This is a genomic window from Nonomuraea sp. bgisy101, assembly GCF_057708945.1.
Genome location: NZ_JBYITD010000002.1, coordinates 227,656 through 566,194 on the forward strand (window position 1 = coordinate 227,656; position 338,539 = coordinate 566,194).

General features: G+C 70.7%; 307 protein-coding genes, 1 tRNA gene, 1 other RNA gene and 4 pseudogenes (1 of these 313 cut by a window edge). 178 read left to right on the plus strand and 135 right to left on the minus strand.

The genetic code is table 11. The features are described from left to right. Positions 1 to 1,838 carry the 5' portion of a Xaa-Pro dipeptidyl-peptidase gene (locus AC3EO4_RS04630; protein WP_431893943.1) on the minus strand. 22 nt of this gene lie to the left of the window's left edge, so only the first 1,838 of its 1,860 coding nucleotides appear in the window; the start codon lies at positions 1,836 to 1,838; its stop codon lies beyond the left edge, outside the window. Positions 1,839 to 2,153: 315 nt separating this feature from the next. On the opposite strand from AC3EO4_RS04630, the gene AC3EO4_RS04635 reads away from it, so the two are divergent. From AC3EO4_RS04635 to AC3EO4_RS04660, 6 genes are all read left to right on the plus strand, one after another. Beyond that, complete coding sequence (locus tag AC3EO4_RS04635) at positions 2,154 to 3,227, plus strand: BMP family lipoprotein (protein ID WP_379570922.1); 1,074 nt, start codon at positions 2,154 to 2,156, stop codon at positions 3,225 to 3,227. 77 nt (positions 3,228 to 3,304) lie between these two features. After that, the gene (locus AC3EO4_RS04640) at positions 3,305 to 4,897 is read left to right on the plus strand and encodes an ABC transporter ATP-binding protein (protein WP_431893944.1); all 1,593 of its coding nucleotides are present in this window, start codon (positions 3,305 to 3,307) and stop codon (positions 4,895 to 4,897) included. Between the two features lie 20 nt (positions 4,898 to 4,917). Continuing rightward, complete coding sequence (locus AC3EO4_RS04645; RefSeq protein WP_431893946.1) at positions 4,918 to 6,036, plus strand: ABC transporter permease; 1,119 nt, start codon at positions 4,918 to 4,920, stop codon at positions 6,034 to 6,036. Then, positions 6,033 to 7,331, plus strand: coding sequence for an ABC transporter permease (locus tag AC3EO4_RS04650; protein WP_379570928.1), 1,299 nt, complete (start codon positions 6,033 to 6,035; stop codon positions 7,329 to 7,331). Before AC3EO4_RS04645 ends, AC3EO4_RS04650 begins: the two co-directional genes overlap by 4 nt. Continuing rightward, on the plus strand, positions 7,328 to 7,723 hold the full coding sequence (locus AC3EO4_RS04655; protein WP_431893948.1) for a cytidine deaminase: 396 nt from the start codon (positions 7,328 to 7,330) through the stop codon (positions 7,721 to 7,723). The genes AC3EO4_RS04650 and AC3EO4_RS04655 overlap by 4 nt, the downstream gene beginning before the upstream one ends. A gap of 2 nt (positions 7,724 to 7,725) precedes the next feature. Continuing rightward, a complete protein-coding gene (locus AC3EO4_RS04660) occupies positions 7,726 to 9,003 on the plus strand; it encodes a thymidine phosphorylase (protein ID WP_431893949.1) in 1,278 nt (425 codons plus the stop codon). Between the two features lie 149 nt (positions 9,004 to 9,152). Here the strand turns inward: AC3EO4_RS04660 and AC3EO4_RS04665 are convergent, their stop codons facing one another. The 3 genes from AC3EO4_RS04665 to AC3EO4_RS04675 all read right to left on the minus strand — a co-directional run bounded on the left by AC3EO4_RS04665 (position 9,153) and on the right by AC3EO4_RS04675 (position 11,353). After that, positions 9,153 to 9,983: an MOSC domain-containing protein gene (locus tag AC3EO4_RS04665; protein ID WP_431893951.1), complete on the minus strand. Its 831-nt coding sequence runs from the start codon at positions 9,981 to 9,983 to the stop codon at positions 9,153 to 9,155. A gap of 90 nt (positions 9,984 to 10,073) precedes the next feature. Next, a complete protein-coding gene (locus AC3EO4_RS04670) occupies positions 10,074 to 10,892 on the minus strand; it encodes an NAD(P)H-binding protein (protein WP_431893953.1) in 819 nt (272 codons plus the stop codon). Positions 10,893 to 10,978: 86 nt separating this feature from the next. Continuing rightward, a complete protein-coding gene (locus AC3EO4_RS04675; RefSeq protein WP_379570938.1) occupies positions 10,979 to 11,353 on the minus strand; it encodes a MarR family transcriptional regulator in 375 nt (124 codons plus the stop codon). A gap of 144 nt (positions 11,354 to 11,497) precedes the next feature. Here AC3EO4_RS04675 and AC3EO4_RS04680 point away from each other — a divergent pair, with 144 nt between their 5' ends. Beyond that, the gene (locus AC3EO4_RS04680) at positions 11,498 to 12,859 is read left to right on the plus strand and encodes an MFS transporter (protein WP_431893954.1); all 1,362 of its coding nucleotides are present in this window, start codon (positions 11,498 to 11,500) and stop codon (positions 12,857 to 12,859) included. A gap of 46 nt (positions 12,860 to 12,905) precedes the next feature. On the opposite strand, the gene AC3EO4_RS04685 is transcribed toward AC3EO4_RS04680, so the two are convergent. Beyond that, on the minus strand, positions 12,906 to 13,451 hold the full coding sequence (locus tag AC3EO4_RS04685; protein WP_379570942.1) for a TetR/AcrR family transcriptional regulator: 546 nt from the start codon (positions 13,449 to 13,451) through the stop codon (positions 12,906 to 12,908). Positions 13,452 to 13,500: 49 nt separating this feature from the next. On the opposite strand from AC3EO4_RS04685, the gene AC3EO4_RS04690 reads away from it, so the two are divergent. The 4 genes from AC3EO4_RS04690 to AC3EO4_RS04705 are packed head-to-tail and all read left to right on the plus strand — an operon-like array spanning position 13,501 to position 16,100. Beyond that, positions 13,501 to 14,097, plus strand: a complete 597-nt coding sequence (locus AC3EO4_RS04690; protein ID WP_379570944.1) for a flavodoxin family protein — start codon at positions 13,501 to 13,503, stop codon at positions 14,095 to 14,097. A 2-nt stretch (positions 14,098 to 14,099) separates the two neighbouring features. Continuing rightward, the gene (locus tag AC3EO4_RS04695; RefSeq protein ID WP_379570946.1) at positions 14,100 to 15,125 is read left to right on the plus strand and encodes an NAD(P)H-dependent flavin oxidoreductase; all 1,026 of its coding nucleotides are present in this window, start codon (positions 14,100 to 14,102) and stop codon (positions 15,123 to 15,125) included. A gap of 19 nt (positions 15,126 to 15,144) precedes the next feature. Continuing rightward, positions 15,145 to 15,741, plus strand: coding sequence for an AMIN-like domain-containing (lipo)protein (locus AC3EO4_RS04700; RefSeq protein WP_379570948.1), 597 nt, complete (start codon positions 15,145 to 15,147; stop codon positions 15,739 to 15,741). Positions 15,742 to 15,746: 5 nt separating this feature from the next. After that, entirely contained in the window at positions 15,747 to 16,100 is a 354-nt protein-coding gene (locus AC3EO4_RS04705; RefSeq protein WP_379570950.1) for a cupin domain-containing protein, read from the plus strand. Here AC3EO4_RS04705 and AC3EO4_RS04710 read toward each other — a convergent pair. From AC3EO4_RS04710 to AC3EO4_RS04720, 3 genes are all read right to left on the minus strand, one after another. Continuing rightward, positions 16,016 to 18,145: an MMPL family transporter gene (locus tag AC3EO4_RS04710; RefSeq protein ID WP_431893957.1), complete on the minus strand. Its 2,130-nt coding sequence runs from the start codon at positions 18,143 to 18,145 to the stop codon at positions 16,016 to 16,018. The two genes, AC3EO4_RS04705 and AC3EO4_RS04710, sit on opposite strands and share 85 nt — an antisense overlap. A gap of 147 nt (positions 18,146 to 18,292) precedes the next feature. After that, positions 18,293 to 18,505 (minus strand): hypothetical protein, encoded by a 213-nt coding sequence (locus tag AC3EO4_RS04715; RefSeq protein WP_379570954.1) that lies wholly within the window; start codon positions 18,503 to 18,505, stop codon positions 18,293 to 18,295. Then, positions 18,502 to 18,789, minus strand: coding sequence for an ArsR/SmtB family transcription factor (locus AC3EO4_RS04720; RefSeq protein WP_379570956.1), 288 nt, complete (start codon positions 18,787 to 18,789; stop codon positions 18,502 to 18,504). Before AC3EO4_RS04720 ends, AC3EO4_RS04715 begins: the two co-directional genes overlap by 4 nt. Before the next feature lie 109 nt (positions 18,790 to 18,898). On the opposite strand from AC3EO4_RS04720, the gene AC3EO4_RS04725 reads away from it, so the two are divergent. From AC3EO4_RS04725 to AC3EO4_RS04735, 3 genes are all read left to right on the plus strand, one after another. After that, entirely contained in the window at positions 18,899 to 19,969 is a 1,071-nt protein-coding gene (locus AC3EO4_RS04725) for an adenosine deaminase (protein WP_379570958.1), read from the plus strand. Continuing rightward, complete coding sequence (locus AC3EO4_RS04730; RefSeq protein WP_431893959.1) at positions 19,966 to 20,571, plus strand: PH domain-containing protein; 606 nt, start codon at positions 19,966 to 19,968, stop codon at positions 20,569 to 20,571. The genes AC3EO4_RS04725 and AC3EO4_RS04730 overlap by 4 nt, the downstream gene beginning before the upstream one ends. Positions 20,572 to 20,634: 63 nt before the next feature. After that, positions 20,635 to 21,453 (plus strand): MerR family transcriptional regulator, encoded by an 819-nt coding sequence (locus AC3EO4_RS04735; RefSeq protein ID WP_379570961.1) that lies wholly within the window; start codon positions 20,635 to 20,637, stop codon positions 21,451 to 21,453. A 4-nt stretch (positions 21,454 to 21,457) separates the two neighbouring features. On the opposite strand, the gene AC3EO4_RS04740 is transcribed toward AC3EO4_RS04735, so the two are convergent. Genes AC3EO4_RS04740 through AC3EO4_RS04755 form a run of 4 tightly spaced genes read right to left on the minus strand, consistent with a single transcriptional unit; the run spans position 21,458 to position 26,130 of the window. Further along, on the minus strand, positions 21,458 to 23,071 hold the full coding sequence (locus AC3EO4_RS04740; RefSeq protein ID WP_431893960.1) for a phospho-sugar mutase: 1,614 nt from the start codon (positions 23,069 to 23,071) through the stop codon (positions 21,458 to 21,460). Continuing rightward, a complete protein-coding gene (locus tag AC3EO4_RS04745) occupies positions 23,068 to 23,862 on the minus strand; it encodes a purine-nucleoside phosphorylase (RefSeq protein WP_379570965.1) in 795 nt (264 codons plus the stop codon). Before AC3EO4_RS04745 ends, AC3EO4_RS04740 begins: the two co-directional genes overlap by 4 nt. A gap of 1 nt (position 23,863) precedes the next feature. Then, positions 23,864 to 25,168 carry a M20/M25/M40 family metallo-hydrolase gene (locus AC3EO4_RS04750; RefSeq protein WP_379570967.1) on the minus strand — a complete coding sequence of 435 codons (1,305 nt, stop codon included), beginning with the start codon at positions 25,166 to 25,168 and terminating at the stop codon, positions 23,864 to 23,866. Further along, positions 25,165 to 26,130: an Lrp/AsnC family transcriptional regulator gene (locus tag AC3EO4_RS04755; protein ID WP_379570969.1), complete on the minus strand. Its 966-nt coding sequence runs from the start codon at positions 26,128 to 26,130 to the stop codon at positions 25,165 to 25,167. Before AC3EO4_RS04755 ends, AC3EO4_RS04750 begins: the two co-directional genes overlap by 4 nt. A 109-nt stretch (positions 26,131 to 26,239) precedes the next feature. On the opposite strand from AC3EO4_RS04755, the gene AC3EO4_RS04760 reads away from it, so the two are divergent. Beyond that, positions 26,240 to 27,541, plus strand: coding sequence for an MFS transporter (locus AC3EO4_RS04760; protein ID WP_431893963.1), 1,302 nt, complete (start codon positions 26,240 to 26,242; stop codon positions 27,539 to 27,541). Here AC3EO4_RS04760 and AC3EO4_RS04765 read toward each other — a convergent pair. Continuing rightward, positions 27,538 to 27,990 carry a gamma-glutamylcyclotransferase family protein gene (locus AC3EO4_RS04765; RefSeq protein ID WP_379570973.1) on the minus strand — a complete coding sequence of 151 codons (453 nt, stop codon included), beginning with the start codon at positions 27,988 to 27,990 and terminating at the stop codon, positions 27,538 to 27,540. The two genes, AC3EO4_RS04760 and AC3EO4_RS04765, sit on opposite strands and share 4 nt — an antisense overlap. A 58-nt stretch (positions 27,991 to 28,048) precedes the next feature. On the opposite strand from AC3EO4_RS04765, the gene AC3EO4_RS04770 reads away from it, so the two are divergent. Continuing rightward, positions 28,049 to 29,443: an NAD(P)H-quinone dehydrogenase gene (locus AC3EO4_RS04770; RefSeq protein ID WP_379570975.1), complete on the plus strand. Its 1,395-nt coding sequence runs from the start codon at positions 28,049 to 28,051 to the stop codon at positions 29,441 to 29,443. Between the two features lie 18 nt (positions 29,444 to 29,461). Here AC3EO4_RS04770 and AC3EO4_RS04775 read toward each other — a convergent pair whose 3' ends face one another. From AC3EO4_RS04775 to AC3EO4_RS04790, 4 genes are all read right to left on the minus strand, one after another. Continuing rightward, positions 29,462 to 30,424, minus strand: a complete 963-nt coding sequence (locus AC3EO4_RS04775) for a pentapeptide repeat-containing protein (RefSeq protein ID WP_431893964.1) — start codon at positions 30,422 to 30,424, stop codon at positions 29,462 to 29,464. Positions 30,425 to 30,631: 207 nt separating this feature from the next. After that, positions 30,632 to 32,011, minus strand: a complete 1,380-nt coding sequence (locus AC3EO4_RS04780) for a hypothetical protein (RefSeq protein ID WP_379570979.1) — start codon at positions 32,009 to 32,011, stop codon at positions 30,632 to 30,634. A gap of 74 nt (positions 32,012 to 32,085) precedes the next feature. Then, the gene (locus AC3EO4_RS04785) at positions 32,086 to 33,831 is read right to left on the minus strand and encodes an acetyl/propionyl/methylcrotonyl-CoA carboxylase subunit alpha (protein ID WP_431893965.1); all 1,746 of its coding nucleotides are present in this window, start codon (positions 33,829 to 33,831) and stop codon (positions 32,086 to 32,088) included. Positions 33,832 to 33,878: 47 nt separating this feature from the next. Continuing rightward, positions 33,879 to 34,598: an SDR family oxidoreductase gene (locus AC3EO4_RS04790; RefSeq protein ID WP_379570983.1), complete on the minus strand. Its 720-nt coding sequence runs from the start codon at positions 34,596 to 34,598 to the stop codon at positions 33,879 to 33,881. Positions 34,599 to 34,719: 121 nt separating this feature from the next. Between AC3EO4_RS04790 and AC3EO4_RS04795 the strand changes: the two genes are divergently transcribed. From AC3EO4_RS04795 to AC3EO4_RS04815, 5 genes are all read left to right on the plus strand, one after another. After that, entirely contained in the window at positions 34,720 to 34,992 is a 273-nt protein-coding gene (locus tag AC3EO4_RS04795) for a WXG100 family type VII secretion target (protein ID WP_358136615.1), read from the plus strand. Positions 34,993 to 35,114: 122 nt separating this feature from the next. Continuing rightward, a complete protein-coding gene (mycP, locus tag AC3EO4_RS04800; protein ID WP_379570985.1) occupies positions 35,115 to 36,254 on the plus strand; it encodes a type VII secretion-associated serine protease mycosin in 1,140 nt (379 codons plus the stop codon). 108 nt (positions 36,255 to 36,362) lie between these two features. Then, a complete protein-coding gene (locus AC3EO4_RS04805; protein ID WP_431893968.1) occupies positions 36,363 to 38,480 on the plus strand; it encodes a protein kinase domain-containing protein in 2,118 nt (705 codons plus the stop codon). Between the two features lie 108 nt (positions 38,481 to 38,588). Further along, entirely contained in the window at positions 38,589 to 38,969 is a 381-nt protein-coding gene (locus AC3EO4_RS04810) for a hypothetical protein (protein ID WP_379570989.1), read from the plus strand. Continuing rightward, complete coding sequence (locus tag AC3EO4_RS04815) at positions 38,966 to 39,925, plus strand: hypothetical protein (protein ID WP_379570991.1); 960 nt, start codon at positions 38,966 to 38,968, stop codon at positions 39,923 to 39,925. Before AC3EO4_RS04810 ends, AC3EO4_RS04815 begins: the two co-directional genes overlap by 4 nt. Here the strand turns inward: AC3EO4_RS04815 and AC3EO4_RS04820 are convergent. The 3 genes from AC3EO4_RS04820 to eccCa form a co-directional block, all read right to left on the minus strand. Further along, complete coding sequence (locus AC3EO4_RS04820) at positions 39,922 to 41,061, minus strand: transglycosylase SLT domain-containing protein (protein ID WP_379570993.1); 1,140 nt, start codon at positions 41,059 to 41,061, stop codon at positions 39,922 to 39,924. The genes AC3EO4_RS04815 and AC3EO4_RS04820 overlap by 4 nt on opposite strands. Next, complete coding sequence (locus AC3EO4_RS04825) at positions 41,058 to 41,363, minus strand: hypothetical protein (protein ID WP_379570995.1); 306 nt, start codon at positions 41,361 to 41,363, stop codon at positions 41,058 to 41,060. The genes AC3EO4_RS04820 and AC3EO4_RS04825 overlap by 4 nt, the downstream gene beginning before the upstream one ends. 175 nt (positions 41,364 to 41,538) lie before the next feature. Then, positions 41,539 to 45,510, minus strand: a complete 3,972-nt coding sequence (gene eccCa / locus AC3EO4_RS04830; protein ID WP_379570997.1) for a type VII secretion protein EccCa — start codon at positions 45,508 to 45,510, stop codon at positions 41,539 to 41,541. A 132-nt stretch (positions 45,511 to 45,642) separates the two neighbouring features. Here eccCa and eccD point away from each other — a divergent pair, with 132 nt between their 5' ends. After that, complete coding sequence (gene eccD, locus AC3EO4_RS04835) at positions 45,643 to 47,004, plus strand: type VII secretion integral membrane protein EccD (RefSeq protein ID WP_431893971.1); 1,362 nt, start codon at positions 45,643 to 45,645, stop codon at positions 47,002 to 47,004. Between the two features lie 136 nt (positions 47,005 to 47,140). Here eccD and AC3EO4_RS04840 read toward each other — a convergent pair whose 3' ends face one another. The 4 genes from AC3EO4_RS04840 to AC3EO4_RS04855 are packed head-to-tail and all read right to left on the minus strand — an operon-like array spanning position 47,141 to position 49,106. Beyond that, positions 47,141 to 47,455 (minus strand): YbaB/EbfC family nucleoid-associated protein, encoded by a 315-nt coding sequence (locus AC3EO4_RS04840; protein ID WP_379571517.1) that lies wholly within the window; start codon positions 47,453 to 47,455, stop codon positions 47,141 to 47,143. A 12-nt stretch (positions 47,456 to 47,467) separates the two neighbouring features. Continuing rightward, complete coding sequence (locus tag AC3EO4_RS04845; RefSeq protein ID WP_431893973.1) at positions 47,468 to 47,854, minus strand: YbaB/EbfC family nucleoid-associated protein; 387 nt, start codon at positions 47,852 to 47,854, stop codon at positions 47,468 to 47,470. Continuing rightward, positions 47,851 to 48,708 (minus strand): hypothetical protein, encoded by an 858-nt coding sequence (locus AC3EO4_RS04850; RefSeq protein ID WP_431893974.1) that lies wholly within the window; start codon positions 48,706 to 48,708, stop codon positions 47,851 to 47,853. Before AC3EO4_RS04850 ends, AC3EO4_RS04845 begins: the two co-directional genes overlap by 4 nt. A gap of 8 nt (positions 48,709 to 48,716) precedes the next feature. Continuing rightward, entirely contained in the window at positions 48,717 to 49,106 is a 390-nt protein-coding gene (locus AC3EO4_RS04855; RefSeq protein ID WP_431893976.1) for a hypothetical protein, read from the minus strand. Between the two features lie 771 nt (positions 49,107 to 49,877). Here AC3EO4_RS04855 and AC3EO4_RS04860 point away from each other — a divergent pair. Continuing rightward, positions 49,878 to 50,321, plus strand: coding sequence for a YbaB/EbfC family nucleoid-associated protein (locus tag AC3EO4_RS04860; protein ID WP_379571007.1), 444 nt, complete (start codon positions 49,878 to 49,880; stop codon positions 50,319 to 50,321). Here AC3EO4_RS04860 and AC3EO4_RS04865 read toward each other — a convergent pair. Together AC3EO4_RS04865 and AC3EO4_RS04870 are read right to left on the minus strand one after the other, a co-directional pair. Beyond that, the gene (locus AC3EO4_RS04865; protein ID WP_379571009.1) at positions 50,318 to 51,019 is read right to left on the minus strand and encodes a hypothetical protein; all 702 of its coding nucleotides are present in this window, start codon (positions 51,017 to 51,019) and stop codon (positions 50,318 to 50,320) included. The two genes, AC3EO4_RS04860 and AC3EO4_RS04865, sit on opposite strands and share 4 nt — an antisense overlap. A 4-nt stretch (positions 51,020 to 51,023) precedes the next feature. Continuing rightward, a complete protein-coding gene (locus AC3EO4_RS04870; protein WP_431893979.1) occupies positions 51,024 to 52,259 on the minus strand; it encodes a hypothetical protein in 1,236 nt (411 codons plus the stop codon). A 328-nt stretch (positions 52,260 to 52,587) separates the two neighbouring features. On the opposite strand from AC3EO4_RS04870, the gene AC3EO4_RS04875 reads away from it, so the two are divergent. From AC3EO4_RS04875 to AC3EO4_RS04900, 6 genes are all read left to right on the plus strand, one after another. Next, positions 52,588 to 52,899, plus strand: a complete 312-nt coding sequence (locus AC3EO4_RS04875) for a WXG100 family type VII secretion target (RefSeq protein WP_379571013.1) — start codon at positions 52,588 to 52,590, stop codon at positions 52,897 to 52,899. A gap of 11 nt (positions 52,900 to 52,910) precedes the next feature. Next, the gene (locus AC3EO4_RS04880) at positions 52,911 to 53,270 is read left to right on the plus strand and encodes a WXG100 family type VII secretion target (protein WP_379571015.1); all 360 of its coding nucleotides are present in this window, start codon (positions 52,911 to 52,913) and stop codon (positions 53,268 to 53,270) included. Positions 53,271 to 53,344: 74 nt separating this feature from the next. Then, positions 53,345 to 53,767, plus strand: coding sequence for a hypothetical protein (locus AC3EO4_RS04885; protein ID WP_379571017.1), 423 nt, complete (start codon positions 53,345 to 53,347; stop codon positions 53,765 to 53,767). Positions 53,768 to 53,791: 24 nt separating this feature from the next. Continuing rightward, entirely contained in the window at positions 53,792 to 55,237 is a 1,446-nt protein-coding gene (locus tag AC3EO4_RS04890; protein ID WP_431893980.1) for a hypothetical protein, read from the plus strand. Beyond that, positions 55,234 to 56,340 (plus strand): pentapeptide repeat-containing protein, encoded by a 1,107-nt coding sequence (locus tag AC3EO4_RS04895; protein WP_431893982.1) that lies wholly within the window; start codon positions 55,234 to 55,236, stop codon positions 56,338 to 56,340. Before AC3EO4_RS04890 ends, AC3EO4_RS04895 begins: the two co-directional genes overlap by 4 nt. 2 nt (positions 56,341 to 56,342) lie before the next feature. Next, a complete protein-coding gene (locus AC3EO4_RS04900) occupies positions 56,343 to 57,095 on the plus strand; it encodes a hypothetical protein (protein ID WP_379571023.1) in 753 nt (250 codons plus the stop codon). Between the two features lie 4 nt (positions 57,096 to 57,099). Here the strand turns inward: AC3EO4_RS04900 and AC3EO4_RS04905 are convergent, their stop codons facing one another. Together AC3EO4_RS04905 and AC3EO4_RS04910 are read right to left on the minus strand one after the other, a co-directional pair. Next, positions 57,100 to 58,419: a hypothetical protein gene (locus tag AC3EO4_RS04905; protein ID WP_431893984.1), complete on the minus strand. Its 1,320-nt coding sequence runs from the start codon at positions 58,417 to 58,419 to the stop codon at positions 57,100 to 57,102. Then, positions 58,416 to 58,718 (minus strand): hypothetical protein, encoded by a 303-nt coding sequence (locus AC3EO4_RS04910; RefSeq protein ID WP_431893985.1) that lies wholly within the window; start codon positions 58,716 to 58,718, stop codon positions 58,416 to 58,418. The genes AC3EO4_RS04905 and AC3EO4_RS04910 overlap by 4 nt, the downstream gene beginning before the upstream one ends. 89 nt (positions 58,719 to 58,807) lie before the next feature. Here AC3EO4_RS04910 and AC3EO4_RS04915 point away from each other — a divergent pair, with 89 nt between their 5' ends. Both AC3EO4_RS04915 and AC3EO4_RS04920 read left to right on the plus strand, forming a co-directional pair. Then, positions 58,808 to 59,476, plus strand: coding sequence for a response regulator transcription factor (locus AC3EO4_RS04915; protein ID WP_431893987.1), 669 nt, complete (start codon positions 58,808 to 58,810; stop codon positions 59,474 to 59,476). Position 59,477: 1 nt separating this feature from the next. Next, positions 59,478 to 60,872 carry a sensor histidine kinase gene (locus AC3EO4_RS04920; protein WP_379571031.1) on the plus strand — a complete coding sequence of 465 codons (1,395 nt, stop codon included), beginning with the start codon at positions 59,478 to 59,480 and terminating at the stop codon, positions 60,870 to 60,872. On the opposite strand, the gene AC3EO4_RS04925 is transcribed toward AC3EO4_RS04920, so the two are convergent. Together AC3EO4_RS04925 and eccB are read right to left on the minus strand one after the other, a co-directional pair. Next, positions 60,796 to 61,749 (minus strand): TAXI family TRAP transporter solute-binding subunit, encoded by a 954-nt coding sequence (locus AC3EO4_RS04925; RefSeq protein WP_379571033.1) that lies wholly within the window; start codon positions 61,747 to 61,749, stop codon positions 60,796 to 60,798. The genes AC3EO4_RS04920 and AC3EO4_RS04925 overlap by 77 nt on opposite strands. Next, positions 61,733 to 63,154, minus strand: coding sequence for a type VII secretion protein EccB (gene eccB, locus AC3EO4_RS04930; protein ID WP_379571035.1), 1,422 nt, complete (start codon positions 63,152 to 63,154; stop codon positions 61,733 to 61,735). The genes AC3EO4_RS04925 and eccB overlap by 17 nt, the downstream gene beginning before the upstream one ends. Positions 63,155 to 63,264: 110 nt before the next feature. Between eccB and AC3EO4_RS04935 the strand changes: the two genes are divergently transcribed. Both AC3EO4_RS04935 and AC3EO4_RS04940 read left to right on the plus strand, forming a co-directional pair. Further along, positions 63,265 to 63,624 carry a hypothetical protein gene (locus AC3EO4_RS04935; RefSeq protein ID WP_379571037.1) on the plus strand — a complete coding sequence of 120 codons (360 nt, stop codon included), beginning with the start codon at positions 63,265 to 63,267 and terminating at the stop codon, positions 63,622 to 63,624. Next, positions 63,624 to 64,931, plus strand: coding sequence for a hypothetical protein (locus tag AC3EO4_RS04940; protein WP_431893989.1), 1,308 nt, complete (start codon positions 63,624 to 63,626; stop codon positions 64,929 to 64,931). Before AC3EO4_RS04935 ends, AC3EO4_RS04940 begins: the two co-directional genes overlap by 1 nt. Here the strand turns inward: AC3EO4_RS04940 and AC3EO4_RS04945 are convergent. Beyond that, a complete protein-coding gene (locus AC3EO4_RS04945) occupies positions 64,928 to 69,409 on the minus strand; it encodes an FtsK/SpoIIIE domain-containing protein (RefSeq protein ID WP_431893990.1) in 4,482 nt (1,493 codons plus the stop codon). The genes AC3EO4_RS04940 and AC3EO4_RS04945 overlap by 4 nt on opposite strands. A gap of 186 nt (positions 69,410 to 69,595) precedes the next feature. After that, positions 69,596 to 69,814: a hypothetical protein gene (locus tag AC3EO4_RS04950; RefSeq protein ID WP_379571043.1), complete on the minus strand. Its 219-nt coding sequence runs from the start codon at positions 69,812 to 69,814 to the stop codon at positions 69,596 to 69,598. A gap of 238 nt (positions 69,815 to 70,052) precedes the next feature. Here AC3EO4_RS04950 and AC3EO4_RS04955 point away from each other — a divergent pair, with 238 nt between their 5' ends. The 12 genes from AC3EO4_RS04955 (at position 70,053) to AC3EO4_RS05010 (ending at position 81,446) form a co-directional block, all read left to right on the plus strand. Continuing rightward, the gene (locus AC3EO4_RS04955) at positions 70,053 to 70,730 is read left to right on the plus strand and encodes a hypothetical protein (RefSeq protein WP_431893991.1); all 678 of its coding nucleotides are present in this window, start codon (positions 70,053 to 70,055) and stop codon (positions 70,728 to 70,730) included. Between the two features lies 1 nt (position 70,731). After that, the gene (locus AC3EO4_RS04960) at positions 70,732 to 71,466 is read left to right on the plus strand and encodes a CpaE/TadZ family protein (protein ID WP_431893993.1); all 735 of its coding nucleotides are present in this window, start codon (positions 70,732 to 70,734) and stop codon (positions 71,464 to 71,466) included. Then, positions 71,463 to 72,761, plus strand: a complete 1,299-nt coding sequence (locus tag AC3EO4_RS04965) for a TadA family conjugal transfer-associated ATPase (protein WP_431893995.1) — start codon at positions 71,463 to 71,465, stop codon at positions 72,759 to 72,761. The genes AC3EO4_RS04960 and AC3EO4_RS04965 overlap by 4 nt, the downstream gene beginning before the upstream one ends. Then, a complete protein-coding gene (locus AC3EO4_RS04970; RefSeq protein ID WP_431893996.1) occupies positions 72,761 to 73,624 on the plus strand; it encodes a type II secretion system F family protein in 864 nt (287 codons plus the stop codon). The genes AC3EO4_RS04965 and AC3EO4_RS04970 overlap by 1 nt, the downstream gene beginning before the upstream one ends. Before the next feature lie 143 nt (positions 73,625 to 73,767). Beyond that, positions 73,768 to 74,688 (plus strand): type II secretion system F family protein, encoded by a 921-nt coding sequence (locus tag AC3EO4_RS04975; protein WP_379571052.1) that lies wholly within the window; start codon positions 73,768 to 73,770, stop codon positions 74,686 to 74,688. Then, positions 74,688 to 74,921, plus strand: a complete 234-nt coding sequence (locus tag AC3EO4_RS04980) for a hypothetical protein (protein WP_379571054.1) — start codon at positions 74,688 to 74,690, stop codon at positions 74,919 to 74,921. Before AC3EO4_RS04975 ends, AC3EO4_RS04980 begins: the two co-directional genes overlap by 1 nt. 389 nt (positions 74,922 to 75,310) lie before the next feature. Next, positions 75,311 to 75,730, plus strand: a complete 420-nt coding sequence (locus AC3EO4_RS04985; RefSeq protein ID WP_379571056.1) for a TadE/TadG family type IV pilus assembly protein — start codon at positions 75,311 to 75,313, stop codon at positions 75,728 to 75,730. Continuing rightward, on the plus strand, positions 75,727 to 76,116 hold the full coding sequence (locus AC3EO4_RS04990) for a TadE/TadG family type IV pilus assembly protein (protein WP_379571058.1): 390 nt from the start codon (positions 75,727 to 75,729) through the stop codon (positions 76,114 to 76,116). Before AC3EO4_RS04985 ends, AC3EO4_RS04990 begins: the two co-directional genes overlap by 4 nt. Further along, entirely contained in the window at positions 76,113 to 76,523 is a 411-nt protein-coding gene (locus AC3EO4_RS04995; protein ID WP_379571060.1) for an Rv3654c family TadE-like protein, read from the plus strand. The genes AC3EO4_RS04990 and AC3EO4_RS04995 overlap by 4 nt, the downstream gene beginning before the upstream one ends. Before the next feature lie 375 nt (positions 76,524 to 76,898). Continuing rightward, entirely contained in the window at positions 76,899 to 79,874 is a 2,976-nt protein-coding gene (locus AC3EO4_RS05000) for a BTAD domain-containing putative transcriptional regulator (RefSeq protein WP_431893998.1), read from the plus strand. Positions 79,875 to 79,926: 52 nt separating this feature from the next. Continuing rightward, positions 79,927 to 80,529 carry a hypothetical protein gene (locus AC3EO4_RS05005; RefSeq protein ID WP_431894000.1) on the plus strand — a complete coding sequence of 201 codons (603 nt, stop codon included), beginning with the start codon at positions 79,927 to 79,929 and terminating at the stop codon, positions 80,527 to 80,529. Next, positions 80,526 to 81,446 (plus strand): hypothetical protein, encoded by a 921-nt coding sequence (locus AC3EO4_RS05010; RefSeq protein WP_431894001.1) that lies wholly within the window; start codon positions 80,526 to 80,528, stop codon positions 81,444 to 81,446. Before AC3EO4_RS05005 ends, AC3EO4_RS05010 begins: the two co-directional genes overlap by 4 nt. Here the strand turns inward: AC3EO4_RS05010 and AC3EO4_RS05015 are convergent. Then, complete coding sequence (locus AC3EO4_RS05015) at positions 81,433 to 82,254, minus strand: MarR family winged helix-turn-helix transcriptional regulator (RefSeq protein WP_431894002.1); 822 nt, start codon at positions 82,252 to 82,254, stop codon at positions 81,433 to 81,435. The two genes, AC3EO4_RS05010 and AC3EO4_RS05015, sit on opposite strands and share 14 nt — an antisense overlap. A 70-nt stretch (positions 82,255 to 82,324) precedes the next feature. Here AC3EO4_RS05015 and AC3EO4_RS05020 point away from each other — a divergent pair, with 70 nt between their 5' ends. Then, on the plus strand, positions 82,325 to 82,966 hold the full coding sequence (locus AC3EO4_RS05020; protein WP_431894004.1) for a hemerythrin domain-containing protein: 642 nt from the start codon (positions 82,325 to 82,327) through the stop codon (positions 82,964 to 82,966). Between the two features lie 96 nt (positions 82,967 to 83,062). Beyond that, positions 83,063 to 83,872 carry an ion transporter gene (locus tag AC3EO4_RS05025; RefSeq protein ID WP_379571072.1) on the plus strand — a complete coding sequence of 270 codons (810 nt, stop codon included), beginning with the start codon at positions 83,063 to 83,065 and terminating at the stop codon, positions 83,870 to 83,872. Here the strand turns inward: AC3EO4_RS05025 and AC3EO4_RS05030 are convergent. After that, complete coding sequence (locus AC3EO4_RS05030) at positions 83,845 to 84,456, minus strand: AAA family ATPase (RefSeq protein WP_431894007.1); 612 nt, start codon at positions 84,454 to 84,456, stop codon at positions 83,845 to 83,847. The two genes, AC3EO4_RS05025 and AC3EO4_RS05030, sit on opposite strands and share 28 nt — an antisense overlap. Positions 84,457 to 84,551: 95 nt before the next feature. Between AC3EO4_RS05030 and AC3EO4_RS05035 the strand changes: the two genes are divergently transcribed. Then, a complete protein-coding gene (locus tag AC3EO4_RS05035; RefSeq protein ID WP_431894009.1) occupies positions 84,552 to 85,481 on the plus strand; it encodes a sporulation protein in 930 nt (309 codons plus the stop codon). 50 nt (positions 85,482 to 85,531) lie between these two features. Here the strand turns inward: AC3EO4_RS05035 and AC3EO4_RS05040 are convergent, their stop codons facing one another. The 3 genes from AC3EO4_RS05040 to AC3EO4_RS05050 are packed head-to-tail and all read right to left on the minus strand — an operon-like array spanning position 85,532 to position 88,614. Next, positions 85,532 to 86,032 carry a methylated-DNA--[protein]-cysteine S-methyltransferase gene (locus tag AC3EO4_RS05040; RefSeq protein ID WP_431894011.1) on the minus strand — a complete coding sequence of 167 codons (501 nt, stop codon included), beginning with the start codon at positions 86,030 to 86,032 and terminating at the stop codon, positions 85,532 to 85,534. After that, on the minus strand, positions 86,029 to 87,396 hold the full coding sequence (locus AC3EO4_RS05045; protein WP_431894013.1) for a DNA-3-methyladenine glycosylase 2 family protein: 1,368 nt from the start codon (positions 87,394 to 87,396) through the stop codon (positions 86,029 to 86,031). Before AC3EO4_RS05045 ends, AC3EO4_RS05040 begins: the two co-directional genes overlap by 4 nt. Positions 87,397 to 87,405: 9 nt before the next feature. Beyond that, positions 87,406 to 88,614, minus strand: coding sequence for an MFS transporter (locus AC3EO4_RS05050; RefSeq protein WP_379571082.1), 1,209 nt, complete (start codon positions 88,612 to 88,614; stop codon positions 87,406 to 87,408). Positions 88,615 to 88,757: 143 nt separating this feature from the next. On the opposite strand from AC3EO4_RS05050, the gene AC3EO4_RS05055 reads away from it, so the two are divergent. Beyond that, positions 88,758 to 89,627, plus strand: coding sequence for an ArsR/SmtB family transcription factor (locus tag AC3EO4_RS05055; RefSeq protein WP_379571084.1), 870 nt, complete (start codon positions 88,758 to 88,760; stop codon positions 89,625 to 89,627). A gap of 125 nt (positions 89,628 to 89,752) precedes the next feature. On the opposite strand, the gene AC3EO4_RS05060 is transcribed toward AC3EO4_RS05055, so the two are convergent. Together AC3EO4_RS05060 and AC3EO4_RS05065 are read right to left on the minus strand one after the other, a co-directional pair. Continuing rightward, a complete protein-coding gene (locus AC3EO4_RS05060) occupies positions 89,753 to 91,276 on the minus strand; it encodes an MFS transporter (protein WP_431894015.1) in 1,524 nt (507 codons plus the stop codon). Positions 91,277 to 91,278: 2 nt separating this feature from the next. Then, the gene (locus tag AC3EO4_RS05065; RefSeq protein ID WP_379571088.1) at positions 91,279 to 91,698 is read right to left on the minus strand and encodes an NAD(P)H-dependent oxidoreductase; all 420 of its coding nucleotides are present in this window, start codon (positions 91,696 to 91,698) and stop codon (positions 91,279 to 91,281) included. A 65-nt stretch (positions 91,699 to 91,763) separates the two neighbouring features. On the opposite strand from AC3EO4_RS05065, the gene AC3EO4_RS05070 reads away from it, so the two are divergent. Beyond that, on the plus strand, positions 91,764 to 94,973 hold the full coding sequence (locus AC3EO4_RS05070) for an AfsR/SARP family transcriptional regulator (RefSeq protein ID WP_431894017.1): 3,210 nt from the start codon (positions 91,764 to 91,766) through the stop codon (positions 94,971 to 94,973). On the opposite strand, the gene AC3EO4_RS05075 is transcribed toward AC3EO4_RS05070, so the two are convergent. From AC3EO4_RS05075 to AC3EO4_RS05085, 3 genes are all read right to left on the minus strand, one after another. Continuing rightward, positions 94,931 to 95,875 (minus strand): NYN domain-containing protein, encoded by a 945-nt coding sequence (locus AC3EO4_RS05075; RefSeq protein WP_354906116.1) that lies wholly within the window; start codon positions 95,873 to 95,875, stop codon positions 94,931 to 94,933. The genes AC3EO4_RS05070 and AC3EO4_RS05075 overlap by 43 nt on opposite strands. 105 nt (positions 95,876 to 95,980) lie before the next feature. Continuing rightward, positions 95,981 to 96,181, minus strand: coding sequence for an acyl-CoA carboxylase subunit epsilon (locus tag AC3EO4_RS05080; protein WP_379571092.1), 201 nt, complete (start codon positions 96,179 to 96,181; stop codon positions 95,981 to 95,983). Continuing rightward, positions 96,178 to 97,776, minus strand: coding sequence for an acyl-CoA carboxylase subunit beta (locus AC3EO4_RS05085; RefSeq protein ID WP_379571094.1), 1,599 nt, complete (start codon positions 97,774 to 97,776; stop codon positions 96,178 to 96,180). The genes AC3EO4_RS05080 and AC3EO4_RS05085 overlap by 4 nt, the downstream gene beginning before the upstream one ends. 169 nt (positions 97,777 to 97,945) lie before the next feature. Here AC3EO4_RS05085 and AC3EO4_RS05090 point away from each other — a divergent pair, with 169 nt between their 5' ends. The 4 genes from AC3EO4_RS05090 (at position 97,946) to AC3EO4_RS05105 (ending at position 103,362) form a co-directional block, all read left to right on the plus strand. Next, a complete protein-coding gene (locus AC3EO4_RS05090) occupies positions 97,946 to 98,710 on the plus strand; it encodes an ABC transporter ATP-binding protein (protein ID WP_379571096.1) in 765 nt (254 codons plus the stop codon). Then, a complete protein-coding gene (locus tag AC3EO4_RS05095) occupies positions 98,686 to 100,245 on the plus strand; it encodes a hypothetical protein (RefSeq protein WP_379571098.1) in 1,560 nt (519 codons plus the stop codon). Before AC3EO4_RS05090 ends, AC3EO4_RS05095 begins: the two co-directional genes overlap by 25 nt. A 64-nt stretch (positions 100,246 to 100,309) precedes the next feature. Beyond that, positions 100,310 to 102,934, plus strand: coding sequence for a phosphoenolpyruvate carboxylase (locus AC3EO4_RS05100; protein WP_379571100.1), 2,625 nt, complete (start codon positions 100,310 to 100,312; stop codon positions 102,932 to 102,934). Then, positions 102,931 to 103,362 carry a GNAT family N-acetyltransferase gene (locus AC3EO4_RS05105; protein ID WP_379571102.1) on the plus strand — a complete coding sequence of 144 codons (432 nt, stop codon included), beginning with the start codon at positions 102,931 to 102,933 and terminating at the stop codon, positions 103,360 to 103,362. Before AC3EO4_RS05100 ends, AC3EO4_RS05105 begins: the two co-directional genes overlap by 4 nt. Positions 103,363 to 103,521: 159 nt before the next feature. On the opposite strand, the gene AC3EO4_RS05110 is transcribed toward AC3EO4_RS05105, so the two are convergent. From AC3EO4_RS05110 to fdhD, 5 genes are all read right to left on the minus strand, one after another. Then, entirely contained in the window at positions 103,522 to 104,664 is a 1,143-nt protein-coding gene (locus AC3EO4_RS05110) for a DUF418 domain-containing protein (RefSeq protein WP_431894020.1), read from the minus strand. A 322-nt stretch (positions 104,665 to 104,986) separates the two neighbouring features. After that, positions 104,987 to 106,099, minus strand: a complete 1,113-nt coding sequence (locus AC3EO4_RS05115) for an epoxide hydrolase family protein (RefSeq protein WP_431894022.1) — start codon at positions 106,097 to 106,099, stop codon at positions 104,987 to 104,989. Positions 106,100 to 106,146: 47 nt separating this feature from the next. After that, positions 106,147 to 107,559: an MFS transporter gene (locus AC3EO4_RS05120; protein WP_431894024.1), complete on the minus strand. Its 1,413-nt coding sequence runs from the start codon at positions 107,557 to 107,559 to the stop codon at positions 106,147 to 106,149. Positions 107,560 to 107,722: 163 nt separating this feature from the next. Next, on the minus strand, positions 107,723 to 108,136 hold the full coding sequence (locus tag AC3EO4_RS05125; protein ID WP_431894025.1) for a peptidase inhibitor family I36 protein: 414 nt from the start codon (positions 108,134 to 108,136) through the stop codon (positions 107,723 to 107,725). Positions 108,137 to 108,220: 84 nt separating this feature from the next. Next, entirely contained in the window at positions 108,221 to 109,048 is an 828-nt protein-coding gene (gene fdhD / locus AC3EO4_RS05130) for a formate dehydrogenase accessory sulfurtransferase FdhD (RefSeq protein ID WP_431894026.1), read from the minus strand. A gap of 385 nt (positions 109,049 to 109,433) precedes the next feature. On the opposite strand from fdhD, the gene AC3EO4_RS05135 reads away from it, so the two are divergent. The 9 genes from AC3EO4_RS05135 to AC3EO4_RS05175 all read left to right on the plus strand — a co-directional run bounded on the left by AC3EO4_RS05135 (position 109,434) and on the right by AC3EO4_RS05175 (position 116,765). Beyond that, the gene (locus AC3EO4_RS05135; RefSeq protein ID WP_379571114.1) at positions 109,434 to 110,279 is read left to right on the plus strand and encodes a biotin--[acetyl-CoA-carboxylase] ligase; all 846 of its coding nucleotides are present in this window, start codon (positions 109,434 to 109,436) and stop codon (positions 110,277 to 110,279) included. Between the two features lie 33 nt (positions 110,280 to 110,312). Continuing rightward, entirely contained in the window at positions 110,313 to 110,825 is a 513-nt protein-coding gene (locus AC3EO4_RS05140; protein ID WP_379571116.1) for a PH domain-containing protein, read from the plus strand. A gap of 11 nt (positions 110,826 to 110,836) precedes the next feature. Continuing rightward, positions 110,837 to 111,793 carry an adenylate/guanylate cyclase domain-containing protein gene (locus AC3EO4_RS05145; RefSeq protein ID WP_379571118.1) on the plus strand — a complete coding sequence of 319 codons (957 nt, stop codon included), beginning with the start codon at positions 110,837 to 110,839 and terminating at the stop codon, positions 111,791 to 111,793. A 16-nt stretch (positions 111,794 to 111,809) separates the two neighbouring features. Further along, positions 111,810 to 112,895, plus strand: a complete 1,086-nt coding sequence (locus tag AC3EO4_RS05150; RefSeq protein ID WP_431894029.1) for an S-(hydroxymethyl)mycothiol dehydrogenase — start codon at positions 111,810 to 111,812, stop codon at positions 112,893 to 112,895. Then, entirely contained in the window at positions 112,892 to 113,488 is a 597-nt protein-coding gene (locus AC3EO4_RS05155; protein WP_431894031.1) for an MBL fold metallo-hydrolase, read from the plus strand. The genes AC3EO4_RS05150 and AC3EO4_RS05155 overlap by 4 nt, the downstream gene beginning before the upstream one ends. Before the next feature lie 304 nt (positions 113,489 to 113,792). Continuing rightward, positions 113,793 to 113,972 carry a (2Fe-2S)-binding protein gene (locus AC3EO4_RS05160; protein ID WP_379571124.1) on the plus strand — a complete coding sequence of 60 codons (180 nt, stop codon included), beginning with the start codon at positions 113,793 to 113,795 and terminating at the stop codon, positions 113,970 to 113,972. 18 nt (positions 113,973 to 113,990) lie between these two features. Beyond that, complete coding sequence (gene bfr, locus AC3EO4_RS05165) at positions 113,991 to 114,470, plus strand: bacterioferritin (RefSeq protein ID WP_379571126.1); 480 nt, start codon at positions 113,991 to 113,993, stop codon at positions 114,468 to 114,470. A gap of 345 nt (positions 114,471 to 114,815) precedes the next feature. Continuing rightward, a complete protein-coding gene (locus AC3EO4_RS05170; RefSeq protein ID WP_043620820.1) occupies positions 114,816 to 115,484 on the plus strand; it encodes a response regulator transcription factor in 669 nt (222 codons plus the stop codon). Between the two features lie 3 nt (positions 115,485 to 115,487). Next, positions 115,488 to 116,765 carry an ATP-binding protein gene (locus AC3EO4_RS05175; protein ID WP_379571128.1) on the plus strand — a complete coding sequence of 426 codons (1,278 nt, stop codon included), beginning with the start codon at positions 115,488 to 115,490 and terminating at the stop codon, positions 116,763 to 116,765. 4 nt (positions 116,766 to 116,769) lie between these two features. Here AC3EO4_RS05175 and AC3EO4_RS05180 read toward each other — a convergent pair whose 3' ends face one another. Further along, on the minus strand, positions 116,770 to 117,207 hold the full coding sequence (locus AC3EO4_RS05180) for a MarR family winged helix-turn-helix transcriptional regulator (protein ID WP_379571130.1): 438 nt from the start codon (positions 117,205 to 117,207) through the stop codon (positions 116,770 to 116,772). 82 nt (positions 117,208 to 117,289) lie between these two features. Here AC3EO4_RS05180 and AC3EO4_RS05185 point away from each other — a divergent pair, with 82 nt between their 5' ends. Further along, on the plus strand, positions 117,290 to 117,934 hold the full coding sequence (locus tag AC3EO4_RS05185; RefSeq protein ID WP_431894034.1) for a maleylpyruvate isomerase family mycothiol-dependent enzyme: 645 nt from the start codon (positions 117,290 to 117,292) through the stop codon (positions 117,932 to 117,934). A 17-nt stretch (positions 117,935 to 117,951) separates the two neighbouring features. On the opposite strand, the gene AC3EO4_RS05190 is transcribed toward AC3EO4_RS05185, so the two are convergent. Next, entirely contained in the window at positions 117,952 to 118,443 is a 492-nt protein-coding gene (locus AC3EO4_RS05190; RefSeq protein ID WP_379571134.1) for a GtrA family protein, read from the minus strand. Positions 118,444 to 118,893: 450 nt separating this feature from the next. Here AC3EO4_RS05190 and AC3EO4_RS05195 point away from each other — a divergent pair, with 450 nt between their 5' ends. Both AC3EO4_RS05195 and purE read left to right on the plus strand, forming a co-directional pair. Further along, positions 118,894 to 120,045 (plus strand): 5-(carboxyamino)imidazole ribonucleotide synthase, encoded by a 1,152-nt coding sequence (locus tag AC3EO4_RS05195; protein ID WP_379571136.1) that lies wholly within the window; start codon positions 118,894 to 118,896, stop codon positions 120,043 to 120,045. Beyond that, a complete protein-coding gene (gene purE / locus AC3EO4_RS05200) occupies positions 120,042 to 120,539 on the plus strand; it encodes a 5-(carboxyamino)imidazole ribonucleotide mutase (protein ID WP_431894036.1) in 498 nt (165 codons plus the stop codon). Before AC3EO4_RS05195 ends, purE begins: the two co-directional genes overlap by 4 nt. Positions 120,540 to 120,741: 202 nt before the next feature. Here purE and AC3EO4_RS05205 read toward each other — a convergent pair whose 3' ends face one another. After that, entirely contained in the window at positions 120,742 to 122,055 is a 1,314-nt protein-coding gene (locus tag AC3EO4_RS05205) for a UDP-glucose dehydrogenase family protein (protein ID WP_379571140.1), read from the minus strand. A 123-nt stretch (positions 122,056 to 122,178) separates the two neighbouring features. Here AC3EO4_RS05205 and AC3EO4_RS05210 point away from each other — a divergent pair, with 123 nt between their 5' ends. Beyond that, entirely contained in the window at positions 122,179 to 123,333 is a 1,155-nt protein-coding gene (locus AC3EO4_RS05210) for an acyl-CoA dehydrogenase family protein (RefSeq protein WP_379571142.1), read from the plus strand. Between the two features lie 283 nt (positions 123,334 to 123,616). On the opposite strand, the gene AC3EO4_RS05215 is transcribed toward AC3EO4_RS05210, so the two are convergent. Then, complete coding sequence (locus AC3EO4_RS05215; RefSeq protein WP_431894037.1) at positions 123,617 to 124,807, minus strand: serine hydrolase domain-containing protein; 1,191 nt, start codon at positions 124,805 to 124,807, stop codon at positions 123,617 to 123,619. A 368-nt stretch (positions 124,808 to 125,175) separates the two neighbouring features. Between AC3EO4_RS05215 and AC3EO4_RS05220 the strand changes: the two genes are divergently transcribed. Beyond that, positions 125,176 to 125,664: a PH domain-containing protein gene (locus AC3EO4_RS05220; RefSeq protein WP_379571146.1), complete on the plus strand. Its 489-nt coding sequence runs from the start codon at positions 125,176 to 125,178 to the stop codon at positions 125,662 to 125,664. A gap of 74 nt (positions 125,665 to 125,738) precedes the next feature. Beyond that, positions 125,739 to 127,301, plus strand: coding sequence for a PH domain-containing protein (locus AC3EO4_RS05225; RefSeq protein ID WP_431894039.1), 1,563 nt, complete (start codon positions 125,739 to 125,741; stop codon positions 127,299 to 127,301). A gap of 46 nt (positions 127,302 to 127,347) precedes the next feature. Here the strand turns inward: AC3EO4_RS05225 and AC3EO4_RS05230 are convergent, their stop codons facing one another. The 9 genes from AC3EO4_RS05230 to AC3EO4_RS05270 form a co-directional block, all read right to left on the minus strand. Then, positions 127,348 to 127,644 (minus strand): hypothetical protein, encoded by a 297-nt coding sequence (locus AC3EO4_RS05230; protein WP_379571150.1) that lies wholly within the window; start codon positions 127,642 to 127,644, stop codon positions 127,348 to 127,350. A gap of 104 nt (positions 127,645 to 127,748) precedes the next feature. Beyond that, entirely contained in the window at positions 127,749 to 128,297 is a 549-nt protein-coding gene (locus AC3EO4_RS05235; protein ID WP_379571152.1) for a 3'-5' exonuclease, read from the minus strand. Positions 128,298 to 128,335: 38 nt separating this feature from the next. Next, positions 128,336 to 129,559 (minus strand): FAD-binding oxidoreductase, encoded by a 1,224-nt coding sequence (locus tag AC3EO4_RS05240; RefSeq protein WP_379571154.1) that lies wholly within the window; start codon positions 129,557 to 129,559, stop codon positions 128,336 to 128,338. 47 nt (positions 129,560 to 129,606) lie between these two features. Further along, on the minus strand, positions 129,607 to 130,086 hold the full coding sequence (locus AC3EO4_RS05245) for an RrF2 family transcriptional regulator (protein ID WP_379571156.1): 480 nt from the start codon (positions 130,084 to 130,086) through the stop codon (positions 129,607 to 129,609). Positions 130,087 to 130,102: 16 nt separating this feature from the next. Further along, the gene (locus AC3EO4_RS05250; protein WP_379571158.1) at positions 130,103 to 130,717 is read right to left on the minus strand and encodes a GNAT family N-acetyltransferase; all 615 of its coding nucleotides are present in this window, start codon (positions 130,715 to 130,717) and stop codon (positions 130,103 to 130,105) included. A gap of 198 nt (positions 130,718 to 130,915) precedes the next feature. Beyond that, entirely contained in the window at positions 130,916 to 131,650 is a 735-nt protein-coding gene (locus AC3EO4_RS05255) for a DUF4097 family beta strand repeat-containing protein (protein WP_379571160.1), read from the minus strand. 72 nt (positions 131,651 to 131,722) lie between these two features. Then, complete coding sequence (locus AC3EO4_RS05260) at positions 131,723 to 132,565, minus strand: LLM class flavin-dependent oxidoreductase (protein ID WP_379571162.1); 843 nt, start codon at positions 132,563 to 132,565, stop codon at positions 131,723 to 131,725. A 103-nt stretch (positions 132,566 to 132,668) separates the two neighbouring features. Next, on the minus strand, positions 132,669 to 133,007 hold the full coding sequence (locus tag AC3EO4_RS05265) for an STAS domain-containing protein (protein ID WP_379571164.1): 339 nt from the start codon (positions 133,005 to 133,007) through the stop codon (positions 132,669 to 132,671). A gap of 50 nt (positions 133,008 to 133,057) precedes the next feature. Next, positions 133,058 to 134,503 carry an LCP family protein gene (locus AC3EO4_RS05270; protein ID WP_379571166.1) on the minus strand — a complete coding sequence of 482 codons (1,446 nt, stop codon included), beginning with the start codon at positions 134,501 to 134,503 and terminating at the stop codon, positions 133,058 to 133,060. An 81-nt stretch (positions 134,504 to 134,584) separates the two neighbouring features. On the opposite strand from AC3EO4_RS05270, the gene AC3EO4_RS05275 reads away from it, so the two are divergent. Next, positions 134,585 to 135,607, plus strand: a complete 1,023-nt coding sequence (locus AC3EO4_RS05275; RefSeq protein WP_379571168.1) for a glycosyltransferase family 2 protein — start codon at positions 134,585 to 134,587, stop codon at positions 135,605 to 135,607. A 66-nt stretch (positions 135,608 to 135,673) separates the two neighbouring features. Here the strand turns inward: AC3EO4_RS05275 and AC3EO4_RS05280 are convergent, their stop codons facing one another. Continuing rightward, positions 135,674 to 136,909: a 2-C-methyl-D-erythritol 4-phosphate cytidylyltransferase gene (locus AC3EO4_RS05280; RefSeq protein WP_431894042.1), complete on the minus strand. Its 1,236-nt coding sequence runs from the start codon at positions 136,907 to 136,909 to the stop codon at positions 135,674 to 135,676. 107 nt (positions 136,910 to 137,016) lie between these two features. Here AC3EO4_RS05280 and AC3EO4_RS05285 point away from each other — a divergent pair, with 107 nt between their 5' ends. The 6 genes from AC3EO4_RS05285 to AC3EO4_RS05310 all read left to right on the plus strand — a co-directional run bounded on the left by AC3EO4_RS05285 (position 137,017) and on the right by AC3EO4_RS05310 (position 142,802). Then, positions 137,017 to 138,474, plus strand: a complete 1,458-nt coding sequence (locus tag AC3EO4_RS05285; protein WP_379571172.1) for a CDP-alcohol phosphatidyltransferase family protein — start codon at positions 137,017 to 137,019, stop codon at positions 138,472 to 138,474. Positions 138,475 to 138,487: 13 nt separating this feature from the next. After that, entirely contained in the window at positions 138,488 to 139,111 is a 624-nt protein-coding gene (locus AC3EO4_RS05290; protein WP_379571174.1) for a DUF5941 domain-containing protein, read from the plus strand. A 79-nt stretch (positions 139,112 to 139,190) separates the two neighbouring features. Continuing rightward, entirely contained in the window at positions 139,191 to 139,922 is a 732-nt protein-coding gene (locus tag AC3EO4_RS05295; protein ID WP_379571176.1) for a phosphocholine cytidylyltransferase family protein, read from the plus strand. 28 nt (positions 139,923 to 139,950) lie between these two features. Beyond that, on the plus strand, positions 139,951 to 140,991 hold the full coding sequence (locus tag AC3EO4_RS05300) for an iron-containing alcohol dehydrogenase family protein (RefSeq protein WP_379571521.1): 1,041 nt from the start codon (positions 139,951 to 139,953) through the stop codon (positions 140,989 to 140,991). Continuing rightward, on the plus strand, positions 140,969 to 141,736 hold the full coding sequence (locus tag AC3EO4_RS05305) for a CDP-alcohol phosphatidyltransferase family protein (RefSeq protein ID WP_431894044.1): 768 nt from the start codon (positions 140,969 to 140,971) through the stop codon (positions 141,734 to 141,736). The genes AC3EO4_RS05300 and AC3EO4_RS05305 overlap by 23 nt, the downstream gene beginning before the upstream one ends. A 181-nt stretch (positions 141,737 to 141,917) precedes the next feature. After that, positions 141,918 to 142,802 carry a glycosyltransferase family 2 protein gene (locus AC3EO4_RS05310; RefSeq protein ID WP_379571180.1) on the plus strand — a complete coding sequence of 295 codons (885 nt, stop codon included), beginning with the start codon at positions 141,918 to 141,920 and terminating at the stop codon, positions 142,800 to 142,802. A gap of 11 nt (positions 142,803 to 142,813) precedes the next feature. Here the strand turns inward: AC3EO4_RS05310 and AC3EO4_RS05315 are convergent, their stop codons facing one another. The 5 genes from AC3EO4_RS05315 to AC3EO4_RS05335 all read right to left on the minus strand — a co-directional run bounded on the left by AC3EO4_RS05315 (position 142,814) and on the right by AC3EO4_RS05335 (position 149,449). Beyond that, complete coding sequence (locus AC3EO4_RS05315) at positions 142,814 to 143,530, minus strand: acetoacetate decarboxylase family protein (protein WP_379571182.1); 717 nt, start codon at positions 143,528 to 143,530, stop codon at positions 142,814 to 142,816. A 71-nt stretch (positions 143,531 to 143,601) separates the two neighbouring features. Further along, positions 143,602 to 144,564: a glycosyltransferase gene (locus AC3EO4_RS05320; protein WP_431894047.1), complete on the minus strand. Its 963-nt coding sequence runs from the start codon at positions 144,562 to 144,564 to the stop codon at positions 143,602 to 143,604. Positions 144,565 to 144,621: 57 nt separating this feature from the next. Beyond that, positions 144,622 to 145,902, minus strand: coding sequence for an acyltransferase family protein (locus AC3EO4_RS05325; RefSeq protein WP_379571186.1), 1,281 nt, complete (start codon positions 145,900 to 145,902; stop codon positions 144,622 to 144,624). Positions 145,903 to 146,159: 257 nt separating this feature from the next. Then, positions 146,160 to 147,776, minus strand: coding sequence for an LCP family protein (locus tag AC3EO4_RS05330; protein WP_379571188.1), 1,617 nt, complete (start codon positions 147,774 to 147,776; stop codon positions 146,160 to 146,162). 245 nt (positions 147,777 to 148,021) lie between these two features. Then, the gene (locus AC3EO4_RS05335) at positions 148,022 to 149,449 is read right to left on the minus strand and encodes a hypothetical protein (protein WP_379571190.1); all 1,428 of its coding nucleotides are present in this window, start codon (positions 149,447 to 149,449) and stop codon (positions 148,022 to 148,024) included. Positions 149,450 to 149,665: 216 nt separating this feature from the next. On the opposite strand from AC3EO4_RS05335, the gene AC3EO4_RS05340 reads away from it, so the two are divergent. The 8 genes from AC3EO4_RS05340 to AC3EO4_RS05375 all read left to right on the plus strand — a co-directional run bounded on the left by AC3EO4_RS05340 (position 149,666) and on the right by AC3EO4_RS05375 (position 158,947). Continuing rightward, positions 149,666 to 151,651, plus strand: a complete 1,986-nt coding sequence (locus tag AC3EO4_RS05340; RefSeq protein ID WP_431894049.1) for a hypothetical protein — start codon at positions 149,666 to 149,668, stop codon at positions 151,649 to 151,651. Between the two features lie 133 nt (positions 151,652 to 151,784). Further along, positions 151,785 to 152,678, plus strand: a complete 894-nt coding sequence (locus AC3EO4_RS05345) for a glycosyltransferase family 2 protein (RefSeq protein WP_379571194.1) — start codon at positions 151,785 to 151,787, stop codon at positions 152,676 to 152,678. Then, a complete protein-coding gene (locus AC3EO4_RS05350) occupies positions 152,675 to 153,760 on the plus strand; it encodes a glycosyltransferase family 4 protein (RefSeq protein ID WP_379571196.1) in 1,086 nt (361 codons plus the stop codon). Before AC3EO4_RS05345 ends, AC3EO4_RS05350 begins: the two co-directional genes overlap by 4 nt. 15 nt (positions 153,761 to 153,775) lie before the next feature. Next, positions 153,776 to 154,585 (plus strand): class I SAM-dependent methyltransferase, encoded by an 810-nt coding sequence (locus tag AC3EO4_RS05355; RefSeq protein WP_488186330.1) that lies wholly within the window; start codon positions 153,776 to 153,778, stop codon positions 154,583 to 154,585. After that, positions 154,582 to 155,463: a lysylphosphatidylglycerol synthase transmembrane domain-containing protein gene (locus tag AC3EO4_RS05360; protein ID WP_431894054.1), complete on the plus strand. Its 882-nt coding sequence runs from the start codon at positions 154,582 to 154,584 to the stop codon at positions 155,461 to 155,463. Before AC3EO4_RS05355 ends, AC3EO4_RS05360 begins: the two co-directional genes overlap by 4 nt. A 59-nt stretch (positions 155,464 to 155,522) precedes the next feature. Beyond that, positions 155,523 to 156,635 carry a glycosyltransferase family 4 protein gene (locus tag AC3EO4_RS05365; protein ID WP_379571202.1) on the plus strand — a complete coding sequence of 371 codons (1,113 nt, stop codon included), beginning with the start codon at positions 155,523 to 155,525 and terminating at the stop codon, positions 156,633 to 156,635. Between the two features lie 32 nt (positions 156,636 to 156,667). Beyond that, positions 156,668 to 157,747: a mannose-1-phosphate guanylyltransferase gene (gene manB, locus AC3EO4_RS05370; protein WP_431894056.1), complete on the plus strand. Its 1,080-nt coding sequence runs from the start codon at positions 156,668 to 156,670 to the stop codon at positions 157,745 to 157,747. A 9-nt stretch (positions 157,748 to 157,756) separates the two neighbouring features. Beyond that, positions 157,757 to 158,947, plus strand: coding sequence for a DNA-3-methyladenine glycosylase family protein (locus AC3EO4_RS05375; RefSeq protein WP_431894058.1), 1,191 nt, complete (start codon positions 157,757 to 157,759; stop codon positions 158,945 to 158,947). Here AC3EO4_RS05375 and AC3EO4_RS05380 read toward each other — a convergent pair. Continuing rightward, complete coding sequence (locus tag AC3EO4_RS05380) at positions 158,913 to 159,050, minus strand: hypothetical protein (protein ID WP_379571208.1); 138 nt, start codon at positions 159,048 to 159,050, stop codon at positions 158,913 to 158,915. The two genes, AC3EO4_RS05375 and AC3EO4_RS05380, sit on opposite strands and share 35 nt — an antisense overlap. 107 nt (positions 159,051 to 159,157) lie before the next feature. Between AC3EO4_RS05380 and AC3EO4_RS05385 the strand changes: the two genes are divergently transcribed. Continuing rightward, positions 159,158 to 161,836: a bifunctional FO biosynthesis protein CofGH gene (locus AC3EO4_RS05385; RefSeq protein WP_431894060.1), complete on the plus strand. Its 2,679-nt coding sequence runs from the start codon at positions 159,158 to 159,160 to the stop codon at positions 161,834 to 161,836. 57 nt (positions 161,837 to 161,893) lie between these two features. Here AC3EO4_RS05385 and AC3EO4_RS05390 read toward each other — a convergent pair whose 3' ends face one another. Both AC3EO4_RS05390 and cofD read right to left on the minus strand, forming a co-directional pair. Continuing rightward, positions 161,894 to 163,168 carry a coenzyme F420-0:L-glutamate ligase gene (locus AC3EO4_RS05390; RefSeq protein WP_431894062.1) on the minus strand — a complete coding sequence of 425 codons (1,275 nt, stop codon included), beginning with the start codon at positions 163,166 to 163,168 and terminating at the stop codon, positions 161,894 to 161,896. Then, a complete protein-coding gene (gene cofD / locus AC3EO4_RS05395; protein WP_379571214.1) occupies positions 163,165 to 164,103 on the minus strand; it encodes a 2-phospho-L-lactate transferase in 939 nt (312 codons plus the stop codon). Before cofD ends, AC3EO4_RS05390 begins: the two co-directional genes overlap by 4 nt. Positions 164,104 to 164,298: 195 nt before the next feature. On the opposite strand from cofD, the gene AC3EO4_RS05400 reads away from it, so the two are divergent. The 4 genes from AC3EO4_RS05400 (at position 164,299) to AC3EO4_RS05415 (ending at position 171,078) form a co-directional block, all read left to right on the plus strand. Next, the gene (locus AC3EO4_RS05400; protein WP_488186331.1) at positions 164,299 to 166,281 is read left to right on the plus strand and encodes a hypothetical protein; all 1,983 of its coding nucleotides are present in this window, start codon (positions 164,299 to 164,301) and stop codon (positions 166,279 to 166,281) included. Between the two features lie 312 nt (positions 166,282 to 166,593). After that, the gene (locus AC3EO4_RS05405; protein ID WP_358137184.1) at positions 166,594 to 166,857 is read left to right on the plus strand and encodes a WhiB family transcriptional regulator; all 264 of its coding nucleotides are present in this window, start codon (positions 166,594 to 166,596) and stop codon (positions 166,855 to 166,857) included. Positions 166,858 to 166,963: 106 nt separating this feature from the next. Then, positions 166,964 to 169,759, plus strand: coding sequence for a glycosyltransferase (locus tag AC3EO4_RS05410; protein WP_431894066.1), 2,796 nt, complete (start codon positions 166,964 to 166,966; stop codon positions 169,757 to 169,759). Continuing rightward, positions 169,759 to 171,078 carry a DUF5719 family protein gene (locus AC3EO4_RS05415; protein ID WP_431894068.1) on the plus strand — a complete coding sequence of 440 codons (1,320 nt, stop codon included), beginning with the start codon at positions 169,759 to 169,761 and terminating at the stop codon, positions 171,076 to 171,078. Before AC3EO4_RS05410 ends, AC3EO4_RS05415 begins: the two co-directional genes overlap by 1 nt. 68 nt (positions 171,079 to 171,146) lie before the next feature. On the opposite strand, the gene AC3EO4_RS05420 is transcribed toward AC3EO4_RS05415, so the two are convergent. Next, positions 171,147 to 171,587 carry a metallopeptidase family protein gene (locus AC3EO4_RS05420; RefSeq protein WP_379571223.1) on the minus strand — a complete coding sequence of 147 codons (441 nt, stop codon included), beginning with the start codon at positions 171,585 to 171,587 and terminating at the stop codon, positions 171,147 to 171,149. Between the two features lie 153 nt (positions 171,588 to 171,740). Here AC3EO4_RS05420 and AC3EO4_RS05425 point away from each other — a divergent pair, with 153 nt between their 5' ends. From AC3EO4_RS05425 to AC3EO4_RS05445, 5 genes are read left to right on the plus strand one after another with little or no spacing between them, the layout of a single operon-like run. Continuing rightward, a complete protein-coding gene (locus AC3EO4_RS05425) occupies positions 171,741 to 172,109 on the plus strand; it encodes a DUF3499 domain-containing protein (RefSeq protein WP_192779898.1) in 369 nt (122 codons plus the stop codon). Positions 172,110 to 172,149: 40 nt separating this feature from the next. After that, positions 172,150 to 173,496, plus strand: coding sequence for a phosphomannomutase/phosphoglucomutase (locus AC3EO4_RS05430; RefSeq protein WP_431894070.1), 1,347 nt, complete (start codon positions 172,150 to 172,152; stop codon positions 173,494 to 173,496). 3 nt (positions 173,497 to 173,499) lie between these two features. Beyond that, the gene (locus AC3EO4_RS05435; protein ID WP_379571227.1) at positions 173,500 to 173,679 is read left to right on the plus strand and encodes a Trm112 family protein; all 180 of its coding nucleotides are present in this window, start codon (positions 173,500 to 173,502) and stop codon (positions 173,677 to 173,679) included. Next, complete coding sequence (locus AC3EO4_RS05440; RefSeq protein WP_431894072.1) at positions 173,676 to 174,764, plus strand: SIS domain-containing protein; 1,089 nt, start codon at positions 173,676 to 173,678, stop codon at positions 174,762 to 174,764. The genes AC3EO4_RS05435 and AC3EO4_RS05440 overlap by 4 nt, the downstream gene beginning before the upstream one ends. A gap of 43 nt (positions 174,765 to 174,807) precedes the next feature. Beyond that, positions 174,808 to 175,728 carry a cation diffusion facilitator family transporter gene (locus tag AC3EO4_RS05445; protein ID WP_379571231.1) on the plus strand — a complete coding sequence of 307 codons (921 nt, stop codon included), beginning with the start codon at positions 174,808 to 174,810 and terminating at the stop codon, positions 175,726 to 175,728. 39 nt (positions 175,729 to 175,767) lie between these two features. Here AC3EO4_RS05445 and AC3EO4_RS05450 read toward each other — a convergent pair whose 3' ends face one another. Further along, positions 175,768 to 176,271: a GerMN domain-containing protein gene (locus AC3EO4_RS05450; protein ID WP_379571233.1), complete on the minus strand. Its 504-nt coding sequence runs from the start codon at positions 176,269 to 176,271 to the stop codon at positions 175,768 to 175,770. Continuing rightward, positions 176,268 to 176,627, minus strand: coding sequence for a MerR family transcriptional regulator (locus AC3EO4_RS05455; RefSeq protein ID WP_379571235.1), 360 nt, complete (start codon positions 176,625 to 176,627; stop codon positions 176,268 to 176,270). The genes AC3EO4_RS05450 and AC3EO4_RS05455 overlap by 4 nt, the downstream gene beginning before the upstream one ends. Before the next feature lie 101 nt (positions 176,628 to 176,728). Here AC3EO4_RS05455 and ahcY point away from each other — a divergent pair, with 101 nt between their 5' ends. The 3 genes from ahcY (at position 176,729) to AC3EO4_RS05470 (ending at position 181,095) form a co-directional block, all read left to right on the plus strand. Further along, entirely contained in the window at positions 176,729 to 178,156 is a 1,428-nt protein-coding gene (gene ahcY / locus AC3EO4_RS05460; RefSeq protein ID WP_431894074.1) for an adenosylhomocysteinase, read from the plus strand. Positions 178,157 to 178,380: 224 nt separating this feature from the next. After that, positions 178,381 to 179,643, plus strand: coding sequence for an adenosylhomocysteinase (locus AC3EO4_RS05465; RefSeq protein WP_431894201.1), 1,263 nt, complete (start codon positions 178,381 to 178,383; stop codon positions 179,641 to 179,643). An 87-nt stretch (positions 179,644 to 179,730) separates the two neighbouring features. After that, a complete protein-coding gene (locus AC3EO4_RS05470) occupies positions 179,731 to 181,095 on the plus strand; it encodes an LVIVD repeat-containing protein (RefSeq protein ID WP_431894076.1) in 1,365 nt (454 codons plus the stop codon). A 201-nt stretch (positions 181,096 to 181,296) separates the two neighbouring features. Here AC3EO4_RS05470 and AC3EO4_RS05475 read toward each other — a convergent pair whose 3' ends face one another. Beyond that, positions 181,297 to 181,932: a DUF305 domain-containing protein gene (locus tag AC3EO4_RS05475; protein WP_379571241.1), complete on the minus strand. Its 636-nt coding sequence runs from the start codon at positions 181,930 to 181,932 to the stop codon at positions 181,297 to 181,299. A 158-nt stretch (positions 181,933 to 182,090) separates the two neighbouring features. Between AC3EO4_RS05475 and AC3EO4_RS05480 the strand changes: the two genes are divergently transcribed. The 7 genes from AC3EO4_RS05480 to AC3EO4_RS05510 all read left to right on the plus strand — a co-directional run bounded on the left by AC3EO4_RS05480 (position 182,091) and on the right by AC3EO4_RS05510 (position 189,124). Further along, a complete protein-coding gene (locus AC3EO4_RS05480; protein WP_379571243.1) occupies positions 182,091 to 183,518 on the plus strand; it encodes an LVIVD repeat-containing protein in 1,428 nt (475 codons plus the stop codon). A gap of 191 nt (positions 183,519 to 183,709) precedes the next feature. Beyond that, positions 183,710 to 184,141 (plus strand): hypothetical protein, encoded by a 432-nt coding sequence (locus tag AC3EO4_RS05485; RefSeq protein ID WP_431894077.1) that lies wholly within the window; start codon positions 183,710 to 183,712, stop codon positions 184,139 to 184,141. Position 184,142: 1 nt separating this feature from the next. Beyond that, positions 184,143 to 184,532, plus strand: a complete 390-nt coding sequence (locus tag AC3EO4_RS05490; RefSeq protein WP_431894079.1) for a nuclear transport factor 2 family protein — start codon at positions 184,143 to 184,145, stop codon at positions 184,530 to 184,532. Continuing rightward, complete coding sequence (locus tag AC3EO4_RS05495; protein ID WP_431894081.1) at positions 184,516 to 185,085, plus strand: CGNR zinc finger domain-containing protein; 570 nt, start codon at positions 184,516 to 184,518, stop codon at positions 185,083 to 185,085. The genes AC3EO4_RS05490 and AC3EO4_RS05495 overlap by 17 nt, the downstream gene beginning before the upstream one ends. A 194-nt stretch (positions 185,086 to 185,279) precedes the next feature. Further along, positions 185,280 to 186,782 carry an aldehyde dehydrogenase family protein gene (locus tag AC3EO4_RS05500; protein WP_431894083.1) on the plus strand — a complete coding sequence of 501 codons (1,503 nt, stop codon included), beginning with the start codon at positions 185,280 to 185,282 and terminating at the stop codon, positions 186,780 to 186,782. 425 nt (positions 186,783 to 187,207) lie between these two features. Continuing rightward, positions 187,208 to 187,672 (plus strand): hypothetical protein, encoded by a 465-nt coding sequence (locus tag AC3EO4_RS05505; RefSeq protein ID WP_431894085.1) that lies wholly within the window; start codon positions 187,208 to 187,210, stop codon positions 187,670 to 187,672. Between the two features lie 123 nt (positions 187,673 to 187,795). Continuing rightward, positions 187,796 to 189,124 (plus strand): LVIVD repeat-containing protein, encoded by a 1,329-nt coding sequence (locus tag AC3EO4_RS05510; protein WP_379571525.1) that lies wholly within the window; start codon positions 187,796 to 187,798, stop codon positions 189,122 to 189,124. Positions 189,125 to 189,357: 233 nt separating this feature from the next. Here the strand turns inward: AC3EO4_RS05510 and AC3EO4_RS05515 are convergent, their stop codons facing one another. Next, entirely contained in the window at positions 189,358 to 190,440 is a 1,083-nt protein-coding gene (locus AC3EO4_RS05515) for an RDD family protein (protein ID WP_431894086.1), read from the minus strand. Between the two features lie 28 nt (positions 190,441 to 190,468). Here AC3EO4_RS05515 and AC3EO4_RS05520 point away from each other — a divergent pair, with 28 nt between their 5' ends. Continuing rightward, positions 190,469 to 191,461: a stage II sporulation protein M gene (locus AC3EO4_RS05520; protein ID WP_379571256.1), complete on the plus strand. Its 993-nt coding sequence runs from the start codon at positions 190,469 to 190,471 to the stop codon at positions 191,459 to 191,461. On the opposite strand, the gene AC3EO4_RS05525 is transcribed toward AC3EO4_RS05520, so the two are convergent. From AC3EO4_RS05525 to AC3EO4_RS05545, 5 genes are read right to left on the minus strand one after another with little or no spacing between them, the layout of a single operon-like run. Further along, on the minus strand, positions 191,458 to 192,756 hold the full coding sequence (locus AC3EO4_RS05525) for a DUF58 domain-containing protein (protein ID WP_431894088.1): 1,299 nt from the start codon (positions 192,754 to 192,756) through the stop codon (positions 191,458 to 191,460). The two genes, AC3EO4_RS05520 and AC3EO4_RS05525, sit on opposite strands and share 4 nt — an antisense overlap. Further along, entirely contained in the window at positions 192,756 to 193,736 is a 981-nt protein-coding gene (locus AC3EO4_RS05530; RefSeq protein ID WP_379571259.1) for an AAA family ATPase, read from the minus strand. Before AC3EO4_RS05530 ends, AC3EO4_RS05525 begins: the two co-directional genes overlap by 1 nt. Then, positions 193,726 to 194,850 carry a DUF4350 domain-containing protein gene (locus AC3EO4_RS05535; RefSeq protein WP_431894089.1) on the minus strand — a complete coding sequence of 375 codons (1,125 nt, stop codon included), beginning with the start codon at positions 194,848 to 194,850 and terminating at the stop codon, positions 193,726 to 193,728. Before AC3EO4_RS05535 ends, AC3EO4_RS05530 begins: the two co-directional genes overlap by 11 nt. After that, on the minus strand, positions 194,847 to 195,452 hold the full coding sequence (locus AC3EO4_RS05540; RefSeq protein ID WP_379571263.1) for a DUF4129 domain-containing protein: 606 nt from the start codon (positions 195,450 to 195,452) through the stop codon (positions 194,847 to 194,849). The genes AC3EO4_RS05535 and AC3EO4_RS05540 overlap by 4 nt, the downstream gene beginning before the upstream one ends. Next, positions 195,449 to 196,615, minus strand: a complete 1,167-nt coding sequence (locus AC3EO4_RS05545; protein ID WP_379571265.1) for a glycerophosphoryl diester phosphodiesterase membrane domain-containing protein — start codon at positions 196,613 to 196,615, stop codon at positions 195,449 to 195,451. Before AC3EO4_RS05545 ends, AC3EO4_RS05540 begins: the two co-directional genes overlap by 4 nt. 215 nt (positions 196,616 to 196,830) lie before the next feature. On the opposite strand from AC3EO4_RS05545, the gene mtrA reads away from it, so the two are divergent. The 6 genes from mtrA (at position 196,831) to AC3EO4_RS05575 (ending at position 203,835) form a co-directional block, all read left to right on the plus strand. Continuing rightward, positions 196,831 to 197,508: an MtrAB system response regulator MtrA gene (mtrA, locus tag AC3EO4_RS05550; RefSeq protein WP_043620615.1), complete on the plus strand. Its 678-nt coding sequence runs from the start codon at positions 196,831 to 196,833 to the stop codon at positions 197,506 to 197,508. A gap of 101 nt (positions 197,509 to 197,609) precedes the next feature. Continuing rightward, complete coding sequence (gene mtrB, locus AC3EO4_RS05555; RefSeq protein ID WP_379571267.1) at positions 197,610 to 199,250, plus strand: MtrAB system histidine kinase MtrB; 1,641 nt, start codon at positions 197,610 to 197,612, stop codon at positions 199,248 to 199,250. Positions 199,251 to 199,269: 19 nt separating this feature from the next. Beyond that, the gene (locus tag AC3EO4_RS05560) at positions 199,270 to 200,997 is read left to right on the plus strand and encodes an LpqB family beta-propeller domain-containing protein (RefSeq protein WP_379571527.1); all 1,728 of its coding nucleotides are present in this window, start codon (positions 199,270 to 199,272) and stop codon (positions 200,995 to 200,997) included. Positions 200,998 to 201,064: 67 nt separating this feature from the next. Next, positions 201,065 to 201,742, plus strand: a complete 678-nt coding sequence (locus AC3EO4_RS05565) for a ComF family protein (RefSeq protein WP_431894092.1) — start codon at positions 201,065 to 201,067, stop codon at positions 201,740 to 201,742. A gap of 578 nt (positions 201,743 to 202,320) precedes the next feature. Next, on the plus strand, positions 202,321 to 202,980 hold the full coding sequence (hpf, locus tag AC3EO4_RS05570) for a ribosome hibernation-promoting factor, HPF/YfiA family (protein ID WP_379571271.1): 660 nt from the start codon (positions 202,321 to 202,323) through the stop codon (positions 202,978 to 202,980). Positions 202,981 to 203,166: 186 nt separating this feature from the next. Continuing rightward, a complete protein-coding gene (locus tag AC3EO4_RS05575) occupies positions 203,167 to 203,835 on the plus strand; it encodes a response regulator (protein WP_379571273.1) in 669 nt (222 codons plus the stop codon). A 119-nt stretch (positions 203,836 to 203,954) separates the two neighbouring features. Here AC3EO4_RS05575 and AC3EO4_RS05580 read toward each other — a convergent pair whose 3' ends face one another. Both AC3EO4_RS05580 and AC3EO4_RS05585 read right to left on the minus strand, forming a co-directional pair. Then, a complete protein-coding gene (locus AC3EO4_RS05580) occupies positions 203,955 to 205,160 on the minus strand; it encodes a winged helix-turn-helix domain-containing protein (protein WP_379571275.1) in 1,206 nt (401 codons plus the stop codon). 132 nt (positions 205,161 to 205,292) lie between these two features. Next, on the minus strand, positions 205,293 to 205,535 hold the full coding sequence (locus tag AC3EO4_RS05585; RefSeq protein ID WP_379571277.1) for an HGxxPAAW family protein: 243 nt from the start codon (positions 205,533 to 205,535) through the stop codon (positions 205,293 to 205,295). A 230-nt stretch (positions 205,536 to 205,765) separates the two neighbouring features. Here AC3EO4_RS05585 and secA point away from each other — a divergent pair, with 230 nt between their 5' ends. Further along, on the plus strand, positions 205,766 to 208,555 hold the full coding sequence (gene secA, locus AC3EO4_RS05590) for a preprotein translocase subunit SecA (protein ID WP_379571279.1): 2,790 nt from the start codon (positions 205,766 to 205,768) through the stop codon (positions 208,553 to 208,555). Positions 208,556 to 208,652: 97 nt separating this feature from the next. On the opposite strand, the gene AC3EO4_RS05595 is transcribed toward secA, so the two are convergent. From AC3EO4_RS05595 to AC3EO4_RS05610, 4 genes are all read right to left on the minus strand, one after another. Then, a complete protein-coding gene (locus AC3EO4_RS05595) occupies positions 208,653 to 209,123 on the minus strand; it encodes an Rv3235 family protein (RefSeq protein ID WP_431894094.1) in 471 nt (156 codons plus the stop codon). Positions 209,124 to 209,366: 243 nt separating this feature from the next. After that, the gene (locus AC3EO4_RS05600; protein WP_431894096.1) at positions 209,367 to 210,662 is read right to left on the minus strand and encodes a PTS transporter subunit EIIC; all 1,296 of its coding nucleotides are present in this window, start codon (positions 210,660 to 210,662) and stop codon (positions 209,367 to 209,369) included. Between the two features lie 117 nt (positions 210,663 to 210,779). Next, positions 210,780 to 212,117, minus strand: coding sequence for a PTS transporter subunit EIIC (locus AC3EO4_RS05605; RefSeq protein ID WP_379571285.1), 1,338 nt, complete (start codon positions 212,115 to 212,117; stop codon positions 210,780 to 210,782). A 106-nt stretch (positions 212,118 to 212,223) separates the two neighbouring features. Next, complete coding sequence (locus AC3EO4_RS05610) at positions 212,224 to 212,964, minus strand: GntR family transcriptional regulator (RefSeq protein ID WP_379571287.1); 741 nt, start codon at positions 212,962 to 212,964, stop codon at positions 212,224 to 212,226. Between the two features lie 103 nt (positions 212,965 to 213,067). Here AC3EO4_RS05610 and AC3EO4_RS05615 point away from each other — a divergent pair, with 103 nt between their 5' ends. The 7 genes from AC3EO4_RS05615 to nagZ all read left to right on the plus strand — a co-directional run bounded on the left by AC3EO4_RS05615 (position 213,068) and on the right by nagZ (position 218,855). Continuing rightward, the gene (locus AC3EO4_RS05615; RefSeq protein ID WP_379571529.1) at positions 213,068 to 214,102 is read left to right on the plus strand and encodes an SIS domain-containing protein; all 1,035 of its coding nucleotides are present in this window, start codon (positions 213,068 to 213,070) and stop codon (positions 214,100 to 214,102) included. Positions 214,103 to 214,155: 53 nt separating this feature from the next. Further along, positions 214,156 to 214,392, plus strand: coding sequence for a PTS sugar transporter subunit IIB (locus AC3EO4_RS05620; RefSeq protein ID WP_192779931.1), 237 nt, complete (start codon positions 214,156 to 214,158; stop codon positions 214,390 to 214,392). A 52-nt stretch (positions 214,393 to 214,444) separates the two neighbouring features. After that, entirely contained in the window at positions 214,445 to 214,891 is a 447-nt protein-coding gene (locus tag AC3EO4_RS05625) for a PTS sugar transporter subunit IIA (protein WP_379571289.1), read from the plus strand. Beyond that, on the plus strand, positions 214,882 to 215,502 hold the full coding sequence (locus AC3EO4_RS05630; protein WP_431894099.1) for an HAD family hydrolase: 621 nt from the start codon (positions 214,882 to 214,884) through the stop codon (positions 215,500 to 215,502). Before AC3EO4_RS05625 ends, AC3EO4_RS05630 begins: the two co-directional genes overlap by 10 nt. A 40-nt stretch (positions 215,503 to 215,542) precedes the next feature. Next, positions 215,543 to 215,800, plus strand: a complete 258-nt coding sequence (locus AC3EO4_RS05635; RefSeq protein WP_379571293.1) for an HPr family phosphocarrier protein — start codon at positions 215,543 to 215,545, stop codon at positions 215,798 to 215,800. Then, a complete protein-coding gene (ptsP, locus tag AC3EO4_RS05640) occupies positions 215,797 to 217,467 on the plus strand; it encodes a phosphoenolpyruvate--protein phosphotransferase (protein WP_431894100.1) in 1,671 nt (556 codons plus the stop codon). The genes AC3EO4_RS05635 and ptsP overlap by 4 nt, the downstream gene beginning before the upstream one ends. Before the next feature lie 74 nt (positions 217,468 to 217,541). Continuing rightward, entirely contained in the window at positions 217,542 to 218,855 is a 1,314-nt protein-coding gene (gene nagZ / locus AC3EO4_RS05645; protein WP_379571296.1) for a beta-N-acetylhexosaminidase, read from the plus strand. Here the strand turns inward: nagZ and AC3EO4_RS05650 are convergent. The 3 genes from AC3EO4_RS05650 to AC3EO4_RS05660 all read right to left on the minus strand — a co-directional run bounded on the left by AC3EO4_RS05650 (position 218,852) and on the right by AC3EO4_RS05660 (position 221,053). After that, positions 218,852 to 219,715 (minus strand): hypothetical protein, encoded by an 864-nt coding sequence (locus AC3EO4_RS05650; RefSeq protein WP_431894102.1) that lies wholly within the window; start codon positions 219,713 to 219,715, stop codon positions 218,852 to 218,854. The genes nagZ and AC3EO4_RS05650 overlap by 4 nt on opposite strands. Further along, positions 219,712 to 220,218 carry an RNA polymerase sigma factor gene (locus AC3EO4_RS05655; RefSeq protein WP_379571300.1) on the minus strand — a complete coding sequence of 169 codons (507 nt, stop codon included), beginning with the start codon at positions 220,216 to 220,218 and terminating at the stop codon, positions 219,712 to 219,714. The genes AC3EO4_RS05650 and AC3EO4_RS05655 overlap by 4 nt, the downstream gene beginning before the upstream one ends. Positions 220,219 to 220,282: 64 nt before the next feature. Next, complete coding sequence (locus tag AC3EO4_RS05660; RefSeq protein ID WP_431894104.1) at positions 220,283 to 221,053, minus strand: F0F1 ATP synthase subunit A; 771 nt, start codon at positions 221,051 to 221,053, stop codon at positions 220,283 to 220,285. A gap of 84 nt (positions 221,054 to 221,137) precedes the next feature. On the opposite strand from AC3EO4_RS05660, the gene AC3EO4_RS05665 reads away from it, so the two are divergent. The 4 genes from AC3EO4_RS05665 to AC3EO4_RS05680 are packed head-to-tail and all read left to right on the plus strand — an operon-like array spanning position 221,138 to position 223,708. Further along, a complete protein-coding gene (locus AC3EO4_RS05665) occupies positions 221,138 to 221,758 on the plus strand; it encodes an HAD family hydrolase (RefSeq protein ID WP_431894106.1) in 621 nt (206 codons plus the stop codon). Between the two features lie 31 nt (positions 221,759 to 221,789). Beyond that, positions 221,790 to 222,296, plus strand: coding sequence for a DUF6912 family protein (locus AC3EO4_RS05670; protein WP_431894108.1), 507 nt, complete (start codon positions 221,790 to 221,792; stop codon positions 222,294 to 222,296). Between the two features lie 17 nt (positions 222,297 to 222,313). Further along, positions 222,314 to 222,940 (plus strand): HAD family hydrolase, encoded by a 627-nt coding sequence (locus AC3EO4_RS05675; protein ID WP_379571308.1) that lies wholly within the window; start codon positions 222,314 to 222,316, stop codon positions 222,938 to 222,940. A gap of 27 nt (positions 222,941 to 222,967) precedes the next feature. Then, positions 222,968 to 223,708 (plus strand): HAD family hydrolase, encoded by a 741-nt coding sequence (locus AC3EO4_RS05680; protein ID WP_379571310.1) that lies wholly within the window; start codon positions 222,968 to 222,970, stop codon positions 223,706 to 223,708. Between the two features lie 139 nt (positions 223,709 to 223,847). Here the strand turns inward: AC3EO4_RS05680 and AC3EO4_RS05685 are convergent, their stop codons facing one another. Then, entirely contained in the window at positions 223,848 to 225,005 is a 1,158-nt protein-coding gene (locus AC3EO4_RS05685) for an alpha/beta hydrolase family protein (RefSeq protein ID WP_431894111.1), read from the minus strand. A 191-nt stretch (positions 225,006 to 225,196) separates the two neighbouring features. Here AC3EO4_RS05685 and AC3EO4_RS05690 point away from each other — a divergent pair, with 191 nt between their 5' ends. After that, entirely contained in the window at positions 225,197 to 226,816 is a 1,620-nt protein-coding gene (locus AC3EO4_RS05690) for an FAD-binding oxidoreductase (RefSeq protein ID WP_431894113.1), read from the plus strand. 52 nt (positions 226,817 to 226,868) lie between these two features. Here AC3EO4_RS05690 and AC3EO4_RS05695 read toward each other — a convergent pair whose 3' ends face one another. Continuing rightward, complete coding sequence (locus tag AC3EO4_RS05695) at positions 226,869 to 228,458, minus strand: penicillin-binding transpeptidase domain-containing protein (RefSeq protein WP_431894115.1); 1,590 nt, start codon at positions 228,456 to 228,458, stop codon at positions 226,869 to 226,871. An 86-nt stretch (positions 228,459 to 228,544) separates the two neighbouring features. Here AC3EO4_RS05695 and AC3EO4_RS05700 point away from each other — a divergent pair, with 86 nt between their 5' ends. From AC3EO4_RS05700 to AC3EO4_RS05710, 3 genes are read left to right on the plus strand one after another with little or no spacing between them, the layout of a single operon-like run. After that, positions 228,545 to 229,480, plus strand: coding sequence for a LysR family transcriptional regulator (locus AC3EO4_RS05700; RefSeq protein ID WP_379571318.1), 936 nt, complete (start codon positions 228,545 to 228,547; stop codon positions 229,478 to 229,480). After that, positions 229,477 to 230,319, plus strand: a complete 843-nt coding sequence (locus tag AC3EO4_RS05705) for a serine hydrolase (protein WP_379571320.1) — start codon at positions 229,477 to 229,479, stop codon at positions 230,317 to 230,319. Before AC3EO4_RS05700 ends, AC3EO4_RS05705 begins: the two co-directional genes overlap by 4 nt. A gap of 57 nt (positions 230,320 to 230,376) precedes the next feature. Next, a complete protein-coding gene (locus tag AC3EO4_RS05710) occupies positions 230,377 to 232,314 on the plus strand; it encodes an acetoacetate--CoA ligase (protein ID WP_379571322.1) in 1,938 nt (645 codons plus the stop codon). A 77-nt stretch (positions 232,315 to 232,391) separates the two neighbouring features. Here AC3EO4_RS05710 and AC3EO4_RS05715 read toward each other — a convergent pair whose 3' ends face one another. The 6 genes from AC3EO4_RS05715 to AC3EO4_RS05740 all read right to left on the minus strand — a co-directional run bounded on the left by AC3EO4_RS05715 (position 232,392) and on the right by AC3EO4_RS05740 (position 238,983). Next, complete coding sequence (locus AC3EO4_RS05715) at positions 232,392 to 233,030, minus strand: GNAT family N-acetyltransferase (RefSeq protein WP_431894118.1); 639 nt, start codon at positions 233,028 to 233,030, stop codon at positions 232,392 to 232,394. Between the two features lie 168 nt (positions 233,031 to 233,198). Further along, positions 233,199 to 234,626, minus strand: a complete 1,428-nt coding sequence (locus tag AC3EO4_RS05720) for an FAD-binding oxidoreductase (RefSeq protein ID WP_431894119.1) — start codon at positions 234,624 to 234,626, stop codon at positions 233,199 to 233,201. Positions 234,627 to 234,699: 73 nt separating this feature from the next. Next, complete coding sequence (locus AC3EO4_RS05725; protein WP_431894121.1) at positions 234,700 to 236,160, minus strand: NADH-ubiquinone oxidoreductase-F iron-sulfur binding region domain-containing protein; 1,461 nt, start codon at positions 236,158 to 236,160, stop codon at positions 234,700 to 234,702. Then, entirely contained in the window at positions 236,157 to 236,843 is a 687-nt protein-coding gene (locus AC3EO4_RS05730; protein ID WP_379571332.1) for a hypothetical protein, read from the minus strand. The genes AC3EO4_RS05725 and AC3EO4_RS05730 overlap by 4 nt, the downstream gene beginning before the upstream one ends. A gap of 62 nt (positions 236,844 to 236,905) precedes the next feature. Further along, a complete protein-coding gene (locus tag AC3EO4_RS05735; protein WP_431894122.1) occupies positions 236,906 to 238,366 on the minus strand; it encodes a DUF1996 domain-containing protein in 1,461 nt (486 codons plus the stop codon). After that, the gene (locus AC3EO4_RS05740; RefSeq protein WP_379571336.1) at positions 238,363 to 238,983 is read right to left on the minus strand and encodes a DUF4142 domain-containing protein; all 621 of its coding nucleotides are present in this window, start codon (positions 238,981 to 238,983) and stop codon (positions 238,363 to 238,365) included. Before AC3EO4_RS05740 ends, AC3EO4_RS05735 begins: the two co-directional genes overlap by 4 nt. A gap of 160 nt (positions 238,984 to 239,143) precedes the next feature. On the opposite strand from AC3EO4_RS05740, the gene AC3EO4_RS05745 reads away from it, so the two are divergent. The 5 genes from AC3EO4_RS05745 (at position 239,144) to AC3EO4_RS05765 (ending at position 246,259) form a co-directional block, all read left to right on the plus strand. Further along, positions 239,144 to 239,644: a sigma-70 family RNA polymerase sigma factor gene (locus AC3EO4_RS05745; RefSeq protein WP_488186332.1), complete on the plus strand. Its 501-nt coding sequence runs from the start codon at positions 239,144 to 239,146 to the stop codon at positions 239,642 to 239,644. Next, the gene (locus AC3EO4_RS05750; RefSeq protein ID WP_379571340.1) at positions 239,644 to 239,844 is read left to right on the plus strand and encodes a zf-HC2 domain-containing protein; all 201 of its coding nucleotides are present in this window, start codon (positions 239,644 to 239,646) and stop codon (positions 239,842 to 239,844) included. The genes AC3EO4_RS05745 and AC3EO4_RS05750 overlap by 1 nt, the downstream gene beginning before the upstream one ends. A gap of 90 nt (positions 239,845 to 239,934) precedes the next feature. Next, positions 239,935 to 240,714 (plus strand): tryptophan 2,3-dioxygenase, encoded by a 780-nt coding sequence (locus tag AC3EO4_RS05755; RefSeq protein ID WP_379571342.1) that lies wholly within the window; start codon positions 239,935 to 239,937, stop codon positions 240,712 to 240,714. 44 nt (positions 240,715 to 240,758) lie between these two features. Continuing rightward, positions 240,759 to 245,636, plus strand: a complete 4,878-nt coding sequence (locus tag AC3EO4_RS05760; RefSeq protein ID WP_431894125.1) for an NAD-glutamate dehydrogenase — start codon at positions 240,759 to 240,761, stop codon at positions 245,634 to 245,636. Positions 245,637 to 245,758: 122 nt separating this feature from the next. Continuing rightward, positions 245,759 to 246,259: a GNAT family N-acetyltransferase gene (locus AC3EO4_RS05765; protein WP_431894126.1), complete on the plus strand. Its 501-nt coding sequence runs from the start codon at positions 245,759 to 245,761 to the stop codon at positions 246,257 to 246,259. A gap of 12 nt (positions 246,260 to 246,271) precedes the next feature. Here the strand turns inward: AC3EO4_RS05765 and AC3EO4_RS05770 are convergent, their stop codons facing one another. Together AC3EO4_RS05770 and AC3EO4_RS05775 are read right to left on the minus strand one after the other, a co-directional pair. Further along, complete coding sequence (locus AC3EO4_RS05770) at positions 246,272 to 246,457, minus strand: hypothetical protein (protein ID WP_431894127.1); 186 nt, start codon at positions 246,455 to 246,457, stop codon at positions 246,272 to 246,274. A 73-nt stretch (positions 246,458 to 246,530) separates the two neighbouring features. After that, a complete protein-coding gene (locus AC3EO4_RS05775; RefSeq protein WP_431894128.1) occupies positions 246,531 to 247,520 on the minus strand; it encodes a DUF8094 domain-containing protein in 990 nt (329 codons plus the stop codon). Positions 247,521 to 247,566: 46 nt separating this feature from the next. Here AC3EO4_RS05775 and prfB point away from each other — a divergent pair, with 46 nt between their 5' ends. Beyond that, the gene (gene prfB / locus AC3EO4_RS05780; RefSeq protein ID WP_379571350.1) at positions 247,567 to 248,679 is read left to right on the plus strand and encodes a peptide chain release factor 2; all 1,113 of its coding nucleotides are present in this window, start codon (positions 247,567 to 247,569) and stop codon (positions 248,677 to 248,679) included. Positions 248,680 to 248,841: 162 nt separating this feature from the next. Here the strand turns inward: prfB and AC3EO4_RS05785 are convergent, their stop codons facing one another. Continuing rightward, a complete protein-coding gene (locus AC3EO4_RS05785) occupies positions 248,842 to 249,018 on the minus strand; it encodes a hypothetical protein (protein WP_379571352.1) in 177 nt (58 codons plus the stop codon). A gap of 214 nt (positions 249,019 to 249,232) precedes the next feature. Here AC3EO4_RS05785 and ftsE point away from each other — a divergent pair, with 214 nt between their 5' ends. The 6 genes from ftsE (at position 249,233) to AC3EO4_RS05815 (ending at position 254,522) form a co-directional block, all read left to right on the plus strand. After that, a complete protein-coding gene (ftsE, locus tag AC3EO4_RS05790) occupies positions 249,233 to 249,922 on the plus strand; it encodes a cell division ATP-binding protein FtsE (protein WP_183649839.1) in 690 nt (229 codons plus the stop codon). A gap of 19 nt (positions 249,923 to 249,941) precedes the next feature. Then, on the plus strand, positions 249,942 to 250,853 hold the full coding sequence (gene ftsX / locus AC3EO4_RS05795; protein ID WP_379571354.1) for a permease-like cell division protein FtsX: 912 nt from the start codon (positions 249,942 to 249,944) through the stop codon (positions 250,851 to 250,853). Between the two features lie 22 nt (positions 250,854 to 250,875). Then, positions 250,876 to 251,343, plus strand: coding sequence for an SsrA-binding protein SmpB (gene smpB / locus AC3EO4_RS05800; RefSeq protein ID WP_379571356.1), 468 nt, complete (start codon positions 250,876 to 250,878; stop codon positions 251,341 to 251,343). Then, positions 251,340 to 253,214, plus strand: coding sequence for a penicillin-binding transpeptidase domain-containing protein (locus tag AC3EO4_RS05805; RefSeq protein WP_431894131.1), 1,875 nt, complete (start codon positions 251,340 to 251,342; stop codon positions 253,212 to 253,214). The genes smpB and AC3EO4_RS05805 overlap by 4 nt, the downstream gene beginning before the upstream one ends. Positions 253,215 to 253,499: 285 nt before the next feature. Then, positions 253,500 to 253,885: a transfer-messenger RNA gene (gene ssrA, locus AC3EO4_RS05810) on the plus strand. Between the two features lie 130 nt (positions 253,886 to 254,015). Beyond that, positions 254,016 to 254,522: a DoxX family protein gene (locus AC3EO4_RS05815; RefSeq protein ID WP_431894133.1), complete on the plus strand. Its 507-nt coding sequence runs from the start codon at positions 254,016 to 254,018 to the stop codon at positions 254,520 to 254,522. Here AC3EO4_RS05815 and AC3EO4_RS05820 read toward each other — a convergent pair. Then, the gene (locus AC3EO4_RS05820) at positions 254,441 to 255,511 is read right to left on the minus strand and encodes a hypothetical protein (RefSeq protein WP_431894135.1); all 1,071 of its coding nucleotides are present in this window, start codon (positions 255,509 to 255,511) and stop codon (positions 254,441 to 254,443) included. The two genes, AC3EO4_RS05815 and AC3EO4_RS05820, sit on opposite strands and share 82 nt — an antisense overlap. Positions 255,512 to 255,622: 111 nt before the next feature. On the opposite strand from AC3EO4_RS05820, the gene AC3EO4_RS05825 reads away from it, so the two are divergent. The 8 genes from AC3EO4_RS05825 to AC3EO4_RS05860 all read left to right on the plus strand — a co-directional run bounded on the left by AC3EO4_RS05825 (position 255,623) and on the right by AC3EO4_RS05860 (position 267,300). Beyond that, positions 255,623 to 256,735 (plus strand): sensor histidine kinase, encoded by a 1,113-nt coding sequence (locus AC3EO4_RS05825; protein WP_431894137.1) that lies wholly within the window; start codon positions 255,623 to 255,625, stop codon positions 256,733 to 256,735. A gap of 5 nt (positions 256,736 to 256,740) precedes the next feature. Then, entirely contained in the window at positions 256,741 to 257,376 is a 636-nt protein-coding gene (locus AC3EO4_RS05830; RefSeq protein ID WP_379571366.1) for a response regulator, read from the plus strand. Between the two features lie 19 nt (positions 257,377 to 257,395). Next, positions 257,396 to 258,610 (plus strand): FAD-binding protein, encoded by a 1,215-nt coding sequence (locus AC3EO4_RS05835; protein WP_431894139.1) that lies wholly within the window; start codon positions 257,396 to 257,398, stop codon positions 258,608 to 258,610. Further along, a complete protein-coding gene (locus tag AC3EO4_RS05840; RefSeq protein ID WP_431894141.1) occupies positions 258,610 to 261,705 on the plus strand; it encodes an AfsR/SARP family transcriptional regulator in 3,096 nt (1,031 codons plus the stop codon). The genes AC3EO4_RS05835 and AC3EO4_RS05840 overlap by 1 nt, the downstream gene beginning before the upstream one ends. Continuing rightward, positions 261,702 to 263,276 carry a serine/threonine-protein kinase gene (locus AC3EO4_RS05845; RefSeq protein WP_431894142.1) on the plus strand — a complete coding sequence of 525 codons (1,575 nt, stop codon included), beginning with the start codon at positions 261,702 to 261,704 and terminating at the stop codon, positions 263,274 to 263,276. The genes AC3EO4_RS05840 and AC3EO4_RS05845 overlap by 4 nt, the downstream gene beginning before the upstream one ends. After that, on the plus strand, positions 263,273 to 266,068 hold the full coding sequence (locus AC3EO4_RS05850) for an AfsR/SARP family transcriptional regulator (RefSeq protein ID WP_431894144.1): 2,796 nt from the start codon (positions 263,273 to 263,275) through the stop codon (positions 266,066 to 266,068). Before AC3EO4_RS05845 ends, AC3EO4_RS05850 begins: the two co-directional genes overlap by 4 nt. A 79-nt stretch (positions 266,069 to 266,147) precedes the next feature. Next, the gene (locus AC3EO4_RS05855) at positions 266,148 to 266,771 is read left to right on the plus strand and encodes a hypothetical protein (protein WP_379571376.1); all 624 of its coding nucleotides are present in this window, start codon (positions 266,148 to 266,150) and stop codon (positions 266,769 to 266,771) included. Next, the gene (locus tag AC3EO4_RS05860; protein WP_379571378.1) at positions 266,755 to 267,300 is read left to right on the plus strand and encodes an OmpA family protein; all 546 of its coding nucleotides are present in this window, start codon (positions 266,755 to 266,757) and stop codon (positions 267,298 to 267,300) included. The genes AC3EO4_RS05855 and AC3EO4_RS05860 overlap by 17 nt, the downstream gene beginning before the upstream one ends. Here the strand turns inward: AC3EO4_RS05860 and AC3EO4_RS05865 are convergent. Together AC3EO4_RS05865 and AC3EO4_RS05870 are read right to left on the minus strand one after the other, a co-directional pair. Next, positions 267,290 to 268,348, minus strand: a complete 1,059-nt coding sequence (locus tag AC3EO4_RS05865) for a S1C family serine protease (protein ID WP_379571380.1) — start codon at positions 268,346 to 268,348, stop codon at positions 267,290 to 267,292. The two genes, AC3EO4_RS05860 and AC3EO4_RS05865, sit on opposite strands and share 11 nt — an antisense overlap. 19 nt (positions 268,349 to 268,367) lie before the next feature. Continuing rightward, positions 268,368 to 269,783: an AMP-binding protein gene (locus AC3EO4_RS05870; RefSeq protein WP_431894145.1), complete on the minus strand. Its 1,416-nt coding sequence runs from the start codon at positions 269,781 to 269,783 to the stop codon at positions 268,368 to 268,370. Between the two features lie 62 nt (positions 269,784 to 269,845). Between AC3EO4_RS05870 and AC3EO4_RS05875 the strand changes: the two genes are divergently transcribed. From AC3EO4_RS05875 to AC3EO4_RS05885, 3 genes are all read left to right on the plus strand, one after another. Next, complete coding sequence (locus AC3EO4_RS05875; protein WP_431894146.1) at positions 269,846 to 270,742, plus strand: hypothetical protein; 897 nt, start codon at positions 269,846 to 269,848, stop codon at positions 270,740 to 270,742. Between the two features lie 44 nt (positions 270,743 to 270,786). Next, positions 270,787 to 272,949, plus strand: a complete 2,163-nt coding sequence (locus AC3EO4_RS05880; protein WP_379571386.1) for an acyl-CoA dehydrogenase family protein — start codon at positions 270,787 to 270,789, stop codon at positions 272,947 to 272,949. A 213-nt stretch (positions 272,950 to 273,162) separates the two neighbouring features. Beyond that, positions 273,163 to 274,293 (plus strand): NAD(P)H-dependent flavin oxidoreductase, encoded by a 1,131-nt coding sequence (locus tag AC3EO4_RS05885; RefSeq protein WP_379571388.1) that lies wholly within the window; start codon positions 273,163 to 273,165, stop codon positions 274,291 to 274,293. A 137-nt stretch (positions 274,294 to 274,430) separates the two neighbouring features. Here AC3EO4_RS05885 and AC3EO4_RS05890 read toward each other — a convergent pair whose 3' ends face one another. Beyond that, the gene (locus tag AC3EO4_RS05890) at positions 274,431 to 275,240 is read right to left on the minus strand and encodes a crotonase/enoyl-CoA hydratase family protein (protein ID WP_379571390.1); all 810 of its coding nucleotides are present in this window, start codon (positions 275,238 to 275,240) and stop codon (positions 274,431 to 274,433) included. Between the two features lie 290 nt (positions 275,241 to 275,530). Here AC3EO4_RS05890 and AC3EO4_RS05895 point away from each other — a divergent pair, with 290 nt between their 5' ends. From AC3EO4_RS05895 to AC3EO4_RS05915, 5 genes are all read left to right on the plus strand, one after another. Continuing rightward, positions 275,531 to 277,060, plus strand: coding sequence for an acyl-CoA synthetase (locus AC3EO4_RS05895; RefSeq protein WP_379571392.1), 1,530 nt, complete (start codon positions 275,531 to 275,533; stop codon positions 277,058 to 277,060). Further along, entirely contained in the window at positions 277,050 to 277,958 is a 909-nt protein-coding gene (locus tag AC3EO4_RS05900) for a Zn-ribbon domain-containing OB-fold protein (protein ID WP_379571394.1), read from the plus strand. Before AC3EO4_RS05895 ends, AC3EO4_RS05900 begins: the two co-directional genes overlap by 11 nt. Then, positions 277,958 to 278,977 carry a lipid-transfer protein gene (locus AC3EO4_RS05905; RefSeq protein WP_379571396.1) on the plus strand — a complete coding sequence of 340 codons (1,020 nt, stop codon included), beginning with the start codon at positions 277,958 to 277,960 and terminating at the stop codon, positions 278,975 to 278,977. The genes AC3EO4_RS05900 and AC3EO4_RS05905 overlap by 1 nt, the downstream gene beginning before the upstream one ends. Positions 278,978 to 279,019: 42 nt before the next feature. After that, a complete protein-coding gene (locus tag AC3EO4_RS05910; RefSeq protein ID WP_379571397.1) occupies positions 279,020 to 280,168 on the plus strand; it encodes a thiolase domain-containing protein in 1,149 nt (382 codons plus the stop codon). A gap of 92 nt (positions 280,169 to 280,260) precedes the next feature. Then, positions 280,261 to 281,838, plus strand: coding sequence for an acyl-CoA synthetase (locus tag AC3EO4_RS05915; protein ID WP_431894150.1), 1,578 nt, complete (start codon positions 280,261 to 280,263; stop codon positions 281,836 to 281,838). A gap of 104 nt (positions 281,839 to 281,942) precedes the next feature. Here AC3EO4_RS05915 and AC3EO4_RS05920 read toward each other — a convergent pair whose 3' ends face one another. Both AC3EO4_RS05920 and AC3EO4_RS05925 read right to left on the minus strand, forming a co-directional pair. Then, entirely contained in the window at positions 281,943 to 282,581 is a 639-nt protein-coding gene (locus AC3EO4_RS05920; protein ID WP_379571401.1) for a LysE family translocator, read from the minus strand. 146 nt (positions 282,582 to 282,727) lie between these two features. Then, positions 282,728 to 283,588, minus strand: a complete 861-nt coding sequence (locus AC3EO4_RS05925) for a LysR family transcriptional regulator (protein WP_431894151.1) — start codon at positions 283,586 to 283,588, stop codon at positions 282,728 to 282,730. A 64-nt stretch (positions 283,589 to 283,652) separates the two neighbouring features. Here AC3EO4_RS05925 and AC3EO4_RS05930 point away from each other — a divergent pair, with 64 nt between their 5' ends. Continuing rightward, the gene (locus AC3EO4_RS05930) at positions 283,653 to 284,174 is read left to right on the plus strand and encodes a cysteine dioxygenase family protein (RefSeq protein WP_431894153.1); all 522 of its coding nucleotides are present in this window, start codon (positions 283,653 to 283,655) and stop codon (positions 284,172 to 284,174) included. Between the two features lie 153 nt (positions 284,175 to 284,327). Here AC3EO4_RS05930 and AC3EO4_RS05935 read toward each other — a convergent pair whose 3' ends face one another. The 3 genes from AC3EO4_RS05935 to AC3EO4_RS05945 form a co-directional block, all read right to left on the minus strand. Further along, positions 284,328 to 285,131 carry a hypothetical protein gene (locus AC3EO4_RS05935; RefSeq protein WP_379571407.1) on the minus strand — a complete coding sequence of 268 codons (804 nt, stop codon included), beginning with the start codon at positions 285,129 to 285,131 and terminating at the stop codon, positions 284,328 to 284,330. 77 nt (positions 285,132 to 285,208) lie between these two features. Next, the gene (locus AC3EO4_RS05940; protein WP_431894154.1) at positions 285,209 to 286,939 is read right to left on the minus strand and encodes an extracellular solute-binding protein; all 1,731 of its coding nucleotides are present in this window, start codon (positions 286,937 to 286,939) and stop codon (positions 285,209 to 285,211) included. A 7-nt stretch (positions 286,940 to 286,946) separates the two neighbouring features. Next, entirely contained in the window at positions 286,947 to 287,810 is an 864-nt protein-coding gene (locus AC3EO4_RS05945) for a LysR family transcriptional regulator (protein WP_431894156.1), read from the minus strand. A 103-nt stretch (positions 287,811 to 287,913) separates the two neighbouring features. Here AC3EO4_RS05945 and AC3EO4_RS05950 point away from each other — a divergent pair, with 103 nt between their 5' ends. Then, the gene (locus tag AC3EO4_RS05950) at positions 287,914 to 288,858 is read left to right on the plus strand and encodes a quinone oxidoreductase family protein (RefSeq protein WP_379571413.1); all 945 of its coding nucleotides are present in this window, start codon (positions 287,914 to 287,916) and stop codon (positions 288,856 to 288,858) included. A gap of 39 nt (positions 288,859 to 288,897) precedes the next feature. Here the strand turns inward: AC3EO4_RS05950 and AC3EO4_RS05955 are convergent, their stop codons facing one another. Genes AC3EO4_RS05955 through AC3EO4_RS05965 form a run of 3 tightly spaced genes read right to left on the minus strand, consistent with a single transcriptional unit; the run spans position 288,898 to position 292,351 of the window. Continuing rightward, a complete protein-coding gene (locus AC3EO4_RS05955) occupies positions 288,898 to 289,464 on the minus strand; it encodes a TetR/AcrR family transcriptional regulator (RefSeq protein WP_431894157.1) in 567 nt (188 codons plus the stop codon). Further along, the gene (locus AC3EO4_RS05960; protein WP_431894158.1) at positions 289,461 to 291,791 is read right to left on the minus strand and encodes a YhgE/Pip family protein; all 2,331 of its coding nucleotides are present in this window, start codon (positions 291,789 to 291,791) and stop codon (positions 289,461 to 289,463) included. Before AC3EO4_RS05960 ends, AC3EO4_RS05955 begins: the two co-directional genes overlap by 4 nt. After that, entirely contained in the window at positions 291,791 to 292,351 is a 561-nt protein-coding gene (locus AC3EO4_RS05965) for an ATP-binding cassette domain-containing protein (RefSeq protein ID WP_379571419.1), read from the minus strand. Before AC3EO4_RS05965 ends, AC3EO4_RS05960 begins: the two co-directional genes overlap by 1 nt. Before the next feature lie 112 nt (positions 292,352 to 292,463). Between AC3EO4_RS05965 and AC3EO4_RS05970 the strand changes: the two genes are divergently transcribed. Continuing rightward, the gene (locus AC3EO4_RS05970) at positions 292,464 to 292,931 is read left to right on the plus strand and encodes a PPOX class F420-dependent oxidoreductase (protein WP_379571421.1); all 468 of its coding nucleotides are present in this window, start codon (positions 292,464 to 292,466) and stop codon (positions 292,929 to 292,931) included. On the opposite strand, the gene AC3EO4_RS05975 is transcribed toward AC3EO4_RS05970, so the two are convergent. The 3 genes from AC3EO4_RS05975 to AC3EO4_RS05985 form a co-directional block, all read right to left on the minus strand. Continuing rightward, entirely contained in the window at positions 292,915 to 293,358 is a 444-nt protein-coding gene (locus AC3EO4_RS05975) for a GNAT family N-acetyltransferase (RefSeq protein ID WP_431894159.1), read from the minus strand. The two genes, AC3EO4_RS05970 and AC3EO4_RS05975, sit on opposite strands and share 17 nt — an antisense overlap. Positions 293,359 to 293,526: 168 nt before the next feature. Further along, a complete protein-coding gene (locus tag AC3EO4_RS05980) occupies positions 293,527 to 294,297 on the minus strand; it encodes an arylamine N-acetyltransferase family protein (protein ID WP_431894160.1) in 771 nt (256 codons plus the stop codon). 268 nt (positions 294,298 to 294,565) lie between these two features. Then, positions 294,566 to 295,921, minus strand: a complete 1,356-nt coding sequence (locus tag AC3EO4_RS05985; RefSeq protein ID WP_379571427.1) for a dipeptidase — start codon at positions 295,919 to 295,921, stop codon at positions 294,566 to 294,568. Between the two features lie 219 nt (positions 295,922 to 296,140). On the opposite strand from AC3EO4_RS05985, the gene AC3EO4_RS05990 reads away from it, so the two are divergent. Together AC3EO4_RS05990 and ald are read left to right on the plus strand one after the other, a co-directional pair. Then, positions 296,141 to 297,523, plus strand: a complete 1,383-nt coding sequence (locus tag AC3EO4_RS05990) for an aspartate aminotransferase family protein (RefSeq protein WP_379571429.1) — start codon at positions 296,141 to 296,143, stop codon at positions 297,521 to 297,523. 30 nt (positions 297,524 to 297,553) lie between these two features. Beyond that, positions 297,554 to 298,669 (plus strand): alanine dehydrogenase, encoded by a 1,116-nt coding sequence (ald, locus tag AC3EO4_RS05995; RefSeq protein WP_379571431.1) that lies wholly within the window; start codon positions 297,554 to 297,556, stop codon positions 298,667 to 298,669. 71 nt (positions 298,670 to 298,740) lie between these two features. Here ald and AC3EO4_RS06000 read toward each other — a convergent pair whose 3' ends face one another. The 4 genes from AC3EO4_RS06000 to AC3EO4_RS06015 form a co-directional block, all read right to left on the minus strand. Beyond that, positions 298,741 to 300,162, minus strand: a complete 1,422-nt coding sequence (locus tag AC3EO4_RS06000) for an SEL1-like repeat protein (RefSeq protein WP_379571433.1) — start codon at positions 300,160 to 300,162, stop codon at positions 298,741 to 298,743. A gap of 65 nt (positions 300,163 to 300,227) precedes the next feature. Then, positions 300,228 to 300,449, minus strand: a complete 222-nt coding sequence (locus AC3EO4_RS06005) for an SHOCT domain-containing protein (RefSeq protein ID WP_379571435.1) — start codon at positions 300,447 to 300,449, stop codon at positions 300,228 to 300,230. A 145-nt stretch (positions 300,450 to 300,594) separates the two neighbouring features. Beyond that, the gene (locus AC3EO4_RS06010; protein WP_379571437.1) at positions 300,595 to 301,242 is read right to left on the minus strand and encodes a response regulator transcription factor; all 648 of its coding nucleotides are present in this window, start codon (positions 301,240 to 301,242) and stop codon (positions 300,595 to 300,597) included. Beyond that, the gene (locus AC3EO4_RS06015) at positions 301,239 to 302,339 is read right to left on the minus strand and encodes a sensor histidine kinase (RefSeq protein WP_379571439.1); all 1,101 of its coding nucleotides are present in this window, start codon (positions 302,337 to 302,339) and stop codon (positions 301,239 to 301,241) included. Before AC3EO4_RS06015 ends, AC3EO4_RS06010 begins: the two co-directional genes overlap by 4 nt. A gap of 95 nt (positions 302,340 to 302,434) precedes the next feature. On the opposite strand from AC3EO4_RS06015, the gene ggt reads away from it, so the two are divergent. Both ggt and AC3EO4_RS06025 read left to right on the plus strand, forming a co-directional pair. Continuing rightward, positions 302,435 to 304,183 carry a gamma-glutamyltransferase gene (ggt, locus tag AC3EO4_RS06020; protein WP_431894163.1) on the plus strand — a complete coding sequence of 583 codons (1,749 nt, stop codon included), beginning with the start codon at positions 302,435 to 302,437 and terminating at the stop codon, positions 304,181 to 304,183. A gap of 74 nt (positions 304,184 to 304,257) precedes the next feature. After that, a complete protein-coding gene (locus AC3EO4_RS06025) occupies positions 304,258 to 304,614 on the plus strand; it encodes a peptidase inhibitor family I36 protein (RefSeq protein ID WP_431894164.1) in 357 nt (118 codons plus the stop codon). A gap of 38 nt (positions 304,615 to 304,652) precedes the next feature. On the opposite strand, the gene AC3EO4_RS06030 is transcribed toward AC3EO4_RS06025, so the two are convergent. The 4 genes from AC3EO4_RS06030 to AC3EO4_RS06045 form a co-directional block, all read right to left on the minus strand. Next, entirely contained in the window at positions 304,653 to 306,134 is a 1,482-nt protein-coding gene (locus AC3EO4_RS06030; RefSeq protein ID WP_431894166.1) for a flavin-containing monooxygenase, read from the minus strand. Next, positions 306,091 to 306,960 carry a metal-dependent hydrolase gene (locus AC3EO4_RS06035; RefSeq protein ID WP_431894168.1) on the minus strand — a complete coding sequence of 290 codons (870 nt, stop codon included), beginning with the start codon at positions 306,958 to 306,960 and terminating at the stop codon, positions 306,091 to 306,093. Before AC3EO4_RS06035 ends, AC3EO4_RS06030 begins: the two co-directional genes overlap by 44 nt. Continuing rightward, positions 306,957 to 307,772 (minus strand): M24 family metallopeptidase, encoded by an 816-nt coding sequence (locus tag AC3EO4_RS06040; protein ID WP_431894170.1) that lies wholly within the window; start codon positions 307,770 to 307,772, stop codon positions 306,957 to 306,959. Before AC3EO4_RS06040 ends, AC3EO4_RS06035 begins: the two co-directional genes overlap by 4 nt. A 143-nt stretch (positions 307,773 to 307,915) precedes the next feature. Further along, positions 307,916 to 308,089: a hypothetical protein gene (locus tag AC3EO4_RS06045; protein ID WP_431894172.1), complete on the minus strand. Its 174-nt coding sequence runs from the start codon at positions 308,087 to 308,089 to the stop codon at positions 307,916 to 307,918. A gap of 106 nt (positions 308,090 to 308,195) precedes the next feature. Between AC3EO4_RS06045 and AC3EO4_RS06050 the strand changes: the two genes are divergently transcribed. Both AC3EO4_RS06050 and AC3EO4_RS06055 read left to right on the plus strand, forming a co-directional pair. Then, positions 308,196 to 308,963: an SURF1 family protein gene (locus AC3EO4_RS06050; RefSeq protein ID WP_431894173.1), complete on the plus strand. Its 768-nt coding sequence runs from the start codon at positions 308,196 to 308,198 to the stop codon at positions 308,961 to 308,963. A gap of 5 nt (positions 308,964 to 308,968) precedes the next feature. Beyond that, a complete protein-coding gene (locus AC3EO4_RS06055; protein WP_379571455.1) occupies positions 308,969 to 309,271 on the plus strand; it encodes a DUF3817 domain-containing protein in 303 nt (100 codons plus the stop codon). Positions 309,272 to 309,346: 75 nt separating this feature from the next. Here the strand turns inward: AC3EO4_RS06055 and AC3EO4_RS06060 are convergent, their stop codons facing one another. Then, complete coding sequence (locus tag AC3EO4_RS06060; RefSeq protein ID WP_379571457.1) at positions 309,347 to 309,538, minus strand: hypothetical protein; 192 nt, start codon at positions 309,536 to 309,538, stop codon at positions 309,347 to 309,349. 230 nt (positions 309,539 to 309,768) lie between these two features. Next, positions 309,769 to 310,944, minus strand: coding sequence for a hypothetical protein (locus tag AC3EO4_RS06065; RefSeq protein WP_431894204.1), 1,176 nt, complete (start codon positions 310,942 to 310,944; stop codon positions 309,769 to 309,771). 1,639 nt (positions 310,945 to 312,583) lie between these two features. Between AC3EO4_RS06065 and AC3EO4_RS06070 the strand changes: the two genes are divergently transcribed. Next, on the plus strand, positions 312,584 to 312,952 hold the full coding sequence (locus AC3EO4_RS06070; RefSeq protein ID WP_379571533.1) for a hypothetical protein: 369 nt from the start codon (positions 312,584 to 312,586) through the stop codon (positions 312,950 to 312,952). Between the two features lie 188 nt (positions 312,953 to 313,140). Here the strand turns inward: AC3EO4_RS06070 and AC3EO4_RS06075 are convergent. Further along, positions 313,141 to 313,560, minus strand: a pseudogene (locus AC3EO4_RS06075) (protein kinase family protein); the annotation flags it as partial. A gap of 67 nt (positions 313,561 to 313,627) precedes the next feature. Further along, positions 313,628 to 314,554, minus strand: a complete 927-nt coding sequence (locus tag AC3EO4_RS06080) for a GlxA family transcriptional regulator (RefSeq protein WP_431894175.1) — start codon at positions 314,552 to 314,554, stop codon at positions 313,628 to 313,630. Positions 314,555 to 314,624: 70 nt separating this feature from the next. Between AC3EO4_RS06080 and AC3EO4_RS06085 the strand changes: the two genes are divergently transcribed. Further along, a complete protein-coding gene (locus AC3EO4_RS06085) occupies positions 314,625 to 315,527 on the plus strand; it encodes an NAD-dependent epimerase/dehydratase family protein (protein ID WP_431894176.1) in 903 nt (300 codons plus the stop codon). Here AC3EO4_RS06085 and AC3EO4_RS06090 read toward each other — a convergent pair. Beyond that, a complete protein-coding gene (locus AC3EO4_RS06090; protein ID WP_379571463.1) occupies positions 315,446 to 316,324 on the minus strand; it encodes an arylamine N-acetyltransferase family protein in 879 nt (292 codons plus the stop codon). The two genes, AC3EO4_RS06085 and AC3EO4_RS06090, sit on opposite strands and share 82 nt — an antisense overlap. A 74-nt stretch (positions 316,325 to 316,398) precedes the next feature. Between AC3EO4_RS06090 and AC3EO4_RS06095 the strand changes: the two genes are divergently transcribed. Continuing rightward, complete coding sequence (locus tag AC3EO4_RS06095; RefSeq protein ID WP_431894177.1) at positions 316,399 to 317,082, plus strand: response regulator; 684 nt, start codon at positions 316,399 to 316,401, stop codon at positions 317,080 to 317,082. Next, entirely contained in the window at positions 317,079 to 320,264 is a 3,186-nt protein-coding gene (locus tag AC3EO4_RS06100) for a DUF4153 domain-containing protein (protein ID WP_431894178.1), read from the plus strand. Before AC3EO4_RS06095 ends, AC3EO4_RS06100 begins: the two co-directional genes overlap by 4 nt. 16 nt (positions 320,265 to 320,280) lie before the next feature. Here the strand turns inward: AC3EO4_RS06100 and AC3EO4_RS06105 are convergent, their stop codons facing one another. After that, positions 320,281 to 321,513: a family 8 glycosyl hydrolase gene (locus AC3EO4_RS06105; RefSeq protein ID WP_431894179.1), complete on the minus strand. Its 1,233-nt coding sequence runs from the start codon at positions 321,511 to 321,513 to the stop codon at positions 320,281 to 320,283. 101 nt (positions 321,514 to 321,614) lie between these two features. On the opposite strand from AC3EO4_RS06105, the gene AC3EO4_RS06110 reads away from it, so the two are divergent. From AC3EO4_RS06110 to AC3EO4_RS06125, 4 genes are all read left to right on the plus strand, one after another. Continuing rightward, entirely contained in the window at positions 321,615 to 323,153 is a 1,539-nt protein-coding gene (locus AC3EO4_RS06110) for an N-acyl-D-amino-acid deacylase family protein (protein ID WP_431894180.1), read from the plus strand. Between the two features lie 183 nt (positions 323,154 to 323,336). After that, positions 323,337 to 324,422: an alanine racemase gene (locus AC3EO4_RS06115; protein ID WP_431894181.1), complete on the plus strand. Its 1,086-nt coding sequence runs from the start codon at positions 323,337 to 323,339 to the stop codon at positions 324,420 to 324,422. 8 nt (positions 324,423 to 324,430) lie between these two features. Beyond that, positions 324,431 to 324,811 (plus strand): RidA family protein, encoded by a 381-nt coding sequence (locus AC3EO4_RS06120; RefSeq protein WP_379571475.1) that lies wholly within the window; start codon positions 324,431 to 324,433, stop codon positions 324,809 to 324,811. 9 nt (positions 324,812 to 324,820) lie between these two features. Further along, positions 324,821 to 326,008, plus strand: a complete 1,188-nt coding sequence (locus AC3EO4_RS06125) for a hypothetical protein (protein ID WP_431894183.1) — start codon at positions 324,821 to 324,823, stop codon at positions 326,006 to 326,008. On the opposite strand, the gene AC3EO4_RS06130 is transcribed toward AC3EO4_RS06125, so the two are convergent. The 3 genes from AC3EO4_RS06130 to AC3EO4_RS06140 all read right to left on the minus strand — a co-directional run bounded on the left by AC3EO4_RS06130 (position 326,001) and on the right by AC3EO4_RS06140 (position 328,486). After that, positions 326,001 to 327,104 (minus strand): alpha/beta hydrolase, encoded by a 1,104-nt coding sequence (locus AC3EO4_RS06130; protein ID WP_431894185.1) that lies wholly within the window; start codon positions 327,102 to 327,104, stop codon positions 326,001 to 326,003. The genes AC3EO4_RS06125 and AC3EO4_RS06130 overlap by 8 nt on opposite strands. A gap of 36 nt (positions 327,105 to 327,140) precedes the next feature. Next, positions 327,141 to 327,692: a TetR/AcrR family transcriptional regulator gene (locus tag AC3EO4_RS06135; protein ID WP_431894187.1), complete on the minus strand. Its 552-nt coding sequence runs from the start codon at positions 327,690 to 327,692 to the stop codon at positions 327,141 to 327,143. A 188-nt stretch (positions 327,693 to 327,880) separates the two neighbouring features. Beyond that, positions 327,881 to 328,486 carry a LysE family translocator gene (locus tag AC3EO4_RS06140; RefSeq protein WP_379571483.1) on the minus strand — a complete coding sequence of 202 codons (606 nt, stop codon included), beginning with the start codon at positions 328,484 to 328,486 and terminating at the stop codon, positions 327,881 to 327,883. A gap of 100 nt (positions 328,487 to 328,586) precedes the next feature. Between AC3EO4_RS06140 and AC3EO4_RS06145 the strand changes: the two genes are divergently transcribed. Beyond that, positions 328,587 to 331,322: an ATP-binding protein gene (locus AC3EO4_RS06145; protein ID WP_431894189.1), complete on the plus strand. Its 2,736-nt coding sequence runs from the start codon at positions 328,587 to 328,589 to the stop codon at positions 331,320 to 331,322. Here the strand turns inward: AC3EO4_RS06145 and AC3EO4_RS06150 are convergent. Next, positions 331,319 to 331,705: a response regulator transcription factor gene (locus AC3EO4_RS06150; RefSeq protein WP_431894191.1), complete on the minus strand. Its 387-nt coding sequence runs from the start codon at positions 331,703 to 331,705 to the stop codon at positions 331,319 to 331,321. The genes AC3EO4_RS06145 and AC3EO4_RS06150 overlap by 4 nt on opposite strands. 117 nt (positions 331,706 to 331,822) lie before the next feature. Between AC3EO4_RS06150 and AC3EO4_RS06155 the strand changes: the two genes are divergently transcribed. The 3 genes and pseudogenes from AC3EO4_RS06155 to AC3EO4_RS06165 form a co-directional block, all read left to right on the plus strand. Further along, positions 331,823 to 331,894 (plus strand) — tRNA-Arg (locus tag AC3EO4_RS06155). A 743-nt stretch (positions 331,895 to 332,637) separates the two neighbouring features. Next, positions 332,638 to 333,273 (plus strand): hypothetical protein, encoded by a 636-nt coding sequence (locus AC3EO4_RS06160; RefSeq protein WP_379571489.1) that lies wholly within the window; start codon positions 332,638 to 332,640, stop codon positions 333,271 to 333,273. A 29-nt stretch (positions 333,274 to 333,302) separates the two neighbouring features. Next, positions 333,303 to 333,594 (plus strand): annotated as a pseudogene (locus AC3EO4_RS06165) (IS3 family transposase); the annotation flags it as partial. 342 nt (positions 333,595 to 333,936) lie between these two features. On the opposite strand, the gene AC3EO4_RS06170 reads toward AC3EO4_RS06165, so the two are convergent. Beyond that, the gene (locus AC3EO4_RS06170; RefSeq protein WP_379571491.1) at positions 333,937 to 335,169 is read right to left on the minus strand and encodes an MFS transporter; all 1,233 of its coding nucleotides are present in this window, start codon (positions 335,167 to 335,169) and stop codon (positions 333,937 to 333,939) included. Positions 335,170 to 335,274: 105 nt separating this feature from the next. Continuing rightward, positions 335,275 to 336,102 (minus strand): TSUP family transporter, encoded by an 828-nt coding sequence (locus AC3EO4_RS06175; RefSeq protein ID WP_379571493.1) that lies wholly within the window; start codon positions 336,100 to 336,102, stop codon positions 335,275 to 335,277. 234 nt (positions 336,103 to 336,336) lie between these two features. Here AC3EO4_RS06175 and AC3EO4_RS06180 point away from each other — a divergent pair, with 234 nt between their 5' ends. Together AC3EO4_RS06180 and AC3EO4_RS06185 are read left to right on the plus strand one after the other, a co-directional pair. Continuing rightward, entirely contained in the window at positions 336,337 to 336,672 is a 336-nt protein-coding gene (locus AC3EO4_RS06180) for an ArsR/SmtB family transcription factor (protein WP_379571495.1), read from the plus strand. Positions 336,673 to 336,735: 63 nt separating this feature from the next. Next, positions 336,736 to 337,320, plus strand: a pseudogene (locus AC3EO4_RS06185) (methyltransferase domain-containing protein); the annotation flags it as partial. Between the two features lie 324 nt (positions 337,321 to 337,644). Here the strand turns inward: AC3EO4_RS06185 and AC3EO4_RS06190 are convergent. Next, positions 337,645 to 338,025 (minus strand): annotated as a pseudogene (locus AC3EO4_RS06190) (IS110 family transposase); the annotation flags it as partial. Between the last annotated feature and the right edge of the window lie 514 nt (positions 338,026 to 338,539).

The following is a 338,539-nucleotide window of genomic DNA, read 5'->3' on the forward strand; positions in this document are numbered from 1 at the left end:
ACCGGCAGCTCCAGCGACGAGGCCCCGGGTGAGAGCTCCACCTTCGTTCCCGCCGGGTACCGCAGCGTGAAGTCGTAGTCCGTCGACGTCAGCACGAGCCCGATCTTGTGCCCCTTCTTGAACAGGTAGTCCTGCGGCTGGAAGTCCCAGCGGAAGGTGTAGGCCTTGCCTGCGCGGATCGGGTCCGTCCTGTCGGCGCGGTGCCGGTTCCGGACGTCCAGCCATCCCCGCGAGACGATCTTGTAGGGTGCCTCGACCGTTCCGTGCCGGTAGATGGACGTGCATCCGGTCTCGCCAGGCACCGCCTCTCCGTAGCAGTACTGCTGCCCGGTGTTCACCAGCCGCCCGTTGGCTCTGGTGTCGGTGCCGTAGTCGACCAGCAGCGCGGTCAGGTACGGCGAGGCCCCGTCCCTGAACGACGCCCGCACCGAGACCTTGGGCGTGCCGGAGATCCTGACGTCGGTCGACAGGGGGCCGGTCAGGTAGGCGAGCCTGTTGGGGTCCGCGGCGGGCGCCGACTCGACGAGTTGCTCCGCGGTGCGGGTGTTCTGGTCGACGTAGGACTCACGGCCTGACAGTGGCCGGGGGAGCAGGCCCAGCCTGGCGGAGGAGCCCAGCCAGAGCCGTACGGGAAGCGCGCCGGGCAGCGGCCAGGCGGCGTGCTGGTTCCACTGCCCAGGCCCGATCTCCACATCGGCCTGCGGCTCACGCATGATGCCCGTGTCGATCCCGTAGAGCCAGTGGTCGAACCACAGGTGGAGCTGTCGCAGCCACTCGACGGTCCTGACATTGAAGGGGTCGGCGTGCGCGCCCTGGTGCAGCCAGATCTTACGGGGGACGTGCCGTTCGGCCAGCGCCTGCCACCACTGCGCGGCCTGCTTGGTCTTGACGTTCCAGTCGTTGAGCCCGTGGACGAGGAAGACGCTGGCCTTGACCTTGTCGACGTTGACGAGGAAGTCGCGCGCGGCCCAGAAGTCGCTGTAGTCGCCGGTGATGCGGTCCTGGGCGGCGGTGAACTCGTCCATCACGGGCGCGCAGATCTCCTTGCCGGCCCTGGTCAGTACGGCTTTCGCCATGACGTCGGCGTCCTCGCCCTGGTAGCCGCCCGGCGCGAGGACGCCGCCGTTGGCGCGGTAGTAGTCGTACCAGGAGGAGATGGCGGCGATGGGCACGATCGTCTTGAGCCCCTCGACGCCGGTGGCGGCCACCTGGTTGGGCAGCGTGCCGTTGTAGGAGACGCCGATCATGCCGACGTTGCCCGTGGACCACGAGGCGGTGACGGGGTTGCCCGCGGCGTCGAAGCCCTTGGCCCTGCCGTTCAGCCAGTCGATGACGGCCTTGGGGCCCGCGGTCTCCTGGGCGTCGCCCGTGGTGGGGCAGCCGGTGGAGCGGCCGCTGCCGAGGCTCTCGACTCTGGCCACGGCGTAGCCGCGGGGGACGAAGTAGTTGTCGTAGTAGCCGGGGAAGGTCTCGACCGCGGCCTTGGTCTCGGCGGCACGGATGCCGGGGAGCGGGTTGCCGTTCTCGTCGACGTCGACCTTGTGGTTGGGGACACTGCCGTCGATGCCCGCGTAGTAGGGGCTCGACTCCATGATGATCGGGACCTTGAGTCCGGTGGCGGTTTCCTTCGGCCGCAGGAAGTCGGCCGCTACTCTGTCGTTCTGGCCGTCGCGGTCGCTGTCGACGCCCGCGACTTCGACGAAGACGGTCTGCTTGATGGCGTCGGCCCTGGAGTAGATGGGCTGGGTCGGTCCTGTCTCGGATAAGGCGGGGTTCGCGCCCGCCGCCGCGATCAGCACGGCGGCCAGCGGGACCGCGATCGTCCTCCGGATGCGCATGGGGGGTGCTCCAGGTGGTATGTGAAATTTCTAGCCATCCAACGAAATCTCCGGCTTGACGGCAAGATCTTGACTTACGGCAAAGTTGGGTAATGACCGCTTGGTGGGTCCGATGCCCGCTCATAAGCTGCAGGTCAGGCGCCCCGAACCTGCTCTCAGGTCACAGACGCGCTTGATGTCGATAACGGAGCGGTTGCGGACCTGTGTGCTGGTTTGGAGTGTCATGGCCGAACAACTATCTTCCGTGCAGGGTTGCCGTGCGTTTCTTCGCGCGTGCGATGAAAGTTGGACGGCGGGGAAATGGAAGGAGTCGCCTTGCTCAGCAAGCGATTCGGCAGGATTGCGGTCGGCACCGTCGCTGGTGCCATGCTCATGGCGGCCGCGGCATGTGGTGGGGGCGGCAGCACCGGCGCGACCAGCTCCGCCGCTCCGAGCGCGGGTGCGGCCAGCGAGCCGGCGAAGGCCAGCGGCCTGAAGGTCGGCCTCGCCTTCGACGTCGGCGGTCGCGGTGACAAGTCCTTCAACGACGCCGCGTACGCGGGCCTCGAGCAGGCCCAGAAGGAGCTCGGCGCGGAGATCAAGGAGCTCAGCCCGGCCGCTGACGGCTCCAACCGCGGTGAGCTGCTGCGCCAGCTGGCCGAGGCGGGCTACAACCCGATCATCGGCGTCGGCTTCGCCTACGGCGAGGACATCAAGAAGGCGGCTCAGGAGTACACGGACATCGAGTTCGCGGTCGTCGACTCCGCCTCCAACGCCCCCAACGTGACGGGTCTGCTGTTCGCCGAGGAGCAGGGCTCCTACCTGGCGGGCGTGGCCGCGGCGCTGAAGAGCAAGGCGAACCACGTCGGCTTCGTGGGCGGCGTGGAGAACGACCTGATCAAGAAGTTCGAGGCGGGCTTCGCCGCCGGTGTCAAGGCCACCAAGCCCGACACCAAGCTCGACGTGAAGTACCTCACCCCTGACGGTGACTTCAGCGGCTTCAAGGCCCCAGACAAGGGCAAGATCGCCGCCGAGAAGATGTACCAGGACGGCGCGGACATCGTCTACCACGCCGCCGGCGACTCGGGCACCGGCGTCTTCCAGGCCGCCGCGGCGGCCAAGAAGCTGGCCATCGGCGTCGACTCCGACCAGCGCCAGACCGTCAAGGACACCGCGCTGCAGCCGGTCATCATGACCTCGATGATCAAGCGCGTCGACGTCGGCGTGTTCCAGTTCATCAAGGCGTTCCAGGGCGGCGCCAAGGGCGGCAAGAACGACACCTACGACCTCAAGGTCGATGGCGTGGGTCTGTCCACCACCGGTGGCGAGATCGACGACATCAAGGAGCAGATCGACGCCGCGAAGAAGAAGATCGTGGACGGCGAAATCACCGTTCCGAGCAAGCCGTAATCTGGATAGGAACCCACGAGGCCAAGGCCCGGGCATGCCCCGGGCCTTCGCTCTATCCCGGCTCTCCAGGAGACCGTATGAGCTCGGACACCCTCGCCCCGGCGAAACCCGCCGTCGAGCTGGAGGGCATCACCAAGCGTTTTCCCGGCGTCGTCGCCAACCATGACATCCGCATCACCATCGAGGCGGGCACCGTCCACGCCATCTGTGGTGAGAACGGCGCTGGCAAGTCGACCCTGATGAAGATCCTTTACGGCATGCAGAAGCCGGACGAGGGCCAGATCAGGGTGAACGGCCAGGACGTCAGCTTCCGTACCCCGAGCGACGCGATCTCGGCCGGCATCGGCATGGTCCACCAGCACTTCATGCTGGCCGACAACCTGACGGTCCTGGAGAACATCGTCCTCGGCGCGGAGCCGAAGAAGGGCGGCCGCCTGGACGTGGCCGGCGCCCGCCATCGCATCAGGCAGCTGGCCGAGGCCCACGGCCTGCGCGTCGACCCCGACCGCCTCGTCGAGGACCTCGGCGTCGGCGACCGCCAGCGCGTGGAGATCCTCAAGGTCCTCTACCGCGGCGCGCGCATCCTCATCCTCGACGAGCCCACCGCGGTCCTCGTGCCGCAGGAGGTCGAGGAACTCTTCGACAATCTGCGTGAACTGAAGGCCGACGGTCTCACCGTCATCTTCATCTCGCACAAGCTCGACGAGGTGCTCAGCATCGCCGACGAGATCACCGTGATCCGTCGCGGCACCACCGTCGCGAGCCTGCCGCGCAGCCAGGTCACCAGTGCCCGCCAGCTCGCCGAGCTGATGGTCGGCAGCGAGCTGCCGACCCCCGAGACCCGCGAGTCCACGGTCACCGACACCGTCGAGCTCGCGATCTCCAACCTGACGATGGAGGCCGACGGCTTCCGCCCGCTGCCCAAGGGGATGTCCGTCCAGGAGTTCACGCGCGGCAGCAGGCTGCTGCTCAACGACGTGTCCTTCGAGATCCGCAGGGGCGAGATCGTCGGCATCGCGGGCGTCGAGGGCAACGGCCAGTCCGAGCTCATCGAGGCGATCATGGGCATGCGCGAGGCGCACGGCCAGATCACGCTGGGCGTCGAGGACATCAGCGAGTGGACCACGCTCAAGCGTCGCGAGGCGGGCATCGGCTACATCCCCGAGGACCGCCACCGCCAGGGTCTGCTGCTGGAGGCCACGCTCTGGGAGAACAGGGTCCTCGGTCACCAGACCAGGAAGCCCGCCCGCAAGGGCATCTGGATCGACAGGAAGGCCGCCAAGGCCGACACCGAGCGCATCGTCAAGGAGTACGACGTGCGCACACCCAGCGTCGACACCCTGGCGCTGGCCCTGTCGGGCGGCAACCAGCAGAAGCTGATCGTCGGCAGGGAGATGAGCGGCGAGCCCTCGTTCCTCATCGCCGCGCACCCGACCAGAGGCGTGGACGTCGGCGCCCAGGCCTCCATCTGGGACCACCTGCGCAACGCCAGGGCCGCGGGGCTGGCCGTGCTGCTCATCTCGGCCGACCTCGACGAGCTGATCGGCCTGTCCGACACCCTGTACGTGATCTACCGGGGCAGGCTGGTGGCCAAGCTCGACCCGGCACACGTGACGCCCGAGCAGCTCGGCGGCTACATGACAGGCGCCATCACCGAGGAAGGGTCATGATGCCCGCAGGGCTCAATCGCGTGCTTCTGACGGTGGGCGGCGCCGTCGTCGCCATCGTCCTGGCCATGATGATCTCCAGCGTGGCCATCCTCGCCGCAGGAGCGGACCCGCTGTCCGCGTTCGGCGCGTTCTTCGACTTCGGCGAGACGCCCAACAGCATGGTCAACGGCATCGCGACCGTGATCAACAGGGCTGTCCCGCTGTTCATCGCCGGTCTCGCGGTGGCCGTGGGCTTCCGGATGAACCTCTTCAACATCGGCGTCGAGGGGCAGTACCGCATCGCGGCCATCTGCGCCGCCTACGTGGGCGCGACCTTCTCGGCGCCCGCGCCGATCCAGATCGCCGTCATCATCGTCGTCGCCGCGGCAGTCGGCGGCCTCTACGCGCTGATCCCCGCCCTGATGAAGGTCGGCAGAGGCGTCAACGAGGTCATCTCGACCATCATGCTCAACTACATCGCGATCAACCTGGCCGCCTTCCTGCTGCGCGGGCCCTTCCAGGGGCCCCGGCCGGAGGGCCAGCTGACCGTGCAGACCGCCGACATCCCGCAGTCGGGCTGGTTCCCGAATTTCAACTTCCTGTTCACGATGTTCGGGCTGCCCGCCCCGCGCGGCGCGGGTCTTTGGGGCTTCCTCGGCGTGGCGGTCGTGCTCGGCATCCTGCTGTGGGTGGTGCTCGAGCGCACCCGCTTCGGCTTCGACGTCAAGGCCAGCGGCCTCAACTCCATCGCCGCGCTCGCCTCCGGCGTCAAGCCCAAGAAGATGATCATCTCGGCGATGGTGCTCTCGGGCGCCATCGCGGGGCTCATCGGGCTGCCGGAGATCCTCGGGCGCACCCACAACTACGGCACCAGCTTCACGGCCGGCCTCGGCTTCCTCGGCATCGCCGTCGCGCTGCTCGGCCGTAACAAGCCGGTCGGCATCGCGATCGCGGCCCTGCTGTTCGGCTTCCTCGACAGGGCGCAGGGGCCGCTGCAGTTCGCGGACGTGCCGCCCTCGGTCATCATGATCATGCAGGGCACGATCGTGCTGCTGGTGGTCATCGCCAACGAGGTCACCAGCCGGATGGCGCTCCGCCAGGAGGAACGGCGGGCCGCACGAGAGCTCGCCACGACTAACCGCGTAGAGGTGGCCGCATGAGCGCCGTCGAGGCACGCAAGGTCAGGAAGTACCACCTCACGCTGATCGGCGTCGCGGTGCTCATCCTGCTGCTCTCCCTGGTGAGGGTGATCACCGGCAAGGTCGACATCACCTCGTCCGGCACCTTCCAGGCGGCGCTGGTGCTGGCCGTACCCATCGGACTGGCCGGTCTGGGCGGACTGTGGGCGGAGCGGGCCGGCGTGGTCAACATCGGCCTCGAAGGCATGATGGTGCTCGGCACCTGGTTCGCCGGATGGGCGGGCTACCAGTGGGGCTGGCCCGCCGCCCTCGTCGCCGGGCTCGTGGCGGGCGCGGTCGGCGGCCTGATTCACGCGATCGCCACCGTCGGCTTCGGCGTCGACCACATCATCAGCGGCGTCGCGATCAACCTGCTCGGTCCCGGCATCACCAGGTTCCTGTCCGAGGTCCTGTACTCCGAGGGCACCGCCGCCGCCGAGGCGGGAGCCGGCATCACCACCTCACCCGCGCTGTCCTCCAGCCCGCCCGAGGTGAGCCTGCCGCTGTTCTCCTCGGGGCCCGACCTGCTCGGCACGCTGGAGAACACGCACTGGTTCCTCATCTCCGACATCGCCGGCATCCTGCGCGGGCTCACCCACGACGTGGGCCTCCTGGTCATCGTGGCCGTCGCGCTGATCCCGCTGACCTACTTCGTGCTCTGGCACACGGCGTTCGGCCTCCGGCTGCGCTCGGCGGGTGAGAACCCGTGGGCGGCCGAGTCGCTCGGCGTGAACGTCTACCTCACCAAGTACATCGCCACCGTCACCTCGGGCGCGCTGGCCGGGCTCGGCGGCGTGTTCCTGGTCTTCTTCACCACCAAGTACGTCGAGGGCCAGACAGGAGGCCGCGGCTTCATCGGCCTCGCCGCCATGATCTTCGGCAACTGGCGACCCGGCGGGCTCGCGGCGGGCGCGTCGCTGTTCGGCTACGCCGACGGCCTGCAGCTGCGCAGCTCGGCCGCCGTGACCGGCTTCTTCCTGTTCGGCGCGATCCTGCTGCTCATCTACGTGGGCAACAGGATCAGGCAGCTGCTGTCGTCGCGGCGTGAGACGCCCGCCGCGGCTGTCGCGGGCGCCAAGGAGTACACCGTCATGGCGTTCGCCGCGGGCGGCGTGGTCGTGCTGATGTGGCTGTGGATGACCGTGGACCGCCTGCCGAACGAGTTCGTCTACATCACCCCGCACGTCCTGACGCTGCTTGTGCTCCTGGTCGCCTCCCAGCACCTGCGGATGCCCAAGGCCGACGGCGTGCGCTACCGCCGCGGGGAGCAGCATTGAGCATCGACTGGGACGCGCTGAGGGACGAGGCCACGCAGGCGATGCAGAACGCCTACGCGCCCTACTCCAAGTTCCCCGTGGGCGCCGCGGCCCTGGTGGACGACGGTCGCGTCGTCACCGGTTGCAACGTGGAGAACGCCTCCTACGGCCTCGGCCTGTGCGCCGAGTGCGGCCTCGTCTCGGCGCTGCACGCGAGCGGCGGCGGCCGGCTGGTCGCCTTCACCTGCGTGGACGGCCACGGCGAGCTGCTCATGCCGTGCGGGCGCTGCCGCCAGCTCCTCTTCGAGTTCGGCGGCGAGGAGTTGCTGGTCGAGACGCCGGACGGCGCCAAGCGGATGGCCGACATCCTGCCGTACGCCTTCGGGCCCGACGACCTGTCCAGGGGGGCGTGATCATGGACGTCATCGACGTCATCGTCACCAAGCGCGGCCGCGGCGCGCTCACGACCGCGCAGATCGACTGGGTGATCGACGCCTACACCCGCGGTGACGTCGCCGACGAGCAGATGTCCGCCCTGGCCATGGCGATCCTGCTCAACGGCATGGACCGGCGCGAGATCGCCGACTGGACCCAGGCGATGATCCGCACCGGCGAACGCATGGACTGGTCGATGCTCGACCGGCCGACCGCGGACAAGCACTCCACCGGAGGCGTCGGCGACAAGATCACCCTGCCGCTCGCGCCGCTCGTGGCGGCGTGCGGCGCCTACGTCCCGCAGCTGTCGGGCCGCGGCCTCGGCCACACCGGCGGCACCCTGGACAAGCTGGAGTCCATTCCGGGCTGGCGGGCGTCGCTGTCCAACGAGGAGATGCTCTCCGTGCTGCGCGAGGCGGGAGCGGTCGTCTGCGCGCCGGGCTCCGGCCTCGCCCCCGCCGACAAGAAGCTGTACGCCCTGCGCGACGTGACGGGGACCGTCGAGTCGATCCCGCTGATCGCCTCGTCGATCATGTCGAAGAAGATCGCCGAGGGGACCGGGTCGCTGGTCCTCGACGTCAAGGTCGGCTCGGGCGCGTTCATGAAGGACGTCGACTCGGCCCGCGAGCTCGCCGCCACCATGGTGTCCCTCGGCGCCGACGCCGGCGTCCGCACGGTCGCGCTGCTCACCGCGATGGACCGGCCGCTGGGGCTGGCCGTGGGCAACGCGCTGGAGGTGGCCGAGTCGGTCGAGGTCCTCGCGGGAGGCGGCCCCTCGGACGTGGTGGAGCTGACCGTACGGCTGGCCACGGAGATGCTGGAGGCGGCCGGCGTGTCGGGCAAGGACCCTGCGCAGGCGTTGAAGGACGGCTCGGCGATGGACGCGTGGCGCCGCATGATCACCGCGCAGGGCGGGGACCCCGACGGGGTGCTGCCCAGGGCGGCGGAGACGATGACCGTGTCGTGTCCCGCCTCCGGCGTGCTGACGCGCCTGGACGCCTACGGGGTCGGGCTGGCCGCCTGGCGTCTGGGGGCGGGCAGGGCGCGCAAGGAGGACCCCGTGTCGTTCGGGGCGGGCATCACCCTGCACGCCAAGCCGGGGGACCTGGTGAGGCAGGGGCAGCCGCTGCTGACCCTGCACACCGACGAGACGGCGCGGTTCTCCCGGGCGCTGGAGGCGCTGGAGGGCGCCTACGAGGTGGGACCCGCCTCGAACCAGGACCTGCTCCCGCTGGTGATCGACCGCATCACCGCCTGACCCGCCCGCGGCGGGACGCCCCCGCAGGGTCGCGGTCCCTCCGCGCGCGTGGTCGCCCCCCGCGGATGGTCACGCCTGACGCGTGGTCGCCCCCCGCGCATGGTCAGGCCTGACGAGTGGTCCCGCCTCCGGCGCGCGGGTCCGCAGGGTCAGAGCAGCCGCATCTGGTCGCCGACGTGGACCCGGCCGGGCCGTACGACCTCGGCGTACGCGCCCACGCACGGCCTGGGTCCCATTCCCGGCAGCGGCTCGACCCTGTTGTGCGCGGCGGGCACCTTGAGGGCCGAGGTGTCCCGCGGCAGCGTCCCGTGTTCGAGCGTGGGGATCGCGCACCGCGGCGTCGGCAGGGTCACCCGCAGCACGACCTCGTCGCCGAGGGCCACCTCGCGGCCGAGCCAGCCGTTCTCCACGTACCCTTCGCCTGCCGTACGGATGACGAGGTTGGGCCGGTAGCGGATGGCGTCGGCGGGTGCGCCCGAAGGGCCCGCGGCGCCGACGGCGTCGAGCGTGGAGGTGGCGAGCAGGTGGACGGGCGCGTAGTCGAAGAACGTGCCGGGCGCTCCGCCGCCCAGCCTGCCCTGCTCGATGCCCACCTCGGCGGTGACGCCCGACGCCAGCACCTCCTCGGGGACGGCCCGGTCGAGGGTGGCGCCCTCGGGCGGGGTGCCGGTGAGCGTCACCCGCCGCCCGACGGCGAGCGACAGCACCTCGTCGATGTCGGGGTCGTCGCTGTGCACGGTCTTGCCGTTGGGCAGCGTGATGCGCGCGCGGCCGCCGTCCGTGGCGGCCGAGAGGGTGAGGAGGGAACGCCACAGGCGGGGGTTCTTGGGGCTGGCGACCTTGCCAGTCTCGCTGTCGAGCAGGGCCAGGCGCCGGTCCCCTTCGAGGCCGCGCGTGCTCAGGTCCGCATGGGCGACGTCCTCGCCCAGCAGGCCTTTGACGGGGTGTCGCCGCATCCGTTCGACTGTGCCGAGTTCCATGATCACGCATCCTCTCGTTCGTCATGACCATAATGGAGCTACGGACATGACTGAAGGGCGAGCCCCAGGGACTCGCCCTCCTCGTCGGCGTCAGCGGAAGCTGTCGGCGTTCTCCGCGGCCCACTGCGCGAACGTGCGCGGGGCGCGGCCCGTGACGTCGAACACCACGGAGTTGACGATGTTGGCCTCCACGGGCACGTTGCCGAAGACGTCGAGCAGGAAGTCGATCATCTCCTGCGGCGTGCCCTCCGCGGCCATCCGCTCCTTGGCCTGCTCGGGCGTGAGCTCGACGAACGGGATCTCCCTGCCGAGCGCCTCCCCGATGAGGCGGACCTTGTCGCGCGTGGTCAGCCGCTCGGGTCCGGTGAGGCCGTAGATCTTGCCGCCGTGCCCGTCCTCCACCAGCGCGGTGGCCGCGACGGCCGCGATGTCGGCCTCGTGCACCAGGGCCGTGGTCGCGTCGCCGAACGGCTCGTGCACCGCGCCCTCGGTGCGTACGGCGTCGGCCCACTTCAGCGAGTTGGACATGAACTCCGTGGGGCGGATGTACGTCCACGGCAGGTCGCCTGCCCTGAGCGCGGGCTCGAGCGTGCTCTCGTCCCAGCCGCCGAGGACGGTCACCCTGCGCACACCCGCCTTGCGGGCCAGGTCGACGATCTCCTGACCGTTCGGCAGCGGCGCGTAGTCGTCCCCGCCGAAGTTGATCAGGTGGACCGCCGTCACGCCGTCGAACGCCGCCTGCAGGGTGTCGGTGACGCTCAGATCGCCCGCCACGACCTCCACGCCCTCGGGGAAGGAGGCCCTGCCCGGGTCGCGGGTCAGGGCGCGCACGGAGTGGCCCGCCTCGGCGAGCTGGCTGACGATGTGGCGGCCGACGGTGCCGGTGGCTCCGGTCACGAGGATGGTCATCGTGTGCTCCCTCAATGCTGGACTGCGGTGTCAGGAGCAACATTAGGAACCATTGCGGAAGGATTGATTCCGCAATGGTTCGCGAATCAGGCCGGGGCGAAGACGTCGGTCAGGACCGCCCGGTGGGTAGGCAGCGCGGCCGCGTGCCGGGCGCGCCCCTCGTCGGTGATGCAGACGTACACCCCTCGCCGGTCCATGTCGCAGGTGCCGCGGCTGACGAGCCCGGCCTTCTCCAGGCGGGCGACGACCCGTGAGAGGGCGCTCTGGCTCAGGTGCACCTCGTCGGCGAGCTCCTGCACGCGGAACTTCCTGCAGTCGTTGGAGACGATGCGATCGAGCACCTCGAACTCGCTGGCGCCCAGATCGTGCTTCTCGCCGAGCGCGCGCTCCAGCGCGCACAGGGTTTTCGCGTGTTTGGCCAGCACATCGTGCCAGGCCCTGACCACGGCCTCCTCGTCCATGACGCGGAGAATACCATCAGGTAAACATCCATGCAACCGCATTAAATTCGGTTGCATTAAATGCAGATGCATGTAGTCTCTGTCTCCATGTCCTCCACTTCTGCTCGTACTGCTGGATGGGGCGCGCTCGCCGTGCTCTGCGCTGTGATCTTCCTTGACGCACTTGACGTGTCGATGGTCGGCGTCGCGCTGCCGGCCATCCAAGCCGATCTCGGGCTCTCTCCTTCTTCTCTGCAGTGGGTGGTCAGCGGCTACGTGCTGGGATACGGCGGTCTTCTTCTGCTCGGGGGCAGGACCGCCGACCTGCTCGGGCGGCGCAGGGTGTTCCTGGCCGCTCTGGGCGTCTTCGCGGTGGCCTCCTTGCTCGGTGGCATCGTCGACGACGGAACGCTGTTGATCGCCGCCCGCTTCATCAAGGGCATGAGCGCGGCGTTCACCGCCCCGGCCGCGTTGTCGATCATCACGACCACCTTTCCCGAGGGGCCGGAGCGCAACAGGGCGCTGAGCGTCTTCACCGCCTCCGGGGCCAGCGGCTTCTCGCTCGGCCTCGTGCTGTCCGGTCTGCTCACCGAGCTCGACTGGCGTGCGACCTTCCTCATGCCGGTGCCGGTCGCGGTCATCGCGCTGGTCGCCGCGGTCAAGGTGCTGCCCAAGGGGAACGAGGACCGGGCCGAGGGCGGCTACGACCTGATCGGCGCGTTCCTGATCACCGCGTCGATGCTGCTGCTGGTGTTCACGGTCGTCCAGGCGCCCGAGGCGGGCTGGCTGTCGGTGCGCACGCTGGGCTCGCTCGTCGTGTCGTTCGCCCTGCTGGGCCTGTTCGTCTTCGCCGAGCTGAGGGTCAAGCACCCGCTGGTACGGCTCGGCCTGCTCCGCTCGGCCCCGATCGTCAGGGCCAACCTGGGCCTGGTCATCCTGTTCGGCTCCTACGTGGGCTTCCAGTTCGTGGCCATGCAGTACTTCCAGAACCTGCTGCACTGGTCGGCCATGCAGACCGCACTCGCGTTCCTGCCCGCCGGCGTGCTCGTCGCGGTGACCTCCACCAAGATGGGCGACTTCGCCGACAGGTTCGGCACGGCCAAGCTCATCGTCATCGGTTCCGCCGCGCTGGCCGGCGGATACGCCATCTTCCTCGGGATCGACGAGAGCCCGAGCCTGGGCGGCCTGGTGATCCCCGGCATGGTGCTGCTGGGCATCGCGTTCGCGCTGTCCTTCCCCTCGCTCAACATCCAGGCCACCAACGGCGTGGACGACGACGAGCAGGGCCTCGCCTCCGGCCTGCTGAACACCTCGGGCCAGGTCGGCGGCGCGATCGTGCTGGCCGTGGTCACCGCGGTGCTGACCTCGGGCTCGCAGTCCGGCATCACCATCGACTCGCTCAAGACCTCGATCACCGTGCCGCTGATCCTGGCGGTGGTCGGCCTGCTGATCTCGGCCACGGGGCTGAGCTTCCGCAAGGCTCCCGCGGTCGAGGCCGAAGAGGCCAAGGTCTACGAGACCGTCTGATCTTCACGACCGGAACGGCCCCCCTCGCGCAAGGGGGGCCGTTCCGTCATGTCATGAGGAGTCGTGCCTGCCGCCACAGGTCGTCCAGGACCGCGGGGTCGTTGGAGATCTTGGCGAACAGCACCATGCCCTCCAGCTGGGCCACCAGCGCCCTGGCCGTGGAACGCTCGGCGCCGGGCCTGAGGGCGCCGTGGACCAGGTCGACCTGCTCGTCGAAGATCTGTTCCAGCCTGGTCCTGACCACCTCGTCCTGGTTGCTCAGCTCCAGCGCCAGGTTCGCCAGCAGGCAGCCGTTGACGGCGCCGCCGCTGTCCTTGGAGAGCCGCTGGGCCTCGGCCTGGTCGCGGAAGAGCCGTTCGAGCCCCTCTCCGTCGAGAGTGCTCACCCAGTCGGCCCGCTGCCTGCGCCAGTGCCCGTCGATGACCTCGAGCGTGAGCGCCTGCTTCGACTCGAAGAAGTGGTAGAAGCTGCCCTTCCTGACGTCGGCCTTCGCGCAGATCTCCGCGACGCCGATGCTGCCGTAGCCCCGGCTGTGGATCAGCTCGCAGGCCGCGTCGAGAAGGCGCTCGCGGGCGTTGCTCTGTCGTCCCATGGGGACAGCATACTTGAAAAATAGTTGACCGGTCGTCTACTCTGCTCGCATGATCAAGGTTGCTATCGCGTATCACAGCGGCTCGGGCCACACGGCCCGTCAGGCCCGCGCCGTGGCGGCGGGCGTCGAGTCCGTGCCGGGCGCCACGGCCGACCTCAGGGAGGTGGCCACCATGGACGACGGCCTGTGGCGCGCGCTCGCCGAGGCCGACGCCATCGTCTTCGGCTCGCCCACCTACATGGGAAGCCAGTCGGCCGCCTTCCAGGCCTTCGCCGAGGCGAGCTCCAAGGTGTGGGCCGAGATGGGCTGGCGGGACAAGGTCGGCGCGGCCTTCACCAACTCCGCCGGCGTCAACGGCGACAAGCTCCACACCCTGACCTCGATGGCCCTGCTGGCCGCCCAGCACGGCATGCACTGGGTGACGCTGGGCCTGCCGCCGGGCTGGCTCTACAGCTCGGGCGGCTCGCACGACGACCTCAACCGCCTCGGCGCGTTCATCGGCGCCATGGCGCAGTCGCCGTCCGACCTGGGGCCGGAAGCCGCCCCTTCGGAGTCCGACCTGCGCACGGCCGAGCACCTCGGCCGCAGGGTGGCGACCACGGCCGTCCAGCTCGCCCACGGCCGGCGCGCCCTGGCGGTGGCCTGAGCATGGGACGGCTGGAAGACCTGCTCGGCCTCGAGCACCCCATCGTCCAGGGTCCCTTCGGCGGAGGGCTGTCGTCGGTGGCGCTGGCCGCCGCCGTCTCCGACGCGGGCGGCCTCGGCTCCTACGGCGCGCACATCCTGCCTCCGGACCGGATCACCGCCCTGGTCGCCGAACTGAAGACGGCGACACGCCGGTCCTTCGCCGTCAACCTCTGGGTCCCGCACCCCGAGGAGGAGGGCGCGGCCGCGACCGAGGCCGACGTGGAGCGGCTGCGGCCCTTCTACGACGCGCTCGGCCTGAACCCTCCCTCCCTGTCGCCGCCTCTCGACTTCGCCGACCAGGCCGCCGCCCTGCTCGCCGCCGATCCTCCCGCGATCAGCTTCGTGATGGGCGTCCCGCCCGCCGACGTGCTCGCGGAGGCCAGACGGAGGGGCATCGTGACGATCGGCACCGCCACGACCGTCGACGAGGCGATCGCGCTGGACGAGGCGGGGCTCGACGCGATCGTCGCCTCCGGCAGCGACGCGGGCGGGCACAGGGGCGCGTTCCTGCGGCCGGTGCGCGAGTCGCTGGTGGGCACCTTCTCCCTCGTCCCGCAGGTCGCCGACAGGGTGTCCGCGCCGGTCATCGCCGCGGGCGGCATCGCCGACAGGCGCGGCGTCGTGGCGGCGCTGGCGCTCGGGGCCGACGCCGTCCAGGTCGGCACCGGCTTCCTGGTCACGGAGGAGTCGGCGGTGGGGGAGGCGCACCTGCGGGCGCTGCTCGGAGAGGAGGCCAGGGTGACGGTCCTGACCAGGCTCTTCTCCGGCCGTACCGCGCGGGCCATCCCCAACAGGTTCCTCAGGGAGATGGCCGGGTTCGAGGACGCCGTGCCGCCCTACCCCGTGCAGAACCAGCTCATGCTGCCGATCCGCAGGACGGGCGACCCCGGCCACGTCAACCTGTGGTCGGGGCAGGCCGCGCCGCTCGTCAGGCGGCGGAAGGCGGCGGAATACCTGGCCGGTCTGGCCGGGCATACGGGGGACTGACCCAGGGAACCTAGGGGGTATGCGGTATTCGCGCGTTGGCGTCCTCGTGGCCGGGCTGGCCGTACTGGCCGGGTGCGGCACCGGCGCGCCCACGACCACCTCGGTCGCGCCCGGCACGGCGCCCTCCGCGTCCACCGCCCCCGTCGGCGGGACGCCGTCACCGGCCGCGCCCGCGAGCGCCGCCGTGCCGACGAGCACCAAGGACGTCGAGGTGGAGGGCGACCCCGGTGAGGCCGTCCTGGTCAAGACGGTCAGGTTCGCCGACCACGGCTCCTTCGACAGGGTCGTCATCGACCTCGACGGCGACGTCTCCAGCTACAGCGTCAGATGGGTCGACGAGCTGCTCCAGGACGGCTCGGGCGAGCCGATCGAGGTGAAGGGCGGCGCCTACCTGCAGGCCACGCTCAAGCCGGCCAACGCGCACACCGACGACGGCTCGCCCACGTGGACCGGCGGGCCGATCTTCCAGGCGGCGCTCGGCAACGTGCAGAACGTCGTCAAGACGGGCGACTTCGAGGGCGTGGTCGGCGTCGGCCTGGTGCTCGACCACCGTGCCCCGTTCTCGGTGACGGAGCTGACCGGGCCCGACCGCCTGGTCATAGACGTGGCACACTGACAGACGTGGTGAGAAAGATCGAAGGGGCGACCCGTATCCCCGTTCCGGGCGGCAAGGTCATCGACGAGCACATCGGCCGCGTCAACAGCGGCGATGAGGCCGTCTCCATCGCGCACATGACGGCGCCGCCGGGATGGGAGGAGCCCGCGCAGACACCGGAGTTCACCGAGTACACGGTCGTGCTGCGAGGGACCGTCGTGATCGAGCACGCCGAGGGCGTCACCGAGGTGTCGGCGGGCCAGTCGTTCGTGTCCGAGCCCGGCGAGAAGATCCGCTACAGCGTGGGTCCCGACGGGGCCGAGTACGTCGCGGTCTGCCTGCCCGCGTTCTCGCCCGACACGGCCAACCGCGACGAGTAGGACCCCGGCCACCAGCTCCTCCTGCCCAGCAGCACCAGCGCCGCGGGCAGGATCAGCACCCGCACCACGACCGCGTCCAGCAGGACGGCGACGGCCAGGCCGAGACCGATCTGCCTCATCTCGGCCAGGTGAAGGAAGACGAAGCTGGCGAACACCGTCACCATCACCACCGCCGCGCTCGTCACGACGCTCGCCGAGCGGGCGACCCCGTCGATCACCGCGGTCCTGTGCCCCAGGCCCCGCTCGACCGCCTCCTTGATCCTGCTGACGACGAACACCTGGTAGTCCATCGACAGCCCGAACAGGATGACCAGCAGGAACAGCGGCACCCGCGAGCCGACCGTGTGGAAGACCAGCGTGAGCACGCCCATGGCGGCGGTCGCCGACAGGACGTTGAGCACGACCCCGACCGCCCCGATGACCACCGAGCGGAACACCGCCACCGTCATCGCGAACGTCACCAGCAGCAGCGCACCGCCGACCAGCGGCAGCTTGGCGTTCTGGTGGGCGAGGTAGTCGGCGTCGCGGGCGACGTCCCCCGACACGTACGCCTCGACGCCCTCGACGGCGCCGAGAGTCGCGGGCAGGTGGACGGTCCTCAGGCGGTCGAGCGAGCGTCCCGCCTCCGCCGAGCTGAGCCGGTACGGCGAGGCCACGTCGAGCACCGCGACCGTTTCGTCCGCCGACAGGCGGAGCGCGGGGTCGCCGGTGTACAGGGGGTCGTGCCGCGTCCGCCGTACGAGCTCGCGCAGGGCGGCCGTCATCTCCGCGCGCCGGCCGGATGTCGCCCTGGCCACGACCTGGTGGCGGATGCGCAGCTCGGGGAAGGCCGCCGTCAGCCTGTCGTAGGACTGCAGGGCCGGGATCTCGCGCGAGTGGCTGTCCTTGTTGAGCACCCGCTGCTCCATCCCGAGCAGCGGCAGGGACAGCACGACCATGACCAGTACGGAGGCGGCCAGCGTGATCCATGGGCGCCTGGCGGCGGGCGTGAGCAGGGCGTCCCACAACCGGCCCGCACGCGCCTGCTTCGGCCGCGCGCTGGTTCGCCGTCCGATGAGCACCAGCAAGGCGGGCAGCGCGGTCAGAGAGCTGATCACGGAGGCGAGGACGACCACGATCGTGCCGGTGGCCAGCGAGGAGAAGACCACGTCGGTGGCGAGGTAGAGGGTCGCGGTGGAGACGATCACCGCCAGGCCGGAGACGACGATCATCCTTCCCGAGGTGGCGGCGGCCAGCTCGACCAGCGCCTCGGGGCTGAGCCTGCCGCCGGCCCTCGCCCGCTCCTCGCGCTCGCGTTTGAGGTAGAAGAGCGTGTAGTCGACGCCGACGGCCATGCCGATCAGCAGGATGACGTTGGTGCCCACGCCCGCGTCCGGCGAGAGGTGCGAGGCCAGCATCGACAGGCCGACGGCGGCGGCGATCGACGAGAGCGCCAGCAGGAGCGGCACGCCCGCCATGATCACCGAGCCGAACACCACCAGCAGCGTGACCAGGGTCACGGGGAAGGTGATCGCCTCCGACAGCGCCAGGTCCTGGCCGCGCTGCCGGTCCACGCCCTTGCCGATGGAGGCCGTGCCGGTCTGCTCCACGCGTAGCGCGGGATGGGCCCGCTGGACCGCGTCCGTCTGGGCGGTGAGGGCGGCGACCTTGGCCTTGCCGTCCAGCTCGGCGCCCTTCATGGTGACCGACACCAGGAGTGCGGAGCCGTCGGCCGACCTCACGGGGGAGGCGACGCCGTGGACCTCGGGCAGCGCCTTCATCCTGGCGGTGAGCTCGCGGGCCGCCGTGTCCGACTCCTCGGCGGGGCCAGAGATCATCACCCGCTCGACGGGTCTGTTCCGCAGCTCGCCTGCCTCGGCGATCGCCTCCGCGCGACCCGCCTCGCCGACGCGGTAGTCGGCGCTCGTGGCGTTCCTCGTGCCGACGGCCGAACCCACGGCCAGGCAGAGTGCCACGAACAGTAGCCAGCAGCCGATCGCCCGCCACGGATGCGTGGCGCTCCACATCGCCGCCCTCACGGTCGGCGGTTTGCGTTCGAGCAGCATGAGCTGCTCTCCTTTCCTTGGAGGTTCGTGCGCGTTGAAGACACGCCGTTGCGGCGTGGGTCGCGCGACTTCCTGAACCGGGGCGGCGAGTTGCCGCTCGCCGCCCCGGGTTGGTGATGCCCGTCAGTCGACGGTGTGTGCTGCGCGTCAGTCGACGCTGCGCAGAAGCTGTTCCACCGCGGCGACCCGGGAGGTCAGCTCCGTCAGCCTGGCGTTGGTCTGGTCGGCCAGTTCGCGGTAGCGCTCTTCGGCGGCGGTCTCGGCGCGCTGCCGTACGAGCCTGAAGTAGAACTCCATGCAGCCCAGGGCGACCACGCCGAGGGTCACCATGACCATGCCGGGGATGATGATGTCCTTCAAGCGGTCGGTCCTCCCTGCTCATCGGATTGCAGCACGTCGAGGATCGTCCCCGCCGTCAGGTGGATGTCGAAGGGGAGCAGCGCGTAGAGCTTCATCGCCTTTCCGTCGGGCGACAGCTCCAGGTCGCCCGCGACCAGGCCGGCCTTCTCCATGCGTTCGAGGTGCATGTAGAGCAGCGGGCGCGAGATGCCGAGGCGCCTGGCCAGCTCACTGACGTGCACTCGGCCCCCGGCCAACTCGGCCACGATCCTCAGTCGCAGCGGGTGGCCGACGGCCGCCAGCACCGCGAGCAGCTCTTCGCTGGTCAGCGGCTCCTCCTTTCACCTGTAATAAAAGCCTTACATGTGGAAGGGTGTTCGTCAAATGCGGGATCGGTGGCGATAGGATGACGAAATGAGCCAGCGACCCAGTCATGACGACATCCGCAGGGCGCCCAAGGTGCTGCTCCACGACCATCTCGACGGTGGTCTGCGGGCGGAGACGATCGTCGATCTGGCCCGCGAGTCGGGCTACGACCGGCTGCCCACCACCGACCCTGACAACCTCAGGCAGTGGTTCGAGGAAGCCTCCGACTCCGGATCGCTGGTGCGCTACCTGGAGACCTTCGACCACACGGTCGGCGTCATGCAGACCCGCGAGGCCCTGGTCAGGGTGGCCGCCGAGTGCGCCGAGGACCTGGCGGCCGACGGCGTCGTCTACGCCGAGATCCGCTACGCGCCCGAGCAGCACACTACGACGGGGCTCAGCCTCGACCAGGTCGTCGAGGCCGTGCTCGAAGGCTTCGGCCGGGTCCCCGGCATCAAGGTCGGCACGCTGCTGACCGCGATGCGGCACCAGGCGCGCTCCATGGAGATCGCCGAGCTCGCCGTCCGCTATCGCGACGTCGGCGTGGTCGGCTTCGACATCGCGGGCGCCGAGGCCGGGTATCCGCCCACCAGGCACCTCGACGCGTTCGAGTACCTGCAGCGGGAGAACGCGCACTTCACCATCCACGCCGGCGAGGCCTTCGGCCTGCCGTCGATCTGGCAGGCCATCCAGTGGTGCGGCGCCGACCGGCTCGGCCACGGCGTGCGGATCATCGACGACATCTCGGTCGCCGAGGACGGCACGGCCAAGCTCGGCCGCCTGGCCGCCTACGTGCGTGACAAGCGCATCCCGCTGGAGATGTGCCCGACCTCCAACCTGCAGACGGGGGCCGCCGCCTCGATCGCCGAGCACCCCATCGGGCTGCTGCGCCGCCTCCACTTCAGGGTGACCGTCAACACCGACAACAGGCTGATGAGCTCGACCTCCGTCTCGCAGGAGTTCGCCAAACTGGTCGAGGCCTTCGACTACGACTGGGACGACCTGCAGTGGTTCACGGTCAACGCCATGAAGTCGGCGTTCATCCCGTTCGACGAGCGGCTCTCGCTCATCAACGGCGTCATCAAACCCGGATTCGCGCAGCTCAAGTGGCAGGCATGAAGCAGACCTACCGCTCGGCGACCGCCTTCGTCCTCGGCTGGATCTGGGTGGCGTTCGTGGCGTTCAACGCCTTCGACCTGACGATCCGCTACAGCGGCAAGTCGTCGCTGGTGGCGGGGGCCGTCCTCGGCGTGCTGACCGCGCTCGTCTACGTCACGGCACTGCGGCCCGCCACCGTCGTCGCGGAGGACGGGCTGCGGGTGCGCAACCCGCTGCGCACGACGTTCCTGCCGTGGTCGGCCATCGACGACGTCCAGGTCTCCCACACCATCAACGTCACGTACGGCGACAAGGTGCTGCGGGCGTGGACACCGCAGGCCTCGGCGAGGGAGCGGGCCAAAGCCAGCCGTCGCGGTGCCCCGCGCGAGCAGCGCGGGCGCTACAGGACCGAACCCGTCCTGTCCAAGGGGGAGCGGGCCGCCCAGGAGGCCATGGCGGGCAAGACGCACGCCGACTGGGTGGCCGAGCAGATCACCGAACGCGTCGAGACCGCCAAGCGCCGCGACGAGCCCGCGGGCCAGGTCAGGGCCGTCTGGGCGCCCGACGCGCTCGCGGCCGGCGTGGTCGCCGTCGCCCTGGTCGTGCTCGCCGTCCTGCTCTGACCTCCCGCGCGGAGGGCGTCGGTTGACCCTGACACCGTGTCAGGTCCTAGACCTGGAGGAGTCATGTTCAGCATCGGAGACTTCGCCAGGCTCGGCCTCGTGTCGGTGCGCATGTTGCGCCACTACGACGCCATCGGCCTGCTACGCCCCGCCCACGTCGACCCTGCCACCGGCTACCGCTCCTACCAGGCGGGGCAGCTGGCACGGCTCAACCGCGTCGTCGCGCTCAAGGATCTCGGCTTCACCCTGGAACAGGTGGGCTCGATCCTCGACGAGAAGGTCAGCGCCGAAGAGCTGCACGGCATGGTACGGCTGCGCCGCGCCCAACTGGCGGCGCAGATCAGCGCCGACGTGGCCAGGCTGCGCGGAGTGGAGGCGAGGCTCCGGACGATCGAGAGGGAAGGCTTCATGAGCGCCGACGACGTCGTGATCAAGAAGGTCGCGCCGGTCAGGGTGGCCCAGCTCAGCGCCAGGGCTGTCAGCTACGAGACAGAGGACATCGGCCCCGTCATCCAGCCGCTCTACCGCCAGATGTGCGAGCGGCTGGAGGCGGCGGGCGTGCCCATGCAGGGTCCGGGCATCGCCTACTACCTGCCGGAGGACGACGGCTCCGTGATGGTGCACGCGACGTTCCCCGTCAATCTCGACTCGGGCGAGGGCCACGACTTCGAGGTCGTGGACCTGCCCGGCATCGAGACGGCGGCCACCATCATCCACCGGGGGCCGATGGAGAACGTCGGTCCCACGTTCCAGACGCTCGCCCACTGGATCGAGGAGAACGGCTACCAGGCGCTCGGCCTGGCCCGCGAGGTCTCCCTGCACTGCCCGCCCGACCTGGACGAGTGGGTGCACGAGCTCCAGATGGAGATCGCCAAGGTCTGACCGGTCACAACCCCAGGACCGAGCGCAGGTCCGCCTTGAGCGCGTCGAGGTCCTCGCCCGCGGTGGCGCGGGCCTCGGCGACCTCGCCGGTCACGGGGATCACGACCTCCAGGTAGCACTTGAGCTTCGGCTCGGTTCCCGAGGGACGCACGACGACACGCGCGCCGCCGGCCAGGCGGTAGCGCAGGCCGTCGGTCGGCGGCAGCCCGCCCGCGCCTTCCGACAGGTCGTCCCAGGACTCCACGGCCATGCCGCCCAACGACTCTGGCGGCCTCGCCCGCAGCCTCGCCATGGCGTCGGCGATGAGCGACAGGTCCGCGACGCGGAAGGACAGCTGCGAGGTGGCGTGCAGGCCGTACCGCCTGGCCTGCTCGTCGAGCAGGTCGAGGAGCGTGCGCCCTGCGGCCTTCGCCTCGGCGGCGATGCCGGCGACGGTGAGCGCGGCGCCGATCCCGTCCTTGTCGTGGACGGGCAGCCCGTGCTCGCCGCCGACGCTGTAGCCGAGCGCCTCCTCGTAGCCGTAGACCAGGCCCTCGCCCGCCCGCATGATCCACTTGAATCCGGTGAGCGTCTCCGTGTAGCGCACACCACGCGCCTGAGCGATCTTGCCGAGCAGCGTCGAGGACACGATCGTGGTGGCCACCAGCCGGTCGCCGCGCGTGTGAGTGATCACGTGCTCGCCGAGCAGCGCGCCCACCTCGTCGCCCGTCAGCATCCTGTACGCGCCGCCGCCCAGCGGCACGCCTACCGCGCACCGGTCGGCGTCGGGGTCGTTGGCCAGCACCAGGTCCGCTCCGACCTTCGTGGCGAGCGCCAGCGCGAGATCCATCGCGCCCGGCTCCTCCGGGTTGGGGAAGGCCACCGTGGGGAAGTCGGGATCGGGCCGGCGCTGTTCCTCGACCGTCGCGGGCTCCTCGAAGCCCGCTCCGCGGAAGGCGCTGACGAGCGTGCCGTGGCCGACGCCGTGCAACGGGGTGTAGGCGACGCGCAGGTCACGGGCCTGCCCCAGGGGCAGCTCGGTGACGGCGGCCAGGTAGGCCTCGACGATGGCGCCGTCGAGCACGTCGCCCTCGCCCAGCGGCAGGGCGTCGACGGGCCCCACCGCGTCGATCGCGGCCGAGATCCAGCCGTCCACCGGCGGCACGATCTGCGAGCCGTCGCCCCAGTAGACCTTGTAGCCGTTGTCGCGGGGCGGGTTGTGGCTCGCCGTGACCGTGACGCCCGCGTCCGCGCCGAGATGCCGTACGGCGAAGGCCAGGACGGGCGTGGGCAGCGGCTCGGGCAGCAGCGAGGCCCGCAGGCCCGCGCCCGCCAGCACGGCCGCGGTGTCCCTGGCGAACACGTCGGACTTGTGACGGGCGTCGTAGCCAATGACCACGTGCTTGCCGGGGCCGAGAACGGCGGCCAGGCCGGCGGCGGCGCGCATCACGGTGACGCGGTTCATCCGGTTCGGGCCCGCGCCGAGCTCGCCGCGCAGGCCGGCCGTACCGAACTCCAGCTTGGCTCCGAAGCGGTCGGCGAGCGCCTCGGGGTCGTCGAGGAGGCCCTCCAGCTCCGCTCTGGTGTCAGGATCGGGATCCTGGGCCAGCCATGCCAGCGCCGCTTCCCGCGCGCTCACAGCTTGTCGACCACTTTGGCCAGCAGCGCGCCCATCCGCGTCGCGGTGGCCCGGCCGACCTCGAGGACCTCCTCGTGGTTGAGCGGGTCGCCGACCAGGCCCGCGCCCGGATTGGTGACCAGCGAGATGCCGAGCACCTCCGCACCGCCCTCACGGGCGGCGATCGCCTCCAGGACCGTGGACATGCCCACCATGTCGCCGCCGAGCGTGCGCAGCATCCTGATCTCGGCGGGCGTCTCGTAGGTCGGCCCGCGGAAGGCGACGTAGACGCCCTCGGCCAGCGAGGAGTCGACCTCGCGTGCCAGGGCGCGCAGCCGCTTGGAGTAGACCTCGGTCAGGTCGATGAAGGTGGCGCCGGTCAGCGGGTTGGCGCCGGTCAGGTTGATGTGGTCGCTGATCAGGACGGGCTCGCCGACGGCCTGCGTCTCGGGGCGCAGACCGCCGGCCGCGTTGGTCAGCACCACCGTGCGCACGCCCGCCGCGATCGCCGTCCGCACGCCGTGGACGACCGGCTCGACGCCGAGGCCCTCGTACAGGTGGGTGCGGCCGAGGAAGATCAGCGCGTGGCGCCCCGAAGGGGTGCGCACCACGCGGATCCTCCCCGCGTGACCGGCGACCGCGGGCGGGTTGAAGCCCGGCAGATCGGTCACAGGTAGTTCGACGAGCGTCTCGCCGATCGCGTCCGCGGCGGGCACCCAGCCCGATCCCATCACGAGCGCCACGTCGAAGACGTCGAGCCCGGTGGCCTTCCTCAGGGCGGCAGCGGCCTCCTGGGCGTGAACATAGGTCATCTCAGTAGTTTAGGAGGAGCCGGTCAAGCACCCGCACTCCGAACTGCAGCGACTCAACCGGGACACGCTCATCCACACCGTGGAACATCCCCGCGAAGTCCATGTCCTTGGGCAAACGCAGCGGAACGAATCCGAACCCTCGCACACCGAGGTCAGCGAAGAACGTCTTGTTGTCGGTGCCGCCCGACATGCAGTACGGCACCGCGCGCGCCGTCGGGTCCTCCGCCTTCAGAGCCGCGATCATCGACTCGACCAGAGCCCCGTCGAACGTCGTCTCCAGCGCGATGTCGTGCTGCACGAACTCGCGCCGCACGTTCGGCCCCAGCAGCTCGTCGACGGTCTTGAAGAAGTCCTCCTCGTAGCCGGGCAGGAACCGGCCGTCCACGACCGCGCTCGCCTGGCCGGGGATGACGTTGGCCTTGTACCCGGCCTCGAGCATCGTCGGGTTGGTCGTGTGGTGCAGCGTCGCGCCGACGAAACGGACCAGCGGGCCCAGCTTCTCCAGCACGGGTCCCGGGTTCTCGGGGTCGAACGGCAGGCCGAACGCCTCGGACACCTCCGTCAGGAAGCGCCGCACGGTCGGGGTGAGCGTGATCGGCCACTGGTGGCCGCCGAGCCGCGCCACCGCCTTGGCCACCTCGGTCACCGCGTTGCTGTCGTTGAGCATCGAGCCGTGGCCTGCCGTACCGTCGGCGATCAGCCTCATCCAGGACAGGCCCTTCTGCGCCGTCTCGATGAGGTAGAGGCGCAGCGACGGGTCCACCTCCAGCGAGTAGCCGCCCACCTCGCTGATCGACTCGGTGACGCCGTCGAACAGGTCGCGGTGGTTGGCGGTGAGGTACTTGGCGCCGTAGACGCCGCCCGCCTCCTCGTCGGCCACCCACGCGAAGACGATGTCGCGCCTCGGCCGCCTGCCCTCGCGGACCATCTGGCGCAGGACGGCGAGCATCATCGCGTCCATGTCCTTCATGTCGACCGCGCCCCGGCCCCAGATGTAGCCGTCGCGGATCTCTCCGGCGAACGGGTCGACGCTCCAGTCGGCGGCGTTGGCGGGCACCACGTCCAGGTGGCCGTGGACCAGTAGGGCAGGGAGCGAGGGGTCGGTGCCCTCGATCCTGGTCACCACGTTGCCCCTGCCGGGAGCGCTCTCGCTGTAGTGCGCCTCGATGCCGACCTCGGCCAGGCGCGCCATGACGACCTCGGCGGCGGCGCGCTCGCCCGGGCCGCTCTCGTCGCCGTAGTTGCTGCTGTCCACGCGGATCAGCTCGGCGGTCAGCTCGGCGACTTCCAGTTCGGCGGGGGTCATGAGTACTCCAGGCTCTTTCGGAGGAATCCACGCTTGTAGGCACGGGTGATGAGGGTGACGTTGACGTCGGTGACGTCGTCGAGCGGGCCGACGACCTCTGTCAGGAACCGGTAGAGGTCGGCCTCGTGAGCGACCGCCACCTGGACGAGCATGGTGTAGGTGCCCGAGGTGGCCGCGCAGTAGCGCACCCCGGGATCCTTGGTGAGTCTCTCACCGACCTGGTCGAGGCCGTGCGGGCGGACGCGCAGCCACAGCTGCGCCTCGACGTCCAGGCCGAGCAGCGAGGGCTCCACCTCCGCGCGCAGCATGAGCAGCCGTCGCTCCAGCAGCGAGGCCACCCTGCGCCTGGCGGTCGGCACCGAGATGCCCAGCTGGTCGGCGATCGCGGTGAACCCGATCCTTCCGTCGGCGACCAGGAGCTCGGCCACCTCGCTCTCCAGCGGGGACAGGCCGTCGTGGTCGGGCAGCTCCACGGGCGTCGCCGCGGGGCGCAGGAGCCCGACCTCCTCGTCGGTGAGGTACGGCGCGTGCCACTCGGCCACCGTGCGGAAGGTGTGCAGAACGACCTGGGTCTGGGTGCCCGCGACGCCGTCGATGCCGTGCACCTCGACGTTGAGGATCTCGTGGAGCGCGGCTCTGGTGGGGGCGACCAGCTCGGCGCCGATGTCGGCGGCGCCCGTCACGGAGTAGACCGAGCGGGTGTCGGCCCTGACGGCCAGCGCGTCGGCCACCGCGGCGGCGGTGCCCGGCCGTACCTGGACGTGCAGGTGGACGGGACGGCCGTGGCCCGAGCGCAGGTCGTCGTAGATGGCGGTGACCTGGACGGCGCCGTCGGAGATCAGCCGCTGGAGCCTCCGGGCGACCGTGCGCTCGTGCTCGCCGACGGCCCTGCCGATCTCGCCCCATGACGCGCGAGGGCTCACCTGCAGAGCGGCGACCAGGCGCCGGTCGAGAACGTCCACCGCGGGCTGTCTCCATGTCGGGTTTGTAAATATGCAGCGAGATATTTGACTGTTTCGGTCGTCCGGATGCACAGTAAGCCATCCCCGCATGCGAAGCAAAGGAGCCCCGGTGGCAACCCCCTCCCTTGAGCATTCGCCACTCGGCATCCCCCGAAGCCGCGGCCGCCAGCTCCTGGCGGCCAACGTCGGCAACGTGGTCGAGTGGTACGACTGGTACGCCTACAGCTTCCTGGCCGTCTACTTCTCCGAGCAGGTCTTCCCCAAGAACGACAACCCCCTCGTCCCGGTGCTGAGCGCGTTCGCGATCTTCGCCGTGGGCTTCTTCATGCGACCGCTCGGCGGCCTGCTGGTCGGCTCCTTCGCCGACCGGTTCGGCCGCAAGGCCGCCATGACGTTCACGATCGTGCTCATGGGCGGCGGCTCGCTCCTGCTGGCCGTCACCCCGACCTACGCGGCCGCGGGCGTGCTCGCGCCGATCGTCCTGACCCTCGCCAGGCTCATCCAGGGCCTGTCGGTCGGCGGTGAGTTCGCCGCCGCGACCACCTTCCTGGTGGAGTCCGCCCCTCCAGGACGCAGGGGCCTGTTCTCGAGCTTCCAGTACGTCAGCACGACCATCGGCCAGCTCCTCGCTTCGGGCCTGGCCGCCCTGCTGGCGACCGTGCTGGTCAAGGAGGACATGGACAGCTATGGCTGGCGCATCCCGTTCGTCATCGGCGCGGTGATCAGCCTGGTCGGCCTGTGGATCCGCAAGGGCGCCGACGAGACCTCCGCTGTGGCGCAGGAGATCCAGGAGGGCAGGTCCGAACGGCCCAAGCTCTTCGAGTTCCTGACCCGCTACCCGACCAAGGCCGCCCTGATCGTCGGCATCACCGTGGCGGGAACCGTCGCCTACTACACGTGGACGACCTTCCTGCCCACCTACGCGCAGCAGAACGTCGGCTTCGACAAGGCCATGTCGCTGCAGGTCGGCACGATCTCGCTGCTCTTCTTCATGGTGCTGCAGCCGCTGCTCGGCATGCTGTCGGACAAGGTCGGCCGCAGGCCGCTGCTCATCGCCTTCGGCCTGGCCTTCACGCTGCTGCCGGTGCCTCTGCTCGGCGCGCTGTCGAACTCCTTCGCCAGCCTGCTGACCATCCAGCTCGTCGGCATGGTGTTCCTCGGCTGCTTCACCTCGATCTCGGCAGCGGTGAACTCCGAGCTGTTCCCGACCCGCGTGCGGGCCTCGGGCGCGGGCTTCCCCTACTCGCTGACCGTCGCCATCTTCGGCGGCACGGCGCCGCTGATCGGCACCTGGCTGAAGGACAACGGAAACTCGGGGCTCTTCCCCTGGTACATGTCGGCGCTGGCGCTGGTCTCCACCCTGGTCTACGTCTTCGCGCTGAAGGAGACCAAGGACCAGCCGCTGTCCTAGCCGCCCAGGGACGTGCAGGGCCTGCCGCGCAGCGCCTTCACGTAGTCGTCGGGGGCGCCTGCCCGCTCCGCCGCGTCGGCCAGGATGCCGAGGTAGCGCGCGGAGGGCAGGCCGCCCTCGTAGCTGTCGAGCACGTAGAACCAGGCGACGACCTCGCCGTCGAGCGTCTGCACGCGCAGCCGCACCTTGTGGTAGAGGCCGCGGGTGGCGCCCTCCCATTGGTCGAGGGAGTTCTCGTCCCACTCGGGGACGTCGTAGAGCACGACGAAGACCTGCTCGTCAGGGTCCTCGACGATCGTGGAGAGCGCGCCCTCCCAGCCCATGTCCTCCCCGCCGAACGTCAGGCGCCAGCCCTGCAACCAGCCGACGGCGCGCATCGGCGAGTGAGGGGCGCGCATGGCCATCTGCTTCGAGTCCATGTTGGAGCCATAGGCGGCGTAGACAGGCACAGCCACCAAGGGTAGCCCCGTTCGTCGGCGCGTCGCGATATGCGGGACAATGGGACACGTGACAAGGATCGTGATCATCGGTGGCGGCCCAGGCGGCTACGAAGCGGCCCTGGTGGCCGCGCAACTCGGCGCGCAGGTCACGATGGTCGAGGAGGACGGCCCCGGCGGCGCCTGCGTGCTGACCGACTGCGTGCCGTCCAAGACCATGATCGCGACCTCGGTCCGCAAGCAGGCGTTGCACGACGCGCCGTCCCTCGGCATCCACTACACCGGCGGGGCCGACGGCGACGTGGGGGTGGCCGAGGTCGACCTGCCGCTGGTCAACAAACGGGTCAAGGAGCTGGCGCAGGCGCAGTCCGCCGACATCGGCGCGCGGGTCGCGGCCGAGGGCGTCGAGATCATCAAGGCGCGCGGGCGGCTCGTCGATCCGCAGGTCGTGCGGGCGGGTGACCGTACGATCAGGGCCGACGTGGTGATCGTGGCGACCGGTGCCACCCCGCGCATCCTGCAGGGCGCCGAGCCCGACGGGGAGCGCATCCTCACCTGGCGGCAGCTCTACGACCTCGACGAACTGCCCGAGCACCTCATCGTCGTCGGCTCCGGTGTCACGGGGGCCGAGTTCGCCGGCGCCTACCGCTCGCTCGGCTCCGAGGTCACGCTGGTCTCCTCGCGCGACCGCATGATGCCCAACGAGGACGCCGACGCCGCCGAGGTGCTCGAAGAGGTCTACCGGCGGCGCGGCATGAACGTCATGGGCCGTTCCCGCGCCTCCTCCGTCAAGCGCACGGCCGACGGGGTCGTGGTCACGCTGGAGGACGGCCGTACCGCCGAGGGCTCCCACGCGCTGATGACGGTCGGCATGGTCCCCAACACCTCGGGCCTCGGCCTCGAGGAGGCGGGGGTGACGCTCGACAAGGGCGGATTCGTCCAGGTCGACAAGGTGTCGCGCACCTCCGCTCCCGGTGTCTACGCCGCAGGCGACTGCACAGGCGTGCTCATGCTGGCCTCCGTGGCGGCCATGCAGGGTCGCATCGCGGTCTGGCACGCGCTCGGCGAGGCCGTGCAACCGCTGCGGCTGGCGACCGTCGCCTCCAACATCTTCACCGACCCCGAGATCGCCTCCGTCGGCGTGTCGCAGAAGCAGATCGAGGCGGGCGAGATCGAGGCCAACGTGGTCAAGCTGCCGCTCTCGACCAACGCCAGGGCGAAGATGCAGGGCTTCAACGACGGCTTCGTCAAGCTCTTCTGCCGCCCGCACACCGGCATCGTGCTGGGCGGCGTCGTGGTGGCGCCCAGGGCCTCCGAACTGATCCTCGCGGTGTCGGTCGCCGTGCAGCAGCGGCTCACCGTCGACCAGCTCGCCCACACCTTCGCGGTCTACCCCTCGCTGTCCGGGTCGATCACCGAGGCGGCGCGCAGGCTGATGCAGCCGACCGCCGCCATCGGGATCTGACGACGCGCTCCGCGGCCGTCAGGCGCGGTGGACGCGTGGCCTGCGAGCCGCGCTCGCCCACAGGGTGAGGGTGACGACCAGGCCGAGCGAGCCGACGACCACCAGCACGAGCCCGACGGAGACGCCGCGGCCCGTCGCGGGCGGCTGCGAGCCGATCTCCAGGCTGACCACGCGGTCCTCGCCGGCGCTCGGCGAAGGGGCGGCCGTGGAGAGGCCCTTCACGCCGTCGGGCACGGTCTTCGGCGTGCCGATCGCGCCCGTCAGGTCGAGGTCGTCGGCGAAGGTGAAGTCCGCGTCCTGGACCTTGGCCCCGTGCAGGTCGGCCCCGTCGAGCTCCGCTGAGCTCAGCCGCGCCTCACGCAGGTCGGCGTCGCGGAAGACGGCGTTGGGCGCCTGGATCGTGCCCATGTCGGCCTCGTGCAGCTTGGCCCTCGTGAAGTCCGCCCTGCGGGCGTTGGCCTGACCCATCCTGGCGTCGTCGAGATCCGCGCCGACGAGCTTGGCCAGCGTGAGGTTCGACTGGATGAGGACGGCCCTGGTGAGCCGCGCGCCGCTGAGATTCGCCCTCGGGAACTGCACTTGGCCGGCGTCCGCGTCCACGAGGATCGCGCCGCGCAGGTCGGCGTAGTCGGCGTGCATCTGCCCCAGGTCGGCCTCGCTCAGGTTCGCCTCCCTGAAGTCGGCGTACTTCGCGGTGACCTGGGTGAAGTTGGCCTGCCGTAAGGACGCCTTGCGCAGGATCGCCCCTGTCATGTCCTTCTGGGTGAGGTCGACGCTGTTGAGCTTCGCGCCCGTGAGGTCGGCGCAGCGCAGCGAGGAGGGGAGCGGGCGGCCCTTGGTGAAGTCCACCCCGCGCAGGTTCACCCGGTCGGCGGGACGGCATGGGCCCGCCTGCGCGAGCACAGGGGTCGTGGGCAGCCCCACGGCCACGGGCGGCGCCACGAGAGCGGCGAGGAGCGCGAGGGGGATCAGACGGCGCAACAGGGCCTCCTAGACACTGGCCCCGAGGTCTGCCAGGCGAATCAATTTGCCCCTACTTTACAAACTCGTCCCGCTATGGCGCGCGCCGCCGGCTCTTCTCTTCACGTGGACGCGCGGTCGTCGGCCCGCATCCTGCGGTGGACACGCCAGGGCCCCCGGTGAACACTCACCGGGGGCCCTGGCGGTCAGATCAGGAGGCGGAGCCTGCTACCAGTCGCCGCCGCCGAAGTCGCCACCACCGAAGTCGCCGCCGCCGAAGTCACTCCAGCCGCCGCCGCCTCCGCCGAAGTCGCCGCCGCCACCGAAGTCACCTCCGCCGCCGGCGTCGGAGTAGCCCTCGGCGTAACCGGCGCCGTAGCCGCCCATGCCCCAGCCGCCGCCGAGCATGCTGCCCATCATGGTGCCGACGAACATCATGGTCATGATGTCGCCGAAGCCGCCGTAGTAGCCGTAGGCGTAGGGCTGGTAGGCCGGACCCGCGTCGTAGTACGGACGGTACTGGCCGTTGACCATGACCTGGCGGGTCTGCGGGTCGTAGCCGCTCTCCACCGCCATGGCGTCGGCCGCGCAGGCCGGAACCTCGCGCGGCGCGCCGCCGGGCGGGGCCCAGCGCACGTCACGCACCGAAGGGCCGTGCTGCGGGTTGAAGAAGCAGGGCGCCCGCCGCTCGGGGATCGGCTGGTTGTTGACCCTGGCCTTCACCACGGCCAGCGCGTAGCGGCCGTCCTCGAGCGTCGTGGTGACGTCGCGGACCTGCTCGGCCTGTGAGACCGAGGCCAGCTGCGTCTTGGCCTTCTCGTAGGAGTCGAGGGCGGTCTGCCACTCGGTGATGTTCTGGCCGCCGGATCCGGCGAGCTTGACGTCGGTGTCGAGCGCGGTGATCTCCTCACCGAACTTGGTGACGTCCTCCTCGACGGTCGTCTTGACCGCGGCGAGCTCGGCCGCCTGCCGCGCGGCGAGCTTCTTCTTCTTGTTCTTGGAGTAGAGGAAGTAGCCGCCGCCGCCGACGAGCGCCAGCACGCCGATGCCGACCAGCGCGCCCGTGCCGGAGCCGCCCGAGCCCGCGGCGCTGCCGGAGTCGAGAGCGGACCGCTTGTTCTGGGCGGCGAGGTTGACACGCTCGACGAAGTCGCTCATGCCGGTGACGACGTCGTCGTTGTTGCTGGTGGACAGGTTGGCGAGCTGGCCGGCCAGCCCCTTCTTACCGAAGTTGGCGGCCGCGAGCAGTGAGTTGCCGTCGAGTACCGCGACGGCGTACTTGCCCGTCTTGCCCGCGCTCTTCAGCCCGTTGCCGAGAGCGGGGAGGTAGGTCGCGGGGTCGGTGACGGTGCCGTCGGGGAACGCCGCCACGTAGACGGGCGTCTTGGCGTCCTGCAGCGCGGAGCGGATCTCCGACTGCTGGTCCGACGTCAACGAGGAGCCAGGGCCGACGAAGAGCCGGTCCTTCTGGTCCTTCCAGTAGGAAACCACCGTGGCGGCGTCAGGTGGCGCCGCGGCGTGCGCGGCGGGCGAAAGCGCGAACACAGCGAACAGACCGGCGATCAGAGCCGCGATCGCGGCCGTCGTCCGGCGCAGCGGATGGGTCATGGGCAGCAAGCCTCCTTCGTCCTTGAGGACGAATGAGCAGTCGGCAAAGTTCCCTCTCCTGCGAAACCTACCCGCTAAGCGTCCTTGATCTCGCAGATGGTCGCTCCCGAGGTGACGGTCTGTCCCACGGTGGCGGCCAAACCGGTGATGGTACCGGCCTTGTGCGCGGTGAGCGGCTGCTCCATCTTCATCGCCTCGAGGACGACGACCGTGTCACCTTCGGTCACCGTGTCGCCGTCAGCCGCCACGATCTTGACGATCGTCCCCTGCATGGGGCTGACCAGGGCGTCGCCGCTCGTGGCGGCCTTCTTGGCGCCGCCCGACGCCCTGCGCGAGGGCTTGGCCGCGGCGGGCGCGCGGCCCGCGGAGGCGAACCCCGCGGGCAGGACGACCTCCAGCCGCTTGCCGCCGACCTCCACGGTCACCGTCTCCCTGGCGGCGGGCTCGGCGGAGTCCACGGCGCCGGAGTACGGCGGGATGCCGCCCGACCACTCGGTCTCGATCCAGCGGGTGTGGACGGCGAAGGGCTCGGCGGTGAAGGCGGGATCGCTCACCACCGCGCGGTGGAACGGCAGCACGGTCGGCATGCCGTCGATCTCGAACTCGGCCAGGGCCCTGCGCGAGCGCTCGATGGCCTCGGTACGGGTGCGTCCGGTGACGACGAGCTTGGCGACGAGCGAGTCGAAGGTCTGCGGGACGGTCATCCCGGCCTCGTAGCCCGCGTCCAGCCGCACGCCTGGGCCCGAAGGGGAGCGCATGGAGGTCAGGGTGCCGGGAGCGGGCAGGAAGTTCCTGCCCGGGTCCTCGGCGTTGATCCGGAACTCGATCGAGTGGCCGCGCAGCGTCGGGTCGTCGTAGCCGATGGCCTCGCCGTCGGCGATGCGGAACATCTCGCGCACCAGGTCGACGCCCGCGACCTCCTCGGTCACCGGGTGCTCGACCTGGAGACGGGTGTTGACCTCGAGGAAGGAGATCGTGCCGTCCTGGCCCACGAGGAACTCGCAGGTGCCGGCGCCGACGTAGCCCGCCTCACGGAGGATCGCCTTGGAGCTGGTGTAGAGCAGGTCGACCTGCTCCTGGGAGAGGAAGGGCGCGGGCGCCTCCTCCACGAGCTTCTGGTGGCGGCGCTGGAGCGAGCAGTCGCGGGTGCTGACCACGACGACGTTGCCGTGGGTGTCGGCCAGGCACTGGGTCTCGACGTGGCGGGGACGGTCGAGGTAGCGCTCGACGAAGCACTCGCCGCGGCCGAACGCCGTGACGGCCTCGCGGACCGCCGAGTCGTACAGGTCGGGGATCTCCTCGACGGACCTGGCGACCTTGAGCCCGCGGCCGCCGCCGCCGTACGCGGCCTTGATCGCGATGGGCAGCCCGTGCTCGCGCGCGAACGCGACGACCTCCTCGACCCCCGAGACGGGATCCTTGGTCCCCGCGACCAGGGGCGCACCCACCTTCTGCGCGATGTGCCTGGCCTGCACCTTGTCGCCGAGCGCCGCGATGGCGGCGGGCGGCGGGCCGATCCAGGTCAGGCCCGCGTCGATGACGGCCTGGGCGAAGTCGGCGTTCTCGGCGAGGAAGCCGTAGCCGGGGTGGACGGCGTCGGCGCCCGTCCCGGCGGCGACGCGCAGCAGCTTGGCGATGTCGAGGTAGGTCTCGGCGGGCGACTGGCCGCCCAGCGCGTGGGCCTCGTCGGCGACCTTGACGTGGAGCGCGTCGAGGTCCTGCTCGGCGTAGACGGCGACGCTGGCCAGACCGGCGTCCTTGCACGCCCTGGCGATCCGGACGGCGATCTCGCCACGGTTGGCGATCAGAACTTTCCGCACCGACGTCATTCCTTTCTCCACCGGCTTGCAAAGGAGTCTAGGGGCGGTCACCTTCCCAGGTACGCTCCGCCGTTCACGTGGAGGACCTGCCCGGTGAAATGGCCGGCGCCCGCCGAGGCGAGGAACAGGACGGTTTCCGCGATGTCGTCGGGCGTGCCGGCGCGGCCGTTGCGGGTGCTGTCCACCCGGTGCTTGACGCCTTCGGGGGTCAGTCGGCCGCGGAAGAACTCGGTGTCGAGGATCAGGCCCGGCGCCACCACGTTCGCGGTGCCCCTGGAGCCGAGTTCGGCGGCCAGGTCGGCGGTCCACGACTCGAGGGCGGCCTTGGCCGCGCCGTACGAGCCTGAGCCGGTGCCGCGGGCCGCGATCGAGCCGATCGAGATGATCCTGCCGCCCTTGACCAGGCGGGGGAGCAGCGCGGTGGTGACGAGGACCGCCGACAGGAGGTTGGCGTTGAGATTCGCCCACCAGGCCTCCGCCAGGTCCATCAGGTCGTCCTCGCGCTTCTGCCTGTCGAGGTTGGTGTTGCCGCCGGCGTTGTTGACCAGGACGTCGACGGTCCTGGGCAGGTGGGCGAGCGCCTCCTGCACGGCGACGGGGCTGGCGGCGTTGAAGGCGACGAAGGAGGCGCCCAGCTTCTCCGCAGCCTCTCTCAGGACGTGCTCGCGGCGGCCGGTGATCGTGACCTTGTCACCCTGCGCGGCGAACGCCGCCGCGACGGCGTAGCCGATGCCGGTCCCACCGCCGGTGACCACGACCTCGCGCATGCTTGCCCCCTTTGATCCGAACAATCCTCTGGAGGACCATAGCCGCTCGGCATAACCGGGGGCGACGGCGGGGTTGGCTGCCTATGGTGAGGGCGCCCGTCGGTCGACCCTGGAGGAGCGCATGACGCACAACTTGCTCGGTGGCAACCCTGCGGAGATGCAGCAGATGGCCACCCAGTTCACCCAGCAGGCCGAGGCGGTCCGCAGCACCATGGCGGCGCTCGACCGCGAGGCGGCCAAGGTCGGCACCGCGTGGACGGGGCCTGGAGCCGAGCGGTTCGGCGGGGCGTGGCAGAACTACCGGGCCGCCTTCCAGCGGATGTCGGAGGAACTGCAGGAGGCGGCTCGGGTGATCAACACCTACCGCGGCAACATCGAGTCGGCCACCCGCTGACCCGGCCCACGTCCACGGCCCGGGCCCGGATGGGCGCCGGGCCAGGGTGACGCCGGTGGGGCGGCCGTTGCGGGCGGGAACGGCTATAGCTCGGCAAAAGGGTCAAGCTAGGCTCTTGCTTCATGGTCGGAAGGGTCCTGCTCGCCGTCAGCCTGGCGATGACGCTCACGCTCGTGCCGGTCGCCGCCGAGGCCGCCCCCCTCAAGTGCGATTCCCCGCCCGAAGCAGGTCTGAGCGAGATCTCCCTGCCCTGGGCGCAGGCCCGCCTCGACGCGAAAAGGGTGTGGCCGCTCACCCGAGGAGAAGGCGTCACCGTCGCGGTGATCGACAGCGGCGTCGACTCGAAGCACCCGCTGATCCCGCTCCGCAAGGAGATCGACTTCACCTCCACGGGCAACGGCGACTGCATGGGACACGGCACCGCGGTGGCGGGCATCATCGCGGGCAGATACCGGACCGACTTCCCCTTCTACGGCGTCGCCCCCGCCGTCAGGCTCGTGTCGCTGAAGCAGACGAACAAGAAGCAGGGTGACGTCGCCCTCCTTGTGAAGGCCATCAACGCGGCGGCCGACATGAACGTCGATGTGATCAACATCTCCACCCAGACCACGGACCAGCCCGATCTGAGGGCGGCCGTCAGCTACGCCCTGTCCAAGGACATCGTGATCGTCGCGGCCGCGGGCAACTCCGACCCCAGGGACAAGGAGAAGATGGAGTACCCCGCCGCCTACGAGGGTGTCCTCTCGGTGGGTTCGGTGGGACCGGGAGGCCAGCGGTCGGAGTTCTCCAACACCAAGTCCAACGTCGCCGTCATGGCGCCTGGCCAGGGCATCATCAGCACGTGGCCAGGCGGGCTGTTCATGGACGAGATGGAAGGGACGAGCTTCGCCGCGCCGTACGTGGCGGGGGTGGCCGCGCTGGTGCGCTCCCGCTTCCCCAGGCTCAACCAGGAACAGGTACGGCGACGCATCGAGGTGACCGCCGACGGCGCGCTCGGCAACGGCACCGGAGCGGGCGTCGTCAACCCGTTGCTCGCGGTGACCTCCGTGCTGCCGACCGAGCAGGTGGAACTGGCCCCTCCGCTGCCGCCGCCGCTGGCGGAGAGCGCCATCGCCAAGACGCCGCCCGTCGACTGGCGGACGATCACCGTCGCGGTGATCGTGGCGGTGTCGGCGCTGGCCCTGGCGGGCGTGGTTCTGACCACGCGACTGGTCGCGCCGTTGGGAAAGCGCAGGGGATGGCGGCCAGGGCGCCCTCATTGATTACGACTTGACGGTTAACTGTCAGATTACATCCCGAAACTCTCGTTACGCGTGGGGCAGATTTGGTTCAATGTGCTCCGATCATGATTTGTCATGGAAAGGTGGGTCATGGACGCCTTGTCGCCAGGAGACCCTGAGCGCTTCGGGGACCACGCCATCGTCGGACGCCTTGGCGTGGGCCCGCGCGGCGTGGTCTACCTGGGGCGCGACTCCGATGATGGAGAACTGCGCGCCATCAAACCGCTGACGGATGAGTCCGCGGATGACAGCGAGACCCTGGACCGGCTGCGCAGCGTCAAGCGCGTCTCCAGCTCCTATGTGGCCCGCGTGTTCGACGTGGGCGTCGAGGACGGCACGCCGTACGTCGTGCGCGAGCACGTCGAGGGCCGCAGCCTCGCCGAGACCGTCGAGGCCGACGGTCCGCTCACCGACGACGCGCTGGAACGCGTCGCCGTCGGTGTGCTCACCGCGCTCACCTCCGCGCATCTGGCGGGGGTGACCCACAGGGGCCTCACCCCGCACAACGTGATCCTCGGCGCGGACGGCCCGAGGGTGACCGACGCGGCGATCGGCGAGCCGGCAGGCGAGCTCGGCTACCGCTCGCCCGAACAGCTGAAGGAACTGCGGTACGGCCCGCCCTCCGACGTCTTCTCCTGGGCGGCGACCGTGGTGTACGCCGCCACCGGGCGCGCTCCCTTCGAGCACGAGACGCAGGCCGTACTCGATGAGAAGCCCGACGTCGGCCCGTTGCCCCAGCCGTTGCGCAGGGTCGTGGTGGCGGCGCTGTCGAAGGAGGTCGCGAAGCGGCCGACCACCTACACCGCGCTGCTGCAGCTCCTCGGCGACAAGAACGCCGACAAGCTGGTCGCCGGCGCGCCCGCGGTGATCGTGCCCGACCCCTCGCCGCCGCTGGAGGGCACGCTCAGGCTGCCGATGTACCGGACGCCCGAGCCTGATCCCGTCGAGACGGCGCCCGTGCCGGCCGTGCCCCAGGCCTGGGGTCCGCCGCCGGTCGAGGCGCCGGAGGAGCCGCCGCACGGCCCGCACCCGGTCGTCTCGGTTCCGGCGCAGGCGCCGCCGCCCGCCCGCAGGCCGTTCCCCGTGGGTCTGGTCGCGGCGATGGCCGCGGTCGTGACGATCTCCGCGGTCGGGCTGTGGGGCGCCAACCAGTACGCGGGCACCACGACGCTGAACACGGTCGCGGCCGAGGGCAGGCAGTCCGCCGACGGCGTGCCCAGCCCCAAGGGTGAGGCCTCGGCCACCGACACGGGCAACGGGATCGCGCAGCCGCAGCCCCAGCCGCTGGGTACGCAGCAGGGCCAGGCCAAGGTGGCGGTGCCGTGGGCCAAGACGCCGGGGCCCGAGTCGACCGACGTCATGCCGTTCGAGCTGCCGACCGACGACCCGAACAGCCCGCTGCCCGAGCCCGAGCTGACCTCGGTCACCTCGCCTACGCCTGTGCCCGTGCCGACCCAGAACATCGCGGTGCCGCCCACGACGGTCGCGCCCGTGCCCTCGCAGCAGCCCACCGTCACGGTGACGGCCGAGCCCACGCACAAGCCGGATCCGAAGCCCAGCAAGACGAAGGAGGGCGAGCCCGAGGCCCCGCCGCAGGAGAAGCACACGCAGCGGCCGACGCCGACGCGGACCGAGGAGGAGCGGCCGACGCAGGAGCCGGAGGCCACTCCCACGCCGACCCGCACGCAGGAGCAGCCGAGCATCGCGCCCTCGACGAGCAGGCCGCCGGAGCCCAAGCCGACCGAGACCAAGACGGTCGACCCCACGCCGACCAAGCCGGCGGACCCCAAGCCTTCGCCGACCCCGACGCAGAGCAAGCCGACCCCTCCGGCCGAGCCGAAGCCGTCGCCGACCCCGACGAAGACCACCGAGCCGCCCGCCGAGAAGACCAACCCCTACACGCCGGGCCAGGCCTGTGGCGGCGGGTTCTACGTCCAGCGGCAGGCGTCCTTCTCCGGAGGCACGACCTACCAGCTGTACAACACCAGCACCGGTTACAACTGCGTGGTCACGATGAAGACCGCCAACATCGGCCAGCTGACCCATGTGGGCGCGACCCTCGAGGTCCAGGGCAAGGCGCCCGTGACCGACAGCGGCGACTACAAGTACTACGCGGTCATCAAGGCGTATGGAAAGGGCAGCTGCGTCAGGTTCTCCGGCAGCACGAGCCAGGGCAACACGAGCTCTGGGTTCGACAACTGCGGATGAACAGCCCGATACGCGGAAGTAACCACATATAGATATATGTGAAATGAAATGGGCGGATCATGGCCGAAAGGCATGATCCGCCCGATTCATTTTCCGCGGGAGACGTTTGTGAGCGAGCAGCCATCCCTGGACCTCGACTTATCCCACCTCCACACTGTCGCCGCCGCGGCCTTCCGTGACATCGGCGACGACCTCCGTACGGCCCTGGCGCAGGCCGTCAGAGAGCTGGAGGAGCTCGGCCACTTCCCGACCGAGGAGGAGTCGGACAGGAAGTTCGTCGAGTGGTACGCGCCCAAACGGGTGGAGATGATCGATCTGCTCGGGCAGTTCGCGCAGGTCTACGATGACCTCGGCCAGAAGCTGTCCATCATGCGGGACAACGTGGCGGTGGCCGACTGGGCCAGTGCGGACGATCTGACGATCAAGGACATTCCCGTCTACAAGCGGCCGGATGCCGACGACCTCGCGCCGAAGGGTCTGTTGCCATGATCGCCGCCGCCTTCCCCGTCAACCGCCTGATGATGACGTTCATGGCCGGTTCCGCCGGCACCCTGGTGGGGCTCCGGGTGTGGGCGGGAGTGGTCGCCCCCGAAGCCTCGCCGGAGAAGCTGCGCAGCGCGGCGCAAACCTTCACCAGGCTCGCCGACGTGATCGACGGCGGCGACGAGCCGAAGAACGGGCTCGCCTACCGGGCCGACCAGACCTACTCCTCGGTGGTCAAGAACAACGCGGGCGCGGGGATCGACTCGTTCTCCGCCGTCTACAACGACAACATCAGGCCGCTGCCCGCCGCGTTCGTGGCCGACCTGCGGGTCGTCGCCGTCGTGTGCACGGCCTACGCCAAGCTCGTGGACGACGTGCGCCGCCGTTTCGCCGAGGTCGAGAACGAGCTGCTGCAGCTGGTGTGGATGGTCATGTTCCAGCCGATGACCACATGGCTGTACGCCGTGGCCACCGTCAGGATCGTCAAGCTGATCAGGACCGCCCGGCTGCTCAAGGCCCTCTTCGGGACCAACGCCGCCAAGATCTTCAGCGCGGGGTTCCCCAAGTACGCGCTGACCACGCTGGTCTACGCGACGGTGGACGGCATCGCGTACGCGAGCGGCTCGCTCGGCATCAAGGCCATGGTGAACGCCGCCCACGGCCAGCCGATCGGCTCGGCGAAGGAGAACGGCGCCGAGTTCCTACGGATCTGGACCGGCAACACCGGCTACGTCCTGGGTTACGACGCCGCCAAGTTCCCGCTTCGGAACCTGCCGACCAGCCGGGCGACCGAGCTGTTCGCCAGGCTCGCGGGCTCGGGCTTCGGCTACACGCCCGCCTACAACCTGTCCGACGGTGTGGACGGCCCGGTCGCCACCACGCCGGAGGAGTGGATGGGCAAGCTCGAGGGACACGGCCTGCGCGCGCTGATCTTCCCGCCGGGGTGGCTGCCCGGCCGCTAGTACGGCCGGTAGCCGCCGCCGCGTTCCAGGGAGGCGATGCCGGGGTGGTGGCCGAGGTCACCGTAACGTTTGTAGGTGTAGAGCACGCCGGCGATGATGTTGTCGACGGGCTCGAGGATCTGCTTGTGCCCCGGCAGGCTGTGGGTGTTGAAGGTGGGCGGGATCGTCTGCATGAGACCCTGCGACGGCACGCCGTTCCTGGCGTTGATGTCCCAGTTGTTGATCGCGCTCGGGTTGCCGCCCGACTCGTGATGGATGATCGTCCAGATCCGCTCGATGTCCTTGGGATCGTCGGGGTCGAGGTCGCTCACGTCGATGCCGCGGGAGCGCATGATCCCGGCCATCTCGGGCGACCTGATGATCCTCAGCGCTTCCTTGATCCACTCGACCACCTGCGCGCGGGGCGCGGGCACGTCACCCGCTGAGGAGACGCCGCCTCCGCCGTATCCGCCCCCTCCACCGCCTGCTCCCGCGCCTCCCGCGCCGCTCGGATTCGTCCCCGCCAGGTCGGTGGTCCTGCTGAGATCGGTCGGCAGCCACTGCATCTTGGTGCGGTCGTCATCGGGGACGAAGTCGCGCAGGAGGGGGTCGTTGATGCTCTTGAACGTGACCGTCCGCAACTTCAGCGCGTCGGCGATGGCCGTCTTGGCGTCACTGAGGGCGGTGTTCGCCTTGCCTGCCCAGCTTTCGGCGTCCGAGACGGCCTTGTCGCCCATCTCCTTCAGGCCCTTGTCGACTCCGTCAGGGTCGTCGGGGTTCAGCTTGTTCCAGTCGATCCGGTACTGGTTCGCCCGCGTGATGAGGTCCTCTCGGATCCACCTGACCTTGCCCTCGGCGGTTTCCAGGTCCTTGGCAAGCGTGTCCGCCGCGTTCGCGCATCCCGCCAGCGCGTCGTGGAGGCCGTCGCCCGCCTTGCCGTAGCCCTGCATGTAGCTCTGGAAGTCGTTGGCCGAGTCGCCGTGCCAGGTCCTGCCGACCTCGATGACGGCCTTGCCCAGCTTGCCCGTCTCGTCCAGTACCTCGCCGGCGATCGCCCTCCACTGCTTGGCCATCGTCCGGATGGCCGCGGGATCGCAGGTCACCTTGGCGACCAGCGCGTCGAGCCTGTCGACGCCCGGCGTCGCGTTCTCGGTCATGGCCTGTCCGCCGCGCGGATGTTCGTCTCCACCTTGTCGAGCGCGCGCTCGACGCCTCCGAGCTTGTTCCTGGCCTCCTCGAGATCGTCCTTGACGACCTCGGTCCAGATCTTGTCGATGTCGGCCGCCAGGCTGTGGGAGTTGTCGAGCTTGCCGAACGCGGTGGAGTCGGTCAGCTTGCCCGGCAGGGCCGGCAGCTTGTCGGCGGCCATCATGTCGCCGGGCACGAGCGCCTTGCTCGCGTTCTTCGCCGCCCTCCCGCACTCGTTCAGTGCTTGGAAATGGACATCGAGACCAGCCACCGGTCGCGCCTCCCGGAGATGCTCAAAAAGGACAAGATCGAGCATAGCGGCCAGCTGGTGACGTCGACATGAGCTCGGAGAAGCCGCCGCCCGAGCCCGTCCCCGTCGAGCGCCTGGTCGAGGAGCCGGCCAGGCGCTCGGCGGGGACAGCGGCGCACGCCCCGCCCGATCGCGATCACGGCAGGTAGGCGGTCTGCGACAGCCGCGCTCCCGACCTCCTGTCGACGAAGTAGCCGCGGCCGACCGGCAGGGGCTGCGGGCGGATGTTGCCGAAGACGTAACCTTCGTCCTTGTTGCCCGACATGACCAGCGCGGGACTGGCCATGTCCTTGAGCTTGGTGATGATCGGATCGAACATCGCCCTGCCGATGCCGCCCATCTGCCGCGACATGATCAGGTGCAGGCCGATGTCGCGAGCCTGCGGGAGCAGGTCGGCCAAGGGCTGCAGCGGGTTGTTCGAGGTGGCGACCAGGTCGTAGTCGTCGACCACGATGTAGAGGTCCGACCCCTGCCACCAGCTGCGCGAACGCAGCTGCTCGGGCGTCAGGTCGGCGGGAGGCAGGCGCTTCAGCAGCGCCTGCCTGGCGTCGTTGATCAGGTCGGCGGCGGCGGTGCTCGACGCCGCGTAGCCGATCCTGTGCTCGGTGGCCGCCGAGTCGAGCAGCGACCTTCGGTAGTCGATCACGATCATCATCGCCTCGCGCGGCGTCTGCCTGGCCACCACGCTCTCGGCGATGAGCCGCAGCAGGTTCGACTTGCCGCTCTCCGTGTCGCCGACGACGATGAAGTGCGGGTCGGCCTCCAGGTCGAGAAGCACGGGCGAGAGCGTGGCCTCGTCGATGCCGATCGGGATGACCTTCCGCCCGGTCTCGTCGGGGCCGGGAAGCAGCTCGGCGGGCAGCACGGAGGGCAGCAGCCGTACTCCGGGCGCCGGAGGGCCCTGCCAGGCGTCCCTGACGGTCTGCACCAGCGCGCGCAGGCCCACGGAGACGTCCTCGGCGTTCTGCACGCCGTCGATCCTGGGCAGCGCGGATAGGAAGTGCATGCCCTCCTTGGTGAGCCCGCGTCCTGGGGTCCCCTCGGGCACGGCCAGCGCCGACTTGCGGTTGATCTCCGACTCGTAGGCGTCACCCAGCTTGAGCTCGATCCTGGTGCCGAACAGGTCGCGGATGCCTGGCCTGAACTCCGACCACTTGTTGGTGGCCGCCACGATGTGGATGCCGTAGCCGAGGCCGCGCCCGGCCAGGTCGGTGATCGTCGGCTCCAGCGAGTCGAACTCCTGCCGGATGGTCAGCCAGCCGTCCACGACGAGGAACACGTCGCCCCAGCCGTCGCCCTCGATCTCGCCGTCGGCCATCATCCTGCGGTAGGAGGCGATCGAGTCGACGCCGAGCTCGCCGAACATGCGCTCGCGCTGCTGGAGCAGGGAGGCGATCTCGGCGACCGTACGGCGGACCCTGTCGGTGTCAAGGCGGCTGGCCACGCCGCCGACGTGCGGGAGCCCGTCGAGGCCCGCGAGCGCGCCGCCACCGAAGTCGAGGCAGTAGAACTGCACCTCGCGCGGCGTATGGGTGAGCGCCATGCTGGTGATCATCGCGCGGAGCACCGTGCTCTTGCCGCTCTGCGTGCCGCCGGCCACGCCGACGTGTCCCGACGCGCCCGACAGGTCCAGCCAGAACGGGTCGCGCCGCTGCTCGAAGGGTTTGTCGATGATGCCGATGACGGCGTGGAGCCTGCCGCGTCCCGCCCAGCCGGTCGTCGTCAGGCCGAGCTCGGGAGTGACCGACAGCGGCGGCAGGAGCTGCGCCAGCGTCGGCGGCTGGCCGAGCGGCGGCAGCCAGATGCGGTGGGCGGCGGGGCCGCGGTCGCGCAGCCGGTCCACCATGATGTCGAGCAGGCTGGTCTGCGACGTCTTGTCCTCGGTCGGCTCCAGCTCCTTCGCCGGCTTCTCCACCACGGGGATGGGCGCGAAGGCGGGGCCGTACTCCACGACCTCGCGGACGGGGCCGCCGGCCGAGGAGGCGGCGGCCTGGTAGGGGTCGGCCTGGTAGGGGCCGGAGACGTAGGCGGCCTTGAAGCGCGTCATGCCGGTGGTGTCGAACTTGAGATAGCCGTTGCCGGGAGCGGAAGGCAGCTCGTAGGCGTCGGCGACGCCCAGCACGACCCGGCTCTCCATGGCGGAGAAGGTGCGCAGGCCGATCCGGTAGGACAGGTGGGTGTCCAGGCCGCGCAGCCGTCCCTCCTCCAGCCGCTGAGAGGCCAGCAGCAGGTGGACGCCGAGCGAACGGCCCAGCCTTCCGATCATCACGAACAGGTCGATGAACTCGGGCTTGGCCGACAGCAGCTCGCTGAACTCGTCGAGGACGACGAAGAGCGTCGGCATCGGCGCCAGCTCCGCGCCCTGCTCCCGCGCCCGCTCGTAGTCGCGCAGCGAGGCGTAGTTGCCCGCCGAGCGCAGCAGCTCCTGCCGCCGGACCATCTCGCCGTGCAGCGCGTCGTGCATGCGGTCGACGAGCGGGAGCTCGTCCTCGAGGTTGGTGATGACCGCGGAGACGTGGGAGAGCGACTCGAGACCGAGGAAGGTCGCGCCACCCTTGAAGTCGACCAGGACGAAGTTGAGGATCTCCGAGGAGTGCGTGACGGCCAGGCCGAGCACCAGCGTGCGCAGCAGCTCGCTCTTGCCGGAACCCGTGGCGCCGATGACCAGGCCGTGCGGGCCCATGCCGCCCTGCGCCGACTCCTTGATGTCGAGCTCGACCATGCGGCCGTCGGCGCCGAGGCCGATCGGCACGCGCAGCCTGTTGCGGCCCGCGCGGGGCCGCCACGTCTGCGCGGTGTCCAGACTGGAAGGGTCGCCGACGCCGAGCAGGTCGGTGAGCGTGGTGTTGATCGAGAGCACGTCCTGCGCCTCGCCGCCCGAGGCGCCCGACGACAGCCTGAGGGGCGCCAGCTGCCTGGCCAGGCCCTCGCTCATCAGATAGTCGAGCGAGTCGGGCTCGCCGAGGCGGGTGTTCGTCGCCTTGCCTGCGTGGTCCAGCTTGATCATGTGGAAGGCGTCGCGCTGGATGTCCAGCCGCAGCATCGCCTTCTCCTCCACCATCCCCGCGGTGTCCGAGAGGTCGATCACGGTCACGCCCTGGATGGCGTCCATGCCGAGCTGGGAGTCGTGCGGGACGTACCCGCCGTCCACGATCACCACGTGGTACGGCAGCGCGTCCGCGGGCGCGCCCGGCTTGAACCTGGCCCGCTCCTTCAGCTCGCCGCCGACCAGCCGGTCGAGCTCGCTGAGGTTCTCGGCCATCAGGCGCACCTGGCCCGCCAGGTCGGTCTGCTCGGGGTGCAGCGCGTGGGGGAGCCACTTGACCCAGTCCCACTGCGGCATGGACTCCTTGCCCGCGCAGATCAGGATCCGGAGGTCGTCGGGCGAGTGGAAGACGACCATCTGGGAGATCATCGCCCTGACCAGGTCGCGGACCGCCTGGCGGTCGCCCGACAGCTTGATGCGGGCGAACGAGCCGAGAGCCACCGAGACGGGCAGTTCGGAGACCGTCGCGTGCGCCCTGACGAACCTGCGCAGCGCGCCGGCGGTCAGCGCGTCGAGGTCCTCGACGGGCTTGGAGTCCGGCGGGATGAGCTGGATGGCGAGCTTCTGCACGCCGGTGCCGAGCCGTACGGTGCCGAAGTCGGGGTCCCTGGGCCTGCGTTCCCACAGGCGCGGGCCCATCGCGATCCACCAGAGCGAGTCAGGGGCGGGGCCGCTCCACTCCAGGGCCTCGCGCTGCTGCTTGGCCGCCCTGCGGGCCTTCCTGCGCACCTGCGACAGGTAGCGGAAGTAGTCGCGGCGCAGCCCGTTGAGCCGGTGCTTGCGCTCGCCGGACTGCCTGCCCATCTGGCCGATGGTCATGCCCATCATGGAGAAGGCGAACAGGCCGCTGGCGACGTACATGAGCGGGTTGGAATTGCCTCCCGACGTGAACATCAGTCCCATCGCCGCGCCGCCGGCGACCATCGGCAGATAGGTCAGGATCATCATGAAGCCCTGACCCTGGACTTCGGGGATTTCCGGCGGCGATTCGAGCAGAACCTCGCCACGCGGTGGCTTGGGGCTGGCGCGGCGTTCGGGCCGTCGCACAATCACGATGCTCACACAGCAATTTCTTACCATCAATGCGGGTCGTTCCGCTTGCCCGATATGTTTCATTCTGTGAAGTCGCTTGCTCATGGACCATCCCCTCAAGGCCCGATGCAGCAGGGCGCTCTCGCGCAGATCCCCGCTCCCATGCCGGCCTTGTGCCACGTCACAATCGTGGGACCGCGCAAGAGAGCCGATCTGGCGCTGCCCGCGGACATTCCGCTGCCGCACGTCCTGCCCGGTCTGCTCCGCGCGATGGACGAGGTGGGCGGAGAGTCCGCGTCGGCCTCGGGCTGGATGCTGCAACGCCTCGGCGGCGCCCCGCTCGACATCGGTCACAGCCTCGGCGCGCTCGGCGTGCTCGACGGCGAGGTGCTCTACCTGCGGCCGCGCGAGGCGGTGCTGCCGCCCGCGCTGTACGACGACGTGGCCGACCTGGTGGCGGGCGGCATCAAGGAGGGCTCGGGCAAGTGGACGCCCGACCACACCCGCACCGCGGGCACCGCCGCCGCGTGCGGACTGCTCACCATGGGCGCGTTCGCGCTGTTCCTGGCAGGGCCGCCGTGGACGATCAGGGCGATCGTGGCGGGCGTGCTGGCGCTGCTGCTGCTGGTGACGGGCGCGGTCATGTCGAGGGCCATCGGCGACTCCTCGGTGGGCGCGCCGATCGGGTGGGCCGCGCTGCCGTACGGGTTCCTGGCGGGCCTGCTCGCGCCAGGAGGCGCGGGCTTCGCCGCGCCCAACCTGCTCGCCGCCTTCGCCTGTACGGCGCTCGTGGCGGCCTTCGGCGGCACGCTGACCTCCGACGGCCTGCCGGGATTCCTCGGTACGGCCATCGCCTCGGTGACCGGGGCGGCGGGAGCGGCGGTCGTCATGATCTGGGGCACCTCGCCGGCGGGCGTGGCGGCGGTCGCGGTCACCGTGCTGCTGGCCTTCACCCCGCTGTTCCCGACCCTGGCCTTCAGGCTGGCCAAGCTGCCGCTGCCCTCCATGCCGACGAGCGCGGAAGAGCTGCGCACCGACAACCAGCGGCTCGACGCCGCGCAGGTCAAGGAGCGCACCGTCAAGGCCCAGTCCTACGTGACGAGCCTGATCGCCGGCGTGAGCCTGGTGGCGGCGGGCGCGCTCTTCCTCCTGGTCATGGAGGGCGGCTGGGCCGCCAGGATCATGGTCGTGGTCCTCGCGCTGACCCTGGTCATGCGCGCCAGGGTCTTCCACGGGCTCGGCCAGCGGATCTGGCTGCTCGTGGTCGGCCTGGGCGGGCTGGCGGCCCTGGGGCTGTCTCTGAGCGCCGGAATGGGCGACATCGCGGCCGTCGCCGTCGGCGTGGGCCTGCTGTGGGTGGCGCTGATCGCGGCCGGCCTCGGGATGTGGCTGCCCACGGGCAAGCCCTCGCCGTTCTGGGGCCGCGCGGGTGACATCGTGGACCTCATGCTGATCGCGGCGCTGTTCCCGCTCGCGCTCGGCGTCCTCGACGTCTACTCCTGGGTGCGCGGCCTCTCAGGCTGACCTGGTCACCAGTCGTCGTTCCTGCTCAGCCGGTCGATCGTGTGGCCGCGGTCGACCGGCAGCCACTTCCGGATGCCGGTATCGGGAAGTCGCGGCGCCGGTGGCGCCGGTCCCGGTGATCGTCCACGGCAGGGCGTCAGGAACGGCGCTCGATGGATCGCTGGGCCGCCCGCAGATCCTCCATCAGCTCGTCCTTGGACGCGGCAGCGGCATCCTCAGCGGCGACGACGGCGGTCAGGATCGCGTCGGCGAGTTCCACAGCGTCCAGCCTTCTTCTGCTCACCGGGCTGATGTCCAGGCTGAGCAGGCTGCCGAGCGCGTCGGTGGTCGCCACGATGCGGCCCTCGTCCGCGCTGGCGGTGAACTCGCCGGCACTCCACCGGTCCACCATGTCGTCGGCGCGGTCCGCCAGCGTCACCAGGTCGTCGAGCCTCGCCTGGGCCGCTTCCATCTCCTCCACTGCTCATCCCTCCCGCAGCACGTTCTGGATGTAGGGGGCCAGGGGGTCACTGTCGTCCGCGGAGGTCTGGGCGCCGGCCACGTCTCGCATGAGCTCGGCCACGCGCTCACCGATGGCGAGCCTGGCCGCGCCGATCGCCTCCTGGACGGCCTCGGCGAGTTCGACGTGGTCGAGGCCGCGCAGCTTCTGGGTGTCGATGGACAGGGTGAGCAGGCGGCCTGTGCCCGTTACCGCGGCGCGCACCGTCTGTGTGGGGTCGGTGCCTTCGAGCCTCTGCTCGGCAAGGTCGCCCATGGCCGCGGTCAGAGAACCGACCCAGCCGTTCAGCTCTCGCATCAGGCCGTCGAGGTCGCCGACCCTGCCCTGGGCGAAGGCCTCGGCGTCTTTCACGCGTTCTCCTTGCCCGCGGGGATCCAGTTGTCGGCGACGTGGGCGGCGTCTCCGATGCTGGGGGAGATGTTGAGGTCGCGAGGTCCCATCGCGGGGTTGCCTGACCGGTAGAAGGCGCCCCTGAGGTCGTTGAGCTTCAGCTCCAGCTTGTTGAGGTCGCCCTCGTAGGAGTAGTAGACGTCCGCGAACTGCTTGATGAGGTTGCCGGCCGCGCTCATGAAGACACCGACCTGAGTCATCAGGGCGACCCTGCCGACAGGGTGCAGGCTCATGCCGGCGAGGGTGCGAAGGATGGGGGCCGATGTGGCGTACAGCCCGAAGACCGACAGGTCGTATTCGAGCACCTCCTTGTACTGCGCGTGCATGGTGCCGCTCATCTCACCGGAGATCTTGCCGAGCTGGCTGTAGAGGCCGTTGACGTTGAACCGGATGTACTGCTGGAGCATCTCGACCGCGTGCCCCTTCCAGTTCGGTGAGATGTCGTCGAAGTAGGAGCGCCACAGGTCGGACCTGTTGCCCTCCAGGAGGCCGGCCATCTCCTTCCACTGTTCGCGGCGGCCGTAGAACAGGAACGGGTTGCCCAGGTTGAGCGTGGCCGCCACGTCCAGCGCGATCGCCGCTATCCCGAGCCCTGACATGGCCATCGAGGCCCTGGTGGTCTGCCGCAGCGGGTTCATGCTGCTGATCAGCCGGCGGTAGAAGCCGGGGTCGGTGCGCGGGGTGGGGGCGGGCTGGACCGTGACGGTCCGCGCCACGCTGCCGCTGCTGTTGGTGATGTGAAGCTGCTGCGGGGAGGTCGGCGCCGTCTGGCCGGGGAGAATGAACTTCGACGGCTCGATCGGTGGAGTCGACATCGCTTCCGTCACTTCTTCCCGAGGGTTCCGGCCTGGTCGGCGGCCGTGTAGACGTCGGCCGCCTGGAACAGCTTGCCGCTGTCGGTGCGGAGCACTCCGCCGAGGATGCCGGCGCTGTCGCGCCAGGTGTTGGAGATGTTGTTGAACCGGCCGACGAACGGCAGGCCGACGATGGGGATGCCGGCGAGCGGGACCAGGTTCCAGCCCTCGAAGACGGGGGTGTGCTCCTTGAGCGTGTGGACGCCGGTGGCCGAGCTGTCCATGGTGCCGGCGAACTTCCGTACGAAGCCGGCGTGTGTGTCGTACCCGTTGGCGGGGTTGACAGGGCTGCTGGGGCCCTTGGGGGCGGTGGGGCGCGAGGGGCTGGTGACGTTCTGGTTGGCCTGGGGGGAGCGCAAAGCGGGGGGGAGGCAGACCGGAGGCGGACAGTGCGGCTTGTGCGGACAAGGGCTGACCGCTGTGGGGGAGGCAGACGCGGACGGCGAAGTAGTGGGCGGTGCAGTAGTGGGTGGGGCAGACGTGGGCGGTGCAGAAGTCGGCGGGGCAGACGTGGGCGGCGCAGTAGTGGGCGGGGCGGTAGTGGGTGGGGCAGACGTGGGCGGCGCGGAAGTCGGTGGAGCAGACGTGGGCGGCGCGGTAGTGGGTGGGGCAGACGTGGGCGGCGCAGAAGTCGGTGGTGCGGTAGTGGGTGAGGCAGACGTAGGTGGTGCGGAAGTAGGTGGCGCAGAAGTGGCAGAAGGAAAAACGTCAGACATGCGGCCTTTTTACCATTGTGACTTTTGTATGACACCCCGGAATGATCTTTGGACGCTGAACGTCAAGAAGGAATTAACGAAGGCTTAACCTCGGCCTCTGACGAGCACGAACCTCTGCTCGCGGGGCACCGTTCAGCGGGCGACGGCGGCCTCGCTGTTTCTCTTCTATTGCTGCGGAGCTCTCGCCCTGCTTGAGTGCGCCGGGTGGCCGGCCATGAGTCAGCGGTGGCCGTGCGGGCGCGCGGACAATTGTCGTGAGTTATGGATTCGTTGATGGCAGGAGGCGTCGCCGGCACGGCCGCGCCCCCTTCCGTCGGGAGGGCGGCGGATGGGCCTGCCGGCCGCCCGTGATTGCGGAGTAAACCGACAACCGCTACGTTGCTGGACGTTTGCCCCTCCAGGATGGAGTAGCCGGTGCAGGACTTCGGGGACTTCGCGAACCTCGACATTGACAAGCTCCTCAAGAACGCGGAGGAGCAGTTCTCCCGCGTCGAGGAGCTCCAGAAGGTCATGAGCGAGCTCGTCGGCAAGGCGCAGGACGAGGACGGACTGGTCAGCGCGGAGTACACCAACGCTGGTCTGACCATGCTCGAGCTCCACCCGAAAGCGATGCGGCTGAGCTCGGGGGAGCTGGCGGAGAAGGTCAAGATTGTCGTGCAGGAGGCGACCGCCGACCTGCAGCGGCAGGTGAACGAGACCATGGGGGAGATGTTCGGGGAGGACGAGAACCCCATGAAGCTCATCAGCAACCCCGACGCCGCGCTGGAGCAGGTCAAGAACGCCGAGGCGGCCTACAACAGGACCTTCGAGGACGTGATGGGCGAACTCGACAAGATCCGCCGCCGCCTCGACCTCTAGGCCTGCGCCGTCTTCGGCTGTTGCAGCTTCTTCTCCCAGCCGCTCTCCGGCTGGGAGAAGTCGGGCTTGCCGCCCTCGAGGTTGGTGACCTTGCTGTCCAGGTTGGCCTTCTGCATGAGAAGCCATCCCTCGCCCATTGAGAGGATCGCCCCGGCGGCGCCCACCATCACCATCTTCTTGGTGAGCGCGCTGTTGACCACACGCAGCACGGCGTTGGAGGTGGCCAGCATCCCGATCCGGCTGGCCAGTGTGCCGAGCCCGGGCGCCGCCGCCGCCACAGAGGCCGCGTAGGCGGCGATCAGCATCGTGGTTCCGGCCGTGGCCGACAGGATGGCTCCGCCTGTGGACACCCTGGCGGTCGCTCGGCACACGTCCCGTGCGCACTCCTTGATCCGGATGTCCGTGTCGACGTCGGCCATGAGGTCCTTGGCGTTGGCGCGGAACTCTTTCTGATCGTCGGCGGTCCATTCCTTGGGCATTTCGGCGGTCTTCTGGGCCGTCTCCAACCCGGTGCGCGCCGTCCGCAGGTGCTGGATCGACTCCTCCCACGTGTTGGCGAGCGCGTGTTGCCCCTCGACGCTCGAGGCCTGCGCGCCCATGGCCAGAGGGATGGCGAAGGCGGCGTTGCTCGGCGCGAGGTAGGCGGCCAGCGTGCTGGCCCCGATTCCCTCCAGATACATGGCGAGCCATACGTCCATGAGGTCAGCCTCCCTTGTACTTGCTGTTGTCGTCGGCGTCCTTCCAGTTGAGCGACGACTTCTGCAGCGCCGTATCCCACCGGCCGACCAGCGAGACGCCCCCGTTCAGATATTCGACGGCCGCCATGCGGGCCCGATCGTGCCCATGCGCCAACGGGATGCCCGCCACCCCGAAGACCATGAGGCTGGCCCTGGTGCCCCCGGCCTTCTCCGACGCCTGCCGCAGGGCGGGAGCGACCTCGTTGATCACAATGGAGGCCACGTTCTTGATGGTCTCCTTGTTGATGTGCTTGTCCGCGTTGTCGTTCTTGCCGTTGCCCTTGCCGTCGTCCTTGCCGTCGTTCTTGCCGTCGTTCTTGCCGTCGGTCTTGTTCGGGTCGCCGTTGCCGCCTCCGCTCGGCCCTCCACCGCCACCGCTGGGACCGCCGCCACCGCCGCTGGGGCCTCCGCCGCCACCGCCCGGGATGCTGGGGGTGTCCGGGGTCGGGATGTCGCCCGCCCCATCACCTTCACCGGGCTTCTCCTCACCGGGCTTGTCGTCACCGGGCTTGTCGTCACCGGGCTTGTCCTCGCCGGGCTTGTCGCCGCCGGGGTTCGACGGGTCCCCGCTCCCGTCCTGACCTGGCACCTCGCCCGGATTCTGGTCCGAGCCGTCGCCGCCTGAGCCGCCCTGGTCCGAGCCGTTCTGGCCGCCGTCGCCCGAGCCGCCATCACCGGAGCCGTCGCCCCCGTCGCCATTCTGGTCGCCGTTGCCTTCGCCGCCGGTGTTCGGGTCGTCGATGTCCTTCAGCCCGCCCTCGAGGTCGGCCATGTCGGCGTCGCCACTGCCCTCGACGTACTCCGCGACCTGCCCCTCCTCGCCGTCCGCGGCCGCGTCGGAGGACGGGTCTGCGCCCACGTCACTGCCGGACGAGTCCCAGTCGGGGTCGCCTTCCGCCGCCTCGGGCTCGACGAAGCCGGGCTCGGTGTCGACGGGCTCATCGGACTCGGCGGGAGCGACGGAGACCAACTCCGTGTCGCCGGCGCCTGTCGCCTGAGAATCGGCCGGTACGGCGGGCCCCGTGACGGACGCGTCGCTCGTGTCGCCGGCGGGCGCCACCCGGGGGTCGGCGGACGAGGTGGTGAACGGCACGACACCGTCGCCTCCACCACGCGGCGCGTCGTCGATGTCACGTAAGCGATCAGGCTCGGCAGCCTGCCCCCAGTTGAGCAGGCTGTCCATGCTGCGTTGTTCGCTCACCCGGCCTCCGTCCCCCGGCACTCAGTGATCCGCAACAGTAGCCCAAGTCGGGGCACTCCAGGCAGGTGGGAGAGGCGGTCGTTGTTTCCGTTGACTCGAAATCGACAGCCGGGGTCAACGGTGTGCAATTCAACTACCTGCGTGTTTGCCTGCGGGCCACTCTGATGTTATCGATCTGTGATCTGCATACTTGTTAGTTATGTTGCGACAGGGTACCTATGTGCCCTTTGATGTTTGATGCGGTGATCGCTCCCCGTCTGAGGACGGCTGAGGCCGTAACGGGGGTGGCGCCGCGCTTGGACGGAGCCGCACGGCACAGGAGGTACTGGTGGCGGAGTTCTATCAGGCGAGCGCATCTCAGATCGAGCGCGCCAAGATGCTTGTGGTGAAGGCCGAAGAGGAGATCGAGGGCCTGCGTCAGGCTGTCATCCTGACGGGTGAGAACCTCGCGACCGGCTGGGCGGGTGCCGCGGCCAAGTCCTTCGGCCAGGCCATGATCGGCTGGGACGACAACATGAGGGTCGTCCGTGACGACCTCAGGAACGTGGCCGAGAAGCTCGGCGCCAACGCGCAGACCTACGCGGCAGTCGACGACGAGAACAAGGGCGCGTCCTTCGTCCAGAACCTCATCAACCGCTAGGAGATATCGCCATGGCCATTCCGCACAACGATGTTGGCGCCAGCGACCGCGTCAAGGTCAACTTCGGGACGATGGACGTCGTCAGCGGCGACCTCGTCGCGATGGTGAACAGGTTCGAGCAGATCACCACCGACCTCATGCGTGACCTCGCGCTGGTGCTGGGCACCGGGGACGGGGACGACCAGGCAGGCGACCAGAACGCCTGGGGCGGTGGCGCGAAGACCTTCTTCGAGCAGAAGAAGGTCAAGTGGAACCAGCAGGCCGAGCAGATGCGCACGGAGCTGGGGGCCGCCCAGAAGCACGTCAACACGGCCAACGAGAACTACCAGATCGCCGAGCGGCACAACCAGTCCATGTGGACGCAGTTCTGAGGCAGATCCGGCTCACCGGTCACCGCTTCGTGTGGTGGCCGGATTTGTCGTCGTCGTGAGGATGGAAGGGCATCATGGCAGGACCTGACGGCGGATGGCCCGGACTCAACGGTGACGAGAACACCGTCGAGTTCAGTGTCGACAGGATGCGTGCGATCGCCAAGGAGATGCGCGGCATTCTGTCCGTCATGAACGGCAGGGGCATGGGCGGCCCGGCGATCCCCGGTGAGAGGTTCATGACCGGAGCGCTCGAGAGCGTCCAGGGCCACGCCAGGATCAGTCGCGACGAGATCGGCAGTTGGTCGACGGCGGCCAAGTTCGCCCACGCGGTCGGTTCGACCGAAATGGACCCCGGCGGCGTGGTCAGCCTCGAGGGCAATTCCCGTGGCTTTGAGATGGTCTACGCGAAGTTCGTCTCGACGTTCGAGTCGGTCGTGCAGGCACTCGAGGACCACGCGGTGGAGTACGAGAAGAGCAATCGCTTCAACGGCGGCTGACGTCCGCGCATTGGAAGGTTCAGGGTGGCCAGCGAGTCGAACACCTATCAGATCAAGTCCGGCGACGCTCCCGACGCTGGTGCGGTGACGGCGTCCGCCGAGACGATCAAGACGTGGCTGAACGACACCAACGCCCCTGCCGTCGTGAAGGCCGCCGACGCCTACTCCAGCGCCGCCTCGATGATCGGGCTGGCGCGGGAGTCGCTGCTCTCGGCGGCCAAGGGGCTGAGCGAGATGTGGGGCGGGCCCACCGCCGCGCTCTTCCAGGCGAGTCTGCACAAGCTCGACACCACGGGCGACCAGCTGGCCACCAAGATGAAGGCGATGTCGACGGCGCTGAACGCCTACGGCGCCACGCACCTGCCCGAGGCCATCAGGAAGGCGGAGGCCATCGAGACGGCCCCGCCGCCCACCGGCAAGTCGGAGCCGGCCCCGACCCCCACGCTCACCACTCCTCCGAGCCCGACGTCCAAGCCGACCTCGACCTCGACGCCCAAGCCCTCTCCAGGGCCCGCGCCGTACCCGCCCGGCACTGACCCGGTGGCGGAGGCCAAGGCCCGGCGGGACCAGCAGGCGCGGCAGATCCTGGACGAGCTCAACAAGGAGATCGTCTCCCTCTACAGCCAGGTTCCCGACGAGGTCTCCTACGACCTGGACATCCCCGCCCCGCCCGGCGCGGAGACCGGCTACACGCCGACCACCTACTCCGACCCGGACCGGTACCCGTCCTCCTACCGGGGCGCTCCTCCCGGCACGCCCACCTTCGACTCGGGTGACGGCTCGACCGGCGGTGGTATCAACAGGCCGGGCGGAGACGGGACAGGGCAGACCCCCGGCAAGACCGGCCCGGGCTCGGGTGACACGGGCACCGGCGGCGATGACTCCAACCCGCAGAACCCTGGCAGGCCCGGCACGCCGCCGGGCACGGACCCTCCCGGAGGCGACCCGACCGTTCCCGGCGGGAACGGCGACACGGGCTCCGGCACGGGCACCGGCAGCGGCACGGGTAGCGACGGCACCGCGCCGGCGGTGATCGGCCAGGAAGACGGGTCCCGTCAGACGGAGACGGCCTCCTACAGGCCGACCCCGCCCACCAACCCCATGACGACGACGCCCACGACGACGCCGACGACGCCGTACGGGCAGATCCAGACCACCACGCCGCCCACCGTCTACCCCACGCCGGGGCGGCCCAACACCTTCGTCGGTCCGACGAGCGGCCAGCCCGGTACTCCCTCGGTGATCGGCGGCGGCTCCATGAACGGACCGAACGCCATGACCGCGGCGGCTTCGCGGGGCGCGTTCGGCGCGGGCACGCCGGTCCTGCCGCTGGGCGGGATGGGCGCGATCGGTGGCGCGGAAGCGAGCGAGGACAACTCGCGCTCGACCGACCTACGGGAGGATCGCGACCCGTGGACCTCGCCGCACGAGGTGACCACGGAGCTCATCGGCGGAACGAGTGAGTCGTGACGGGCTACCCCAACGCGGGAAACGGTTCCTGGCCGGGAATCCAGCCAGGAGTCCAGAACGCGAACGTGAACCTCACGCCGTCCTCCGGCATCTCCTTCGTCAAGGACAAGCTCAAGACGACGTCGGGCAGCCTCGACGAGGACGCTGAGAAGACCGGCACGCTCGCCACGCGCACGGGCGGCATCAGCATCTACTACCCGCTGGCCATCAGGCAGGTGGCGAGCGCGCACGACCAGGCCCGCGACCGGGACGTCGAGGGCGCCAGAGTGGCCGGGGAGGTGCTCAAGTCCTGGCGGTCCGCGCTGGCGCTGGCCGACGCCAACTATCGCAAGTCCGATGACGACAGCCAGTTCCCGCAGCAGCCCGGCGGCATCCAGCCCGCCGGGCTCGGCGACCTCGGCGGCCTGGGCGACATGGGCGGTCTGGGCAATCTGGGCGGCCCTTCCTCGCTCAACCCCGGCGACGGGGGCCTCAAGACTCCCGGGATCGACCAGCCGGACCTTCAGGGGCCGAAGGTGCCGGGGTTCGACGACCCGAACCTCAGGAACCCCAACCTGCCCAACCCCGATCTCAAGAACCCGGACCTGAGGAATCCCGATCTCAGGAATCCCGATCTCAGGAATCCGAACCTCAACTATCCGGACCTCAGGAACCCCAACCTCGAGAACGCCGGCCTCAACACGCCGGATCTCAAGACTCCGGATCTGAACACGCCCGACCCCAGGTCGACCGGGCTGGCCGACTACCAGCAGCCGAACCTGCAGACGCCGAACCTGCAGACGCCGAACCTGCGCACGCCGGAGACGCCCGTCACCTACACGGGCGACCCCGGCTCGTCGTACGGCAGGGCGGGGGCGGGCACCGGCATGGGCACCGGGACAGGCTCGGGGCTCGGCGGCGCGGGAGCCGCCGGCCTGGGCGCGCGCGGCATCAACGGCGCCGGCGGCGCCCCGATGATGCCCATGATGCCGCCGATGGGCGCCGGCGGCGGTCAGACGGATGACAAGGAGAGGGACAAGGACACCTACGAACTCCGCGAGGAGGAGGGTGTCTGGATGGATCAGGACGGGATCGCCCCGCCGACGCTGACGCACGAGGTGTGATCATGGGACCTACACTGCAGCGGTACCTGATCGCGATCAGCGTCCAGATCGGGGCGGCGATCTGGATCAGGCGTGCGTGGGCGGCGGCGGTTCCGCTGGCGTACGGGGCCATCGCGGCCGACACCGAGCCGATGGACAAGGGCAAGCAGTCCTGGCAGTCGACCGACAAGGGCGGCGAGACGACCGAGATCGCCGCCCTGCGTGAGTCCCTGGCCGACCTCAAGAAGAAGCTGCAGGCAGACGCCCTGTGGGAGGGCGGCACCTGGGATGTCGTCGAGCAGACCATGGAGCAGTTCGGGGTGGAGTGGGAGAAGAAAGGCGACCACCGCAACACCATGGGCGATGCCGCCGCCTCACCCAGGGGGATGGTCGAAGCCGGGTCCTACCTGGCTGTCGCCTCCGCTGTCGCGATGCTCGCTCTCGCGGTGTTCATGCGCGCCACGTGGGCGGCGGGCCCTGTGGGCGTGGCGGCGGGTGAGACGGCCGCGAGCACCGTCGGGCCCCAGATCGGCCGCGCCTCCACCGGAGCGCTCAAGAAGCTGACGATCGTCGGCTTCGCCCTCATGGGGATCTACTCGGGCGCCCAGATGCTGAGCCAGCAGCAGGCCGCGAAGTTCCAGGACATGAAGGCGATGCCGATGCTCGACGGCCTCGGGCTCCAGTACGACAAGGCCTCGGGCCGCCTCACGCCGAAGATGCCGACGAACAAGAACATGCCGGGTGGGCTGGACCTTCCCGACTCGTTCCCCGCGTAGTGGCCTAGCCCCGGATGGTGAGGACCTGCCCGACCCTGAGAACCTTGGGGTCGGGGCCGATCAGGTCGCGGTTGGCGTCGTAGATCTCCCTCCACCGGGAGCCGTCGCCCCACACCTTGTCGGCGACCTCCCACAGGGAGCCCTCGTTCACCGACCAGCTGTCGACGGAGGGTCGCTCCCACGACGGCAGCTGCTCGGGCACCTCGGAGGTGTTCAGCGGACGCCACACCCTGAAGGCGGCCGTCGGCGCGAAGCCCAGTGCCTGCTTCTGCGCGTCCGGTCCGAGCTTGGCCAGCCACTGCAGCTTCGAGGTGGCCCAGTTGCGGGCCGCGACGAAGCCGCCGAAGGCCATGCCGGACTCGCCGACCGCCACGCCGCTCTTGGTGAGGGTGGCCGCCCACGAGGCGGCGGAGCCGCCCTGGAACAGGCCCTTGCTGAAGGGGCCCGCGATCGGCAGGAAGACGCCCGCCAGCGTGGCGGCCGTGGTGATCCGGGCCGCCTGCGCGAACGTCAGCGGGGAGAGGTTGAAGATGCTCTCGCCCTTCATCCCCTGCGCTGCCATCTGGGTGCCGATGACGCCGCCGTAGACCCAGGCGGAGGTTTTGGCGTAGGACTTGAAGCCGGCCGAAGCCAGCTTGGTCATGGTCGTGATGTCGAAGGGCCGCAGGGCGGCCGTCTTGAGCGCGTTCCCGATCTTCGGAACGATCGTCAGGCGGCCGGCGAGCGGGAGCCTGGCCAGGAGGGTGCCCGCCGTCCTGAACAACGCCGCCAGCCGCTGGAGCAGCGTGACCGCGGCCATGACCAGCCTGGTGGTCTTGAGGTAGGCGAGGTAGGCGGCCCAGATGGAGGCGGCGAGGCGTAACGCGAAGAACAGCGCACCCCAGAGCACGGCCGTTCTGACCAGCTCGATGATGGCCTGCTTGGTCATGTTCGTGGCGTTGAGGACCGACTCGAGGACCTCGGCGACGCCCGTACAGCTCTGCCGGAGCGCGGCGCGGGCCTTCGGGTCGACCACCCTGCTCCACGCCGTTCTGAACTGGTCGGCGGCTCCGCCCTGCCAGTCCTGGACGATCTTGGCCACCGCGGGGTCGATCGCCTGGTGCAGCCGCTCCAGATCGGTGTCGAGCCGGCGGTGCGCGGCCGCGGCGCCCATCAGGCGACGCTCGATGGTGTCGTCGAACATCAGGGGCAGCGCGTGCCACATGGAGGAGAGGGTGCTGAACAGCGGGCCTGGATTGAGCACCGTGCCCGGGTTGAAGTCCCATCCCCACGAGGCGGGGTTCCAGTTCCATGTGACGGGGTTGATGCTGGGCTCGCGCGTCACCTGGGCCCAGCCTTCGCGTAGGCCGTCTCGGACTCGGCGAGCGCGGCTGCGATGAACCCCAGCGCCTGCTGCAGGTCGTTGAGGTAGGTGGCGACGCTCTCGTAGCGCCCCGGATCGCCGCAGTAGGCGTCCGCGACGTTCTCGGCGCCGGGGGCGAGCCCGAAGTCCCGGCGGTTCAGCGCCGCGGGGGTGAAGACGTGCTGCATGGCGGCCACGTCGTCCACCTGGTCGGCGCACGCCCGCATGGCCCTGCGGAGCGAGTCCGGCAGGTAGGCGAACCCTTGCGAATCCTGCCCCACAAGCACCCCTTATCCCGTTTAGGGGGAGGATAGAAACTCAAGTTAACCGTGGTGAAATATTCGGTGTCAGATTTGAGGAGTTGTTGAGCATGCGGATCCTGCTCGTCGAGGACGACGACAGGTTCGCCGACGCGCTGGCGACCGCTCTGCTGCGGCACGGACACCACGTCGAGCGCGCTCGTTCGGCGGCCGAGGCACTGGCCCTGCCCGAGGTTGCGAGGGCCGAGCTCGTGCTGCTCGACCTCGGCCTGCCCGACCTGGACGGCGTCGACCTCCTGCGCCGCCTGCGCGCCGACTCCCAGATCGGGATCATCGTGGTGACCGCGAGGGGCGAGGAGTCGCAGCGCGTGCGCGGCCTGCGCGCGGGCGCCGACGACTACATCGTCAAACCGTTCGGCGTCGCCGAGCTGGAGGCGCGCATGGAGGCGGTCATGCGCAGGGTGCGCAGCCATCGCCCCTCCGCGCGTGGCACCAGCACGTACGGCCCGCTGGACGTCGACGAGGTCGGCCGCTCGGTGCGGATGAACGGCACCGACGTCCGCCTCACCCGCAAGGAGTTCGACCTGCTGCACGCCCTGGTGCGGGCCGACGGCGCGGTGATCGGCAGGGACGGGCTGCTGGCCGAGGTCTGGCAGACCACCTGGCAGGGCGGGGCGCGCACGCTCGAGGTGCACATCGCCAGCCTGCGCGCCAAGCTCGGCGACCCCGCCCTGATCGAGACGGTGCGCGGCATGGGCTATCGCATGCGAACGCTCTGACATGCGCCGCCGCCTGCTGATCAGCTACATGTCGCTGCTCGCGCTGTCCTTACTCACGGTCACCGTGCCGCTGGCGGTCAACCTGGCCGTGCGCGAGACGCAGGAGTCGTTCATCGAGCAGCAGGGCGACACCCAGCGCTTCGCCTCGCAGGCGGACCCGGCGCTCGGACCTGCCAAGAACCTGCGGCTGCGGGCCGAGCTGGTCCGCTACCACGAGCTGTTCGGCATCGGCGCCGCCGTACTCGACGGGGAAGGGAAGATCGTCGCGGTGGCCCCGCCCGCGCTGTCGCTCGACCAGGCGAGCAAGCCGATCGAACGGGCCCTGTCGGCCGACCCGCGGCAGCCGGAGACGATCTGGCCGTGGCAGGCCGCGGACCTGGTGGTCGCCGTGCCGGTGATCCAGGAGGGCGAGGTGGTGGGCGCCGCGCTGACGATCGCGCCCACGGGCCCGCTGCGCGCGAGGATCGCGCGCAACTGGGCGGTGCTGTTCGCCGGCTACCTGCTCGCCATGGTGCTGACCTGGCTCGCGGCCAGGTGGCTGGCCCGATGGACGCTTCGCCCCGTGCTCGAACTCGACGCTGTCACCCACGACATCACCCAGGGGAGGCTGGACGCCAGGGTCGCGACGAGGGAGGGGCCGCCCGAGCTCAGACGGCTCGCCCGCTCGTTCAACCGCATGGCCGACACCGTGACCGACCTGCTCGACCGCCAGCAGGCCTTCGTCTCGGACGCCAGCCACCAGCTGCGCACCCCGCTGGGCGTGCTGCGGTTGCGCGTGGAGAACCTGGCAGGCCACCTGGACGAGGGCGGGCGGCGCGAGCACGCGCTCACCGTGGAGGAGACCGACAGGCTCGCCCGCATCCTGGAGGGCCTGCTGGCGCTGGCCACCGCGGAGCGGCGTGACGACCAGGGGATCGTCGCGGTCGACGCTGAGGAGGTCGTGGACGGGCGGGTGGCGGTGTGGCAGGGGCAGGGGGTGGTGCTGCGCCGTACGGGCGGGCTGGGGGCCGCCGTGCTCGCGCTGCCCGAGGCGCTCGACCAGATCCTGGACGCGTTGATCGACAACGCGGTGAAGTTCGGCGCCGGCACGGTCACCGTCCACCTGGAGCGGGTCGACGATCACGCCGTGATCCACGTGATGGACGACGGGCCGGGACTGCCGGAGGAGGAGCTCGCGCGGGCCACGGAACGGTTCTGGCGCTCGGCCAGGCACCAGAACGTGGACGGCACGGGCCTCGGCCTGTCCATCGTGTCCGTGCTTGTCGCCGCCTCCGGCGGCTCGATCGACCTGCTGGCCCGCGAGCCCACGGGCCTCGACGTCAGGATCTGCTTTCCCTGTAGTAGCGGATCGCCCCCTTGTGCAGCGGCACAGGATCGGTGGCGAAGGCGGACCTGACGTTCAGCCTGCGCGCCTCGGGGTGCGCGCGCTCCAGCGCGTCCCTGTCGCTGAACAGCAGGCCGGTCAGCTCGTAGGAGAGGTCCTCGGCCATGTCCTGCCGTACGACGAGGTAGTCGGGCACGCCGATCGAGCCGCACGCGGGCAGGCCGTAGGCGGAGGCGGGGATGGTGCGCGGGCTGTAGAACTCGCCGTGCCTGCGGCGCATCGGCTCGGCGTGGTCGCGCAGGTCCACCAGGCGGACCAGCCGTCGCCCCGCCAGCTCGCTGATCGTCTGCGTGGGCAGGCCGCCGGAGAAGAAGAAGGCGTCGATCGAGCCCGACGCCAGCGCCGCCGCCGACCTGGCCAGGTCGAGCCGTTCGACGGTGTCGGGTTCGAGCCTCGCCAGGGCCAGCAGCCGCCTGGCGATGATCTCGGTGCCCGAGCCGGCCGCTCCGCAGGAGACCCGCTGGCCTCGCAGGTCGCCGAGCGCGACGATGCCGGAGCCCGCGCGGACCACCAGGTGCACGTAGTTGTCGTACAGCCTGGCCAGCGCCCGCACCTCCTGGGGCGCGGCGAAGGGCGCCTCGCCCGCGACGGCCAGCGCGGCCGAGTCGGCCAGCGTGAAGGCCACGTCGGCCCTGCCGCCCGCCACGAGCCTCAGGTTGTCCAGCGACGCTCCCGTGGTGATCACCTCGGGGCGCAGGTCCGGATACTCCGCCGAGATCGCCGCGGCCAGGCCCTCGCCGTAGTCGAAGTACACGCCGCCGCGCTGGCCCGTGGCGATCACCAGTCGCGTCGTCCCGCGCGGCCGCCCGCAACCTGTCGCGGCCACGAGCAGGCCGGTGAGCACCGCCCTGCGGCCGCACAGCGCCCCGCCGCTACTGTCCGGGCGCAAGATGGTCCCGCGCCTTGGCGGCATCGAGCGTGGGGCCCGGCTGGATGGCGTGGAGCAGATGGGTGGGCACCGGTGTCACATCGGCGGGCTGGTAGCCCAGCTTGCCGATCTGGTCGGCCGACTGCAGCGGAAACCTCAGGCCCTGGTCGCTGATGAGCTCGTAGGTGTTGATCGCGCCCAGCTGGCCCTCTCCGGGCAGCAGCCCGGCGAGGGCGGCCCCGCCCGCCGGCAGGATCACCTGGTCGAAGTACTGCTCGCTGCCCGTCACCGTAGGGGGCCGGATGGTGATCGTGCTGCCGATCGTCAGCTTCGCCTTGACCGAGCCCTTGGCGGTGTCGGAGTAGACCGCGCACAGCGGCGACGTCCCCTGCACCGTGATGACCTTGGGCAGAGAGGTGGGCAGGCCGCCCCCCATCAGGTGCCTCTGCGTCTTCGTCAGGTTGCTGTTGGCGGTGGCCGCGTCGATCTCGGTCGGCACGGCGTCGCGGCTGCCGTACACCGCCTTGATCCTGGGGTCCTGGAGTGCCAGGTTCGCCTGTGTCGGGGTGATGGGCGCCAGGCCGTCGGAGACCAGGACGTACCACCTGGTCTGGCCGCCCGCGACGCCGGTGGTGGTGTAGATCTGGCCGATTCTCGCGTTCTCGCCGTCGGGCCCCTTCATCCGCGTGCCCATGCCGGAGGGATGCCGCGCGCGGAAGTCCGGGCCGTCAGGGATGGCGTTCAGCCAGGAGGCGGGCACCTGCCTGGGGGCGCTCGCCCCGAGCGCCGCGACGCCCTCCGGCTGCACCCGCATCTTCGTGTCATTGAAGATCACGTAGGCGTTGCGCCGGGTGTCGACGACCACCATCGCGTCGCCGCCCACCGGCCTGCCGCCCACGTTGACGCCACCCACCAGCGACACGAACTGCTTGCGTTCGGCGGACGGAGCCGGGTTGTCCATGACACACGCCGACCAGGGGCCCTTGACCAGTTTCTCCGAGGGAGGCAGGGAGTCGGGCAGACCACGGATGCCGACCATCGGACCGCGGTCGAAGCGGGCCAGCGAGGCGGCGGTCACGTTGCGGACCTTGACGTCGGTGCTGTCGAGCAGCAGCCGCCCCGAGACGTAGTTGGCGACGGGCACCAACTTGCCCTGCTCCTGGCTGTAGACGAACGTGGCGCCGGTGTTCTCCTCCACCAGCAGCTGTCCTGGCTCGGTGAGGTTGGTCGCGTTGCCCGGCTTGATCAGACCCCAGATCCCGAACCCCGCGACGATCAGCACCGCGATGAGCAGTCCGCAGAACATCGCGACGTTCTGCCTGCGCATGGGTGACTCGGGGACGTCCGGCTCCGCCTGGAGCAGGGCCATGCCCATGCGCTGCATCATCAGCCGATGGGCTTGGTAGAGATCCTTGCGGGTCTGCATGGAGGCCAGCATAGGAGCCTTATGTCCAACTTCCACACGGCTTGGTCAGGTTCCACTACAGTCGAGATCACGATGACGGAGGTGAGCGAATGGCAGAGCCAAGAGACCCGGTGCCAATCGAGCACAGGTGGCCCGGCCTTGACCCGAAACCGGGGGAGATCGAGTACAGCGCTGACAAGCTCAAAGGCATCGCGAAGGCGCTGAACGACGGCCTCGAACGCCTGACGGGAATGGAGATCGGCTCCATGCAGGATCTCACCTCCCGCGGCATGGTGACCCATCCCGCGCCGAACCAGGGTTGGGAGGCCGGTGATGCCGTGTTCGACACCATCTCCGAGGCGCATCGCTTCATCATGCACGTCTACGGCGAGATCAACTTGAAGTACGGCACAGCCCTGTCGCTCGTCAACGCGGGCGCGGGTGTCTACAACGGGACCGAGCAGATCAACACGGGCACGAAGAGCGTCTGATGGACATCAAGTCGAAGCAGTACCCGGTCAAGGTCGCAGCCGATTTCAACTTGAAGGACACGCCGTCGGTCGCGCAGGCCTCGGCGGTGATGAGCGGGCTGAGCGCGCCGGACGCCCGCCGCAGCGTCGACAAGGCGGCCACCGCCTACAAGAACGCGAGCAAGCTCCTGTCGGACACCCTGACGGTGATCTCGGACGCGGCCTTCGCGATGGCGAAGGTCTGGGGCGACAAGCCGTCCGTGGAGGCGCAGCAGGCCCTGCGGGCGCTGTACATCACCGTGAGGGATCTCTCCATCAAGACCTCTGCCGTGGGGACGGCCATGGAGCAGATCAGCCAGTCGGTCATGGGCAACATGCCGGACAACGGCAAGGGCTTCGCCGGCTGGGATGACGGTCAGTCGTGGGACGACGGCCTCTGGGACATCACCTTCGACGGAGGGGACTTCATCGAGTCCGACAGGGATCGGGCCAAACGCAATCTGCAGGTGATCAACGACCAGCTTCAGAAGGTTCACAATCTCCTGCCCGAGGAGGTGCGCGAGGACCTTCCTGACATCGGGCCGTCCAACACGCCTCCCCCTCGGATCACCATGCCCACGATCCCCCCGGGAGGAACGAAGACGCCCCCCTTCGTCCCCACTTCCTACGACCCGAACACCGGCGGCTACGGGACGGGGAACGGCGACCTGTCCGGGAAGTGGCCGGACGGCACTTTCCCCGGCGACACCGGCCAGGGCGGCACGGGCTCGGGCGGAACCGGGCGAGGAGACAACGGCACCGGCGGCAACGGGACCAGGTTCCCTGACATCCCCGGCACCGGCGGCGACGGCTCACAGAACCCCCACAACCCTCCGGGCGGCAGCGGAGTGAACAACCCGAGGTTTCCCGGCGACCCCACTTCCGGTATGAACAATCCTGACGCGCGTACCACCAAGTTGGCCGACTTCCACCAGCCGAATGTCGACAACCTGCCGAACAACCAGTCCATCGACGCCAGAACCGGGCTGCCGACCGGCACGAACACCGGCACGAACACCGGTACTAACACCGGCACGAACTCCGGCCACGGCACGGGCACCGGCGTCGTCACGGGCGCAGGGTCCGGCGGCTACGGGACGGCCACCCAGGCCGGCGCGCGGAGCGCCAACGGGTCCGGCATGGGCATGCCGATGGTGCCGATGGGCGGCGCCCCTCCCGGCGGCCAGGAGGAACGGAAGAACGATCACTCGACCTGGCTGCTCGAGGAAGAGGACGTCTGGGGCGGCGCAGACGGCACCGTCACCGACCACACGCTGGGCCAGGCCTAGTCGGGCAGGGCCGCCTGGACGGGGGTCACGGCGCCGAGCGTCACCAGCAGCCCCCGCCCCGGCGGCCCGCCGACCGCGCCACGCGGCAGCCGTACGGTGAACAGGTCGCCGTCCGCGGGACTCTGCACCGACAGCAGCAGCCCCGTGCGCGACTTGCGCGCCTCGGCGACGAAGCCGCGGTAGGCGGTCGCCAGGTCGCCGGTCGCGCCCGCGATGATCAGGCCGTGTTCGCCGTCCCTGCCGGTTCTGAGCGTCTCCTCCATGAGCAGGCCGAGCGGCGAGTCGGGGTTGATCAGCTCGGCGTCGTCCACGACCAGGACGTAGCGCTCGCGGCCGTCGAGCAGCTCGCGCAGGCCCGCGGCGTTGCCGTCGAGGATCGCGAGCGCGCCCCGCAGATCTCGAAGCGGGCTGCGGCGGGGGACGACGGCGACGACCGGCGTGCCGTAGGCGATCAGGGACCGCGCGGCGGTCAGCAGCGCCGAGGAACGGCCCGACCTCGGCGGCCCCGCGATGACGGCACCCGGCCCGTGGGCGAGCAGGTCGACGCCCACGGGAGCCAGCGCGTCGCCGCCCACGCCGAGCAGCGCCCACAGCGGGCCCTTCGGCGCGGGCCCGAGCTCCAGGGCCTGGCCCGCGGTCATGCGCATCGGGAGCGCGTCGACGCGCAGCGGCCGCTCACCCGCGGCTTCGCGGGTGCGGGCCAGCGCCTGCAGCGCGGCCACCTGGGCGGGGCCGGACGGGTCGGGGTCGAGCAGCGCGATCTGGCTCTCCACGACGCCCTGCTCCCTGATCGACAGCGCGCGGCCCTGCGGCATCGAGGCGGGCAGTTCCTTCACCGGCAGCCCGGCCAGGCCGTAGTCGGCGGGATCGGCGAGGCGGAGGACGAGCCGCTCGTCGAAGACCGTGGACACCTGGCCGAGCAGGGCCGAGCGGTCGCCCGTCACCACGGCGCGCAACCCCACGGCGGGGCCCTCCCTCAGCAGCTGGAGCAGCGCCTCGGTGAGCCGACCGTAGTCGTAGCCCTCGAACGCGGCGACGTAGCCCTCCCACCTGTCGAGCATCAGCACCAGCCACGGCAGCCGGTGACCCGCCGCACGGTACTCGGCCAGCGAGGCGTGTCCCGCCTCGGCCAGGAGCTGCTGCCTGCGCCCGACCTCCTCGCGCAGCCTCGTGAGCAGCCGCTCGACCCTGTCGAGCTGGTCGCGCGTGACGACCGCGCCGCAGTGCGGCAGCGCGACCAGCGGCAGCAGCGCGCCCGAGCCGCAGTCGATCGCGTGCAGGTGCACGTCGGCGGGCGAGCGCGCGGCGGCGATGGCGCCCGCGATCGTGCGCAGCGCCGTGGACCTGCCGCTGCGCGCCGCGCCCGCGATCAGCAGGTGACCGCCCCGTTCGAGGTCGAGCGTCAGCGGCCGCCTCTCCTGCGCCCACGGCAGGTCGGTCACCCCGAACGTCAGGCCCTCGGGCGGGTCGAGGACGACCTGCGCGGGCAGCGGCGGCAGCCACGGGCTCGGCTGCTCGGGCACATCAGCCCGTTGCGCCGCCGCTGCGATCGTGTCGGCCAGGATCGCCAGGTCGGTGATCGCCGGCCCTTCGGCGGCCTCGGGCGGGGGCGGCAGCGGCCTGCCGAGAGCGGCCCAGCCCAGCTCCACGGTCCGCAGCCGCGCCCGCGCGCCGGAGCCGCGCCCGCCCACCCTCGCCGCCTGTACGGCAACCGCCGCCCCCGCGCCCGACCTGACGTAACACCGGCCGGGCGTCGCCTTGGAGATGTGCGCGGCGTCGGGGACGTCGATCACGTCGGCCGACTCCGCCGCCTCCGTCACCCTGAGCGCGATCCGCAGCGAGGTGTTCGCCTGGATGTCGGCCGTCACCACGCCGGCGGGCCGCTGGGTGGCCAGGATCAGGTGGATGCCGAGCGAACGCCCTCTGCGCGCGATGTCGACGAGCCCCGCCACGAAGTCGGGCAGCTCGGCGACCAGCGCGGCGAACTCGTCGATGACCAGCACCAGGCGCGGGAGCGTGCCCTCGTACTCGTCGAGGTCCTTGGCACCCGCCTCCAGCAGCAGCCGTTCCCTGCGCCTGATCTCGGCGGCGAGCGAGGTGAGAGCGCGCTGGGTGAGGTGCCCGTCGAGGTCGCTGACCATGCCGACGGTGTGCGGGAGCCTGGCGCAGTCCTTGAAAGCCGCCCCGCCCTTGTAGTCGATCAGCACGAACGTGAGCTGGTCCGGCCTGTTCCTGGCGGCCAGCGCGCAGATGAGGGTCTGGAGCAGCTCAGACTTGCCCGCGCCCGTGGTGCCGGCGATCAGCGCGTGCGGGCCGTCCTTGGCGAGGTCGACGGTGAACGGGCCGTCGGGGCCGACCCCCAGCACCGCCTCGGTGCTCGGAGCGTTCCACTGGACGGGCGGGTGCAGCAGGTCGAGCAGGCGTACGGCCTCGGGCAGGCTGCCCGAGGCGTCTTCGCGGGAGACGTCGAGAAGCGGCGACAGCGCCCTGGCCAGGCGTTCGCACCACGACGGCGGCACCCGGTCGGCGATCGCGGCGCCGAGCGCGTCGAGGCCGCCGCCGCGCAGCCGTACCAGGCCGTCGAGGCCGCAGGCGGCCACGGTCTCGCACTCCTCGGGCAGGAGCCGCTGCTCCTCGTCGACGGCGAGGGTGTAGACGCCCGCGCGCGGGCCCTGACGCAGCACCTGCGGCATGCCGGGCAGGCCGCGCAGCACCTGCGCGCCGTCGAGCACCACCAGCACGTCGAAGGGCCGCTCGTCGTAGGAGGGCCGCCCGTCGGCCGTCTCGGGGCCGCCCAGGTCGTCCCAGCCGGTCGGAACCTTCCCGAACTCGGGGATCGAGGTGTTGAGCCGCTCGTCGATCAGCGCGGTCAGCTCCGCCACCCGCCTGCCCGCCGACTCGGGGTCGGCGCCGACCAGCGCCACGCAGTCCTCGCCCCTGTGGGGCACGCAGTGCGGCAACCAGCGCACCCAGCCCCACCGCTCTCGAGCGTCGGCGCTCGCCGAGATCACCACGATCGCCAGGTCGCGCGGGCTGTGCAGCGCGGCGGCCTGGGCGACCAGCCACGACACCAGGCCCGCGGCCTCCTCGCGCGGGCCCGTGACACCCGCCACGCCCAGCCTGCGCATCGGCAGCGCCACCGGCACCTTCTCGCAGACCGGAGCCTCGTACGGCACGTCGAACTCCAGCTCGGCAGGCAGGTCGGCGAGCCCGACGCGGAGCCTGAGCGCGTCCGGATCGTGGATCCTGCGCTCCCACAGCCGCCTGCGCGGTCCCGTCGCGGTCAGCAGCACCTCGGCGGGGTCGGGGGCCGCCGCCCTCCTGGCCCGCTGGTCGCTCCTGCGGGCCCGCTCGACCTCCTCGTGGAAGAGGGCCAGGTCCTCCCTGTACTTCCTGGTCGAGCGCTTGTGCTGCCTGCGCCCGTGACGCCGGTCGCTCCACCACTGGCCGACCATGATGAGCGGCGTCATGAGCGCGATGAGCAGGTAGTACCACTGGCCGGTGACGAGCATCATCGTCACGCCGAGCACGGCGGGAAGGAAGGCGGCCAGCAGCTGCAGCCGTGTCGTCTCCGCGCGCCTGGGCTCCTGCGGGACCTCGAACCTGCGCGCGGTGCCGGGCCGCTTCAGCCGGGGCGGGCGGTTGTAGGCCAGGCCGCCGTCCGGCCGGGGCGCCAGATGGGCGTCGGCCGGCTCGATCGCGGTCAGCGTGAAGAGGGAGGACCCGGCGGTGAGGAGGGCGTGCTCCGGCCAGTCGGCGGGAGCGGTGACGGGCTCGCCGTCCAGGAGGATCTCGGGCGGCTCGCCCGTCGCAGGCGTGTCCCGCAGCGCCAGCTCGTCGAGTTCCTCGGCGTACCTGCCCTTCGCCTTCTTCCTCGGCGGCTCATGAGTCCTGGCCGGTGGCGGTTCGACGGTGATCGCGGCGGGGGTGACCCTGACGATCGCGGCCTCGGGCGCCAGAGCGGCGTCCCGTACGGCCATCGCGCACGTGGGGTCGGCGCCGATCACATGGACGCCCAGGCCCAGGCGGTGGACGGAGCCCGCGTCGGGACCGCCCACGACCCTGACCTCGGCGACCCCGCCGGGCTCGGCGACGACGGTGAGCCCGGCTAGCCCGGGGCTCAGGGTGATCGTGTCGCCGTTGCGCAGGACGGCTCGCGCGGGTGCTCGCGGGTCGACGGGCTTGCCGTCGCGCCACACCGTCGGTCCCTCGAACCCGAGCCCCGTGCCCGTCGCCCACGCGTCCTCGCCCGCCGGGGGCGCGGCCGCGCGCGCCTCGCCGCGCTGCCGGGGGAGGCGGGGCGGGCCGCCGAGGCCGTACGGCGCGCGGCTCCTGGACAGCCGGACCACCTTCGCCAGCGGCTCCCCCGGCGGCTCCGTGAGGGCCTCGGCCACCCCGGCGACCGTGGTGGCCTCGTCGCCCTCGATCACGACGTCACGGTCGCCGCGCTCGTCGAGCACGGTGAGCATGATCCGCATGTGCCGTCTCCTCGGGGTCGGACCGGCCGCCACGCTAACCGTTGACCGGCGTGCGCGCCGCCCGGATGACGACACCGGCATGGATCGCCGCGCCCGGGCGGGCCGCCGGTGATCGTTCCTGGAGGGCGCCTGACCGCATGGCGTCGGCGCGAGAGATTCCTGGGGCGTGAAAGGGGGGCTGTCGTGTCAGGAAGGGGGTTGCTGGTAGGCGCGCGTGCGGTCCCTCAGCTCCTCGGCCTTCTCCTCCAGCAGCCCGGCGTAAGCGTTCACCTCGGCGGTCACCTCCACCAGGTTGGACGCCGCCCGGTGCAGGCCGCCGACCACCCGCGAGGTGGCAGGAGCGCCCGCGACACGCGAGACCCAGCGACGACGGAGCCGGGCCAAGAGCCCGCGGAGCCTGCCCATGCCACCAAGCATCGCATGGTTTGAACAGGTTCAGGTGACGAATCTGTGAATTCTGAGGCGAATGTGGTTGCTATCACTAAATAGGTGGGCATTTCAAGCAGCTTTAATTAACGGGTCTAGTTGACAGCCTCCTACCTGCGAAACGAGCATTGTTCATCGCATTCGGGCCCCGCGCCAGGCCGGTAGATGCACATAATGGCCTGAATTCCCGAAAATTCATCATGGGAGCCCCCCACCTATGAGGACCAGCGAAAAGCCCGCCGTCAACGCGGCGGGGCCCGCAGGCGTGCTCTCCAGCAGCGCGTCCCGCAAGCTCCCCGTGCCGCCACGCGAGCGGAAACCCGCGCTCGCCGCGCTTGCCGTTCTCCTCATTCTCGGTGGCGCGCTGGCCACCACATTGCTGGTCATGCGGAGCGGCGACCGCATTTCCGCGATCAGGGTCGTGCAACAGATCGGGGCGGGTCAGAAGATCTCTCCCAATGCGCTGGAAGAGGTGCAGATAGCCGATACCGGCATCGGATATGTGGCGTGGTCGCGGCGATTCGCGGTGATCGAGACGTACGCGAGCGTGACCCTCCTGCCCGGCACCCTCCTCACCGACGAGATGACCGTCACCGCCAGCAAGGAGCTCGGCCCGGGCAAGGCCAAGGTCGGGCTCGCGCTCAAACCTGGCCAGGCGCCCGCCGGCCTGAAGGAAGGCGACCGCGTGCAGGTCATCCACGTGCCTGGACGGTCGGCGACCGCGCAGAGCAGAGTGCTGGCGCCCAACGCCCTGGTCCACGTCGTGGGCGAGCCCACCCGGTCCGGCTCGGCGGGCCTGATCACGGTGATCGTCGACGCGACGGTGTCGCCGCAGATCGCCGCCTACGCCTCCAGCGGCGAGATCGCGGTGGCCGAGCTGCCGGGAGCGCGCTGACGTGGCGCTGATCGTGCTGGCCGCCGACAAGGGCGCGCCGGGCGTCACCACCGCGGCGACCGCGCTCGGCGCCGTCTGGCCGCGTGCCGTCCTGCTGGCCGAATGCGACCCCGCCGGAGGCGACCTCGCCTACCGGCTGCCCGCCCTGGACGGCGGCATGCTCAACCCCGGCAGGGGACTGCTCACGCTGGGCGCGACCGCCAGGCGCGGGCTCGAACCGGCCCAGATCCACGAGCACACCCAGAAGATCATCGGCGGGCTCGACGTCCTGGCCGGGCTGACCCACGGCGAGCAGGCGGCCGGCCTCACCTGGATATGGGGACCGCTCGGCCGCGCGCTGTCCGGCCTGCCGCACGCGGACGTGCTGGCCGACTGCGGCAGACTCGGCGCACACCCGCAGGTGAGCGAGCTGATCGCGGAGGCCGAACTGCTCGCGCTGTTCACGAGGGCCAGCCTCGACCACGTCGCCCACCTGCGTGAACGCCTCGCCCTCCTCCCCAAGGGCCCGCAGGTCGCGGTGGTCGTGATCGCCGACCCGCGCACCTACCGCGCCTCCGTCGACGAGGTGCGCAGGATCGTGGGCGGCCAGGCGGCGTTCGTGGCGGGACTCGCGCACGACCCCAAGGGAGCCGAACTGCTGCGCGGCCAGTGGGGAGGACGGCTCGACCGCTCCCTGCTCATCCGTACGGCCCGCGAGCTCGCAGGGCGCCTGTCCTCCCAGGTGAGGGTGTCATGACACTCGACCACTCGCTGGTGAAGCGCTTCCGGCAGGAGGTCGGCGACCGCCTGGCCCACCAGCGCCGCCTCGACCAGGCCAACGGCATGCCCGCGATGACCGGCGAGGACGAGCGGCAGTTCGCCAGGGCGCTGATCTCCCAGGTGCTGGAGGAGTTCGCGCGCGGCGAGATCGGCTCAGGCCGTACGCCGCCGACGCTCGAAGAGGAGGAGGCACTCGCCGCAGGGATCCACGCCGCGCTGTTCGGCGTCGGCCGCCTCCAGCCCCTGCTCGACGACGCCGACGTCGAGAACATCGACATCAACGGCTGCGACCGCGTCTTCGTCGGCTACGCCGACGGCCAGGAGCTCACCCACGAGCCCGTCGCCGAGTCCGACGAGGAGCTGATCGAGCTCATCCAGATCCTGGCCGCCTACTCGGGCCTGTCCAGCAGGCCGTTCGACACCGCCAATCCGCAACTCGACCTGCGCCTGCCCGACGGCTCCCGGCTGTCCGCCGTCATGGACGTGACGGTCAGACCCGCCGTGTCGATCCGCCGCGCCAGGCTCGGCAAGGTCTTCCTGTCCGATCTGGTGGGCAACGGCACGCTGACCCCGAACCTGGCCCGCTTCCTCGGCGCCGCCGTCTCCGCCCGCAAGAACATCATGATCGCCGGGTCCACCAACGCAGGCAAGACGACGCTGCTGCGGGCGCTGGCCAACGAGATCCCCGCCGCCGAGCGGCTGATCACCGTCGAGCGGGCGCTCGAACTCGGGCTCGACCAGTTCCCCGAGCTGCACCCGAACGTCGTCGCCTTCGAGCAGCGCCTGCCCAACTCCGAGGGGCAGGGCGAGATCACCATGGCCGAACTGGTGCGCAGATCGCTGCGCATGAACCCGTCCCGCGTGATCGTCGGCGAGGTCCTCGGTGACGAGATCGTCACCATGCTCAACGCCATGACCCAGGGCAACGACGGCTCCCTGTCCACCATCCACGCCAACTCCAGCATGGAGGTCTTCAACCGCATCTCCACCTACGCGCTGCAGGCCGCCGAGCGACTGCCCGTCGACGCCACCCACATGCTCATCGCCGGTGCCATCGACTTCGTCGTCTTCATCGAGAAGCGCAACGACTACGCCTCGGGCGGCACGCTGCGCCGCTTCGTCTCCAGCGTCAGGGAGGTGAACGGCGTCGACGGACGCGTCCTGTCCAGCGAGGTCTTCGCGCCCGGGCCCGACGGCGCCGCCGTGCCGCACGCGCCCGTCTCCTGCCTCGACGAGCTCACCCCGCACGGCTACGTCCCCGGAGGCTGGTGATGATCGGCGTCGACCCCCTCGCCATGCTCGCGGGCGCCGCCGCAGGAGGCGGCCTCCTCCTGCTCTTCCTCTCCCTTCACGGCATGCGCCCCCGCCCCGCCTCGGCGCCTCGCCGCCTGCTCAGGACGCTCTCCACGCGCACGGCGGTGGCGGCCGTCCTCGCCACGCTCATCCTCGCCGTGACCCAGTGGCCGGTGATGGCGGCCGGCGCCGCGCTCCTCGTCTTCGCCTGGCGCGGGCTGTCCGGCGGGGCGGCCTCCGAACGGGCGGCCATGGCCCGTCTCGAAGGCCTCGCCGCGTGGACCGAGTCGTTGCGCGACACGATCGCGGGCGCGGCGGGCCTGGAACAGGCCATCCCCTCGTCGATCCGCGCCGCCGCGCCGACGCTGCGCCCGCACCTGCGGGCCATGGTCGACCGGCTCCACACCAGGATGGCGCTGCCCGACGCCCTGCGGCTGTTCGCCGACGAGCTCGACGACCCCTCCGCCGACCTGGTCGTCGCCGCCCTCATCCTCAACGCCAGGCTGCGCGGGCCCGGACTGCGGGACGTGCTCGGGGCGCTGGCGGTCTCGGCCAGGGAGGAACTGGACATGCGCCGCCGCGTCGAAGCGGAACGCCGATCCACCCGCAGATCCGTGCAGATCGTCGTGCTCACCGCGCTCGGCTTCGCGGCGGCGCTCGTGGTGTTCAACCCCTCCTACGTGGCCGAGTACCGGTCGTGGCTGGGGCAGGCCGTCCTCGTGGTGGTGGCGGGGCTGTTCGGCGCGGGATTCGCGTGGATGCGACGGCTGGCCCGCTTCGACAAGCCGACCCGCCTGCTCGCCCTCGACCTCCCCCAACCCCCCGGAGCACCCCATGCATGAGCCGCTCCGCCTGCCGCTCGCCCCCGCGTGGCATGGGCACACGGTCCGCCCGCCCCTCATGGCGGCCGAACAGGCAAGCGCCCACCGGCCGGTCATCCGTTCCGCCGGCCGGCCGGGCTCGCCGTACGGGAAGGGAGGGCCCGATGGTTGAGGGTGTGCTGGCAGGAGGGGTCCTGGGGCTGGGGATCTTCCTCCTGATGCGGGCGCTCTTCCCTGCCCGTCCCGGGCTCGTCGCCCGCCTCATGGCGCTCGACGCCGCCAGGCAGGACGCCGACGCTCCGCGCCTCCAGCTGGTCCTCCCCGACGAGGAGGTCAGCGCGTTCAGACGCGGCCTCGGCGTACGGCTCGCCAGGCTCTACGCCGCGAGAGGCTGGGAGGTCCGCTCCATCAAGGCCGATCTCGCGCTCGTGGGACGCTCGTTCGAGGGGTTCCTGGCCACCAAGGCGCTCCTCGCCGCCTCGGGACTGCTCGCCTTCCCCGTGCTGGCCGGATGGCTGGTGCTGATGGAGTGGGGCGTGTCGCTCACCATCCCGTTCTGGGCGGCGCTGGCCGTGTCGCTGGTGTTCTTCCTCCTGCCCGACCTGCAGATCAGGCGGGACGCGGCGGCGAAAAGGCGCGACTTCCGCCACGTCGTCGGCGCGTTCCTCGACCTGGTCGCCATGAACCTGGCGGGCGGGCGCGGCGTGCCCGAGGCGCTCATGATGGCCGTCTCGGTGAGCGGAGACTCCCCGAACTGGGCGATGTCCCGCATCAGGGAGGCGCTCAGCGGGGCGAGGATCGTCGGCATCACCCCATGGCAGGCGCTCGGCCAGCTCGGCGAGGAGATCAACGTCGACGAGCTGCGCGATCTGTCGGCGGCGCTCGGCCTCGTCGCCGACGACGGCGCGAAGGTGCGCGCCTCGCTGACCGCCCGCGCCGCCACCCTGCGCCGCCGCGAACTCGCCGAGATCGAGGGGCGGGCGGGGGAGCGGTCCCAGTCCATGCTCGTCGCCCAGCTCCTGCTGTGCGCCGGGTTCGTGATCTTTCTCAGTTTTCCCGCCGCTATGAAGATGTTGGGGTCCTGATGAACCACCCATGGATCGTGTACCTGACGGCGTACCTCGGGGTCCGCCTCCACCGCGCCCGCACCGCCCCCTCGCGGGGGGCGTCCGCCGTCGAATGGGTGATCATCACCGCGATCATCGCCGGGGTGGCGCTCGGGCTCGCGACGCTCATCAAGACGCTGGTCGAGCAGAAGCAGGCCGACCTCCAGAACAGCTTCGGCGGGGGCGGCGGCTCCGGCGGCGGCAACGAGTGAACCTCGCCAGCGACCTGTCCCTGCACGACGCCGGTCGTTCGCCTGCCGGCGTCCTGCCGGGCCTCGGCACGCAGCCACCACGGACCTCCCCCGGAGCCACCGGTCGTCGGACGGCCGGCGGTTCCCGGGGAGGTCCAGGGCCTGCCGGTGGTCGCACCGGGGGCAGTTCCCGGGGATGTCCGGGGTCTGCCGGTGGTCGCACCGCCGGCGGTTCCTGGGGATGTCCGGGGTCTGCCGGTGGTCGCACCGCCGGCGGTTCCTGGGGATGTCCGGGGTCTGCCGGTGGTCGCACCGCCGGCGGTTCCTGGGGATGTCCGGGGTCTGCCGGTGGTGAGACGGCCGGAGCCTCAGCGGTCGGCCGGCCGCCGGACGGGGAGACACCGCCCGGTGTGGCGAGGGGGCAGCGGGGGGCGACGGTCGTGGAGCTGGCGCTCATCATGCCGGTCGTCCTCGCCGTGATCCTCCTCATCGTGCAGGTCGCGCTGTGGTTCCACGGGCGGCAGGTGGCCGACGCCGCCGCCAGGGAAGGGGCGAGGGTCGCCAGGTCGGCCCCGTTCGACTCGACGAGCTGGCAGGACGAGGCCGTCTCCAGGGCCGAGGACGTCGCCCGCGCCATCGGCCCCCGCATCCTCGACGGCGCCGCCGCGTCGGCCGTACCCAAAGGAGCCGACGAGCGCTGGGTGACGGTGACGGGCAGTGCCGTGCAGGTGATCCCGCTGCTCCCCGACCTGACGTTCACGATCACGGCGACCTCGGGAGGACCGGTGGAGTGCTTCCGCCCCGACAACGGAGGCGACGACTGCGGATGAACGCCGACAGAGGCTCGATGGCCGTCGAGACGGTGATGCTGGCCCCGGTCTTCCTGCTGTTCCTGCTGTTCCTGGCGGGCGCGGGACGGCTGGTCGAGGCGCAGGGCGAGGTGAACGGCGCGGCCATGGACGCGGCGCGGGCCGCCTCGGTCCAGCGCACGCTCGCGGACGCGGAGGGCGCGGCGGAGGACAGCGCGAGGTCGGCGCTGGAGGGGCAGTGCGCCGCGCCGCGGGTCTCGCTGTCGGGCACCAGGTGGGAGGAGGGCGGCCAGGTCCAGGCGGCGGTCACCTGCGAACTCGACCTGGAGTTCCTGGGCTTCGGCGCCTCCAAGCTGATGACGGGCACCTCGGTCGTCCCGCTGGAGCAGTTCAGGAGGGTCGATTGAGCGAGCGCGGGTCGATGTCGGTGTTCACCGTGCTGTTCTCCGTGGTGGTGTTCCTGCTGGCCGGGCTGCTCGTGGACGGCGGCGCGGCGATCAACGCCAGGCTGCGGGCGGCCGACGTGGCCGAGCAGGCGGCCAGGGCGGGCGCGGACCGGATCGACGTGGAACATCTGCGCCAGACGGGCCAGGCCCGCCTGCTCGGCCAGGACGAGGTGTGCGCGCGGGCCACGGAGGTCGTCAACGCCTACTCCTCCGACGACGTACGGCCCGGCGACTGCCGGGTGGGGGACGCCCAGACGCAGGTGACGGTATGGGTCCGGGTGAGCTGGACGGCGTACTTCCTGGGCGCGCTCGGATTCCCAGGCGCGGAGATGGAGGGGCAGGCCACCGCCGCGCCTGACGCCCGTTGAGCCAGACCGAATCGCGTCACTCGCCGGCTCGGCCCGCGGCGGGCGGCGACGCTGGATGTGAAGGAGGGAGAGGCCATGCCGACGCGAGAACCCGCGCGCGCGGACGGTCCCGCACGCCCTGAAGGCGGTGCCGCACGCCAGGCGGGCGGCCCTGCGCCCCCCGTCGATGGCCCCGTGAGACCTGTGGGTGGTCCTGCGACGCCTGCCGGTGGTCCTGTGAGACCTGTGGGTGGTCCTGCGACGCCTGCCGGTGGTCCTGTGAGACCTGTGGGTGGTCCCGCGGCGCCCGTGGGTCGTCCGGTGAAGGCCACGGGCGGTTCGCAACGGCCCGCAGGGGGGAAGAGGCCCGCCGGTCAGCGGCCCAGGCCCGCGCCCGTGCGGATCCCGTCGAAGCGGACGCCCGGTGACATCCTCGCTGGGCTGGGCGCGCTCATGGTGCTGGTCGCGCTCGTGGGCGGCGTGCCGTACGCGCTGCTGGCGCTGGCGGGCCCGCCGATCTCTCCAGAACTGCTCGACCTCGACCTCGTGACCAGCCAGGTGGGCGCCAGCACGGTCGTGGCGCTGATGGTGCTCCTGGTGTGGCTGGCGTGGTTCCAGCTGTTCGTGTGCGTGGTCGTCGAGGTCTACGGCGGCATCCGCAGGGTGGGGATGCCCGCCCGCGTGCCGCTGTCGGGGGCGACGCAGGCCCTGGCCAACAGGCTGGTGTCGGCGGTGTTGCTGCTGTTCACCGCGGGTGCGGTGGCCGTGCCGATCGCGGGGTTGAGCGCGCCGCCCGCGCGTCCCGCCATGACGACCGTGGCGTACGCGGCGCCGGTGTTCGAGGAGGAGGCGACCGTCTACAAGGCGAGGAAGGTCTACACCGTTCAGCCGCCGCACGGCAGGCACCACGAGAGCCTGTGGGAGATCGCGGAGAAGTGTCTGGGAGACGGGCGGAGATATCCGGAGATCTTCCGGCTGAACCAGCACAAGGAGCAGCCTGACGGGGCCCGCCTGCGGATGGCCGACCTGATCAGGCCAGGGTGGGTGCTGGACATGCCGGACGACGCGGTCAACGTGCACATCGTGCCTGCCGGGCAGTCGAGAGAGACGATCCTGCGCGAGCATCCTGGCCCGCCGGCGGTGTCGGACCAGGAGCCTGGCAGGCCCGCTCGGCCCGCCCCGGCGAAGGAGCAGGCAGACCCGGCTCGCCAGGACCCGAAGGCCGAGGAGTCGCACCGCTCCGACTCCGCGAAACGCGCGGAGGAAGCGGCCAAGCACGCGGAAGAAGCCAAGCGCGCGGCGGAGGCGAAGCGCGCGCAAGAGGCGAAGCGCGCGGAGGCGACAAAGCGTGCAGAGGAGGCCAAGCGTACGGAGGCCGACCGTGCGGAGGCGGCGGCCAAGCGTGCGGAGGCGGCCAAGCGTGCGGAGGCGGCCGAGCGCGCTGAAGAAGCCAGGCGCGCGGAAGAAGCCACACGCGCGGAGGGGACAAGGCGTCCGGAGGAAGGGGCGAGGTCCGGGGAGGCAGGCGCCGAGGCAGGGCGCGCGGTGGCGGACGCGCCCGCAAGCCAGGACGGCGCCGCCGAGCAGAATCCCGGGCTCGATCTCGTCGACTACCTCGCGGGCGCGTCGCTGGCCGCCGCTGGCCTGCTCGTGGTCCTCGGGGGCAGGCGGCGCCGCCAGCTCTGGCGCCGTGCCTTCGGCCACCGCATCGCCCGCCCTCGCGACGACGCCGCCAAGGCAGAGGTGGCGCTTCGCCTGGGGGCCGACGCGCCAGGCGCCCGCATGCTCGACATCGGTCTGCGCGTGCTCGGCGCCGAGCTGGCCGCCCAGAAGCGCGTCCCTCCCACGGTCTACGCCGCTCACCTGTCGGCCAGGACCCTCGACCTGTGGATCCATCCGCCCAGCGCGGACGCGCCCGAGCCGTGGGAGGCGCAGGACGGCGGGCAGGTCTGGCGGCTGGCCGCCCACGAGGGCAGGCTCCTGGAGGAGCAGGCGGGCGGCGCGCCGTACCCGGGTCTGGTCTCGCTGGGCACCGACGGCGGCGGTCGCGTCCTCGTCGACCTGGAGGCCGCCCACGGCCTGATCAACATCCGCGGCCCGCACACCACCGCCGCGCTCGCCGCCCTGGCCGTCGAGCTGGCCACCAACAGGTGGTCGGACGAGATGCGCGTCACGCTGGTCGGGTTCGGCGAGGAGTTGACCACGATCGCGCCAGGCCGGGTCAGGTCCGTGGGCAGCCTGTCGGAGGTGCTGCCCGAGCTGGAGACGGCGGCCGCGCCCCGCCAGGAGGTGCTGACCGGGCGGGTCAACGGCCAGTCCAGGCTGGCCCACTATCTGCTCAGCGCCGTCGCGCCCACCCTGGAGGAGGCCCGGCGCCTGGCGTTGCTCGCCAGGAAGGGCACGGCGGGGTTCGTGCTCACGGGGGAGGTGCCGCACGCCACCTGGACCGTGGAGATCACCGAGGACGGCCGCGCCCGCGTCCCCGAGCTGGGCTTCGAGGTGGCGGCGCAGCTGCTGCCCCGCCGCCACTACCAGGCGCTGCTGGACCTGTTCGACACGGCCGAGCGCCACGAGGGCGAGGCCATGCCGGAGCCCGAACCGCTGGAGGAGCTCCACCCGCCCGCCGTCGAGATCAGGCTGCTCGGCCCCATCGAGGTCAGCGGCCCCGAGCCGATGGAGGAGGGGCGGATGGAGCTGGCCACCGAGCTGCTGGTCTACCTGGCCACGCATCCGGGAGGCGTCCATCCCGTCGTGCTCGGCGGCGTGCTGTGGCCGCGCGGCGTGCAGGCGCTGGTGCGTGATGCCACCATCGCGCGGGTCGCGCACTGGCTCGGCGAGGAGCACCTGCACACCGACGAGGCGGGACGGCTCAGGCTCGGCCCCGGCGTGCGGACCGACTGGGCGCTCTTCCGCGAGCTGGTCAGGCGCTCACACGACGACCAGACCGCGCGGGCGGTCCTGCTGGAGAGGGCGCTCGGGCTGGTCAGGGGTCCGCTGCTGGCCGGCAGGCCGGGCGCCAGGTACGCGTGGCTGGCCGCCGACGAGCTGGAGTACGACGTGGCGGCGGCCGTCGCTGACGCCGCCCACCGATTGTGCGAGGTCAGGCTGGCCCACGGCGACGCGGACGCGGCGGTGGCCGCGGTCCGCGCGGGTCTGCTGCTGGCCGCCGACGACGAGGGCCTGTGGCGCGACCTGCTGCGCGCCACGCACGCCACCGGCGACCAGGTACGGCTGCGCGCCGTCGTCGAGGGCCTGACCCGCAGGTCGGCATCGCACCCGTACGGCGGCGGCATGGCCCCCGAGACCGAGGCGCTCATCGACGAGCTGCTGCCGTCATGGCGGATCCACGTGGTCAGGGAGTCTTCCGCGTGATTCATACCGAAAGGCGCACATCAATGGCTCCCGGAAGACAGGGAGACCTAGCGTGATCCGCATGCGAGGGCTGATCGCACCGGTGGTCGCCGCCGCCCTGCTCGGCGCCGGTTGCGCGGCCGCCGGCGCCGATCGGCCCTTCACGCCGCGCCAGGCGGTCGCATCCACTCCCGCGGCCGCCGGCGCCCCCTCGACCGAGACGATCCTCGTGGGGCCGAGGACGAAGGTGCTCGTCGAACGGCCCGCCACCACCGACCCGCGGCAGGCGGCGCTGCTCAGGGCGTTCACCGACGTCTACGCGGGAATGTGGAAGGCCGTCGTCACCGGCGACGACTCCTATCTCGCCAGGGTGGCCGATCCCGGCGGGCGCGAGGCCGTCGACTGGGTGCTGAGCTTCGACGGCCTGTCGGTGCGCGGCACCGCGCGGATCTACGCGATGAACGTCACCGCGGTCATGGGCGGGGGAGCCGAGGTCGGCGCCTGTGTGGACGAGACGCGCCTGCGGGTGCTGAAGGGCAGGGGCGGCACGGCCGTCCCCACCCAGCCCGCGTGGACGCGGGCCGCCTACCTGCAGGCCATGGTGCTCGCCGAGGGCGAGGACGGCGTGTGGCGGGTCAAGGACTTCAGACACGGCAAGGAAGGGTGTGCCCGTTGAACCCCCTGCTCTCGGCCGCCGTCGCCGGCCTGCTGCTGCTCGACCCCGGAGGCCCGCGCGGCGACGGCTTCCAGGACGGCCGTACGGCGGGCGTCCGCCTCGAGAACTCCAAGATCGTGATCACCGGCAACGGGGCGAGGGGCGGGAAGGGCGACGGCTACCAGCTCAAACGCCCCTGCTGGTACGAGCCGGGCCCGGACGCCACCGAGATGCTCAAGACCCAGGAGGACGTCAGGGCCTACTGGTTCAGGATGAACCCTGACGGCACGGAGGAGCAGTTCCAGGCCTTCCTCAAGCAGTTCAAGGACAAGATCGGGCAGCCGGGCCGCTGGTGGACCCCCGCCTACAACGAGGCGGACGCGAGGGGCAGGGCCTGCTGGGGCGGGCTCGACCAGTTCGTGTGGGTGCCGCCCGGCACGACGCCCCCGGCGGGCATCACGCTGGCGGAGCTGGTGGAGATCGCCAGGGCCGCGCTGACGGTGCCGGAGCCGCAGGTGAGGCTGAACCCCGACGCCAAGAGTTACGTCAACCTGCCGACCTGGGTGTGGCTGGGCGGGGTCGGGCAGGCGACGCGTTCTGTCACCGCGTCCATCCCCGGCATCATGAGCGCGACCGTCACCGCGTCGCTCCAGGACATCAAGATCGACGCCGGCACGTCGCCGGATCGGGCCGAGGTGCGCGAGGACTGCGGGGCCTCGGGCCGGCCGTACCGGAAGGGCGGCGAGTTCGCCTGCGGCGTGCGGTACCTGCGCGCCTCCGTCGACCAGCCGCGTGAGGTGTACGTGCTGACGGTCACCACCGTGTGGCCCGTCGAGGTGGAGGACGACGTGGTGCCCTTCGCCTACGATCCCGTCGAGGTGGGCGCCACTCGTGACGTGCCCGTCGGCGAGGTGCAGAGCACGGTCAGACGTCGCTGACGAGCTTCTGGAGCAGCTCGCGCAGTTCGTCCTCGGGCTGGGGGCCGCCGAGGAGCTCGCGTACCCGCGCCTGGAGCGCGATCTGTGCCTCGCTGACCGCCTCGAGCCGCCGCCTGCCGAGGTCGGTGAGCTCCAGCGCGTAGCGGCGGCGGTCGTGCGGGTCCCTGCCGCGCGCCACCAGGCCGGCTCTCACCAGCTCGTTGACGGCTTCGGCCGCGGCGGGTTCGGTGATCCGCAGGTGGTCGGCGAGCCGGTGCTGCGGGCACGGCGCGAGCTCGTCGAGCGCGGCGAGCGGGCCGAAGTGCCTGGTCCGCAACCCGGTCTCGGCCAGCAGGGCGTCGCCGAGCCTGCGCAGCCGGTAGTGCGCCTGGGAGATCAGGTACACGGTGCTCTGGACCTGCGCGGGCTCGGGGAGCAACAGGGTCAGCAGCTCGTTGAGCCTGTCGCGATCGCCGGGCGTCAGGGGCGCGGTGACCTCCGCGTCGCGGGCGGCGGCGGCCTCGCGCATGCTCGCCAGGGCCTTGCGACCCGCAGAGGTCAGTCGCAGCACGTTGGACCGGCGGTTGTGGAGGTTGCGGGTCCTGATGACGTGGCCGTGCGCCTCCAGGCCGTCGATGAGCTTCACCATGATCGTCCGATTGATGCCGAGCCGTTCCGACAGGTCGTGCTGTGAGCAGCCGTCGTGCTCGGCCAGCACGTCGAGCAGGACGAACTCTCGCCATCGGGACTCGCCGGTGAACCGCGTGGACACCTGGCGCAGCAGGTTCCCGAGGGAGCGCTTCAGCAGATCAGGCAGGGTCGAGGTCACCCTCCGATCGTACCAGGCATTGATAGTTGGAATATTGACAGTTGGAGAGATGGCGCTTTAGCTTTCTCGCATGACGTATCAACTCGACATGACGATGATGTTCACGGTGCATGACGCCCTCCGGCGGGACGCGGAGCGCATCGCCCGCATCACCGCCCGCATGGACGACGACCCGGGACGGCTGCTGGGCGCGGCCGTGGGCTGGGAGATGTTCAAGGCCTACCTGCGGGTCCACCACACCACCGAGGACGACCTGCTGTGGCCCGTGATGGAGCGGACGCTGGCCGACCGGCCCGACGAACTCGCGCTGCTCGCCGCGATGGAGGCCGAGCACGCGCTCATCGACCCCCTCCTGGAGGCCTTCGACGCGGCGATCGCCGACCCCGACACGGGTCACGAACGGCTCGGCGACCTTTCCGACACCCTGACCGGCGTCCTCGGCGGGCACCTCAAGCACGAGGAGAGCGAGGCGCTGGCGGTGATCGACCTGAGCGTCACGCCCGAGCAGTGGCAGGCCTTCGGTCAGGAGCACGGCAAGCGGATCGGCGCCGACTCCACCCGCTACCTGCCATGGGTGCTGGACAGCGCGAGCGAGGAGCGGACCGCGCTGATCCTCAGCCGCATGCCCGAGCACATCCAGGCGGCCTACCGCGACGAGTGGCGCGCGGCCTACGACGCGATGAACGTCTGGGGCCGAACCGAAAGGTCTTGATCGTCGGCACTCGCCCGCACCCCTACGATGATCACCGGTTGGTGTTGGTTCGTCCTTGGGGGAACGGTCCCGTTGTCGCCTCAGCAACGCGTGCGCGTGGTCCTCGAGACTCCGCTCGTCCAGCGAGCGATCATCGTCGTCATCGTGGTCAACGCGGTGACGATCGGCTGCGAGACCAGCTCCTTCCTGATGGAACGGGCCGGAGGGCTGCTGCACGCCGTCGACAGGATCGCGCTGGCGATCTTCGCGGCCGAGATCGTCGCGCGCCTGTACGCCTACGGCAGGAAGTTCTTCGCCGACCCGTGGAACTGGTTCGACACCGTGATCGTGGTGATCGCGCTGGTGCCCGCCTCCGGACCCACCTCGGTGCTGAGGGCGCTGCGCATCCTCAGGGCACTGCGCCTGGTGTCGGCGGTGCCCAGCATGCGCCGTGTGGTCGGCGCGCTGCTGGCCGCGGTGCCGGGGATGGCCTCCATCATCGGCCTGCTGGTGCTGATGGTCTACATCGCCGCGGTGATCGCCACCAAGCTCTTCGGCGAGATCGTGCCCGAGCGTTTCGACGAGCTGCCCCGATCGCTGTTCACGCTCTTCCAGATCATGACGGGCGACGACTGGGGCAACGTCGCGCAGGAGGTGATGAAGGAGAAGCCGTGGGCGTGGCTGTTCTTCATCGCCTACATCCTGATGTCGACCTTCGTCGCGCTCAACCTGTTCATCGCGGTCGTGGTCAACGCCATGAACGACACCGAGCCGTCCACCGCGGAGGCACGGACACAGGCCGAGCTCGCGGAGGTGAAGGAGGACCTCGCCGCGCTGCACGCCAAGCTCGACCAGCTCCTGCTACGGCAGGAACGCGAGGCCGCCGTGCCCGCGGGCCGTCAGCCGTCGGAGAGCGCCAACCCCTGACGGTCGCCGAAGGCGATGCGCGTCAGCCGGTCGGCGCCCGCGCGGTCGAGCACGTGCGCGCCCTTCGCGGGATTCGGATCGCCGGCCCGCACCTGGCCGAGCAGCGCGTGCCAGTGTCGCCGGTGGCGGGTGAAGGTCGTGGTCGCCACGACCCTGCCCCTGGCGTACTGCCCGGCGAGCGCGACATCCGGTGGCGCGTCGAGGAGCAGCAGGTGCAGCTCCGCGCGGTGACGCCGGGCCAGCCACGCGAACGCTCGCAGCACGCGGGGCCCGCAGCCCCTGTTGTGCGCGATCACGGGACCGCCCACGCTCAGGCCGCGCCTGATCCGCCACACGTGCGTGGCGAACACCACGCCGGTGCCTACCGGCTTGGGCGCCCAGCGCAGCCGACCGGTCCATCGGGCACGCGACTGCTGGGAGTCGATCACCGTCACCCGGCCCGCCGTGAACGGGACGCTCTCGGTGCCGTCCATGCCGTACAGGCGGCGCAGGAGAGTCGTTTTGCCCGCGCCTGGCAGGCCCGTGACGATCACCAGTGAGTTGGCGGGATAGCGCAGGGTCTCGATCGCCCCTTGGACGGTCATGCGCGCCAGCATACGTCCCGCGATCAGGAACCGGCTCCGGACCTTGATCGTTGTGGCCTGAGGTGCACCATCCAACTCGACAGGGAGAACAAGCCGTGGTCTTCAAGCGGATGCTGGGCGCGTTCGGCGTCGGCGCCCCCACAGTGGACACCGTCCTCACCACCCCGCGGATCCAGCCGGGCGGGCGGCTGTCCGGTGAAGTACGGCTCACGGGCGGCGACTTCGACGCCGAGATCGAGCACGTCACGCTCGGCCTGGTCGCCAGGGTCGAGATCGAGCACGGCGAGGGCGAGGGGAGCGGCGTCGGCGAGTTCTTCCGCACGACGGTGTCAGGGCCCTTCACACTGGCCAAGGGCGAGGACAGGACGCTCGCGTTCACGGTGGCGGTGCCGTGGGAGACCCCGCTCACCGAGGTGGGCGGCCGTCCGCTGACGGGCATGGCCGTGGGGGTGCGCACGGAGTTGGCCATCGCCAAGGCCGTCGACAAGGGCGACCTCGACCCGGTCGCGGTCGAGCCGCTGCCCTCCCAGCTGCGCGTGCTGGAGGCGTTCCCGCAGCTCGGCTTCCAGTTCAGGTCCGCCGACCTCGAGGTCGGCAGCCTGTACGGCGTGCGCCAGGAGCTGCCCTTCTACCAGGAGATCGAGTTCTATGCCCCGGGCGGCGGCGAGGCCGAGCTGACCTTCGTCGCCGACGAGGGCGGCCTCGAGATCGTCCTGGAGTCAGGGGGCCGCTCGGGAGACGCGATCGGCCGCTTCCACGTCACCCACGAGGAGGCCCTGCGCCGCGACTGGGCAGGGGAGATCGACCGCTGGATGGCCCAGCTGTCGCAGTCCTCCCACCATGGCCACCATGGTCATCACGGTTACGACCACGACGACCACGGTCATGGCGGTCCCGGCTTCGGGGCCGTGACAGCGGGCGCCGCCGCCGGCGTGGTCGGCGGGCTCGTCATGGGCGAGGCCATCGAGGAGATCTTCGAAGGCGACGGGGTCGACGGGGGCGACGGGGGCGACGGCGACTGGTGACCCGGCTCTGACGCCCCGGCTCGGATCGCCGCCGAGCCGGGGCCGGCGGCTCACGCCTTGCCGGACTCGTGCGCCAGCAGCCACTCCTTGACCGGCACGCCGTAGTAGTAGCCACCGAATCCGCCCGTGCTCGGCAGCACCCTGTGGCAGGGCACGAACGGGGCGATCAGGTTCTGGGCGCAGGCCGAGCCCGCCGCCCGCGCCGCGGTCCTCGGCATGCCCGCCCGCTCGGCCAGCTCCGCGTACGACACCGTGGTCCCAGGCTTGACCTCTCGCAGAGTCTGGTGCAGCCGCTTGCGGGTGGGGGTGCCAGGCTGCTCGACAGGGACGGCGTCGAGCGCCTCGAGGTCGCCCGCCAGGTAGGCCCGCACCGCTTCCGCGGGCGCGCCCAGGTCCTCCACGACGTCGAGGCCGAGCTCCCGCAGCTCGGGCGAGAGCCGTACGAACATGTCGGTGGGGTCGGCGGTGAACCCCGCGGCGACGATCACGCCGTCGCGCGCCAGCAGCGCGAGCGGGCCGACAGGGGTGGGCAGCAGCTGCGCTTCGATCATGAAGAGCTCCAGAGGTGAAGGGCGGCGTAGGCCCGCCAGGGCCGCCACCGCTCGAGGTGGTCCTGAGGGATGCCGAGCGCGGCCATGCGCTTGACCAGGACGAGGTCGCCCGAAGGCCACGCGTCGGGGTCGCGCAGCGCGCGCAGCGAGATGTAGCCGGCGGTCCACGGGCCGATGCCCGGCACCTTGAGCAGGTCGGCGACCGCGTCGGCGGGATCCTGCCCGCCGTCGAGGTCGATGTCGCCCGCGGCGACCCGGCCCGCCAGGTCCCCTAGCGTGGCCACCCGCCTGGTGGTCATGCCGAGCCCCGACAGGTCCATGTCCGCCATCTGCGCGGCCGAGGGGAAACCGGCCGCCCTGTCCACGATCCTGCCCAGCAGCGTCCTGGCGCCCGCGACCGAGATCTGCTGTCCGACGATCGCCCTGACGGCCAGCTCGAACCCGTCGAACGCGCCTGGGACGCGCAGCCCCGGCCGCGCGGCCACCAGCGGGGCCAGCGACGTCGAGCCGAGCGCCTCGCTGATCGCGGCGGGATCGGCGTCGAGGTCGAGCAGCCTGCGGCAGCGCGCCACGACCCTGGCCAGATGCCTGGTGTCGTCGAGCGAGGCGTCGAGCAGGACGTGCCCGTCGCCGGGCGTCAGCGTGATCGAGCCGCCCTGCACCACCCGGTGGTAGGACCCGTTCTCGATCCGCTCCAGCCCGGGGATCGCACGCGCGGCCAGGAACGCGAACAACCCCTCCACGTCGTACGGTTCCCGCCAGTTCAGCCTGAGCCTGAGCGCGGCGGGGGCGCCCGGCCGGTGCGCGGTGGCGCGCATCTCCGACGGCGTGAAGCCGTACGTCTCCTGCATGGTGGCGTTGAACTGCCGCACGCTGCCGAACCCCGCCGCGAACGCCACCTCCGTCACGGGGAGCGCCGTCTCCGTCAACAGCTGCTTGGCCAGCAGCAGCCGCTTGGTGCGGGCCACCGCCAGCGGCCCGACGCCCAGCTCGCCGACGAACAGCCGGTGCAGGTGCCGCTCGGTGATGTGCAGCCTCGTCGCCAGCCCCGCGACGCCGTGGTCGTCGGCCGCGCCGTCGTCGATCAGCCGCAGCGCCCGCCCCACCAGGTCGCCGCGCACGTCCCAGCCGGGGTCACCTGGCGACAGCTCGGGGCGGCACCGCTTGCACGGCCTGAACCCCGCGGCCTCGGCGGAGGCGGCGTGCCGGTAGAAGCGTACGTTGCGGGACGCGGGGGTGCGCGCGGGGCAGATCGGCCTGCAGTAGATGCCTGTCGTCTTCACCGCCGTGTAGAAGCGCCCGTCGAACCTGGCGTCGCGCGCGGACACCGCGCGGTAGCAGGCGTCGAAGTCCAACGTTTCCATGCCACGACGCTATCGCCTGCTGGACACCCCCAACTGGCGGATTTCGGACCTCACCGTGATCAGCGGCACCCACGACAGCGCCATCAGGATCGCGCCGGCCCACAGCGTCGCGCGCACCCCCCACAGCTCGCCGACGCCCGCGGCGAGCAGCCCGCCGAGGCCCACCGCGCCCATCAGGATGACCTGCATGATCGAGGTCATCCTGCCGAGCATGTGATCGGGCGTGAGCTGCTGCCTGAAGCTCACCAGCAGCACGTTGTTCACGCCCGTGCGCACGGACTGGACGAAGAGGCCCGCGGCCGCCGCCCAGATCCAGACCCCGTGGTCCAGCAGCGGCACCAGCAGGGAGAACGGCGCGGTCAGCACCCCGAGCAGCCACACCGCGCGGCCTTGCCCGAGCCACCTGGCGAACAGGTGCGCGCACGCCGACCCCACGAGCGACCCCACGCCACTGGCCGCGAGGAACGCGCCGAACACCCACTCGGGGAAGGCGAGCTCCCGGATCAGCAGCACCGGCAGCAACACCGTGGCCAGCGGGAACCCGAGGTTCACCATCGCCCCCTGCGCCGCGATCGACACCAGCACCCTGTTCCCGAACAGGAACCGCAACCCTTCACGAAGCTGCCGTACGACCGGCTCCCGTACGGCCGGCGGCGGCTCCACCGCCCTGATCCCCCGCAGCCACCACGCCGACCACACGTACGTCACCGCGTCGAGCAGCAGGACCAGCGGAGCCCCCAGCACCTGGGTGAGCACGCCGGAGACGCTGCGCCCCGTGATGTACATCGCCGAGTTCGTCCCCACGAGCAACGAGTTCGCGGAGGTCAGCCGGTCACGGCCGACCAGGGCGGGCACCATGCTGTGCGAGGCCACGTCGAAGAACAGGGTGCCGATGCCCGACACGATCGCGACCAGGTAGAGCTGCTCCATCGTCAGCGCGTCCAGCCACCAGGCGGCCGCGACGGTGGCCAGCGCAGCCGCGCGCACCACGTCCATCGTCACCATGACGGGGCGCCGCCGTACCCGGTCGACCCACACCCCGGCGGGCAGGCCCATGACCAGCACGACCAGCGTCGCCAGCGAGCTGAGCAGGCCGACCTCGCCCGGGCTCGCGTCGAGCGCGGTCACGGCCAGCAGCGGCAGCGCGACGTAGGAGAGTTGCGTGCCGAACTGGCTGCCGAACGCGGCCACGTACAGCCGCCGGAAGTCGGGGTTCATGCCTGGCACGATGCCGGTCGGGATGGTCTAATGGCGACGAATTAAGGAGAGAGCTAATCGAACTGACCTTTACCGTCCAGGACATCGCGAACACGCGCTTCGCCCTCTCGCCGTTGTGGGAGGTCGTCGCCAGCGTCAGGGTGGTGAAGGAGCCCACGGGGATCAACCGCCGCTGGGCCGGCCAGGTACGCCGCCGGCTGGCGGACGTGGACTGGCGGCTGCTGTCCGATCTCGTGCCCGTGCCCACGATCTCGCTCGTCGCCTTCATCGCGCCGCCGCCCACCACGTCGCTGCCCGACCTGGAACTGGAGCTGGCGGGCATGCTCTCGCGCGCCGCCGACGTCCGCGCCGAACTCGACGCGTGGGACGTCGCCCGCACCCCGCGGCTGCAGGCGCTCCACGACGACCCTGAGGCGGGGCTCGTACGGCTGGCCGACGAGATCAGGGCGTACTGGGCGGCGGCCATCGAACCGTACTGGCCGCGCATCCGCGCGCTCCTGGAAGGCGACCTGCTCTACCGCGCCCGCGTCCTGGCCGAAGGAGGGGTGCACGGCATGCTGGCCGATCTCGACGCGAACGTGAGCTGGCAGGGCGAGCGGCTCCGTCTCGCGCACCGCTTCTGCCAGGGCGTCAGGCCCCTCGACGGGCGCGGGCTGCTGCTGGTGCCCTCCGTCTTCGTGTGGCCGCGCATCTTCTCGATCACGGTGCCGCCGTTCCAGCCGACGCTGCGCTACCCGCCTCGGGGGATCGCGACGCTGTGGGAGAGCGAGCGGAGGGACCCGCCTGCGGCGCTGGCGGCGGTGCTCGGGTCGACCAGGGCCAGGCTGCTGGCCGAGTTGGACCAGCCCGCGTCGACCCGGGACCTCGCGGCCAGGGCCGGGCTGTCGGAACCGGGAGCGAACCAGCACCTGACGGCCCTGAAGAAGGCGGGCCTGTGCAGCTCGCACCGCACGGGCCGCTACGTCCTGTACGCCCGCACCGCCGTCGCCGAGGCCCTCCTGAACCCCACCTGACCGGTGTCCCCCGGGACGCGTCCGGCTCGACTCGAAACCCCAAGCCCAGCCAGGTGGCCGGGCTGGGTTCGGGACGACCCCGGCCGGAGTCCGGTGTGTCCTCCGACTCCGGCCGGGGAAGCGCGTCATGCTCCCGTCAGGACCTCCTCCCGCTCCACCGGCGCGGGAGCCGCCGTGGGAGGGACCCGCCGCAGCAGCGTCACCGCCAGCACCGCCGCGCCCACAGTGAGCACCGCCGCGACCGCCCCTGCCACGTTCAGCCCGCTGGTGAAAGCCGCCCGCGCCGCCTCGGCGAGCGCCGCACCCTCCGCCGAGGGCAGGTCCGAGGCCGCCGCGAGCGCACCCGAGATGGTGTCGGCAGACCCCGCGGGCATCTCGCTCCGGTAGACGACCGTGCCGATGGTGCCCAGCAGCGCGATCCCGAGCGAGACGCCGAGGTCGCTGGCCGTCGTGTTCACCGCCGACGCGGCGCCTGCCTTCTCGGGAGGAGCGGCGCCGATCACCAGGTTCGTGGTCAGCGCCATCGTGGGCGCGATGCCCGGGTAGAGGATGTAGAACCCGGTGATGAGCAGCGGCAGCCCCGACACGCTGCCCACCTGGGTTAGCACCAGGTACCCGAGCGCCGACAGCAGCGCCCCCGCCGCCACGACGTACGCGGGCCGAACCCGGCGCGCGATCATCGGCGACAGCGTCGAGACCGCCACGAGCGCGAGCGCGGCGGGCAGGATCCACAGGCCCGCCTGCAGCGGCGACAGCTGGGCCACGAGCTGCAGGTACTGGGTGAAGAGCAGGTAGACCCCGCCGAGCGCGATCGCCGAGAGCAGGAAGACGCCCAGCGCGCCGCTGAAGGTGCGGTTGGCGAACAGGCGCATGTCGAGCAGCGGGTTGTCGAGACGGAGCTGGCGGCGGGCGAAGACCGTCGCGAAGACGAGGCCCGCGACGAGCGACACGAGCGCGGCCGCCGACAGGCCGGCCTTGGCCAGCTCCTTCACCCCGTAGACGATCGGCAGCAGCGTCGCCATCGACAGCAGCACGCTCGGCACGTCGGCCCTGCCCGCGCGCGGCGCCCGGTACTCGGGCACCAGGGCGGGCGCGGCGATCAGCACGACGGCCATGACGGGCACGCCCGCCAGCAGCGCGGCACCCCACCAGTACGACTCCAGGAGCAGCCCGCCGACGAGCGGGCCGACGGCGACGCCGACCGAGACGGAGGCGGCCCACATGCCGATCGCGCTCGCCCGCTGCCTGTCGTCCCTGAACATGTTGCTGATCAGCGAGAGCGTGGACGGCATGACGGCCGCGGCGCCGATTCCCATCACCGCGCGGGCGGCGATCAACAGCTCGGCGCCGGGCGCGAACGCCGCGGCGGCGGAGGCGACGCCGAACGCGGCGGCGCCGAACAGCAGCACCTTGCGCCGGCCGATCCTGTCGCCGACGGTGCCCATGGCCACCAGCAGTCCGGCCATCATGAACCCGTAGATGTCATTGATCCACAGCAACTCGGCGCTGCTGGGCCGCAGGTCGGCCGCGATGTGCGGGGTGGCCAGGAACAGCACCGTCATCGCCAGGAACAGCAGCACGGTGGGCAGGAGCAGCACGGCGAGGCCGAGCCACTGCCTGGCCCCCGCACGGGGGGTGGGCACAGACATGATCACTTCTCTCTCTTCAGAAGGGACAACACGCGGTCGGCCGAGCCGCGCCGGCCGTACCTGATGACCTCGTTCACGGTCACCGCGAAGACGGGCCGCAGCCGGGCGGCGGCGCCCTGGTCGTCGTCGCGGCCGGCGAAGGCCGCGGGCCTGGCCCGCCACTGCGGCGCGTACCAGGTGGCCAGCGAGTCGGGGAAGCACGCGGGGCGCACCACCACGAACGCGTCGGCCGCGGCCAGCCACGGCAGCAGATCGCGTACGGCAGGCGGCGTCGGCACCTCGCTCGAGCACACCTCGGGCAACCCCGCCACCTCGAGGTCGAGCAGGTCCACCTCGAAGCCGTGCGGGCAGGCGAGATGCCACAGCCATTCGGCCACTTCCAGCCCGTCGGCCCCGCCGCCGATGATGAACGCGAGTCGCATGTCCCACACCTTGCGGCGAAGGACTCCAGAAACCCTTCGGACAGGCTTTGGGTACTGTTTGCGGCATGCGCTTCGGGGTGCTCGGTCCGCTGGCCGTGTGGACGTCAGAGAGCAGGCCGGTCAGGATCCCCGAGCTGAAGGTCCGCGCGCTGCTGGCCGAGCTGATCGTGTCGGCGGGCACGGTGGTGCCCGCGGACCGGCTGATCGACCACCTGTGGGGCGAGAGCCTCCCCGTGAACCCGTCGGCGTCGCTGCAGACCAGGGTCTCCCAGCTGCGCAGGGTGCTGGAGGACGCCGAGGAGGGGGCGCGGCGGCTGGTGGTCTCCCGCGCGCCCGGCTACCTGCTCGACGTGCGGCCCGACGCCGTCGACACGGGCCGCTTCCAGGCCCTCGTCGCCCGGTCCCGTACGGCGGGCACCCCACGCGCCCGCGCCGACCTGCTGGGCGACGCGCTCGCGCTGTGGCGGGGACCGGCGCTGATCGAGTTCGCCGACGGGGACTTCGCAGGACCGGAGATCGCCAGGCTGGACGAGCTGCGCCTCGCGGCGATGGAGGAGCGGGCCGAGGCCAGGCTGGAGCTGGGCGAGCACGCCGTCCTGGCGGGCGAGCTCGGCGACCTGGTGACCCGCCATCCGCTGCGCGAGCGGCTGCGCGCCGTCCACCTGCGGGCCCTCTACCGGTCGGGACGGCAGAGCGAGGCCCTGGACGGCTTCCGCGACCTGCGCGAACGCCTCGCCGACGAGCTGGGCGTCGACCCGAGCCGCGAGCTGGCGACGCTCCACCAGGCCATGCTCAGGCAGGATCCTTCGCTGGACGCGGTGCCCGCCGCGCCGCCGCCCACCAACCTGCCCGCCCCGCTCAGCGACCTGGTCGGACGGGCGCAGGCGCTCACCGAGGTGGCGACGCTGCTCGACAAGGGCCGCCTGGTGACGCTGACCGGGCCTGGCGGCGTGGGCAAGACCAGCCTCGCGCTGGAGACGGCGAGGCGGCTGGCGGGTTCCTTCGCCGATGGCGCCTGGCTGGTCGAGCTCGGCTCGCTGCCCGCCCTGACGTCGGACGACGCCGCCTGCCGTACGCGCAGGGTCGAGGAGGCGGTGGCGGCCGTGCTCGGCGTGCGCGACGAGAGCGGCACGCTCAGCCTGGCCGAGTCGCTGCGCGGCAGGCAGATGCTGCTCGTTCTCGACAACTGCGAGCACGTGCTCGCTCCCGTGGCCGAGCTGGCGGGGAGACTGCTGCGGGCCGTGCAGGGGCTGCGGGTCGTGGCCACCAGCAGGCGGCCGCTGGGCCTCGCGGGCGAGCGGCTGTGGCAGGTCCCGCCGCTGGCCACGCCCAGCGCGGTGCGGCTGTTCGAGGCACGGGCGATGGCGCGCACGCCGGGCTTCGCCGTCGACGAGGGCAACGAGAAGGCGGTCGCCGCCATCTGCGAGCGGCTGGACGGGATCCCGCTCGCGCTGGAGCTGGCGGCCACCAGGGTGCGCGCGCTCGGCGTCCACGAGCTCGCCGCGCGCCTGGGCGTGCTCACCCCGGGGCGGGACGGCGCGCGCGGCACGCGACCTCGGACGCTCGACGGGTTCAAGGTGCTGGCCGAGGGCGGGAACGACGCGCCCGCCAGGCAGCGGACGTTGCGCGCGGTCATCGACTGGAGCTGGGACCTGCTCGGTGACGCCGAGCGGGCGGTGCTCCGCAGGCTGGCCGTCCACGCGGGCGGGTGCACGCTGCGCGCCGCGGAGGCCGTCGGCGGCGGCGCAGGGCTGGATGTCGTCGACCTGATGGCGGGCCTGGTCGACCACTCCCTGGTCACGGTCTCGACCGGCGCGGAGCCGCGCTACCGGCTCCTCGAATCGGTGGCCGCCTACTGCCGTGAACGCCTGGCGGAGGCGGGCGAGCTGGAGGAGATCGAGCGGCGGCACCTGCGCCACTACACCGAGCTGGCCGTCTCGGCCGAGCCGTACCTGAGGGGGCCCGAGCAGCGGGAGTGGCTGGCCAGGCTGGACGCCGAGAGCGCCAACCTGCGCGCCGCCCTCGACGCCGCCGTACGGCACGGCGGCGCGCCGCGCCTGGTCAACGCGCTGGCCTGGTACTGGGTACTGCGCGGGCGCCTGGGCGAGGGCCGCAGGTGGCTGGCCGCGGCCGTGGCGGCGGGCGGTCCCGGCGACGAGACGGGCACCACTCGCGTCTGGCTGAGCGCGTTCGCGCTGCGCATGGGCGAGGTGCTGGCCACCGGGACCGGCGAGCGGCCCGGCGACCTCGAAGGGCTGGCCGGGCGGGCCAGAGCCGAGTGGTTCCTCGCGCTGACCAGGCTCGGGGTGGGTGACGCCAAGCAGGGCGAGGACGAGATCGAGCGGATCCTCGACCTGTTCCGCGCCATCGGCGACGACTGGGGCGTGGCGGCCGCGCTCAGCACCCGCTCCAGGCAGGCGCTCGTGCGCGGCGACCTGCGGGCGATGGAGGCCGACGGCAGGCGGAGCATGACCATGTTCACCGCGCTCGGCGACCGCTGGGGCCGGCTGCACAACACGCTGACGCTGGGCGCGCACGCCGAGTACGTCGGCGACTACCCGCGCGCGGCGAGCACCCACACGGACGGCCTGCGCATCGCCGAGGAGCTCGGCCTGTGGAGCGAGGTCGCGGACAAACTGTCGGAGCTCGGCAGGATCGCGCTGCTGGAAGGCGAGCACGCCAGGGCCGACGACCTGCACGAGCGGGCCGGCCGCCTGGCGAAGGAGCAGGGCTACACGATCGGTGAGGAGTACGCCGCGCTCGGACTCGCCCTCGGCGCCCGCCGCCAGGGCAGGCTGGAGGTGGCGGAGGCGCACCTGCGCACGTGGCTGGCGTGGAACCGTCAGGTCGACTCAGCCATCGCGATGGCGCTGATCCTGGCCGAGCTCGGCTTCGTCGCCGAACTGCGCGGCGACCTGGACGCCGCGCTCGCCCTGCATCTTGAAGGGCTCGCCGCCGCACGCGAGAGCGGCGGCTCACGCAGCGTCGCCCTCGCCTATGAGGGGCTGGCGGGCGCGCACGCGGCCAAGGGCCGCCCAGCGGAGGCGGCCCGCCTGCTCGGCGCGGCGGCGGCGATCAGGGAGTCGGTGGGCGCGCCGCTGCCCCCGGCCGAGCGTGGCGACGTCGACAGGATCACCGCCGCCGCGGTGGCGGCGCTCGGGCAGGAGCGCTTCGGCCTGGAGTACGAGACGTCGCGCGCCGACCTGCCCGCGGCCCTCAGTGGCGAGGGACTCTACTTGGAGGAGACCCCCACGCCCAGGTCGAACTCGCGGTAGACGCGCGCCCAGAACCCGTCGCGCAGCCACACCCGTGCCTCAGGGTAGGGCCGCAGCGAGTGGCCGAGCTCCTTCTCCGCCTCGATGAGCAGTTCGGTGTCGATGACCGTCGGCAGGATCGGCCCCGGAAGCAGGTCCCTGATGTTGTCGCGACCGCGGGTGAGTATCCACTTCTGTGCCACGTGCTCGCCGACGTCCTCCACCCTGGGCCTGGACGGCCCGAGCTTGGCCACCTGGCCGGGCTTGACGTGCGGCTTCGGCGCGGCCGTACGGCCGGCGAAGACCTGCGCGGGCGACGGGGCCGTGACCGGCGGTACCACCGCCACGGGCTGCGGCGCACGGCTGAAAAACGGCCTCAGGAAGTCAGCGGAGATCACTTCGACGGTGTCGGACTCCCACACCAGGCGCTCGGCCTGGTTGGTGCCGTACGGCGGCTCGACGCCCCACAGGTGGATCCGCACGCCGTAGGCCTGGGCGGCCTCGACCGCGGGCACCATGTCCTCATCGCCCGCCAGCAGGATCGTGTCCGTCACCGCGTGATGCCTGGCCAGCGCCTCAAGGTCGCTCCTGATCTGGGCGTCAACGCCTTTCTGCTGGCCACGCGCGTTCAGATTGCCAAGCCGTACCTTCACCCAGGGAAGCTGGGCGATGACCCGCTGGTCAACGGTGGGCACACGGTCACGGGCGGCGTCATACCAATAGATCCGCAGGAGTTCGCCAGAAATACGTTGCTCCGCATGCTTCTGCAACGATTGGATGAGCTCATCGGCGGCAACCCGGTATTCCTTGCGCTCCTTGGCGCCGAGCAGTACTTCACCTGCCGCGGCATAGAGATAACCGACGTCCACAAGGACGGCGTACTTCGCCGCGACAGGGTGCGGCGTGAGGTCTGGGATGGCCATGTCGTCCTCCAGGCCGCGGTGCTCGTTGATCGGCTGACTATATACGCCTACTTTTCTAGATAGTCCCAACTCCCGGCGAACTTGACACCCGTTTCTCAGGATCCTCTAGGGCAAGGCGCTGTTTCGCCACGCCGACTTCCCAGGTACGAGCGGTTTACGCATGGTTCTGACCGGGTTTCGCCACGATTGGCGTTGTGGCTCCGGACGAAGATCGGGCTCGGCGTGTCGGGAAGCCAGAACCACCACCAGAGCCGCGATCTCCTCGGCGGTCGCGTTACCGCGAATAATTCGCAGATGAGACGTCATAGCGGGATGTTCCCATGTTTCTTCGGGGGCAGCGACGCCCGCTTGTTCCGCAGCGCGCGCAGCGCCCTGATGACCTGGACCCTGGTATCGGACGGCCGGATCACGGCGTCGACGTAGCCGCGCTCGGCGGCGAGGAACGGGTTGGCCAGAGTGTCCTCGTACTCGGTGACCAATCTGGCGCGCTCGGCGTCAGGGTCGTCGGCCCCGGCCAGCTCCCGCCGGTAGAGGATGTTGACCGCGCCCTGCGCGCCCATGACCGCGATCTGCGCGGTGGGCCAGGCCAAGTTGATGTCGGCGCCGAGGTGTTTGGAGCCCATGACGTCGTAGGCGCCGCCGTAAGCCTTGCGGGTGATGACCGTGACCAGCGGCACGGTGGCCTCGGCGTACGCATACAGCAGCTTGGCGCCCCGCCTGATGATTCCGTTCCATTCCTGGTCGGTGCCCGGCAGGAAACCCGGAACATCGACAAATGTCAACACGGGGATATTGAAAGCATCACAAGTGCGTACGAATCTTGCGGCCTTTTCGGATGCGGCAATATCGAGCGTTCCAGCGAAACTCATCGGCTGGTTGGCGACGATCCCGACCGAGCGGCCCTCGACCCTGCCGAAACCCACCACGATGTTCGGCGCGAACAGGGCGTGGACCTCAAGGAACTCGCCCTCGTCGAGCACGTGCTCGACGACCGTGCGCATGTCGTAGGGCTGGTTGGCCGAGTCGGGGATCAGCGTGTCGAGCTCGCGGTCCTCCTCGCTGACCTCCAGCTCGGCGTCGGCCTCGTAGGCCGGCGCCTCGTCCAGGTTGTTGGACGGCAGGTAGGACAGCAGCGCCCTGGCCAGGTCGAGGCAGTCGGCCTCGTCGGCCGCCTCGAAGTGCGCGACGCCCGACTTGGAGTTGTGCGTGTGGGCCCCGCCGAGCTCCTCGAAGCTCACCTCCTCGCCCGTGACCGTCTTGATCACGTCGGGGCCGGTGATGAACATGTGCGACTTCTCCTGAACCATCAGGATGAAGTCGGTCAGAGCAGGGGAGTAGACCGCCCCGCCCGCGCAGGGGCCCATGACCAGGGAGATCTGCGGGACCACGCCCGAAGCGTGCACGTTGCGCTTGAAGATCTCGGCGAACAGGCCGAGCGCGACCACGCCCTCCTGGATCCTGGCCCCTCCGCCGTCGTTGATGCCGACGATCGGGCAGCCGACCTTGAGCGCGTGGTCCATGACCTTGACGATCTTCTCGCCGTAGACCTCGCCGAGCGAGCCGCCGAAGACCGTGAAGTCCTGGCTGTAGACGGCCACGGGCCGGCCGTCCACGGTGCCGTGGCCGGTGACCACCCCGTCGCCGTACGGCCTGTTGTTCTCGATCCCGAAGGCCGTCGCCCGGTGCCTGGCGAACTCGTCGAACTCGACGAAGGACCCCTCGTCGAGGAAGGCCGCCAGGCGCTCGCGGGCGGTCATCTTGCCCTTGGCGTGCTGCTTCTCCACGGCGCGGGCCGAGCCGGCGTGCACGGCCTCGTCCTGCCGCCGCTCGAAGTCGGCGAGCTTGCCCGCGGTGGTGTGGATGTCGATCTCTGGGGGCTCGGACGGCAGTGCGGCACTCATGTCCGTAAGACTAGTCCTGGGATCAAGACTCCTTCAGGCCGAACGGTCGCACCACTCGCGCATGGACCGCTCGGGCCGCCGTGCGACCACTGACTCCACAAGGGAGCACTCACCTCATAAGCGGTCCGAGCCGTGCGCAACAGTGCCAAAAAGCACCAGACTGGTTCTCATGACGGAGGCAGTGCGCACAGAAGGCCTGTTCAAACGGTTCGGACAGCAGGTGGCGGTGGCGGGGGTGAACTTCACCGTGCCCGCGGGCAGCTTCGCGGGCCTGGTCGGCCCCAACGGCGCCGGCAAGACGACCACGCTCAGCATGATCACCGGCCTGCTCCGTCCCGACGGCGGCCTCGCCCAGGTCGGCGGCGTCGACGTGTGGCGCGACCCCGTCCAGATCAAGGCCCGCATCGGGGTGCTGCCCGAGGGGCTGCGGCTGTTCGAACGACTGTCGGGCCGCGAGCTGCTGCAGTACAACGGCCGCCTGCGCGGCATCCCCAAGGCCGAGGTCGAGCAGCGCGCAGAGGAACTGCTACGCGTCATGGACCTGGCCGACTCGGCCGACAAGCTCGTCGTCGACTACTCCACCGGCATGCGCAAGAAGATCGGCCTGGCCGCCGCGCTCCTGCACAACCCATCCGTGCTCTTCCTCGACGAGCCCTTCGAGGGCGTCGACCCCGTCAGCGCCAACACGCTCACCGAGGTGCTCCAGCGCTACACCGCCTCCGGTTCCACGGTCATCTTCTCCAGCCACGTCATGGACCTGGTCGAGCGGCTGTGCGACTGGGTGTCGGTGATGAGCGGCGGCCACATCGTCGCCCAGGGCCCCATCGACGAGGTCCGGGCCGGACGCAGCCTCAACCAGGCCTTCCTCGACCTCGTCGGCGTACGGCAGGGCGGAGAGGAGGGGCTGACGTGGTTGGGCTCTTCGTCGCACTGAAGATCAGGCTGATCGCCGGAGGCCTGCGCGGCGACACCCAGCGCATCCTCGGCTTCGTCTTCTCCCTGCTCGCCGCGCTCGTCGTGGCGGCCGGCGGCTTCCTGCTGCTGACACTGCTCCGACTGGCCTCACCGCAGGTCGCCGCCGACGTCGGGATGATCGCCTTCACCGGCCTGCTGGTCTGCTGGGCGACCGTGCCGCTGCTGGCCTTCGGGCTCGACGACACCCTCGACCCTGCCAGGCTCGCCCTGTTCCCGCTGCGCACGGGACAGCTGGCGACCGGCATGTTCGCCGCCTCGGTCACCGGCGTGTGGCCGATCGTCTCGCTCGTCGTCACGGCGGGCGCGCTCGTCGGTCTCGCGAGAGGGGCAGGCGGCTTCCTGCTCGGCGTCGTCGCGGTGATCCTGCAGTTCGCGCTCTGCATCGTCACCTCCCGGCTCATCACGACCGCGCTGTCGGGGCTGCTGCGCTCGCGCAGGGGCCGCGACCTGCTGGCCGTCGCCGTCATCGTGGTCGTGCTGATGGCCCAGCTGCCCAACCTGATCGTCAACCGCGGCCTGAGCGGCGACCCCCTCGCGATGCTGCACAGCCTCGCCTCCGTGCTGCGCTGGACGCCGCCCGGCTGGGCCGCCCACGCCATCAGCGACGGCGGCGCGACCGGCGCGCTCGAACTGGCCGCGCTCGCCGTGCTCGTCCTCCTGCTCGGCTGGCTGTGGATCAGGGCGCTCGGCCGCGCCCTCGTCACGACCGACGCCTCCACCCAGGCGGCCTCGGTGCGCAGGTCCAGCGGCGTGCTCGACCGGTTCCTGCCCGACGGCCAGGTCGCGGCCGTGGTGTCGAAGGAGCTGAAGTACGCCAGGCGCGACCCGCGCGGGCGCGTCGGCTGGTTCGCCTCCATCGCGGTGACATGCGTACTGGCCTTCTCCATCAACGGCGACGGCTCGGCCGGCGGCGCCGGCGCCGCGATCGGCCCCGCCTGCGTCGGCGCGCTGCTGATCGGCATGCAGCAGTGCAACAGCTTCGGCATCGACGGCCGCTCCCTGTGGATGAACGCCGTCGTCTACGGCGACAGCCGTGACCTGCGCGGCGACCTGGCGGGCCGCCACCTGGCCGTGGCGATCATCGCGGTCCCTCTCCTGGTGGCGCTCGGCGTCATCGGCGGGGTGTTCGCCGGCAGCATGGCCTGGGCCGTGCCCGCCGTCCTGACCGCGTGGGGCGTGCTCGGCATCGGGCTCGGCGTCGGCGCGGTGACCAGCGTGCTCGTGCCGTACACGGTGCCCGACCGGCTCAACGCCTTCACCGGCGCCGCGCCGGGCCAGGGCGGGGTGGCCTTCGTGGCCTCGTTCGGCGCCATGATCGTCACCGCGCTGCTTGCGCTGCCCGTCGCGCTGCCCGTGCTCCTGGGCGTCGGCTGGATGAGCGCGGTGGCGCTGCCGTACGGCTTCGCGCTGGCGTGGGCGGGCAGGCGGCTGGCGGGCATGTGGGGCTACCCGCGCATGCCCGAGCTCCTCGCCGCGGTCTCCAGGCCCACCTAATGGTCTAGTCCATTTGGTGAGACCGGTCTCCAGTCGCGCGAGACGAGTAGATATCGTGCGAGACATGATTGACCAGGCCATCCCGCGCCACAGTGCCGTCAGCGAGATGCCCGACGAGCTCCGCCGCGACGTGCGGCTGCTCGGCGAGCTGCTGGGCCAGGTGATCGCCGAGCAGGGCGGTCCCGGGCTCCTGGAGGATGTCGAACGCCTGCGCAAAGCGGTCATCGGCGCACGCCGCCGCGAGGTGTCCCACGAACAGGTGGAACGCCTCGTGGGCGAGTGGGAGATCGACAGGGCGGTCCAGATCGCCCGGGCGTTCACCTGCTACTTCCACCTGGCCAACCTGGCCGAGGAGCACTACCGCATCCGCACCCTGCGCGAGCGCGACGCCGGCGCCGCCGTCCAGCGCGAGTCGCTGGCCTCCGCCGTCGAGGAGCTGGGCAAGGAGCGCGTCGCCGAGCTGGTCGAGGACCTCGAACTGCACCCCGTGCTGACCGCGCACCCCACAGAGGCGCGCAGGCGCGCGGTCGTCACGGCCATCCAGCGCATCAGCGGACAGCTGACCGAGTTCAACACACCGGGCCGCGGCTCCTCCGAACGTGCGGAGAGCAGGCGCAGGCTCCTGGAAGAGATCGACATCCTCTGGCGTACGGCCCAGCTGCGCAACACCAAGCTCGACCCGCTCGACGAGGTGCGCACCGCGATGGCCGCCTTCGACGAGACGCTCTTCCGCGTCGTCCCGCAGGTCTACCGCTCCCTCGACGCCGCCCTCGACGAGGGCACGGGCACCCGCGCGCCGCTGGCCAGGCCGTTCATCCGCTACGGGTCGTGGATCGGCGGCGACCGCGACGGCAACCCCAACGTCACCGCCAAGGTCACCAGAGAGGCCGTCCTCATCCAGGCCGAGCACGTGCTGACCGCGCTGGAGACCGCCACCTCCCGCATCGCCCGCACGCTCACCGCGGCCGCCCAGTTCACACCGCCCTCCACCGAGCTGCGCAAGGCGCTGGCCGCCGCCCAGGACGCCAACCCCGACCTGGTGTCCGAGCTGGCCACCCGCTCGCCTGCCGAGCCGCACCGGCAGTGGCTGCTGTTCGTCGCCGCCCGCATCGGCGCCACCCGCAGACGCGACCTCGACCTGGCCTACCGCGCGCCGTCCGACCTGCTGTCCGACCTGCGCCTGGCGCAGGAGTCGCTGGCCCAGGCGGGCGCCGGCAGGCAGGCCTACGGCGAGCTGCAGCACCTCATCTGGCAGGTGGAGACGTTCGGCTTCCACCTCGCCGAACTCGAGGTGCGCCAGCACTCCCAGGTCCACGCCGCCGCGCTCGAAGAGATCCGCGCGGGCGGGACGCTGTCGGAGCGGACCGAGGAGGTCCTGGCCACGATCAGGGTCATCGCCTGGATCCAGGAGCGCTTCGGCGTCACCGCCTGCTCGCGCTACGTCGTGTCCTTCACCCGCAGCGCCGACGACATCGCCGCCGTCCACGAGCTGGCCTTCCACGCGCTGGGCGAGCGCGCGCCCGTCCTCGACGTGGTGCCGCTCTTCGAGTCCGGACAGGACCTCGACAACTCGGCCGGCGTGCTCGCCGGCATGCTCGACCTGCCGCAGGTGCAACGCCGCCTGGCCGACAACGACCGCCGCGTGGAGGTCATGCTCGGCTACTCCGACTCCGCCAAGGAGCTCGGCCCCGCCGCGGCGACGATGAAGCTGTACGAGGCGCAGGAACGGCTGACCGCGTGGGCGGTGGCCAACGACGTCAAGCTCAGGCTCTTCCACGGCCGCGGTGGCGCGCTCGGCCGCGGCGGCGGTCCCGCCAACAGGGCCGTCCTCGCCCAGGCACCCGGATCGGTCGCGGGCCGCTTCAAGGTGACCGAGCAGGGCGAGGTCATCTTCGCCCGCTACGGCCACCAGGCCATCGCCCGCCGCCACATGGAGCAGGTCGCCAACGCGGTGCTGCTCGCCTCCTCCCCGATCATCGGCGAACGCACCGCGACCGCCGCCGCCCGCTTCAGAGGCCTGGCCTCCCGGGTGGCCAACGCCTCCGAGCAGGCCTACCGCGCTCTCACCGAGGCTCCTGGCTTCCCCGAGTGGTTCGCGCTGGTCAGCCCGCTGGAGGAGATCGGCTCGCTGCGCCTCGGCTCCCGCCCCGCGCGGCGCGGGCTGGGCGCGCCCCGCTCCCTCGACGACCTGCGCGCCATCCCGTGGGTGTTCGCGTGGGCGCAGACGCGGGTCAACCTGCCCGGCTGGTACGGCCTGGGCAGCGGGCTCGCCTCCGTCGAGGACATCGGTGAGCTGCAGGCCGCCTACAAGGAGTGGCCGCTGTTCGCCTCCCTGCTCGACAACGTCGAGATGTCACTCGCCAAGACCGACCGGTCCATCGCCGCCCGCTATCTCGGCCTCGGGGGCAGGCCCGACTTCGAGGCGCAGGTGCTGGAGGAGTACGACAGGACCAGACGGCTCGTGCTGACGGTGACCGGGCACTCCAGGCTGCTGGAGAACAGGAAGGTGCTCTCGCGGGCCGTACAGCTGCGCGACCCCTACGTGGACGCCCTGTCCCACCTGCAGCTGCGCGCGCTCACCGCGTTGCGGACCACCGAGAACCTCACCGACGACGAACGCGAACGGCTGTCGACACTGCTGCTGCTGTCAGTGAACGGCGTCGCCGCGGGATTGCAGAACACCGGATGATCAGACTCGCTCGCGCCGAGGATCTGCCCACGATCGAGAAGATCGTCGCCGAGGCGTACCAGCCGTGGGCGGAGATCATCGGCATCCGCCCCAAGCCGATGGACGACGACTACGCCGCGCACCTGGCCGCCGGGCACGTGTTCGTCCTCGACGACCTGCGCGGGCTGATCGTGCTGGTGCCCGAGGACGGCGTGCTGTACGTGGACAACGTGGCGGTCCGGCCCGACCAGCACGGCCAGGGTCTGGGCAGGCGGCTGCTCGCCTTCGCCGAGGCGCGGGCGGCGGAGCTGGGCCTGCCCGCGCTGCGGCTCATCACCAACGCCAAGATGACCCCGAACATCGCGCTCTACCAGCGGCTCGGCTACACCGTCACCACGGTGGAGCGGATCGGCGGGCGCGAGGTGGTCTTCATGCGCAAGGAGCTGTAGCTCAACACAGAGTTACCGAAATGTCGTGAAAGGTGGCAACACTTCGCGGCTGCGGGACCACAATGTCAGTGAGCGCCCGTACGCCAGGGTGCTGTCCGCGCGTGCCCCAGGCCCTTCCCCCTCGCCCGGGGCCCGCGCGGCCCTCTTCGCGCGGGCCGGTCACCTCAGGTTCGTCAGGGCGCGCAGGGCGTACTCGATGGGGCCGTAACGGTGGTCGCGCAGCCACCACGCGCTCAGCGCCGCCAGCACCGCGTAGATCAGCACGGCCACGCCCATGACCGCGACCGGCGCGAGCTTGCCGCCCAGCGCCAGGCCGTACCCGGTGAAGACCAGGCACATCAGCACCGACTGGCCGATGTAGTTGGAGGCCGCCACCCGGCCGGGGTTGGACAGCACCGCTCCGACCGCGGGGAAACGTCTGACCAGCTGGAGCAGCGTGACCACGTAGGCGGCGGACAGGAGCAGCGAGGCGATGTCGTTGACCGCCAGGCCGACCAGCTGCCAGGAGCCGGAGGCGGTGTTGGACCAGGTGAAGAACACCGCGGCGGGCAGTCCGACGCCGAAGCCCACCAGCTGGACGCGCGGCACGAGGTGCGCCCAGCGCTCGCGCTCCTCGAACAGGCGCGACTTGCCCGCCGCCATCCCGAACAGGAACAGGGCCATCGCCATCGGGCCCTGCCCGAGCCAGACGAACGCCGCGAGCGTCGGGTAGGTCTCGAACTGGTAGGTGAGGAAGTCCAGCGGGCTCCCTGTGACCAGTGCCTCCGCCCTCGCGACCGCCGCGTGGTCGACGGCGGCGGCCGTACCCGCGGCGGGGTCGAGCAGGGTCAGCCCGGCCAGCGCCAGCCAGACAACCGTGAGCACGCCGATGATCGCTGACCCGGTGATGACGGCGGTCCGCGGGCGGACGTTGCGCATGGCCAGCAGGATCAGGCCGAGGGCGGCGTAGAGGGTCAGGATGTCGCCGATCCACAGCAGGAACCCCTGCGCCACGCCCAGCGCGAACAGGCCGAGACAGCGGCGCAGCATCCTCCCCTTGACCTTGTCGCCCCACGAGCGCATCTGCAGCGTGAAGGAGTAGCCGAACAGGAAGGAGAAGATCACGTAGAACTTCGTGAGGACCAGGGTGCTGACGAGGGCCGCGACGGGGCCCTCGGTGATCGGCATCGCGCCGCTGCCCGTGGCGTAGCCGGGGTCGGCGAAGAAACCGATGTTCGCCAGCAGGATGCCGGCGAGGGCGAAGCCGCGGACGGCGTCGATCTCGTGGATGCGCCTGGTCGGGGGTGCCACGGTCTGCGTCATGACCTCGACGCTAGAGATCGTCTACGGCCCGCGCATCGAACCTCGGACGCTCCCGCATCCGACCAAAGTCGCCGTTCGGTTCGTTCTTAGGACCGTGGCGCCCTCGGTGCTCCCGAGCCGCCGCCCACATCGCGCCCTCGGGTCCCCGGCCCGGCGTCCACGTCGAGTCTCCGGTTGCCCGGCCCGGCGTCCACGCCGGGCCCTCGGTGCTCCCGAGGTGCTGCGGGTCGGCCCGCGGAAGACCTCACGGCCCGGCACGCGGGGGACCCCGGACACGCGGAGGACCCCGGACACGAGGTGTCCGGGGTCCCGGGTGGGTCTGTCAGAGGGCGGCGAAGAACGCCCTGACGTCCTCGACGAACGCCTCGGGCTGCTCGAGCGGCAGGAAGTTCCCGCCCCGCTCGAGTTCCGTCCACCGCACCACCGGAGCGTCCCGCTCGGCGAACCGGCGGATCGTGATGTCGGTGCCCTTGGCCAGCGCCACTGCCGTCGGGACGGTGCTGCGCTCCTTCGGCGCCCATGCGGCGGGGTCGTGCGCGTTCTCGTAGTAGAGGTTCGCCGACGAGCCCGCGGTCCCCGTGAACCAGTACACGCTCACGTTGGTCAGCAGGTTGTCCAGCCCGACCGCGTCCTCGGGCAGCTCCGCCGCCGGGTCCGTCCACTCCTTGAACTTCTCGACGATCCACGCGAGCTGCCCCACCGGCGAGTCGTGCAGGCCGTACGCGACCGTCTGCGGCCTGGTCGACTGCTGGACGTTGAAGCCCATCATGTCGTCCCTGAAGTGCTGCAACTTGGCCAGCCGCGCCTGCTCGTCCTCCGTCAGCCCCGCGAAGTCCTGCGGGTCGTCGGAGGGGAAGGTGACGTATCCGTTGACGTGGGCGCCGATCACACGCTCGGGAGCCTGGCGCCCCATCTCGATCGCGTACCAGGCGCCGCCGCCCTGGCCCTGCACGCCGTACCTGTCGTAGCCGAGCCGGTCCATCAGCTCGACGAACGCGGTCGAGATCTTGCCGGTGCTCCAGCCGGGACCGGCCAGCGGTCCCGAGAAGCCGACGCCGGGGGCGTTGGCCGCGACCACGTGGAAGTCGCGGGAGAGCTCCTCGATCACCTCGACGAACGCCACGAACGAGGCGGGCCAGTCGTGCAGGAGCAGCAGCGGCGTGGCCTCCGGGTCGGCGGAGCGGACGTGCGCGAAGTGGATGTTCTGGCCGTCGATCTCGGTGGTGAACTGCGGGAAACGGTTCAGCCGCGCCTCGTGCGCGCGCCAGTCGAATCCGTCGGCCCAGTAGGCGGCCAGCTGCTTCAGGTAGCCGACGGGCACCCCGCGGCTCCAGCCCTGGCCGGGGATCTCCCCGCTCCATCGGGTACGGCGCAGCCGCTCGCGCAGGTCGTCGACGTCGGCCTGGGGGATCTCGATGCGGAAGGGGTGAATCATGACGGGTCCTTTCAGGGAGGTGTCGGTCCAGCGGGGCGGGAGCGTGGTCAGTGCACGAACTCGGTGTCGGTACGGCCCTGCTTGGGCAGCATCAGGCCCACGAGGAAGGTCGCCGCGATCATCACGGCCGCCACCGCGAGGGTGGTCTCCACACTGTTGGTGCCGAAGTAGACGGTGCCGAGGACGGCCAGGCCGAGCGCGTTGCCGACCTGCTGGATGGCGGTGAGGGTGCCCGAGGCCGAGCCGGTCTCCTGCGGGTCGACGGCGGCCATCACGATGGTGAAGTAGGGGCCCATGATCAGCCCGCTGCCCAGGCCGACGAAGGCGAGCGCGGGGGCGAGCTGCCACGGGGTGACGCCGGGCTCGGCGATGACCAGCAGGGCCAGCACGGCCAGGCCCATGACGACCGCGCCAGCGAGCAGGACCTTGCGTCCGTACTTCTGGGTGGCCTGCGCGACGCCCATGCCGGCGATCATTCCGATGGAGGACGGCACGCCGGTCAGCGCCGCCTTCAGGGGAGAGAAGCCGAGGCCGAGCTGGGTGTAGAGGCCGATGACCAGGAACACGCCGCCGAACGCGGCGAAGTAGATGGCGCCGACGGCCAGGCCGGAGACGAACGCGGGCTTGCGGAACAGCGAGGGGGCGATCAGTGGGTCGCGGTCGCGGCGCTTCTCGTAGGCGACGAAGGCGGCGAAGGTCGCGGCCGAGGCGGCCATCATCGCGAACGTCCAGATCGGCCAGCCGTGCTCGCCGCCCTGGACCAGCGGGAAGACGATCAGGACGGTGCCGAGGGAGGCGAGGATCGCGCCGGGCAGGTCGAGCTTGACGCCGCCCGCGGGAGGGGAGGAGGGCAGGAAGCGGGCCGCCGCGATGACGGCCGCGATGCCGACCGGGAGGTTGATCAGGAAGATCATCCGCCAGCCGGTGCCGAACAGGTCGGCGCTGACCAGCCAGCCGGCGAGGATCGGACCGCCGATCGCCGACAGGCCCATGACCGGGCCGAACAGCCCGAATGCCGCCTGCAGTTCCTTCGGCGGGAACATCTCCTTCATGAGCCCGAGCCCCTGCGGGATCATGGCCGCGCCGAACAGGCCTTGCAGGACCCTGGCGGCGATCATCGTCTCGGGGGAGACGGCGACCGCGCAGAACATCGAGCCGATCGTGAAGCCGGTGACGCCGATGAGGAACATCCGCTTGCGTCCGGCGATGTCCCCGAGCCTGCCGCCGATCAGCAGGCCCGCGGTCATGGCCAGCGTGTAGGCGGCGCCGAGCCACTGGATCAGCGAGGTGCCGCCGCCGAGCTCGGTGCGCATGGTGGGGCCCGCGATGTGGGTGACGGTGGCGTCGAGCAGTTCCATCACCGAGCCGGCGAGGATCACGAACAGCGCGGGCCAGCGCCGGCGGTAGGCGACGTTCTCCTGGGGGGTCGTCACCACGGGGCGGGTGTCGAGGGCGGTCATCGCAGGCCTCCTGCATTGGAACGGCTTGTTCTGTTCCAGAATAGCAGAACGGAATGCTTCATTCCATAAAAGAGCCAAGATCCTTTGTGATGGGCGCGGTCGGGGTGGGGCATGCGAACGGCCCGGCATCGTGAGCACGATGCCGGGCCGTCGATCGCCCTTGTCAGGAGTGGGTCTTGACCCTGAACTCCTGGTCGGTGCCGCAGGACGGGCCGTTCGGGCCGCCGATGCGAACAGAGCTGAAGAAGTCGCGGTAGGTGCTGAAGAAGTTGCCCTTGCCGCCCGGGGTGGTCACGGCAGAACAACCGCCGAAGTCGGCTTCGGAGTAGAGGTGGATGTAGGAGCCGGTTCTGTTCCAGTCGGACTTGGCCCTGTCGTCCATGTTCAACGCGGCCAGAGAAGGCGTGCTGGCCTGGATCTCGATGATGTCACCCGTGCCATCGAGGCCCGAGAACATGCAGTAGTAGCCGGCGCGACAACGGTCGTAGCCATCGGCGGCATGGGCGGGAGCGGTCGGCAGGATGGACAGCGCAACGGCCGCGATCGGTAACGCCAGCATGTGAAGCTTCTTGTCCACTACCTCTCCTTTAGTGAAACTTTTCTTCGACGGACTTTACGAAGATACATGACTCGATCTTGCTGGTGAAGAGGGCGTGAACGGCTACAGAGCGATGCGCTCCCTGCCCGAGTAGACGTTGCACCGCTCCTCGCGCAGGAACCCGACCAGCGTCATCCCGAACTCCCTGGCCAGGTCGACCGCCAGCGACGACGGGGCCGACACCGCGCACACCATCGGGATGCCCGCGGCCAGCGCCTTCTGCATGATCTCGTAGCTGGCCCTGCCGCTGACCATCAGCGCGTGCCCGGCGAGCGGCTTCCCGGTCAGCGACGCCCACCCGACCAGCTTGTCGACCGCGTTGTGCCTGCCGACGTCCTCTCTGAGCGCCACCAGCGCGCCGTCCGCCGTGAACAGCCCGGCCGCGTGCAGGCCGCCGGTCTTGCCGAAGCCGCCCTGCGCCTCCCTCAGCCGGTACGGCATGCCGTACAGGATCTCGGGGGTGATCGACAGCTCGCCCTGGGGGAGGGGGCGGCAGCGGTCGCGCAACGCGTCGAGACTGGCCGAGCCGCAGACCCCGCACGCGCTGGAGGTGACGAAGTGGCGGTCGAGTGCGGGCAGGTCGGGGAGCGGGCCGTCGAGCGCGACCGTGACCGTGTTGTAGCGGGCCTCGGGCATCACGTCCTCGTCGGTGCAGTAGCCGATGGCCTTGATCTCGCCGGGCCTGGCCAGCCCCTCGCCGTGCAGGAACCCGGCCGCCAGCTCGAAGTCGTGGCCGGGCGTGCGCATGGTGATGGCCACGGTTCTGCGCTCGCCGCCCTGAGCGGTGACACGGATCTCCATGGGTTCTTCGGTGGCCAGGTAGTCCCGCCGGTCTCTGGCGCGGTTTCCGGAGATTTCCGTGATGTGGGCGCGGGTGGTCGGGGTCGTCACCTTTCGTACCCTACTTTCGTCACCTACGCCGTACCGCTCGCGGAGGTGGCCGCGTCACCGTCGCCGATCCTGCCGAGCGTCGCGACGGCGTTGACGGAGGAGATGCGGGCGTCGGGAGAGCTCACCCCCTCATCTTCCTCCGGGGGGAGGGCCCGGCGAAGGACCCCGGCCTACGGCCGTTCCGAAACCTGCCGTCTGCCCGAGAACCTCCGGCCGACCGCCGCCCCGCGCGCCGCCGGTGGCGACGACCCCGCGCTCGGGAGAAGACGCCCGCCGGCTACCGGTCCGCACTTTGGGCGGTGACTTGGAGCGAACCCCCGAGATCGGGGGTTGCGGTCGGCCGAATCGGGCGCGGTAGGGGGTCAAACTGGGGGAAGATGGTCAGGTGTCCGATTCTCGCTTCGCCGACCTCGACCGCCCGCCGCTGAACCAGGCGGCGCTCACCCGCGCCCTGGTCAGGCCGGGCAGCCTGTGGACGGACCTCACGGTCGTGGACCGCACCGGATCCACCAACGCGGACCTCGCCCGGCGGGCCAGGGAAGGCGTGAGGGAGGGGGCGGTGCTGATCGCCGAGGCCCAGTTCGCGGGCCGCGGCAGGCTGGGCCGCGTTTGGAACGCGCCACCTCGCTCGGGGCTGACCTTCTCCGTGCTGCTGCACCCCCAGGTGCCGCACGCGCGCCAGGGCTGGCTGCCGCTGCTGTTCGGTGTGGCCGCGGCCTCCGCCGTACGGCGTGTCGCGGAGCTGGACGTCAGGCTGAAGTGGCCCAACGACCTGCTGGTCGGGGAGAGGAAGCTGGCGGGCATCCTGGCCGAGCGGCTCGAGAGCGGCGCGGTCGTCGTCGGCATGGGGCTGAACGTCTCGCTCCGCACGACCGAGCTGCCCGTCGACACCGCCACCTCCATCGCCATCGAGCTCGAGGCGACGCACACGGAACACGACCGCGAACGCCCGCAGGGCACCGACAGGGACCCGCTGATCAGGGCCATCCTGAGAGAGATCGAGAGCCACTACCGCGACTGGACCGCGGCGGACGGCGACGCCGACGCCTCCGGCCTGCGCGCCGCCTACCTGGCCTCCAGCGCCACGATCGGCCGTGAGGTGCGGGTGGAGCTGCCGGGCGAGCGGATACTGGCCGGCACCGCCACGGGCGTCGACGTGTCGGGGCACCTGCAGGTCGCGGGCCAGACGTTCAGCGCGGGCGACGTGGTCCACGTTCGCCCTTCTTCGTAGCGTTCGGCGAGGGTCCGTGCCACGATTTCTGCCATGACTCTCCCGGATCACCACCTGACTCAGGGCGAACGGCGCATCAGGTCGTTCCACCCGCACTGGAAGCGGCTCGTCGGGCCCGCGGTCGCGCTCGTCCTCATCCTCGCCGCCACCGGTGTCGGGCTGTACCTGATCCCGGGCGGCTGGGAGTTCGCGCTGTACGGCAGGGCGGCGGTCATCGTGATCGCGGTCATCCTGCTGACGATCTGGTCGTTCGTCCCCTACCTGCAGTGGAAGAACACCGGCTACGTGCTCACCACGCACCGCTTCACGATCAGCACCGGCGTGCTGAACAAGTCGACCGACGAGATCCCCCTCACGAAGGTCAACTCGGTCAGTTCCGACCAGTCCTTCGCCGAGCGGATGCTGGGCTGCGGCACGCTGACCGTCGAGTCGGCCAGCGACCAGGGCCAGCTCGCCCTCCGTGACATCCCGAGGATTCAGGACGTGCGGGCCGACCTGTTCCGTGCCGTCGAGGACGTCTCCGACGGCGACGTCGACGGAAGGTAGTCGTCACGACGATGAGGCCGACGGCGGAGGAGATCGAGCGGCTGCTGGTCGGCGCCACGCCCCGCTACACCAGGGAGCAGGTCGCCGCGGGAGCGGGCGTGTCGCAGGAGCTCGCCGAACGGATCTGGCGCGCCCTGGGGTTCGCGACGCACGCCGACGACGCGGTGGCGTTCTCCGACGCGGACGTGGCCGCGCTGCGCAGGGTGCGCAAGATGCTCGAGGGCGGGCTGCTGGACGAGCCCACGGTCATCCGCCTGGCCAGGGCGCTCGGCCAGACCACCGCCAGGCTCGCCCAGTGGCAGGCCGAGATCATGATCGGGGCGATGCTGCCGGAGGAGGAGCCGTCCGACGGCGACCTCGCCAGGATCCTGGAGACGTCACAGCAGCTGCTTCCCGACTTCGAGCACGTGCTCGTCCACGTCTGGCGGGCCCAGCTCGCCGCCGCGGGGACCCGCCTGCTCGCGATGGCCGACATCAACGACGAGCGGGTGCCGACGCGCGTGTCGATCGCGGTCGGATTCGCCGACCTGGTCTCCTTCACCAGGCGGTCGAGGGAGCTGTCGGAGCGGGAGCTCGCCGAGCTCGTGGAGGGGTTCGAGTCGCGGGCCTCCGACGTGGTCGCCGCCCACGGGGCGAGGCTGGTCAAGACGCTGGGCGACGAGGTGCTGTTCACCGCTCCCACTCAGGCGCAGGCCGCCGAGATCGCGCTCGACCTCATCGAGACGGGCCAGCTGCGCATCGGCATGGCCTACGGTCCTGTGGTGCCGATGATGGGCGACGTGTTCGGCACGACCGTCAACCTGGCCGCCAGACTGACCGCCATCGCCAGGCCCGGCACGATCGTCATCGACGCGGAGCTGGCCGAGGGGCTGGCCGACAAGGACTTCGGCCTGCACAAGATCCGCCGCCGACCTGCGAGAGGTCTCGGCGTGGTGCAGCCGTATGTCTTGCGGAGATCATCGTCCTGAGCAGATGATGAACGGCATGCCGTACGAAGTCCAGGGCGTCATCGCCCGAGGTAAGGGCCAGGATGTCTCCGTCGAGACCGTACTCGTGCCGGACCCGGGGCCGGGCGAGGCGGTCGTGGCCGTGAAGGCGTGCGGCGTCTGCCACACCGACCTCCACTACCGGGAGGGCGGGATCAACGACGACTTCCCGTTCCTGCTCGGCCACGAGGCGGCGGGTGTCGTCGAGGCGGTCGGCGAGGGGGTCACCGAGGTGGCGCCGGGCGACTACGTGATCCTCAACTGGCGCGCGGTCTGCGGCAACTGCCGCGCCTGCCTGCGCGGCCGGCCCTGGTACTGCTTCGCCACCCACAACGCCACACAGAAGATGACGTTGAAGGACGGCACAGAGCTCAGCCCCGCGCTCGGCATCGGCGCCTTCATCGAGAAGACGCTGGTCGCGGCGGGCCAGTGCACCAAGGTCTCCGCCGAGGCCCCGCCCGAGGTCGCCGGCCTGCTCGGCTGCGGCGTGATGGCGGGCCTGGGCGCCGCGCTCAACACGGGCAACGTCTCGCGAGGCGACACGGTGGCCGTCATCGGCTGCGGCGGTGTCGGCGACGCGGCCGTCCTCGGCGCCTCGCTCGCCGGAGCCGTGAAGATCATCGCGGTGGACGTCGACGACCGCAAGCTGGCCTGGGCCCGCGACTTCGGCGCCACCGACGTCGTGAACGCGGGCGAGCAGGACCCCGTCGCCGCGATCCGCGCGCTGACCGGCGGGTTCGGCGCCGACGTCGTCATCGAGGCGGTCGGCCGCCCCGAGACCTACAAGCAGGCCTTCTACGCTCGTGACCTGGCGGGCGTCGTCGTCCTCGTGGGCGTCCCCACGCCGGCGATGGAGCTGGAACTGCCGCTGCTGGACGTCTTCGGCCGCGGGGGCGCGCTCAAGTCCTCCTGGTACGGCGACTGCCTGCCCTCACGCGACTTCCCCATGCTGATCGACCTCTTCCTGCAGGGCAGGCTCCCGCTCGACAAGTTCGTGTCGGAGACGATCTCGCTCGGCCAGGTCGAGGATGCCTTCGCCAGGATGCACAGGGGCGAGGTCCTGCGTTCGGTGGTGACGCTGTGATCGACAGGGTCGTCACCTCGGGCACGTTCTCCCTCGACGGCGGCACGTGGGACGTCGACAACAACGTCTGGCTGGTCGGCGACGCGCGCTCGGTGATCGTCATCGATGCCGCCCACTCCGCCGAGAAGATCGCCGAGCGGGTGGGCGGCAGGACCGTCGCCGCGATCGTGTGCACCCACGCGCACAACGACCACATCAACGCGGCCGCCGCCCTGTCGGAGCTGACCGGCGCGCCGATCCTGCTGCACCCCGCCGACCAGGTGCTGTGGGAGATGGAGTACGGCGACGACGTGCGGTACACGCCGCTGGAGGACGGCCAGAAGCTGGCGTCGGGCGGCGTGGAGCTCCAGGTCATCCACACGCCTGGCCACGCGCCGGGCGCGGTGTGCCTCTACGCGCCCGAGCTGGGCGCGGTCTTCACCGGCGACACGCTGTTCGAGGGCGGGCCCGGCGCGACGGGTCGGTCGTTCTCCTCCAGGGAGACGCTCGTCGAGTCGATCAGGACCAGGTTGCTGGTGCTGCCGCACGAGACCGTCGTGCACACCGGCCACGGCAACTCCACCACCATCGGCGCGGAGAGCCCCTCCTTCTAGGAGCCCCGCGTACGCCTCCGGAGGGAGTGGCGCCCCCATCCGGAGGCGCACGGCCGCCGCGCGGACGTGCGACCGGGGGCGGACGCGTCGGCGCGCCCGGCGCGGCATGCTTGGGGAAAGCGTGACCGGATCCTGATCCGTAGCCGTCCTGCTACCCAGCGAAACCTATCCCGAGGGAGCAATGTCCCCTCGTGGGTGATTTATGCCTGTGTCGCACTCCACATAGGCAAGCCTAACCATCATGGGTTATCTTAGGTGTGCCTAACCTTTTAAGTGCCGTTCCTGCGAGAGGTCTGTCTCCCCGATGTACGTATGCGTCTGCCGCGCCGTGACCGAGAACGAGGTCCACGACTGCATCGCCGCGGGCGCCAAGAGCGCGCGGCAGATCCGCGACACCACGGGCGCCGGGGCGGACTGTGCCTCTTGCGTGCGGAAGATCTGTGCGATCCTGAAGCGGTCAGAGGACTTGATTCCGACCGCATAGCACGAGGAGCCCAGTTCAATGCAGGGCGACAAGCAGATCATCGAGCTGCTCAACGAGCAGCTGACCGCGGAGCTCACCGCTATCAACCAGTACTTCCTCCACGCGAAGATGCAGGAGAACTGGGGCTACACCAGACTGGCCAAGCACACGCGCGAGGAGTCCATCGACGAGATGCGCCACGCCGAGCGGCTCACGGATCGCATTCTCTTTCTCGAAGGCCTGCCCAACTACCAGCGGCTCGGCACCCTCCACATCGGCCAGACCGTCGAGGAGCAGCTCAGGGCCGACCTCGAGGTCGAGTTGAGCGTGGTCGACCGGCTCAAGCCGGGCATCAAGCTGATGCGCGAGAAGGGCGACACGACCTCGGCGCGCCTCTTCGAGGACATCCTCGAGGACGAGGAGCACCACATCGACTACCTGGAGACGGAGCTGGGGCTCATCCAGAGCCTGGGCGAGCAGCTGTACCTCGCCCGCTACGCAGAGCCTCCGTCCGAGTAGCACGCCGTGGGTCGCCCGCCGTGACATCCGTTCCGGCGGGCGTTTCGCTGCCCGGATGGCAAAGCTTTCGACAAAGTGGGCGATTCTCGGACGATGTAGCGGCGAGAACCGGAGTCCGCTGGAGTGGCGTGCTTGACGGGCGGCCGGCGGTGACCACGGTGGCCTGGCGGGGGCTTGCCGTAGCAGAGGAAACAGCGGACGCTGAGGGCCCGGCAATGTGTGGGGCATTAAATTCGCACTAGCCGTCATTTATCAGCGTTTGCCCAGGTCAATAGATAGGTCAAACGCGAGTCAAACCGCGCGCTGTGCCCGGGAAACGATCGCCTAAGGTCCTACGATCGCTTCATGACCTGCGTACTTCTCGCCGAGGATGACACCTCGATTTCCGAGCCACTCGCGCGCGCCCTGCGCCGTGAGGGCTACCAGGTTGAGGTGAGCCCCGACGGCCCGCAGGCCCTCGAGAGGGCTCTGTCGGGAGGCATCGACCTCATCGTTCTCGACCTAGGCCTGCCCGAGATGGACGGCCTCGAGGTCGCCCGCCGGATCCGCGCCGAAGGGCACGGCACGCCGGTGCTCATCCTCACCGCACGCGTCGACGAGGTCGACACCGTCGTCGGTCTCGACGCCGGTGCCGACGACTACGTCACCAAGCCGTTCCGCCTCGCCGAACTCCTCGCTCGCGTCAGAGCGCTCCTACGGCGCGGCACCTCGGAGACCCCTGTGGTCCAGGGCGTCCGTATCGACGCCGACTCCCGTCGCGCATGGATGGGCGAGAAGGAGCTCCATCTGACGACCAAGGAGTTCGACCTACTGCGCGTCCTCGTGCGCGACGCCGGCAAGGTGGTCACCCGCGAACAGATCATGCGCGAAGTCTGGGACACCAACTGGTGGGGCTCCACCAAGACCCTGGACATGCATATCTCCTGGCTCAGGCGCAAGCTCGGCGACGACGCCGCCAAGCCGCGCTACATCACCACCGTCAGGGGAGTCGGCTTCCGATTCGAGCGAGAGTAGGCAGTGCGCCGCCGCCTACTCTCCTCCACCCTGGTCGTCGCGGTCATCGCCGTCCTCCTGCTCGGGGTGCCCCTGGGCGTGGTGGTCAGCCGCCTGATCGTCGAGGACGCCAACCAGCAACTGAGGGCGGAGGCGACCCGCCTCGTGGGTGAGGTGGAATACGCCCGCATTCAGGAGACTCCACTCGATCCGCAACAGCTCAAACAGAAGTATCCGGACCGATACATCCAGATCTATGTGAACGGCAACCCGCCGACGGCGACCGTCGTCGGCGCCTCCCCGCCGTCCGGCCACTCCATGCACGAGGAGGCCAAGTCGGACAGCGGCATCTACGTCAGGGTGAGCCGCGACAAGGATCAGGTCGAGCGGGACGTACGCGCTCGCCTGCTCCTCATCGTGGCACTGGCCGCCGCGGCTCTCGCGGTCGCGGTGGGTCTCGCCATCGTGCAGTCCCGCCGGCTCACCCTCCCCCTCCTCGACCTGGCCAAGATCGCTGATCGGCTGGGCTCGGGAGACGCGAGGCCGAGCAAGCACCGCTACGGCATTCCCGAGCTCGACCGTGTCGCCGAGGTGCTCGACCGCAGCGCCACGCGCATCGCCGACCTGATCACGCGCGAGCGCGAGTTCGCCACCGACGCCTCGCACCAGCTGCGCACCCCGCTGACCGGGCTCACCATGCGTCTGGAGGAGATCGTCGCCGCCTCGGACGACCCCGCGATCGTTCGCGAGGAGGGCGAGGCCGCCATCGTCCAGGCCGAACGCCTCACCGCGGTCATCGACGAGCTTCTGGCCGCCGCGCGCCGCCAGCGCATCGCCCAGGCCGAGCCGATCTCCGTCGACGAGGTCCTCGTCCAGCAGGTCACCGAGTGGGAGCCCGCCTTCCGCCGCGCGGGCCGTTCCGTCTCCCTCGACGGCGCCCGCGGACTCAAGGCCCTGGCCACCGGCGGCGGCCTCGGCCAGGTCGTCGCGTCCCTCCTGGAGAACTCCATCCAGCACGGCGGCGGCGCCGTGTCCGTGTCGACGAGCAGCAGCGACAACTACGTCGTCATCGAGGTGGCCGACGAAGGCCCCGGCATCTCCGACGAGATCGCCCCCAAGGTCTTCGAACGCAACGTCAGCGGCGGCGGCGGCACCGGCCTCGGCCTCACCCTCGCCCGCGCGCTGGCCGCCGCCGACGGCGGACGGCTCGAACTCGTGCGCCGCAGGCCCGCGGTGTTCGCCATCTTCCTGCGCCCCGCCGACAACCCGAGCCGCCGCCGCGTGGTGACCGGCCCCGCCTGAACCGTCAACGGTAGGGGTCGGTTATCTCGCGGAGGCGGGTGAGGGCTCGGCGCAGGTGGCCGGCGTCCCGCTTGCCGAGGTGCCGCGTCCACTCGGCCTCGACCTCGGCCTCGATCACCCTGGCGACCGCACCGGCCGCGTGACCGCGCGCCGCGATCCGCACCAGCCTCGCCCTGGCGTCGGTCGGATCCTGCACCCGCTCCACGTAGCCGGCCCGTTCGAGCTGGTCCACGAGGAACGTGGTCGTCTGCTTGCTCACCCTGGCCTGCTCGGCCAGCTCGCTCACGCGCGTGCCGTGCGGGCCGATCCGCTGGAAGACCCGGCTCTGGGCGGGCGTGATGTCGTCGAACCCGGCCTCGGCCAGCGCCTCCATGACCCTGGTCTCCATGGCGCGGTAGGGGATGAAGCACAGCACGCCGAGGTTCAGCTCGTCCTCGCTCACGAAACGCCCCTTGACGTTGGACAGATTATCGAACCAAAATAGTTCCATCATCGTACCAAGTTGCGGACGGCGGGAGGCCGGGATGGACCGCGATGAGGTGTGGCAGGCGATCGACCGCGAACGGTCAGGGCTCGCGGACCTCCTCGACGACCTGTCCGAGCAGGAGTGGGAGACGCCCAGCCTGTGCGAGGGCTGGCGGGTGCGCGACGTCGCGGCCCACCTGACGCTGGCCCACATCCGCCCGCTGACGGCGGTGGTCGAGCTGCTGAGAGCTCGTGGAGACCTCAACCGCATGATCCGCGACACCGCCATACGGCAGGCCGCGCTGCCCGTGCGGCAGTACGGCGTGCTGCTGCGGGAGATGGTCGGGTCGCGGAAGAAGGTGCCCGGCATCAGCGATCTCGAGCCGCTCATCGACGTCCTCGTGCACGGGCAGGACATCGCGATCCCGCTCGGCCGGGAGCGGCCCATGCCCGCGCGGCCCGCCGAGGCCGCGGCGACGCGGGTCTGGACGATGAGAGGGCCCTTCCACGCTCAGCGGAAGCTGGACGGCCTCGAACTCGTCGCCACCGACTGTTCCTGGTCCGTGGGGCGAGGGTCGCGGGTGGAGGGGCCGATCGCGGCGATCCTGCTCCTGCTGACCGAGCGTCGGGCCGCCCTGCCGCAGCTGGCCGGTCCAGGCCTGGCGGACCTGCGGTCCCGCCTGTCCGGCGCCACGCGCGGATAGTCCCGCCGGTCGGCCGGCTAGCGCCTGCGGGAGGGGACGGTCTCGGGGAGACCGGTGGCGGGCTCGACGGGCGGGTCCTCGGGGGCGAGGAAGACCCACCGCTTGTAGGACCAGAACCGGAACAGCGTGCCGAAACCGACGCCGACGATCTTGGCGATGTTGTAGCTCACCGGGTCGTGCAGGCCCAGCGTGTAGGTCGTGAACCCGATGAAGATCAGCGCGATCAGCAGCCCGATCCCGTTGAGCAGGAAGAACAGCGCGTACTCCCTGGCCAGCCCGCTCTGCTCCCTGTGCCGGAACGTCCAGTAGCGGTTGCCCAGGTACGCGAACGTCGCGGAGATGCAGGTGGCCAGGACCGCCGAGATCAGCGGGCCCCAGCCGAATCCGAACCTGAAGAGGTTCGTCGCGCCCATGTCCAGGAAGAAGGCGATGCCGCCGATCGTCCCGAACTTCGCCAGCTCGTGAACCATGTGGACGAACCGGTTGTAGGCGCGTCTGAGGAACTCCACGTCTCCTGCACGTTCCTTTCCGCGTTCACCTGCCGCACCTTTGAACAGGTCCGACGACACCAGGCTACCGGTCAAGGGGCACGGCACGGGCGCGAAGACCCTGCGAAGCGGCCCAGAACGCCACGCATCGCACCCACTCAACCAGCATTTCTAGAAATATCGTCTTATGGCGGGTAGAGCGGCTCGATGGCCGTTACGCTGACGCAGGTCGCGGGGTCGGGGGGCTCGCGACGGACGGCCGTCACCCTGGGCGACGCGTGCCGGACTCCCGCGAGAGGCCGGGCGGAGCGCCGTCCCATCCGCATCCGATCGGGCGGCTGAGCACGCCGGACGGAGTACGCGCTGGGCGGTCGTGCTGTGAGGCGACCCGGAACGGCCGCCCAGCCCTGCCCGGCGGATCAGCCCGTCCGCCGGATGGGAACAGCTCGCCTGCCGGTATGCTTCGGGCACGTGAGCAGTACCTCTTCGCATGTCGGCCCCGTGGTGGGCGTTGTCGGCGCGGGCCAGTTGGCCCGCATGATGCAGCAGGCCGCCATCCCGCTCGGGATCGAGCTGCGGGTCCTGGCCAACACGCAGGACGAGAGCGCCGCCAAGGTGATCGTCGACACCAGGCTCGGCGACTACCGTGACCTCGCCGTCCTGCGCGACTTCGCCGCAGGCTGCGACGCCGTCACCTTCGACCACGAGCACGTCCCCACCGAGCACATCGGGGCGCTGACCGACGAGGGCGTCCAGGTGCATCCCGGAGCGGACGCGCTGGTTCACGCCCAGGACAAGGCGGAGATGCGCAGGCGGCTGACCGCCTTCGGCGCGCCGTGCCCCGCGTGGCGGGCCGTGGAGACGGTCGCCGACGTCGAGGCGTTCGCCGCCGAGAACGGCTGGCCCGTCGTGCTGAAGGCGATCAGAGGCGGCTACGACGGCCGCGGCGTCTGGGTGTGCGACGACAGGAGCGAGGCCGCCGAGGTCGTCGCGACCGGCATCCCGCTGCTGGCCGAGGCGTTCGTGCCGTTCCAGCGCGAGCTGGCCGTGCTGGTCGCCCGCTCGCCTCACGGCCAGGGCGTCAGCTACCCGGTGGTGGAGACCGTCCAGGAGAACGGCATCTGCGTCGAGGTCCTCGCCCCCGCGCCCGGCCTCGACCCCGAGGACGCCGCCCAGGCCCAGCGCATCGCGCTCAAGATCGCCGACGAGCTGGGCGTGACCGGGCTGCTGGCGGTGGAGATGTTCGAGACCGCCGACGGCCTCGTGGTCAATGAGCTGGCCATGCGGCCCCACAACAGCGGCCACTGGACCATCGAGGGCGCCCGTACCTCCCAGTTCGAGCAGCACCTGCGGGCCGTGCTCGACCTGCCGCTCGGCTCGCCCTCGCTCACCGCGCCGTACGTCGTCATGGTCAACCTCCTCGGCGGTGACGACCCCGCCATCTTCAAGCGCTACGAGCACGTGATGGCTCACGACCCCGGCGTCAAGATGCACTTCTACGGCAAGGAGGTGCGGCCGGGACGCAAGATCGGCCACGTGACCGTGCTCGGCACCGACCTCGACGACGCCAGAGCCCGTGCCAAGCACGCGGCCGTCTACCTCACCACAGGGGAGTACACATGATCGGCATCGTGATGGGCAGCGACTCCGACTGGCCGGTCATGAAGCTGGCCGCGGAGGCGGTGGCCGAGTTCGGCGTGCAGTTCGAAGCCGACGTGGTCTCCGCGCACCGCATGCCGATCGAGATGATCGAGTACGGCAGGCAGGCCGCGCCGCGCGGCCTCAAGGTGATCATCGCGGGCGCCGGCGGGGCGGCGCACCTGCCCGGCATGCTGGCCTCGGTCACTCCGCTGCCGGTGATCGGCGTGCCGGTTCCGCTGAAGTACCTCGACGGCATGGACTCCCTGCTGTCGATCGTGCAGATGCCCGCGGGCGTACCCGTGGCGACGGTCGCCGTCGGCGGGGCACGCAACGCGGGCCTGCTGGCCGTCCGCATCCTGGCCGCCTCCGACGAGGGGTTGCGCGGGCGGATGGAGGCCTTCCAGGAGACGCTGCGCGAGCAGGCCCAGGCCAAGGGCGAGAAGCTGCGCGCCGAGGCGGCCGAACTGGGGCGCTAGCGCGCTGCGTGTGGCGGGCGGCCCGGTTTGACGGCCGGCCCGGTTTGAGGGCCGGCCGTGCACGCGCACGGTGGGTCAGGCGCCCGGCACGCGCGCGGTGGGCTGGTCCGGCGCGGTGGGTCGGGCGCCCGGCACGCGCGCGGTGGGCTGGTCCGGCGCGGTGGGCTGGGCGGCCCGCCGCGCCGGGAACGACGGGCAGCGGCTACGGCCGGCCGAGAGCGCGGTAGTGCCAGCCCGCCGAGCGCCACGCCTCGGAGTTCAGCGCGTTACGCCCGTCGACGATCTTGCGGGTGACGACCGCCTCGCCCAGCTCCTCCGGGTCCAGCTCCACGAACTCCTGCCATTCGGTCAGCAGCAGCACCACGTGCGCGCCGCGTACCGCGTCCAGCGCCGAGCTGCCGTAGGAGAGCTCGGGGTGCGCCTTGCGGGCGTTGTCCAGCGCGATCGGGTCGTAGACGGTGACCTTCCCGCCCTGCTGCACGATCGTCACGGCGACGTCGAGCGCGGGAGAGTCGCGGATGTCGTCGGAGTTCGGCTTGAAGGCGGCGCCCAACACGCCGACCGTGCATCCGCGGAACGAGCCGCCGGCCAGTTCCCTCGCCAGGTCCACCATGCGCGCCCTGCGGCGCATGTTGATCGCGTCGACCTCGCGCAGGAACGTCAGCGCCTGGTCGGCGCCCAGCTCGCCCGCCCGCGCCATGAACGCGCGGATGTCCTTGGGCAGGCATCCGCCGCCGAACCCGAGCCCGGGGTTGAGAAAGCGCCCGCCGATCCTGTCGTCGAACGACAGCGCCCTCGACAGCTGCTGGACGTCCGCGTGGGACGCCTCGCACACCTCGGCCATGGCGTTGATGAAGGAGATCTTGGTCGCGAGGAAGGCGTTGGCCGCGCTCTTGACCAGCTCGGACGTCGGGTAGTCGGTCACCACCATCGGGATGTCGCCGAGCGGCTCGTAGACCTCCCGCAGGATCTTCTCCGCGTGCTCGGAGGCGACGCCGACCACGATGCGGTCGGGCTTCAACGTGTCTTGCACAGCGAAGCCCTCGCGCAGGAACTCGGGGTTCCACGCCAGCTCGGCCGCCGCGTTGACAGGAGACAGCCGCGCGAGCTTGGCGGCCAGGCGGGCCGCGGTGCCGACGGGGACGGTCGACTTGCCGACGACCAGGCACTCCCGCTCCAGGTACGGCGCGAGCGACTCGACGGCCGCGTCGAGGTAGGAGACGTCCGCGGCGTACTCACCCTGCTTCTGCGGCGTGCCCAGGCAGAGGAAGTGGACGTCGCCGAACGCGCCCGCCTCCTCGTAGGAGGTCGTGAAGCGCAGCCGCCCCGACGCGAGCCCTCGCCTCAGGATCTCTTGCAACCCGGGTTCGTGGATCGGCAGCTCGCCGTTCTGCAGGCGACGGATCTTGTCAGGATCGATGTCGAGGCCGAGAACCTCGAACCCGAGGTCCGCCATGCAGGCCGCGTGAGTGATGCCCAGATACCCGGTTCCGATCACCGTAAGGCGATATGGCACGAGTCAGCTCCTTTCATCGCCAAGGCATGTTACCGGTACCCGTAACTTCCACTGTGCCACCTGGGTAAACCGAGAAACCGTACCCGCTGGTAACAAGATGCTTGGACGTCCTAGTATTCGGGTATGACCTACGCCCTCACCGAGGAGCACGAGATGCTCCGCGAGACCGTCCGTGCCCTCGCCGATGAGAAGATCGCGCCCCGCGCCGCCGAGGCCGACGAGCGCGAGGAGTTCCCGTGGGACGTCTACAAGTCGCTCGTGGCTGCTGACCTGCACGCGATCCACGTCCCCGAGGAGTACGGCGGTGCGGGAGGCGACGCGCTCGCCGCGGTCATCGTCATCGAGGAGGTCGCCCGCGCCTGCGCCTCCTCCTCGCTGATCCCCGCCGTGAACAAGCTCGGCACCGTCCCCCTCCTGCTGTCGGCCTCGGACGAGCTGAAGACGCGCTACCTCACGCCCGTCGCCACGGGCGAGGCGATGTTCTCCTACGCGCTGTCCGAGCCCGAGGCCGGATCCGACGCGGCCGCCATGAAGACCCGCGCCGTCCTCGACGGCGACCACTACGTCCTCAACGGCGTCAAGATGTGGATCACGAACGCGGGCGTCTCGGAGTACTACACGGTCATGGCCGTCACCGACCCCAGCGCGGGCGCGCGCGGCATCTCCGCCTTCGTCGTGGAGAAGTCGGACGAGGGCGTCTCCTTCGGGCCCAAGGAGAAGAAGCTCGGCATCAAGGCGTCGCCCACCCGCCAGGTCATCCTCGAGGACGTCCGCATCCCGGCGTCCCGCATGATCGGCGCTCCAGGGACCGGCTTCAAGACCGCACTGGCGACCCTCGACCACACCCGCGTCACCATCGCCGCCCAGGCGCTGGGCATCGCCCAGGGCGCCCTCGACTACGCCATCGGCTACGTCAAGGAGCGGAAGCAGTTCGGCAAGGCGATCGCCGACTTCCAGGGCCTGCAGTTCATGATCGCGGACATGGGGATGAAGCTGGAGGCCGCCCGCCAGCTCACCTACCACGCCGCGGCCAAGTCGGAGCTGGCGATGCACGGCCGGCCCCAGAAGGACCTCACGTTCCTGTCCAGTGCCGCCAAGTGCGCCGCGTCGGACGCCGCGATGGAGATCACCACGGACGCGGTGCAGCTGCTGGGCGGATACGGCTACACGCGCGAGTTCCCGGTGGAGCGCATGATGCGCGACGCCAAGATCACCCAGATCTACGAGGGCACCAACCAGATCCAGCGCATGGTCATGGCCAGGCAGCTCCTGAAGTAGGGGATGAACTGCGGAAACCCGGCTCCTTTCGGTGAGGGGACCGGGTTTCGCGCTGTGGGGTGGATCTCGACGTGGGTTCCCGTTCCGTGATCCTGGCTTCGGAGCCATGAACCGCCACGAAGGTGCCTTGCGCACGTCGACGGCGTCTGGAATCTGATCGAGCGCTCTGGCCGGGAAACGGGTGCCAGGCGCGCGCGTCGTCGAGGAGATCCTCGACCACGAGGCCCCCTCGACGATCACCACCGACCGCGGCCGCACGTGGGATTGCGGTCGGTCCGGCCTTTCAGTTGCCGAGGGCGGCGAGGAGCAGGCGCTGGGCCACTGCCGGTGCGCCGTTGTTGCCGGAGGACGAGGTGCCCATCGAGTAGACCGCGCGCCGGCCGAGGTCACGGGAGGCGAAGACGCCGCTCCGGTAACCCGGGTCGGAGCCCGTCTTGCCCCACAGGAGCGAGCCGTCGGGCAAGGGCACGTACGTCAGGCCGACGCTGAAGCAGGCCGTACCCTTGCCGGGGCCGGTGTTGCAGTTGGAGTCGTCGGCGTACGGCAGCGGCTTGCCGTCGGCGCCCTTCGGCACGGCGAACAGCTCCGCGGCCTGTGCCGGGCGCAGCAGCCGGCCGTCGAACAGGCCGGAGATGAAGCGGTCCAGGTCACCCGTCGTGGAGGTCATGCTGGCGGGCAGCCCGCCCTGCACGTTGACGTCGACCGGCTCGCCACTGCTCCTCGTCAGGTAGCCGGGCAGGTACGGCCGGGGCACGGCCATGCTGCGGCCCGGCACGGCGGCCCTGGTCTCCCGCATCTTCAGCGGCTTGAGGATGCGGGTGGTCACCTCGTACTGGTACGGGTGCCCGGTGATCTCCTCGATGAGCTTGCCGGCGACGCGGTAGCCGAAGGAGTTGTACTCCTGCCGGGTGCCGGGGCGAGAGCGCGGTCCTGGAGCCGGCCGGCCCTCGGGGTGGAGCGTCCGCTGGATCGCCTCGTCGAAGGTGACGTAGTCGAGGCGGCGCTCGATCTCCTCGTCCGGGGAGGTGGCCGGGGCGCCCTCGAGCTCATGGGGCAGGCCGCTGGTGTGGTTGAGCAGCTGCCGTACGCTGATCGGCTCCTTGAACCGGTCCTCCGGCAACAGCCCGGGCAGGTAGTGCTGGACGCTCTGGTCCAGGTCCACCCGGCCCTCGGCGGACAGCTGGAGCAGGATCACCGCGTCCATCGACTTGCTGATGCTGCCGATCCGGAAGTGGGCGGCGCGGCTGACGCGCTTACCGGTGACGACGTCCCCGGACGAACCCCGCCACGCCTGCCCGTCCTTGTGCACCTCGGCCACGACACCTGAGGCGCCGTCGTCCGGGCGCACGGCGATCGCCTCGCGCAGGGCGGCACGGTCCAGGCCCGTGGCGGGCCCGCCGGTGGCGGCCTGCGCGGGGGCGACGACACCGAACGTCGCGGCGGCGGCCAGGGACAGGGCCAAGGAACGGCGCATGGGGGAACTCCACTCGGAAGCGATGATCAAGTCCCTTCGAGTCTGTCCGCCCAGCTCATCTGATTCGACGGGGATCACCCCGGCCCGACCCCGAACCGACCCTGACCCCTGCTTTGGGGCTCATCGCGCGAACCCGCGTGGACGGCCGAGCCTGGGGGCAACCGGTCCGGCAGGCACGCCGGTGGGAGCGCGGCTGCACGACCATCGAGGGCGGTGCGGTCCACGTGGGCATCGGCGGGAGCAGCCGGGTGTGTGTGCTGTCCAGTGGCGCATCGAAGGGGACGGGAATGGCCGCTTGTGCTAAATTTTGGCCAGGCGGTCAAAATTTGGTCTGAGAGGCCAGAAGCTGTGCGCTGTAAGGAGACAGGATGAGACTCGAACTCCGGCCACCCCGGCATCCCATGGACCCGAGGGCGGTCCGCTGGTGGACGGCGCAGGCGCTGGTCCCTGTGGTGCCTCCGGTGCTCGTGCTGGGCCTGCTGGGTCTGCTGATCCCGCCCGCCCGGGAGTGGCTGCTGCTCTCGGCGGCCGTCATCGGGGTGCCCGGTCTGGCATACGTGCTGGCCATGCCACGCCTGCGCTACCGGGTGCACCGGTGGGAGACCACCGAGGACGCGGTCTACGCGGCCTCCGGCTGGGTGTGGCACAAGGCGAGGGTGGCGCCGATGTCGCGTATCCAGACCGTCGACACCGTGCGCGGCCCGCTCCAGCAGATCTTCGGGTTGTCCGGTGTGAAGGTCACCACGGCCTCGGCCGCGGGGTCGATCAAGATCCAGGGCCTGGATCGTCTGCTGGCCGCCGACCTCGTCGAGCGGCTGACGGCAAGGACACAGGCCGTTCCCGGAGACGCGACGTGAACCGTCAGGACGCGGGGAGTTCCGGGAGAAGCGACGCGAACCGTCAGGACGCGGGCAGCTCCGGGAGACGCGAGGTGAATTGTCAGGACGCGGTGGACCGGCCGGATGCGGGACGTGCCGACGGACATGACCTGAGCCGGGCGGGACGTGCCGACGGGGGCCGTCCCGCCCTGGGCGAGGGGTGGGAGCGGCTCGACCGGCGGACCGTCGGGGCTGGGCTGAGCTACGTGATCGGGCCCGCGATTCCCGCGGTGGCCGTCGTCGCGATCGCGGGGCCGAGCCTCCGGACCGTCGTCCCACTGCTCACGCTGCTGGCCGTGCTCGTCGGGGCCGGGGTGCTCGTCTCGATCCGGTACGCCACCACCCGCTACCGGATCGCCGGCGATCGGGTCGAACTGCGGTCGGGGCTGCTGTTCAGGCGGCATCGCTCGATCCCGCGTGACCGCGTCAGGGCCGTCGACCTCACGGCCGGGCCCGCGCATCGGCTGCTGGGTCTCGCGGTGGTGCGGGTCGACGCGGGCGAGCAGCAGGCGGGGCTGCGCCTGGACGCGCTCGCCGCGGCCAGGGCCGAGCGGCTGCGGGCGCTGCTGCTCGACAAGGGGGGTACGGCCCCGCCGGAGTCCACGCTGGCCACGTGGCGGCCTGGGTGGATCGGGTTCGCGCTGCTGAGCAGCTGGACGCCGCTCATCGGGCTCGCCCCGTTCGGCGCGTTCTTCCGGGTGCTGGAGATCTTCGGCGTCGAGCCGGGAGAGGTCGGCTTCCTGCGGGACCTCTGGGGCGAGGCGACGGCGTCGCCCGTGCTGGTGGCCGTGCTCGCCGTCCTGGCCGTCGCGGTGATCGGCCTGGCGGGGGCGGTGGGGCTGTATGTGGAGGTGTGGTGGCGGTTCAGCCTGTCGCGTGAACCCGACGGCACCTACCGGGTACGGCGCGGCCTGATCAGCACGCGGTCGCTCTCGCTGGAGGAGGCGCGGCTGCGCGGGCTGGAGATGGCCGAACCGGTTCCGCTGCGGTGGGGTGGCGGGGCCAGGTTGCGGGCACTGGTCGCGGGTGTCGACCCCGACGACGACGAGGAGAGGACGTCTGCCACGCTGCTGCCGCCCGCGCCGCGGGTGACGGCATTGCGGGTGGCCGCGCAGGTGCTCGGCGGGCCCGCGCTGACGGTGTCGTTGCGTCCGCATCCGCGGGCGGCGCTGCGGCTGCGGCTGTTCCGGGCGGTGTGGCCGCTCGCGCTAGTGACACCGCCGCTGGCCTGGCTCGGCGTGTGGCTGAGCTGGATTCCCGACGCGGTGTGGGTGATCGCTCCCGCGAGCCTGCTGGTGACGTTGCCGCTGGCCGTTGACGCCTATCGCAGTCTCGGTCACGGGCTGGCGGGGCCGTACCTGGTGACCAGGCACGGCGCGGCACGACGCAGGACGGTGGCGCTGCGGAAGGACGGCGTGATCGGCTGGGTGGTCGGCCGGTCGCCCGCGCAGCGGCGCAGAGGGTTGATGACGCTGACGGCGGCGACGGCCGCGGGGGCTCATCGGGTGAAGGACGTGGGTGTGGGCGAGGGCGTCGGGTTCGCCGAGGAGGCGGTTCCCGGGCTTCTCGCTCCCTTCCTCGTCTCGAACTCCCCGTCGGCGTCGGTGTCCCGCTGAGCGCGACGGGGTCGTGGGGGAGCCGGGGGGAGAGGAGCCGGGTGGCTCAGAAGATGCTCCTGCAGTCGGTCCCGATGATCCCGTCGGGGGTGTACGCCTGCCCGGAGTGGCAGATGATGATCTGCAGCAACCGGAGCGGCGACCAGACGGCGAACGGCCCGACGATCGGCCCGGTGGCGGGGGCGCCGCCGCTCGGCCTGCAGCGGATGCCGGTCAGGTCGCCGTCGTCCGACAGGTCAACGGTCGTGCAGACGTAGGACGGGTTGTCGGAGGCCTGGGCGGGCGAGACGAGACCGACGAGGAAGAAGAGGGAGAGGCTGAGCGTGGCGACGATGAATTTCACGGAAGATTCCTTTCCGAGAGAGTGATCAAGCTGGAGCCGTAGGCGCCAGGTCACAATGTATGATTGATCGATCACTCTGTGTAGTCACCACGAGGGGATGCTGGTCAGGTCATGGGCCAGGCTCTCCGAGCCGCGAGATCGAGTATCAGGGCGGCGATGTTCCACGCGTCGTCCTCGCCCCGGTGGTGCCGCCCCTCCAGAGGAAGTCCCGCGACCCGCAGGGCCTGCGCCATTCCCGGCCGCTTGCGCAGCCCGTGCGCCTGGGTGAAGACCGCCTTGGCGTTGGTGTGGCGGTTCCCGAACGGGTAGGCCGTCCCTGTGGCGCCGCACTGCCGGGTGAACTGGTGGCGGTCGTAGTCGCCCCAGCTCGCCCACGGTCGCGACCCCGCCGCGTGCTCGGCCGCCAGGATCCCGCACGCCTCGGCGAAGCCGACCCCCGTGTCGACCTCGGCCTGGGTGAGCCCGGTCAGCTCGGTGCAGAAGGCGCTGACCGTGGAGCGCGACGGCCGTACCAGGATGCGGTGGCGGGAGATCCGCTCACGCGAGCCGAGGTCGACGACGGTCAGCCCGATCTCGATGATCTCGCTGACCGTCCCCGGTGGCGGCTCGCCGTCCCAGCACGTGGCCTCGACGTCGACGACGTTCAGTCTCATGCCGGCGAGCGTAGAGAGGCGACAGGTCCCCCGTCATCTCAGTTTCCGCCGAGCACGGGGTAGTTGCTGCGGAACAGGCCGTCGGGGTCGTGCCTGCGCTTGATGTCGCGCAGCCGCTCCAGGGTCTCGGCAGGGAAGGCGTCGGCGGCGCTCTCCCCGCGGGACAGGAACGTGTACGGCCTGCGCCCGCCGTCGATGATCTCCTGCTGGCGCTCCTCGACGCCCGGCAGGCCGAACAGGTAGAGCAGGTAGGGGTCGTCGAGCTGTCCCGCCGCGCTGTCGGACGGCCTGGCGAGCGCGCCGCCCAGATGTCTGATCTGCACGCTGATCAGCGGATCGATGGGCATGAGCCGCTCCAGGATCCCGTCGAGGTCGCCGATGAGCTGGGCCTTGGACGCGCCGGGCCCCGGGTCGGTCGGCTCGCCGGTGATGTCCCCGAGCGCGGCGATCGGCATCCGCCCGCGGGTGTCGGACAGCGTCCCGCCGATCCTGTCGAGCGGCGCGAGCAGCCGGCTCGCGTCCTGCCCGAGGTAGGTGGAGTCCACGGCGACGAACGGCGGCGCGCCGGGGAACTGCAGCAGCTCGAACCAGAGTGTCAGCTCGTCGGGCGCGGTCGCGGTGATCTCCTTGAAGGCCTCCAGCACCTCGGGCGCGCGCTCGGCGGGCCACAGGACGCGCCCGCCGTACAGGTCGGGGGCGGGGTGGAGGTCGAACTCGATGGCCGTCACGAGGGCGAAGTCCCCGCCGCCGCCGCGCAGAGCCCAGAAGAGCTCGTCGTCGCGCGTCACCGTGGACGAGCGCCCTTCGGCGTCGACGATGTCGAAGGAGCGAACGCTGGAGGAGGCCCAGCCGTGCGCGCGGGAGAACCAGGACAGGCCGCCGCCCAGCGTGTAGCCGGTGACGGTGACGACGGGGGAGCTGCCCGGCAGGCCGGTCAGGCCGTGCGCGCCCGCGGCCGCCTGCACCTGTCCCCACGCGACGCCGGCGCCGACGCGCGCGACCCTGGCGGCAGGGTCGATCTCCAGTGTGGACAGCCCGCGGGTGCGCAGCAGGATCGCGCCCTCGACGTCGCCGCTGGCGCCGTGCCCGCTGGGCTGGGCCGCGATGGCCAGCCCGGCCTCGCGGGCCAGTTTGACCGCTGCGGCGACGTCGTCGGCGTCGTGCGCCTCGGCGACCGCTCGGACGGGCTGGTGGACGGCCAGGTTCCACGGCCGGGTGGCCTGCTCGAAGCCCTCGTCGCCGGGGAAGTGGATGTTCAACATTCTCGCTATTCTCTCTGTTCGATATCCAGAATTTTGCCAGGAACCGATCAGGTTCGCAGGTTCGCGAACCATGACCGGGTGTTGTCGGGCGTCCCGGGGAAGCGGCCCTCGACGGTCTTCCTGATGTCGGCCAGCGTCTGACCGGCCAGCTCGTGCCGCCAGGCCAGCTCCGCCCTGCGCATCGCCTGCGCGATCACGCACGACTCCCTGTAGTCGACGTGCGGGCTGCCGCCGGGGCCCTCCCGCAGGATCTGCTCGCACCTGAACGCCTCTTCGGCGCCCTCGATCGCGGTGACCACGTCCATCAGGGTGATCTTGTCGAGCGGGCGGGCCAACCGGAACCCTCCCCTCGGGCCCGAGGTCGAGGTCAGGATCCCGGCCTTCGCCAGCGACTGGAGCTGCTTGTTGAGGTACGCCGTCGGCAGGCTGTAGAAGGCGGCCAGCTTGGCTGCCGTCATCGCCTCGCCCGTCTCGATCCACGAGAGGTTGAGGCAGCTGTGGAGCGCCCACTCGACGCCCTCGCTCATCCGCATATTCTGGATATTACACGTCTAGAATAGGCCGCGCCATAGTGGAGCCCCAGGAATCGGGCCGGATCACGCTGAAGCCCATGGCCTGGTAGAACGCGAAAGCTCCAGGATTGCCCGCGCCCACGCCCAGGTGCACGCCCGGAACCCGCCGCACCCGCAGCGCGTCGAGCAGCGTCTTCATCAGCTGCCGCCCCACCCCCGCGCCCTGCCCCCTGGGCAGGACGTCGATGTGGAGATGGGCGGGGTAGCGGTCGTAGAGCTCGTCGGGCGTCGGCCTGGCGTCGTGGATCCGCTGGACGCACCACCAGTCCTGCGTTCCGTCGGCGGGGTTGGCGGCCATCCCGCGCGGGTAGCGCGCCCGCAGCCCTGGCCACCAGTGCTCCTCCATCCAGTGCTCGAAGGCCAGGGTGTCGGCGGTGGCGATGATGTAGCCGAGCACGCCCTGCTGGTCCACGGCGACGAAGCTCAGCTCGGGGTCGGCCACGGGGTAGGGGCCCGCGTAGATGTGGGCGAGCAGGTCCGGGTCGTGGTACAGCGAGGTGGCGTCCTTGCCCGAGTCCCCCGTCTGCAGGCACACCCGGTACATGCCCGGCAGGTCATAAGGCTGGAACGGTCGAATCTCCACCATCTGCTCCCCCTAGCGCAAAGTCGAGACTGCGCGAACGTATCAGGCGTCGAGCGTGATACCGCTCAAGACGTCTCCGTGGAGATCGACTCCACCCCCCTCCTTGTCTCCTCGATCCGGGTGGCGGGGCAGCCGTCGACCAGGGCTCCGGCTGCTTCGCCGACAGGCCCGAGGGCTTCGTCACGTGCGTCGTGACCCCTGCTACGCCCTGGAGATCCTGACGTCTCCGTCGAGGCTCCTGGCCACGATGGTCCTGACGCCGGCCTTGCCCGCGTCCTTGAACTCCGACCGGGCACGGCCGTTGCGGCTCTCCGCGGTGATGCCGTACTCGCCCTGGGGCACGGTCACCACCACGCCGCCCTCCCGTGACTGGGTGTCGACCTTGCCGGGCGGCGTGGCGAACTGCACCCTGATGTCGCCGTCGCGGGACTTGGCCCGCACGTCGGCCGAACGGGTGGCCGTCGACCTGATGAGCCCTTCGCCCGTGCGCAGCCGCAGCACGCCCGACAGGCCGTCGGCGAGGATGTCGCCACCGGTGGTGGACACCGAGACGTCCTGGGCCAGGCCGGACAGCGTCACCCGCTCGTCCCCTCCCTCGACGACGAGCTTGACCCCAGGCGGCAGGTGCACGGTGTAGCGCGCCCCGCAGGTGGAGAAGAAGACCGTGCAGTCGGTGCGCAGCGACAGCGTGCCGTTCTCGAGCGCCCACGTGGACCTGCCAGGGTCGCCGCCCGTGCCCTGCAGCCACCGTTCGACCTTCACCCCCGAGGCGTCGCCGGGAACCACGCGCAGGTCGCCCACCCTGGCCTGCACGGTCAACGTGCCGCCCGCGTGGGGGAAGGTCGTGGCCTGGTGCTGTTCCTTCGTGTCGGGCTGGAAACCGCAGGCGGTCAGAGTGACGAGCCCCGCCGCGGCCAGTGCGATCATCCGCTTCATGTAAGCGATCGTGACGCCGATCGGCCGCGGTGCTATCGGCCATGTGGACGATCCGCCATCGGCCGATCGTCCCTAGAGGGCGGACAGGAGCCGCTCGACATGGGAGAGGGGATCGTCGCCGAACGGGCGCAGCACGACGGTGCTCGCACCAGCCGCCCAGAGCGCCTTGACCGCGTCGGCGGCCTGCTCGGGCGTGCCCTCGGCGTTGAAGACCTCGGACGGGTCCACGCCCAGGAACGCGGCCACTTCCTGTCGCGTCGCGTCCAGCGCCGAGGAGTCGCCTACGCACAGGTGGGTGAAGACGATCAGCTCGTGCTCGTCCTGGGCGGAGATCCGCTCCAGCGTCGCTCCGATCGAGTCGGGGCCGATGCCCTCAGGGAGGATCGTGCCCTGCGCCACCCTGCCCGACAGGGCCAGCGAACGCGGGCTCTTCACCCCCGCCACGATCGGGGGCACCACGGCGGGCGGGTGCACCAGCCGTACCTCGTCGAGGTGGACGGACCTGCCGTGCACGGTCACGCTCTCGCCGCGCAGCAGCCCGCGCACCGCGGTGATCGTCTCCTCCAGCAACGCCAGGGGAGAGGGCGCCGCCGCGCCGACCTGGCGCATCCAGTCCTGTACGCCGTGACCGACGCCGCCGACGAACCGCCCGGGGAAGAGCCTGGCCAGATTGGCGAACTCCATGGCCAGCAGCATCGGGTTGCGCAACGGGGCCGGAGCGATGCCGAGGCCGACCCTCACCCGCGAGGTACTGGCGAGCGCGGCGGCGGCCGAGGTGAGGCCGCCCGTCCAGCCGAGGTCCTCCACCACCCAGAGGTCGTCGATCCGCGAGTCGAGCCCGGAGTCGAGCGTCTGCGCGAACGGGACGAGCCGCTCGGGCGGCAGACCGCGGTCGAACATCACGCCAAGCCTCATACGGGCATCCTCCGGTGGTCGCGGGTCGCGCTCGGCAGCGGAGTCCCGCGCCTGCGTGAAGGCGTCGCCGATGCTAGTGAAGGGCGTTCGGCGGCGGCAAGGCTCAGGCCGCCAGCTCCTGACGCGCCTCGTCGATCGAGCCGGTCACCTCGAAGTGGCGGTCCAGGTTCGTGATCGTCAGCAGATGGGGGATCATGCCGCCGCCCACGACCAGCACCATCCTGCCGTGCTGCTCCCGCACCCGTGTCAGCGTCGAGACCAGCACTCCGAGACCGACCGAGTCGCAGAACGGCACCTCGGTCAGGTCGATCGCCAGGTGCGGCTCCTCCGTGGCCAGCACGGCATCGATCTCGGCTCTCAGACGGGGGGCTGTCGTCAGATCCAAGTCACCGACCGCCTGGAGGAGTGCGAAACGACCGTCCGCCCAGGACCTGACCATCATTTTCAGCCACCTCCGCTCGTGGTCTCTCCCTCTGCCCGAAAAAGGGAGACTTATTCCTCTCTCTTGCAGATGTTCTGGCTTGCGGTGCGGGTGGTGGGGGTCGCTTGGGGTGACGGTGAGACGGACGGAGTCGCGGCCGATTTGGGTTTGCGGATCTTTGGCTGGTCCTGCCCGATCACGACCTCGATGCCCTTGACGTCGCTCTCCTTCAGCTGCGCGCCAGGGATCGCCGCGGCCACCACCTTCGCCTCCTCGGCCTTGCCGGGAGCGTGGCGCACCAGCGTCGTCGCGAAGTCCTTGCGGGCGGTGTTGCCCGGCTCGTCCGGCACCTTGAACCCGTAGGCGACCAGGCCGGCCTTGGTGCGCGCGCCGAGCCCGGTGATCAGCGTGCCGTTCAGCACCTTGACCGTGATCTGGTCCGGTGGCACGGTCCGCGTGCTCAACGTGGGGACGGGCGACGGCTTCGGGGCGGGTTTGGCCAGGTCCTGGTCGGCGGCGATCCGCCGGAACAGGTCGGCGGCCCGCTCCTTGTCCCACAACACGGCCGACTCGCCCGTCGGCGTCTTGAAGTCGACGTTCGCCAGCGGTACCCCTGCGAACCTCACGTCGTTCAGCGAGACGTCCTTGAGCTGCTCGACCAGCGGCACGAGCCCGTCGTCGGGATCCACCTTGATCGTCGCCAGCGAGGCGTTGACGAAGGAGATGAGGCTGGCGGGGTTCGACAGCGCCTCCTTCAGCATCGCCGAGATGACCTGCTGCTGGCGGTCGATCCTGTCGAGGTCGGAGCGGGCGGTCGCCCTGGTGCGGGCGTAGCCGAGCGCCTTCGCGCCGTCGAGCCTGTGCGTGCCCGCCCGCAGGTCGAGCCCTGTCTTCGGGTCGTTGATGGGCACCGGAGTGCAGACGGTCACGCCGCCCAGCCTGTCGACCACGTCCACGAACCCGAGGACGTTCACCTCGATGTACCTGCTGATCGGCAACCCCGTCAGCTGCTGAACGGTCTTGACCGCCAGCTTGGCCCCGCCGAACTGGTAAGCAGAATTGATCTTGTGCTGGCCCTTGCCGGGAATCGTGGTCCAGGTGTCGCGCGGCAGGCTCACCACCGTCGCCTTGCGGTGGTCCTCCGACAGGTGGATCACCATCATCGTGTCGGTGCGCTCGCCGACCTCGCGGCCCAGCTTGAGCCTGTTCTGCTCCTTGCGGGTCAGGTCGTCGCGCTTGTCGACACCGACCAGAAGGATGTTCATCGCCCCCCGTGGGGCCTGCTCGACCGCGCCGAGCCCCGCGTCGACCGAGCCGATCTGCCGCGGCGTGGCCCACACCCAGCCGGTGCCCGCCAGGATGGCGGCCGACAGGGAGCCCGAGACGATCAGATTGCGCCTGCGCGCCCTCGCGCCACGGCCCGGCTTGCGCGGAGTACGGCGGGCCGCGAGCCGGACACCTCCGGGAGCGTCGCCACCCACGTGCACACCCGCGTCATCCTCCTCCGGGTCGCGCATGCCGTGCCCCCTCCAAACGCCGCCGGAATCGGGCTTTGGATTGCCCTCCTCCCCTGGTCGTACAGTAGCGTGAGCCCCGCCATGAAGCAGTTCCCCGACTCGCCCGCGCAGCCCGCGTTCCCACAGACGCGCGCCTGGCCGGCGATCTCCGTCGTGATGCCGATCCTCAACGAGGAAAGGCACCTCCGCGAGGCCGTCGCCCAGATCCTCGCCCAGGCCTACCCAGGCCCCATCGAAGTCGTGCTCGCCGTCGGGCCCTCCCATGACCGCACCCAGGAGGTGGCCGACGCGATCGCCGCGGCCGACCCCAGGGTGATCGTGGTGGCCAACCCGACAGGACGCACGCCCAACGCGCTCAACGCCGCCATCGGCGCCTCCCGCCACGAGATCATCGCCAGGGTCGACGGGCACGCCATGCTGCCTGACGACTACCTCAAGGTGGCGGTCGAGACCCTGGAGGAGACCGGAGCCGACAACGTCGGCGGCGTCATGGCGGCCGAAGGCATCACCCCCTTCGAGCAGGCCGTCGCCCGCGCGATGACCTCCAAGATCGGCGTCGGCGCCGCCGCCTTCCACGTGGGAGGTACGGCGGGGCCCGCCGACACCGTCTATCTCGGCGTGTTCAGACGCAGCGCCCTGGCCAGGGTCGGCGGCTACGACGAGCACTTCCAGCGCGCCCAGGACTGGGAGATGAACCACCGGATCCGCGAAACGGGCGGCCTGGTGTGGTTCCAGCCGCGGATGCGTGTCACCTACCGGCCGCGGCCCAACCTCAAGGCGCTGGCCAAGCAGTATTTCCACTACGGCCGCTGGCGGCGGGTGGTGGCCCGCACCCACGAGGGCACGATCAACCTCCGCTACCTGGCCCCGCCCGCCGCGGTCGTGGCGATCGCGCTGGGGCTGCTGGTGTCGCCGGTCTTCCCGCTGGGACTGATCGTCCCCGGAGGGTACGCGCTGGCGATCGTCGGCGGGTCCGTGCTGACGGGCAGCGGTCTTCCCGGGCGCGCGAAGGCGGCGCTGCCGTTCGTGTACGCCGCGATGCACATGTCGTGGGGCTGGGGCTTCCTCACGAGCCCCCGCAAACTCTCCCGCCCCCGACCCTGACCCCGTGCCTTCGGGGGTCAGGGAACGGCTTCCCACCCCCGAAGGACACCCTTCGGGATTCGGCGGTCAGGCGTCGACGACCTGGCCGGTGAGGTCCGAGGCCAGCACGTCGATCACGGCCTGCGCGGCCCCCGCCCGTTCGGCGCTGACGCAGTTCACCGCGATCCCGTCGGCGGCCCACTCCTCGGCCAGCGCCAGGGAAAGCTCCACGACCGCCGCCGCGCCCGAGCGCGCCAGTCCCGTGCCGGCCAGGCGTGACGAGGTGAGCAGCAGCAGCCTGCCACGCGACTCCCGAAGGAGCGGATGCGCGGCACGGGCCACGGTCACCGCCGTGAGGTAGTCGTCCCCCGCCTCCGCCAGCCCGCCCGCGGGCCTTACGGGCGCGGCGTTCACCACGCAGTCCACCCTGCCCACGTCGGGCAGCGTCGTGGAGACGGAGGCGGGCGGAAGGAGGAGTACCCGCGCGGCGCCGTGCGCCCGCGCCAGTTCGGCCACCTCCGCTCCTGCCCCCAGGTCGTCGCCGAGGACCGCCACAGTCCTCCCCTCCAGCGCCTGGCCGGAGGCCGGTGGGACGGCGGTGGGACCCAGCCGGAACAGCGTCTCCGCGATGTGCAGGTCGACGGGGTGCGTCACCTTGATGTTGCGCTCGCTCCCGTGCACGACCACGATCGGGACCTCGGGCAGGTACCGCAGCACCACGCCGCAGTCGTCCGTCGGCGGCTGCCTGCCGAAGTCCGGGTCGGCGAAGGCCCGCTCGTAGGCCTGCCTGATCACCGACAGCCTGAACCCCTGCGGCGTCTGGACGCGCCGCAGCCGCGCCCTTTCCGGCACCTCGCGCACGACGTCTCCGCGCGGCCCAGGCTCCACCACCACGACGGTGTCCGAGCTCGGGATGGCCACCTCCACAGCCGTGTCGCGCTCCAGCGCCTCGACACACTCCGTGATGATCCGGGGCTCCAGCAGCGGCCGTACCGCGTCATGGAGCAGCACGTTGCACTCCTGCGGCCCCAGCGCGTCCAGGGCCCGCCACGTGGTCTCCGTGCGCGAGGCGCCGCCCTCGAGGACCTGGACGACCTTGCCGAAGCCGCGCGCGGCCACCAGCTTCTCGACCTCGGCGGTGAAGCCGGGCGTCATCAGCACGATGATCTCGTCGATCTCGGGCGCGGCGTCGAACAGGGCCAGCGTGTGCTCGATGATCGACTTGCCGGCGACCGTGACGAGTTGCTTGGGGGTGTTCAGCCCGACCCGCTGACCCACGCCCCCCGCGAGGACCACTCCCACGGTGCGCAGTCGAGATTCCATACGGCGAGGGTAACGGTACCGCGCGTCGCGGCCGCGCACTCGTGATTTGCGGTCGCCCTCTCGCTACGCTGGGCAACGCACTCCTCGTGTCCGAAGGAGAACTGCGCGTGCCAGAACCCACCGTCATCCGAGAAGGCGTCACGGCCGCGGCCGTGGTGCTCGCGACCACTCCTGCCGCCAGGCTGGCGTGCGCGGACGGCACCCTGCTCGACAGGATCAACGACCAGCTCGTGCTGATGCCCGTCAGAGACGTGCACGTGGTGCCGCAGGGTGGGGGACTCGGCGCCGACCTGCGCGGCGTGGCCAAGATCGCGCGCATCTGCACGGGAGCGGTCGTCCTGCTGCCCGCCGACCTCATCGCGCACACCGAGGCGCTGGCCGTCCTCATGGAGCACCCGGCCCGCGGCACGGGCGCGCTGGTCAGCTCCGACACGACGGTCGGGCCGCTGCGCCCGCCCGTCAGGATCCAGCACGCCAGAGTCGTCGCCGCGGGGAGCTCCTTCCACATCGTTCCCGAGGCGAACGCGACATTCCGCGGCGTGCTCCAGGTGGGGGAGGCCGACCTCGGGACGCTGGCGGACATCGCCGACGAGCTCGCCGAGCTCGCCGACACGGGCAGGCTCGGCCCTGTGACCCCGATCGAGGCCATCGACCTGCTGCTGGTCGGGCTGGTGCGTTCCGGGGTGCCGGTGCGGGCGGCGCAGATCGGCCGCCTGCACGCCGACCGCGTGACCGCCCAGTCCGCCGCCGACCTGGCTGTGACCAGGCTGGCCGACGTCGACGAGGCCAAGGTACGGCTCGACACCGCGGTGAAGAGCGACGACGGCTTCTTCGCCACCTTCTTCGTCAGTTCGTGGTCCCCGCATCTGGTCCGTCTGGCGGCGCATCTGGGGCTGACGCCCAACGCGGTGACCGGCATCTCGGTCGGCGTGGCGGTGCTGTCGGCCGTGTGGTTCTCTGCGGGCACCAGGGACGCCCAGATCGCCGGCGCGGCGCTCCTGCTGCTGTCGTTCGTGCTCGACTGCGTCGACGGCCAGCTCGCCCGCTTCACCAGGACGTTCACGCCGCTGGGCGCATGGGTCGACGGCATGGCCGACCGGTTCAAGGAGTACGTCGTCTACATCGGCCTGGCCCTCGGCTACGCCTCGGGGCTGGACGCGGGCGACGGAGGGCCCGACGGGATCTGGCGGTTCGCCGTGGCGGCGATGATCCTGCAGACGCTGAGGCACTCGCTCGACTTCTCCTACAAGGGGGCGGTGGCCGACGCCAAGCTGATCGGCGCGGCATGGGCCAGGCCGGCGAGGTCGCTGCTGGAGTCCGCGGACGGCGGGCGCCTCGCCGTACCCCATCAAGGGGTGCTGGGGCTGGCGCAGCGCCTGGAGCGCGAGTCGCTCACCCGGTGGGCGAAGAAGGTGATCGTGCTGCCGATCGGGGAGCGGATGGTGTTGATCGCGGTCACCGCGGCGCTGTTCAACGCGAAGACCACGTTCACCGCGCTGCTCGTCTGGGGTGGCTTCGCCTTCCTCTACCAGCTCGTCGGCAGGATCGCGAGGTCGACCGGATGAGGTGGGTGCGACCATGATTTCCGTTCACATGATCCCCGTCCCCCGCAGCAGGGTCGTCTCCTACCGCGACGACGGCCCCTTCTCGCGAGGCATGGGCGCGCTGGTGGCAGGCCAGCTGCCTCCTCTGCCGCCCGCGATCGCGGGCGCGTTCGTGACCGGCATCCTGCTCCTGGTCGGGCTGGGCGGCACCGACGGGCTGGCGGTGTTCGCCCCCGCGGTGACGCTGCTGCTGGCCGGACCCGGCAGCTCGCACGCGCACGACGGCAGGGTCGACTGGCTGGTCCCGCCGATCCTGCGGCTGACGGAGTACGTCTTCGTCGCGTCGGTCTGCTTCGGCCACGACGTCCACCCGCTGATCATCTTCGCGCTGCTCGGCGCGATGGCCTTCCACCACTACGACCTGGTCTACCGGGTGCGCCAGCACGTCTACCCGCCGCCGTGGCTGTCGACCGCGGGGCTCGGATGGGACGGCAGGATGCTCGCCGTGTCGGTCGGAGTGATCATCGGCCAGGTGACGGTCTGGTGCGTCCTGCTGGCCCTCTACCTGTGGTGCCTGTTCGGCTGGGAATCGATGACGTGCTGGCTGGCCGCGCCCCGGTCAGGGCTGGATGCGGCCGACATCGGAACTCCAGACTAAGAGCGGATTACACGATCAGGGCCTCGAGGCAACTAACCTTTGGGGTCTTACATAGTCATGCTCGACTGAGGAGTGCACGTTGCTGGGAATGGTGCTGGCCGCCGGGGCCGGACGACGCCTGCGGCCGTACACCGACACGCTGCCCAAGGCGCTCGTGCCGGTCGACGGAGAAACGACGATCATGGACATCTCGCTGCGCAACCTCGCCGCGGTGGACCTGCGTGACGTCGTCATCGTGGTCGGTTACGCGGCGCAGGCCGTACACGAGCGCAAGGCGGAGCTGGAGAAGCGGCACGGCGTGCGGCTCACTCTCGTGCACAACGACAAGGCCGAGGAGTGGAACAACGCCTACTCCCTGTGGTGCGCGCGCGACTACTTCGCCCAGGGGGCGCTGCTGGTCAACGGCGACACCGTGCATCCCGTCTCGGTCGAGGAGACGCTGCTCTCGGCCCCCGCGACCAGCGACATCCTGCTCGCCGTCGACGACGTCAAGTCGCTGGCCGACGAGGAGATGAAGGTCACGCTCAACGACGGCTCGCTCAAGCGGATCACCAAGCTGATGGACCCCTCCGACGCCTACGGCGAGTACATCGGCGCGACCCTGATCCGCCCCGGCGCCGCCGAGCGCCTGGCCGACGCGCTGCAGGCCACGTTCGAGCGCGACCCGCAGCTCTACTACGAGGACGGCTACCAGGAGATGGTCGAGCGGGGCGAGAAGATCCACGTCGCGCCGATCGGCAAGGTCGAGTGGGTCGAGGTCGACAACCACGACGACCTGAACAAGGCCCGCGACATCGCCACCCGCTACTAGAGGAGGCTCGATGCCGCTTCTAGCGAGGATGCTGCCCGCCCCCCTCACCATGGAGGTACGGCGGGGCGCGGTCGCCCAGCTCGGCGCGCTGCTCGCCGACAGCAGGGTGGCCACTTCGGGCAGGGTCGCCGTGGCGGTCGGCCCGGGTCAGGGCGACCACATCGAGGGGCTCATCGCGCCGACCCTCGAAGAGGCAGAGGTGTTCCGCGTCGCCGACGGCTCGGTCGAGGCGGCCGTCTCGCTCGGCGCCGACCTGCGTAAGGGCGCCTACGAGGTGGTCGTCGGCGTGGGCGGCGGCCGTACGATCGACGCCACCAAGTACGCCGCCTCGCTGGCGGGGATCCCGATGGTCGCCGTGGCCACCAACCTCTCGCACGACGGCATCTGCTCGCCGACCGCGTCGCTGGTCTACGAGGGCGGCAAGGGCTCCTTCGGCGTGCCGATGCCGCTGGCGATCCTCGTCGACCTCGACTTCGTCCACACGGCTCCCGACGCGCTGGTCAGGTCGGGCGTGGGCGACGTCGTGAGCAACCTGTCGGCGATCGAGGACTGGCAGCTGGGCAACATGGAGCGCGGCGAGCCGATCGACGGCCTGGCCTGCTCGATGGCGCGTACCTCGGCCGAGGCGCTGATCGGCCGGTCCGACTCCATCGAGTCGGACGCGTTCCTGACGGTGCTGGCGGAGTCGCTGATCCTGTCCGGGATGTCCATGGTCATCGCCGGGTCTTCCCGTCCATCCAGTGGCGGAGACCATGAGATCCTTCATGCCGTGGATCAGCTCTTTCCCGGCACCTCCAACCACGGCGAGCTCGCCGGGATCGGTGCCGCCTTCTGCTTCTTCCTCAGGGAAGACCAGCCCAGGCTGACGCAGGTGGTCGGCTGCCTCCGGCAGCACCAGTTGCCCGTCACGCCCGGCGACATCGGCCTCAGCGCCCAGCAGTTCACCGAGGCCGTCATGCTGGCGCCCTCCACTCGTCCGGGTCGCTACACGATCCTCGAGCACCTGCGTCTGTCGGAGTCAGAGGTTCGCGATCGGGTGGAGAGCTATGTCCGGGCCTTCGGTAGCTGAGCTCCGGGCGGTCGCCCAGCCCGCCGGCCACCTGGAGCGCAGGAACGGCGAGCACTGGGCCGGCGTGCTCTACATGCGCTGGATCTCCCTGCGCGTCACCTGGCTGCTGACCAGGACGTCGGTCACGCCCAACCAGCTGACCTGGGTGATGACGGCGGCCGGCGTCGTGGCGGGTGTGGTGCTCGCGCTGCCCGGACTGTGGGCCGCCGTGGGCGCCGTCCTGCTCGTCCAGGTCTACCTGCTCCTCGACTGCTCCGACGGCGAACTGGCTCGCTGGACCGGCAAGACCTCGCTGACCGGCGTCTACCTCGACCGGATCGGCGCCTACTTCACCGAGGCCGCGCTGCTGGCGGGCCTCGGCTGGCGGGCGTCGAGCGTCCTGCCCGACTGGTACACCGTGCTGGGGTTCGCCGCCGCGCTCGGCGCGATCCTCATCAAGGCCGAGACCGACCTCGTTGACGTGGCGCGGGCCAAGGGCGGTCTGAAGGCCGCCACCGAGGCCTCCGCAGGGCAGCTCCGCTCGGGCCTGCTCGGGTTGGGCCGGCGGGTGCTGGGGGCGACGAAGTTCCACCGGATCGTGCAGCCGATCGAGCTGTCACTGCTCGCGCTGGTCGCGGCCGTGATCGATCTGGCCCTCGGCGACCTCACCGCCTCGAAGGTGCTCATCGTGGCCTGCGCTGCGGCGGCCGGAATTCAAATGATCCTCCATCTGGTCAGCATCCTGGCCTCCAGGCGGCTAGCGTGACTCGGAACCGTCAGGGCACCACGCCCGTCGAATTGATCAGACGCCCGCTGTTCGGTGGGGGTTCACTGACGGTTCCGATACTCTTGTCTCCATCAATCCGGATATTGGCAGACCCCAACAAACTCGGTGATCATGAAAGAATGCTCCGCTCGTGCTCTCGACGCGTCAAGGCGATGACCCGTTGAAGATCTCGTGCGTCATCCTCACCATGGGCAACCGGGTCGCCGAGCTGAACCGGGCGGTCGAGTCCGCGCTCAACCAGGTCGACGGCGACGTCGAGGTGGTCATCGTGGGCAACGGAGCCGACGTGCCCGCGCTGACGGCGACACCGCCCGAGGGCTCTGCCGCGACCGTGAAAACCGTTCGCCTGGCCCACAACACCGGCATTCCCGCGGGTCGTAACCGCGGGGTCGAGGAGTGTTCGGGCGACGTGGTGCTGTTCCTCGACGACGACGGCTGGTACGCCAACCAGAAGGTCGTCGCGCACGTGCGCGACCGCTTCGCCACGGAGCCCGACCTCGCCGTCATCTCCTTCAGGGTGATGGACCCCGACGGCGGCACCGGCCAGCGCCGCCACGTCCCGCGCCTGCGCGCGGGCGACCCCGAGCGCTCCTCGCCGGTCACGACCTTCCTCGGCGGCGCCTCCGCCATCCGCCGATCGGCGTTCCTGCAGGTCGGCGGCCTGCCCGAGCGGTTCTTCTACGCGCACGAGGAGACCGACCTGGCCTGGCGGCTGCTGGGCGAGGGCTACCGGATCGAGTACGACGCCCAGACGGTCATGTACCACCCTCAGGTGCCGCCGACCAGGCACGCGGAGTTCTACCGGCTCAACGCCCGCAACAGGGTGTGGCTGGCGCGGCGCAACCTGCCGTGGCCGCTGGCGGCGTGGTACCTGCTCGACTGGGTGGTGCTCACGCTGTGGCGCGAGCGGCGCTCGGGCGTGGCGCTGCGGGCCTGGTTCCAGGGCTTCTTCGAGGGGCTGCGCACCCCGGCGGGCGAGCGCAGGCCGATGGCGTGGCGCACCGCGTGGCGCATGGTGAAGCTGGGCCGTCCCCCGATCGTCTGACCTGCCCCGCGTCAGGCGTCGCCGGCCGTGTCGAAGGTCATGGCCGCCCGCAGGGTCGTCGTCATCAGCGCCCGTTTCGGCAGGCCGAGCTCGCTGAGCTCCTTGGCGACGGGATGGTTGCCCAGGCGGACGAGCGCCCCTCCAGGGCGCACGCGCATCCCTCTCGCCCACATCTTGGCGGGAACCCTGCGGGTGACGCCGTCGAGGTGCGTGTACGCCGTCAGCGGCGTCGCGGCCGCCGCGCCCGGTACCGGCACTCCCGGTTTCAGCAGCATGTCGATGATCAGCCGCCCGTCCTTGCGCACGATGCAGCGCTTGTAGGGCGACGACAGGCGCAGCTCGATGTCGGCCAGTTCCTTGGGGAAGCCCCAGATCGTCCGGCCCGCCTCCAGGGTGAAGCCCTGGTTCACGGGCAGCCAGTGGACGAACGCGCCCGCCGACCTGAGCGTGGCGGGCCCCGCCGCTCGCGTGCGGCCGCTGCCGGGCGGTCGCACCAGGAAGGCGACGCCGAACTCGTGGTAGGAGTCCAGGTCGCTGTCGCGGTACTGGACGAACACCAGTGTGCAGATGGCCTTGCCGGGCAGGACCTCGGCGACGTCGAGCCCTGAATAGGCGATCACCGCGCGGGCCGCGTCGGCACGGACCGGATACATGGCGCTGCAGACGGTGGCGTCGGTCACCCTCACGGGCATGGTGATCGTGCGGCCCTGGATCAGATGCGAAGCCATGACTCCAGTACATGTGACCATCAGGCCGCCGTCCACGTCTTCGGCCGAATCTCCGGGGAAGGGCCCCATCGTCAGACGGCGAGCTCGTGGGCGACGCCCGCCCACTTCTCCAGGCGCGCCACGAAGGCCGTGGCGTGGTCGGGCCAGTGGTGGTGGAGACGGGCCAGGGTGTTGCCCGCCGCGCCGAGCTTCGCGCGCCGCGCCGGGTCCTCCTTGAGGTCCAGCACCGCCTCCAGGGCCGCGTCGACGTCGCCGTACGGCACGACCGAGCCGCACCCCGCCTGCCGCACCACAGCGGCCGCCACGGGGGTCGTGACGACGGGCACCCCGCGGCCCATGTAGTCCAGAACCTTGGTGGGCGGCCTGGCCGATGGCTCGCGCCACAGGCAGAGTCCCGCGAGTGCGCCCTCGGCCATGCGGAGGGCGTGGCGGTTGGGAACGTAGCCGAACCAGTCCAGCAGCCCGACCCGCTGGGCGTCCCGCAGGACGGGCCTGACCTCGCGGTCGGCGGCCCCGATGAGGTCGAGCCTGATGCCGTGGGGCGCCAGCCGCTGCGCGAGGCCGACGAGCTCGTTCACGCCCTTGTCAGTGGTCAGCCGCCCGATGTGGACGATCCTGGTGTCTCCGGGCGGCGGCGGTTCGGTGGCGGCCAGGGTGGCCTCGGCGGCGGCGGGCTCGAGCACGTGGTGCAGCCGCCGCGCCCGCGCGACCAGCCTGCGGCCGAGTGGCCCCTCAGGCTCGTCGCGCGTGTCGAGCACGACGGGCGGGTGCCGGAACGGCAGCGCCACCAGCAGCTCGGGCTCGTGCAGGATCAGCAGGTCGGCGTCCTTGGCCCCGCGTCTGAGCGCGGCACGTGGCACGCCGCCCCGCCTGACGTCGATCGCGGTGATCGGCGGCACCGGGGTCACGTTGAAGTGGGTGAAAGGAGCGACGTAGGTCACCTCGTGGCCCGCGTCGAGCAGCGCCCTGATCTGCCGATGCATGATCCGGGCGTCCTCGGGATGGTGAAGGGTGGTGGCGACGCAAACGCGCATAAATGTGATGGTGCGTGGCTATGCCATCACGTGCGTGAATGCGGGGGGAACTGCCGTTTAACTTCCTGACGGACGGCGGTAGAGCCACGTCAGGCGCGGCTCCAGCACCCACTTGAAGACCGTGCGGGTCTCCGGCAGGCACAGCACGATGGCCAGGGCGAACGCGCTGGTGCTGATCGCCAGCACACCCAGCGGCCCGTGCAGCCACGGGAAGTCGAGCCAGCCCATCTCCTTGGCGATCAGCACGGGAATGCCGTGGAGCAGGTAGCAGTAGAGCGTGCGGGTGCCGAGATCGGTGAACCAGGTCTCCCCGCGCGGCACCAGCGCGAGGAAGGCGAAGCACATGGCCAGCGAGGCCAGCAGCAGGCCCGCGCGCAGCCCGAGGCCCATGTACCAGGAAAGATCCATGTCCTGGTAGCTGTGCTTGAAGTAGAACGGCTTCAGCGACCACTTGCCGAGCCCGATGTAGATCGCCACCCCGGCCGCGCCCACCAGCGTCACGGCCGAGACGACCTTGACCCAGGTGCGGTTGAGCATCTCGAAGTGCTCGGGCTGCATCACCAGGCCGATCACGAAGAACGGCAGCAGGCCGAAGAAGCGGTCCATGCTGAAGTCGCCCGAGATCTGCGAGAACCCGGCGAACAGATAGATCGCGATGGCCACCGGGATCGGCTGCTTCATCCGCTTCCACACCGGCGTCGACAGCCGCCAGAACAGCAGGGCCAGCAGGTACCAGTTCAGCCAGGCCGGGTCGATGATCGTCAGGCTCCACTTCTGCCCGAGGGAGAAGCGCAGCGCCGCGTACCCGACCTCCACGATCACGTACGGCACGACGAAGGTGTCGACCAGCTTGTTGGTCTTGGCGTTGGAGTTCCAGAAGTTCCTGGACAGGTACCCGCTGACGATGACGAACAGCGGCATGTGGAAGGTGTAGATGAAGACGTAGAGCGCCTTGGAGGAGTTCGCGTTGAGCGTGGGCACCAGCGAGTGGCCCATCACCACGAGCGCGATCAGCAGGAACTTGACGTTGTCGAGGTACGGCTCGCGCTTGCGCGGCGCCGGCTTCGGCTCCTCCTCCTCGGCTTCGGCCGCCTGCTCGTCCGAGCGGTCCTGGGTGGCGAGCGAGCCCCAGAAGGAGGCCTCGGCGGGCTGCTCGCCCCACACCGGCCCCTGCTGCTGCGGTGCGCCCTGCCGCGGCGCGCCCTGGTGTGCGCCCTGCCTCGGCGCGGACCACGGAGCGCCCACTCCCTCCGTCTCGGCAGGTGGCGCCTCGGAGGCGGCGCTTCTCGTGCCGTTCCTCCTGTTGGCCGGAACCGGGAAGGATGGGGAGTCACTCACGGTAGAGACGCTCAGCTATCTGTCGGGGGCCGGGGATCGCAAAGCCACGGTAGCCAGGGCTCCTTGCAGACGCCTAGCAGGATGCCGACTCGCGTTGGCGGTCTGACAACAGTAACGGTCAGTGGGACCCATGTCGCGGTGGAGACATGACAAACAACGGGAATCCACAGGGAATTCGGAGGTTGACGAGGTTTGTCCAGTCGAGTCAAGAGGGCATGCTCCGCACCCCCGCGAGCGGGGGTGCGCGACCGGCAGGGTCAGGCGCAGATGTTCTTGGTGTCGGCGGAGATGCCCGTCTCCTTGATGGCGTCGGGGATCTCCGTGCGGACGCCGGTGAAGTCCTCGCCGATCAGCAGCTGGATGACGGGGGCCTTGTCCGCGCCGGTGTCCGAGACGGTCTGGGTCGTGCCGCCGCCGGTGAACGCCGCGGGGTTGGTGACCTTCACCTTGCCCTTGGTGGAGGGGCGCTTGGTGCCGGACAGCTTGGCGGCCAGCACGTCGGCGTAGTCGGGCCCTGTGGTGTCGCGCTTGCCGTACAGGAGCTTGGTGGTCGGCTGGCTGGTGCCCGTGGCGGTGAGGGCGTTGCCCGTGCCGACGACCTGGAAGCCGAGCTCGGACAGCTGCTGGGCGACCTCACCCGCCTTGCCCGAGGTGGTCGTGCCGTTGATGACCTGGACCTTGACCTGCTCGACCTTCGGGACGACCTTCTTGACCGTGGAGCTCGGGGCCGGCTGGGGGAGCTCGGTGTCGTTCTTGAGCGCCTGGAAGAGCTTCGGCGCCCTGGCGGGGTCCCAGATGACGCGGTTGCTGTCCTCGGGGTCGGGCAGGATCGGGACCGTGTAGAACTGCACCTTGCTGGCGGTGAGCGCCTTCGCGCTCTGCGCGATCTCCAGGAGCTTGCCGGTGTTGGTGGCCAGTTCCTTGTCCATGGTGACGGAGGAGGCCGCGGCGTTGATCAGGCTGATCAGCTTGGCCGGGTTGGCCAGGACGCCGCCGGTGGTGACCTTCTTGACCACCTGGCTGGCGAAGAGCTGCTGCCGCTGGATCCGCTGGAGGTCGCTGCCGTTGCCGTAGGCGCGCAGGCGGACGTAGCCGAGGGCCTGCTCGCCGTTCAGCGTCGACCTGCCCCTGGGCAGCTTGAGCTTGGACTTTCTGTCGTCGACCGCGGTGTTCAGGCAGACCTCGATGCCGTCGAGGGCGTCGACGATGGCCTTGAAGCCGTTGAAGTCGATCTCGACGTGGTGGTCGATGCGGATGCCGGTCAGCGTCTCGATCGTGGTGATCGTGCACGCGATGCCGCCGGTGTTGTAGGCGGAGTTGATCATCCCGTGGGCGGTCGGAAGGATCGCCCCGTTGGCCTCGCTCTTGCACCGGGGGATCTCGACCATCGAGTCGCGAGGGAGGCTGACGAGCTGCGCCTTGTCCCTGCCGGGCGAGATGTGCATCAGGATCATCGTGTCGGTGCGCTTGCCCGAGTCGCGCTGCGAGTCGATCTTGCCGTACTTGGCGTTGCCGTCGCCGTGGCGAGTGTCGGAGCCGACGATGAGCACGTTGAGCGCGCCGGTGGCGTTCACGGGGCGGGTGTTGACGATCTTGCCGTCGACGTCCTCGGTGTGGATGTTGGAGAACGCGTTGCGATAGACCGTGTAGCCGGTCAGCGAGCCGGCGACCATCAGGCCGGTCACCGCGATGCCCGCCCATGCCATGCCGCTCAGGCGCTTGCGACCGCCACCGCCGCTCCTGTGGCCTCGCGGCTCCTCGGGCGGGCGCGGTGGCGGGGGAGGAGTGGCGGCGGCCCTTCGAGAGGACCGGTAGCCGGGAGTGGCGGGCGCGACCAGGCGGTCCTGGACGTCGACACTTCTGTGATTGCTCATACGACCCCCTCGCCCGGCGGCGTGGAGTCCGTGTTCGGCATCCTGCTCACCACGGCCTCCTCGTCCGGAGATTCGGAGCCCGCTTCACGCTGGCTCGGTCGATCGCTCATCGCGCCACGAGACTAAGTCACTGTAAGCGTTGCCGGAGCCATGATCGACCGAATCGGTCGTGACCCGAGCGTGATGATCCAGCCCCAGAGCTTACTCAGAACCGGACATTTCATGGAATGTAGACGTGAAAAATTTTACGGAACAGGCCTGGAGCAGAGCGCCGCCGCGAGGCACGCCAGGGGGACGGCCGGCAGCGTGTAGCGATAGTCGAACTCGGCCACGGCGGGCGGCACGATCAGCAGCACCCATGCCGTTGACCAGGGTAGAAGCCATGCGCCCTGGTAAGTCCTGCGCCTGATCGCCACGACGGGCGGAACGAGCAGGATGGCCAGGAGCACGGCGCCCGGCAGGCGGGCCACGTCCTGGTAGGCGCGCATCCAGCCGGCGAACGGCTCCACGATGTCCGTGCCAATAGCGCCTTTTTCGTATTTTTGTGCGAATTCAGCTCCGACTTGTGCGGGATAACGTCCCGGAGGTCCAGGGGGATTCACAGGAAACTCGTAGTAGCCGTAGATTTCCGCGTCCGGATAGACCGGCCTGCCCAGGGTGAACGTGCGGGTCAGCTCCGACAGGACCGAGCCCGCGTAGTCGAGCGGCTGGCTGCGGATGGCCAGCATCGCGAACCGGCCCGCCAGCTCGTCGTTGGCTCGGGAGAAGGTGATGCCGGGCAGCTTCACCAGCGGCGAGTCCTTGGCCCAGATGTACTCCTGCGACGGCGGGCGGTCCCGCGCAGGGCGCGGGTCGCACAGCACGGCCAGGTCGGCCGGCGGCTCCATCCGCGCGCAGTCGGCGAACGACATCGTGCGGGCGTAGAGGAAGACGCCGTTCGCGCCCACGATGCCGACCCGGTCGTAGGTGGCGTGGAACCAGCCCCCGTAGGCGAGCACGGGCAGGAGCGCGGCGGCGGCCATGATGCCCGCGAGAGCGATCCTCCTGCGCAGCAGCAGCCACGCGCCGAGGACCACGATGAGCGGCTGGCCGACGGTCCTGGTGAGGGAGGCGCAGGCCAGCAGCAGCCCGATGGCCAGAGCCGTACGCCAGGTGAGTTCCCTGCGGATCGCCAGGACCACGGCCGCGACCACCAGGAACGAGAACAGCGCGTCGGAGACCAGCAGGTGCTCCAGCTCGATCTGGTAGGCGTCGAGCAGCACGGGAGCGGCGGCCGGCGTGGCCGCCCACGTGGGGACCCTGCGGGTGGCTCTTCGGGCGGCCACGTAGACGAGGACGCCGGTCGCCAGGCCGAGCAGGTGCTGGACGGCGGTGACGGCGCCGAAGCTGTGGAAGGGCTGCAGGAGCTTGAGGAAGAGGGAGTAGCCCGCCGGACGCACCAGGTCGGGCCGAGGGTGGAAGACGGTGACGATGTAGGTGTAGGAGTCGGGGAACCACAGGGCGGGCCGGTAACCCACCATCGTGATCGCCCGCAGGAGGGCGCCGAGCCCGAACACGATCAGGAACCAGCGGTGCCGCCCCATCATGGGACGTGCCCGCGTCCACGCCCTTGTCGCCGCGTCGCGCGTCGCCTGGGCCGGCCGTCGCGTCCAGGCCGTCAGCCCGGTCTCCACCCCGCGTGCCCTCCGTCCCCGACGCTGCCCCACCGGCCGGGCGGCACCCGACGCCAGCCGTACGCTACCGGCTCCCGACCTCATCGCGGCCCGCTCCCATCCTCGTGGTCGGTGGAGCCGGGAGGGTGGTGAGTGGAGCCGGAGGGATCACCGGTTGGGGGAAACCGGCCGCGGGAGGCGAGGTGCCGGTCGGGTTGGATAACCTCGCGATCACCGATGAGACTCGCCTGGCTCGATCAGACGCGCAGACCGTCGGCGGGCAGGGTGCTCGCCGTCGTCTCCGTGCTGCCCGTGCTCGCCGTGGCCGCATGGCTCCTGGGCGGTCTGCCTCTCCTGTTCGCCGGATGGTTCCACCCGCTGCCCGCGCTCGTCCTCGGCACGGTGTTCTTCGCGGTGCTGTGCAGGACCACGCTCACCGGGCGGGCCGACCTCGACGCCACCGCCTGGCAGGTGACAGGCATCGCGGGGGTCGCGCTCGGCTCGCTGGTCCTCAACGCGATCATGCACAGCGAGCAGCTCATCGTCCGCCGCGACCCCGCCACCTACGCCCAGTACGCCATCTGGATCGCCAGGCACGGCTCCCTGCCCATCCCGCAGCAGGTGGAGGCGTTCGGCGGCCCCGACCCCGCGCTGCGCTTCGGCAGCATGGGCTTCTTCGACTCGGGCGGCGCGGTCGTCCCGCAGTTCCTGCCGGGCCCGCCGATGCTGTTCGCGGCAGGGGAGTGGCTGGGCGGCATGCTGCTCGCGCCTCCCGTGCTGGGGGCGCTGGCCGTGCTCGTCCTCGGGGGGACCGTCGCCAGGCTCGTGGGCGGCCGCTGGGCCGTGCCTGCCGCGCTGGCCTTCGCGATCAGCATGCCGATCCTCTACACGTCGCGGGCCACGTTCAGCGAGATCCCCTCCCTCATCCTGATCTTCGGCGGGATCGCCCTCCTCCACGACGCCCGCGGCAGGTGGGAGACGGCCGTGGCGGGGCTGGTGTTCGGGCTGGCCGTGCTGGTGCGCATCGACGCGCTGCGCGACGTGCTGCCGGTGCTCGCGTTCGGCGGGCTGCTCGTCGCGCTGCGGCGTGGCTTCGCCTTGCTGGTGGGGCTGGCCGCGGGCGTGGGGCTCGGGTTGGTCGCGGCGTGGGTGTTCGCGGGCCCCTATCTGGCCTATCTGTCTCGTTCGGTGTGGCCGATGCTGCTGATCAGTGTCGCGGTCCTGGTGCTGACCGCCGTGGGGACGGCGCTGGCGGGCCGCCTCGCGCGTGTCCGCCTGCCCAGGCGCCTGCCCGGGGTCGGCGCGGCCCTGGTCGTGCTCGTCATGCTCGGCCTGGCCGTACGCCCGTGGGTCCAGACGGTGCGCCGCGTGCCGACGACGAACCCTGACTGGCTCACCTACCAGTTCCTCGAGGCGACCCAGAAGGCCAACGGCCTGCCCGTCGACGGCACCCGCCTCTACTTCGAGGACTCCCTCTACTGGGTGATCTGGTACGTCGGCGTCCCTGTCGTCGTGTTCGCGACGCTGGGCGCTGCCGTGCTGGTCAGGCGGCTGCTGCGCGGCGGGGCGGCCTTCGAGTGGCTGCTCCCGCTGGCCGTCGTCGGCTGGACCACCGTCACCACGCTGCTGCGGCCGGAGATCACGCCCGACCACCCGTGGGCCGCCCGCCGTCTGGTGCCCGTCGTCATCCCCGGCCTGATCCTCCTGGGTGTCTGGGGGCTGGCGTGGTCGCGCGACAAGCTGCGCAGGCTCGGGTACGGCACGCGCTGGTTCGCCGCCGCGGGCGCGGTGCTGGTCGTCGTACCCGTCGCGATCACCTCGATCGGCACCGCCTTCACTCCCGTCGAACGGGGCGAGCGCGCCGCCGTCGCCGGGCTGTGCGCGCGCATCCCCTCCGACGCCTCCGTGCTGGTCATCGAGCGCGTCACCGGCGACCGCCTCACCCAGGTCGTGCGCGGCACATGCGGCGTTCCCACGGCGCAGGTGCGCAGGACGGCGGGCGACGTGGCCGCCGCGGGTGACGTCCGCCGTCTCGTCGACGGGATCCGCGCCGCGGGCCGTACCCCTGTGCTGCTGGCCGCGGAGGCCGGCCAGCTCACGCCCTACGGCACGCCGTCGCAGGTGATCGACCTCAGTACCCGCCAGGACGAGCGCTCGCTCGTCGAGCCGCCCAACGGCACGTGGCGCCTGCAGGTGGACGTGTGGATGACGTCCCCGGTGTAAGACCGGCGCGGAGGGGCACTCGGGAAGGCGAGGTCAAGGCGGCCCGAATCTCCGCTCAGCCACGATCACATTCCAGGTAACGGTAACCTCGTCCCACGTGAGCACGCTTGAGCCCCCCGAGACTGGATCCGCTGTGGAAGCTACGCCGTACGTCACGATCGTCCTGCCCTGCTACAACGAGCAGGACCACGTCATTGACGAGGTCGAACGCATCACCAAGGCGATGGACTCGAGCGGCTACACCTACGAGCTCGTCGCGGTCGACGACTGCTCGACCGACGCGACGCTCGCCAGGCTGCATGAGGCGGCGCCCCGATTCCCGCACATGCGCATCCGCGCCTTCCACCGCAACGGCGGTTCGGGCACGGTGCGCAGGATCGGCACCCAGGAGGCGCGCGGCGAGATCGTCGTGTGGACCGACGCCGACATGACCTACCCGAACGAGCGGATCCCCGAGCTGGTCCAGATCCTGGAGAAGGACCAGACGGTCGACCAGGTCGTGGGCGCGAGGACCACCGAGGAGGGCTCGCACAAGCTGCTGCGGGTGCCCGCCAAGTGGGTGATCCGCAAGATCGCCGAGAAGCTCGCGGGACAGAAGATCCCCGACCTCAACTCGGGTCTGCGCGCGTTCCGCAAGTCGGTGGCCAAGCCGTACCTCAGGCTGCTGCCGCCCGGGTTCTCGTGTGTCACGACGATCACGCTGTCGTTCCTGTCGAACCAGCACGACGTCTACTACCTGCCGATCGAGTACGCCAAGCGGGCAGGCAAGTCGAAGTTCAGCTTCATCAGCGACGCCTACCGCTACATCCTGCAGGTGCTGCGGATGGTGATGTACTTCAACCCGCTCAAGGTGCTCATGCCGCCCGCGTTGTGGTTGGTGGTCATCGGCCTGGCCAAGGGCGTGTTCGACGTGACCCGCTACGGCTTCTACCTCACCAGCAACACCATCGTGATCTTCCTGTCCGGCATGCTGATCGGTTCGGTGGCGCTCTTGGCCGACCTGATCGTGAGGTCGCGCGGCGAATGAGGATCGCGATCGTCGGCCCGACATACCCGTACAAGGGGGGCGGCGCCCAGCACACCACCGAGCTGGCGCACCGGCTCGCGGCCCTGGGCCATGACGTGGTGATCGAGTCGTGGAAGGCGCAGTATCCGTCCTTCCTCTACCCAGGGCAGCAGACGATCGACGTTCCCGAGGGCGAGCCGTACCCGAGGACGCGCAGGGAGCTCGACTGGCGCAGGCCCGACGGCTGGTTGGCGGCGGGGCGCCGGTTCAGGAGCGCCGACCTGGTGATCCTGGCCGTGCTCAGCCCGGTGCAGGTGCCCGCCTATCTCGGCATGCTGTACGGCCTCGGCCTGAGGAGCCGGCGACGAAGCGGCACGGCCCGCAGGACGAGGGTGGTGGCGCTCTGCCACAACGTGCTGCCGCACGAGCGCAAGCCATGGGACGAGCCGCTGATGCGGGCGCTGCTGAAGCGGGTCGACGGCGTGCTGACCCACTCCGAGCAACAGGGCGACCTGGCCAGGACGCTGACGGGCAAGCCGGTCGCCACGGTCGCGCTGCCCCCGCACCTGCCCGCCAGGAGCGGGGCCAGGGGCGAGGGCATCCGCAACAAGCTGCTGTTCTTCGGCATCGTCCGCCCTTACAAGGGGCTCGACCTGCTGCTCAGGGCGCTGCCCGAGGGCGTCTCGCTGACCGTGGCAGGAGAGTTCTGGGGCGGGATGGAGCAGACCAAGGAGCTGATCGCCGAGCTGGGCATCGGTGACCGGGTGGAGCTCAGGCCGGGCTACGTCGCCGCCGACGACGTGCCCGAGCTGTTCGCCGGGGCCGACGCGCTCGTCCTGCCGTACAGGAACGCGACGGCCAGCCAGAACGTGTGGCTGGGGCACGAGCACGGGGTGCCGGTGATCGCGACCAGGGTCGGAGCGCTGGCCGACAACGTCCGCGACGGCGTCGACGGGCTCCTGGTCGAGCCTGGTGACGCCGAGGCGCTGCGCAAGGCGATCGAGCGTTTCTACGAGGATCCCGAGCGGCTGCGGGCGGGCGTGCGGGCCGTCGATCCCGAGCCCTACTGGAGCGACTACACCGACGCACTGCTCAGGGCCTGAGAGGATGCGGGTGTGGTGAGGGAAAAGCAGCTGGAGTACTCCGAGTTCCAGTCGGCGATGCTCGACGAGGCGAAACGCCGGCGCAAGGCCGCGAAGATCATCGCGGTGCTGGAGCACTTCAACGGGCCGCTCGACGGGCTGACGGTCGGCGACGTCGGCTGCTCGGCTGGGTTCATCGCCGACGAGCTGGCGGGAGCGGGCGCCGGGCACACGCTGGGCATCGACATCGACGTGCCCGGCCTGCGCAAGGCCGCCGACAGGTTCGGCAAGCGGGTCGCGTTCATCTGCGGCGACGGCACCGCGCTGCCCTTCCCCGACGGCTCGCTCGACGTGCTGGTCTTCAACCACATCTACGAGCACGTCGTCGACCCCGACGCGGTCGTCGCCGAGATGCACCGGGTGCTGTCCGACGACGGCGTCCTCTATCTGGGGCTCGGCAACAAGCTCGGCATCATGGAGCCGCACTACAAGTTGCCGTTCCTGTCCTACCTGCCGCCGGCGCTCGCCGACCGCTACGTCCGGGCCTTCGGCAGGGCCGACCACTACTACGAGCGATACCGCACCAGGCGGGGGCTGCGGCGGATGACCCGCGCCTTCCACGTCTGGGACTACACCTTCCCCGTGCTGGCCACGCCCACGGCGTTCGCCGGAGGCGAGCTGTTCCCAGGAGCGCTGGGCAAGCTCGCCACGACCTTGCTGGCCAGGACGCCCCGTGCCGTGCTCAAGCTGATGCTTCCGCTGGTGCCCACCTACCTGTGGGTGGCGACCAAGCGGCCGCGCACCCCCGCGGGGGCCGCGCTCCCGCAGCCGCCGGAGCGCCTGTGAAGAAGGCGGTACGGCTCGGCTTCCTGCTGGTCGCGCTCGGGTTCGGCACCTGGGCCGTCGTCTCGCAGTGGGACGCCGTCGCCGCCGGATTCGCCAGGCTGACCTGGCCGATGGTGGCGGGCTCGCTCGTCTCCGTGGTCGCCGCCCTGCTGGCCGCCATGCTGACCTGGCGCACCCTGCTGGCCGACCTGGGCTCCCCGCTGCGGCTCAGGCCTGCGGCGAAGGTGTTCTTCGTCGGCCAGCTCGGCAAGTACATCCCCGGCGCGGTCTGGCCGATGCTGGCCCAGATGGAGATGGGCAAGGACCTCGGCGTGCCGCGCTCGCGCAGCGCGGCCGCGTTCTTCCTGATGATGCCCATCCAGCTGGCCACCGGGCTGCTGGTCACGATGGTCACGCTCGGCTGGGACCGCTTCGGCTGGGCGCTGCTGCTCATCCCCGTGCTCGCCGTACTGCTGGAGCCCAAGGTGATCAACTCGTTGATCGGCTTCGGGCTGCGCAGACTCAAGCGCGAGCCGCTGGAGCGGCCGCTCACCCGCAGGGGCATGCTGACCGCGCTGGCGTGGGCGGTGCTCGGCTGGTGCGCCTACGGCGCGCACCTGTACCTGCTGGCCTCCGACATGGGCGCGTCGGGAGGGCTGCTCTACTCCGTCGGCGCGTTCGCGCTGACGTGGTGCCTGGGCATCATGACCTTCGTCGTGCCCGCGGGGGCGGGAGTGCGGGAGGCGGCGATGGTGGTGGTGATGTCGCCCGTGCTCGACCGGGGCTCGGCGATCGCGCTCGCCTTGTGCTCCCGCATCGTGATCATCCTCGGGGACCTGATCTGCGCCGCAGCGGCGGGCGCCGCGGCCAAGGCCGCCGTGGACCGCAATTCCGTGTGATTTACCCCACGCGGTCGTAGGGTTGAGGCAGGCGAAGGTCTTCAGGGGAGGGATCTTTCGTGATACCTCGAGTGCTCATCGACGCGGCCGCGGTGCCGGCCGACCGAGGCGCGCTGAACAGATATGTCGATGGGCTGGTCGGTGGACTCCACCGGGCGGGTGCCGACGTGAGCGTGGTGTGTCAACGGGCCGACGCCGAAAGGTACGGCAGGATCGCGCCGTCGGCTCGGGTGGTCCCGGGGCCCGTGGCCATCACCAACAGGTCGGCCAGGCTGGCGTGGGAGCAGACGGGCGTGCCGGTGATCGCCCGGCGGGTGGGCGCGCAGGTGATCCACGCGCCCTACTACTCGATCCCGCTGCGCTCGGGCCTGCCGACCGTGGTGACGGTGCACGACGTCACCTGGTTCGGCGAACCCGAGCAGCAGAACTCGGTCTTCTTCCGGTCGGCGATCCGCACCGACGTACGGCACGCCAACCGCGTGATCGTGCCGTCCAAGGCGACGCGGGACGAGCTGATCAGGCTGCTGACCGCCGACCCGACCAGGATCGACGTCGCCTACCACGGCGTCGACCATGCGATCTTCCACACGCCGAACGACGTGGAGGCCAGGCGGGTCGCCGACCGGCTGGCGCTGCACGGCCAGCAGTACGTCGCCTTCCTGGGGGCGCTGGAGCCGCGTAAGAACGTGCCGAACCTGATCAGGGGCTTCGCCAGGGCCGTCGAAGGGCTGCAGGATCCGCCCGCGCTGGTGCTCGGCGGCGGCATCCACGAGTTCGACGTCGACGCGGCGGTCAGCGAGGTGTCGGAGAGGGTGAAGGTGGTCAGGCCCGGCTACCTGCCCTATTCCGACCTGCCCGGCTTCCTGGGCGGCGCGCTGGTCGCGGCTTTCCCCTCCATGGGCGAAGGGTTCGGCCTGCCGGTCCTGGAGGCGATGGCGTGCGGGACACCGGTGCTCACCACGCGGCGCACCTCACTGCCCGAGGTGGGCGGTGACGCGGTCGCCTACACCGAGCCCGATCCCGACAGCATCGCGGTGGCGCTCGGGCAGTTGCTGGCCTCGCCCGAGCGGCGCGCGGAGCTGGCGGCGGCGGGCCTGGCGAGAGCGAAGGAATTCAGCTGGGACACCTCGGCGCAGGCACATCTGTTGTCCTATCAACGCGCGGTCGAATAGTTGGGTAACCTCACGGGGTGATGGAGAGCTCCTTGCCAGGTCTCGAGGCGATACTCCTGGTCGGAGGCCAGGGCACGCGCCTGCGCCCGCTGACGATCGGCACGCCGAAACCGTTGTTGCCGACAGCCGGGGTTCCGTTCCTGGCGCACCAGCTCGCCCAGGCGCGCTCGTTCGGAGTACGGCGGATCGTCTTCGCCACCTCCTACAAGGCCTCGATGTTCGAGCCGGTCTTCGGCGACGGGTCATCGATGGGTCTCGAGCTGGTCTACATGACCGAGGAGACGCCGCTCGGCACCGGTGGAGCGATCCGAAACGCGGCCCAGGCGCTGACCTGCGGCCCCGACGACCCGGTGCTGGTCCTCAACGGCGACATCCTGTCCGGGCACGACGTCGGCGATCAGGTGAGGCAGCACGTCTCCCGCGGGGCGGCGGTGACGCTGCACCTGACCGAGGTGGACGATCCTTCGAGGTTCGGCTGCGTGCCGACCGATGCCGACGGGCGGGTCACCGCGTTCCTGGAGAAGACCCCCCATCCCGTGACCAACCGCATCAACGCCGGGTGCTACGTCTTCACCCGCTCGGTGATCGACTCGATCCCGCCCGGGCAGGTCGTGTCGGTGGAGCGGCAGACCTTCCCCGGGCTGATCGACTCGGGAGCGCTGGTGCTCGGCTACGCCGACAGTAGCTACTGGCTCGACGTCGGCACCCCCGCCGCCTTCGTCAAGGGTTCGCGCGACCTGGTGCTCGGCCGGCTCGGCTCGCCGGCGTTGCCAGGGCCGACGGGCGAGTCGCTGACGCTCGACGGGGCGGTCGTGTCCTACGAGGCCGAGGTCACCGGCGGTTCGGTGATCGGGGCGCGGGCCGTGGTCGAGGCGGGCGCCTCGGTGAGCGGCAGCGTGCTCGGCGACGGGTGCGTGATCGAGAAGGGGGCGACCGTGGTCGACTCCCTGATCGGGCTCGGCGCGCGGATCGCCAAGGGCGCCGTGGTGCGCGACTCGGTGATCGGCGACGGCGCGACCGTGGGGCCTGGCAACGAACTGCAGGCGGGGGCGCGGGTCTGGCCCGGCGTGGTGCTGCCCGAGTGCGCGGTCCGCTTCTCCAGCGACGCGTAGCCTGCTGCCATGGACGGCCCCTCTCCAGCGATGGACCCGACGTCCGTAGACAGCCTGCCCGGGGAGGCGGCTCAGCCGGGCGAGGCCGTCCTTCCCGCCGAGAGGGTGGCGTTCCCCGCGGAGGGGCCACGGTCCTCGCTCGTACGGCCCGTCCGTTCGGCGGTCGCGCCCACCGGTGCGGTCGCGGGCTCCTTCGGCAGGCTCGCCGTTCCGCGTGAGACCTCGTCAGGGCCGGCGGCCGGTGCGGGGACGCGTCTCTCCGGCGGCGTCACCCGTGGCCCGGTGGGCCGGTCGGGGCAGGCGGGGCGAACGGTTCCGGCCGGTACTGCGGCCGTGATGGAGCGGCGGCTGGAGGTGCGGGGGGATCCCGGGCTGATCCTGGGCCCGCACCAGCACGGCGGTCACGACCCGACGTGGCAGCGGGCGGCCGACGGCACGATCTGGCGCACCTGCCGCACACCGGACGGCCCCGGCACCCTGCGCGTCACCAGGCGGGGCGGGCAGGCGTGGGGTCCAGGCGCGGCGTGGCTGCTCGAATCGCTTCCCTCCCTGCTGGGCGCGGACGACGACATCTCAGGCTTCGAGGTGCGTCACGAGGTGCTCCAGGGCTACGGCGTGCCCAGGATCGGGCGCACGGGCCGCGTGTTCGAGGCGCTCGTGCCTGCGGTGCTCGAGCAGAAGGTGGTCGGGCGTGAGGCGTGGCGCGCGTGGCGGTGGCTGCTGCGCAGGTACGGCACGCCCGCGCCGGGGCCCGCGCCCGAGGGCATGCGGGTGATGCCGGAGCCCGAGGTGTGGCGGCAGATCCCCGCCTGGGACTGGCACAGGGCCGGTGCGGAGGCCGTGCGCGCACAGACGATCGCGACCGCGGCTTGGCACGCGGACAAGCTCGAGGCCGCCGCCGACTCCGCCTCGCTCGATCGACTCCTGAGGGCGTTGCCCGGCATCGGAGTGTGGACGTCGGCGGAGGTGCGGCAGCGCTGCATGGGTGATCCCGACGCGGTGAGCGTCGGCGACTTCCATCTCGCCACGATCGTGGGTTGGGCGTTGACGGGGCGAAAGGCCGACGACGCCGAGATGATGCGGTTGCTGGAGCCGTACAGGGGGCATCGGCACAGGGCCTGCCTGCTGGTGGGGCTCACCGGGTTGCGGCCACCCGCGAGGGGGCCTAGGCAGTCCGCCCGGGACTACCGCTCCTTCTGAAAGGGAGCTTGCGCCAGTCCCTGCTGTCGCGCGTGTCGGTGCCGAAGAACGGGCCGGCGATGGCGAGGACGGCGATCAGGCTGATGATGAAGATCCAGGACATTGCGTGCTCCTTTGCTCACCTCCAATTATTGCCTGTACATGTATTTACGTCCATCGAGACTTTCTACGGACCACCCTTCAGCTTTGCTTAACGACTAATGTGCCGGTATGACCCAAGTCAGCGATTCCGCACTCCGTCGGGCGCTCGCCAGAGCCCGCGACGGGAAGGCCCTCGATCTCACCGAGGCCGCTGTGCTGCTCCAGGCCCGTGACGAGCATTTGGACACCCTCCTGGAGCACGCCTCACGGGTGCGTGACGCCAACGGCCGCAACGGCGTCATCACCTACAGCAAGAAGGTGTTCATCCCGCTGACCAGGCTGTGCAGGGACAGATGCGGCTACTGCACGTTCGCCACCGCGCCGGGCAGGCTGCCCGCCGCCTTCCTCAGCCCCGACGAGGTCCTGGAGATCGCCAGGCAGGGCGCGGCCATGGGGTGCAAGGAGGCGCTGTTCACGCTCGGTGACCGGCCTGAGGACCGCTGGCACCAGGCCCGCTCCTGGCTGGACGCCCACGGCTACGACGACACGCTCTCGTACGTGCGGGCGATGGCGATCAGGGTGCTGGAGGAGACGGGCCTGCTGCCCCACCTCAATCCCGGCGTCCTCTCGTGGCGCGACTTCCAGCGGCTCAAGCCCGTCGCCCCCTCGATGGGCATGATGCTGGAGACCACCTCCCGCCGCCTGTTCGAGGAGAAGGGCCAGCCGCACTACGGCTCCCCCGACAAGGACCCCGCGGTACGGCTGCGCGTGCTGGAGGACGCGGGCCGCTCGAACGTCCCCTTCACCACGGGCATCCTGATCGGCATCGGCGAGACCATCGAGGACAGAGCCGAGTCGATCTTCGCGATGCGGCGGGTGGCCAGGGAGTACGGCGGGATCCAGGAGGTCATCGTCCAGAACTTCCGTGCCAAGCAGGACACCGCGATGCGCGGGCTGCCCGACGCGTCCCTGCAGGAACTGGCCGCGACGATCGCGGTGACCAGACTGGTGCTCGGCCCGAAGACACACGTCCAGGCCCCGCCGAACCTGGTGGACGACGAGTACGCGCTGATGATCAGGGCGGGCATCGACGACTGGGGCGGGGTCTCGCCCCTCACCCCCGACCACGTCAACCCCGAGCGCCCCTGGCCGAACATCGAGGAACTGGCCGCCCGCACCGCCGCGGCCGGGTTCGAGCTGAGGGAGCGGCTGACCATCTATCCCGAGTACGTGCTGGCGGGCGAGCCGTGGCTCGACCCCAGGCTCTTCGCGCACGTGTCGGCGCTGGTGGACCCCGACACCGGGCTCGCCAGGCAGGACGCCCCGCTGGTGGGGCGGCCCTGGCAGGAGCCCGACGGCGGCTTCGCGGCCTCGGGACGCACCGACCTGCACGTCGAGGTGGACACCTCGGGGCGCACGAACGACCGGCGCGACGACTTCGACAACGTCTACGGTGACTGGGAAGCCCTCCGTGACCGGCTCCCCACGCCCGCGACCGCCGTCGGGCTCCAGGGTGACGGCTCCCCGCAGGAGGCGCCCGACTTCCCGGCGACGCCGACCTCCGCGGAGGCCGGCGGCTTCCCGGGCTCGGGAGCGTCCTCCTCTGAGGCGGCGCTCGGGCGCTCTCCTGGCGTCGGAGTCATGGGTGACGTGGCCGAGGCGCTCCGCCAGGCTGAGAAGGACCCCGCGAGCCTGACCGACGCGCAGGCCGTCGCCCTCCTCGGCGCGGACGGCGAGGCCCTGGAGGAGCTCGCCCGCCTGGCCGACCACCTCAGGCGCGAGGCCGTGGGCGACGATGTGACCTACGTCGTCAACCGCAACATCAACTTCACCAACGTCTGCTACACCGGGTGCAGGTTCTGCGCGTTCGCCCAGCGCAGGACGGACGCCGACGCCTACACCCTGTCCCTGGACCAGGTCGCCGACCGCGCGCAGGAGGGCTGGCAGGCGGGCGCCACCGAGGTGTGCATGCAGGGCGGCATCCACCCCGACCTGCCCGGCACCGCCTACTTCGACATCGCCCGCGCGGTGAAGGCCAGGACGCCGGGCATGCACGTGCACGCCTTCTCCCCGATGGAGGTCATCAACGGGGCGAGCCGTACGAACCTGTCCATCGAGGACTGGCTGACCGCGGCACGGGAGGCGGGTGTCGACTCCCTGCCCGGCACCGCGGCCGAGATCCTCGACGACGACGTCCGCTGGGTGCTGACCAAGGGGAAGCTGCCCACCAGGGAATGGATCGACGTCATCACCACCGCGCACCGCGTGGGCATCCCGACGACCTCGACCATGATGTACGGGCATGTCGACACGCACCTGCACTGGGTGCAGCACATCAAGCTGATCAGGAGCATCCAGGAGCGGACCGGCGGGTTCTCCGAGTTCGTGCTGCTGCCGTTCGTGCACCACAGCGCGCCCATCTACCTGGCCGGCATCGCCCGGCCCGGCCCGACCGCCCGCGAGAACCGCGCCGTCCACGCGCTGGCGCGGATCCTGCTGCACGGCGCGATCGGCAACATCCAGTGCTCGTGGGTCAAGCTGCGCGACGACCTGTGCCGCCAGGTGCTCACGGGCGGTGTCAACGACCTCGGCGGCACGCTCATGGAGGAGACGATCAGCCGCATGGCGGGCTCGGAGAACGGCTCCTACAAGACGATCACCGAGATCGCCGAGATGGTCGCCCCCACCGGGCGGCCGCTGCGCCAGCGCACCACCGAGTACGGCACGCCGTCGGCGGAGCGGCTGGCGGCCTCGGCGGCCAGCGACGGCGTCTGCCGGAGCGTCCGCCGCACACTGCCGGTCGTCTGACCGGACGGCCCGGGGCCCTGGTCCGTCCGGAACCAGGGCCCCGCCACGGCCGGACCGTCAGCGGGTGACGTAGAAGTCGGCCGCGTCGCGCGGGGCGCGGTCGCGCGGCGGCGCGGCGGCGTGCCCGATGGCGACGCAGCCCATCGGATCCCACGACTCGGGAAGGTCGAGCACCTCCCGCACCACGGGGCGGCAGAACATCGTGGACGACACCCACGCCGAGCCGAGCCCCTCCACCGCCAGCTGCACGAGGAAGTTCTCCACGCCCGCGCCCATCGCGACCACGAACATCTCCCGCTCGGCGGCGTTGCGCCTGTCGTCACGGTAGGTGTGGGAACCCTCCATCACCAGGCACGGCACGGCGAGGTAGGGCGCGTTGCGCAGGACGTCGCCGCGCCTGATCCGCTTGGCGATCGACTGCTCGGTGAACCCGTCGCCGCGCAGGTCGGCGATCCACGCCTCCCGCATCGCGTCGACCAGCCGCGACCGGGTCTCGGCCGACTCCACCAGGACGAAGCGCCACGGCGTCGTGTGGTGCGGCGCGGGGGCCGCGATGCCCGCCGCCACGGCTCGCCGTACCGCCTCGGGGTCGACGGGAGCGGCGGAGAACTCCCTGATCGTCCGGCGGGCGAAGACGACGTCACGGGAGCCGTAACGGAACAGGTCCTCGTCGGCGGGGCGGATGAGCGGGCGCACCCCGGGCCCGTCGTCGGCGGTCACCAGATGGGCGAGCCCGCGCACGATCGCCACGGGCACGCCCGCGAGCTTGCCCTTGACCAGCTCGGCCGCCGCGGCGATCTCGTCGATCAGCGCGGTGACGGTGGCGTTGAGCGGGTTGCCGTGGGTGTCGGTGCCACCCCTGAAGTCCTCGAGCGGACGCACGCCCGCCGCGCCGATGGCGACGTCGGTGAGTCCGTGACGCCACGGACGGCCGAAGGTGTCGGAGACGATCACGCCGACGCGTCCGCCGAGGGCGGCCCTGATCCGGCGGGCGGAGGCGTCGGAGTCCTCGGGCAGCAGCAGGACGGTGCCGGGCTCGGTGTTGGAGGCGTCGACGCCCGCCGCTGCCATGACGAAGCCGTGGCGCGTCTGGGAGATGACGGTGTCGCCGCGCCTGGCGACCACGCGGTCGGTCTCCTCCTCGATGGCCTCGGTGCGGTCGCTTCCCCGCCGCACGCGACCCTCGGCCTTGCTGACGATCTTGGAGGTGATGACGACGATGTCGCCGTCGCGCAGATCCTGCTCCTTCAGCAGCGCGGCGAGGTCGTCCCCCGGGCGGACCTCGCCGATGCCGTGGACGCCGAAGACCTGGATCGCGGTCGTCTCGGTCATCGGGACAGCTCCTGGGCCATGGTCAGGGCGGCGCGGGCGATGTCCGCGGCGGCGTCGGCGTCGTGCATGATCAGCGGGCGGGCCTCGACGCGTACGCCGTCGAGGGCGACCGACGCGTCCTCCTCGGCCACCAGCCAGCCGTCGATCAGGTCGGCGCCGTAGAGGGACAGCACCGCCTGCGCGCTGGTCTCCACGCCGATCGCCGTCAGGCAGGCGTCGGCCATGCCGCGGACGGGCGCGCCGCCGATGATGGGGGAGACGCCGACGACCGTCTTGGCGACCAGGGCGTCGCGGATGCCGGGGATCTGCAGGATGGTGCCGATGCTCACCACCGGGTTGGACGGGGGCAGGATCACCACGTCGGCCTCGTCGATGGCGTCGAGGACCCCCGGAGCGGGAGTGGCGGTGTCGGCGCCGATCAGCGCGATCGACTCCGCGGGGACGGAGGCGCGCAGCCGTACCCACCACTCCTGGAAGTGGACGGCGCGGCGGCCCTGGTCGTCGGTGATGACGACATGGGTCTCGCAGCGGTCGTCGCTCATCGGCAGCAGCCGCACACCCGGCTGCCAGCGCGCGCACAGGGCCTCGGTGATCTGGGAGAGCGGGTAGCCGGCCTCCAGCATCTGGGAGCGCACGATGTGGGTGGCGAAGTCGCGGTCGCCGAGCCCGAACCACTGCGGCTCGACGCCGTAGGCGGCCAGCTCCTCCTTGACGACGTGGCTCTCCTTCTCCCGCCCCCAGCCCTGCTCCTCGTTGATGCCGCCGCCGAGCGTGTACATGACGGTGTCGAGGTCGGGGCAGACCCGCAGGCCGAAGAGGGTGATGTCGTCACCGGTGTTGCCGATGACCGTGATCTCGGCGTCAGGGGCGGCGGCACGCAGGCCACGCAGGAAACGGGCGCCGCCGATGCCGCCGGCTAGGGACACGATACGCATGCCGTCAGTCTCGCATCCGGGTCTCGGCGACCTGTCCGGAGAGGCAGCGTTCCATGTCCATGTGTCACGAAATTTCGGTGTATAGGACCTGATCAGGGACTATTGGGATAGATGAGCTTGCTGGGACTCCCGCCACCAAAGTCAGCTATGTGGCAAACTCACCCCGGGTGGTAAGCCACCAGCTGGGGGTTAACAGTGAGCAAAATAGACGTCAGCCGGCTGAGAGAGCCGGCTGCATGGATCATGCTTGCCGTCGCGGCGGGGAACGTCCTCGTCGCGCTTTTGCAATTGCTGGTCGCGGAGTCGGGAGCGGTGACCTCTCTGCTGGTCAGGGCGCGCCTGGTCCAGGGCGACCTGACGAGCCCCGTGGCGGCCGCGCTGGCCGTCGGGGCCGTGGTGCTGGTCACCAAGCTGGGTGATCCCACGCCCAAGGCCAAGACGATCGCCTACGGCGCCGCGGGCACGCTCGCCGCCGGCGCGTTCTTCGGCGCCATCTCGCTGCTCCTGGGGCTCTTCTCCGGCATGGGCTTCATGAGCCTGCTGTCCTTCGTGCTCACCGGCGTGCCCACGCTGGCGCTCACCGGGATCGGGGTGGCCTACCTGCTGCCGCAGGTGCTGGCCGCGCGCCCGGCAGCCGCCTTCGGCGGGTACGGCCAGCAGCCGGGCTTCGGTCAGCAGCCCGGCTTCGGTCAGCAGCCAGGCGGCTTCGCCCAGCAGGGGTACGGCCAGCAGCCCCCCAGCCAGGCCCCCGGAGCGCAGGCCCCGGGCCAGCACGCGCCCGCGCAGCAGCCGCCCGCCCAGCAGTACGGCCAGCAGCCGCCGAGCCAGGCCCCGCAGTACGGCCAGCCCGCCGGTTACGCGCAGCAGCCCGCCTCCTCCGGCTACGGACAGCAGCCGCCCAGCTTCGGCGGCGCCCAGGGCTACGACCAGCAGGCCTACAACCAGGCCGCCCCCGCTCCGCAGCAGGCCCACCAGGACGCCTACCAGCCGCCGCAGCCCAAGCCGGAGCTGCCCGCCCTGCCGCCTGCGCCCACGCCGCAGCCCGAACCGCAGAACGTCTACGCGGCCGCCGCCGAGGCGCCGCACAACGTCTATGCGGCCGCCGCCGAGACGCCGCAGAACGTCTACGCGGCCGCCGCCGAGACGCCGCAGAACGTCTACGCGGCCCCCGCTGAGGCGCCGCAGAGCGCCTACGCACCGCCGGCCGAGACGCCGCAGAACCCGTACGCCCCGCCCGCGGAGGCTCCGCAGAGCGTCTACGCACCGCCCGCCGAGCCCCAGCAGAGCCCGTACGCGCCCGCGGAGAGCCCGTACGCGCCCGCGGAGGCCGCTCCGACCGCCTACGACACGCCGCCGGCCGCGTACGAAACCCCGCCGGCCGCGTACGAAACCCCGCCGGCCGCGTACGACACGCCGCAGGCCGCGTACGACACGCCGCACAACGCCTTCGCGCCGCCCGTGGAGACGCCGCAGCCCTCCTACGCGCCGGCCGAGACCCTCCAGAGCGCCTACGCCCCCGAGCCCCAGGCCTACCAGCCGGAGCCGAACCCCTACGCGCCGCAGGAGCCGAGCGGCTACACGCCGTCGGAGACGCTGCCGACCAACGGGTACGCGCAGCAGCAGGAGTACCAGCCCGCGCCCTACGTGCCCGCCGACAGCCTGCCCAACGCCTACACCCCCACGCACAGCGCGCCCAACGTCTACGAGCCACAGCCCTACCAGCCCGCCGACACCGCGCAGGGCGCGCCGTACCAGCAGCAGCCGGAGCCCCAGCAGCCCTACTACGAGCAGGCTCCCGCCTTCGAGCACCAGGGCGGCACCCCGTTCACCGGCTACTCGGGCCAGGAGTACGCCCAGCCGCAGCAGCCGCTCTACACCGAGCCCGATCCGCCCGTGGACCCGCGCTCGCAGCAGATGCTGCACGCCTACCAGCAGGCGGAGACGTACCAGCAGTCCACGGCGGGCACCCACCCGCAGCTGCACTTCGATCCCGCGCAGCCGTACCAGCAGCCGTACGACGACCCGTTCGGCCACCCACAGTCACCGCCCGCGGCCGGCTACCCGTCGCAGGCCTCGCCCGCCGAGTCGACGATCAGGTTCGACCAGGGCGCGTACCGCCCCGGTGACGACCCCATAGACCCGACGGCCATCTACACGCCGAACGATCCGCGCAGGTAAGAGATCGGTCATTACCGGATAGAGAGAAGGTGGGCCCTGGGCGGGCGTCAAGCCTGCCCTGGTACGGTTCCGACCGCTGACAGCGTTGAACAAGTCACGTCAAGGCCATGGATCCCGGTTTCACCCGGTCCTGAACAGCACATGGCAAGCACACCGGGGCGAGGTGGTCTTTCCCCGGATACCGGCATGCCGCTTGACGTCACCTACAGCACGCGCGTGTAATTACAGCCATGTTGTTACGCCTCCAGGGTGGGTATGTAAGGAGGCGTCCATGGGGGGCTCCATTGCGGGCGGGCGGCAGGGAGGTGTGCAGTGACCGAGTTGGTGGTCATCGCACAGGATCAGCTTGACGCTGAAGAACTCGGCTGGCAGGAGCGTGCGTTGTGCGCTCAGACTGACCCGGAAGCGTTCTTCCCGGAGAAGGGTGGCTCCACCAGAGAGGCCAAGAAGGTCTGCCGTTCCTGCGAGGTGCGGGCCGAGTGCCTGGAATACGCACTCGAGCACGACGAGCGGTTCGGCATCTGGGGTGGGCTGTCCGAGCGGGAACGCCGAAGGATCAAGAAGCAGGCCGTTTAACAAGATATCTCCAAGGGTCACGCGGCGGTTTCGGTGTCTGCCGCGTGACCCTTTTCACTGTTATGGTGTCCGGCGCTGATCATCCCCCCTGGTTGGAGCCGTGCCGATGTCCGCACCTGTCGTCACCGCGATCGTCGTCGCTCATGACGGCGCCCGCTGGTTGGGGGAGACGCTGCAGGCGGTCCTGCGGCAGAGCCGTCCGGCCGATCGGGTCGTCGGCGCGGACAACGGCAGCCGCGACGGCTCGGCCGAGCTGCTCGAGCACGCCCTCGGCCAGGGAAACGTGCTGCGTCTGCCCCGCTCGACCGGTTTCGGCGCCGCGGTCTCCGAGGTGCTCGGCAAGCTGAAGGCCGTGCCAGGGGAGTGGATCTGGCTGATCCACGACGACTGCGCCCCCGAGCCTCACGCGCTGCGCCACCTGCTGATGGCCGCCGAGCGCGACCCCGCGGCCGCCGTCCTCGGGCCCAAGCTGCGCGACTGGCTGGACCGCAGGCTGCTGCTGGAGGTCGGCGTCACCGTGGACCGCAGGGGCAGGCGCGACACGGGGCTCGAACCGCGCGAGTACGACCAGGGACAGCATGACGGCGACCGCGACGTGCTGGCGGTCTCGACGGCGGGCATGCTGGTCCGCCGCGACGTCTGGGAGGAGGTCGGCGGCGTCGACCACGCGCTCGCGCTCTTCCGTGACGACCTCGACCTGTGCTGGCGGGTGCGCAACGCGGGCCACAGGGTCGTCAACGTACGGCGGGCGGTCGCCTACCACGCCGAGGCGGCGGCGCGCAGGCGACGACGGATCACCGCGAGTGGCGACCACCCGAGGCGGCTGGACCGGCGCAACGCGATGTTCGTCGTCATGGCGAACCTGCCGTTCGCCGCGATGCTGAGGGCGCTCGCCCGCAACGTGGCCGGCTCCACGTTCAGGGTCCTGCTGTTCCTCGTGGCCAAGCAGCCGGCGAACGCGTGGGACGAGGTGGCGGCGGTCGGCTCGGTGGTGCTGCATCCGGGCCGCATGATCAGCGCGCGCCGCCGCCGCAGGAACGGCAGGAAGCAGGGCTACCCCGCGGTCAAGCGGCTGTTGACGCCGCCGGGCGCCGGCTACCGGCGCCTGCGCGACCTGGTGCAGGGCTTCCTGGCCGGTGAGGGGCCCGTGGAGTCCGCGGGCCGGCACCACGCCGTGGTGGCGCCCCCCAGCGAGGACGACGAGGTCATCCTCGACGACTCGGGCTTCCTCCGGCGCTTCCTCAGCCGTCCTGGCGTGCTGCTCACGCTGGCCCTGACCCTGGTCGCGCTGGCCGCCGAGCGGCACGTGCTCGGTTCCCTGGCGGGCGGCCCCTCGCTCGGCGGAGGGGCGCTGGTGCCGGTCGTCGGCGACGCCTCGGACTTGTGGCGCTTCTACCTGGAGGGATTCCACGACAGCGGGCTCGGCTCGACGGCGTGGGCACCGCCGTACGTCGCGGTCGTCGCCGCCCTTTCCTCGCTTCTCCTCGGAAAGACGTGGGTGGCGGTCGCCGTGCTGCTGCTCGGCTCGGTCCCGCTGGCGGGCGCCTCCGCCTACCTGGCCACCAGGAAGATGGTCCCCGCCGTGTCGGCGCGGATCTGGCTGGCCGCGACCTACGCGCTGCTGCCCGTCGCCACCGGCGCCGTCGCGGCCGGGCGGCTCGGCACGGCCGTCGTGTTCGTGCTGCTGCCCGTCTACGCGGGGCTCGGCGTCCAGCTGCTGTCGGCCGAGCCGCGGCGGGCACGGCGCGCGGGCTGGGGCCTCGGCCTGCTGCTGGCGGTCGGGACGGCGTTCGCGCCTCTCGTCTACGTGCTGCTGGCCGTGCTCGGCGTGCTCGCCATGATCGCTTTCGGCAGGGTGCGGCAGCTCGCCACGGCGCTGGTCGTCCCGCCGGTGCTCCTCTACCCGTGGCTGCGCGGCTTCGCCGACCACCCAGGCCTGCTCCTTCTTGAGGCGGGCCTGCACCGGCCTGAGCTCATCGACCCCGCGCTGCCGCCGCACTCCTTCCTCACCTTCAGCCCTGGCGGGCCTGGGCTGCCGCCGTTCTGGATCACCGCGGGCCTGATCGTGACCGCGCTGGCGGCGCTGCTGTTCCGCCGCCAGCGCATGATCGTCGCGATCGGCTGGGGCATCGCCGTGTACGGCGTGCTCGTCGCGATCCTGGTCAGCCGGATCACCGTGACCCCCGCGGCGGGGGGCGCCGCTGCGAGGGCCTGGCCCGGCATCCCGCTCGCGTTCGCCGCCACGGGGTTGCTCGTGCTGGTCGCGCTGACCGCGCACCGCCTGGCCGAGCTGCGCGCCGCGGGCGGCCTGCGCAGGCTGTGCGCCGTGGGCGTCGTCGCGCTCGCCTTCAGCACGCCGGTGCTGGGCGCCGCCTTCTGGATCGCGGACGGCACGCGCGGCCCGCTCAGCGGCTCGACGCCCGACCCCGTGCCGGCCATCGCGGGGGCGGGGTCGCCTGAGGGCCTGCGCACGCTGCTGCTGCGCGGCCACGAGTTCACGGTGCTGCACCGCCGTACCCCCTTGCTGGGAGAGGCGGAGCTGCCGGTGACGCAGGCGGCCCGCGAGCAGGTGGCCCGGGCGGCGGCAGGACTGGTCGCGGGGCGTGGCGGCGCCGACGCCGCCACGCTGGCGAAGCTCGGCATCGCCTACGTCGCCGTGTCCCATCCCACGGCGGAGATGACCAAGGCGCTCGACTCCCAGCCGCAGCTCGTCCACCTGAGCCTGAGCGAGACGGAAGGGCTCTGGCGGCTGGTCGAACCGCCCGCCCGGGTGGGACCGCCCGCCGACGATCCCCTGCGCGCGCCGATGCTGTGGGCGCAGGCCGTCCTCACGCTGCTGGCGCTCGTGCTGGCCGCTCCCGGTGCCCGTACGGCCGACCCTCTCGTCGTGGCGGTGGCGTGATGAAGAGATTCGTCGAGAACAGGTTCGGCCTGATGCTGCTGGTCCTGGTCGCGCTCGGCGCGCTGTACGGCGTCGCTTTCCTCACCAGGCCCGCGCCCACGCCGCCCCCGGCCAAGGCGCCGCAGAAGGTGGTCGTGGAGTCGGTCATGGCCGTGTGCCCCGCCCCGCGCGGCGCCGAGGTGTCGGTGCTCAGCGAGCCGGGGGCCGGGCAGGTGACCGTGGGCGGCAAGGCGGTGGCCGAGCCGTCGTGGCGATCGGCGATCAAGGGCGACGAACCCGTGGTCGTGACGGGCACGGGAGCCAGGGCGAGCGGGCTGGAGGCGTCGATCGGCACGCGCGTGACCAAGGGGCGCTCGCGCGGCCTCGCCGGCGTGCGGTGCACCGAGCCCGCGGGCAGCACCTGGCTCGTCGGGCCGGGCCCCTCGGCCGCCGACGTGGAGCTCCACCTGACCAACGCCGACGCCTCCCCCGCGCTGGCCGACGTGAACGTGTACTCGGCCGAGGGGCCGGTGATCGGTGACGCGGGGCGCGGCATCACGATCAAGCCAGGCGCGCACCTCGTCCTCGACCTCAAGACGATCGCTCCCTCCGCGACCGTGGCGGCCGTCGAGGTGACGACGATCAGCGGCAGGCTCGCCGTCGCCGCGCGAACGGAGCTGGACGCCGGCGGCGTCGACTGGCTGCCCGCGGCCCTGCCGCCCGCGACCAGGGTCGTGGTGCCCGGCATCCCGTCGGGGGAGGGGCGGCGCGAGCTGCTGGTGGCGGCGCCGGGAGCGGAGGACGCGCGGGTGCAGGTGCGTGCGGTGAGCACGGACGGCAGTTACGCGATGAAGGGGCGTGAAACGATCGACGTCCCGGCGGGGAGCGTCGCCGTCGCGGACCTGACCAAGGGGCTGGACGGGCACGCCGCCGCGCTGGTGCTGACGTCGGACGTGCCCGTGGTGGCGGGGATGGCGGTCTCGACGTCGGCGGACGTGGCGTTCACGGCGGGCACGCCCGCGCTGGACCTGGGCAGCGCGGCGGCCGGGGACCGCAGGGGGTCCTCGCTGGTGCTGAGCGCGGTGGGCGGGCCTGGGCGGGTGCGGGTGCGGACCACGCGGGAGACCACGACGGTGGACGTGCCCGCGGCGCGCACGAAGGTGGTGAAGGTGTCCGGCGGGGTGGTGGTGACACCGGTCTCGGGCGAGGTGTACGGCGGGCGCGTGACGAGGGAACGGGTGAAGGGCGGAGAACTGATCACCGTGAGCACGCTGTCGCCCGGGCGAACGTGGACGATGCTTCCGACGTTCACCGCCGACCCGGCTGTCATCCTCCCGTAACCGGCGGGTCCCGGCCTTCCGGGCGACGGTGAGATACCGGGGACACGCCCTGGAGGGTGACGACCGGGTCAGCGTTCGTCGTAGCCGGGGTCCACGGTCTCGGGCGACACCCCGAGCAGCGAGGCGACCTGCTCCACCACGGTGTCGTGCACCAGCGCCCCCAGCATGTCGCGGTCCCTGGCGCGCGCCTCCAGCGGCCGCCGGTAGATCACCACCGATGCCGGCTCGCCCGCCGCCGCCGTGTCGGCCCTTCCGAACGGGATGGGATCCGCCCCCATCCGCCCAGGGCCGTCGCCGAGCTCGCTGACCGGAGGCACCTCCTCCACGGCGAACTCCACGGCGGCGAGCTGCTTGCCCCACTTGGGTTTGAGCCGGTCGACCGCGTCGAGGACGAGGTCGTCGAAGCGCTCGCTGCGCGAGCGGGCGAGAGGAACGTACGAAGGGGCGAGCGGGCCGCGCAGGCCGCGCCCGTGGCGGTCGCGCCGTCGAGGGCCACGCGTGGGTGTCACCACCCCAGCTTAAGCTTTCGGTCGCACCTAATCAGGGCCAACATCGGTACAGGTGGGTGGAAACAGTGGGACAGGTGTCCGAATTGTGGCGACACGCTCGTTAAGAGCGCTCAGGTAGTGGCGCCTCGCACGCATAGCAGATACGGTCCCTCCGTGAGCCCCGTCCGTCGCTGTTCCCGCACTGCTTGCAGTCAGCCTGCCGTTTTCACGCTCACGTACGTATACGCCGACTCGACCGCTGTTCTCGGCCCCTTGGCGACGTACGCGGAGCCGCATTGCTATGACCTGTGCGCCGAACACGCCGAACGGCTGACCGCCCCCCGCGGGTGGGAGGTCGTGCGCCTGCCGACGGACGGTGGCAGCCCCAGCACCGACGACCTCGAGGCGCTGGCGAACGCCGTCCGCGAGGCGGCCAGGCCGGCGCCGTCCGGCGGAACCGAGCCCGTCGGGCAGGGCGTCGAGGTCGGCCGTCGCGGCCACCTGCGAGTTCTGCGCTCCGCCCAACCCCACCGGGACCGCTAGTAGGCTCGTCCCAGTAGGCAGGCGACCAAGGGGCGGACGAGTGGGCGATCTCTCCAGGATCTTCAAGGCGTACGACGTGCGCGGCGTGGTGCCCGAGGAGCTCGACGAGGAGAGCGCCGAGGCGGTCGGGGCGGCGTTCGTGGACGTGCTCGGCGCGACGCAGGCCGTACTCGCCCATGACATGCGGGTGTCCTCGCGCGCGCTGGCCGACGCCTTCATCCGCGGCGCCACCGCCAGGGGCGCGGACGTGATCGACGCCGGGCTCGGCTCCACCGACCTGCTCTACTACGCCAGCGGCAGCCTCGGCCTGCCGGGCGTGATGTTCACCGCCAGCCACAATCCCGCCCGCTACAACGGCATGAAGATGTGCCACGCCGAGGCGGTGCCCGTCGGCACCGACACGGGGCTCACCGAGATCCGCGACAGGGCCGCCGCCTACCTGTCCGCCGGCATCCCGTCGGGCAAGTCCGGCAGCAGGATCGAGAAGGACCTGCTCAGCGGGTACGGCGAGCATCTGCGCTCGCTCGTCGACCTGTCGGGCATCAGGCCGCTCAAGGTGGTCGTCGACGCCGGCAACGCGATGGGCGGCCACACCGTCCCCGCCGTCTTCGAGGGGCTGCCGATCGAGGTGACGCCGCTCTACTTCGAGCTCGACGGCACCTTCCCCAACCACGAGGCCAACCCGATCGAGCCGGACAACCTGCGCGACCTGCAGCGAGTCGTGCTCGAGACGGGTGCCGACCTGGGGCTCGCCTTCGACGGCGACGCCGACAGGTGCTGGGTGATCGACGAGCGCGGCGAGTCGGTCTCGCCGTCCACGATCACCGGGCTGGTCGCGGCGCGCGAGCTGGCCAAGCACCCAGGCTCGACCGTCATCCACAACCTGATCACCTCGCGCGGGGTTCCCGAGATCATCGCCGAGCACGGCGGCGTGCCCGTGCGCACGCGGGTGGGCCACTCCTTCATCAAGGCCGAGATGGCCCGCACGGGCGCGGTCTTCGGCGGGGAGCACTCGGCCCACTACTACTTCCGTGACTTCTGGTACGCCGACTCCGGCATGCTCGCCGCGCTCCACGTGCTGGCCGCGCTGGGCGAGCAGGATCGGCCGTTGTCGCAGGTGCTGGGGCCGTTCGCCCGCTACAGTGCCAGCGGCGAGATCAACAGTACGGTCGCGGACCAGCAGGCCGCCCTGAGTCGGGTGCGGGAGCGGTTCGCGGGGCGTGGCGAGTTCGACGAGCTCGACGGCCTGACCGTGACGGGGTCCGGCTGGTGGTTCAATCTGCGTCCGTCCAACACCGAGCCGCTGCTCAGGCTGAATGCCGAGGCGGCCGACACGAGCCAGATGGCGGCGATCAGGGATGAAGTCCTCGCCGTTGTAAGGAGCTGAAGAGTGAAGATCGACGACTGGCTGCTGGAGATCCTGGCCTGCCCGGCGTGCAAGTCACCGCTGCGCGCGGAGGACGACCCTGCCAACGGCCCGGACGAGCTGGCCTGCACCGGCTGCGGCCTCATCTACCCGGTCAGGGACGACATCCCCGTGCTGCTCGTGGACGAGGCAAGGAAGCCGTGACCTGGGAGCCCGAGCGGCTCGACGACCAGTCCCTGCTCGCCGAGGCGGACCAGGGCGCGATGCTGCCCGCGATCGCCGCGGCGGCCGCCCAGGTGCGCACCGCCCACCGCGACGCGAGCGAGGCGGGCGTCGCGCGCCTTGCTCGCGACGGCAGGCCGAGGGCGATCGTGGTGGCGGGCATGGGCGCGGCCGCGCTCGCGGGGGACATCCTGGCGGTGATCTGCGGGTACGGCGCGCCGCTGCCGATCGTCACCGTGCGCTCCGGAAGGCTGCCGGGCTGGGTGGGCGCCGCCGACCTGGTCATGGCGGTGTCGAGTTCGGGTCAGACGACGGAGACGCTCGCCGTGGCGGCCGAGGCCGTACGACGGGGCGCGTCGCTGATGGCGGTGGGCGCTCAGGGCTCGCCGTTGCAGGCGGTCGCCACACAGTCGTCGGCGCTGTTCGTGCCGGTGACGGCGCAGGGCCCGCCGCGTGCCCGCCTGTGGAGCCTGGCCGTGCCGCTGCTGGCGGGCGCTGGTGCGCTGGGGCTCACGCAGGACGGCACTGACCTGTTCGAGGGGGTGGCCAGGGCGCTGGAGGACATGGCGCACCGCTGTCGTCCTTCGAGCGAGTCGTTCGTCAATCCTGGCAAGGCGCTGGCCATGGAGCTGGCCGAGAGCGTGCCCATGGTGTGGGGCGCCTCGCCGTTGACCGCGGTCGCGGCCCACCGGCTGGCGCTCCAACTTCATGAGAACGCGAAATATCCAGCGATCTGGGGCGAGCTCCCCGAGGCACTTCACAACCAGCTCGCGGTGCTCGACGGCCCGCTGGCCGAACGCGACATCTTCGCCGACACCGCCGAGCGCACGCTGCGGCTGGTCGTGCTGCGCGAGGCCGACGACCGGCCACAGGCGCTGTTCAAGGTGGCCGAGGACCGCGGTGTACCGGTCAGCGAGCTGATCGCGGAAGGCGTCAACCCGCTCGAACGGCTGGCCACGCTGATCGAGCTGGTCGACTACGCGAGCGCCTATCTCGCGCTCGGCTACGGCATCGATCCGACCCCGGTGACATCGATCACAGAGCTAAAGGCGAGAATTTCCCAATAAGATCCCATGTCCGGGAATTCAGTGGCATGAGTGGAGAAGTGCGTTGAGCGCCAGCGGCGGTACGAAAGCGATCATTGCGGCATTGGGGGCGAATCTCGCGATCGCCGTGGCCAAGTTCGTCGCGTTCCTGTTCACGGGCTCCTCCTCCATGCTGGCCGAGTCGATCCACTCGGTGGCCGACTCGGGCAACCAGGCGCTGCTGCTGCTCGGCGGCAAGCGGGCGCAGCGGAGCCGCACCAAGGAGCACCCGTTCGGCTACGGCAGGGAGCGCTACTTCTACGCCTTTGTGGTCGCGGTCGTGCTGTTCACGATCGGCGCCGTGTTCTCCATCTACGAGGGCATCCACAAGATCGGCGACCCGCACGCCATCGAGTCGCCCGCATGGGCGTTCGGCGTGCTGATCTTCGCGATCATCGCGGAGGCCTTCTCCTTCAGGACGGCCATCAAGGAGTCGAACGAGCACCGCGGAAGCCAGAGCTGGGTGGCGTTCGTCCGCCGCTCCAAGTCGCCCGAACTGCCGGTGGTGCTCCTGGAGGACCTCGGCGCGCTGCTCGGTCTGATCTTCGCGCTGTTCGGCGTCACCATGGCCGTGATCACGGGCGACGGCGTCTGGGACGGCATCGGCACCCTGATGATCGGTGTGCTGCTGGCCATCATCGCGATCATCCTGGCGATCGAGACCAAGTCGCTGCTGCTCGGCGAGGGAGCCTCGCCCGAGGTCGAGACGCAGATCAGGACCGCCCTCGAGAGCGCGCCCGAGGTGGCTCGCGTCATCCACATGCGCACGCTGCACCTCGGCCCTGAGGAGCTGCTGGTCGCCGCGAAGATCGCCGTCGACCACGACGACACGGCCGCCGAGATCGCCCGCGGCATCGACGAGGCCGAGCAGCGCATCCGCGCCGCCGTCCCCATCGCCCGCGTCATCTACCTCGAACCCGACCTGGACAAGGCCGCCGCCAGATAGCCCCCTCGGCGGCCTCCCCCCTGGAAAGCGGCGAACGGGTCACTCGTGCCCGGTGATGCAGGAGGTCCCCGCGTCGGTCTGGTCGAACAGGCAGCGCCCGCCCTTGTCGAGCGTGATGACCTTCTTGACGGTGCTGAACTGACGCAGCGTCCTGTCGATCGTGTGCAGGACGCGCGCGTCGGCGCCGATGCCGAGCCCGACCACCGTGCGGCAGAAGCGCAGAGTCGCGGTGCCCTTCGTGATCGAGAGCTTGAAGTCGGCGCCGCAGTTCGACTTGCCCTTGATCTGCGGGCCGAGCTCCGAATGCAGGCCGCGCTTGCGCTCTGCCTTGGTCGGGCCCTTGATGAGCTGCTGGACGGCGAACGTGGCCACCCCGCTGTTGGGGGCCTTCCTGGTCACGGCGACGACCTTGCCGGGAATGTCGAAGTCGGCGGAGAAGTAGACCTTCACCGTCGGCCCCGAGGAGGCCGCTGACGCCGGCGCGGGCATCAGGGCGAGCGCGGGGGCCACCGCGACGGCGGTGGCGAGAACGAGAGCCTTCATACCCGATTGGACGATCTGTTCCCCGCTCTGGTTTGCAGCAGTCGCAGCGCCTTCTCCTTCTCGAAGTCCAGGGCCCTCCTGGGCGCCTGAAGGCGGCCGACGCGCAGGCCCAGATCCCTGACGGCCTGCGTCACCGCGGGCTCGGCCAGCGCCCGCAGCGCGAAGGCGAGCTCGGCGGGAGAGACGTCGAACCGCTTCTCCAGCTCCACCGCCTGGGCCACGGCCGTCAGGTCCTCCTCGGTGAACCTGCGATGGGCGCCCTGCTCCCTGACCGGCGGCAAGAGCCCCAGTGCCTCCCTGTAGCGGAGCATCCGAGGGGACATCCCCAACCGTCTCGCTGCCTCCGTGATGCGCATCCTTACATTCTTGTGGAAGATTCGACCCCCGTGGGATGCGACGTGGAGAACCCGCGCTTAAACTCAACGGCGACAACTTCGTGTATCGAGGGGTAAAACAGATGGACTTCAAGGTCGCAGACCTTTCACTCGCCGACTTCGGCCGCAAGGAGATCCGGCTCGCCGAGCACGAGATGCCCGGCCTCATGGCGGTTCGTAAGGAGTACGCGGCCTCCCAGCCCCTCCGCGGCGCGAAGATCATGGGCTCGCTGCACATGACCATCCAGACCGCCGTCCTCATCGAGACGCTCGTCGCGCTCGGCGCCGAGGTCCGCTGGGTCAGCTGCAACATCTTCTCCACCCAGGACCACGCCGCCGCCGCGGTCGCCGTCGGCCCCAACGGCACGGTCGACAACCCGCAGGGCGTGCCCGTCTTCGCCTGGAAGGGCGAGACGCTGGAGGAGTACTGGTGGTGCACCGAGCAGGCGCTCACCTGGCCGGGCGGCGAGGGCCCGAACATGATCCTCGACGACGGCGGCGACGCCACGCTGCTGGTCCACAAGGGCGCCGAGTACGAGAAGGCAGGCGCCGTCCCCGCCGCCTCCGAGGAGGACCCGGAGGAGTGGCACGTCATCATCGACCTGCTCACCCGCACGGTCGGCGAGGACAAGAAGTGGACGAACATCGCTGAGCAGATCAAGGGCGTCACGGAGGAGACCACCACCGGTGTCCACCGCCTCTACGAGATGTTCAAGAGCGGATCGCTGCTGTTCCCGGCGATCAACGTCAACGACTCGGTGACCAAGTCGAAGTTCGACAACAAGTACGGCTGCCGCCACTCCGTCATCGACGGCCTCAACCGCGCCACCGACGTCCTCATCGGCGGCAAGGTGGCCGTGGTCTGCGGCTACGGCGACGTCGGCAAAGGCTGCGCCGACGCGCTGCGCGGCCAGGGCGCACGCGTCATCGTCACCGAGATCGACCCGATCTGCGCGCTCCAGGCGGCCATGGACGGCTTCCAGGTCACCACGCTGGAGGACGTCGTCGGCATCGCCGACATCTTCGTGACCACCACCGGCAACTTCGACATCATCACGGCCGACCACATGGCCAAGATGAAGCACCAGGCGATCGTCTCCAACATCGGCCACTTCGACAACGAGATCGACATGGCCGGCCTGGCGAAGACCCCCGGGATCGTCAGGAACAACATCAAGCCGCAGGTCGACGAGTGGATCTTCGAGGACGGCCACTCCATCCTCGTGCTGGCCGAGGGCCGCCTGATGAACCTGGGCTGCGCGACCGGCCACCCGTCGTTCGTGATGTCCAACTCCTTCACCAACCAGGTCATCGCGCAGATCGAGCTCTTCACCAAGACCGAGGAGTACCCGATCGGCGTGTACACGCTGCCCAAGCACCTGGACGAGAAGGTCGCCCGCCTCCACCTCGACGCGCTCGGCGTGAAGCTCACCACGCTGACCAAGGCGCAGGCGGAGTACATCGGCGTCGACGTCGAGGGCCCGTACAAGCCGGAGCACTACCGCTACTGACCGGTTTCGCGACGGCGGGCGCCCGGCTCCGGGCTCCCGCCGTCTTCCCATATCCCGGTCCGCGTGGCCGCGGATGGCCGTCCTCTGATGACCGTCCTTCATCCCGTACGGCAGGCGGGGCCGGCGCCTCCGCGGTGGGGAATCCGGGCGTGGGAGCCACGTGACGGTGGCCACCGGAGTCCTGCTGGAGTGCTGTGATGGACGGGCGGTCACCGGTGACCACGGTGGCCGTGAGCCGGCGTGCCGTACGAGAAAGTGGAGTTGTCGTGGGAGAGCGGCGGATTGCCTGGGCGGGCAGAGGGATGCCCGTGCTGACCGCGATCGGGGAGCGGTTCGCGCGCGAGCGCCCGTTCGACGGTCTCAGGATCGCCGCGTGCCTGCACGTGACCGCCGAGACCGCCGTCCTCATGGGCGCGCTCAAGGCCGGCGGTGCCGAGATCGCGCTGGCCGCCTCCAACCCGCTCTCCACCCAGGACGACGTCGCCGAGGCGCTCCAGGGCTACGGCATCGCCGTCCACGCGCGCGCGGGCGTCGACAGGGCGACCTACTACCGCCACATCCACCAGGCGCTGGACCTGGCGCCCGACATCGTCCTGGACGACGGCTGCGACCTGGTCAACATCCTCCACACCGAGCGCACCGATCTGCTCGACGGTGTCAGCGGCGGTTGCGAGGAGACCACCACCGGCATCATCAGGCTGCGGCAGATGGCCGCGGAGGGCGCGCTGAGGTTCCCCGTGGTCGCGGTCAACGACACGCGGACGAAGCGGATGTTCGACAACAGGTACGGCACCGGCCAGTCGACGCTCGACGGCATCATGCGCGCCACCAACGTGATGCTCGCCGGCCGCACGGTCGTGGTCGCCGGGTTCGGCTACTGCGGGCGGGGCGTCGCCGAGCGGGCCAAGGGTCTCGGCGCCCGCGTGATCGTCACTGAGATCGACCCTGTCAAGGCGCTCGACGCCTCGCTCCAGGGCTACGAGGTCCGGGCGATGGGGGCCGCCGCGCCGGTCGGCGACCTGTTCGTCACCGTCACCGGCAACCGCGACGTCATCACGGCCGAGCACCTGGCGGCGATGAAGGACGGCGCGATCCTCGCCAACGCCGGGCACTTCGACATCGAGATCGACGTGCGCGCGCTGGAAGGGCTCGCCGTGGCGCTGAACCCGGGGGTGCGGCCCAACACCGACGAGTACGTGCTCGCCGACGGCCGCCGCCTGCTGCTGCTGGCCGAGGGCCGCCTGGTGAACCTGACCGCCGCGGAGGGCCACCCGGCCGCCGTCATGGACATGTCCTTCTCCGCGCAGGCCCTCGCCGTCGCCTGGCTGACGACCGAGCGGGTACGGCTCGCGCCGGGCGTCTACGACGTGCCCGAGGACATCGACGTCGAGGTGGCCAGGCTCAAGCTGGCCGCGGCCGGCATCGAGATCGACCGGCTGACGGCCGAGCAGGAGGACTACCTCCACTCCTGGCGGACAGGCTCCTGACCCTTCGCGTCACAGTTCCCGGACAATCACTTGGTTGATCTCTGGACTACATGGATAATCCAGGGCATTTCCGTCTCTGGAGGCTCCATGAGATTGCGTGGCTTATCCGCCCTCGTGGCGGGGATCGTCGTGGCGATCGCCCTGGTCCCCGTCCCCGCCTCGGCCGCCGATGAGGTCACCAAGAGTGACAACATCCGGCACGAAGCCCACCTCGATCTGCCCACCGGTGTGCAGATCAATACCGACATCGCCTTCCAGGGCGACTACGCCTACGTGGGCAGTTACACCGGATTCTCGATCTACGACATCAAGCACCCCAAGCGCCCCAAGCTGGTCAGCGCGGTCAGCTGCCCGGGTGGCCAGATGGACGTCACGATCTACGGCGACCTCCTTGTCACCTCCGTCGACGAATCGCGCAAGGACGACTCCTGCGCCAGCACGCCGCAGCCGGCGAGCGAGAAGAGCTCGTGGGAGGGCCTGCGGATCTTCGACGTCAGCGACAAGGCCAACCCCAGGTACGTCAAGTCCGTGGAGACCAACTGCGGCTCGCACACCCACACGCTCGTGCCCGGCAAGTCGCGTGACGCCTTCTACGTCTACGTCTCCTCGTACTTCCCGGCGGCCAACCTCCCCGACTGCCAGCCGCCGCACGACCGCATCTCCGTGGTCAAGGTGCCCGTACGCAACCCGAGCGCGGCCGCCGTGGTCAACATGCCGGTGATCTTCCCCGACGGCGGCAACGACCGCACCCAGCAGCCCAACCTCCTCGCCGACACCACCGGCTGCCACGACATCACCGTCTACGCCGAGAAGGACCTCGCCGCGGGCGCCTGCATGGGCGACGGCGTGCTCATGGACATCTCGGACAGGGAGAACCCCAAGGTCATCGACACCGTACGCGATACGAACTTCGCGTTCTGGCACTCGGCGACCTTCAACAACGCGGGCACCAAGGTGGTCTTCACCGACGAGCTCGGCGGCGGCACGCAGGCCCGCTGCACCGCGGCCGAGGGCCCGACCAGGGGCGCCGACGCCATCCTCGACGTCGTCGACAAGAAGTTCGTCTTCAAGAGCTACTACAAGATCTCCAGGATCCAGGCGAGCACCGAGAACTGCGTCGCCCACAACGGGTCGCTGATCCCCGTGAAGGGGCGCGACATCATGGTGCAGGCGTGGTACCAGGGCGGACTGTCGGTCTGGGACTTCACCGACTCGGCCCGCCCGCGGGAGATCGCCTTCTTCGACCGGGGCCCGATCAACGACACCCAGCTCACGCTCGGTGGATTCTGGTCGGCGTACTACTACAACGGCTACATCTTCGGCAGTGAGATCTTCCGGGGCTTCGACGTCTTCCGGGTCAGGGACCCGCGCGTGAACCCGGCCGACGGTGTCCACACCGACCGGCTGAACGTGCAGACCCAGACCCGCTACAGAGGAGGCCACGGCCACTGACGGCCCTCCACGCCCGGGCCCGCGCCCTCCCCGGCGCGGGCCTTCCCGCACGACCACCCCTCTACGGCGCGCGCTCCCTGGGGCCGGTGCCGTCTCCCTCGGCGCGGGCCGGGGCGCGGTGGACGGGGTGTGGTCGTCAGGTGGGCGGTGCGAGCGGGCCGGGGTGGGCGGCGTGTGGTCGTCAGGTGGGCGGTGCGGCGGTCAGCGGGCCGACTGCATCTCGCGCATCCGGCGGATCTCCGCGGTCTGCTCGACGCCGATGTCGGTGGCGAGCTCGGTGATCCGCTGGTGAGAGCCCTCGCCCAGCACCTTCGTCGACATCGTGATCGCCCCTGTGTGGTGAGCGATCATCAGCTCGAGGAAGAGCTTGTCGAACGCCGCCCCCGACGCCGCCTTCAGCGCCTCCATCTGTTCGGGCGTGGCCATGCCCGGCATGTCGGCGTGTCCCGCGTGGTGGTCCGGCACCTTCTGGCCCTGGTCCTGGAGCCACGTGGTCATGTACTGGATCTCCGGCCCCTGCGCGTCCTTGATCCGGGAGGCGAGCCCCTTCAGCTTCTCCGAGCTGGCCCTGGAAGGGGCGAGGATCGCCATGTCGAGCGCCTGCCGGTGGTGAATGATCATGTCCTGCATGAACGTCACGTCCACCGCGTTGGCCGTAGGCGTGGGAACGGCGGTCGCGGCCTCGGCAGGCGACAGCGTCCGTGCCGGCTCGCCCGGTTTGCCCGGCGCGAGCACCGGTGCCGTCGACGTGTCCGTGGCGGCGACGGGACGGCTGTCACCACTGCAGCCCGAGAGGGCGATCACCGTACCAGTGATGACAATGAGCGCGGCGCGCACCTGACCTCCCTGTGTCGAGAGAGCGAACTGTAAACCATAACCGTGATCATTAAAAAGACGGCAAAGCGCAATATCATCTGACATTCTGGACGCTAGTCACCAGACGGGTCGCGGGTGAAGATTCTCTACATTTATGTCCCCTTTACGGAGGCAACTGAGTGATCACCCCCCGCAAAGCCCTCGTCATGCTCGGAGCGGCGAGCGCCTTGGTCCTGACGGCGATGCCCGCCCAGGCGTCTGACATCCCCGCCCCCGGCGAGATCGTCATGAGCCCGAACATCGAGCACGTCACCAACGTGCCCAGGCCGGGCGCACTGACCGACATCCACACCGACATGGCCTTCCAGGGCGACTACGCCTACGTCGGCAACTACGCCGGTTTCTCGATCTACGACATCAAGCACCCGAAGCAGACCAGCCTCGTCAGCTCGGTGGTCTGTCCGGGTGGCCAGATGGACGTGTCCGTCTACGGCAACCTGCTGTTCGGCTCCGTCGACTCCTCCCGCAACAACGACTCGTGCAACAGCACGTCGCAGAGCGCGTCGATCAAGGAGTCGTGGGAGGGCGTCCGGATCTTCGACATCAGCGACAAGACCAACCCGACATACATCAAGTCGGTTGAGACCAACTGCGGTTCGCACACCAACACCTTGGTGCCGGACAAGACGGGCGAGAACGTCTACATCTATGTCTCGTCCTACAGCCCGAACGCCAACTTCCCGGACTGCAAGCCCCCGCACGACCTGATCTCGGTCATCAAGGTGCCGCTGAACAACCCGACGGCCGCCGCGGTCGTCGGTACGCCGGTGCTGTTCCCGCCCAAGGACACCAACGGCGACGGCATCCCCGACGAGGACGGCTACGGAGGCGTGCCGCTGCCGTACCCGAACGGCAAGTCGGCGACCAGCGGCTGCCACGACATCACCGCCTACCCGGAGAAGGACATCGCGGCCGGCGCCTGCATGGGTGACGGCATCCTGCTCGACATCTCCGACCGCGAGCACCCGCGCGTCACCGAGGTGGTCCGCGACACGGAGAACTTCGCCTTCTGGCACTCGGCGACGTTCAACAACGAGGGCACCAAGGTCATCTTCACCGACGAGCTCGGCGGCGGCACCCGTGCCACCTGCAACGCGGCCATCGGCGCCAACCGGGGCGCCAACGCCTACTACGACCTCGTCGGCGGAAAGCTGGAGCGTCGCGGCTACTTCAAGATCGCCCGCCACCAGGCGGACACCGAGAACTGCGTCGCGCACAACGGCTCGCTGATCCCGGTCAAGGGGCGCGACATCATGGTGCAGGCCTGGTACCAGGGCGGCATCTCCGTCGTCGACTTCACCGACTCGACCCGGCCTGAGGAGATCGCGTACTTCGAGCGCGGTCCTGACAACACCGCTCCCGCGCTGTCCGGCGGGTTCTGGTCGGCGTACTACTACAACGGCTACATCTACGGCTCGGACTTCAACCTGGGGCTCGACGTGCTGCGGATCAATGACCCGCGCACGAACCAGGCCAAGCACGTCAAGTTCGACGCGCTGAACGCCCAGACGCAGATGTCGTACCGCGAGCACGGATACGACGACTAGGAACATCACACCCCCAAAGCCGCCAGGGCCCGCCCCTGGCGGCTTTGTCATGTCCACGGCTCCTCCGGGCGTCCACCTCTGCTGCCGGGCCGTAGTGATCCGGCCTTGCCAACCATTGTCGACACCTGTTATTCATTTAACAAGTGTCGACGGGAAAGAGGGTTGGGATGAGCACCCGGTACCACCCCCGGATGATCAGCTTTCACGGCGTCGAGGCCGTTGGCGGCTGGAAGGTGAAGATGTACGGCATCGCCGCACATACCGAGACTCCTCGTGCCGCTCTGATGGAGGCGACCGCGAAGATCGCGGCGTCGGCGCTGCCGTCTCCGCTCGGTCACGGCCGCCACGGCGTGGGCTTCGCCATCGCGCACGACGCGGCGGACTACTGCTTCGCGCTGGTGGACTGGTGGTCCGGCGAGAACGAGATCCACCAGCGGCTGTTCTCCGCGCCCCTCGCCCAGCCGCAAGCGCTACGGCCCCATCCGAGTGAGGCCATCGGCTGCGTGTGGGAGCTGGCCGTCACCGACTTCGAACGGCGGGCGTGGCTGCGGCACGTGCTCGCCAACCCGGACGGCCCGGACCTGGACGCCTACGTGGCGGCCACCTTCCAAGAAAGGATCTGACATGGGCATGACGCTGGAACGGCTGGCGGACTTCGGCGCGGCATGGAAGAAGAAGGACCTCGATCTGCTCATGGAGTTCATGACGGACGACTGCGTCTTCCACGCCTCCGTCGGAGTCGAGCCCGGCACGACCTTTCGCGGGCGGGACGAGGTGCGTCGCGGGTTCGCGCTGATGATCGCCCATGACGAGGGGCTCGAGTCGCAGGGCGGAGACGCGTTCATCGCCGGTGACCGCGGCGCCTCTCAGTGGTCGTACTCCCGTACGGACGAGGACGGGCAGGTGCACGAGGTGCACGGCTGCGACCTCTTCGAGTTCGAGGGCGACCGCATCCGGGTGAAGGACGCCTACCGCAAGGTCCACGGGGACATCGGCGATGCTGCCGCCCGCTAGACCGGAGGAGGTCACCGACCTGCCCGAGGACATCGCGCTGCTCCACCACTTCGCCAACACGGAGGATCTACGCGGATTCGTCGCTCACGGGCAGCGGTTGACCGCACATGACGTGCTCGCCACGCCCGCCGATCTCGAACGCTGGCTGCGTGAGCACGACCTGCTGGGTCCCGGCGAGCCGGTGGGCGACGCGCACCTGGCCCGCGCCCACGCACTGAGGGCGGCGCTTCGCGACGCCCTTCGCCAGGACGGTGAGGCCGGCGAGGTGCTGCTGGACTTCCCCTGGCAGGTCAAGCTGACGGCTCTGGGCGCCCAGCCGGTGGTCTGCGGCGACCCGGTGACCACCGCGCTGGCGCGGATCGTGGTGGCGGCGCTCACCGTCACCGCGAACGGAACCTGGCATCGGCTCAAGATGTGTCCCGCGCCCGACTGCCAATGGGTCTTCTACGACCGATCCCGCCCCGGCCGGGCCCGGTGGTGCTCGCCCCTGTTGTGCGGCAACCGGATGAAGACCCAGGCCTATCGCCGACGCGGTGCGACGCAGACCCCGTGACCGAGCCGATCCACGCTTTCCAGCCCGAACCCCAGCAAGGAGTCGCGAGACATGATCCGGCCAGACACTCGCCCCGTTGACCGCGGGGGACCTCCGACATGCGGCAGGAGGCTCCTCACTGACGAGGGCGCACGTCCTGCGCCCCATCACGCACCCCCTCGAGACGCCGGAACGGCGGGGGAACCCGGCGTCCCATGCGTGAGAGCCTCGTCCAGCTTCAGGCCCGCGACACGGGCCGGCCGACGCCGCAGCTCCCGCCGTCGCCAGGCCGCGACGAGTACTGGCCGCTCTTCGCCGGGGGAAGCTGGTCGCCGAGCGACCATGTCGCCGCGGTCACCGATCCCGACACCGGCGACCTCGTGGGCCAGGTCGCCATGGCGGGCCACGCGGAAGCCGAGGCCGCCCTGGCGGCAGCCGTACGGACGATGGAAGGGCCGAGATGGCCCGCCGGCGAGCGGGCCGCCGTCCTGGACGGCGCGGCCGAGCGGATCGGCGACGCCGGCGAGACCTTCGCACGGCTGATCGCGGCCGAGGGCATCAAGACGATCCGCGAGGCACGCAAGGAGGTGGCCCGCGCCGCCCACACCCTGCGGCTCAGCGCGGCCGCCGCCCTGGGGCCCGCCGAGGCCGCCCCACCGGCGGACGACCGGCCGGGCACCGCCGGCTGGCGCGGGTTCGTCCATCGGCAGCCCGTGGGCGTCGTTCTGGCGATCACTCCCTACAACGACCCGCTGAACCTGGTCGCCCACAAGGTCGGCCCCGCTCTCGCCGCGGGCAACGCCGTCGTCGTCAAACCCCACGAGCGCACACCGCTGTCGGCTCTCCTGCTCGCCAGGGCGCTCAGTGACGCGGGCCTGCCCCCGGGACGGCTCAGCGTGCTCCCCGGTGACGCGACCATCGCCTCCTCCATGATCGCCGATCCGCGGGTCAGATTCGTCAGCTTCACCGGCGGAAGGACCGTCGGCGCTCGCGTGCACCGAACCGCCGGCCTGAAGCGAACGCTCATGGAGCTCGGCGGCATCTGCCCGACGATCCTGATGGAGGACACCGACCTCGACCTCGCCGTCCCCGCCCTCGTCGACGGGGCGTTCGGCGCCGCAGGACAGAACTGCCTGCACGTTCAGCGCATTCTGGTGCACCGCTCGCTCTACGCCGAGGCTCGCGAACGCCTCATCGAGGCCACCACGCTCGTGCGCGGAGGACCCAAGTCGCGAGAAGACAGCGAGATGGGACCGCTCATCGACGCCGCGGCGCTCCAACGGGTCAGCGGGCTCGTGAACAACGCCCACGACCATGGTGCGATCGTCCTGGCAGGCGGCGACACCGACGGGCCCCGCTACCTCCCGACGCTGCTCGAGAACCTTCCCGACAGCGCGGACCTCTCCCATGAAGAGGTGTTCGGCCCGGTGGTCGGCCTCGAGGCCTTCGACACCGCATCCCAGGCGATCGAGATGGCCAACCGGAGTGGAGGCGGCATCCAGGCGGGCGTGTTCACCCGCAACCTCGAAGTCGCAGAAACCCTTGCCGCCGCCCTCGACTTCGGAGGGGTCGTCATCGGCGGCACCAGCGACCGCCGCTCCGACGCCCTGCCGTTCGGCGGGACAGGGAACGCCGGCCACGGGCGGGAGGGGGTCGGCTATGCGGCCGCCGCCATGGCGGAGCTCAAGACCGTCCTGATGGTGCCCACCGGTCCCTGACCGCCGCGATCCGGGATCCCTCCACCGCCGCCCGTCCGGCCCGGTCCCCACGTGTCGAAACGCCCGTGGCCGGAGCGGAGGGACCGCGGCGCGGTGTCCTGAGTTCGGGGGACCCGCAGCCGTGGCCGGAGCGGAGGAGCTGTGACGTGGTGTCGTGAGTTCGGGGGAGCGGCAGTTGTGGCCGGAGCGGAGGGGCTGTGGCGTGGTGTCGTGAGTTCGGGGAACCCGCGGCGCCGTTCCCCTGGGGCGGCGGCCCCGAAGGGTGTGAGGGCGGTGCTCTCGTGCGGAGGCAGCCGTGGGTCTGCGACGGTGCCCCGACCCCTTCGCCCGCCCTGGATCATCCGTGGAAGCCCGGGTGGGTGTGGTGGTTGACGGGACCGAGGGGGTGATCGGTGCTCAAATGGTGGGGACGAAGGGAGCAAGCGATGCCGAAACCTCACCCCGCTCTCCAACGGCTGGACGTCTTCGTGGGCGAGTGGGAGATCTGCCTGTCCATCGGCGACCAGGACACCGCCATCGGCCGGACGGTGTTCGAGTGGACGGAGGACGGCGCGTTCCTCGTCCAGCGTTCGGAGGCGAAGGTGGCGGAGGACATTCCTCCGGAGTGGGTGGCCGACTCGCCGTTCCCGGTCACCTCCGTCATGGGGCTCGACGACGCCTCCGAAGAGCTGTCCATGCTGTACGCCGACGGGCGGGGCGTCCACCGCGTCTACCGGATGAGCTTCGACGGCGGCACCTGGCGCGTGTGGCGGGAGGTGCCGGGCTTCGACCAGCGCTTCACCGCCACCTTCAGCGACGGCGGCGGCACGATCAACGGCTACTGGGAGATGTCGCGCGACGGTTCCACCTGGGAGCACGACTTCGACCTGACCTACAGAAAGGTCGCGTAGGCAAGGCGTATCGGCTCGGTATCGGGTCGGAATATGAGTGATTTGCGATGAGATAGTGGGTCGGGTCTGATCATTGTGTCTCGACGGGAGGTCCCGGTGGCGTCCAGACTCGGCCGCTTTCTCATGGTGGCCGGTGCGGCCCTGACTCTGGTGGCGTCCATGACGCCGGCGCAGGCGGAGTCGGCTGAAACGATCATCAAGAGCCCCAACGTCAAGCACATGGCGAACCTGCCCAAGACCGGGTCGTTCGCGGGCGCTGAGGCGTTCAACTCCGATCTGGCCTTCCAGGGCAACTATGCCTTCCAGGGCAACTACAACGGGTTCACGATCTATGACATCAAGGACCCGGCGCAGCCGAAGGTGGTCAGCCGCGTGTCCTGCCCCGGTGCGCAGAACGACGTCTCGGTGCAGGGCGACCTGCTCTTCCTGTCCGTGGACTCCTCGCGCGACAGCGACTCCTGCAAGAGCGACTACGGCGTGCCCACGAGCAAGGCGTCGTGGGAGGGCATCAGGATCTTCGACATCAGCGACAAGGCCCGGCCGAAATACCTCAAGGCGGTCGAGACGGCCTGCGGCTCGCACACGCACACCCTGGTGCCCGCCACGTCGAGCAAGTCGGTCTACCTGTACGTCTCGTCGTACATGCCGGCCGACATCTACGCCGAGTGCAAGCCGCCGCACGACAAGATCTCCATCGTCAAGGTGCCGCTGGACGAGCCCACGGCCGCGAAGGTCGTCTCCACGCCCGTGCTCTTCCCCGAAGGCGGCAACGAGCAGCAGGAGGGCCTGCTGCTGCCCACCAGCGGGTGCCATGACATCACCGTCTTCCCCTCCAAGAACCTGGCCGCCGGCGCGTGCATGGGGGACGGCGTGCTCATGGACATCTCCGACCGCGAGCACCCCAAGGTGACGGCGACCGTCACCGACGAGAACTTCGCCTTCTGGCACTCGGCGACCTTCAACAACACGGGCACCAAGGTCGTCTTCACGGACGAGCTCGGCGGTGGCCTGTCGGTCACCTGCAACGCGCGGATCGGCGGGCAGCGCGGAGCGAACGCGATCTTCGACATCGTGGACGGCCGGCTGACCCATCAGGCGTACTTCAAGATCCCGCGGCATCAGGCGGACACCGAGAACTGCGTCGCGCACAACGGCTCGCTGATCCCGGTCAAGGGCAAGGACATCATGGTGCAGGCGTGGTACCAGGGCGGGGTCTCGATCTGGGACTTCACCGACTCGGCTGCTCCGAAGGAGATCGGATACTTCGATCGTGGCGCGCTGAGCCCGCGCCGCACGGGCGGGTCATGGTCGGCGTACTACTACAACGGGTTCATCTACAGCAGTGACATCCAGCAGGGGTTCGATGTGCTGCGGATCTCTGACAGCCGGACTGACGCGGCGGCCAAGGTGCGGCTGAAGGCGCTGAACACGCAGACCCAGCTCCCGTTCTGACCCTCGCCGCGCGCCGTCTCGGGAGGCGGCGCGCGGCGACGGCCGGACCCGGGAGACCGCGCCTTCGCAACCCGACGCCACCGGCCCGACCCGCCCAATCCGCCAACCGGACCACAGAAACCCGAGCACGCTCCTGATGCCGTGGTGCCGTGGTGCCGTGGTGCCGTGGTGCCGTGGTGCCGTGGTGCCGTGGTGCCGTGGTGCCGGGGTGCCGGGGTGCTGTTTGGTGTCGGCTACTGGGGTGGGGCGAAGCCGCCAGGGGTGACGCCAGGCGTCGTGGGGTCGGGCGACGAGGGACCGGGCGGGGCGGGGGCAGGCCGCGCGGGCCCGGTCGGCGCGTAGCCGGGAGTGGGTCCCGCCGCGGGTCCGTAGGCGGGTCCGGGCGGTGGGCCCGATGCGGGGCCCGGTGTGGGGCCTGTGGGGCCGGGAGCGGGCCAGGCGGCTGGGGCGGGCCAGCCGGGAGGCGGGGGCGGGGCGGCCGGGGCATGCGGATGAGAGTACGGCCCGCCGTACGGCACGGGCGGCGGCTGCGGCCCCGCCTGTGGACGGCCGCCCGCCGCGGGCGCGCCCTGTGGATAACCCAGCCGCGCCTGGTCCCGCCGACGGCGTTCGGCCAGCACCGCGCTCAGGTACGCATGGGGAGGCACCCCGGGCGGCGGCTGAGGGGTGACGTAGGCGGCCACCTGGGTGGCGATCCGCACCCCCATCTCGTGCTGCACGGCGGGTGACAGGTCGCGCCACCGCAGCAGGTACTGCCGAGCCGCCCCCGCCACCTCGCCGGGCAGCTGGGACAGCTCCAGCGTCCGCGCCCACCCTTCCAGCGCGGGCGGCATCAGGACCGGCTGCGAGGCGCCGCTCGGCCCCCGCTCGGAGATCACGATCGTCCCCGCGAACGCGTCGCCGAGCCGTTTGCCCCGCTGCGAGACCAGGGAGGCGATGAGCGCCGGCGCCCCGAAGAACATCCAGAACTCCAGCACCCCCGCCAGGCCCCTGAACAGCGCCTGCCGGAACCGCTCAGGCCCGCCGTCGTCGCTGACGACCCGCAGTCCGAGCGCGAGCTTGCCGAGGCTGCGTCCCCGCGTCGCCGTCTCGAAGATGACGGGGTATCCGACCATCACCAGCACGCTGATCAGGATCGACACCGCGGCTGCGAGGGCGGGGTCCGACACGATGGACGCCGAGGCGATCAGCAGCACGGCCCCGACCAGCAACACGATCTGCACGATCATGTCGATCACGAGTGCCACGGCCCTGATGGGCGGCTGCGCCACCCTGACCTCCACGACGACCGCGTCGCCGGTTACCACCTCGGACATAAGGGGAGCCTAGTGCCAGAATGTCCCGGTGGACATTGACGCCTTCGTCGCCGCGCACCGCCCCGCATGGGACCGCCTGGAGCACCTGGTACGGCGGCGCAAGTCGTTGACGGGCGCGGAGGTGGACGAGCTGGTCGAGCTCTACCAGCGGGTGTCGACCCACCTGTCGATCGTGCGCTCGGGCACCCAGGACGCGGTGCTCGTCGGAAGGCTGTCGGCCCTGGTGGCCAGGGCCCGTTCGGCGGTGACGGGCGCGCACGTGCCCGTCTGGCGGGAGTTCGTCAGGTTCTTCACCGTGTCGTTCCCGGTGGTCGCCTACCGGGCCAGGTGGTGGTGGCTGATCACGACGCTGGCCTTCCTCGCCGTCTCGTGGATCATGGGCGCGTGGGTGGCGGGCGACCCCGCCGTGCAGGCCGCGGTCGGCACGCCTGAGGAGATCAAGCAGCTCGTCGAGCATGACTTCGCCGACTACTACTCGGAGAATCCCGCCGCCTCGTTCGCCAGCCGGGTCTGGATCAACAACGCGTGGTTGTCCATGCAGGTCATCATGCTCGCCATCTTCCTCGGCCTGCCGATTCCGTGGATTCTTTTCCAGAACGCCGCGAACGTGGCGATCGCGGGTGGCCTGATGGCCTCCCGCGACAAGCTCGACGTCTTCTTCGGCCTGATCCTGCCGCACGGCCTGCTGGAGCTGACCGCGGTGTTCCTGGCCTCGGCGGTCGGCATGCGTCTCGGCTGGATGGTCGTCGCGCCAGGCCCGCGCCGCAGGATCGACGTGATGGCAGAGCAGGGCAGGGCGGTGATCAGCGTGGCGATCGGGCTGGTGGTGGTGCTGTTCGTGTCGGGGCTGATCGAGGCGCTGGTCACGCCGTCGGGCCTGCCGACGTGGGCGCGCGTGGGCATCGGCGTGCTGGCCCTCGTCGCGTTCCTCGCCTACATCGGCTACTTCGGGCGGAAGGCGGAGCGGCAGGGGGAGACCGGCGACCTCGAGCGGGCGCCGGACGTGGTCCCGACGAGCTAGAGCCGCCCCGCTGCCTTCAGCGCCAGGTAGGCGTCGGCCAGGGCGGGCGCGAAGTCCTCGGGCAGCGCGTCGACGACCTCGACGCCGTGCCCCCTGAGCCGGGCGGTGATGCGCTTGCGCTCGCCGATGGCACGCGAGGCCGCCGCCGCGTCGTAGACGAGCTCCGCCGTACCCCTGCCGGCCGCCATTTCGGCGACGCGGGGATCGGAGACGCCCGCGACCAGCACCAGGTGTTTGGCGGACAGCTGGGGCAGCATCGGCATCAGGCCCTCGTCGAGCGCGGCGGAGTTGAGATCGGTGAGCACCACCACCAGCGCCCGCCGTCTGGCCCTGGCCAGGATGGCGGCGACCATGCCGGGCGCGTCGGACTCCACCAGCGAGGACTCGATCGGCGCCATGACGTTCACCAGCGCCGACAGCAGCTCGGTGCGGGAGGCGCCGGCCACCCAGGCGCGCACGCCCCTGTCGTAGGCGAGGAAGTCGACCTGGTCGCCCGCCTTGGCCGCAAGGGCGGACAGCAGCAGGGCCGCGTCCATCGACCAGTCGAGCCGCGGCCAGCCCGAGCCGACCCTGCCCGCCGAGGTGCGCCCCGTGTCGAGCACGATCAGGACGCGTCTGTCGCGTTCGGGCCGCCAGGTGCGCACCACGACGTCGTTGCGCCTGGCGGTGGCCCTCCAGTCGATGGAGCGCACGTCGTCGCCGACCACGTACTCACGCAGCGAGTCGAACTCCGTGCCCTGCCCCCTGACCAGCGCGGGATGGCTGCCCTCCAGCTCTCGCAACCTCGCGAGCCGCGACGGCAGGTGCTTGCGCGACAGGAACGGCGGCAGCACCCTGAGCGTCCACGGCGCGCTGTGGCCGCCCTGCCGCGCGGCCAGCCCCAGCGGCCCGAACGCGCGGACGGTCACCGCGACGGACGAGCGGTCGCCGCGGCGGGTGGGCGTCAGCTCGAGGTCGATCCGCCGCTTCTCGCCCGCGGGCACGTCGATGGGGACCGATCGGGCGGCGAGCCCCGCCGACGGCTGCCACGCGTCGCGCAGCAGGCCACGCACCCTGCGCGGCCCCGGGTTCTCCACGACGAGCGACACGGTGGCCGTCTGGCCGAGCCGTACCGTCGTGTCGCCCGAGCGGGTGAACCTGAGCGGCCGCACGGCCCCGGCGAACAGCAGGTCCACCACGACGGCAGCGGCCAGCAGCAGGCAGCAGGCCGCCACCGCGTAGCCAGGGCCCGGCGCGAACAGGACCACCACGACGCAGAGTGCCGCGATCAGCCCCGCACGCCCCGTCAGCGCCATCAGCGGGGAACCGGCACGGCGGCCAGGATGCCGTCGAGCAGGCCGTCGGAGGTCGCGCCCTCCAGCTCCGCCTCGGGCCGCAGCTGGACCCTGTGCCGCAGCGCGGGCCTGGCCAGCGCCTTCACGTCGTCAGGCGTCACATAGGTACGGCCGGACAGCCACGCCCACGCCCGCGAGGTCGCCAGCAGCGCCGTCGCCCCGCGCGGGGACACGCCGAGCTGGAGCGAAGGCGACTGCCTGGTGGCCCTGGCCAGGTCGACGATGTAGCCGAGCACCTCGGGCGCCACGTGCACCGCCGCCACGGCCTCGCGCCCCGCCGCCAGGTCGTCGGCGGAGGCGACCGGCTTGACCTGGCTCAGGTCGCGGGGGTCGAAGCCGCGAGCGTGTCGTTCGAGCACGGCGATCTCCTGGTCCCGCGGCGGCAGCGGCACGGTCAGCTTCAGCAGGAACCTGTCGAGCTGCGCCTCGGGCAGCTGGTAGGTGCCTTCGTACTCGACCGGGTTCTGCGTGGCGCACACCACGAAGGGGTCGGGCAGCAGCCGCGCGTCGCCCTCGACGCTGACCTGGCGCTCCTCCATCGCCTCGAGCAGCGAGGCCTGTGTCTTCGGCGGGGTGCGGTTGATCTCGTCGGCGAGCAGCAGGTTCGTGAACACCGGGCCTTCGCGGAACTCGAACTCGGCCGTCTTCGCGTCGTAGATCAGCGAGCCGGTCACGTCGCCCGGCATCAGGTCGGGCGTGAACTGCACGCGCTTGAAGTCGAGCGACATCGCCGCCGCGAGCGTGCGCACCATCAGCGTCTTGGCGACGCCCGGCACGCCCTCCAGCAGCACGTGCCCTCTGCACAGCAGCGCGATGACCAGCCCTGTCACCACCGCGTCCTGGCCGACGACGGCCTTGGCCACCTCGGCACGCAGCGCGCCGAGCGCCTCGCGCGCGTCGTCGCCGCGTCCCGCCACGCGGGTGGTCTCCTCAGTGTTCACGAACCAGCCTCTCGATTTCGTCCAAGTATCCCGCCAGGGCCACGAGCTCCGCGTCGACGGCGGGCGGCGGGCCGTACAGCGCCGCTCCGAGCCACCCGGGGTCCTGACCCGTCCGTACGGCGAGCGCCGCGACGACCTCGTTGGCCCCCGCGCCCGAGCCGAGCCCGAGCCGGGGGACGAGGCGGTCGAGCGCGCCGCCACGCAGCGCCTCCGCCGCCTGGGCTCTGGCCCTGCGCGCGTTGTAGAGGCGGCCTCTGCCCTCCACGGTCTCGGCCGCCCTGACCACCACGGGCAGCCGCTCGGCCACCACGGGGCCCAGCCGTCTGCCCTGCCAGAAGGCGGCCAGCGCGACCGCGACGGCCGCCATCGCCACCGCCCACGGGATGCTCGCGGGCAGCAGTTCCTGGATGCTCTTGCCGCCGGGACCCGCAACGGAGTCCCCTCCGGGCGGGACGGGCGCGGGAACCAGCCAGGTCACCGCCTTGCGCGTGCTGAGCAGGTGGAGGGCGAGCGCGGCGTTGCCGTCCTCGGCCAGTCGCTGGTTGGTCATGAAATCGCCGCTGCCGACCGCGGTGACCGTACCCGAGACCATGAGGGACCCGTCGTAGCAGGAGGTGCCGCCCGCCTCGAACAGCAGAGCGCCCAGGTAGGCGCTGCCGGCCGCGCGGGCGGCGGGCAGGTCGCAGCCTGGCTCGCGCGAGCGCAGCCGGAGCGTGCCCTCGGCGACGATGTCGGGCGCCAGCACGTCGAAGTACGGCTGGCTGCCGACCACCACCCTGTCGCCGGGGAGCGCGGCCAGCCGCTCGGCCTCGGCGTAGCCGCCGTTCCACGGCGCTCCGACCAGCAGCAGCCTGTCTCCTTCACGCGCCAGCGTCTCGGCGGCGGTCACCGAGTCCACCCTGTCGACCCGGACGCCCTGCGCCCTCAGCAGCTGGGCCAGCGCCTTGGAGCCGCGCAGGGAGGTGTCGTCGGGGTCGAGGTAGCGCCCAGGGCCCGCGCCGCCGGAGATCAGCGCCCCGATCACGGCCGTCGCCACGACCAGCAGCCCGACGAGCACGCCCGCCCTGGCGCGCCGCCACAGTCCCGCCGTGGTGGGGGAGGTCGAGACGCTCACAGCGCCACCGGCCTGGCCACGCGGAGCCGCTCGTCCAGCTCGCGCATCATCGCGTAGGCGTCAGAGGTGCCCGGCACGCCGCCGTAGGCGACGTCGTCGAAGGCGCGCGCGGCGGCGGCGAGCTCGTCCGCGAAGGCGGGCAGCGACCTGCCGGCCTCGGCCGCCAGCTCGTCCGCCGTACGGCCCGGCATGGTGTCGACCAGGGCCCTGTCCTGCAGGTCGCGGGCGATCGCGCGCAGCCGCTCCTGGACGGCCTCGGCCCAGCGGCCCTCGGCGGCCAGACTCTCGGCGGCCAGGCGGTGCTCGGCCGCGGTCATCGCCCTGCCGCCGAACAGGTCGCCTGACTCGGGCGCGTGCGCGCGCGCCGACCTGCGCGACAGCCACACCATCGCCCACACGGCGGCGACGACCACCAGGATGAGCAGCAGCGCCGCGATGACGGGCCCGACAGTGCCGCCGCCCGGCGTGAACTCGCCGAGGTCGCCGAGCCACTGCTGGAAGCCGCGCCAGAGCCTGTCAGGCAACGACTCCGTGGCGTACCCGGCTCTGGCCAGCTCCTCGGCGGCCCTGCGCTGGGCCTCCTCCCGTTCAGGAGGGGTCACGGCCTGCGGGCGTTCGACGGGTGCCAGAGCTCGTCGGCCGAGGCGTGCACCCAGCCCTGGCGCTGCTGTTCGAGCGCGGCGGTCTGCAGGACCAGGTCGAAGGCCTCGCTGCGCATCCGCCTGTCGGTGTAGAGCAGGCCGGTCACGCCCGCCTGCAGCGGATAGGTGATCATCGCGCCGAGGGTGGTGCCGATGGCGAACACGACGGCGACCAGGATGGTCGCGCCCGTGGAGCCGCCGCCCATCACGCCGGCGATGCCCGCGATCAGCCCGAACGGGAAGCTGAGGACCGTGCTGACCAGGTAGGCGAGGACCATCGTGAGCAGGAGGATGCCGAGCACCCGCCAGAAGTCGCCGCTCACCAGCCGCCACGAGCGGCGAAGCGCCTGCACGGGACCGAGACCTTCCAGCACCACGACGGGCGCGGCGAAGGAGAACCTGGTGTTGACGAACAGCGCGTAGCCGATGTAAAGGATCATGAAGAGGGCGCCGAGCCCGACCGCGGCTCCGGGCGACCCGGCCATGGCGACCGCGTAGACGATCAGGGCGATCGGCACGGCGGGCGCCAGCATGATGGCGATGATCAGCAGGATCACCCCGAACAGCGCGGGCACCCGCGACGCGACCAGCCGCCACGCCTCGCCCGCGGTGATCTTCCCGCCGAAGACGGCACGGCCGAGGATCCTGATGAGCACGCCCGTCAGGATCGTGACCGCGACGAGGCTGACCACCGAGGAGATGATCGTGGGAAGCGTCTGCGAGAGGAAACCGCCGCTTTCCAGCGCGTCGGCGTTGGCCTGCGGGTCGGCCAGCACGGTCCCCAGCGAGCTGAGCGCCAGCGCCTGCCCGATCGAGACGGGGATGGCCGCGACGGCCGCCACGATCGCCGACAGGCCGAGCACCGACTTGGGGTTCGACCTGATCAGCTTGATCGTGCCGTCGTAGATGTCGCCGAGGCCGAGCGGGCGCAGGGGAATGATCCCAGGACGCAGCGCGGGCGGTGGCATGTAGCCGTACCCTTGGTGGCCGTAGGGCGGTGGTGGCGGGGGAGCCGGTTGCTGCCAGGCGGACGGTGCCGGGCCGCTGTAGGGGGATCCGGGCGCCTGGTAGGGAGGGGGCTGCTCAGCCGACCAGCCGGGCGGCGTCTCGTGACCGTCTGACATACACCAATCCTGGCATGATGGGCGACTCATTGGTGTAGTCGGTGTTCGGGGATGGCCGAAACGTGCCCTCGTCTTGCAGACTGAGATTACGGGGGTTACCAGGGCGTCTAAAATTCGGCTTTCAATGGTCTGATGGTTATGCCATGAGCCAGGCAAGGGTAACCTTCAGCAACCATGCGGGTATGTCCCACAATGCGTAGAACGAATGAGGGGCCATGAAAGGTCGCGTGCTGGTCGTCGACGACGACGCCGCTCTCGCCGAGATGCTCGGCATCGTACTGCGGGGCGAAGGCTTCGAACCGTCCTTCGTCTCCGACGGCGACAAGGCCCTCGACGCGTTCCGGGATACGCGCCCGGACCTGGTTCTGCTCGACCTGATGCTGCCGGGGGCGGACGGCATCGACGTGGCGCGCAGGATCAGGGCTGAGTCGGGGGTCCCGATCGTCATGCTCACCGCGAAGAGCGACACCATCGACGTCGTGCTCGGCCTCGAGTCGGGCGCCGACGACTACATCGTCAAGCCGTTCAAGCCGAAGGAGCTCGTGGCCAGGGTGCGTGCGCGGCTGCGCCGTACCGACGAGCCGACGCCCGAGATCCTGCAGATCGGCGACATCACCATCGACGTGGCGGGCCACTCCGTCAAGCGTGGCGAGGAGACCATCAACCTCACCCCGCTGGAGTTCGACCTGCTCGTCGCGCTGGCCCGCAAGCCGCGCCAGGTCTTCACCCGCGAGGTGCTGCTGGAGCAGGTCTGGGGCTACCGGCACGCGGCCGACACCCGCCTGGTCAACGTGCACGTCCAGCGCCTCCGCGCCAAGATCGAGAAGGACCCTGAGCACCCCGAGATCGTGGTGACGGTCCGCGGCGTGGGCTACAAAGCCGGTCCTGCCTGACCACCCCTCCTCTCATGTCTCCGTCGAAGAGCAGGATCCGTCGCAGGACGCTTCGCCAGATTCTGGGTGGCGTCCGGCGACGGGCGCGGCGTGCGGCAGGCATGATCCGCCGCACCTGGCGGCGATCGCTCCAGCTCCAGGTCATCACCAGCACGCTGGTGATCTCGGTGACCGTGGTGGCGGTGCTCGGTGTCTTCCTCGTCCAGGAGATCAACACCTCGGTCGTCAACGGCCGCAAGCTGTCGGCGGCCAACGAGGCCACCGCCGACAGGGTGGCCATCATGGCCGCGCTCAACGCCGAGCCCATCGAGCCCGCCAAACAGGGGGAAGGCGGTCCCCCCGCCGCCGAGGCCCCGCTCGACGTGGCGGTCAACAGCATCATCGGCACCGGCGAGAACGGCTGGCGCAAGCGATACCAGCTCCTGGTGCTCAACAGGACCGAGCCGGGGCAGTCGCGCGCGACCGGCAGCGTCCTGCCCGCCGACATCCCGCAGGACCTGCGCAAGCGGCTGGAGGCGAAACGCGACAAGGGCGTGCTCAACGACCCCCTGCAGGTCGTCTCCAGACTCACGTTCTCCGCGAGCCGCGAAACCCAGCTCACGCTGGTCGTGGGCGCCTTCATCGAGGACGGCTACGAGATCTACCACTTCTTCCCGCTCACCGATGAGGAGTCGCTGCTCTCCATCGTCAGACAGGTGGTCGTGGTCGTGGGCATCGGGCTGGTCCTGCTGCTCGGCGCCATCGCCTCCCTGGTCACCCGCCAGGTCGTGACTCCCGTACGGCTGGCCCGCCAGGCCGCCGAACGCCTCGCCTCAGGACGGCTCGACGAGCGGCTGAAGGTGCGCGGCGAGGACGACCTGGCCCGCCTGGCCACCTCCTTCAACGAGATGGCCGCCAACCTGGCGCTCAAGATCCACCAGCTCGAGGAGCTGTCGCAGGTGCAGCGGCAGTTCGTCTCCGACGTCTCGCACGAGCTGCGCACGCCGCTGACCACCGTGCGGATGGCCGCCGACCTGCTCTACGACGCCCGCGAGGACTTCGAGCCCATGGCCGCGCGCTCGGCCGAGCTCATGCAGGCGCAGCTGGAGCGGTTCGAGTCGATGCTGGCGGACCTGCTGGAGATCAGCCGCTACGACGCGGGCGCGGCCACCCTCGACCTCGACTCCACCGACGTGCGCGACGTGGTGCTGCGCGCCGTGGCCGACTCCGAGGCGCTGGCGGAACGGCACGGCACCAGGTTCGAGCTGCGCCTGCCCAGCGAGCCCTGCATGGCCGAGATCGACAGCCGCAGGGTCGAGCGGATCCTGCGCAACCTGCTGTTCAACGCGATCGAGCACGGCGAGGGGCGCGAGATCGTGGTCTCCGTGGGCGCCGACCGCGACTCGGCGGCGGTGGCCGTACGGGATCACGGAGTGGGGCTGAAGCCCGGCGAGGAACAGATGGTCTTCGACCGCTTCTGGCGGGCCGACCCGTCCAGGGCCCGCACCATCGGCGGCACCGGGCTCGGGCTCGCCATCTCGCGCGAGGACGCCATGCTGCACGGGGGATGGCTGCAGGCATGGGGCGCTCAGGGAGAGGGGTCGCAGTTCAGGCTCACGCTGCCCCGCACGGCCGGGGCCGAGCTGAAGGGATCGCCGCTTTCGCTCGTGCCGCCGGAGGTGGAAATGAGGCGGACATGGCGCGGGCACATCACGCCGGTCCTTTCACCGGTCGCGGGTGAGGGGGTTTTCCATGCGGAGTAGGAGGATCCTTCTTTCCGTGATGGCCGCGAGCGTCGTGTGCGGCAGCTCCGCCTGTTCGGTGATCTCGGTGGGCGGCCCGCCCGAGCAGGTCAGGCAGGGCGACGCGGCCGACTCGCTGAGCAAGCCGTTCCAGCGGATGGTCGCGACGGAGCCCCAGCCGGACTGGGACGCCCGCAGGATCGTGCAGGGCATGCAGGCGGCCATGGCCAGTTTCGACGACGTCGAGCAGAAGATCCTGCGCGAGTACCTGACGCCCGAGGCCAAGCGCGCGTGGAAGCCGGGCGAGTCGGTGATCGTGGTCGAGGACAACCCCACCTACCGGCAGGTGGGCGAGAACATCGTCCAACTGGAGGCCACGCAGATCGCGCTCATCCACGGCGACGGTTGGTACGAGCCCAAGAGGGAGAAGCTGACCCTCCAGTTCATGGTGGCCAAGACCCCGCAGGGCTACCGGGTCTCCAGCCTGCGCAACGGGCTGATGCTGCTCACCGCCGCGGACGTGCGCAGGGCCTACGAGCCGGCCGACATCTACTTCCTCGGCGGCTCGGGCTCCCTCGACAACCTGGCCGCCCTCCCCGTCGTCGACCACGTGTGGCTGCCGATCAACCCCACCAGGTCACTGGCGGAGACGATCGTCGACAGGCTGCTCGAAGGCCCCAGCGAGTCGCTGCGCGGCGCCGTGTCCACCGCCTTCGAGGGGATCAGCCTCGACAGGATCGCGACCGACGAGGAGACCGTCGTGGTCTACCTCGAAGGGCAGTTCAAGCAGGACCCGCCGCCGGTCGAGGCGCTGAGCAGGCAGCTGCAGTGGAGCCTGCGCGACGTGATCACGGGCAGGACCATCGAGGTCAGGCTCAACGGCGAGACCTTCTTCGACTCCGCGCCGCTGACCATCGGCTCCAAGGACAACGACATGTGGCTGCGCCGGCCTGACGGCAAGGTCTACTTCGTCCAGAACGGCCAGCTCATGTGGCTCGGCGCCAACGGCGCCGGCATCGCCGTCCCCGGCCCCGCCGGCAGGCTCGGCGACGCGTACAAGGAGCCGGCGATCACCCCGTCGGCCAAAGGCGACCCCACGGAGTACGTGGCCGCCCTCAAGAGCGACGGCCGCAGCATCTGGACCAACAAGCTGTCGTCCGAGAGCCAGTGGCAGGAGGCCATCAAGGGCACCAACCTGACCCCACCCGCCTGGAACTGGAACGGCACGCTGTGGACGGTCGACAGGATCGACGACCACACGTCCTACGTGCTGCGCTACGACATGTCGAACCTGGAACAGCCGGTGACGCGCATCGCCGCGCCCGAACTCAACGGCAAGCGGGTCACGGCGTTCAAGGTGGCGCGCGACGGTACCCGCGTCGCGGCGATCGTGGCCGATAACGGAGCGGTGTCGGTGATGGTGGGCGTGATCGCGGGGGACAGGCTCGACCACTTCCAGACGTTGCTGACGGCCGGGGAGAACGAGGAGATCAAGGATCTGGCCTGGGGGGACTCCGAGCATCTGGTCGCGCTCATGGGCAGCAGCTCGGGCAGCACGCCCACGGAGATCGACATCAGCAACGGCCAGCTTCGGCAGCTGGCGGCCGACAAGCGCATCACCTCGATCTCCGCCCTGAACGGCCGCCTGGTGGCGGGGACCGAGGCGGACGACGAGGGCGGCGGCAAGGTGCTGGAGCTGGTGCAGGACAAATGGGTCGACACCAAGGTCCAGCCCGGCACCTCGTCCCCCACCTTCCCTCTCGACTGAGGCACCCGCTTTCCTCCGTCCGCTCGAGCTCCAGGTTCTGTCGGTGCCGCCCGGCAGGGTGGTCCCCGTGCTCGACCTCCTCCTCCCCGCCCGCTGCCTCGGCTGCGCCGCCCGTGGCAGCCTCCTGTGCGACGCGTGCCTGGTCGTCGCCCCCGCGGTGCGCATGCCCCACCCTGCCCCCGAAGGACTGCCTGTCTGCTGGTCGGCGACCCTCTACGAGGGCGCGGCCCGCCAGGCGGTCCTCCACTACAAGGAGCGCGGCCGTACGGCTCTCGCCGCTCCCTTGGCCCACGCCCTGGCCTTCACCATCGCCACGGCCGTCCCCGAGGGCGGGCTGTCCGTCGTCCCCGTCCCCAGCGCGGGGCGTGCCGTACGCGCCAGGGGTCACGACCCGGTGCCCCGCATGGCCGCGCTCGCCGTACGGCATCTGGGGAGGCTGGGACGCCAGGTCACTCTCCGCACAGACCTCCGCCAGAGCAGGAGGGTCGCCGACCAGGCGGGCCTCAGCGCCGCGCAGAGGGCTGCCAACCTCGCCTCCTCCCTACGAGTCGCCGAGGCAGGTAAAGCGCGCCTGAGCGGCCGCTCAGGCGCGCGCGTGGTCCTTGTGGACGATGTCGTCACCACCGGCGCGACCCTCGCGGAGGCGGCCAGAGCGGTCAATGAGGCGGGAGCGACGGTGGTCGCGGCGGTGACCTTCGCCGCGACACGCCGACGCGTTCGAACGGTTTTCGATCACGGAGGGTAAAGAGAACGCCAAGTCCGGAGCCTCGCCGGTTCGCTACATCTGTCTTCCTCCCGCCCAGCTCATCCCTCTGGAGAGGCAGGTCCAAAGGTGTATTCAGCCAACAAAGCAGGCATCTCGCATCACCCGTCTGCCCGGAGAAAATCACGGAAAGTGATCTTTTGGGCGATCCCCAGGCTGACATTCGGTCGTGATGCAGATAGCGTTCTGACATGGCACCCGTTCGGGTCCGTGGTTGCGCAGAGCCGGGGGTCCCGGCTCCGCTAGCCGATGCCAGCCGCAGGCGAAACGGTCCACGTAAGGCGACTTTTTGTCGACTGATCACGGTGCGGCTTAGAGGTAAGTCCTGCCTTCCCGGGGGTCCAGATGTCCCCCGTAAAGAAGAGAAGGGCAGTAGTGGCACAGAGCCGCGAACCCCTCAGCAGGCGGATGTGGGGTCGAAGACCAGGTCGGCCGAGCGGGTGCCACTGGAGTCGCTGGTAACGACATGTCGAAAGAGGGTAACGGTGAAGCATGACCACGCCCGGCAGGGACATCGTCGGGCGCTCTGTCTCAGTCGTTAGACGAAGGGGGGCTGTTGCATGGACATCATCGTCAAGGGACGGCACACAGGAGTGAGTGACCGCTTCCGAGACCACGTGACGACCAAGCTGGCCAGGATCGAACGTCTGGACAACAAGCTCATCCGAGTCGATGTGGAGGTGTCGAAGGAACGCAACCCCCGCCTCGCCGATCAACGCGAGCGTGTCGAGCTGACCATCCACTCCCGAGGACCGGCCATCCGCGCCGAGGCCTCGGCCGACGACAGATTCGCCGCCCTCGACCTAGCCCTCGACAAACTCGAAGGCCGCCTGCGGCGCATCGCAGACCGGCGCAAGGTGCATCACGGCAACCACGCGACCCCTTCCGTGGCGGAGCTGACAGCCGCACTCGCCGACGTCTACGACACGATGCCCGAGGCCACAGTCGTCCCCGCGCAGCCGGAGTCCGAGGAAGACCTCCTGCCTGACGACAAGGCCTACGACGACATCGTCCCCATCGAGATGGACGGCGAAGGACCCTGCGTCGTCCGGGAGAAGTTCCACAACGCCGAGCCCATGACAATCGACCAGGCCCTCCTCGAGATGGAACTGGTCGGACACGACTTCTACCTGTTCCGTGACAAGGAGAGCGGCCAGCCGAGCGTCGTCTACAGCCGGCGCGGCTACCACTACGGCGTGTTGCGGCTCGTCGAGCCCTGATTCGCGCCAACGAAGATCCTCTCGACCACCCTAGGACCGCAAAAGCCTGGCATCATGGCGGTTCAACGGCTCTGGCCCCCCACGAGGAGGAGACGTGAGCGAGCGCGGCGAGCGAGCCGAGGCGGAGCGCCTCGGCCACGTGAGCGAGCGAGCCATCAGGCAGATGCGGTCCGCTGAGGAGGCCGCATGAGCGACCCGATCCGCGTGATGATCGTTGACGATCACGAGCTGATCAGGCGCAGCCTCGCGCTGGCCTTGGCCGCCGAGGACGACATCGAGGTGGTCGGCGAGGCCAGCGACGGTCAGGAGGCGGTCGAGCTCGCCGACCGCCTGCTGCCCGACGTGGTGTTGATGGACGTCCGCATGCCCCGCCAAGGCGGCATCGAGGCGACGGGCGGCATCAAGGCGTCCGTCCCCAGCACGCGGATCATCATGCTGACGGTCAGCGACGAGGAGGAGGACCTCTTCGAGGCCATCAAGGCGGGCGCCACCGGCTACCTGCTCAAGGACGTCCAGATCGACGAGGTGCCCGACGCGGTGCGCGGGGTGCACGAGGGACAGTCCCTCATCAACCCCGCCATGGCGGCCAAACTCATCACCGAGTTCGCCAACATGAGCCGCAAGGAGGCCGAGCGGCCGCCGCAACTGCCGGTTCCCCGGCTGACCGAGCGGGAGATGGAGGTGCTGCGGCTGGTGGCGAAGGGGATGAACAACCGCGAGATCGCCAAGCAGCTGTTCATCTCGGAGAACACGGTGAAGAACCACGTGCGCAACATCCTGGACAAGCTGCAACTGCACTCCAGGATGGAGGCGGTGGTCTACGCCGTTCGCGAACGCATGCTGGAGATCACCTGAGGCCCGCCCTCCCTCGCTGAGAGGGAGGGCCCAGGGCCGCTCCGTGCGTTCCCTTGCGGGCTGTCCCGGTGTGCGCCCGAGACCTTCGACCGACGTGACCCGCGCGTGAGCCGCGGAGATCAGCGGAGGTCGGACATGGCCAGGGGGAGGGCGTCCAGGAGCGGCCTGGTGTGAGCCTCGGAGGTGACCCGTTCCACCCGCACGTCGTCGCACCCCACCCAGGCGGCCGCCGACCACAGGGCCTCCCGCACCCCCGCCACATCGGCGGGCCGCACCCTGGACGACTCGAACGACACGTGTCTTGCCACGAACGTCTGCCCCTCGCGTGACGGATCGACCCGGGCGATCAGCTTGCCGCCCGACAGCACGGGCATCGTGAAGTAGCCGTGGACTCGCTTGGCCTTGGGGACGTAGATCTCGAGGGTGTAGTCGAACCCGAACACCCGCGACGTGCGGCCACGATGCCAGATGAGCGAGTCGAACGGCGAGACGAGCGTGGTGCGGTGGCGCCCGCGCGGCTCGGACTCGAGCGCCTCGGGGGCGGCCCACGCGTTCGCGGGCTGCTTGGCCGACGGCCAGCCGGCCACCTTGACGGGCACCAGTCCGGCCGCGCCGCCGACCAGCGCCTGGTCGAGCAGCGCGGCATGAGGGCCCTTGACCCTGAGGAAGTCGACGAGGTCGCCGCGGGTGGCCACGCCGAGGGCCGAGCCCGCGACGCGCGCCAGCCGGACGATGCACTCCTCGTCGGTGAGCTCCTCGCCGAGCAGGTCGGCCGGGACGGCGCGCTCGGCCAGGTCGTAGACCCTGCGCCAGCCGACGCGCTTGGTGCAGACGAGTTCGCCGATGTCGAGCAGCCACTCGAGCGCGATCTTCGAGTCGGACCAGTCCCACCATTCGGCGCTCTTCTTGGCGCCGCCGATGTCGGCGGTGGTGACGGGGCCGCTGTCGCGCACCTGGTCGAGCACCTTCTCGTAGCCGGCGGGGACCTCGTGCCAGCGCTGCTTCCTCGCGCGGTAGGCGCGGCGGCGGAAGCCGTACAGCGGCCAGTGCTCGATGGGGAGGATGCAGGCGGCGTGACACCAGTACTCGAAGCTACGGGCGGGGTTGTGCCAGTAGGCGCTCTCGACGTCGGCTCTGCCGACGGCGCCCAGCCTGCCGTAGGCGACCAGCTCGTGGGAGCGGGCCAGGACGGAGATGGTGTCGAGCTGGACGGCGCCCAGCCTGCGCAGCATCCCCTGCACGCCGCCGCGCCTGCCGTCGGCGCCCAGCAGGCCCTGGGCGCGCAAGATCAGTCGGCGCGCCTCGTCGGCGCTCAGCTCGGTCATGTCGTGGATCCGGAGGTACGGCACAGCATGCCGCGATCGTAACGGCGAGCACCGACAGAAAATCGCCCGGGAAAAGGCGATGGCGGGATGCGGGGCGACGGCTCGCCCTGCAACCCGCCATCCGCGGAGTCGTCAGCGATGGTCCTCGGCACGCATGCCGACACGGGGCGCGTCGATGACGACGTCGGAGAAGATGTCGAAGACCAGGGCGAGGATCCCGCCCAGGACGAAGATCCCGACACCGACCCAGACGATCATCCAGTTGGCCATCGTCAGACCGACGCCACCGACGGTGAACCCTGCCAGCATGATGCTGACCGCCAGCCAGGACGACGCGCGCCCGCCGTGGTTGCCAAGGTTGTGACCATCTGCCATGGCCTATCCCTCCTGAAGATATTTCCCGCCCAGCCATGTCAATGGTGCGAGATCAAACCTGTTCGGCATACGCTCTGCCGAAAGACCATTCTCCCAGACGGGTGAAGCGGCCTCCCAGTCGCGGTGGCTGTGTCTGGTGGCGGAACCGCCTACGATGGCAACGGGGAAGTTTGTCTCAGCCTCTCCTCCTGGCGGCCGCCGGGGAAGACCTGCGAGGAGCTTTACACAAAGTGCCAGCCATTCTCGACAAGATTCTGCGCGCCGGCGAGAACAAGATCCTGCGCAAGCTCAAGCGGATCGCCGACCAGGTCAACTCCATTGAGGACGACTTCAAGAGCCTGTCCGACGCGGAGTTGCGCGCGCTCACGGACGAGTTCAAGCAGCGACACGCCGATGGGGAGTCGCTCGACGACCTTTTGCCCGAGGCTTTCGCCACGGTGCGGGAGGCGGCGCGGCGCGTCCTCGGCCAGCGCCCCTACGACGTCCAGATCATGGGCGGCGCCAACCTGCACCTGGGCAACATCTCCGAGATGAAGACCGGTGAGGGCAAGACCCTGACCTGTGTGATGCCCAGCTATCTCAACGCGCTTTCCGGCAAGGGCGTCCACGTCATCACGGTCAACGACTACCTGGCCCAGCGTGACGCGGAGAAGATGGGGCGGATCCACCGCTTCCTCGGGCTCGAGACCGGTGTGATCGTCGCGGGGCAGAGCCCCGAGGAGCGCCGCAAGATGTACGGCGCCGACATCACCTACGGCACGAACAACGAGTTCGGCTTCGACTACCTGCGCGACAACATGGCCTGGTCGCTGGAGGAGTGCGTCCAGCGCGGCCACAACTTCGCGATCGTCGACGAGGTCGACTCGATCCTCATCGACGAGGCCCGCACGCCGCTGATCATCTCGGGTCCCGGCGAGCAGTCGGGCAAGTGGTACACCGAGTTCGCCAAGATCGTGCCGCGCCTCCGCAGGGGCGTCGAGGGCAAGAACCCCGGCGAGCCCAGCACCGGCGACTACGTCGTCGACGAGAAGAAGCGCACGGTCGGCATCCTCGAGACGGGCGTGGAGAAGGTCGAGGACTGGCTCGGCATCGACAACCTCTACAAGCCCGAGCACACCCACCTGGTCGGCTTCCTCAACAACGCGTTGAAGGCCAAGGAGCTCTACAAGAAGGACAAGGACTACATCGTCACCGACGGCGAGGTCCTGATCGTCGACGAGTTCACCGGCCGAGTCCTGCACGGGCGCCGCTACAACGAGGGCATGCACCAGGCCATCGAGGCCAAGGAGGGGGTGAAGATCAAGGACGAGAACCAGACGCTCGCCACGATCACCCTCCAGAACTACTTCCGCCTGTACGGCAAGCTCGCCGGCATGACCGGCACCGCGGCCACCGAGGCGAACGAGTTCCACCAGACCTACAAGCTCGGCGTGGTCCCGATCCCGACCAACAGGCCGATGGTCCGCAAGGACCAGGCCGACCTCATCTACCGCACGGAGGACGCCAAGTTCACCGCGGTGGTCGAGGACATCAAGGAGCGCTACGAGACGGGCCAGCCCGTCCTCGTCGGCACCACCTCGGTCGAGAAGTCCGAGCGGCTGTCCAAGATGCTGACCCGCCAGGGCGTCAAGCACGAGGTGCTCAACGCGAAGAACCACGCGCGTGAGGCGTCGATCGTCGCCGAGGCGGGTCGCAAGCACGCCGTGACCGTGGCCACCAACATGGCCGGTCGAGGCACCGACATCATGCTCGGCGGCAACCCCGAGTTCCGCGCCGATCTCGAGCTGCGCCAGCGCGGCCTCGACCCCGTCGAGACGCCGGAGGAGTACGAGAAGGCGTGGGCCGAGGCTCTGGCCAAGGCCGAGGGCGCGGTCAAGGCCGAGCACGAGGAGGTCACCGATCTCGGCGGCCTCTACGTCCTCGGCACCGAGCGTCACGAGTCCCGCCGCATCGACAACCAGCTGCGCGGCCGTTCCGGCCGTCAGGGTGACCCCGGCGAGTCGCGTTTCTACCTCTCGCTGGGCGACGACCTGATGCGCCTGTTCAACTCGCCTCGGGTCGAGGCGATCATGGTCAGGATGAACATCCCCGACGACCAGCCGATCGAGTCGGGCATCGTCACCAAGGCGGTGGCCTCCGCCCAGCACCAGGTCGAGCAGCAGAACTTCGAGATCCGCAAGAACGTTCTGAAGTACGACGAGGTCATGAACCGGCAGCGCAAGGTGATCTACGCCGAGCGCCACCGCGTCCTGGAGGGCGCCGACCTGCACGAGCAGGTGCGCGGCTTCGTCGGCGACGTGATCGACGAGTACGTCAACGCCGCCACGGCCGAGGGCTTCTCCGAGGAGTGGGACCTCGACAAGCTGTGGAAGGCGTTCGGCGACCTCTACCCGATCACGGTCAAGCTCGACGACCTCGTCGAGGAGGTGGGCGGCCGTGAGGAGCTGTCGGCCGAGATCCTCCACGAGAAGATCAAGACCGACGCTCTGGGCGCCTACGACAGGCGTGAGGAGGAGCTCGGCTCCGAGGCCATGCGTGAGCTGGAGCGGCGCGTCATCCTGTCGGTCCTCGACCGCAAGTGGCGCGAGCACCTCTACGAGATGGACTACCTCCAGGAGGGCATCGGACTGCGCGCGATGGCGCAGCGCGACCCGCTGATCGAGTACCAGCGTGAGGGCTTCGAGATGTTCTCCGCGATGCTCGACGGCATCAAGGAGGAGTCGGTCGGCTACCTGTTCAACCTCGAGGTCGAGGTCCAGGAGAACCCGATCGTCGAGGAGTCGGCGGAGATCGCCGAGACCCGCTCGATCATCGCGCGCGGGCTGCGCGGGCCGGAGCGGCCGACCGAGCTGGAGTACACCGCTCCCGGCGAGGGCGGCGAGGTCGAGCACACCAAGGTCCGCACGACGGCCGCCGAGCGCGCCGCCTACGGCAACGTGGAGCGCAACGCGCCGTGCCCCTGCGGGTCCGGCAAGAAGTACAAGCGCTGCCACGGCGACCCGAAGCACGTCGAAGCGTAACCGCACTCCTGAAGGCCCCGCCCCGGTTCTCCGGGTGCGGGGCCTTCTCGCGTGCCGCCGGGACTCTGCGCCGCCGTGGTGCGACTGGCTCAGGGTGTCAGGCGGTTTCGAAGTCGGTGCACAGCCACTGGACGCCACGCCGTTCGAGCCGGAGCGCCAGCACGTGGCTGCGTTCGCCGCAGTGCACCAGCAGGCACATCTCGATCGCGCCCTCCCTGGGCTGGGTCACGTGCGGAACGCCGACGAGGGGCCGGCCGGTCGTGTGGATCATCTGTCCGGCGCGGACCAGTTCGGCGTACGCCCGCTCGGTGAGCCGGTCGCTGACCGTCTCGGGGGGCCTGCGGCCGGTGAGGATCTCGGCGAGCGCCTGGCCGAGGTGGCGCAGGTGGCGCTCGTCGGGCACGGACCCTGGCGGTCCCCAGACCAGGGGGCGCGGGTCGGCGGGGGCGAGGGCGAGCGCCCCGTGGGTGGCGGGCTCGGGGCCGCGTTGCTCCCCGTCGTACGGCGGGTCGGGGAGGGGGGTGAGGGTGACGCGGGGGAGCGGAACGGGACGCAGCCGTGATGCCATGAAACCTCCAACCTCATGCGGGAGAACGTCGCTATAAGGAGTTTTCGGCCCCACGCTCAGATACATCGGCCGCCAACTTCCCCGCGCCCCGTGACCCGTTTGCGGGCATCGACGAAGAAGATCACAACGAGTTGGATCGGTTGGCGACCAGCTTTACCCGCATTCCGGCGGGCAGGCATTCCGCACCTGACCTGCCGAATTCATTCCGGTCGGTACCGCGGTGCGTTATCGGCGTCCCGTATGTCAGCCCGAGGTCTGGTCCGAGGGGATGGTGTCGTCGTCGGGCTCCCGGCCGGGGGTGGGGATGTCGAGTTTGCGGATGAGGAAGCTGAACAGCAGGTAGTAAAGGACGAAGTAGACCAGCCCGATCACGATGATGAGCGCGAGCTCGTGGGTGTTCGACTTGGTGGCGTTCAGCAGCATGTCGATGCCGCCCGCTGAGAAGCTGAAGCCGAGTCGCGTGTCCAGCGTCGCGAGCAGCGCCATCGAGACGCCGGTGAGCAGCGCGTGCATGACGAACAGCAGCGGCGCCACGAAGATGAACGCGAACTCCACCGGCTCGGTGATCCCGGTGACGAACGCGGTCAGCGCGCCGCCGACCATGATGGAGCCCACCGCGGCCCGCTTGTGGGAAGGGGCGGCCCGCCAGATCGCCAGCGCCGCTGCGGGGATGCCGAACATCAGCACGGGGAAGAAGCCGGTCATGAAGATGCCGGCGCCCTGCTGGCCGATCGCGTAGCACTTGAGGTCGCCCGCGGCGTGCACGCCGTTCACCGTGCATTCGGGGATGACCGTCCAGACGATCGAGTTCACGAAGTGGTGCAGGCCGAGCGGGATGAGGAGGCGGTTGGCCACGCCGTAGACGCCCGCGCCGAGCGCGGAGTGGGTGGCCAGCCAGTCGCCGAAGGCGGTGAGCGCGGTGCCGATGGGCGGCCAGGCGAAGCCGAAGATCACGCCGAGACCGAGGGCGGTCACGGCGGTGATGATGGGGACGAAACGGCGGCCACCGAAGAACGCCAGCCAGGAGGGGAGCTTGATCCGGTAGTAGCGCTGCCAGAGTACGGCCGCCACCAGGCCGATCATGATGCCGCCGAGGACGCCCGTGGGCTGGGCCGAGGCGGCCTGGTTGATGACCGTGCTGCCGTTCTGGAGTGCGAGGGTGACCTTGGCCTTGACCGCCTCGCTGGTGGAGTCGAAGAACATCCGGCGGGTCACCTGGTCGAACACGAGGTAGCCGACGAGAGCGGCCAGTGCGGTCGAGCCGTCGGACCTCTTGGCGAAGCCGATGGCGACGCCGATCGCGAACAGCAGCGGCAGGTTGTCGAACAGGGCGCCGCCCGCGGCGGCGAAGATGGCGGCGACCCTGTCGAGGAAGGCGTTGTCGGTACGGCCGAGCAGGTCGTCCTGGCCGAAGCGGAGCAGGAGGCCCGCGGCGGGCAGGACGGCGATGGGCATCATCAGCGATCTGCCGACCCGCTGCAGCACGGCGAAGGCGGCAGACCAGAAGGACGTGCCGCCATCGGCGGTCGCTGTGCTCATCCCGACTCCCCCGGCAGATCGTCACGGGGGATGCCGGGTATCTACCACGCCCTGTCCTGCGGAAACGCTCGTCACACCCTGGTGCGGGAGGGTACGGCGGGCCCGCTCACCGGCCGGTCAGGGGTTGGGCGGGGACGGGGTGGCGGCGCTTTCGCCGGAGTCCACGTCGACCTCGGGCTCTCGTCCTGGCGTCATGATGTTCAGGCGTTTGATCAGGAAGCTGAACACCACGTAGTAGATCGCCCCGTAGACCACCCCGATGACCAGGATCCCGATCAGGTTGTGCGTGTTGGACTTGCCGGCGTTCAGCAGCATGTCGAGCAGCCCGGCCGAGAAGCCGAACCCCAGCTGCCCCCCGACCAGCGTCGTCACCGCCATCGCGATCCCGGTCAGCACCGCGTGGACCACCAGCAGCACCGGCGCGACGAAGATGAAGGCGAACTCGATCGGCTCGGTGATCCCGGTGACGAAGGATGCCAGCGCCGCGGAGAGCATGATGCCGCCGACGGCCGTCCGCTTGCCGGGCAGCGCCGCCCGCCAGATGGCCAGCGCGGCGGCCGGCAGGGCGAACATCATGACGGGGAAGAACCCGGCCATGAACTCGCCCGCGTTCGGGTCGCCGCCGAAGTAGCAGTTCCAGTCGCCGGCCAGGGTGCGCCCGCCGACCTGGCATTCGGGGACGACGTACCACACGATCGAGTTGACGAAGTGGTGCAGGCCGAGCGGCACCAGCAGCCGGTTGAAGAACCCGTACAGCCCCGTGCCGACGGCGCCGGCGTCGGCCAGGGCCCTGCCCGCCTGGCCGATCCACTCGCCGAGCACCGGCCAGATCCAGCCGATGAGCACGCCGATCAGCAGCGCCGCGATCGAGGTGATGATCGGGACGAACCGGCGACCGCCGAAGAAGGCCAGCCAGGAGGGCAGCTTGATCCGGTAGAAGCGCTGCCAGAGCATCGCGGTCACCAGGCCGATCAGGATGCCGCCGAGCACCTTGGTCGGGTTCTGCGTCCCGTAGTTGATGATCTCCTTGATCCCCTGGCTCTCGGCCTGGCGGATCATGACGGTGTCCCTGATGGCCGAGTCGAAGAACATGACCTTGGTGACGCGGTCGAAGACCAGGTAACCGACCACGGCGGCCAGTGCGGTGGAGCCGTCGGCCTTGCGGGCGAACCCGATGGCCACGCCGACCGCGAACAGCAGCGGCAGGTTGTCGAACAGGGCGGCGCCGGCGGCGGCGAGGACCTCCGCCACGTGGGTCATCCAGGCGAAACCCGCCACGTCGGCCAGGCCGCCTGGTTCGGCGCCGTTGGCGCCCAGCATGTCGGGCTGGCCGAAGCGCTGCAGGAGCGCGGAGGCGGGCAGGGCCGCGATGGGGAGCATGAGCGAGCGGCCCATGCGCTGGAGCACGGCCATGACGCGGGAGAACGGCGAAGGGATCGCGGCGGACTCGTTCACCGGGAGTTCCTCCGGAGAGTGGGGGTAAGGACCAGGTCCGGCCAAGGCCCTGGCGGGGTGGGGGTGACGAGCAGGACCCAAGCATGCCGTACCCCTGGGAGCCGGGTCAGCCGCGACGGGCGGGAATCTCCAGGATGGTGCGCAACTGGTACCGGTCGGCCCGGTACGTGGAGACTCCCAGCTCGGCGCACACCCCTCCGGCGAACGAGCGGCGCTGCAGCAGCAGCACGGCCCCACCGCGGGGCAGTTTCAGCAGGTCGGCGTCGCTCGGGTCGGCGAGCCCTCCGTCGATGGTCAGCTCGCCCGCGTCCATCACGATGCCGTAGCGCGTCTCGAGAAGCTGGTAGAGCGACTTGCCGGTGAGGTCGTGGTCGGCCAGGTCGGGGGCCAGCGAGACGGGGATGTGGGCGCGCTCGATCGACAGCGGCTCGCCGTCGGCGGTGCGCAGCCGTTCGATGAAGTGGACCTCCTCGCCCGGCTGGATCCCGAGCTCCTTGGCCAGGTGGGCGCTCGCGCGCACGATGCGCCTGTCGAGGTCGCGGGAGCCGGGCTCGAGGCCGCGGGCGCGCATGTCGTTGGTGAAGGAGGTGAGCTGGAGCGCCAGCTCGATCTTGGGCCTGGCGACGAAGGTGCCCTTCCCGGGCACCCTGTGCAGGCGTCCTTCGGAGACCAGGTGGTCGACGGCCTGGCGCACGGTCATCCGCGACAGACCGAAACGCTGGCAGAGCTCGCGCTCGGACGGGATCGCCGCGCCGATGCTGAGCTCGTTGCTGTCGATGAGATCCAGCAGGATCTCGCGGAGCTGGAAGTACTTGGGCACCGGGCTGTCCGGATCGATGTGCGCCACGGATCCTCCCCTCGATCTGGCTTGGGCGATGGGTTATGGTTCGTACTGGTCTAGTCCGGACTAGACCACATGCCGGAATAGCCAGTCAAGCGATGGGGACATGATGACCACCAAGATGCGCAGCGAGATCGCCGAGCAACCGGCCGCGTTGCGGGCCACCCTGGCCTCATTGCTTCCTCGGGTCGACGAGGTGAAGGCGCTCGGCGAGCAGACCAGGCAACTGCTGTTCATCGCGCGCGGCACCTCCGACAACGCCGCAGTCTACGGCCGCTACCTCGTCGAGGCGCACGCCGGGCGTCTGGCCGCCCTGGCCGCGCCCTCGATCGCCACCACCTACAAGCGGAAACTCGACCTCGACGGCGTGCTGGCCGTCGCGATCTCCCAGTCCGGCAGGACCGAGGAGATCGTCGAGACGCTCGCCTGGGCCAAGGACTGCGGCGCGAAGACCGTCGGCATCACCAACGGCGGCGAGGACAGCCCGCTCGCCCAGGCCGCCGACGTCGCCCTCGTCACGCTGGCCGGCGAGGAGAAGGCGGTTCCCGCCACCAAGACGTACACCACGCAGCTGGCGGCGCTGGCCGTCCTCGCGCTGGGCCTCGGCGCGGACGTGGACGCCGCCGACCTGCAGCGGGTGCCGGAAGCGGTCGAGAAGCTGATCGCCGAGCCGGGGGACATCGACGCGGTCGTCGAAGGCCTGGCCGACAAGCCCGGCGTGGTCGTCTCAGGGCGCGGCATGGCCTTCTCCACCGCGCTCGAGACCGCGCTGAAGCTCAAGGAGGCCTGCTACCTGCACGCCATGGGCCTGTCCTACGCCGACCTGCTGCACGGCCCGATCGCCGTGGTCGACGAGGACACCCCCGCGCTGCTGGTCGCCGCCGAGAACAGCCCGACGCTGGCGGGCACGGTCGCCCTGGCCGAGCGCGTGGTGGGCGCCGGCGCCGCGGCCTTCACCGTGGGCGGCGGCAAGGCTCTGGCCCAGGCGGGTACGGCGGCGCTGAACGGCCCCGACCTGCCCGAGTGGGTCGCCCCGATGGGCTTGATCGTCCCTGGCCAGCTCCTCACCGAGGCGCTCGCCCGCCGTCTCGGCATCGACCCCGACGCGCCGCGCGGACTCAACAAGGTGACGCAGACCGACTGATTACTCGCGTTCGTTTAGCCTGGTCAAACAGACGTATCGACGAGGGAGGACAGATGGCGGCGGACGCGAACGCGATCATCGCCGGGCTCGGTGGTGCGGCCAACATCATCGAGATCGAGCCGTGCATCACGCGGCTGCGCACCGAGGTGCACGACGCCTCCAAGGTCGATCAGGCGGCGTTGAAGGCCGCAGGGGCCCACGGGGTGATGGCCGCGGGCAACGTCGTCCAGGTCGTGGTCGGCCCCGAAGCCGACACGATCGCCAGCGACATCGAGGACATCATCGGCTAGGGCGCCGGTGGCGGGGCCTTCCGCCACCGGCGCTCTGGTGCAGGGGGGACCAATGACCAGCGTTCTCGCCCCGGTCGACGGGGCCGCGGTCGGCCTGGGCGCCGTGCCCGACCCGGTGTTCTCGGCGGGCATGGTGGGGCCGGGGACGGCGATCGACCCGGCGCGCGAGCCGGGCAAGGCCGTCGCCCCGATCAGCGGCAAGATCATGAAGCTGCATCCGCATGCCTACGTCATCGTGGGGGACGACGGCAGGGGAGTGCTGGTCCATCTGGGCATCGACACCGTGCAGCTGAAGGGGGAGGGCTTCCAGCTGCTGGCGGCGGAGGGCGACAGGGTGCACGCGGGCCAGCCCGTCGTGGCATGGGACCCCGCCCTCGTCGAGGCGGGTGGCCGCTCGCCGGTCTGCCCCGTGGTCGCGCTGGACGCACTGGCCGAGGCGGTGACCGTCGTCGCCCAGGGTCCCGTGCACGTGGGAGACGAGCTCTTCCAATGGGCGTAGACACGGCGCTGTTCGACCTCGACGGCACGCTGATCAACACAGAGGTGCGCAACAAGGCCATCTGGCAGCTGCTGCTCGACAACCACGATCTCGACCACGACGTGGCCGTCTTCATGGGCCGTAGGGGCCGTGACGTGCTGCCCGAGGTCTTTCCTGGCCACGACATCGACCAGCTGATCGCGGAGGTGTTCAGCTACGACGACCATCCGGGCCTGCCCGAGGTGGTGCCCGTGCCGGGGGCCGCCGAGTTGGTCCGCCGGGTCGCCGCGTACGGGTCGCGCATCGGCCTGGTCACCTCCGCCCACCGGACGTGGGCCGAACACCGCCTCGACCAGTTGGGCGTGCGCGAGCTGTTCGAGGTCCTGGTGACGGCGGAGGACGTCCAGGTCGGTAAGCCGCACCCGGCCGGCTACCTGCTCGCGGCCACCCAGCTAAGGGCAGAACCCGACGATTGCGTAGTCTTCGAGGACTCGGTGGCGGGGATAACCGCGGCGAAAGCGGCGGGTATGCGGTGCGTGGCGGTGGCCACCACCCACGTCGGCGGGGACCTGGCCGGAGCCGATCTCGTGGTCGCTGATCTGACCGCGGTCGGCTGGCCGTTGTTTTCGTGAGTCCAGCTGGTCTGGACCGGCATACCTAGGAGGAATCCCGATGGCCGAGCGCAAGGTGACCGTCGAGGCGGAGGTCGGCCTGCACGCCCGACCCGCGGCGACGTTCGTACAGGCGGCGGCGAAGGCTCCCATCGACGTCACCGTGGCCAGGCTGGGCGGTGAGCCCGTCAACGCCAAGAGCATCCTGATGGTGATGGGTCTCGACGTGCGTCAGGGCGAGTCGATCGTGATCAGGGCGGACGGCGAGGGCGCGGAGGAGCTCGTGGACGAGCTCGCCGCGATCGCATCGGCGCCATGACCATCTCGGGGGTGGGGGCCAGTCCCGGCATCGGGCACGGCCCCGTCTACGTGCTGACCGTCTCGGTGCCCGAACCCCCCGAGGGCGCGACCTACCAGGGCGAGGCGGAGCAGGAGAAGGCGCGGGCGCACGCGGCGCTCGACCGGGTGGCGGGCGAGCTGGAGGCGCGCGGCGTCAGAGCGGGCGGCCAGGCCAAGGACGTGCTCGCCGCCCAGGCGCTCATGGCCCGCGACCCCGGCCTCGCCGTCGGCGTCGACGCGCTGATCGAGCGGGGGACGGCGGCGGCCAGGGCCGTCTACGTGTCCTTCGGCAAGTACCGCGACCTGCTCGCGGCCGCGGGCGGCTACATGGGTCAGCGGGTGGCCGATCTCGACGACGTCAGGGACAGGGTGGTCGCCGTGCTCACCGGGCACCCGCTGCCCAGCGTGCCCACGGTGGCGGCCGAGCCATACGTGCTGGTGGCGAGGGATCTGGCGCCCGCGGACACGGTGCTGCTGACGAAGGACGTGGTCGCCGCCTTCGTGACCGAGGAAGGCGGCCCCACCAGCCACACCGCGATCCTGGCACGGGCCATGGGCGTGCCCGCGGTGGTGGCCGCGCGCGGCGCGACCACGCTGCGGCCTGGCGTCCGCGTGCTGGTCGACGGAGGCGCGGGCACCGTCACCGTCGAACCCGGCGAGGAGCGGGTGGCCGAGGCGCGACGCGTCTCCGACGCCAGGAGGCGGGCGCTCGACGCGGCGACGGGGCCCGGCAGGACGGCCGACGGGCATCCGGTGCCGTTGCTGGCCAACATCGGCGGGCCAAGGGATGTGAAAGCCGCCCTGGACGGCGGCGCCGAGGGCGTCGGCCTGTACCGGACGGAGTTCCTCTTCCTCGACAGGACCGAGCCGCCCACGCTCGAGGAGCAGCGCGACGCCTACAGGACGGTGCTGGAGGCCTTCCCGCACGGCAAGGTCGTGGTCAGGACGCTGGACGCGGGCGCCGACAAACCGCTCGCGTTCCTGCCGCCCCCGACCGCCGAGCCGAACCCCGCGCTCGGCGAACGCGGGATCCGGCTGTTCAAGGCGTTCCCCGACGTCATGAGCGCGCAGCTCCGGGCGCTGGCCGGCGCGGCCGAGGGGATGGCCGACCGGCTCCAGGTGATGGCGCCGATGGTGTCCACCGTCGAGGAGGCCGCCTGGTTCGTCCACGAGTGCGCCACCAGAGGGCTCGACTCGGCGGGGGCGATGATCGAGGTGCCGGCCGCCGCGCTGCGCACGAAGGACCTCGCCGGCGTCGTCGACTTCTTCTCGATCGGGACCAATGACCTGGCCCAGTACGCCTTCGCCGCCGATCGCCAGGTGGGGGCGCTGGTCGCGCTCCAGGATCCGTGGCAGCCCGCGCTCCTCGACCTGATCGCCGCCGCGGTCGGCGACCACGGGGTGCCGTGCGGGGTCTGCGGCGAGGCGGCGGCCGATCCCGCGCTGGCGTGCGTGCTCGTGGGGCTCGGCGTGGCGACGCTGTCGATGAGCGCGCCCGCGCTGCCTGCCGTACGGGCGGGTCTGGCCCGGCACTCGCTGGCGCAGTGCCGTACGGCGGCCGCGGCGGCGAGAGGGCACGTGACGGCACAGGCCGCGCGGAACGCGGCCCGCGCCGAGCTGCCGAGACTGGCCGAGCTCGGCCTCTGAGCCCGCTCCTCCGCGTGATCGGCATCCGGCCGTTGAGTCGGCGTCACCCCGGCGGGCCGGATAGCTTGGGTGGCATGGTTAGAGGCATTCGCACCGCGGGCATCCTGGCGATCGCGACCTCGCTCGTGGCGTGCGCGAGCCCGACGGGTCACGCGGGATCGGCGACGAACGTGCCTCCACCGGCGGCGAAACCATCATCCACACCCTCCACGCCCTCCACCGAGGCGTCTGCCGGGGCGGGGACGGGCACCGTACGGCGGGCGCTGGCGCGGATGAGCACCGAGGAGAAGGTCGGCCAGCTGTTCATGCCGGTCGTCCACGGCACCTCCGCCGCCGGCGCCTCCGCCGGCAACCAGAACGCCTTCGGCGCGAGCACACCCGCCCAGGTGATCGCCAAGTACCACCTGGGCGGGGTGATCCTCTTCCCCGAGAACATCAAGAGCGTCTCCCAGGTGGTCTCCTTCACCAACGGCCTGCAGAAGGCGTCGAAGGGTGTCCCGCTGATCATCGGCACGGACCAGGAGAACGGCCTGGTGTCGAGGATGTCCGCGCTGGTCACCGACCTGCCGGGCGCCTCGGTCATCGGCGCGACACGTGACACGGGGCTGGCCCGCAAGGCGGCGGAGGCGACCGGCGCCGAGCTGAAGGCCCTGGGCGTCAACCTCGACTTCGCGCCCGTCGCCGACGTCAACATCGACCCCAGGAACCCGGTCATCGGCAAGCGCGCCTTCGGCGACAACCCGGCGCGCGTCGCCCAGATGGTGGCCGCGTCGGTGAAGGGCTTCCACGACGCGGGCGTCGCCGCGACCGCCAAGCACTTCCCCGGCCACGGAGACACCCGCACCGACAGTCACACCGGCCTGCCAGTGATCAAGCACACCAGGGCGCAGTGGGAGGCGATGGACGCGCCGCCCTTCAAGTCGGCGATCGGCGCCCGGGTCGACGCGATCATGAGCGCGCACATCGTCATGCCCAAGCTCGACTCCTCGGGAGACCCCGCCACCCTGTCCAAGCCCATCCTGACCGGGCTCCTGCGCGACAAGCTGGGCTTCGACGGCGTCATCTCGACCGACGCGCTCAACATGGAAGGCGTCAGGAAGAAGTACGACGACGGCGAGGTCGCCGTACGGGCCATCCTGGCCGGAGCCGACCTGCTGCTCATGCCGCCGAACCTGCCCAAGGCCCACAGCGCGGTGCTGGCGGCGGTGAAGTCGGGCCGCATCTCGCGCGAGCGCCTCGACCAGTCGGTGACCAGGCTGCTGGAGCTTCGCGAGAAGCGCGGCTTCCTCGAGACGGCCCCCGTCGCCTCGGCCGCGGCGGCCGCCAAGGTGCTGCGCTCGGCCGAGCACCGCAGGCTGGCGGCCATGATCGAAAGCCAGAGTCGCTAGTACCTCTCCCACCAATGCGGGCCGGGGGTGGGAGAGGGGGCGGGCCATGCCTCGGGACCGGGGACGACGACGATGTCGAGGGTGTCGCTGCTGTGGTCCTGGACGGTCTCGACCTTCCAGTCGTCCTTGACCTGGTCGGCCGTGGCCCGCTGCTCGATGTAGGCGTTCTTCTCCGTCCGCCATCGCAGGCGGTAGCCGACCTTGAAACCGCGCCGCTCCACCTCGGCTCTGACCTCGGCGACCGTCCTGCCCTCGACCTCGACGTCCTTCATGGCACGGCTCAGGTGCCACATCGGATGGACGTACGGCTCGCCGGGACGCGCCTCGCGGCCCACGCCGAAGATCATGCGGCCCGGGAAGTTCCTCGGCACGGTGATCTTGACGCACGTCGTGGCCGCGCACGGTTCGATCGGCTCCTGGGAGAACCAGCCCTCGAAGGGCCCCGTGTCCGGCGTGACGGGTCCCATCAGCAGGCCGACCTGCTCCTTCACCACGGGGACCTGCTTCACCTCGGCGTTCAGCCCGATGGCGGCGAAGGCCTCCCTGAACTCCTCAGGCCGGGCGAGCGGGTCCCTGATCTCGATCGTCACCTGGCCCTCGTACCTGGAGACCACGATCGCGGCGTTGGCGTACCTCGTGGTGGGGTCGCCGAACGGCAGGCCGGCGGCGAGCACGACGGTGGCGGCCAGCGCGAGCGCCCCCGCGCCCCAGGCCAGGCGCCGCCGTACCGGCCGCCGCCGCTCGACGGGCTCGGCGGTGATGGCCTCCAGCAGCGCCTGCGCGCCCGCCCCCGACGGCAGGCCGGCGGGATCGCGGGACAGGTCCTCATCGCGTACCCGCGCGAGATCGGTGAGGTTCACAGCGCGCTCCCTTCGAGTTCGTGGTCGTTCATGATCGAGGCGAGCCGCCTGCGGGCGCGGTGCAGCCGCACCCGTACGGCGTTGCGGCTGATGCCGAGCGTGGTGGCCAGTTGGGCGTGGTCGAGGTTCTCCCACGCGACCAGCGTCAGCAGCTCCCTGTCCTCCTCCGGCAGCTCCGCCAGCGCCCCGGCGAGACGGCCGCCGGAGGGCGGTCCTGCCAGCAGGGGAGAGGCGGCGAGCTGGGCGCGCAGGGCGGCCGTGCGCCGCTCGTGCCTGCGCTCGCCGCGGCGGTGGTTGGCGAGGGCCTTGCGGGCCACGCCGTACAACCACAGCCGGGCCTGGTCGCCTTCGGGCACCTTCGCGATGCGCCGCCATGCCACGGTGAAGGTCTCGGCGACGACGTCGGCCGCGTCCTCCGGATCCTGGCAGCGGCGCACCGCGTAGCCGAGCAGGGCGGTGTAGGTCTGTTCGTAGAGTTCGGCGAACCGTTCAGCGTGGCTCATCGGACTCCTTCGGTATGCGCTCCACACCCACCCATGTCCGGAAATTTCAGAGCATTACCGGTGGCTAGTGGTTGCCCTCGATCGCGTCCCCGACGAACATCGCCGCCAGCAGCGTGAACAGGAACGCCTGCAGGAACATGATGAACAGCTCGAAGGCGGTCATCAGGATCGTCATCGCCACGCCGACGAGACCGACGAGCGAGCCGAGCGGCGTCAGGCGCTCGAACAGGAACCAGAAGCCGACCGAGCTGAAGAAGGCCAGGATCAGGTGCCCGGCGAACATGTTCGCGAACAGCCGGACGAAGTGCGTGAACAGCGAGTTCAGGAAGTTCTCCATGAACATCAGCGGCGCGTAGAGGCCGATCGCCCACCTCGGCAGGTCCTTGGGGAACAGCAGCGCGCCGAGGTAGCCGGACCAGCCGTGGTGCTTGACGGCCTGATAGATCTTGACGAAGTAGACGGTGAAGGCCAGCACCAGGGGGAAGGCGATGTTGGCCGCGATCGGGTACTGGATCAGCGGGACGACGCCCATCACGTTCCACACCAGCGCGGTGAAGAAGATCGTGAGCAGCAGCCCCATCCAGCGGTCGGTGTGCCTGCCCAGGAACGGCCTGGCCACATGGTCGCGGACGAACACGTAGCCGAGCTCGGCGAGGTTCTGGATGCCCCTGGGGACGATCTTGGGGTTGGCGAACGCCGACCAGAAGAAGGCGATGAGCAGGAGCGCGGTGAGGACGGCGATCAGCACGGGCTTGGTCAGCCATGCCGGTCCATCGCGGAAGAGAGGAGGGAGCTGGAACAGTTCGGGGCCTGGCGGTGTGAACCTGTCTGACACTCGGGTCCCTTCGTCGCCTCGGACGGAAGGCCACGGTATCGAGGGAAATGACCGGCTCCATTCGCGGGATATAGGCTGCTCCTCATGGTCAAGGGAGTGCTGATCGACTGGGGTGGCGTGCTCACCACGAGCATGTCGGAGGCCGTCGCCACCTGGATCGCCGCCGATCGGCTCGACGCGGAGCACTACCGCACGGTGATGCGCGAACTGCTGCGGCAGGAGAGCGCCGTGCACGCACTGGAACGCGGCGAGATCGGCGCCGCCGACTTCGAGCGCGACCTGGCCGCCAGGCTCCGCACCATCGACGGCACCCCGCCCGTCGCCGAGGGCCTGCTCAGCCGGATGTTCCTCGGCTTCCAGCGGGTCGACGCGATGTACGACATGTTGCTCCACGTCCGAAGGTCGGGGATCAGGACCTGCCTGCTGTCCAACTCGTGGGCCAACGAGTACCCCCGCGACGGCTGGGACGACGTCTTCGACGCCATCGCCATCTCCGGCGAGATCGGCATGCGCAAGCCCGAGCCCCGCATCTTCCAGCACGCCCTCGACCTCATCGGGCTGAGCGGCCCCGAGTGCGTCTTCATCGACGACATCGAGGCCAACATCGCCGCCGCCCGTGAGCTCGGCATCGGCGTCATCCACCACCTCGGGCCCGACACGACGATCGCCGAGCTGGAGACGCTGCTGGGGCGTCCCCTGCGATGATGGTCCCCCTGAACGTCGTGAAAGGTTCCCGATGCGCGTATACCTGCCGAGCACCCTTCCCTCGCTTGCCAGGGCAGCGGCCGAAGGGGAGCTGGGCCCCGCCCCGCTGACCGGCTACGCGGTCACTCCCGCGCTGATCGAGTGGTACGCCTCGGGTGACACCGAAGAGCTGGAGTACGTGGCGCTGACCGAGGCGGCGCGAGCCTCCCTGCGCATGCTCGCCGCCGACCGCGCCGACGGCGTCGTCGCCGCCGCCCGCAGGGTCGTCGTGGCGGCAGAGGTGCCCGACGACGTCCTGTCCATGGGCGCCGACCTGGAGGAGCGGGCCAGGGTACGGCTGGCCGAGGCGGTTCCCATGGCCAAGGTGGCCGCCGTGCACATCGACGACACCTACGCCGCCGACGACATCGAGGCCGCCATCGCCGCCCTTCCCGCCGCCGACCGTGGAGACGACGACGCCAGGTTCACCGTCGACGGCGCCGAGGCGCACGAGCTCATGTGGTACGCCACCCAGGAGATCCCCGACCTGCTCGCCTGATGACCGACAATGGGGACATGACGCAGCACATCGTGTGGGACTGGAACGGCACCCTCTTTCACGACATCGATGCCGTGGTCGGCGCGACGAACGAGGTCTTCAAGCCGTACGGCCTGGCCATGATGACCGCCGAAGGATTCAGGGCCGTCTACACGCGGCCCATCTGGCTGGCCTACGAGCGGCTGCTCGGCCGCCCGCTGCGCGAGGGTGAATGGGAGGAGCTCGACAAGGGCTTCCACGACAACTACTTCAGGCTGATGGCCGCCTGCGGCCTCGCCGCGGACGCCGAGTCGTCGCTGCGGAGCTGGACCGGCACCCAGTCGCTGTGCTCGATGGCACCCCATGAGCACCTGGTGCCCACCATCACCTCCTTCGGCATCGACAGCCACTTCACCAGGGTCGACGGGCTGACCGGCACCACCGGCGGGGAGAAGGCCGAGCACATGGCCACCCACATCGCCGCGATCGCCGTCGACGCCGCCGAGATCCTCGTCATCGGCGACAGCGTGGACGACGGCGTGGCCGCCACCTACGTGGGCGCCAAGGCCGTGCTGTACACCGGCGGCATGACGCCGCGCAGGGAGCTCGAATCGACGGGGTGGCCCGTGGTCGACACCCTTACCGAAGCGCTCAAGCACGCCTGAAACGGGCCGCTGGGCCGTACCCTGGGCATGAACTTCAGGGAGGCCGCCATCAACCGCCTTGTGCTGTGGAACGTCGATCTCACGCTGGTCGACGTCGCGATCGTCACCAGGGACGCGTACGCGGAGGCATTCCGCCACGTCACCGGGCGTCCACTGGTCAAGCTTGCCCCCGCCATGGGCAGGCCCGACTCTGAGATCGTCTTCGAGACGCTCGCCGTCAACGGGATCGTCGCGCAGGACGACCACCTGCCCAGGTTCCTGTCCGCTCTCGCCGTCGCGTTCGCCGACCGGCGCAAGCGGCTGGCCAAGGAGGGCAGGATGATGCCGGGTGCCAAGGACGCGCTGAAGGCGGTCTCCAGGCTCGACGGCGTCGTCCAGTCGGTGCTGACGGGCACGATCAAGGGCAACGCCGTGCACAAGCTCAAGGCGTTCGGGCTCGACAAGCACATCGACTTCGATCTCGGCGGCTACGGCGAGGAGGTCTACCCCAAGGCCACCCTGCTGCAGGTCGCCCAGGGCAGGGCCAAGCAGCGGTTCGGCACGCCGTTCACCATCGCGAACACCGTGCTGATCGGCGATTCCACCCGCGACGTGCAGGCGGCGCGGATCGGCGGTGCGGCGATGGTGGCGATCGCGTCGGGGCGCTCGACGGCGGCGGAGTTGCGGGAGGCGGGGGCGGACGTGGTGCTGCCCGACCTGTCGAACGCTTCGGAGGTCGTGGCGGCGGTGGCGGGCCTGACCTCCCCCGTGGACCGCAAGGCCGGCTGACCCTCGGCCAGGGTGACGCGGTGAACCGGCCGACCGGCCGGGACCCCGCGGAGCGCTGACCTGTACGGCGCCGCCCGAGCCCGCGGCCCGCCTCCGCCGGCAGGGTGGCCGCGGCCCGCGGCTCCTGCCGGGTTGGTCTCTAGCGGACGAAGTCCACGTCAGGGTGGGCGGGGGACTCGCCGAGCAGCAGCCGCTGCGGCCGGCGCTTGAGCGACTGGTCGAAGAAGGCGCTGAGGTAGGCGCGCTGGGCCGCGACGCTACGGTCGGGGTCGACCGTTCCGATGCGCTTGGCCCGCACCTCCTGGACCACGTCCAGTCGCTCGTCGAGCTGCGGCAGGAAGGTCTGCAGGTCCGTGTAGCTGTAGTGCATGGCCTCCGGCATCGACAGGTCGCGCTTCCAGCCCGAGGAGCGCTCCCAGAACGACTTCCACGCCGGCGCGGTCAGGTGGTTCCTGATCCGCCCGTCGGCGGTGCTGCCCGGCGAGCCCATCAGCAGGAACGGCCGGTCGGTTCCCTCGGCGCCGGAGGGGGTGGGCCGCCGCCCGTCGACGTCGTAGGCGAGCCACCCGTCGAGGTCGGCCCCGGCGTCCACGCGCCCGTCGGCCCTCATCACCTCGGCGGCGGTGTCGCCGCCGAAGGAGTGGCCGAACATGCCCACCCTGGACAGGTCCATCGCCTGCGCGAGCCCCTTCAGGGAGGGCAACCGGTCCAGGACGAACCTGACGTCGGCGAGCCTGGTCTCCATCCCGGGACGCAGGTAGTCGTCGCCCTGCGGGCGCTTGGCCGTCTCGAGCCTGCCGCCGGGGAACTCCACGAAGGGAGCCTCGTGGGTGTGGTCCACCGTCACCACCACGTACCCCCTGCTGGCCAGGTCCTCCACGGTGGAGGTGCCCAGCGTGCGCAGGGAGCCCCAGCCCGGCGAGTAGAGCACGACCGGCCACCGCCCCTTCGGCGCCGCGTCCTTGCGGGCGTGCGTCCTGACCCCCGCCCAGTCCACCTGTCCGGGCTTCAGGCCCATCGCGGGCGCGCCCTGGTCGAAGTACCCGGCGGCGTTGGGCGTCATGTACGGCGCGAGCGGCTCGTCACCAGGCCTGGCCGGGTACCAGACGCTCACCATCAGTTCCCTGTTCCGCTTCTGGTCGACCAGGTGAACCTCCCTCATGCCGAGGCGGTGCGGCCCCGTCGGGGCGGGAAGCTCGAAGGTCGCCTTGGCGGGCGGCTCGGCGTCGGCGTGGGCCACGGCCGGGGCGGTCAGCAGGGCGGCGGTGGCGAGCAGGGCGGTCATCGTCTTTCGCATGGCCCTAATCTGGCCGCCGGCCCCACTCCCGCACCTCTGCCGTCCGTCTCCTCACGACCATGACTTTCGTCAGGTCTTCCGAGTGTGGCTACCCCTACCCCCGCTGTGGGGCTGAGCCCATTCTCCGGCCGCCGCCCCGCTTCTAACGTCGAAGAGCAGCAGGTCCGAGACACACCAGGGGGTTGTGGTTCATGAGTGCAGTCACCCGGAGGGGATTCATCGGGAGCGCCGCGGCGGCCGGCGGCGGGGCGATGACGGCGGGCCTGGTCCCCACCGCCACGGCCGGCGCGTGCGCGGCGCCGTTAGGTCCCGTCGTCGTACGGCCGGCCGATCCCCGCTACGAGGACCTGGCCGTCCGCAGGACCAACCACCGCTTCAAGCCCGAGCCCGAGTACTTCCACGTGGTCGGCTCGACCGAGCAGGTCGTGAAGGCGGTCGGTGACGCCGTCCGCGCCAACCGCCGCGTCACCGTCCGCAGCGGCGGCCACTGCTACGAGAACTTCGTCGGCGAGGGCGCGCAGGTCGTGATCGACATGTGTGAGATGTCGGAGGTCTCCTTCGACGAGCGCCGCGGCGCGTTCGCCATCGAGGCCGGGGCCACGCTGATGCAGACCTACCGCAAGCTCTACCTCGGCTGGGGCGTCACCATCCCCGGCGGCCAGTGCGGGGGCGTGGCCGCCGGGGGCCACATCGCGGGCGGCGGCTACGGTCCGCTGTCCAGACGCGACGGCCTGACGGTCGACTACCTGCACGCCGTGGAGGTCGTGGTCGTCGACCGTACGGGCAGGGCCCGCGCGGTGGTGGCCACCAGGAACCCGGCCGACCCCAACCACGACCTGTGGTGGGCGCACACCGGCGGCGGCGGAGGCAACTTCGGCGTGGTCACCCGCTACTGGATGCGGGATCCGCGGGCCACGAGCGACGATCCGAGGAAGCTGCTGCCGAGACCGCCCGCCTCCGTGCTGTCCGGCGTGGCGATCTGGTCGTGGAACGGCATGACGAAGGAGTCGTTCCGCAGGCTGCTGCGCAACCACGGCGAGTGGTACGAGCGCAACAGCGCGCCGGACACCCCGGCCGCCTCGCTGTGGGGCTCGCTGCTGATCCCCGGCCGCAAGGTGGGCGCCGACCCTGGCGGCATCATCCTGCCCACCCAGATCGACGCCAGGCTGCCCGGCGCGGAGAAGCTGATGAACGACTACTTCGCCGCCGTCGCCGAAGGCGTCACCCCTCAGGCGATCATCCCGCCGTTCCAGGCGATGCCGTGGTTCTACGCGGCGCGCACGCTGTCCCTCGGCGAGGAGGCGGAGGCCGGGCGGTACAAGGGCAAGTCGGCCTACCTGCGCAGGCGCTTCACCGACGAGCAGGCCGACGTCGCGTACGACCACCTCGGCACCCCGGGCGACGTCTCGTCGAGCGGCCTGCTCTGGCTGCTGTCGTACGGCGGGCGGGTCAACGCGGTGGACCCGGCGGCGACCGCCACGGTGGAGCGCTCGTCGATCCTCAAGGTGATCCACCTGGCGACCTGGGACGAGACCCAGGACGGCAAGGCGCACATCGAGTGGGTGCGCGGGCTCCACCGCAAGACGTTCGAGAGCACGGGGGGCGTGCCGGTGCCCGGTGGAAACTGCGGCGGGGCGTACATCAACTACCCGGACATCGACCACGCCGACCCGAAGTGGAACACGTCGGGTGTGCCGTGGTCGACGATCTACTACGGCGCCAACCACGCCCGGCTCCAGCGGGTGAAGAACCGGTGGGACCCCCGCAACGTCTTCCACCACGCCCTGTCGATCCGCCCCTCAGGCTCGTGACCACATCCGCACGGCGGCGCCCCGCGAGAGCCGGGCGCCGTCGTGCGACCTCTCACCTGGACGTGTCGAGGTTGTTCAGGAATCGGGCGGCGACCGGAGCCGCGACGGCCGCTCCCGCTCCCGCCCCCTCGACGATCACCGCGAAGGCCAGATCCTCCTGGTACCCCACGAACCACGAGTGCGAAGGCGGTTCCTTGCCCGAGCCGTACTCCGCCGTGCCCGTCTTGCCCGCCGATCCAGGCGGGAACCGGACCGCGTGGGCCGTACCCTCGCTGATCACCGCGGGCATCAGGTCACGCAGCGCGCTCACCACCTTGGGTTCCAGCTTGCGCGGCGCCGACCCGCCGGCGGGGAGCAGGTCCGCGGGGACGAGCCGGGGCGGGCGCCAGGTGCCGTTGGCGATGGCGGCCGCGACGGTGGCCATGTTGAGCGGGCTGGCCAGGACCCGCCCCTGGCCGATGGAGGCGGAGGCGAGGTCGGTGTCGTCCTTCGGGTCGGGGAACTCCGCCCGGACGGCCGGCACGCCAGGCGTGATCGGCGCTCCGAACCCGAAGCTGGCCGCGACCTCGCCCAGCCGCCCGCCGTTCAGCGACGAGACCGCCATCGCGCCGAAGGTCGTGTTGCACGAATGGGCGAAGGCGTCCCTGAACGACAGCGTGCCGTAGTCGTGGAACGCGGCGTTGTGGAAGGGGAAGCCGCCGATGTTCTGTTCGGGCGGGCACGTGACGGTCTTGTCGGGCGCGACGCCGTCGGCGACGAGGGCGGAGGCGGTGACGACCTTGAACGTGGAGCCCGGCGGATACTTGCCGAGCAGCGCCCTGTTGAACCCGCCCGGCTTGTTGACGGCGGCGAGGATCTCGCCCGTCGAGGGGCGTAGCGCCACGAGCGAGGCGGGCTTGGTGACGCCTTCGAGCGCGTCGGCGCCCGCGCGGTGGACGCGCAGGTCGATGGTGGTCTTCAGCGGCTTGCCCTCGGTGGCTCCCTTCTCCGCCACCGTCTCGACGAGCTTGCCGTCCCTGTAGAGGTTGAGTTTGGTGGAGGCGCTGCCGGTGAGCCGGTCCTTGTAGGTCTCCTTGAGCCCGTCGACCAGTTGCTGGACCGATCCGGGCGCGTCCGTGCCGTCGATGCGCGTGCCGTCGGCGGCGCTGACGGCGGCGGTCTCAGGCTTGTCGGTCACCAGCTTGAGGACGGCCTGGTGGCCGAGCGACGGGTGGATGGCGGTGGTCGACCAGTCGAGCTTCCACGCGCCGTCCCATTCGCCGACGTGGAGCTTGCCCTCGTAGGTCCAGTCGACGGCACCCTTGAGGGTGGCGGTGAACGGGACGACCCTGCCCTCCTCCGACTCCCTTGCGGGCTCGCCCACCTCGAAGGCCGCGGAAGCGATCTTCAGGTCCTTGAAGAAGCGCTGGTAGGCGCCGGTGAAGTCGGGAGGAGGTTCGTGGACGAGCGCCCGCATGGCCGGGTAGTCCCGCCTGGACCAGGCGGAGAGGAACGCCTCCGCCGTCTCTTCGGGGGAGCTTGTGGTGCGCGTCACCCAGATCACCCCTCCCCCGACGAGGAGCGGCGCCAGGATCCCCGCGGTGACCAGCGGCCACTTCTTCCTGCGCCTGCGCTCCACTCTGAGGTTGCCGAGTTCGTGCATGGTGGTGAGCAGACCAGACGCTCGCTGGGCTGTCCAATATGGATATCAAACTACCATTCATCCGGTTTTCGATATCATTCCTGATCGTGGACCTTGTGCGCCATCTCTATTACTTCACGGTCGTGGCCGAAGAACGTCACTTCGGCAACGCCGCGATCCGCCTCGGCATGGCCCAGCCCCCGCTCAGCCAGCGCATCAAACGGCTGGAGGAGGAGCTGGGCGCGCGGCTGTTCGACCGCTCGTCCCGCCAGGTCAGGCTCACCGAAGCCGGACGGCTGCTGCTGCCCGAGGCGCGCGAGGTGATCGCCCGCGTCGACCGCCTTCGCGAGCTGGTACGGCACGGCGAGGCTCGCACGCTCAAGGCGGCACTGCCTCCCGACCTCGGGGCGACGGCCATCGCCGCGCTCGTGGCGCGCTTCCGCGAGGAGAATCCCGGGCTCAGGCTCGTCCCCGCCGAGATGTGGACGGCCGACCAGGTGACCGCGCTGACCGACGGCACGATCGATGTCGGCGTCGTCCGCCACCCCGTCACCGCGCCGGGCCTGCGCTTCGGCGAGGTGCTCGTGCAGACGCCCGGCGTGCTGCTGGCCGAGGCCGACCCGCTGGCCGCGACCTCCACCGTGCACCTGCAGGACCTGGCCGACAGGGAGCTGCTGCTGTTCCCGCAGGAAGGCGAGCCTGGGGCGCATGCCGAGACCCTGTCCGACTGCCGCAGGCACGGCTTCGTTCCTCTGGAGGTGCATCATGGGATCGGCCTCGGGCTGGTGCTCGCGGGCTCGGCCGTCGCCTTCGGGCCCAAGACGGCCGAGCAGCTGGCGCCGCAGGGTGTGGTCTGGCGGCCGCTGCTCGGCTCGCCACTGACCTGGCGGGTCTCGACGGCGTGCAGGGCGCAGACGCCCGAGGTGGCGGCTTTCGCGGCGGCGGCCGTACGAACGCTGAAGGAGAGTGCCGGGATGACCGAGGAAGGCGTGGCGCCCGCGCGGCAGGTCAGGAGGCGTCCTGCGATGGGGTTCCTGGCATGAACATGGAGGAGCTCTTCAGGTTGGCGGGTGTGGCGGGCTGGCTGCACGCGATCGACATCGACGGGGGCGCCGAGGTGTCCTTCCGTGCGGACGAGCTGGTGCCGATCGCATCGGTGTTCAAGGTGCCCGTGCTGGTCGAGCTGGCCCGGCAGGCGGACGCGGGCGTGCTCGACCCGCGCGAGCCCGTGACGATCACCAAGCGCACGTTCGGCGACACGGGTGTGGGCGCCATGCTCGACGACGCGACGATGTCGCTGCGCGACCTCGCCTACCTCATGATCGCGGTGAGCGACAACACCTCGGCGGACGCGATCACGGCCAGCATCGGACTGGAGAGCGTCAACGCGATGCTCGACGGCTTCGGACTCGGCAAGACGCGCGTGATCGACGACTGCGAAGGGCTGCTCACGAAGATCAGGGAGGACGCCGGCGGCGAATGGCCGGTGGTCGACCCCGAGTCGCTCGCCCGGCTGCGGGCGCTGAACCCCCTGGCCACCAACAGGAGCACCCCGCGCGAGATCACCCGCCTGCTGTCCATGATCTGGCGGGACGAGGCCGCCTCCGCCGAGCAGTGCGCGTGGATGAGGCGCCTGCTCGGGCTGCAGGTGTGGCCGCACCGGCTGTCGTCCGGCTTCCCGTACGACGACGTGGCGGTCAGCGGCAAGACCGGGACCCTGCCGACGCTGCGCGCCGAGGTGGGGGTGGTGGAGTATCCCGACGGTGGACGCTACGCGGTCGCCGTCTTCACCCGTTCCTTCAGTCCCGCGCTGAACCAGCCGCGCGCCGACGCGGTCATCGGTACGGCCGCGCGTATGGCTGTGGACCACCTACGCGGGTAAGGGGATGTGTGGTCAGCGGTGATGACTTTCCGTTCAGGCGGCGACAGGATGGGACACATGGTTGCTGAAGGTGCACTGCTGTGGGAGCCGACCCCGTCGGTGGTCGCGAACGCGAGGATCACCCGCTATCTCGAAGACATCGGGCGTGACGGCTACCGGGACGCATGGCAGTGGTCCGTCGAGAACCCCGAGGAGTTCTGGACGTCGATCTGGGACTACTTCGGTGTGATCGGTGAGCGTGGTGACGGGCCCGTCATGACTGGGACGATGCCGGGCGTCGAATGGTTCACCGGAAGCTCGCTGAATTATGCGGAGAACGCTCTCAGCCGCGACACCGGCACCGCCGTGATCTTCCACTCGGAGGACGGCACGCGCCGCGTCATCTCCATGGCGGAGCTGCGCGAGGAGGTCGCGCGGGTCAGGCAGGGCCTGGTCAAGCTGGGTGTGCGCAAGGGCGACAGGGTCGCTGGCTACCTGCCGAACATCCCGGAGGCGCTCATCGCCTTCCTGGCCACCGCCTCGCTCGGCGCGATCTGGTCAGCCGGATCTCCCGATTTCGGTGTGCCCAGCATCGTGGACCGTTTCACGCAGATCGAGCCGAAGGTGCTGATCGCCGTGGACGGCTACCGCTACGGCGGAAAGTCCTTCGACAGGTCGGCCGCCGTCGCCGACATCGCCGCCGCGCTGCCCTCCCTGCACGCGACCGTGTGGATCCCCTACCTGGCCACGGCGGCGGACGGACTGCCTCCTCAGCAGGGCGAGTCCGCGCCCACCCGCGCGGCCGCCGTCCCGCACGGCCATACGCTCGGCTGGGAGGAACTGCGCGCCGAGCAGGGGCCGCTGGAGTTCGAGCGCGTGCCGTTCGGCCACCCGCTGTGGATCCTCTACTCCAGCGGCACGACGGGGCTGCCCAAGCCGATCGTCCACGGGCACGGCGGCGTGGTGCTCGAACACCTCAAGTCGCTCTCCTTCCACCAGGACCTGGGGGAGGGCGATGTGTTCTTCTGGTACACCACCACGGGCTGGATGATGTGGAACTACCTCATCGGCGGGCTGCTGGTGGGATCGAGCGTGGTGCTGTACGACGGGGCGCCCACCGACCTGTGGGCGATCGCGGCGGCCGAGAGCGTCACCTACTTCGGCACCGGCGCGCCGTACATCGTCTCGTGCATGAAGAACGACAAGCGGCCCGGTGACCTTCCGGCGTTGAAGGGCGTCGGGTCGACGGGCTCGCCGCTGCCGCCCGAGGGGTTCGCGTGGCTCGCGGAGGCCCTGCCCGGCGTGCCGGTGGGCTCGTTCTCCGGCGGCACCGACGTGTGCACCGGGTTCGTCGGGGCCACGCCGCTGCACCCGATCAGGGCGGGCGTCATCCCCTGCAGGTCGCTGGGCGCGCGGGTGGAGTCGTTCGACCCTTCGGGCAAGCCCGTCGTCGGCGAGGTGGGCGAACTGGTGCTGACGCAGCCGATGCCGTCCATGCCGGTGATGTTCTGGAACGACCCGTCGGGGGAGCGGTACCGCGACAGCTACTTCGACGTGTATCCAGGCGTGTGGCGGCACGGCGACTGGATCAAGATCGAGGAGGACGGCTGCTGCGTGATCTACGGGCGCTCCGACTCGACCCTGAACAGGGGCGGCGTGCGCATGGGGACGAGCGAGTTCTACCGGGTGGTGGAGCGGTTCCCCGAGATCGCCGACAGCCTGGTGATCGACACGGGGCAGCTGGGGCAGGAGGGACGCCTGCTGCTGTACGTGACGGTGGCGTCCGGAGAGGTGACGCCCGAGCTGGAATCACGGTTGAAGACGGCGCTGAGGGAGGAACTGTCGCCGCGCCACGTCCCGAACGAGATCATCGCGGTGCCGGGGATCCCGCGGACGCTGTCGGGCAAGAAGCTGGAGGTGCCGGTGCGCAAGATCCTCCTGGGAACGCCGGTGGACCAGGCGGCCAACCGCGACGCGATGGCCAACCCCGAGGTGCTGGAGCACTTCAAACCCTGATCGTCGGACGACGATCCCTGGAAGGCCGACGGCCGCCGTCGCCGACGCGAGGGCGGCCGTTCCGCTGGGGCCCGAGGTCAGGCGGAGGTGGCGCCGAACAGGGGCAGGCAGGCTTCGAGTCCGTGGATCGAGACGTCCTCGGCGGGCGTCCAGTCGTCACGGGACATGCGGAACCTGAGCGTGGTGGCCGGCTTCCCCTGACGGTTGTGGATCTCGACCCCGTCCTCCCGGTACCCGAGCTTGCGCGTCACCCCCAGCGACGGCAGGTTGTCCTCGAACGCCTCCGTCCTCGCGTACCGCGCCCCCAACCCGTTGAAGGCGAAGTGCAGCGCCGCGCGCCGCATCTCGGTCCCGATACCCTTGCCCTGGAAACGCTGCCCGATCCACGACCCGGTGTGGACCTCACGGGTGATCGCGAAGTCCTTGCCCGTGACGCCCTGGCTGCCGATCACCTCGCCGTCGAGGAACACCGCGAACTCGCACCCCCACGATTCGGGCGTCCAGGCGCCCCACGTGCGGAAGTGGTACTGGATGGTGGAACGGGCGCGCTCGTCGGGCGAGGCGTCCGTCCACGGGACGAAGAACGGCATGAACCCCGCCTCGTGGACGCCCTCCGCCGCCCTGTCTCCGAGGGCGTCGAGCTCCGCGAGACTCGGCAGGCGAAGCTCCAGCCTGGGCGTACGGATGGACAGCTCGAAAAGCGGCAGATGACGCATGCGCTCCATTATGGCCATCCACCGGCGACGGCGATCTACATTTTTCCCGCCCCCGCCCCCGCCCCCGCGCCCGCGGCACCGGGCGCAGACCCTCGCCGACAGCGCCCACAGGGGCCGAGGCCGGCTCCGGGCTCCAGGAGGGTGCGCGCGGTGGAGATCGACGGGGAGCTACACACCCTGGGGGAACGCGAACAGCCGTCCGGGGTCGTAGGCCGCCTTCACCGCCGACAGCCTGGCCGCGTTCGCCCCGTAGTAGGACTGCCGCCACTGGGCGATGTCGGGGTCGATGTAGTTCACGTACGCGTGCTCCCCGAGATGCGGCCCCATCGCCTGGCGGGTGCCGCGCAGCCACGCCCGGTCGGACCCGTCGGCGTAGTACTGCACGCTGAACAGCGCCTGCCGGTGCGGGAAGGCCGTCGCGTCGGAGCGCACCCTGCCGATCGCGCCGCCCATCGCGTCGATCAGCACCGAGTGACCGCCGGGGCGCGCTACGCGCGCCACGAGCTCCTTGGCCGCCGCCGTGGACAGCTTCGCGTAGGCGAGGTGCGAGGAGGCGACGAAGGCCTCGCGCGGCATCTGGCGGCACTGCGCGACCGTCCTGCTCGCGCACCCCGCCATGATCATGGTCGCCGCCGTGTAAGAGCGTTCCACGACATACCGGGACGACGGCGCCCCCGTCACCCTGAGCAACTCGTCGAGCAGCTTCGCGCAGCCCGCCCTGCCGCCCAGGTAGAGCCCGCCCACCTGCACGTCCAGGCCGCTGGAGCTGCGGGTGAGGTGGAGGTTGGACCACATCGCGTCAGGGGCGGTGGGCGCCCACGACTGCCACGCCTTCACCACCGAGGTCGCTCTCGACCACGGCCAGTGCAGGAAGAACACCGTGACGTCCCTGGTCGGGTGGGTGCGGAAGGTGAAGGAGACGGCCACGCCGAAGTTGCCGCCACCGCCGCCCCTGCACGCCCAGAACAGGTCGCTGTGGGTGTTCTCGTCGCAGGTCAGCACCCGGCCGTCGGCGGTCACGATGCGTACGCTCTGCAGCGCGTCGCAGGTCAGGCCGTACATCCTGGACACGACGCCGATCCCGCCGCCCAGCGTGAGCCCGGCCACGCCGACGGTCGGGCAGGTGCCGGCGGGGATGCTGACGCCCTTGGCGTGGAGCCGGTCGTAGACGTCGATCAGCTTGGCTCCCGCGCCGACCGTCGCCAGGCCCGAGCGGTGGGTGACGGTGTTCATCCGCGACACGTCGATGACCAGGCCGGGGCCCGTCGACCAGCCGGCATAGGAGTGGCCGCCGGAGCGGGAGGTGAGGGGGATCCGCTCCCTGCGGGCGAAGGCGAGGCAATCGGCGACGTCCGAGGGTGTGACGCAGGAGGCGACGGCGCGTGGCCTGACCGTGTCGAAGGTGGGGTTGTAGAGGCGGCGGGCGGCGTCGTATCCGGCGTCGCCCGGCCGTACCAGCCGGCCGTCGAGGCCTCTGCCGAGCGCCGCCCAGTCGGGCGCGCCCAGGGTCGCCCCGCCCACGGTCGCCCCGCCCACGGTTGCGGAGCTGCCCAGCGCGCCGAAGGCGGCGGTGCGGAGGAAGCTGCGACGGTCCATGTGATCTCCCTGACGTCCTGCTGAACCGAAGGGTGAGACGCACGAAGAGAGCGACTGGTTGGTCACATTCGGATCACTGGCCCGACACCAGACGGAGGGCGAGAGCGGGACACATCTCCACCGCCCTTCGCGCGTCCCTGCCCATCCAGCCGGGCACCTCGCGGAAGGACGGGTAGCCGTGGTCGTCCAGGTCCACGAACTCAGGCAGCAGGTGCGCGCACAGACCGTGACCCTGGCAGCGGGTCCAGTCGACGTCGAGCTGGTAGCGCGGCTCGTCCTCCGCCTCAGGAAGCGGCAGCGCGCCGCGGATGGGCCGCCCGCACGAGACGCGCTCCTCGTGGCGCTCCACGTCCAGGGCGAAGGCGTCCAGGGCCGACAGCACGAATCTCGCGGTCCCGTCGGGGTGGAAGCAGGCGCCTCTGCGCTCCACCGATCGGACGGCACGCCGCACGTCGTCGGCGGAGCCCGAGCCCTCGGTGAGGGCGCACAACGTCCTGGCGACCTCGGGCAGCCCCAGACGGCAGGGGCCGCACTGCCCCGACGACTGGGCGGCCAGGTAGGCGGTGACCCTGGCCACCTCGCCCAGCGGGCAGGTCGTCGTGGGAAGCGGCACCACGATCCCCGCCCCGAGCACGCCTCCGGCAAGCCGCATCCCCTCGCGGGAGACGACGGCGCCGGCGGCGGCCTCGGCGCTGAGCCACGCCCCGTGATAGCCGCCGACCAGCACCCCTTCGCCCGGGTCGAGCCCGCATTCCTCCAGCACGGTGGCCAGCGGGACGCCCGTCATCACCTCGACGACCGCCTCGCCGCCCACGGTGAGCAGGACGGTGCCCGGCTCGCGCGGCGTGCCCACCTCGGCGTACCCGATCGCGCCCAGCTCGGCCAGGACGGCGAGCTGGGCGAAGGTCTCCGCGTTGGACAGCAGCGTGGGCAGGCCGCCGACGCCCTCCTCCGTCGCCCTGCGCCTGCGCCCGGCGGGGACGGCGTCGAGCCCGTTCACCCCGCGGACGACCGCGCCGCCCTCGCCGCTGATGAACCGCTCGGGCAGGCCGACCACGCGCATCCGCCCGCCGTACCGTTCGGCGGCTCCTGACACGGTCGCCGCGCGGCGTTCCTCCAGTGCCGCGATCATGGAGGCGTGCGCCACCTCCCCTTCCACGGTGGCGATGACCACCTCGCGCGCCCGCAGCGCCTCGGCGGCCAGGAGCGCGCCGTCCAGCACCAGGTGCGGGGTGCGGACCAGCAGCATCGAGTCCTTGGCGCTGGCGGGCTCGCCCTCGACCGCGTTGACCAGCACCACCCTCTCGCCCGGCGTCACCGCGCGGAGTTTGCGCGCGAAGGGGAACGCGGCCCCTCCGCGGCCACGCAGGTCCACCTCCTCGGCCAGGGCGATCAGCGTGTCGAGCTCGCGCCGCGCGGGCTCGCCGTGCAGCGCCCTGTGCGCGGGCAGGTCCAGCCGCCTGCAGTGGTCGAGGCCCGCCGTGAGCCTGGCCGGCGCGAGCCTCAGCACGCGCGGCACCCTGTGCGGAATCATCCCGCCCTCCTTCTGCGCAGGTCATCCAGGCTGACCAGCTCACCGACGACCACGGGCTCCTCCACGACCTCCGGTACGGCCGGCGGCCTGCGAAGCGTCGCGACCGCCCTGATCAGCAACGCGGACACGACCGCCGCGAGACAGGCGACGTAGGACCAGGCCACCCACCCGGCGGGAGCACGGCCCGCGGTCAGCCCGTGCAGGATCGCGGCGGGCCAGGCCAGATAGGCGGCGCCGTGCAGCACCCGCCACATCCACGGCCGCGGTGTGTGCGCGAACCAGCCGCGCGTCACCCCCGTCGTCGTGGCCAGCGCGAACAGGGCCAGCGCGATGAGGCCGGTCAGTGAGGAGGCCTTCAGCGCGGCGTGGACGAGCAGGAAGGCCATCCCCGTCGCCGCGCCGACCCTGTGGGCCAACTGGGCGCGGATCCTGTTGGGGGCCGAGAGGAAGACGCGCTCGGTGGTGATGAGGCCGAGCGCCACGGTGGCGGTCAGCGTGACGAGGGCGAACACGCCCACGTAGAACTCCAGGAAACCCAGGCCGCTGTTGAGCAGCTGGACACCGCGCTCGGTGCGGGCCAGCGCGACGGCCGACAGGATCAGCGCGGTCACCGACGCGGTGGCGCCCAGGCGCATCTGCCTGGTGTCCAGACCCGCGTGGCGCGGCTGCTTTCTGTGGAGCATCGATTCCCTCCCAGGGAGATGGGTGAGGTGTGCCGCCCGGGAAGTCGTCGACGGTGAACCCGCTAGCAGCGCCTGCCGCGGTTGATGCAGTTCACGACGAAGGACATCAGCCGGTCGGGCATGACGTTGGCGAAGTCGGCATGGTCGGTGACCGGGTTGTGCAGCTGCTCGGGAAAGGCGTCGAGCGCGTAGGACGGGCCCTGGGGCACGCTGTAGGTGAGGATCATCCGCAGCTGCGGCACGGCTCTCGTGCCCTGCGGGCAGCCGCCGCCCTGGCCGGGGAAGACCACGTGGGTCCTGTGGTTGGCGCTGTCGGTGTTCTGCCCGTCCCAGCAGCTGGGGAAGTCGAGCACCCTGACCACGAGGCTGCCGCGCGGGCACAGCGGGTACTTGGTGGTGATGCGGTTGGTGAAACCGGTGCACGTCCACGCGGCGCGCGCGTTGGCGCCGCCGTTCGTGGCCGCCTTGGCGTCACCGGTGATCAGCCTGAGGAAGCGGGGCATGGCGCTGACCCTGCTCGCCGCGTTGCCGCGGAACTGCATGATCGCCTGGCGGGGGCGCAGCACCTGGCCGACGTTGCCGTCGGGGTCGTTGAGATTGACGTCGACCTTCCTGTTCCTGAGCACGGGCCAGAAGTAGGTGGATCTGTCGTCGAACCTGCACGTGGTGCCCGCCGCGGCCAGCGACTGGTCGGTGGAGAAGCCGTCGGTGGACACGTTGCCCACGTAGTCGTGCAGGTGGTGGGCGCCGTTCGAGACCCCGGGGGCGACGATGAAGTTGTCGGGGTTGTTGTGGCGGTTGCCGTTCGTGCCGCACTGGGAGACGAACGTGCCCCTCGAGCCCGACCTGAGAGTGGACAGGAGGTTGCCGCCCGGCTGGACGTCGCGGATGTTGACGAAGTCGGTCACGAACGGGCCCAGGTCGGCGCAGTCCTCCCCACCATCGGAAGGGGTGGGGGAGGGGGTGGGGCGACCTCGTCGTGCGTTCTGCGGTTGCTCGGACTCGGTGGGCTGGGCCTCGGGCGGGTCCTGGTTCCGGGGGTCCTGTTGGCTCTGCTGGTCGTCCGGGTTCTGGGGATCGCGCTGGTCCTGCCGGTCTGTCGGGTCCTGCTGGTCGCGCGGATCCTGCGGGTTCTGTGAGTTCTGTGGGTTCTGCGGGGCCTGCTGGTTGCCGGGGTCCTGCGGGTTTCGCGGATCCTGTCCTGTACGGCGGTCGCCGTTCCCTGCCACGGTCGGCGACGGGGTGGGGTCGACCGGGCTGAGCGCGCCGCCTGTCTGCCCTTGGCCCTGGTCACCGTTCTGCCCCTGCCCCTGGTCCTGGCCCTCTCCCTGATCCTGGCCCTGCCCTTGGCGCTGGTTCTGCCCCTGCTGGTTCTGGCCCTGCTGGTTCTGTTCGGGGTGCCCTGCGGGGTCGCAGTGGTCGGCGAAGGCGGGGATGGCGGGTATGACGGCCGCGGACACCATGCCGCCGGCCACCAGGGCCAGCGACGACATGGCCGCGGCCAACCGTCTGGATGCGATCACTGGTTCTCTCTCCTTGAATCGGCCGCCGCGATGGCGACGGGAGCGGGCGAAGGCGTGGGAGGCTCAGGGAGCGCGTCGTAGTCGACCAGCCCCGTGCTCTCCAGCAGCGTCATGTGCTTGAGCACGAACGCGTTGGCCGTCGTGGCGAACTTCCTGATCTCGTCGTTCCTGGTGCCGGCCCTGACCAGGGCGATCACGCTGAAGACCTTGCCGTGGGCGGCCCGCAGCAGGTTCGCGAAGTCCTTGTCGTAGGCGGCGCCGGTCTTGGTGGACAGCTGGGCCATCCAGCGCTGCTGGTCGGCCGTCGGCTGGCTGGGCAGCACCACGCCGAGGCGTGAGGCGACCGCGATGACCTCCTTGTCGAGCTTCTGGTGGTCCTCGACCAGGTGCTTGCCGACGTCCTTGACGCGCGCGCTGAGCGCCCGTTGCTGGGCCTGCTGCCCGGTGGGGATCTCCCAGAGGCCGGCCTGCCGTACCTTGATCAGCAGATCCTGGTCGGACGTGGTCGGCGCCACCGGCGAGGTGAGGGCGGCGGGCCCCGGCATGACCAGCAGCACCGTGACCACGGCCGCCATGGCGAAGCCCCCCAGCAGGAGCAGCTCTCCGGTGGCGGGCATGCGGCGTAGAAGCCTGTGCATGGTCGGAGGTACGCGCTTCCGACGGAGCAGGTTCACGGCAAGTGTCGAGATAGTCAGAAATGACTGGAGTTATCGGAGTGACTACCGAGGCGATAACGAAGGTGTAAAGATGTGCCCCGTGCTAGGTCACCTCGACGACATGGAGCACCGAATACAGGCGCTCTATGAGCAGTTCGGCGGGCCTTTACTCCGCCACGTGCGCAAGACCACAGGGAACGATCTGCAGTGGGCCGAGGACGTCGTGCAGGAGACGATGGTCAGGGCCTGGCGGCACTCCGACCGGCTGCAGTGGGAGCCCGGCCTTGTCTGGGCGTGGCTGCTCACCGTGGCCCGCCGCATCGTGATCGACGGAAGACGCCGCAAGAGCGCCCGGCCGCACGAGGTCGAGCCGCCAGAGGTGGACACCGTCGCCGTTTCCGACGGCTGCGATCGGGCGCTGTCGGCGATCGTGGTCGCCGACGCGCTGCGAAGCCTGTCGCAAGAACACCGCGAAGTCATCGAGCAGACTTATCTAAGGGATCGTACGATTAGTGAAGCGGCGGAGATTCTGGGGATCCCGCCTGGCACGGTCAAGTCAAGGCTCTATTACGGGATCAGGGCTCTGCGGGGGCTGCTGCGGGACAAGGGGGTTGCCGGCTGATGCATCCGGAGGTGGCTGCCTACGTGCTCGGAGTCCTCGATGAGGCTGATCTTCAGGAGTTCGAGCGCCACCTCGACTCGTGTGAGCGGTGTCAGACCGAGCTGAGGGAACTGCGAGATGTTCCCGATCTGCTCGACAACCTCAAGCTCCAGACCTCGGCGTCGGAGGATGACGACCCCCCTATACCTATGTCACGTTGACGTCTGTGGGCTTTTCGGGTGATATCGGGTACGTCCGGTCAACGAGGACCGGGCTGTTGGGGGAGGTGCCCGGTGGTGGGGACAGGAGCCATGCCTCCTGACCGGAGTTTCGGCGAGGAGGGCGCACGCCTGTCCTACGGCGGATACCTCCGGCTGCCCGCCCTGCTCGAACAGCAGGAACCCCAGTCCTCCGTTCCCGACGAACTGCTCTTCATCACCGTTCACCAGGTCTACGAGCTGTGGTTCAAGCTGCTGCTCCACGAGTTGGAGGGCGCGAGGGCCGCGATGGTCGCGGGCGAGCTGTGGCAGGCCAGGCATCTGTTCAAACGGGTCCACGCCGTCGAACGCGTCCTCGTCGAGCAGGTGGAGGTCCTGGAGACGATGACGCCCCAGGACTTCCTCGAGTTCCGCTCGAAGCTGGCGCCCGCCAGCGGGTTCCAGTCGGTCCAGTTCCGCGAGCTGGAGTTCCTGTCGGGAGCCAAGGACCCCCGTTATCTCCAGCGGATGCGCAACGCCAGCGCCGCCGAACTCGCCAGACTGCGCAGCAGGCTGGACGAGCCGACGCTGTGGGATGCTTACCTCACCGCCCTCTCCCAGCGCGGCCTCGCCGTCTCCGATGAGGAGATCATGGCCTCGTTGCTGGTCGTGGCGAGGGACCGCAGGACGCACGACGACCTGTGGCAACTGGCCGAGGATCTGCTGACGCACGACGAGACGTGCGCGTTGTGGCGCATGCGTCACGTCCAGATGGTCGAACGGCAGATCGGCACCAAGTCGGGCACCGGTGGCTCGACCGGCGCGCCGTACCTCCGGGAACGCACGCGTCTGTACTACTTCCCCCTGTTGTGGGAACTAAGAGGCTGGTTGTGACCAGCTTCCGATATGGCGACCCCTCACAAAGGAGTGAGAGCGAAATGCCGCTCGACGAGGCCAAGGATGAGCTGCTCCAGAACGCCGCGCAGGTCAGCGCGGCAGGCAGCGGCGACCACGGGAGCCCCGAGGAGGCTCTGGCCTACCTGCGCGTCTACTACCGGCACGTGGCGGCCGACGACCTGCTCGATCGCGACCCGGTCGACGTGTACGGCCCCGCGATGTCGCACCGGCAGCTTGCCGAGGTGCGGCCGCAGGGCAGGGCGGTGGTGAGGGCCTACACGCCCTCCGTCGAAGAGAACGGCTGGGACCCGGGCCATTCCGTCGTCGAGGTGGTCACCGACGACATGCCCTTCCTCGTCGACTCCGTCACGATGGAGCTCGCCAGGCATGACATCGGTACCCATCTCGTCGTGCACCCGCAGCTGCGGGTCCGCCGCGACATGACGGGCCGCGTCCTCACCCAGGGCCAGGAAGACGTCACGGGGATGATGCTGGTCGAGTCCTGGATGCACATCGAGATCGACAGGCAGGCCGATCCCGAGGTGCTCAGGTCGATCGAGGCCGACCTGCTGCGCGTGCTGTCCGACGTGCGGCACGCGGTCGAGGACTTCCGCAAGATGCGGGCGCTGGCCGTGCAGACGGCCGAGGACCTGTCGATGAACCCGCCGCCGCTGGAGCCCGCCGAGGTGGAGGACAGCCTCGACCTGCTGCGCTGGCTCGCCGACGGGCACTTCACCTTCCTCGGCTACAGGGAGTACCGCCTGGAGGAGTCCGACGAGGGCACCGCGCTGCGCTCACTGCCCGGCGCGGCTCTCGGCATCCTGCGCGCCGACAGACCGGGCTCCGAGAGCTTCTCCGCGCTACCCCCGGAGGTGCGCGCCAAGGCCCGCGAGAAGCAGCTGCTGATCATCACGAAGGCCAACTCGCGCGCCACCGTGCACCGGCCCGCCTACCTCGACTACGTCGGGGTCAAGATGTTCTCGCCCGAAGGCGAGGTCATCGGCGAGCGCCGCTTCCTCGGCCTGTTCACCCACGTCGCCTACAACGAGTCGATCTCCAGGATCCCCGTGTTGCGGCGCAAGCTCGCCGAGGTGCTCGACCACGCGGGGCTGACCCCCGAGAGCCATGACGGCAAGGATCTGATCGAGATCCTCGAGACCTACCCGCGTGACGAGCTGTTCCAGACGCCGGTGGACGAGCTGGTGCCGATCGCGCTCGGCGTGCTGCGCCTGCGCGAGCGCAAGCAGGTCAAGCTGTTCCTGCGGCGCGACGACTACGGCCGCTACATCTCGTGCATGGTCTTCCTGCCCCGCGACCGCTACACCACCAAGGTCAGGCTGCGGATGCAGGAGATCCTGCTCAAGGCGCTGGGCGGCAAGTCGCTCGACTACAGCGCCATGATCGGCGAGTCGGCGCTGGCCAGGCTGCACGTCGTCGTCCGCGGCGAGCGCGGGAAGCCGCTGCCGCACGTCGGGGTCGACCTGGAGGAGCTGGAAGCGCGACTCGCCGCGATCACCAGGTCGTGGGAGGACGACCTCGCCGCCGCCATCGGCGAGATGACCACCGAGGAGGAGGCTCCCCAGCTCGTCAGGCGCTACCACTCGGCCTTCCCCGAGGGGTACAAGGCCGACTTCCCGCCCAAGATGGCCGTCGTCGACCTGCGTCGCCTGGAAGAGCTGGACGGCAAGCCGGACGAAGAGATCGGCATCAACCTCTACGAGCCGTACGACGCGGCCGAGGGCGAGCGGCGCCTGAAGATCTACAAGCTCGGCTCGCCGATCTCCCTGTCCCACGTGCTGCCGCTCATCCAGCGGCTCGGCGTGGAGGTGGTCGACGAGCGGCCGTACGAGATCGACCGCGACAACGACCCCGCCACCAAGAACGCCTGGATCTACGACTTCGGGCTGCGCTACACGCCGTCGGAGGACGTCGACCGCAACGCCTTCAAGCGGCTGTTCCAGGACGCGCTGCGCGCCCTGTGGACCGGCGACGTGCAGGCCGACAACTTCAACGCCCTGGTCCTGGCGGGCGGCCTGACCTGGGAGCAGGTCGAGATCCTGCGGGTCTACGCCAAGTACCTGCGCCAGGCGGGCACCACCTTCAGCCAGCGGTACATGGAACGTGTGCTGGTCGGCAACGTACGGCTGTCGCGACTACTGGTGCGGCTGTTCGAGGCCAGACTCGACCCGAAGCGCTCCGACGACGTGCGCGCCGATCTCGCCGAGGCGCTGCACGAGGAGATCCTCGGTGCGCTCGACGAGGTCGCCTCGCTCGACGAGGACAGGATCCTGCGGGCCTACCTGGAGATGATCCAGGCGACGCTGCGGACCAACTACTACCAGGTGGGGCACGACGGGCGGCGTAAGCCGTACATCTCGCTGAAGGTCGACCCGCAGGCGATCAGCGTGCTGCCGCTGCCGCGCCCGCGTTACGAGATCTTCGTCTACTCGCCCAGGGTCGAGGGCGTGCACCTGCGCTTCGGCAAGGTCGCGCGCGGCGGCCTCCGCTGGTCCGACCGCATGGAGGACTTCAGGACCGAGATCCTCGGCCTGGTCAAGGCCCAGATGGTGAAGAACACCGTCATCGTGCCCACAGGGTCGAAGGGCGGCTTCGTCGTCAAGCGCCCGCCCGCCTCGGGCAAGCGCGAAGAGGTCATGGCCGAGGGCATCGCCTGCTACCGGATGTTCATCTCCGGCCTGCTCGACCTCACCGACAACCTGGTCGACGGCAAGGTCGTGCCGCCCGCCGACGTCGTACGGCACGACGGCGACGACCCCTACCTCGTCGTCGCGGCGGACAAGGGCACCGCGACCTTCTCCGACATCGCCAACAGCGTCTCCGCAGAGTACGGCTTCTGGCTGGGCGACGCCTTCGCCTCCGGCGGTTCCATCGGCTACGACCACAAGGCCATGGGCATCACCGCGCGCGGGGCGTGGGAATCGGTGAAGTACCACTTCCGCACGACCGGCGTCGACGTCCAGACCACCGACTTCACCGTGGCCGGCGTGGGCGACATGTCGGGCGACGTCTTCGGCAACGGCATGCTGCTGTCCGAGCACATCCGCCTGGTCGCCGCCTTCGACCACCGCCACATCTTCATCGACCCCGATCCTGACGCCGCGCGCTCCTTCGCCGAGCGGCAGCGCCTGTTCGACCTGCCGCGCAGCTCGTGGGCCGACTACTCCACAGAGCTGATCTCGGCGGGCGGCGGAGTATTCCCGCGCACCGCGAAGTCCATCCAGATCACGCCACAGATGCGGGCGGCGCTCGACCTGCCGTCCGACGTCAACAGCATGCCGCCGAACGACCTCATCAGCGCGGTCCTGCGGGCCCCGGTCGACCTGCTGTGGAACGGCGGCATCGGCACCTACGTGAAGGCCTCGACGGAGTCGAACGCCGACGTCGGCGACAAGGCCAACGACGCGCTGCGCGTCAACGCGGGCGATCTGCGTTGCAAGGTGATCGGCGAGGGCGGCAACCTGGGCTTCACCCAGCTGGCCCGCATCGAGTTCGCCCTGAACGGCGGGCTGGTCAACACCGACTTCATCGACAACTCGGCGGGCGTCGACACCTCCGACCACGAGGTCAACATCAAGATCCTGCTCGACCAGGTCGTCCGTGACGGCGAGCTCACCGACAAGCAGCGCAACCAGGTCTTCACCTCGATGACCGAGGAGGTCGCCGGCCTGGTTCTGCGTGACAACTACGCGCAGAACGTCGTCCTGGCCGCGGCCCGCGCGCAGGCGCCCGAGATGCTCCACGTCCACGCCCGCTACCTGCGCCGCCTGGAGCGCGAAGGGCTGGTCAACAGGGAGCTGGAGTTCCTGCCGTCGGACAAGACCCTCGCCGAACGCCGCCAGGCGGGCATCGGCCTGACCGCGCCCGAGTTCTCCGTGCTGCTGGCCTACACCAAGCTGGTGGCCGACGCCGAACTGCTCGGCACCGACCTGCCCGACGACCCCTACCTGGCGTCGTGGCTGGTGTCGTACTTCCCCTCCGCCCTGCGCGAGCGTTTCCGCACCTACATGGACGCCCACCCGCTGCGCCGCGAGATCATCACCACCTGCGTGGTGAACGAGCTCGTCAACTCGGCGGGCACGACGTTCATGTTCCGCTTCGGCGAGGAGACCGGCGCCTCCACCCAGGACATCGTCCGCGCCTACCTGGTCACCAGGGAGGTCTTCGACCTGGCCAGCTTCCACCGCGGCGTCGAGGAGCTGGACAACAAGGTCGACTCCCGCACCCAGCTGGCGATGCTCCTGGAGTCGCGCAAGCTCACCGAGCGCGGCACCCGCTGGCTGCTCGCCAACAGGCGCCCGCCGCTGGAACTGGCGAGCTCGGTGAACTTCTTCGTCAAGGGCGTCAACGGCCTGCTCACCCACCTGCCCAAGCTCCTCACCGGGCCCGACCTGCTCGCCTACGAGGAGCGCCGCGACAGCTTCGTCGCGAAGGGCGTCCCGTTCGAGCTGGCCGAGAGGGTCGCGGCCATGGTGCCGGCCTACTCCACCTTCGACCTGGTGGAGATCTCCTCGGTGACGGGGCAGCCCGTCAACGAGGTCGCCGAGGTCTACTTCGACCTCGCCGACCGGCTCCAGTTCGCCCGCCTGCGCGAACGCGTCATCGCCCTGCCGCGTGACAACCGGTGGAACTCGATGGCCCGCTCGGCCCTGCGCGACGATCTGTACGCCGCGCACGCCTCCCTCACCCGCGACGTTCTGGCGCACAGCACGCCGGGCTCGTCGCCGGAGGAGCGGCTTGCCAGGTGGACGGAGGTGAACTCGGCGGCGGTCTCCAGGGCGAGGCAGACGCTGTCGGAGATCTGGGAGAGCGACAACTTCGACCTGGCCACCCTGTCGGTCGCGCTGCGGGCGATCCGCACGCTGGTGGCGACGAGCAGCCTGCCGCCGCACGAGTCCTGACGGCATGGATCCGAGCCGGGGCGCTCCGCGTGCCCCGGCTCGGGCCGGCCCGCAGGGGGCGAAAACGGCGCGGTCGTCGACTCGATCGAGCGGGGATCGCCGGCCTCGGTAGCCTGACGGACGTGGACCACATCCTCACCACCGAGCGCCTGGCCCTGCACCCCGTGACCCCACGGGACCACGCCGGGTTGCTCGCCCACTGGACCGCGGGGGACGTACGGAGGTTCCTTTTCGACGGGGCGATCCTGTCTCCCGAAGAGATCACCGAGGCCATCGAGGACAGCACACGGAGCTTCGCCGCCGCCGGGCACGGCCTCTGGCTCATCAGGGAGAAGGGCGGGGACGATCTGATCGGTACGGCGGGGCTCAGGCCGCTGGAGGACCTCGGCCTCGAGGTCTTCTACAGCCTGGCGCCTGCCGCGTGGGGCAGGGGCTACGCCACCGAGGCCGCTCGCGCCGTGGTCGAGCACGCCCTCGGCCCGCTCGGCCTGCCCGAGGTGCTGGCCGAGGTGGACGAGGGCAACGCCGCGTCGGTCGCGGTCGTCGAACGGCTCGGCATGACCGCCTTCGAGTCGGTGCCAGGCCTGCTCGGCCCGATGACGCGCTACCGCAGGAGTCGCTGACCTGGCGGCGGCTCAGGCCGCCGCCGGCGCGGGCCTGAGCACGCGGGCGAAGCGCACCACCCGCTCGGCCTGGGCGCGGGCGACCAGGCGACCGGCGCGGGTGGCCGGCCGTACTGACCGATGAGGGCCTGGAGCGCTGCGCGCGGCCGCCTCGCCGCACGTGCGCAGTGTGCGGGCGAACCTCATCGACGTGCTCACGGCCGACGAGCTCCGGCAGTTGACGTCGATCAGCCAGAAGCTGCTCGATCACCTCGACGCATGAGGGCGCCGGTCAGGTGCCGTTGGCCCTCGTGATCGCGCCGTCGTAGCCGATCACCGTGGCCGCGGCGGCGGGCGGCAGCGCGGCGACGTACTGCTGCGTCTCGTAGATCTTCGTGTCGTGGCTGTAGGAGTCGCGCGCCAGCGCCCATCGGCCGTCGGGCGGGATGGGCAGGAACGGGTTGACGAACACGACGTTGGTCATCGACGTCGTCCTCAGCAGGGAGTACTGGACCAGCGCACCGCCGTCCACGGTCCGCAGCGCGTAGACGGGGAAGTCCGCGGGAGTGAAGATCGAGTCGTAGCGGAACCCGTCGGTCTTGGCGTCCGTCCTGTTGTCGGCGATCGTGGCGGCCGTCTCGGTCGTGTAGATGCCGGGTGCGACGAGGTTGGCCGCGATGCCCGCAGGCCCGCGCTCGGCGATGGTGGCGTGGAGCGGGGCGACGTAGCGCGGGCTGATCTGGACGCTCTTGTCGTCGAGACCGACGGTCTCGGCGTAGCCCGCCGCGTCGCGCTTCACCTCGGGCAGCTTCTCCCCGGGCATCAGGAGCGAGAGCGAGCTCAGCCGCCAGTCGGTGCCCTTGGCGAAGGTGAGGACGGCGGTGCGCCCGTCGCGCGGGACGACGACGGTGAACCACAGCGGCTCGTCGGGGCGCAGCCTCGGCACGAGGAAGGACGGGGCGCCCCAGGCGTAGCGGGCGGGACGGTCGCGGGTGGAGGCGTACTCGGCGTTGGCCAGATCGGTGCGGCCGTCGCGGGTGATCTCCCTTGCCAGCCGCCGGTCGCCGGCGGCGCGCAGCAGGTCGTCGGTGAGGATGTACTCGGAGAAGGCGTTGGCCGCCTCGCTCAGCGACACCCCCGGAGCGGTGGTGGGAGTGGGGGTGACGGACACGGTGGCCGCCACGGGAGAGGGCTGCGGCGCGCCCGAGGCAGAGCAGGCCGTCGCCGCGGCCAGCACGCCGGCGGCGAGAGCCGCCCATCCACGCCGCCCGTATGCACGCACCTCGCCATGTTATGGGGTGCGCGCAGGTCGCGTACCCTTGGTAGACGTGGCAGACATCGATCCGGCAGAAGAGATCAACGCGCTCGCGGGCACGCTGCGGAGCATTCAGGACGTTCTCGACCTCGACTCCATGCGCAAGCAGGTCGAGGAGCTGGAGCAGCAGGTGGCCGCGCCCGATCTGTGGGACGACCCTGAGCAGGCCCAGAAAGTCACCAGCAAGCTGTCCCACCTGCAGGGCGAGCTCAACCGCGTCGAGGCGCTCGGTCGCAGGATCGACGACCTGACCGTCCTGTTCGAGCTGGCCGCCGAGGAGGACGACGCCGACACCAAGGCGGAGGCCGACAAGGAGCTGGCCGCGCTCCGGTCCGACATCGGCGCGATGGAGGTCCGCACGCTGCTCTCGGGCGAGTACGACGCCCGCGAGGCGCTCGTGACGATCAACTCGCAGGCGGGTGGCGTCGACGCGGCCGACTGGGCGGAGATGCTGCTGCGCATGTACCTGCGCTGGGCCGAGCGCAAGGGCTACTCCACGGAGGTCTACGACACCTCCTACGCCGAAGAGGCGGGCATCAAGTCGGCGACGTTCACCATCAAGTCGCCCTACGCCTACGGCACGCTGCGCGGCGAGCACGGCACCCACCGGTTGGTGCGCATCAGCCCCTTCGACAACCAGGGCCGCCGCCAGACCTCGTTCGCCGGCGTCGACATCGTGCCCGTCGTCGAGCAGACCGACCACATCGACATCAACGAGGACGACCTGCGCGTCGACGTCTACCGCTCCAGCGGTCCCGGCGGCCAGGGCGTCAACACCACCGACTCGGCGGTGCGCATCACCCACATCCCGACCGGGATCGTGGTCTCCTGCCAGAACGAGCGCTCCCAGCTGCAGAACCGCGCCTCGGCGATGAACGTGCTGCAGGCCAAGCTTCTGGAGCGCAAGCGGCAGGAGGAGGCGGAGAAGATGTCGGAGCTGCGCGGCGCCTCGACGACCTCCTGGGGCACCCAGATCCGCAACTACGTGCTGCACCCGTACCAGATCGTGAAGGACCTGCGCACGGGTCACGAGGCGGGCAATCCCACGGCGGTGCTCGACGGCGACCTCGACGACTTCATCGAGAGCGAGATCCGCTGGATGCGCCGCCAGGAGAGCGCGGAGTAGCTCCCGTACGGCACGCACGCGAAGGCGCCCCCGTGGTCATCGGCGGGCGCCTCCTGCCGTCACGTCATGCGGTCCCTTCACGCGCTCTGCGGGCATGCGGGAACACATGCGCTCTGCGGGCACGCGGGAACGGCGTGACGGCCTGCCTGCCGTGCGGAGGGGTCAGACCAGGTGCTGGAGCGCGAGCGCGAGGAACAGCAGCGTCAGCAGGGCGATGAGGATCAGCATGGGGGAGATCCCGTGCTGGTGCATCCGCTCACGGTTGGCGCGGCACAGGGCGCAGCGACCCTCGATGACCGGGTGGGCGCACTGGGCGCAGACGAGGTGTTCGCAACTCATGTCACCATCCACTCTAGACGGTTCTCAGGCAACAGAATCGTTTTGTTTCCGTTATGGACGTTCCATGCCAGTCTTCCCCCTAGACTGTCCTGCAGCCAAGCGGAACGTCGATCATCAGTAAAGATGGGCGTCCCCGCTGGCGGGCGGTGGGAAGTGGGCATGTGCCACCCTCATTTCCGTCCCGACCCCTAGACTGGCACGTCGTGATGCGCTCGTGATCCATTTCGATAATGTCACCAAGGTCTACGCGAACCAGAACAGGCCCGCTCTCGACCACGTGTCTGTAGACGTGGACAAGGGCGAGTTCGTGTTCCTCGTCGGTCCCTCGGGATCCGGGAAGTCCACCTTCCTGCGGCTGATCCTCAAGGAGGAGAAGCCCAACTCCGGCGCGATCCACGTCGCCGGCAAGGATCTCGCGAGGCTGTCCAACTTCAAGGTGCCGCACCTGCGCCGCCGTATCGGCTGCGTCTTTCAGGACTTTCGGCTGCTCCCGAACAAGAACGTGTACGAGAACGTGGCGTTCGCGCTCGAGGTCATCGGTAAGCCGAGGCGGTTCATCCGCAAGGTGGTGCCCGAGGTCATCGAGCTGGTCGGTCTCGAGGGCAAGGCGCACCGTATGCCCGACGAGCTGTCCGGCGGCGAGCAGCAGCGAGTCGCGATGGCTCGCGCGTTCGTCAACAGGCCTATGATCCTGCTGGCCGACGAGCCGACGGGAAACATCGACCCCGCCACGAGCATCGGCATCATGAAGGTGCTCGACCGGATCAACAGGACCGGCACCACTGTCGTCATGGCCACGCACGACGCCGCCATCGTCGACTCCATGCGCAAGCGGGTCGTGGAGCTGGAGGACGGCAAGATCGTCCGCGACCAGTCGCGTGGCGTCTACGGCCAGGCGTACTGACAGGAGTTATAGGCAGAACATGCGGGCGAACTTCATCCTCTCCGAGGTCTGGATCGGCCTCCGTCGCAACCTGACCATGACGATCGCGGTGATCGTCACCGTGGCTGTCGCCATGGCCCTGCTGGGCGTCGGGTTGATGATCAACGCCCAGGTCGGCCTGATGAAGACCTACTGGTCCGACAAGGTCGAGGTCTCGGTCTACCTGTGCAAGAAGGACTCTCCCTTCCCCTCCTGCAAGGCGTCGCCGAAGGGCGTGGGTGAGGCCGAGCAGGCGCAGCTGCAGACGCAGCTGCAGGCGGTGCCCAATGTCGAGAAGGTCATCTTCGAGGACCAGAACATGGCCTTCGACAACTTCAAGAAGACGCAGTCGAGCAACTCGATCCTGGCGCAGGTCGTCGACGTCAACGACATGCCGGAGTCGTTCCGCATCAAGCTGAAGGACCCCGACCAGTACGGGCCGGTGATCGCCGCCGCCAAGGGGATGAAGGGCGTCTCCACGGTCATCGACCAGCGGGCACAGCTGGAGAACTTCTTCGGGATGCTGGAGAAGCTCCGCTACGCCGCGCTTGCGGTGGCGCTGATCCTGGTGCTCGCGGCGATCCTGCTCATCGGCAACACGGTGCGGCTCTCGGCGTTCAACCGGCGCAGAGAGACGGGCATCATGCGGCTGGTCGGCGCCTCCAACCTCTACATCCAGCTGCCGTTCGTGATGGAAGGCATGATCGCGGGCCTGGTCGGCGGCGTGGTGGCGGCGGTCATGCTGATCGTGGCGAAGGTCTTCCTGTTCGAGGGGACGACCTCGGCGTTCGCCGCCAACAGCCAGCTCGGATGGAACGACGTGGCTCAGGTCATCACCTTCACGATGATCATCGGCGTGGTGATCTGTGTCCTGGCGTCGTTTGTGACGCTTCGCCGTTACCTGAGGGTCTGACGAACCCGGGTAAGGTCGAAGCATGCCACGTGAGACCGGGCGGAAGCTCGTCGCCCAGAACAAGCGTGCCCGCCACGACTACCACGTCGAGGACACTTTCGAGGCGGGCCTGGTGCTGCAGGGCACCGAGGTCAAGTCGCTGCGCGCGGGCAAGGCGTCGCTCATCGACGGCTACGCGTCCATCGACGACGGTGAGGCGTGGCTGCTCAACGTCCACATCCCCGAGTACTCCCAGGGGACGTGGACGAACCACGCCGCCCGCCGTAAGCGCAAGCTCCTGCTCAACCGCAAGGAGATCGACAGGCTCGCCGCCAAGGTCAAGGAGGGCGGGCTGACGATCGTGCCGCTGTCGCTCTACTTCAAGGACGGCAGGGCCAAGATCGAGATCGGGCTCGCCCGCGGCAAGAAGGACTGGGACAAGCGCCAGTCCTTGAAGGAACAGCAGGACAAGCGGGAGATGGCCCGGGCCGTCCGCCACCGCAACCGATGAGACTTCACGTTCGCAGAGTCCTGGCGGCGGCCGTCACGATGACGGTCGCCGGCATGACGTTGACCGGGTGCTTCGAGGAGCCCTCCGCGCACGAGGCCGTGCGCGACTTCCTCGTCGGCTGGCAGTCGGGCGACTACGCCCTGGCGGCGAGCCGTACCGACGGCGACCCGACGGCGGTCGCCAGGGCGCTGGAGGACGCCCGCGTGCACCTGGACGCGGCCTCCTTCCGCTTCAAGATCAAGAGCCTGACCGAGAACGGCGGCGAGTCGACGGCCGACTTCGCGGCCGAGGTCGACCTCGGCGAGAACAACTCGCTGTGGGAGTACACAAGCAAGCTGCCGCTGCACCTGGTCGACGGCGTGTGGAAGGTGCGCTGGTCGCCCAGCGTCATCCACCCCCAGTTGCACGAGGGGCAGCGGTTCGCGGTGGAGGCCAAGCCCGAGCCGCGCCGCTCGGTGCTCGACCGGACGGGCGAGCCGCTGCAGAAGGACGCCACGCTCTACGTGGCAGGTGTGACCCCCGTGACGCTCGGCGACAACGCCGAGAAGGCGGTCGAGCAGCTCGCCGCGCTCACGGGCTTCGCCCAGGACCGGCTGCTGAGCCGTGTCAGGTCGGCGCCGCCCAGCACGTTCGTGCCGCTGGTCACCTTCGGCCGGCTGAAGTTCGGCCAGCTCGAGTCCAAGCTGAAGGCCATCCCCGGCGTCACCATCCAGGAGCAGAAGCAGCCAGTGGCGCCCGCCGCGCCCGAGCAGATCGTGGGCACGGTGAGCGCGCTGACCGCCGAGACCGAGCAGGAGCTCGGCGGCCCGCAACGCGCGGGCGACTCCGTCGGCCTGACCGGGCTGCAGAAGGCCTACCAGGACAACCTGACGGGCTCCACGCAGACCTCGGTGGTCACGCTCGACCTCAAGACCGGCGAGCAGGTCGCCGAGCTCAAGAAGTGGCCTGGGCGGCCGAACGCGCCCGTCGAGACCACGATCGACAGCACGATCCAGGAGGCCGCCGAGGCGGCGCTCGCGGGCACCAGGTCGGCGACGATGGTGGCGGTCAAGGCCTCCACGGGCGAGGTGCTCGCGGTGAGCGCCTCCCACAACCTCAACGAGGAGAAGGACGCGCTGGCGGGCAAGTACCCCGCGGGCACCGCCTTCTCGATCGTCGCGGCCGAGGCGTTGCTGAAGAAGGGCGTCAAGCCGAGCCAGCGGCTGTCCTGTCCCGCCGAGCGGTCGGTCGGCGGGGCCAGGTTCGAGCAGGTGGGGCTGTCGGCCACCGCCACGCAGAGCTTCCAGTCGAGCTTCGCCAAGAGCTGTGTCACGGCGCTGGCCTCGCTCGCCCGCAGGGTCACCGGTGACGAGCTGACCGGGGCCGCGGCCGATTTCGGCCTGGGCAAGCCGTGGAAGCTGCCGCTGAAGTCCTTCAGCGGCAAGATCGCCAAGCTCGACTCCGACGCCGACAAGGCCAGGGCCATCGCGGGCCAGAACGTCGAGGTCAGCCCGCTGGCGATGGCGCTGGTCGCGGGTGCCGTCGCCAAGGGCACCTGGCGGCCGCCGCTGCTGGTCGTCAAGCCCGCCACGCCTGACCCGACCGCCGAGGTGCTGCCCGCCAAGCCGCCCGCGCCTGTGACGTTGGACGCCAAGACGCTGCCGGTCCTGCAGGCGATGATGCGCGCGGGCGTCACGTCGGGTACGGCGGCCGCGGCGGCCACGGGAGGCGAGCAGGTCTCGGGCATCACCGCCCCGGTGACGGGCAAGAGCAAGAAGCAGGCGTGGTTCGTGGGGTGGCAGGGCGATGTGGCCGTGGCCGTCTTCGCCGAGGAGGCCGACCCCGCCTCCTACGCGGGCCGCTTCTTCTCGGCGCTTCGCAACCCTGCGTGAAATTATTCTCACACTGAGCAACCATTGGCGGGCGCGGCTGCGTCTTCCAAAGTGACCAGGCCCGATCGGGGGGTTGCGGATCTGGTCGTCGTGATGAGACAGGACTTCATCTCGGGGGAAGTCCTGCCGTCCAAACCGGCACGACCCTGCCGGTCGCCCCCGGGGGTGTTTCGCAGTTGTGCGCGCCTCCGGGGGTTCGCCCCGGGAATTGGGTTGGCGTTCCCCGTGTTGTCACATGTATCTTCGTGTTGCTCGGCCGTTCGCGGTCGTGTTGACAACTGCACAGGGGGTGATCGGTTTCGACTTTGACCTTGCAAGTCAGGTGAAGCGGGCCGAGGACTGCGGACATAACCTCGTTAATCCTGTGACCGCAAACAAACAAGTGCCAACTCTAAGCGCACTGAGGTCGGCCAGGGTTCCCTGGCTCTCGCTGCCTAAGTAGCGAAACCTCTGTCAGCCCGGGCATGCCTTCGGCCCGGGGTCTGGCATCGTCAGAAGGCTCAACCGCTCGACCCGGCCACGGGGGAGAGCGGGAAATCAAACAGTGGCTGAGCCTGTCGGTGACGCGCCTGCGCGAGCGCCGGGGCTGAGAAAACGTTAAGCAGGCTGCGCCCGGAGAAGCCCTGTCTTGGGGTTGAAGGACGCGGGTTCGATTCCCGCCACCTCCACCGATCCAGAAAGGCCCGGTTCCCGATGAGGGAACCGGGCCTTTCTGTTGTCCGGGCGTCCGTTCGCCGACCGAAGGCGTTGCTCTCCTGACCATCATTGGATAGTGTGACTATCCAAGGTAAGGAGACAGTCATGATCGTCCTCATCGCTCTTGTCGCGAGCACTCTCGTCTTCCGGCTCATGGGCGCGCTGGGCGTGCGCCGCTTCGACACCTGGGTGGTGGCCGCCGCGCACGGCATGGCCGTCATGCTCGTGCTGGCGGCCAGCGCCCACTTCGTCCCCGAAGGCGTCACCGTGATGCCCAACCACGCCGACATGGTGGCCATCGTGCCGCCGTTCGTGCCGTTCCCCAGCCTGATGGTCTACCTGACCGGCGTGTTCGAGCTGCTGGGCGCGCTCGGGCTGGTGATCCGCTCGACCCGGTGGGCCGCCGGGCTCGCTCTCGCCCTGCTCTTCGTGCTGCTGCTGCCCGCCAACGTCTACGCCGCCGTCGCCGACATCCCCTTCGGCGGCGAGGCCGCCACGCCGCTCTGGCAGCGGATCCCCGAGCAGATCCTCTACATCGCCATCGTGCTCTGGGCCGCGGCCTCGGCGCCGCGGCCGCAGTGGGCGCAGCGACCCCTCCTGCGCAAGGCGTAGGCGAGAGTGGCGGCGCCGAGAGCCGCGCCCCAGACCGGCCAGAAGCACTCGGGCAGCCACGCGCCCCACTCCGACAGTTCGAAGGCCCCCGCCAGCGACCGCCTGATGTAGGTCAGGCCCGCCTCGGTGATGATGATCGCGACCAGGGTGGCGGGGACGATGGCGAGGAGCGGCGGCACGCGCCTTCCACGCAGGCCGACCATCCAGCGGGGGAAGACCTCGCCCCAGCGCTGCGCCAGCCCGAGGGTCAGCAGCCCGCCGAGGGCGCCGAAGGTCGCCAGGTAGGCCCCCGCCATCCAGATGCCGGGCGCGTCCCTGTCACCCTGCTCCAGGAAGCCCTCGCTCACGCCGAGCGGGATGCCGAGCGCCCACGCCCACCGGGTGGCGCAGTAGAACAGCGGGGTGGCGACGGCGACGGCGACGGCCGTACGCCCCCATCGGGCGGCCGCGGAAGGGCTCGTCCAGCCCCCGCCGTCGTCGGTACGCCCGCAGGGCACGCAAGCGTCGCGGCGGCGGCGCTGGGCGGCCACCGCGGCCGCGGCGAGCAGGGCGCCGCCGAGCACGCACAGCAGCTGGTTGACCACCGGCCACTGCCACACATCGCCGAGGCCGACTTCTCCCCACGGCCCGTCGAGGAAGGCGGACACGCTCAGCAGCGGCGTGTAGGCCACGCCCATCATGAGGCGGGAGTCGGGCACCACCAGTACGAGGAATGCGGCCAGCGGCCACGCGGCCATCAGCGGGGCCCTGCCGCGTCCGCGCAGCAGCGCGACCGAGGTGGCCAGGCAGACCAGGGCGAAGGCGGCGATCCACCAGCCGCCGGGGTCGGGGGAGAGCCACGCCAGAAGGGAGCCCTGGCCGTCAGGATCGGGGTCGCTCGCGCCCCACGGGAAACCGGGTGCGCCCAGCGCCCATGACACGCCGAGCGCCGCGTAGCCGACCGACCAGACGGCCGCCGCGTGGCCCGCCTTCGAGATGATCGTTGTCATGACTCCAGCCTCGGGCCGGCACCCGGGCAGGGACCATGTGCCGTTCGGCAGGTAATGGCCGTTCCCTGGGCCCCGCCGGGTGCCGTTCGGCATGTCCGTATCGTGGCTGCCGTGGAGTTCTCGGTGGTGCCGCTGGTCGCGGCGGTGGGCGTGCTGGCGTGGGGGGTCGTCGGCGGCGCCCGCAGGTGGGTGCGCCTGCCCACGGCGGCCTGTGTGGCCGCCGTCCTGTCCCTGGCGGTCACCTGCTGGTACGTGATCAGCGGCCCGCGCAGGGGCGAGGACCTGATGGGGCTGGCCGAGAGCCTCGCGCTGACCGCGCTGGTCGGCCTGATCGCCCGACGGTCCCCCGCACGGCAGGCCGTGCCGTCCGGCCTGCTGTCGGGCGCCGCCGCGTCGGTGTGGCTGCTGCGCTACATGGTCCCCGCCTCGCCGCTGGAGGGCCTGGGGATGTGCGCGTTCTGGGGTCTCGGCGTGTGCGGCGTCGCAGGCGTGGGCCTCTACCTCCGCTCGCTCGACACCCGGCGGGTGCGGGCGGTCGAGGACGAGCGGGCCAGGCAGCGGCTGCGCCTGGCCAGGGACCTGCACGACTTCGTCGCCCATGACGTCAGCGAGATGGTGGCGCAGGCGCAGGCAGGGCAGGTGGTCGGCGCGGCCGAGCCCGCCCAGGCGCTGGCGGCGCTCCAGCGGGTCGAACAGGCGGGGCTGCGGGCGATGGCGACGCTGGACCGCACCGTGCTGGAACTGCACGACAGTCCTGGCCTGGCAGGGCTCGCCGACCTGGCCGCCAGGTTCACCTCGGCGGGGCCCGCCCGTGTGGAGCTCAGCGTCGACGACGTCGAGGTCCCTGAGGAAGTGGCAGGACTGGGCTACCGGATCGTCGTCGAGGCGCTGACCAACGTCCGCCGCCACGCCCCCGAGGCGACCAGAGTGGACGTCACCGTCCGGGCCGAGGGCGCGGCGCTCATGGTGAGCGTGGCCGACGACGGAGCCGGCGGCGCGAAGCCGGGCGAGGCGCGCGGCGGGTCGGGACTTCCCGCGCAGGCGGACGGTGGGTCCGGACTTCCCGCGCAGGCGCGCGGTGGGTCCGGACTTCCCGCGCAGGCGCGCGGTGGGTCCGGGCTTCCCGCGTTGAGGGAGCGGGTCGAGGCGATGGGCGGGACGCTGCGGGCCACCGCCGTGCCAGGAGGGTGGTCGCTGGCGGCGCGGCTGCCTCTGGGACGATGAGCGGCGTGACAACGCGGATCCTCATCGCCGACGACCAGGAAGGCATCCGGAGCGCGTTCCGGCTCGTTCTGGACGCCCAGCCTGACATGACCGTGGTCGCCGAGGCCGCCGACGGCGCAACCGCGGTCGAGACCGCGCTCGCCATCCGTCCTGACGTGGTGCTCGCCGACATCCGCATGCCCCGTGCCGATGGCATCGAGGTCACGCGAGCCCTGGCGGAGACCGGCATTCACGTCGTGGTCGTGACGACGTTCGGCGAGGAGGCGTACGTGCGGGCGGCGCTGCGCCACGGCGCATCGGGATTCGTGCTCAAGCGCTCGGGGCCCATGCTGCTCGTCGAGGCCGTACGGGCGGCGATGAGCGGGGACGTGCTCATCAGCCCCCAGCTCACGGTCGGCCTGCTGCGCGGTTCGAGCGCGCCCGACGCCCCCGCGGAGGACCCCGGGCTCACCGACAGGGAGGACGACGTCGCCCGCCTGGTCGCCCAGGCCAAGACCAACGCCGAGATCGCCGAGGAGCTCTTCCTGTCGGCGGGAACGGTCAAGAACCACATCGCCAGCATCCAGCGCAAGCTCGGCGTGAGGAACAGGGTCGGCATCGCGGCGTGGGCGTGGAGTACCGGCCGGGCAGATACACCCTGATTCGATAGCATCGCGGGCTATGGCCGCGATCGTGACCAACTGGGCGGGAAACCTCGCCTTCCACGCCTCTGACGTGCACCGCCCGGCCTCGATCGAGGAGCTGAGAGCCCTGGTGGCGCGGTCGTCGTCGGTGCGCGCGCTCGGCAGCGGCCACTCCTTCAGCGACGTGGCCGACACCAGGGGCGCGCTCGTCTCGCTGGACGCGCTGCCGCGCACGGTCGAGATCACGGACACCGGCGTGCGGGTGGGCGGCGCCGTACGCTACGCCGAGCTGGGCCCGACGCTGCACGAGGCGGGATTCGCGCTGCACAACCTGGCCTCGCTGCCGCACATCTCGGTCGCGGGCTCCGTCGCCACGGCCACGCACGGCTCGGGCGACGGCAACGGCAACCTCGCGACCGCGGTGTCCGCCATCGAGCTGGTCACCGCCGACGGCGACCTGGTGACCCTCCGCAGGGGCGACCCGCGCTTCGCGGGCGCCGTGGTCGGGCTCGGCGCGCTGGGGATCGTGGTCGGGCTGACGCTCGATCTGGTGCCCACCTTCGAGATGCGGCAGCACGTCTTCGAGGGCCTGCCGTTCGACGTGCTCGACGACCACTTCGACGAGGTCTTCGCCGGCGGCTACAGCGTGAGCCTGTTCACCAGGTGGGCCGGCCCCGTGATCGACCAGGTGTGGGTGAAGCGGCGCGATGCCGAGCGGCCCGAGATGTTCGGCGCCAGACCGGCCGACGGGCCGCGGCATCCCATCCCTGGCGCGTCGGCCGAGCCGTGCACCGAACAACTCGGCGTGCCCGGGCCCTGGTACGCGCGGCTCCCGCACTTCCGGCCCGAGTTCACGCCGAGCGCGGGTGAGGAACTGCAGTCGGAGTTCCTGCTGCCCAGGAGGCACGCCGTGGCCGCTCTGCGCGCGCTCGCCGAGGCGCGCGACAGCTTCGCCCCCGTGGTGCTGATCTCGGAGATCAGGACCGTCGCCGCCGACGGCCTGTGGCTGAGCCCCGCCTACGGGCAGGACGTCGTCGGATTCCACTTCACCTGGGTCAAGGACGCCGCTCTCGTGCGGGCGGCCGTCAAGACGGTGGAAGCGGCGCTGGAGCCGTACGCGGCCAGGCCCCACTGGGGCAAGCTGTTCACCGTCCCGGCCCGCTACGAGCGGATGCACGACTTCGCGTCGCTCGTGCGGGACTTCGACCCGGAGGGCGTGTTCGCCAACGACTTCCTGCGTAGGGTCATGTGATGCGGTTCGGGATCCTGGGCCCCGTCGAGGCGCGACGGGCCGACGGCGGCGCGATCACCGTCGGCGGCGCCCGCCTGCGCGCCCTGCTGGCGATGCTCGTCCTCGACGCGGGCAGGATCGTGCCCACCGAGCGGCTCATCGAGGGCCTGTACGGCGAGCAGCCCGTGACCGGCGAGACCAACGCCCTGCAGTCGCAGATCTCCCGGCTGCGCAGGAACCTGGACACCCCGATCGAGTTCCACCCCGCCGGATACCGCCTGGCCGTCGACGGCGAGGAGGTCGACGCCCACCGCTTCGAGCGGCTGATCCGCCAGGGACGCGCCACGGAGTCGGCCGCCCAGCGGTCCGCGCTGCTCGCGGAGGCGCTGCGCCTGTGGAGGGGGCCCGCGCTCTCCGACGTGCGCGAGGCGCCGTTCGCTCCCGCGCAGGCGGCGCGGCTGGAGGAGCTGAGGGTCGACGCCACGGAGGACCGCGTCGAAGCCGACCTCGAACTGGGCAGGCACAGGGAGCTCGTGGCCGAGCTGCAGGAGCTGGTGGAGGCGCACCCGGTCAGGGAGCGGCTGCGCGGCCAGCTCATCAGGGCCATGTACGCCGGCGGCCGGCAGGCCGAGGCGCTGGCCGCCTTCGAGGACGCCCGCAGGACGCTGGCCGACGAGCTGGGCGTCGATCCCTCGCCGGAGCTGCGGGAGATCCACATGGCCGCGCTGCGCGGCGAGCTCTACACCCCGGCCACCGGTCGGCCGTCGCCCTCCGCGGTCCCCGACGAGCGCGAGCAGCGATCCGCCCGGACTCCTGCGCCGCCCGCCGCCCTGCCCTCGCAGCTCACCAGCTTCGTCGGCAGGGAGGGCGACCTGGCCGAGGTCGGCGGCCTGCTGGAGTGGGCCAGGCTGGTGACGCTCACGGGGCCGGGCGGCGCGGGCAAGACGAGGCTCGCCATCGAGGCGGCGGCCACGGTGCGCGGCGAGGTGGGCTTCGTCGAACTGGGCGCGCTGGCCGAGGGCGGCGACGTGGCGCAGGCCGTGCTCACCAGGCTGGGCCTGCGCGTCGGCCAGGACCAGCCCGATCCCGCCGAGCGTCTGGTCACCGCGCTGGCGGGCCGGCGGATGCTGCTCGTGCTCGACAACTGCGAGCACGTCGTGGAGGCGGCGGCCGGGCTCGCCCACCGCCTGCTCAGCGCCTGCCCCGATCTGCGCGTCCTGGCCACCAGCAGGGAGGCGCTCGGCATCACGGGCGAGCGCATCTGGCAGGTGCCACCGCTGCCCGGCTCGCTGGCCGTCCACCTGTTCGAGGACAGGGCCGCCGCCGTGCGGCCTGGGTTCGCGGTCGACGAGAGCAATCTCGCCGACGTCCAGCTGATCTGCGCGGGGCTCGACGGCCTGCCGCTGGCGATCGAGCTGGCCGCCGCCCGTCTGCGCTCGCTGTCGGTGGCCGAGGTCGCGGCCAGGCTGGACGGCGGGCTCGGGCTGCTGTCGCGCGGCAGCCGTACGGCGCAGCCGCGGCACCGCACGCTGCGCGCGGTGGTCGAGTGGAGCTGGGGTCTGCTGGACGAGGAGGAGCAGGAGGTCGCCAGGCGGCTGACGGTGTTCGCCGACGGCGCCAGGCTGGAGGCGGCCGAGAGGGTCTTCGGCACGAGGGACGCGGTCGAACTGCTCACGGGTCTGGCCGACAAGTCGCTGGTCGAGGTGGTCGGCGACCGCTACAGGATGCTCCAGACCATCCGCGCGTTCTGCGCCGAACGGCTGGACGAGGCGGGCGAGGTGGCCGCCTACCGCAGGGCCCACGCCGAATACTTCCTCGGCCTGCTGAGAGAGGCGGCCCCGCACCTGCTGCGCGCCGAGCAACTGGAGTGGGCGGCCATGCTCGACCCCGAGCACGACAACCTGCTGGCGGCCCTGAGCTGGGCCACCGCGCACGACCAGGCCATGGCGTTGCGGATCATCGCGGACCTGTCGACGTACTGGTGGCTGCGCGGACGGCGGGGCGTCGGCGTGCGGCCCGCCCGTGAGCTGCTGGCCGCCGTCGGCCCCCGGCCCCCCGAGGGGCTCGAGTCCGAGTACGTGATCTGCGTGACCAGCGCGGCCTCGGGCGGCGAGCACCTCGAGGTGGCGCAGAAGCTGATGCGCGAGATGGACCTGGTCGCCGACCGCCCGCAGGTGTCGTTCTTCTGGGGCAGCTTCGTCGGCCCCTCCTACGAGGACGGGTTCGTCGAGGTGATGATGGAGCGCGTCCAGGCCAGCGGCGACGCGTGGGTCAGGGGCCTCGACCACGTCGGCAGGGGCTACCTCTGCCATCTGATGCTGAGCGACGTCGAGGGCACCGAGCGGGAGTTCTCGCTCGCGCTCGACTACTTCCGCTCCCTCGGCGAGCGCCTCGGCACGGCGATGGCGCTGTCGGAACTGGTGAGGGTGGCCGCGTGGCGTGGCGACAGGGAGCGGTTCACCGAGCTGATCGAGGAGGCGCTGCGCCTGGTCGGCGAGCTCGGCGCGCAGGAGGACATCGCCGACCTGCTGTGCCAGCGCGGCGAGGGCGAGGCGCTGCTCGGCGACCTCGACAGGGCCGAGGCCGACTACCGGCGCGCGGTGGACCTGGCCCGGAGCGTCGGCGCGCTGGAGGGCACCACCAGGGCCAGCTGCGGCCTGGCCGAGGTGGCCAGGCTGCGCGGCGACCTGGACGAGGCGCGCCGCCGCTACGAGGAGCTGCGGGCCAGGGAGCCGAGCGGATCCTTCGGTGAGTCGCTGACGGACGTGCACGTCGGCGTGGCGCTCGGCCGCATCGCGGCGGCCGCGGGCGACCTCGAACGCGCCACGGCCATGCACGAGGAGGCCTTCGTCGCCGCGCTGCACGTGCAGAGCATGCCGGTGCTGGCGCTCGCGGTCGAGGGGCTCGCGGGCGTCGCGGGCCTGCGCGGCGACCACGACAGGGCGGCGACGCTGCTCGGCGTGGGATCGGGGCTGCGCGGCATGTCCCCGGCGGGCGACCCCGACGTCGCGCTGGTGCGCGACCGGGCCCGCTCGGCGCTGGGCGAGCAGGCCTTCGCCGAGGCGTACGCCAGGGGCGCGGCGCTGTCGCGTGAGGACGTGGCGGGGCTGCTGTGACGGCTCGGACGATCGGCGGATACACGCTGCTGCGGGTGCTCGGCCGCGGCGGGATGGGCGAGGTGCACCTGGCGTCCACCCCCACGGGAGGGCTGGCGGCGGTCAAGCTCATCCACCCCGCCCTGGCGCGTGACCCCGCCTTCAGGCGGCGCTTCTCCCGCGAGGTGTCGGCGGCCAGGAGCGTGGCCAGGTTCTGCACCGCGGCCGTGCTCGACGCCGGGCTGGACGGGGAGGTGGCCTACCTGGTCACCGAGTACGTCAAGGGGCCGGACCTGTCGCATGCCGTACGGGAGCAGGGGCCGCTGACCGGCGGGAACCTGGAGGCGCTTGCGGTGGGTATCGCGACCGCGCTGGCGGCCATCCACGGCGCGGGGGTGATCCACCGCGACCTCAAGCCGTCGAACGTGCTGCTGTCGCCCCTCGGGCCACGCGTGATCGACTTCGGCATCGCGCAGCTGATGGGCGCCGACAGCCTGGCCAGCCAGGCGATCATGGGGACGCCCGCGTTCATGGCTCCCGAGCAGGTACGCGGCGAGCAGGCCGGACCCTCGGCCGACGTGTTCGCCTGGGGCGGCCTGATCGCGTTCGCGGGCACCGGGCGGTTGCCCTTCGGCGGGGGAGCGCCCGCCGAGGTGCTGTACAGGATCGTCAACGAGGGCCCCCGGTTGCAGGGGCTCGACGAGCGGATGCGCGGGGTCGTCGAGTGGGCGATGGCCAAGGATCCGGGCAGGCGGCCGACGGCCCACCGGCTGCTGGCAGAGCTGGTAGGCGGTCAGCCGACCCCGGCGGCGGCCACCATGGTCGTCGAACGGACGTGGACCCCCGAGACCTTCCAGCGGGACCCGGAGACCTCTCACCGGAGCCCCGAGGTGGCGGTGCAGGGGTGGGGCGCGGCCGCGGCCTCAGGGCCCGCGGCGGCGCTCCCGCGGAGGAGGGGGCGGCGGTGGCCGTGGGTGGCAGGCGCGGCGGCCCTGGTGGTCGCGGCCGCGGTGGCGGGCCTGGTGATGTTCAGGCCGGGGGCGCCGGCCTGGCCGTACCAGGCCGACTTCACCGACGGCTGGGAGACGGGCCGCACCGACGGCGGCACCGTCGCGCTGTCGGGTGACGGCTACGTGCTCACCGCCAACCCCGGCTGGCGGCTGTGGCGCTCGGCGCCGCTGCCCACGGAGCCCGGCACCGGGGCGGTGATCAGCGCGAAGGGCAGGCAGGTCACCGGCACCGGCGAGTTCGGCGTGTGGTGCAGGGGAGTCGACGCCGCCCGGCGGTACGAGTTCGCCGTGACCAGCGCGGGGCAGGCCACGATCACCAAACGCCGGGCGGGCAAGGGCACGCTCCTCGACAGCGGCGCCGCGCCCGAGAAGTCCGGCGATCGCCGCATCGTCGCCGAATGCAGGAGTGAGGGGCCGAAGACGGTCCTGCGCATGTGGCTCGACGAGGAGCTGGTCGGCGAGGCCGCTGACGCGAACGGCCCGCTCGGCCCAGGACCGAGCGGGGTGTTCGCCGCCCCCGACGGCGACCAGCGGATCAGCGTCAGGTTCGGCTCGTTCGACGTGCGGGCCGCACAAGGATGAGCGCGCGGTTCCTTCTGCTCGGGCCGCTGGCCGTGCGGGACGGGGAACGTGATGTCACCCCCGGCCCCGCCAAGCACAGGGTGCTGCTGGCGGCGCTGCTGCTGCACGCGGGACACGCCGTCACCGTCGACCGGCTGGTCGCCGCGGTGTGGGGCGAGGAGCCTCCCGCTTCGGCCGAGGCGGTGCTCAGGGTGTACGTGAGCGCGCTGCGCAAGGTCGTCGAGGGCATCAGGACCGTGCCCGGCGGCTACCTGCTGGCCGTGGAGCCGGACGAGGTCGACGCGCTGCGCTTCGAGCGCATGGTGGCGTCCGCCCGCAGAACCAGGGACGCGGGAGGCGCTCAGGAGGCGGCGGAGCTGCTGCGGGAGGCACTGGGGCTGTGGCGGGGACCCGCTCTCGACGGGATCGAGGGCGAGCTGCGGCGGGCGCGCGCCGTACCGCTGGAGGAACTGCGGCTGGCGGCGCTGGAGGAGCGGGTCGCGCTCGACCTGGGGCTCGGCAGGGGCGGAGAGGTGATCGGCGAGCTGCGCGCGCTGGTGGCGGCTCACCCGCTGAGGGAGCGGGCATGGACGCAGCTCATGCTGGCCCTTCACCAGGCGGGCCGCAGGTCGGAGGCGCTGGAGGCCTACCAGGCCGCACGCGGCACGCTCGTGGACGAGCTCGGTCTCGAGCCGGGACCCGAGCTGCGCGAGGCGCACGACAGGGTGCTCGCCGAGGACGACAGACCGAGCGTCCCCCACGAGACGCCGCCGGACGTCGCCGACTTCACCGGCCGGAAGGCGGTGCTCGGGTGGATCGCCGCGGCGGTCCCCGCGCCGGGGGCGGCGCCCGTCCACCTCGTCCTGTACGGCCCGGCGGGCTCGGGCAAGACCGCGCTCGCCGTCCACGCGGCCGGCAGGCTCGACCTGCCCGACGGCACGCTGTACGCCTCCCTGCGAGACAGGACGCCTGGCGCGGTCCTGGAGGACCTCGTGCGCTCGCTCGGCTGCCCTGACGGCGCGGTCCCACCGACGCTCGACGAGCGGGTGCGCCTCTACCGCAGCCTGGTGGCGGGCAGGCGGGTGCTCGTCGTGCTCGACGACGCCACCAGCGAGGCGCAGGTCAGGGCCCTGCTGCCGACGGGAGCGGGATGCATGACGCTGGTCACCAGCAGGTCGCCGCTGTTCGGCCTGGAGGCGGCCCGCGCCTATCCGCTCGACGTGCTGGAGCCCGGCGAGGCGGTGGCGATGCTGGAGGGGATCGTCGGCGCCGGCCGCGTCGCCGCCGAGCCCGAGCAGGCGCGGCGCATCGCGCGGCTGTGCGGGGGGCTGCCGCTGGCGCTGCGGATCGCGGGGTCGAGGCTGGCACGGCGCGGGGGATGGACGCTGGAGTACCTCGCCGACCTGCTGGGCGACGAGCGGGGCAGGCTGGACGAGCTGAGCGCGGGCGACCTCGCCGTCCGATCGAGCCTGGCCCTCGGCTACCGGGCGCTGGCCGACGACGAGCGTGTCCTCCTGCGCCGCCTCGGCGCCCTGACCTCGCCCGACTTCGCCCCGTGGATCGCCGCCGCCCTGCTCTCCCGTGACGGCGAACCGCGTGAGGGCAGGCGGGTGCTGGACGCGCTGACGGAGGCGGGGTTGCTGCAGGAGCGCGGCCTCGACCGGTACGGCTGGCATGACCTGACCCGCCTGTACGCCGCCGAGCGCCTGGCCGAGGAGGAGGGCGCGGCCTCGGCCGTCCTCGCGAGGGTCGCGGGGGAGATCCTCGACCGCGCCCGGAGGGCCAGGGAGCTGATGCTGCCCGCCGAGCCGGGGTCGGGGCTGACCCTCGCGCGGACCGCCGAACGGGACCTGGCGACCACCCGGCTGGCGGAGTCGGCCCGCTGGCTGGCGGCCGAGCGCACGTTCATGGTCGCGGCGGTCACCGACCTGCACAGGGCGCGCATGGACGAGGCCGCCTGGCGTCTGGCGTTCTACCTGACCCCGCTGTTCGAGTTGGGCGCCTACCACGACGACTGGCGGGCGACGGCGCTGCTCGGCCTGGAGTCGGCGCGCAGGGCCGGGCACCCGCACGGTCAGGCGTTGCTGCTGCGCTCGCTCGCCGACCTCGACAGGGCGGAAGGCAGGCTGGAGGAGGCCGCGGACGCGCTGCGCGCCGCGCTTTCGCTGACCGAGCAGGGCGAGGTGGCACGCACGACGCTCAGGCTCGGCCTGGTGTATCGCGCCCAGGGCGACCTCGCCGAGGCGGAGCGCTGTTTCGCCGAGTGCCTGGCCGCCTTCGGCGCCGACCCCCGCGGCATGGCCGATGCGCTGAGGGCGCTGGGCGAGCTGCGGGGGAGCGAGGAACTGCTGCGCCGGGGGCTGGAGGGCTACAGGGAGCTGGGCGATCCGCGTGGCGAGGCGGCGGTCCTCCTCGACCTGGCCGCGCTCGTCCTCGGCCTGCGCAGGACGAAGGAGGCGAGGGACGCGGCCGAGCGGGCGCTGGGACTCAGCAGGAGGCTCGGCGACCGGCTGCCCGAGGCGGCCGCGGCGCTGGTGCTGGCGAACGTGGCCATGTCCGAAGGCCGACCCGACACGGCCGCCACGGCGGCGCGGGACGCGCTGGCCGTCTTCGAGACACACGGTGACGGGCGCGGAAGGGCCAGAGCGCTGCTGACGATCGCCGCTGCCAGTCTCGACCTCGATGAGGTGGATGAGGCGGTTGATGCGATTGCATCCGCTATGGGAGAGTTTGACGCTCTCGGTGACAGGCGTGGCCTCACCGAGGCAGAGGAGCTCGCGACAGAGGCGCGTCGCCGCCGTGGCCTGCGATAACAGCTGGCTATACGGATCCTGAACGTCGTCCTCCTAGCGTCGGGCTCGTTGATCCCCCGACCGCAAGAGGTAGAGCAGGATGCGAAGGAAGCTTGCGCTGGCGGCGATGCTCGCCACGACGTTGACCGGCTGCGGAATGCTGCCCGGCCAGCTCGCCGCCGGCGGCGGCGAGGAGAAGCAGCCCGTGCCCACGAAGGAGCAGACGGCCACGAAGGAGCAGACGGCCACCTCGGAACCGCCTTCCGGGCAGCCCGGGACCGGAGCCCCCGCCGCGCGGACCGAGGAACTCCAGGCGATCGCCAGCCGCAAGGTCAAGCACGACGAAAGCGATCTGCGGATCGACATCACCGGTCTCAAGCGGCAGGGCAAGATCGCCACGCTGACCTGGACCATCTCCAATCTCGCCACCTCCGACGCCGCGGGCGACGACTGGTACGTGGGAGCCAACCTGGGCAACGACGCCCTGGACTGGACCGTGGCGGGCGTCACGCTGATCGACCCGGTCAACGGCAAGCGGTACAGGGTGGCGCGCAAGGGGACGGGCGAGGACGCCGCCTGCGTGTGCAGCAGAGTGAACCAGCGCATCAAGGGCGGCGGATCGCTGGAGATGTACGCCGTCTACGGCGCGCCTCCCGCCGACGTCACCAAGCTGACCGTCGAATTCCCCGACCTGGGAGTCTTCACCGATGTTCCGGTTTCCTGAGCTGGCCGTCGCCGCCGTGCTCTCGGGGGCGGTGCTGGCCGATCCCGCCGTCCCGCCCGACGCCGCCTTCCAGGTGGAGGACCTGGTCTTCCCCGTCGAGGACATCGTCCCCGAGATCGAGTCCATGGACGGCTCGGAGAGCGAGTCCAGACTCGGCGAGGAGGTGACGGTGGCGCTCACCAGTGACGTGCTGTTCGCGCTGGACAAGTGGGTGCTGACGGCCGAGGCGAGGCAGCGGCTGGCGGGGGTGGCGGGGAAGGTCAAGGCGGAGTCGGCGGGTGGGGTGGTGAAGATCCAGGGTCACACCGACGACCAGGGCGCCGACGGGTACAACCAGGCGCTGTCGCTGAGGCGGGCGCGTGCCGTCCAGCAGGCGCTGGAACGGCTGGCGGCGGGTGCGGTGACGTTCGAGGCGGCGGGCTTCGGCGAGACCAGGCCCAGGCTGCCCAACCTGGTGAACGGCAGGCCGAGCGAGTTCAACAGGGCGAAGAACCGCCGCGTCGAGATCGTCTTCAACGTCAAGCAGTGAGCTGGCCGAGCGTCACGGTGAGCGTCTCGGTGGCGCCGTTCGACCTGAGCACCTCGATCTTGGCCTGATCACCCGGCTTCAGCTGCGCGAGGACCTCCGAGAGGTCGGACATCTGCGGGGTTTCGGTCCCGTTCACCGAGACGATCACGTCGCCCTCTCTGATCCCCGCCTTCGCCGCGCCTCCTCCGGCGGTGACCCTCACCACTCCGACGCCCGCGGGGGCGCCGTCGGAGCCGATCACCGTGCGGCCTGCGATGCCGAGCGCGGCCTTGCGCGTGTTGACGACCTTGCCGTACTTCACGATCTGCGCGGTGATGTCGGTGGCGGTGTTGCTGGGGATGGCGAACCCGATCCCCGGCGCGCTTCCCCGTAGCTGGGGGTCGGAGGCCACCAGCGTCGGGATGCCGACCACCTGCCCCGACAGGTCGACCAGCGCGCCGCCGCTGTTGCCCGGGTTGATCGCGGCCGAGGTCTGGATGGCGTTGGCGATCGTCGCGGCCGGCCCGCCGCCCTCGTCCTGCGGCTCGGTGATGGTACGCCCCAGTGCCGACACGATGCCGTTGGTGACGCTGCCCGAGAAGCCCAGCGGGTTGCCCATGGCCAGGACGATCTGGCCGACGCGCAGCTTCGATGAGTCGGCGAACCTGGCGGGGACGAGCCCTGCGGCGTCCTCCACCTTGATCACCGCGAGGTCGTCGGGCGGGAAGGCGGCGACCAGTCTCGCCTTGCGCGGCGCGCCGCCCGTCGCCAGCGTGACCTCCATCTCGGTCGCCTCGCCGACCACGTGGGCGTTGGTCACGATGTGTCCTGCCGCGTCATAGACGATGCCCGAACCGAGGCCGACGGCGGTGGTGATCTGGACGATCGACGGCAGCACGTCCTTGATGACCGTCTCGTAGGCCGCCTCAAGCTCGTGCGCCGATCCGGCCGTGGCGCTGCGGGAAGGCGTCGGCGACGCCGTGGGCGTGGGCGACGGCCTCGAGATGGAACCCGTGCAGCCGGTGATGAGCGAAACTGTGGCTGCGAGGGCTGCGACGATCATCCTCATGCGCGGTTATGTTCCCGCGTCAGCTGGAAAGATACGCCTCCCTGACATCGCGCCTGCTCAGCTTGCCCGTCGGAGTGCGCGGCAACCGCGCGCGGTATTCGACCACCCGCGGATGCTTGAGCCTGGCCAGGCGCGGCTCGCAGTGGCGCAGCAGCTCGGCGGTGAGCTCGTCGCCCGGCGTCGCGCCCTCGGCGGGCTGGACCAGCGCGACGATCCTGTGGCCCCACTCCTCGTCGGGCACGCCGATCACGGCCACGTCGGCGACCGCCGGATGTTCGAGCAGGGCCGCCTCGATCTCGGCGGGGTAGACGTTGACCCCGCCCGAGATGATCAGATCGGTCCTGCGGTCCAGCAGGAACAGGTAGCCGTCCTCGTCGAGGTAGCCGATGTCGCCGGGGGTGTAGTCGCGGCCGCGCATCGTCGCCGCGGTCTTGGCGGGATCGCCGTGGTATTCGAACCTGTTGATGCCGCCGATGTAGACCAGCCCGGGCTCGCCGGGGGCGGCTTCGCGGCCGTCGTCGCCCACGATCGTGAACGTCATCCCCTCCAGCGCCCTGCCGACCGTGCCCGGCTTGGCCAGCCACTCCCGCGAGGACACCATCGTCGCCACGGCGGCCTCGGTCGAGCCGTAGTACTCCCACAGCACGGGCCCCAGCCAGTCGATCATCGCGTGCTTGGTCGCGGGCGGGCACGGGGCGGCGCCGTGGTAGAGGTGGGTGAGCGAGGACAGGTCGTACGTCCGCCGATCGGGCACGGCGAGCAGCCGGTGGAACATCGTCGGCACCATGAACGCGTTCGTCACCCGGTGGCGCTCGATCAGCTCCAGAGCCCGCACGGCGTCGAACCTCTCCGGGGCGACGACGGCGTGGCCCAGGTTGAGCGCCATCATCGCCTGGCCGTAGGGAGCGGAGTGGTAGAGCTGCGAGCACACCAGGTGGACCCCGCCGAACGGCAGCCCGAAGTGCTTCCAGCTCTTACGCATGAGGATGGGGTAGAGGTCCTCGGGCGTCAGGTCGAGCAGGCGCCGCCGTACCCCCTTGGGCCTGCCGGTGGTGCCCGAGGTGTAGAGCATCATCGAGCCCGCCCTCCGGTGCGGTGGCGAGCCCGCGGGCCGGTCGTCCACGTCGAGAGGGGAGCGGACGACGACCTTCGCCCCGCTGTCGGCGACGATGTAGTCGATCTCCTCCTCGGTGAAGTGCCAGTTCACCGGGACGTGGTAGGCGCCGAGCTGGTAGGTGGCGAGCATCATGGCCAGCGCCTCGGAGCCGTTGCGCAACACCGTGACCACGGCGTCGCCCGGCCCGGTCCCGCGCTCGGCCAGGCCGTGGGAGAGCCGGTTGGCGCGGGCGAGCAGCTCCCCGTAGGTGCGGCCGTCCTCCCCGAGGACGGCGGGTCGGTCGGGCTCGGCGGCGGCGATCTCGTAGAAGCCCCTCATGCGGTGACCTTACAGAATTACATTCTGTCCAAGGAAGACGGTCGATCACGTAGCCTCGGAACATGGCGCACAATCAGGGACAGGAGCCGTATCAACCCTCCTATGACGCGCCCACCACTCCTTTCCAGCGAGTGGAGCTCTCGCCTGCCGACCGGACCGTCAACGTGCCGATGCCGCCGACGGCGGGGCCGTTCAGGACGCCGCCCGCTCCGCCGCGCAGGGGGTTCGTGGGACGGCTCGTGACGGGCATCGGCGACGTGCCGATCAAGGCCGTCTACCTGCTCGCCGCGGTGATCGCCACCGTGCTCGCGGTGGTCGCGATCTTCGCGCTGTTCTCCGGCGACGAGCCGAACGCGATCGAGCCGCAGCGCGCGCAGGATTCCGGTCCTGCCCCCGCGTCCGGGGCGGGAGAGGCGGGAGTGGCGTTGGCGCCGGTGCCGGAGAGCCTCGCCTTCCCTGCCATGGCGGGCAAGGCCAGCAAGGTGATCGGCACGGTCGTCGACAAGCGGACCGGCATCAGCTACCCCAAGCTCGGCACGCCGTGGGCGGCGAAGTCCTTCGCGCCGTTCGTGATCGCCCAGCGGGTGGGGAAGGTGGAGCTCCCGCACACGATGGTGGCCTCTGCGCCGCTTCCCGTGACCGCGGACAAGCCCGTGACGAGTGCCGACTACAGGGAGCTCGCGGTCAGGGCGGCCCGCTGGTCGCTGCGCACCCAGCATCCCGAGGACGGCACGGTCACCTGGACGGCCTCGCAGAAGCCGGTCAAGGGCAAGGGCTGGATCGTCGGCTTCAAGGTCGACTACACCCTCGACGGCGAACGGCACTCGTCGCAGGCGCTGGCCGCGGTGATCGAGGCGGGCAGGAAGAAGCCGGCCATGCTGCTGGCCACGATCCCCGACAGCGACAAGAGCCACTGGCGCGACCTCAACACTCTCGTGAAGGGGCTACGTTCGGCATAGAAGCATCCTCTAGAATATGGTTCTGGGAACCATAGGAGGCTGACATGGCGATCGGGTTGAGCGAGGAGCACGAGGCGCTCCGCGAGTCGGTGGCGGGCTGGGCGGAGCGCAACGTGCCCGCCGAGGTCGTGCGGTCCCAGGAGGGCGGGCGCCCGCCGTTCTGGACGGGCCTCGCCGAGCAGGGGCTGCTTGGCCTGCACCTGCCCGAGGAGTTCGGCGGATCGGGGTACGGCCTGCTGGAGGCGGCCGTGGCCGTCGAGGCGCTGGCGGAGCGCATGACCCCTGGCCCCTTCGTGCCGACCGTGCTGGCCGGCGCGGTCATCGCCGCGTCCGGTTCCGAGAAGGCGCGCGCCGAGCTGCTGCCCGGGCTCGCCGACGGCTCGCTCACCGGCGCGGTCGCCCTGTCGGCCGCCCTCACCGGGGACGGCGGCGACTCCATGGTCGTCTCGGGTACGGCGACGCAGGTGCTCGGCGGCGCGATGGCCGACGTGCTCGTCCTGCCCGTCGGCGGCGTATGGGTGGCGGTGGACGCCGCGCAGGCCGAGATCGAGCAGGTCAAGTCGCTCGACATCACCAGGGCCGTGGCCACGGTGACGCTGGACGCGGTGGCCGTGCCGGCCGACCGGGTGCTCGGCGCGGTCGACGTCAGGAACCTCGCGGCGATCATCCTGGGCGCCGAGGCGACAGGGCTCGCGGCCTGGTGCGTGCGGGCGGCGGCCGACTACGCCAAGGTGCGCGTGCAGTTCGGACGGCCGATCGGGCAGTTCCAGGGCATCAAGCACAAGCTGTCGCGCATGCTCGTCGCGCTGGAGCAGGCACGCGCCACCGTGTGGGACGCGACCAGGGCCACCGGCGACGAGCGCGACTACGCGGCGGCCATCGCGGGCGTCATGGCGCCCGACGCGGCCGTGCAGTGCGCGAAGGACGCCATCCAGACCTTCGGCGGCATCGGCTACACCTTCGAGCACGACGCCCACCTCTACTACCGGCGCGCCCTCACCCTCAGAGCGCTGCTCGGCTCCTCCGCGACATGGGCCGCCACGGTCGCCGAACTCGCTCTCGCCGGCGTCCAGCGCCCCATGGAGATCGACCTGCCCGAGTCGGCGGCGGCCCTGCGCGCCTCGATCGCCGCCGAGATCGCCGACCTCGCCGCTCTGGAGGGCGTCGAGCAGCGCAGGGCGCTCGCCTCCGCGGGGTTCGTGATGTCGCACCTGCCCAGGCCGTGGGGGCGCGACGCCGACCCGCTGGAGCAGGTCCTCATCCAGCAGGAGCTCAAGGCCGCCAAGGTCAAGCTTCCCAACATGATCATCGGTGCGTGGGTGGTGCCGTCCGTCGTCGCGTACGGCACGCAGGAGCAGCAGGAGCGCTTCCTGCCCAAGACCCTCAGCGGCGAGACGATCTGGTGCCAGCTGTTCTCCGAGCCCGGAGCGGGCTCCGACCTCGCGTCGCTGCAGATGAAGGCGACCCAGGTGGAGGGCGGCTGGACCCTCACAGGCCAGAAGATCTGGACCTCCGTCGCGCACGTCGCCGAATGGGGCATCTGCATCGCGCGCAACTCCTCCGCGGGCTCCAAGCACGAGGGCATCACCTACTTCCTCGTGGACATGAAGTCGCCTGGAGTCACGGTCAGGCCGCTGACGGAGATGACCGGCGAGAACCTGTTCAACGAGGTGTTCCTCGACGAGGTGTTCGTGCCGGACTCGCTGGTCGTCGGGCAGGTGGGCGAAGGCTGGAAGGTCGCGCGCAACACGCTGTCCAACGAGCGGGTGTCGCTGTCCTCGGGGTCGGGCGGCACCGGCGCGTCCGTGCCCGACCTGCTCGGGCTCGTCTCCCGGCTCGGCAGGCCGTTGACGGCGGTGGAGGAGCAGGCGGTCGCGGCCGTCGTGTGCGAGGGACACTCGATCAACGCCCTGTCGCTCCGCGTGACGCTCAAGCAGCTGGCGGGCTCCGAGCCCGGCGCCGACGCCTCGGTCCGGAAGCTGCTGTCGACCTCGCACGCCCAGCACGTGTCGGAGACGGCGGTGGAGCTGCTGGGCGAGGCGGCGACGGTCGCGGCGGACATGAGGCTGGGGGACGCGGGCTACTGGAACAGGGCGGTGCTGGCGACCCGGGCGATGACGATCTACGGCGGGACGACGGAGGTGCAGCTCAACATCATCGGCGAGCGCATGCTCGGCCTTCCCCGCGACCCCGAACCCGGCAAGTAGCCAGGCGTTCCCCGACCGGCCGCCCACCCCGCTTCGTCGCGGTGCGCGGCCGGTCCTTCGGGGACGCTTCCTGAAGCCCGGGAGGGCCGGCGCGCGACCACCGGCTGGGCCACGGCGCTGGGCGATCCGGCGATCATCGCGGCGCTGAACCGACCAAAGGTTCTAGAGTAGAACGCGTTGCAGTTTTCCCGGCCCCGATCGTATCGTCGGCCCATGCGGACACGTGTCACCGACCTGTTCGGGATCGAGTTACCGATTTTCGCCTTCAGCCACTGCCGGGATGTCGTCGCCGCGGTCAGCCGCGCGGGCGGGATGGGCGTGCTGGGCGCCCTCTACTTCACCCCGGAAGAGCTCGAGATGGAGCTCAAGTGGATCGACGACCACGTCGACGGCAAGCCGTACGGCGTCGACGTCGTCATGCCCGCCTCCTACGAGGGGGCCGACTTCCCGCCGGAGGAGCTGGTCTCCCGCCTGCAGGGCATGATCCCCGACGGTCACAGGAGCTTCGTCGAGAACCTGCTCGCCGAGCACGGCGTCCCGCCGCTGTCGGACGACGCCGACCCGGGCAAGGTGCTGCTCGGCTGGACGGACGCCACCGCCAGGCCGCAGGTCGAGGTGGCGCTGCGGCACCCGATCGCGCTGCTGGCCAACGCCCTGGGCCCGCCCCCCGCCGACGTCGTCGAGCTGGCGCACGCGCAGGGGGTCAAGGTCGCCGCCCTGGCCTCCACCCCACGCCACGCCGTCAAGCAGGCCGAGGTCGGCGTGGACGTGGTCGTCGCGCAGGGCACCGAGGCCGGCGGTCACACCGGCGAGATCTCCACGATGGTGCTGATCCCGCAGGTCGTGGACGCCCTTCGGGGCGCGGGTCCTGACGGCTCCGACGTGCCGGTCCTGGCGGCGGGCGGCATCGGCGGCGGCAGGCAGATGGCCGCGGGCATGGCACTGGGCGCGGAAGGCGTGTGGACGGGATCGATCTGGCTGACCGTCGAGGAGGCGGACACGCCCGAGCTGGCCAAGCGGCGGATCCTGTCGGCCACCTCCAGGGACACGGTCCGCTCGCGCAGCTGGACGGGCAAGCCCGCCAGGCTGCTCAGGAACGAGTGGACCGACGCGTGGGAGGCGGAGAGCTCGCCGGGCACGCTGCCGATGCCGCTGCAGTTCATGCTGGTGTCGGACGCGTTGCGGCGCATCGGCCGGTCCGACGCCGCAGAGCTGGCGACCTTCCCCGCCGGGCAGATCATCGGGACGATGAACCAGGTGAAGAGCGCGCGCGACGTGGTGTTCGAGATGGTGGAGGAGTACATCGAGGCCATGGAACGGCTCGGCCGCATCACCGAGTCCTGACCTGGCGGAGGGAGGGGAGCGCTCCTCCGCGGGGCGGCGCTCCCGACTTCCTTGACGGCGAGGGCGAGCCGCCCGGCGGCCGGCGTCCCGCGGGAGGTGACCGGGCGACTCTCCTGGACGGCGAGCCGCCGGGCGGGTCAGCGTCCGTGGAAGGCGGCGGGGCGCTTCTCCTTGAAGGCTCTGGCGCCCTCCTTCGCGTCCTCCGAGCCGATCACCGGCCAGCCGTACTCGTCGGACACCTTCAGCGCCTCGGGCTCCGAGAGCCCGAGCGTGTCCCGGTAGGTGCGCAGGATCGCCTGTACGGCAAGCGGCCCCGAGGCCGCGATGTCGTCGGCGATCTCCCGCGCCACCGCCAGGGCCCGGCCGTCGGGGACGACCCTGTTGACCAGCCCCATGGACAGCGCCTCGGCCGCGGTGACCGAGCGTCCGGTGAGGAGCAGGTCCATGGCGTGGCAGTAGGGGATCTGACGGGGCAGCCTGACGGCGCTGCCGCCCATGGGGAACAGCGCCCGCTTGGCCTCGAACAGCCCGAGTGTGGCCGACTCGGCCACCACTCGCAGGTCCGTGCCGACGAGCAGTTCGGTACCGCCCGCGACCGCGTAACCCTCGGCCGCGCAGACGATCGGCTTGGTCGGCAGCTCCTCGCGCAGCAGCCCCTTCCAGTGGAAGTTCGGGATGGCGGCGGCCCTGGCCTGGACCTCGGGATCGGTGGACGGCCGGCCCATCGCCTTGAGGTCGGCGCCCGCGCAGAAGGTGCCGTTCGCGCCGGTCAGGACGGCCACGCGGACCTCCGGTTCGGCCGAGACGTAGGCCCAGGCGGAGGCGAGGCCGATGAGCATATCGGACGACAGGGCGTTCTTGGCCTCGGGGCGGTCCATGGTGACGATCACGACGTGGCCGTCTCGTTCGACGCGACAGTGGGGGGTGCTGATCGGCAGGGTCTCCATGACTGACCTCCATCATCACAAACCAAGCGCTTGGTAGCGCTGATCCTCTCAGGGAAGGCGCTCCCATGGAAGGGCGGCGGAAGGAGGGGCGTGGCGGTCCGCCCTTGCGTCCGGCCGGGATGTTGCCGACAGTGGGGGGACCGAGCCCGCGCGATATCGCCGGCGGGGGGTGCGGCGCCCGGTGTGGCGGGTGGGGCTAAATCAAGCGCTTGCTAGGCCGCTTCGCTCCGGGTTAGTCTGCCGTCACAAACGAGAACAGGTTCTCGTTTGCCGTGTTGAGGGAGTTCCCTATGGGCACGCTCGGATTCTGGAGGCTGGCGCAGGCGGATCCCGAGTGGATCGCCGCGGTCGATCCCGACGGCGCCGAACATCGCGCGGGGGACCTGCTCGCCAGGGCCAACCAGCTCGTCCACGGCCTGCGCGAGCTCGGCCTCCGGCCGGGTGACGGCATCTGCGGCCTGGTCCCGAACGGGGTCGACGGACTCGTCCTCTACCTCGCGGCGTTACAGGCGGGCTGGTACTACACGCCGATCAACTGGCACCTGGCCCCGCCCGAGATCGCTTACATCGTGGCCGACAGCGAGGCCAAGGCCTTCTTCGTCCACCCGCGCTTCCGCGACATCGCCCCCCTGGTCGAGGGCGGCTCGTTCGCCTTCGGTGACATCCCGGGCTTCAGGCCGGTGGCGGAGCTGACGGAGGGCCGCCCGACCACGGCGCCTGCGGACCGTACGGCGGGCGCCGCCATGCACTACACCTCGGGCACCACCGGCAAGCCCAAGGGCGTCAGGCGCAAGCTGTCCGGCCTGGATCCCGACGACGGCGCCGAGCTGATGACGTTCCTGCTCACCCTGTTCGGCATCACGCCGGGCAGACCCAACGCCCATCTGGTCACCTCGCCGAGCTACCACACCGCCGTCACCCAGTTCGGCGGTACGGCGCTGCACATGGGCCACACCCTCGTCTACATGGACAAGTGGGAGGCCGAGGAGACGCTCCGCCTGTGCGAGCGCTACCGGGTCACCAACTCGCACCTCGTGCCCACGCACTTCAAACGCCTGCTGTCCCTGCCGGAGGAGACCCGCGCGAAGTACGACCTCTCGTCGCTCCGGTGGATGATCCACGCCGCCGCGCCCTGCCCGGTCCCCGTGAAGTGGGCGATGTTCGAGTGGTGGGGTGACTGCATCTACGAGTACTACGCGGCCACCGAGGGCGGCGGCACGATCGCCACGCCCGACGGCTGGAAGAAGCATCCGGGGACCGTGGGCACCGCATGGCCGATCAGCGAGCTCCTCATCGTGGACGACGAGGGCGAACCCGTCCCGACGGGAACGCCGGGCACGATCTACATGAAGATGATGGGCGTCGCCTTCGAGTACAAGGGCGATCCGGACAAGACCGCCGCCGGCCGCCTGAGGGACCACTTCACAGTCGGCGACATCGGCTACCTCGACGAGGACGGCTTCCTCTACCTCTGCGACCGCAAGGCCGACCTGATCATCTCGGGCGGGGCGAACATCTACCCCGCCGAGATCGAGAACGAGATCGTGATCCATCCCTCGGTCGCCGACGTGGCCGTGTTCGGGATCCCCGACGAGGAGTGGGGCGAGCAGATCAAAGCCGTCGTCGAGCCCGCGCAGGGCGTCACCCCCGGCCCCGAACTGGCCGCCGAGATCCTCGACTCGCTGGAGGGCCGCCTGGCCAGGATGAAGTGGCCCAAGTCGATCGACTTCATCGAGGAGATGCCGCGCGAGCCCAACGGCAAGCTGCTCAAACGCAAGCTCCGCGCGCCGTACTGGGAGGGCCGCGACCGTGCCATCTGAGCCGGGTTCCGACGCGCTGACCGCCGACCACGTGCTGGAGTTCCCCGGCGGCTACACCAGGACCACGGGCCCCGTGATCGGACGCTTCCTCACCGAGTTGAGGGACGGACGGCTCATGGGGGTCCGCACCGCCGAGGGCAGGACGCTGGTGCCCCCGCTGGAGTACGACCCCGCCACCGGCGAGCCCGTGACCGACGAGTGGGTCGAGGTCGGCCCGGCGGGTACGGTCACCGCCTCGGCCTGGGTGCGGGAGCCGCTGGACGGTCACCCGCTCGACCGCCCCTTCGCCTGGGCTCTGATCAAACTCGACGGCGCCGACACCTCGCTGGTCCACGCCGTCGACGCGGACAACCCCAAGGCGCTGCCGCCCGGCACCAGAGTCCGCCCGGTCTGGCGCGCCACTCGCACGGGTCACATCTCGGACATCTCCCACTTCGCGCCCGAAGTCACGAAGATCGTCTCGCCGATCAGGTCCGCCTACAAGCTGACCGCCAGCCCCTCCCTGACCAGGTTCCTCGAAGGCGTCAGGGACGGCGTGTTCATCGGCTGCCGCTGCGGCGTCTGCGACAAGGTCTACGTCCCCTACCGCCTGTCGTGTCCCGAATGCGGCAACCCGATCACCGAGGAGGTGCCGCTGCCCGACACGGGCACCATCACCACCTTCGCGATCAACAACCTGCCCGACCCGCGCGCCCCCGAGGTGCCCTTCGTCTCCGCCTACATCCTGCTCGACGGCGCCGACATCCCGATGATCGCCCTGGTCGGCGGGATCCCCGCCCACGAGGTACGGCAGGGCATGCGGGTGCGCGCCGCGTGGGTGCCGGAGCAGGAGCGCACCCTCTCGATGTCGAACATCAAATGGTTCGCCCCCACGGGCGAGCCGGACGTGGAGTTGTGATGCGTGACGTGGCCGTCGTCGCCTTCGCCCAGACCAGGCACACCGCCCACGACACGGGCCTGTCGGAGCCCGAGCTGATCCTGCCGGTCATCAGAGCGGTGCGGGAGCAGTCCGGCCTGTCGGCGTTCGGCTTCACCTGCTCAGGCTCGTGCGATTATCTCGCGGGCGCGCCCTTCTCGTTCGTGTCAGCGCTCGACGCGCTGGGCGCGTGGCCGCCGATCTCCGAGTCCCACGTGGAGATGGACGCCGCCTGGGCACTCTACGAGGCCTGGGTACGGCTTCAGCACGGCGACGTCGACAGCGCGCTCGTCTACGGCTTCGGCAAGTCGTCGCTCGGCGACCTACGCACGATCATGACGCTCCAGCTCGACCCCTACTACCTGGAGCCGCTGGGGCTGGACCAGCTGTCCTTCGCCGCGCTCCAGGCGGGCGCGCTCGGCGCGGACCGCAAGGCGCTCGACGAGATCGCCAGGCGCAGCCGTACGGACGGGCTGAGCAACCCGAACGCGCTCCACCTGCCGCTCGACGAGGGCGAGCCGGTCGTGGAGCCGTTGAAGGAGTGGGACATCGCGCCGATCACCGACGGGGCCGCCGCGGTGGTACTGGCGGCGGGCGACCTCGCCAGGCGGATCCACGCCAGGCCCGCCTACATCAGGGGCATCGCGCATCGCATCGAGCCCCACTACCTGGGCATGCGAGACCTGGCCAGGTCGGCCTCCGCCGCCGACGCGGGACGCGCGGCGGGCGTCGGCAAGGGAGCCGTCGACGTGGCCGAGTTGCACGCGTCCTTCAGCCACGAGGAGATCATCCTGCGGGAGGCGCTCGAGCTGCCGTCCTCGACGGTGATCAACCCGTCGGGCGGGCCGCTGGCCGCCAACCCCGTCATGGCCACGGGGCTCATCAGGATCGGCGAGGCGGCCCAGCGGATCATGGACGGCACCGCCGGCCGTACCGTCGGGCACGCCGCCGGCGGCCCCTGCCTGCAGCACAACCTCGTGACCGTGATGGAGGCGGGATGAGGATCGGCACGCGTTCCAGTCGGACGAGGATCGGTGAGCGGCATGGGTAACCGATGTGCGGTGGTCGGCGTCGGCCAGACGCACTACACCACCAAGCGCAGGGACGTCTCCATCGCCGGTCTGGTGCGCGAGGCCGCGCTCAGGGCGCTGGAGGACGCGGGCCTGACGTTCAAGGACATCGACGCCGTCGTCATCGGCAAGGCGCCCGACCTGTTCGAGGGCGTCATGATGCCCGAGGCCTACCTCGCCGACGCCCTCGGCGCCGCAGGCAAACCGATGATGCGCGTCCACACCGCCGGCAGCGTCGGCGGCTCCACGGCGCTGGTGGGCGCGAGCCTCATCCAGGGCGGCGTGCACGAGCGCGTGCTGGTCGTCGCCTTCGAGAAGCAGTCCGAGTCGAACGCCACCTGGGCCCTGTCCACGCATCTCCCGTTCAGCGCATCCCTCGTGGTCGGCGCGGGCGGCTACTTCGCCCCGCACATCCGCGAGTACATGCGAAGGACGGGCGCCCCCGGCCACATCGGCACCCTCGTCGCCGTCAAGGACCGCCAGAACGCGCTCAAGAACCCCTACGCCCACCTGAGGATCCCGGGGATCAGCCGCGAGATGGTCGAGTCCACGCCCATGCTGTGGGAGCCCATCCGCTACCTGGAGACCTGCCCGTCCTCCGACGGCGCGTGCGCCGTCGTCCTCTCCTCCGAGTCCGCGGTCACCGGCCATCCCGCGTGGGTCCACGGTACGGCGATGCGCTCCGAGCCGATTTTCCGCGCCGGACGCGACACCGTGAACCCGCAGGGCGGCAAGGACTGCGCCGCCGACGTCTACCGCCAGGCCGGCATCGCCGACCCCCGTCGAGACATCGACGTCGCCGAGGTCTACGTGCCGTTCTCCTGGTATGAGCCGATGTGGCTGGAGAACCTGGGGTTCGCGGCCGAGGGCGAGGGCTGGAAGCTCACCGAGTCGGGCGCGACCGCGCTCGACGGCGACATCCCGTGGAACGCGTCGGGAGGCGTGCTGTCCTCCAACCCGATCGGCGCCTCGGGGCTGATCCGTTTCGCCGAGGCGGCGCTGCAGGTGCGAGGGATGGCGGGCGAGCACCAGGTCGACGGCGCCCGCCGCGCTCTCGGTCACGCCTACGGCGGCGGCGCCCAGTTCTTCGCCATGTGGATCGTCGGCTCCGACAAACCCTGACACCGCTCGTCCGCTCCACCCCCTTGAGACCACGCCAGGCCCCCGGCGAACCGGAACCTCGGACCCGAGGGCCACCCGCGGAGGAGGCCCCGATGGAGTTCAACCACGCCGACCTGTTCGAAGGCCTCGCCGACGCCATCGGGGACCGCGTCGCCGTGGTCTGCGGCGAGCGCAGGCTCACCTACGCCGAGCTCGACGCGCACGCCAACCGCCTCGCCCACCACCTACACGACCAGGGGGTACGGCCCGGCGACCACGTGGGCACGCAGCTCTACAACGGCATCGAGTACATCGCCACGCTCCTGGCCACGCTCAAGCTCCGCGCGGTGCCGGTGAACGTGAACTACCGCTACGTCGAGGCCGAACTGCTCTACCTCTACACCGACTCCCGCATCGTCGCGCTTGTCTACGACGTGGAGTTCGACGAGCGGGTCGCCGCGGTCGCACCGCAGGCTCCGGAGCTGCGCCACCTCATCGCCGTGGGAGGGGAGTCGGCGATCGGTGCGGCGGTGCCGTACGAGAAGGCGCTGGAGGGCCGGCCGGACACGCGCGGGTTCGAACCCAGGTCGGGCCAGGACGTCTACATCATCTACACCGGCGGCACCACCGGCATGCCCAAGGGAGTGATGTGGCACTCGGAGGACCTGTTCATGGGCTTCGGCGGCGGCAACCCGTACGGCGAGCCGCGCGAGAGCCCCGAGCAGGTGATCGAGGAGGCGGCCAGGGCCGATCCGCTGATCATGATGGCGGTGGCGCCGCTGATGCACGGGGCGGCGCAGATGGCCACGTTCATCAGCTGGTGGATGGGCGCGACCATGGTGTACGTGCGCAGGTTCGAGGCCGCCGACGTGCTGCGCACGGTCGAGCGGGAGAAGGTGCAGTCGATGAACATCACCGGCGACGCCATGGCCAGGCCCCTGGCCGACGAGATCGCGGCGGGGGCCTACGACCTGGGGTCGCTGTTCGTGATCAGCTCCACGGGGGCCATTCTCACCGGCGCGGTCAGGGACCGGCTGCAGGAACTCCTGCCGAACACGATGATCCTGGACAACTTCGGCTCGACCGAGTCGGGATTCACCGCCTCGGGGGTGGCGGGGTCCTCGCCGGAGAAGGGGCTGCGCTACCAGCCGAACTCCACGGCCAGGCTGGCGGTGCTGGACGAGCGGCTCCAGCCGGTGAAACCGGGCGTGCTGGGGACGGTGGCGAAGGCGGGAAGGATCGCGTTCGGGTACTACAACGACCCGGACAAGACGGCCAGGACGTTCGTGACGGATGAGGAGGGGACGCGCTGGCTGCTCACGGGCGACCTGGCGACGGTCGAACCCGATGGGACGATCAACATGTTCGGCAGGGGATCGCAGTGCATCAACACCGGAGGGGAGAAGGTGTTCCCCGAGGAGATCGAGGCCGTGCTCAAGGGGCATCCGGCGGTGTTCGACGCGGTGGTGACCGGGGTGCCGGACGAGCGGTGGGGCAACAGGGTCGCGGCGGTCGTCGAGGCGCGCAAGGGTGTTCCGGTCACGCGGGAGGAACTGGACGCGCACTGTAGGAACAGCCTGTCGGGGTACAAGGTGCCCCGGACATACGCGTTCGTGGACGAGATGGTGCGGTCACCGGCGGGCAAGGCGGACTACCGCTGGGCTCGGGAGCAGGTCCTGATCCAGGAATGACCCGATCCAGGGCCGGGTTTCGAACGGATGCCTCGAAGCGGAGAGGCACGGAAACGAAGGGATCCCGCGCCGGGCGTCGGCGCGGGATCCTCGGGGTCGCGAGGTCAGGCCTTGGCGGGTTCGCCCGTGAACGCGGCGGCGGCGCCCAGACCCAGGTAGATGACGCCGCTGCTCACGTCGAGACGGCGACGCGCGCGGGTGGAGCGGCGCAGGCGCCCTGACAGGGCCGAGGCGAGCAGGGCGTAGGCGCCGTCGCTGGCCATCCCGAGGGCGATCCACACCACGCCGAGCAGGATGATCTGCGGGGCCACGGGCCCGAGCTCGGGCTTCACGAACTGCGGCAGGAACGCGAGAAAGAAGATCGCGGTCTTGGGGTTGAGGACGTTCACCACGAACCCCTCCCAGAACACCCTGGAGCGCGAGTGGCTTCTCACCGTCGCGAGCTCACCGTCGTCGGACCTGGTCATGAGCTTGCGGATGCCGAGCCACACCAGGTAGGCGACGCCCAGCCACTTGACGACCATGAACGCCGTCGCGCTGGCCGCCAGCAGCGCGCTGATGCCGAGTGCGGCCGCGGCCACGTGGACGATGGAGCCGGTGTGAATGCCGAGCACCGACACCAGCCCCGTGACCCGTCCTTGCGCGACGCTCCTCGTGACGATGAAGACCACGGCGGGTCCAGGGACGAGCAGCAGGGCCATGGTGGCCGCGCAGAAGACGGCGAGGGTTGCGAAGTCCGGCATTCCGCCATGGTAGGAACGTCCTTCTCCGCAGGACAACGGTATTTCGGCCACTGAGACGGACGTGACGCGCCAGGCGGCGCGCAGGGCGTGGACGAGGGCGGTCGTGACGGGCCGAGGGAAGGGCCGTCCGGGAGCGCGGCGGTGGCTCAGCAGGCGGCGCGCAGGGCGTGCAGGAGGGCCGCGGTGGCGGGCGGCAGGGGAGGGGCGCCGTACGTGGCCGCGTACACGTGCCGGGTGGAGCCGGGGATCTCGGCCGCCGACACCGCTTCGTGCCGGTGGGCGCGCAGCGCGAGCCCCGGCAGGACGGTCACCCCCATCCCCGCCGCGACCAGCGCCTGCACGGCCACGATGTCGTCGCTGGTGAACGAGATCGACGGTTCGAAGCCGACCTGCGCGCACAGCTGCAGCAGGTGGCTCCTGCACCTGTCGCAGCCGCCGATCCACCGTGACGTCGCATGGGAGGCCAGCGTTCCGTGGCCGTCGGGCGTGACGAGGTAGCTCGGGTCGTCCAGCAGGTGGGTCATGCTCGTCCCGACCTCCTCCGGTGCCGTGTCGTCGTACCTGAAGATCACCGCGACGTCCACGCGTCCCGCGCGCAGCAGCCTCAGCGCCTCCGGCGGTTCGGTCTCCGTGAGGGTGAGCTGGAGCCCGGGATGCGTGGTGGCCAGTCCGGCGGCCGCGGCGGGGATGAACGTGCCGAGCGCCGAGGGGAAGGCGGCCAGCCGTACCCGGCCCGTGCGCAGGCCGACGTGGGCGGCCAGCTCCTCCGAGGCGGCGTCGAGGCGGCCGATGATCTCCGCGGCGCGGTCGGCGAGCAGCTTGCCCGCCTCGGTGAGGCGGATGCCCCTGCCGACCCTCTCGATGAGCTTGGCCCCTGTCTCGGCCTCCAGCCTCGACAGGTGATGGCTTACGGAGGGCTGCGAGTAGTGCAGCGTCCTGGCCGCCGCCGTGAGCGAGCCGGTGCGCGAGACGGCCAGGAGTACCCGGAGTCTGACCACATCAAGCATATCTATCAATATGCCAAAAAACTTCTGTTGGACCTATCGGTCTATATAGAGGAGCGTGAAAGGTATGGACGAACTGCTGCGAGCAATCAGGAAGATCACCACCAAGGGGCTCGACCCGCGGCACACCGCGTTCGCCGTCGCCGACCTGCTGAGGGCGAACCTCCCCGACCCCGCCGACCTCCTCACACCGGAGGAGCTGCTCGGCCATCCCGACCACTATGTCTCCACGGTCCGCCACGCCGAGAAGGACTTCTCGATCGTGACCGTGGTCTGGGGGCCCGGCCACGAGACGGTGATCCACGACCACGTGGCGTGGTGCGCGTTCGGCGTGCTCAGCGGGAACGAGCACGAGACCCTCTACCGCGACATGGGCGACCACCTGGTCGAGATCGGCCGCGCGGACAACCCGCCGGGAGACGTCTCGGGCTTCGCGCCGCCCGGGGACATCCACAAGGTGCGCAACACCAGCGGCGAGATCGGCGTCTCGCTCCACGTCTACGGCGCAGACCTGAGCGCCTCAGGCACCAGCGTCCGCCGCGTCTACGACCTGCCCGTCCGATCCCTGACCGCTTCGGGCTCCGCCTGACCGCGTACGGCGCGGCCGAGCCCTCGACGTCGGGCGACGCCCGCTCGGCCTCGATCACGCGCGCCTCGACGGAGCCGCCAGGCGGCCCCGCCTCGTCCATGGCGCGCGCTTCCTGATCTTCCTCCACGCCTCGCGGTAGCGCGGACGGCGCCGTCAGTGTCCCGTCGGGAGGGCTTCCGTGAGCTTCATGGGCCCCTCTCCCGGCGCTTCGAGCTCGGGCAGGTCGGCGGCCTCCATGACCAGATCACGCGGCGGTGCCTCGACGGTCACCTTGGCACCCCACCCGGTGAAGCGCAGGTCGGCGCGCACGCCCATCCTGATGTGCTCGTTCGTCCGGTAGGAGAAGCCGGTGGCCAGGCGGGTGACCCTGCCCTCGGCGTCGAACCAGAGAGCCCATGCGAGCTTCCCGCCGGTCCCCGTCCGCACGCCGAGGGGCCGGCCGGGGATCTTGCGGATGTCGATGGCGCCCCTCGCCGAGCGAGGGCCCGTCGACGAGGCCGTGGCGAGCAGCGCCTTCAGCGCGCCGGGCTGGAAGAGATCGACGGTGAGATCCGCGGGACCGGGCGCGGAAAAGCGGTTGCGCAGCCACTTCTTGTCCAGCGGCAGCCTGCCGACCAGCTTCCCGCCCGAGACGTACTCCGTGCCCTTGACCCTGATGAGGAGGGTGGGGAAGCTGAACTCCGTGCCCAGGGCCTCGGTGCCTGGCGGCCTGTGGAAGGTGGTCGAGTCGTCGGTGTCGACGCCCCCTCCCTTGCGGAACCCGACGACGCGGTCGGTCCTGTACGTGTTGGCCTGCCTGCCGTCGAACGTCATGCGGGTGACCGCGGAGACGGTGACGCCCCTGCCGGGGGCCATCTCGGCCTGGAGCGCCTTGACCGGGTCGGGGGCGGCGGCGTGGGCGGGCAGCGGCGCGAGCGCGACGAGACCCGCGGCGAGGCCGGCGATGTAGCTCTTCATGCGGTTCCTTCGACATCCTGGGGGCGAAGAGGAATCGTGCCAAACGAAGATCACGAACCCGTCTCGAACCGGGAGGGTCAGAAGTTGCTGATCACCGCGGTGAAGACCTGGTCGATGCTTCCCGTCTCACGGGAGTCGTAGGCGGCCGCGCTGGTGGTCTCCGAGATCTTCCGCAGCACGTCGAGGTCGGCGTCCTCGCCGTACGCGATGGTGAAGACCCTGATCGTCCGCCCGCGCAGCTCGGGCAGCAGCCTCTCCAGCGCGATGGTGTTGGTGACCTCGTTCTTGCCGTCGGTCAGGAACACCACGGCGTTGATCGCCTTGCCCTCCTTCATGGCCGAGACGTGCTGGTAAGCGGCCAGCGTCGTGTTGTAGAGCGCGGTGCCGCCCCTCGGCGCGAGCCCGCGGATGTCGTGGGTGAGCTCGGACCTGTGGGTCCTGGTCATGGGCCCGATCGGCGACAGCTCGGCGTGGTCGCTCGCGAAGTGCCACAGACCGACTCTGTCCTGGCTGCCGAACTGGGGGAGCGCGTTGACGGCGGCCTGTCTGGCCAGGTCCAGCTTGGTCCTGCCGGTGCCGGGCACGTCGGCGCCCATCGAGCCCGAGGTGTCGAGCACCACCAGCACGTTCGCGGGCTTGCGCAGCTCGCCCCAGCTCCGCAGCAGCTTGTCCAGCACCTTCGGCGCCGGAGGCCGCAGCACCACGGCCGGCTCGTCCGGGAGGAGGCCGTTCTCCTCGGTGATCAGCTTGCCTGCCTTGCCGTCGTGGCCGCGGAAGGCGTACTCGGCGAACCGCGCCTGCTGCTCGGGCTCGCGCAGATACTCGAGAAAGCTCCTGGCGGTCGCCCGCCTGGCCTTGTCGGCCCAGCTCAGCACCGCGTACGGGCTGTCGGAGAAGAGCGTGCCGTCCTTGGGGTAGACGGCCACCAGCGGGACCTTCGGCTTGTCGTGCTTGCCGAGCGTGGCAGGGTCGCCGGTGGGATTGCCCTGGTTGTAGTCCCACAGGGACTTCTCCTCGACGGTCACCGCCGAGATGTAGCCGAGTCCCTCGCCCGCGTCGTCGGCGCGCTGCAGGTTCGACAGGAACGTCAGCGTGGTGTCGCCGTAGTGGACGATCGAGCGCTCGAGATCCTGGATGAAGCGGCGGGTCTTCGCGGCGGCGACGTCCTGCTCGGTCAGGTCGCCCGACAGGCCGCCGGTGGCGGCGAAGTAGGCACCGATGGTGGCGTTCATGCCGCTGGTGGAGAAGTTGGGGTTGGTCTTGCCGAGCCTGAACTGGCCCCACTCGGGGTGACCGTACGCGGCCCAGCCCTTGGGATCGGTGGCGAGCCTGGCCAGGTCGGCCCAGCCGATCGCCTTGTCCGGCCAGCCCAGGGCCTCGGCCATCGGCTTCGGCATCGCGATCACCAGCGGGGACGTGGCGATCGAAGGGTTGTCGGGGCCGACGATCCGGCCCTTGTCGTCGTTCTCGGCGCGCTGGCGGACCACGTTCAGCCAGCTGCTGCTGGCGGGCGACCACACGTCGGGACGGGGGCCGTCACGGCGGACGTCCCATCCACGGGCGAACGCCTGCAGCGCGGAACCGCTGGTGGTGATCCTGACGTCGGCGCAGTACTCGGCCTTGTAGGACTTGGCGAGCTCGCGTAACAGCCCCGCCTTCTCCACCGAGGCCAGCACCGTCAGCTTGGCTCCGCACGCCTGGGGCGGCGTTTTCTCGTCGTCGATGCCGCCGAAATACACCCGCAGGCCCACGATGAGGGCGCCTGCCAGGATGACCGCCACGACGAATGGTGCGAAGCTGCGCCTCATATCAGTTCTACGAACCTCTCATGGTCCGAAGTTCCGCGATCAGATCCCGCAATACCGACCAGCCGGTCATCTCCCCTGTGGTGACGTAGCCGACACTCCGCGTCGGCGGCTCCGCGCCCAGGTCATCCGTCGCGACCTTCGGCGAACAGCCGATCAGCGACAGCAGCGGGACGATCGCCGCCCCCAGCCCGTGGCCGACCATCGACACCAGCACACCGTCGTCCTCCACCGTCATCTGCCCCGCGGGCAGCCACTCCTGCCGCTTCCACCAGCGGCTCGTCTCGGCCGAGCAGTTCTCGTGCCAGTCGATGATCGGCAGGCCGCGCGGGTCGGGATGGCCCGCGGGATAGGCGAAGACGTACGGCTCGGCGAACAGCTCCTTGACCACCAGCCCGTCGACGTGGACCGGAAGGGTGGTGACGCCGATGTCCGCCCTGCCGTCGAGCACCTCGCCCGCGATGCCGCGCCCGATGTCCCGCACGATCCGCACGTCCACCGTCACCTTCGGATGGCGTGCCCCGAACCTGGCCAGCGCCGACGGCAGCAGGTGGAAGGCGGCGCTGCGGAAGGCGGCCAGCCTGATCGTCCCGGTGGCCGGACCGCCGGCGGCGCCGTAGGCTTCGGCCTTCATCACCTCCAGCATGCGCAGCACCCGCCGCGCGTGACCCGCCACGACCTCGCCGGCGGGCGTCGGCGTGGCGCCGTGCCTGCCGCGCTGGAACAGCACCGTGCCGATCTTCCTCTCGGCGGCGCGGACCGCGTGCGAGACGGCCGACTGGGTCAGGCCGAGGTCCACTGCGGCCGAGGAGAAGCCGCGCTCCCGCTCCACGGCGACGAGGGCCCGCAGCTCGCTGAGCGTGAGGTCGTCCATCCATGAATCCTATTCATGCAAGGGGCTCATGTATCGACGAAGCCCTCTACCTGGGCCTCTCGGCCGTTCGTAGCGTTGCCGTACCTGATCTCATCGAAGGGGGATGACGGCCGTGCGCGCTGTCCAGATCACGAGTCTCGGCGGACTCGACCGGCTCCACGAGGCGGAGCTGCCCGACCCTGTGCCCGGCGACGGCGAGGTGCTCGTCGACGTCGAGGCCGCAGGAGTGAACTTCGCCGACATCGAGCGGATCGCGGGCACCTACCTGCCGCCCGAGCTGCCGTTCGTGCCGGGCGGCGAGGTCGTCGGCCGCACCGCCGACGGCACCAGGGTGATGGCGTTCGCCAGAGGGGGATACGCGACCAAGGCGGTCGTCAAGGACCCCGTGGAGATCCCTCCCGCGATGGCGGCCGGCGAGGCGCTCGCGCTGCTCGTGCAGGGGCTGACCGCCTGGCACCTGCTCCGCACGGCCGCCAGGGTGCGGCAGGGCGACAGCGTGGTCGTCAACGCGGGGGCGGGCGGGGTCGGCCACCTGGCCGTGCAGCTCGCCAAGGAGTTCGGCGCCTCACGGGTGATCGCGACCGCCTCCACCGAGGCCAAGCGGGAACTGGCGCTGTCCCTCGGCGCCGACGCGGCGGTGGACGGCTCGGCGGACGGGTACGCGGCGCGGATCACCTCGGCCAACGGCGGGCAGGGAGCCGACATCGTGCTCGACGCCGTGGGCGGCCCGGTGTTCGACGCCGCCGTCGACGCGCTCGCGCCCTTCGGCAGGATCGTCGCCTACGGGACGTCATCGGGCGTGGACCCCTCTCCGGTCGACGTCGACCTGCTGACGAACAGGAACGCGTCGGTGACGGGGTTCTGGGTGGGTCCGACGCTGCGGATGCCCGGCATGCTGGACGAACCGCTGCGGGAGCTGGTGCGGTTGACGGTCGAGGGACGGCTGCGGCCGGTGGTGGGCGGGGAGTACAAGCTCGCCGACGCGCGGCCGGCGCTGGAGGACCTGGCGGCCCGCCGTACCCATGGGAAGATCGTCCTTCTTCCCTGACAGGCCCGGCCGCGCCTCTGGGGCCGTCGCGGAACGGGCCTACCGCACGCGTCCGTGCAGGAGCTCGACCAGGGTCCTGTGCGTCTCGTCGAGCGGGCGTTCGGGGTGCAGGGCGCGCCGCTCGATGGTGACCGTCAGCACCATGCCGAAGATCGCGGTCGCGGCGGTGTCGACGTCGAGGTCGTGCCGTACCGCGCCCTCGGCCACGGCCCTGCGCAGGACGTCCGCGTAGACGCCGAGCACCTCCTTGCGGAGCTTGGCCACGGCCTCCTGCCACGCGGTGCGCCACATCTCGGCCAGCAGCACCCTGGCCAGGGCGCCGTACCGTTCGAAGAACTCCAGCTGCCCGCGCACCGCCGCGTCGAGGGCGGCCAGGCCCGTGTCGCCGACCGCCGCCTCGCCCAGTGCCTGGGCGAGGCGCTCGATGCTGTGGTCGAGGAGGTCGGAGAACAACGCCTCCTTCGAGCCGAAGTTGTAGAAGACGGTGCCCTTGGCCACGCCCGCGCGCTCGGCGATCGCGTCGACCGTGGTGGCCGCGTAGCCCTGTTCGGCGATCAGCTCGATCGCCGCGCCGAACACCTTGAGGCGCGTCTCCGCCCTGCTCACAGCGACAGCTCCGGGTGCAGGCGCTTGACCGACCAGGTGCGGCCCTTGTTCACGGCGAGGACCGTGAGCGCGAGGCCGAGGACGAGGAACAGGGTGAGCACGCCGCCAGCCTGCCACACGACGGTCAGATCGCCGCCACTGATCAGCCGGCGCAGCGCCGACACCAGCCAGCTCATCGGCAGCCATGGCGAGATCGTCTGGAAGAAGCCGGGCGAGGTCTCGATCGGGTAGGTGCCCGCGGCCGACGTCAGCTGCAGCATCAGCAGGGCCAGCGCGACCACCCTGCCGGGCGCGCCGAGCAGCGCGTTGACCGCCTGGACGATCGCCATGAACGCGCCCGTGGCCAGCAGCAGCAGCCCCGCGACGCCCGCCCAGTGCGCCGCCTCCAGGCCGAGCGCGAACCTCAGGACGGCCAGCAGCACGCCGACCTGCGCCGCGCCGAGCGCGAAGGCGGGGATCCACCCGGACAGCGCCACCCGCAGCGCGCCTGCCGTACCGGCGAGAAGGCGCGGGTTGAGCGGACGCAGCACCATGTAGGCCATCATCGCGCCCACCCACAGCGCCAGCGGCACGAAGAACGGCGCGAATCCCGTGCCGTAGTTGGGCACCTCGTTGTCGACGGACGTGGCCAGCCGCACGGGGTCGCTCATCATGTCGGTGCGCCCGTCACGCTCGGACTTGCTGTAGTCGGGGATCTGCTCGGCCCCGTCGGACAGCCCGTCGGACAGGTCCTTGGATCCGTCGGTGAGCTTGCCCGAGCCGTCGTGCAGCTTGCCGACCCCCGTGTGGAGCTGGTCGGCGCCGTCGTTCAGCCGGCCGACGCCGGTGCGCAGCCGGGTCGCGCCGTCGGTCAGCTTGACCAGACCGCCGCCGAGCTTGCCGAGCCCGTCGCTGACCTGCTGGGAGCCGTCGGCCAGCTTGCCGACGCCGGTCGTCAGCTTGCCCACGGCCGTGCCCGACTTGGTGATGCCGGCGTTCACCTGGGCCGCGCCGTCGGCGAGCTTGGCCAGGCCCGCGTCCAGCTGGTTGTACTGATCGCGCAGCGCCGCCACCTGCGGTCCCACCTTGGGCGCGGCCTCGGCCACCTTGCGCGCGTTCGCGGCCAGTTCCCTGGCCTCCCGCTGCAACGCCGCGAGACGTTCGCGCGCGTCGGAGCCCGTATCCTGCCGCTGACCCGCCGAGGACACCCTGTCGACGACCGACTGCGCGGACGAGGCCGCCGCCCCGGCCAGCCGCCGCAGCTCGGGGTCGGCGTCCGGGTGCGACTCCAGATAGTCCTGTACGGCCTGCGCCTTGCCCGCCGCCTCCTCGGCCGCCCCGCTGACCCTGTCCGATCCCTGGCCCTGCGCCGAACCGAGCCCGTCGGCGATCGCGTCGAGCCCGTCGGCGATGCGGTCGGCGGCCTCACCCACGCGCGGGCCCCACTCCTCCAGCACCGGGACGTACTTGTCGGCCGCGGTGTTGACCTTGCCCGAGTTCGCGTGCACCTGGTCGTAGACCTGCTTGTTGCCCGCGGCGACCTTCGCGGCTCCGTCGCCCAGCTTGGTCAGCCCCGTGCCGAGCTGGGTGAGGCCGTCCTGGGCGGTGGCCAGGCCCTTGGTCACCTTGGCCGAGCCGGCCGCCAGCTTGCCCGTGGCGGTGTTGGCGCTGCCCAGGCCCACGGTGAGCTGCTGGGCGCCGTCCTTGGTCCTACCGAGCCCCGCCGACAGCTGCTGCGTGGCGTTCTCCGTCTTGCCGAGCCCCTTGTCGATCTTGTTGGCGCCCTTGTGCAGCTGGTCCGCGCCGTCGGCCGCCTCGGTCGTCTTGTCGTGCATGTCGCCGATGGAGACGAAGACCTGGTCGAAGTAGTCGTGGACGGCGGTCTGCGCGGCCGCCGCCCTGACCTCGTTGAAGACCGCGTCGGAGATCGAGCTCATGATGTAGGAGCGGCCCGCGTCCACCTCGACGCCGAGCTGGGCGGGGCTGGGCGTGCCGTTCTGCGAGGGTGAGGCCAGCCGCGAGCTGAAGTCCGCGGGGACGGTGAGCGACAGGTAGTAGCTGCCGTCGCGCACGCCGTCGGCCGCCTGCGAAGCGGTGGTCGGGTGCCAGTCGAAGACCTCGCGCTCCTTCAGCTCCTCGGCGAGGTCCTGGCCCGCGTGCAGCGTCCTGCCGTCCGCGTCGGCGGGCCGGTCCTCCATCACCAGGGCGACGGGCACCCTGTCGAGGTGGCCCTGCGGGTCCCAGAACGACCACAGGTACAGCCCCGCGTACAGCAGAGGCAGCATCACCACACCCGCGATCGCGGCCCTGGTCAGCCGGGACCGTGAGAACCTGCGCAACTCCTTCATCACAGCTCCACGAGGTGGTCGTAGCGGGCGGGCGGGGTCACGCTGGAGGCGACCACGGTCGTGGGGAGGTCCCTGAGCAGGTTCCACAGCGCGATCTGGCGCTCGGGCGGCAGGCCCGCGTCGATGTTGTCGGCGACGATCAGGGCAGGGGAGTCGAGCAGGGCGAGCGCGACGCCGAGCCGTACCCGCTGCTCCCTGTCGAGCTCCCGCACGAGCGTCCGCCGGTCCACGTCGAGGCCCGCCCCCTCGAGGGCCTCGGCGTGGTGCTTGCGCCCCCTGCGGCGCTCGTGCAGGTGCTCGTGGACGGTCAGCGCCTTGTCGAAGTCGGTCACCCCGTCGACCAGCGCCAGCGCGGCGACCCTGCGGATCGCATGCGGCCTGGTGTGCCCCGCCACGTGCAGGGTGCCCGCCGTCGGCTTCATCCGGCCGGAGAGCGTCAGCAGCAGGCTCGTACGGCCGCTGCCGGTCGGGCCCGCGACCACGGTCAGCGTGTTCTCGCCCGCTTCGAGCGAGACGTCGGCGAACACCCCTTCCACCGACAGACCCTTCGCGACGATCACCACGACTCCCCTTTAGCACTGACCAGTCAGTACAAAAGCTAGCGCATGGGACGGCGACGAACGTCCCCGGATCTGTGTGATGATGCCCACGCGCCCACTGAAAGGTCATGCCATGGCACGGACGATCGCGACCGCCCGCCGCGTGGAGTTGCCCGAGCTGCTCGACTTCCTCCGCCCCCGGCACCGCGGCCTGCTGAGCACGACGCGCTCCACCGGGCGGCCCCAGCTCTCACCCGTCACCTGCGGCGTCGACGAGGAGGGCAGGATCGTCGTCTCCACCTACCCGGCGAGGGCCAAGGCCCGCAACGCCGGGCGTGACGAGCGGGTGTCGATCTGCGTGCTGTCCGACACATGGGACGGGCCCTACGTCCAGGTCGACGGCCGCGCCGAGGTCCTCGGCATGCCCGAGGCCCTCGAACCGCTGGTGGAGTACTACCGGTGCATCTCGGGCGAGCACCCCGACTGGGACGAGTACCGCGAGGCCATGCGCCGCCAGGACAAGTCACTCATCCGCCTTCATATCGACGCATGGGGCCCCATCGCCACCGGCGGCTTCCCTCCCGCTATCGCAGCGGGATGAGGTACGAGATGAATCCGCGGTTCTCGGCCACCTGGTCGTAGAGCCGCCGCGCCGTGGCGTTCGACTCCTGCGTGTGCCAGTAGACGCGCCCGCAGCCGCGTCCCCTCGCCTCCTCCGCCACCGCGGCGATCAACGCCCGCGCCACGCCCCTGCCGCGCACGTCGGCGGCGGTGAACAGGTCCTGCAGGTAGCAGACGTCCGCGTCGGGCGCCGAGGTGCTGGGGTGGAAGAGGAAGTGCGTGATCCCGACCAGCCGCCCGTCCAGCCTGGCGCCGAGCGCGTGCATCCTGGTGTCCTTCTCGAACTCCTCCCACGCTCGCCGGTACATCTCGTCGGGCTCGGTGCGCTGGTAGAAGTCGATGTAGGCGCGGAACAGGGCCTCCCACGCGGGCCTGTCGGACGGGTGGAGCCTGCCGATGCTGATCATGTGCGCTTCCTGGTGGGTACGGCCACGAGCGGACCAATCTACGGACGAGTGGCCTGGCACGACACACCCACTTCCCGCCGAAACCGCAGGACCACTACCTCTTTCCCAGCCGCGGTCGGGACTTCCCGGTCACGGGCGGGACGGCGGCTTCCCGGTCGCGGCGGCGGGTCATGCTCCGGCGGCGGGAAGCCGGTCGAGCGCGATCCCGAAGCGGTCGAGGTAGGCGGGCAGGAGCTCGGCATCCTGCAGGACGCGCTCGGTGCGTTCGCCGTGCACGGTGTGGATCAGCCTGCGGCCGCTGATCGTGATCCTGCCCTCGGCCGTGCGCATCGAGCAGACAGGAGACCTGGTGAAGTGCGACCGCGGGGAGGTCGCCTGCCACCAGGCGGTCGGGACGAAGTCCTCCAGCTCGTACGGCCGGGCGGTCAGCCGGTAGCTCTGGTCGCCCTTGTGCACGATGTCGAGGTCGCCGTGGCCGCTGGCGGCCGGCACGACCTGGAACACGCCCCCGTCGTCCTTCTGCTCCGCGCGCTCGTCGAGCCGCAGCGGCTCGTCGGCGAAGTCGCCGAAGCCGACGTCGACCAGCCACGGCTCGTCCAGATCGACGCGCAGCGCCATGTGGTCGAACAGCGGGCCAGGCCTGCTGCCGTGGAAGACCCTCGCGGCCAGCAGCGTCACCCGATAGCCCAGCGCGGTCAGCAGCTCGGCGAACAGCCCGTTCAGCTCGTAACAGAAGCCGCCGCGGCGGCGGCCGACGACCTTGTCGAACAGCGCGTCGCGCTCGAGGGAGATGGGCTCGCCGAGGTGGATGCTCAGATTCTCGAACGGCACCGCCGTCAGGTGCGCGAGCTGGAGGGCTCGCAGGCCGTCCGCGTCAGGCACCGCGGGCCGGGTTGCGCCGAATCTGTCCAGGTACCGGGTGATCTGCGACTCGTCCATGGGCCAAGCCAACCACGCGCCACGCGCGCGGGCACGCACCGGATCGTGCCCAGGCCGAGCGTCGACGCGCCCTCGACGCGGGTGCGCTCGCGAGAGGCCGGGGAGTCCGCACGCAAGGGGGGCGGGGGAGTCCGCGCGCGAGGGGGCGATGTCCGCGCGAGAGGGGCCGGGGAGCTCGAAGACGCGTCGTGCGCCTCCGACTCCCCGGCCCCTCGCCGGCGATGATCCGATCAACCCGGGCCACGGCCCAGGGTCGTGCTCTCGCGTGTCAGATCCCCAGGGCGGAGGGCGAGCCGTACTCCGCGAGGAAGAGGGCCTCGGTGGTCGCCGTCCTGCGCAGCTCCTCCAGGTTGACCCGCTCGTTGGGCGCGTGGATCGCCGCGTCCTCGTCCTCCGCGCCGAACAGCAGGATCTCGGCGAGGGGGAACTGCTTGAGCAGCGTGTTGACCAGCGGGATCGAGCCGCCCGCGCCCACGTCGCGGGGCGCGCGGCCGAAGGCGCGCTCCATGGCCCTGTTGAGCGCCGAGCGGGCCCTGCCGCCCGAGTCGGCCTGGAAGCCCGACCCGACGACGAAGTCGCTGAAGCTCACCTTCACGCCCCACGGAGCGACCTGCTGCAGGAACTCGGTGATGGCGTCGAGCGTCGTCTTGGGGTCGCCGGCCGGCGGGATGCGGACGGTCACCCTGGCGCGGGCCGCAGGCTGGACGGCGTTGATCGCGCCGGAGACCGTGGGGACGTCCATGCCGGTCACGGTGATCGCGTAGGAGGACCACAGGCGGTCGGCGAGCGAGCCGGAGCCGACGAGGGAGACGCCCTCGAGGACGCCCGCCGTGTTCCTGAACTCCTCCTCTGAGGGGCCGGTGCCGAGGAAGGTGCCGCGGGGCAGGCCGGGGACGCGGATGTCGCCGTTGTCGTCGTGCAGCGCGGTCAGCATGCGCATGAGCGCGGCCAGCGCGTCGGGGGCGGCGCCGCCGAAGGAGCCGCTGTGGACGGGCTCGCGCAGCGTGCGGGTCTCGATGGTGAAGGCGGCCATGCCGCGCAGCGAGGTCGTGACGGCGGGGTCGCCGACGCGCGGGTTGCCGGTGTCGGCGACGATGATCGCGTCGGCGCGGACCAGCTCGGGGTTGCGCTCGACGAAGGCCTCCAGGCGCTCGCCGGCGTACTCCTCCTGACCCTCGATGATCACCTTGATGCCGACGGGGAAGCGGCCGTGGAAGGCGCGCAGCGCGGCGATGTGGGAGATGATGCCCGATTTGTCGTCGGCGGTGCCCCTGCCGTACAGGGCGCCGTCGATCAGGGTGGGCTCGAAGGGCGGGGTGCGCCAGGCAGCGGGGTCGCCTGCGGGCTGCACGTCATAGTGCGCGTACAGCAGCACCGTGGGGGCACCGGGGGGAGCGGGGGCCTCGCCGAAGACGGCGGGGAAGCTGCCCTCCACGGGAATCTGCTGCACGTGGGACAGGCCCACGCCGCGCAGCAGCTCCTCGGTCACGGCGGCGGCGGCGAGGACGGGCTCCTCGGGGTGGCCGGGGAAGGCCACGGAGGGGATGGACGCCAGCCGCTTCAGGTCCTCGATGGCCTGGGGCATTCCCGCCGCGACGGCGCTCTCTAGCTGGTCAGGAGTCACGGGTTGTCCCCCGGTGTCGTTCTGGACAGTACGTCTCATTGCATCACAGAAGGTTCCACATGGTGGAAACGGGTCTAGCGCGCCATGCGGATTTCGTCGATATTACAGAGGCGATCTGCGGATCCCGGATTTCTTGCAGAGTGCTGCCACGCTTTCGCTTGGCAACACCCCATGTGAACATGCACACTGTGGGGAGTTCAGACACGAGGGAAGATACCGATGACGCAGCCCGAAAACGACGTTCTCAAGGCCGCTCAGGACAACCTGTGGTTGCATTTCACCCGCCACAGCTCCTACAAGGAGCACGAGATCCCCACCATCGTGCGGGGTGAAGGCGCCTATATCTACGACATCCACGGCAAGCGCTACCTCGACGGACTGGCGGGCCTCTTCGTCGTCCAGGTCGGCCACGGCCGTAGCGAGCTGGCCGAGGCGGCCGCCAAGCAGGCGCAGGAGCTGGCCTTCTTCCCCCTGTGGTCCTACGCCCACCCGAAGGCGGCCGAGCTCGCACACCGGCTCGCCCAGGAGGCCCCAGGCGACCTCAACAGGGTGTTCTTCACCACGGGCGGCGGCGAGGCGGTCGAGACCGCGTGGAAGCTGGCCAAGCAGTACTACAAGGTCACCGGCAAGCCGCTCAAGCACAAGGTCATCAGCCGCCAGATCGCCTACCACGGCACCCCGCAGGGCGCCCTGTCGATCACCGGCATCCCGGCCTTCAAGCAGATGTTCGAGCCGCTCGTGCCCGGCTCCATCCGCGTGCCGAACACCAACCACTACCGCGCCGACGAGATCACCGGCATCAAGGGCATGACGCCCGAGCAGTACGGCCTGTGGGCCGCCGACCGCGTCGCCCGCGCCATCGAGATGGAGGGCCCCGACACCGTCGCCGCCGTCTTCGTCGAGCCGGTGCAGAACGCCGGCGGCTGCTTCCCGCCGCCGCCCGGATACTTCCAGCGGCTGCGCGAGATCTGCGACGAGTACGACGTGCTGCTGGTCTCCGACGAGGTCATCTGCGCGTACGGCCGGCTCGGCACGATGTTCGGCGGCCAGAAGTTCGACTACACGCCCGACATCATCACCTCGGCCAAGGGCCTGACCTCCGGCTACTCGCCGCTCGGCGCCATGATCGCGCACGACAGGCTGTTCGAGCCGTTCAAGGACGGCGCCGAGATGTTCGCCCACGGCTACACCTTCGGCGGGCACCCCGTCTCCGCGGCGGTCGCGCTGGCCAACCTCGACATCTTCGAGCGCGAGGACCTGCTCGGCCACGTCAGCCGCAACGAGGGCGCGTTCAAGAGCACCCTCGAGAAGCTCAAGGACCTGCCGATCGTCGGCGACGTCCGCGGCTCCGGCTACTTCTGGGGCATCGAGCTGGTCAAGGACAAGGTGACGAAGGAGACCTTCAGCGCAGAGGAGTCCGAGCGGCTCATCCGCGGCTACCTGTCCAACGCGCTCTACTCCAACGGCCTGTACTGCCGCGCCGACGACCGCGGCGACCCCGTCATCCAGCTCGCTCCTCCGCTCATCGCCGGGCAGAAGGAGTTCGACGAGATCGAGTCGATCATCCGCAACGTTCTGGTCGAAGGCCTGAACCTCCTCTAAAGCACCCCCTTCTCAGGAAAGGATCCACCCATGAAGATCGGCGTTCCCGCCGAGGTGAAGAACCACGAGTACCGCGTCGCGGCCACCCCGGCCGGCGTGCACGAGCTGGTTCGAGGCGGCCACGACGTGCACGTCCAGCGGGGCGCCGGTCTCGGCTCGCACATCACCGACGAGGAGTACCTGGCCGCCGGTGCCAAGATCCTCGACTCCGCCGACGCCGTCTGGGGCGAGTCGGAGATGGTGCTCAAGGTCAAGGAGCCCATCGCCGAGGAGTACCACCGCATGCGCGAGGACCTGGTGCTCTTCACCTACCTGCACCTGGCCGCCGGCAAGGACTGCGCCGACGCGCTGCTCAAGGCGGGCACCACCGGCATCGCCTACGAGACCGTCCAGGTCGGCAACACGCTGCCGCTGCTGGCCCCGATGTCCGAGGTCGCGGGTCGCCTCGCCCCGCAGGTCGGCGCCTACAACCTCATGCGCTTCAACGGCGGCCGCGGCGTGCTGCCGGGCGGCGTCCCCGGCGTCGCCCCCGCCAAGGTCGTCGTCATCGGCGGCGGCGTCTCCGGCCTGAACGCGGCCCAGATCGCGGTCGGCATGGGCGCGGACGTCACCGTCCTCGACACCAACATCGACCGCCTCCGCTTCATCGACGCGATCTACCAGGGCCGGCTGAAGACGCTCGTGTCCACCTCGTACGCGCTGGAGCAGGAGGTCCTCAAGGCCGACCTGGTCATCGGCGCGGTCCTCATCCCCGGCGCGAAGGCGCCGACGCTGGTCTCCAACGACCTGGTGTCGCGCATGAAGCCCGGCTCCGTGCTCGTCGACATCGCGATCGACCAGGGCGGCTGCTTCGAGGACTCCCGCCCCACCACGCACGCCGAGCCCACCTACCAGGTGCACAACTCGATCTTCTACTGCGTGGCGAACATGCCGGGCTCCGTGGCGAACACCTCCACGTACGCGCTGACCAACGCGACGCTGCCCTACGCGGTCAAGCTGGCCAACCTGGGCTGGAAGGAGGCGCTGAAGGCGGACGGCGCGCTCGCTCTCGGCCTCAACACCCACGGTGGCAAGCTCACCAACGAGCCGGTCGCCGAGGCCCTCGGCCTGCCGTACGTGCCGGTGGCCGAGGTTCTGGCCGCCTGACGGCCACCCGCGACCATCGTGAACGCCCGCCGGCCTGCCGCCGGCGGGCGTTCGCGCGTGATGGCCCTCCGCTAGCGGGTCCCCAGGCGGTGACGAAGGTCGCGGGCCGTGGCCAGCACGTGCTCCACCTCCGAAGGCGTGGGCCACGGCGACGTGCCTGGGCGCAGGATCGTCGCTCGAACCGACGCCAGGTGCTCCACCGCCGACGGGCGCAGCCCGCTCCGCTCCGCCAGCCACGTCACCACGTCGGCGTGGTCGCGCAGTGGCCGGGTCAGCAGATCCCACGTGCCGAGGATCTCCGTCAGGTCCCGCACCCGCAACGTCACCCCGCCTCTGCGCCCCGTCGCCGCGGCCGCCAGCTCGGCCCGCGCCGACAGTTCGGGTTCGGCGAGCCGGTCCCACGTGGGCGGTGGCGGGTCGGCCAGCCACTTCTCCGCCTCGTGCGCGTTACCGGTGGCCGACAGCAGCCCGCCGAGCTCCATCGCCGCCCGGTGGTGGCCCGCCATCGCCGCCTGCCTGAACCAGTGCTGGCCGCCCTGAAGGTCGCCGAGCTCGGCGATGAGCAGCAGGCCGAAGTTGAAGGCCGACTCCGCGTCGCCGCTGGCCGCCGCCCTGCCGAACCAGTGGCTGGCCCCCTGCGAGTCGGACAGCTCGACGCACACGAACCCCGCCATCCGCTGGTCCTCCAGGCGTCCTGCCTGCGCGGCCCGCTCGAACCACGCGCGGGCCGTACGAAGGTCCCTGCGGGACAGCGCGATGCCGCCGAGCTGGGAGGCCGCGCCTGGATGCTCGCTCTTGGCGGCCAGCCGGTAGTACGCCTCGGCGCCCTCCGGATCGCGGGAGGCCTGCAGGAACAGGCCGAGATGGTAGGCCGCGTCGGCGTGGCCGCCGCGGGCGGCGTACTCCCAGCAGCGGACCGTCTCCTCCTCCTCGCCCACCTGGTACGACAGGAACCCGAGGTCATGGGCGGAGGCGACGTCGCCGTCCGTCGCGGCCCTGCGGTGCCACTCGCGGGCGAGGGGCAGCTCGCCCCCGTCCTCGCAGATCAGCGCCAGCCGCCTGGCCGCCGCCCTGGACCCGGCGTGGGCGGCCGTCTCGAACCACCTGCGGGCCGCGTCGATGTCGCCGCGCTGCTCCAGCAGCAGCGTCGCCAGGTTGACGGCGGCCTCGGCGTCGCCCGTCCCAGCCGCCAGCTCGTACCAGCGGACGGCCTCCTCGAGCGTGCCGTGCTTCTCGTGCCAGACGCCCAGGTTGTAGGCGCTGTCGATGTTGCCGCCCGCCGCGGCCCGCTCCCACCAGTGCCTGGCGGCCGAGCGGTCGCCACGCTGGGCGTACAGCTTGCCCAGCCGGTGCGCGGCCTGGGCGTCGCCGTGCTGGGCGGCGACAAGAAGGTCGGGCTCGTCTCCTGAGCGGGGCGCAGGCACCGGCTCGGACGTTTCGACAGCGTGCCCGGCCGGCGCCCCCACCTCCCGCTCGTTCTGCCACCACGTCATTGCGCCAGAGTGACATGTGATGAAGCGATCGCGGAGTGTAATCGATGAGAACGGGCGGCGTGCGGTTACGACTTCAGCACGGACGAGCGCTGGAGGTACTCCTCGTCGTCCATCTCGCCGCGGGCGTAGCGCTCGGCGAGGATCTGCTCGGCCGACGCGGTACGGCTGGGCGGCGGCCCGCCCCAGCCGCCCCAGCGGCCACTTCGCCTGGCCTTGACGAAGAGCGTCACGGCGGCGATCCAGAACAGGATCCAGAAGATCGGGAAGATGGGCCAGAAGCTGTGCATCGCTGGTGTCCTTTCTTGACGTTGGAACCAGCCTGCTCGCCCGGTGGGCCCGCCGAATCGGACAGCGGTCGCGTTCGGGGATACGACGGGCGGCGTATCCCCGGGCCAGGCGGGATACTCCTCGCCGGGCCGGATCGCGGGATCGCTAGAGCCAGCCGGGCCTGACCAGGCCGGACTCGTAGGCGATGACCACGAGCTGCGCCCGGTCGCGCGCGTGCAACTTCATCATCGCCCTGCTCACGTGCGTCTTCGCCGTGGCCGGGGACATGAACAGCTTGGCCGCGATCTCGTCGTTCGTCATCCCGGTGCCGACCAGCGCCAGCACCTCCCGCTCGCGCTCGGTCAGCAGGTCGAGGCCGTCGGCGGCGACGGGCTCCTTGGCCCGCGTCGCGTACTCGGCGATCAGCCGCCTGGTCACGCTCGGAGACAGCAGCGCCTCGCCGGCCGCCACCACCCGCACCGCCTGGATCAGCTCGGCCGGCTCGGTGTCCTTGACCAGGAAGCCGCTGGCCCCGCCGCGCAGCGCCTCGAAGACGTACTCGTCCAGTTCGAAGGTGGTCAGGATGATGATCCGCGGCCCCGGCGGCATCTGCCTGGTCGCGGTCAGGCCGTCGGTGCCCGGCATGCGGATGTCCATGAGCACGACGTCGGGCGCGTGCTCGCGCGACAGCCGCACCGCCTCCGCCCCGTCGGCGGCCTCGGCGACGACGCTCATGTCGGGCTGCGCGTCGAGCAGCGCCCTGAAGCCCGCCCGCACCAGCGCCTGGTCGTCGGCCAGCAACAGCTTGATCATCCTGTTTCCTCCGGTAGTGGCAGCCTGGCCTCGACCTGGAACCCGGTCTCCTTCGGCCCCGCGACCAGCGTGCCACCGAGCGCGGAGGCGCGCTCGCGCATGCCGGGGATGCCGTTGCCGCTGCCCTCCTCGGCCAGTACGGCAGGCATCGACGACCCCGTGTCGGTGACCGTGATGACCAGCTCGGCCGCGAGGTACTCCAGCCGCACCGACACCCGCGACCCTGGAGCGTGGCGGGCGGCGTTGGTGAGCGACTCCTGCGCGATGCGGTAGGCCGCCCGCTCGACCTGCGCGGGCAGCGGTCGCGCGCCGACCTGCTCGAGCGACACGTCGAGCCCTGACCGCTCAACCAGGTCGCCCAGCCGGTCGAGCCCGGCGGTCGGGGACCGGGGCGCGCCCTCGCGCAGCACGTTCAGCACCGAGCGCAGCTCGCCGAGCACCTCCTTGGAGGCGCCCTTGATCGTGGTGAGCGCGGAGCGGGCCTGGCCTGGGTCGTCGTCCATCAGGTGAAGGGCGGTGGAGGCCTGCACATGGATGAGCGAGATGTTGTGCGCGAGCACGTCGTGCAGTTCCTGCGCCATCGTCAGCCGCTCCTCGCTGGCCTGCCGTCTCGACTCCTCCTCGGCCACCCGCGCCCGCTCGGCGCGGCTTTCGATCCGGTACCTGGCCAGCTCGCCCGCGGCGAGGATCAGCGTCATCACCGCCACGATCGCCAGGATGTGCCACAGGCCGCGCGACGGCGGGTCGACCAGCCAGGTCGAGTAGATCAGGAAGAAGACCGTCGTCAGGGCGGAGGCGATCAGCGCGAGCTTTCTGCGCCCCTCGGTGACGGTCTGGAAGAGCATGATGATCGGGCTGACGAAGACCGGGCCGTAGGGGTAGCCGCCCCACAGGTAGAGGCAGGTCGCCGCGAGCGTGAGAGCGAGCGACGTCTTCGGGAACCGGTGCCTGAAGAGCATCATCGCGGGCCCGACGAGCAACAGCACGATGGCCGTCGCATCGACCTTCTCGCGGTCGGTCTGCCCGTAGTACGCCCCCTGGGAGGCGATCACCTGGAACACGGCGACCACCAGGGCGAGATAAGGGGTCTTGCGCACCTGTCCACGCTAGACGACCCCGGAAGGACACGACATCCTCCCGATGTCGCAGGGGGCCCTACCACCACCGGCGTACCTGGTCCATTGTTGGGATCATGCGCCGACACATCCTCGCTCTCGTCGCCGTCACACCGCTCCTCGTCGCCGCGCCCGCCTTCGCGGGGCCGGCGGATCACAAGCCGCCGCCTCCTCAGCAGAAGCAGCCCGTCGCCGAGGGGTACGGCGGGGCCGTGGCGACAGTCGACCTCGACGCCAGCAGGGCCGCGCTGGAGGTGCTGAAGAAGGGCGGCAACGCGATGGACGCCGCGGTGGCGGCGGGGGCCGTACTCGGTGTCACCGAGCCGTACTCCGCGGGCCTGGCCGGCGGCGGGTTCATGGTCTACTACGACGCCAGGCGGGGCAGGGTCCATTCGATAGACGGTCGGGAGGCCGCGCCAGCCGCGATGGCGTCGACCTCGCTGCAGGGCATCCCGTTCGAGGAGGCCGTGACCAGCGGCCTGTCGGCGGGCGTGCCCGGCGCGGTCGCGCAGTGGGATCTGGCCCTGCGCAGGTTCGGCACGACCAGCCTGCGTGACGCGCTGAAGCCCGCGATCGAGGTGGCGTCCAAGGGCTTCGTGGTCGACCAGACCTTCTACGACCAGACCGCCGCGAACGCCGCCAGGTTCAAGGACATCTCCTCCACCGCCAAGCTCTACCTGCCGAACGGCGCGCCACCGCCCGTCGGGTCCGTGTTCAGGAACCCCGAGCTCGCCGACACCTACCGCGAGCTGGGCAGGCGCGGCCCCGAATGGCTGTACGGCGGGCGGCTCGGCCAGGAGATCGTCAGGACGGTCAAGAACCCGCCGATCACCCCAGGCGCGACCCGCAACGTGCGGCCGGGCCTGATGGAGGTCTCCGACCTGACCGCCTACCGGGCGCTGACGCGGGAGCCGACGCGCGTCGACTACAACGGCATGCAGGTGTACGGCATGTCGATCCCCTCCTCGGGCGGATCCACCGTCGGCGAGGCGCTCAACATCCTGGAGGCGCTGCCCACCATCGGCCTCCACGAGTACCTGGAGGCGTCGCGCCTGTCCTTCGCCGACCGCGGCAAGTACGTGGGCGACATCCCGAACGTGCCCCTGGCCGAGCTGCTCAGCGACGGCTTCGCCAAGGAGCGCGCCTGCCTGGTCGGCGATCGCGCGATGGCGCACCCCGCCGCACCCGGCACGCCCGACGGCACCTACACGGGCTGCGGTGAGCCGCTGGACGAGGCGGCCACCCCGCCCGCGGACGAAGGGCCCGAGACGACCCACCTGGTGGTCGCCGACCGCTGGGGCAACGTGGTCGCCTACAACCTCACGATCGAGTCCACCGGCGGCAACGGCATCGTGGTGCCGGGCCGCGGAGTGCTGCTCAACAACGAGCTGACCGACTTCACCTTCGGCCCCGCCCCCGGAGACCCGAACCTGCCCGCGCCCGGCAAGCGCCCCCGCTCGTCCATGGCTCCGACGATCGTGCTGGCCCACGGCAAGCCGGTGCTGGCGGTCGGCTCGCCCGGCGGGTCGACGATCATCACGACCGTGCTGCAGATCCTCGTCAACCGCTACGAGTTCGGCATGAGCCTGCCCGACGCGCTCGCCGCGCCGAGGGCCACCCAGCGCAACACCGCGCAGACCCAGGCCGAGCAGGGCTTCCTCGACCGCTACAAGGCCGAGCTGGAGGCCAGGGGCCACACCTTCACGCTGAACCCGGAGATCGGCGCGGCCACCGCCCTGGAGTTCACCGGAAGGGGGAGGATCCAGGCCGTGGCCGAGCCCGTACGGCGGGGCGGCGGCAGTGCCATGGTGGTGAGAACCCCATAGCTTGCCGTAGTCGCCCGATCACGTAGAGATCTATTGTGCGGGGGTCCGCGTCTCGCCACGAGAGGAACCCCCGCATGCACACGGTGTTCGCTTCCGCCCTGATCGCCGGCGCCCTGGCCCTGCCCGGAGCGCCGGCCGAGGCCCCCGCTCCGCCCCCGTGCCGGGCGGACGTGTGCCTGTGGACGGGAGCCGGCTACACGGGCGAGCTCTTCACCTGGCGGGCCGCCGACGGCAACGTGCACATCGGCCCAGCGCACGCCGACAGGGTGGGCTCGTTCGTGGCCGACACCGAGGTCTGCTTCGTCGACACGGGCGAGTCCGAGTGGAGCTGGAACGAGCGGCGGCGGGCGGGCGGCGGCGACTACAGCCCCAGCTACTTCCGGCGTTTCGGTCACCAGATGGACCGCATCGCCCCCGCTCGATACTGCTAGCGTCCGGCCGCGGTGAACACGGCCGGTGACAGCGCCGGCTAGTAGATCAGCTCGAAGGCGTCGGGCTTCATCCTCCTGGTGCGTGCCCAGTACTCGAAGGTGAAGCCCGGCCAGATCGTCCGGTTGACGCCGTGCTCGTCGAGGTACCAGGACCGGCACCCGCCCTCGCTCCACACCAGGCGGTTGAGGCGCTCCTGCAGCCGCTCGTTGAAGGCCCGCTGCCGCTCGGGCCTGACGTCGATGGCCCTCGCCTGCGTCCTGGACAGCAGCCGAAGACAGTCCATGACGTACCGGACCTGCGACTCGATCATGAAGACCACCGAGTTGTGGCCGAGTCCGGTGTTGGGCCCGAGCAGGAAGAACAGGTTGGGGAAGCCCGCGGTGGCGATGCCGTAGTAGGCCTCGATGCCGTCCTGCCAGGCGTCCTGGATCTTCACGCCGTCCCTGCCGACGATCCGCTGCTCCTGCAGCGCGTCCGTGACCTTGAAGCCGGTGCCGTACACGACGACGTCGGCCTCGTGCTCCTTGCCCGTGACGTCGACCACCGCGTGGCCGCGCAGTTCGGCGATGCCGTCAGTGACCAGGGAGACGTTCGGCCTGCTCAGCGCGGGATAGTAGTCGCTGGAGATGAGGATGCGCTTGCAGCCGATCGTGTAGTCGGGGGTGAGCCTGCGGCGCAGCTCGGGGTCGGGCACCTGACGTTCGAGGTGCCGCAGGGCCAGGTTCTCGTGGAAGGCCATCAGCCTGGGATCGACGGCGAAGCCGAGCGCTCTGGTCTCCAGTGTCCAGTAGATGCCGTTGCGCAGGGCGCGGGCGGCTCCGGGGAGCTTGAGCAGCCGCTTCATCCGGTCGGGGACGGCGAAGTCGGGTTTGGGGTGGATCCACGGGGGCGTGCGCTGGAAGACGGTCAGCTGGGCGGCCTCGGTGGCGATCTGGGGGACGAACTGGATGGCGGAGGCGCCGGTGCCGATGACCGCCACGCGCTTGCCCTTGAGATCGACGCCGTGATCCCATTCGGCCGAGTGGAAGGCGGGCCCAGCGAAAGCCCCCGAGATTTCTGGAAATTTCGGTACATGGAGGGCGCCGACGGCGGAGATCACCGCGTTCGCCCGCAGTGTCTGGCCGTCCGACGTGGTGATCTCCCATTCCCTGCCGGCGTACTCGAGGCTCACCACCTGCTTGCCGTACCGGAGGTGAGGGTCGATGCCGTACTTCCACACGCACGCCCGCATGTACTCCCAGATCTCCTCCTGCGGGGAGAACATCCGCGACCAGCCGGGGTTGAGCTCGAAGGAGTAGGAGTACATGTGCGAGGGGACGTCGCACGCGCACCCGGGGTAGATGTTGTCACGCCAGGTCCCGCCCAGGTCGTCCGCCTTCTCCAGGATGACGAAGTCGTGGAACCCGGCCTCCTTCAACTTGATCGCCATGCCGATCCCGGCGAAACCGGAACCGATGATGACGATGCCCGGCTTGTCACTGGCTTCCACGGGACCTCCTGTAGGACTCGAACTCGGCATGCGCGGGTGACAGGGCGATGTAGTCGAGGGCGGCCTTCAGGTCTCCTTCCTGGCTGGGATGGAAGCCGGGGCGCAGGTACCGGGGCACGGCCAGCGCCAGGCTGCGCATCGTCGGCACCCTGCCCTGGCGCGCGCGGTGGAAGAAGTGGGTCCACCTGGCCTCGACGCGCCCCGCCACCACGGGATCGTTGGCCAGCAGGAACCCCGCGCCGCGCTTGACCAGGTAGACGAGGACGGGCCCGGTCGCGAGCATCGTGCGCGCCCTGCGGGCGTAGGAGCCGTCGAGGTGCGTGAACAGGTCGAAGGCCACACTGCGGTGCTCGACCTCCTCGGCGCCGTGCCAGCGCAGCAGGTCCATCATCACGGGGTCGGAGCCCGCCTCGTCCAGCGGCTTCGCGTGCAGGATCCAGTCGCCGAGCACCGCCGTGTAGTGCTCGATCGCCGCGATGATCGCCAGTCGCTCCTTCAGCCAGAATCTCGCGGCCATCGGCGGCATGGTGTGGTCGCCGAGCACGCGCTCGAAGAGCCACTCGATGTTCTCGACGTAGGGCGTGGGGTCGAGGCCCTGCTCCTTCATGCGCTCCAGGACGCGCTGGTGAGCCACCGCGTGCGTGCCCTCCTGCCCCATGAAGCCCTTGACCTCGGCCCTCAACGTCTCGTCCCTGACGTACGGCAGTGCCTGCTTGAAGACGTGCACGAACCACCGCTCGCCCGCCGGCAGCAGCATGTGCAGCACGTTGATCAGGTGTGTGGTGAACGGGTCGCCCGGCACCCAGTGCAGCGGGGTGTCCTCCCAGGAGAAGCGCACTCTGCGCGGCTGGATCATGCCGCCCTCCATCGGTGGACGTGGGGGAGGTCGTCGTCGAGCCAGAACGCGTCGTCGTCGGTGACCACCAGGAGCTCCTCGAACTTGGCCCCCACGGTGCCGTCCTCGGTGCCGAGATGGGGTTCGACCGCCCACAGCCCCGGCGTGGGCGGATGCGCCGAGGCCCTGCCGCCCGCCCAGAGCGGCGAGCGGCCCTCCAGGCGCTCCTTGACCAGTTCGCGGCCGATGGTTCTGAGAGTCCTGAGACCGAAGGAGTCGAAGACGACCAGCCGGGGTCCGCCCACGCGGATCCGGTCGACCCGGTGGCCGATCACCCGCCCCGGGTAGACCTGGTGGCGGTTGTTGCGGCCCTGCTCCTTGATCCGCTCGTCGACCGCCCGGTAGATGTCCTGGAACGTGCGGCGTCGCCGTACCAGGTCCAGGATGTGCGCGCGATGGGCCGACAGGTCGCGATCGAGACGGGTCCAGGCGGCGTTGCCGCCCAGACAGCCGGAGAAGCCGATGTCGGCGACGTAGCCGTCCATGACCGGCGCGGCGTCCAGCACGTACGGCATGCCGGGTTCGAGGCGGCGGCCGGTCGGAAGGAACTGGGTCGGGATCCTGAAGTTCCTGAACGCGGTGCGCTCGCCGAACCAGGCGAACGGCACGTGGAACCAGTCGTCGACGCCGTGGCGCTCCAGCCACCGGCGCAGCACGGCGGCGGCCATCCGCTCGCTCACGCCGGGTTCGAGCCGGGAGGCGACGTGCTCGGCGCCCTGGTAGGCGAGCCGTTGCAGCTCGCGGAACCTGTCCAGGTCGACTCTATTGGACACAAAGTCCAATGTAGTTGGACATGCGGGGCCAGGTCCAGAGGAGGTGACCGTACGGAGGGGATGCGGGACCCGGCGTCACGGTGTCCCGAAACGACAAAAACCCGCCGCGACCTCGTCGAACGGCGGGTGAAGGCCCCTGGCGGCTAGACCAGGAGCATGTAGGCGATCACGCCGACGATGGCGACGGCGAGCACGACCGCGATGATCGGCAGGGCGGCGGAGCGCTTGGGGGCGGCCGCCGACTCCTTCTCGGACCGCTCGGCGAACGCGCGGAACTGCTGGGTGTTCCCCGCGGGGTCGATGTGCTGGTCAGACATGCGATGCACTCTAGCGGGGTCGGCTGGTGGATTTGCACCTTTTAGCATGACTCGGTGGAGGGCAGTCGATTATCGGACCGCTGACATGGCCGGATAGCGTGGACGCATGCTCAGAACCCTGCTCGCACCCCGCATGCTCGGGCTGCACGTGCTCGCGATCGGGGTTCTCGTCTCCTTCATCCTGCTCGGCCGCTGGCAGCTCGGCGTCTTCGAGGACTCGGGCAAGCCGGCCAGCGCCACCGACCCCGCGCCCGTCGCCGTCGAATCGCTCAGCGCGGTCGGCACCCAGATCGAGGGCACGTCGGTGGGGCGACGCGTCACCGCCTCAGGCTCCTACGACGCGGCGCGCCAGTTGCTCGTCGCCGACCGCAGGCCCGACGTGGCCGCGCCGGGCGGCAACGTGTCCAGAGACCAGGGCTACTGGGTGCTGACGCCGCTCGCGCTGGGCGACGGCACGCTGATGCCGGTCGTGCGGGGCTGGGTCGCCAAGGCCGACGACCCCGGCATCGCCGTCCCGCCGGGAGAGGTGACGGTGAGCGGGCGGCTGCGGTCGCCCGAGGGCACCGACAGCGTCCAGCGGCGGGCCGAGGGCGTCCCCGAGGGGCAGGTGCAGACGGTCTCGACGGCCGAGCTGATCAACCTGTGGCGGGGGCAGAAGGTGCGCAACGGGTTCGTGGTCGCCCAGACCCCCGGCCTCACACCCGTCAAGGTGTCGGCCCCGGTCACCGGCGGCACGCTGACCTGGCGCAACCTGGCCTACGCGGCCAACTGGTGGATCTTCGCGGGGTTCGCCGTGTTCATGTGGTTCCACTTCGTCCGCGACGCCGTACGCTCCAGCAAGTCCCCCGAACCCGAAGCCGTCCTAGAAAGTTGATGATCGTGGAGTCCGCACTCAAGCCCTTCCGGGTCCTCGCGTACATCGTCGGCACCATGCTGCTCGTGCTCTGCACGGCCATCGTGCTGAGGTACGGCTTCGACGTCCCGGAACCCTCCAAGATCGTCTCGCCCATCCACGGGTTCCTCTACATGCTCTACCTCGTCGCGGTCATGAACCTCGGCATGAAGGCGCGCTGGAACTGGGGCTACATGCTGGGCATCATGCTCGCGGGCACGGTGCCGCTGCTGTCCTTCTACGTCGAGCGCCGGGTGACCACCAGGGTGCGGGAGGCCATCGCGGCCTGATGGCCTCCTCGTACGGCCGGCTCTCCTTCTCGCGCGGCGGGCTCCCCTTCCCGGGCGCCCGCCTCTCCTCCCGCGCTAGCCGCCGATCCCGCGCCTGCGGGCCCTCTTGAGCCGCTCACGCTGCGAGGGGTCGAGCATCATGTAGCCGACCACGGGCGCGGCGACCACGCCGAGCACGACGAGCAGGGTGAGCCAGCCGGGCAGGAAGAGCCACGAGAACAGGACAGCGATACCGGCGCCGATGGCGTACTTCTGGACGGGCGACATCCTCAACATCCCTCCGAACGCGGAGCACGTGCCCCGCCTCTCCACATTCTGCGTCGTCGGTTCAACGATCGGGAGCCTTCGCGCGGTTCCATCCGCGATATATCTCATTTTTCCGTACGGCGCCCGCGCCGTGGCGGCCCTCTCGACCGTCGCTCTCCCGACCGTCGCTCTCCCGACCGTCGCTCTCCCGACCGTCGCTCTCCCGACCGTTGCCCTCCCGACCGTTGCCCTCACGGCTGGGACGAACTGGACGCCGCGGCGATCGTCTTCAGATCGAGACGCAGCTCATCGGCGGTGAGGCGCTGGCGCGGCGAGCCCGACAGCAGACGGAACAGCACGGGAGCCAGGACCCCCGCCCGCGTGAGCGGTGCCCCGGGCGCGGGCGCGCGCCCCTCGACGGCCGTGAACAGCGTCGCGCCGAGCGACCAGAGATCGGCGGCAGGGCCCACGTTCCCCTCGGGGGCGGTGTAGGCGGACGTCCCGGACGCCGGCGAAGGATCGGCCAGCGTCACCTGCCCACCACCGCCCACCAGGATGGTCTCCGGGCGCAGGTCGCCGTGGAACCGCCCCGCTTCATGGAGCGGGGCCAGCAGGTCGAGCACTCCCAGGCCGACCGCCGCCGCCTCCTCAGGGGCCAGCGGGCCCGCGGCGTGGAGGATGTGCTCCAGGGGGCGCGGGGGTTGCTCAGGGCCGCCCTCGGGCCGGCTCGACCTGCCCTGCGGCTGGTCGGTGAGCACCAGCGGGCCGGTGAACGTCGGCCGCCTGAACGGGGCCGTCGTCTCGACGATCGGCACGGGTTCCGGCTCGCCGGGCATCGAGGCGAGCACGGGCGGTGCGGCGTCGTCGGTGACACCCCAGCTCAGGGGCGCGGCGGGAGGCGGCTCGCCGGGCTGGCCCCCGTTGGGCGGCCCCCAGGGCGTGGGCCCGTTCCCGCCGGGCGGTCCCCACTGCTGCTCCTGCGGGACGTTCTGCGGCGGACCCCACGACCCCGGCCCGTTCCCGTCGGACGGCCCCCACGTTCCAGGGCCGTTCTCGCCGGGCGGCCCCCATGCCGCGGGAGCGTTCTCGCCGGGCGGCCCCCAAGGACCGGAGGCGTTGCCGGGCTGTCCCCACGGACCGGGAGCGTTGCCGTCGGGCTGCCCCCATGCATCGGGGGCGTTGCCGGGCGGCGCCCACGGACCGGGAGCGTTGCCGTCGGGCTGCCCCCACGCGTCGGGGGCGTTGCCGGGCGGCGCCCACGGACCGGCGGCGGCGGGCTGCGGACCCCACGAGCCAGGAAGGTCGCCAGGGTGAGGAGCGGGATGCTCGGGCCCGGGACCCGGCTGTGGTGGCTGGGACACGATGGCCGAGGGATCGACGGGTCCGTGCGGAGGACCCCACGGGCCCGCCGGAGCGTCGACGGGCACCGGCCCTCCCACCACGGGAGGAGCCGCGGGCATGGGACCCCACCCGGCGGGCGGACCGGCAGGCTGGGAGGCGGCCGCCTTGCCGTCCTTGGGGCCCCGTCGCAGGACCCGGCGGAGCAACGAGGGCTTCCCTGCCGGCGCGGGGCCGTTCCCCGTCGGAGGGTATGGCTGGCCGGGACCGACCGGCATACCCCCAGGACCCGGTTGCGCACCCACGGGACCCTGGGCCGCACCTCCAGGACCGACGGGTGCATGAGCCGCACCGCCAGGACCGACGGGCGGTCCGGCGGGTCCATGGGGTGCAACGCCAGGAGCCATGGGCGGGCCGGCGAAACCTGGAGCCACGCCACCAGGTCCCACGGGAGCTTGGGCCGCATCACCGGCGCCCGGCACCCAGGAGGCCGGAGGGGCACCCACGGGATCCGCAGGGTGCTCCACCGGGCCACCCAGCACCCCGTCGGGCCCCAGCGGGTCGAGTCCCGGGTCGTAGGGCGCCTGTTCGTAGCCCAGCGGGTCGAACCCCTGCCCCTGGTGCGACCCTTCCGGTCCCATAGGGCCGGAACCCGGACCGTGGGGTGCACCCTCGGGTCCCGGACCACCGAATCCCGGATCGCCGGGTGCTTGCTCGGGTCCTGGGGTGTAGAAGCCCGGATCGCCGGGTGCTTGCTCGGGTCTTGGGATGCCGAATCCCGGACCGCTGGGTGTTTGCTCGGGTCCTGGGGCGAAGAAGGCCGGATCGCCGGGTGTTCCCTCGGGCCCTGGGGTGCCGAAACCGCCGAGTGCTTGCTCGGGTCCAGGGGTGTGGAAGGCCTGGGCTGGCGGCGTGGCTGTCGGGTCGGTGGGGGCGGTGTAGGGCGTCGCGGGTGGGCCGGAGGGAGCGGCTTCCGGTGCGGCGTGAGGGCCGGACGGGGCCCACGATGCGGCGTGTGGATCGGTGGCGGCGTCCCCGGTGACAGGCGAGTCCACCGGGGCCCCTGGTGTCACGAGTCCAGGGGGAGGCGGCGCGACGGTCTCGAAGCGAGCCGGCGCGACGCTCTGCGGGGCTTGCCCGGCATTCTGCTGGAAGGGAGCCAGGTCTGGATCGGTGGTCTCGGACTTCGGCGCGGGTCTGGTCGCTTCCAGGGCGTCGAGGTGGAGGGCCTCGTGGCGCATCGCGGGGCGGGTGACCTCGAGCGGGTCCTGGTGAGGTGTTCCCGCCGGAGGCGCCGGGCGGATGGCCACGACCCTGGTCTTCTCGGCGTCATCGTCGTCGGCGGCCGTGGGTGACCACGGGCTCGACGCGGGGGTCGCCACCGGGTGCGCCGGGGTGAACGGGTACGGCACGGGCGCTGGCAACGGGTGCGGCCCTGATCCGGGAGCGCCGGTGGCCGGTTCAGGAGGCGCGGACAAGCCCGAGCCGGACGGCGCAGGGGAGGACAAGCCCGCCTCGGGCGCGGAAGGCCCGGGTCCGGATCCTGGTGCTGAAGGGTCGGGTGCGAAGGGGGCAGGGCCGGATGCCGGTGCTGAAGGGTCGGGCGCGGAAGGCCCGGGTCCGGATCCCGGTGCTGAAGGCTCGGGGTCGGGTGCGAAGGGCGCAGGGCCGGATGCCGGTGCTGAAGGTGTGAAGGGGGCCGGGGCGTGCGGCGGAGCGGAAGAGTCCGTGGAGGGGGACGGGTCGGGGGGAGCGGGCTGGTCGGAGGAGGGAGAGGCGGGCGCGGGTTCCCACGGCGCGGGCGACGACGCGGAGGAAGGAACGGCAGGGTCCGGCGAGGTACCGGGAGCGGACGACGGTTCCCAGGGCGCCGACCCCGGCGTGGCGGAGGGATGCGACGACGCGGAGGGCGAGGGCGTGGACGCCGTCCACGGCGAGGGCGTGGAGGGCGACGACGCGGAGGGCGAGGACGCGGACGGCGTCGACAGCGAGGACGCTGAGGGTGAGGTCGCGGAGGGGGGTGGGGTGGCGCCGGCGAGGTCGGCGAAGACGGCGGCGACCGTCTCGGCGGACGGCCGGGCGGCAGGGTCGGGATGAAGCATGTCGGTCAGCAGAGGGCCCAGCGCCCCGCCGATCGGCTGCCCCGGCTGGGGAGGGCGGCCCTCGAGCCCGAAGTGGAGCGTCGCGGCCAGCGACCACAGGTCCGCAGCCGGCCCGACCCCTGGGGGCCGGAACGGGGTGGCGACGCCGAAGCCCGTCAGCACCGCCCGACCGGTCGGCGTGAGGACGACCGTGGACGGCTGGATGTCGCCGTGTACGACCCCGACCCCGTGGACGGCGCGCAGCGCCGCTACCAGGTGCACGCCGATCCTGGCGACCTGGACGGGTGGGAGCGGGTGCCGTTCGAGGACCGTCTGCTCCAGCGTGCGTCCCTGGGGAAGGTCGACGACCAGCCATGGCGTGCCGTCCTCGACGATCACCTCGTGGACCGCCTCGATGGAGGCGTGCCCGAGCCCGGTGACCAGCCCGACCTCGCGCCCTACCGCGCCGCACAACTCCCTGCGGGCCGAGGGGTCGGGCGGGAGCCGTACCTCTCTGATCCCGACGTCGCGGCGCATCAGGTCGTCGGCGGCGAGCCAGAGGGACCCGGCGCCCAGGGGGTTCAGCAGCCGATAGCGTCCGGCCAGCCGGCGTTGGCCGTTCATGGTGATATCTCCGTCCAAACGCGTGCAGCGACACAGCACGATAGCGGTTTGTCGGGAAATGCCACCATCACAGTTGACGGGTAAAGGCGGCGCGGTAGGCGGTCGGCGTGAGTCCTGCCCTGGCCGTGAGGTGTTTGCGGAGGGAGTCCGCGCTGCCCAGGCCGCTGCGGGCGGCGACCTGGTCCATGGGAAGGCTGGTCGTTTCGAGGAGCTCGCGCGCGCGGTCGACGCGTTGATGGAGCAGCCACTGCAGCGGGCTGAGCCCGGTCTCGGCGTGGAAACGCCGGGTGAGCGTACGGATGCTGGTGCCGGCGTGGACGGCGAGGTCCTTGAGCGTGAGGGGCCGGTCGAGCAGGGACAGGGCCCATGCGCGGGTGTCGGCGAGTGAGGTGCCCTGCTCGGGCGGCAGCGGGGTCTCGATGAACTGGGCCTGGCCGCCGGGCCGTACGGGGGAGACGACGGCGAGGCGGGCGGCGGCGTTGGCGGCGGCGGCGCCGAAGTCGAGCCTGACCAGGTGGAGGCACAGGTCGATGGCGGCGGCCGCGCCGGCCGAGGTGAAGACGCCCCTGTCCTCGATGTAGAGGACGTCGGGGCGGACGTCGACGGACGGGAAGCGGGCGGCCAGGTCGCCGGCCAGCCCCCAGTGCGTGGTGGCCGCACGCCCTTCGAGCAGACCCGCCTGCGCGAGCACGAACGCGCCGGTGCACAGCGAGGCGACGCGCGCCCCGTCGGCGTGCGCCGCGCGGAGGGCGTCGAGCGTGTCGGGGTGGGCGTCCTCGCCGCCGCTGCCGACGGCGATCACGGTGTCGGCGCCCTTCACGGCATCGAGCCCGTCGGGGACGTGGATCTGCGGGCCGCCGATGGTCGCCATCGTCCCCGGTACGGCGGTGCAGACCTGGATCTCGTAGCCGGTCGTGCCGCTGAAGACCATGTGCGGGATCGACACGTCGAAGCTCATCACGGGCGGCGTGATGACGACCGCGATGCGGTGCATGGCCAGATCCTCCGGATGGTTGGCATTCAGGCCACTATCGCATGACACGCCGGATCGCGAGGGTGGAGCCATGCAGAAATTTCATGTCATCACTGGTGCGGGTGCGACGGCGAACCGTACGGCGAGGCTCCTCGTAGAGGACGGCGAGCGGGTGCGCATGGTCAGCCGCAAGGGAGCGGGACCCGAGCACCCGCTGATCGAGCGGGTCGCGGCCGACGCCTCCGACACCGCCGCGCTCGTCGACCTGCTCGACGGCGCCGACCACCTGATCAACTGCGCGGCCCCCGCCTACCACCTGTGGACGGCGGAGTTCCCCGCGCTCGCGGCCTCGCTGCTGGAGGCGGCCAAGCGGACGGGCACGCCGTACGTGATGCTGGGCAACCTGTACGGCTACGGCCTCGTGGAGGGTCCGATCAGGCCCGACCTGCCGCTGAGGGCGAAGGGCCCCAAGGGCAGGGTGCGGGCGGACATGTGGGAGTCGGCCGCGGCCTCGGGCGCCCAGGTGACCGAGGTGCGGGCCGCCCAGTTCTACGGCGAGGGCGCGGTGTCGGTGTTCAGCCTGATGGTCCAGCCGCAGGTGCTGGCGGGGGCGACGGCGCTCGTGCCGCAGCCGCTCGACGTCCCGCACAGCTACTCGGCCATCGGTGACACCGCCCGCACCCTGGTCGCCGCGACCAGGGACGAGAGGGTGTGGGGGCGGGCCTGGCACGTGCCGGTGGTCACGCTGTCGGTCCGCGAGCTGGCCGGCAGGCTGGCCGCGATGGCGGGCGTCGCCGAGCCGAGGCTCGACGTCATGAACGACAGGGACATCGCGCTGCTCTCGCTCACCGCCCCCTTCTGGAGCGAGCTGAACGAGGTCCTGGTCAAGCCGGGACACCCCTTCGTCGTGGACTACTCCGAGACCGAGGAGGTGCTGGGGGTCAAGCCGTCGTCCGTCGACGACGTGCTCGCCGAGGTCGTCCACGCCTCGTGAGCCTTGATCAGCTTGCCCCACAGCAGCGACCTGTCGGCGGCGGGCAGGGTGATGCCGAAGACGTCCTCCATGGCGCGGAAGTAGTCGGCGGAGCTCTCCATCGTGGTCGAGCCCGCGTCGTCGCCGATCCTGGTCAGCACGAGGCCGCGCAGGATGTCGGCGCCTGAGGCGTCCCTGCGGTTGAGCGTCGCCACCCTGACGAAGCCGGACGTCGGCGAGGTCGACAGGTGCTCGTGCATCGTCTCGAACGCTGACATCTCCGCCGGCTCCATTCCGAAGTCCATGCCGGCGAACGAACCCCGCGGATCGTGGTCGAAGCGCCATCCGCCGGGCGCGACCTCCGAGCGGCGCAGGCCGTACTCGAAGGGGCCCTGCCGGTAGCGGCCCTCGGCCAGCGGCAGCGGCTCGTGCAGCGCGTCGCCGAGCCCCGCGTCCACCAGCCACTCGTCAGGACCGTCGGACGAGGGCAGCCGCACGGTCAGCACCAGGTGGTTGCCGGTGACGCCGGGCTCGGCGCCGTGGTTCTGCACGCCGCCGACGTGCCTGGTCACCTCGTAGCCGAGCGCGGCCAGCAGTGCGGACATGGCGCCGTTCAGGTGGTAGCAGTAGCCGCCGCGACCGCGCAGGATCCGCGCCGCCGACTCGGCGGGGTCGAGCGTGGTCGGCCGGTCGAGCCAGATCTCCAGCGCCTCGTACGGCACGCGCTCGACGTGCGCGGCGTGCAACGCGCGAAGGTGGTCCACGGAAGGCGGCGCGCTCTCCAGGCCGAGCCTGCGCAGATATGCGGTGATGTCCACGACGGACAAGTCTGCACGGGATGTGCACATCTTGGGGAGTGTCGTCTGCACACGTCCCTTCTACGCTGCTGTCCGTGGCAGACCAGCGACGCATCCTCGTGGTGGAGGATGACGAGACGATCGCGCTTGCCGTACGCAACCGGCTGGCCGCCGAAGGCTTCGACGTGCGCGTCGCGGGCGACGGCGAAGCGGCCCTCAACGCGTACGGCAGAGCGGAACCCGACCTGGTGATCCTGGACCGGCTCCTGCCGGGACTGGACGGCCTGGAGGTGTGCCGCAGGATGCAGGCGGCGCGGCCGGTGCCCGTCCTCATGCTGACCGCGCTCGGCGAGGAGACCGACGTGCTCGTCGGGCTCGGCGTGGGCGCGGACGACTACCTCGCCAAGCCGTTCAGCATGCGCGAGCTGGTGGCCAGGATCCACGCGCTGCTGCGCAGGGTCGAGCGGGCCGCCCAGCTGGCGATCGAGGACACCGTGATCAGGGTGGGCGAGGTCGAGATCGACACGGCGGCCCGCAGGGTGTTCGTGCGCGGCACGGAGGCGCAGCTCACCCGCACCGAGTTCGACCTGCTGCGCCGCCTGGCCGAGCGTCCCGGCCAGGTCTTCGAGCGCGACAGGCTGCTCTCGGACGTGTGGGGGTTCTCCGAGGCGGCCGCCACCAGGACCGTCGACAGCCACGTCCGCGCGCTGCGCCGCAAGCTCGGCTCCGACGTCGTGCGCACCGTGCACGGCGTCGGCTACGCCCTGGTGCGCCGATGAGGCCCCTCGACTTCCTCGGTCGCATCAAGGTCAAGCTGGGCATCGTCATCGTCCTCGCGGTGGGCACGGCGTTCGTGGTCAACGAGGTCGGGCTGAACGCCGGCGCGTCCCGCGAGGCGAGGATCGCCGTCGCCAGCATCCTCGCGCTGATCATGGTGCAGGTGCTCGCGCACGGCATGACCAAGCCGCTGCGCCAGCTCGCCTCCGCGGCCCAGACCGTCGCCAAGGGTCACTACACGCTGCGCGTCCGTGCCACCTCCCGCGACGAGGTGGGCGAACTGGCCAGGGCCTTCAACGCGATGGCCGCCGACCTCGGCGAGGTGGACAGGCAGCGGCGCGAGCTGGTCGCCAACGTCTCCCACGAACTGCGCACGCCCATCACGGGCCTGCGCGCGGTCCTGGAGAACGTGGTCGACGGCGTCTCCGTCGCCGACCCCGTCACCATGGGCACCGCCCTCGCCCAGACCGAGCGCCTGGGCCGTCTGGTCGCCCAGCTCCTGGACCTGTCACGGCTCGACTCGGGCGTGCGGCTCCTGGAGGCGGAGCCCGTCGCGCTGGAGCCCCTGCTCGAACAGGCGGCCCGCGAGGCGGCCATGGCGAGGGACGACGTCACGATCAGGCCCGTCTGCGCGCCCGGCCTGGTGGTGCGGGCCGATCCCGACCTGCTGGCGCAGGTGCTGGCCAACCTCCTCGACAACGCGGTACGGCACAGCCCCCGCTCCGGCCTGGTGACCCTGTCGGCGCGCAGGCAGGGCACGGGGGTGCGGCTCCTGGTGGCCGACAGGGGCCCAGGCATCCCCGAGGGAGCGCGGACCAGGGTGTTCGAGCGCTTCTCCAGACTCGACGCGGCGAGGGCCGCCGACGCGGGGGGCTCGGGGCTCGGCCTGGCGATCGTGAAAGAGATCGTCGAACTGCACGGAGGATCCATCCACATCGACGGCGGCGAGGGGTGCCGCATGGTCGTCGACCTTCCAGAGAGGATCACCATGGAACCCGACCTGGCGCGACTGGGGATCGCCCACACCCCCGAGAGGTCCGAGGCGGACCCTCAGAAAGATCCACAGGACAAGGGGGGCGACCCGATGGAGGAGGGTCCCGCCGAGGCGACGGAGCCCTTAAGGGAGCCGCGATGGGAGCCGGCCCCGACCTGGCAGGTCCCTGTGCACCAGCAGCCGCAGCCCAGACCGGCGGGCTCGGTGGGGCGCACCATGCTGTGGACCGTGGTCGGCCTGGCCGCCGGTTTCCTCATCGGGCTGTTCCTGGCGTTCTTCATCGGGTTGTTCTTCGGGACAGCGGTGAGCATCCTCGTGATGCTGGTGGTCAGCGCCACGGGGGCGGCCGTCGGCTCGGCGATCGGGTCGGCCAGGGGGCAGGCGCTCGCTCCGCCGTACCCGGCGATGACCCACCTGCCGCCACCCCCCGCGCATCCTGCGCCCATGCAGGGACCCGTCCTCGCGGGGGCCGCGGCCACGAGTCCCGCGGCCGAAGGTCCCGCGCCGGGCGGCTCGGCGGTAGGCCCTTCGTCGGTAGGCCCCTCGGAAGGAGCTCTCTCAGCAGGGGCCGCCTCAGCAGGGGCCCTCTCGGCAAACGCCCCCTCGGCAGGAGCACCCTCGGCCGGAGGCCATCCGGCTGGACGGCCTGTGGCCGAGGGCCGCGCGGCCGGAGGCGTCTGGGCAGGGGGGCCGCCGCAGGGGCCGAGGCCGCCCGCGCCGCCGTACGTGCCGCCACCCCTGTTCCCCAGGCCCGAGCTTCCCGACACGCCGCGCTGGCTGCTGCCGGCCGCGCTGGGCGTGGGCGTGTTCGCCGCCGTCGCTCTGCCGTACGCCAGGGCGGGCCTGGGCATCGCGCTGGTCGCGCTCGTGCTCGGCGCGGCCGCGCTGCCCGCCGTCCTGCGCAGGGCCACCCCGTGGACCCTCGCCTTCGGCCTCATCGCCTACGCGCTCGTCGCGATGGTCGCGGTCAGGGACGCGGACTGGCTGGTGATGCCGCTGCTGGCGGCGGCCTTCGGCCTCGGCGCGCTGGCCGTCTCCGGCGCGGGCCGCGGCTGGCTGGCGCTGATCAGGGGCGGCATCTCGGTGGCCCTCGCCGTCTTCCCCGTCCCCTGGTTCCTCGCGGGCCCGCTGAAGACGCTGACCGCGCGGCGGCGCGTCATGCCACTCGTGGCGGGGCTCGGCATCACCGCGGTCCTCCTGGTCGTGTTCGGCCTGCTGTTCGCCTCGGCGGACAAGGTCTTCGCCTCCTTCCTCGACCGGCTGCTCACCGCCCCGGAGTGGGCCGGCACGCTCCCGCTGCGCCTGTTCGTCTTCGTGGCCTTCGCCGTGCTGATGGCCGCGGCCGTCCTGGTGGCCATGCGTCCCGTCTCCGACCCGGTCAGCCCCTCGTTCAGGACCAGGCTGAACCGCAGCCTGTGGGTGGTGCCGCTCACCGGGCTCAACCTGCTGTTCGCCGCGTTCGTCGCCGTCCAGGTCACCGCCCTGTTCGGCAGCAACGCCTGGCTGCTGCGCACGACGGGCCTGACGTACGCCGCCTACGCCAGGCAGGGCTTCTTCCAGCTCATGGTCGTGAGCGTCTTCGTGCTCGCCATCGTCGCCGTGGTCAGCAGCGTCGTGCGGGCCGAGCGCGGCGACCGCTGGGCGCTGGCGATCCTGCTCGGCGTGCTGTGCGCGTTCACGATGGTCATCCTGGTCTCCGCGATGCATCGCCTCGACCTCTACACCGACGCCTACGGCCTGTCGCGCCTGCGCGCCTCGGTCGCGGCCACGATCTGGTGGCTCGGCGCGGTGTTCGCCGCCGTCCTCGTGGCCGGCGGCGTACGGCTGGCCGGCCGCAGCTCGGCGTGGCTGCCGAGGACCATCGTCCTGATCACCGGGCTGGGCCTGCTGACGTTCGCCGTCTGGAACCCCGACCTCCAGGTCGCCAGGACCCAGGTCGACATCAGGGGAGTGGCGCGCATCGACCAGGACTACGTCGGCGACCTCGGCGCGGAGGCCGTCCCCGAGCTGGACCGGCTCCCCGAGCCGTTGCGCAGCTGCGTCCTCGCCGACGTGGTCCGCGTCAACGGCCTGGCCGAGACCGACGCGTGGAACGGCTGGAACCTCGCCAGGGCCGAGGCCCGCGCCCTGCTGGCCAAGCACCCCGTGGTGCCGAACACGACCTGCGCCACCGCCTCGGGCAGGGGCTGACACGGCCCCTGGCCGGTCAGGGGACCCAGTGGTTGCCGGTGACGGTGATCATGGACTGGAGCCGGACGGTCGCGGCGAAGTAGTCCTCCCTGCCCGGCTTCGCCGCGGTCATCGACCGCCACAGCGCGTCCAGCCAGGGCTGCGCGGACGGGTCGGTGAGGGCGGCGACGGCGAACGGGGCGACGAAGGCGGGCTCGGGCCCCTCCTCGATGGGGGTTCCGTCGAGCCGGTAACCGGCGGCGATCTTCTCCGGGTCGCCGCCGGTCCTGCCGGACACCCACCGCGACAGCCTGCGGGCCGCCTCGGTCGAGGCGGGGTCGCCGCTGGTGACCGCGTCGGCGCCGATACGCCACGGGTCGCGCAGGGCGTTCCAGCTGTAGTCGCCGTCGTGCTCGCTCTCCAGCACCTCGCCCTTGACGGCCCTGCCGTCCTTGACGAAGTCGGGCAGCAGGCCGGGGAAGGCGGCGATCGCCTTCTGGTGGGCCTCGCGGATCGCCCGCCACTCCGGGTCGACCTTCTCGAAGGCGCGGAAGTGGTCGAGCATCCAGTCGGAGGTGCGTGACACCTTCGACAGCGGGTCGTCCGAGGTGGCCCAGTCACCGAGCTTCATCAGGCGGGTGTCGGGGTTCACCTCGGACGCCTTGATGGCGGCGATGCGCTTCACGGCCTTCGCGCGGTAGTCGCCGCCCCACTGCCGATCGGCCATGAGCAGGCCGTAGGCGACGTCGAGATCGCCGTCCGTGGCCGAGTCGGAGCCGTTGACGCTCGTGCACGTCCTGTCCTGCTCGGCGGCCAGCAGATCGGGGTCGTTCACCGAGGGATGGGCCTCGACGTAGCGCAGCAGGCCGTCGAACAGCGGCCTGTCGCCCATGGTGGCGGCGATCACCAGCCCGTAGCCCTGCGCCTCCCCGACGTAAGGGTGGTCGGCGTCGGGCGAGATCACCTGCAGGGAGCCGCACTTCGCGGTGACGAACGCGGCCTTCCACTCCTCGTAGAAGGCGCGCACCCGCTCGTCGAGCGTGCGACGGTCGCCTGTGGGGCGCAGCGTTCCCTTGGCGTAGGCGACGCGGTGGCTGCCGAAGGGGACGCCCCGCGCCGCGGCCGTGCTCCTCGCGGCAGGCGGCTCGGCAGATGGCGCGGCAGCCGGTGCGGCAGCCGTCGGGGCGGCCGGCGGTCCCCCCGCCGAGGATCCGCAGCCCGCGCCTCCCACGAGAACGACGGCGGCGGCGAGTCCGGCCACGGCGCGCATGAAACTCCTCGAGTAAAAAGACAGAGTCCCGCAACCTGCGTTTCTCCCATGAAATGCGGCGCAAGAAATGCAGCAAATCAGAGTAATGGTTGAATCTGCGTGTGACGTTCGACGTGGTCATCAGTGGCGGGCGGGTGCTCGACGGCACCGGGGCTCCGGCGTTCAGGGCGGACATCGGGATCACCGGAGAGCGGATCACCGCGATCGGCCGGCTCGAGGAGGTCGACGCGGGGCAGCTGATCGACGCCACGGGACACCTGGTCATGCCGGGTTTCATCGACTGCCACGCCCACGGCGACGCGCTCGTCTTCGACGGCCAGGTGCAGCTGGCGGCGCTGCGCCAGGGCGTGACGACCTTCGTCCTCGGGCAGGACGGCCTGTCCTACGCGCCAGGCTCGGCCGCGACCGTCGGCTACGCCACCCGCTACTTCGCCGCGGTCAACGGGGTGCACCCCTTTCTCGACGACGCGGCCGGCGTGGCCGACCTGCTGGCCGGATACGACAGGGCGACCGCGCTCAACACCGCCTATCTGCTGCCGCATGGCACCATCCGCTACGACGTCATGGGCGCCTCCCCCGAGCAGGCCACGCCCGAGCAGCTCGCCCTGATGCTCGGCCACGTCGAGCGCGGCCTCGCCGAGGGCGCGGTCGGGCTGTCGAGCGGCCTGGAGTACCTGCCGGGGCGCAACGCCTCCTCCGCCGAGCTCGCCGCGCTCTGCCGGCCGCTCGGCGCGCTGCCGTACGTCACCCACATGCGCGCCTACGGCACCGGCGCGGGCGTCGGGATGGCGGAGGTGGTCGAGATCGCCAGGACCTCGGGCGCGCCGATGCACGTCTCCCACCTGCACGGCCCCGCGGACGTACTGCTGCCGCTGGTCGAGGACGCGCTCTCCGGCGGGATCGACCTCACCTTCGACACCTACCCCTACCTGCGCGGCAGCACGATCCTCGCGATGATCGTGCTGCCGCCCCAGGTGCCGGCGGCCGAGGTCGACAGGGCGCTCGACGTGATCGAGTCGTCCTCGCTCGAGGACTGGTGGCCGACCCTCGACGACCTGTGGCCGCGGCTGACGGTGTCCCACGCGCCAGGCGAGGAGTGGGCCGAGGGCCTGACCATCGTGGAGGCGGCGGGACGCAAGGGGGTCACCCCGGCGGAGTTCTGCCGCAGGCTGCTGGTCGACACGCGTCTGGAGGCGGGATGCGTGGTGGCGCGGCCCGACGAGGGGCCCGAAGGGGAGGAGTCGGTGCGGCGGATCCTGCGGCACCCCGCGCACACCGGCGGCTCCGACGGGATCTACGTCGGCGGGCACCCGCACCCGCGGGGCTGGGGCGCGTTCGCCCGCTTCCTCGGCGTGCACGTCAGGGAGCTGGGAGACTGGACGTGGGAACAGGCCGCGGTGCACCTGGCCTCGCACCCGGCGCGCAGGTTCGGGCTGCTCGACAGGGGGCTGCTGCGGCCGGGGCTGGTGGCCGACGTGGTGGTGGTCGATCCCGCGACGGTGGCGGACCTGGCGACGTACGCCGCGCCGCGCACACCGGCGACCGGGATCTCGGAGGTGCTGGTGTCGGGGGTGCGGGTGCTGTCGCACGGCGCCCTGACCGGCTTCACCCCTGGACGCGCGCTGCGCCCCACCGCGTGACCCTCCGTACGGCACGCCGCCCCTGTCGCCGTCGCGGCGCCCGGCCACGTGCGCACGAGGAGCGTCCCTTCGGCGGGCGCGCGCCGGTGACCACGCAGGCGCGTGGGGCGGCTTGCCGTACAGGATGGGGCCGGACAGGCCCGTGAGAATCGCGGTCCGCGGCGGAAAGGTAGGGTCTGTGCGATGAAGGGGATTCGGTCGGGGGCGGACTTCCTGGGACAGCCCGTGTTCGGTGGCGCGTTCACCTTCCCGCTGATGGTCGTCAAGCGCAGCGCGCTCGAGCACGACATCGCCACCATGGCCGCCTTCACCCGCGACCACGGCATGCTGCTCGCGCCCCACGCGAAGACCCACATGTCACCGGAGATCGCCCGGATGCAGCTCGACGCGGGCGCGTGGGGGCTGACGGTCGCGACCCCCAGCCAGGCGATGACCGTGCGCGGATTCGGCGCGTCGCGGATCATGGTCGCCAACCAGGTCGTCGATCCGGCGGGGCTGGCCTGGGCCGCCGCCGAGCTGGACCGCGACCCCTCCTTCGAGTTCGTCAGCTTCGCCGACTCCCGCGCGGGCGTGGACATCCTGGCCAGGCACGCGGGGACGCGGCCCTTCCCCGTGCTGGTCGAGCTGGGCCACCACGGCGGCAGGGCCGGGTGCAGGAAGCTCGAGGACCTGCTGGACCTCGCGGCCTACGCGCAGGCGACCGAGGGCGTGGAACTCGCGGGCGTGGCCGGGTACGAGGGGGCGCTGAAGACCGCCGAGGACGTCAGGAAATATCTGGCGATCCTGCAGAACGCCGTCGACTACCTCAGGGCGCCGATCCTCAGCGTCGGCGGCAGCCAGTGGTTCGACGTGATCGGCCGCGAGCTCGTCACCGCCCAGACCAGGATCATCCTCAGAGCCGGCGCCTACGTCACCCACGACGACGGCTACTACCGCGAGCGCACCCCCTTCAACCGCGTCGAAGGCTCGCTCGAGCCCGCCTTCGAGATCTGGGCGCACGTGCTGTCCACTCCCGAGCCCGACCTGGCGATCATCGGTATGGGCAAGCGCGACGCCCCCTACGACGAAGGCCTGCCCGTCCCGCGCAGACCAGGACTCACCGTGGTGAAGATGCAGGACCAGCACACCGTCGTCCAGGGCACGCTCGAAGTGGGCGAACTGGTCGCGTTCGGCATCTCGCACCCCTGCACCGCCTTCGACAAGTGGCGCGTGCTCCCCCTCGTCGACGACGACTACATCGTCGTCGGCACGATCAACACCCACTTCTAGGAGATCCGGTGAAGAAGGAACTCAGGACCGCCGACGGCGCTCCTCCCGTCGGCGCCTACTCGCAGGGCCTCGTGGTCGGCGACTTCGTCTACACCTCGGGCATGGGCCCGCTCGACCCGCGGACCGGCGAGATCGTCGGCGACGACATCGAGACCCAGACGCACCAGACCATGAAGAACCTCGGCGCGGTCCTCGCCGCCCACGGCCTCGGCTTCGACGACGTGGTGAAGGCGACCGTCCACCTGCAGCACCTGCACCGTGACTTCCCGGCCTACAACGAGGTCTACAAGTCCTACTTCACCCAGCCGTACCCCGTCAGGACCACGGTCGGCTCGGAGCTGATGAACATCCTGGTGGAGATCGACTTCGTCGCGCACAAGAGCGCGTAGGGTTCGCCTGTGGACAGTTCCGTGTACGTCTTCGCCGAGGATCTGCGCAGCGAGGGCATGGAGAAGACGCTCGACAGGATCCGCGGTTACGGCGTGGGCGGCGTGACCGTCGGCGTCGTGCACCACCGCACCCGCGACGTCACCCCGCACGGGCTGTCCAGGCTCACCCTCCGCCAGGACGGAGCGCACTTCCCGCTGCCCGAGGACCTGTTCGGCGAGCTGCGCCTGCGGCCCGCCCCCGGCCACCTCGACGTCCTCGAAGGGCTGCGCGAGGCCTGCTCCTCGCGCGGCCTGAAGTTCCACGGCTGGACGGTGTTCCTGCGCAACGAGGCGATCGGGGTCGAACACCCCGACGTGACCGTGCGCAACTGCTTCGGCGACCGCGGCTACCCGACCGACCTGTGCCCCGCCCACCCCGACGTGAGGCTCTACGCCGTCGCGCTGGCCAGGGCCGTGGCGAGGCTGGGCGTCGACAGCGTGGTCGCCGAGTCGCTGCACTACCGCCCGCTCAAGGCCGAGCGCTCGTTCGTCCCGCTGGGACCCATGGACGCCTACCTCATGGCCCTGTGCTTCTGCGACTTCTGCATGCGCAGGGCGAGCGACCTGGGCGTCAACGCCGAGGTCGCCCGCGACGAGTGCTCGCGCATCGTCGGCGCGGTCCTGGACGGTGAACCGCCCGCGCAGGGCGAGGTCACCAGGGCGGCGCTGACCGCCTACGCCGGGCCCGACGTCGTCAACTACGCCCGCGCCCGCTCCGAGACCGTCACCTCCCTGGTGTCCGAGGTGTCGGCCGCGGTCTCCGCCGAGGGGTCGCAGCTCACGTTCGTCGACGCCACGGGCGCCGTCAAGGGCTACAAGCACGGCCTGCCTTCGCCCGGCCTGGCCGCGCACGACGCGTGGCAGCTCGGCGTCGACCTGGTCGCGCTCGGCGACCTCGTGCCGTCCTTCAGCGTCCTGGCCTACGCCCGCGACGCGGCGAGGGTCGCCGACGACGTGGCCGCCTACCTGCGCTCGGTCGGCAAGGACCGCGAGGTGCGGGCCGTCGTCCGGCCCGGACACCCCGACAGCGACACCGCCGACAGGCTCCTCGCCAAGGTACGCGGCGCCAAGGCCGCGGGCGCCGCCGCCGTCGACTTCTACGCCTACGGGCTGGTGCCGTACCCGACCCTGGACCGGATCCCCGCCGCCCTCAGCTGAGACCGCCGAGCAGCATCGGCAGCGCCCTCTCCAGCTCTCTCGTCCAGTACGGCCAGCGATGCGTGCCGGGGCCGTACAGGTTCGCGGTGACCTCGACGCCCGCCTTCCTGGCCGCCTTGACGAACGCGCGGTTCTCCTTCTCGATGAACTCCTCGCCGCCGTCCTTCGGCGTGTTCCTGCCGTCGAGCGGGCCCGGCTCGCCGTTGCCGCAGGAGACGTAGACGGGGATGTCCTTCAGCTTCTCCGCGAGCGCGGTCGGGTTGTGCGCGGCCAGGTCGTCGCCCCACAGCTTGTCGGGGTCGTCGCCGGAGCGCGCGGTGAGGTGGTCGAGGTCCTGCCTGCCGACGTCGACCAGGCCGGAGAAGGAGGCGGCCGCCCTGAACATGCCGGGATGCCTGGCGGCGTACGACAGGGCGCCGAACCCGCCCATCGACAGCCCCGCGATCGCCCTCCTGTCGTCGCCGCCGTACCTCCGCTCGACGAGCTCGCGGACCTCGGTGAGGTGGAAGGTCTCCCACTGCGGGCCGTCGAGCCAGTCGCTGTAGAAGCCCGCGTAGCCCGCCTCCGGCATGACCACGATCGCCCTCGCGTCCCTGGTCACCTCGTCGGCGCGGCCGTCGGTCACCCACGCGGTGCCCGCGTACCTGCAGCAGCCGTCGAGCAGGTAGAGGACGGGCCAGGCGGTTCCCGGACGCCATCCGGTGGGGAGCAGGATCTGGATCTCAGCCCGCCCGCCGACGGCCGCGGAGTCGACCTCCAGGGTGACCAGGCGGCCTTCCCTCTTCTCGCTGACGATCACGAGCCCGCCCGCAGCCCGCAGCGCGGTCGCCGGGGCTGTCGGGGCTGTAGGGGCACTCGGTTCGGTGGTGCTCGTGGCGGTCCGGGCCATGCTCGGTCCGGTGGGGTCGGGGGCGGTTCGGGCGGCGCTCGGTTCGGCGGGGCTGGGGGCGGCTTGGGCGGTGCCCGGTTCGGCGGGGTTCGTGGCGCTCTGGGCGGTGGCCGGAACGGTGGCGCGCGGGACTGTCGACGGCGTGGCGGTGCACGCGGTGACGGTCAGCACCGTGATCAGGGACGTGGCGAGCAGGCGTCGGACCACTGCGGCTCCTCGAGAGTCGCGACACATCCTCCCTTGTCAGGACCTGGGTGTCACCCCGTCCAGTACCGCCGACACGGCCCGCTCGGCGAACCCCGGCTCCACCTGCGCCCCCCTGAACACCGCCCGCACCCACACCGCCCCCGCGAGCAGGTCCACCACCAGCATCGGATCGGTGTCGTGCACCAGCTCGCCCCGCGCCCGTGCCCGCTCGAAGATCTCCCGCTCGCGGGCGAACCTGTCGGCGAAGAAGCCCCGCACGTTCAGCTCCGGATGGTGGACGGCCGCGCCGAGCGCCGCCACCGCGATGTCGCTCGACGGCGGGTCGGTGAGGAGCGCGATCACATTGTCGACCAGGGCTTCCAGATCGCCGCGCAGCGTGCCGGTGTCGGGCGGGTCGAAGGCGAGCGCGTCGGCCTCGACCAGGGCGGCGGCGAGGAGGGCGGGCTTGGACGGCCACCAGCGGTAGATGGTCGTCTTGTTGACTCCCGAGAGCTCGGCGACACCCTCGATGGTCAGGCTCTCGTAGCCGCGCTCGGCGAGGAGGGCGAGAGTCGCGCCGAAGATCTCCTGCTGCTTGCGCGGTGCCATGCGGCCGATCATAGCAACGCACCGTTGCGTGGCGCCTGCCGTACCGGCGGCACCCGGCTCTGCCGCGCTCGACACCGTGTCGCCCGGTTGGCGTCGCGCGGCCCGCGTCGTGCGGCCCGCGTCGTGCGGCCCGCGTCGTGCGGCAGGCGTCGCGCGGCCGGTGTCGCTCGGGTCGGCTTGGGGCAGGGTCAGGCGGCGCGCCTGCCCGTGAACGCGGTCGCGACGCCCAGCGCGATGTAGACCAGTCCGCTGAAGTAGCGCAGCCCCCTGGCCCGCTTCGCCAGCCGCCCGCTCAGCGCCCCCGCCATGAACGCGTACAGGATGTCCGACAGCAGGCCCAGCAGCAGCAGCGTCCCGCCGAACAGCACGATCTGCATCGCGGGAGAGCCCGAGCCCGGGTCCACGAACTGCGGCAGGAGCGCGAGGAAGAACAGGATGACCTTGGGGTTCAGCACGTTCACCAGCACGCCTTCGAGGAACACCTTGCCCAGCGGCTGCGGCTCGGCCGTACGGGTCGTGAGCTCGTCCTTGCTGGTCAGCGTCCGCACCCCGAGGTACACCAGGTAGGCCACGCCCGCCCACTTCACCACCCCGAACCAGGTGGCCGACTGCGCGATCAGGTACGAGAGGCCGCCTGCGGCCGCCGCGATGTGCACCAGCGTTCCCGTCTCCACCCCGAACGCGCTGGCCAGCGCCGCCGCCCTGCCCTGCGAGAGCCCGCGGGCGGCGATGTAGAGGTGGTTGGGCCCTGGGATGAGGACCAGCGTGAGCGAAGCGGCGAGAAAGAGCAGCATGTGGGTAAGGTATGGGACCTTTGGTCCACAGTTATAGACCAATGGATGGTGAGTTCCCTGGTCCAATCGGGATGTCGCCCAGGCGTGGCATAGTGGCCGGGTGAACGGGCTACTGATCGGGCGATCCGCTGAGCTGGGCGGGCTCGTTCGCGTGCTCGAGAACGCCTTGGACGGCAGGGCCGGCGTCGCCCTCGTCGGCGGCGACGCGGGCATCGGCAAGACGCGCCTGGCCGCCGAACTGGTCGCCGAGGCGCGCCAGCGCGGCCTCCGCGTCATGGTCGGGCAGTGCGCCGAGCTCGGCGACGCCCTGCCGTACCTGCCGCTGGCCGACGCGCTGCGCGACCCCGCGCTCGCCGAGGCCGTCGCCGCCCGCCCCATCCTCGGCCAGTTGCTCGACGACGGCAGCGCCGCGGCCTCCTCTTCCGGGCTGACCCAGCAGCGGCTGTTCGGGTCGCTGCTCGGCATGCTGTCCGACGTCCAGCCCGTGCTCTTCGTCATCGAGGACCTTCACTGGGCCGACCGCTCCACCCGCGACCTGCTGGTCTTCCTCAGCCGCATGCTGCAGTCCGAGCGGGTCTGCGTCGTCGGCACCTACCGCACCGACGACCTGCACCGCCGCCACCCGCTGCGTCCCGTGCTCGCCGAGCTCAAGCGGCTGCCCTCGGTGACCGCCGTGGAGCTGCGCCCGCTCGGCTCCGGCGAGATGTCCGACTACGTGGCGACACTGGGGGAGGTGGGCGCGCGCGGTCTCGGCGAGATCGTCTCCCGCGCCGACGGCAACCCCTTCTACGCCGAGGAGCTGTTCGCCGCCATGGCCGAGGGTGAGGCCCTGCCCGACAGCCTCGCCAGCCTGCTCCTGTCCCGCGTCGAGCTGCTGTCCGAGCCGGGCCAGCGGGTGCTGCGCGCCGCCGCCGTCGCCGGCCGCAGAGTCGAGGACTCGCTGCTGCGCGAGGTCTCAGGGCTGCCCGTCGGCGAGTTCGAGGAGGCCGTCAGGGAGATCGTCTCGCGCGGCCTGCTCCTGGTCGAGGGCTACGGCTACGCCTTCCGCCACGCGCTCCTGCAGGAGGCCGTCTACACCGACCTGCTGCCGGGCGAACGCACCCGCCTCCACAACACCTTCGCCACGCGGCTCACCTCGCCCGCCGAGCTCGCCCACCACCACCTCGCGGGCCACGACCTCGTCGGCGCCCTCACCGCCTCCGCCGAGGCGGGCCGTATCGCCGAACGGCTCGGTGCCCCCGCCGAAGCCCACCGCCACTACGACCAGGTCCTCGAGCTCTGGGATCGCGTACCCGACGCCGAGCTTCGCGCGGGCGAGCCCAAGCACGTCCTCGCCATGCGCAGCGCCATCGCCGCCGCCGACAGCGGCGACAACCACGGCGCCATCGCCCGCCTGCGTGCCGTCCCGCCGACCCCCGAGGTTCAGGAGCGCCTGGCCAACTACCTGTCGGAGATGGACCAGGAGGACGAGGCCATCGCCGTCGCCGAGTCCGCCGTCGCCACGGCCACCGAGCCCGCCGTCCTGGCCCGCGCCCTCGCCACCCTCGCCCGCTGCCTGGCCTGGAGCCACCGCCACGCCGAGCACGAGCCCCTCGCCGAACGCGCCCTGGCCACCGCCCGCTCGGCCGGCGCCGCCGACGCCGAGGCCAGCGCCCTGATCACCCTCGCCTCCGCCGCCCAGCTGCGCGGCGAGTGGGTCCGCGCCGAGAACCTCTTCTTCACGGCTGCCGCCCGCACCTCAGGCAACCTCGCCATCGACCTGCGCGCCCTGTTCAACCTCACGCGCGTCCACTACGAGCTCGGCCGCCTCGACAAAGCCGCCGAGGTCGCCGACCGCGGCATCGCCCTGGCCGCCGAGACCGGGCTGTCCTGGAGCACCTACGGCACCGACCTGCGTTTCCTCCGCTTCCTCATCCACTACGTCTCAGGCCAGTGGGACGACGCCGAGGCCATGGCCGCCGGCTTCCCCACCCGCGTCGGCACCGTCCCCGAGTCCGTGCTGTCCTCGTTCGCGCTGTTCATCGAGGTCTCCCGTGGCCTTCCTGGCGTCGGTGAGCGCCTGGCCTGGCTCCAGCCGTTCTGGCCGGACCCGCTCGTCACCTACATGTCCCGCAGCCTCGCCGCCGAACACTCCCTGTGGAACGGCGACCCCGCCGCCGCCCTCGAACACATCGAAGCGGTCATGGACATCCTCACCCCGAGCGACCCAGGAACCCTCCGCGTCGCGGCGACCGGGCTGGCGGTGCTGAGCGAGCTGGGCCGTACCGAAGGAGCCGACGAGCTGATCGCCCGCGCCCGCTACGCCGCCTCCACCGGGCCAGACGGCGAGCGGGGCGAGATGGGCCTCGAAGGCCGCGCGTGGCGGCTGCGCGCCGAGGCGGAATGGTCACGCGCCCTCGGCCGCACCGACCCCGACCAGTGGCGCGAGGTCGTCGAGGCGTTCTCCTACGGATTCGTCTACGAGGTCGCACGCTCCCGCTGGCGGCTGTCCGAAGCCCTGCTTGCCACCGGCGACAGGACGGCGGCCCAGGAAGAATGGGCGCAGGCCCGCGAAACCGCATGGAAGCTCGGCGCCGTGCCCCTGGCCACCGCGCTCGAAGAATACGGCCGCCGCGCCAGATTCGTCGGAGCGACCTCGACAGGAGGGCTCACGGCTCGGGAAGTGGAAGTGCTGGCACTGGTCGCCGAAGGGCTGGGCAACAGGGAGATCGGCGAGCGGCTGTTCATCGCGCAGAAGACGGTGAGCGTCCACGTCTCCAACATCCTGGGCAAACTCGACGCCTCCACCCGCACCCAGGCAGCCGCCATCGCCCGCAAACAGGGACTCCTGCCCTAGGCCTTCGCCCTCGCGGCCAGCTCCCTGACGACCTCGATCAACTCGGCCGGATCGAACGGCTTGGTGAGGTAGGCGTCGACCCCGATCCCCATGCCGCGACGCCTGTCGGACTCCTGGGCCCTCGCGGTGATGAGGACCACCTTGATGTGCGCGGTGCGCTCCTCCGTCCGCAACCTCGACGCCGTCTCCCAGCCGTCGAGCCGCGGCATCATCACGTCGAGAGTGATGACATCGGGCATCACGTCCATGACCCGATCCAGGCAGTCCTGGCCGTCGGTCGCGGTCGCCACCTCGAACCCCTCCAGGGTCAGATTGACCGCGATGAGCTGCCGGATGACCTCGTCGTCGTCTACTACCAGTACCCTGCCCAGATCCTCGCCCACGGCCGCCAAGGTAACCCGTGGAGAGGGGGTCACGTGCGGTTTTCGATGGATGTGTGCCGGGAGCTTTAACGTGGTGCAGAGTGGTGGGCGGATGCTGGTAACGTTGTCAGTCGTCGAGCCCCCTTAGCTCAGGGGATAGAGCACCGGCCTCCGGAGCCGGGTGCGCAGGTTCGAATCCTGCAGGGGGCACACTCGATCTAGCTAGTGATACACGCACTGACCTGCAGAAATGCAGGTCTTTTGCGTTTCTGGGGTGTGCCACCGGACGCGGTAGATGGCAAGCATGTGCCCGTGATCACATACCAGCCGCGTACCGATCTTGGTCGCGACCGGATGGCCATGGAGCAGCACGCCACCTCAGCGCCGTACCGACGCAACTCACACACAAGCGTCTCCACCTCCGCGCTCATCTGCGTCGGAGACGACAAAGGGCGCCGCGAGCGATCCACGAAAACGGCCAGCCGGCGACCCGATACCGAGACAACGTCTGCCGGGCCATCCCGGCCATCCCGGCCATCCGGCCTCGCCGGCGACCTGAGTCACCGATCCACCGGCCAGCACAGTCAGAACCGCCCGATACCTCTGCTCGACAATGGACACATCCGCCAGGGCCAATCCTGGCCTCCTGGCGCGCGCCGCCCGCAAACGACGCACGAAAGATCGGCCGACAACGGCACCCGTCAAACATGTCCTGGGACTGACGCGTCAAGCATGTCCCGGGACAGGACACAGGACAGCTGACGGCGTGTCAGGTCTCAAGACCTGTGCGACAGATCCGGCTCGGGATGGCTATGTAAGTGAGGACTGGTACCAGATGTCGGTCAGGTGAGGCTCCACCCATCTGAGCCGGAAAACGTTGTCGGTGAGTTTTGGTACCAAGGGCGTCCGGCCGGTGAGACGATCGGGGTGCTCCGCATGGCGAGGGGGCACCGATGGCCAACAAGGGCAAAGCCGAACTGTTCGCGGCGATCCGTCGGGACGCTCGGCTGGAAGGCATGTCGGCGCGGGCGCTGGCCCGTAAGTACGGTGTGCATCGGCGGACGGTGGCCCAGGCGTTGGCCTCGCCCTGGCCGCCGGAGCGGAAGAAGCCACCGCCGCGCCCGTCGCGGCTGGATCTCTACAAGCCGGTCATCGATGCAATGCTGCGGGCCGATCTGGACGCCCCGCGCAAGCAGCGGCATACCGTGGTCCGCATTCGGAACCGGCTGGTGGAGGAGCACCAGGCGGTGGAGGTCTCCTATCCGATGGTCCGCGACTACGTGCGGCAGCGGCGGGCGGAGATCCGGATGGAGGCAGGCCGCGGGCCGGTGCCGGGCTTTATCGAGCAGACTCATCGTCCGGGTGTTGAGGCCGAGGTGGACTTCGGGGATGTGTGGATCCGGCTGGCCGGCAAGCTGACTCGCTGCTACCTGTTCTCCTTCCGCCTTTCGTGGTCGGGTAAGGCCCTGCATCGGATGTTCCTGACCTGCTCGCAAGAGGCGTTCTTCGAGGGCCACGTCCACGGGCATGGCGTGCGGTCGGCCAGCTGGTGCGGCCTTGGAGTGTCTCGCGTTTCAGCGTGGCGTTGAAGCTCTCGGCCGCCGCGTTGTCGGCGCTGGTCGCCTTCGGCCGGCGCTGTGAGCAGGCTGGCGTCCGTCCGTCGACGGGCCGAACCGGGACGTGCCGACAATGCGATCACCGAGAGCTTCTTCGCCTCGCTGGAGTGCGAACTGATCGACCGGCGCGCCTTCCGCACCAGGTCAGAAGCCGAACGAGCCCTCTTCAGCTACATCGAGGGGTTCTACAACCCACGCCGCCGCCACTCCGCCAACAGCCAGCTCAGCCCCACTGAATACGAGCGTCGACACGCGCTCAAGAACATCCACGACCTCGACTATGCTGCCGCGTAGTCGCAAGCCCTGATGTGTCTACTGAACCGGGGCAACTCCAACATCATCGAAACCGGAACTGTGTCCTACCGCTACACCCAGACCCAGGCCGCCAAGGCCAGCCAGCAGGCTCCCAACCGACCACCGGCGTGCTCTTCCCCGATAGCGGCCGAACTCGTCGGCCGCAGGAGCAGGTCAAGGTGGAGCGCCCACAGCGCAGCGAGGACGAGCACCTTGACCTGCGACAAGGACCGGCCATCATCCGGCGCCGGGGAAGCGCGTGCACCGCCAATTGAGGTCGGCGTAGGGGTTGACCTAGGCATAGGCATCGTCGGCCTCGGTGAGGTCGACGCCCCTGACGACCTACGCGCGGCTGTCCTGCTTGGCGTCGTCGTCCACACGGCCGTCGTCGTCCGTGATCTTGAGCTTTCGTACGGCGGGAGCCAGCACGAGGGGTAGGTGGGCCGCCGCGGTGCCGAGGCAGGCGATCCACAGGAGCTGGTGAACGGTGACGACCTCGCCCAGCAGCCCGCCGACGACACCGCCGAGCGGCAGCGAACCCCACATGAGGAAGCGGAGGCTGGCGTTCATCCTGCCACGCAGGGCCTCGGGGCAGATCGCCTGGCGGTAGCTGCCCTGGGCGACGTTGTACATGACCGCGACCAGGAAGACGAGCGCCATGCCGATCGGGAACAGGGCGAGCCGCCAGCCGGGTCCGGTGAAGGCGACGAGCACATTGAGCGGAATGATCAGGACGGCTGCGCCGTACATCGTGGGGCCGTGACCGAAACGGGCGATCACGCGTGGCGCGAGGAGTGCGCCCAGCAGGCCACCGGCCCCCGCGCCCGAGATCATCAGGCCGTAGGCCGTCGCGCTCACGCCCAGCTCGGCGACCAGGTACAACGGCTGGACGATGGCCCAGATGCCGTTGATGAACATGGCCATGGCGCCGACGAAGCCGATCAGGCGCAGGATGGGCTGGCCGAGCACGTAGCGCAGGCCCTCCATGAGGCTCACACGCCCGCCGGAGGGGGTCTCCTTGGCCTTGACGCTCGCCAGCAGGGTGGCGGAGATCAGGTAGCTGACCGCGTCGACCACGATGGCGATGGGCGCCGTGAGCGCCTGCACGAGCCAGCCGCCGAGCCCGGGGCCGAAGAGCACGGAGAGGCTGCGCACGGACTCCAGGGTCCCCATGCCCTTGGGCAGCTGCTCCTTGGTCACGATGGAGGGCAGGAAGCTCAGGTGGGCGACGTCGAAGAAGGCCGTGCCGGTGCTGACGATCACGGCGACCGCGTAGAGCTGCGCCAGCGTGAGCGCCTCGAACAGCGCGGCGATCGGGATCGACGCCAGGGCGACCGCGCGCAGCACGTCGGCCGTCACCAGGATCGGCTTCCTGCGCAACCGGTCGACCCACACGCCGGCGGGCAGCCCGAAGAGGAGGAAGCCGATCATCTCGGCCGCGCTGAGCAGGCCGAGCTCGAACGGGCCCGCGTCCAGCACCAGCAGCGCGACCAGCGGGAGGGCCACGCGCGTGACCTGGGTGCCGAACTGGCTGAAGCCATCGGCGGTGACGTAACGACGGAAGGCGGGGGTCATCCGATCTACCCTAGGGGCGCGCCACGCTCCGCGCGCTGCCTGCGGCGCTGGGCCGCTGACCGTTGGCCCTTCGGTTTTGCGCGGGAGGCACCAGGTCCGTCGCGGTCACATGCTTGGCGGGCGATGGCGGGCCACTTTGACCGCTGAGATCAGCAGCACGACGGCCAGGGCCGGGATGAGAACGAGGTCGGGGATCACGCCGAGCAACAGGCCGCCGAGCAGCGCGCCCGCGATGGAGCCTGCGGTCATGATGGCGACGAAGCGGAGGTTGGCGCCCAGGACGGCGAAGCTGCCGTCGCGGCTGTAGCGGGCGAAGGCCACCAGCATGGTGGGCAGGGACACCAGCAGCGACAGGCTGCCGGCGGTCTTGATGTCCACCGAATAGAGCAGCATGATCGTCGGGATCAGCAGTTCCCCGCCGGCCACGCCCATGATCGCGGCCACCACGCCGATTCCGAACCCTGCCGCCACCCCGGCCGCCGCCTGCATCGGGCCGGGCAGCATCAAGGAGCCGAAGGTGGTGGTGTGGGTGAGCACCAGGGCGCCGGCCATGAGCACCATCAGGGCGGCCAGCACCTTGTAGAGGGTGGCGGTGCGCATCCGCACCGCCCACGACGCGCCCGCCCATGCGCCCAGCAGGCTTCCTGCCAGCAGGTTGACCGCGACCGTCCAGTGCGCGTTCAGGTCGGCGAAGGGGACGGCGGCCAGGCGCGCGGGCAGCGCGGTGAGCACCACGACCAGGCTCATCGCCTTGTTCAAGATGACTGCCGACAGCGCCGCGAAGCCAAACAGGCCGATCAGCAGCGGCAGTCGGAACTCCGCGCCGCCCAGGCCGATCAGTCCGCCCAGCACACCCACCGCCGCGCCGGCGGCGAACACCAGCGGCACCGAACCTGCCCGGCGATCGGACGCGGTGATGTCGTTTGCGCTCACGTCACCCTCACGTTCCCTGCCGCCCGCACCTGGTGTGCGGGGCCGCGTCCAGCTTTTCGCGCCCCTCTTGCCGAGCGGCATGCGGCTCGCGGCGGGATGTCAGACATGGCGCCATTCTGCCGGGCCGCCGTCCATGTCATCTGGCCACCCGGCGCCCAACGCGACGACCCACCTTCTCGCGGTTCCTGGGCGGGGGTTCCCCTCCGAGATGTCATCGACTATCGTCGATTATCGATGAACAAGGATGCGAAGCCGCTGGACCGGGCCGAGGCCGAGGAGTACGCGAGCTGGTTCAAAGCGCTGGCCGATGCCACGCGCATCCAGATCGTGTCACTGCTGGCCCGCCGCCGTGAGCCGATGACCGTGGGCGGGATCGTGAGCGTCTCCGGCGTCGGCCAGTCGACCGTGTCGCACCACCTGAAGATCCTCGCCGAGCTGCGGTTCGTGCTGGTCGAGCGGCAGGGCACGGCCAGTCTGTACCGGATCAACGAGGCCTGTGTGAGCTGCTTCCCCACCGCCGCCGACGTGGTGATGGGCAACCCGGTCCCGGCTTCACCGGTCTGCGAGTGAAGGAGAGTCGCGATGACTCACGATGAGATCGTCGAACGCTACTCCGGGCTGGCTCGGGCAGCGATGCTCGGCCGGGTGATCCTCGACTGCGGGGCGGAGGAGTTCGAGCAGGGCTGCTTCGGGACGGCCGGATACGACGACACCGACGGCCTTCCGGAGGGAGCGCTACGGGCCAGCCTGGGATGCGGCAACCCGGTGGCCGTCGCCGAGCTGCGCGCCGGGGAGGCCGTGCTCGACCTCGGCTCGGGTGGCGGCATCGACGTGCTGCTGTCGGCGCGAAGGGTTGGCCCATACGGCCAGGCCTATGGCCTGGACGCCAGCCCCGACATGCTGGAACTCGCCCGCGCCAACGCCGCCAAGGCGGGCGCGACCAACGTGGAGTTCCTGCACGGCACGATCGAGGCAGTCCCACTGCCAGACCAGGCGGTGGACGCGGTCATCTCTAACTGTGTGATCAATCTGTCCGACGACAAACCTGCCGTCCTGGCCGAGGCCTTCCGCGTCCTGCGGCCCGGCGGGCGGTTCGGGGTGAGCGACGTGGTCACCGACGGGCCCATTGATCCGGTACGGCGGGCCGCCGCCGAGCAGCGAGTGGGCTGTGTGGCCGGATCGCTGGCAGTCGAGGAGTACCGAAACCTGCTCCGCGAGGCAGGCTTCGTCGGCATCTCGATCCGCCTCACCGCCGACCACGGTGACGGCGTTCGTTCGGCCATCGTCCAGGCGCACAAGCCCGCGATCGGACCTGGCCTGGAGATCAGGCCGATGCGTGAGGCCGACGCCGCTCAAGTGCTGTCGATCTACCAGGCCGGTCTCGATACCGGACAGGCCAGTTTCGAGACCGTCGCCTCCAGCTGGGAGGGCTTCACCGAGGGCAAGCTTCCGCACCTGCGCTACGTCGCCGCCGACACCGAGACCGGCGAGGTGGTCGGCTGGATCGCCGCCTCCCCGGTGTCCTCACGTCCGGTGTACACCGGAGTCGTCGGGCAGCGGCCGGTGGTGTTCGGCGTCGACGCGCAGGATGTTGGCCAGGGTGAAGGCGTCCGCGTGGTCGGACTTCGACCGGGCGACGGTGTGCCGTTCGCGGTATCGGGCGACTGCCAGCGGGTTGATCGCGTAGACCGTGCGGCCGGTGGCGCGCAGGCATGACACCAGCAGGCCGCGGCTGGTCTCGATCGCGACCGGGATGCGGGCCTCGGGGCGATCGCCGTGCTCGGCCAGCAGCTCGATCAACGTCCGCCATCCGTCGACGTCGTCGCCGATGCGGCGCTTGGCCACTAGCTTGCCCGTCTCGTCGACCAGGGCGACGTCGTGATGCTTCTCCGCCCAGTCGATCCCGCACGTGATCGTCAACATGTCTCCTTCGTAGTGCCTTGCCCAGGTGAGCCATGCAGGGGCACGCCACGCCCTAATGAGAGAGCTCGACGGCTCGACATCCGATCAGCAGTTCGTGGCCCCAGCCGGCCGCAGGCCCGCGCACTGCGTAAGGGCTCGGCGGCCCCGGTATGAGTGAGCGGTGACTCCTGTGGCTGACTCACGGCACGATCTTGGCAAAGCGGGTGGTGGCGGGTCCGGACCGAGGCGCACGGCCTTAGCAGAGAGGCTCCCGGCCCGGTATCGACACAGGCGTTCTCTCGGTCCGGGCCCTCCACCACCCACCGTCAGCCCCACCCTGCTGCGCACTGCCTCTGTATGGGAGTCGGCGCTCCGGGTTGAAAGTAGGCGTCAGCAGGGAGGGGAGCCCCCTCGGGAGCAATGATCGAAACCTGTGGATCTGCCGGGAAGGGGTGTACCTTCCCGAATCATCTGATCATGGTTTCGAGATAAGGCCGACGCGCCAACGTCGGTCGGGAAGGCACACCCGTGCCGC

Coding starts and splice junctions, on each gene's coding strand:
- AC3EO4_RS04640 (WP_431893944.1), top strand. CDS start 3,305: ATGAGCTCGGACACCCTCGCCCCGGCGAAACCCGCCGTCGAGCTGGAG.
- AC3EO4_RS04650 (WP_379570928.1), top strand. CDS start 6,033: ATGAGCGCCGTCGAGGCACGCAAGGTCAGGAAGTACCACCTCACGCTG.
- AC3EO4_RS04660 (WP_431893949.1), top strand. CDS start 7,726: ATGGACGTCATCGACGTCATCGTCACCAAGCGCGGCCGCGGCGCGCTC.
- AC3EO4_RS04665 (WP_431893951.1), bottom strand. CDS start 9,983: ATGGAACTCGGCACAGTCGAACGGATGCGGCGACACCCCGTCAAAGGC.
- AC3EO4_RS04670 (WP_431893953.1), bottom strand. CDS start 10,892: ATGACCATCCTCGTGACCGGAGCCACCGGCACCGTCGGCCGCCACATC.
- AC3EO4_RS04675 (WP_379570938.1), bottom strand. CDS start 11,353: ATGGACGAGGAGGCCGTGGTCAGGGCCTGGCACGATGTGCTGGCCAAA.
- AC3EO4_RS04685 (WP_379570942.1), bottom strand. CDS start 13,451: ATGGGACGACAGAGCAACGCCCGCGAGCGCCTTCTCGACGCGGCCTGC.
- AC3EO4_RS04690 (WP_379570944.1), top strand. CDS start 13,501: ATGATCAAGGTTGCTATCGCGTATCACAGCGGCTCGGGCCACACGGCC.
- AC3EO4_RS04695 (WP_379570946.1), top strand. CDS start 14,100: ATGGGACGGCTGGAAGACCTGCTCGGCCTCGAGCACCCCATCGTCCAG.
- AC3EO4_RS04700 (WP_379570948.1), top strand. CDS start 15,145: ATGCGGTATTCGCGCGTTGGCGTCCTCGTGGCCGGGCTGGCCGTACTG.
- AC3EO4_RS04710 (WP_431893957.1), bottom strand. CDS start 18,145: ATGCTGCTCGAACGCAAACCGCCGACCGTGAGGGCGGCGATGTGGAGC.
- AC3EO4_RS04725 (WP_379570958.1), top strand. CDS start 18,899: ATGAGCCAGCGACCCAGTCATGACGACATCCGCAGGGCGCCCAAGGTG.
- AC3EO4_RS04730 (WP_431893959.1), top strand. CDS start 19,966: ATGAAGCAGACCTACCGCTCGGCGACCGCCTTCGTCCTCGGCTGGATC.
- AC3EO4_RS04735 (WP_379570961.1), top strand. CDS start 20,635: ATGTTCAGCATCGGAGACTTCGCCAGGCTCGGCCTCGTGTCGGTGCGC.
- AC3EO4_RS04745 (WP_379570965.1), bottom strand. CDS start 23,862: ATGACCTATGTTCACGCCCAGGAGGCCGCTGCCGCCCTGAGGAAGGCC.
- AC3EO4_RS04750 (WP_379570967.1), bottom strand. CDS start 25,168: ATGACCCCCGCCGAACTGGAAGTCGCCGAGCTGACCGCCGAGCTGATC.
- AC3EO4_RS04780 (WP_379570979.1), bottom strand. CDS start 32,011: ATGACCCATCCGCTGCGCCGGACGACGGCCGCGATCGCGGCTCTGATC.
- AC3EO4_RS04790 (WP_379570983.1), bottom strand. CDS start 34,598: ATGCGCGAGGTCGTGGTCACCGGCGGTGGGACCGGCATCGGCTACGCC.
- AC3EO4_RS04795 (WP_358136615.1), top strand. CDS start 34,720: ATGACGCACAACTTGCTCGGTGGCAACCCTGCGGAGATGCAGCAGATG.
- mycP (WP_379570985.1), top strand. CDS start 35,115: ATGGTCGGAAGGGTCCTGCTCGCCGTCAGCCTGGCGATGACGCTCACG.
- AC3EO4_RS04805 (WP_431893968.1), top strand. CDS start 36,363: ATGGACGCCTTGTCGCCAGGAGACCCTGAGCGCTTCGGGGACCACGCC.
- AC3EO4_RS04815 (WP_379570991.1), top strand. CDS start 38,966: ATGATCGCCGCCGCCTTCCCCGTCAACCGCCTGATGATGACGTTCATG.
- AC3EO4_RS04820 (WP_379570993.1), bottom strand. CDS start 41,061: ATGACCGAGAACGCGACGCCGGGCGTCGACAGGCTCGACGCGCTGGTC.
- eccD (WP_431893971.1), top strand. CDS start 45,643: ATGCCGGCCTTGTGCCACGTCACAATCGTGGGACCGCGCAAGAGAGCC.
- AC3EO4_RS04840 (WP_379571517.1), bottom strand. CDS start 47,455: ATGGAAGCGGCCCAGGCGAGGCTCGACGACCTGGTGACGCTGGCGGAC.
- AC3EO4_RS04850 (WP_431893974.1), bottom strand. CDS start 48,708: ATGTCGACTCCACCGATCGAGCCGTCGAAGTTCATTCTCCCCGGCCAG.
- AC3EO4_RS04865 (WP_379571009.1), bottom strand. CDS start 51,019: ATGGACGTATGGCTCGCCATGTATCTGGAGGGAATCGGGGCCAGCACG.
- AC3EO4_RS04880 (WP_379571015.1), top strand. CDS start 52,911: ATGGCCATTCCGCACAACGATGTTGGCGCCAGCGACCGCGTCAAGGTC.
- AC3EO4_RS04885 (WP_379571017.1), top strand. CDS start 53,345: ATGGCAGGACCTGACGGCGGATGGCCCGGACTCAACGGTGACGAGAAC.
- AC3EO4_RS04900 (WP_379571023.1), top strand. CDS start 56,343: ATGGGACCTACACTGCAGCGGTACCTGATCGCGATCAGCGTCCAGATC.
- AC3EO4_RS04915 (WP_431893987.1), top strand. CDS start 58,808: ATGCGGATCCTGCTCGTCGAGGACGACGACAGGTTCGCCGACGCGCTG.
- AC3EO4_RS04920 (WP_379571031.1), top strand. CDS start 59,478: ATGCGCCGCCGCCTGCTGATCAGCTACATGTCGCTGCTCGCGCTGTCC.
- eccB (WP_379571035.1), bottom strand. CDS start 63,154: ATGCAGACCCGCAAGGATCTCTACCAAGCCCATCGGCTGATGATGCAG.
- AC3EO4_RS04940 (WP_431893989.1), top strand. CDS start 63,624: ATGGACATCAAGTCGAAGCAGTACCCGGTCAAGGTCGCAGCCGATTTC.
- AC3EO4_RS04945 (WP_431893990.1), bottom strand. CDS start 69,409: ATGCGGATCATGCTCACCGTGCTCGACGAGCGCGGCGACCGTGACGTC.
- AC3EO4_RS04950 (WP_379571043.1), bottom strand. CDS start 69,814: ATGGGCAGGCTCCGCGGGCTCTTGGCCCGGCTCCGTCGTCGCTGGGTC.
- AC3EO4_RS04955 (WP_431893991.1), top strand. CDS start 70,053: ATGAGGACCAGCGAAAAGCCCGCCGTCAACGCGGCGGGGCCCGCAGGC.
- AC3EO4_RS04965 (WP_431893995.1), top strand. CDS start 71,463: ATGACACTCGACCACTCGCTGGTGAAGCGCTTCCGGCAGGAGGTCGGC.
- AC3EO4_RS04970 (WP_431893996.1), top strand. CDS start 72,761: ATGATCGGCGTCGACCCCCTCGCCATGCTCGCGGGCGCCGCCGCAGGA.
- AC3EO4_RS04975 (WP_379571052.1), top strand. CDS start 73,768: ATGGTTGAGGGTGTGCTGGCAGGAGGGGTCCTGGGGCTGGGGATCTTC.
- AC3EO4_RS04980 (WP_379571054.1), top strand. CDS start 74,688: ATGAACCACCCATGGATCGTGTACCTGACGGCGTACCTCGGGGTCCGC.
- AC3EO4_RS04990 (WP_379571058.1), top strand. CDS start 75,727: ATGAACGCCGACAGAGGCTCGATGGCCGTCGAGACGGTGATGCTGGCC.
- AC3EO4_RS05020 (WP_431894004.1), top strand. CDS start 82,325: ATGACGTATCAACTCGACATGACGATGATGTTCACGGTGCATGACGCC.
- AC3EO4_RS05030 (WP_431894007.1), bottom strand. CDS start 84,456: ATGACCGTCCAAGGGGCGATCGAGACCCTGCGCTATCCCGCCAACTCA.
- AC3EO4_RS05040 (WP_431894011.1), bottom strand. CDS start 86,032: ATGATCGAAGCGCAGCTGCTGCCCACCCCTGTCGGCCCGCTCGCGCTG.
- AC3EO4_RS05045 (WP_431894013.1), bottom strand. CDS start 87,396: ATGGAAACGTTGGACTTCGACGCCTGCTACCGCGCGGTGTCCGCGCGC.
- AC3EO4_RS05050 (WP_379571082.1), bottom strand. CDS start 88,614: ATGAACCCCGACTTCCGGCGGCTGTACGTGGCCGCGTTCGGCAGCCAG.
- AC3EO4_RS05060 (WP_431894015.1), bottom strand. CDS start 91,276: ATGTCTGTGCCCACCCCCCGTGCGGGGGCCAGGCAGTGGCTCGGCCTC.
- AC3EO4_RS05065 (WP_379571088.1), bottom strand. CDS start 91,698: ATGCGACTCGCGTTCATCATCGGCGGCGGGGCCGACGGGCTGGAAGTG.
- AC3EO4_RS05070 (WP_431894017.1), top strand. CDS start 91,764: ATGCGCTTCGGGGTGCTCGGTCCGCTGGCCGTGTGGACGTCAGAGAGC.
- AC3EO4_RS05075 (WP_354906116.1), bottom strand. CDS start 95,875: ATGGCCATCCCAGACCTCACGCCGCACCCTGTCGCGGCGAAGTACGCC.
- AC3EO4_RS05080 (WP_379571092.1), bottom strand. CDS start 96,181: ATGACGTCTCATCTGCGAATTATTCGCGGTAACGCGACCGCCGAGGAG.
- AC3EO4_RS05085 (WP_379571094.1), bottom strand. CDS start 97,776: ATGAGTGCCGCACTGCCGTCCGAGCCCCCAGAGATCGACATCCACACC.
- AC3EO4_RS05090 (WP_379571096.1), top strand. CDS start 97,946: ATGACGGAGGCAGTGCGCACAGAAGGCCTGTTCAAACGGTTCGGACAG.
- AC3EO4_RS05100 (WP_379571100.1), top strand. CDS start 100,310: ATGATTGACCAGGCCATCCCGCGCCACAGTGCCGTCAGCGAGATGCCC.
- AC3EO4_RS05105 (WP_379571102.1), top strand. CDS start 102,931: ATGATCAGACTCGCTCGCGCCGAGGATCTGCCCACGATCGAGAAGATC.
- AC3EO4_RS05110 (WP_431894020.1), bottom strand. CDS start 104,664: ATGACGCAGACCGTGGCACCCCCGACCAGGCGCATCCACGAGATCGAC.
- AC3EO4_RS05115 (WP_431894022.1), bottom strand. CDS start 106,099: ATGATTCACCCCTTCCGCATCGAGATCCCCCAGGCCGACGTCGACGAC.
- AC3EO4_RS05120 (WP_431894024.1), bottom strand. CDS start 107,559: ATGACCGCCCTCGACACCCGCCCCGTGGTGACGACCCCCCAGGAGAAC.
- AC3EO4_RS05140 (WP_379571116.1), top strand. CDS start 110,313: ATGACTCTCCCGGATCACCACCTGACTCAGGGCGAACGGCGCATCAGG.
- AC3EO4_RS05145 (WP_379571118.1), top strand. CDS start 110,837: ATGAGGCCGACGGCGGAGGAGATCGAGCGGCTGCTGGTCGGCGCCACG.
- AC3EO4_RS05150 (WP_431894029.1), top strand. CDS start 111,810: ATGCCGTACGAAGTCCAGGGCGTCATCGCCCGAGGTAAGGGCCAGGAT.
- AC3EO4_RS05160 (WP_379571124.1), top strand. CDS start 113,793: ATGTACGTATGCGTCTGCCGCGCCGTGACCGAGAACGAGGTCCACGAC.
- bfr (WP_379571126.1), top strand. CDS start 113,991: ATGCAGGGCGACAAGCAGATCATCGAGCTGCTCAACGAGCAGCTGACC.
- AC3EO4_RS05170 (WP_043620820.1), top strand. CDS start 114,816: ATGACCTGCGTACTTCTCGCCGAGGATGACACCTCGATTTCCGAGCCA.
- AC3EO4_RS05185 (WP_431894034.1), top strand. CDS start 117,290: ATGGACCGCGATGAGGTGTGGCAGGCGATCGACCGCGAACGGTCAGGG.
- purE (WP_431894036.1), top strand. CDS start 120,042: ATGATCGGCATCGTGATGGGCAGCGACTCCGACTGGCCGGTCATGAAG.
- AC3EO4_RS05210 (WP_379571142.1), top strand. CDS start 122,179: ATGACCTACGCCCTCACCGAGGAGCACGAGATGCTCCGCGAGACCGTC.
- AC3EO4_RS05215 (WP_431894037.1), bottom strand. CDS start 124,807: ATGCGCCGTTCCTTGGCCCTGTCCCTGGCCGCCGCCGCGACGTTCGGT.
- AC3EO4_RS05220 (WP_379571146.1), top strand. CDS start 125,176: ATGAGACTCGAACTCCGGCCACCCCGGCATCCCATGGACCCGAGGGCG.
- AC3EO4_RS05235 (WP_379571152.1), bottom strand. CDS start 128,297: ATGAGACTGAACGTCGTCGACGTCGAGGCCACGTGCTGGGACGGCGAG.
- AC3EO4_RS05240 (WP_379571154.1), bottom strand. CDS start 129,559: ATGTTGAACATCCACTTCCCCGGCGACGAGGGCTTCGAGCAGGCCACC.
- AC3EO4_RS05245 (WP_379571156.1), bottom strand. CDS start 130,086: ATGAGCGAGGGCGTCGAGTGGGCGCTCCACAGCTGCCTCAACCTCTCG.
- AC3EO4_RS05250 (WP_379571158.1), bottom strand. CDS start 130,717: ATGGTGGAGATTCGACCGTTCCAGCCTTATGACCTGCCGGGCATGTAC.
- AC3EO4_RS05255 (WP_379571160.1), bottom strand. CDS start 131,650: ATGAAGCGGATGATCGCACTGGCCGCGGCGGGGCTCGTCACTCTGACC.
- AC3EO4_RS05260 (WP_379571162.1), bottom strand. CDS start 132,565: ATGAGGCTTGGCGTGATGTTCGACCGCGGTCTGCCGCCCGAGCGGCTC.
- AC3EO4_RS05265 (WP_379571164.1), bottom strand. CDS start 133,007: ATGATGGTCAGGTCCTGGGCGGACGGTCGTTTCGCACTCCTCCAGGCG.
- AC3EO4_RS05270 (WP_379571166.1), bottom strand. CDS start 134,503: ATGCGCGACCCGGAGGAGGATGACGCGGGTGTGCACGTGGGTGGCGAC.
- AC3EO4_RS05275 (WP_379571168.1), top strand. CDS start 134,585: ATGAAGCAGTTCCCCGACTCGCCCGCGCAGCCCGCGTTCCCACAGACG.
- AC3EO4_RS05280 (WP_431894042.1), bottom strand. CDS start 136,909: ATGGAATCTCGACTGCGCACCGTGGGAGTGGTCCTCGCGGGGGGCGTG.
- AC3EO4_RS05290 (WP_379571174.1), top strand. CDS start 138,488: ATGATTTCCGTTCACATGATCCCCGTCCCCCGCAGCAGGGTCGTCTCC.
- AC3EO4_RS05300 (WP_379571521.1), top strand. CDS start 139,951: ATGCTGCCCGCCCCCCTCACCATGGAGGTACGGCGGGGCGCGGTCGCC.
- AC3EO4_RS05305 (WP_431894044.1), top strand. CDS start 140,969: ATGTCCGGGCCTTCGGTAGCTGAGCTCCGGGCGGTCGCCCAGCCCGCC.
- AC3EO4_RS05315 (WP_379571182.1), bottom strand. CDS start 143,530: ATGGCTTCGCATCTGATCCAGGGCCGCACGATCACCATGCCCGTGAGG.
- AC3EO4_RS05320 (WP_431894047.1), bottom strand. CDS start 144,564: ATGCGCGTTTGCGTCGCCACCACCCTTCACCATCCCGAGGACGCCCGG.
- AC3EO4_RS05330 (WP_379571188.1), bottom strand. CDS start 147,776: ATGAGCAATCACAGAAGTGTCGACGTCCAGGACCGCCTGGTCGCGCCC.
- AC3EO4_RS05340 (WP_431894049.1), top strand. CDS start 149,666: ATGAGACTCGCCTGGCTCGATCAGACGCGCAGACCGTCGGCGGGCAGG.
- AC3EO4_RS05350 (WP_379571196.1), top strand. CDS start 152,675: ATGAGGATCGCGATCGTCGGCCCGACATACCCGTACAAGGGGGGCGGC.
- AC3EO4_RS05375 (WP_431894058.1), top strand. CDS start 157,757: ATGGACGGCCCCTCTCCAGCGATGGACCCGACGTCCGTAGACAGCCTG.
- AC3EO4_RS05380 (WP_379571208.1), bottom strand. CDS start 159,050: ATGTCCTGGATCTTCATCATCAGCCTGATCGCCGTCCTCGCCATCGCC.
- AC3EO4_RS05385 (WP_431894060.1), top strand. CDS start 159,158: ATGACCCAAGTCAGCGATTCCGCACTCCGTCGGGCGCTCGCCAGAGCC.
- AC3EO4_RS05390 (WP_431894062.1), bottom strand. CDS start 163,168: ATGACCGAGACGACCGCGATCCAGGTCTTCGGCGTCCACGGCATCGGC.
- cofD (WP_379571214.1), bottom strand. CDS start 164,103: ATGCGTATCGTGTCCCTAGCCGGCGGCATCGGCGGCGCCCGTTTCCTG.
- AC3EO4_RS05410 (WP_431894066.1), top strand. CDS start 166,964: ATGTCCGCACCTGTCGTCACCGCGATCGTCGTCGCTCATGACGGCGCC.
- AC3EO4_RS05415 (WP_431894068.1), top strand. CDS start 169,759: ATGAAGAGATTCGTCGAGAACAGGTTCGGCCTGATGCTGCTGGTCCTG.
- AC3EO4_RS05450 (WP_379571233.1), bottom strand. CDS start 176,271: ATGAAGGCTCTCGTTCTCGCCACCGCCGTCGCGGTGGCCCCCGCGCTC.
- AC3EO4_RS05455 (WP_379571235.1), bottom strand. CDS start 176,627: ATGCGCATCACGGAGGCAGCGAGACGGTTGGGGATGTCCCCTCGGATG.
- ahcY (WP_431894074.1), top strand. CDS start 176,729: ATGGACTTCAAGGTCGCAGACCTTTCACTCGCCGACTTCGGCCGCAAG.
- AC3EO4_RS05470 (WP_431894076.1), top strand. CDS start 179,731: ATGAGATTGCGTGGCTTATCCGCCCTCGTGGCGGGGATCGTCGTGGCG.
- AC3EO4_RS05485 (WP_431894077.1), top strand. CDS start 183,710: ATGATCAGCTTTCACGGCGTCGAGGCCGTTGGCGGCTGGAAGGTGAAG.
- AC3EO4_RS05490 (WP_431894079.1), top strand. CDS start 184,143: ATGGGCATGACGCTGGAACGGCTGGCGGACTTCGGCGCGGCATGGAAG.
- AC3EO4_RS05495 (WP_431894081.1), top strand. CDS start 184,516: ATGCTGCCGCCCGCTAGACCGGAGGAGGTCACCGACCTGCCCGAGGAC.
- AC3EO4_RS05500 (WP_431894083.1), top strand. CDS start 185,280: ATGCGTGAGAGCCTCGTCCAGCTTCAGGCCCGCGACACGGGCCGGCCG.
- AC3EO4_RS05505 (WP_431894085.1), top strand. CDS start 187,208: ATGCCGAAACCTCACCCCGCTCTCCAACGGCTGGACGTCTTCGTGGGC.
- AC3EO4_RS05510 (WP_379571525.1), top strand. CDS start 187,796: ATGGTGGCCGGTGCGGCCCTGACTCTGGTGGCGTCCATGACGCCGGCG.
- AC3EO4_RS05515 (WP_431894086.1), bottom strand. CDS start 190,440: ATGTCCGAGGTGGTAACCGGCGACGCGGTCGTCGTGGAGGTCAGGGTG.
- AC3EO4_RS05525 (WP_431894088.1), bottom strand. CDS start 192,756: ATGGCGCTGACGGGGCGTGCGGGGCTGATCGCGGCACTCTGCGTCGTG.
- AC3EO4_RS05545 (WP_379571265.1), bottom strand. CDS start 196,615: ATGTCAGACGGTCACGAGACGCCGCCCGGCTGGTCGGCTGAGCAGCCC.
- mtrA (WP_043620615.1), top strand. CDS start 196,831: ATGAAAGGTCGCGTGCTGGTCGTCGACGACGACGCCGCTCTCGCCGAG.
- mtrB (WP_379571267.1), top strand. CDS start 197,610: ATGATCCGCCGCACCTGGCGGCGATCGCTCCAGCTCCAGGTCATCACC.
- AC3EO4_RS05560 (WP_379571527.1), top strand. CDS start 199,270: ATGGCCGCGAGCGTCGTGTGCGGCAGCTCCGCCTGTTCGGTGATCTCG.
- hpf (WP_379571271.1), top strand. CDS start 202,321: ATGGACATCATCGTCAAGGGACGGCACACAGGAGTGAGTGACCGCTTC.
- AC3EO4_RS05575 (WP_379571273.1), top strand. CDS start 203,167: ATGAGCGACCCGATCCGCGTGATGATCGTTGACGATCACGAGCTGATC.
- AC3EO4_RS05580 (WP_379571275.1), bottom strand. CDS start 205,160: ATGACCGAGCTGAGCGCCGACGAGGCGCGCCGACTGATCTTGCGCGCC.
- AC3EO4_RS05585 (WP_379571277.1), bottom strand. CDS start 205,535: ATGGCAGATGGTCACAACCTTGGCAACCACGGCGGGCGCGCGTCGTCC.
- AC3EO4_RS05595 (WP_431894094.1), bottom strand. CDS start 209,123: ATGGCATCACGGCTGCGTCCCGTTCCGCTCCCCCGCGTCACCCTCACC.
- AC3EO4_RS05600 (WP_431894096.1), bottom strand. CDS start 210,662: ATGAGCACAGCGACCGCCGATGGCGGCACGTCCTTCTGGTCTGCCGCC.
- AC3EO4_RS05615 (WP_379571529.1), top strand. CDS start 213,068: ATGACCACCAAGATGCGCAGCGAGATCGCCGAGCAACCGGCCGCGTTG.
- AC3EO4_RS05620 (WP_192779931.1), top strand. CDS start 214,156: ATGGCGGCGGACGCGAACGCGATCATCGCCGGGCTCGGTGGTGCGGCC.
- AC3EO4_RS05625 (WP_379571289.1), top strand. CDS start 214,445: ATGACCAGCGTTCTCGCCCCGGTCGACGGGGCCGCGGTCGGCCTGGGC.
- AC3EO4_RS05630 (WP_431894099.1), top strand. CDS start 214,882: ATGGGCGTAGACACGGCGCTGTTCGACCTCGACGGCACGCTGATCAAC.
- AC3EO4_RS05635 (WP_379571293.1), top strand. CDS start 215,543: ATGGCCGAGCGCAAGGTGACCGTCGAGGCGGAGGTCGGCCTGCACGCC.
- ptsP (WP_431894100.1), top strand. CDS start 215,797: ATGACCATCTCGGGGGTGGGGGCCAGTCCCGGCATCGGGCACGGCCCC.
- nagZ (WP_379571296.1), top strand. CDS start 217,542: ATGGTTAGAGGCATTCGCACCGCGGGCATCCTGGCGATCGCGACCTCG.
- AC3EO4_RS05655 (WP_379571300.1), bottom strand. CDS start 220,218: ATGAGCCACGCTGAACGGTTCGCCGAACTCTACGAACAGACCTACACC.
- AC3EO4_RS05665 (WP_431894106.1), top strand. CDS start 221,138: ATGGTCAAGGGAGTGCTGATCGACTGGGGTGGCGTGCTCACCACGAGC.
- AC3EO4_RS05670 (WP_431894108.1), top strand. CDS start 221,790: ATGCGCGTATACCTGCCGAGCACCCTTCCCTCGCTTGCCAGGGCAGCG.
- AC3EO4_RS05675 (WP_379571308.1), top strand. CDS start 222,314: ATGACGCAGCACATCGTGTGGGACTGGAACGGCACCCTCTTTCACGAC.
- AC3EO4_RS05680 (WP_379571310.1), top strand. CDS start 222,968: ATGAACTTCAGGGAGGCCGCCATCAACCGCCTTGTGCTGTGGAACGTC.
- AC3EO4_RS05685 (WP_431894111.1), bottom strand. CDS start 225,005: ATGCGAAAGACGATGACCGCCCTGCTCGCCACCGCCGCCCTGCTGACC.
- AC3EO4_RS05690 (WP_431894113.1), top strand. CDS start 225,197: ATGAGTGCAGTCACCCGGAGGGGATTCATCGGGAGCGCCGCGGCGGCC.
- AC3EO4_RS05695 (WP_431894115.1), bottom strand. CDS start 228,458: ATGCACGAACTCGGCAACCTCAGAGTGGAGCGCAGGCGCAGGAAGAAG.
- AC3EO4_RS05705 (WP_379571320.1), top strand. CDS start 229,477: ATGAACATGGAGGAGCTCTTCAGGTTGGCGGGTGTGGCGGGCTGGCTG.
- AC3EO4_RS05710 (WP_379571322.1), top strand. CDS start 230,377: ATGGTTGCTGAAGGTGCACTGCTGTGGGAGCCGACCCCGTCGGTGGTC.
- AC3EO4_RS05715 (WP_431894118.1), bottom strand. CDS start 233,030: ATGCGTCATCTGCCGCTTTTCGAGCTGTCCATCCGTACGCCCAGGCTG.
- AC3EO4_RS05720 (WP_431894119.1), bottom strand. CDS start 234,626: ATGGACCGTCGCAGCTTCCTCCGCACCGCCGCCTTCGGCGCGCTGGGC.
- AC3EO4_RS05725 (WP_431894121.1), bottom strand. CDS start 236,160: ATGATTCCGCACAGGGTGCCGCGCGTGCTGAGGCTCGCGCCGGCCAGG.
- AC3EO4_RS05730 (WP_379571332.1), bottom strand. CDS start 236,843: ATGCTCCACAGAAAGCAGCCGCGCCACGCGGGTCTGGACACCAGGCAG.
- AC3EO4_RS05740 (WP_379571336.1), bottom strand. CDS start 238,983: ATGCCCGCCACCGGAGAGCTGCTCCTGCTGGGGGGCTTCGCCATGGCG.
- AC3EO4_RS05745 (WP_488186332.1), top strand. CDS start 239,144: ATGGAGCACCGAATACAGGCGCTCTATGAGCAGTTCGGCGGGCCTTTA.
- AC3EO4_RS05750 (WP_379571340.1), top strand. CDS start 239,644: ATGCATCCGGAGGTGGCTGCCTACGTGCTCGGAGTCCTCGATGAGGCT.
- AC3EO4_RS05755 (WP_379571342.1), top strand. CDS start 239,935: ATGCCTCCTGACCGGAGTTTCGGCGAGGAGGGCGCACGCCTGTCCTAC.
- AC3EO4_RS05760 (WP_431894125.1), top strand. CDS start 240,759: ATGCCGCTCGACGAGGCCAAGGATGAGCTGCTCCAGAACGCCGCGCAG.
- AC3EO4_RS05785 (WP_379571352.1), bottom strand. CDS start 249,018: ATGAGTTGCGAACACCTCGTCTGCGCCCAGTGCGCCCACCCGGTCATC.
- ftsX (WP_379571354.1), top strand. CDS start 249,942: ATGCGGGCGAACTTCATCCTCTCCGAGGTCTGGATCGGCCTCCGTCGC.
- smpB (WP_379571356.1), top strand. CDS start 250,876: ATGCCACGTGAGACCGGGCGGAAGCTCGTCGCCCAGAACAAGCGTGCC.
- AC3EO4_RS05805 (WP_431894131.1), top strand. CDS start 251,340: ATGAGACTTCACGTTCGCAGAGTCCTGGCGGCGGCCGTCACGATGACG.
- AC3EO4_RS05815 (WP_431894133.1), top strand. CDS start 254,016: ATGATCGTCCTCATCGCTCTTGTCGCGAGCACTCTCGTCTTCCGGCTC.
- AC3EO4_RS05820 (WP_431894135.1), bottom strand. CDS start 255,511: ATGACAACGATCATCTCGAAGGCGGGCCACGCGGCGGCCGTCTGGTCG.
- AC3EO4_RS05835 (WP_431894139.1), top strand. CDS start 257,396: ATGGCCGCGATCGTGACCAACTGGGCGGGAAACCTCGCCTTCCACGCC.
- AC3EO4_RS05840 (WP_431894141.1), top strand. CDS start 258,610: ATGCGGTTCGGGATCCTGGGCCCCGTCGAGGCGCGACGGGCCGACGGC.
- AC3EO4_RS05850 (WP_431894144.1), top strand. CDS start 263,273: ATGAGCGCGCGGTTCCTTCTGCTCGGGCCGCTGGCCGTGCGGGACGGG.
- AC3EO4_RS05855 (WP_379571376.1), top strand. CDS start 266,148: ATGCGAAGGAAGCTTGCGCTGGCGGCGATGCTCGCCACGACGTTGACC.
- AC3EO4_RS05860 (WP_379571378.1), top strand. CDS start 266,755: ATGTTCCGGTTTCCTGAGCTGGCCGTCGCCGCCGTGCTCTCGGGGGCG.
- AC3EO4_RS05865 (WP_379571380.1), bottom strand. CDS start 268,348: ATGAGGATGATCGTCGCAGCCCTCGCAGCCACAGTTTCGCTCATCACC.
- AC3EO4_RS05870 (WP_431894145.1), bottom strand. CDS start 269,783: ATGAGGGGCTTCTACGAGATCGCCGCCGCCGAGCCCGACCGACCCGCC.
- AC3EO4_RS05875 (WP_431894146.1), top strand. CDS start 269,846: ATGGCGCACAATCAGGGACAGGAGCCGTATCAACCCTCCTATGACGCG.
- AC3EO4_RS05880 (WP_379571386.1), top strand. CDS start 270,787: ATGGCGATCGGGTTGAGCGAGGAGCACGAGGCGCTCCGCGAGTCGGTG.
- AC3EO4_RS05885 (WP_379571388.1), top strand. CDS start 273,163: ATGCGGACACGTGTCACCGACCTGTTCGGGATCGAGTTACCGATTTTC.
- AC3EO4_RS05890 (WP_379571390.1), bottom strand. CDS start 275,240: ATGGAGACCCTGCCGATCAGCACCCCCCACTGTCGCGTCGAACGAGAC.
- AC3EO4_RS05895 (WP_379571392.1), top strand. CDS start 275,531: ATGGGCACGCTCGGATTCTGGAGGCTGGCGCAGGCGGATCCCGAGTGG.
- AC3EO4_RS05905 (WP_379571396.1), top strand. CDS start 277,958: ATGCGTGACGTGGCCGTCGTCGCCTTCGCCCAGACCAGGCACACCGCC.
- AC3EO4_RS05910 (WP_379571397.1), top strand. CDS start 279,020: ATGGGTAACCGATGTGCGGTGGTCGGCGTCGGCCAGACGCACTACACC.
- AC3EO4_RS05915 (WP_431894150.1), top strand. CDS start 280,261: ATGGAGTTCAACCACGCCGACCTGTTCGAAGGCCTCGCCGACGCCATC.
- AC3EO4_RS05920 (WP_379571401.1), bottom strand. CDS start 282,581: ATGCCGGACTTCGCAACCCTCGCCGTCTTCTGCGCGGCCACCATGGCC.
- AC3EO4_RS05925 (WP_431894151.1), bottom strand. CDS start 283,588: ATGCTTGATGTGGTCAGACTCCGGGTACTCCTGGCCGTCTCGCGCACC.
- AC3EO4_RS05930 (WP_431894153.1), top strand. CDS start 283,653: ATGGACGAACTGCTGCGAGCAATCAGGAAGATCACCACCAAGGGGCTC.
- AC3EO4_RS05935 (WP_379571407.1), bottom strand. CDS start 285,131: ATGAAGAGCTACATCGCCGGCCTCGCCGCGGGTCTCGTCGCGCTCGCG.
- AC3EO4_RS05940 (WP_431894154.1), bottom strand. CDS start 286,939: ATGAGGCGCAGCTTCGCACCATTCGTCGTGGCGGTCATCCTGGCAGGC.
- AC3EO4_RS05945 (WP_431894156.1), bottom strand. CDS start 287,810: ATGGACGACCTCACGCTCAGCGAGCTGCGGGCCCTCGTCGCCGTGGAG.
- AC3EO4_RS05950 (WP_379571413.1), top strand. CDS start 287,914: ATGACGGCCGTGCGCGCTGTCCAGATCACGAGTCTCGGCGGACTCGAC.
- AC3EO4_RS05960 (WP_431894158.1), bottom strand. CDS start 291,791: ATGAAGGAGTTGCGCAGGTTCTCACGGTCCCGGCTGACCAGGGCCGCG.
- AC3EO4_RS05970 (WP_379571421.1), top strand. CDS start 292,464: ATGGCACGGACGATCGCGACCGCCCGCCGCGTGGAGTTGCCCGAGCTG.
- AC3EO4_RS05975 (WP_431894159.1), bottom strand. CDS start 293,358: ATGATCAGCATCGGCAGGCTCCACCCGTCCGACAGGCCCGCGTGGGAG.
- AC3EO4_RS05980 (WP_431894160.1), bottom strand. CDS start 294,297: ATGGACGAGTCGCAGATCACCCGGTACCTGGACAGATTCGGCGCAACC.
- AC3EO4_RS05990 (WP_379571429.1), top strand. CDS start 296,141: ATGACGCAGCCCGAAAACGACGTTCTCAAGGCCGCTCAGGACAACCTG.
- ald (WP_379571431.1), top strand. CDS start 297,554: ATGAAGATCGGCGTTCCCGCCGAGGTGAAGAACCACGAGTACCGCGTC.
- AC3EO4_RS06000 (WP_379571433.1), bottom strand. CDS start 300,162: ATGACGTGGTGGCAGAACGAGCGGGAGGTGGGGGCGCCGGCCGGGCAC.
- AC3EO4_RS06005 (WP_379571435.1), bottom strand. CDS start 300,449: ATGCACAGCTTCTGGCCCATCTTCCCGATCTTCTGGATCCTGTTCTGG.
- AC3EO4_RS06010 (WP_379571437.1), bottom strand. CDS start 301,242: ATGATCAAGCTGTTGCTGGCCGACGACCAGGCGCTGGTGCGGGCGGGC.
- ggt (WP_431894163.1), top strand. CDS start 302,435: ATGCGCCGACACATCCTCGCTCTCGTCGCCGTCACACCGCTCCTCGTC.
- AC3EO4_RS06025 (WP_431894164.1), top strand. CDS start 304,258: ATGCACACGGTGTTCGCTTCCGCCCTGATCGCCGGCGCCCTGGCCCTG.
- AC3EO4_RS06030 (WP_431894166.1), bottom strand. CDS start 306,134: ATGCCGAGTTCGAGTCCTACAGGAGGTCCCGTGGAAGCCAGTGACAAG.
- AC3EO4_RS06035 (WP_431894168.1), bottom strand. CDS start 306,960: ATGATCCAGCCGCGCAGAGTGCGCTTCTCCTGGGAGGACACCCCGCTG.
- AC3EO4_RS06045 (WP_431894172.1), bottom strand. CDS start 308,089: ATGTCTGACCAGCACATCGACCCCGCGGGGAACACCCAGCAGTTCCGC.
- AC3EO4_RS06050 (WP_431894173.1), top strand. CDS start 308,196: ATGCTCAGAACCCTGCTCGCACCCCGCATGCTCGGGCTGCACGTGCTC.
- AC3EO4_RS06060 (WP_379571457.1), bottom strand. CDS start 309,538: ATGTCGCCCGTCCAGAAGTACGCCATCGGCGCCGGTATCGCTGTCCTG.
- AC3EO4_RS06080 (WP_431894175.1), bottom strand. CDS start 314,554: ATGCACCGCATCGCGGTCGTCATCACGCCGCCCGTGATGAGCTTCGAC.
- AC3EO4_RS06085 (WP_431894176.1), top strand. CDS start 314,625: ATGCAGAAATTTCATGTCATCACTGGTGCGGGTGCGACGGCGAACCGT.
- AC3EO4_RS06100 (WP_431894178.1), top strand. CDS start 317,079: ATGAGGCCCCTCGACTTCCTCGGTCGCATCAAGGTCAAGCTGGGCATC.
- AC3EO4_RS06105 (WP_431894179.1), bottom strand. CDS start 321,513: ATGCGCGCCGTGGCCGGACTCGCCGCCGCCGTCGTTCTCGTGGGAGGC.
- AC3EO4_RS06115 (WP_431894181.1), top strand. CDS start 323,337: ATGAAGGGGATTCGGTCGGGGGCGGACTTCCTGGGACAGCCCGTGTTC.
- AC3EO4_RS06135 (WP_431894187.1), bottom strand. CDS start 327,692: ATGGCACCGCGCAAGCAGCAGGAGATCTTCGGCGCGACTCTCGCCCTC.
- AC3EO4_RS06140 (WP_379571483.1), bottom strand. CDS start 328,486: ATGCTGCTCTTTCTCGCCGCTTCGCTCACGCTGGTCCTCATCCCAGGG.
- AC3EO4_RS06160 (WP_379571489.1), top strand. CDS start 332,638: ATGGCCAACAAGGGCAAAGCCGAACTGTTCGCGGCGATCCGTCGGGAC.
- AC3EO4_RS06170 (WP_379571491.1), bottom strand. CDS start 335,169: ATGACCCCCGCCTTCCGTCGTTACGTCACCGCCGATGGCTTCAGCCAG.
- AC3EO4_RS06180 (WP_379571495.1), top strand. CDS start 336,337: ATGAACAAGGATGCGAAGCCGCTGGACCGGGCCGAGGCCGAGGAGTAC.